Consider the following 453,474-nt stretch of genomic DNA (forward strand, 5'->3'; position numbering starts at 1 on the left):
ACGAGACGGATCGCGCGCACAGACCGGACGATAAGGGAAGGTGGATGGCCCAAGGGAAGATATCCTGGAATGACCGGAAAAACGATGGGGGTCGTTGGATATGGAGCTATCGGGAGAGGTGTCGGTCAGAGGGCTCGCGGGCTCGGCATGCACCTCATAGCGCATGACCCTTTCATGCAAACTGCTACCGACGGCACGAAGATCGTAAGCTTTCAAACGCTCTTGGAAGAGGCTGATGTCATCTGCCTTTGCTGCAATCAAACTGATGAAAACTACCACCTAATTAACGCAAATAGCCTGAACAGCGCTCGCGATGGCGTCATCATTTGTAACGTTGCTCGAGGAGGGCTGATCGACGAAGTTGCATTGATCGAAGCACTGGAAAGCGGCAAAGTGGGCGCTGCAGCCTTAGACGTTTTTGAGGTGGAACCTCTGCCTAAGAACAGTCCGCTCTTGAGCTTTGAGAACGTGGCAGTATCAAGCCACAACGCAAATAGTACGGTACAGGCAATCGAACATGTCCATGCCAATACCTTAGAAAATTTATTCAAACACCTCGCAGCCTAAACGAAGCCTACCACTGTGAAACGCCTCTTTGACGATCTCGCTCATCGCTTACAAAGCCTCTACAAAGCTCTACGCTACTTTAGCAATCATCACCGAGCAAATGAGGACCTCAAACGAGCCAATTTGCTGGCGTTGAGTATGCTTCGAGGCCGGCACAAAGGCCAACGCGCAGTAATTATCGGCAATGGGCCAAGCCTACTCATCAAGGATCTGGAGCGGCTGGGAAATGACATTACCTTTGCATCCAATAAGATATTTCTTGCCTATGGCGAAACCAAATGGCGTCCAACATACTACACAGTCGAAGACCATCTGGTTTTAAAGAATAACTTTTCGGAAATATACAATCTTCAGGATAGCACCAAGCTGTTCCCTTCAAATACAAGAGATTCTGGATATTTCGCGGCAGATACAATATTCGCCCCATCTCTTCAGCCCAAGTCATATGAGACCCCTTTAGAGGATCAGAACTTTCCAGAGTTTAGCACTGATTTATGTCGCGGCATTGGCTGGGGGTCGACCGTAGTCTATAGTCAGATCCAGATGGCACTACATATGGGATGCCGCGAGATCATACTAATTGGGATAGACCACAACTACGAACTCCCAACCAAATCAGATGGCAAAGTGTTCGTGGGCGAAGGAGAACAAAACCACTTCCATCCAGACTATAGACAACCCGGGGAAAAATGGCATCCACCCAATCTGGATGTTCTGGAAGTGTCGTATCGAAAAGCGCGAAAAGTCTGCGAAAGTCGTGGAGTTTTGATCGTAAATGCTTCAAGACAGACCCAACTTGAGGTTTTCCAGCGAGCTGACTTCGACAATATCTTTCCGAGATAGGTGTTCCATGACCGAGAGCGTCTCGATTTACGATGACCGACAATGTTATTTGGGAGAGGGCACTTTCTGGCATCCTTTGAGGAAGCAACTCTTCTGGTTCGACATCGTCAATTGTCGTTTGCTATCCCGCACAAAAAACGAGCAATTATGCTGGGAATTTGACCAGAACGTAAGTGCTGCAGGCTGGATCGACCGTGAACACCTTCTGATCGCAAGCGAAACAGGTCTCTTCCGGTTCAATCTGGAGACAAACCAACAAGCCCCACTTTGCTCAATCGAAGCAGATGACGAAACAACGCGTTCAAACGACGGCCGAGCAGATCCATGGGGAGGTTTCTGGATTGGCACCATGAGCAAATCTGGTGAAGCGGGCAAAGGTGCGCTATACCGATGGCTTCCAAATAATCAAGAGAACAAACTGCGCGTGATAGAAACTGAGATGAGCACACCTAACTCTATTTGCTTTGATCGCGATAGAAACTACGCTTATTTCTCGGATACAAAAACGCGTATAATCTGGCGTCATTCCGTTGACCCGGTCACTGGCTGGCCAGTAGATGAAAAGCAGATTTTTTTGGATCTAAAAGGCGCAAAGAACAGTCAAGAGCGCAAGCCTGACGGTGCGATAATTGATTCAGAAGGGTGCCTTTGGAGTGCTCAATGGGGTTCCGCACGTGTCGCGCGATATAGCCCGGATGGTCAATTTCTTATGGCAATTGAATTTCCAACAGGCCACACATCGTGCCCAGCTTTTGGCGGGCCAAAGCTAGATACTCTTTTTGTATCTACGGCGCAGCAAAACCTACTAGACACAGCAAAAGACTGGCTGCCAAATGCAGGTAAACTACACTCTGCTAATACATCGTTCACTGGAATAGCAGAGCCACAAGTTAAAGTCTCAATTGACTAAAAAGTGTCGAGACCTGTGCTTCCGCAGGACCTTAACAATCACACTATCTCAGACTAAAGATCAGTCAAACAAACTCAGAAGTAAGCGCGCTAAGTACACTATGCGTGTAACTAACAGTCCTCCACTCAAAACCATTAGAGACAAAACATGTCAAAAACAGTAGCAAGATACGCACGCGGCGCAGTAAATCGTCTAAGATTGCTATCCAAAAAACTGCTGGAAGAAAAGAAAACTGGCGGTGAAGTGGCTCTCTCTCAAGAAATCAGAACACCTCAAAAAAACCACGATACGCCCATCGTTACAGATTGGGGTCAGTACCAAATTCCGCAACGGCACAAAGGGAAAGGCCCTTTGCCTTCCCGCCTAGATACTCCCGCCCTACTCAGCCTTAAGAACCGTCATTTCGGCGAAAGGTGTTTCGTTGTCGGAAATGGGCCAAGTCTTACAACAACTGATTTAGACGCACTGCGCTGGGAGTACACCTTCGGATCCAACAAAATTTATCTGGCTTTTCCCGAGACGCACTGGCGCCCTACCTTTTACTCTCTCGAGGATCGACTTGTCATGGAGCAGAACCAAAGAGAGATAATTGGTATCGAGCAGACGATCAAATTGATGCCTGAGTACACCTACAAGTACATGGGTGATGACCCTTCGGTGGTTTACTTCAGGTTCCCCCACATTTGTGACCCGCGAAAACCACTAGAGAGTAAGGACTTTCCTGGATTCAGCATCAACGCAGAGCATTGTGTCTATTGGGGGTCAACGATTGTTTACACCCAAATCCAACTTGCAGCCCATATGGGTTTCAAAGAAATCTACCTCATTGGCATAGATCATAGCTATGAAACGCCGAAAAAAATGGAAAATGGCGCTTACGTGTATAGCGGAGAAAAGAACCACTTCAGCAAAGATTACAGACGCCCCGGAGAAGTTTGGAACAAACCGCAGCTCGAAGTTCTTGAGCACTCCTACAGAGCAGCGCGAACAGCTTGCGAAGAGCATGGTATCAAAATCCGAAACGCGAGCAGAAAAACCGCTCTGGATGTTTTTGAGCGCGCTGACTTGGACGAAGTGATTTCAGGATTTTAACGGCATGATTGAAGTCAGCAAAAAAACACAAAACCGCATCAACCAGTTGACGGGTTTTATGCGCAATCCTGAAGTCAAGGTGATCAGCTTCGACATTTTTGACACCCTGCTTTGTAGACCTGTTGTCAAACCAACCGATCTGTTCGACTTGGTGGAAGAAATTGCACGGGAGAAATTAGAAAAACCGTTTCTCGAATTTTCAACCCTAAGAAAAGCAGCGGAAAAACAAGCTCGGGAAATCTGCAGAGAAGATGAGGTGACACTAAACGAGATCTACAGCGAGCTTGCGAAAATCGCTCAATTTCCAGAAGATGCTCTTCAGGAGCTTAAAGACCTTGAGCTCACTGTCGAACGCGATCTTCTGCAGCCTCGTCAGATTGGTACAAAACTTTTTGAAGTCGCGCGCTCAACCGGAAAAAAAGTTGTTATTACGTCAGATATGTATCTGCCTAGAGACTTTATCGTCGAACAACTAGAGCGATGCGGATTTGCAGGTTTTGACAAACTTTATCTGAGCAGCGATCTCCGGATCACTAAGCATAGTGGGCGCCTCTACAGGCATTTGCTGGCAGACTTGGAATGCGAAGCTAGGCAAGTCGTACACTTTGGCGACAACAAGCACACAGACATTCTAAAAGCAGAGGAAAATGGACTTTCTGCTTACCATCTTCCAAAAGCTATCGACGTTTTTCTGGATCACAAAGGAAACCGTGCAGTATGGTACAAACATCTTCGAGAACTCGAATTGGGTGCGCGCTTACTGCTGGGTCTTTCGATAAATAGCGTCTTCGATATCAATATTTTCGATAATGAAAAACGAGATTCTTTGTTTGCTGGAAATGCAAACGTTCTCGGGTATTATGGCGTAGGATTAATGGTCTTTGGCTTGACCAAATGGATCATGCAGCAAGCCGAAGCCGACGGATTTAAAGAAATCCATTTTTTGGCACGCGATGGCAAACTCCCAATGCAAGCCTTTGATAAACTGAAAAGGCTAAGTGGCAGCGACATCCAAGCCAATTATCTGATGGCTTCTCGCTCTTTGTGCTACCCGCTACAGATGAACGAACCAGAAGATGTTAGCCTCAATCCCCAACGCCTCTACGTACATCCGCAAACGAGCATCAGAACGTTGCTGGAGACACGCTTAGGCTTATCCATAGATGCAGGAATCAAGGCTCAGCTTGCTCAGAAGGGTTACAAAAAGCTTGATCATCCGCCAGAAAGCATCGAGAAGTTTTTCGTCGATTGTCAGTGCTTTAGTCACACCTCATTGAGAAGCTTTGAGAACGAGAAGCAAACAATTCTAGACTACTACGACGTCCAGATTTCTGACACAAAGACTACGGTTCTGTTTGACATCGGATATCGCGCACGCGTACAGAAATTGTTGTCTGGGCATTGGAAGAAACCTGTACACGCATATTATCTGATGTCGTTCAGTGATATGCACCCAACGTATTTCTCAAAGGCAGTCACAAGAAACTACCTATTCCCGCCACAGGCAAGAGGCTGGATTACACCAGATTACTATACGGCAATCTTGGAACTCCTGATTTCAGATGTAGAAAGTGGCTCTGTTTTAGGCGTTTCTCGAAACACCGATGGCGAATTCAACTTTGAGTTCGAAGACAACCACATCAACTCGCAAGGAAGAAACCTCGTTCGAACTATGCAAGACGCCTGTCTGAAATTCTTCGATGAGTACGTTCAGTTGTTTGAAAAATATGACAAATATATCAACATCTTGCCACGGACATCCATGAAAGCACTGGAGCATTTCATGACTGCTCCAAGCAGGTTGGATGCCGAACTTTTCAAGAATGTGTCTTTCTCCAATGGCATTATCGGTGACACGTTTACCTTTATCCGCCCCGACCTAGGCCCAAGCTATTGGCAACCCGGAGTTGAAGCACTTTCAAGAGGCAAAGAAACCTATCCAGCGCAAAGCTCCAGCACTTCACCGCGCCCAATAACCTACCAACGCATCCGCTCAGCACTAGCCCGCAGGCTCCGCCGCCTACTTGTTCGCTGACATTCGCAATGAAACTCTCCGCAGGATACCGATGAAACCGCAACTTCTTAAAAAGCTCCAATATCCAGAGTTCTCAGCCGACAAAGTTAGCACCTTATTCTTTCGGAGCAACGGAAGCCTCGACGCTAAGGAAAATGTCATCAAGCTCTCTTCGGGCCGAGTGCTAACGAGCAATACTATCTTTAACTCTCTCGATTGCTCATTTTTGCGCAACCACACAGGCGTAAAAACGCTTGGGCTTGAGATAGAGGCGCGTGGAATATTCAAGGTGGAAGTGTTGTCCACTGAAGGTCCAAGGGCAGAACAGGGAAAAATTGTTTTTTCCAAACAAATAGACCTGCCCCAGCTACAAACCCTGGATCTTGGAGCTTCTCTTAATCTTTGGGATCTCGATTCCGAAGTTTTTCTACGGGTGACTGCACTAAAGGATAACTCTGTATTTTCCAGCGCGTCTTTTACAACCGCCCAAGAGCCGGTTCGCGAGCAGTTGAAAATTAACTGCGTCATATGCACTTACAATCGTGAGGAGTACATCCAAGACATACTTCGAGCAATCGAAGACAACCCTGAAATTTTCAATAGTCATTATCACTTTACGATTGTTGACAACGGACAAAACCTGAAATTTGAAAACTCGGATTTAGTCACGATCATTCCAAACAAAAACACAGGAGGCTCCGGCGGCTTCACACGAGGAATGCTCGAAACATCCAAAGGTGATTTCACCCATATGGTTTTGATGGACGATGACATCAAGTTTCAAGTTTCGATGTTCCGGGATTTGGTGTCATATCTGCGATACACCAACGAAAAAACGGTACTCGGCTCCGGCATGGTTCGTCTAGATGACGACATGCGATTTTTGCACGAACGCGGGGCTTCTTTACAAGAAGGGTTCTTGGCGCTGAGTCGAACAAAAAGTCGCAACCGTGATGGTCATGCTTACGACGCCGCGTTTCTTAAAGATACTGCGACACATGCTCCTTGGTGGTGGGCATGCTTCCCTATTGAAGCCTTGGAGGACGTCGGATTTTCATACCCGTTTTTTATCAAACTGGACGACGCAGAATATTCATTTCGACTGCGCCGCAAAGGCTACTCTGTCGTTTTTCCTGGAGGCTTTTATATTTGGCACAGCCCAATGGAAGAAAAATACTCCGCCAAAATCGGGTATTACGGCCATCGCAACAGTTGGATCTTTTCGACATTAAACGGCCATGAATATAATGTTAATCAATTCTGCAAGGACTATCTTCGCGCAGTAGCGTCATTCATTGCGGATGCGAAATATGAACACGCTGACGTTCTGCACAAAGCTCTGACAGACTTTTTGAAAGGCCCAGATTTCATTGCAAGCAATGCAATAGCAATCAACGCTGAACTTGGTACGCTTGTGCAAAATGAAGCGTTTAAAAAGGTAGATATCTCAAATTTGGAAGAGGCCCAAATTAGCAATTCCAAACTGGCGCGAGCCGTGAGACGGCTAACTCTCAATGGATTCTTGGCCAATGGCCGGGGTGAGGCCTTCGTCGACTTGCTCAAGAAGCAACCCAAGACATGCAAGTTTTTGAAACGTCGCCTCACTTACTACAATCCGATTTTTGGAGTCGGATATACCGTAGAGAGGTCTCTTACCAAAACGATATCAAAGTCTATTAGGGCACTTTGGGATCTCATAAGGATTAAGCGATCTCTTTCCAGTGCCCTTACATCCTTTGAAACAACAAAGGATCACTATGTGAGTGCAGAGTATTGGGAACGCTTACTTGCCGACGACAAATGAGAGGGAAATACCAACGTGCTTAAGCTGATTTACCCCGCCGACGCTCCACCACAGAGAACAAACCTATTAATGACTGGGTAAGTGTTCTTTTTCTGGGTTTTGGGAGACCACGCCATTCGTGGAACTTTCGTTGAGATCCATAGTCCAAGAGAAGCAGGGCAATTTGAGTGGAACAATCGGATCTTTGGTTCGCGGTTAGTCCTTGGGTCATTCGCACTCAGGTTTCAAAGGCCAACTGATGATAGGACACCGAACGAGCGGGCACGTCTGATTGAAGTGCCCCTCCCTACATTCTTTGATCACGGATCACGCTTCTCACAGTCTATAGAAATCTTGGTGCCCAGAAACCAATTCGAGAGATTGCCGTTGAAAGGTCAACCCATTCAATGGAAAAGTCTTTCGTTTATGTTTGCTGTGCTCGTGCATGAAGACGACAGGCAAGGGGGAGAAAACGGGTCTTAGGACCTGAATCGAAAACCGAAAGAACAAACTGATCTCCGCGTCCTGTCATTTGGGTAAACCTAGGTAACCCTCCCAAAATTCTGCAGCCGTCATTTCAGCAAAGGCATTTGCGTACGATTTTCGGATGCTCCTATACCTTAATAAAAACTTCAGGGAAGTTATCAGTAGACCCAAGGAAGTTCTCCAGAACCTCTTTTTCGAATGTGAAAGCGCCATATGAGCGGCGCCATCATGGGTAGCATAGGTAATATTCCCTGCTCCAAGCAGGTTTGACAAACGACCCCTTTCAGAAAGGCTCAGCTGCAGATGGGGAGCCATCTTATTCCAGAGCGGGAGCATGTGCCCATTTAATGTTGCTGCTCCAATGGCTCGCCAAAAGAACTGCGCACGTTTTTTGGGTTTCGGTGCTGAACATGCGCTGTTCACCGGAGTGTTCTGCCATCTTTCAGAGGCAGCTAGCGAACTGATCAGCGCGCGACGTGATGACATATCGAGGTTGGCGACAAAAAAATCTGGGCCTTTCATTACGTCCCTCCATGCAAGAAGTTGCATATCGGCGGCAGCATATTGGAGACGAAGCATCGAGCGGAGTATTGGACGAACAGCCATCCAGATCATACTCAGAGCCGACTTTTGTATTCTTGGAAGAGACATGTGCGTCACCAGCGGATGGCGCATGTCAAGATAGAGTGTAAAAGCACTTTCTTTTTGCGCGAAGTCTTCTTGAAGTGAGGCAACCCCGGACAAAGTCTGAACTTCAAACGGATTAGAGAGTGAGAAATTTACGTCGTCTCCACGAACAAAGAAAGGAAATGGGTAGTGTTTAACAACGCTAATAGGGAAAGCAAAAAACCACCAAGCGCCATAAATTTCCTGGTCTTTCCGGGGCAGAGACAGCGCCAACATCTGTTGCAATTCGCCTGATTTGCGCAAGTCCACACCGTTGTGCAACGGCGAGCACGTTCCATCAAACGTGGCTCCATTTTCCCACATCTTCCATGGGTGTGCTGTATCAATCATAGCCCCCGCCACAGCAGTGTGTTCGGAGATCGCATAGGCTAACAACATATACGCTCTAGCGATACTTTCAGGATGGCAGCTTGCATCGTCATCCATAAACAAGCAATGGCTCGCATCTACGTTTCGTGCCTCGATCAGATTGCGAGCAAAACCACCAGCACCGCCATAATTGGGGTTGGAGAAAATCCTCAAATTTTCTGCGCAAACTGAATGTAGACTATTCCCATTGTCCACAACCTGTAGGGACAAATGCCTGCCAAATTCCCAGTTTCTTATGAAGTTTTCCAAGCGCTCTATCGTGGATGTGACAGCTTGCTCTCGCAAGAACGTGGTAATCGCAAGGGCCATCTGTGGCCACCTTAGCGGAGGAGTACTTGTTTGGTAGGAAAGTTGGCGTATCTCCGCATTCTCGGACAGAGCTTTGAATTCTGCGTAAATCACACCGCCTTTCACGCATGAGCTAGGAAGATTGAATTCAATTTGGATTTCTCTGTCCTTAGAAAAATCTCCAGAAAAATCAGCGATAACCAGTGGCACAGATTGATGGCTCGCTGCGAGCTTGAATTGAACGACAAACTGTCCCTGGCCAACGAGCCTAGCCGAAAAATTGTGTAAGTCACAAACATGCTGCCATCGCGCTAAGTCAAATAGATTGAAGTAGCTGTCAAAAGCGATGGACGCATCTTTTGGGACCGCATACGCATTAAATGTCGCGTCTGTTTTATCGCCAGAAACGTGTCTGAAATATAGTTGCTCGTTGAAGCCAAGTTCTGGATCCGGAAATACTAGGTTTTGCAGTGAAAACATCGGTGAATTGGCTCAGTCATTATACTTTTATCTTTCGAAATCTGTTTCCGGTGTTCCGAGGTTGATCATTTCGCGTGCGAGTTCTCTTGGGCCTGATCTCCCGGATATCATTGCCCTCTACCGCATTATCGGAGGCTTGATTTCCCCTTACGTGTACGCCCTTGGGAACTGAGATCGCAACCCATGGAATTCAAGTCACTGAATTTTACCTGCTTCGAGGTTCGGTTGCGCAACTAAAGGCATTCAGATACTCCTCTCGATAAAGAACGAGCAGGAGGCCTACAAATGTCAGGCAAATATCTAATGGTGGGTGCAGGACTTTCTGGTGCTGTAATTGGCAGATGTTTGGCTGAAGCGGGTCACGCAGTCGATGTCGTCGACTCCCGCGACCACATCGGCGGAAATTGCCATACCAAACGCGACGAAAAAACAGATGTCATGGTCCACATTTATGGACCTCATATTTTTCATACAGACGATGAAGAAGTTTGGGACTATGTGAACAGATTTGAGCGGTTCATGCCCTATAAAAACCGGGTCAAGACGACTTCCAAGAATGCGTCGGGTGAACGCGGCGTTTTCTCGCTTCCAATCAATCTTCACACTATCAACCAGTTCTTCGGAAAAACTCTGAACCCAGAAGAAGCGGCGACCTTCATCGCTGAAGAACAGGCTGATTTGTCCATTGAAAAACCCGAAACTTTTGAAGAGCAAGCGCTACGCTTTGTGGGTAAGGATCTCTATGAAGCATTCTTCAAGGGCTATACCATTAAGCAATGGGGGATGGCCCCTAGCGAATTGCCTGCCTCGATCTTGAAACGTCTTCCTGTACGTTTCAACTACGATGACAATTACTTCTTTCACAAGTATCAGGGTATGCCAGAAAATGGCTATACTTCAATGATTGAAAAAATCCTTGATCACGAGAACATTAACGTCAAGCTCTCTACAACTTTCACTCGAGAGATGTCGGTACACTATGACCATGTATTTTACTCGGGTCCGCTCGATGGCTATTTCGACTATGAACTAGGACGACTAGGGTATCGTACTCTGGATTTTGAGCGGTTTACCTTTGAAGGAGACTTTCAAGGGTGCGCGGTTATGAACTATGGTGAGGAAGAGGTGCCATATACTCGCATCACCGAACACAAACATTTCTCTCCTTGGGAGAGCCATGCAGGCTCTGTTTGTTATCGAGAGTACTCCCGCGCCGCAGAACCTGCCGATATTCCCTATTATCCCATTCGGCAGGTAAAAGAAAAAGAGCTGCTCAATGCCTATGTCTCACTTGCTGAGACGACTTCGGGCGTGACCTTTGTTGGGCGGCTGGGAACCTATCGATATCTCGACATGGACGTAACTATACGTGAAGCTCTGGACACGGCGAAGTCATTTATGTCGCTTCAAAATTCTGGACAAGCTGCTAAACCTTTTTTTGTGTCAGTGATTTAAGTAGAACTGGGATGCCTTTCGCTGCGCAAAATGGATAAGAATAAATTGGAATTTAAAGCTAAGAACAATGAAAAGACTATTGGCGCGCTACCTTAGGAAGGCTGGAAGAGTTGCTTGTTCGGACATGCGTGAGGAACTCATTGCCAAGCAAACTGAACTAAGAGTTCAGACAGAACGATTGGTTCTAGATCAGTCAAAAGCGTTGGAGCAGATCACTCAAAAGCTTGATGCTGCTATGGCCCCTATAGACCAAAACGCTGAAAAATGGATTGGCGCGGATACTGATATGGCGCAACATCTAGACCAGGTATCCTGCAAGGTTGCCGCGCTAGAAAAAGAAGTTAAAGAGGCGATCACGCTGCTCAAAGAGCAGCAAACGACAAGACTAAGCTCTATCGCCCAACAAGAAAAAATAGCGCAGCAAACAGGTGGCCTTCTTTCTTCTTGGAGAGATGTTCAAGCCAAGAAAGCTGACCTACGCCATGTCCTTCAAGGACAGGCCACTCAGCAGACAGCTGAGTATATTCGTGAAGCCATGTCTCACGTTCAATCGGTTGATCACAAATTTAAAGTGATCGATATTGCACTGGACCATTCGAAGTTAACTGGCGGTTTGGCGCTTGAGTTTGGTGTTTTGACCGGACGAACGATTAACTACATCGCAGAAAAGCGTCCCAACTGGACGGTGGATGGCTTTGATTCTTTCGAGGGTTTGCCTGAAGCGTGGCGGGACGGATATGCGGCGGGTCATTTCAGACAAGATCAGTTGCCCGAGGTGGCCGAAAATGTCCATCTACATAAAGGCTGGTTCGACGACAGTCTGCCAAATTATCTTGCGGAAGATCAGAGAGCTAAAAAGCCGGTTACCTTCCTACATGTGGATTGCGATCTCTATAGCTCCACAAAAACGATTTTCCGCGAACTAAAAGATCAATTGATTGTGGGCAGTGTCATCGTTTTTGACGAGTACTTTAACTATGATGGCTGGAAAGTTGGAGAGTTCCAGGCGTTTCAAGAATTCTTGAGTGAGACAAACCTTGGATATGAATATTTAACTTACAACAGGAAGCATGAACAGGTTGCTGTAATTCTGACATGAGATACTCCCCAAAGAGACAGCATGCATTAGCAAGCTTGATTTAGGTTTTGATCTTCTGAGCTGTCTCGATAACTTCGTTGCCCATCTGAAGTTCCTTTCTCGACCTATGTTCACCAAAACGTCGATGGTTTGGTGGGAGAGAGGTTCATCCAATTGGGTCATCACAGACCAAGATTGTTAGCAAAGAGTTCTGGAAGGAAAATTTTCTGACCAACTTGACCTGGCAGACGCCGCCAAAAAACCAGCCAACTGCCAGTTCACAGCTGAACCTCAACATACTCGACGAACTACCTCAGTATTTCTTGATGTACCTTGATAGCCTCTTCAAGATCATCAAAATACTCCCCATGTCCATTGTCCAAAACGACCCCTGCATTGCAAAACTGCCGGATTTCCCCCATGGAATGATTAACCATGATGGCTGACGAAGTTTTCATACGTTCGATAAAAACTCTCTGGCTTTTTCGTTTGAACGCTTGATCTCCAACTGCAGTAACCTCATCCACCAAGTAGGTATCAAACTTAATTCCCATGGATGCTCCGAAGGTTAATCGCGACCTCATACCGCTGGAGTATGTACGCATCGGCATAAAGTATGAATTGCCAAGCTCTGCAAAACTCCCAACAAAGTCTACCAAATCGTCGGTGTCTACTCCGTAGATACGGGCAATAAATCGAACGTTCTCCGCTCCCGTTAAATCCCCGTGAAACGAAGCAGCAAGTCCGACCGGCCAAGAAATAGTCCCGTCGCTTAAAACCCTTCCGCTATCCGCGTGTAAGGTCCCTGCTATTATTTCAAGGAGTGTGGACTTCCCCGCACCATTTCTACCAAGCAGAGCCAGAGACTTTCCCGATGGTATCGTCAGCGACAAATTGTCGATAACAGTCTTTTGCTCACCCTTGATCCAAAAGCTCTTGCTCAAGTTTTCTAGTCGGATCATTTCGAACCTTAACGTCTATCTCGCACCGAATAGTAAACCAGTACTATGATCGACCAGCCCATTAGCAAAACGATCCCGGCAATCGCAGACACGATCCATCGGTTGGGGTATTCAGAGCTCTCTGCTTTCGTTGGGTTGATGTAGGTCGCGAGATAACGGCTTTGTCGAGCGGCTTCGTCACGTGCAAGTTCAAACGATGTCTGCGCAACGCGATACATCTCTTCGGCGAAAACTCGGTCGACACTTAGTCGTTCATACTCCGAGATTAGAGCAGGATATGATTCGCCACCATTCCCGGTCTCTGCTATCTCTTCGGCAATGAAGCTGGTTCGCTCTTGGTCAATCCTTGTCCGGATAACGCCAATCAATCTCTCGGCATTCCTCAATCTTGGATCGTTGACACCCACTGATCCGCTCAACAAATCGAACTCAACCAACGCCTCTGCCAGCTGCTGTTGCAGATTATTCATGACCCCCATTCGGCCTTGAATGTCGGCTTCTGGATCAACGATACGTGTTCTAGTTCGGAACTGTACCATTGCTTCACGCGCGGCCTTCAGCTGTTCTAAAGCCTCATCCAAATCGGTACGCGCATAGCGCATAGCATCATCTCTAGCTTGCTCGTTGAGAGAATTCACTCTCATTTGCGAGTTTGCCACAATCGCTTTAGATATCGCTTGCGCCGTTTCCGGATCAAACGCGGTCACTTGTACCTCAATCAGTCCGGTGCTGCTGTCATAGGAAACGCTTACAATACGCTGCCAAAACCAGGTAAGGTCTTCGATCGTAGCGCTCGGCCAAATCGCAAATACCCAATCTCTAGGCCATTCTCGGGAATAGTGCCCAAGTATATCGAGCTCCCGATCAACCGCTTCAACCATTTCTTGGCTATGAATGTACTCATACAAGATGGCAGTGTCCGAAGCAGTTGCACCTCCGGCGCCGGTGAACTGTGCCAGTCCTCCTAAAAGGTCTGTTGCGCTAGCACCATCCTGGCTACGAACAGTAAAACCAGCCTTCGAAATATACTGGTCACCTGCGACAATCATCAAATACAAGATCACAGCTGCAAGCGGAGTTATCACTGACAGCACAAAACTCGCCAGCACCCCCCAATGGCGGCTTTTCATCCGAGCCGGCCGCGCCAGAGGAGCAATTTGGGGTTTAGCTAATTTCTTATTTAGCTCCTTTACCTTGTCCTCTGCAGCCTTAGCCTTTTTGCGTAATTCGGCAATTTCGGCGTTTTGCGAAGGATTCTGAGGTGCTGATACCGATACTGTTGACGCTTTTTTTTCTGCTTCTGCAGTTTCACTAGCCTTAGGCTTAGCCGCATCCTCGTTCGGTTTGATCGGAGTTACATTATCTGTCAAAGCTAAGTCGCTCTATTGGTTACCATTCGGAGACATAACAAAGGTCACATCTTCAAGGAAATCTTTTGTCTGCCAACAGGGTTAAATTTGTCTCGTGAGGGTCAATTGCAATCCACGGCCCTATCGCCCATAATATACTGCGCGCTTCGCTAGCCACAACGGATTTACGACTTTCTCCATGGTTGAAACACCTGATTCCCACAAAGTGGCGTTAACTGCTAGGCCTGTTAGGAGTGCTTATCGCAATTTCGCGACCATTCGAACCATCCTTGCGCTTATTCTACGGGAAATGTCTACACGATATGGCCGCACACCTGGCGGGTATCTCTGGACTGTACTTGAGCCACTCGCAGCTGTACTTTTCCTGAGCCTTGGGTTCTCATTGATATTCGCCTCCCCGCCGCTTGGAACAAGCTTTTTTTTGTTCTACGCGACCGGTTACATGCCCTTTGAACTCTATATAACACTGTCGAGAGCATGCAGGCACGCTATCGATTTTTCCAGACCCCTACTGCGCTATCCCGCTGTAACTTGGGTAGATGCGATACTCGCCCGTTTCTTTTTGAACGGCCTTACAGGGGCTTTCAATACAGTCCTGCTGATGACAGGGATAATGCTCCTGGACCGAACACAAGCTACCGCCTATCCACCTTTGATAGGCATAGCCATACTGCTGTCCCTATTGCTGGGCTTAGGTATTGGAGCAATAAACCAAGTGATAACTGCATTCTTTCCAATATGGGACATCATATGGAGTGTGATTAACCGGCCACTCTTCATAGCATCTGGAACGTTCTTCCTCTACGACGATATGCCAGAGCTTGCCCAAGATGTGCTTTGGTACAACCCATTGATCCATATTGTTGGCCTAATGCGCAAAGGGTTTTACCCAACCTACTCAGCTGACTACGCGAGCATCACATACGTGCTACTGGTATCAATGACCTTGATAACATTTGGGTTTTTAATGCTGAACAGGTACAATCGCGAGATCGTCAACCGCTAAAGGTGTGATCGGCCAACTTTGTGGCTTGTCTAACTATCAGGTTTGGCAATTTTTCTGATCTCAGCGAAGGTTGCATGCCTGCGCTTTCCGATTCCATCAATGATTGAATGCTTAAGAAGCCGTAGGAATGTCGATTTTTCCTCACCATAGTGCCGAGATTTGGCGATCCACTTCGGCAATACCACCAGTAATGCCGGCCAAAACAGCACGCCTGCAGCCAATCGATACATGATCAGCAGATTTCTGTGATAGTAATAGACTTTCCACAATGGTGACAGGCGCCCGCGTTGGACAACTTTGCCTTGGGATTGCGCCGCCTGATCACTGAAGCTGGTCAGATCATGCTCAAAACGAACAGAGGGCTCAAACCCTATACGCCCACCAGACTTACTTAAGCCAAGCGTATAAATACCGTCATCTCCGTAGATGAACAACGCCGGATCTGGGTACCCGATCCGCCTAACCATTTCTGCAGAAACGAAAAAGCCAACAAAAGAAGTGACGTCAATCTGGAACCCCTCTCCGTCGTAAGCGCTTGGGGGAATATGAAAGCCGGAACGACCACCGCCCGCGAGCGTGCGCAGAAACTCTTTCCAATGCCAAAATGGATTGCGAGAGGGCCGGTTCATCTCACAAATTTCGCCACTGGGGAAATAGACCGCAGCCGCCACCGCATCCCACTTGCCATCCGGCAAACCATGAAAGATCGCCAGCGCTCCAGGTTCTGGTCTGCCGTCGTCATCCATTACCACCAACCAGTCAGGTTGATGGGCCTCCATGGCGTGGCGCATACCCATTTCAAACCCGCCAGCACCACCCGTGTTGGTGTCACTCAAAATCAGATCGAGACGATCATCTGTAAGAGATGACAACCAATCACCTGTTCCGTCAGTGGACGCGTTGTCGACAACCACAACCGAAGAAAGCTCCTCCACTGGGCTTTCCAGCAGCCGGTGTAGCGTTTCTTTCAACTTCTCGAGCCGGTTGAACGTTACGACAACAGCGACCAAACGTTTCGGAGCGGAAGTTCTATTCACAGTTTAACCTTCAAAAAATTTGCCTGCGCTTGCTTTGCGCCAGGCACTTCGCAAAAGCTGTTTCGTCTCTTATTGAAGCACAACAGCGCCGGTCTCAACAAAAACGGCACCCCGTCTCAGGAGCGCCGTTTCTTTATTTCAGGCTCTAAACCACCTTAATAGCGGTAGTGCTCTGGCTTGAACGGGCCTTCGGTGCCAACACCGATGTAGTCTGCTTGCTCTTTGCTGAGCTTGGAGAGCTTCGCGCCCACTTTCGCGAGGTGCAGCGCGGCCACTTTCTCATCCAGATGCTTGGGCAGGATGTAGACTTCGTTTTTGTATTCGTCGCCCTTGGTGAAGAGCTCGATCTGCGCCAGCACCTGGTTGGTGAAAGACGCAGACATCACGAAGGATGGGTGGCCAGTAGCGTTGCCGAGGTTCAGCAGACGGCCCTCAGACAGCAGGATCAAGCGGCTGCCGGATGGCATCTCGATCATGTCGACCTGTTCTTTGATGTTGGTCCACTTGTGGTTCTTCAGATTTGCCACTTGGATTTCGTTGTCGAAGTGGCCGATGTTGCCAACAATCGCCATGTCCTTCATCTCGCGCATATGCTCGATGCGGATCACGTCTTTGTTGCCGGTGGTGGTGATGAAGATGTCCGCGGTGGCCGCTTCGTCTTCCAGCGTGGTCACTTCAAAGCCGTCCATCGCCGCCTGCAAGGCGCAGATCGGGTCGACTTCGGTGACCTTCACACGCGCACCTGCGCCGCGCAGCGATGCCGCGGAACCTTTGCCCACATCGCCATAACCACAGACAACCGCCACTTTGCCGGCCATCATGGTGTCAGTGGCGCGGCGGATGCCGTCCACGAGGCTTTCTTTGCAGCCGTATTTGTTGTCGAACTTCGACTTGGTGACGGAGTCGTTCACGTTGATCGCCGGGAAAGGCAGCTCGCCGCGCTTCACCAGATCATAGAGACGGTGCACACCGGTGGTGGTTTCTTCAGACACGCCTTGGATTGCGTCACGGGTTTTGGTGAACCAGCCGGGGCTTGCCGCCATACGCTTGGCGATCTGCTTGTGGATCACTTCCTCTTCTTCAGAGGTTGGCACGCCGAGGTCTTCGCCCGCTTCGGCCTTTGCGCCCAGCAGCACGTAGAGCGTGGCGTCGCCGCCATCATCGAGGATCATGTTGGGCCCGTCTTCAAACAGGAACGACTTGTCCAGATAGTCCCAGTGCTCCTCAAGGCTCTGGCCTTTGATCGCAAACACCGGAATGCCCGCCTTGGCAATCGCCGCCGCCGCGTGATCCTGAGTGGAGAAGATGTTGCAGCTCGCCCAGCGCACATCCGCACCCAGCGCCACCAGCGTTTCAATCAGAACAGCGGTCTGAATGGTCATGTGCAGCGAGCCAACGATGCGCGCGCCGCTGAGCGGTTTGGACGCGCCATATTCCTCACGCAGCGCCATCAGGCCCGGCATTTCAGTTTCAGCAATATCCAGTTCCTTGCGGCCAAAATCGGCCAGCGAAATGTCTTTTACAGTGTAATCGGTCGCCATGGCGCCCAGCTCCTATGCAGGGTTTCCTTGGCGACCAGATAGCACCCCTATGGGTGTTGCACAACGGCGCAGGGATTTGAGCCTTTCGGCCTGTGTGGCCGGTGCCAATCCGTCGATATTTCAGCGCTTTGCGCGCGACTGACACAGGCAATGCAGTTTTTCTGCGCCAAACCTACTAGCCATTCACGCCCGGAGGTTCGGGCATTGGCACGTGCTGGAACCAGTCGGTCCCGGCAGCGACCACACAGGAGACCCCCTGTGCATTGGTCAAAATCACGGTGAATGTTCCGGTTTTTTCGGAGGACCAGACCTCCACAAGTGCCGCCGATTGGGTGTTTGAGGCCGAGCCGTGCAGGCCCCCGGCGGTCCTGACCTCGGAGTATTTGGATTGCAGCCGCTCTACCAATGTCTCGCGATCTGCGCACCCTTGGGCAAATGCGGGTGGGGCCGCTGCGGCCATACCAAACAACAGGGCGGATCCTACAAGTCTCTTAAACATAGCGCTCTCCTTTCACGCGCGGCCAATTGCATCAGCAACAGGCGCTGGGGTTGGAGAGAGGGACACGCGGGAGGACGTAGATAAGTTACGTGTCCCCCTCGCTAGTCATGTTGGTGCCATGCGGCGGTTTTTCAAAACACGCGTGATCACGTTGTTTTGCGGCAGCATGTGATCCCAACACCTTTTCAGACTGCCCGAAGAATGTGGCGGCTTTGTGGCATTGCCTGATTTTTAAGCAAAACCCTGCCCGCAAAAGTCAGACTCCCCTGACTTTTCCACAACCTGTTAGACTGTTATAAAGAAAGGGTATTTTAGGAAGAAATTATGATTACCCCCTCTCAGAAGCCCCGGTTGCGGTTTGCGCGGCTGGTGCCCACCGTCCTCATTTTGGCGTCGCTCATCGTGGTCACAAGTGTGTTGCTGACCGCAAGCGGCACCGTTGGCTGAGCACAGCCCCATGCCTGCGTTTCGCGCACGCTTGCCCCGCGCCCCGTGGCTGGCGTAGGTATTTTGCGAACACTTGGGAGCGCAAACACATGGCACGAGCCTGGCAACGGATGCTATCAGGGCGCAGGCTTGATCTGCTGGACCCCACACCTGTGGACATAGAGATCGAAGACATCGCCCATGGCCTCGCCTTTGTCGCGCGCTGGAACGGGCAAACCCATGGGGATTTTGCCTATTCCGTGGCCGAGCATTCCTTGCTGGTCGAAGACATCTATCGCCGCATGTATAAATCCACAACGCCCAAGAACCGGCTCACCGCGCTCCTGCATGATGCGCCGGAATATGTCATTGGCGATATGATTTCCCCGGTGAAAGCCGCTGTGGGCCCCGGCTACGGACAGCTTGATGACCGTCTGACAGCCGCCATTCACATTCGCTTTGGATTGCCCGCCGAAACGCCCAAGCGCCTCAAGGCCCAGATCAAGAAAGCCGATAAGATCTCCGCCTGGATGGAAGCGACGCAGATCGCAGGCTTTTCCGTGGCTGAGGCCAACAAACTCTTTGGGGTGCCCGACCCGGAAGTGATTGACGGGCTCACCATTGACCTGCGCCCACCCGTAGAGGTGCGCACCGATTTTACCCGCCGACACGCCGCATTACTGGCGCAAATTTAAACCTATTTAAGCCTATTTAGTCTCTATTTGGATCTATTTTTTATGACACAAATTTCCATTCAACCCGGCACACAGGCCGATCTGCGTCAAACCGCTGATCTGCTCAATGAAATCATCGCAGCGGGCGGCACCACCGCGATCACCAAGACCATGACCAAAGAGGCGCTTGGCGAATGGCTGATGGCCAATCCGGAGGACGCTACCTGGCATGTCGCCCTCGCCGAAAACGGCACGCTCTTGGGTTTTCAATGGATCGGCCCCTATGCCGCCCTGCCCCCAGAAGCCTGCGACATCGGCACTTTTGTCAAAACCGGCCAAACCGGCATGGGCATCGGCTCCAAACTGTTTGACGCCACAAAGACGGCTGCGCGCAAATTGGGCTATGAATGGATCAACGCCGAAATCCGCGCCGACAACGCCGGTGGCCTCGCCTACTATCAAAGCCGCAGCTTTGAAACCTACGCGCGGAAATCCGACGTCGCGCTGGCCGATGGCACCACCGTGGACAAAATCCACAAACGTTACGACCTGACATAACAAACGCGCCAGAGAAGATCTCCGGCGCGTCGTTTCACGTGAAACAGATCTGAGGTGCTGCGCAGGCAAACCTATGCTTCCGCAGCGCCCCCCTTTCCCGCGCTCAATGGCTTAAGACAGCGCCTCAATCACCTGCTGCGCCACGGCGGCAGAGGAGTTCGGGTTCTGACCGGTGATCAGGTGCCCGTCTTTCTGCACATAAGGCATCCAGTCTTCACCTTTGGAGTAAATCCCGCCACGGGCGATCAGCGTGTCTTCCAACAGCTGCGGCACAACATTGGTCAGCGCCACGGCGTCTTCTTCGGTGTTGGAAAAACCGGTCACTTTGCGGTCTTTGACGATGTATTCGCCCTCTGCGTCTTTTGCGTTCACCAGAACAATCGGGCCGTGGCAGACAGAGCCAACCGGCTTTTGCGCGGCAAAGAAATCTTCGATCAGCTTGATGGAGTCCGCATCCTCAACCAGATCCCACATCGGACCGTGGCCACCGGGATAGAAAATCGCGTCAAAATCCTCGGCTGCCATATCTGCCAGCTTTGCGGTGCTGTTCAGCGCGGAATTTGCCGCCGCATCCGCCTCAAATCGGTGGGTGTGCTCGGTCTGGAAATCAGGCTCATTGCTCTTTGGGTCGAGCGGTGGCAAGCCCCCTTTGGGCGACGCCAGCGTGACCTCAAAACCAGCATCAATGAACTCATAGTAAGGCGCCGCCAGCTCTTCGAGCCAGAAGCCGGTTTTTGCACCGGTGTCGCCGAGTTGGTCATGGGATGTCAGCGCCACGAGGATCTTTTTGGTCATCAGATGTTCCTGCCTATGATGTGAGGCAGCCCGCGCCGCCTCTTCTGAGGAGGCATCTAGGTATCATTGCATAGGTGACGCAAGTGACGTAACTGACAACACATCTTTGCACATGAGCAACAATAAGGAATGGCGGCATGGCGCTCTGGGACGGGATCGAAGAATTTGCCACGGTGGCGCAAACCGGCAGCTTCACCACAGCGGCGCGGCGGCTCAATGTCTCCACCTCTCATATCTCGCGCCGGGTTCAGGCGCTGGAGGACCGGCTCGGCACAAAGCTTCTGGCGCGCACCACCCGCACCGTGCGGGTCACCGAACGCGGGGCGGAATACCTCGCGCAGATCGAAAACGTCATCTCCGGCCTGCAGGAGGCAAACCAGAGCATCGCAGGAGATGTCGCAGCGCTCTCCGGTCTGATCCGCGTGTCTGCCGCTGGCCCCTTTGCCGAAACTGTGGTGGCGCCAAGGCTTCTAGAATTTGCCCAAGCCAATCCACGCATCACGCTTGAAATAGATTTCAACAACCGCAATGTGGATCTGATCGCGGATGGCTATGATTTTGCCCTGCGCTACGGCGTGCTCTCAAACAGCTCGCTGATTGCACGCAAGCTGGTCAACCACCGGCTATCCTGCGTCGCCGCCCCCGCATATCTCGCGCGCCACGGCACACCGCAAAAGCCACAGGATCTGCGCCAGCATTCCTGCCTTGTTGCCAACAACGACACCTGGCTGTTTCACGACCCGGAAAGCGGCGGCCCCCTGCCCGTCAAAATCTCAGGCCGCCTGCGCACCAACAATATTCCACTCATGCAGGATGCTGTCCGGCGTGGCTTTGGCATTGCCTATTCGCCCATTGGAAATCTGCAACCGCTGATCGACGCAGGCGAAGCCACCCCCATCCTCGAAGGTTTTGAGGACCAGAGCCGCTCTCACTGGATTGTTTATGCAGACCGCCGCCTCATGCCACGCCATGTGCGCGCGGCGATAGATCACCTGCTGGCGTCCTTTGCCAACGAACGCAGCTGAAACGCGTTTTTCACACAAGATCCGGGCGGCGCAGCCGTTGCGCAAAAAGTTAAAAGCGCCGGGCGAAATTCGCACCGACGCAATACCGACGTGTTACCACCGCGATACAGACAGGCCGTTTTGGCCGACTCAGAGCAAAATTAACGCGGCGAGCGCTTGGCCAGAATCCGCTGCAACGTCCGGCGATGCATATTCAGCCGCCGCGCCGTTTCACTCACATTGCGGTCACACAATTCATAGACCCGCTGGATGTGTTCCCAGCGCACCCGATCCGCACTCATCGGGTTTTCCGGTGGCGGCGGCAGCTCATCTCCGGTGCTCAAAAGCGCATTGGTCACGTCCTGCGCATCCGCCGGTTTGCTGAGGTAGTCCGTCGCCCCGATCTTCACCGCAGCCACAGCAGTTGCAATCGCGCCGTAGCCGGTCAGCACCACCACGCGGCTGTCTTCGCGCTTCTCTCGAATGACCTCGACAACGTCCAATCCATTGCCATCCCCAAGGCGCAAATCAACCACGGCATAGGCTGGAGGACGGGCTGTTGCGATGGCTTGACCCGCAGCAACCGATCCGGCGGTTTCCACCTCAAAGCCCCGTTTTTCCATGGCTTTTGCCAGTCGTTTCAGAAACGGTTCATCATCATCTACGAGGAGGAGCGATTTGTCCGGCCCGATCTCCGACAGCGCGCTATCAGCCATTTGCCTGTTTCCTATGCCAATTTTCTAACTTGTAACGGCACAGCCAAACTTGGTCAAACCGAGGCCTGCGTTACATGTTTTCTACGAAACAGCCTACTCTTTGGGCCATATCTGCTGCCGAAACATCGCGACGGAAGTATTCCACAAACCCATGCCCCGGCAGTGTCAGGTAGGTAAAAGTGGAGTGATCCACGAGGTAATACTCCTCATCCCCATCTTCTGCCGGCTGCTTTTTGTAGTAGGTGCGATAAGCTTGGCTCGCAGCTTTCACCTGCTCGGGGGAACCGGAAAGCCCGATCATGCGCGGGTGCATGTAATCCGTGTATTCCTTCATCACTTCCGGCGTATCGCGCTCTGGGTCGATGGTGATGAATACCGGTGTGACGATATCCCCATCTTCCTCAAGGATTTCAGCGGCTTCCGCATTTCGTGTGGCGTCCAGAGGGCACACATCCGGGCAGAAGGTATAGCCGAAATAGATCAGCGCAGGCTCTGTCAGAACATCCTTTTCGGTGACCGTCTGACCATCTTCATCCACCAGCTCAAAAGGCCCGCCAATCGCACTGATTCCGCCCGCGACCTGCCCCTGACGGCACTGCGCAAACTGATCTGCCCCATGACCTCCGCGGCCAACAAACCACATCGCGGCCAGCGCAAAGATCGCCACAAAAACAGCAACAGCTGCCACCATTCGAACCATGTCGCACCTCACCAAGTCATGTTGCGGGATATGGCCTAGAGACCTATCAAGTACGGGCAAAGACACAAGTGGAAAGGCCGGAAAATGACGGATTTGTCAGGCGAACTGCTCAGCGCAAATCGACGCAGCAACTGGATTCGCCTGCGTACATTCATCGCTTTGCGCTGGATTGCGATTGCCGGGCAAATTGTCGCGCTGCTTGTGGCGCAATTCGGCTTTGGCCTGGTTCTGGAATACGGGCTTTGCTACCTCGCGGTGGGCATTTCGGTGATCGGCAATCTAGTCGCGATTTTTGTCTTTCCCGAGAACAAGTTGCTCACCGAGTCCGAGAACCGCTACATGCTGTTGTTTGACGTGCTGCAGCTTGGTTTCTTGCTGTTCCTGACCGGCGGCCTACACAACCCCTTCGCCTTTCTGGTTGTCGCTCCTGTCACCATTGCCGCCTCTGTCCTATCGCTCCGCTCCGCCGTCACGCTGGCCGCGCTGGCGGTGATCATCGTCACCGCACTTCTGGAATTCCACCTGCCGCTGCGCACCCAGAATTTCTTTATTCTACAAGTGTCTGACGTGTTCTTGTTTGGCAACTGGGCCGCCATCGTGATCGCGATTTCCTTCTCCTCATTCTATTCGCGTCAGGTTGTGACAGAGATGTCCTCCATGGCCGAAGCCTTGGCCGCAACCCAAATGGCGCTCGCACGGGAGCAGAAGCTCACCGATCTTGGCGGCGTTGTCGCCGCTGCCGCCCATGAGCTGGGAACCCCCCTGGCCACCATCAAACTGGCCAGCGCGGAGCTATTTGAAGAACTGGATGACCGCCCGGATCTCCGTGAAGACGCCGCCCTGATCCGGGAGCAGACAGACCGGTGCAGAGACATCCTGCGCTCCATGGGTCGTGCCGGCAAAGACGATCTGCACCTGCGCAAGGCACCTCTTTCCACAGTCATCGAAGAGGCAGCCGAGCCTCATATGGATCGGGGCAAAGAGATCATATTTGATCATTTTGAGATCGTGGACGGCCCGGAAATTTTGCGTCGGCCAGAGATCATCCACGGCTTGAGAAACCTCATTCAGAACGCGGTCGACTTTGCCCGAGAGAACGTGTGGGTTGAAACAGAATGGGACGAAACGTCGATCTATTTGCGCATCCTGGATGATGGGCCCGGTTACCCGCCTCACCTGATCGGCCGCATTGGCGACCCCTTCATGCGGCACCGCAAACCAGAGAAGGAACGCAAGAAGCGTCCGGGCTACGAGGGCATGGGGCTTGGCCTATTCATCGCAAAAACGCTGCTGGAGAGATCCGGTGCGGAGATCAGTTTTGCAAACGGTTCCAAGGTGATAGAGGAAGGCCGGTTCACCACGGCGCGCAGCGGCGCCGTGGTAGAGGTCATCTGGCCGCGGCAAAAAATCGAGGCGAACCTCAATCTCAATCTTGTTGGAAGCGGCGAAAATCCGGTGCATCAAACATAGGCCTGAGCAGATAAATCTTGCAAAACAAGCGGATTCTTGCACACTCTTAACGAATTCAACGAAGACCTTCCTCTCCACTACGTTGCTAATGGAGACTTCCATGTTGTTAACGAGTACTCAGCTTCTGTTTGTTTTGGCCGTTTCGGTCTTATTTGTGACCTGCGTCTGGATGATGACCCGACGCCTGCCGCCAAACACCCGACCGCCAACAGAGATCGCACCAAACGCCACCAAAGCCTGCTTTCTGTTTCGCTCCGGAAGTTTGGTTGATGCCAATCCCGCAGCGCTTCAGATATGTGCTGAGACGCCGGTTGAGACTTTTGACTGGTCCGCGCTCCACCAGAAGATGACGCCGCTCTTTCCGGATTTCCCAAGAATTCAAGGCGCCAGTCAGGATCGCGACGTTACCATTTTACGGTCGCAAGATCCGGAAGACGGCTCCATCGTGACCATAGATCAATGGGACGAAGTCGCCCGCATCACCATCGCGCAAGACGATGCGCCCGATGCGGCCCGTCGCACCGCGATTATGCAGGCCATGTTTCAAGCTCCCAATCCGATCTGGAAATCAGACACCGAGGGAAACGTGGTCTGGCGCAATGGGTCATATAAGAACCTGGTTGGGCAGCTAGGCCATCAGTCCAGAAATGAGCCGATTTTTGACGTCCGCGAGTTGATCGTTGGGGAACCTTCCAAACGATTGCAAGTCACCGACAAAATCGGCGCCACGACCCGATGGTTTGACGTGACCGCGGTGCAGGCGGGCAACAACGTGATGTATTATGCCACTGAGGCAGATGCCGTCGTATCCGCTTTGGATGCACAGCGCAGTTTTGTGCAAATCTTCTCCAAGACCTTTGCGCATCTTTCAACCGGACTGGCAATTTTTGACCGTGATCGCCGACTGATCCTCTTTAACCCTGCTCTTATGTCGCTCACCGGGCTCAGCGCGGAGTTTCTATCCAAGCGCTGTGACGCGAAATCTTTCTTTGATCAGCTCAGGGAAATGCACGTAGCGCCCAACATCAGCACCAACAAAAGCTGGGCGGAGCAGGTTGAAATCATCATGCAGGCGGCACTTGAGGACCGCTATAGCAAGACCTGGACCTTGCCCTCTGGCGTCACCTATCGCGTCACGGGCCGCCCACATCCGGATGGCGCTTTAGTCTTTCTGGTGGAAGACATCACAGCGGAAATCACCGTCACACGACGTTTTCGCGCCGAGCTGGATCAGTGTCACGGCGTATTGGATACGATCAAATCTGCGCTTGTTCTGTTTTCCTCCACCGGCCAGCTGCAGCTTTGCAACGAAGCTTACCGGCGTCTCTGGAAATCAGACCCGGACAGCAGCTTTGCCAAATACACCCTCACAGACGCCCTCGCCCACTGGCGCAGTGATTGCCTGCCCAATGAGATATGGCCGCAGCTCCAAAACCGTATCCTGTCGACCTCCATTCGAGAGCACTGGCATGCTACCATCACGCTGAAAACACTCACTGCTGTGCGTCTGACACTGACGCCCATAGCAGGAGGAATGACGCTGGTTGCCTTTGACAAGATCTTGCCCTTTGGCACGCCGGATCCGATAAGAGTGGAAACACAGGAAGAGACACCCATTCACGGCTGATCTCGCTTGCAGCCTCCGGCCGCGATTTTTACTGTGGCCGCATGACTGTCCTCCAGCTTTCCCTCGATCTTTCTTCTGCCGACGCAACGCGGCAATTGGCCATGCGTATCGGCACAACACTCACACCGGGTGATGTTGTGCTTCTGGAAGGTCCGATAGGTGCCGGCAAAACGCATTTTGCCCGCAGCCTGATCCAATCCCTTTTGCCGATTGTGGAAGATGTGCCCTCCCCCACGTTCACACTGGTGCAGGTCTATGATGGACCTAAGAGCGAAATCTGGCACGCGGATCTCTATCGCCTCTCTGCCCCCGATGAGGTGGTTGAGCTTGGCCTAACCGATGCTTTTGAAGAAGCTATTTGTCTGGTGGAGTGGCCTGACCGCCTTGCGGAGCTGCAACCTGAAAACGCCCTAACGCTTTCCTTTGCCCTCGCCGAAGAGGAAGACAGGCGTCAACTGACCCTGTCAGCGACCGCGCCGCGCTGGTCCGATCTGTTTGAAAGCCTGTCCGAATGACCGTGCGTGCGCCCTTGATCGCTGCATTTTTGCAAGAAACCCAGTGGTCTGATGCTGCGCAGACGCCGCTTGCCGGGGATGCCTCCGCACGTCGTTATATCCGGTTACAACACCCATCCGGGGAGACTGCCATATTGATGGATGCGCCCAAGGAAAACGGTGAAGACATTCGCCCTTTCTTGCGGATCGCGCAGTTTTTGACGGCGCATGGTTTCTCCGCGCCGGAGATCTGGCACGCGTCAGAAGACGCTGGTTCGATTGTGATGGAAGACCTTGGCGACGACCTTTTTGTAAAGGTCATGGCGGATGGGACAGCCGATCAGCTTTCGCTTTATCAGGCCGCTGTGGATGTGCTGCTTGAACTGCAAGCGCTGGCTCCGCCCGCCGATCTGGCGGTGATGGATCACAAAACGCTCGCGGAAATGACTGAGCCCGCTTTCACTTGGTATTGCGACGCACCTGCCAAGGGGATCGATGAAGCCTTCGCAAGTTTTGTGGGGGCGTTACAGCACCTGTTGGAGACTTACCTTCCCGAACCAAGCGTACTTGTGTTGCGCGATTTTCATGCGGAGAACCTGATCTGGCTGCCCGATCGCGCCGACAGCGCACGTGTGGGGCTGTTGGATTTTCAGGACGCTTTGATAGGCCATCCAGCCTATGATCTGGTATCGATGCTGCAGGACGCGCGTCGGGATGTGCCTGAAGATATCGAGCGTGCGACCAAGGCCTATTACCAACGCAAAACCCAGTCAGATCCTGAAACCTTTGATGCCGGCTACCACCTGTTTGGTTTGCAGCGAAACCTTCGCATCCTCGGCATCTTTGCCCGATTGTGTAAGCAGGCCGGGAAACCGCATTATGTAGATTTCATACCGCGCGTTCATGCCCATGTGATCCGCAATCTGGCCCACCCTGCCCTGCAGGACATCGCCAGAGTGCTAAAATCTGTTCTGCCTGAACCAACCCCAAAATTTCTCCAATCTTTGAAAGATCAATGCGCCACACACCCGAAGCCATAATGCTGTTCGCCGCCGGTTTTGGCACGCGCATGGGCACACTGACCAAAGACCGCCCCAAACCGCTTTTGTCCGTTGGGGGCAAAACGCTGTTGGACCACACACTGGACCTGGCACAAGCCGTTTCCCCTCAGAAAATTGTGGTGAATGCACACTATCACTATGTTCAGATTGGAGCCCATCTGGCGCACAAAGATGTGGCGGTTTCTGTCGAGTCTCCTGACATTCTGGAAACTGGCGGTGGGTTGCGGCATGCCCTGCCCCTGTTGGGCGAAGGTCCTGTTTTCACCAGCAACACAGACGCGGTTTGGCGCGGTCCAAATCCCTTTGAATTGCTAAAATCCGCGTGGAACCCCGAGAGCATGGATGCATTGCTGCTTTGCGTTCCGAAAGAACACGCTGTTGGCCATGTGCGTTCTGGCGATTTCTTGGTGGACGCTGACGGAAAACTCACACGTGGACCGGGGCAGATCTACACCGGGGTGCAAATTCTGAAAACGCAGGGGTTGTCCGAGATCAGAGAAACGGCTTTTTCGCTAAACCTATTGTGGGACCGTATGCTGGAGAACGACCGTCTGTTCGGCCTCACATACCCGGGATCGTGGTGCGACGTGGGTTCGCCAGAAGGCATCGCGCTCGCTGAAACCATGTTGGAGGCCCACGATGTTTGAGCCAAGCGAGACGCCGCGCGTTTTTGCGCTCGCACCCGGCGTGGATTTTCCCGAGGCCTTTGTGAAGGGACTGCGCACGCGGTTTGACGGCAAGCCACCACAGGACATTGCCCACGCGCAGGTGATTGTGAACACCGCCCGTATGGCGCGCCGCATCCAGACGCTTTTTGACAACGGCCCGGCGACGCTCTTGCCGCGCATTCAATTACTTGGAGATTTTGCCAACACAGAATCCGCAGACCTGCCCAAGGCATCCTCGCCCATCCACCAACGCTTTGAGCTGATCCAGCTGGTCACGCGCTTGCTGGAACAACAGCCCGACTTGGCTGCGCGGGCCTCTGTCTATGACCTCGCCGACAGTCTCGCCTCTCTGTTTGATGAGATGGCCGGAGAAGGTGTGGCCGTGGACACCATTGAGACACTTGATGTGGCTGATCAGTCCGGTCACTGGGCGCGCGCGCAGTCATTCTTTGCGATTGCCCGGCATTTTCTGGAAGATCTCGAAAGCGCACCGGGTGCCGAGGCGCGTCAACGTCGTGCCATTGAGGCCATCATCGCGCGTTGGGAAACTGCACCCCCGACCCATCCAATCATATTGGCGGGCTCCACCGGGTCTCGCGGCACCATGCAGCTTCTGATGCGGGCCGTTGCGCAGCTTCCGAAAGGTGCGATTGTTTTGCCCGGTTTTGATTTTGACATGCCTGCGGCCACCTGGGGGCATCTCAGCACAGCTTTGGAAAGTGAAGATCACCCGCAGTTCCGGTATCATGCCTTGCTGGCGTCATTGGATCTGCCGATCAAAGATGTTCAAACATGGGATCCCTGCCCGGCTCCCTCACCTGCGCGCAATCGGCTGGTTTCGCTCGCGCTGCGACCTGCCCCGGTCACGGACCAGTGGCTTAGCGAAGGCCCGACGCTTGGAGATCTGCTTCCCGCCACCAAGGATGTCACTTTGGTTGAGGCAACAACGCAGCGCGAAGAAGCTCTCACCATCGCCGCTCGCATGCGCAAAGCCGCAGAAGACGGACAAACCTGCGCGTTGATCACGCCCGACCGGATGCTCACACGCCAAGTCACTGCGGCGTTGGATCGCTGGGGGATCGTGCCCGACGACAGCGCCGGGCAACCTCTTCAACTCTCCCCTCCAGGCCGTTTCCTGCGCCATGTTGTGACTCTGTTTCATCAAAAACTTACCTCTGAGATGCTGCTGACGCTGCTGAAACACCCGTTGGCGCACAGCGGAGCAGAACGTGGCAAACACCTGCGCTATACAAGGGAGCTAGAGCTTTGGCTGCGCCGAAAAGGCGTCACCTATCCAGAGGCAGAAACGCTCAGCGCTTGGGCGCAGACCCAGAAAGACGATATGTCAGAGTGGATCGCCTGGCTCACGGGGTGCTTCTGCGATCAGCTCCGCGGGGCCTCAGATATGGCCGACCTGCTTGAGGCGCATCTTTTGCTTTCAGAAAAGATCGCCGATGGTCCCCAAGGGGATGAAGAAACGGGAAGCTGCGCGCTTTGGCAGGAAGCTGCTGGGCGTGTGGCCGTGCGGGTTTTGGCCGATATCAAGGACCATGCGCCTGTTGTTGGCGAGATTTCGTCAACAGATTACGCGGATCTCATAGGAGCGCTTCTTTCGCGTGGAGAGGTTCGTGATCGTGATGCAGGCCACCCACACATTCTGATCTGGGGCACGTTGGAAGCTCGTGTTCAAGGGGCGGATCTTGTGATCCTCGGTGGCCTAAACGAAGGCAGCTGGCCAGAAGCGCCCAGCCCTGACCCGTGGCTCAACCGGAAAATGCGCCACGATGCCGGCTTGCTGCTGCCTGAACGCCGCATCGGTCTTGCTGCGCATGATTTCCAACAGGCCGTTGGCGCGCCAGAGGTCTGGATCACCCGCGCGATCCGATCTGACGAAGCCGAAACCGTACCTTCGCGCTGGGTCAATCGCCTAATCAACCTTTTGGGCGGCTTGCCACAGCAAAACGGTCCGGAGGCTTTGGCAGAAATGCGCGGGCGTGCACAGTTTTGGCTTGATCGCGTTCGAGCCTTAGAAACCGTGCCGCTTGTGCCAGCCGCAAAACGTCCTTCGCCCACTCCGCCTGCTGCAGCGCGCCCGCGAAAGCTCTCCGTTACAGAAATCAAGCGCCTGATCCGCGATCCATATGCGATTTACGCCAAACACGTGCTGCGCTTGCGCCCGCTTGATCCTCTGATGCGCACACCGGATGCCCTGTTGCGCGGGATCGTCGTACATGAGGTTCTTGAAACGCTGATCAAGGAAAGCCGTGATCAGGATATTCCTGTGACCCGCGCGCGCATTTTGGAGATATCAGATACTGTTTTGGCACAAAACGTCCCCTGGGCCACTGCGCGTGCGCTTTGGTTGGCCCGCCTCGCGCGCGTTTCAGATCACATTGTACATGGCGAGGAACGACGCCGGAAACGCGCCACTCCGCTGGCTTTTGAAGCGGAAACACGCGCACGGATTGAAGAGTTGGATTTCACGCTCACGGCCACGGCGGACAGGATCGACCGCACCGAGAAAGGCGATCTGATCCTTTATGACTACAAAACCGGTGCGCCGCCTTCCAAGGACGAGCAGACCTATTTTGACAAACAGCTGCTTTTGGAAGCGGCCATGGCGGAACAGAACGGTTTTAAGGACATTGATCCGGCGCAGGTCGCTGATGCGATTTATATCGGCCTGGGAACCACCCCCAAGGATCAACCAGCCCCGCTGGCCGAAACACCCACTGAAAAGGTTTGGGAGGAGTTTTCGACCCTCATCGGCCACTACCTTGAAGACGGGAAAGGATTCACCTCCCGCCGCGCCATGCAATCGGAGCGCGACGAAGGTCTTTATGATCAGCTCGCCCGGTTTGGCGAGTGGGACGCGACGGATGAACCTGCGCCGGAGGAGTTAACATGAACGCACCAAACGACGCGACCCTGCGCCAGATCTCTGCCGCGCGCCCCGATGCCAGCACATGGCTCTCAGCCAACGCCGGATCCGGCAAAACCCGCGTGCTGACCGACCGCGTGGCCCGGCTCCTGCTCGAAGGGGTCCTGCCTCAGCATATCCTTTGCCTGACCTACACAAAGGCAGCCGCAAGTGAGATGCAAAACCGACTTTTCAAGCGCCTTGGCAGTTGGGCCATGAAAAGTGATGAAGAGCTTGCTGCCGAGTTGGCCGAGCTCGGCGTGGCAGGCAAAGCCAATTCAGAAGACCTGCGCCAAGCGCGCACGCTGTTTGCCCGCGCGATTGAGACACCGGGCGGTTTGAAAATTCAGACCATCCACTCTTTCTGCGCCTCTCTGCTCCGCCGTTTCCCATTGGAGGCCGGTGTGTCTCCGTTGTTTTCTGAGATGGAAGACCGTGCCGCGGCGCTCCTTCGGGAAGACATCGTCGAAGACATGGCGGAGGGCAAGGATGCGCCGCTTCTTCGTGATGTCGCGGTGCATTTTACCGGCGCAGCCCTCGAAGAGCTTTCAGCGGCTATCACACGGCACGCAGACCGGCTGCGAAATGGAAAATCCAGCTCTGAACTCGGTGCCTTGTTGGGATTGCCGGATGGATACGATCAAACGCAGTTGCTCGCTGAGGTTTTTCTTGGCGGAGAAATTGAGCTGATCACGCGGGTCATCGCTATGCTGCGTACTGGCGGGACAAACGACAACCGCGCTGCGGATAAGCTTGCTGCAATTTCCGCGCCAAACCTTGCCGCGCTGGAAATCTTGGAAACCGTTCTGCTCAACGGTAAGGCGGCAAAATCACCATTTTCAGCCAAGTTAGACACTTTTCCAACTAAAGGGCTGCGCACCAAACACCCAGATCTGATTGATCACCTTCAGCCCTTGATGCTGCGTGTGGAGGATGTGCGTCCTCGCCGCGTCGCGCTGCGGGCCACGGAACGCAGTGCAGCGCTTCATGCTTTTGCCGCACGTTTCCTTGCGCACTATGACAAAGCCAAGCAGCAGCGCGGATGGCTCGACTTTGATGACCTGATCCTACGTGCGCGCAATCTGCTCAACGAACCCGCTGTCGCCGAGTGGGTGCTTTATCGTCTGGATGGTGGTATTGACCACATTCTCGTGGATGAGGCTCAGGATACGAGCCCAGTGCAGTGGCAAGTGATCGAACGACTGGCACAGGAATTCACATCCGGCACCGGTGCGCGCAGCGATATCACGCGTACGATATTTGTTGTGGGAGACCAAAAACAGTCGATCTACAGCTTTCAAGGCGCTGATCCCGCGGAGTTTGACCGCATGCGCGAAGAGTTCGCCGCCCGTTTGGAGCCGACGGGTAATCAACTGCAAAACCTATGCCTTGAATATTCTTTCCGCTCTTCGCCAGCAGTGCTCAATCTGGTGGACACCTGCTTTGAGCATCATGTGGAAGCCGGGTTCCCCGCTGGCAATCGTCACATAGCGTTCAACGATGATATGCCCGGTCGCGTTGATTTGTGGCCTGTGGTCGAACCTGTTGGAAAAGCAGAGAAAGACGAGTGGTTTGATCCGGTTGATCGCCTTGGAGACACCCACCATACGGTGATCCTTGCCGAACGCGTCGCAGCGCAAATCGCACGCATGATCAAACAGGACACAATTGCGGATAAACGCGGGCCGGACGGAAAATTCACGCAACGCGCCATTGAACCTGGTGATTTCCTGATCTTGGTGCAGCGGCGCTCTGATCTTTTCCATGAGATTATCCGGGCCTGCAAACTCCAAGGGCTGCCAATCGCAGGGGCCGACCGCCTTAAGGTGGGCGGGGAAATGGCCGTGCGCGATCTTGGTGCACTCCTGTCCTTCCTCGCCACGCCGGAAGATGATCTTTCACTTGCCACAGTCCTGCGTTCACCGCTGTTTGGCTGGTCTGAACAGCACCTGTTTGATCTGGCGCATCGCCGAAAGCCGGGGTCCTATCTTTGGACTGCGCTACGAGATCGCAGCGCAGAGTTTCCAGAGACCATGGCCATTCTGAATGACATGCGCGGACAGACCGACTTTTTGCGCCCTTATGATTTGATCGAGCGGATCCTGACCCGGCACAAGGGCCGGCACGCATTGCTCGCCAGACTGGGGGCTGAGGCGGAAGACGGCATCAACGCGCTGCTGAGCCAAGCTCTGGCTTATGAAAAATCCTCGGTGCCCAGCCTGACCGGTTTCCTTCAGTGGATGGAAACCGACGATCTGGAGATCAAGCGCCAGATGGACAGCGCCTCCAACCGTATTCGCGTGATGACCGTGCATGGCTCCAAAGGGTTGGAGGCGCCAATTGTGATTATGCCGGACACAGGCAAACGTCTCATCAAAACCGATGCGCCGATTGTGCCGGTGGGGCAGACAGCCTTGTGGAATATGTCCGCAGATGCGGCACCTGACGCTCTTTCAGATGCGCGTGCTGAAATGGCTGAAGCACAGGCAGCGGAAAGGCTTCGCTTGCTTTATGTTGCCATGACGCGGGCGGAAAAATGGCTGATCGTTGCGGCGGCGGGTGATCTCGGCAAAGATGGCAACAGTTGGTATGACATTGTGCGCAGCGCGATGGTGGCTTCAGACGCGGAGCCGTACAAGTTTCAGGGCGGCGAGGGCCTGCGGCTCGATCACGGAGATTGGACAGGATCCGCTACAAAACCGCCTGAAACCGTGCCTGACATCAAACCTGATATTCCGGAGTATTTGCAAACCGCGGCCGCGGAGCCGTTGCCAAAATCCGGCACACTGAGCCCTTCAGACCTCGGGGGCGCCAAGGCTTTGGCTGGTGAGCAGGGGCTTGATCAGGAAGCGGCCATGCAACGGGGAACGTGGTTGCACGTGTTGCTGGAACACTTGCCAATGCATCCACAAGAGCGCTGGAAAGAAGTCGCAGAGAACCTGCTGCAGGATGATCTTGTTGAGATGGAAGACGGCCTTTTTTCAGCATTGCTTGATGAAGCTCAAACCAATCTTACTGCATCGGAACTGACCTGGATCTTTGCGCAGGAAGCCCTGGCTGAGGTACCAATCACGGCAGATTTAGGGACGCATCGCTTACATGGGATCATCGATCGGCTTGTCATTCAGGACGATTGTATCTGGGCCGTCGACTTCAAAACCAACGCTGTTGTTCCCGAAAATCCCAAGGCCACACCCGAAGGGATTTTGCGGCAGATGGGGGCCTATACCCATGCTTTGGAACAGGTTTTCCCCGGCAAAGCCATACGGACTGCTATCCTATGGACAGCCAAAGCAGAGCTTATGGAATTGCCACACGATCTTGTGACAAATGCACTGCGCGCCACAGCATATCTTGACGCCCTGCCGCCGCAAACCTAGGTTCCACCAGACCAAAACTTATCCAATTCCCTTTCAGGAGACCTCCAATGGCAACCGTCGCTGTCACCGACGCCACTTTTGACGAAGAAGTAAAAAACGCCGACGTGCCCGTCGTCGTAGATTTCTGGGCCGAGTGGTGCGGCCCTTGTAAGCAAATCGGCCCAGCTCTCGAAGAGCTGTCTGCTGAGCTGGACGGTAAGGTGAAAATCGCCAAGGTTGATGTCGACAGCAACCCGAACGCCGCTGCTGCTCTGGGTGTGCGCGGTATTCCGGCGCTGTTCATCTTCAAAGACGGTCAGGTGATCTCCAACCGCGCAGGCGCTGCTCCGAAAGCTGCGCTGCAAAGCTGGATTGAAGACTCTCTGTGATCTGACAACAACTCAGACACAGCAAAGGCGTCCCATAAGGGGCGCCTTTTTCATTTAAGACACCGGCCAGTTAAGACACGGGCCAACCAAATTCGGCCAAACGGGCACGAATATGATCTTGTGCATCACTGCGGCCAGCGTTGATCGACATGTGCTGAAGGAACCACCAGAGATACTGAGGGTAGGGAGGTCGCATGTCGCGCACCTTCTCAAACGCCCCTTGTACGCCCAGAGTCTCTACATTGGCCGCGATATGGTGGAAATCGATACGGCCAAAAAGCACCGCAGGCTTCTTGAAAAGATACCCTGCAAAGGCAACGCTGGAGTTCATGGTCACAACACAATCGCAGCAGGGCAACAGGCTCTCCATGCCTCCAAGCTGAACAGACAACTGTGCGTGTTTCTCCACCAACTGGTCGAGCCTTGTACGCTCATCCAAAGAATATTCTTCTCCCGGATGCAAAGTCGCGACAACTTTGGTTCCAGAATTTTGCTCCACCACATGTTCGATCATTTGCACGGGGCTACAGGTCTGAAAGGAGCGCTGCTCCAATAACCGCCCTTGCAGCGGTACGTAAATAAAACCGCCCTTTTCGACCTTTCCCAGCAGCGGCCCATAAAGGCGCTTGCGCCATGTATGAAAAAACTTTCGCGCCTCAGCTTCATCAATCTTGGCGGGATCAAAATGCGTATTGGCCACATCCCAATACCAGCGCTCGTTTGTGCGCTCGATATGCCAGAATGGATAGTAATAGGCCCGCCGAAACGAAACCGAATTGCGCGCGAAGGGTTCCCGCATAAAAAAGAGGGAATACTCTTCTTTGCGGGGCAAAGCGTTTTCAGGAACATCAAAGGACACCCTGAAACCTGCACTCTGCAGTACCTCTGAGATTTTATTGATAAAACTATGTTCACCGCGCACTGCACGCTGACGCAGCGTTTCATGCAGATAAAAGCGGGCCTGATGGTTTTTGCTCATGCGGCGACGCTATGCGCTTGGCCCCAGAGGAGCAAGTCTCACCCTTGTGCGCAAACCGCGACAGGCTCATATAAGAGCGCAGACAAAAGGAGCTTTTCATGTCAGAGGATCAATTCCCCGGTTGGCACGGCACCACGATCATCGGTGTGAAAAAAGGCGGCGAAGTTGTGATTGCCGGCGACGGTCAGGTCTCGCTTGGTCAAACAGTCATCAAGGGCACTGCGCGCAAGGTGCGCCGTCTTTCCCCGGGTGGACATGAAATCGTGGCGGGTTTCGCAGGCTCTACTGCGGACGCTTTCACACTTCTGGAACGCTTGGAGGCCAAACTCGAGGCAACGCCGGGCCAACTCGCGCGCGCCTCTGTGGAACTGGCCAAGGATTGGCGGACAGACAAATACCTGCAAAAGCTTGAGGCGATGCTGATCGTTTCCGATGGCACAGACATTTTTGTCATCACCGGGGCAGGGGACGTGTTGGAACCGGAGCATGACGTCACCGCGATTGGCTCAGGCGGTAACTTCGCGCTCGCCGCAGGTCGCGCGTTGATGGACACCGATCTGACAGCTGAGGAAGTGGCGCGCAAAGCCATGGCAATCGCCGGCGATATTTGCGTGTACACCAATGGCAACCTCACATTGGAGACCATCAAAAAATGACCGAGATGACCTACACACGTATGGGAAATTCCGGGCTGGTGGTTTCCCGCCTGGCGCTTGGAACCATGACGTTCACGCATGGTTCAGACTGGATCCCCGGCGTGGCCAAAGTAGGTCTTCAAGATGCACAGCGCATGGTGGATGTGGCCCTTGATGGCGGTATCAACTTCTTTGATGCTGCGGATGGTTATTCCAATGGCGAGGCCGAAGACATCCTCGGCCAAACCCTCAAAGGCAAGCGCAACGAGGCGGTGATCTGTACCAAGCTGGGCTTTCGCCAGAATGACCGGATCAACAATGCCGGACTGTCCCGTGGCCATATCCTTTCGTCGGTGGATGGCTGCTTGAAACGCCTAAATACCGATTGGATCGACCTGCTTGTCTTACACAAGACAGACTTTACCACGCCGATGGAAGAAACCCTTTCAACGCTGCAAAACGTCATAGACGCTGGCAAAGTGCGCCATATCGGCGTGTCCAACTGGCCTGCGTGGAAGGTTGCACAAGCGGTGCAATTTCAGCGCGACAATAACATGAGCCAGTTTGTGGCCGGGCAATACCTTTACAACGCCGTGGGTCGCGACATCGAGATGGATGTTCTGCGCATGGGCGAAGAGCTGGGCTTAGGTTTAATGGCCTGGTCCCCATTGGCAGGTGGGTTGCTCACCGGGAAATATGATCTGAACAAACTGGAAGACAGCGATGGCCGTTTGGCCGAAGGGGACTTCCTTCAGGTTTCCAAAGAACAAGCACAGATCGCGCTGGACGCTCTGAGCTCAGCGGCCGAGGTCCACGACGCCACCCAAGCGCAAATCGCGCAGGCCTGGATTTTGAACAAACGCCGTGACCACACGGTTATCATTGGCGCTTCCAAGCTCAGCCAGCTTGAAACCGCAATCTCTGCGGCCAATATCACCCTGAGTGCAGATGAAATGGCCGCGCTTGATGCCGCTGCTGCGCCGGGCCGTCGCTATCCCGAGTGGTTTGACGACATGATGAAAGACGAGTTGTTTGCCAAAGTGCTCGCGTAAAAAGAGATGTTGAACCCACATGATTTCCAAAGATGACCTACGCGCCGCTGTCGGCTCCGGCCTTTTAAACGAGACTCAAGCCGCTTCGCTTGCGGCTCTGGCTGACAGCCGACGTGGCGCGCGCGAAGATCTTGCGCCCGGTGATGAACCCTTTGAGCTGTTTAAGGGGTTCAATGAGATTTTCATTGTCATCGGCCTTCTGATCCTCGCCGGTGGGTGGGCCGCGGTGAATGGCCTCTCCATGGCGGTAGAAATCGTCGACTACAAAAGCAAACTGGTGACCACTGCAGGCGTTTCTGCCCTCGTTCTGTGGGGCTTGTCGGAGTATTTTATACGCCGTCGCCGCATGGTGGCGCCAGCAATTGCGCTTTCCTGTCTTTGGGCGATCAACGCAGTTTCCGGCATCACGGCCTATTTCGCGCAACCCTTCATGGTGGCACAGGAGGACTTCTCCAGCCTGCAATTCCCGCTCGCGCTCACCACAGTGGCGATGTTTCTTTACTGGCTACGTTTCCGTGTTCCCTTCGCCATGGCGTTGATTGCCCTTGGTGTATTTGGCGTCGCGATGATGGTCGGCGCCAATCAAGCGGGCACTCCGGCAAGCTTCTCTGATATGTTCCTTCTGTCTGCAGGCGGACCATTTGCCTTCATCACGCTGGCTGTGGGAGCCGGTGTTTTTGCCGTTGCCATGATCTTTGATATGTCCGATCCACATCGTGTCACACGGCGCGCTGCGCAGGGTTTCTGGCTTCATGTCATCGCGGCACCGGCACTTGTAAACACGATCGCCCTCAGCCTTCTGGAGCGAGACAGCTCCGGTGCAAACACAACACTCTTTGCAGTGTTGTTGCTCTTCGCTTTCATCGCCATCATCATCGACCGCCGTTCGTTCCTCATTGCCGCCATTGGCTACACTGTTGCTCTTGCCGGCACAGTTTTTGAGGGCGAGGGCGCGGCAATGACGATTTTCCTCCTTGGTATCTTCCTTGTGGTGCTCGGCGCATTCTGGGCCCGCATTCGCGCGGCACTTCTGGCGCCGCTTTCGGGCATCCTGCCATTGCACCGCCTCCCGCCGTCTCACTGATTGGACCCTTTATGACTGATCTCACACCCCGCGAAATCGTATCTGAGCTTGACCGCTTCATCATCGGTCAGAAAGACGCCAAACGCGCCGTTGCTGTTGCCCTGCGCAATCGTTGGCGGCGCAAGCAGCTGTCTGATGACATTCGCGAAGAGGTTTACCCAAAAAACATCCTGATGATCGGCCCAACCGGTGTTGGTAAAACCGAAATCAGCCGCCGTCTTGCCAAGCTTGCCCGCGCCCCCTTCATCAAAGTGGAAGCCACCAAATTCACGGAAGTGGGCTATGTTGGCCGCGACGTGGAACAAATCGTGCGTGATCTGGTGGACGCAGCGATCATCCAGACCCGCGAGCACATGCGTGAAGATGTAAAAGTCAAAGCGCATGCTGCCGCCGAGGACCGCGTGATCGAAGCCATTGCAGGCACTGATGCCCGCCAAGCGACGCGCGAAATGTTCCGCAAGAAGCTCAAAGATGGCTTGCTGGACGACACGGAGATCGAGCTGGAAGTGGCGGACACCTCCAACCCGATGGGCGGTATGTTCGACATCCCCGGCCAGCCCGGTGGCCAGATGGGTATGATGAACCTCGGCGATATCTTCGGCAAAGCGCTTGGCGGGCGCACTGTCAAAAAGCGCATGACCGTGGCCGAGAGCTACGAGGTGCTGATTTCTGACGAAGCAGACAAGTTGCTGGACGACGAAACCGTCAACACCGCCGCGCTAAAAGCTGTTGAGCAAAACGGCATCGTGTTCCTGGATGAAATCGACAAGGTCTGCGCCCGCCAAGAAGTGCGTGGCGGCGACGTCTCCCGCGAAGGGGTTCAGCGTGACTTGCTCCCCTTGATCGAAGGCACCACAGTTTCCACCAAGCATGGTCCCGTGAAAACCGACCACATCCTCTTTATTGCCTCGGGTGCGTTCCACATCGCAAAGCCCTCTGACTTGCTGCCGGAACTTCAGGGCCGTCTGCCTATTCGCGTGGAATTGCGCGCGCTCACCGAAGAGGATTTCGTACGCATCCTGACAGAAACCGACAATGCGCTGACACGTCAGTACACTGCTTTGATGGGCACCGAAGAGGTCACTGTAACCTTCACCGACGATGGCATTGCAGCCCTAGCCAAGATCGCTGCGGAAGTAAACCAATCGGTGGAAAACATCGGCGCGCGTCGCCTCTACACGGTGATGGAGCGGGTTTTTGAGGAACTCAGCTTCTCCGCACCAGACCGATCCGGCGAGGAAATCACCGTCGATGCGGCCTTTGTAGAGACGAATTTGGGCGAATTGGCAAAATCCATGGACGTCAGCCGCTACGTGCTCTGATTTCTTCTGGTTCAAAAACACGAAGCCAGCCATAGTCCCGGAGAGTTATCTTTCCGGGGCTTTCTTTTGCGCGCTGTGCACAAAGCCCCAACCACATTGAGCCAATACAATGATTTCCACCCGCGCATTCCTGCGGCAAAACGGGCGCTTTCTCTTGCCCGGTGCCGCGTTGATGTTTCTGTCTTGTTTTGGGCAGACCTTCTTCATCGGAACCTTTGCAGCCGATATTCGCGCCTATTTTGACCTGTCTCATGGAGACTGGGGTGCCATCTATATGCTGGGTACAGGGACTTCCGCTTTGGTCATGCTGTGGGCTGGCACATTGGCTGATCGGATCCGTGTGCGCCTGCTGGGTCCGATGATGCTCATCCTGCTGGCATGTGCGTGTTTTGCACTTTCACAATTCACATGGGTCTGGGCATTGCCTCTCGTGATACTTGCGCTGCGGTTTACCGCTCAGGGCATGCTGCCACATATTTCGGCGGTGGCCATGGCTCGGTGGTTTTCCGCATCTCGCGGCCGTGCGTTGGCCTTTGCAACAATGGGCTTCATGCTGGCAGAGGCAATCATGCCCGTCACGGTGGTTTGGCTCAAAGCCCGTGTGGAATGGCAAATGATTTGGATCACAGCCGCTTGTTTTTGTCTGATCATGGCGCCGGTCATTTTCGTGCTCTTGCGCCAAGAGCGGGAGCCCAACAGCATCGTTTCCGAAAACTCCACCTTTGGTATGCAAGGCCGCAACTGGACGCGTTGGGAAGCCATTCAGCATCCGGTTTTCCTGTCTGCCATTCCTGCGATGATGGCGTTTCCGGCATTCGCCACCGTGTTTTTCTTCCAGCAGGCCTATTTTGCAGAGATCAAGGGTTGGTCCCATCTCTCCCTCGTCGCTGTCTTCCCGCTTGGCACCATTTCGTTTGGGGCGTCGACCTTGATCTATGGCTGGTTGATCGACCGATTTGGCGCCGCGCGTCTCATGCCATTTTACCTGCTCCCACTTGTGGCCGCGTTCACGATCCATGCATGGGCACCCTCAGTGAGTTGGGTCGCGATGGGCGTCGCTTTGATGGGGATGGCAGGAGGAGGCATGGCAACATTGCCTGCATCGGTCTGGTCCGAGTTCTTTGGTACGGCGCATCTTGGCGCAATCAAAGCCACAGTGGCTGCCTTTGGCGTGCTGGGATCTGCGCTTGGACCAGGTTTGTCCGGATGGCTGATTGATGCAGGTGTCTCCTATGAAAGCCAGCTCCAGAGCTTTGCCGTTTGTTTTGCTCTCGCAAGCGCCGCGATGGTAATCCCCTTTGCACGGGCGCGCCGCAGCCTACCGACGCCGTAAATAAACGTAATACGCCCCGGTGCCACCGTGTTTGATGTGCGCTTCAGCAACCTGCAAAATGCAACTCTTCATCGGGGGCAGGGCAAACCACTGCGGGACTTGATGTTTGAGAACACCACGACGCGTCGGGATTGGTCCGTCATCACGTTTGGATTTGCCTTTGCCTGTGATGACCAAAACCAGTCTTTTTCCCTCGGCATGGGATCGCATGATGAAGCCGGACAACGCCCCATGCGCCTGATCGGCAGTCATTCCATGCAGATCGATTTTGCCTTCAGGAACCAGTTTCCCGCGTTTCATACGGCCAAAGGCTTTCTTATCCATTTGCACAGGCTGTCGCGCCACGCGATCTGAGACAGAGCCCATCAGATCATGCCCGCGCAAATCACTCGATGCCCGTGAGCCAACTTCAAATGCGGGTAGAGCAGGGGACGCGTCCCGCGCCCTTGGTTTCTTCTGCGGTTTGGGCTTGGGCAGCGGCAGATCATGCGACTTCGCTGTTGGGTTTAGTCGTTCAGCCGTGTCAGCCACCTTGCGCCAAAGCGCAACTTCATCTTCGCTCAGTTTTCGGCGTGTCACAGAACGGACTCCGGCAGCATTGCATAGGCGCGTTGGATAGGCAGCAGAACCACCATCCGGCCGGGATCCTTCAACGTCCCAGCAGCGCGACCCGCTGCGTCTCCGGTGCCAAAGAAAATATCAGCACGCTGTGCGCCTTTGATGGCAGAACCGGTGTCCTGTGCGATCATAAGACGGCGCAGAGGGCCTTTGCCGTCCTTCTCCACCCAAACTGGGGCGCCAAGCGGCGTAAAAGCCGGATCAACGGCAACAGAGCGCATCTCGGTAATGGATCGGTTCATGGCGCCAAGCGGGCCCTTGTGCGCTGGCACACGGCTGACTTCCCGAAAAAACACAAAGCTGTCGTTGTGCCGCAACAGCTCCGCCCCTTCGGCAGGGTTGCGCTTCACCCAGTTTTTGATGACCTGCGCGCTCACCTGATGCGCGCCGTAGATCCCGCGCCGCACAAGCTCTGCACCAACTGAGCGATACTCATGCCCGTTCGCACCGCCATAGCCAACGCGAATATAGCCACCATCAGGCAAACGTACCCGCCCAGATCCCTGAATTTGTAGAAAGAAAAGTTCAACTGGGTCGTCGACCCAAGCAATTTCCAACCCGCGGCCGTCCATCGCTGCACTGGTTTCAATCTCTCGCCGTGTCAACCATTGCCCGCCACGCCGCACCTCTGGCGGCACGCGATAAATCGGAAACTGATATGGCCCACCTGGTCGACGCGCGCCGTCGAGTTCTGGCTCAAAATATCCGGTAAACAACGCATCCCGATCTGCTTCCTCTATCAAGACAGGTCGAAACAGCAGCTCAAAGAACTTACGCGCATCAGAAATGCCCGAGGCCGCGGCACAGACGGTTTGCCAATCTGGCGCATCCAGATCAGCACATGTGTTCAAAAACACTTGGCGGGCAGCCTCGTGATCATCCTCTGCCCAGCCTTCAAGCTCTTCAAATGATAGGATTTTCATGGTTGTTTCGGACATCGCTGCGCTCCCGGACATGACACCAGCCATCACATGGGCTGCGGCCAACGCCGCCCGAAACATCCCAATCATTCGCCAGTGGCAACAAGCTGCCAGTTCGGGTCATCAGATCCCATGACACGGGCAAAGGTCCAAACGTCTTTCTGGCGTTTGATCTGGCTTTCGCTGCCTTCAACGATATCGCCGCCATTGTCGCGCACAACATGGGTCAATTCCCCGATGAAGCGCACAGAAATTTCGCCTTCCTTGGTCGCATCATCAAAGGTCGCATCCTGAAGCACCATTTCACGAACACCAATGAATTCGCTTTCAACGGTCAGGCCTTTGTCTTCGCGCATCTGAACAACGTAGGCGAAGCTCTCATAAACCTCTTCGCCCAGGAAATCCTTGATCGACGCAAGATCGCCTTTTTCAAAGGCCATCAGGATCATCTCATAGGCGCCACGTGCACCGCCAAGGAAGTCATTCACGCCAAACTGCGGTTCTGCGGACTTCATTTTAGCAAGAGCTTCAGCCTGTGGGCTGCCCTCTTCTGCATGGTCAAGAATGTCCTGATCCGGACCACCTTCGATCACTTCGAGCTCCGGCCCGCGACGACGTGATGGTGCTATTGTTTCCTGACGAGGAGGCTCAAAGCCGTCACGTGTGCCCAAAACATTGCGAAGGCGCAGGATGAGAAACACAGCAATACCGGCAAGAACCAGAAGTTGAAGTAGGGAGGAGTTCATTTGAACCTCTTGTTGGGCATGGAAACAACTGTCTCACGCACTTATGTAAGTTACAGTCGGGGTCAAGTCCACCTCACCGGAGATGACATTGGAGTAAAGCGAAGATGTGGCTGTTGTTGGCCTTTGTTGCGGTCCCGATGATTGAGATCGCCCTGTTTATCAGCGTTGGCGGTGCGATTGGCTTGTGGCCAACGCTTGCGATTGTGCTTTTGACCGCGATGCTTGGCACGCATCTCGTGCGCTCTCAAGGGCTCGCCGCGATTGGAAATGTACAAAGATCTTTCAACGAATTGAATGATCCTACCGAGCCTTTGGCGCATGGAGCCATGATCCTGATCGCTGGCGTCCTGTTGCTGACACCTGGTTTCTTTACCGACGCGCTTGGTTTTGCCTTACTGACGCCGCCATTTCGCTCCGCTGTATTTCATTACGCACGCAAACGCGTTCGGGTGCAAAGTTTCACAATGGGAAGCGCAGGTTCTGCTCAGTTTCACGCAAACACGCCACAACGCCCGACCCACGGCGCGCAGGCTGACATTATTGACGGGGAGTTTTCCGAAATCGATCCGGATGCGAAACCTGTGACCAATCAGGATGAGACGGTCAAAAAGCCCACACATTCACCCTCAGGTTGGACAAAGCATTGAGGCACTAAGTCTGACCTGATAAAGCAGGCCAAACGTGTTTTTTTGGAGATCCCAATGGCGGAAACAGAAAACGGTGCTGCACAGCAGGCACCTCAGCTGAAGATGAATGTTCTGACCCAATTCGTGCGCGATATGTCGTTCGAAAACATTCTGGCGCAAAAGGGCTCCAGCGCGAACCCGCAGCCTGATGTTCAGGTTCAGGTCAATCTAGACGCCAAAAAGCGCGCAGCAGACAACCAATTTGAAGTGGCCATCAAGCTTAACATCACCGCCAAGAACAAAGATGACGGTGCTGAAATGTTCATCCTGGAAATGGACTACGCCGGTGTCTTCCACATTGAGGGCGTGCCTGAAGATCAGCTGCACCCGTTCCTTCTGATCGAATGCCCACGCATGTTGTTCCCATTCGTGCGTCGCATCGTGTCTGACGTGACCCGTGACGGCGGCTTCCCGCCGCTGAACCTTGAAACAATTGATTTTGTTGCACTTTATCGCGCTGAACTGGCGCGTCGTGCGCAAGAACAGAGCGAACAACCTGTCGCAAACTGATCAATTTGGCGCTGCCCTTTGGCAGCGCCTCACCAAACTAGCCGAGTTTGGTCCAGAGGGCATTTTCGCCCATTTTCTCCACAAAACCTCTATGCGCTTCTGCTTCAGCCTCTGTAAGCCGGGACGGCAATGGCGTTGGTCGGGCGCTCGGCCGCCAATCATCCTGAATGGCGGTGCTTTTCTTTTCTGAAGTGTTATCAGACGCCAGAACCAGATCTGGTTGCCGTCCACCGATCAGCTCAAGATACACCTCTGCCAGAATTTCGGAGTCAAGAAGCGCGCCGTGCAGCGTCCGTGAGGAGTTGTCGATCCCAAATCTTCGGCAAAGAGCATCCAGCGTGGCAGGAGACCCCGGAAACTTCTTACGCGCCATTTCCAACGTATCAACAGCGCGTTCCATCGGGATTTGCGGCAGGTTCATCCAGCTCAATTCGGCATTTAAGAATTTCATGTCGAACTTGGCATTGTGGATGACAAGCTTGCTATCATCGCCGATGAAATCGAGAAACTTTTGACCAAACGCGTTAAACACAGGTTTGTCGCGCAGCGTCACCTCTCCCGGCGCGGCGTCACGGGGGATATCCAGGAGATCTGGGCCAATCCCGTGCACCTTGAATGCCTCATCCGGCATGGATCGCTCCGGATTGATGTAGACATGAAATGTCTCGCCGGTGGGCAGGTGATTGTAGAGTTCCAAAGCACCGATTTCGACGATGCGGTCGCCAGAAAACGGATCAAAACCTGTGGTTTCCGTATCAAGTACGATTTCACGCATGATCCAACTGTCCTCTGATGGTTTTCACAATCTTCTCCACCTGAGACCGGGCATGGTCAAGTGTATCCGTTTCTACCACATAGTCTGACAATGCCCGTTTTTCTTCATTTGGCATCTGCTTTGACCAAATGTGTTCAAACTGAGATTCGCTCATCGTGCCGCGTTCCAGCACGCGACTTCTCTGCAATTCAGGTGAAACAGAGACGCATATAACCGCGTCCATCGCTGCATCGCCACCTGTTTCAAAGAGCAACGGAATATCAAAAACGAGGATTTCAGAGTCAGTCTCGTTAATGAATTCCGCGCGATCCTGGGCAACCAAAGGATGGACGATCTTTTCGATGGTGCTCAACACAGACGTATCTTGTGCAATCAGCTCTTTCAACCGATCGCGCGAAACCGCTCCATCTTCAATCGCGTCTGGTAGCGCCGCTGAAATAGGAGCTACAGCAGCGCCTCCCTTTGCGTAAATCCGGTGCACCGCTGCATCCGCATCCCAAACCGGGCAACCCAATTCTGAAAAAAACCGAGCTGTCGTCGATTTCCCCATGCCGATTGAGCCGGTCAAGCCGAGCCTGAATACCTTTTTGGTCATCCCAAAACCACCTGCCGTGTGGCTTCATCCACAACAGGGCGGCGGCCAAACCAACGCTCAAAACCCGGCACCGCCTGATGCAGCAACATACCAAGGCCATCAACGGTCACACATCCGCGCTCTTGAGCCGTCTTCAGGAAATTTGTGATCAGAGGATTATAAACCAGATCCGTGACAACAGTTTCGCTGCGCAATCCGTCCATGGGAATCCGAAGCTCCGATTTTCCAGCCATGCCGAGAGAGGTTGTGTTTACGAGCGTGGCGGCTTCTTCGAGAATGTTGCCAGCCTGGACCCATTCGACGACTTTGACACGCGCGCCAAAATCCTCCCGCAACCGATCTGCACGCACGCGGGTCCGGTTGGTCAGTAAAATTTCTGGTACACCTGCGTCTAGAAGTGAGGCAACCACAGCACGCGCGGCGCCACCTGCACCCAAGACCACCGCTGGACCGGCCTCCGCCTGCCACTCAGGCGCGCCATGACGCAAATTTTCAATAAAGCCGTATCCATCGGTGTTGTCGCCAACGATGCTGCCATCTGGACGGAAAATCAACGTGTTCACTGCGCCAATCAAGGTCGCCCGATCTGTGATCTGGTCAACAAACTGAACGACACGCTCTTTATGAGGGATGGTGACGTTACATCCCACAAACCCCATTTGCGGCATCGCCTTAAGGACGGCCTCCAGATGCTCTGCGTCCACTTCAAGCGGCACATAATGTCCTGTGATGCCGTAGGTCTTCAGCCAATGACCATGCAGAAGTGGGGATTTGGAATGGGCGATGGGATTGCCAATCACTCCGGCAAGGGGGATCGAGGGCAAAGTCATTGTGGCAGTTCTCCCCGCAAGGTAAGATATGAGAGTATTTCAACAAGTGGCATTCCAAGGACTGTAAAGTAGTCTCCGTCTACTTTTTCAAAAAGCCGGACGCCTTCTTCCTCGAGTTTATACCCGCCGACCGAATGGCGTATGCTCTCAAAGTTGCGGGCCAGATAGTCGTCAAGAAACGCATCGCTAAAGTTTCTCATGAACAGGCGTACCACACCGACAAACCGCCATAGTGGCTCGCCATTCTGATAGATCACCGCGGCAGACAAGAGCATATGGCGATTTCCGCGTAGCATCAGGAGCTGATTGCGCGCGTCATCGATGCTCGCGGGTTTGGAAAAGATCGTGCCCTGAAAATCAAGTACCTGATCACAGCCAAGCACCATGGCCTCCGGCCGCTTCAGGCTCACCTTACGCGCTTTGGCCTCCGCGAGCGCATCCGCTACATCTCTTGGTGGCGCGCCTTCCGCCTGCAAAGATCGGCGGATCATTTCTTCATCAACACGTGGCTTAACGACTTCGTAACCAAGATTGGCTTTATATAGGAGCTGAGCCCGTATCTCGGAACCCGAAGCAAGGATCAGGGGTGCGGCCATGTGGATAAGTCCGTGGAGAAGGAAAGGAACATCTGGTGAGTCCTTTCTGGAAATTTCTGTGAGATTTTGCAAGCTGGGGAAACTCACCCGGACTTCACGGAAATCCCCCGTTTTTCTGCACCGTGGATGAGGAAAACTTTGCTTGGGGGAGGAATCAGCCACATACCGGTTCATCCTCACGTTTATCCACAGTCATCCACACATCATCTTATTCTCAAGTCTTTGACTCTCATAGACTCTTTTCACTTTAGCCCCAGATGTGGGAGTCTTCTTAGATATTCTATCCTCCTGTGTAAAACTGCGGGGGAACACCCATAATCCACAGGTTTGGAGCTCCCAACAAAATCATCATCCTTTTCTAAATATATTTATTTATTTAGAGAGGGTGAGCTCGTACCAAGGATCGAAACCGCATGGGTTACTTTCTCGTAGACATTTACCCCTATGTCCTCGCTTTCCATATCATGGCCGTGATCAGCTGGATGGCAGGGCTGTTCTATCTCCCACGATTATTTGTCTATCATGCGGAACGTGCAGAGCAGGGGGATCAACTCGACGAAACGCTTAAGATCATGGAATACAAGCTTCAGCGCTATATCATGGCACCAGCCAGCGTTGCTACTTGGCTTGCAGGTCTCACGCTGGTGTTTACGCCGGGTATAGTCGATTGGTCGTCAGTTTGGCCTTACACCAAAGCGTTTGCTGTGATTGCCATGACAGGGTTTGATCACTGGCTCATGCAAATGCGAAAGAAATTTGATCGCAACGAGAACACGCTTACTGGGCGCCAGTTTCGAATGATGAACGAAGTACCGACAATTTTGATGGTGATCATCGTTGTCTCGGTTGTAGTGAAATTCTGAATTTATTGACTCAGAAGAGCGAAAGCCCTATCTGAGTCGATAACTGACCCGTCCGGGTTAAGTGTATCCCTTATATAGAGCACATGATCTGCCCCGTTTCGGGCAGTACAGGATTGTTTCATGACACAAGAAAAGCTCGCTCTTGGCGATCTGAAAGCCAAAAGCCCTAAAGCGCTCTTGGCGATGGCCGAAGAGCTGGAGATCGAAAACGCCTCCACCATGCGTAAGGGCGAGATGATGTTCCAGATTCTGCGCGAACGCGCGGATGATGGCTGGGAAATCTCCGGTGATGGTGTGCTTGAAGTACTTCAGGATGGTTTTGGCTTCCTACGCTCTCCAGAAGCCAACTATTTGCCGGGTCCGGATGATATCTATGTCAGCCCAGAGATGATCCGTCAGCATTCTCTGCGCACCGGTGACACCGTGAATGGCGTTATGACCGCGCCAGGCGACAACGAGCGCTATTTCGCACTGACTGGCGTGTCTCAGATCAACTTTGAAGCGCCAGAGAAAGCCAAGCACAAGATCGCGTTTGACAACCTCACGCCGCTTTATCCCGATGAGCGCCTGAAGATGGAGATCGAAGATCCCACCATCAAAGATCGCTCTGCACGGGTTATCGATCTGGTTGCGCCGATTGGTAAGGGCCAGCGTTCCCTGATTGTTGCGCCGCCGCGCACTGGTAAAACCGTTCTGTTGCAAAACATCGCGCACAGCATCGAAGCGAACCATCCGGAGTGTTACCTGATCGTTCTTCTGATCGACGAACGTCCGGAAGAGGTGACGGACATGCAGCGGTCTGTGAAAGGTGAGGTGATTTCCTCTACCTTTGACGAACCGGCCACGCGTCACGTTGCTGTGTCTGAAATGGTAATCGAAAAGGCAAAGCGCCTCGTAGAACACAAACGAGATGTTGTGATCCTTCTGGACTCCATCACAAGACTTGGTCGCGCCTTCAACACTGTGGTGCCATCTTCCGGTAAAGTTCTGACCGGTGGTGTGGACGCAAACGCTCTTCAGCGTCCCAAACGTTTCTTTGGCGCTGCCCGTAACATCGAAGAGGGTGGCTCACTCACCATCATCTCGACCGCGCTGATCGACACTGGCTCGCGCATGGACGAGGTGATCTTTGAAGAATTCAAAGGGACTGGTAACTCTGAGATTGTTCTGGATCGTAAGGTGGCAGACAAACGTGTCTTCCCTGCGATCGATATTCTCAAATCTGGTACCCGGAAAGAGGATCTGCTCGTCGACAAAGGTGATTTGGCCAAGACATTCGTATTGCGCCGTATCCTCAATCCGATGGGCACCACGGATGCCGTGGAGTTCCTGCTTGGCAAACTCAAGCAGACCAAAACAAATGGCGAGTTCTTTGACTCGATGAACACTTAAGGAATGTGACATGGCCTATGTGCCAGACACAATTTTCGCCTTAGCAACGGCCCCCGGTAAAGCGGGGGTCGCTGTCGTTCGTGTGTCCGGTTCCCGAGCCGCAGAGGCGGGGAGGGCGCTTTTCGGCGATCTGCCCAAACCACGCTACGCTGCTTTGAAGATCCTGAAAGACAGTGAAGACCGTCGTTTGGATCAGGCCTTGGTGCTCTACTTTCCGAATAAGAACAGCTTTACTGGCGAAGAGGTTCTTGAGCTGCACTTGCATGGTTCAACTGCCGTGGTGAATGCGGTTCTTCGGGGACTCTCTGAGATGGATGGGCTTCGCTTGGCAGAGGCAGGGGAGTTCACCCGCCGTTCTTTGGAAAACGGATGCCTTGATCTGGCCCAGGTCGAGGGGCTCGCTGATCTGATTGATGCCGAGACCGAGGCTCAGCGGCGTCAAGCCTTGCGGGTTTTGTCAGGCGATCTTGGGAAACTTGCAGGCAAATGGCGCACAGATTTGATCCGCGCCGCTGCTTTGATTGAAGCGACAATCGACTTTGCCGACGAGGAAGTCCCTGTAGATGTCACGCCGGAAGTCACTGAACTCCTGTCTGGCGTGCGAAGTGAGCTCGACCGTGAGATCGCTGGTGTCGATACGGCTGAACGCATCCGCACGGGTTTCGAAGTCGCCATCCTCGGTGCGCCAAATGTTGGCAAGTCCACGCTGCTCAACGCGCTTGCTGGTCGCGAGGCGGCAATCACCTCTGAATACGCGGGGACAACGCGTGACGTGATCGAAGTCCGCATGGAGCTAAACGGATTGCCGGTGACTTTGCTGGATACTGCTGGGCTTCGTGAGACTGAGGATCACGTGGAGGGGATCGGCATTCAGCGTGCACGCGAGAGGGCAGAGGCTGCGGATCTCCGTGTATTCCTTCAAACTCAGGATGAAGCGCCGGATTTCGAACCTCTGCCAGAGGATGTGATCAGAACGGCGAAGGCAGATACTTTGTCTGATCCAAAAAATGCGATTTCAGGCAAAACCGGTTTCGGCATCAGCGAATTGGTTTCTGAGATCACTGAAAAGCTCTCTGAACAGGCTGGTCGATCCGGAGTGGCGACGCGCGAGAGACATCGGATTGCGATGAAACGCGCGTCAGAAGCACTGGATACAGCGCGTGCTGTTCTCGCACTTGGACCCGATCACTATGATATTGGTGCTGAAGAGCTACGAACCGCGATTCGTGCTCTTGATTCCATCGTTGGTCATGTCGATGTAGAGAACCTGTTGGACGAAATCTTTTCGAGCTTTTGTATCGGAAAGTGAATCAAATCTGAGGAGTGTTTCACGTGAAACATTTTGACGTCATTGTTGTGGGCGGAGGACACGCCGGGACGGATGCTGCGTCGGCAGCGGCGCGTATGGGCGCTTCAACAGCTCTGGTGACTTTGAAGAAATCAGGCATTGGCGTCATGTCTTGCAACCCTGCCATTGGCGGTCTTGGAAAAGGTCATCTTGTGCGTGAAGTCGACGCGCTTGATGGGGTCATGGGGCGTATCGCAGATAGGGCTGGAATTCAGTTTCGACTGCTTAACCGTCGTAAAGGCCCAGCTGTACAGGGCCCACGAGCGCAGGCAGATCGAAAGATCTATCGCGAAGAAATGTTGGCGGAAATCGAAGCCACACCCAATTTGACCATCGTTGAGGGCGAGGCAACTGACTTCCGGATGGAGGGGCAGGCGGTGCGGGGAGTCGTCCTAGCGGATGGTTCAGAGATCTCGGCGCATTCTGTTGTACTCACCACAGGGACTTTCCTGCGCGGCGTCATCCACATCGGGGATGTTTCTCGCCCTGGCGGCAGAATGGGGGACGACCCGTCTGTCAAACTTGCGGAGCGCATTGACAGTTTTGACTTGCCGCTTGGCCGGTTGAAAACAGGCACGCCTCCACGTTTGAATGGTAAGACAATCAAATGGGATCTACTCGACAGCCAGCCGGGTGATGATGATCCGGTGGTTTTCTCGTTCTTGAACAAGGCGCCGAGCGCTCGGCAGATTTCCTGCGGTATCACGCATACGAATGAGAAAACGCATGATATTATCCGGAAAAACCTAGATCGCTCGGCGATGTACGGTGGCCATATCGAAGGCGTTGGGCCGCGGTATTGCCCATCTATCGAAGATAAGATTGTGCGTTTTGCGGATAAGACCTCGCATCAGGTTTTTCTGGAACCAGAAGGTCTGGACGATCACACGGTCTACCCAAACGGCATTTCGACGTCGCTACCAGTGGACGTTCAGGAAAGCTATGTGCGGTCGATGTATGGTTTGGAAGATGCGGAAATTCTACAGCCAGGGTATGCGATTGAATACGACTATGTCGATCCGCGAGCTCTGGATGCGGCGCTTGGTGTTAAGGGCGTACCTGGTCTATATCTTGCAGGACAAATCAACGGAACCACTGGGTATGAGGAAGCTGCGGCACAAGGGCTCGTTGCCGGCCTGAACGCAGCTTTGGCGGCACAAGGCAAAGAGCCCCACCATTTCAGCCGATCGGACAGCTATATCGGCGTCATGGTTGATGATCTTATCACGCGCGGTGTCACAGAGCCCTATCGCATGTTCACGTCTCGTGCAGAGTTTCGTCTTTCTTTGCGTGCGGATAACGCAGATCAGAGGCTCACACCAATTGGGTTGGAGCTGGGTCTCATTGGCGAAACGCGCAAGTCGGTGTTTGCAAGCAAGCAGGAGAAGCTTACGTCGGGCAAAGCCCTCCTCGAAGAAACTGGCTATACGCCAAAACAAATTAATTCTGCGGGTATTTCAGTTAACCAAGATGGTAACCGTCGCACAGCATTCCAGGTTCTCGCTTTCCCTGAAGTGAGCTTCGGAGATGTTGTGGAGCTGGATCCTCGCTTTGCCGAAATAAGCGAAGATATCCAACTTCAGCTTGAGCGTGATGCGCTTTATGCAAATTACATCGAGCGCCAAAAGCGCGATGTCGAGGCAATGCGCAGAGATGAAACGCAGTTTATCCCGTCTGATTTCGACTTCGATGTGATCGAAGGTTTGAGCAACGAGTTGAAATCCAAGTTGAATGCCGTACGTCCAGCGAATTTGGGGCAGGCCGGGCGGATTGATGGCATGACACCTGCGGCTCTTACACTGCTTCTTGCGAAGTTGCGCCAGGCCCAGAAAGCGAAAACCGCCTGATGAACTGTCCAGAGAACATTCGTGACGCACTGGATGTTTCACGTGAAACATTTCAGCGTCTTCAGGTCTTGGCGGACTTGCTGGTTAAGTGGAACCCGAGAATTAACCTCGTTTCCAAGTCCACACTCGACGCCTTATGGGAACGTCATATCCTGGATTCGGTTCAGGTGATGCGTAGCGCACCTCATAATGTGGCGCATTGGGTGGACATTGGCAGCGGAGGTGGTTTCCCTGGATTGGTCATTGCGTTGATGTCGGAAGAGCCAACTGCGCCGCAGAAGGTAACGTTGATTGAGAGTGATCAACGTAAGTGTGCCTTTTTGCGGACGGTTTTGCGAGAGACCGGCGTAAAGGCAGCTGTTTTGACAGAACGTATCGAGAAAGTGTCTCCGCAGAATGCCGACGTTCTTTCTGCACGCGCGCTGGCGGATCTTCCGCTGTTGTTTGACTTTACAGAGCGACATTTGCGGGCAGATGGCGTTGGGCTGTTTCCAAAGGGAGCAAGCTGGCAAAAAGAGCTTAAATCCGTACAGGAATCGTGGTCATTTGATTGCGAAGTGGTAAAGAGTATTACGGACTCTCAAGCAGTCATCCTGAAGGTCGGAGAACTGAAACGTGACGGATCCAACGCGCCCTAAGGGCCCCAAGATTATCGCTGTTGCCAACCAAAAAGGTGGGGTTGGCAAAACCACAACAGCCATAAATCTCGCAGCTGCTCTCGCAGAGCAGAAATGTCGTGTGCTTTTGGTGGATCTTGATCCGCAGGGCAACGCTTCAACGGGGTTGGGCGTCGAAGTCGAGGATCGTCAGAACACAACATATGACCTGTTGACCGGTGAAGCCGAACTTGAAGACGTGATTCAAACGACGGACTCGGAAACCATGTGGATCGTTCCGGCAACTGTCGATCTGAGCTCGGCGGACATTGAGTTGATGACCAATGAAAAGCGTAGCTTCTTGTTGCATGACGCCCTGCGTCAGCATGCTATGGATGCCTATGATCTGGACTACATATTGATTGATTGTCCGCCATCTCTCAACTTGTTGACTGTCAATGCAATGATCGCTGCGCATTCGGTCTTGATTCCGCTTCAAAGCGAATTTTTCGCACTTGAGGGATTGTCGCAACTTATGCTGACCGTGCGTGAAGTGCGACAAACCGCCAATTCAGGTCTGCGCATTGAGGGTATTGTGCTGACGATGTTCGATGCACGTAACAACCTGTCTCAACAAGTGGAGCAGGATGCGCGCGATAACCTTGGTGAATTGGTGTTCGAAACCAAAATCCCTCGGAATGTGCGTGTTTCTGAGGCTCCCTCTTACGCGCAGCCGGTTTTGGAGTATGATCCAACATCCAAGGGCGCAGAGGCATATCGAGCCCTGGCCAAGGAACTATTGGTCAAAAACTATAAAGTCGCTGCATAAAGGAGGCCGGTATGGCAGAGAAGAAGAAACCACGTGGCCTTGGCCGCGGCCTCAGTGCATTGATGGCGGATGTGACCGAAGATAAGAGCGCGCAAGTTGCGCAAACACCTCGTCGGGCAGATTTGGTTGTCCCAATCGAGCGGATTGAGCCAAATCCAGATCAGCCGCGCCGTGATTTTACACCTGAACAGTTAGACGATCTGGCGAATTCCATTCGCGAAAAGGGCGTCATTCAGCCGCTTATCGTTCGGAAGAAATCTGGAGATCGATACGAGATTGTCGCTGGCGAACGCCGTTGGCGCGCGTCCCAGATGGCGAAGCTGCATGAGCTTCCGGTTATCGTCAGAGAGTATGATGACACTGAAGTTCTCGAGATTGCGATCATCGAGAACATTCAACGTGCGGATTTGAACCCGGTTGAAGAGGCGATGGGCTATCGCCAACTTATGCAAAAGTTCGGTCACACGCAGGAGAAGGTATCTGAAGCGCTCGGCAAAAGTCGAAGCCATATCGCAAACTTGATGCGTCTGCTCAATCTACCGGATGACGTTCAGATGCTGTTGCGCGAGGGAGACCTATCGGCTGGTCATGCACGCGCTCTGGTGACCTCGGAAAATGCCTCAGAGCTGGCCAAGAAAGTTGTGAAGGATGGTCTTTCTGTTCGCCAGACTGAAAAACTTGCGAAAAAAACAGGCTCTCTCGTCGAGCAAATTAAAAAATCTCGACCAAAGACCCATAAGGACGCCGATACAGTCGCGCTAGAAGGCGATCTTTCCGCTAATTTGGGCATGAAAGTCAGCGTCGATCATACGTCTGGCGGAGAATCTGGTAAAATTACCATTAATTATCAGACACTTGATGATCTAGACGAACTGTGCCGGATTCTGTCCTCTACGCGTTAGGTCGCGTCCAGAGGAAAAAAAGTACCGCGCTTAAAACCACCGCTTGGATGATTAAAACGGTGGTTTTGACACCCAAAGCCAATGAAATTGCAAATACCAACATTATGGACAGTGTTGCTGCCCTTTTTGCGCTTGGTCTGATCGCACCATTGCGATGCCAATCATCAATCATCGGACCGAAGAGTTTGTGACTGAGGAGCCAATTGTGCAGCCTCTCTGATGAACGTGCAAAACAGAAAGCTGCGAGCAACAAAAAGGGGACAGTTGGCAAGAGGGGGAGCACAACGCCGACCAACGCAAACGCGACACACATCAATCCGCAGATCAGCCAAATCGCGCGCATTTAGTCCACCAAAAGTTCCGACAGGACAGAATTTAGCACCATGCGCCCTTGTGGCAAGACGCGCAGATGTCGCGACGACTTTTCAATCATACCTATTTCGATCAAGTGATCCACGCGGGGCCCTTCAAGAGTATGCCCGGAGAGGGCCTCGTAGCGGGCCAGATCGATACCCTCGCTCAAGCGAAGTCCCATTAGAAGGAATTCTGCGGCTTGCCCGTCCCTGGAAATAACCTCGTGCAGACTTTCACCATTTCCGGCTTCCGCAGTCTCCAGCCACTTGTTCGGATTTTTCCAGGTCTCTATCGCGTGACGTTTCCCGTTAAGTGTCAGCCGGGCATGCGCCCCTGGCCCAATTCCTGCGTAATCGCCGTAGCGCCAATAGATTTGATTGTGCCGCGATTCAGAGCCTATGGCTGCATAGTTAGAAACTTCATAAGGCAACATGCCAGCTTCAGCGCAGATCTCCTGCGTTGTTTCATACATGTCTGCAGCAAGGTCGTCTTCTGGCAAACCGCGCAGCTTTCCGCGGTTGTAGCGATCGCCGAAGGCTGTGCCTTGTTCAATTGTGAGTTGATAAAGCGAAAGATGATCTATGGCCATCGACAGAGCTTCTTTCAACTCGGCCTGCCAATCACTTAAGGATTGATCCTGGCGTGCATAGATCAGGTCGAAACTCACCCGATCAAAGGTTTTCCGCGCTATTTCGAAGGCTTTCTTGGCCTCTGATACAGAGTGAATGCGGCCTAGACGTTGTAGATCTCCGTCATTAAGCGCCTGAATGCCCATGGAAATTCGGTTTACCCCGCCTGCGCGATAAGCCGCGAACCGACCTGCTTCAACAGATCCTGGATTCGCCTCAAGCGTGATTTCCATGTCGTTTGATGTGGGCCAGAGTTTTCGCACGCGTTCCAGAATGGATGCGACGATATCAGGATCCATTAGGCTTGGGGTGCCGCCACCAAAGAAGACAGTGTTAAGCACACGCCCCGGCGTCTGAGTTGCGACGCGGTCCAGTTCGCTGAGATAGGCGTGTAGCCAGCGATTTTGGTCGATTTCACGGCTTACATGGCTGTTGAAATCGCAATAGGGGCATTTGGCCTGACAAAACGGCCAATGTATATACAGGCCAAAGCCCCCGTTTTGCCAATCCTCAGCCAAAACAACCCGCCACAAAGGCTTTCACCGCACGGCCGCGATGGCTGATCTTATTTTTGGCCCAGCGGTCCATTTCCGCGAAGGTGACGTCATGCCCTTCGGGCACAAACATCGGGTCATAGCCGAAGCCATCTTTGCCGCGCATGGGCCATACAAGATGCCCGGGAGCCACGCCCTCAAACACCTCATCATGCCCGTCAGGCCAAGCCAGAACCAGCGTGGAGCGGAATTGCGCGAGCCTTGGGTGCGGAGCGTTTACCGCTTCGAGTTCATTGTGGGCCCGGGTCATTGCCATCACAAAGTCGCGGCCATTCTCGGTCTCGGCCCAGTCCGCTGTATAGACGCCGGGCGCGCCGTTGAGCGCGTCAATCGTGATGCCACTGTCGTCTGACAGGGCAGGCAGACCGGTCGCCTTTGCCGCAGCGTGGGCTTTGATCCGGGCGTTTCCGACAAATGTGTCTTCGGTCTCTTCCGGTTCTGGCAGATCCATTTCTCCAGCACCGACAACTTTAACGCCAAAGGGCTCAAGGAGATGAATCATCTCCTCAAGTTTGCCTTTGTTGTGTGTCGCCATCAGCAGCGTTTTATCCGTGAACTTCCGCGTCATGACACGGCTGCCTCTTGCGCGGCAACGAGCTCTGCCACGCCTTTTTCTGCGAGATCAAGCAGTTGGTTCATCTGATCGCGGGAGTAGGTCGCACCTTCGGCAGACATCTGGGTTTCAATCATCTGCCCGTTGGCCAGCATGATGAAGTTGCCATCCACACCTGCCTCGCTGTCTTCTGGATAGTCCAGATCAAGCACTGGCTGACCTGCATATATGCCGCAAGACACTGCCGCGACCGGAGAAATAAGCGGGTCAGTGGTGACGTCGCCGGCTTTCATGAGCTTGTTCACTGCCAAACGCAGGGCAACCCAGCCACCGGTGATTGAAGCACAGCGCGTGCCGCCATCAGCTTGGATTACGTCACAATCCACGGTGATTTGACGCTCGCCCAAAGCCACACGGTCCACGCCTGCGCGCAGGGAACGGCCGATCAGGCGCTGAATTTCTACGGTGCGGCCGCCTTGCTTGCCGGCAGCAGCTTCGCGCCGCATGCGGGAAGAGGTAGAGCGTGGCAGCATCCCGTATTCTGCTGTCACCCAACCCAAACCGGAGCCTTTGATAAACGGCGGTACGCGCGCTTCCAGAGAGGCGGTGCAGAGCACATGCGTATCGCCCATTTTGATCAGGCAAGAGCCTTCTGCATGTTTGGTTACATTGGTCTCAATCGACACGGCACGCATTTCATTGAGCTGACGTCCAGAGGGGCGCATGGGAATTTCCTTCTCTTGATTTCTTTTGGGCATAGCCGCGCGGGCAGGGCGGGTGCAACCCCGATTGACCAACGCCGATTGACCTTTGTGCTTGAGCCTATTTTATTGAAGAGCAGAAGGCACGGGCAGATGACAGACACCACTAAAATCCTCGAAGAAATGAATGAACGCAGCCGAGAGGTGTTTCGCCGTGTGGTCGAAGGCTATCTTGAAACCGGCGATCCGGTTGGATCGCGCACGCTCACCCGGTCTCTGTCAGAGAAAGTTAGTGCGGCGACCATTCGCAATGTGATGCAGGATCTGGAATACCTTGGCCTTCTGGACAGTCCGCATGTTTCGGCTGGCCGCGTGCCGACGCAGCAAGGCCTTCGTATGTTTGTGGACGGGCTGCTCGAAGTTGGCGATTTGGATCACGGAGATCGCAAGAGGATCGATGCCACGTTGGGCGAAGGTGATAAGGATGTGAGCAACATGCTTGATCGCGTCAGCACGGCTCTGTCTGGTGTCACACAGGGGGCTTCGCTGGTTCTGGCACCCAAACATGAGGCACCAGTCAAACACATCGAATTTGTCTCCCTTGCGCATGATCGTGCTCTGGTGGTCTTGGTGTTTGCGGATGGCCATGTGGAGAACCGTCTTTTCACGCCGCCTCCGGGGCAAACCCCCAGTTCCATGCGCGAGGCCGCGAATTTCCTCAATGCTGTGGCTGAAGGGCGCACGCTGAGTGAGGTAGGCAAAGCCGTACGGGAAGAGATCGCGCGTCGGCGCCAGGAAATCGATACGCTGGCTGCTGACCTTGTGGAAAGCGGTTTGGCACTTTGGGCCGGTGAGGGCGGACAGGAAGAACGCCTCATCGTCCGCGGGAGGGCGAATCTTCTTGGTTCCGGTGGTGAAGAGCAGGATCTGGAGCGTATCCGCACGTTGTTTGATGACCTTGAACGTAAGCGCGACATTGCCGATTTTCTGGATCTTGCCGAACAAGGCGATGGTGTGCGCATTTTTATTGGCTCAGAGAACAAACTTTTTTCACTTTCGGGTTCCTCTTTGGTGGTGTCTCCCTATATGAACGCTGATCGAAAGATCGTGGGTGCTGTCGGGGTCATTGGACCCAAGCGCCTAAACTATGGACGTATTGTGCCGATCGTGGATTACACGGCGCAACTGGTTGGAAAATTGATCTCCGACCGCGGTTAGAGGTGAAAAATGGCTGAGCCGAAAGACAACGAGTTTCTGGACGACATCGCAGAAGCCGAAGCCGAAGAATTTGCTCAGAGCCTTGATGAGCTCGCAGATGAGGCGGTGGAACTGGATGAGCTACGTGCCGAGCGTGATGAGCTGAAAGACCGCTGGATGCGTGCGCTGGCAGATGCTGAGAATGCCCGCAAACGCGGCGACAAAGCGCGTCGCGATGCTGAGCAGTACGGTGGCTCCAAGTTGGCCCGTGACATGCTGCCTGTCTTTGACAACATGAAACGCGCAGTTGAATCGATCACTGAGGAGCAGAAAGAGGCCTCCTCTGCGCTGATCGAAGGTATTGAGCTGACCATGCGCGAGCTGCTGAAAACTTTCTCCAAGCATGGCATCGAAATGATCTCCCCTGAAGTGGGCGATAAATTTGATCCAAACGTGCACGAAGCGATGTTTGAAGCGCCCGTTCCCGGCACCAAGGCGGGTGACATCATTCAAGTTTCCGCTCAGGGCTTTATGCTGCACGACCGCCTTCTGCGCCCAGCCCAAGTTGGCGTGAGCTCCACTCCAGCCTAACTGGCAAAGATATAGAACCAAAAAAGCCTCCGATCATTCGGAGGCTTTTTCTTTGGGCAAAGGGGAGAATTAGTTCTCCGCCATATCCTTCAATTCATAAATGAGATTCAAAGCCTCCCGTGGGCTCAATGTGTCTGGATGCACATCTGCGAGCTTCTCTTGCAAGGGAGTTGGTCCCGCTGGTGCAGAGGGCACAGGCGCAGGCGTCGCGGCAAAGAGCGGCAGATCATCAATCAGCGCTTTCTGTGCCTGGCCTTCCCGCTCACCCTTTTCCAATGCATCCAGCACCACACGTGCACGCGATACCACCGCAGCCGGCAAGCCCGCCAGCTGCGCCACTTGAACCCCATAAGAGCGATCTGCGGCCCCCTGCGTGACCTCATGCAGGAAGATCACTTCACCTTCCCATTCACGCACCGCAACTGTCGCATTGTCCACACCTGCCATCTTCCCGGCAAGCTGTGTCATCTCGTGATAGTGCGTTGCAAAGAGCGCGCGGGACTTGTTCACATCGTGCAGGTGCTCCAGTGTTGCCCAGGCAATCGACAAGCCGTCATAGGTCGCGGTCCCGCGTCCAATCTCATCCAAAATGACCAATGCGCGGTCGTCAGCTTGATTGAGGATTGCGGCGGTTTCGACCATCTCCACCATAAATGTGGACCGCCCTCGCGCCAGATCATCGCTCGCGCCCACGCGACTGAAAAGCTGGCTGACCAACCCGATCCGCGCACTGTTTGCAGGCACAAAACTTCCCATCTGCGCAAGTAGGGCAATGAGTGCATTCTGGCGTAGGAAGGTCGATTTACCGGCCATGTTTGGGCCTGTCAGAAGCCAGATGCTCGCCGCATCGCCGCCTGATAGATCACAATCATTGGCAACAAACGGGTCACCGGTTTTGCGTAAAGCTGCTTCAACAACGGGATGTCGCCCACCTTCGATGGCAAAATCCCGGCTGTCATTGACCTCAGGACGGGTCCATTTCTCATTCGCTGCAAGCTCCGCCAAAGCCGCAGATAAATCAAACTCCGCAAGTCCTCTGGAAGCTGCCGCAACCTCAGCGGAGCGATCCAAAATCGCGCTTTTTAAGCTGTCATAGAGCCGCTTTTCGATCTCGAGTGCCCGGTTTCCGGCATTCAGGATCTTGGTTTCCATTTCGCTCAACTCAACGGTGGTAAAGCGCACCTGATTGGCGGTGGTCTGACGATGTATAAAGGTTTCAGACAGGGGCGGAGACATCATCGTATCCGCATGCTTTGCGGTGGTTTCGATGAAATATCCTAGCACATTGTTGTGCTTGATCTTAAGCGCGGTGATGCCGGTTTGCTCGCTATACTGTGCTTGCATGCCAGCAATCACACCACGCCCTTGATCGCGCAGCTCACGGCTTTCATCCAGCTCCGGGTCAAATCCGGGAGCGATAAAGCCACCATCGCGGGCAAGAAGCGGCGGCTCTGCGATCAGCGCGTCTTCCAGAAGATCAAGCAATTCCTCATGTCCGGACAGTGCTCGTCGTGCCTCGGTCAAATCATCTGGCAAATCACCAGAAAAAGCTCTTTCTGCCAAAAGACTTGCTTGCCCGAGGCCGTTCCGGATGGCTGCCAAATCTCTAGGACCGCCTCGGTCCAACGCCAGCCTAGACAGGGCGCGGTCCAAATCTGGAACCTTGCGCAAAGCTTCACGTAGATCCGCTGCCTCGCCACGTTGATCAGCCATATAGCTGACCGCATCCAGCCGCTCGCGAATGGCTGCCAAGCGCAGCGAGGGCGAGGACAGTCTTTGCTCCAACAGGCGTGCGCCACCGGCGGTCACTGTCCGGTCAATTGTTGCGAGAAGGGATCCGACCCGGCCGCCAGAAAGGCTTGCCGTTAGCTCCAAGTTCCGCCGAGTCGCCGCATCAATTTGCATTACACCCTGCGTCGCTTCGCGCACTGGCGGCTGCAACAGCGGCAATTTTCCTTTTTGGGTCAGCTCCAAGTAGTCGACAATGGCACCGAGAGCTCCAGCCTCGGGCCGCGAAAATGTGCCAAAGGCTTCAAGAGACGACGCTTTGAACAGCGCAGAAACCCGTTTTTCTGCTGAAACTGAGTCAAAACTACCGCGTGATACAGATGTCAGCGGAACCCCCATATCATCGACAACTGGTCCGAGCTCACCTTCCGAGCCTTCTGCCATCAACAGCTCACTTGGCGCCAAGCGTGCAAGTTCAGGCCCCAGTCGCACCGGCGCCAATGGCATCACATGTAGCGCACCTGTCGAAATATCGGCCCAGGCCAGCGCCGCTTCATCTCGCACCACAGCATAAGCTGCCAGAAAGTTGTGTCGCCGTGCATCCAGCAGGCTGTCTTCGGTCAATGTGCCCGGCGTCACCAGCCGCACCACATCCCGTTTCACCACCGCTTTGTAGCCACGTTTTTTTGCCTCTGCCGGGCTTTCAAGTTGTTCACAAACGGCGACACGAAAGCCCTTGCGGATGAGGGTTAGAAAATACCCCTCTGCGGCGTGATGCGGGACGCCACACATGGGGATCTCATTGCCTTCATGTTTGCCACGTTTGGTCAGGGCAATATCGAGCGCCTCTGCCGCCGCCACAGCGTCGTCAAAGAACATCTCATAAAAATCACCCATCCGGTAAAACAACAGCGCATCCTGATACTGCGCTTTGATGTCCAGATATTGCGCCATCATCGGCGTGACGCCCGGCTTGTCGCCCTTCACTGCTCAGAACCCCCAAGGTTTGGTTTTCCTCAGATAGCAAACCTCGGTCCCTATGGAAAAGCGCAAAACCTCAGGTAAGGTCATTGCCAATAGACAAGCGTGCAAATTTTTGATCGTTAGATCAAAGAAACCAGAAACACGGCGTATTCTCATGGCGATTTACAACCTCGGCTCCATCAACGCCGATTTCTTTTATCATGTACCTCATTTGCCGGGGCCAGGCGAAACGCTTGCAGCGACCAAGTTGACTCGGGGCCTTGGCGGCAAAGGGGCAAATATGAGCGTTGCCGCCGCACGTGCAGGTGCGCATACAGTGCATGTTGGCGCGGTTGGGCATGATGGGCATTGGGCGGCCGACCGTATGATGGAGTTCGGCGTGGATACACGCCACATCAGCAAGCTTCCGGACACTCCAAATGGCCAAGCTCACATCTATGTGGATGCGGGCGGTGAAAACAGCATCGTTCTTTTCCAAGGTGCCAATCATCAAATACCGGCCGAAACCATTTCTGCAGCGCTGTCAGAGGCGAGTACAGGCGACACGTTATTGATGCAGAATGAGACCAAAGATCAGCCCGAGGCCGCAAAAATTGCGCGGGAGCTTGGTCTCTATGTCGCTTATGCCGCTGCGCCATTTGAGGCGGAGGCTGTTGAGGCTGTTCTTCCTCACCTCGATTTCTTGATCCTGAATGAGGTGGAGGCTGAGCAATTGGAAGAGGCGACTGGCAAATCTCCGGATGTTCTGGGTGTCACCGACGTGATCATTACGCTTGGTGCGAAAGGTGCGCGCTGGCTGCATGAGGGGCAGTCTCGCGATTTTCCTGCAATGCCTGTGACACCGGTCGACACCACGGGTGCTGGGGACACCTTCACGGGCTATGTGCTTGCTGCGCGTGACCGTGGCCTGCCCATGGAGCAGGCTATTGCTCTCGCGATGCGCGCAGGTGCCCTGATGGTGACCCGACAGGGAACCGCAGATGTGATCCCTGATTTAAAAGAAGTGGACGAGGCGCGTTTCTAAGCACTGCCTCGCACATAATTTTGGCTAGAAATGACCCTCGAGGGTATCGTAGCTCTACCGCGATGGGGCCAAAACCCTGAGGGGCCTTAGTGGCCTACAAATGGAGCAGCGCTTCCCCAAAGTTCTTTTACGCGCGCATCCCGGCCGCATGCTTTGCGATAGCGCTTATAGGCTTCGCTCTGCTTTTTCGGCCCAAAGCGGGTCAATACAATCTTGCTGCCTTTGTAGTAGTCCTGATGATAGGCTTCTGCCTCATAGAAGGTTCCGGCCTGCAAAATTGGCGTCACAATTGTCCGCCCCAACTGAGCCTGGGCTTTCACTTTTGCGGCTTGAGCCTTGCTTTGTTCGCTTTGATTGGCGACAAAAATCGCGGTGCGGTAGCTGTCGCCTCGGTCGCAAAATTGACCGCCGGCATCTGTGGGATCAACAGAGCGGAAGAACAGATCTAGCAGCGTTTCACGTGAAACTTTGGAGGGATCGAAAGTAATCTCTACCGCCTCGTAGTGACCTGTCCCACCTTTGGTGACCTGTTTATAGCTTGGGTTGGCTGTGTTGCCGCCGATAAAGCCGGACCGCGCTTCCTGAACACCTTTGACACTTTCAAAGTCGCTCTCCACGCACCAGAAGCATCCACCGGCGACGATCAGTTTTTCCGTGTTCATGGCGTAGGCACGCTCGCTGTGAGCAAATGTTCCCAGAACAATCAGAGCGGATAGGGCTGCGGTTTTCAGGTTCTGCAGTTTTTTCATCAGACAACTCCTTGTTGCCCCAATCTTGCGCTGGCTCTTCGTGAGTCTCAATCCTATGAAACCTGTTGTCACACCAAGGTGAAAGGCGGTGAGTAGGAGCAACCTGAGCCGTTTCTACCCACGCTTCCGAGAGCGGTAGACTGGTGAAACTCTGCGAAAAACTGTTGCAACGGTGAGCCGTTGATCACTGCAAAGAGTTCGTTTCTTCGCATAAAGCACATCCAGCTTTGCCTTTGTCGGTACGCATCGACGCTCGTAAACAGCTTCAGTTTCTTCAGCTGTCTGGCAATTGGCCAGCAAGCGTTCTTCCGTTTGGTGATAGATTAGCGTTGCCAGGCCAGTCACTCCTGGGCGATCCTTCAGAACCTCGGCGTAGAGGCCTGGAAAGCGCTCAACATAACGGCGCAGCGGCGGGCGAGGACCAACAAAACTGATGTCACCGCGCAAGATATTGATCAGCTGCGGCAATTCATCCAGTCGATATTTGCGCAGGAAGAGCCCAATTTTTGTGATCCGGTGCGCTTTATTGCCGCCAGATACGCCGCTGTCATGAGAGACATTTGTCATCGTACGGAATTTGAGCAGTTGGAATCCCTGGGTGGGCGTTTTCATACGCTCGGAAATGTAGAACACGGGACGGCCGTCTTGGATCAAGATGAGAACAGAAAGGACGAGCATGACTGGCCATAGCAACGCGAGCAGAAAAAGCACCCACGCTAAATCCATGAGGCGCCTACCCAAAGTCGTACCACTTCCGATCATACCAAAGCCTTACGCGTTGAACGCCATTCTTCAATCATCTGAGCTGCTGTCACATGCAAGTCTGATCCGGTCAACTGTTGAAGTAAGCTGACGTCAAGTGAGACCTCCGCGACTGCGCTTTCCGGTGCGTCTTGCCAGTCGAAAGTATGATTTGCAGCCCGAAGCAGGTCATGCATTGCGACAGGTTTTGAGGCGGCCACATTCACGATGTCAGGTGGATTCTCGGCGCTAATCACAGCGTCTATGGCGGCCCAAACAAGTTTTGGCGTTGCATAGCTCCGCAAGGGGCTCATGCCATTTGGAAAGCGATCAAGCTTCAAGGTGCCGCCGCCGTTTAACGCCTCAAACAAGCTGTCAGCACCCACGACATTGGCAAGCCTAAAGATGGTCGATTTTTTCGACGAATTTGAGTTACGGTGGATGGTCAGAGCAGCTTCTTCCATCGCAACTTTCGCGGCACCATAGTCGTTTGCAGGCGCTGGTTTCGATATTTCAGAAAGCGCCTGTCCTGGGCCGTAGACTGCGCTGCTGGAGCAATGCATGATATGTGTTGCTCCACATAGTGACGCGATCTCGTTTGCGCGTCTCGCAAGATTTGTGTTTTGTGAGAGGTCTCCGCTGCTGGGTACCACCCCCCAAAGCGCCAGCACAGCGTCTGCTGTGGGAAATGCGCGTGTTTCAGATGTAACCACCAAGTCCAAATCTGCCGCCAAGTCGCGCCCGCACCAAATTGGCTTCCAATCATTAAGAAGGGTAGGAGCCAGCTGGAGAGAATAGCGCATCAGCCGGGCAAGTTTTCCGGTGCTGCCCAGTATAAGCAAGGTTTTTTGATCGGCTAAATTTGGAGATATCGGAGAGTAGATTGACGTCAAAATGAGGCCCTGAAAGGTCGCGCGGTGCGCAATTGCATCGATATCACAGAATGGCATTCAACGTTGTCAGTTACCAGAAGCATTTGCTCTTGGTCTTAGTGCAGGTGCGCGCTAGCGTCTGCGAAAATCAACGGTATCAAAGCTATCATAGGTTGTGTGTGGGCGACTGAGTGACCCCAAAATCCACTTCCGCAATACAGCCGTGATACCGACGCAATACAGAAGGGGGATTTTGATGAAGATAGCGATGTGGAGTGGGCCGCGAAATCTGTCCACGGCGATGATGTATGCTTTTGGCAATCGCTCGGATTGTGCAGTGGTGGATGAACCTTTTTACGCGGCTTACCTTGCAAAAACCGGCCTAGATCATCCGATGAGCGCAGAGATCCTGAGGTCACAACATCAGGATCCACAAGTGGTGGCTTCAGCGCTCTCAGGCGACAACCCAGATGGTAAACCCGTTTTTTATCAAAAACATATGACGCAGCATATGATTGATGGCGTTCCCAGAGAGTGGATGAAGGATGCAAAAAATGTATTTTTGCTGCGCCATCCGGCACGCGTGATCGCCTCATATGCGGCCAAACGAGAGAACCCTACACTTGAGGATATTGGTTTTCCTCAACAGCTAGCGCTTCTCAAAAAAGTGCGCGACTGGGGGCGAGATGTCGTCATCGTTGACAGCCATGACATTCGGGAAAATCCCGAGGATGCGCTGAGAAAGCTATGTAACGATATAGGTTTAGATTACGATCCGGCGATGCTCAGCTGGCCCAAAGGTGGGCATAAGGATGATGGCGTTTGGGCCAAACACTGGTATGGCGCAGTTTGGAATTCCACAGGATTTGCAGGTGCAGAGGGCCCGTTGCCAGAGGTTCCTGATAACCTCCAGCCGGTGCTTGATGCGGCTTTGCCAATCTACGAAGAGATGAAATCGCAAAAGCGCTGAGCGTCCTCAACACGGAGGTAGGGAACACTGCCTCCGTGAAGAAGAGTCTGGAAACAGATATTTAGGCCAGCAACTGTCCCAACTTCATGGCTACGCCCATGTCACCCGACACTTTGAGCTTGCCCAACATTAAAGCTGTGGTTGGCTTGAGATCTCCCGCCAGAAGCTTCGAGAGATTGTCCGCAGAGATTTTGACGGTACAGTCGGTATCACGATCATCGGTAGACGCTGTCCCGTCTGCCAGAACGAGCACTCCGGCGTCGCCACAATCAAATTTCAGCGTGTTATCAAACGCTTGATCTTTCAACCCTTCGCGCATTTGCGCCGCAATCTCTTCCAGCATGTATCCTCCAAAAATAAGTCTCTCGCGAGCATTTAATCGCAGCCACATTGCGTTGCTGCAAGAGTTACGTTGGATTGGTTACCTCGACGTTAAGTGGCAAAGCTTCAGAGAAATCTGTCGTGCTCTTCTGGATTTCAGCGTTCTGTCCGAAACTATCAAGTTGTTGGCTCTTGGTGCCATGTTTTGTCTGATTGCGAAGAATAAATAGCTGATCGAACCAAAATTACACTTTTTATGGAGATCACCATGCGCCCTCTGATCCTGATAGCCTGTTTAGTCACCTTCATTTCCGCTTGCTCAGACGCGGGAAGATATCCAATTACCGGATGTGACAGCAATGCGACCTACCCTCTGACTTGTAAACCGCATGAAGAGCAGGATCCTGTACACAAAATGGACTCTACCGGCTTTACCTCTGTATTCAACTGAACTGTCGGTTTGATAGCAAACTGCCGGAAACAAAAAACCCGCCCATTGGGCGGGTTTTAGTGTCTAAACTCTGACTGTTTAATCCGCGTTGCGCTTGTTGCGCATCGCGATCAGTTTTAGTCGCAGCGCTTGTAGTTGAATGAAGCCGGCTGCGTCTTTTTGGTCATAAGCTCCTGCGTCATCTTCAAAGGTTACGTGCTCTTCCGAATAAAGAGAATAGTCGGACCAGCGGCCTACAGTGGTCGCGCTGCCTTTGTAGAGCTTGATGCGCACGGTGCCTGTGACGTGCTCTTGGGATTTGTCGATCGCGGCCTGGAGCATCTCACGCTCCGGAGAATACCAGAAGCCGTTGTAGATCAGCTCCGCGTACTTTGGCATCAACTCATCTTTGAGATGCATCGCGCCACGGTCCATGGTGATGGACTCGATACCGCGATGGGCTTCCAAAAGTACGGTGCCACCTGGTGTTTCATAGATGCCACGAGATTTCATGCCCACGAAGCGGCCTTCTACGAGGTCCAGGCGGCCAATGCCGTGTTTGCCACCATACTCGTTCAGCTTGGTCAGGATGGTTGCCGGGCTCATAGCCGCGCCATTGATGCTGACCGCATCACCCTTTTCAAATCCGATTTCGATGAATTCTGGCTCGTTTGGCGCGTCTTCAGGATGGACGGTACGCTGATAGACATAGTCCGGAGCCGCGACGGCCGGATCTTCCAGTACTTTACCTTCCGAAGAGGTGTGCAAAAGGTTCGCGTCCACCGAGAAAGGCGCTTCGCCGCGTTTGTCTTTGGCGATTGGAATCTGATGCTGTTCGGCAAAGTCGATCAGTTTGGTTCTGGAAGAAAGATCCCACTCGCGCCAAGGCGCAATCACTTTGATGTCTGGGTTCAGCGCATAGGCGGCCAGCTCAAAGCGCACCTGGTCATTGCCTTTACCGGTTGCGCCATGTGCGACTGCATCTGCGCCCGTTGTTTCCGCAATCTCGATCAGACGTTTTGAGATCAGCGGGCGTGCAATCGACGTGCCCAGCAGGTAGAGGCCTTCATAAACTGCATTGGCGCGGAACATTGGGAAAACGAAATCTCGTACAAACTCTTCGCGCACATCTTCGATGTAGATGTTCTCAGGTTTGATACCCAGCAGTTCCGCCTTTTGGCGGGCCGGTTCAAGCTCTTCACCTTGACCCAAATCTGCGGTGAAGGTCACCACCTCACAGCCATATTCGGTTTGCAGCCACTTCAGGATGATCGAGGTATCCAGGCCACCGGAATAGGCCAGCACAACTTTCTTCGGAGCCGACATGTCTTTTCCCTTCGTCCATATAACGCTCGCGCGATAGCGGTTTTTGACCGCTTGGGCAAGGAGAGGCTCCCTCCGGAGCCGATAATGATTGTTAAACACTCAAAAAAGGTCTGGATCCCGTCGGGTAGCCGCTCATGGTAAAGACAAATGATCTCGTGTTTGATTGCGGACCCTTGCGCGCTAAACCGTTAGCGGTTAGACGAACGGGCGCAGTGCCTCAATAGCTCAGCTGGTAGAGCAGGTCCTTCGTAAGGACAAGGTCGGGGGTTCGAGTCCCTCTTGAGGCACCATCTTTCAGTTTCAAAATTGCCGCTACACTTACCACAAACCTAAAGGCACGATTTGTCTATGAGCGGGCTCCGGTTTTTGGTTCGCGCATGTCTGACTGAGATGAAACGATTTTTGGCTTTGCGAATTCCCAAAGCAGGTCGAGCAGCTCTTCTTTCTTGAAGGGCTTTGAAAGGACAGCGTTCATTTTTTGGGCGAGATAGGTCTCACGATCTTCTTTGCTTGCATTGGCTGTTAGAGCGATGATGGAGGTGGGTGCTAAGCCGTGCACAAGTTCGAATTCTCGAATGCGCAGTGTTGCTTCCAACCCGCCCATTATCGGCATGGATATGTCCATGAGCACGACAGAGAAACTCGGGTCATCTTGGAAGGCATCTACCGCCTCTTGTCCGTTTACGCAGAACTGAAATTCAACAGGCTGATTTTTGAACAACTTCTCCAATACCAACCGATTGACCTTGTTGTCATCCGCAGCAAGGATCCGCCAATTGGGCAATTCTGTTTTCGTATCTCGTGGGGTATTCAACGCGTCTTCTTCGGGAGACAAGCGTTCTATGAGAGTGGAGTTAGTCATCAACGGACTCAGTGATGGATACTTACCTCTCGTTTGGTCGCTATCGCCGATCTCAAATACATGGCACTTCGACTTTTCCACGTTCTGCTGCGCCGATTTCGGAAGCTTCGATCCACCAACTAGGATCGCATGACGATTCATCAGTGGAAGATTGAATTCGCTCATACGCAGTAGGACAACTTCTGCACCAACATAAGCCAATCGGTCTTGCCAGAACCGCGCTAAATCCGGTGAGTCTTGGGTTAATATGGCGATGTGTTTACCATTCAGATTGTTAATTGGGGCGTGACCGCAGCCCGTCGTGCACAGGGGCAGAACAATCGTGAATGTGGTTCCTTCACCCAGAACGGATGACACGGAGATTTGGCCCTCCATGACATCAATCAGCCCCTTTGTAATCGCGAGCCCCAAGCCGCTGCCATCAAAGGTGCGCGTTGCAGAATTGTCCACCTGTTTAAATGCTTCAAACACCCGGTCCAGCTTGTCTTCGGCGATGCCGACGCCGGTGTCGGAAACATGTATTTCGAAAGAGTCGTCTTGTGTGTGGGCGCGTCTTTGGAGGGAAACTCGGACACGTCCGCTTAGGGTGAATTTGTTCGCATTCCCAACGACATTCAGCAGGATTTGCCGCAGTCTTTTGGCGTCGGACCAAATCACTCTTGGCATGGCTTTATCTAATGTCACTTCAAAGGCCACGTCAGGTTTTTCGAGCCCCTGTTTGACCAGACCAACAACTTCGTAGACCAGATCGTCAATCAAAACAGGCTCGCTTGATGTTTCAAACTGTCCTGCTTCCAACTTTGAAAAGTCCAAGATATCGTTGATAATCCCGACAAGAGCTAAACCAGAAGAGCGGATGACGTTCACCGATTCCCGTGCTTCGGTGGAAAGGTCTTCGTCCAACAAAACTTCTGACATGCCAATGATCCCATTCATCGGCGTTCTGATTTCGTGGCTCATATTGGCTAGAAAACGGCTCTTGGTTTTGTTGGCTTCTTCAGCCTCAAGCGCTGCCTGATTGAGGCGCTTTTCGTGTACCTTTTGGCGTGTAGTGTCCCGCTCCACTGCAATCAGACGCACCAACGTACCGCACTCATCAAAAACCGGGTTGATCGCGACCTCCACCCAATAGGGGCGCCCGTCTTTTGCATGGTTGATCAATTCAACAGTCACCGCCTTTCCAGCGTTTAGATTGCGAGACATGGTTGCAATGGCTTTTGGATCAGACAGTTCGCCCTGAAGTAGCGCACCCGGAGATTTTCCGAGAACCTCTCCCAGTTTATAGCCTGTTAGGTTTTCAAACGCTGGGTTGACCCAGGTGATCAGCCTGTTTTTATCCGTGATGACCACTGCATCATTGGAACGGATGGCGACTTCTGACAGTTCCCTATGTTTCTGTTCTAGTTCCTCCATTTCGGTTTTGGCTTTCTCTAGGGCTTTGACAGGCCTAACCAACAGCCGATGGCCGAGCAGTGACATACATGGCGCCGCCACCATCAGAATTCCGAAAATCGCCCATGTGAGAGATCGCAAAAGTGCCGTTCGTGCCTGATCCAGCGCCGCTGCGTCCCACTGCACTTGAAGGGTTAGGCCGGTGCCTTCCATGTTGCTTGCAAACGACCAATTTGCGGGATCTTGTTGCTGGGTTCGCGTCAGCGTCAAGGCTTTTACCCCAGACGGGATGACTTGAGCCGGCAAACTCCATTCGGCGTCAATAGCTACTAGAACGCCTTCGACAAATCCGTTTGCCAGTACCGGCACGCCTACCATTAATGTTGGCGTGCTCTCAAAATAGACGACGTCAAACAGCGTTTGTTCGGTTGCGACAACGCGCTGCGCTAAGAGATTGGTATGATCTGAGATGCGCTTGTTTAGAATGTTGTTTGCGTCTAGCCGGAGAATTTCTTCCGGGAGAAAATCGTACAAGAGAGTGCCGTCAAAAGGGGCAATTTCAAGATAGCGGTCAAAGATCGCATCTGCATAGGTGTCCGTTTGCACATCTCCCAAGACGCGATTTACGATGGCCGGTTGCGTGGCAAGAAAAGCCAGACCTAAGCCCAGCTGATCCATATGAGTGTGCAACCGATCCGCAAGTGCGTCACCTTCAACTTTTGCAAATTCCTGTTGGGAGCTCAGAGTTTGTTCTGACACCGAAAAACGCACCACGGCGCTCGTGAAGGCCCCTGATACCAAAGAGGCGAGCACAACGAAGATATTGAAGAACAACGTGTAGCGCATTGAGCTGGCCATTTTTAGAAGTGATCAGACTTGGCGGTAACAATACGGTCCTCGTTGTCGAAACGCGCCATACAGAAGTCTCCTACTTCGAGTGCTTCATGCGCTTCCGGATTTTGAGTCGCGTATTCCGAAAAAGGAAACTCATAGCGGCGAAGCAACCCGTCGATCGGGCCTTCGATATTGGTCAATGCTTTGATCAACATCGCGCGTTGTGTCGCAATATCGGCTTCGACCTCGATGTTTCTCAATGCTTCAATGAGCAAAAGGCCAAGATCATATCCGTGAAAGAACCCGGCTGGCGCTCGCAAATAGCCACTTTCATCAAAATCCTCACCATAGGTTTTGACGATCTGCTTTAGGCGCACACCGGAAGATCCTGCCGGTGGTTCGAAACTGAAGCAGGGCTGAATGAAACGGAGTTGCAACCCGTCGCGCACTGCGGCCGGAACATCTTCTTCGAAGTCTCCTCCGGTAATGCCCCAATGGCTGAGCATTCTGGTTTTCATATCTGTTTTGTGGAGCGCGGTGAAAATGACAGAAGCATCTTTCGCATTGCCCACATAAATGGCGCAATCACTGCCCGCGGCATCCAATGCGTTGGCAAGAGACAAGGCATCAGCCTCCCCCAAGTTACCCTCAAAATAGCGGATGTTATAGCGACCAAACCCGAGAGATTTCATCTCTGCGGTCATGGTACGCTCGTTGGATTCTCCCCATCCTGACCGCCACAAGATCAGGGTGATATGCTGGCATTTGTCCTGTGTTACGGCCTGCGGAACAAGGATTTTTGCTGCTTTCGCATCATCTAGAGACAGGCGAAAAATGCTGTTTCGAGCAGTCTGTGCACGTGTGAGTGGGGCAGCGGCCGACCAAGGCAATAGCAATGGTATGCCATTTTCATTCACATAGTCTTTGGAGGAGAGATAAGGCGGGGAGTGCAGGCCTCCCACGACCGCGATTGCCTGAGGGTCGTCTAGAAACTGCTGGAGATGTCTCTTTGAGCGTTTGCTATTGGCGCGGTGATCAAGAGGCACAAATTCAATCTCGCGTCCATTGACAACACGATCTACCTCGTCAAACGCGGCCAGAATACCAATCTCGATTGACCGTGCAGAGGCATAATTGGAAGTCCGATCCGCATCCAAATACACCTTGTAGACGTCGGCCGAAGCCATCCCAGATAGGCCGCAGAGCAGCGCAAACACACGCAGAAACATAACAACACCAGAACAAAACACATACACTTGATCCGAAAAGAGTAAGAAGAAAACCTTAACAAAGCCTCTAGCCGGCTTTGCGCAGAAAGGGCGCGGAGGATCGATGGTGTTTTGAGCGGAGCAGCCTGTTGCTTATGCGGGCTTCAGGACCTTCCTGCCGGAACTTTCCAAGGTCCAGACATCTGAGCCTTCAAAGACGGCCACTGAAATAGGCTTTCCGTAGCCAGCTCCTGTGTCCAGGTCGATGCGATTGCCTTTGTGTTCGACGGTTTTAACAACCGTATGGCCGTGTACCACCAGCCAGGGATGTGGCCGGGGATCGGAAAGAAAATCGTCTCTGATCCAGCATAAATCGTCTTCTGACTGATCTTCCAACGCGGTGCCCGGTCGAATGCCGGCATGTACAAAGAGGATAGGATCCATGAGGTGAAACAAAGGCAGGCTCGATATGAACTCTATGTGCTCTTTGGGAACAAGCGCGAGCGCGTCAGCATGAATGTCCTCGACAGCACGATCGACGTGAGCATCTACACCATAGCTGGCCAGCGTTTCAGCGCCGCCCAGTCGCGGATGAAGCCAAGTGAGTTCTGGTCGTAGGCGGGGATCATGCTTTGGTTGTGCGCCCATGAAGTATTCAAACATGCGATCATGATTGCCTTTCACCACGGTCCAAGGGCGGCCTTCATTGCGCGCGCGCATAAGCCTATCGACCACACCGCAACTGTTTGGTCCGCGATCAACAAGGTCTCCCAGAAAGACAATACGCGCATCGGGACCGCCGTCTGCCTCAATGCGCGCGAGTATGTCTTCTAGCTTCTCGAGATGCCCGTGAATGTCGCCGATGGCGTAAACTGGATCTGTCATCGGAGTTCATCTGCTGTTTGAATAATCTGCCCAACAAGACCGTAGTCGACCGCTTCCTGCGCTGTAAGCCAAAAATCTCGTTGAGTGTCGTTGGCTATTTGTTCCGGAGTATGGCCGGTCGCTTCGGCAAACATAGTGTCAAAGCGGGCACGCATCATCCGAATTTGTTGCGCTTGAATTTCCATGTCGGATGCCTGTCCGGCAATGCCGCCAGAAGGTTGGTGGAGCAAGAAACGAGTATTGGGCAGGCAAAACCGATTTTCAGCCTGTGCACCGACAAAAATCAACGCACCTGCACTTGCCACCCAGCCGGTGCCGATTGTGCGTACTTTGGGTCGGATGAAGCGGATGACATCGTGCACCATATCGCCGCTTTCCACATGCCCACCGGGAGAGGAGATAAAAACGTTGATCGGATCATCTCCAGCTTCAGCAAGCGAGAGTAGATGGGTCACTGTGCGACGGGCGAGAACATCGTTGATTTCTCCGGCAACAATCACGTTGCGGCTTTGGAAAAAAAGTTGGCCAATCGGGCCGGAAACAGTGGGCGAGTGCTGGTCAGCGTCACGCATTTGGGGAAACATGGAAACCTCCTAAACCGACTATGTGTAAACACCCCCACTGTTGATTGGAGATCTTCTGAGCACAACCCCAGAGGATCTTTCAGAGGCAACAAAAAAGCGCCGCCAAAACGAGGCGGCGCTTTTGTTGGCTTTGTCACAGTTTAAGCGACGTCAAAGGCCAGTGGTTTGATTTGGCGGAACATATCGGTTTCTGCCAGTTTCGCACGCGCTTCGGCCGGGACCGGTTCATCCACGTAAAGGAGTGCAATCGCTTCGCCGCCGACGTCCGCACGACCCAATGTAAAGTTTGCGATGTTCACGCCATTGTCGCCCAATGTCTGACCCAGCGTACCGATGATGCCTGGCACGTCCTCATTGGTGGTGTAGAGCATGTTGGCCCCGATCTCGGCATCGATATTGATGCCTTTGATCTGGATGAAGCGCGGCTTGCCATCCGAGAAGACGGTGCCTGCGATGGAGCGTTCACGCTTGTCGGTCACCACTGTCACTTTGATGTAGCCATCAAAGGTGCCGGACTTGTCCTGGTTGGTGGTCGAAATCTGAATACCACGCTCTTTAGCGACCACAGGGGCGGAAACCATGTTCACGTCTGGGTTGGCCTTTTTCATGATCCCAGCCACCACAGCGCAATTCAGAGCTGCAAGATTCATATCCGCGGCCACGCCGTCATAGAGGATGTTGATGGCTTTGATCGGCTCGTCCGTCATTTGGCCAGAAAAGGCGCCAAGATGGTCTGCCAGTTTGATCCAGGGTCCCATCACCTTGGCTTCCTCAGCAGTCACCGACGGCATGTTGAGCGCATTTTCAACAGCGCCGGTCAGCAGGTAGTTGGACATTTGCTCCGCCACTTGCAGAGCGACATTCTCCTGTGCCTCAGTGGTCGCTGCGCCAAGGTGCGGGGTGCAGACCACGTTGGGCAGATTGAAGAGTGCGTTTTCTTTGGCAGGTTCTTCTGAGAACACGTCAAAGGCCGCGCCAGCGACATGGCCGGATTTCAGCAGCTCTGCCAGTGCTTTTTCGTCCACCAGGCCACCGCGGGCACAGTTTATGATCCGCACGCCCTTTTTGGTCTTCTCAAGGTTCTCGCGGCTCAGGATATTGGCGGTTTGTTCGGTGAATGGCACATGCAGCGTGATGAAATCAGCGCGGGCGAGCAATTCGTCCAGCTCCACTTTTTCCACACCCATCTTGTCGGCCTTCTCGGCGGACAAGAATGGATCATAAGCCACGACTTTCATCTTCAGCCCACGGGCGCGATCACAAACGATGCCACCAATGTTGCCGGCACCGATCACGCCGAGGGTTTTGTTGGTCAGTTCGACCCCCATAAATTTAGACTTTTCCCATTTCCCGGCATGGGTCGATGTGCTGGCTTCCGGGATTTGGCGCGCCACAGCAAACATCATCGCTATGGCGTGTTCCGCAGTTGTGATCATGTTGCCAAAAGGCGTGTTCATTACGATCACACCCTTTTTAGAAGCAGCGTCCTTGTCCACATTGTCGGTGCCAATGCCCGCGCGGCCAACCACTTTGAGGTTGGTGGCAGCATTCAAGATTGTCGGGGTCACCTTGGTGGCGGAGCGGATCGCCAACCCGTCATATTGACCAATCACTTCGGCCAGTTTCTCTTTGTCTTTGCCAAGGTCAGGCATGAAATCGACGTCGATGCCTCGGTCGCGGAAAATTTGAACGGCGGTTTCGCTGAGTTTGTCGGATACGAGTACTTTGGGAGCCATTTTAAGCGTCCTTTGGAAAATCTAGTTCAGGGAAGATGCGCAACAACTGCGCACCCTACGTAGGGTGTGCCCTCGGGGCGCCCCTCTTAGGCTTGCGCTGCGATTTCGGCCTCAAAGGCCCATGTGAGCCAAGGCAGCATGGCCTGCAGATCGGAGGTCTCAACCGTGCCGCCACACCAGATGCGAAGGCCAGCAGGTGCGTCGCGATAGGCGCCGATGTCCAAGGCGATGTTCTCTGCCTCAAGACGTTTGGCCACCGCTTTTGCGAATGCTGCACCGTCTTGAATGCGGTCGTCTGAGAACTTCAGGCAAACCGATGTGTTGGAACGCGTGGCTTCGTCTTCGGCGAGGTTCGTGATCCAGTCGTTTCCGTCACAGAAATCGAAAACCGCTTTGGCATTGGCATCCGCGCGCGCGATGAGCCCATTAAGGCCACCCACAGACCGCGCCCAATCCAGCGCAAAGAGATAGTCTTCGACTGCCAGCATGGAGGGGGTGTTGATGGTGGCGCCGGTAAAAATACCTTCGATCAGCTTGCCGCCTTTGGTCAGACGGAAGATCTTTGGCAGCGGCCAGGCCGGTGTGTAGCTTTCCAGTCGTTCCACAGCGCGCGGGCTCAGGACAATCACGCCATGCGCCGCTTCGCCACCCAGCACTTTCTGCCAGGAGAAGGTGGTCACATCCAGCTTGTCCCAGGGCAGATCCATCGCAAATGCGGCGGAGGTCGCATCACAGATTGTCAGCCCTTCACGGTCATTCGCAATCCAATCGGCATTTGGCACGCGCACACCGGAGGTGGTGCCGTTCCATGTGAAGACGACATCGTTGTTCTTGGTGTCGACTGTCGCCAGGTCCACGATCTGACCATAGTCGGCGGTCTTGACCTCGGCATCAATCTTAAGCTGCTTCACCACATCGGTGACCCAGCCAGCGCCAAAGCTCTCCCATGCCAGCATTTCGATTTTGCGCGCGCCCAGAAGGGACCAGAGCGCCATTTCAACCGCGCCTGTGTCAGAAGCGGGCACGATACCAATACGGTACTCTGCGGGGATGCCCAGGATCTCGCGCGTGCCTTCAATCGCGGCCTTCAGCTTGTCCTTGCCGATGGCGGCACGGTGGCTGCGGCCGAGAGCGGCATCTGCGAGCTTGGAGACATCAAATGTGGGGGGTTTGGCACAAGGGCCAGAGGAGAAACGCGGATTCGCCGGGCGAACCGCCGGTTGTTGAGTAGCCATAAATGCTATCCTTCCAGATAAATGCCTCTCGTTGGGGAGAGGTGTCCCACGGACCGACTTAGGCGGAGTGGCGGGATCTCACAACAGGAAAAATCCGCATTGGCGACAGTTTGTGATTCAAAAACGACGCTAAATGACCACTATCGGAAACATTCGGTCACATGAACGATGTGGGTGCGACAGCTGCAGATTCTGATGAATAAAACCTTACGGCCAGAAATATCCGAGACTGGAAACATCTTTGATGCCGTGCTCTATGGCGCTCAAGCTAACTTCAAATCTGTTGAGGCCCCTGATGTTCACTGCCACGCTTTTGACCAATCCGACGTTACCAAGTCTTGATGGGACGCTTGTGGAGAATTTGCGTAATGCGTGGGGAGGTGACACCGTACATTGGCTCGCAGTTGAAGAGGCTGCGGAGTTTGCTCTGCCTGCCAAACCCGACAATCTTTGGGAGGTTTGGGCTGATTTGCAGAAGATGGGTGTGGATCTCGTTGTTCAGCCGACTGAAGGCCGCCGGAAGAAGATGCTTCTGGCGGACATGGACAGCACAATGATCGAGCAAGAGTGCATCGATGAGTTGGCTGACGAAGCGGGTGTCGGGGATCGCGTCAAAGACATCACCGCAAGGGCGATGAACGGAGAACTCGATTTTGAAGGTGCATTGACGGAGCGCGTTGGCCTGTTGAAGGGCTTGGATCAGGGGGTGATCGCCGAGGTGCTCGCAGAACGCATCACTTTCATGCCCGGGGGGAAAGCGCTTTTGGCGACAATGAAAGCGGAAGGCGCCTACGCAGCGTTAGTTTCAGGCGGTTTCACAGCCTTTACCGCCAAAGTAGCAACCGAACTTGGATTTGACGAAAACCGCGCCAACACGCTCTTGGTTGCAGATGAAAAACTGACCGGGGATGTGGGGCGCCCTATCTTGGGGCGCGAAGCGAAGGTGCAGGCGCTCAAAGAGATCACCGAACGACTTGGGTTTGCGCATGAAGATGTGATGGCTGTGGGTGATGGTGCCAATGACCTTGGCATGCTGGGGCTCGCTGGGGCAGGGGTGGCCTTACACGCAAAGCCCTCAGTCGCGGCAGAATGTGACATCCGCATCAACCACGGCGACCTCACTGCGCTGCTGTATATCCAAGGCTATGCTAAGTCTGAGTTCGCGGGCCTCTAATACATGCTGGAATTTGGGGTTGAGGGGCTGCTGCTCTTGCTGGCAGCAGGATTTTTTGCGGGCTTCGTGGATGCGATAGCTGGTGGCGGCGGATTGGTCACGGTGCCGGCGTTGATGATTGCCGGTGTGCCGCCCGTGCAAGCACTCGCAACAAACAAGATACAAGGGATGTTTGGATCGGGCACCGCTGCCTATTCCTATGCAAAGAGTGGCTTGGTCGACCTGCGCGCTCAGGCTGGACCTGCACTGTTGGCGTTTATCGCATCGCTTGGCGGTGCACTCCTTGTATCCGTTTTGCCAACAGACTGGATTCGGCTGATCTTGCCGGTTCTGCTGATCGGAATTGCGCTGTTCTTTGCCCTTCGCAAAGATCCCGGCGAGATGGATCGTACAGCGCGTCTCAAACCCATCATCTTTTCCCTGACGGCTGTTCCGGTTGTTGCCTTCTATGACGGTATCTTGGGGCCGGGCGCGGGCAGTTTCTATATGATCGCCTTCGTTGCGCTGGGCGGCTACGGCATCTTGAAAGCGACCGCGCATACCAAGCTTCTGAATTTCGCTTCCAATGTTGGCGGGCTCGCCGGGTTTATCCTCGTTGCCAACCCGCTTTGGGCTATTGGCTTAGCTATGGGCGCGATGCAAATTTTGGGCGCTCGGCTTGGTGCCAAGGTGGCCATGGCGAAAGGGGCAAGGTTGATCCGCCCGCTTTTGGTGGCAACCTCCGTCGCATTGGCGCTCAAACTGCTCTGGGATGTGCTCTGACAGACTTGAAATTTAACATTTGTGTTAAATAGAGAATCCCCTCAAGATCAGGCTATGACCTGTCTGGCCACAACCTTTGCTGCCCTTTCCGATGAAACCCGCCTTGCCATGATGGAGCGTCTTATGGCTGTTGGGGAGCTTCCAGCCGGTGATCTTGTGGCAGACGCGTCGATCAGCGGTCCTGCGGTGTCTCGCCATCTTAAAGTGCTGCGCAAAGCAGGTCTGGTGACACAGCGCGCAGAGGGCACAAAACGTCTTTACAGCGTTCGACCGGAAGCGCTGCAAGCCGTTGCAGGATGGACAATGGACCATAAAGCGTTTTGGCAGTCAGGCTTGGAGCGTTTGGATGCCCTGTTGGCGGAGGAAACGTCGTGAGCGATGCGCGATTGGAAAGGGAGTTCTCTGTCTCGCCTGAGCGCCTCTACGCTGCGATCACAAATCCGGCTGACCTGAGCCGTTGGTGGGGGCCGGAAGGCATGACATTGGGCGACCACACTTTAGATTTTACGCGACTTGGCCCGTGGCATTCTGTCAAAATCAGTGACGCTGGTCGGCAGATGAAAATGTCAGGCCAAGTGACAAGTATCGATCCGCCACATTCGGTCGGGTTTACTTGGGCTTGGCACGACGAAAATGATCAACGTGGACATGAAAGTCATGTCACATTCACCGTTGAGGCGACGGCGCGGGGCGCCAAGCTAATTATAGATCACAAGAACTTGCAGGACGAAGAAGCTGTGCGTGGCCACAGTTGGGGCTGGAACAGTTCTACCAATAGGCTGCAGGCGCTTCTCGAATAAATTTGGATCAAGACCCTTCAACAAAGGAGACTTCAAATGCCAAAATTTATGTTCATTTATCACGGAGGTGGGCGCCCGGAAACGCCGGAGGAAGGCGAGAAAGTCATGGCAGCCTGGATGAAGTGGATGGAAGGGATAGGCGCTGATCTCGTCGATGGTGGCAACCCGGCAGGTATGTCAAAAACCGTCAGCGCAGATGGCGTCGCGAATGATGGCGGTGCCAACCCGGTCTCCGGCTACACGCTTGTCAATGCGTCCGATATCGACGCGGCCTGCGAAATCGCAAAAGGCTGCCCAATCCTGGAGGGCGGGATGGGCACAGTGGAAGTGGCCGAAGCGATGGAGATGTAGCCAAACCAGACTAAATGAAGCGCCGGTGGCATATGTCGATGCCTCCGGCGGGAGTATTTCTGCAGAGTGAAGCTGGAGTGGTGAAATTCAGCGCATCACCTCTGTGGCGCGCATAATCCCGGTTTGTAGACCGTCCCAATTTCTGATTGGCGAATCGAGATATTTGGTCGCTTCCGGATGGTTAGGGTCTAAAACACCGAGCTTCGCCAAAATCGCCGCAATCGCATTTTCAGAGGCGCGTGTGCCGCCATCAATGATCTTCAGTGCGACACCCAGTTTCTGTTCGGGCAATATGGCGATGAAGAAGGCCTCAGCACCAGTTTTGATCGCGATTTTATGGTTCATTGCGCGCATCAGATTGGTGCACGCGCGGCCTTCGCCAGCCACATACTCCGGATGTTTGGCCATAGCATCCCGCAAGCGTGCAGCGGCTGTTTCGCGGGCGCCTTCGCCCTCACGAGCGGCTGCAAAGAATGCCATAGCGCGGGCCATGCCCTTAAGTGTGCTGGCGTGATTGGGAGCAGAGCAGCCATCAATGCCGTAGCCTGTGCTGGTTTCCTGTGTCAGCTCTTCATGCGCTGCCAGAACGGCTTTTTGAACAGGATGGTTGATATCTGTGTAGTTTTTCTCTGCGCCGAGATGTTTGGTCAGAGTGAGGAAACCCGTGTGTTTGCCGGAACAGTTGTTGTGTACGCGGCAGACTGGGTCATTGCAGCGGATCAACTCATCACGAATACCGATGTCGCGCGGTTCCTGAGGTCCGCAAATCAGATCTTCGTCGGAAAATCCTTGTGCCGCGAGCCAGGCATTCACCATGTCATTGTGGATGGCAGACGCGTTATGGGACGCGCAGGCCAGCGCCAAGTGCTGCTCCGTCAAACCCGCGGCATCGGCTGCGCCGCTTTCCACCAAAGGCAATGCTTGGATCATTTTTGAGGAGCTGCGAGGCAACACAATGGCATCCGGATCGCCCCATGCATGCACAATCTCCCCGTCGGCATTGCAGACCACGGCATGGCCGCTGTGGACACTCTCAAGAATGTCTCCTCGCCAGAGTTCGGTCATCGGCACGGCTTTGGTCATAAATCTCTCGCTTTCATGGGCAAATTTGTGCCAACGGGTCTTTCGTCTCGCGGCAAACATGGGCTAAGCTTATTCTATCGCGTATAATAATCTCCGGCCCAACACAAATGGTGCAAAACCAGCGGGCAGGAACCAGAGGCAACACACAGCTTGGAGGCTGTAGAAGAGCATGACATCACGTTGGATGACGGCGCTGGCCATGGCGGCGACGCTTTGGAGTGGCAGTGTTTCGGCACAGGCATCAAGCGAAAATCAGGTCAACGCCATCACGGATTGGAGCGTCTTTGAGCACAAAGACGGTGACAAACGTGAATGCTGGGCGGTGAGCACAGCCAAAGAGAGCGTGAACACCCGTGGTGGACAGGTTGTGGCCGTACGCCGCAGCGACATTCTACTGATGGTGTCTTTCTTGCCCCATGAGAGCGTCTCGGCGCAGGTTGGGTTTACCGGTGGATATCCCTTTGCTGGTGGATCCACCGTTGAAGTGAGCATTGACGGTCAGAGTTTTGTGATGATCACAGAAGGTGAATGGGCTTGGCCTGCGTCTTCTGGCGATGATGCCAAAATTGTTGCGGCCATGAAACGCGGGGCAGATGCGACGCTGACGGCGCGCTCTTCACGCGGGACCAAAACCGCCGATACGTTTTCCCTGCGCGGCTTTACCGCTGCCGTCGAAGACGCTGAGAAACGCTGTAACTAAGATCAACAAAGCTCCTGCCAGGGCCTAACACGCATCCAACGTCAGCATGGGGGAGATCGATCGGAACAACCGGTCGATCAAATGGCCATGGGAGAGCAAAAATGGCGCAGGCAGAAACAGCATACACAAATGGCCGGCAGTGTCCGGTGCAACAGCTGGGCTCAAAAGATGTGAGCCTGGTTGCGAGAAACACAAAGATCGCAACCCGACAAGGAGAGGTGGCGGTCGAAACGCTTCGCGCTGGTGATGAAGTGGTTAGCCGAGATCTGGGGCTTATCCGTGTGCGTTGGGTTGGAATGTTGCAGGCAATTGAGCATCCAATCCGCGTTCCTGCTGGCGCTTTGGGGAGAAATGTTCCTGCACGCGATTGTTTGCTTGCGCCAAATTCTCGGATCTGGATGCGGGGCTCTGAGTTTGAGGCTGCCTTCGCTGCACGTGAAGTGATGGTTCCGGTGAAGGATCTCGTCGGTTGGCACGGGATAACAGAGCATGTTTCACATGCGCCCTCGACCGACTATTTCCTCGTGCTATGTGACACACCGCAAATCCTGACATTGGATGGCATGCAGGTGGAGATGCGCCACGCTGGAGCCGATATGCCGGAATTTGATACGGTGGATGCGGACGAAATGGCCGTCCTGTTTCCGGAACTTCTGGCTCTCAATCCAAAATCGGATAAATGGCGTCGCCGTTTGGACAAACACGAAGCGGCTCACGTAGTTGAGGTCAAAAAACGCGCTTAGGGTGCTTCGAAGCGTTTGAGATATTCCAAAAGAGATTTTTCTGGCTCCTCGTCAAAAATCTGCCCAGCCAGCAATGCCTCGTTGATGTGGTCGACCCGAAAGACCCGGAAGTCTTCACGGGTTTCGCACCACGCAGTGCAGGTCCAGGCGCGACCCCAATATTCCATCTGCAGAGGTCGAATACGTCTTCGGCTTTGGCGGCCATCCAGTGTGGTATAGTCGATCATCAGCACCTGCCTTTCGCGGATGGCGCGGCGAATGATCGGCATTTGGGCAAAACTTGCTGCCACTTCAGGGGCTGCAAAGATCTCTTTGCCAAAACCGTCAATCCCACCAAACATGGGCTCAGGCATGGCGCGATCCACTTTGCTCAACATACGTTCGGCGGCTTCTTGCAATTCCGGATCAGCGGTTTGCCGCACCAGAGCGGCGCCAAGGTGCAATGCCTCAAGCTCGACCTGTGTCAGTGCCATAGGGGGCATGAATACGGGCGCGCGCAGAATGTAGCCCACCCCGCGTTCACCCTCCACTGGAATGCCTGAGGCAACCAGTGTGTCCATATCCCGATAGATCGTGCGGACCGACACCTCCATTTTCTCGGCGAGGTTTGATGCCTTGTGCAGGCGTCCATCGCGCAGAAGTTGGATCAGATCAAAGAGGCGGTCGGTCCGGCGCATTTTATGACGTGCTGCCTTTGATGGTGTAGTGGGACATGCTCATGGAACTCTGATCCAGAACCGCCATCAGGTCCATCAGTTCCGGATGTGCCTCTGGGTTGAACGCTGCGGAAGCCGCATGCGCATCCGCAAGCGTTTCCCATTCCACCTCGTCGATCCAATCACCTTCCGCGGTGACTGCGACACGGCGGCGGAGAAAGCCTGCCTGTGCCGTTGCAAAGCTCTGCGATTTTTCCCATGCGGCTATGGCTTGTTCCGGTTTGACGTCGGCGTTCAGGCGGTAGCGCACAATTTCAATAACAGACATTTTGGTCTCCTATGTGGTCTGTTTCGATATCCGCCTTGTGTCACAGCCCAACTGACACGGTCTGTCAGTTGGTTTTGGAGTCAGCCAGGTTTTCTGGCAATATTTGCAAAACGCCCTAAATGGTGTATCTGCACCGCTTGAATTCCCAGATGAGTCCCTGAGCCATGAGTACCTCCGCGCCAATCACGCAGGACGTGATGACCATTCCCCGTAAGCTGCCTGAGGGCGGCAAGATCAATCTCGTTGGTTTGACCCGTGATCAGATGCGGGAAGTTCTGATTTCTAATGGGACCAAGGAGAAGCAGGCCAAGATGCGCGTTGGGCAAATCTGGCAGTGGATTTATCAATGGGGCGTGCGTGATTTTCACGAGATGACCAACCTGTCCAAAGCCTATCGGGCAGAGTTGGATGAGGTCTTTGAAATTGCCATTCCTGAAGTCATCACCAAACAGGTGAGCGAGGACGGGACCCGGAAATATCTGGTGCGTATTGCCGGCGGGCATGAGGTAGAGGTGGTCTACATCCCAGAGGATGATCGTGGTACGCTATGTATCTCCTCTCAGGTCGGGTGCACGCTGACCTGCTCTTTCTGCCATACAGGCACACAGAAACTGGTGCGCAATTTGACGGCGGCGGAAATTATCGGTCAGCTGATGATGGCGCGTGATGATCTTGAAGAATGGCCGGTGCCTGGTGCGCCTAAAGACGAGACGCGCCTGCTCTCCAATATTGTTCTGATGGGCATGGGTGAGCCGCTCTACAATTTCGATAATGTGCGTGACGCGATGAAGATTGCGATGGACCCGGAAGGGATTTCTCTGTCTCGTCGCCGTATCACGCTGTCGACCTCTGGCGTTGTTCCGGAGATTGCACGCACGGCTGAAGAGATTGGCTGTCTGCTCGCGATTTCCTTCCATGCCACGACCAACGAAACCCGTGACGTGTTGGTTCCGATCAACAAGCGTTGGAACATTGACGAGTTGTTGCAGGCCCTTGCCGATTATCCAAAAGTCTCCAACTCCGAGCGGATCACCTTTGAGTATGTGATGTTGGATGGTGTGAACGATACCGACGAAGACGCCCACCGTCTGATCGACCATATCAAACGCTACAACATTCCGGCCAAGATCAACCTAATCCCCTTCAACGAATGGCCTGGCGCGCCTTATAAACGCAGCTCCAACAACCGCATCCGCGCGTTTGCCAATATCATTTATCAGGCGGGCTATGCCTCCCCGATCCGCAAGACCCGCGGTGAAGATATCATGGCGGCTTGCGGTCAGTTGAAATCCGCAACAGAGCGGGCGCGCAAATCGCGCAAGCAAATTGCGGAAGAGGCGGGGCTTTCACAGCCCTAAGCCTTTGGCGCTGCAACGGGTTGGAAAGCTTTGCAAATTTGGGTAATCTGATTGTGGTTTTCATCACGGAAGAGTTGTTATGCCCAAATTTGTGCTTTCCACCGCTGCGCATCTGATCGCCAACGCGGTCGGCCTTATCCTAGCCAGTGTTCTGCTGCCAGGGTTTTCCATTGGCATCTTGGGCGCAATCATTGTGACATTGGTTTTCACGGTGGTGTCGGTTGTGCTTCTGCCAGTGGTTCGCAAAATTGCGGAGAAGAAGCTGCCGGAGCTTTTGGGTGGCATTTCACTTGTTGTGTCCTTCGCTGGCTTGCTCATCACCGAACTGCTTGTTTCAGATTTTACCATCGGCGGGGTCGCCAACCTGCTCGCAGCGACATTGATTGTCTGGCTTGGCGCGTTGATTTCAGGGGTGTTGCTGCCGAAGTATCTGTTCCCATCTTTGGCAGAGGCCAAATCCCAAAAGGTTAACAAAGCCTAAAACTTTTCACAGTTAGGCGCCAATTCAGTCGAGATCGGTCTTCAGTTTCCTTTCTGTAAACAACGGGAAGGAAGGCACGATGATACCTACTCAAATTCTTAGCACTGAGATTGAAGCACCTGTCTTGGATATTCTGAAGCGAGAGCGGGATCAGGCTTTGAGTGCGCGTGAATGGAAGTTTCGCCTCGCGGGCTATGGATATGCCATCAAGGATGTGGCCGGTGCGCAGGTTGTGACCAAGTTGCCTCAGGGTACAGAGATCGGCGTTCTACCAAAGCAGTTTCACTAAGGCGGCCAGACCGGGCATATAAGCAGTTGCCAGAACTGTGACGCCCCGAAAATATCGGAGCGCCTGAAATTTCTGGGTGTGTTGGGCTCAGCGGCCGGGAATCTCCGCGCGGCGGGAATAATCTTTCCAGTTGTCGAGCACCTCAACAGCCTCTTCAGCGGTTTCCACGAACTGGAAGAGATCCAGATCATCAGCCGAGATAGTGCCTGCGTCTGAAAGAGCGTCCCAATTGATGATGCTTTCCCAAAATGCACGCCCGAACAACAGGAACGGGACGCGCTGCATCCGCCCTGTCTGAATGAGCGTCAGGGCTTCGAACAGCTCATCAAGCGTGCCAAACCCGCCAGGGAACACACAGATGGCCCGTGCACGCATCAGAAAGTGCATCTTGCGTATCGCAAAATAATGGAAGTTGAAGCACAGGTCCGGGGATACATATTCGTTTGGCGCCTGTTCGTGAGGCAGTACGATGTTAAGGCCAATTGAGCGCCCACCGGCCTCCATTGCGCCACGGTTGCCCGCCTCCATCACGCCGGGGCCGCCACCCGTGACGATCACGTTCTTCTTGCCATCGCTGGCTTTGGTCACGATCTGAGCAAACTTGCGTGCCTCATCATAAAAGGACGACAAATCTGCCAAAGTCTGCGTGCGTGCAGTCTTCTTTTTGGCGGGTTCGGGAATGCGCGCGCCGCCAAACAGCACCACGGTGCTTTCAATACCGTGTTCGTCGAGCGCCAGTTCTGGCTTCAGAAGCTCAAGCTGCAACCTGACCGGGCGCAGCTCATCCCGACACAGGAAATCAGCGTCCGCAAAGGCCAATCTGTAAGAAGGGGCACGGGTTTGTGGAGTGTCCGGGACATGTGACGCGGTTTCACGATCTGAATGGGCATCAGACAATGGGTGGGGGCGTTCGTCCTGCATGGTGTTGGTCCTTGCTTGCGCGTTTAGCTCAGGCCTATAGGTTTCACGTTAACAAAGCCAGTAACAGGGATGCAAAATGGACTGGAACGCCGAGATAAAAGCCGCTGCTGCGCGCATAGATGGACATATTGTGCGCACACCTGTGATGACAGTGGATGGCGGGTTTGGCCTGAGTCACAGCATCGAGATGAAGCTGGAGCAGCTGCAGCACACCGGCACATTCAAGGCGCGCGGGGCATTTAACACCCTGCTATCTCGTGACGTACCTGCGGCAGGTCTGGTCGCAGCTTCTGGTGGCAATCATGGTGCGGCGGTGGCTTACGCCGCGCATCAGCTAGGTCACAAGGCTCGAATCTATTTGCCGGAAATGGCGGGCCCGGCAAAGGTTGCGCTCATCAAGGATGCGGGGGCAGATTTGCAGGTTGTACCGGGCGCCTATGCGGACGCTTTTGAGCAGGCGACGGCCTATGAGGCAGAAACCGGCGCGATGCAAATACACGCCTATGACGCGCTGGCGACGGTGGCAGGGCAGGGCACTTTGGCTTTGGAATGGGAAGAGCAGGGGCTGGATGCCGACACTGTTCTGATCGCCGTGGGCGGTGGCGGTTTGATTGCGGGGGCGATGGCTTGGTTTGACGGTCGCCGTCGTGTGGTCGCTGTTGAGCCGGAAACGTCCTGCGCGCTCAATGCTGCGCTGGGCGCTGGGTCTCCGGTGGATGTAGAGGTATCGGGCGTCGCTGCAAACGCGCTGGGTGCCAAGCGCATTGGGCAAATTTGCTATGACCTCGCAGTGTCCACTGGAGCGGAGTCCATTTTGGTCTCAGATGACGCGATCACACGCGCGCAACAGGCGCTTTGGCGCGAGCGTCGTCTGCTTGTGGAACCGGCGGGGGCAACCGCTCTCGCGGCGTTGATGTCGGGCGCTTATGTGCCGGAGCCTGGTGAAAAAGTTGCTGTGCTGGTCTGCGGAGCCAATATTGCGCCCGATCCGATGCAATAATGGTCGCAAAGAGGACGTGACGGCTGCGTCCGATCTCGTTAGATAAGCGTGAACTCAAGACATCCGGAGCCTGAAGACATGTCCAATGCCCAACTGGAACAAGCCATCGAAGCCGCATGGGATGCGCGCGATACCATCACCTCTGCGACCGCCGGCGAAACCCGCGAGGCGATCGAAGACACGCTGAACGCGCTGGACAGCGGCAGCCTGCGCGTTGCTGAGAAACTCGAAAGCGGCGATTGGCATGTGAACCAGTGGGCCAAAAAGGCTGTGCTGCTTGGCTTCCGCATCAAAGATATGGAAATCCAGGATGGCGGCCCGCAAGGCTCCGGCTGGTGGGACAAAGTCGACAGCAAGTTCAAAGGCTGGGGCGAGACCCAGTGGAAAGAGGCAGGCTTCCGTGCTGTGCCTAACTGTGTTGTTCGCAAATCCGCTTATATCGCACCTGGTGTGGTGTTGATGCCATCTTTCGTGAACCTCGGCGCCTATGTTGATGAAGGCACTATGGTCGACACTTGGGCCACCGTTGGTTCTTGTGCGCAGATTGGTAAAAACGTGCACCTCTCAGGCGGCGTGGGTATCGGCGGCGTGCTGGAGCCCATGCAAGCGGGCCCAACCATCATAGAAGACAACTGCTTTATCGGCGCACGTTCAGAGGTGGTCGAGGGTTGTATCGTGCGTGAAGGCTCGGTGTTGGGCATGGGTGTCTTCATTGGCCAATCTACCAAGATCGTGGATCGTGAAACCGGCGAAGTGATGTACGGCGAAGTGCCGCCATACTCCGTGGTTGTTGCTGGCTCCATGCCGTCCAAGAATGGTGTGAACCTCTATTGCGCTGTGATCGTGAAGCGCGTTGACGAAAAAACACGCTCCAAGACCGGTATCAACGAGCTGCTTCGCGACTGATTTGGCAGCGGCCACTGACTGAAACAAATGAAGGCGCTCTCGGGATTGAGCGCCTTCTTTCTATCCATCAGATGCCGAAGCCTGTATGGGAGCACTGAACGAGGATCGCTCAGCCCATTTATCCGACCAAGATCCACCTGTGTGTGCATCATAAAGTGAGATCAAGGTAGAACAAACAAAGGAAAGCATCGCGATGGCCCAAGAGAAGAAAAAGAAAACACGCCAACAGGTCTACACTTTGTTGGTTCAGGTTGGGCGCAAAGACGGTGATGGTCTGCCCGAAGAAGCGACCGGTGGCGCGCTTATGATCTATGCCAGTGGCGTGGACGAAGCGGAGGCTGTGCGTGAAACGGTTGCGATCCTGAAGCAGGCAGACCTCAACCCGCTTGACGTGACCGGATATGGCACCATTGAGGAGCGCGAAGCGCAGGGCCATGAAATTGACGGGCAAGAGCGCGAGTTGATGCAGCGCGCGCTCGATGAAAACTCCGTTGTTGTCGCGCAGATGACTCCGTTCTTTCACGGCGAAGAAAGCGAAGGCGAAAGCACCGAACATTAAGTTCGGCTTTTGACCTACGCGGCCCGTTGGGCGGCAAGTGTGAGTGCGTCAAACTCTCTAAGTACCGGATAGGCCGTGCGAGAGTGCTCAGGCAGTTTCGCGCGTGGATAGCCAGATAGCATACTCGCGTTCAAAATTTCCCGCTTGCGACGCAGTCGACCAATGTCGAAGCTCTCCAGATAGGTTCCTGCCACCAAAACGGCGGCATGGTCTGGCAGCAGCAATTGGCAGTATGTCGTAAGTGGGGTGGAGCCACCGCTGGTCGCCGCATTTCCGTGAAGGAGATGGCCTGCTGGCACCAACACATATTCTGCCCCGAACATATACTCGACCCGGCTTCCGCCAATCACCAGCCTTTGGGTGGGGCTTGTCACAATGTCTTGGGCGAGACCAAAAAAAGGCGCGCGCAGTCTGATAGGAGCGAAATGGCCGGCTGCTGGCACAGTGCGCATGATATTGGACAGAACAGGTACAAGATCACCGGTGGACGTTTGGACAACATCGCCGCGCCGCAGGCTGCCTACCGGCTGATAGCCGCGGTCTGTCATCACTGGCGTCTCCGGAGACAAGCTCGGCATAGGGCCTATGGGCTCGATGCGATTTGAGAAGGCGATAAAGCACACATCGTTGGCAAGGGTGCGGGTTTCCGCGAGCACTGTGCAGGCCTTGACGTCTTCAGGGCTGAGCGCGATCGGTGCCTTGATGCTGCGATGTGCCACGCGAAACGTGCCCGGTTGTTCGACTGACAGACGTCCCAATCCTACTGTCAGATCCCAGGAGTACGTGACCCGCAAGGCATCGGCCCGACCGATGGTGTCCAGATTGACTGCGCCGTGACAGGTGCGGCCGGCACGGTTCATGACCAATACCACGCCGCCACCGGGCACCGCCTGCAGAGAAAAGCGCACCCCGTGGCCGTCAACTTGCCGAAAAGCCAACAGCGTTTGTGGACGATCATATGGGGATGCACGCATCTCAAGCACAACACTTCCGCGCGTCATCGGTGTCTCGTCGACACCCGTATCGGTCCCCGCGCCAACGCCCAGATGGGCCAACCCATTTGCGCAAAAGAGGGCTCGGGATTTGTCCAGTAAGCCGATCCAGCTCATGTGGCGTTGCTCCTGAATGGGGCAGAATTTGGATATGCCTGTGCGGAGTTCATACGCGCCACACGATTATTCTGCCGCGATGGCAGCAAGATGCGTCATTGCAGCAACTTCGTAGCTGCGCAGCCCGCGCCGTGCCATCGGACCATATCCCTCTCCGGAATCCCGGTCGATTTCCGGAAAAATGGCGCAGATTTCATCCACAATTTCCGCTTCAAAGCTGGCAGAAGTCTGAGGCCCCGGCAAAAAACTCTCAGTTGGCAGATTCTCTGAAAACACAATCTGATGCTCGTCAAACAGCAGGTGCACATATTCAACCGTGCCACCAGGCACCCGCCGCACAGACTGATCGTTGACCAGATCCCGCGCAGCCACTAAGACCTCTTCTTCGCCAAAAAGCAGTTCTGCCCACGCGTTCTGCATCAGAACGCGATGCAGGGGGGACAGTTTGAGGCTGCGATGCTTGCCAAAAGTGTTAGCGGCGATGTGGATGGGGGCCAGATTGCCCTCAGCTGGCACCTCTCGCCGCCCGACCCAACGAATGGGTTGCGCGCCATTGTCCATGGTCTCCACCAAGTCGCCGATGTTCAGACATTCCACCGGGACCTCGCCGTAAGGGGTGCGAATGAACGTGCCTGCGGTGAAACAGGGGGCCTGATTTACGGTGACAAAGCCCACATCCGTGGTGCCGTTGTTATCGTCGACCGTATAGGAGAAATTGACCACTTCTTCGTCGTCATCACCCACAAGCGTGAGTGTCCCATCGCCGTTGACCGTCACTTCTTGTCCGCTGGGCAGGGTGATGGTCCCCCCCGCGGCAACAGGCTGGCCGGAGATATGGGTGATGGTGAGAGAGTTGCCGGTGTCGTTCACATCATTGGCAAGCACATCGATTGTGCGTGTGCCATCGATTGGCAGGTTCACCTCATCGAGATTGGCAACCAAGGAAGTTTGCAGTGAGTTCGCCGCGATCAGTAGCGAGCTGTCATAGCTGCTGTCGGAAACATCCGCGATGACGATGCGAATGGTGTTCAACCCTTCCGTGATGTTGAATTTCAACGTCATGGTCTGGGTAAACCCGTCCATCTCGGTGTTGAATTGGCTACCAGTGTTGTCGACAAAGAGGCTTTCGTTGTTTCCCGTGTTGATGTTTCGGGGGTCTACGTCACCATCGCCAATCGCCAGCGGCACATAAGTTCCGTTGACGGAGACAGCCACAAAATCCTGATAGATCGAGTTGGTGAACTCCGGATATTCTTCGGAGGCAAAGACAAATTGCATTGTCATCTGGCTGGCTTCAGTGGCCGTGAAGGACACATCCAAGTAAGCCGCATCAAAGGTTGAAGTGCCCGCAATCGCGTTGAATTCGGGGTTGTTGTCTTCGCCATTGGTGTTTGAAGAGCGGTTGGTCCGCTGGTTAAAAGCACCAAATCTGTTGGAAAAGTTGGTGGCTCGACCTGTTGAGAGGATCACCCCGGAGTCGCTTGGTGTGGCTTCCGGAGATAGGGAATCGCCGTCGGTATAAATGCCAGATGATGTGCTTTGTCCGCTGTAGGATGCAGAAACGATTGTGACATCATCGCCGAAAATGGTTTCGGCCATGTCGATCGCGGAGGCACCGGTGTTGATTGGTACTCTGGGCATGTTGCTCTTCCCTGCTTCCAACAGGCACATCACGCATCAGAGACCACACCGGAGGATCCGGGTGATGATAAAACCTCATGGCGCAGCTTTTTGCTGATCGTTTCCATGGGGGCGGCTTTCGCCAACTGCTGGTGACCTGCCTCGGTCGATTTTTATTAACAATCAGTAAATCGGAACCTTTGGGGTTTGTTAAGAGGTTAGGGCTGAAGCCTCACGCTTTGTGGCGGAAATGTGGCTTTCCGGTCCTGTCTTCCTGTGCCACAAGACCATGACCGAAAATGAGGATGCGCCCATGACTTCCATAGATGCCGCCAAGCTGACTGCAGATCTGATCCGTTGTCCCTCCGTGACACCTGAAGAAGGTGGCGCGCTGGTACTGTTGGAGGATTTGCTTTCTGGCGCGGGTTTCACCTGTACGCGCGTGGACCGAAATGGAATTGGCAACCTCTTTGCACGCTGGGGCGAAAGGGGGCATGCCAAGACCTTTGGTTTTAATGGCCACACCGATGTGGTCCCGGTGGGCGATGCTGCGGCATGGAGTGTGGACCCTTTCGGTGCCCAGGAAAAGGACGGCATTCTTTACGGGCGCGGCTCAACTGATATGAAGTCAGGTGTCGCGGCCTTTGCGGCGGCTGCGATCGATTTTGTCTCTGACACACCACCAGACGGTGCCATTGTGTTGACCATCACCGGCGATGAGGAGGGGGATGCGCTGGATGGCACCACCGCGCTGTTGGATTATATGGCCGAACAGAACGAGCAAATGTCTGTTTGCCTGGTCGGAGAGCCAACCTGCCCAAACGAAATGGGCGAGATGATGAAGATCGGGCGCCGCGGATCTCTCAATGCGTTTTTCAAGTTCACCGGGGCGCAGGGGCATTCGGCTTATCCTCATCGCGCCAACAACCCTGTTCCGGTCATGGCACGACTGATGGACCAGCTGTCGCGCCACACATTGGATGAGGGCACAGATCACTTCGACGCCTCCACACTGGCCGTTGTCACGATGGACACTGGAAACCCCGCGACCAATGTGATCCCCGCCGAATGTCGTGCGACGCTCAATATACGGTTTAACGACGCGCATTCCGGTGCCTCGCTGACAGACTGGATGCAAACCCAAGTGGATGCGCTTGCCGCTGAAACAGGTGTGCAGATCGATTTGCAGGTTAAGGTCTCTGGCGAAAGCTTCATCACACCTCCCGGGATGCTCTCTGATCTGGTCGCAGCTGCTGTGGAGGCTGAAACGGGCCGCACGCCCGAGCTCTCAACATCTGGCGGCACATCTGACGCGCGCTTTGTTCAGCATCACTGCCCGGTTGTTGAATTTGGTCTGGTTGGCAAAACCATGCACCAAGTCGACGAGCAGGTCCCGGTGGCACAAATCCATCAACTCAAAGCGATCTACAGCCGGATACTAAGTGACTATTTCAGCTAAAAACGACCTAATTCGCCGTCAACGACTTGTTGTGATGCTCAAGGAGCCACGCCCCGGTCGTGTCAAAACACGTTTGGGGCGCGACATAGGTATGACGGCCTCTGCCTGGTGGTTTCGCCACCAGTCCGCGTCGCTTTTGAAACGTCTGGAAGACCCGCGCTGGGACCTGCTTCTTGCTGTCGCTCCGGATCGCGCTGGGCTTAGCTCTCGCGTTTGGCCAAGCCATCTCCCGAGGGTTCCTCAGGGTAGTGGTGATCTTGGTGCCCGTATGGTGCGTCAATTTCATCGGATGCCGCCGGGCCCGGTTTGCATCATTGGGGCCGATATCCCGGGCATCACCCGCGCACGGGTCAGCGAAGCTTTCCGCGCGCTGGGCGATCACGAAGCAGTCTTTGGTCCCGCGCCGGATGGCGGTTTCTGGTTGGTTGGCCTGAAACGCACCGCGCTGCCGCCGCCTTCCCTCTTCCACAATGTGCGTTGGTCCAGCGAACACGCGCTGGCAGACAGCCGTGCCACACTGCCGGATGCGAAGATTGCAGAGGTTGCCACTCTTGCTGATGTGGACACAGTTGCGGATCTTGCGCGGCTCTAAGCTTCTCATTCGTCAAGTATCCCGGGGATGAACTGGGCCGCAGGCGCAGGATGGAGCTGGCCCCTTCCTATTCTGCACGTAGACCTACTGACTGCACCGTGATAGGGCAGCCCTATGCCTATGCCCTCCAGAGAGGAAGTCCTTGAGTGGATTTCCGAAAACCCGACCCTCACTTCCAAACGTGACATCGCCAAAGCCTTTGGCATCAAAGGGGCTGCGCGTATCGATCTCAAGCGCCTGCTTAAGGAGCTTGAAGCCGAGGGACACCTACAAAAGCGCCGTAAGACCTATCGCGATCCGGACAAATTACCTCCGGTCTCGGTTCTGCAAATTGCCGGTCCCAATGAAGATGGTGATCTCTTTGCGCGGCCGCTTGAGTGGCATGGCGAAGGAGAGGCGCCAACAATCTTGGTGATCCCGCGTGCCTCTGATCCTGCGCTGGGACAAGGTGACCGCATTTTGGGCCGCCTCACCGAGGTCGCGGACGAGGGCTACCAATACGAAGCCCGTCTCATTCGCCGCATCGGTACCAACCCGCGCCGTGTTCTGGGGATCTTCCGGAAAACCGCCGAAGGAGGACGCATTGTCCCCATTGATAAGGGCGACGGCAAAGAGTGGTCCGTCGCCAGCGATCAGAGCGCAGGCGCAAAGGATGGAGAGTTGGTGGAAGCCGAGCAATCCGGCCCACGCGGGCGCCTCGGATTGCCACGCGCGCGCATTGTTGGTCGTTTGGGAGACCCTTCAGCCCCAAAGTCCGTCTCGCTGATTGCGATCCATCAGCACGGAATTCCTGATACCTTCCCAGATGAGGTGGTGTCGGAGGCCGACAATGCCAAACCGGCACCGCTCGGCGTGCGCGAAGATCTGCGCGACATGCCGTTTGTCACCATCGATCCGGCGGATGCCAGAGACCATGATGACGCCTGCTGGGCACACGTTGATGATGATCCCCAAAATGCGGGTGGGCACGTGCTTTGGGTCGCGATTGCCGATGTGGCACAATACGTCACCGCCGACACAGCGCTTGATCGCGAAGCGCGAAAACGTGGCAATTCCTCGTATTTCCCGGATCGTGTTGTGCCCATGCTGCCGGATCGGCTGTCCGGTGATCTTTGCTCTTTGCATGAAGGGGTGCCACGGGCGGTGATTGCACTCCGCATACAGATCGATGCTGATGGCAAAAAGATCGGACACCGTTTCTGTCGCGCTATGATCCGCTCGGTTGCCTCGCTGAACTATGGCGAGGTGCAGCAGGCGCAGGATGGCCATCCCAACAAGCGTTGCGCCACGCTCATGGACAGCGTGATTACACCGCTTTATGCGGCCTATGCAGCGTTAACCAAAGCGCGCGAAGCCCGCCAACCGCTGGCTCTTGATCTTCCGGAGCGTAAAATTGAGCTGTCAGACAAAGGTGATGTGCTGTCAGTCAACTTCCGGGACCGCTTTGACGCCCACAAACTGATCGAAGAGTTCATGGTGCTCGCAAACGTCTGCGCCGCTGAAACGCTGATTGCCAAAAAGTCGCCACTCCTGTTCCGCGTGCATGAAGAGCCAAGCCCGGAGAAACTAAACGCGCTGCGTGATACGGCACAGGCTGCGGGGTTGACCCTGGCCAAGGGGCAGGTCTTGCAAACACGCCACCTCAACCAGCTTTTGGACGCCGCGGCAGGAACAGAGCAAGCTGAACTCATCAATCTCTCGACTTTGCGTTCGATGACGCAAGCCTATTATGCGCCGCAGAATTTCGGCCATTTTGGTCTGGCGCTGCGGGCGTATGCGCATTTCACCTCGCCGATCCGGCGCTATGCGGATCTGATTGTGCACCGCGCGTTGATAACGGCCCATGGCTGGGGCAATGACGGGCTGACACCGGAATCCATCGAGCGGCTGGAAAACACCGCCACGCATATCTCCGACACGGAGCGCCGCTCCATGCTGGCGGAACGGGACACCACGGATCGCTATCTGGCGGCCTATATGTCTGAGCGGATCGGGAATGAATTCACCGGACGGATCAGCGGCATTGCGCGGTTCGGGGTGTTTGTGAAACTTGACGAAACCGGCGCGGACGGGCTTATCCCGATGCGTGAGCTTGGGCGGGAGTATTTCCACTTCGATGCGGAAACCAACATGCTGACCGGCTCTGACACGGGCATTGTGATTGGCCTTGGCCAGCGCGTGACCGCGCGTCTGACAGAAGCGGCGCCGGTGACCGGAGGCATCGCGCTGGAGCTGATTTCGCTGGATGGCGAGGTGGTGAAACGGGCGGGGCGCGGCGGCAAGAACCGGCGCGGTGGTCCGGTGCGGCGCAAGGCCGCCAAGGCAAAGCACAAGGCGGCCAAGACCAAACGCAAAGTTACTCGGCGGCGGAGCTGATTGGTGCGGCCGCCATTGGGATGCTCTGCGGATAAAGCGCAGCCCGCGCACGCGCCACATAAGCAGTGAGCGTGGGTTTGGCCTTCAGCGCAGCCTGAAGGTCAGTCTCAGCGGGCAGTTGCAGAATCATGTCCAGCGTCGGCACAATGGCGGCATCCGCGCCTGAGGGCGATGTGCCAAAGAGATAGGGTTTTGTACCCAATTGTGTCTCTAATGCAGCCAAATCCTTGTCAAATCGAGCCTGCCGGTCGGCGGGGGAGAAGCGGGCTATTCCATGTCCGGTCAACCCGGCGCGCACGCCCGCGCGGGCCTCTTCTGCCACCGCATCGCGCATGTCTGCGGGCACCTCTGAAAACAGCAGCGCACGGGTGTCCGGCCAGACTGCGTCATCAAGCCAGCGGTCATGGGCCATGCCCAGCACCAGACTGTCTTCGACCATACGTACCAGCGCATGGGCCATGCCCCGCTCTTTTGCGCTCATGTTCGAATAGAACGCTGCACCCTGTTCGGTCAGATAGGCCTCGATATTGGCGCTGTCGGGGATCAGGCGGTCAGGCAGGCGCAGCACCGGCAGTTTGCCAAGCGGCATGGGAGAGACATCCGTGGTGATCTCCGGCTGCCAGTCTGCGCCGGCCATCTGAAGCAGACAGATCGCCTTGGTACAGAATGGCGACAAGCTTGGCAGGGTTTCGGTGCCGGGGAACATGATCAAGTGCATTTCTTCACTCCTTTAGAAAAGATGCGCTTTGTCTAACGGAGGCTCTTGTCAGTTTTTGTCAGTTGGATGCAGTATCAAGACTTATGAGCCGCACCGACCGTTTGTTTCAACTCATGCAAGCTTTGCGTGATCTTCCACCTCCCGCCACAGCGCAGGCTTTGGCGCGGGAAACCGGCGTGTCAGAGCGCACCATTTACCGAGACATCGACAGTTTGCGCGGGCTTGGAGCGGTGATTGATGGCGAAGCGGGGTTTGGTTTCACTTTGATCGAAGACGCAACACTGCCGCCTTTGGGGTTTGTGCCTGAAGAAATAGAGGCCTTGGTGGTTGGATTGAATGAAGTGATGGAAGTTGGCGACCCGGCCCTGGCGTCAGCCGCACATTCGGCTCTAAACAAGCTTAAATCGCGTCTGCCAGAGGCACAGGCGCACCGCTTGAAACATGCGATTCTCACGGCAAGGCGCTTTGAAAAGCCACCGGCTCCCGGAATTGACGCAAGTGTTTTGCGGCAAGCTGCCTGGGAAGAGCGCACGGTGGGCTTTGACTATGCCGATGCACAGGGCGCGCAGACATCGCGTCAGGCCGACCCATTGTCGATTGTCTTCATGAAAACCGCGCACTGCCTGTTGGCCTATTGCCATCTCAGGAAAGATTTTCGAGCGTTCCGATTGGACCGCATGTCCGATCTAGCAGTTACTGAGCGTTCGTTTCGGCCCCGCCGTATCCCGATGCTCCGGGAGTTTAAGCAGCGCCTTAGGGAAGAAAATCAGACGTCGGCAAATCCTCGCGCTTGATTGTGTCTGTTCTTTTGTGACGGGGCGGATCGCGGTAGACTTTTCCTAAACAGGCGAGGAGCAGGGCCATGTGGAAAAACAAATATTGGGTTGTTGGCGTTTTATCGGCAGCCATATCCACGAGCGCGACGGCCAATGCGCCTTCCCAATCGCTTCGCCCCGTTCTGCGACCTCTTGATCCTGCCCTGACAGCACCCGCTCCCCAAACAGTCGCTGTCAGCAACAAGGGATTTCAGCGTTGGATCAATGGCTACCGTGGTCGTGCAATCAGCGCTGGTGTGAGTGCTGCGGTTTTTGACCAGGCTTTTCGTGGCGTGCAATACAACAGCGATGTGATCCAGAGAGATCGCAATCAAAGCGAGTTCACCAAAACGATCTGGGAATACCTCGACAGCGCTGTCTCTGAGACCCGGATCAAAAACGGCAAGGCTGCGCTCAAGAAACATCGCAGGACCCTCCAGCGCATCGAGGCGCACTATGGCGTTGAGAAGGAAGTGGTTGTCGCGGTTTGGGGATTGGAGAGCAACTACGGAACCTATCGTGGGAACACGCCCATTATTGAGGCCCTAGCTACGCTTGCCTACGATGGCCGCCGCGGTAAGTTCTTCGAGCAGCAGCTCACAGCCGCGTTGAAGATCCTGCAAAATGGGGATGTTTCAGCGCGCAATATGACCGGGAGCTGGGCCGGTGCCATGGGGCACACACAGTTCATCCCCACCTCCTATCAATCCTTCGCGGTTGATTTCACCGGAGACGGCAAGCGCGATATTTGGTCGGAAGACCCGACAGATGCACTGGCATCCACTGCGGCGTATCTGAAGCGTTCAGGGTGGGTGTCTGGCCAGCCTTGGGGTGTCGAGGTAAAACTGCCGCGTGGCTTCAACTACGCCCTCGCAAATCGCAAAATCAAGAAATCCCCTGCTGAATGGGCGCGTTTGGGGGTTGTGGGGATCAACGGCCGATCCGTTCCAAACCACGGTACGGCGTCGCTCTTGTTGCCCGCGGGCGGTCAGGGCGCGGCCTTTCTGATTTTTAAGAATTTTGCGGTGATCGAGCGCTACAACGCGGCAGATGCTTATGTGATCGGTGTTGGCCATCTGAGCGACCGGATCGAAGGTGGGCCGGCCATTCAAGGAAAATGGCCACGTGGTGATCGCGCACTTACCTTCAAGGAGCGCAAAGAGCTGCAGCGTCGACTGACCAAAGCGGGTTTTGATACCCAGAAGGTAGATGGCAAAATCGGGCCTCTGACCATTGAAGCTGTGCGCCAATATCAGCGCTCTGTTGGGCTTGAGCCTGATGGATATGCCTCTCTGACGCTGCTCAAAACACTGCGCTAATGTCTGCATCCTTCCACAAAAAAGGCGGCCTCTGTATCCAGAGACCGCCTTTTTCTGTTTCTGCTACCCGCTTAGGTTGGGGACATGCCCCGCAGGCGTTCTGAGCGGCGGCGCAGAAGCTCAACCGTGGTTAGGAGTGCGATAGAGATCGCCACCAGAATGGTTGCCACGGCCAGAATGGTTGGACTGATCTGTTCCCGAAGGCCGGTGAACATCTGCCATGGCAGGGTCTGTTGCTTGGCCGATCCCACAAAGATCACCACCACCACCTCGTCGAAAGAAGTGATGAAGGCAAACAGCGCACCGGAGATCACGCCCGGAAGAATCAGAGGCATCTGGATGCGATAGAACGTCGTGACCGGGTTGGCACCCATGCTGGCTGCAGCGCGTGTCAGAGAGTGGTCAAAGCCCACCAGCGTTGCTGTTACGGTGATGATCACAAACGGAATACCTAGCGCTGCGTGCGCGAGGACAACGCCCCAGTAGGTGCCTGCCAGACCCATGCGGGAATAGAAGAAGTACATACCTGCGGCCGAAATGATCAGAGGTACGATCATCGGGGAGATTAACGTGGCCATAATCGCACGGCGGAAGGGCACATGTGGCTGGCTCAAACCAATCGCTGCGAGGGTACCAAGAGACACGGAAAGCAAAGTCGCCGCCGGTGCGATTTTCACTGAGTTCCAGAGGGCATCCTGCCAGTCCGGATTGCCGAAGAAATCGCGGTAGTGCTTAAGCGAATAGCCTTCCGGATCAAAGCTCAGCATTTCCTTGGTGAAGGTGAAGAAGTCCTGCGCGTTAAAGCTCAGCGGGATCACGACCATGATCGGAGCGATCAGGAAGAAGAAGATCAGGCCACAGATGACGCGGAAGGAATAGTACCAAACACGTTGGCCGGTGGTTGCATATGGTGGAAGTGCGCTCATGTCCGTTACCCCAGCTTCACGTTGTCGATGCCGACGATTTTGTCATAGGCCCAATAGAGCACGAGAACGACCGCCAGAAGAATTGCGCCAAGTGCTGAGGCGAGACCCCAGTTGAGCGACGTCGAGATGTGGAAGGCGATCTGGTTGGAGATGAAGGTACCTTTTGTTCCCCCCACCAGAGCTGGTGTGATGTAGTAGCCGATTGCCAGAATGAACACGAGGATCGACCCGGCACCGATGCCCGGCACGGTCTGCGGGAAATAGACCCTCCAGAATGCCGTCCAATCGGTTGCACCCAGAGATTTGGCCGCGCGCAGATAGGAGGGGTTGATGGTCTGCATCACCGAATACATCGGCAGAATCATAAACGGCAGCAGGATGTGGGTCATGGCCACGATTGTGCCGAACTGATTGTTGATGATCACGAGGCGGCTGTCATCGGCGACAAGCCCGACATAGACAAGGATGTCATTGATCACGCCTTGTTGTTGCAGCAGGATTTTCCAGGCCGATGTCCGCACCAGTAGCGAGGTCCAGAACGGCAGCAGCACAAGGATCATCAGCATGTTTGCCTTGCGTGCAGGCAGATTGGCCAGAATCCACGCCACCGGGTACGCCAGCAGGATACAGCATGACGTGATCGCAAGAGACATCCACAGGGTGCGGCCCAAGAGCTTCATATAGATCTGCTCATCCTCGGGGCGCATTTCAGGCCCGTCGGTGCCTACACGCATATCAACCGCGTTGAGGAAGTAGCCAGAGGTGATGGCCGGAGAATAGGTCTGGAGGGTGCGCCAGTTGTCGAACTCACCCCAGCCTTTGTTGATGTCGATCAGCTCTTCTTTCCAGGGGCCGCCGTTTTCGATATCGAATTTCTTGGCTTTCCGTCCGGTCTTCCGGAAGAGGGACGACATGCCGGGATTTTCATAGTTCAGACGTGTGCCGACCTTGGTGTGGATCTTTGCTTCTGCCGCGTCTTTCAGATCTGCAGCCATCGCGGCAAAGACCACCTCATCCGGCAATTCTCCGGTGCTGGCATCCCAGTCGGCCAGAGCCTCGACAGTGCGCGGAAGCGTGTTGGAAACGATACCATTCTGGACCGAGCGATAGAGCATATCCACTACGGGCAGGATGAAACTCACGAGAATAAAAATCAGCAAAGGTGCGATCAGCAGCAGTGCCCGCATTTTCTGTCGCCGGAGTGCCCGCGCGAGACTGCGCTTGAGGGGCGTCCCGTCTGCGGCCAGAACCGGGCCGGCGGTGTCGGTCATATCGCTCATGGTATCCCTGTCGGCTATTGCCGTTTGTGCGTTGCAAGTCTGCGAAAGGCGCAGACGAACACCTATTTTTAGGCTGTTCTTGTTTTGGAGGAGGGGGCCTGCGGAGGCCCCTTCCCAAATGTTGTCAGCTTAGGCTGGACTTACTTCGCCAGCCATGCTTCGAACTTTGCGTTCAGATCGTCGCGATTGTCTGCCCACCATTCGTAGTCATAGATGTGCACGTTGGTCGCGTTGGCCGGGTCGGTTGGCATGTGTGGTGCCATGTCGATGCCCAGTTCAGCGTGGGTGCCCACGAGTGGCGCAGAGGATGCGCGCGCTGGACCGTAGGAGATGTATTTCGCCTGATCGGCCAGACGCTGTGTGTCTGTTGCGAACTTCAGGAAGTCCATCACACGTGCTTTGCGGTCTGCAGGCAGACCTTCTGGAACAATCCAGCCGTCCAGGTCAAAGGACTGCATGTCCCAGAGCATGCCAATCGGCTGGTTCTGCTCTGCAATGGCAGAGAACAGACGGCCGTTGAAGGTGGAGCCCATGACAACTTCACCGTCAGCCAGCAGCTGTGGGGTTTCCGCACCTGCGGTCCACCAGACAACCTGATCTTTGATGGTGTCGAGCTTTGCCAGTGCCTGGCTTACACCTTCGTCGGTGCCCAGTGTGTCATAGATGTCTTCTTTGGCAACGCCGTCACAGAAGAGAGCCCATTCCATGTTGTCGATTGGGCGTTTCTGAAGTGCGCGCTTGCCTGGATAAGCTGCCAGATCGAATACATCACAAACAGAGGTTGGCGCAGTGTCGCCGACCAGATCGGTGCGGTAGCCGAAGGTGGTGGAGTATACGATCTGAGGCGCAAAGCACTCAGACACCAGCAGATCACCGAAGTCATCTTCTGCAGAGGTGCCATCAGGCGCGGCCGCCAGATCGGTGGCTGGATCCAGCTCGACCGCCAGACCTTCGTCGCAAAGACGCATGGAGTCAGAGGCCACAACATCGACCAGATCCCAGGTCACGTTGCCCGCTTCGTTCATTGCGCGCAGCTTTGCCACGGCTTCAGCAGAGCTCTCGTCCCAAGTGACTTTCACTTCTGGATGCAGTGCCAGATAAGGCTCTACATAGGCTTTGATCTGGCTGGATTGGTATGCACCACCCCAGGACACCAGGGTCATTTCGTTTGCCATTTCTTCGGCAAACGCTGCCGGGGCGCAAAGTGCGGTCGTTGCCGCCAGTGCTGCAAGTTTGGTGAGTTTCATAGAACACTCTCTCCTTGTTGGTTTTCTTGAATTTGGCTCATTTTTCCCCCGGTCAATTGGGCGCCGAAGGTTTATGTCCCTATTGTCAGGCGTCGAGCGCGCGACAATCCTGAGGCAGCCAGCCGATCTCGATCTGCTGACCTGGTTTCAGGCGTTCCACATCCGGTGCATTTCGGGTTTTGATGACAAACTCATCATTGCCTGCCACAGATAAGCGCGTGCGGAAGATGTCGCCCATGTAGATGAATTCCTTCACCTCGGCCTTCAGCGTGTGTGCGCCTTCTTGGATGCGGTCTTTATTGTATTCCACGCGCTCCGGACGGATCGATACACGAGTACGTGCGCCAGCCTTCACACTTTCGTGCACTGGCATGGCATCAATCAGCTCTCCGTCATCCAGCTGGATCAGTGCGAGACCGTTGTTGAGCTCCTTGACGGTGCCTTCCAGCGTGTTGTTCTCGCCGATGAACTGTGCAACGAAGCTGTTCTGAGGCGCTTCATACAGGGTGTCCGGTGGATCAAGCTGCTGAATGCGGCCATCGTCAAACACCGCCACACGGTCAGACATGGTCAAGGCTTCCGTCTGGTCGTGGGTCACATAAACAGTGGTGATGCCCAGATTGTGCGCGAGGTTGGTGATTTCGAACTGCATCTTTTCGCGCAGCTGCTTATCGAGTGCGCCGAGCGGCTCGTCCATCAGCACCAGCTCAGGTTCAAACACCAGCGCACGCGCCAGAGCGACACGCTGTTGCTGGCCACCTGAAAGCTGGGATGGCCGGCGGCCGCCAAAGGCGCCCATCTCCACCATATCCAGCGCGCGAAGGATTTTCTCCTCGCGCTCGGTTTTGCCCATCTTGCGCACTTCGAGAGGAAAGCTGAGGTTCTCGGCAATCGTCATGTGGGGGAAAAGCGCATAGTTTTGGAAAACCATGCCAATGCCGCGCTTGTGGGGGGGGATATTGTTGATCGAGGTGCCGCCAAGTCGAATATCGCCATGGGTTGCGGTTTCAAATCCTGCCAACATCATCAGGCAGGTCGTCTTGCCTGACCCGGATGGCCCCAACATGGTTAGAAATTCGCCTTTGGGCAGGCTCAAGTTCAGATCTTTGACGACGAGTGTCTCACCATCGTAGCTCTTTTGCACGCGGTCGAATTCGACAAACGCGCCATTAGATGCACTATCAGCCAAAATAGGCTCCCTGTGTTTTCAGTCGGCAGATTGTCTCTGCTCATCTGTTTCAAGTGTAACCACACCTGCGTCTCATTGCGCAACACCGCAGTCCACATCGGAAAGTTTGCCAGTCAATCTCGTCCGGCAAGGTCGGTTTGCGACACAACAAAGATGATTTTCGTCAAAAACCGACAGAGGTAAACCCATAATTCTAAAAAATATCCGTGAATTTCCCCTTTGGGTTGAGAAGTGATGCGTGCGAGGCAAAAAAGAATCCCCGGAAAGTGCTTCCGGGGATGTCGATTTGATCAATTATTAGGCGACTATTTGTAGGGGCCTTCAGCTTTGATTTGCTCGTAGGTTTGATCCAAGGCGCGCGTTGCGCGTTCGATCAGAACATCAACATCTGCTTTCTGAAGCACCAATGGCGGGGAGATGATCATCCGGTCGCCGACGTGGCGCATGATGAGGTTGTTGGCAAAGCAGTGCTCCCGGCATTTGTAGCCCACGGTTCCTGTTTCTGCTTCAAAAGGCGCGCGGGTTTCCTTGTTGGGTGTCAGCGCAATTGACCCCATCATCCCGACGATTTTGGCCTCACCCACCAAAGGATGTTCTGTCAGCGCTTCCCATTTCTCTTTGAGGTATGGCGCCACGTCGTCGCGGACATGGCCGATGATGTTTTCCTCTTCCAAAATGCGCAGGTTTTCCAGCGCCACTGCGCAGGCCACCGGATGGCCGGAGTAGGTATAGCCGTGGTTGAACTCGGTCGCGCCCACCACATTTGCCACTTCATCACAGACAATCGAGCCGCCGATTGGCGCGTAACCAGAAGAAAGGCCTTTGGCGATCGACATAATGTGAGGCTTGATGCCCACTGTCTGGCTGCCAAACCAGTTTCCGGTGCGCCCAAAGCCACAGATCACTTCATCCGCGATCAGCAGGATTTCATATTTGTCGCAGATGCGCTGGATCTCTGGCCAATAAGTCTCTGGCGGAACAATCACTCCCCCTGCACCCTGAATTGGCTCCGCAATGAAGGCCGCCACGCGATCTTCGCCAAGTTCCAGAATCGCCTCTTCCAGCTCTTGGGCACGCTGAAGGCCGAACTCTTCAGGGCTCATGTCACCGCCCTCAGCCCACCAGTTTGGTTGATTGATATGGTGCACATCCGGAATAGGCAGGCTGCCTTGTTGATGCATTGGCACCATACCGCCGAGGCTTGCACCGGCCATGGTGGAGCCGTGATAGGCGTTTTTACGGCTGATGAAGACTGTTTTGCTGGGCTTGCCTTTGGCAGACCAATAATGCCGCACAAGTCGCATATTGGTGTCATTGGCCTCAGAGCCGGAGCCTGCATAAAATACATGATTGAGATCACCCGGAGCAAGCTCTGCGAGCTTCGCCGACAGGGCGATCACCGGCACATGAGTGGTTTTGAAGAATGTATTGTAGTAGGGCAGTTCGCGCATTTGGCGCGCGGCGACTTCCGCAAGCTCTTCGCGGCCGTAGCCGATATTAACGCACCAAAGCCCGGCCATCGCGTCCAGGATCTGTTCGCCTTCGCTGTCGGTTAGTGTCACGCCTTTGGCCTGCGTGATCACCCGCGCGCCGGTGCTGTCAAAATCTGCCTGCGTGGAAAACGGATGCATGTGGTGCGCCGCATCCAACGCCTGAAGCTCTGCCGTCGGCAGGTGATTGGTGATCATATTCATGGCAATCCTCGCAGAGAAAAATTGGGGCAGGATGAGGGTGTCCTCAGCCGCTTTCATCGTCTGCGTTCAAAAATATGATCAAATTTTGATTAGTCAATCATCTCGGCGAATCCGGTGCCTTCTCGAAGGGCATCACGGATCTCTTCCATCCCTTGTGTAACGTCCTGGCGGATGGCTTCTCCCACCGCCGCTGCATCTTTCTTGTGCAGCGCTTCCAGCGCGGTTTTGTGGTTGTCCGGCAGGTTTTGCGTCCCCATGCGTCCGCATACCACGCGCATTGAAGGGCCAAATCGCAACCACACACTGATGGCCACATCCAGCAGGATTGGCGCTTCGGCTGCCTCATAAAGCAGCGCGTGGAAATCATAGTTGCGGCGAAGATAGGCAGAAACATCACCGCGTGTGATGGCCTCATCCAACCGGGAATCGATCTGTTCCAAACGTGCAATCTGGCGCGCGGAAATATGGGTCACGGCTTGTTCTGCGAGCCGCGTTTCCACTGATTCTCGAAGGAAAATAAGGTCATCAATGGCATCTACAGTCAGCAATGGCACCACAACACGCCGGTTCCCTCGAAACTCCAGCGCGCCTTCGCTTGTCAGCCGTCGAATCGCTTCTCGGATTGGTGTCATGCCTGCGCCTGTGCGCTCGATGAGGCCTTGGATGGTCACGGCCTGACCCGGTGCAAGCTCTCCAAAAAGAACGGCTTCACGCAGTTGTGCATAGACCTGCTGATGCACCGGAACACGGGCCGTACTTTCTTTTGTCTGCTCACCAGCTTGTGTCAAATCCGACCTGCCTTTCATTTATGCAAACCACGCCTGAGTGGCTCTCTCAAACACGCCTCTGTGACGCTCAATTGCACAAGTATGTTGCCATAGCGCAAAAACTTGATCAAATTAATCTCGCATAATGTGACCGGGCCCAGAACTCGGCATCCAACGGGAGATCAACATGAAGACACCCCTCATTACCCTCACCGCGACCCTCGCGCTGACTGCGGCGGCGGCATCGGCCGAAGAAGTCCGGGTCTATAACTGGTCTGACTATATCGACGAAGCACTGCTGGAAAAGTTCGAAGCAGAAACCGGCATCAAGCTGATCTATGATGTGTTTGACAGCAATGATGTGCTCGAAACCAAGATGCTTGCGGGCAACTCCGGCTACGATGTCGTCGTGCCCACCGGTGCCTTCCTGCAGCGTCAGATCGCAGCAGGCGTGTTTCAGAAGCTCGACAAAGGTCAGCTCAGCAACATCGGAAACATGTGGGATGTGGTTGAGCAGCGCACAGCCAACTACGATCCAGACAACGCCTACTCCATTAACTACATGTGGGGCACCACGGGCATTGGCGTGAACCTCGGCAAAGTCAAAGAGGTGCTGGGTGAGGATGCGCCGATTGGGTCCCTCGATCTGATCTTCAACCCCGAAAATATGGAGAAGCTCGCGGAATGTGGCGTTCACATTCTGGACGCTTCCGATGAGATGATCCCGGCGGCTCTGGCGTATCTGGGCGAAGACCCCACCAGCCAAGACAAAGATGTGATTGCCAAGGTTGAGCCACTCTTTACCGCGATTGCACCCTACGTGCAGAAATTCCACAGCTCCGAATACATCAACGCGCTTGCCAATGGCGATATCTGCGTGGCGATGGGTTGGTCCGGAGACATTCTGCAGGCACGTGATCGTGCATGGGAAGCAGAAAACGGGGTTGAAATCGCCTACAATGCACCATCCGAAGGCGCGTTGATGTGGTTTGACCAAATGGCCATTCCAGCTGATGCCCCAAACCCGGAAGCGGCGCATAAGTTCCTGAACTTCATCATGGAAGCGCAGAACATGGCAGATGCTTCCAACTATGTTTATTATGCAAACGGCAACCTCGCCTCACAGCCGCTCTTGGCGGAAGACGTGATTGGTGATCCGGCGATCTACCCGGATGAGGCAACGCTCGGAAACCTCTACACAGTGTCTCCGTATCCTCCGAAAGTGCAGCGTGTTGTGACCCGTCTCTGGACGAAGATCAAATCCGGCACCTAAGAACAAAGTGACCACAAGCTCGCGTCCTTGTGGCGCGGGCCTCTTTCTGCATTCGTGAGTTCGCCTCCTGCCACTTCGGAGACCGCCATGGCGCTTGATGCCTTTGCCCCTTGGGAAGACCCAACAGCAAAACCCCTTATCCAGTTTCAAAACGTTACCAAGCGGTTTGGCGATTTCACGGCGATCGACAATCTGAATGTCGACATTTTTGAGCGTGAGTTTTTTGCCCTGCTTGGGCCTTCGGGTTGTGGCAAAACAACGATGATGCGCATGCTCGCGGGTTTTGAAACTCCAACCGAGGGCAGCATATTGCTGGCTGGTCAAGACATCGCACCAGTGCCGCCAAACAAGCGCGCAGTGAATATGATGTTTCAGTCATATGCGCTGTTCCCGCATCTGAGCATTTGGGAAAACATCGCCTTTGGCCTGCGTCGTGACCGGATGCCTAAAGACCAGATCGCCGCGCGCGTCGAAGAGATGTTGCGCCTGACACGTCTGGACAAGTTCGCACGGCGCAAGCCGCACCAAATCTCTGGTGGCCAGAGACAGCGCGTGGCACTGGCCCGGTCCCTCGCCAAAGCGCCCAAGCTTCTCTTGCTTGATGAGCCACTTGGCGCTCTCGACAAAAAGCTGCGTCAGGAAACGCAGTTTGAACTGATGGATATTCAGGAGAAAACCGGCACCACCTTTGTGATTGTGACCCACGATCAGGAAGAGGCGATGACTGTTGCCAGCCGCGTTGCGGTGATGGACCACGGCAAAATCATTCAAGTGGCCACCCCTGACGTGATCTATGAGGCTCCGAACTCCACCTATGTTGCCGACTTTATTGGCGAGGTGAATTTGATCACAGGCAAGGCGGATCCGAAAGGAGATGTCCTTCAAATGCACTGGGCCGAAGCCCAGCCTGCCATCGTTGGTGCGCCGCTTGAGGGGGCGCAGGCCGGACAGGATCTGCACTACGCGATCAGGCCAGAAAAAGTCTCTATTTCAACTGAAAAGCCCGTTGAGGCCGCCAATGCTGTGCAGGGTAAAGTGCTTGATATCGCCTATCTTGGAAACATTTCTACCTACCACGTGGAACTCGCGGGGGGGCAGATCATCAAAGCCCAGGCTGCCAATAACCGCCGTATCTCCCGGCGCGCTTTCACTTGGGAAGACGATGTTTGGCTCAGCTGGACCGCCACAGCCGGCGTTTTTCTGGAGCGCTAACTGATGCGTCGTCTTCTGATCGCCATCCCTTACGTCTGGCTTCTGGCACTCTTTATTGTGCCGTTCCTGATCGTTTTCAAAATCTCCCTATCTGACACAGCCATCGCGATCCCGCCTTACACACCAACCCTCGATATTTCGGCGGGCCTTGGCGCGATCAGAGAGTTCTTCGCGGCACTCGACTGGGAAAACTACATCTGGCTGACCGAAGATGACCTCTATTGGAAAGCCTATCTCTCCAGCCTGAAAATCGCGCTGATCTCCACCTTCCTGACGCTGCTGGTTGGCTATCCCATCGCCTATGGAATGGCGCGGGCGCCTGAAGAATGGCGCGCCATGCTTTTCATTATGGTGATCCTGCCGTTTTGGACAAGCTTTCTGATCCGCGTCTACGCATGGATGGGCATTCTCAGCCAGGAAGGCTACCTCAACCAGTTCCTATTGAGCATCGGTGTCATCAGCGAGCCTTTGGTGATCCTGAACACCAATATCGCCGTCTACATCGGCATCGTTTACACCTATCTGCCTTTCATGATCCTGCCGATCTATGCCGCCTTGGAAAAGCTCGACATCAGCCTCTTGGAGGCCGCCGAAGACCTTGGCTGTTCACGCTTCTCCGCTTTCTGGCTGATCACCGTGCCGCTCTCCAAACAGGGCATCATCGCAGGCAGTTTCCTGGTTTTCATTCCCACCATTGGTGAATTTGTGATCCCCTCCTTGCTGGGCGGCTCGCGCACGCTGATGATCGGCAAAGTGCTATGGGAGGAGTTCTTCTCCAACCGCGACTGGCCCGTCGCTAGCGCCGTGGCTGTTGTCCTGCTGCTGATCCTGATCATTCCCATCGTGCTCTTCCAACGCAATGAGCAGAAGCAGCGGGAGGCAGGCAGATGAGACAGATGTCTTGGTTCAACGTCACCTCGCTGACGCTCGGCTTTGTGTTCCTTTACCTGCCGATGGTGATCCTCATCATCTTCAGTTTCAACGAAAGCAAACTCGTCACTGTTTGGGCTGGATTCAGCACAAAATGGTACGGCGAGCTGATCAACAACCGCGCGTTCCTGGATGCAGCCTGGGTCACTCTCAAGGTTGCTTTCATCAGCTCTACCTTGGCCACAGTATTGGGCACCATGGCGGCCATCGTTATGGTGCGCGCTGGGCGCTTTCGCGGGCGCACGCTGTTCTCTGGCATGATCTACGCACCCATGGTGATGCCAGAGGTCATCACCGGCCTGTCGCTTTTGCTGCTGTTCATCAGCCTTGGCATGGATCGCGGCGTGTTCACGATTGTGCTTGCGCATACCACTTTCTCGATGTGCTACGTCTCTGTGGTGGTCAGCTCCCGTCTCGTGAGCTTTGATCAATCGCTTGAGGAAGCCGCGTTGGATTTGGGCTGCACGCCAGTGGAAGCCTTCCGCCTTGTGACTCTGCCGATCATCGCGCCTGCCGTGATCTCCGGCTGGCTATTAGCCTTCACCCTATCGCTTGATGATCTGGTCATTGCGTCATTCACCTCCGGACCTTCTGCCACCACGTTGCCGATGAAAATCTGGTCTTCTGTGCGTTTGGGTGTCAGCCCGGAAATCAATGCGCTTTCAACCATCATGATCCTGGTGGTCACCATTGGTGTGGTGACAGCGTCTTTGATCAACAAGCGCAATGTGGTGCGTCAACGACGGGATGAGGCGGCCGCGGCCAAGTCAGCATGAGCCGGATCTGCGATCCATTTTCCTATGGAGATGGACCGCTAGAAAGCTGCTTTTGGGCTGAAACAGTCTCTATATCCGAGCGGGGCCCGCTCAGCGAGACTGCCAGTGCCGACGTCGCCATCGTCGGTGCAGGTGTGACAGGCCTCAACGCCGCGCTACACCTCGCAGAGGCTGGTGTGTCCGTCGCTGTGCTGGATGCGAAACAGGTTGGTTGGGGCGCCTCCGGCCGCAACGGAGGCTTCTGCTGCTTGGGTGGTGCAAAAGCATCCCACAGGACGCTTGAAAAGCGATTTGGTCAAGACGCTCTGTCGGACTATCTCCAAACTGAACGTGCGGCGGTGGAGCATGTCGAGCAACTGCTGACACGCTTCGGTTGGGATGTGGATCGACATTCCGAAGGTGAGACGCTCCTTGCGCACAATGCTCGTGTTTCTCAGACTTTCCCTGCTGAAGCTGCCGCGTTTGCGCAAACATATGGCTTGAAAGCGCAGGTGACTCATAATTCAGAGCTTGCAGCGCAGGGGCTGGGCACCAGTTTTCATGGTGCGCTCACGCTGCCAATTGGCTTTGCGCTCAGTCCGAGAAAATACCTTCGTGGTCTTGCTGACGCAGCAGAGGCGGCTGGCGTAAAGATCTACGGTGACACGCCAGTCACAGAGACCGAATACAAAAACGGGCTTTGGCATCTGACCACCCCGCAAGGACAGCTCACAGCAAAGAAGCTTGTGATCGCAACAAATGGCTACTCCAGTGAGCATATTCCGCCATGGCTTGCGGGGCGCTTTTTGCCCGCGCAATCGAGTATCCTTGTCACCCGTCCGCTCACCTTGGCTGAGCAAAAGGCGCAAAGCTGGACCTCTGCGCAGATGGCCTATGACAGCCGAAATCTGCTGCACTACTTCAGGCTCATGCCGGATGGCCGGTTTTTATTCGGAATGCGCGGCGGTCTGCCCACGACGAGACCTGCACATGAGGCCATACGAACCCGCATCAAGCGTGAATTCGCACAGCTTTTTCCTGCCTGGAGAGAGGTGGAAACGCCACATTTCTGGGGTGGCTTTGTGTGCTACAGCCGTGCACAAACACCTTTTGCCGGAAAGGTCCCCGGGGCAGATGATCTTTTTGCCGCATTCGCCTTTCATGGAAACGGCGTTGCCATGGGGAGCTATGCAGGCTTGCTCCTTGCTCAGGAGATTTTGGGAACCGGAACGCATCGGCACCCGGAGATTATGCGCGCCACGCCCCAACGCTTCCCCCTTGGGCGCGCACGTAGGCTGCTGATGTATCCGGCTTATCTCTACTACGCCTTCAAAGACCTCTGAAGCGCGGCCATTTCAAGCTGTAAACCATCGCAATATTCCGGTTGCCCGTGTTCCATCTGCCACTGGCAATAGGCCGCGATTCTAGCGTGATAAAACGGCGCCAAAGATTGGTAACGCGTCGCGGTCGCAGCGTCATCATAGGCGTCAAAAAATCTCTCTATTTCAGCCTGATTGAGAGGTATTCCGCGATAAAGGAACTGCATCGCCGGAGAGAGGAAAATTGCGATATCTTCGCAGGGATCACCTATCGCCGGACACTGCCAATCTATCAGGTGCAAGCCTTTGTCGTTTTCGATGAGGTTTCCCGGTACGATGTCGCTGTGCAAGAGTACGCGTCGTCCGCTTGGGGCGATGTCTCCCGTCGGCAGCTGTGACAGCAGATCAGGTGCTGTTGAGCAGCGCGATAGAATCGACTCAATTTGGGTGCGAAGCTCTGATGATCCATCGGCCACTTGCCGCAAACCGGTAGGGGGCGGGATGCGATGCAAATCAAGCATCAGCGCGGCAACCGCCTTTGTATCTGACTTCCAAACGCGCCCAGGCAAATGCTCATAAACATTGCATTGACCATCTTCCGCCTCAAACGAGGCACAGAAGTGCGGCGCCATAGGATGTGTCGCAAGTATTTTTAACAGCTGGGTTTCCGCTGCCGGGTCATTCGGGAAAAGCGGGTTCTGAGCGGCACCCCGATAGAGTTTCAGGACCACATCAGGCGCGCCCTCACAGATCCCGCGCCATGCCATATTGGTTCGTCCACCAAACAGAGGCTCCCAAGAGGATGGGAGCGGCGTATCTGGCAATGCCCGCGCGAAGGCCGCAATCACAGATGCAGAGGGGGAGGGGGCAAAAACAGGCAGCGCGGCGTTCCTTTTCAGAGCGCCGCGACGCTAATTCACGTCCGTGTCAGGGGCAAGCCTCAGCTTGGCTGGCGCAGGGACAGGACTTTGTCAGATGCAAACTCAACGCCGCCCGGAGCAATGAGAACCACCCCATCGGTGCCGGTGCGGGCTTCCGTCACCCGGGCATAGACGTCAGCGCTGACTGTATCGAGCAGCTCGTCTTTCGCGTAGCTCTCTGTTTCAAAGCTATAGAGGCCATTGGCAAATGGCTTGCCTGAGTTGTCTACACCGGCCCATTCCAGCGTGTCCGCCTTGGGATCAATGGTGAAACGTTGAACTTCTGCGCCATTGGCGTTTTTCACTACCAAATAGGCTTTGTCTGCCTGCGCATTGGCGTTTGGCACAACCTCAATCGGTACGCCTGAGAAATGCGCAGGTGCATTCACGCGGGCGTCCATGCCAACCCAATTGGTCAGACCGCTCAGCCCCATCGCGTTCAACTGCGAGCCGAGATTGGTCAGCAGCGTGTTGGTCAGGGTCTGCTGTTCCACGGTTGAGAATTGCGCCAACTGCGTGGCGAATTCGGTAGAGTCCTGTGGATTCAGCGGATCCTGGTTTTGCATTTGAACCGAAAGCATGCGCAAAAAGGTCTCAAAGTCAGAAGAGAGCGCGGTTTCGTTCTGATTTGCAGCCACTGCATTGGCCGCGGTTGCGGCGCGTGATGGGGCTGCGCTGGTCGAAGAGGTTACGGCGTCCATAGGATTCTCCTAGATGCGGATGTCAACGCCGCTGCTTGCGGCTGAGAGTTGCGAAGTTTGTTGTGCGGCCAAAACAGGAGCGGCGTCAGTTTGGGCAGAGCCACCGTGGGATGATTCACCCTGTCCGCCGCCACCTGGGCCAAATTCGTTGTTCATTTGGGCCTGTTGGCCGGAAGCGTCGCTGCCACCTTGTTCAAAGGAGAAAGACACATCCTGATAGCCCATTTCCATGAAGTCTTTGCGCAGCAAGTCCATATGGCGGCGCATCAATTCGGTGGTCGCCTGGCTGTCCGCGCTGATGGTCACGGCCATGACGCCGCCAGTCTCCGCCATCGACATGCGCACTTTGCCAAGCTCCGGCGGATCCATTGTCAGTTCGATCAGATTTTTATCGCTGGTCTTCACGGCATCTGCGATCTGGCGCACCACATAGGCCGGGTTCGGGGCGCTGTTGGCAAGACGGGCCTGAGAGGCCGCTTCCTGCGCGCTCATGATTCCGCGTGGGCTGATGCTGTTTTCTTCCAGAGCGGCAGGCAGTGCTGATTCTGCTGCTTGCCCGACGTTTGCTTCACCACCCTTGGCCAAAACCGATTGGGCCCCTGCCTGCACCTGTTCCATAATGGCACGTGCCTGCATTTGCTGAGTGGTGGAAACCGTTGGTGTGCTCGGTGCGTCCAGTTTGGCGGTTGGCGCCTCTGCGTCCGCTTCGACTTCCACAACTGATTTGACCGGATTTCGCGTCGCTGCGCTCTCAGAGGCGGCTTCCGGCAGCGCTTTTTGCGCGGCGGCAAGCGCCGCATTGGCAGCTTGAGCCTGCGAAGGTTGAGTGCCTTTGTTGCGCACCTGAACTTGCATTGGGTCCAGCCCCTCAGGCGTCTCTGCCGCCAGTTTGGCGGCTTGGGATTCAGAGAGTTGCACCGTTTCACCTGATTTTGCGGTGGCCGCAATTTTGGTTTCATCGATGAGCGGTTTTGCGGCGGTGGCGGTAGCTTGGGCCTGTGCAGTCGTAGTTGACGCCTCAGCTTTGGCGGGGGCCGCGGCGCCTTCTGCGGGGTGCGCCATCCGCATCATCGCAGCATTTTCAGAAGCGTTCACCGCCGCGCGCTTTTCGACACCGCGCATGGGAACTTCCGGCTCCGCCTCGCTCTGCTCTGCCGTTTCGATCGCAGCAAAGTCCGCCTCTTCAGGCGCTTCTTTCTCGGAGTTTGATTTGCTCTGCTTGACCTGCGATTCGCCTTCTACCGGCGCATCCTCAGTTTGGTCCGAGCGTGCCTCGCGCAATTCCTGGAGATCATCAGATGGCCGCTCGTTTGTGCGATCCATATCGTCATAAACATCAGAAAAACCGTTGTTTTCCTGGCGCGCATCAGCGCTTTTCTTGGGGGCTACGGCTGCCGTATGGGCAGGCTGCGGCGCGAGTAAAGGCAGGTTCAACATAGGGCCTCCGGGAATTCTTCCACCGTAAAACCCCTACCTCAGCTTTCCTTACCACTTCTTTACCGTCCTCGGTCACAACGGAAAAACATGCACAACCCGCGAGGCAAGAAATGCTCCACACAACGGCCCCAGTCGCGGTCCCGGTTGCGCCCAGTGCTCAGCCGATCCGCCCTCTGCCCACCGCTCAGGAGGAGGCGCTCCGCAGCGCCGCCAACGAGCTCGAAATCACCTTTCTCTCTGAAATGCTGAAATCTGCCGGTCTGGGCAAAACCAGCGAATCCTTTGGCGGCGGCGCTGGCGAAGACCAGTTCTCTTCCTTTCTGCGTCAGGAGCAGGCCCGCGCCATGGTCGCCTCGGGCGGGATTGGCCTGTCCGAAGCTTTCTTCAACGCCCTAAAGGAGCGCGCCGATGTCTGATGATGTGACCAATGATCTGATCGATTCTCTGACCTCCCTGCTGGAGGATGAGCGCACCGCCTTGATCGAAGGCAAGCTTGATGCACTTGAAGGTCTGCTCAGCCGCAAGGAAGCGCTGTTTGAAGAGCTCGAAGAGCGGCAGGAAGAAGACTCGATCGACCCCGAATCCCTTGCGCCCCTGCAGGATCTTTTCCGCCGCAACCACGCACTTCTGGAATCGACTCAGAAGGGTTTGCGCGCAACCACAGAGCGCATGGGCGCGATGCGTCGGGTGCGCACATCTTTGGAAACATACACCCCAACAGGCCAGCGCCATGCCGTTCAAATGAGTGCCGGTCAACGTGTTGAAAAGAGAGCATAAATTGCCCTCTCGCAAGTTTAGTTAAAATGCCAGTGATTGCGGGGTTCGTGTTTAGGAAAGCGTTAGCACTTATCCCGCCATGTTGAACCCGCACTCCACAGAGAGTGGCACCGATCCGGAAGCCCCGGCGGTACATGTCAGAATGACGTTCAGGAGCGTTCCCGCGAAGGAGCGCAAAATACAACCCGGCGCAAAAGCGCCATTTATATTAGGTATAGGAAAGCCATGACCAGCCTTCTGACAAACAACGGCGCAATGGTTGCGCTGCAAACCCTGAAATCCGTGAACGCAAGCCTTTCCGAGACTCAGGGTCAAATCTCCACCGGTAAAAAAGTGGACAACGCCAAGCAGAACGCAGCTGTTTGGGCGATCTCCAAGACCATGGAATCTGACGTAAACGGCTTCAAATCCGTGCAGGAAAGCCTTGCACTGGGTGAATCCACTGTTGCGGTTGCTCGTCAGGCCACCGAAACTGTGACCGAACTGCTGGGCGAAATCAAAACTCGTATCGCTTCTGCAACCGGTGACAACGTTGACCGTGCAAAGCTGACAAACGAGATTACCTCTCTTCGTGAACAGATCTCTTCTGTTGTTGGCGCGGCGCAGTTCAACGGCCTGAACCTGGTGGACGGCTCTGCAACTTCTACTGAAGTTCTGTCCTCTCTGGACCGTGCCAATGGCAATGTAAGCGCGTCTTCGATCACCGTTGACGGTGTTGATCTGGATTCCGGTGGCTACACCGCCCAGAACGTCTTCGGCATCAACACCGATGGCATCACCGCAGCGAACGATGGTTTTGCGACCAACGTTGCCGATGGTGCGACTGCTGATATCGAAGTTGATGGTACGCTTGCAGGTCTGACAGCTGGTGACACGCTCACACTGAATCTGGGTGGTCAAGAGGTGTCATACCAGATCTCCGCAGAAGATATTGCTGCAACCAGTACAACTGAAGCCATCGCTGTTGGCCTCAAAAATGCGATTGAGGATCAAACGACATTTGATGCCTCAGAACTTTCTGTTGACTACGACGCATCCGGTGTTGGCACTGGCGATACCATCGAAATCACCAACAATACTGGCGAATCGATGAACATCTCTGGTCAGTATCAGAACGCCGGCGCAGGTGATCTGGCGGCGCTGAGCACCCTCGACATCTCCAACTCTTCTGCTGCGCAGGCGTCTTTGGCCTCGATCGAAAGTCTGATCAACACCACCATCGACGCTTCTGCGGCCTTTGGTACTGTTGAAAGCCGTATCAGCATTCAGAAAGACTTCATCTCTAACCTTTCTGACTCTGTGAAATCCGGTATCGGCTCTCTGGTCGATGCGGATATGGAAGAAACCTCTGCACGTCTGCAGGCGCTTCAGGTTCAGCAGCAGCTGGCGACCCAGTCGCTGTCTATCGCGAACCAGGGCCCACAGCAGCTGCTGTCCCTCTTCCGTTAATGGATCTAGGTGGGGGCGCGCCACGCGCCCTCACTCCCTCCATTAAAATGCCCGACCGACTACTATTCAGGGAATTCTGACGTGACCCCAAACGTTCTTGCCAAAAAGGCATACAGTCAATCTGCGGCCCCAACCAGAACCGCGGGGAAACTCGAATACGACGTGATCGCACGCATCACCCACAAACTGAAAGAAGCGGCCAAAAAGGGCAAAAAACGCGGATTTCCGGCATTGGTGGAAGCCATCCACGAAAATCGCCAGCTCTGGACATTACTTGCCACCATGGTGGCAGATGCAGACAATGAGTTGCCCAAAGAGCTGCGCGCCCAGATTTTCTACCTCGCCGAGTTTACAGATCATCATAGCACTAAGGTGCTGGCGGGCGACGCCAATGTACGCCCCCTTCTTGAAGTCAACACCGCCATCTTGCGCGGTCTTCGAAGTGGAGCAGCAGCAGCATGAGCGGCCTTGTTCTTAAATTGAGCCCGAAAGAGCGGGTTCTGGTCAATGGAGCAGTGATTGAAAACGGCGACCGCCGGTCTCGTCTCTCCATCATGACCCCAAACGCCAACATCCTGCGCCTGCGGGATGCCATTCACCCCGAAGAAGCCAACACCCCGGTGCGGCGAGCCTGCTATTCTCTGCAGCTTGTGCTGTCCGGCGATGCTGATGCTGATGAGGTGGAACGCACTCTGCTGCGCCATATCGAAGATCTCAGTCAGGTGTTCACCGACAGTGACAGCCGGCGTCAGATCGGTTTGGCGACAGAGGCAGTGATCGGCGGACGCCACTATCAGGGCCTCAAGGCGCTTCGGTCCCTGCTGGATCGTGAGGAACGCCTTATGGCGGTGGCACGGCAATGACCTATCAGCCGATTGTCGTAGGCACAGGTCTGGTTGCATGGGGTTTCATGCAACGGACCATGGAGACCCAGACCGAAGCGTTTGAGAACTCCTTTATCGTCAAACGCGATCTTGATTATTTTGCCGAAAACATCGGCAAGATCGAGACTGCTGAAGACCTTGTCAACGACCGTCAGCTCCTCACCGTGGCACTGGGCGCTTTTGGCCTCGATGAAGACATCAACAGCAAGTTCTTCATCAAGACGATTCTCGAAGAAGGATCGCAGGCTAATGATGCTTTGGCCAACCGTCTGGCAGACACGCGCTATCGTGAGTTTGCCGAAGCCTTTGGTTTTGGTGATTTGGGTGGGCCTTGGCATAAGACTCCAGGTTTTGCGGAGAATATGCGGGAACAATATGTCGCGCGTCAGTTTGAGCGTGCGGTTGGCGAGCAGGATGAAAATCTGCGCTTTGCTATGAACGCGGTACGTGAGCTGGACGACATCGCGCTCTCAGGCAGTAGCGATAACACCAACTGGTTCACAGTGATGGGCAACCCGCCACTGCGCCGGGTTTTTGAAACCGCTTTTGGGCTTCCAAGTGAATTTGGCTCACAAGATCTGGACTCTCAACTGAACACTTTCCGCAGCCGTCTGGAGAAACTCACAGGCGACGGCGAGATTTCTCAATTTGTGTCAACAGAAGCACGTGACCAGATTGTGCAACGCTTTCTGCTGATGTCTGAGATCAACAATGTCTCTGTTGCAAGCTCCGGACAGATCGCTCTGACCCTTTTGTCTTACTGATCTGAAAGACCGACAAGGCACATACGCTATACAGCTGCGATAACGACGCAATACAGACGCGATACCGACGTCCCAAATCGCTGAAAAAGGCGCGCTCTGAGGCGCGCCTTTTCTGTGTTCAGACGCCGCGTGCCCCGGCGCGTCTCAGCAGCAATGTGAGCTTGGCAAAGGCGTTGTCAATGGACGCGCTTTGGCCATCTCCAAGGTAGGAATCTAGCTCTGGCCAGGCGTTGATTGCCACATCCAAGGCGGGATCAGACCCGGTGGAATAAAGCCCTGCGCGGATCATCGTGGCGGATTGTTCATAGGCGCCCAAAAGCTTGCGGGCCTCTGTAATCACTGTATTTTCTGTTTGTGTGGCACAGTGCGGCAAGCTCCGTGATACTGACCTCAGAAGGTCCACAGCTGGGTAGCGGCCGCGCTCAGCGATCTTGCGATCCAGCACCACATGTCCATCCAACACCCCCCGCAAAATATCCGCGATCGGCTCATCCATATCCGAGCCCGCCACCAAAACACTGAATACACCGGTGATATCGCCTTGCCCTTCCAACCCGGGGCCGGCACGTTCACACAGTGACATGATCATGTGAGAGGTCGACGGCGGATATCCCCGCAGCGCGGGCATTTCTCCGGCCGCAACGGCGACCTCACGGTGCGCCTCTGCGAATCGGGTAATCGAATCTGCCATGAAAATCACATGCTTACCCTGATCTCGAAAGTGTTCTGCCACGCTCATCGCGGCGAGAGCGCAACGCCTGCGTACGAGTGGCGATTGATCGGATGTGGCGGCGACGACGATGGAGCGCTTAAGCCCTTCAGGCCCCAAGACATGTTCAACGAATTCCCGAAGTTCACGCCCCCGTTCCCCAACCAGCGCAATGACGGCGATGTCACCTGTCATGTGACGTGCGAATTGCCCCATGAGGCTCGATTTGCCGACACCAGATCCCGCAAACAAACCAATACGTTGGCCCTTCACGATCGGCAGCATCGTATTGAAGACCGCCATCCCGGTTTCAAGTCGGTTGCCAAGTGCCCGTCGCGCCGCCGCAGGTGGGGGCGGGTTTTTTAGGGGCCGCATTTCCGGTCCACGTAACAGAGGTTTTCCGTCAATCGGGTTTCCGTAGGGATCTATGATCCGCCCGATCCAGGCATCCGAAGGCGCGATCCCGATCTGGTCGCGCAACGCGACGCGATCTCCAATCGACACGCCATCAGGTGCCGCGTCCGGTAACATTGTCATATCGTTGCTATGCAATTGTATGACTTCACCGGAAATTCTGCGCTCATCCTGAAGTGTAACTTCTAGCAAATCTCCGATTCGCGCGACTTTGTTGAGGCCGCGCACCCTCAGAAGATTGCCCTCAACCGCGCTTACACGGCCTATGTCCTTGATTGGGCGCACTCTTTCAAGTTCCGCGCCAAGGCTTTCTAGCCCTTTTGTGTCCATTGGATTCTCCAAAGTTCCTACGAAACACTTTCTAAAGGAATCAGGGTTAAGCCTTGCTTTAAGCAGTTCGAGGGAGAAGCCCCGATGTTCAAATCGTTGGACGTTTTCAAAGCCGCCCATGCCATGGGCAAACATGCAGCCGCACGACAGACCGTCGTTGCGCAGAACATGGCGAATGCGGATACCCCGGGCTATCAAGCCCGCGATATCAAACCTTTCCAAGAGATTTATCAGAATGATGGCGGCAGCGGCACCATGCGTGCAACCCGCGCCGGTCATCACGGCAGCAACTTGGAGGCCTCTGACATGGCTCCAGGTCTCTCCACTGCAGAAGTTTCCCCCAACGGTAACAGCGTTTCTGTCGAAGAAGAGATGCTGAAAGCGGTGGAAATCAAGCGCCAGCATGATCGTTCGGTCGCGATTTACAAATCTTCCATGTCTGTCCTGCGCACAGCCATCTCGCGTTAATTCACAAGGTATCTGATCTATGAGCGACTTCGGTACAGCCCTAAGTGTCACCTCCTCTGGCCTACGTGCACAGGCCGCGCGCCTGCGCCACGTCTCTGAGAACATCGCAAACGCTGATACCCCCGGGTATCAGCGTAAAACTGTTCAATTCGAAGCCGATACGGCTGCGCGAGACGGGCGCGTCTCGGTCGGCCCGGTACAGCTTGATCGTTCGGAAGGTCAGCAGATTTATGACCCCAGCCATCCAATGGCGGATGGCACCGGGAACTACATGAGCTCCAACGTTGATATGATCATCGAAATTGCGGACGCGCGCGAGGCGCAGCGCAGCTATGAAGCCAACCTCAAAATGTTCGACCAGACGCGACAGATGTCTTCGTCGCTCATGGAACTTTTACGCAAATAACAAGTGAATAAGGAGAGCCAGAATGGATGTCCGTACAGTACTCGCCGCACAGAAATACACCGCTTCCAAGCCGGCAACCGGCCCGGCGGAAAATGCTCAAGGCGGCAATGCGCTATTTGGTCTGGCGAAAGACTTCGCCGCGACCCTGCAGGAAAGCGAGCAGGTGTCCATGCAGGCCATGACCGGCAAAGCAGATCCGCACACGCTGGTCCAAGCGTTGGCTCAGACCGAGCTGGCCGTCGAAACTGCCGTGACCGTGCGCAATAAGGTTGTGGAAGCCTATCAAGAAATCCTGCGCATGCCCGTCTGATGCTGGAGCAGGCCATCTTCTTTGACACACTGCGCCAAGGTCTTTGGGTTGCAGTTCTGATCTCCACGCCGATCCTGGCTGTGGCGCTGATCTCTGGTGTGGCAGTTGGCTTGTTTCAGGCTTTGACATCCATTCAGGAAATGACGCTGACATTCGTGCCCAAGGTTCTGTGCATCGTCATCATTTTCTGGGCGACCATGGGTTTCATGGTGCAGACGCTCGTGTCGTTTTTTCAATCAAACATTATCCCGCTTGTTGTCGGAGGCTGACTATGGATAACGCCGGTTACACCACCCTGACCCGTCAATCTGGTCTGAAACGAGAGATGACCGTATTGGCCAACAACATCGCCAATGCGGCGACAACGGGCTATCGCGCAGAAGGTATCACCTTCTCGGAATTCATTAAATCTGCGCCAGGGACTGAAAGTATCTCTATGGCCGCTGCCAATGTGCAGACGACGTCGCTTGAGCAGGGCGCTCTGAAAAAGACCGGTGGCAGCTTTGATTTCGCGGTCGAAGGTACAGGGTTCTTCCTCATTCAGACCCCTGAAGGGGAACGACTGACTCGTGCGGGGGCTTTTACGCCAAATGAGAATGGTGATTTGGTCACCATGGATGGCAACCTGGTTCTGGATGCTGGCGGTGCGCCGGTCTTTATTCCGCCAGATGCCAAGGGCGTTGATGTGGCCTCAGACGGTACGCTGAGTGTTGATGGTCAGCCGCTTGGGCAGATTGGTCTCTATCGACCGACGAATCCGCTCGATCTCAGACGTGAGTCGGGCACTCTGTTTGAAGCGCCGGATGGATACGAACCCATCGAAGATGGGCGTATTTTGCAGGGCTTCTTGGAAAGTTCCAACGTCAATCCGATCAACCAAATTTCGCGCATGATCGAGGTGCAACGCGCCTATGAGATGGGCCAAACCTTCCTCGACAATGAACACAACCGCATTCGCGACGCGGTAAAAACACTAGTCAAGTAACCAGAGGATTTTGCCATGCGGGCCCTTACGATTGCAGCCACAGGTATGAGCGCACAGCAGCTGCGTGTCGAAACCATTTCCAACAACCTCGCCAACATGTCGACCACTGGCTACAACGCACGTCGCGCTGAATTTGCCGACCTGCACTACCAGCAAGTGTCGCGCGCTGGTGCCATCAGCGCTTCTGACGGGTCTGTTCTGCCGACGGGTGTGCAGGTCGGTCTAGGTGTGCGCCCATCCGCGATTTCCGTTCAGCTCGAACAGGGCTCGCTGTCCAACACCGGTGGTGACCTTGATGTGGCCATCGAAGGCAAAGGCTATTTTGAGGTGGCACTGCCTTCTGGACAGTCTGCGTATACCCGTGATGGTGGTCTGAAACGCAGTGCCGACGGTCTGATCGTGACATCCGATGGCTTCCCTGTGGCGCCTCAGATCACGATCCCCGAAGATGCGCGGAGCATCTCCATCAACGGTGATGGTGAAGTCTACGCGTATTTCAACGACTCCCCTGACGCTGAACTTTTGGGGCAGTTCTCTTTGGCCAATTTCTCAAATGCAAAAGGGCTAGAGGCGATTGGTGGAAACCTGTTCCTTGAAACCGAGGCGTCTGGCGCTCCTGCCGTGTCCGACCCGGGGCAAGATGGTCTGGGGACCATTCGCCAAGGCTTCCTTGAGGACAGCTCCGTGGATGCTGTACGCGAAGTGACCGAGCTGATTGAGGCGCAACGTGGCTACGAAATGAACGCCAAAGTTATCACCGCGGCCGACCAGATGATGGCTGCCACAGCGCAGGTAAGATAAAATGAAACGCATCCTTGCAGCTCTACTTTTGGTTTGTGCGGCACCGGTTTCGGCTGAAATCGTTGTGGCGACACAAACCATCCGAGCCAATACCATCGTCACTGCCGACGCTGTTGGTCTCAAACAGGGTGATGTCGCCGGGGTGCATTCTGACCTTGAAGCCGTCATCGGGCTCGAAGCACGAAAGGCGATCTATCCCGGCCGCCCCGTGCGACTTGGCGATGTTGGTGCGCCGGCATTGGTCGAGCGCAACCAAATCGTGACACTCAGGTACAACTCGGGAGGTCTCGAGATTCTAACCGAAGGGCGCTCTTTGGCGCGTGCAGGTGCCGGAGAGGCTTTGCGCGTCATGAATATTGGATCCCGGTCAACAGTGACTGGGACTGTAATGCCGGACGGCAGCGTCCACGTGTCTAACTAAAGGAAGAGAATGGTGCGTCTTTTTTCAGCAGTTCTCGTGATCTCAGCGCTGGCCATCTCTGGGTGCGCGCGTATGGACCACATCGGCAAAGCGCCTAGCTTTACGCCGACCACGAATAATCAAGAGCACTATGCGATGATGAATCCACCGCTGCCGGCTCAAACCAACGTATCCCGGCGCTCTGACAGTGCCTCTCTTTGGAGTGGCAATAAGCAGTCCCTGCTTGGCGATCGCCGTGCCGCGCAGCGTGGCGACATTCTGACTGTTGTCATTGAGGTGGATGAAGAAGCTGAAATCGACAATGAAACCGAGCGTAACCGCAGCGGCTCTGAAAGCCTGAGTGTTCCGCAGCTGATCGGCATCCCTCAGCGTGTCAACGACAGGCTGCCAGATGGCGCAACGACGGATCCCTTGGTGGATCTGACCTCTACAAGCAGCAGCAGCGGCGATGGCTCTGTGAAACGTAGCGAAAAACTCACGCTCCGCGTCGCCGCAACAATCGTGGATGTGCTGCCAAATGGCGTGCTTGCCATCCAGGGTACGCAGGAACTCCGTGTGAACTTTGAGCTTCGGGAGCTTCTGGTTTCTGGATATGTGCGACCAGCCGATATTTCTCGCAAAAACGAGATCACTTTTGACAAAATCGCGTCGGCGCGTGTCTCTTACGGTGGCCGTGGGCAGATCACTGACGTGCAACAACCCCGCATTGGACAGCAAGTCCTCGATGCTGTGCTGCCCTTCTGATCAAGGTTTCCCATGAAAAAACTTCTCCCAATCATCATGTTGCTCGTCGGTGTTGGCGCGGGTGTGGGTGCAGGGCTTGCCCTGCGCCCGGCACCGGAACCTCCGGCTATGGATGCAGAGATGGCTGACGGTGCCGAACACGCCGACGAGCACGACATGAAAAAGGAAATGAAAAAGGAAGAGAAGGCTGACGGCCCACCACAGGGGCGCGAATATGTTGAACTGGTTGATCAGTTCATCATCCCGGTCGTGAACGACAGTTCTGTCACCTCGCTGATCTTGATCACACTCACGCTGGAAGTTGACTCCGGCGCCACGGAGCGGGTGTTCCAGGCCGAGCCACGTATTCGAGGTGCGTTGTTGCAAGCGATGTTTGATCACGCAAATATTGGCGGATTTAATGGCGCTTTCACAAACTCAAGCAAGCTTGAGCCACTTCGTCAGACCTTCGTAGAGGTGGCGCAAAAAGTGTATGGCGACGAGATTTCTGACGTCTTGATCGTGCAAATTACCCGCCAGGACGTGTCGTAAGAGGCAAGGGCTCTCCCTTCTAACGACGACCAAAAAAAGAACGCGCCGAGCAATAGCTCTGGCGCGTTTTTTTATCCGCAGTTGAGCTTGGTTTCCATAACGGCTTCGATCAGCGCGGTTTGCAGCTTTTGGCGGCGTTTGCTTTCTGCATCTTCAAGCAAGGTCTGCATGACATCTGCTTTGCCGAAGTGCTTTTGCAGTTCTCGAAACGCCATCTCCTTGCGCACCAAGACATTGGCGAGCTGGTGGTTCAAGATTTTGCGGTTGCGGCCAATCCAATTGTTCCATGCCAGATCGCCACCCGTCATACGCAAGGCGCTGTCATGGTGCATCGTTTCGCGCCCGTTTTTCTCTTGCTCGGTGAGATCATTGAGCAAGCCACGCAGCTTTGTTTCTTCTGCTTGTACGACTTGCATGGCGGCCTGTGCCTTTTGGTAGCGGGCCTGAGTGATCACGTTCAGCTCTTTCAAATCCTCGCTCATACCCGTCCTTTCGCGCGTTGGCGCATGGCATCTGCAAAGCGTATGGCTGCCGCCACCGCGGCATATTGCTCAACCGGAATTTCCTGACCGATCTCTACAATCGCATGCAACGCACGTGCAGTTGGGGGATCCCGGTGGATTGGAATGGCGGCTTCTTGCGCCTTTTCTCTGATGCGCGCGGCGATCTCATCGACACCCTTGGCAACGCAGACCGGTGCTTCGCCAGGGAGGCGCGACCATTTGAGCGCAACGGCATAATGTGTCGGGTTAACGATGATGACATCTGCTTCCGGCACGTCCGCCAGCATCTGGTTCATCGCGATTTCCTGACCTTTCTGGCGGCGCTGTTGTTTCATATGTGGGTCGCCCTCAGATTCTTTCTGCTCGTCGGTCATCTCTTTGCGGGTCATCATGTTTTTGCGGATGTGTTCGGCGCGCTGCCAGAAATAATCCACAGCTGCGATAGAGGCAGCGACGATGATCACGATCATCAAGAACTCGAGCATCAGCCGCCCAAGCAGGGCCGGTACCATGATGGCATCGAGCTGGATCGAGGAGGCCATTTCAGGCATCCGTATGTTCAAGAAGATACCGAGGCAAATCGAGTAGATCGCAAGCTTCGCAAAGCTTTTCGCAAATTCAAAAAGCCCATTGCGCCCGAATTTGTTTTTGGCATTTGAAATTGGGCTGATCTTTGAAAGCTTGGGCTGAATTTTTGAAGGGGCGAAGATAAATGCGTTCTGAGCGATGATGCTGAGGATCACAGCGATCATCGGGATCACGAACCATGGTGCCACAGCCCAAATCATCTCCAGCATGATGCCGCCAATTGGGGCAGAAGGACTGCCTTCAAAAACCAGCGGTGCGATGGATTCTGCCTGATCCAGAAGAACCATCAGACCATTTCCAGCCGCTTTGATGGTGCCTGCACCCACAGCCAGAAAAGCCAGTGTGATACCTAGATATCCTGCGGCGACCGATACATCGGCAGATTTTGCGATTTCACCTTTTTTTCGTGCCTGATCCAGTTTCTGCTGGGTTGGCTCAAAGGACTTTTCGCTGTCGTTCTCCTGACCGCCTCCGCTCATCTCAATCCCTCAACTGGGTTGATCATGAAACCCTGGAGCGCCCCCCACCAGAGCGCCAGGAGCGCTGGGGCGACAAGAAACAGAAGAAACAGGCCGCCTGCCGTAATGAGTGGCGCACCAACAAAGGCCACCATCAGCTGTGGCATGGCGCGGTTAATAACACCGAGCATAAGGTTGTAGATCGCTGAAATGATTACAAAAGGCGCAGCCAGTCGGAACGCCATGGCAAAAGCCGCCGAAACCTGAGGAACGCCCCATTCGGTCATAATTTCACGCGCGGGGAAAACGCCCGCTGGAAACAGAATGTAAGATCCGATGAGAAATTGCGCGACATAGACGTGCAGGCCCATGGTCACCGCAAGCGCGGTGCCGCCAAGTGCCAGCACGTTACCGACGGCGGGCAAGGGTTCACCAGAAGCACCGCCAAACAATTGGGCCAGAGAGGTGGATTGACCTGCAATGGTGCCTGCGGTTTGTAGGGCAAAGACGAACATTCGCACCGAAATGCCCATCAACAGACCGATCAGACCTTCGGTGGCGGTATACCTCGCGATTTCACCAACGCCGGGAGGTACGGTTTCAAAGACTGGTACTGCCGGGGCAATGATGGCGGTGAATGCCAGAGCTACGCCAAGCTTGATCCGCGGTGGGACGCTGGTTTCGCCAAAGGCGGGTAATACAGACACCGCTGCGCCAACCCGCAAAAACACGAGAAAACCATGCCAGAGCATGGTTTCTGTCATATTCATTAGCGCGAGCGCATTTTCCATCATGCGGCGACAACCCCGACAAGAGAAGGGCGCGCATCCAACCCGATTTCTTCAAAAGACAGAACGGGGTTTGAAATGCCTTTGGCGCTCAACACTGTTCGCAAAAAACGTCTGCGGCGCGTTGAGGTGACCAGAGCTGCAAAAATACCGCTGTTGCCAGCCTCGTTCATGCGATCAGCGATCGACTGGGCGAGGGCGTTGAACACATCCGGTGGAAGCGCCACATCCATGCTGCCAGCGTCACCATCAACTTGATATGTCGCAAAGGTATCTTCCCACTCGGGTGCCAGCTGCACCAACGGAATGGTTCCATCATCGCGTTTCAGATCAGATATCAGCTGGAAACCAAGACGCTGACGTACATTCTCGCAGATTGCATCCGGCATAACGGTGACATGTCTCGCTTCGGCAATCGCTTCGAGGATCAGCGGCATGTTGCGAATGGAGACCTGCTCATCCAGCAGCATACGCAAAATCCGATGCAACAGATCGAGCGGTACTTTATCGGGTACAAACTCGTCCATCATCCGGCGGTTGGCATCTGCACGTACAGGGTCGGACAGGTTGACCATCTCGTCCAGAATGCGGCGGAGTGCTTTAAAGGTCAGCAAACGGCCGAAGTTGGTCTTGATCGTTTCGAGCAAGTGCGTGGCCAGAACCTCCCCGGGCGTCACAATGGTGATGCCGGAGAGCGCCGCGGCTTCCTGTGCTTTACTGTCGATCCAGCGGGCAGGCGCGCCGTAAACGGGCTCAGATACATCTTCGCCCGGTGGCAGGGCGTCTGGTGTGTCGCCAGCAAGTGCCAGAACTTTCTCCGGCTCCAGACGGTCGCGCACCTGCTCTACCCCCTGAATGCGGATGGTGTAAGTGCCGTTAGGCAGAGAGGGCTCATCGGTGAGGCGGATCTCGGGCAGGATCAGCCCGAAGGTTGAGGCCACATGGGTCCGCATATTGGTGATACGGGCGTCCAGGCCTGCGCCGGGATCTAGTACCATGTTGACCAGATCCGTGGCGAATTCGACGTGGATGTCATCCAAATCCAAGACATCGCCAATGGGCTTGTCACGTGGCAGGACAGGGGCTTCTTCTTCGAGGGGAGCTTCTTCTTCTTGGGCCTTGTTCTTATAGAGATAATAGGCGGCCCCTCCAAGCACCGCGCCGCCAAATAGAAACGGCACAAAGGGCAGGCCGGGTACCAGCGCAAAGAGCACCATCAGGACGGCCACTGTGGCCAACGCGGGCGGATAGTTGCCGAGCTGTTTGACTAGTGTCAGGTCGGTGGAACCGGTGGTGCCACCACGCGCCAGCAAGAGCGCTGAGGCGATGGAGATGATCACAGCTGGGATCTGTGTGACCAGTCCGTCGCCAACCGTCAGGATCGCGTAGGTCTCAAACGCTTGACCGATTGGCATGCCGTGGATCGCGACGCCCATAATCAAGCCCATCACGAGGTTGAGAAGGGTGATCAGAAGGCCGGCGACCGCGTCCCCCTTTACGAATTTTGAGGCACCATCCAGAGAGCCGAAGAAAGTGGTTTCTTGCTGTTCACGTTCACGGCGGGCCTTTGCTTCAGCGTGGTCGATCGCGCCAGCGGACATGTCGCTGTCAATCGCAAGCTGCTTACCCGGCATACCGTCCAAGGCAAAACGCGCGCCGACTTCGGCCATACGTGTGGCGCCTTTGTTGATGACCATGAAGTTCACGATCAACAGGACACAGAAGACAACAAGGCCCAGAAAGACGCTACCGCCCATAACGAAGTTGGCGAAGCCTTCAATCACGTCGCCCGCTGCACCTGTACCCGTGTGTCCCTGACCAATGATCAACTTGGTTGAAGACACGTTGAGCGACAGGCGCAGCATCAGGGATGCAAGCAGGATTGTTGGAAATGCGGAGAAATCCAACGGGCGCTCAATAAACAGCGTGACGGTAAAAATCAAAATGGCGAGCGCAAAAGACGCCGCCAGACCGATATCCAGCACCCAAGATGGCATTGGCAAAATCATCATCACGATGATCGCCATCAGTGCCAAGGCCAACAAAATGGTCGGGCTGAAGAGGGTCTTTAGAGTTTGCGGATTCACGAATTAGCCTCCGTTACCGAGGAAGGGGCGAGCGGAGCCAGTTCTGCCAGGAAAGAGCGATCCCATAGCGCCTGCGCTGCTGCCCCGTTGAAGCAGCGGGAAATTGTTTTTCCTTGCAACAGCGGCGGTCTGCACCAAGGGCTCGGTTTGCTCGGCCGGCGCGAGCGGCATTGACCCGGGATCAGGCAGGTTCGCCATGATACGCTTGAAGCGCGCTTTGTATTTCTCTGCGTACTTAGGCGTACGGGAATGATAGGCCGCGGCGGCATCATCCCAATTCTGCATCTCAGCATAGAGACGTGACAAGAAATCCGCCGCATAGCGCGCGTTGGCGATGGGTTGGAACATGTGGGTTACGTCGGTAAAATGCTGGCCATGCCACCGGTAGTTCAGCTGAAAGCAGCCCACATCAAAGCTACGTGCGCCTGCTGCGAAGTTCTTTTGAACATAGGACAGGGCTTCGCGCTGTGAGTTGAACCAGACGCCCTTGCCTTCCATGTTCACAGTCCAAGGCCAAGGGGTCAGAACACCGTTTTTTGCGCGGCCGGTTTCGGTGCGGGTGATGGCGCGGAGGACGTCAAGTGGGACGCCAGTTTCATTCGAGACGATTCGCGCGACACGGTCGCAGGTCTCAGCCTCTTCAGTGCTGGCGTGCGCGGCGTGAGACCCTTGCGAAAAAGGGTTTATCAGCGTGCTTGCCGCACCGACGCTGATTATCAAAAGCGAGTCGCGCGCACGGCACAACAATGCTTTGAAAACGTTCTGCTTTTTCATACCGATAGCTTTCTGCCCCAGTTTGAGGCCAAGCTATCGGTCGTTTCTTTACATTTGGTAAGCGTGGTTAAGAGGAAGGCTCGGTCAGACTATGCCAATCCAACAAATCGCCAAGCACGTTACGACTTTCAGCACTGTCATCAAGCAACTCAAGGTTGCGCGCCAATATGCCTTGTGTGGCCTCGTGCACCGGGGTTTCCTCAGTGTCCGTTTTCATCATCATATCGCTTGTCTGGCGATAAACCTCGTTTTCGGACGATGCCAAGGCATCGAGATTTCCACCAAGCCAGTTCTGCTCTTCGGCACTTTGGTTTTCGCCAAGATCAGAGAGCATCTGTGCTGCCATTTCGTGATCGCCGACCAGAGATCGCGCTTGCGCTCGGAGACGTTCGGCGTCTGGAGAAGTCATGCCAAGCAATTCAGCTTCTGCACGGCGGGGTAGGGAATCGGCCAAAGCGACGCGCGCTTTCAGCAAACGCATTTCATCATTCTGATGTGAGTTCTGAGCGGCTTGCAGCAGACGTTTGGTTTCCCCAACAAAGCCCATTTCAAACATCTTTTGAGCAAGGGCGAGCGCAGTGTCCGGGGTAATCTTGCCAGGTTCGGCCAGATCTTCCGCGAGCGCAAAGGTGACAATGTCGAAGTCCTGCGCGTGTTCGATTACAGCGCTGGCCAGCCGACTACGCACCTCAACGGCAGGTTCGGGACCATCCTTCGCTTCGATCTCTGCAACGATTTCAAAGGCCGGTTCAAATTCATGCACCAACATCCGCGCGAGCGCATGGGCGCGTCGCAAAGAAGGGCCCATCTCGCCGGATTTGTGCTCCACCGCAAGCGCGCCGACAAGTGAAATGGTGTCATTCGACGGAGGCAGGGCCTGTTTTACATGCGAGTCGATCAGCTCGACAATCGCTAGGGTTGCGAGATCTGTGTTCTGAGTGGCGATGTCTTCCAGAGTGGCATCTGCGGCGTGGGTGTTGCCCAGCTCGGCATCAAGATTGGCTTGCGCAAAATCAAAGCTTGTTCCCGGCATTGGGTTGGTGCGCTCAATGCCATTCAGCACAAGCGTCGCAGCCTCCGTATCGCCCTGCTCAACAAGCTGATTGCTCAGGCGTGGCCCGAAATAGTCGCGCAGATGGCGTGGTAGCACATTCAAGCCATCCATTGCGCCATTGATTGCGCTTTCCCCTGTGAGACGTTCGCCGGACAGAGCGGCCCAAAGGGCCACGTGACCGGAACAATGGCCTTGCTTGGCAAACATGTGGTCACTGTCTTTGGGGGCATCACCGTCAACGATCTGCGCCATGGCATGCAGAATGCGGGTTTCGCCTGTGTTTGGCAGAAGCTTGAGAACTTGCTGGGCCTCGGCGCCAAACGTGTAATGAACGTAGAGCTTTGCCAGACGCTGCAGCGCTTTCTCATTGGTGCGGTCAAATTCGCCCACCAGATTTCTGCGCACATCTGCGAGTTCTTCTACGAAGGTTTTTTCGCCGCTCCAGTCAGCGATGTTCACCGCTGAGTCCGGCAGACAAGTTCCAACGCCAACCTGACCGCTCAGAAGGGCCGCAATATCCCGCCCCACTTCGTCAATTACGTTGTAGGCGACGATGTTCACATTCTGGCCATCTAGGCCGACAGCGGCCTGTGGCGGAACGTGATCCATATTTTGGCCGGCAGATTCTGGCGTTTTGAACTGCGGCCCAGCTGCCAGTTCCATTGGTTTCGGCGCCGGTTTTGGTTTCGGCATCGGAACTTGGGATTTCAGCAAGTTTTGCGTCGCGGCGCGATCAACCTGTTTGATCAAGTCTTGCCGCAGCGTGGTGACTTGGACACTGCGGTTCACAAAGTTCTCAAGCGCCAGAAGGCCGGAAAAGTCCGGTGATTGTGCAGGCTCTTCTTCGGGAGCCGGCGCGAGGGGGACCGGTTTGGCCGCCTCAAGTGCGGAGAAGCGGAAAACCCGCTGCGGTGTTTCCGTTTCCACGGCTTCGCCAAATGACAGCGGGATCTGCGGAACATCCTCTGGTTCAGTCGACAGATCTTCGCGAATGTCAAAAACCACATAGCGTTCGTTGTAAGGGATCGATACCACCCGGCAATCACACGCCAGGGTGAGCTCGACTTCGCCCGTACGGTCATTGGCTTTGATGTCGGCGAGACGTGTCCGAGGAATGCGATCGAACACGTCATCAGTGATCAGGTTCAGATCATCGCCGTCAATCTTGATGCGATAGGTGTTTCCATTCCGGTCGATCGTCCACTCGGTATCTCTGGATGGCAAGGTTGCCACCAGCCGTGTGAAATCTTCATGCTCCCCGGAGATGAAGGGCACATCTTGAGCCTGAACGGTCGTGGCCACAAAGGCCAACGGAATGGACAGGAGTAGTGGTCTCACGCCGCTTCCTTCTTCACTTCTTTGAGTGCTTCTTCAAGTTCAGCAAACTGCGGGCGGTTGTGCCCAGGTGTGTTCTGTCGACCGACTTCGATGCAGATGTTTGGCGAGTGGTTGTGCAGGTTCGCGATAAGCACTTCGCGGATCAGCTGGTGGAAGTGTGCGTCTTCTTCCACGATCCCTTTGATTTTGGCTGCAAATGGACCAACCAAACCGTAAGCAAGGAAAACGCCAAGAAATGTTCCCACAAGAGCGCCACCGATCATCTTACCAAGCACTTCTGGTGGCTGGTCGATCGAGCCCATCGTCTTAATAACACCAAGAACCGCCGCAACAATTCCGAGAGCTGGCAACGCATCTGCCAAAGACTGGAGTGCGTGCGAGGAATGCATGGAATGGTGAAAGTTTGCTTCGATCCGCTTCTCAAGCACCTCTTCAACCTGATGAGGATCATCATAGTTCATCGACGCAGAGCGCAGGGTATCGGCGATCAGATTCACGGATTCCTTATCCGCTTGGATTTTCGGGTACTTCTGGAAAATTGAAGATTCTTCTGGGTTTTCAATATGCTCTTCGATCGCCACGGGATTCTTGCGGGCAAGTCGTATGAGCTCAAAGAGCAGACAGAGCAGATCTTGATAGTCCTGTGGTTGCCACTTGGTCCCTTTAAACACTTTGCCGAGATCCTTCAGCGTGTGCTTCACCGCCGCGCCGTCGTTGGACAGCAAGAATGCGCCAACACCAGAGCCACCGATGATGATCATCTCAAAGGGCAGCGCCTTCATGATTGGTCCCAGGCTACCGCCCGCAAGCACGTAGCCACCTAACACCATGATGAAAACGACAGCGATGCCGATAATGCTGATCATGAGTCCAAACTCCTTTTACCCTTCTTGGGTGACCATACGCAGCAGCGGGTTAACAATGTCTCATTCGGTGGGCGAATTTGCGTTCCGTCCGGCCAAAATCACGCTGATTGTGTAAGCAGCATCAGGTTTCATGCCAGCCATGATTCCAGCAGCGGCCTCAGGCTTCATCCGGCCAATAAAGCCGGCTGCAAACTGTGGATCCATCTCTTCAAAAAGGAGGGCGACGCTTTTGGGCTTCATGGTCTCATAAACCTGAGTCAGGCGTGTCAGGTCGTCTTCGGCGGCGGTCTCGGCAATGGAAATCATGTCGCGCAGGCGATTTTCAGCATCTTCAAGCGCTGCCATTTTGCGCGACACTTCGGCGTCCGCGATATTGAGCGCCTGGAGGCGATTCTTGATCTCGGCTTCCTGCTTCGCGATACGCGCCTCGCGTTCTTCAAACACGGACATCAGCTTGCGCATGTCTTCTGGATGCTCGCAGGCTTGCGGTTCCGCCATCGCCATTTGAGGCGAATCAAGGAGCGGCTCTTCGCGTGCCAGCGCTTCTGTTGCGCCCACGCCCACCCGCAAAGTGGCAGAAGCTACCAGGAAAGACGCGATCATAAACAGACTGCCTTTGGCCTGTTTACGCGGCGCTTTGCCTTTGGCTTTTGGCTTGCGGGTCTTGTCGGCAGCGCCAGCTTTGGCTGGCGCGTTTTTCTGAGCCTTTTTCATTGCTTTCGCTCCGTTTAAGCAACGTGACGGGTGAAGACCGGGGCAGCTTTTGTGCCCTCATCTGCGTTTGTCTTGCCCGATTTGCCTTTCTTTTTAGTTTGCGTAGCCGCCTCTTTTGCAGCTTTTCGCTTCGCCTTGCGTTTGGCTTTCTTTTTCTCGCGACGACGCAGGCGTTCTTCTTCTTCGGCTTCGAAATCAATCTCGAACTCTTGGTCGAGGAGATCTTCATCCGTCAGCTCGTCATCATCATCTTGTTCTGCGTCTTCAGCTTTACGCTTGGCAGCTGCTTCAAGCTCTTTTCGCAGAGCTTCTTCTGCGGCTTTTGCCTCAGCTTTGGCCGCATCCGCTGCGGCGCTGTCCTGCAAGTCATGCATTGACGCCAGCATGAGTTCCAAACGCTTCGAAACGCCTTCTGCGCGCTCGGTCAGCGTTTCAAGCCGCTCTGTCGATTTCCCGGCGGTCTGCTGAGCGGCCTTGAGGGTGCGTGTCATGTCGTCAACTTGCGCGGACAAGACAGCGACCGCACCGCCTACACCGGTTTCAAGGTCATTAAATTTCGCAAGTCTGCGTGCGAGCACATAGCAATAGAGCCCTGCACCAAGAGCACCCGCGACCAGTAAGATATCTGCAATCAAATCCATCTCGGCACTCCTTAATTCAGCACGAATTCCATGACCAAAAGGTCGGAAACCCGCTCTTGGCCAGTTACAATTTGGACACGGCGCAACATCTGAGAGCGCAGCTTCACCAAGGCATCGGGCGATTCGATGTCTGCTGGGCTAAGTGCGCGGAGATATCCATTAAGGACATCCACGACCCGTGGGAGAACGCGTTCGACTTCTTCTTGGTGTGCGCTGGGAACCTCTAGCTGCGCGCGAAACCGCAAATAGTCAGCGGAACCACCAGATGTCAGTGAAACGACAAATGGGTCGAGGCCAACATATGTGATGTCCGGGAGAGCTTCGGGTTTATCCATCTCAACCGATTCTTCTTCTGCCGCTGGTGCAGAATCGCTTCCCAATATCATGCCTGAGTAGACGGCAAAGAAGCCGCCGCCTCCGCCTGCCAAAGCAAGCACAAGCCCAATAATTAAAGGGAGTTTTGACGCCTTTCTTGGCGTCTCCTCTGTGTCGACAGTTTCGTCAGTCATCGCAGGTTCCAAATTCTTTGTCCCTGCAAGTTCAACCACACAGAAACTAACCGATTGTTAAGCCTGATAGTGGAAACAGTTGTTCAAGGTCGTGCAGAAGGTGCGGCATCACGGAGTAAAGACGTGCAACAATTATTGAATATGTGGACTGGGTTGGACTTGCGGCGGAAAGTGATCGTCGTGTTGGCCACCGTCGCAGTATTTGCGACAGTACTTTCCCTGGGGCGGGTGGCAACAAAACCTGGAATGGCTTTGCTTTATAGCGGCCTTGAGAGTGGCGCAGCAGGTGAAGTGGTGCGGGCGCTGGAACAGCGCGGCGCCGTGTACGAGGTGCGGGGAGGCTCAATCTATGTGGCTTCTTCCGCGCGTGACGAACTGCGCATGACGCTTGCGAGCGAGGGGCTGCCAGCAAATACGACGCAGGGCTACGAGCTTCTCGATTCGCTTTCAGGCTTCGGTACAACTTCGCAAATGTTTGATGCGGCATACTGGCGTGCCAAAGAAGGTGAGCTTGCGCGTACCATCGTGGTTAGCCCGCTTATCAGCCAAGCGCGCGTTCATATTGCGAACGCCTCCTCAAACCCGTTTCAGCGCCAAATTAAACCCTCTGCGTCGGTGACAATAACGACCGCTGCTGGCGATCTGCCCACAAAACATGCGCAAGCTCTGCGATTCTTGGTGGCGTCCGCCGTTTCGGGCCTGTCGCCGGAAGATGTGGCAATCATTGATGGCAATGGCGGGCTGGTCGGCGTTGCCGAAGAAACCACAACCAAAGTGGGTGAAAATCGCGAAGAAGAGACACGTCTCGCTGTTCAGCGCTTGCTTGAAGCGCGTGTCGGTCCAGGCAATGCTGTGGTTGAAGTGAGCATTGAAACAGTGACGGAGACTGAGTCTATCACTGAGCGAATCTTTGATCCAAACGGCCGGGTGGCCATCAGCACGGATACCGAGGAACGCAGCACCGATTCCCAGAACGCCAGTGGTCAGGTGACGGTTGCTTCCAACTTGCCTGACGGAGATGCGGCAGGGAATGAGTCCGGCTCTTCCAACCAGAACCGTGAGACCAGAGAGCGAATCAACTATGAGGTGTCTGAGACGCAGCGCGAGATTTTGCGTCAGCCAGGTGCCATTCGCCGTATGACAGTCGCGGTGCTTGTGAACGGAACGACGACAGAAACTCCTGAAGGCGAGACAATTGTCATCCCGCGCCCTGAAGAAGAAATGGGCGCATTGCGGGAGCTTGTCGCCTCTGCAGTCGGGTTTGACGAGGCGCGCGGCGATGTCATCACCCTGAAGTCGATGACCTTCCAGCCAGCATTGCCGATGGGGACCTCTGCTGAAACCTCGATGTTCAAAGGTATGACGCTTGATTTGATGTCCATCATCCAGACAGCAGTGCTCGCAATTGTTGCGCTTGTTCTTGGACTGTTCGTCATTCGTCCTCTGCTGGCCGGCGGCGCCGGGGCAGGTGATCTGAACGAAATGGCTGAGGCACCGATGTTGCCGGGCCTTGATGGAGACGATGGTTTCCCGGCGATGGCTCCGATGATGGGTGACATGGGTGGAGACATGGGGATGCCGATGGCGATTGGTGACATGGGTGGCGAAGTTGGCGGCTTGCCTGCGCTTGGAGGAGATATGCCAATGGGAGGCGATGGCATGTCACAATCTGATGCAGCCGAACGTCTGCGGTCCTTGATCAGTGATCGCAAAGAAGAAACGGTGGAAATCCTGCGCCATTGGTTGGACGATCGTGAGGAGCGTGCCTAATGTCGGTCTCCCATCTTTTTGAAGACTTTGGTGGCATTACTGAGCCGCAACCCGCACCTGTTGAAGAAGCAGTAGGCAACGAAGACGAGATGCTGGAAAGCTTTGAGCAAGGCTACAAGGCGGGTTGGGATGACGCGATCAATGCGAAATCCGAAGAACACGCAAATATGTCTGCGGAACTTGAGCGCAAGCTTCAGGATTTGTCTTTCACTTATCATGAGGCGCGCGAAGCCATCGTCGCCGACATGGCGCCCACCATCGAGAAAGCGATCATGACCGTCTTGCCGGAACTGGCGCGCCAAGCCATTGGGGCGCTGGCGGTGGAACAACTCAATGAGATCGTTCGCGAAAGCAGCGAAACTCCTGTTGTTTTGTCCGCTGCACCGGATGCGTTTCAGCCGGTTATTGATGTCATGCCTGAAACCCCACAATTCCCCGTCGAAGTCGTCCGTGACGAGAGCCTAGGGGAAGGTCAAATCAGATTCGAATTCGCAGAACGCGAACGACTGCTGGATATGAGCGAAGTTTTGGACACCGTTGCCGAAGCTCTGAAAGCGTTCACACATGAAACCCGCAAGGAGGCCCAGAATGGCTGATCCAATGATGAAACCCGACTCCGCCAACCCGTTCACCTCCGTGCCGGTTGAGATCACAATCTCTGTCGGCAAGGCGCGGCCGCTGATCGGTGATTTGCTGAATATGAATGAGAACTCCGTTTTGCCGCTGGACAAGCGTGTGGACGATCCAGTGGAGCTTTACGTCGGGGACAAGCTGATTGCCCGTGGCGAGCTGGAAGAGCTTGAGGGCGGCCAAGAAGGTCAGCTGGCCGTTCGCCTGACCGAAGTCGCAGAATTCGAAAGCGGTCTCTGATGCGTAAGGCGGCTTCTATCGCCGCCGCCCTGCTAATCTTCGTTCTCTTTCAGGCTGACGCTGCATCCGCTCAGGATGTATCGCTGTCTATCGGGAACGATGAATCGCTTACGGCGCGCAGCATTCAGCTATTCCTTTTGATCACGATACTCAGCCTCGCGCCGGGTATCGCGATCATGGTGACATGTTTCCCGTTCATTGTGACGGTGTTGTCGATCCTGCGGCAGGCGATCGGGCTGCAGCAATCGCCACCCAATATGATGATGGTCTCACTGGCCATGTTCCTGACGTATTACGTGATGGAGCCAGTGTTCATGCAGGCTTGGACGACGGGCGTGCAACCGCTTCTGGACGAGTTGATTGATATAGAGACAGCGTTCCAGCGTACCACGGAACCTTTCCGGCTGTTTATGTCCTCTCGCTTGGATCCCGACACCTTTTTGCATCTTGCTGCATTGCGCCCTGATACGGCACAGGTCGCTCCTGGGCCGGATGCGCCATTGTCTGTTTTGGTGCCGAGCTTCATGCTCTCTGAGATCGCGCGCGCTTTTCAGATCGGCTTCCTGATCTTCCTGCCCTTCCTCATTATCGACCTGGTGGTTGCAGCAGTTTTGATGTCCATGGGTATGATGATGGTCCCACCAGCAATCGTGTCATTGCCGTTTAAGCTCAGCTTCTTTGTGATTGCAGATGGCTGGAGCCTGATTGCAGGCAGCCTTGTGCGCAGCTATTTCTAGAGTGATTATTGAGCGCATCGCTTTTTCATTTGAAGCGTTGCGCTCAAACGCCGACAGTGGCCTCACAGCAAACCTGGTGAAGATTTCCGATGAACCTCAAGGCGACCCTTTTGGCCCTTTTGGCCTTTGCGCTTTATTCTACGCATGATGTGGTCGCAAAGTATCTTGGCGCGACCTATTCGCCCTTTCAGATCGTTTTCTTTGCTTCCCTGTTTTCTTTCCCACTTGTGACAATGATGTTGGTGCGGGACCCGACGCAGGGAAATCTACGCCCAGTGCATCCTTGGTGGGTGGCTGTGCGGTCTTTGTGCGTTGTTATTGCACCTGCCGCCGGGTTTTACGCCTTCGCAAATCTGCCATTGGCGCAGGTCTACGCGATTTTGTTCTCTTCACCTCTGCTGATCACATTGATGTCGATTCCAATCCTAAAGGAGAAAGTTGGGCTCTGGCGGATGCTCGCTGTCGTCATTGGTCTTGGAGGCGTGATGATTGTCGTGCGCCCTGGTGCCACGGAGCTAAATGCAGGTCATGCCGCAGCGATTATCACTGCGCTAAGTGCGGCCCTTCAGTCTGTTATCGTCCGCAAAATCGGACGTGAAGAGCGGCGCGTCGTTCTCATGCTCTATCCGCTTTTGGGCAGTGTTGCCGTGATGTCGGTGGTTCTCGTGTTTGTATATGAGCCCATGCCACTGATTGACCTTGGCAGTATGGCGTTTGTGTCTCTCTTTGGCTTCTGCGCGACCTTGCTTCTGGTTTATGCCTATACGATTGGCGAAGCGGCGCTGGTTGCGCCTATGCAGTATTCTCAGATCATTTGGGCGATGATCTTTGGAGCCTTGTTTTTTGGTGAGTCACCTGACGTGGCAACACTGCTTGGCGCCGCAATTATCGTAGCCAGCGGCCTTTTCATCATTGCGCGCGAAGCTATGGGTGGAAATTCGGAACAAACACCCGTGCTGCGGACCCGCTCACGAGGCATTTCTCCCGGCAGTCTGCGCGTCAGTTCGGCCATGCGGAGGCCGGAACTAACAGACAAGACCGATCCGTAGAGGGCTGTGGTTGCCCTTGCCAAAGCAAATCGAACCGACTATCTCGCGCGGCACGGTCGGAGTGTAGCTCAGCCTGGTAGAGCACTGTCTTCGGGAGGCAGGGGTCGGAGGTTCGAATCCTCTCACTCCGACCAAATTTTCACTCGCCAAAATTCCGTAGATCCTGCGCGACGACGCGTGCCTGTGTCTCCTTTGTCTTTGGATGATTTGGCATTGCATGTTTTTGCAAAAGCCTTATAAGGCTCCGCCATACATGCGCGTGCAGCCCGCTTAGGCTTGATCTGATTCTCTTTGACAGAGAGGGCCGTTCGGACGTGGCACGCATTACAAACGTACCGAACCAAAAAGGTCCAAGATCATGGCAAATTCGCCCCAAGCAAAAAAACGCGCCCGTCAGAACGAGCGCCGTCTCGAAGTTAACAAAGCACGTCGCTCCCGCATCCGCACCTTCCTGCGCAAAGTAGAAGAAGCGATCGAATCCGGTGACAAAGCGGCGGCCACTGCTGCTCTGCGCGCAGCTCAGCCAGAACTGATGCGTGGCGTGAGCAAAGGTGTTTATCACAAGAACACCGCGTCCCGTAAGATGTCCCGTCTGGCATCTCGGGTAAAAGCGCTGGCATAAGCCCTCGCTTTGAAGAATTCTGAAAGCGCCGCTGTTTCAGCGGCGTTTTTTTGTGCCTGCCGGTCAGCTGTATGCAAAGCCGAGGAGCAAGATCCCAAGGATGACCCGATAAATCACATAGGGCGTGAAGCTGACGGTGCGGAGCAATCGCATCATAAGGATCAGGGCGAGCAGAGCCGCGAAGAATGAGAAGATCGCTGCGAGTGCGCCATCCCGAAGGATTGTCATGTCCGCCTGTGTTGCAACGTCGATGGAAAGCAGGGCACCACTCGCCAAGATCGTGGGGATCGACATAAGCATGGCAAGTTTGGCGGCGTCTTTGCGGGCATAGCCCATCTGACGTGCCCCTGTGATGGTGATACCTGATCGCGAAGTGCCAGGGATCAGCGCTATAGCTTGCCATAGGCCGAGTTTCCACGCGTCTTTGAGGTTCCAACTCGCTTCGGTTTTACTCTGCGTCCCGAAGCGATCCGCCCACCAGAGCACCAGACCGAAGAGGATCATGGTCCATCCAATTACTGAGACGGAGCGCATGGCTTCGTCGACACCGCTGAGTTTGAGCAGCAACCCTGCAGCGATAACAGGGAGTGTGGCGATGATCAGCAGAAACGCGAGGCGCGCGCCGGGAGTGTCACGTTTGCCTATCGCAAGGCGCGGGAGGCCAGCCAAAGCGTCGCGTACATCCGCCCAGAAATAAATGACGACAGCGCCGAGAGTGCCTAGGTGCGCGGCGACATCTATCGCGAGTCCCTGATCCGGGAGAGGAGTCAGTTTTGAGAGGAGAATCAGGTGCCCTGAGGAGCTAACCGGGAGAAATTCGGTGAGGCCTTGAATGATTGCCACCAAAAATATGTGAAAAAGTGCCATAATAAGGGCGACCTCGCGTTGAACGACTCAGGTATAATTGGCCAGTGATTCAAGGGAAATATAGAATTTAAGCACCCTTCGGACCTAAAGTTTGAGTTTTTTTGATCCGATTGCGCAAAAAACATCAAAAAAGCAGAATATAGGTCAGTAAAACTGACTTTTATGCTGATTGATTATTCTTTAGACAGCCGGGACTGGAAAAATCTGGAGGCAGCGGACGTGGCTAAGCAACCTATGTTGAAATTTGTGACCGTAGAGCGCGATATGCCGGAGAAGCGTGATGCGTCGGTGCGCAAGGAAGATTTCAATGAGATCTATGCGGAGTACGCCAAGGTAAAGGCGGAAGAGCAGGCGAGTCGGTGCAGCCAGTGTGGTGTGCCTTACTGTCAGAGCCACTGCCCGCTTCACAACAATATCCCGGACTGGCTGAACCTGACGGCGACCGGCCGTCTGAAAGAGGCCTATGCGGTGAGCCAAGCCACCAACACCTTCCCGGAAATCTGTGGCCGCATCTGCCCGCAGGACCGTCTGTGTGAAGGCAACTGTGTGATTGAGCAGTCCGGCCATGGCACTGTGACCATTGGGTCTGTCGAAAAATACATCACCGACACCGCCTGGGAAAACGGCTGGGTCGAAGCGCTGGCGCCAAGCGAAGAGCGTGGCGAGAGCGTGGGCATCATCGGCGCGGGCCCCGGCGGTCTGGCCGCCGCAGACCGTCTGCGCCGCGCAGGGTTTCAGGTGACCATCTATGACCGCTATGACCGCGCAGGCGGCCTGCTGACCTACGGCATTCCGGGCTTCAAACTGGAAAAAGACGTGGTCATGCGCCGCAACAAGCTGCTGGAAGATGGCGGCGTGACCTTCAAGCTGAACTGCAACGTGGGTGAGGACATTTCGTTCCAAGATATCCGCGATGCGCATGACGCTGTGATCATCGCCACTGGCGTGTACAAAAGCCGTGATTTGCAAGGCCCGGGCGCTGGTGCAGAGGGCATTGTGAAAGCGATTGACTACCTCACCGCCTCCAACCGTCTGAACTTTGGCGACACCGTGCCTGAGATCGAGAGCGGCGAGCTGAATGCAGAGGGCAAAAAGGTTGTGGTGATCGGCGGTGGTGACACTGCGATGGACTGTGTCCGCACCGCGATCCGCCAAGGCGCTGAGAGCGTGAAATGTCTCTATCGCCGCGACAAGGCCAACATGCCTGGCTCCCAGCGGGAAACACAGAACGCCGAAGAAGAAGGCGTGGAATTTGTCTGGCTGTCCGCCCCGAAAGGTTTCACCGGTGGTGACCGCGTAGAGGGTGTGATGGTGCAAAAGATGCGCCTCGGCCAGCCGGATGCATCGGGCCGTCAAAGCCCTGAGGTGATCGAAGGTGCGGATTACGTGGAAGATGCGGATCTGGTCATCAAGGCGCTGGGCTTTGAGCCGGAAGACCTGCCAACCCTCTGGGGTCAGCCTGAGCTGGAAGTGACCCGCTGGGGCACCGTGAAAGCACAGTTCACCACCGGCGCCACTGATCTGGATGGCGTCTATGCGGTGGGCGATATCGTGCGCGGTGCAAGCCTTGTGGTCTGGGCGATCAAAGACGGACGGGATTGCGCAGATGCGATCATCGAACGCTTTGGCGCAACACAAGCTGTGGCCGCTGAGTAATCGTTAACGCGCTCGGAAAAGGGCAAAAAACGACTGTCTGTATCGCGTCGGTATTGCGACTGTATCGCGACGGTGCCGAAAACAGCAGGCAATAGTAAATAAGACATAAGCGCTGACCAAACTGGCTTGAGGAGCCGACAGCGCAGTTCGCCGGAAAAGGCCACGTGCCACCCCACCTCGGGACACCCGGTGCAAATGATGGAGATAGCGAATGACCAAATTTGATCAGAACTGGGTCAGAGCCGAAGAAGCCAAACGCAAGTGGATGGCGGAGAACGGCCTCTATTCCGAAGAAGAAGAGCACTCCTCCTGTGGTGTGGGTCTTGTGGTTTCCATTGACGGCAAACCAAGCCGTCAGGTTGTGGAAGCGGGCATCACCGCATTGAAAGCGATCTGGCACCGTGGTGCGGTGGACGCGGACGGCAAGACCGGCGATGGCGCGGGCATTCACGTGCAGATCCCTGTGCCATTCTTCTATGACCAGATTGAACGCACCGGTCATGAGCCCAACAAAGATGAGCTGATCGCGGTTGGTCAGGTCTTCCTGCCACGGACGGATTTCGGCGCACAGGAGCACTGCCGGACCATCGTGGAAACCGAAGTTCTGAAAATGGGCTATCGCATCTATGGCTGGCGCCATGTGCCGGTGGATGTGAGCTGTCTTGGTGAAAAAGCCAACGCGACCCGTCCGGAGATTGAGCAGATCCTGATCTCCAACTCCAAGGGTGTGGACGAAGACACCTTTGAGCGTGAGCTCTATGTGATCCGTCGCCGCATCGAGAAGGCGGCGCTGGCGGCCAATATCGGTGAGCTTTACATTGCATCGCTGTCCTGCCGCTCGATCATCTACAAAGGCATGATGCTAGCGGAGCAGGTTGCGGTGTTCTACCCCGACCTGATGGATGAGCGCTTTGAAAGTGCCTTTGCGCTCTATCACCAGCGCTATTCCACCAATACCTTCCCGCAATGGTGGCTTGCACAGCCGTTCCGCATGCTGGCGCACAATGGTGAGATCAACACGCTGAAAGGCAACCTGAACTGGATGAAGAGCCATGAGATCCGCATGGCGTCTGACAGCTTTGGCGACTATGCCGAAGACATCAAACCGATTGTGCCGGGTGGGGCGTCTGACTCCGCCGCGCTGGACGGCGTGTTTGAAGTTCTGGTGCGTGCGGGCCGTTCCGCGCCAATGGCAAAAACCATGCTGGTGCCGGAAAGCTGGTCCAAGCAGGCGGTTGAGCTGCCGCAGGCGTGGCGCGACATGTATTCCTACTGCAACTCTGTGATGGAGCCATGGGATGGCCCTGCCGCGCTGGCGATGACAGACGGCCGCTGGGTCTGTGCGGGTCTGGACCGTAACGGCCTGCGCCCGATGCGCTATGTTGTGACCGGTGATGGCCTGCTGATTTCCGGCTCTGAGGCCGGCATGGTGCCGATTGATGAATCCAATGTGGTGGAAAAAGGCGCGCTTGGTCCGGGCCAGCTTCTGGCTGTGGATATGAAAGAGGGCAAGCTCTACCACGACACGGAGATCAAGGACAAACTGGCCAATGCCAAGCCTTATGGCGAATGGGTTGGCAAGATCCGTGATCTGGCAGGTGAGCTGGATGCGGTGACGGAAACCGCGACTTTCACCGGCGAAGAGCTGCGTGCGCGTCAGATCGCGGCGGGCTTCTCTATGGAAGAGATCGAGCAGATCCTTGCGCCGATGGCTGAGGATGGCAAAGAGGCGCTGGCCTCGATGGGCGATGACACTCCGTCTGCGGTTCTGTCCAACATGTACCGTCCGCTGAGCCATTTCTTCCGTCAGAACTTCTCTCAGGTGACCAACCCTCCGATCGACAGCCTGCGCGAATATCGCGTGATGTCGCTGAAGACCCGGTTTGGCAATCTGAAGAACGTGCTGGATGAGGACGGCAGCCAGACCGAAATCGCTGTTCTGGACAGCCCGTTTGTGGCCAACGCACAGTTCGCGCGGTTGCTTGAGGCGTTTGATGACACGGTGGTGCGTATCGACTGTACCTTTGCGGCGGGCGCGGATTCCCGTGCGCTGCAGGTGGGTCTTGAGCGCATTCGCGCCGAGGCCGAAGACGCCGTGCGTTCCGGCGCGGGCCACATTGTGCTGTCTGATGAGGCGCAGGGTGCTGACAAGGTCGCGATGCCGATGATTTTGGCCACCAGCGCGGTGCACAGCCATCTGACCCGCAAAGGTCTGCGGACCTTCTGCTCGCTGAACGTGCGTTCGGCGGAATGTATCGACCCGCATTATTTTGCGGTGCTGATCGGCGCAGGTGCGACGGTGGTGAACGCTTACTTGGCAGAAGACACGCTGGCGGATCGCATTGAGCGCGGTCTGGCGGATGGCACGCTGACCGAGAACGTCGCGCGCTATCGTGAGGCGATTGACCAAGGGCTTCTGAAGATCATGGCGAAGATGGGGATCTCTGTGATTTCCTCCTATCGCGGTGGTCTGAATTTTGAGGCGGTGGGTTTGTCCCGTGCCATGTGTGCGGAATACTTCCCCGGCATGACCAGCCGGATTTCCGGCATCGGTGTGAGCGGCATTCAGAAGAAGATCGAAGAGGTGCACGCCAAGGGCTTCCTGTCGGGCACGGATGTGCTGCCGATTGGCGGCTTCTACAAGGCGCGGAAATCTGGTGAGACCCATGCCTGGGGCGCGCAGACAATGCATATGATGCAGGCGGCGTGTAACCGTGCGTCTTACCAGCTGTGGAAACAGTATTCCGCGAAGATGCAGGCGAACCCGCCGATCCATCTGCGCGATCTGCTGGACATCAAGGCGATCGGCAAGCCTGTGCCGCTTGAGGAAGTGGAAAGCATCACCGCGATCCGTAAGCGCTTTGTGACGCCGGGCATGTCGCTGGGGGCGCTGAGCCCTGAGGCGCATAAGACGCTGAACGTGGCGATGAACCGGATTGGCGCGAAGTCTGACTCCGGTGAGGGCGGCGAAGATCCGGCGCATTTTGTGCCAGAGCCAAATGGCGACAACCCCTCTGCGAAGATCAAACAGGTGGCGTCGGGCCGGTTTGGTGTGACCGCGGAGTATCTGAACCAGTGTGAAGAGCTGGAGATCAAAGTGGCGCAGGGTGCAAAGCCCGGTGAAGGCGGCCAGCTGCCGGGGATGAAGGTCACCGACCTGATCGCTCGTCTGCGCCACTCCACCAAAGGCGTGACGCTAATCTCCCCGCCGCCGCACCACGATATCTACTCCATCGAGGATCTGGCGCAGCTGATCTATGACCTCAAGCAGATCAATCCGCGCTGTAAGGTGACGGTGAAGCTGGTGGCCTCTTCTGGTGTGGGCACGATTGCGGCCGGTGTGGCGAAGGCGAAGGCCGATATCATCCTGATCTCGGGTCACAATGGCGGGACCGGTGCAAGCCCGGCGACCTCGATCAAACATGCAGGTCTGCCGTGGGAGATGGGTCTCACCGAGGCGCATCAGGTGCTGGCGATGAACAACCTGCGCGAGCGGGTCACGCTGCGGACTGATGGTGGTCTGCGCACGGGGCGTGACATCGTGATGGCGGCGATGATGGGCGCTGAAGAATATGGCATCGGCACCGCGGCGCTGATCGCGATGGGCTGCATCATGGTGCGTCAGTGTCAATCCAACACCTGCCCGGTCGGGGTTTGTACACAGGACGAAAGCCTGCGTGCGAAATACACCGGTTCTGCAGACAAAGTGGTGAATCTGATCACCTTCTATGCGCAGGAAGTGCGGGAAATCCTCGCCTCCATCGGGGCGCGCAGCCTCGATGAGGTGATTGGCCGTGCCGACCTTCTGGCGCAGGTGAGCCGTGGCTCTGCCCATCTGGATGATCTGGATCTCAACCCGCTCCTGATCACCGTCGATGGCGCGCATGACATCGTCTACAACCGCGACAAAGACCGCAACTACGTGCCTGACACGCTGGATGCGGAGATCGTGCGGGATGCGGCGCGCTTCCTTCAGGAAGGCGAGAAGATGCAGCTCTCCTATGCGGTGCAGAACACGCACCGGACGGTGGGCACACGCACCTCAAGCCACATCGTGCGCAACTTCGGCATGCGCAACACGCTGCAGGAAGACCATCTGACCGTGAAGCTCACCGGCTCTGCGGGGCAGTCTCTGGGCGCCTTTGCGGCACCGGGCCTGAAGATCGAAGTGTCCGGAGATGCCAATGACTATGTGGGCAAGGGCCTGTCGGGCGGCACCGTGGTGGTGCGCCCGCCCATGGCGAGCCCGCTGACAGCAGCCGAGAACACCATCATCGGCAACACCGTGCTTTATGGCGCCACCGACGGGCACCTGTTTGCCGCGGGCCGCGCAGGCGAGCGCTTTGCGGTGCGAAACTCCGGTGCAAAAGTGGTGGTCGAGGGCTGTGGCGCCTGTGGCTGTGAATACATGACCGGCGGCGTGGCCGTGATCCTTGGCGAGATTGGCGCAAACTTCGGCGCAGGCATGACCGGCGGCATGGCCTATCTCTATGATCCGGAAGGCAAAGCCGAGGACGTCATGAACATGGAAACGCTGGTGACCTGTCCGGTGACGGTGCAGCACTGGGAAGATCAGCTGAAAGGCCTGATCGAGCGCCATGTGGCCGAAACCGGCAGCGCCAAGGCGCGTGACATCCTGCAACACTGGGATGTGGAAAAAGCCAACTTCCTGCAGGTCTGCCCGAAAGAAATGCTGGTACACATCCCGCACCCTCTGACGGTTGAGGAAACAGCGGTTCCGGCGGAATAAGGCCGGGATAGAGACGAAAAAAGACCCCCGCTGGCGCTGGCTGGCGGGGGTTTTTGTTTTTTAGTGGCGGTGCGACTTGCTGGAGGCTGTTTGCGAGACCAAAGCGGTTATTAGCACTTGGAGCGGCTGGAGGCGGAAAAGAGCCCAACCTGCCCGAAGTCGCAGAGCGCACCTAAGCTCGCTTTCCCGTCCTATACGCTGGCAGTCGATCTCAATAACTCCATCAGAGTTCCCATTTGAACCCAACGGCTTGTTCGGACACGCGCCAGAGCCGCTTCATGATAGCTTTGTCATAGGCATGCGCGTTCAATGTGCCCTTGCCTACCGGGCCGACCATTTCCATACGACCCGTCGGACCATAGAGGGCGCGTTGCTCGGTCAGGGCCTCTTCGGTTGCGCACATGACTTCGGGGTATGAGCCTTGTTCTGCGGTCTGGACCATCGGTGTCTTGGTCATTAGCCACCAGATGAAACGCATTGCTCGGCTGCCGCTTGTTGTGATCAGTGATGTCGCCGATGAGCCGGGATGGCAGACGAAGACTTCTACATCTTTGCTCCCCGCAGCGGCCAGGCGATCTTGCAACTCATACGCAAACATCATCTGAGCCAGCTTGCTCTGCGAATAGGCGTTATTTGCGCCGTAACCCTCATTCCAATTCATGTCGTCGAACTTGATGGTCTTGAGCCCAAGGTTATAACCGAGGCTGGCGACGATCACGATGCGACCTTTGCTTTCGGCGATGCGGTCAAAGAGAAGACCATTGAGCAGAAAATGCCCGTAGTGGTTGGTGCCAAGCTGACTTTCGAACCCGTCGACAGTCAGCTTGCGCGTAGGCACCTGCGCGATGGCCGCGTTGTTTATCAGCGCGTCGATGCGTGGCAGGGTCTTCAAAACCTCTTCGGTCGCCTCGCGCACGCTTTCCAGAACGGACAGGTCCATGCGGATGAAGCTCACGTCAGCTTCCTCGCCGAATTCCTGTTTTAGGTTCGCGATTGCCGCCCCGGATTTTGCAGCTGAGCGGTTCAACATCACCACTTTGGCGTTCTTCTTCAGAAGACTGCGGGCGGCTTGAAAGCCTGCGCCTGCGTTGGCGCCGGTGATGATGTAGGTCTTGCCTGACTGGTCGGCGAGCTGCTCGGGTGTCCAGCCTTTGGGTCCGAATGTCGTGTCTGCCATTGTCTGTCTCCTGCCAGCTCAAACTGGTGGTTTGAGGTATTGTTGCATGAAGGGACAGATAGAACCTGAATGGGCGCGCAAACAGGCGATATCCTCTTGATTACTTGCCTAATCGTCTCAACTCCATTGCAAAGTTGAAAGTCCTCTGCCAGCTAGAGTGCATGAGCAAAGAACAAATCAAAGACGCAATCGAACGACGCCTGCCAGAGGCAGGTCTCGTAGATACCGTTTTGAAAGGCGTCCAGCTTTTCCGGGTGATAGAGGCGATGCCCTGCGTGCCTGCCGTCTATGAGCCCACGGTGGTGGCTATACTCAGCGGCACCAAGGAAGCTGTTCTGGACGGTGAGCACCATATCTATGGCAGCGACAAATATCTGCTGTGCCCCATGACTTTACCGGTGGAGGCGGGCACCCCACTGGCTTCCAAGGACAACCCTCTGATCGGCGTGGTGATTACGCTGGAGCCACGAATGATGCGGGAGCTCACGATGGAGATCCAGACCGCCGCTGGTGGCAGCAGGCTTTCGCGGGTTGGAGCGTCGTCGGCTTTGGCATTGTCCTCTTGGGATATTGGGTTCACGCAGGCTTTGTTACGGCTTCTCGAGCTGCTGGAAAATCCGGTTGATCTGGAGGTGCTCGGGCAGGGGCGCATGCGTGAGTTGTGTTACGCTGTGCTCATGGGTGAAGCTGGAGCTGCCGCAAGACGGGCCTTCGGCGCCGACAATGAAATCGCGCGCACCATCGACTACCTTTCAACACACCTGAACGAACAGGTCACAATCGACGAAATGGCCGATCACGTTGGCATGAGCCGCGCAGTATTCCATCGACGGTTCAAAGAAGCCACGACAATGTCCCCGATACAGTTCGTAAAGTCGATGCGATTGAACAACGCCGCCATGAAAATCGCTGGAGGGAAGACTGTGTCGGAGGCGGCATGGGACGTAGGCTACCAAAGCGCCTCTCAGTTCAGCCGCGAGTTCAAAAGAATGTACGGCCATTCTCCCCGGCAGTGGAGCAATGCGGTGCAGTTGCCAGAACGATTGACCTAAAGCACGTCCGATAATTTATCGTTTTGGAGAATGTTGGAATTGAGCGGTGGCACGTTCACTTAGTTCGCAGCACCGAATGACGGATTTGTCACGCGACGCCGTCGGCCACGTGGCAACTGTTCAAGTCCGCTAACTGCATCTTTCTGCAATTGACCATGTTCGAGACCAGCCGATCGGCTAACGGCTTTTCTTACGCCGACATTCGTTCTGGCGCGTCCTCCTCCACCGGACGGGTCTTGAATGTCCTCACCAGCTCGGTGAGCTGCACGGCATTGGTGTTCAGCAGATTGCTGGCCGCTGTGGTTTCCTCGACCATGGCGGCGTTTTCCTGGGTGACGTTGTTGAGCTGATTGACCGAGGCGTTGATGTCGCCCAGCGAGGCGGCCTGTTCCTTGGCGGATTGGTGAATGTCGGCGACCATTTCCGCGATGCCTGAGACATGATCCACAATCGCGCCCAGTGACGCGCCGGTGCGGCCGACAAGCTCGACGCCTTTTTCCACATGGTGGCTGCTGGTTTCGACCTGTTCCTTGATCTCAGACGCCGAAGTGGCGGCGCGCAGAGCCAGCGCGCGGACCTCAGACGCCACAACCGCAAACCCATTCCCGGCATCACCTGCGCGGGCGGCTTCGACCCCGGCGTTGAGCGCCAGCAGGTTGGTCTGAAAGGCGATGTCTTCGATGGTGCCGATGAACTGGCTGATCTCGGCAAAGGAGCGCTCGATTTCGGCCATGGCCTGCACGGTTTCGCGCACGATGTGGCTGCTGTCTTCGGCGTCGGCGCGGGCGCCCATGGCGGCGTCTTTCACGGTGTCGACGTTGCGGGAGGTGGCTTTCACACTGTCGGTGACCTGATCGATGCCGGTGGTGGTCTGTTCCAGCGTGGCGGCCTGACGTTCGGTGCGGTGGGCGAGCTCCTGCGTGGCGGTGTTGATCTCGGTGATCTCGGTCTGGATGTTTTCCGCCGCTTCGCCGACCTGCACCACCACATCGTTGAGGCCGATGAGGGCGTCGTTGATTTTGTAGCGCAGCTTTTTGTGGGCTTCGGGCAGGAAGATATTCACGTCGTTGCGGAAGTCGCCCTGGGCGAGATCGGTGAGCGCCTTGCTGAGCACATCCACCACCAGAGCGTTGCCGCGCTGGGATTCGGCCTCGCGTTCCTGCGCCTCGACACCGTCCTGCAGCCGGACGCGGAGCCGCTCCACGGTGCGGGCGATGTCGCCGATTTCGTCGCGGCGGCCGGTGTGCGGGGTTTGCTCGGTGAGCTGGTCTGCGCCGAGTTTGCCGATGGCGGTGTTGAGGTCGATGATGCTGCAGACGATGGAGCGGCGCAGGACGTAACCGCCGCCCATGCTCAGCGCGATGGCGCCGATCATGATGAGGGCGGCGACCAAGAAGGCACGTTGTTTTGTGGCGGCAGCATCGGCGACAAAGGCGGCGGTGGAGGCGTCAGAGGCGGTGCGGATGGCGCTCAAGGCTTCGCGGATGTTGTCGAGCTGGGCCGGGCCGTGGGTGCGGAAGGCCTCATAGGCAAATTCATGGCCGCCGTTGGCCGCCATCTGGAACACGCCAAGCCAGAGAGGGCGCCAGTTTTCCACGGCGGCGCGCAGGTTGGCGATTTCTTCAGCGTTTGCGGGGGCGAGCTGTTCGATCTCTGTCAGGAGCGTGTTGATGAGTGCCTCGCTGGCCTGGGCATCCTCAAAAACGGCCTCATGGGTTTCTGCGGAGGTGTCGACAAGCGCTGTAAGCATGTCTCGGTTGATGGTCACGAGGTGAGTTTCGACTTCGCGCAGGGAGGCGGCGATCTGGTATTCTTTCTCAAACAGCGCTTCGGTGAAGCGGGTCAGCTGAGAGATTTCATAGGTCAGGGTTGCGCCGACAATGACGGTGGAGCACAGGCAAATGGTCATGACAGCGGTGAGCTTGGCGCTGAGCTTTGAAACAAACTTCGGGGCAGATAACTTCATGAATGCGCATTCCAAACTTAGGACGTTTCGACAAATCTCTCATTGAGACAGCAGAGTACTTTCTGCCTCACGCTAGCTTAGGCCTACGGATTTCGTCCTAATTTCGGGTAAATGGGACTTTGGTGTTCAACCTAAAGGACGTCACGTGACAAAGCCTGCACGCCTTACTCAGGCATGTGTGTTGAGAGAATACGCCTTACCAAATCTTTACCGCATGAGGCCTAAGGTGGCCCAGTAAGTCCCGCGTGCACAGAATGTCGCGCCACCGTTGAAGATGGAGGTGACGCATGATGAAGCCATGGGGTGTTCTGTCGCTGATGATCGCAAGTTTGACCTGCACAGTCCCAGTTGAGGCGCAGCAATGTGGCTTTGCGCGCTGTTGGGGGGCTGTGGGAGTCGGGCCGGAGGGCGCGCGCGGCTATGCCTATAGCCAGTATTCCGAGGACATGGCGCGAGAGCGGGTGCAGGCGATCTGTGGTGACAACTGCGACACGGTGAAGACCTTTTTCAACGGCTGTGGAGCGATGGCGCAGGGTGACCGAGACCAATGGGGCTTTGGCGAGAGCCATTCGCGCATGGCCGCCGAGGATGTGGCGCTGGCCTTCTGTCAGAACTACGGCGCGGGCTGTGAGGTGCGGGCCTGGGCCTGCTCGCCATAGGCGGCGCTTGGCAAAGCCTTGCGTGACTGACTTGTCAGGGCGGGGCCGAAGCTCTACTCCCTATGCGTAAAACACGTGGCAGGGTCATGGCCAAGAGCAAGAAAAAGAGCAGCAAAAAGTCAGGCGCAGGGCTGATGCAGCGGCAGTGGAAACGGCTGCGCTATTGGGTGCGGCGTTTGGCGATCTGGGGCACCGCTTTTGTGGTGCTGTCCGTGCTGCTTTATGCTGTGGTGAACCCGCCTTTTACATGGACCATGGTTGGCGAGAAGCGGCGGCTGGGCAGCATTGATCGGCAATGGGTTCCGATTGAAGAGGTTGCGCCGGTGATGCGCCGGTCTGTGGTGGCGGCTGAGGATGCGAATTTCTGCCTGCACTGGGGCTTTGATATGCGCGCGATCCGCAGCGCAATCGAAGAGGGCGCAGGACGCGGGGCCAGCACGCTGAGCCAGCAGACCGTCAAAAACGTCTATTTCTGGCAAGGGCGCAATTGGCTGCGCAAATCGCTGGAAACCTTGATGACGCCGCTGGTTGAGATGGCCTGGAGCAAGCGCCGTATCCTTGAAATCTATCTCAATGTGGCGGAGTTTGACGAAGGTGTCTTTGGCGTGGAAGCGGCCGCGCGGCATTACTTTGGTGTTGGCCCTGAAGATCTGACTGCGGTGCAGGCGGCGCGGCTGGCGGCGGTGTTGCCCAATCCGAAGGGGCGCTCTGCCAGCAAGCCCACGGCGGGGCTGCGCAAGCGGGCCGCTGCGATCCTGGATGGGGCGGCAACCATACGCGCAGACGGGCGGGATGCGTGTTTTGCGGATTGAAAAATGCGCCTTCGCAGGGCATTGAGGATCAAAGCCCAAAATCAGATTCAATTGCACTGTGACCTTGCTGATGAACCGTTTGTTCCACGTTCCCCTGTCTCCGTTCTGTCGAAAAGTGCGCCTCTGCATGGGGGAAAAGCGGCTTGAGGTGGAGCTGGTCGAGGAGCGCTACTGGGAGCAGGATCCGGATTTTCTGCGCCGCAACCCGGCGGCCAAGGTGCCGGTTCTGAAGATGGACGGCAAGATGATGGCCGAGAGCGGGGCGATCTGTGAGTATCTGGAAGAGAAATATCCGGAGACCGCGCTGATGCCCAAGGATGCGGACGGGCGTTATGAAGTGCGGCGTCTGGTGGCCTGGTTTGATGACAAGTTTCATCACGAGGTGACCTCCAAGCTGCTTTATGAGCGGGTCAACCGCAAGCTGATGGGCACAGGTTATCCTGACAGCACCAATGTGAAAGCCGGAGCCAAGGCGATCAAATATCACCTGGATTACATGCATTGGCTGCTGGATCACCGCCGCTGGCTGGCCGGGGATATGATGACGCTGGCGGATTTTGCCGCCGCTGCGCATCTGAGCGCGCTGGACTATATTTCCGACGTGGACTGGAACCGCTCTGCCGTGGTGAAAGACTGGTATGCGACCATCAAGTCGCGCCCGGCGTTTCGGCCGATTCTGGCGGATCAGGTGCCCGGTTTCCCGCCCCCGGCGCATTATGCGGATCTGGATTTCTAAGACCCGGGAGAAGGGGGCTGTCTGCCCCCTCGGCCTGACGGCCTCACCCCCGAGGATATTTGGCGAATGAGAAAGCCACGCTGACATGTCCCATGAGCTGACAGACCGGATGAAGGCCGAAGCACAGGCGATGGGCTTTGATCTGGCGCGGGTGTGCCGTCCGGATGCTGTGGGGCATGTGGGCGCGGATCTCGCGAAGTTTCTGGACAAGGGCTATCACGGGCAGATGGGCTGGCTGGCTGAGCGCACCCATTGGCGCAGTGACCCCAGCGTGCTCTGGCCTGAGGCGCGTTCGGTGATCATGCTGGGAGAGAGCTATACGCCCAAACATGATCCGACCGCCGTGCATGGGCAGGCTGACCGGGCGGCGATCTCGGTTTATGCGCAGAACAAAGACTATCACGACACGGTCAAAAAGCGGTTGAAGCGCTTGGCGAGGTGGCTGATTGCAGAAGCCGGGCCTGAGACGGAAGTGAAGGTTTTTGTGGACACGGCCCCGGTGCCGGAGAAGCCGCTGGGGCAGGCGGCGGGACTTGGCTGGCAAGGTAAGCACACCAATCTGGTGAGCCGCGATCTGGGCTCGTGGTTTTTTATTGGCTCGGTGTTCACAACCGCCGAATTAGAGACGGATAAGGCTGAAATCGATCATTGTGGCTCCTGCCGGGCCTGTCTGGATGCGTGCCCGACCAATGCCTTTCCCGCGCCGCATCAGATCGATGCGCGGCGTTGTATTTCTTATCTGACCATTGAATCCCATGGGCCGGTGGATGAGGCGCTGCGCCCGCTTTTGGGCAACCGGATTTACGGATGTGACGACTGTTTGGCGGCCTGCCCGTGGAACAAATTTGCCCAGGATGCGCGGGAGATGAAATACCACGCGCGCGACGCATTGGTGGCGCCGAAACTGGCGGAGTTGGTGCAGTTGCAGGATCAGGAGTTTCGGGCGTTTTTCTCAGGCTCGCCCATCAAGCGGATCGGGCGGAACCGTTTTGTGCGCAATGTGCTCTACGCCATTGGCAATTCGGGGGATGGCGCGTTTTGCCCGGTGATCGCTCCGCTGGCGGAGGACGCGGATGAGACCGTTGCGGATGCGGCGCGCTGGGCGCTGGCGCAGCTGCAGGCGGAGTGAGGCGCTGAGCGGGCATTGAAGGGCCGGAACGCTCAGGAGATGTGCGCCTTTGGCCGTCGGTGCCCTTTGGCGTGCGTTGCCTCTAGATCACCTTATGTGAGGCTGTTGCGGGTAACTTTCTCTTAGAAAAATCGTGGTTCGGTGGCGCCAATGATTAGACCCAAGAGGAAAGGAACGCCGATGCGCGCTTCGAAACTGGTATTCTCGTTGGCGGTTGCGGCTTTTGCTGCGCCTGCGGTTCACGCGGAAGCCCTGAAACTGACCACACTGGAGTGGCCGCCTTATGTGATGGCGGATGGCAGCGGGGCGAGCACTGAGGCGGTGGTTGGTGCCTTTGCAGCGGCGGGGGATGAGGCCACCGTGCAGGTGTTTCCCTGGAACCGCGCGGTGAATCTGGCGGCGAAGGATCCTGCCTGGGTCGGTGTGTATCCGGAATATTATGACACGGGCTCTGATGCGGATGCGGGCGGAGACCGGTGCCTCTATTCGGCGTCTTTTGGCACCAGTCCAGTGGGGTTCATCTATCGCACCGACAGCGGGTTTGACTGGGCCAGCCATGAGGACCTGAAGGCCTATAAGATTGGCGTGGTGCAGGGCTATGTGAATGAGGCCACGTTTGATGCGATGGCGGTTGAGGGGGCGCTGACTGTGGATGCGGGGCCGACGGATGCCAGCAACGTCAGCAAAGTGGCGGCGGGCCGGATTGATGCGGCGGTGATTGACCGCAACGTGTTTGAGCATCTGGTGACGACCGAGGCGAATCTGGCGAGCCACGCCGGGGCATTGGCGTTCCATGAGGTGGTGCTGGAGGATCACAGCCTGCATGTGTGCTTTGAAAACAGCGACAATGGCCGCGCGGCGCGGGATCGGTTTAACGGCGCGCTGTAAGGTGAGCTGACCTGAAAATGAGAGCCCCGTACATCTGAAGGTGTGCGGGGTTTTTCTGTGTCAGGCACACCAGCGTGCGGTGGTGTCAGGAAGTGTTTATCTCTCTTGCGCAGGGTTTGGGCAGTTTTGGCCACAACTGCCTGAGAAGGACCGCGCGATGCCCCAGAGATCCCCGAACCTCGATATGCCTTATATTCAGCCGTCGCAGGCGCAGAAGCATGTCACCCACAATGAGGCGATAGAGCAGCTGGATGCGCTGGTCGGGCTGTCGGTGAAGGCTTTTGATGCGGTGGAGCCGCCTGCCAATCCGGCGGAAGGGGAGCGCTATGCGCTTGGGGCAGGCGCGAATGGGGATTGGGTCGGGCAGGACGGGATGCTGGCGGTCTGGGCCAATGGCGGCTGGCTGTATTTGACCCCGCAAGAAGGCTGGCGTGCCTTTGGCGAGGCGGAGCAGGCGTTGCGGATTTATCGTGGCGGGCAATGGACCGGGCTGTCCTTTGACCAGCTGGGGCTGGGGGCGACGCCGGATGCGGTGAACCGGCTTTCGGTGGCGGCAGAGGCGACGCTGTTCTCGCATGACGGGGCAGGGCATCAGCTGAAGCTGAACAAGGCATCCGCTGGCGACACAACCTCGCTGTTGTTTCAATCCAATTGGACCGGCCATGCGGAGATGGGGCTGGCGGGGGAGAACGATTGGTCGATCAAAGTCTCGCCGGATGGGAGCAATTGGACAACAGCGCTCAAGGTTGCGGCGTCGACGGGGCATTTGAGTGGGAGTGCGGTGCAGGCGGATGCGCTGGATGCCACTGAGGGACGGCTGCTGACGGTGGGTGGCTTTGGGCTTGGAAGCGGTGCAGCACCGGAGGTGACGGATCTGAATGCAGCAAGTTCAGGTGGAATAGTCTCTGTCAATGCTGACACTGCCACCAATGTGCCGACAGGGTTGAGCGGGCGGCATGCGGTTTTGGTGGCGAAATCAGAATCCGATGGCGGGTTTCAGATGTTGTGTGATCAGGGTGGTGGGGCGCTTTATCTGCGGCGGCTTGATGGTGGTGTTTGGGGCGCGTGGCAGCGGCTTTGGGACAGTGGGTCGCTGGTGGGCAGCGTCTCAGAGAGCGGCGGCATGCCCACGGGAGCGGTGATCGAGCAGGGGAGCGGTGCCAATGGGGCTTTCACCAAATGGGCGGATGGGACGATGATCTGTGCGCATGCGCTGGACCTGAGCTTTGATGCTGTGCATCGGCTGGCCGCTGACTGGAGCTACCCAGCGGGTTTTGCCGCACCACCGGCGGTGACTGCGACGCTGGATGGGGACGATCTGGCCGCCAATGCCACGCCGGTTGCAAGCGAGGTTGGCGCCGTGGGGATGGAAGCGGTGGGCGCTAGTTCCGCGCGGGCGGCGCTGCACCGGATCAGTGGGCTGACAGATTTTGCGACTGGAGATAGCGCACGGGTCTATCTGAGCGCGCAGGGGCGATGGCTTTAAACAAAAGCCCCGGCGCATGGCCGGGGCTTGGAATGTTACGCTGAACTTTACCCTGCGCGTTTGGGCAGGACCCAGTCGGGGCGGGCGAAGTGGCAGGTGTAGCCGCCTTTGTTTTTCTCCAGATAGTCCTGATGATACTCTTCGGCTTCCCAGAAGTCGCTGACGGCTGTGACTTCGGTGACGACTTTGCCGGGCCAGAGACCGGAGGCTTCGACGTCCTTGATGGTGTCAATCGCCATCTCTTTCTGCGCCTCATCCACATAGAAGATGGCGGAGCGGTAGGAGGTGCCGATGTCGTTGCCCTGACGGTTCACCGTGGTCGGGTCATGGATCTGGAAGAAGAACTCCAGCAGTTTGCGGAAAGAGGTCTTTGCCGGATCAAAGGTGATTTCGATGGCCTCGGCATGGGTGCCGTGATTTTTGTAAGTCGCATTGGGGACATCGCCGCCGGTGTAGCCTACGCGGGTTGCCAGAACCCCATCCATCTTCCGGATCAGGTCTTCCATGCCCCAGAAGCAGCCGCCTGCCAGTACTGCGCGTTCGCTCATTGGTCGATCTCCTTTACTTGGTCGAGATAGGCGCCATAGCCCTCTGCCTCCATATCGTCGCGATGCACGAAACGCAAAGAGGCGGAGTTGATGCAGTAGCGCAGCCCGCCGCGGTCGCGGGGACCGTCAGGGAACACATGGCCCAGATGGCTGTCGCCGTGCTTGGAGCGCACTTCGGTGCGGATCATGCCGTGGGTGCTATCATGATGTTCGGTGACAAAGGCCGCTTCCACCGGTTTGGTGAAGCTGGGCCAGCCGCAGCCGCTTTCATATTTGTCAGAGCTGACAAAGAGCGGCTCGCCAGAGACAACATCCACATAGAGGCCGGGTTCTTTATTATACAAAAGCTTGCCGGAGCCCGGGCGCTCTGTCCCGTTTTCCTGTGTGACCCAGAATTGTTCGTCATTCAGGGCTGCAATGGCATCCATATCACGTCTGTAGGTGGTCATTGGCCTCTCCTTCCCGCGCTGCGACTTTGCAGCGGCGTGTCTCTTTTCTCCCTTGGAATATGGGAGATATGGAGGTGATGAAAAGGGGGATCACGCCAGCGTCATGATAACCGAGGCTGGCGTGGCGTTTGCGAGATCAGGCGTTTGCGGCGCTGAGGGCGGTGTCCAGCAGGCCTTTGATCTGGGATTTGGAGGTGCCTGCAACGATGCGACCAAGCTCTTGATCACCTTTCAGCACCACCAATGTAGAGCGGCGCGGGATCTTGAGGCTCTTGGTCAGCTCCGCCTTGCGGTAGGTGTCCCAGTCGACCTTGATGAAGGTGATGGTCTCGCCATAGGCCGGGTTTTCGTCGATCAGTTCGTTTACCACGCGCTCTTGCGTGGCGCAGGTGGCGCACCAGGTCGCGGAGAAATCAAGGAAGACGATGTCTCCCTTGGCGAGGTGCTGCTTCACGAGGCCGGGGGTGTAGTCGGTGGCGGCGCGGCTGGCAAAAGGCGCCAGAAGCGACGCGGCTGCGGCGGTCAGGAATGTGCGGCGGTGCATGGAAAACTCCTTTGATTAAACGGATACAGACAAGTCGATGAGCCATGCCGGCATGATGCTGAGCAGCCAGCCTTCGATCACGTGATGCAGGCTGAAGAAGAGCGCGAGGCCGGTGGCAAGGAAGATGGCGCCCATGATGGGGCGGGATTTTGCGGCGATGGCGCGCATGGTGGCCTGATGGCGGCCGATGGTGGAGCGCGCGCCGTAGCCAAGGCCCAAGATCAGCGTGGAGACACCGGCGGCAAAAGCGACCATGATCAGCGCGGCAAAGCCGAGGTTTTCCCCTTGGCTCGCCAGAGAAATGGCGCCGCCCAGTGTTGGGCCAATGCAGGGGGACCAGACCGCCCCCAAGAGCAGGCCACCAAGGAACTGGCCGCGCAGGGTGGAATTGTCCACCGCGTCCATGCCGCTGTCTGCCTTGGCGGCAACACCGGCGGTGGCGGTGGAAAACGCCATGGAGAAGCGCGGAACCAGCAGGATGGCCCCGAAGACGATCATCAGAACCGCACCGGCCTGAGACAGGGTTTCCGGTGTCAGACCGATGGCATAGCCAAAGGTGGTCACGAGCATGCCCAGCACCACGAAGCTGATGCTCATCCCAAGGGCGAGCGCGGCAGGGCCATGTTTGGAGGCCTGAAGGGCGGTGGCCAGAACAATCGGCAACACGGGCACCACACAGGGGTTGATCAGGGTCAGCAGCCCTGCGGCATATGCAAAGACAAATTCCATGGCCACCTTTTGCCAAGGCGGCGCTGTTCTGTCATGTGAAACCCGTCTGACAGGTGATCACGTGGTCGTGTGAATTTGTTTCGTCTGTTTGGAGAGTTGCACCGCGAGGATGCCTGCGCAAATGACGATCACGCCGATGATGTCGGTCATCTGGAGCCGCTCACCCAGCACAAAGGCGGCGATGGCGACACCGAAAAACGGGTTTAGAAAATGAAAGGTAGAGGCTTTGACGGCGCCGATGCGGCCCACCAGCGCAAACCAGATCCAGGTGGCGAGCAGGCCGGGGACGAGCACGGTGTAGGCAAAAGCGGTGATCATCGCAGGGTTCCAGTTGAACGCCCAGGTTTCAAATATCAGCGATGCAAAAAACAGCGTTATGGAGCCGACAAACATCTGCAGGCCAACGATCATCAGGACATTGCCACCACCGGAGGCATTGCGCACGGTGAGCGTGGCCACTGCGAGGGCCAGCGCGGCGATGACACAGAGCAGCACGCCAAAGAGATCCACACCCTGTTGCAGGCGGCCCGCCATGATCAGGATCACGCCGCCAAAGCCGACGATCAACCCGATGGCAGCAACAGGTGTCAGGCGCTCGCCCAGCACCGACCAGCCCAGAAGCGCCACGATGAGCGGCATGGTGGAGGCGATGATGGAGGCCAGCGAGGCTTCGACCGTGGTCATGGCGGTAAAATTCAGACCCAGATACAGCGCGTTCTGGCAGAGGCCAAAGATCAGGGTTGCGCGCCATTGAGAGGGGGTAAGCTTCCAGCTTTGCCCCAGCGCGCGGGCGATCAGCACGCCGATTGTGCCCGCCAGTGCAAACCGCAGAGACGAAATCGCAAGCGGCGGGGCGTCAGCCACAATAATGCGGGCGGAGGTGAAGGCTGAGGACCAGATCAGGGCAAACAGCAGCCCCATGCCTATTGCGCGAAAGTCCATCCAGCCGGTCTCAACTTATTGTATTGTGTGTAGGTTTTTTCGATGTAACCCCATCAGAGGTTGTGTCGCAACCAGACAGTTGGCAGAGGATTGAGGCGTAGGGTTGCAACGAGCTTGGCAGCACGGGCCTCGCGGCGGCGCTTGCCAAGCGGCTTTTCTTGCGCGGGACGTTGCGACTAGGGTGAGGAAACGCCGACATTTGGGGCGTGAATTTGAGGGCAGACAGGTGAGTGAAACGACGGATATTCCGGCCCCGACTGGCTTTATTCAGACCCATCGATGGTCGATCCTGCTGGCGTTGCTGGTGGCGCTGATCCTTCTGGACGGGTTTGAAGACCGCGTGCATTGGGCGGATACCGCGGGGCTTTGGGGGCTGAGCCTGTTGTTTCTGGGCGTTGTTGGGGCCACCGGGCGCAACACGGTTCTGCGCTTTGTCATCGGCGTGCCAGTGCTGATCTGGATCGCGCTGATCGTGCTAAACGAATTTGCCGGTGTCAGAGTGGACGGCAGCCTGGCCATTCTGGCAGGGATTTTGCTGTTTGGGTCGATGCTCACCAGTTTCTGGCAGCTGATTGGGCCGGTGCATTCCGAATATGAGCGGCTGTCCAGCGGGGTGTTTGGCTATCTGTTGATGGCGATGCTGTGGGGCGTGATTTACTGGCGGATCGAGGCGGTGCATCCCGGGTCTTTCAACTTGCCGGGGGATGTTGGGGACGAGCGCGCGCCGTTTGTCTATTTCTCGATGATCACCATGACAACGGTGGGCTATGGCGAGATGACCCCGGCGGCGAGCCTGCCGCGGGTGTTGACCGGATTGCAGGCGATTGTGGGCACGATGTTTGTGGCGATCTTTATCGGGCGGATTGTGGGGCGGCTGAAATGAAGGGTGTGCAGTATCAGATCACCTGGGTTTATACCGAGGCGCTTGCGCCCTGTGTGACCTTCTATCGCGACACGCTGGGGCTGCCGGTTGCACATGATGCGGGCAGCGCGATGATATTTGAGAAAGCGCCCGGTGCGCGCATTGGTGTGTGCGAGGCTTTTGGGGATCGGGTGGTGCAGCCCGAAGGCAGCATGATCACACTTGTGGTGGAGGATCGCACCGCCGTGGATAGAGCCTATACCACCCTAAAAGCGGCCAAAGTCGCCCTGCGGGGCGCACCGGAAGAGATGGCGCGCTTTGGCATCTACAGCTTTTTCTGCACCGATCCGAACGGGTATCAGATCGAGGTGCAGTGTTTTCTTTAGGATAGGGTTGCGAGAGTCTCCTTCCCCATAGCGCGCATTCTGTTTAAAGGTGCCACAAACAGGAGCCTGCGCATGTCGATGAATAGCTTTGGACACCTTTTCCGCGTCACCACCTGGGGTGAGAGCCATGGGCCTGCGCTGGGCGCGACCGTGGATGGCTGCCCTCCCGGTGTGCCTGTGGATGAGGCGATGCTGCAGCATTGGCTGGACAAGCGCCGCCCGGGCCAGAACAAGAACACCACCCAGCGCAATGAGCCGGATGCGGTGAAAATCTTGTCGGGCGTGTTTGAGGGCAAGACCACAGGCACCTCGATCCAGTTGATGATCGAAAACACCGATCAGCGCAGCCGCGATTATGGCGAGATCAGCCAGACGTTTCGCCCGGGCCACGCCGACATCACCTATCATCTGAAATACGGCAATCGCGACTACCGCGGTGGCGGTCGCAGCTCTGCGCGCGAAACGGCGGCGCGTGTGGCCGCGGGCGGCATCGCGCGTGAAGCGATCAAGGCGCTGGCCCCCGATCTTGAGATCAAGGGCTACATGACCAAGATGGGCGCGCTTGAGATCGACCGCGAGAATTTCCAGTGGGATGCGATTGACCGCAATGATTTCTGGATTCCGCAGTCAGCCGATGTGGCGCAGGAGTGGGAAGACTACCTGCAGGCGCTGCGCAAGGAGCACGACAGTGTCGGCGGCGTGATTGAGGTGGTGGCGCGTAATGTGCCTGCCGGGATCGGTGCGCCGATTTACAGCAAGCTCGACACAGATCTGGCCGCAGCGATGATGTCGATCAACGCCGTCAAAGGTGTGGAGATCGGTGAAGGTATGGCCGCCGCCGGGCTGAAAGGCTCGGAAAATGCGGATGAGATTTTCATGGGCAATGACGGCCAGCCGGTGTTCTCCTCCAACCATGCGGGCGGCATTCTGGGTGGCATTTCCACGGGTCAGGACGTTGTGGTGCGTTTTGCGGTGAAGCCGACAAGCTCTATCCTCACCCCGCGCAAGTCGATCCGCAAAGATGGCAGCCCCACCGAAGTGATCACCAAAGGGCGGCACGATCCTTGTGTGGGCATCCGCGCGGTGCCGGTGGGCGAGGCGATGATGGCCTGTGTGATTCTGGATCACCTGCTGCTGCATCGCGGTCAGGTCGGAGAAAATCAGGGTAAGATTGGCTGATGCTGGACGGGACGGAATTGCAGGAGCTGAGAACGGCGCTGCGAGACGTCGCCGCAGAGCGCATGGCACAGGACAGCGGCCATGATCTGGCGCATCTGGATCGTGTCTGGTCCAATGCGCAACGGCTGGCCCGTTCCGAAGGCGAAGTGGATCTGAAAATCCTTCTGGGTGCGGCCTATCTGCATGATCTGGTGAACCTGCCCAAAAACGCCCCGAACCGCTCCAAGGCCAGCACTTTGGCAGCTGCTGCGGCCGCGCCGGTTCTGCGCGAACTGGGGTTTGACAATCATCAAGTTGCCGCCACGCAGCATGCGATTGCGGCACATAGCTTTTCAGCCGGACTTGCACCCAAATCCAAAGAGGCACGGATATTGCGGGATGCGGACAGGCTGGATGCGCTGGGCATGATCGGGATTGCCCGCACTTTTGCGGTGAGCGGGGCTTTGGGCACGCCGCTTTATGATCCTCAGGATCCGTTTGCCACATCGCGGGACTTGGATGATGGCGCCTTTGCGCTGGATCATTGGCCGGTGAAGCTGTTCCGTTTGCCGGAAGACATGTTAACCCAGGCAGGCAAAGCCATCGCAAAAGAGCGTGTCGCCAATATGCGCCGTTATGCAGCGGTTTTGGCGAGTGAGCTGGGCATCGTTCTGCCAGACAGCTGGAGCTGAGAGCGCGCCGGCGTTCGCGGGGTTATCCACTGGACGTGGAACTTACCAAGGCAGTTTTGTCGATAGGCTTGGTTATCCCTGCGGTGTGATGCCGGGGCGTGCTTTGCCGCGCTTGAGGCCAAGCTGGCGTTCCCGCCAGATGATCAGGAAGCCGGCAAGGATCACCACAGCCGCGCCAATCAGCATCTGCGGTGTGGGCACTTCGGCGAACCAGACGTAGCCGATGAGCAGGGCAAACAGCATGGCAACATAGTCAAACGGGGCCACCACGGAGGCGGGGGCAAAGCGGTAGCAGGAGGTGAGCAGGATTTGTGCAAACCCGCCGATGAGGCCCGCGATTGTGAGCATGATGGCCTGCTCCCATGTGGGGATCACCCAACCAAAGGGCACCGTGAGCAGGGACAGGCAGGTCGCCGTGAGCGAGAAGTAAAACACAATCGCCGAGGTCTGGTCGGTCTGCACAAGTTTGCGGATGTGGATCTGGGCAAGCGCGCGGAAGGCGGCAGAGCCGAGCACCAGCATGACCCCCAACGTGGCCAGCGTGGCTGCCTGACTTTCGTCAAAGATGGTGATGCGGGGCCAGAGAACGATGGTCACCCCCACAAGGCCCAGACCGACCGCGGACAGTCGGAAAGCGCGTACCTCTTCGCCCAGGAACATGGCGGCAAAAATCACTGTGAGCAGCGGGGCGGCAAAGCCGATGGCGGTGACTTCGGGCAGCGGCAAAAGGCCAAGGGCGGCGAAGTTCATCCCCATGGAGGTGGTGCCGATCACCCCGCGCCAGACATGCCCCATGCCGTTTTTGACACGCAGGCCCTGTGGCATCTCTCCCCGGTAGATCAGCCAGCCAAAAATCACGAAGAGGGCAAAGAAGGAGCGGAAAAACACCGCTTGGCCAGCGGGGACATCAGAGGCGGTGGCTTTGATCAGCGCGGCCATGACGGAAAACAGCGCGATGGCGCAGATTTTCAGGGCGATGCCTTTGAGAGGGTTCATGGGGATGTCCGACGCTGACGTAAGGTGCGGCAACACTGGACCGGAGGCTCTGGGATGGCAAGGCAGAGGCCCAAAACAAATCAGAGGCCCGCAGGCCCCTGATCATTTCGCAGATTGTGTCGCCTTAGGAGCGAACAAGCTTTTCGTAGGATTCCGCGATGTCGCGGGTGATGTCGCCAACCTCAAAGGTGTAGTCGCCAATCTGGCCCACCGGGGTCACTTCGGCGGCGGTGCCGGTTAGCCAGCACTGCTCAAAGTCGGCCAGCTCTTCGGGCATGATGTGGCGCTCGATCACGTTGATGCCTTTGTCTTTCAGCATGCCGATCACGGTCTGACGGGTGATGCCGTTGAGGAAGCAATCAGGCGTCGGTGTGTGCACTTCGCCGTCTTTCACAAAGAAGATGTTTGCGCCGGTCGCCTCCGCCACATAGCCGCGGTAATCCATGAAGAGCGCGTCAGAGCAGCCTTTGGCTTCGGCTTTGTGCTTGGAGATGGTGCAGATCATATAGAGACCTGCGGCCTTGGCGTGCACCGGAATGGTTTCCGGGCTGGGGCGTTTCCACTCTGCGATGTCGAGCTTGGCGCCCTGCATCTTGGCGTCGCCGTAGTAAGCGCCCCAGGGCCAAACCGCGATGGCCACGCGCACCGGGTTGGCCGCTGAGGCGACACCCATGTCGTCACCGGAGCCGCGCCACACAACCACGCGCACATAGGCGTCTTGCAGGCCGGACTTCCTCAGGGTTTCCTGCTTGGCCGCTTCCAGCTCCTCAAGGGAGAGTGGCATCGGCATGTCCAGCGCCTCAGCGCTTTTGAACAGGCGTTCGTTGTGCTCGCGGCTTTTGAAGATTTTGCCGTTGTAGGCGCGCTCGCCCTCAAACACGGAGCTGGCGTAATGCAGCGCGTGGCTCAGGACGTGGACCTTGGCCTCGCGCCAGTCCACAAATTCGCCATCCATCCAGATGACGCCGTCACGATCGTCATATGCACCCGCCATGGTCGTTCCTTTCGCCTTTCAGAGCTCATCTCAGTTTTCATTTGTTGCGTCGTAAATGGCCGATCCGGTCATAATGTTGCGCAAATCCTGCGATTCGCTATCAGTTAGGACTTGGAGTGTCAACAAAGCTGACGTATTGTGACGGTCAAAGCGGTCAATTGTGATCTCAGGAGGTATCATGGGCGAGGGCATACGCAGCGAAAGCTTGCTCTATCTCACCGACGAGCAGCTGCGTCAGGGCATTGAGGCGATGTATTTCGCCTATCGAGGTTTTACCGCGGATCCGGACCGTATTCTGGAGAGCATGGCCTACGGGCGGGCGCATCATCGGGCGATCCATTTCATCAACCGCGCGCCGGGCACCACGGTGACCAACCTGCTGGCGATGCTGGGAGTGACCAAGCAGTCCCTCAACCGTGTGTTGCGCACCCTGATCGAGGATGGGCTGGTGGAGAGCCGGGTGGGTACCTCCGACCGGCGTGAGCGCAACCTCTATTTAACCGAGGCTGGTGTAGCCTTGGAAAACCGTCTGTCGGACTCCCAGCGCACCCGGATGCGCAGCGCGTTTCGCGATGCCGGCCCGGAGGCAGTCGCGGGGTTCCGCCGTGTGCTTGAGTCGATGATGGACGGCGAGCTGCGTCGGCAGTATTTGTCGTTGCGGGAAACTGGTCAATAATTGGGCCGATGAGGAAACCAGAGCATGAATGACATTGCCCCGCATTTGCTGATTGTGGATGACGATGAACGCATCCGCACCTTGCTGCGTAAATTTTTGATGCGGCACGGATTTCTGGTGACCGCCGCGCGGGACGCAGATCACGCGCGCCGCATTTTGTCGGGGCTGGATTTTGATCTGCTTGTGCTGGATGTGATGATGCCGGGCGAAGATGGCGTGAGCTTGACGCGTAGCATCCGCGAGGACTCCGAAACCCCTGTGTTGCTGTTGACCGCGAAGGGTGAGACAGAAGACCGGATCGCCGGTCTGGAAGCAGGGGCGGATGATTATCTGGCCAAGCCGTTTGAACCCAAAGAGCTGTTGCTGCGCATCAACGCGATTTTGCGGCGCATGCCGGAGGTCGATGAAGCGGCGACGGTGCCCAAGGTGCTGCATCTGGGCGACATCCGCTATGACATTGATCGCGGGGAGATGTGGCAGGGCGAGGAGCCCGTGCGCCTGACAGCCACCGAAAGCCAATTGATGCGCATTTTCTCCAAAACGCCGGGCGAGCCGATCAGCCGGAGCACATTGGTAGAAGAGCTTGGCCGCGACAAAGGTCAGGCGCAGGAGCGGGCGGTGGATGTGCAGATCACCCGGTTGCGGCGCAAGATTGAAGAAGATCCAAAGCAGCCTCGCTATCTGCAGACGGTGCGCGGTGCGGGCTATATGCTGGCGCCAGATTGAAGCGTTTGAGCATAAGATTTTAGGCCTCCGGCGGGGATATTTAGAGCAAGAGGAAGGGGGCAGTGATGACAACAGCGCTTTTTGGTCACGAGAGTTCATTGGGGCATGTGACGCCAAGCGGGCATCCGGAACAGGTGGCGCGGATTGAGCACATCATGGCGGCGCTGAAGGGGCCGAGTTTTGCGGCGCTGGATCGTCGGGACGCGCCTGCCTGCAGCGATGATGATATTCTGCTGTGCCATCCCCAAACACATCTTGATGCCATTGCGGCGGCTGCCCCAGCAAACGGTACTGTGGCGTTGGACGCTGATACGCATATGTCGCCGGGGTCGCTGGCAGCGGCGCGTCATGCGGTTGGCGGCTGTATTGCTGCGGTGGATGCGGTGCTTGCGAGAGAAGTGGGCAATGCTTTTGTGGCCTGTCGTCCTCCGGGGCATCATGCCGAGACATCCACACCCATGGGGTTTTGCCTGTTTGGCAATGCGGCCATCGCGGCGAAACATGCGCTGGAGCGCCATGGGTTAAGCCGTGTGGCGGTGGTGGATTTTGACGTTCACCACGGCAATGGCACGCAGGATCTGTTGTGGAATGAGAGCCGCAGCCTGTTTGTTGGCAGTCATCAGAACCCGCTTTGGCCCGGCACAGGTATGCCGGAAGAGACCGGCGGTCATAACAATGTGATGAACCTGCCGTTGCCGCCACACAGCGACGGACGGCTGATGCGTGCCACCTACGAAGCGGAGGTGTTTCCCGCGCTGGCGCGGTTTGAGCCCGAGCTGGTGATCATTTCGGCAGGCTTTGACGCCCATGCGGACGATCCTTTGGCGCAGCTTAATTGGCGGGAAGACGACTTTGCCTGGTTGACAGAGCGGCTCTGTGATGTGGCGGATCAACATGCCGAAGGTCGGGTGGTCTCGACTTTGGAAGGGGGATATGATCTGAACGCGCTTGCGGCCTCGGTGGCCGCACATGTCAGCGTTTTGATGGAGAGAGCCGGATGAGTGACACGCCTGTGGAAGAGATGAGCTTTGAAGCGGCCATGCGGGAGCTGGAGCAGGTTGTGGGCCAGCTGGAACGCGGCGACGTGGAGTTGGAGAAATCCATTGCCCTTTATGAGCGTGGCGCGGCGTTGAAGGCGCGTTGTGAGGCCAAGCTCAAAGAGGCTGAGGAAAAGGTGGCGGCGATCACCTTGGATGGCAACGGAAATCCGGCCGGTTTGACCCCGGTTGAGGGGATGTGAGGCCGCTGCGCCTTTGATAAAGGACTCGCCGGATCATGTTTGAGACCAGATTGAAAGAGGCCGCCCAGCAGGTTGAGGCCCATTTGCAGCATGTGATGGCGCCTTTGGGCGATTTGCCGGTGGTGGAGGCCATGCGCTATGCCAGCGCGGGCGGAAAGCGGCTGCGGGCGTTTCTGGTGCTGGAAAGCGCGCGCCTGCATGGTGTGGCTGCCGAGCACGCGATCTGGCCTGCCACGGCGATTGAGGCGATCCATGCCTATTCGCTTGTGCATGATGATCTGCCCTGCATGGACGATGACGACATGCGCCGGGGGCTGCCCACCACCCATGTGAAATGGGATGAGTGTACCGCTGTTCTGGCGGGAGACGCGCTGCAGACGCTCGGGTTTGAATGTGTGAGCCGGCAGGAATGCCACCCGGAGGCGGTGGTGCGCGCAGAGTTGACTGTGACGCTGGCCCGAGCGGCAGGCGCGCAGGGGATGGTTTTGGGGCAGGCGCTTGATATTGCGGCTGAAACGGCACCTGCGCCTTTGACGCTTGAAGAGATCACCCGATTGCAGGCCGGTAAGACCGGTGCGTTGATTGCCTGGTCCGCCACCGCAGGCGCGGTGATGGCGCAGGCGGAGACTACGCCGCTGATGCGCTATGCCAACGACCTTGGGCTGGCGTTCCAGATTGCCGATGACATTCTGGATGTGGAAGGCGACGCGGCCAAAGTTGGCAAGGCGGTTGGCAAAGATGCGGATGCTGGCAAGGCGACCTTTGTCTCGCTTTTGGGTCTGGAAGGCGCCAAAGCGCGTGCCCGCGACCTTGTGGCAGATGCCTGTGACGCGCTTTCCTCCTATGGTAAGGATGCTGATGCCTTGCGGGAGGCGGCGCGCTTCGTTATCTCGCGGGACAGCTAAGCGGAGGACGCCCCATGTCAGCCAGACCACAGACGCCACTCCTGGATCAGGTCACCCATCCGGAAGACCTGAAACGGTTTTCTGACAGCGAGTTGACGGCGCTGGCCCATGAGCTGCGCGCGGAGACCATCTCTGCGGTCAGTGAGACCGGCGGGCACCTTGGTGCGGGTCTTGGTGTTGTGGAGCTGACTGTTGCGCTGCATTCGGTGTTTGAGACACCACGTGACAAGATCATCTGGGACGTGGGCCACCAGTGCTATCCGCATAAGATCCTGACCGGGCGGCGGGACCGCATTCGCACCCTGCGCCAGCAGGACGGCCTGTCGGGTTTCACCAAGCGCAGCGAAAGTGTCTATGACCCCTTTGGTGCGGCGCATTCCTCTACATCGATTTCTGCGGCGCTCGGCTTTGCCACGGCGCGCGATCTTGGCGGGCAATGTGACGGCGGGCTGGGCGATGCGATTGCGGTGATCGGCGATGGCTCGATCACGGCGGGCATGGCTTATGAGGCGATGAACAACGCAGGTCATCTGGGCAAGCGGATGTTTGTGGTGCTGAACGACAATGACATGTCGATTGCGCCGCCTGTGGGGGCGATGAGCGAATATCTTTCACGCCTCTATGCGGGAGAGCCGTTTCAGGAATTCAAATCCGCCGCCAAAGGCGCTGTGAGCCTGTTGCCAGAGCCGTTCCGCGAAGGGGCGAAACGCGCTAAGGATATGCTGAAGGGCATGGCTGTGGGCGGTACGTTGTTTGAACAGCTCGGCTTTAGCTATGTGGGGCCGATTGATGGCCACGACATGGGCCAGCTGTTGCCGCTTCTGCGGACCTTGCGCCAACGGGCGACCGGGCCGGTGATGCTGCATGTGATCACCAAGAAGGGCAAAGGCTATGCCCCGGCGGAGGCCGCGCGCGACAAAGGCCATGCCACGGCGAAATTTGACGTGGTGACCGGCAAACAGTTCAAAGCGCCGTCCAATGCGCCGAGCTATACCTCTGTCTTTGGCGAAGCGCTGGTGCAGGAGGCCGCAGAGGACAGCCGGATTTGTGCGGTGACCGCCGCGATGCCGGATGGCACCGGGCTGAACCTTTTTGCCGAGCGCTATCCCAGCCGCTGTTTTGATGTGGCGATTGCCGAGCAGCACGGGGTGACTTTTTCCGCGGCTCTGGCGGCGGGCGGGATGAAACCGTTCTGTGCGATGTATTCGACTTTCTTGCAGCGTGGCTATGATCAGGTTGTACATGATGTGGCGATTCAGCGCCTTCCGGTGCGTTTTGCGATTGACCGTGCCGGGCTTGTGGGCGCCGATGGGGCGACACATGCGGGCAGCTTTGACGTGGCCTTTATGGCAAACCTGCCGGGCATGGTGGTGATGGCTGCGGCGGATGAGGCGGAGCTGAAACATATGGTGGCCACGGCTGCGGCGCATGACGAGGGGCCGATTGCCTTCCGTTATCCGCGCGGTGAAGGCGTGGGCGTGGATGTGCCGGAGCGCGGCGAGATTCTTGAGATCGGCAAGGGCCGGATGGTGCAGGAGGGTAGCCGGGTGGCGCTTCTGTGCTTTGGCACGCGCCTGGAAGAGGCCAAGAAAGCCGCCGAGGCACTTTCGGCCAAGGGCATCACGCCAACCATCGCGGATGCACGGTTTGCCAAGCCGCTTGATAAGGCGCTGATCCTGGAGCTGGCAGCCAATCATGAAGCGTTGATCACCATCGAAGAGGGCGCAGTGGGCGGCTTTGGCAGCCATGTGGCGCAGCTTTTGGCCGAGGAAGGCGTCTTTGATGAGGGGCTGAAATACCGCTCTATGGTGCTGCCGGATATTTTCATCGATCAGGCGAGCCCAAAGACGATGTATGACATCGCTGCGATGAATGCGGAGCACATTGAGGCCAAAGTGCTGGATGTGCTGGGTGTGGCGTCGCTGGGCAGCAAACGGGCCTGAATTACTTCCTGAACGCGGATAGGGGCGCTGCCCCTGCCACCGCAAGCGGTGGCCACCCCAGGATATTTGCCGAATGAGAAGACGTTTGAGCGCCGGGGCCGGCAAACGAGCCGGGCGGCGCTCTGAGTATGTCGCTTTGGCGCGCGTGTTAGCGTTGCTCTTCTTCCAGCATGGCTTTGAGCGCATCCCGGTAGTTGGGGTATTTCAACGCAACGCCGAGTTCTTCTTTGATGCGGGTGTTGCGCACGCGTTTGCTGTCTGAATAAAAACTGCGCGCCATCGGGCTCATATCCGCTTCTTCAAACGGGATTTCCGGAGGCGGATCCATTCCAAGCAATTCGGCGGCGTAGGCGAGAATATCCTGTGGCGGGGCGGGGGTGTCGTCACAGACGTTGTAGATGCGCCCGGGATTTGGGGCCAGCATTGACGCCTCAAGAACCCGTGCGATGTCGTCTACATGGGCGCGGGAAAACACCTGATTTTTCTTGATGATCCGGCGCGCGGTGCCGCGGCGGAGTTTTGCAAACGGGCCGCGGCCGGGGCCGTAGATGCCTGCGAGGCGGAAAATATGCAGCGGCAGATCCGGCACAGAGGACCATTCAGCCTCTGCTTTCACACGCATCTGGCCGCGGATGCCGCCGGGATCAAGCGGGGTCTCTTCGTCCACCCAGCCGCCGTCCATATCGCCGTAAACCCCTGTGGTGGAGAGGTAGCCAACCCATTCCAGCCGTTGCGAGGCTGCCTGAAGCGCATATCGGCCAATCTGCAGCACGGGATCGCCGTCATCATCCGGACGGATCGAGCTGAGAACATGGGTGACGTTTTGCAGCGCATCGTCAAAATTGATCGGCCAATGCAGAGGCGTGACCCCTTGGGCGCGCAGCTTGTCAGCCTGATCCGGGTCGCGGTAGGTGCCAAGGATGGTCCAACCCTGGGGCAGCAAACGCTTTGCCAGTGCCTGGGCGGAGTATCCGTGACCTAGGGAGAGGAGGGTTTTGCTCATGGGGGCACAGTGCCTTTCCCTGTCAGGAGGAGCAAGGGGGCGGGGTTGATTTTAGACATGATGATGGGGTGAGATAACGCATGTGTGCAAAATCGAAACCTGATCTGGACGCGGCCTATGCGCTTAAAACGCCGGAGGATTCCCGACGCCTCTATGCTGCATGGGCGGAAACCTATGATGCCGGGTTCGCAGAGGCGTCTGATTATGTATTGCCCAAAAAAGTGGCGGAGCAGTTTGTCGATGCAGGCGGAGGTGGGGCAGTTTTGGATATTGGTGCGGGAACCGGGTTATGTGGCCAGGCGCTCGCAGTGCTTGGGGTGACGCAGGTTGATGGCACCGATATTTCGCCTGAAATGTTAGAGGTCGCACAGAAAAAGCGAGTCTATTCCACCCTATTTACTGCGGATGTGACCCTCGGGTTACCGGTTTCGGACGGTCATTATGATGGGGTTGTCAGCTCCGGCACTTTTACAAATGGTCATGTGGGACCTGGCGCTCTGGATGAGCTGTTGCGGGTTACGCGGGCAGGTGGGCTTTTGGCGTTGTCGATCAATGGAGTGCATTTTGAGACATGGGGATTTGCGCAAAAACTAGACGCCCTTGCAGGGCAGATAGTGGACCTGCGTTTGCCGGAGATACGGTTTTACGGGGCGCATGCCACCGGCGCACATAAGGATGATACGGGTTATGTAGCGTTGTTTCGAAAGCGCTGAACATGAGCCTCGGTTTCGGGGCATTTTTGCCCGCCGTAGAACATCGTGAGCACTTCGGTAAACGCCGGGTCGGCATTGTCGATGGAAGCAAAGAGCGTCGCCGTGCTGCGGACCTTGAGCTCGTCCACCGGCCCCAATATGTCGACGATGGGTGTGGTACGGTGCCGGAGCAGGGCGTTGCACATCTCGATGAGGCGGGGGCCCAACAGCGGATGTTTGAGGTAGGCGGTGGCCTCTCTGAGATCTGCCAGACCGTAGTCGTGGGCGCGTTGTGAACGGCCCAAAATGCGCAGCTGCGGCATTTCCCACCAGATCCAATGGGTGACTTTGTGCCCGGCAGTGAGTTCGGCCAAAGCCTGCGTGTGGGTCTCTGCCTGTTGGGGCAGAAACCGCGCGAGATCATGGATGTCCGGTCGGCTCACTTGCCTTTCCAGACAGGGTCACGTTTTTCGGCAAAGGCACGGGCGCCTTCGAGCTGATCCTCGCTGTCGTAAAGTACATCAACGCTGCGCAGCTGGCGCTGGGTGATGCGGTTCATCGCGTCTTGGAATTTGGCATCCTCCGCGTCGCGCACGATCTCCTTGATCGCGGCATAGACCAGCGGTGGGCCGGAGGCGAGCAGGCGGGCCTGCTCCCATGCGCGGTCCATAAGGCTCGCTGCTGGCACAATTTCATTCACGAGCCCCCAGCGGTGGGCCTCTTCGGCATCAAACCAGCGCCCCGTCAGAAGGAGCTCCATGGCGATGTGATACGGGATGCGTTTGGGCAGTTTCACAGAGGCCGCATCCGCGACAGTGCCGGAGCGGATTTCGGGCAGCGCAAAGGAGGCGTGGTCGGCCGCGATGATGATGTCGGCGGACAAAGCGAGCTCCAGCCCGCCACCGCAGGCAATACCGTTCACGGCGGCAATCACCGGCTTGTTCATGTCGCGCAGCTCTTGCAGGCCGCCAAAGCCGCCAACGCCGTAGTCGCCATCCACCGCGTCGCCATCTGCGGCGGCTTTCAGATCCCAACCTGGGCAGAAGAATTTCTCGCCGCCGCCTGTAAGAATGGCCACGCGCAGGTCGGGGTCATCGCGGAAGTCGCGGAAGACCTCGCCCATGATCCGACTGGTGACAAGGTCGATGGCGTTGGCTTTGGGGCGGTCCAAGGTGACCTCAAGGATGGCACCGTCGCGCCGGGTTTTTACGGGACTGTCGGTCATGACATCTCCTTTCGTATCAGCGCATCTGCAGCCACAGCACGTGTGGGCGTGCAGATCAGCGGGTTGATTTCAACCTCTTCCAAGGTGGAAGCATTGGCAAGAACATAGGCTTGAAGCGCCTCTGTTGCGTCGAGAATGGCGTCTATGTTCGCAGCATCGCCTCCACGATAGCCAGTGAGTAATTTGGCCGATTTCAGCTGCATTAGAGACTGATATAGGTGATCTCGGTTTGCTGGAACGAGAAGTGATACGCTGTCTTCCATCAGTTCCGTGAGCACGCCGCCTGCTGCCAGTGTGAGCACAAAACCATGTGCCGGATCACGGGTGATGCCGATCAAAAGCTCAGCCACCCCGCCATTGACCATCTCTTCGATCAGGAAGTGATCGGTTGGCATGGCAGCGGCCGCAGTATCGAGATCTTCCGGTGTCAGGTTGAGTTTGACGGCCCCGACTTCGGTTTTGTGGGCGATGCCCTGACCTTTGAGCACGAGAGGAGGCGAAAAGTTTTTCGCGAGCTTGGTGAGATTGCCAATGTCCTCGCGGGAGGCTGATTGGTGCGCCGGGATATCCAGCCCATGTTCGGCGAGTGCGCGCTTTGCTTCCAATTCACTGAGCACGGTGGCATTTGTTGGTGCGCCTGGCAGTGCGAGAGGGAGGGGTTCTGGAGCAGTTATGCTGGCAGCCGCATCTGTTGCTGCAAGCGCTTCGTGCAGGCCATGAAAAGGCACAACTTCACCTGAAATCAGTTCTTCAGCCACATCGGCAGGCATGAGTTCAGGCAGGCTAGCGACCACGGCGATGGAGCCTCCTGTGCGTTTGCGTGCGCCAATGGCTGCTGCGGTTGCGCAATCCCAATCCGTGCGGTTTTCATGCGGGTAGTCGACCACGGTGAACGTCATGGCGGTGTCGGGCGTCATCATGGCAGACCAGGCGCGTGTCATCGCCGCTTCGTCGCGCCAGATGTAGGTGTGGTAGTCCAACGGATTGGCCAGGGCGACCATTGGGCCAAGCACGTCGCGTAGCTCTCGGGTTTGGTCTTGCGTGAGCGGGGCGAAGCGCAGTTTTGTGCCAAGCGCGGTGTCGGCCATCAGGCTGGCCTCGCCGCCCGAACAGCTAATCGAGGCAATGTTGCGCCCTTTCGGCACGCCGACCATATGCAGGAGCTTGAGGGTTTCGAGAAACACGGGAAGCTCTGCCACGCGGGCAAAGCCAAGTCGGGAGAGCAAGGCGCGCGCGCCGGCGTCACTTCCGGCCAAAGAGGCGGTGTGAGAGATGGTTGCGGCTTGTGCCTCGTCGCTGGCCCCCACTTTGAGCGCGACAACCGGGACGCCTTTTTTATAGGCCTTGTGCGCAAACGCCTCCCAGGCGCGCAGATCGGTGAAACCCTCGATATGGAGGCCAATTGCTGTGACGCGCGGGTCATCCAGAAAAGCAGAGGCAATTTCCGCCTGATTGAGCTGCGCCATGTTTCCGCAGGTGGCGACATAGGCGATGGGCAGGCCGCGGCGCTGGTTGGTGAGATTGATGGCGATGTTTGAGCTTTGTGTGAGGATGGCCACACCCTTGTCGACAGGGCGGCATCCGTGTTGGTCGGGCCAAAGCGCGGCCCCATCCAGCGCGTTGATAAGCCCGTAGCAGTTGGGGCCAAGAATGGGCATATCGCCCGCGGCCGTGATCAGAGCATCCTGAAGGTTGGCTCCCGTGGCGTCCTCGGACGCGGCTTCGGAAAAGCCAGAGGCAAAGCAGACCGCGCCGCCTGCGCCCAACTTTGAGAGCGCGGCAACCGTTTGGATGGTGGCGTGGCGATTGATGCCAATGAAGGTGGCGTCAGGTGGTGCTGGCAGGGCGGCGATGTCAGGGTAGGCGCGCAGGCCCAACACAGACGCGGCTTTGGGATGGACCGGCCAGATGTCTCCGGAGAAGCCAATTTTCTCGCACTGGCGAATGACCTCAGCGCACCATGCGCCGCCGCCGATCACTGCGATGGATTTCGGGCGGATCAGTCTTGAGAGATCGCGGGTCATGATACCGCCCTCTCGCACTGACTTTTGGCCTCCGGCAGGGATATTTGTAGCAAGAGGAAGTAAGGTTTTGTTAACCAGTTTTGCGCAGATTTTTGGGGCGGTACAGGCTGGGAAGCCGATGACCGTGCAAGGGGAAGCCCGAGAGGGTCTTTCTGGAGGGGGTGGCCGCGCGTCGCCCCCTTTCCTCTTGTTCTAAATATCCCGGGGGTGCGGGGGCTGGCCCCCGCTGCGCCATTTGCGTCTAGCGATCCGAGTGGCCGAGATCCCTTTCCGGTTCGATCACGTCGCGCAGGCGTTGTTTCAACTCTTTGGCTTCCGGAAAGCCGCCCTCGCGTTTGCGATCCCACAGGAGCGTGCCGTCCACAGTGATCTTGAAAGTCCCCGGAACCTCGGCTGGGGCAATGGTCACGCCGCCGAGGGTTTCGCCAAATGTCTGCAACAGTTCCTGCGCCATCCAGCCGGCGCGCAGAAGCCATTTGCAGCCAACGCAATAGGTAATTGTGACGACAGGTTTCATGTGGCTTTCCCCTCGGATCTTTTCCGAGGTTGTGCCGCAGCCGGGAAGGCAACACAACGCTTTCCATCATGCCCCGAGTGGCCGTAGAAGATCGCGGCTGATGATGTGGCGCTGGATTTCGCTGGTGCCATCCCAGATGCGTTCCACACGCGCGTCGCGCCAGAAACGCTCGATGGGGAAGTCGTCCATCAGACCCATGCCGCCAAAGATCTGCAGGGTGGTGTCGGTGACACGTGCAAGTGCCTCCGAGGCGTAGAGTTTGGCGGAGGCGATTTCGCGGTTGGAGGGCAGGTTGTTGTCCAGACGCCAGGCGGCCGCGAGGGTGAGCCAGTCGGCAGCGTCAATTTCGGTGATCATATCGGCGATCTGAAAGCTGACGCCCTGGAATTTACCGATGGGCTGGCCGAATTGTTTGCGCTCAGCCGCATAATTTAAGGCGTAGTCAAAACAGCGGCGCGCACGGCCCACGGAGAAGGCGGCGACGGTGAGACGGGTGGCGTAGAGCCATTCGTTCATCACGGCGAAACCGCCATCGACCTCGCCGAGCACCTGCGCATTGGGCAGGCGGCAATCGTCAAAGGAGAGGATGTAGTTTTTGTAGCCCTTGTGGCTGACGGAATTGTAGCCCTCGCGCACTTCAAAGCCGGGCGTGCCGCGATCCACGAGGAAGGTGGTGATGCGCTTTTTGGGGCCTTTGGGGGTGTCATCGACACCGGTTGCGATGAAGACGATGAAGAAATCCGCATGCTCCGCGCCGGAGATGAAATGTTTGGAGCCGTTGATGACCCAATCCCCTCCGTCGCGCTGGGCCTGACACTTCATGCCGCGCACATCGGAGCCCGCATCAGGCTCTGTCATGGCCAAAGCGTCCATTTTTTCGCCGCGCACCGCCGGGAGTAAATAGCGTTCGCGCTGTTCATCGTTGCAGGCCATCAGGATGTTTTGCGGGCGGCCAAAGAAATGGGTGAGCGCCATGGAGCCACGCCCCAGTTCGCGTTCAACCAGAGTGAAATCCAGATGAGACAGTCCGGCGCCGCCGACCTCCTCAGGGAAGTTGCAGGCGTAAAAGCCAAGGTCGATGCACTTCTGTTTGATCGTCTCGCCGAGCTCATGTGGCACCTGGCCTGTGCGTTCAACCTCTGCCTCATGGGGGTAGATCTCGTTTTCCACAAAGCTGCGGACGGTGGAGACAATCATCTCCTGTTCTTCGGTCAGGCCAAATTGCATGTGCCACGCTCCAATCCTGTTTCGCAGAAATCGTCCTTTGGCTTGACGGAGAGTATCATGCAGAAATATCCCTAAATCATGCGAACTTGGGAAAATCATCACGCCGCAGCGCAGAAGGTCGGGGTCCTTCTGTTTGATGGATTTTCCAATCACTGCCTTGCCAATGCGATTGAGCCTATGCGTGCGGCCAATATGCTTTCCGGCAAGGCGCTGTTCCTGTGGCAGTTTTTCTCTCTGGAAGGGGCGCCGGTGGAGAGCTCCTCTGGCCTGTCCGTCGCGCCGCAGGGGCGTATCGCGGAGGCCACGGGGGATATGCTGATTGTGATGCCCTCTTACGGGTTTCGCGATCTCGGTGGGTGGGCCACGCAGGCGGCCTTGAGGGCGGCGGACAAACGCTTTCCGGTCATCACGGCCATGGATACGGGCAGTTGGCTGTTGGCGGAGGCCGGGTTGCTGGAAGGGCGGCGTGCCACGATCCACTGGGAGGAGCTGACGCCCTTTGAGGAGCGGTTTCCGGATGTTGAGGCGGTGCGCGAGCGGTTTGTGATTGACGGCAATCGCATCACCTGTTCGGGGGCAATGGCGGCGTTTGATCTGGTGTTGCACCTGATTGGGCAGGCGCACGGGCAGGCCTTGGCGCTGGAGGTGGCGCAGCTGTTCATGACGCGCGACAGCGCGCGCTCTCACAGCGGGGGCGCCAGCCCGGCGGGGCGGTTGGTGAGCCGCGCGCTGGGGGTCATGCAGGAGCATCTGGAAGCGCCGCTCAGCATCGGGCAGTTGGCGGCGCGGGCTGGAGCCACACAGAAGACACTTGAGAGCCGGATGCGCGCAGAATTGGGTGCGCCACCGACGGCGGTATATCGGCGTATGCGGCTCAATCTGGCGCGCAAGCTGGTTGCAGAGACAGACCTGAGCGTGGCTGAAATCGCCCTGCGCGCGGGTTATCAGACTCCGGCGGCGATGACGCGAGCCTTCAAAGAGACCTTTGGCACAACGCCGCGCGCGGTGCGCCAGAGCGGCTGACTAGCGAGTGTACATCTGCTTTTTGTGAGCACGCGTGCGGCGGGTGCCTTCGGCGGAGCCGTCATGGAAGGTGCCAAACCACTTATCAAACGGGATCTCAGAGGTGCCGTAGTTGCATTCAAAATAGCGGTGGTGCAGCTGATGAAAGAAGTCTCCGGATTTGGCGACCTCGGCGTCTTTGGCGATCAGCTTTTCAAAACCGCAATGGGAAAACACCGGGCTGATTTGCTGGAAGTAGCTGTGAAATAGCAGGTGCAGCGGGCCTGACGGGATGATCAGATGAATGAAATATGTGGTGAAATAGAGACTGTTTTCATACCAGTGATTGGAAATGCCGGACCATGGGCCGACGTTGACATTGCGGTGGTGCACCGCGTGCACGTGTTTGTAGAGCTTGGGATGGTGCTCGAGCCTGTGGACCCAATAAAAGTGCAGGCCGGACCACATGGGGATCAGCGCGAGCCAGAGCACAAAGAGCACGGGGGCCTGGGCGAAGCTGAGGGTTGGCACCCATCCATTGGCCATGACCCAGAAAATTATACACTGATACACGGTCGCGACGGTCATGGCGCTGCCCAATGTCCACCAGATGTTGTCGAGCACCTGATTGTTGAAGGTGAAGGTGCCGTTTTTGCGGGTGAGGTCGCGCTTGTCGAACTTTTTGCGCATGCCCTGGCCTTTGCGCATGTAGAGCCACCAATGCAGTCCGCCCGCAACCACAGTTTGAGGGATCACGTTCATGAGCCAGACGGTGAGCACCCAGGACCAATGGAACTGTGCCATGTCTGCGAGCGGTGGGAGCACCATCACATAAATGAGCACTGCGATCAGGAAGGGCACCGTGAGCGCGGTGAGCATGAGCCATGCGCCGCGATACCATTGCAGGATGGCGCGCGGTTTGGATGGCCATTCAAACAGCGGGTTCAGACGCACCGGCTGTGGCGGGCGGTAGTGCCAGCGTTGGGCTTCATCATCAGTGGCGTAGTCATGTGGCATGGCGCTGGCTCCCTTTGATTTTAGCAAGGTTCAGGTGGCGTAGGGATCGCCCTCTCCGTCCAGAATGGCTTTGAGTTCCTGCAGATGGCGCACATCCTGCTCCGGGTAGGCTTCCAGCTCCTCTGCGGTTTTCTCGGCAATCTCGTCTGACAGAACCCGCAAGGGCTGACCGGTTTGCAGTGCGCGGATGTAGGTTTCGGCGGCGCGTTCGAAATAATAGAGCCTGTTGAAGGTGTCTGCGACTGTGTCGCCAATCACCAGGACACCATGGTTGCCCATGATCATGACCTTCTGTTTCGGGTCGGTCAGCAGCGCGGCGCAGCGGGCGCCTTCGTCCTCAAAGGCCAGACCGCCGTAGCCGTCATCAATCACATAGCGGTTGAAGAAGGTGGCGCAGTTCTGGTCGATTGGCGGCAGGCGGGAGTCGGCCAGGCTGGCCAAGACGGTGGCGAAGATCGAATGCACATGCATGACGCAACGCGCGTGCGGGCAGGCGCGGTGGATGCCGCCGTGCAGGCCCCAGGCGGTGGGGTCCGGCGCATCAGGGCCGGTCAGCGCATCTGGGTCATTGGCGTCGACTTCGATCAGATCACTGGCGTTGATCCGCGCGAAGTGGTGCTGGTTCGGGTTCATAAGAAAGCGGGTGCCGTCCTCGTTGATGGCGAGGCTGAAATGATTGGCGACGCCTTCGTGCATGTTGAAGCGGGCCGTCCAGCGGAAGGCGGCGGCGAGATCCACCCGCGCCTGCCAATGTTCCATGTTGGGTCGAATGTTGGTGATGGCCATGATGTCTCTCTCCCTAAGGTCACCTCAGCATGGCACAAATTTGCCGGTCTAAGACATTTGCGACGTCGCAAATGCACCTTGAGCGCAGGTAAATTGCGCGTGAGGGTTTCAAAATTTGCGAGAAACATCTTTTACAAAAGCTTCAAACGACAGCCGCTTGAACCTGCTGAACACGCATGGCACCTTGGGCCATGGAACATATGCAATTTCAAAGCTGGGCTGATGTGGCCCCACAGCTTGTCGCCGTCGCCGCAGGGCGCTCCCCTGCAGATCTCGTTATTCGCAAAGGCCAGTGGGTGAATGTGCACACCCGCGAAGTGCTGTCGGATCATGACATTGCGGTCATTGCCGGACGCATTGCCTATGTCGGGCCGGATGCCAGCCATTGCATCGGCGCAGATACAGAGATCATTGAGGCGGAAGGGCGCTTTATGATCCCCGGTCTGTGTGACGGGCATATGCACATCGAAAGCGGTATGCTGACGCCAGCGGAGTTTGCCCGCGCGGTGATTGGGCATGGCACCACAACGATGTTCACCGACCCACATGAGATTGCCAATGTGCTGGGTCTTGAAGGTGTGAAAATGATGCATGATGAGGCGCTGATGCAGCCCATCAACATCTTCACGCAGATGCCAAGCTGCGCGCCTTCCGCCCCCGGGCTTGAGACCACAGGCTATGAGATTGGCCCCGATGATGTGGCGGAGGCGATGAGCTGGCCGGGGATTATCGGGCTTGGGGAGATGATGAACTTCCCGGGGGTGATCAACGGCAGCCAGCAGATGCTGGCCGAGATCGCCGCCACGCAGAAGGCGGGTAAGACCGTGGGCGGGCATTATGCCTCTCCTGATCTGGGCAAAGATTTCCATGCCTATGCGGCGGGTGGGTCTGCGGATGATCATGAAGGCACCTGTGAGGCGGATGCGATTGCACGGGTGCGTCAGGGTATGCGCATTATGATGCGGCTCGGCAGCGCTTGGTATGATGTTGAGACACAGATCACGGCAGTGACCGAGAAGGGTCTGGATCCGCGCAGCTTCATTCTGTGCACCGATGATTGCCATTCCGGCACCCTGGTGAATGACGGGCATATGAACCGCGTGGTGCGCCATGCGATCGACTGTGGATGTGATCCGGTGGTGGCGTTGCAGATGGCCACCATCAACACTGCCACACACTTTGGCTTGGAACGTGATTTAGGCTCTATTGCACCTGGAAGGCGGGCAGATGTGATCCTGACAAGCGATCTGAAGACGCTGCCGATTGAACATGTGATCGCGCGGGGCGTGACGGTTGCCAAGGCGGGTGAAGTGCTTGTGGAGTGCCCGCATTATGATTGGCCCGCCCATGCGCGCCAGACCGTGAATCTTGGCCGGGCGCGCGGAGCGGAAGACTTTGTGGTCAGCGCTCCGGATGGTGCGTCCCAAGTCACGGCCAATGTGATTGGTGTGATCGAGAACCAAGCCCCAACCAAGGCGCTGACCGCGGAGCTTTCCGTGGTTGACGGTGTGGTGGAAGGTGATCTCGCGCAGGATGTCTGTCAGATTGCTTTGGTGGAGCGTCACCTTGGCACCGGCGGCGTGACCAACGGCTTTGTGTCTGGCTTTGGCTATAAGGGCAAAATGGCGATGGCTTCGACAGTGGCGCATGACAGCCACCATATGATCGTGGTCGGAACTGACCGCGAGATGATGGCGAAAGCGGCCAACCGACTGGGCGAAGTTGGCGGCGGTGTCACCGTTTTCAAAGATGGCGAAGAGATTGCCTTGGTCGAGCTGCCCATCGCTGGTTTGATGTCAGATGCCCCTGCGGTCGAAGTTGCTGCCAAGGCGCAGAATATGGTTGAGGCGATGGAGGCTTGCGGCTGTACGCTCAACAACGCTTATATGCAGCATTCGCTATTGGCTTTGGTGGTGATCCCGGAACTCAGGATCTCTGACCTCGGGCTGGTGGATGTGACCAAATTTGAAATGACCGACGTGATTAAGGCTGCGCAATGACACCACAGAGTATTCCTGTACATTCCCCCGCTGTGCCAGCTCATGAAACCTTCACTGATGCCAAGGCGGCGGTGGATCGGTTGGAGGAGCTGTATACCATTGCGACCACATATCTGTGTGACCAGTTTCGCCGCGCGCTGCACAAGGGGCCGGACGGGCATCGCATCCGTGCGTTTTATCCGGAAATCCGCATTACCACGACAAGCTTTGCGCAGGTGGACAGCCGTCTGAGTTTCGGCCACGTGGCGGAACCCGGTGTGCATGCGGCGACGATCACGCGGCCTGATTTGTTCCGGCACTATCTGGAGCAGCAGATTGCGCTGTTGTTGAGCAATCACAAAGTGGGCGTGATGGTGGGTGTTTCCAGCACGCCCATACCGGTGCATTTCGCCGTGGCGGCGCGGACCGATATGACCGTGCCACAGGACGGGGCTGCGGATTTCACCCTGCGCGACATCTTTGATGTGCCCGATTTGTCGACCACCAATGATGACATTGTGAATGGCACCGCCGGGCCCGACGAAAACGGCGTTGGGCATCTGGCCCCGTTTACGGCGCAGCGCGTGGATTACTCGCTGGCGCGTCTGAGCCATTACACGGCGACGGACCCGGAGCATTTTCAGAACCATGTGTTGTTCACCAACTACCAGTTCTATGTGACCGAGTTTGAAGCCTATGCGCGCGCTATGCTGGCGGATGAAAAGAGCGGCTACACCAGCTTTGTCAGCACCGGAAATGTGGAGATCTCTGATGCGGAGACCCCAATTGCGCCGGTTGATAAGCAGCCGCAAATGCCGACCTATCACCTGAAGCGCGCGGATGGCTCTGGCATCACACTGGTGAATATCGGGGTTGGCCCGTCAAATGCAAAGACGGCCACCGACCATATCGCCGTTTTGCGTCCGCACGCCTGGATCATGGTGGGGCATTGTGCGGGTCTGCGCAATTCGCAGAGCCTTGGGGATTTTGTGCTGGCGCATGCCTATCTGCGTGAAGATCACGTGCTGGATGACGACCTGCCGGTATGGGTGCCCATTCCCGCGCTGGCGGAGGTGCAGACCTCTTTGGAAGAGGCGGTGGCCAATGTCACCAAACTGTCCGGTTATGAGCTGAAGCGTGTGATGCGGACGGGCACCGTGGCGACAATCGACAACCGCAATTGGGAGTTGCGTGAGCATACCGGGCCGGTGCAGCGTCTGAGCCAGAGCCGTGCGATTGCCCTGGACATGGAAAGTGCCACAATTGCTGCGAATGGGTATCGCTTTCGCGTGCCATATGGGACATTACTGTGCGTGAGTGACAAACCTCTGCACGGCGAATTGAAGCTTCCCGGAATGGCCAGTGACTTCTATAAGACGCAGGTGGCGCGCCATTTGCTGATTGGAATTCGTGCAATGGAGCGTTTGAGAGAAATGCCACTTGAGCGGTTGCATTCGCGGAAATTGCGGTCATTTGACGAGACTGCCTTCCTTTGACCCTACGGAAACCTGTGGAAAACCCATAAAAAACACGGTTTTTGGCATCACAATTTGTTGTGTTCATCCACCATATCCCGTTAAATGCCCGCCATGAGGCCCAATATTCGGGCAGACTAATGGAGACCTGAAATGGCAAAACCGATGACCAAGACCCAACTCGTTGCTGCTCTGGCCGAAGACATGGGCTCTGACAAGAAATCCGCAGGCGCAGCTCTGGAAGCCGTTTGCGCGTTGATCACCCGCGAAGTTTCCGCAGGTGGCGCAGTGACTCTGCCGGGTGTTGGCAAAATCTACTGCCGCGAGCGTCCTGAGCGTATGGTTCGCAACCCAGCGACCGGCGAGCAGATCAAGAAAGAAGCCGACAAGGTTGTGAAAATGACCATCGCCAAAGCGCTGAAAGACAGCGTGAACGGCTGATCGCTTCGATCACTGATTACGGAAAGGGTCGCCCCGATGGAGCGGCCCTTTTTGTTTGTGCGGTTCGATGTGCGAGGTCTTAGATTTCAGAGCTGTGCGCTGGGCGTGGATTTGGAGATTTCGATCTCCGCTTCACTCATCTCCTCGGCAATGCCGTCAAAGAGGGGTGTGGACAGATAGCGCTCTCCGGTGTCGGGCAGCATGACGAGAATGTTTGCGCCTTCGGGGGCATCTTTGGCAGCCTCAATCGCTGCGGCCAAAGTGGCGCCGGCGGAGATGCCTGTGAAGATCCCCTCTTCAGCTGCGAGGCGCTGAGACCATTTGATGCCATCCGGCCCTGACACTTTGATCAGCTGATCAAAGCCATTGTTGTCGAGCGCTTCCTGCAACACCCATGGAATGAAATCAGGGGTCCAGCCCTGGATCGGATGCGGCTCAAAGGATGGGTGGCTTTCGGTGGCCTGATGGGCGTCGTTGCGGGTGTTCACATAGCCGGAGTCCACCAGCGCGGCGTTGGTTGGCTCAGACAGGATGATCTTGGTCTGCGGGCTTTCGCGGCGCAGTACGCGGGACACCCCGGCAACCGTGCCGCCGGTGCCGTAGCCTGTGACCCAATAATCAAGCTGCTCCCCGGCAAAGTCATTGAGGATTTCGCGCGCGGTGGTGTTTTTGTGCATGTTGGCGTTGTCTGCGGTCTCAAACTGACTGGCTAGGAACCAGCCGTTTGCCTCTGCCAGTTCTTTGGCTTTGGTGTACATGCCAAAGCCTTTTTGCGCCTTTGGGGTCAGCACAACTTTTGCGCCCAGGAACCGCATCAGACGGCGGCGCTCAACCGAGAAAGCCTCGGACATGGTGATCACCAACGGATATCCTTTGGCGGCACAGACCATGGCGAGACCAATGCCGGTGTTGCCGGAGGTCGCCTCAACAACGGTTTGCCCGGGCTGCAGACGGCCGTCTTTCTCTGCGGCTTCAATGATATTGAGGGCCAGACGGTCCTTCACGGAGCCCGCCGGGTTTGCGGCTTCAAACTTGACGAACATGTTCACATGGTCTGGCGCGATGCGATTGAGGCGCACCACCGGGGTATCGCCCACCGTGTCCAGAATGCTGTTATATCGCTGTCCGCGTCCTTTGGTTTGTCGGGTCATGGGCCTCTCCTCGGGTTTGAACCATGCCAAAAAGGTAGGCTCTGACTGCGCAGAGCGGTAGGCGTGTTGCGGTGATCACCCAAATTATGGACGCAAACGGCGAAGCCCCGACAGAGCCGCGACGGCATTCCACCACGCGCCACAGAAGTGGAACCCTGCGATGTGTTTGCGGGCAGATCAGGGCGATTGTTTTGCCGGCAGGCAGGACCGTTTTGGACACAAGGACAAAATGACGGGATGCCCGCACTGTACTGAGACATTTTGGGTCGAATTTCCCAAAGGTCGCAGGTGGCGGGTATTTTACTTTCGCTCGGACTTGCCAACCCGTAAAAATGCTCAGATCAACACAAAATTCCGAATTGGCGGTACCTAGCGCTGTGTTGAGTGAGGGAGGCGGTCTCAGACCGGGCGGATGAACGACATTCTGGCAGGGCTGTTGCATGCAGCCCATCTGATTTTCACCTTGGATGCGGATCTCATCGAGATCTCTTTGCGCTCTCTGCGGGTCACGCTGAGTGCTGTTTTGGTGTCTTCGTTGATTGGCTTGCCGCTGGGATGCTGGTTGGCTGTGCAGCGCTTCCGCTTTCGCCGTTTGGTGATTGCCACACTCAATGCATTGATGGGATTGCCGCCGGTTGTGGTGGGGCTGATCGTATATCTGCTGCTGTCACGCTCCGGGCCATTTGGCGTCTTTGGGTTGTTGTTCACACCAACCGCAATGATCATTGCGCAGGTCGTCATTCTGACCCCGCTGATCGCCTCGATTTCACATCAAGCGATCCGCGATCTCTGGGCGGAATACCATGACTTGTTGATTTCGCTGAACACCACGCGGCGTCAACGCATTATGACCTTGCTGTGGGACGGGCGTCGGGCCTTGTTGACGGCGTCGCTTGCTGGCTTTGGCCGGGGCATCGGCGAGGTGGGGGCAATCATGATTGTGGGCGGCAATATCGACCATGCCACACGGGTTCTGACCACGGCGATCTCCCTTGAGACAGGCAAAGGCAACTTTGCGCTGGCGTTGGCGCTTGGCTTCATTCTGATCGGCTTGGCGGTGGCGGTGAACCTGATCATCCACAGCCTTTCACGCACGGAGGTGAGTGGACGATGGTAGAGACGATCCTGCCTCTCAGCGTGGAGAATGCAGTTGTGCGCCGCCGTGGCAAAGTGCTGGTTGGCCCGATCAATGCCGAAGTATCCGAGACCGGGCTGACCATCGTTATGGGGCCAAATGGCGCGGGTAAAACAACGCTGTTGCGGCTGTTGCACGGCATGGAGCGATTGGCGTCCGGGGGGCAGCTCAAATGGCAGGTGCCAGAGCCGCAGGCGCGGGGGCAGCAGGGGTTTCTGTTTCAGGCGCCAATCATGATGCGCCGCAGTGCGCTTGAGAATGTGGCCTATCCTTTGACAGTGCATGGTGTGTCCCGAAAGGACGCGCGGAAGCAAGCAGCGGAGTGGCTTGCTCGTGTTGGTTTGCAGGACAGTGCAGACAAACAGGCGACGGTGCTTTCAGGAGGCGAGCGGCAAAAGCTGGCGCTGGCCCGCGCTTTGATTCGGCAACCGCAAATTCTGTTCTTGGATGAACCCTGTGCCAACCTTGACGGGCGCGCGACGCGCGAGTTTGAGGCCTTGCTGCACAGCGTGCATGAAGAGGGCACACGGATCGTGATGTCGACACATGACATCGGACAGGCCCGCAGACTGGCGCAAGACGTCTGGTTCATACATCATGGCCAGATATTAGAAGCGACTTCTGCAGAGTTATTTTTTGAAGACCCAAAATCCAAGGAAGCGCGCGCTTTCCTTAAAGGAGACATTATCGAATGAAAATGGGACCACTTCTTGCGCTGACACTCTGGGCATTGAGCACCGTGTCCGCGCAAGCCGAGAGCCTGAAAATGGCTGTCACAACGTCTTTCCACAATTCCGGTTTGGCCGAGGTGCTGCTGCCGGAAATTCAGAAAGACACCGGGATCGAAGTGCAATTGCTCGTGGTGGGGACCGGGCAGGCTTTGCGTCTTGGGGAAGCCGGAGACGTGGATGCCATTTTGGTGCATTCCAAAGCGGCGGAAGAGGAATTTGTTCTTGGCGGGTTCGGCGTGCATCGCCGCGAAATCATGTTCAATGATTTTGTGTTTGTTGGCCCGTCTGCTGATCCGGCCGGGATTGCCGGCGCGGCTTCGGCAACGGAAGCGCTTGGCCTGATTGCACAAAACGGCGCATCGTTTGTGAGCCGAGGGGATGACAGCGGCACCCATAAGAAAGAGCTGGGGCTTTGGGCAGATGCTGGTATCGATGCCGAGGCGCGGGCCGTATCCTGGTACAAAGAGGCCGGTGCGGGCATGGGGGCTTCGCTGAACACGGCCTCAGGGCTGAACGCCTATATCATGACGGATCGCGCCAGCTGGTTGAAGTTTGGCAACAAAGGCGATCTTGCACTGCTTTATGCGGGCGATCCTGCTCTGTTCAACCAATATGCCTACCTGCCGGTGAGCCCGGAGATGCACGGCCATGTGAAGGCGGAGCTGGCGCTCCAGCTTGAGGATTGGCTGGTCAGTGACCGCGCACGTGACCTGATTGATGGGTATGTGCTGGAAGGCGGGCGGCTGTTCGTTTTCAACGCCAAACGCTGAGTATGTTCGGGGGCTTTGATCAAGCCCCCTCATCCGGCACGGAATGTATTGCAAACTGCTCCAGTTCAGCCTCTGCCGGGGCGATGGAGCGGAATTGTTCGCGCACGCCAGCTTCGGTCAGCTCGCGCACCACTGTCAGCAGGGTGTTGGGGCTGTGATCGGCGCAAAGGTCAGCCATATGCGCGAGCTCTTCGGCAGCCACAGGTCGGGCGGCTTCCAGCGATGGGGCGCCGTAGATCTCGACAAAATGCTGCGCAAGGGCATCTGTAAGGGCTTCGAGTTCCGCGGGTTCGATGGCTGTTACGGCCACGAAAGTCACGCGCCCGAAAGTTTCGACACCCAGCCAGCCATTGGTGAAAGCCTGACGGGCCTTGCCGGTGAGATCCGCGTCTGACCAATTGGAGAATTCAAAGCCGCCGCTGATGGCCCATTCGCCGGTGCGGGCGGGGCTGTGGTAGACTCTCTGGTCGCTTTCATCAAAGTGGATGGCGCGTGCGAGCAGCATCAGGTGTTTCCTTCCAAAAGCGTTGTCAGCGGGAGCAGGCGGGTGTCTTCATCGCTGCGCAGCATGGCGCCGAAATGTTCATCTGTGCCGACAAATGTGCCGGTCTCTGAGGTGTCACCAATCGTCCAGCTCACGTCTTCTCCAAGGTTATGTGCAAGGCCACGCCACTCGTTGTTGAGCGGCTTGAGGCCGTCTTCTTCCATGCGGTTGACCCAGACCAGCGTGTGGCGCACCCAGGCGCTGAGCAGGTCTTCGGGTGGGATATCGACACAGCCTTCCTCATAGAGCGCGGTTTGATCAGGTGTGTCCCCAGGCGTGTCTGCGTTGGCCGGGATCAGGGGCAGTTCGAGGCCGACCACAATCCAGTCGGGCATGGCGTTGGCATCTTCTGTTGAGGCCGCCACGCGCAGTTGACCGCAGCGTGCACCGTTCACCAAAATGCCGCCCGGCCATTCCAAGTGTACGGCGACCTCCGGCGGGGCCAGGGCACCAAGTGCATTCTGAAAGCCGATGGCGCAGCTGATCAGCACGGGCATGGCTTCGTTCAAGGAAACCTCAGGGGCAAAGACAATCGCTGCGCGCAGCTGGTCGGCGGCCAGATTGTAGACCACCAATCCCGCGTCGCAGCCCATGATGGCCTGCGTCTGCGCCTTGGCAAAGGGGTCCGCCGCGCCCGAAAGCGCAAGGCCTTCAAAGAGCGGCGGGAATTGCGGTGCTGCCCTCATGCGGTGCCATCCGCAATCAGTTGACGCGCCAATTTGCGGAAGACCTGTGCTTGCGGTGAGTCCGGCTTGGAGACAACAATCGGTGCCCCGCCATCCGCTGCCAGACGGATGTCCATCGCCAGAGGAATTTCCGCCAGGAGCGGCACGTTCAGCTTCTCAGCTTCCGCTGCGACGCCGCCATGGCCAAAGACATGTTCCTCATGCCCGCAGTTGGAGCAGATATGGGTGCTCATGTTTTCGATCATGCCCACGATTGGCGTGCCGAGTTTTTCAAACATGTTGATGCCTTTGCGGGCATCCAAGAGCGCGATGTCCTGCGGGGTGGAGACCACAAGCGCACCGGTGAGTTCTGCTTTTTGCGCCAGCGTCATCTGCACGTCGCCGGTGCCGGGTGGCAGATCGACGATCAGCACGTCAAGCGCGCCCCATTGCACCTGATTGAGCATCTGTTGCAAAGCGCCCATCAGCATGGGGCCACGCCAGACCACAGCCTCTTCTTCGCGGGTCATGAGGCCAATGGACATCATGGTCACCCCGTGGTTGCGCATGGGGAGAATGGTTTTGCCATCCGGGCTTGCCGGACGGCCAGAGACGCCAAGCATGCGCGGCTGAGACGGGCCGTAGACATCTGCATCCAGCAGACCAACACGCCGGCCTTCGGCGGCCAAAGCGGCGGCCAGATTCGCTGAGACCGTGGATTTGCCCACGCCGCCTTTGCCTGAGGCGACGGCAAGAATACGGTCAATGCCGGGAATTTTTTGCGGGCCTTGTGGTTTGCTTGGACGGGATGGTTTGAGATCGGGCGGCGGGGATTTCGCCTCATGTGCGGTCATGACAATGGCCACTTTGGAAACCCCTTCAAGCGCGTTCAGGCGGCTTTCAATGTCGGCCTTGATCGGCTGCATTGCCTGAGCGCGCGATGGATCGATTTCCATCACAAACCGCACCTCGCCATTGTCGACGGAAAGCGCGCGCACCATGCCCGAGGCGACCAGATCGCTGCCGGAGGCGGGATCAGTGAAGTCTTTGAGAATATTCAGAATGTCGTCGCGGTTGGCCATTCATTCGCGTCCTTTGATATCGCCGGTGACCACATGCTCCATCTCCAACCCGTCGATGGTGAGCACCACTTTGGCATTGAAGGTTTTTCCCGCGGTGGCCTCAGCCCCCGCCGCGCGCATGGCTTCCTCGATGGCTTGCTGGCTTGTCACGCCAACCTGCTTGAGGAACTTGCGCATACTCATGTTGAAATCGTCGCTCATTGCGGTGTCCTTTGCTAAAACGCGCGTCTTAGGCGCGCGTGTTGACGCGGGCTGTGGGCCGCGCCTAGGTTTGCTACATGGTGATATCTCGGATGGCACGATGGGTTTTGGCAATGGCGATCAGCATCGCCGCCATGGCTGGTACCGCTTTGGCGCAGGGGAAAACCACCACGCTCTACGTCTCGCCGGACCTGATCGAAACCGGTGTGATCAAATTCATGATGCCGCGGTTCATGCTTAAGCACGGGGTGCGGGTCACGCTTGTGGAGGATGCCAGCGCGGGCGCGGCGGCGCTGGTCGAAGATGGTCAGCGCGCGGTTTTTTCCAAAGATGGCGTGACCTATGGGCTGACCGTTTCCAACGCAGATGACGTGCATATGGCCACTTTTGCCAAATGGTTGACCGGAGAGGTCGGTCAGCGCACGGTGCTGACGTACAAACGCGATGGCGCAGAGATTTTTGCGCCCCCGCTTGTCACAGAAGCTGCGGTTGAGGCGACGGTGTTTGACGGAGACGCCACGCGCGGGGCGGATCTGGCGCTCACGGCCTGTGGCCGCTGTCATGTGGTGGGCGACGCCAACCGGATGTCGGGTATCGGCTCCACCCCCAGCTTTGCCGTGCTGCGCAGCTTGGCGGATTGGGAGGAGCGTTTCGCGGCCTTCTATGCGCTGAACCCGCATCCGGCGTTCACGGTGATCCCGGATTTGACCGAGCCGTTTGACGAAACCCGCCCGTCGCCCATCAGCCCGGTCACTCTCAGCCTTGAGGAGCTGGAGAACATCCTGGCCTATGCCGCGACGGTGGTCCCGGCAGATTTGGGCAAGCCGATTGCGCATCAGTGATCCCGGCGCTTGCTGAAGTAGTCCTCAGATGTGCGAACGCGCGGGCGATCTGCGGCGGCGAAGGGATTGCTGGGCTGATGGAACTGCGCGTTCACTCGGCAATCATCACACATCTGGATCATCCGCGCCGCATCTGAGGTGGCGAACATGGCGTGTTTGCCCGCGAGTTTGTCCATGATGCGTTCGATGGTGGATTTCACTCCAAATGGTGTGCCGCATTCCACGCATTCAAAGGGCTCTTCTTCATGCACAACCTGTTGGGTAAGCGCGGCATCAGACGTGTCAAACTGGGGCACCAGCGAAATCGCATTTTCCGGGCAGGCATTGGCGCAGAGACCGCATTGCAGGCAGGCGTCCTCCTGAAAGCGCAGCTGTGGCTTATCGGGGTTGTCCCCAAGTGCGCCCGCCGGACAGAGTGACGCGCAGGACAGGCACAATGTGCAGGCGTCTTTGTTCACCAGTACGGCACCGTATGGTGCCTGCTCCGGCAGAGCGATGGGAGCTTCTACACTTGGCTGTAGAGCTTTCACCGCAAGACGGGTGACCTGCCTGCGGTTGCCAAGCGGCAGGATGGGGTTTGCCAATGCGGTTTGCGGCGCGGTGTTATAGAGCATGTCGCATAGCGCCGAAGGCTCTTGCGGCTCCAAAAGGCGAAGCGTGTTATCCCCGCCGCTTAGGACTTGCGCCAGCGCAAGCTCGCTTTCCAAAGCGCTGCGATCTGTGGTGGGAGACACCAGAACGTCCACGCTGGCAAAGCCGCTGGCGAGGCTTGCGAGCATTTCGGCGTGGCCAAATCCGCTGACACGTTCGAGATCCATCGGGATCACATCCGCAGGCAGGCCGCGATCAAATCGTGCGGCGAGGGCGATCATCTCTGCGCCGAAACTGCGGTCATGCACCATAAGGCGCGGCGCGGTGCCGCCCGCGGAGCGATAGGCCTCCGCCAGAGCGTTGATGCGTGCAAAGAGCGCGCTGACGGGCGGGTCATCGTAGGTGATTGCGCCAGAGGGGCAAAGGGCGGCACAGGCACCGCATCCGGCGCAGATATTGGGATCGATATCCACATGATCGCCGGACGGATGGATCGCAGACGTAGGGCAGGCATCCAGACATTTGGTGCAAGCGGTCTGCTCTGCGCGTGAGTGGGCACAGAGGCTTGGCTCAAGCGCCAGATAGAGAGGTTTCTCAAATGTCCCAACAAGGTGGGAGGCTTCGAGGATCGCGGCGTGCACGGCGGGCAAGCTGTTTGGATCCGCTCTCAGGTAGCCTTCACGCTTTTCCGGAGCGGGAACCAGCGCGGGTTCACCACGCAGATCAAGGATGATGTCGCAGGTGGTTTGTGCGCCGTTTCGGGCATCGCCAAACTGTAGCGGGCCACGCCCGCCGGGTTCCAATTGCTGCAGGGCGTCGATGTAAACGTCAAACTGTCCAAGCGCACCGGTGACACGTTTGATGCGCCCGGCGATGACATCGCATCCACGCTCGATCGGGGCTTCGGCACCGCTTGGAACAAGCACCGTGACGCTCAGGAACTCTGAAAGCTGCTGCGCGGCCTCCATGGCCACATCCGGTGCGCCCAGGATCAGGCACTGGCCGTCAGAGATAATGTCATAGGTTTTGGTTTCTGGCGTCGGGCGCAGCGCATCGGCGAGAAGCGCGGCCATTTTGGGGGCGGCTTGATCTGCATTCTCGGACCAGCCGGCGCGGTCGCGTAGGTCCACACAAAGGGGGCTGTCCACCTCAAGATCTTCGGCCAGTTCGACAAAGAAATCCTGTTCCTGCTGACAGGCGATGACCGTATTTTCACCGCCGCCTGTTGCATTCAAAAGTTCGGCGGCCGCAGAAGCGTCTTTGGTGCAAAGGCCGTTGTGGACTTTAGAGCAGCTCAGACCGCTGGTTGCGGACAATTGCTCTGCGTCCAGAGTCATGCTGTCAGAACAATTACATAGAATCAAAGTCTTGGACACGATTTCCTCCCCTGTTCGGCGGCAATTGGTGCGGTCGAACGCACCTAGGAATGCATGAATCTTTGATGCCGTAAAGCCCTGCAAATACGCGAGAGGCTCAGGAGAATCGGAAGGCTAAAGCCTAGTGATTCTCTTGGTTTTGACCTCAGGTGGACAATCTGACCTAACGTCAGAATGTCGCAGCGTCTCTCGGATCAAAATGTCCAGTTTTGAGAGCGGATTGTCGGATTTGTGCGTTTTTCTTTGGCAAACGGAGGTGTTGGGGGGATCATATCTGTGCCTGCAAAAAAAATTTGTAGGCATGGGAGGAGAACTAGAGCCGCATGCGCCAAGCGCCGGTTTCATTGCCACTGGGCATCGTTATTCGCAGGACACCCTCGGCCAGCCGTTGGGTGCCTTTTGCGTGGCAGGCTGTTGCTGTCTTGCCGGGAGCGGCGCAGGCCGACTGGCAGGTGCTGCGCGAGGAGGGAGATGCGGTGGAGTTTCATGCGGCCACGGTATCGCTGGAACTTTGGCACACGGATACGGAGGCGTATCTGACCACGCTGTCATCGCGCGTGCCGTCAATCGGTGTGGTGATGCGGGAGAACGAAGACCCGGATGCAGATCATCCCTACGATATCCTGCTGGCAACGGCCTCCGCCTACGAGTTTCAGGATTACGCGGACAGCGGCGAAGAGCTTCTGGAGCTTGTGCCGATGCCCGAAGGGTTGATCGCCTTCTTGCGCGACTTTGTTCAGGCCCACCACGAGGAAGAGGTTTTTGTGAAGCGGCGCCGGGACAAGAAGCGCACCGACCTGACGGAAGATGGCCGCGGGGACGCACGGATTTCGCAGCTGAGCGATGTGTACCGCGCGCCGCGCACGGGGAGGCCAAATTGAGCCGGGGTGGAGATTTCTGGGCACGCCGCAAGGCGGCCGTTGCAGAGGAAGCTGCTGCGGAGGCGCTGGCTGTTGAGAAAGAAGTACTGGCAGAAGAGCACGCAGTGCTTGAGGAAAAGACGGACGCAGAGGTGCTGGCGGAACTGAAATTACCGGATCCTGATGAGTTGGATCAGGGCGACGATTTCTCGGTCTTTTTGGCCAAAGCCGTGCCGGAACGCATTCGTCGCCGCGCACTGCGCAAACTTTGGCTGACCAATCCGGTCTTGGCCAATCTGGATGAGCTGGTCGATTATGGTGAGGACTTCACCGACAGCGCCATGGTGATCGAAGGCATGCAGACCGCTTATCAGGTGGGCAAAGGCATGTTGAAACATGTGGAAGAAATGGCCCGTCAAGCGGCGGAGAAAGAGGCCGCTGAGGTCAATTCTCTCGCCGAAGCTGAGGCTGCCGATGAAGCGGGCGAAGAGGTGACTGCCGTTGCACTCACTGAGGCGGAAGAAGCACAGGACGGCGGCTTGGAAGATGCCCCTGCCGCCACATTGTTTGAGGGTCAAGACACAGAGACTGCAGGTGAGATGGCCGAAACCGAGGAGCCGGAGCCTGTAGCGCCCGTGCGCCGCCGTTTGCGATTTGCTTTCGCCGCACAAGAACAGACTGGGGAGATGACACAGGGATGAGTGAAGTCGTCAAAGACATCGTGATTGCCGAGGAGGATCTGCTGCGAGCGGATCTATATGATTTTCTGGCGGCGCTTTTGGCGAACCCGCCGGACAGTGGGCTTTTGCAGCGTGCAAGCAGCCTGGGCGGAGACGACAGCGCGCTTGGTCAGGCGATCAGCACTTTGGCGCGTGTAGCCAAGGCCATGAAAGAGCCAGCGGTCGAGCGCGAGTTCAATGCGCTGTTCATTGGCCTAGGGCGTGGCGAATTGATGCCCTTTGCCTCTTATTACCTCACCGGGTTTCTCAACGAAAAACCGCTTGCCACCCTGCGAGCCGACATGGCGGGGCTGCGTATCACCCGCGCGCCCAATGTTTATGAGCCGGAAGACAATATCGCCAGCCTGCTTGAGATGATGGCGGGGATGATCCGTGGGCGTTTTGGCGAACCGACGCCGCTGACACGTCAGAAGGATTTCTATTTCACCCACATCGCCCCGTGGGCCGAGCACTTCTTCACAGATTTGGAGGGAGCTCAGAACTCGGTGTTCTACGCCCCTGTCGGCACTGTGGGCAAAGCCTTCCTTGAGATTGAGACACAAGCGTTCCGCATGGGGGCGGAGTAAGCGCAAAACGAAACGTCGGGCCCCAACCGACATGAAGAAGGAGCAGACCATGAGCCAGCCAGAGGAAAAAGGCGCCAGCCGGCGCGACTTTCTGAAGCTCGCCACGACGGCAGCCCCAGCTGCAGCCGCAGTGGTGGCCCTTTCGCCTGACACGGCGGAAGCCCAACCGGCTGACCTGTCCAGCAACAAGATGCAGGACACTGCGCACACCCGCGCTTACCTCGACAGCGCCCGGTTCTGATCGGACGTTATCCCCGCCCCCGACCACCGGTTGCGTGACGCCCACCGGTCGGGATCAGAGAGTTACCTAGCAAGTTCCCGTTAAGGGACAGCAAGGGAGGAAACTATGCTTAGGAAAAAGACCAACGGGGTTGCGCGACGCCCCCAGCGGACAAGTATCCTGTCTGTTGCAGCTGAAAAAGCTGTAGACCGCCGCACATTCCTGCGCGGATCCGGCCTCGCCATTGGCGGGCTGGCAGCAATTGGTGCCACAGGAGGCACCGTCACTCAGGCGCAAGCCCAAGACGCCGCAAACACCGCCGTTGAAACTGTCAAATCCGTCTGCACCCACTGCTCTGTGGGCTGTACGGTTGTGGCAGAGGTTCAGAGCGGCGTTTGGGTCGGTCAGGAACCAGGTTGGGACAGCCCGTTCAACCTCGGTGCACATTGCGCCAAAGGCGCTTCGGTACGCGAGCACGCCCATGGCGAACGCCGTCTGAAGTATCCGATGAAAAAAGAAGGTGGTGAGTGGAAACGCATCAGCTGGGAACAGGCGATCAACGAGATCGGCGACGGCATGATGAAGATCCGCGAAGAAAGCGGCCCGGACAGCGTTTATTGGCTCGGCTCTGCCAAGCACAACAACGAACAGGCCTATCTGTTCCGTAAGTTTGCTGCCTATTGGGGCACAAACAACGTGGATCACCAGGCGCGTATCTGTCACTCCACCACTGTTGCAGGTGTTGCGAACACATGGGGCTACGGCGCCATGACCAACTCCTACAATGACATCCACAACTCCAAAGCCATCTTCATCATTGGCGGCAACCCGGCCGAAGCCCACCCGGTTTCGCTGTTGCACGTGCTGCGCGCGAAAGAGCGCAACAACGCGCCTCTGATCGTATGTGACCCGCGCTTTACGCGCACGGCGGCCCATGCAGATGAATATGTGCGTTTCCGTCCCGGCACCGATGTGGCGCTGGTTTGGGGCATCCTGTGGCACATCTTCGAAAACGGTTGGGAAGACAAAGAGTTCATCCGCACCCGTGTTTGGGGGATGGACCAGATCAAGGAAGAAGTGGCCAAGTGGAACCCGGAAGAAGTTGAACGCGTCACAGGCGCGCCGGGTGAACAGCTGCGCCGCGTTGCACGCCAGATGGTGAACAACCGTCCCGGCACCGTGATCTGGTGCATGGGTGGCACGCAGCACACCAACGGCAATAACAATACGCGTGCGTATTGTGTGCTGCAGTTGGCGCTGGGCAACATGGGCACAGAGGGGGGCGGTACCAACATCTTCCGCGGCCACGACAACGTGCAAGGCGCAACGGACCTTGGCGTTCTGTCCCACACGCTGCCGGGCTATTATGGCCTGTCTGCAGGCGCATGGGCGCACTGGGGCCGTGTCTGGGGTGAAGATGGCGATTGGCTGAAAGGCCAGTTTGCGACCACCACAGGTGCTGACGGCAAAGAGAAGTCGCTTCAGAATCTCACCGGTATTCCGGTGTCGCGTTGGATCGACGGTGTGCTGGAAGATCCAGAGAACATGGACAACCCCGACAAAGTGCGGGCCATGGTGCTTTGGGGCCACGCGCCAAACTCGCAGACGCGCGGTAAGGAAATGAAAACAGCGATGGAGAAGCTGGACATGCTGGTCGTTGTCGACCCGTTCCCAACCGCTTCTGCTGTTATGCAAGACCGCACCGATGGCGTGTATCTTCTGCCGGCCTGTACGCAGTTTGAGACCCGCGGGTCCGCGACCGCGTCCAACCGCTCTTTGCAATGGCGTGATCAGATCATTGATCCGCTGTTTGAGAGCAAGCCGGACCATGAGATCATGGGCCTCTTTGCCAACAAGTTTGGCTGGGCAGACCGTTTCTTCCGCAACATCGAAATGGAAGACGAGAACACCCCGAATGTGGAAAGCATCACCCGGGAGTTCAACGCAGGTCTGTGGACGATTGGCTACACTGGTCAGTCGCCTGAGCGCATCAAGCTGCACATGGCAAACCAGCACACCTTTGACCGCACCACGCTGAAAGCGAATGGTGGTCCGGCTGATGGTGACTACTACGGTATGCCGTGGCCATGCTGGGGCACGCCAGAGATGAAGCACCCGGGCACGCCAAACCTCTATGACATGTCCAAACGTGTCTCTGAGGGTGGTTTGACCTTCCGCGCCCGCTTTGGTGTGGAACGTGACGGTGACAACCTTCTGGCCGAAGGTGTGGCAAGCCTCGATTCCGAGATTCAGGATGGCTATCCGGAATTCACAATGCAGATGCTGATGGATCTGGGTTGGGATGGCGATCTGACGGATGAAGAGCGTGCTGCGATTGATGCGGTGGCCGGACCCAAGACCAACTGGAAAACCGACCTGTCAGGCGGCATCCAGCGGGTGGCGATCAAGCACGAATGTGCTCCATTTGGGAACGCGAAAGCCCGTGCTGTGGTTTGGACCTTCCCGGATCCGATCCCGCTGCACCGCGAGCCGCTCTACACCAACCGTCGTGATCTGGTGGCGGATTATCCGACCTATGAGGACCGGAAATTCTATCGTCTGCCAACCATGTACGCCTCGATCCAGAAACAGGACTTCAGCAAGGACTATCCGCTGATCCTGACCTCTGGTCGTCTGGTGGAATACGAGGGTGGCGGGGATGAAACCCGTTCCAACCCGTGGCTGGCCGAGCTGCAGCAGGACATGTTTGTCGAGATCAACCCGCGTGATGCGAACAATCTCGGTGTGCGTGATCAGGCGCAGGTGTGGGTCGAAGGTGCCGAAGGGGCCAAGGTCAAAGTGATGGCCATGGTGACCGAACGCGTCGGCGAAGGTGTGGTCTTCATGCCGTTCCACTTTGCGGGTCATTTCGAAGGGGAGGACCTGCGGAGCAAGTATCCGGCAGGGGCCGATCCATATGTGTTGGGCGAAGCCACCAACACGGCGCAGACATATGGCTATGACAGCGTGACCCAGATGCAGGAGACCAAAGCGACTCTCTGCAAAATCTGGGCAGCATAAGGAGGAAGAGAAATGGCACGAGCGAAATTTCTCTGCGACGCGGAACGCTGCATCGAATGCAACGCCTGCGTGACGGCCTGTAAGAACGAGCACGAGGTGCCTTGGGGCATCAACCGGCGTCGCGTTGTGACAATCAACGACGGCACACCGGGTGAACGTTCGATTTCTGTGGCATGCATGCACTGTTCAGATGCGCCTTGTATGGCGGTCTGTCCGGTGGATTGCTTCTATCAGAACGAAGAAGGTGTGGTACTGCACTCCAAAGACCTGTGCATTGGCTGTGGCTATTGCTTCTACGCGTGTCCGTTCGGCGCGCCGCAATATCCGCAGGCAGGCAACTTTGGCAGCCGCGGCAAGATGGACAAATGCACCTTCTGTGCAGGTGGTCCGGAAGAGAACCACTCCACTGCGGAATTCGCCAAATATGGCCGCAACCGCATCGCAGAGGGCAAGCTGCCGATCTGCGCGGAGATGTGTTCAACCAAAGCCCTTCTGGCGGGTGACGGGGATGTTGTCTCCGCGATTTACCGTGAACGCGTTGTGGCGCGCGGTTTTGGCACCGGCGCTTGGGGCTGGGGCACCGCTTATGAGCAAAAAGGCGGCTGATACCGTCAAAATCACCGGCGGCGGGTTTCCTTGCCGCCGGTTTGATGTTTCTAAGAACTCTTTCATGCGCGGTTATGGGCAGAGCCCTGACCCCATGGTTTCAGATGATATGAGGATGTGATGCGCGCGCTTCTCTGGATGGCTCTTTCGTTCATGTTGGCATGGCCAGCTTTGGCTCAAGACACGGCACCTGATCGCAGTTCAACGGGCGGCGCTCAGACGCTGGAAGATATCATGGCGCGACAGCGTGGTGAGAAACTGGACGACAGTTTCCGGCGCGATGCGACCGGGCAGGGCAATGTCGAAGCGTTGATTGGCCAGCTGGGCACGCGCGGCGTAGCGTCAGATTCCGAAGTGTTTCGTGCATTGCGCTATGGCAGTGCCAACACCACCACGCAGGCCAGCGGGCCAACCAGCACATTGCTCATTCAAGACAGTGGTATGGCCTGGCTGACGTTCCGCGAAGGGCCGCTGCTCACTTATGGGCTTTATCTGCTGGGAGGCATGACGGCTGTTATTGCACTGTTTTGGCTGATCCGCGGCAGGATCATGATCGAAGGGGCCAAGACCGGGCGGAATATCATCCGCTTCCTGGCGATTGAACGGTTTGCTCATTGGCTGATGGGCGTGTCCTTCATTGTCCTTGGGATCACCGGCCTTGTGCTGATCGCCGGTCGTAAGTTTATCCTGCCCTGGATGGGGCTCGAAGCCTATGCCACCATCGCACTGGCCGGCAAATGGGTGCACAACAACATCGCCTGGGCCTTTATGCTGGGACTGGCGATGGTCTTTGTCATGTGGGTGCATCACAACATTCCGGATCGCACGGACATCAAGTGGCTGGCCAAAGGCGGTGGGCTGTTTTCCAAAGGCGTGCATCCGCCTGCCAAAAAATTCAACGCAGGGCAGAAGATCATTTTCTGGTCTGTGATTGTGCTGGGCGTTTCGATCTCGGCATCCGGTCTCGCGCTGCTGTTCCCGTTTGAGCTGCCGATGTTTGCCAAGACGTTCAATATTTTGAACATGACTGGTCTGCCGCAGTTGGTCACGGGCGGTGCGTTGCCGGAAGTGCTCTCCCCTTATGAAGAAATGCAGCTCAGCCAGCTTTGGCATGGGATCGTGGCCTTTGTCTTTATCGCCATCATCGTGGCGCACATCTATCTTGGGTCCGTGGGCATGGAAGGCGCGATTGAGACCATGGCGACCGGTGAGGTGGATGAGCAATGGGCGAAGGAGCACCATTCAATCTGGTATGAGGAGGAGCTTGCCAAAGCGCAGGCAAAATCTGGCGCTGATCGAGCGACACCAGCGGAGTAATCATGCGGGCTGTCGCGCTGTTTCTTGGTTTCCTGTTTTGGGCCACCGGTGCTGTGGCTGGGGAGTTCTTTCAACTGACCGGCCACGGCGGCCCGATCAAAGGCATCGCTGTCTCCCCGGACGGCCGTCAGATCCTGACCGCAAGTTTCGACAATTCCCTTGGTCTTTGGCGAGATCAGGAACCGCTGTGGCTGGAAGGGCATGAGGCAGCGGTCAACGCGGTGGTTTTTGTGACTGACACTCTGGCGGTTTCCGCCGGGGATGATTTTGCCGTGCGGCTGTGGGATCTGAGTGCTGGAACGTCGCAGATTCTGGGGCAGCACAAGGGCAAGGTGATGGCGCTGCGAGTGGCGCCTGATGGGCGCAGTGTCGCAAGCGCCAGTTGGGATGGATCGGTTGGCATCTGGCCGCTGAGCGGTGACGCGTCGCGTCTTATTCAAGTCGGCAGCAATGTGAATGACGTTGCCTTTGCACAGGACGGTGCCGCGCTGTTTTCCGCCTCTGCAGACGGCAAGATACGGCTCTATGACACCGCGACTGGCGATTTGAGGCAGCTTTTCCTGACCAATGGTTTCGGTGTGAACACTTTGGTTTTGCGTGAGGATCTTGGTTGGCTGGCTTTTGGCGCGGTGGATGGCGTCACAAAAATTGTCACCCCTGACACTGCGGAGCTGATCAAGGACATCACGCTTGAGCGGCGGCCGATATTGGCCATGACCAGCAGCCGGGATGGCCGTCACCTCGCTGTGGGTGATGGCGAAGGTTATATTCTGATGCTGAACACTGAGAATTGGTCGATTGCCAATGACATCAGGGCCACCCATCGCGGGCCGATCTGGGCGTTGGCTTTTTCGGCTGATGGGGAAAATATTCATGCGGGTGGCCTTGATGAGGCGATGTTCAGCTGGCCGCTGTCTGATCCGGATGACACCCCCCGGATGGTGGCGGAAGGTCGCGCGTTTCTGAACGGCAATGACAGCGCATCCAATGGCGAGCGCCAGTTTCAGCGCAAATGCTCCATTTGCCATACGCTCACCGGAGACAGTGCCAGACGAGCTGGGCCGACGCTCAAGGATGTTTTTGGGCGCGAAGCGGGCACGGTTTCTGACTACAGCTACTCCGACACTTTGCTGACATCTGATGTGATTTGGACAAGCCAAACCATTGATGCGCTTTTTGATTTGGGGCCGGACGTGTATATTGCGGGAACCAAAATGCCGGTTCAACGCATCACCCGCGCCGAAGACCGCGCAGATTTGATCGCCTATCTGCGCCTTTACAGCGACTTTGAGGACTAAAGATATGAGAGTGTTTTTCCTGGCCTGCGCAGCGGTGGCTGCCATTTCCGTGGGCGCCTACTATGGGCTGCACGCCATCGGGTTTTCTGCCAGCGATGTTGCCAGTGGAACAGCCGTAAGGTTGGATTGACCACATGAACCAAATAGACCGTGCGTCTGCGCAAACCAAACGTCCTTCTGAATTTGGCATTGGCCTGTCGACAGCTTCGGTGCTGGTGGTGGATGACGAGCCGGGCATCCGCAACTTCATCGTCAAAATTCTCGACCCGGTGGTCGGACGCATAGAGCAGGCGGCCAATACGGATGTGGCTAGCCGCCTGTTGGATCAGAACCATTTTGACATCGTCATTCTTGATAATGTGATGCCCGGAACCTCGGGGCTTGAGTGGCTGAGCGAGCAGCGCAAGCTTGGGTTCTTTGCTGACACCATTTTGATCACCGCATTTGCAGATATGGACACCGCGATTGAAGCGATGCGCGCGGGGGCCGTCGACTTTGTTTTGAAGCCTTTCCGCTCCAACCAGATTTTGAACGCGGTGGCACGCTGTGTGGATCGGGTGAACCTGCGGCGGGAGAATTACCTGCTGAAGTATGAGCTTGCTGCGGGCAACGAGCATGTGCGCGCGCGCCTGCTTGGCAGTTCGCCGCAGATTGAGACCATACGCTCCACGATGGCCCGTGCCGCGCCTTTGCCAACGCCGGTCTTGCTGACGGGGGATACCGGTACGGGCAAAGAGGTCGCCGCGCGTGCGTTGCACATGATGTCACCGCGCGCCGACAAACCTTTTGTGCCAATCAATTGCGCGACCATTGCCGGTGACATGATTGAGCATGAGCTTTTTGGGCATATCCGTCAGGACGCGGGCGGGCGCACGGTACGTCATGATGGTGTGTTCATGAATGCCAATGGCGGCACGCTCTACCTCGATGAGATCGTGGAACTGCCGCTTCCGGTGCAGGCGGCACTGCTGCGTGTGGTGGAACATCAGAAAATCCGGCCTGTGGGCTCCTCTCGGGAAGTGCCGCTGGACCTGCGGTTTCTCTTTGCCACCAACGCCGATCTTGAAGCGGCGGTCAAAGATGGCCGCCTAAGAGAAGACCTGTATCACCGCATCAATGTGCTGAACATTCAGATGCCACCTTTGCAAAACCGCGAGGGGGATTTGAAAGAGCTGGCTTTGATGTTCTTGCAGCAGATCTCAAAGTCGCTCGGTGTGCCGCCACTGACCCTGTCTGAGGGGGTGCTTTTGAATTTGGCGCGGTATGACTGGCCGGGGAATGTGCGCGAGTTGCGCAACCTGATTGAGCGGTCGCTGATTGTGGGCGAATGGCCGGCGGAGTTTGCGGCCAACGGCGCCGAAGAAGAGGTTGCAGCGGTGGACAGCCTCGCGGCGGTGGAGCGTCGGCATATTCTGACGGTGCTGGCCGCCTGCGATGGCAATCGTGCGGAGGCCGCACGGCGATTGGGGATTTCCCGTAAAACCATCGATCGCAAATGCGCAATGTGGAATGACTGACACAAGCGCCAAAGGGTCATCTTCGGCATCAAGGCCAACCTGGGCCTGGCTGCCACGTCGCCGCTCCGCCTCTGTGCGGATGCGGCTGTTGGCCATCGCGCTTTTGCCAACGCTGGTCATCATGCCGCTGTTCTTTATCATTACGGCGGTGAATTGGTCCTCGCGGTTTGATAACTTGCTGATTGCCAAAGTGAATGGCGAGCTGACCATTGCGGATCAGTACCTGTCTCAGCTGCTTGAAAACAGTGATCTGCGGATGCAGGCCTTGGCGGCCTCGGCGGATTTTGTGGATCATGTCCGGTCCGACGATCAGGATGGCATCGCGCGCCTTCTGCAGGTGCAGCGGGTCCAGCTTGGGTTGGATTTCCTTTATTACCTTGCCGCGGATGGCTCTGTGATCTCCTCTCCCCGCTTGGTGGATGACAGAAATCTGGCGCGGTGGCCTGTTGTCTCTCAGGCGCTGGCCGGGTTTGGTTCTGCCCAGATTGACGTCTTTTCAGGTGAGGATCTGGCCGAGGTCTCCTCCGATCTGGCTGAGCTTGCACGTATTAAACTGGTGCCGACACAGGCTGCGGTGCCGACAGAACGTGTCGAGGAGACCCGGGGCATGATGGTGCATGCGGCCACGCCGGTGTCAGAAGACGGACGGCACGGTGCTTTGGTTGGGGGCGTTCTGCTCAATCGCAATCTCCCGTTTATTGATACGATCAACGATCTGGTCTATCCGACCGCGAGCTTGACCGAAGGCAGCCAAGGCACCGCGACGCTGTTTTTGGATGATGTGCGCATCTCCACCAATGTGCGCCTCTTTCAGGATGAGCGTGCCTTGGGCACCCGTGTATCTGCTGTGGTACGTGAGGCTGTGTTGGATCGGGGTGAGGTCTGGCTCGATCGCGCTTTTGTGGTGAACGATTGGTACATCTCAGCTTATGAGCCGGTCACGGATAGCTTTGGTAATCGCGTCGGGATGCTCTACGTCGGCTTTCTGGATCAGCCATTTCGAGATGCAAAGTTCTCGACCATCCTGACTTTTGCGGTCGCGTTTGCGGTGATTGTGCTGATTTCTGTCCCGATCTTTTTGCGCTGGGCGCGGCAGATTTTTGCGCCGCTGGAGCGGATGTTGCGCACGATCACGCGGGTGGAAGGGGGTGATCTGGGGGCGCGTACTGGCGTTGAAAACAGCGATGAGGAGATCGCGCGCGTGGCGGCGCAGATGGATGCGCTGCTTGAGCAAATTCAGGAGCGCGATCGGGAGTTGAACCGGCGGGTGGCCGCAAGGACGCAAGATTTGGCAGAAGCAAACCGGCGGCTGGAAGCCACGACGCGGCAGCTGGTTGTGTCCGAAAAACTGGCGGCAGTTGGTGAAATCGCGGCGGGCATCGCGCATGAGATCAACAATCCCATTCAGGTGATCCAGGGGAATCTGGATGTGATACGCGTGCAGCTTGGGGATCGGATTGAGGATATTCGCACCGAGCTGAAACTGATTGATGAACAGACGCATTCGATTTTTCTGATTGTGAACAAGCTTTTGCAGTTCACCCGACCAGATGAATACGCGCAAGGCAGCGAACTTCATCAACCCTCGGCGGTGATGGTGGATACCGTGCCGCTGGTGCAGCATTTGCTGAACACCGGCGACATTGCGTTGCAGTTGGAGCTGGAAAGCGAAGGGGCGGTTGCGATCAACCGTACGGAGCTGCAGCAGGTGTTGATCAATCTGATCGTCAACGCCATTCACGCGATGCCTGAGGGGGGATCATTGCGGGTCTCTACCAAGGACGACACGCGAGACGATCAGGCTGGTGTGTTGATCGAGGTGGCGGACACAGGTGTCGGCATGACAGACGCGCATCTGAGCCGGATTTTCGACCCGTTTTTCACCACCAAACAGGGGGAGGGCACCGGGTTGGGGCTGTCGATCTCGCGCAAACTGGTGGAGCTTTATGATGGCGCCATAGAGGCGGACAGCACCATTGGTGAAGGCACGGTGTTCCGCCTGTGGTTCCCATGCGCAGATCAAGGTTAGGGCGCTTTAGCCCTTCAAGTATTCCTCATAGGGTTTGGCTTTCAGGCCGCGATATTTCACCGTCAGTTCAAGCGGCGCGTCGCTTTCATCATAGATCCCGATCACAACACCTTTGCCTCCAGATTTGGTGCGCATCTCGTTGAGCTGTTCCTCTGAGCGGGTTGTGCGTTGGGATTGGCGGCGGGTCCAAGTGAAGAGGTGGTCATACATCGTCGCGATGATCTCGGCATGCTCCGCGCTTTGTCCGAGATCGGTGAGCTCATTGGGGTCGTTGACCAGATCGAACAGCAGCGGGGGATAACCGCCCTCGCAGTGGATGAGTTTCCAGTCTTTCGTGGCGACCATGAACAGTACCGCATCCCGAACCGAAGCGTTGAGCCGCGTGGCGATGGGGCTGGCGGAGTAGTCGTATTCGCAAATTACAAATGCGCGGTCTGTTGTCTCCTTTTGCCCATGGATAATGGGCAGCAGGCTTTCGCCTTCCAGTATGTGATAGGCTGGCTGCTCGCCTGTGACGTCGACAAATGTAGGGGCAAGGTCAATGGACTCTACCAATGCGTCACATACGGTGCCGCGTGTGGCATCTGCCTCCGGGCTTGGATCATAAATGATCAGAGGCACCTTCGTGGCAGCGTCCTGAAAGAAAGTCTTTTCTCCCATCCAGTGATCGCCCAGGAAATCGCCGTGATCTGATGTCAGCACAATCATTGTATCCTCCATCCGGCCCGTTTCCTCCAGCCATAAAAAGAGGCGTCCCATCTGGTCATCGGCCTGTTTGATCAAGCCCATATAGGCAGGGATGACGGCGTCGCGGACATCTTGGCGTGAGAAGGTTTCTCCAATTTTGGTGTCCATGAAAGCTTTTAGAACCGGGTGGGCGTTTTGCCGCTCGCTGTCGGAGCGGACAACAGGCATGACGTGTTCAGGGCCAAACAGGGAGGCGTAGGGCTCCGGGACGATATAGGGCCAATGGGGCTTGATGTAGCTGAGATGACAGCACCAGGGCCCGTCAGTTTGGGCGATGAAGTCCATGCCGCGAGTGGTCAGATAAGGCGTTTCGCTATCCTCTTCGGCGATATTCGCCGCCTCAGAAGAGTTCTTCAGGAACCAGCCAGAGAGGACGTTGCCTTCTTCATCCAAACCGGAGTTTGCGAAGTCATGCCAAGGGTTGTCGCTCTCGTATCCCTTGTCTTGCAGATAGGCGTTGTAGGCCTTGGCGCCGTCAGGGTCATAGCTGCCTTCGGGACCTTCGGGCTTCATTCCGTCATCGCGTTCAAAGACATCAAAGCCGCATTCGGCAACACGGGCGCCAATCAGACTGTCAGGTTCCAAACCCAGTCGCGCCATGCCTTCGGCGTCTGCGCGCATGTGGGTTTTGCCCACCAACCAGCAATCCATGCCCGCCTTGCGCAGGTGATCCCCCATGGTCATTTCGCCAACTTTCAGTGGAATGCCGTTCCAACTTGCACCGTGGCTGTGGACGTAGCGCCCTGTGTAAGTGGACATGCGGGAGCTGCCGCAGATTGGAGACTGGATATAGGCGCGTGTGAAGCGGACTCCTTGGGAAGCCAGACGGTCGATATGCGGGGTTCGCAGGTGCGGATGGCCATAGCAGCTGAGGTAGTCCCAACGGAGCTGGTCAAACATGATGAATAGGATGTTTTTGGCTTTTGCCATTGTTCCGCTCCCCCAAAGTCTTTGCGCTATCTTGAGGGGCAGGGCAGCTGGGTCAACCAAAGAAGCGGGCAAGGCCTGATCTTCGGCGTCGCCTAAAATGCCACGTTGTCTATTGGCAGTATCGGGATGGTATTGCGTCGGTGCCGTTTTCCGGGTGAAAAGCGGTCGAGGGGACCGGATTGACCGGCGTAAGTGAACTGTGTGAGCATCAAAGCCAAGACCAATACCGCGTCTCAGACGGCGGAACCTGATGGAGCCTTTGCCCGTCGCCTTGAGGTCGTGAGCTTTCTATTGGATGCGGGTGCTGGCATGCGCGATCCCATTGTCTTTCTCACGCTGATATCCGGATTGAGCCGCGCTGGGATGATCTTTGCGATCAATGAAACCGCGCAGCGCTATAGCGAAGGACCTGGATGGTCGGTCGCGATGCTACTGATCTGTGCCGCGGCGATGGTGGTATCGGGCTATTTTCAGAAGGTCCGCGCCTTTACCCTCATCACCCGGATTGAAGCGCAGATGCGCAATCGGCTTTCCGCACTTTTGCTGCGTGCCAACATCGATTTTCTGATCTCGCGCCGCCATGGCAAAGTCTATGGTGCGATGACGGCAGAGGTGAACCAGCTTGCGCAGGCGGTGATCCATCTGGTGGAGGCCATTGGGGCAGCATTGGTTTTGCTGTTTGCCATCCCGTATCTGTTTTATGTGAGCTGGATTGCTGGCGTCGCGGCCGTGGCGGCGATTGGTTTGGGGGGCATCGGCTTTGCCCTGATGGATGGCCCTGCAAGGCGCTGGGCGATCAAGGCCTCAGAGTCCTTTGCGGCGTATTGCGACCGTGTGACGGATATGCTGAGCGGCTGGAAGGAACTGCGCTTGCGTGGCAGCCGCCGCGATGCGCTGGAGGGTGAAACCAAAGCCGTGATCGCAGCGCAGGTGGCTCACAAGATGCGCTCAGAGCGCTTGTTTGCTGCGAGCACCGGTGGTGGGCAACTGGCTGTCGCGCTGCTCATGTGTTTTGTGGTGATCATTTTGCCGATGCTCTCTGGCGGCGATGCGATCGTGATGTTTCAGGTGCTGACCATCATCTTCTTGGTCAATGGCCCGACCGAACTCGTTTTCAACACTCTGCCGATTTTGAGCCGCGCGGAGGCGAGCTACTACAAGATCAAAGGGGTCGAGGCCGAATTGGCTGAGGCGCAGAGCCAGGCGCTGCATGCGGTGTCCAAACCATTGGACCGGTTTGACAGTATTGCGCTGCGCGGTGTGGAGGCCAATGTCGGTGAAATCGGGCGAGCGGATGTGACGCCGTTTCACCTTGGGCCGATTGATCTGACGTTTCACCCCGGGGAGACGGTGTTCATCTGCGGGGGCAATGGCTCGGGCAAAACCACTTTGCTGTCTTTGATCACGGGCATGCGCCATCCGGAAACAGGAGACATCCTGCTCAATGGTGCGCCACTGACGGATGACACGACCGCAATGTATCGCGAGCTGTTTTCTGCGGTCTTTGCGCAGTTCCATCTGTTTGAACATGCCTATGGCATGCCGGAAACGGAGTTGGCTGCCTTGGAAAGCCGGATTGCGCAGCTTGGGCTGGCAGAGCGGGTTCAGTTGTTAGGGGATAAGTTCTCCAACACTTCGCTCTCTGCAGGGCAGAGCCGCCGCCTCGCACTGGCAGTGGCCCTTGCAGAGCAAAGGCCGATCATTGTGCTGGATGAGTTTGCTGCGGATCAGGATCCGGCCAATCGCGCGTTTTTCTATGATGTGCTGATGCCGGAGCTGTCAGCATCTGGTCGGTTGGTGCTGGCGGTGACACATGATGATCATCAATTTGGCAAATGTGATCGCTTGATCAAAATGGAGGCGGGGCGCATCGTGTCGGACGAGCGCATGCGCGCACGTAAAGAGGCTTTGGGCAGATGACCAATACGCAATGGACGCCGTTACGCGGCACAGGATTGGCGATGTTGATTTCGCTGATCTGCACCGGGTTTGTCACGCTGGTGGTGAATGCACAGATTTACCCGGCGCGTTGGCAATACGCTCTGTTCTACCCTGAAAAGACCGCCGAGCGCCCCTATACCATCAGCGAATCCATTGGAGATCCGCGCATTGGCGAACCGTTTGCGGATTGGATGCTTTTGTGTGCGCCGATCTTGTTTGTCGGTGTGGTGCTGCTGTGTCTGCCTGCTTTGCGCGAGCTGCGGACAAGCGCGTCTGATGCCAAGATGGTGCGGCGCATCACGCTGCTGACCTGGACCCTGTTGGTTTTGCAGGCGATGGCCTGTGTGGGCCTGGTGGTTCTGAGCCAGTATCGCTTTCCGCATTTTCGCGATGAGCACATGTTGGGCAGCTATCTGTTCTTCTTCAGCCAAGCCCTGGTGGTGGTGTGTGGCGAGTTTCTGTCGCGCAGCTATGCGCAGCTGGGCGCAGAAGGCCGCGTTTTGACCCCGCGCTACGCGGCTTGGCGGCGCGCCTATGTTTGGGTGCCGATCGCGCTGGGTATTAGCTATCTGGTTTTCTTCCTAGGCAAAGGACATGCGCCGGAGGGACTGCGCTACGAGGTCTATTATGTTTACACAGGGCTTGAGCTTTTGTTGCTTTCCTCGTTCTTGCTCTACCTCATGACCTTTGCGCCTGACATGTGGCGGACATGGCGTGTGAGCCGAAGCGGCGCCTATGTTTCAGCAGAGTCTTCAGCATCCTGAGCACGCAGCATTTGCGTGGCGCGATGCGCGCGCTGCAGGGCGGTAAAATGCGACAGGAGCGCAAAGCCGCCCAACCCCCAGATCACCGCCCAGTTGCCAAGTGCGCCTGCGATCAGGAGCATGGCGCAGAGGTAGATCACGCGCTCCATCCGCTCAAAGAAATCAGGCCAGTCCGTGTTGGATACTGGAATTTCGATGGCTGTGCGCGCCTTTGCGTAAGAGGTGATCACCGAGCCTGAGAAACAAGCCAGTGCGAGTGGCCAAGCGTCGTGCATGTGGGCCAGAGTGGCCAGCACAACAAGCTCTTGGTAGCGGTCCACCATGGCGTCAAAATAGCCCCCCGCTTTGGTGGACAATCCGCGTCGGCGGGCAACCGCGCCATCCAATGCGTCAAAGACAAACGCCAGAATGAGAGTGAGGCCGTATGCCACGGGTGAGCCGTGCCAGAGGTAAGCCAGTGAGACCGCAATCACGAGCAGCAGGCCAATGAATGTCACCTGATTTGGCGTCAGCTTGGCTTTCACCAAAGGCGTGGCCATGGCCTCCCACAGCGGGTCGATTGTCGATTTCATGAGCCCGTCGATCATGATGTGTCCTTCAGGTGTAGCTGCGGATGAGGCGGCGGCGGATTTTGTCCAATTTCTCGGCGCGCGCGGCCAGGGCGTCTGCGCGATCCGGGTTTGGCGAGTAGAAAGCTGAGCTGCGCAATTTGAGTGTGGCAGCGGCATCGGTCACCGTAGGTGCCCAGCCCATAGATGGCGCCGCCAGCGTGGCCGTGCCCAACATGCCGGCGTGGCGTGCGCTGCACACGCGGATGTCGCGGTTTAGCGCGTCGGCGAGTGTCTGGGCAAAAATCGGGTTGGCGGCCACACCGCCCACAATGGACAGCGCCCCGGAAGTTTGAACACCTTTTTCGCGCTGCACCTTGGACATGGCCCACCGCAGGTTCAGCGCAACACCCTCGATGGCGGCGCGGCGCATCGCGGCGCTGTCGTGGTGCAGGCTGAGCCCGTGGAAAGTGCCGCGCAGGCTGTCATTGTCGACCGGCACGCGCTCTCCGGCGAGCCAAGGCAGGAAGAAAGGATCGTCGGCTTGTGGCGCTCCGATGTCATCAAAGCCGGTATCAACCGCGCCGCCGCCGGTGACGCCGCAGACCCAATCAAGGGCGGAGCCTGCGTTTTCTTGACTGGCGATCAACAGAGGGCGGAAGTCGAGGCCGGTTGTTACTGTGGCGTAGGAATGCGGCACGCTCAGGCGGCGGTTGGGGAAGAAGCCTGCGATCCAGGCCGATGTGGCGATGGAAATATGCAGAGCGCCATCCGCAACTTCGCCAGATCCAAGAGCTGAGGCCATCACATCAGATGTGCCGCCAAGCACCTGTACCTCCGGTGGCAAGCCGAGTTCTGCCGCGGCCTGCGCGGTGAGCGGACCCACAACGGCATCTGCTTGGGTGATCGGGGCGAGCTTGCTGCGATCGATGCCAGTGAGCGCGCAGAGCGTATCGGACCAGCCTTCACGGCCTTGTCGGGTGTCCATCACCCAGCTCAGGTTGGCGCTTTCGGGGCTGGTGGTGAACTCGCCTGTGGCACGATGGATGAGCCAGTCTTTTACGTCCAGCATCCAACGGGTGCGGGCGTAAATTTCCGGTTCCTGTTGCATGACCCAGAGCATTTTTGCGGTGGGGTCCATGCCGTTTTTGGCGGGAGCACCATTGGCGATGCGCAGCCATTTTGCCAGTCGCGGGATGTTGTAGCCAAGCACCTCGGGGAAGCCACCGATGAGTTTTTGACCCAAAGGGGCTGCGCGTTTGTCGAGCCATGTGAGGCATGGGCGCAGCGGGGTGCCATTCACATCACAGCAAATCAGGCCGAGAAGCTGGGAGGAAAACACAAGCGCTGACGCGCGTTTGGAGAGATCAGGCACGTCACGCCGAAGAGCGGCGAGTGCATGCGCAAGAGCGCCCCACCAATCTTCAGGCGTTTGTTCTGCCACTCCACCGGAGGCCAACGAGAGCGGATAGGTTTCTGTAACGCGTGCGAGCACGGTGAGGGAGCTATCCACCACACCGACTTTTACGCCGGAGGTGCCGAAATCTGCCGAAATAACCAGATCGCCCATAGTCGCTCTCACATGCCTCAAAGTCTTTTAACCTGTGTTGTCCCAGTCGTCTCAGAAGACTTCGTCGAAGGGACGGGAATGGGTCTGTCATGCTCCGGAATACTTGGCAAGTTCAGGTTGCGTTAGCGGCGCTGTCGCATGGCGACTTGGAGGAGCGTGATGTAATCTTGCCCGACGGTCGCGACGTCAAAACGATGTGCGTGGTCTGTTGCCCAGCTCTGAAGTGTCGTGCGCTTGGGGGCATCGGTGGCCAGTGTCTTGATCTTATCAGCGAGCGCTTGGGCATCTCCGGGTGGCACAAGAAGATCTTTGCCCCGGCCGGTCATAACGGTGCGGAAGCCTTCGTTGTCCGCGGCGACAGGGAGCGCGCCAGCGGCCATGGCCTCAATCAACACAAGTCCAAAGCTCTCTCCGTGCAAGGCAGGTGCTGCGAAGATATCTGCGCTGGCGATCAGGGCGCGGGCCTCGGCATTGTTGGGGGCAGGTTGGAACGACAAGTTGTGCAGGTGGTGCCGTTGCGCATAGGCGCGCAGGCTGTCTTCTTCATCTCCGGCGCCGGCGATGATCAACTCAGCATTGGGCAGTTGGTTTTGCAGTTCCCGCCAGGCCTGAAGCAGGACGGAAACACCTTTGCGTGCTTCAAGGCGGCCCATGTAGACAACCCGAAATGTTTCAGAGGGTTTGGTTGCCTTTGCTGCTGCGCGCCAAGAAGAGAGATCTATGGCGGGTGGCAAGATCAACGGCAGTGGGTTTGCTTTGTCGGCTTTCCATTGCGCGTAAGGAGCCTCGGACGGCACAACGATGCGGTTGATCCGGCGGTTGAAATAACGTCCCACACGCCGCAGCGCCCAAGACATGGGGTCAAAGCTCTCACTCTCCGGCAGGGTTGCATGGAACGTGGCGATGGCGGGCAGCTTCAGTGCGCGCCAAATCTGCCATGGTAGCAGCGGAGTCCAAGGGGTGTGCATGTGCACGACCTCCGCGCCCCAGCCCCGCAGCTCTGCAACAGCCTGTGCGCGTTGGAGGCGGGTGGCGCGGCTGACCTCAAAGGCGGTGCCATGGATTGCGAAGGGCCGGGCGGTGCCAACTGTCATCAGGCCTTCTTCCGCATGATTTGGTTGGCCGGGTGGGGCGACAATGCGCACCTCATGGCCTTGGCTGCGCAACCAAGCCGAAAGGTCGCGCACGTGGGATTGCACCCCGCCGGGGCGGTCCATCGCGTAGGGGGTGAGCTGCACAATTTTCACGATGCGACCTTAGGGGAGTTCTTGAAACGGATTGTGGGTAAGTAACCGGCGAGCCGAAGTTGCAGGACGATAGCGAGACCAAGTGCGAAGGCGGCGGGCAGAGAGGCAGCAAGCATTGGGTGCAAAACACCGTGAATGCCGAGCGCCCAGAAGACTTTGACGGAAACCACGGAGAGATAGCCCACGGCGGCCAGCGCCAGAAGCAGGAAAGGGGACAGGCGGCGCCCGACCGCGCCCTGACCGGCCAAGCTTACGCCAAGAAAGGCGAAGATCACGGGCAGAAAAATCGCAACTTTGCGCACCGCAAGAGCGGTTGCGGCATCAGAGGCCGCCGCGCTTTCTGGTGCTGAAGCGATGGCGCGCAGGGAGGCGTTGGGGAGATAGTAGGCGTCTACCCCGAACCAGCGGACGGTTTCGGGGTCCAGTTCAAAGGGCATATCAAGGCGCGGTTCCAATTTGGGGGTAGCGGCGTTTTTGACGTCCCAGTAAGTGACCTGCTCAAAGGTCCATATACCTTCGCGAAAGCTGGGGTGCGCAGCGTTGGCGTGAAGAACATGGCTGAGTTGCGGCTCTGATAATCCCTCAAACAGCATCACGTCGCTCAGATGGGCGGCGTCGCCCCGGGTGAACGTGGCCCGCAGCGCGCGATTGTCCGCGACCACCCATTGGGTGCCCAACTCATTGTTGTGGTAACGCTTGCCATAGTCGCCAAGATTGGCGGCCACCTGTCGGGACACCGCTTCTGGGCGCAGCCAGTTTTCTCCGGCCATTTGAACAAGACCCAGCAGCAGGCCGGAAATCAACAGCGCAGAAATCCGGAAACTTGGTCCAGCACCGGAGGCTGCGAGGATCACATCGTCCTGTCGTTGGTGGCGCAGCAGTGTTACGACAAAGCCGCCTGCAAGGCATGCCATGGTGAGCAGACGGGTGATGATGTCGACGCTGCGATAGCCAATATAGGGAAACAGGACCGACCAAAGTGGGGCATCAGTGGCTGCGGCCTGCGTCTGAACAGAGCCAAGCCATTTCGCGAGATCAATGGCCAAGGCCACCACAAGCAGGGTGAACATCATGAAGCCGATGGCAGCGAGATCCCCGCGCACCATGGCGCGTACCGCAAGCCCTGTGTGCCGGTGCCCAATCATCGGCGCACCTCCGGTTTCATGAGGGCTTCTCCCTGCCAAATCAGATAGGCCAGCGGTGGCCCCAGATAGAGCAGGGCGGCGGCGGCACAGATCAGAATTGTAGGCAGGCTGGATGCGAGCCCAGAGAGGATCGCGCCGCTGGCGACATCGCTGCTCATCATGATGAGCGCGGCCAGAGGTAGGGCGGCAAAACGCAGTGGGCCGCCCCCTCCCGCCACCAGTGCCGCCAAGGCCAGCAGTCCGGCCATGGGTACCATAAGCGCGCGCGACAGCAGGCGGGTGATCTGGCCGGTTTCGCTGTCTGAAAGGCTGAGAAGCCGTTCAGCCGCGCTGCGTTCGGTGTCGGTTTCCGGCAGCGCATCGGACATGGAGAATGCAAAATCCGCGGATTTGGTGGCGAAGCTGTTGAGCGGCCTGGGTGTCAGATCTGGTGACGGGTAGAGGCCTTCAAGCACGTTGAGCTGTTGCAGCTGGATTTTATGGGTGTCGGAGACTTCGGGGTCGGTGACATGCCAGTTTTCTGAATTTGCTGCACGCCAACCTCCGTTGATATCGGGCTGAAACACAAACAGATGGCCCCGTTCTTCGGCGCGCTCAGACGATGTGTTTGGCGGGGTGGCAATAAAGGTTGTGTCACGCAGGGTTTGCAGGGTGGTTTCGTTGCCGCCTTCCTGAATGCGCGTGAGGACAAACTCCTTTTGCAGCTCAATCAGCGCCAGCCGCTCGCCAAATTTGGCGCTGGGCAGGATCAGACCTGCGTTGGCAAAGCTGAGCGCGCCGCCGATGAGGCCAAAGGCTAGCACAAAACTCACCACCCGCCCCCAATGCACACCGGCGGTTGCAAGGATCATCAATTCGCCCCGGTTGCGGGCATCCTGCGTGGCAAAATACGTGGCGATTAGCAGGCTCATGGCAAGCGCGAGGTCGATGATTTCCGGAACCTTGAAGCCCAGAAGATGTGCCACATCCACAGGACCGCCACCGAGGCGCAGGGCGTGTTCCATCAATGTGGTGAAGCTCTCGGCAAGAAAGATCGCCTCGATCACGAGCAACAGAAGCAAAAGCCGCAAAAAAAGCGGTTTGCCCAGCACACGCAGCACCGGAAGGCGCAGGAAGGTTCCCAATCGGCTCATGGGCGGAGTGTCACCATGTGTCGCGCCGCTGGCAAGACGCTCACCACAATGCGCTGAGGAACTGGACCGCCACAAGGCCAGCGCTCGCGGCAATCCAGCTGTCCAGACTGTCCAGAAGTCCGCCTTGGCGCGCAAGGACGCGGGGATAGTCCTTTACACCGGCAATGCGCTTGTGGCGTGAGGCGGTGAGGTCTCCTGCCACGGCGAGGGCGCCGACGAAAAGTGCGGTGGCGGCGGCTTTGAGCGGGGAAAAGCCCCAGATCGTCGCGGCTACGACAAGTGCGATCACAAGCGCCATTGCGCCACCTGCGAGGCCCTCGATGGTTTTGTTGGGGCTGAGGATCGGGAAGGCTTTGGTGCGCCCCAGTAGGCTGCCGATCAGGAGGGCGAAACTGTCAAAAATCTCAACCAGAACGTAGGCAGCCAACATGAGCGCGGTGAGTTCTGGGTGTGCTGCGCCATAGGCCAGCAGAGCCATGGGCAGTATGGGAAATAGAAGCACGTCGACTGCGGCATTGGGCGAAGTTGGACGGGCTGCCAGTTGTCGGGCGAACAGCAGGAACCATAGGCCAGCGCATGCGATCGCCACCGGTGTGAACAGCGCGCTGATCACGGTGAGACCAGCGGCAGCAAGAGCCGCCAAAATCACGTGTGTTTCTTTTGCAAGGCGCAACGTGGCGACCTCGTAGCCGATCCGGGCGGCGGCGAGTGTCAGCCCCGCGATCAGAGCCTGCGGCCCCAGAAGGAAGAGCGCGAGCAGACAGATGAGGATGAGGGTGGCACTCAGCAGAGTGACGACAAGGTCGAGGCTTTTGCGGCGGATGTTTGGGATCAATGCCAGCAAAAGCAGCATGACAAATCCCGCGCCGATGATGACCGCTGCGGCCATGGCAATGTCTTGGACAGTGGGCATGGTCATTGGTTGCCGTGTTGGGAAATGATGCGTTTTTGGTGCCAGCGCAGAAGCGGAGCAATCAGGCTGCCAAGGCGGTTGAGCGCGGCCATCTGAAAGCCCGGTGCAACCGTGGCGTGGCCCGCTTTCATCCCCGCAATGAGGCGCGCGGCGATGTCTTCAGGTTGCCAGAGGCCACCTCCTTCGGTGATTTTCTGGGTGGCCATGGGCTTGGTGCGTTTCTCTTCGTTCAGCTGAGGCGTGTCGGTGTCTGGCGGATAGATCACCGTGGTGGTGATATCGGCAGCCGCCAGTTCGAGATGCAAAATCTCCGCCAATCCGCGCAGGGCAAATTTGGACGGAGCGTAGGCACCATAGCCATAGATGCCAAAGAATGCCGCGCCGGAGGAGATCAGCCCGATGTGTCCGCCACCCACGTCCTGCATCGGTTTGGTCAACGCTTGAACAAAAGTGAGCGTGCCAAAATAGTTCACGTCCATATGCCTGCGGTGGAGGTCTGCGCTTTGCGCGTGAAAAAGCCCCGGCTGGGCGATGCCCGCACTGGCGATGGCCATTTCGGGAGCACCCAGCTTGAGGACAGCATCGGAAAGCGCCTCTGTCAGCGCGACTTCATTGGCGACGTCGACGGCATAGGTTTCCACTTTGATGTTGGGCGCTGCCTGCAGCAGGGCGTCGCGCGCTGCCAGCAATCGGCTGGCATCACGCGCAAACAGCGCGAGGTCATGCCCCTTCACCGCAAGCTGCATCGCCGCGGCAAACCCGATGCCGCTGGAGCCGCCTGTAATGAAGGCGGCACGCATCAGCTGGCCTCGTCGACGAACCGCAACACGACGTCATGCGCGTCGGTGTCTTCGATCTGCTCCGGCGGATGCTTGAACAGGAAGGCGCTGGCTTCGGTGATGGGGCCGGACAGGCCGCGATCACGTGCAATGCGTGCCAGACGGATCGCCACCAGCGCTTCGGCGGCGGCGTTCGGGCTGTCTTCCACATCGAGACGCACTTCGATGTTGGTGCGCGCGCCCCCAAAGAGGCGGCCTTCGAGGCGCACGTAGGCAACTTTGCGGTCGTTCAGCCATGGCACATAATCTGATGGGCCGATGCGGATGTCATTTTCGTGCAGGCGCTCTTCCATCGCGGATTGCACCGCCTCGGTCTTGCTTTCACGCTTGTTGGCCAGACGAGCGTTCTCGCTCATGTTCAGGAAGTCGGTGTTGCCACCTACGTTGAGCTGATAGGTGCGATCGATTTCAACACCGCGCATTTCTGCCAGATTGGCAAGCGTACGGTGCAGTACGGTTGCGCCCATCTGCGCTTTGAAATCATCGCCCAGGATCGGGATGCCTGCAGCGCGGAATTTGTCCGCCCATACCGGATGAGACGCAATAAAGACCGGGATGCCGTTCACAACGGCCACGCCTGCTGCAAGCGCGCACTCTACATAGAACTCCACCGCTTTCTGAGAGCCGACGGGGAGGAAGATGATCATGATTTCCGCTTCAAGCTCGTTCAGCTTGGCGACGATCTCTTCCTTGCTGAGTGCGCCCTCTGCGGACAGGCGGAAGCTGCGATCTTCCGGGTTAGCGAGCATGTGAGCGGCCACACCATCGAGATTGGGGCCGCGCAGGACCGGGCCGGTCTGCTCCGCCAGATCGGTGTGAAACTGTTCGGTGCAGTTGGGAGCTGCAAAAGCCGCTTCGCCGAGCGTTTTGCCAACCTTGCGGCTGTCCACGTCAAAGCCAGCGACCAGTTCAACATCCGCAGGTGTATAGCCCGCTAGGTCCGGGAAGCTCACGCCAACGGCTTCATCGCCAAGAGCGCGGCAGTAGGAAACACCTTGGATCAGCGAGCTGGCACAGTTGCCAACACCAACAATCACTGTGCGGATCGGAGAAGAAGGGGATTTTGTCATTCGTTGAAAGCTCCACCGGAAACGGCAATAGTGTGGGTCACATAGAGCCCCGTTTGGGGGTCGGTTGTATAAAGACGCAGACGGGTGACTTTGGGCAAGAGCCCACTTTCGTCAACATCGAGATAGCCATAAATCAGCTGATATTCGCGGCCGTCCTGTTCTGTAAACAGGGCCGCTTTGAAAGGTGCAATCTGGCGCAGTTCCAGCTTTTGAGACTTCAGCGCATTGAAGGCCAGAGTGCGCGATGTAGTTGAAGCGTGCGATTTCAGGCGCACGCCAAAACCAAACACGCGCTCATACCAGCGCAGCGCCATGGTCTGCCCCTCATCGGCATAGCGGCGCCAAAAGACGGACACTGGTGACTTTTCAATAAGGCTGCCCGCGTCGTCAAAACGCGCGCTGTAGACCACGGTGTTGGCGTTCATATTGCGTTGCAAAAAGAACAGCTGGCCGGGTTCATCAGGATGAGGGAAGTCCGGATTCGCTAATGGCAAGACGTCGCTTTGCTCAGAAGAGGTGAGCGCGAGTTGCGGCTTTGCCTTGGCCGCAGTTGCCTGCAGTGTCAGGCAGAACGCGGCAAAAAATGCCAACAACATCGCAAAGGTCGACCCGTTGCGATGCGTCAGGGAAGTGCCCTGAAAGCCCGTGTGAGCAGTCAGGTACATGGGATTATTCCGCGCTCATACGTTGCCGCAAAGCTGCGGCAGCCTCAGAAGCCTTCGCGACCGCATCGATCACACGATCCAGATCGGCTTCGCTGTGCGCGGCGGAGATGAAGAACCGGATGCGTGGCATGTCTTTGGGCACTCCCACATGCACGACGGGCGGCGCATAGATGCCCTGTTGCATCAGGGCTTCAGCGACAAAGACGCAATCTTCGGGCGTTTCAAACAGGATCGGGACAACGGCCTCACCGATGGCGGTGCCAGTGTCCAGGCCTGCTTCGGCCGCCTTGGTGAGGAAACGGCGCGAATTGGCGCGCAGTTTGGCAACGCGGCTTGGCTCATTCTTAAGGAGGTTGAGCGCTGCATGCGCGCTGGCAACCGTCGCCGGAGGCAGGCCTACGGAGTAGACAAAGCCTGGAAGGCAGAACCGCATCCACTCAATGACGTCGGCATTTGCGGCGATGAAACCGCCCGAGGATGCGAAGCTTTTGGACAATGTACCGATGGCGATTTCCACACGGTTGGGGTCTTCGCCGAAGTGTTCGCAAAGACCGCGACCGGTTTCACCGAGAACGCCATAGGAATGAGCTTCGTCCAGCAAAAGCCACGCGTCATAGGCGTCTTTCATATCCAGCAGACGGGGCAGGTCGGTGATGTCACCGTCCATGGAAAACAGCCCATCGGTGCAAATCAGCACACGCCCGTGCTCTGCGCGGTGTTCGCGCAGAATGCGCTCCAGATCATCCAGATCATTGTGCGCATAGGTCTCAAACCGTGCTTTTGTGCCGCGTGCGCCCATGATGATGGAATTGTGAGCAAGCTCATCGACAATCACGAGGTCGCGTGGGCCAAGCAGGAGGCCAATCACGGAGACATTGGTGAGGTAGCCCGAAATCACTGAAAGCACGCCGCCGACACCGAGGAATTCGGCCATGTCGTTTTCAAGCGCACGATGGGCGAGCCGTTCACCGCCTACAAGGCGGGAAGCGCCCACGCCTGTGCCCTGCGCATCAATGGCCTCTTTGGCAGCACCTGTCGTTTCCGGATGATGCATAAGGCCGAGGTAGTCATAGTGCGACATGGACAGGAAACCATGTGGCCATTGTTCTGCCTTTGCTTCCAGATCATCGGTCGGAACAAAATAGGGATGTCCGTTTTCGATCAATGCGCGGCCGCTCAGGCGAAAACGGCGTTCAGCAAAGGTGAGGAAGCTGGTGTTTTTGGTTTTCATCCAAGTCTCCGCAGCCTGCGCTGCGCTTATTTTTAGAATTCAAAAGTGATCCAACAACGCGGCCTCCGCGATGGGTTGGTCACGAAATTGCAATATGACCGCTTCGTGGCATCCGGTCCAGCACAATGCAAGGGCAGAATTCTTCGGGCGCATTGCTTTTGCGCTTGTGTGGCTTGGTGAACGCCATTTGGGCAGATCGTGAACAGAAGCTGATTCTAGATGCTTGCTCCGACAAGAATAATCATGTTCAGATGATCCGGAACACGCCGCCGCAAGGTGGATTAAAAAGAGCGTGGCAGGGGACTATTGCTTTGACAGCACTATTAACTGTGCGAAATCTTACAATTGGCTTTGAAAAAGCCAAACCTGTGGTGGATGATGTCAGTTTTTCAGTCGCCGCCGGAAAGACCCTCGCGCTGGTCGGAGAAAGTGGGTCAGGGAAAACCTTGAGCTGTCGCGCGGCTTTGCGGATTTTGCCTGCGGCGGCCCAATTGCGCGGTGGTCAGATCGAGTTTGCGGGACGTGGCGGAGATGCGCCGATCGACATCACCAAATTGAGCGAACGCAAGATGCGCAGCATTCGCGGCAATCGGATTTCGATGATTTTTCAGGAGCCGATGCGCTCGCTGTCCCCGCTGCACCGGATTGGCAACCAGGTGTCTGAAGCGCTGAAGCTGCATCATAATTTTGACGCAGCCAAGCGCAAGAAACTGGTTCTTGAGAAGTTTGAGCGCGTTGGCTTCCCAAGCCCTGAGCGCGTCTACAATTCCTATCCGTTTGAGCTCTCAGGTGGGATGCGCCAGCGTGCTATGATTGCGATGGCGATGGTTGGGCGGCCTGATCTGCTGATTGCGGACGAGCCGACAACCGCGCTTGATGTGACAACGCAGGCGCAGGTTTTGGGGTTGATCAAGGATCTTCAGGCTGAGACCGGCATGGGAGTGATTTTGGTGACCCATGACCTTGGCGTGGTGGCCAATATGGCGGACGACGTGGTTGTGATGAACCGTGGCCGCGTCATGGAGGCGGGGGCTGCGCCCCTGATCCTGCGCGATCCGCATCATCCTTACACGAAAGACTTGATGGCAGCGGCACCGGAAATTCCGGCCACGCCGGCAGATCGACCAGATGAGGAGGAACGCGACTACATCCTTGAGATGCGGGACGTGAACAAAACCTATGAGCTCAAAGCCTCCTCGCCTTGGGGTGCCAAATCCGTGGTGAATGCCGTGCGAGGTGTAGACTTCGGGGTCGAGCGCGGCAAAACACTGGCGGTAGTGGGTGAATCCGGATCCGGTAAAACCACATGTGCGCGCATGGCGCTTGGTGCGGAGCGAGCGGATAGCGGGGCCTCGATCCTGTTTCGCGCAGAGCCCGGCGCTGAGCCGGTCAACCTGCAGGATTTGAACCGGGCGGAGCGTCTGGCGTTTCAGCGCAAGGCTCAAATGGTGTTTCAGGACCCCTACAGCACGCTTAATCCGCGTATGCGGGTGAAAGATGCGCTTTGTGAACCTCTGGAGATTCACAACCTTGGATCTCCGTCAGAGCGTGTTGACCGTGCCGTGGAAATTCTGCGCTGGGTTGGGCTGAATGAAAACATGCTCACACGCTTTCCACATGCCTTCTCTGGTGGGCAACGCCAGCGTCTCTCAATTGCTCGGGCATTGATGCTTGGGCCGACGTTTCTGGTATGTGATGAGCCGACATCAGCACTGGATGTTTCTGTTCAGGAGCAGGTGCTGCGACTGCTTGAAGACATTCGGGACCGCCTCAACCTCAGCTACCTCTTTATCAGCCATGACCTTGCTGTTGTGGCGCGGATTGCAGATGAAGTCGCGGTAATGCGCGCAGGGCTTGTGGTCGAGCAAGGTCCGCCAGAGCAGCTCTTCTATAATCCGCAACATCCCTACACCAAGGCGCTCATTGCGGCTCAGCCTGAGCCGGATATTGCGCGCCCCATCAACCTCAAGATCGTGGCACAGGGGGCAGGCGCCCCTTCCAGTTGGCCCGATGCTTTCTGCTTTGACGGTGTGAATGCGCCGCCGTTGCGGGAGACCGAGCCAGGACACAAGGTGCGTTACCATGCCTAAAAGACCGTTCATTGCCTGCCTCTTTGCTGCCTGTTCCTTGCTGGGTGCTCAAACTGTCTCGGCGGTGGAGCTACAGGAAAGCGGCTTTTGGCAATCAGATGTTTCTGCCGGAAATTTGCCGCCAGTTGCAGAGCGTGTGCCAGAGGCGCCAAAGACCGTAGATCTGTCTCTGCGCAATCGGGAGTTTGGTAAGCAGGGTGGCACTTTGCGCACCATGGTTACGCGCTCCAAAGATGTGCGGCAAATGGTTGTGTACGGCTATGCGCGGCTTGTGGGCTACAACGAACGGTATGAATTGGTCCCCGATATTCTTGCGGGTCTAGACAATGAAGACGACAAAAAATTCACCATGCGCCTACGCCCCGGCCACAAGTGGTCGGACGGTCATCCGTTTACATCTGAGGACTTCCGCTACTGGTGGGAGGATGTAGCAAACAATCCGTTGCTGTCCCCCTCAGGCCCTGTCGATTTCCTGAGAGTTGAAGGAGAGCTGCCAAAGGTCAGTTTCCCCAATGCACATACGGTTATCTATGAGTGGAGCAAACCCAACCCGCAGTTTTTGCAGATGCTGGCCGAGGCGCGCCCGCCGTTCATCTACCGCCCTGCGCATTTCATGAAGCCGTTTCACGCGGACTACACGGATGAAGAAGAGCTGAGTGAGCGGCTTTATGAGGCGCGTGTGCGCAGCTGGGCCGCGCTGCACAATCGCCAGGACAATATGTATAAGTTCGACAATCCGGATCTGCCTACGCTGCAGCCTTGGATCCTGGCGACGAAAGACGGCAAAAGCCGGTTCCTGTTTGTCCGCAATCCCTTCTACCACCGGATTGACAGCAATGGGGTGCAATTGCCCTACATCGATGTTGTTGAAATGCAGGTGGTTGCGCCGGGTCTTGTTGCTGCGAAGGCAAATGCGGGCGAAGTGGATCTGCAGGCGCGTGGGCTGGACTTCAAAGACACGGCGATCCTGAAAAAGGGTGAGGCGCAAGGCAACTACAGCACCATGTTGTGGGGAAATGGCACGGCCAGTCAGATCGCGATCTATCCCAACCTGAACTACAACGACGAGGGCTGGCGGGAGACACTGCGTGATGTGCGGTTCCGTCGAGCGCTGTCTCTGGCAATCAATCGCAAGATCATCAACCGCGGCCTTTACTTTGGCTTGGCCAAACAGGGTGGCATGACGGTTCTGCCGGTGAGTCCTTTTTTTAAAGAGAAGAACCGCGACGCTTGGGCCATTCGTGATCTGGATCAAGCCAATGCCCTGCTGGATGAAATGGGCCTCGATAAGCGCACCAAAGAAGGATATCGCACGCTGCCCGATGGGCGCCCCGTATGGGTGGTGATCGAGACGGCAGGCGAGCGCCAGGAAGTTGAAAACGCGTTGCAGATTATCACCGACAATTGGGCGGAGATTGGCGTGAAGCTGATCATGCGCCCCTTGGAACGCGATATTTTGCGCAATCGGGTCTACGCCGGAGAAACCATGGCCTCCACTTGGTTTGGCTGGGACAACGGCCTGCCGCAGCCATACACATCACCGGGCTATCTGGCGCCGTGGGATCAGGCGTTTCTCTCTTGGCCGAAGTGGGGGCAATACCATCAGACGCATGGTGAAGTTGGAGAGGCCCCTGATCTTCCTGCCGCGATTGAACTGAACGATCTCGCGCATCAGTGGACACAGGCCTACACGTCGGTGGATCGCGCCGTGATCTGGCAGCGTATGGTGGACATTCACGCTGACAATGTTTTTGCGATTGGCCTGTTGAACGGCGCGCCGCAGCCGGTTGTGGTGTCCAATCGGTTGCACAATGTGCCGGAGAAAGCCATTTGGGCTTGGTCGCCCGGTGCTCATTTCGGGGTGCATCGCCCTGATGAATTCTTCTTTGCGGAATAGGAGCAAGGAATGGCTCTGCTGCGGTTCGCGGTTTTCCGGTTTCTAACCATGCTTGCGACACTTCTGGTGGTGTCGGTGTTGGTGTTTGTCATCATCAACCTGCCGCCGGGGGACTATCTGTCCAATCAAATCAACGAGCTGCGCGCGACCGGGCAATCCAATGGGATCGCCAAGGCGGAGTTCCTTCGGCAGGAGTACTCACTCGATCAACCTTTGTGGAAGCAATATCTGATCTGGGCCGGGTTCATGCAGGGGCCGCATGGTTTTGCGGGGCTTTTGCAGGGCGAGTTTGGCTGGTCCTTTGAGTTCGACAAGCCGGTGGCTGATCTGGTCGGCGGTGCGCTTTGGATGACGGTGCTGGTCAATCTGGCTGCGGTGCTTTTCATCTATGCTGTGGCGCTGCCGCTTGGCGTTCTGGCTGCGGCGAAATCCAAAACCTGGATTGACTATACCTCTGCGTTCATTGGCTATCTTGGTCTCGCGACGCCGAACTTCTTGCTGGCGCTGATCCTGTTTTATTACGGCAACCGCTATCTCAACCTGCCGATTGGTGGGTTGATGGATCCGCAGTTCGAAGGTGAACCGATGAGCTTTGAGAAGATGAAGTCGGTTCTGGTCCACTTGATCATTCCAACCTTTGTGATTGGCACGTCAGGCGCGGCGGCGATGATGCAGCGGTTGCGAGCGAACCTGCTTGATGAACTAGGTAAACCCTATGTGGAAACAGCGCGGGCCAAAGGTATGAGCGAGCCGCGTATGCTCACCAAATATCCCCTTCGCGTGGCTTTTAACCCATTTGTGGCCGACATCGGCACGCTTTTGCCTTCACTGGTCTCTGGTTCGGTTCTGGTGTCTGTGGTTTTGGGGTTGCAAACCATCGGGCCGCTGCTGCTGTCAGCGCTTAAGTCGCAGGATCTGTTCCTGTCCGCTTTTGTGTTGATGTTTGTGGCGCTTCTTACGCTGATTGGCACGCTGGTGTCCGATCTCTTGCTCGCGCTGCTTGATCCGCGCATTCGATTTGGAGGGCGGGAGCGATGAGCATTCAGCCAGACGGGCGTTTTGTCGATCAGGCCCCTTATAATCCCGAAGCAGCGGCAGAGGCGCGTAGCGCCGAGTTGGATATGTCCAACGCGCGGTTGCTGTGGTTGCGCTTTAAGCAACATAAGCTTGGCTTGATCTCAGCCATTTTTCTGCTCCTTGCCTATCTGTCGCTGCCTTTTGCTGGCTTCATTGCGCCTTATGGGCCCAACGAGCGTTTGGAAGATTACATCTACGCCCCGCCGCAGCGGATGCATTTCATTCATGACGGCCGCTTCATAGGCCCGCATGTTTATCCGACCACGGCGGAAATGGATCTGGAGAGCTTTAGTTGGAAATACGTGCCGGATACCGACACACCAATGATGCTTGAGTTCTTCTGCGAAGGGGCTGACTACAAGCTCGCGGGGTTCATTCCGGCGAACACGCATTTTTTCTGCGCTCCTGAGGGAGCGACGCTGTTCCTCTTTGGTGCGGATCGATTGGGGCGCGATGTGTTTTCACGCATCCTTTATGGCGCGCAGCTTTCCCTGACTGTCGGGCTTGTGGGCATCACTGTTTCCTTTGTGATCGGGATCATTCTGGGTTCGATCGCTGGCTATTTTGGCGGCTTTCTGGATTGGTTCATCAACCGAGTGATTGAAGTCTTGCGCAGCCTGCCAGAGCTGCCCCTGTGGCTCGCGCTGTCGGCGGCTGTGCCTTCTCACTGGGGGCCCGTGGCGGTGTTTTTCATCATCTCGATCATCCTTGGTATTCTCGACTGGCCGGGGTTGGCCCGTGCGGTGCGCTCCAAATTCCTGAGTTTGCGCGAAGAAGAATTTGTGAAAGCCGCTGAGATGATGGGGGCGAAGCCAAGCCGGGTGATCAAAAAACACCTTTTGCCCAACTTCCTCAGCCATCTGATCGCCAGCGCGACGCTCTCGATCCCGGCGATGATTTTGGGGGAAACGGCGCTGAGCTTCTTGGGGTTGGGGTTGCGCGCGCCAGCGGTGAGTTGGGGCGTCATGCTGAACGATGCGCAGAACCTTGCGTCGATTGAGATCTATCCCTGGACGGCGATTCCGATGCTGCCGATCGTGATTGTGGTTTTGGCGTTCAACTTCTTTGGTGACGGTTTGCGGGACGCGATGGATCCGAACCGAAGCTAACACTGAAAGAGGGTGGTTTGGACCACCCTCAGTGTTTTGGACTAGGTCGCAACAGCTTTAATGGCAGACGGAAAAGAGTGGTCGCCGGGCGGCTGCACTCAGCTTGCGGCGGGTTTCTTCAAAGAGAGAAGAGGCTGCATTCACCAGAGTCTGCTCTTCGCTATTCCATTTGGTCTCAGGTTCTTGTGGCGCTTCCGCTTCGGGTTGCGGCTCTTCCGCCTTTTCACGTTTGGTATTGGTTTGCGCGCGTGATTTGGACTTGGCTGAACGACGTGCCTTTTCTTTCTTTTTGCCCGTTTCTTGGGGCATCTCTTCCGCTTCAATCTTTGCGCGGTGATAGGCTAGCGCGTCGAAGGCTGCGTTGATGTCAGCCATGCGTTGGCTGGCTTCTTCAGGGTCGTCTTTGGCGAGGTCCGGATGGTAGCGCCTGACAAGTTTGCGCCATGCGGAACGCATCTCCTTGTCAGAGACATCCGGAGTCACTTCCAACAGCTCATACGCGTGCTCAATCTCAGGCGACATTCCACCCCCTTCGCGGACCGATCCCATGGTCCGCAACAAATCCCACCATTTTGCTAGCGCATTTACCCTTTGTTTAAAAGCGCAGACGGGGCAAATGGTTAATCTTGGGGTGCTGGCTCATGGGCGCTATCAGCGGTCATCCCCGCCGCTAGAGGCCTCTTCCAGCGCATCCTCGTCAATGGCTGCTTCGACTGCGCCCACAACGGCGTCGCGTTGTTTGGGGCTCAACTCTTCGCCTTTGTCATCATCGGCAATCCGCACGGTGACTTCGCGGTGGGCAAATTTGATGCCTTCGCGCGCAAAGAGCTCGCGGATTTCCTGATAGACCTTTTTGCGCACCAGCCATTGATCACCCGGTTTGGTCATGAATTTCACACGAATGATCATAGCGCTGTCCTGCATCTCGATCACGCCTTGTGATTTCAGCGGCTGGATGAAGTTGTGGCCGATCACCGGATCATCGAGCAATTCGACGCCGAGTTTTTTGACCAGTTTGCGCACCCGCTCCACGTCGGTGTCGTAGGTGACACGCAGCTTGAGTTTCATGATCACCCAATCGCGGGAGTAGTTGGTCAGATACTGGATTTCGCCAAAGGGAATGGTGTGCAGCGGCCCCAAGTGGTGACGCAGTTGGAAAGACCGGACAGAGATCTTTTCCACCGTCCCTTTGACAGAACCAATGTCGATGTATTCGCCTTTGCGGAAGGCATCATCAAACAGGAAGAAGGCGCCGGAAAAGATATCCCGCACCAAGGATTGGGCGCCAAAGCCCACGGCAAGGCCGATAACACCGGCACCGGCGAAGAGCGGGCTGACGTTCACTCCCATTTCCAAGAGTGCGATCAGAACGATGGAGACCACAATGATCACCAGAATGAAGCTGCGGAAAAGCGGCAGCAGCGTTGCGAGGCGACTGGCACCCGTTGCGCCCCCCTCATCACCGGGCGTTGCGCTTACAGCATCGCCGCCCTCATCCTTGATTTTTGTGTCCACCCAGATGCGGAAGGCATGAAAAACGATGTAGCCAATGAAACAGATCACAGCCACATCCAGTGTCTGATCAAAGATATTGGTCTGGACCATCATCTCTTCGGCGCCAAAAATATTAACCGCAGCATACAGGCCGGAAACAAGTGCCAATATCCCCGCAATCCGGCGCGCGAGATCCTCAAAGGTGTGAATGCTGCTCGATTGCATGCGTTCCTGAAACGCACGCAGTTCGGCATCGTCATCCTCGCTTTCCATGATGTCGCCGTCCAGAACCGGACTGGACACCGTCTCCGTTGCAATGCCGTCAATGGTCTCCTGTGCAGCTTCGGCGGCCAAGCGGGCGGCTTCCTGTTCTGCCTCAGCACGTTCCGCCGCTTCATTGGCCGCGCGGACTTTGCGGGCACGGTCAAAGTAGCGCTCGATGATAAAATTGAAGGTTGCATAGACCACAATTGTGGCTGCGAAAATCATATAGGCACCGGCGATTGGCGGAATCGACAGCTCATTGCCCAGCACAATGTCAAAGGCCTGTTCGGTGAAGCCATAGATAACGTAGAGCAGGAAAACAGGTGCCCAGAGTGTGCTGATCAGCCGGATGGGCAGGCTTGCTTCAGGCAGGGCTTTGCCGTTGCGAATGGCGTTGGAAATGGCCTCGCGGTTCACCACCACCATCGCGAGGTTGCCAATGGCAAAGACGCTTAGCAAAACAAGCGTCATGGCTGCAAAGACATCGTAGTTCAGGCCAAGCTGCTTCAACCATTCCCCAAAAACTGCGGTACAGATGTTGAGAGCGCCCAGCGTAAACATCCAGCGGTGCAGGCGTTTTGCATCGCGCGTGGAAAAGCTGGGGATACGATACTGGTCCAGATAGGGCGAGAGGATCATGCGCCAGATCAGCGCGACAATACGGCTGAGGGCGTAGGCCACAAAGATCGAGATCAGCGTGAAGCGGATGGCACTGTCTTCTTCACCACCGATGACCGCTGTGATGATGAAGCCGAGAATGGCGGCCACAACCATGGAAAACGCCACGCCAATCACCCCGCCGACAAAGCGCACCACGAGGAACGGCAACTTTTCGGAATAGCCTTGCGGTGCTTTTTGCACCATTGGCATCACAAAGCGGGCCGCGATTTTTGGGCCGTAGATTCTGCGCTCCGCAAGGGCGCCGAGCAGCAGGAAAACCAGTGACCACAAAAGGGTTCTGACGAAGGCCATGATGGTGCCATCAGGGCTGGAGGCGCGCAGGATGAAGCGAACTTCGTTGATGGCCGCAGGCAGGGCCTGCAAGCGCTTGAAAAAGATGCTCCGCACTTCATCGACTTCTGACTGCGCGCGCATGATGAGGGTGGCACCGTCAGTGGAGGTGTCGGAAGCTTGCGCGGAGCTGCTGGAGGCGGCACTTGCGCCGACAGTTTGCGTTGATCCGTCCGGCTGCAGGATGATGACTTGCATGCCGGTGTTCGCGGCTTCTTGCAAAAGTTGGCTCATGGCTGCGTTTTCTTCGGGCGCGGCGCTTTGAGCGGTGTTCGGCAAAAGAGAGGTCGCTTGAGCTGATGCCATCAATGGCATCAGCAAAATGATGAAGATCATTGCAAACAATTGGCGCAACATGGCGAATAAGCCTCTCAAATCAGTCTTCTTTTGGTCTAACCTTTGAGGCGGCGTCACGCAAATGAGATCATCTCACGTGTGCGGGTGTGGGCGAAACCACGCAGCCAGCGCGTTTTGGCGTGACAAGGGGTTGCAAACAGTTTAGCGGCTGAAACCAATGATAAAAGGTGCAGGCGAGCGGAAGGACCGGTTACAGGTGACCCTCAATACATCAGAGAAAATCGCTGTTTTGGGCTTGGGCTATGTGGGCTTGCCTTTGGCTCTGGGCCTTGCACGCGCCGGATTTGAGGTGGTTGGCTTTGACACCAATGCCAAGCTGATTGAAGGGCTAACTTCCGGGCGCGATCCAAACGGCGAGGTGGCGGTTGAGTCACTGGCGCAGACCACTGCGGTTTTCAGTGATGCCCCAGATGCGCTGAAAGGCTGCTCGGCCTTTATCCTCTCAGTGCCGACGCCGATCACGGATGCAAAGGCACCTGACCTTGGCCCGGTACTGGGCGCTTGCGCGACCATCGCGCCGTATTTGACTGCGAATGCCTTGGTCGTTTTGGAAAGCACCGTGTACCCCGGCGTGACCGAAGAAGTTTGTGGCCCTGCGCTGGCGCAGGCCAGCGGGCTAGCGGCAGGCCGCGAGATCAAGCTTGCCTATTCGCCGGAACGTGTGAATCCGGGAGACGCCGAGCACACGCTGGAAAATGTGGTCAAAGTGGTGGCGGCGCAGGATGCGGAAACGCTTGCCCGCGTAGAGGCGATCTATGGGCCTGTGATTAAGGCTGGTCTGCACAAAGCCAGCTCGATCAAGACGGCAGAGGCTGCAAAGGTCATCGAGAACACGCAGCGCGATCTGAACATCGCTCTGGTGAACGAATTTTCGCTGATCTTTTCCCGTATGGGATTGGACACTCTGGAAGTTCTGGAAGCTGCCGGCACCAAATGGAACTTCCTGCCATTCAAACCGGGTCTTGTGGGAGGACACTGTATCGGTGTCGATCCTTACTATCTGACTTTCCGAGCGGAGCAATTGGGCTATCACCCCGAGGTCATCTTGGCCGGGCGTCGGATCAATGATCACATGGGGCGTCATGTGGCGCAGGAGATGATCAAGGGTATGCTTGCCAAAGGCACCAACCCCTCGGGCGCACGTGTTTTGGTGATGGGGCTTGCATTTAAAGAGAACTGTGCCGACACGCGCAACACTCGCGTGGCCGATATTGTGGACGAGCTGAAAAGCTACAGCGTAGGCGTTGATGTCTGGGATCCCTGGGTCGATCCGGAGGCTGTAAGCGCCGAATATGGCATCACACCCATTCAAAAGGCTGAAAACGGCGTCTATGACGGAGTTGTCGTGGCCGTTGCGCATCGCCAATTTGTAGAGATGGGTGCTGCTGCAATAAGAGACCTCGGAAAGCCTGAGGCATTGCTCTACGATATCAAAGGCGTATTGCCCAAATCCGAGTCGGATTTGCGGTTGTAACGAAGGGTGAGGCACGATTTGTCAGAAGCGCATTCGATGAAAGGCAACTTGGCGGCCAATGCGTCTCCGCGTGTGCTGCTGTATAGCCACGACACTTACGGGCTGGGCCACTTGCGCCGCTCGCGTGCCCTCGCGACCGCGATAACGCAGGCGGACAGCCGTATCTCTGCGCTTATCCTGACCGGATCTCCTGTGGCAGGGCGATTTTCCTTTCCCGACAATGTGGACCATATCCGCCTGCCCGGTGTGACCAAAACACTGGATGGGAACTACGAAAGCGAGCGCCTGGGTCTTCATATCGACGAAACCACTGCGCTCCGCGCCGGATTGATCAAGGCAACTGTCGAACACTTCGATCCAGATGTGCTGATTGTGGACAAAGAGCCGACCGGCTTTCGCGGTGAGCTGTTGCCCGCACTGGAATGGTTGAAGCTGAAGCGCAAGGCGCATTTGATCCTTGGTCTGCGGGATGTGCTGGACGAGCCCAATGTGCTTGCGGCCGAATGGGCGCGTAAAGGTGCCGTTGAGGCAGCGGAGCGATACTATGATGAGACTTGGGTTTACGGCCTACGCTCGATTTATGATCCGACAGCGGGCTTGGAGCTGACCCAAGAGTTTCGCGATAAAATGACCTTCACGGGTTATCTTCAGCGAGAAGCTTTTAGCGACGATGAACCCCCGTCTGAACCGTATATCCTCGTCACCCCCGGTGGCGGCGGTGATGGCGCTGGCATGGTGGACCTGGTGCTGTGCGCCTATGAGGCGGATCCGGATCTCTCCCCACGCGCGCTGTTGGTTTACGGGCCGTTTCTGTCCGGCGAAGTGCGCGCAGACTTTGAGGCGCGCGTGGCCAAACTGAATGGGCGCGTGCATGCGGTCGGCTTTGACAGTCGCATGGAAACCTTGATGCAAGGCGCGCAGGGCATCGTGTCGATGGGGGGGTATAACACTTTTTGCGAAGTGCTCTCCTTTGACAAACCTGTGGTGATTGTCCCGCGCACCCGCCCGCGTATGGAGCAACATATCCGCGCGAGCCGCGCCGAAAGCCTCGGCTTGGTGCGCATGCTGGACGAACGTCGTGATGGTTTCACGCCCGAAGCGATGATCGCCGCCATTCGCGGCATTCCGCATCAACCGAAGCCGAGCGGTGCCTTTGTACCGGGGCTTTTGGACGGGCTGGATGTGGTGTCTGAGCGCACGCTCGCCATGCTGGGCATCTCCCAGCCGAATACCCAGCCGCAGACACAAGGCGTCGCATGACTTCTCAAAGACCGAAGGTGGCGGTGGTGGTCAAAGGCTGGCCCCGCCTGTCAGAGACGTTTATCGCGCAGGAATTGGTGGCGCTGGAAGAAACCGGCTACGATATGGCGCTTTGGTCGCTGCGGTTTCCCACCGATAAGAAACGCCATCCGCTGCATGATCGTTTGAAAGCGCCGGTGCATTATCTGCCGGAATACCTGCACCAAGAACCCCTGCGCGTGTTGCGCAGTGTTTTCGCAGGTATGTCCAAGCCAGAGTTTTGGAAAGCTGCGGCTGTTTGGCTCAAAGATTTGCGGCGGGACATCACCCGCAACCGTGTGCGTCGCTTTGGGCAGGCCTGTGTCTTGGCGCGGGAATTGCCGAGCGACATTGATGTCCTCTATGCGCATTTCATGCACACGCCAGCCTCTGTCACGCGCTATGCCGCGATCATGCGAGATTTGCCTTGGTCGGTCTCAGCCCATGCCAAAGATATTTGGACCTCACCCGAATGGGAGAAACGGGAGAAGCTGCAGGCAGACACATTTGGCGCGGCCTTTCTGGCGACCTGCACAGGCGTGGGGGCGCGTCACCTCGCAGAGCTGGCAGATCGGGATGACCGCGTGGAATTGGTCTATCACGGATTAGATCTGACACGATTTCCAGAGCCCCCAACGCCTCGCGAACCTGATGGGACGGTACGCTTTCTTTCCGTGGGGCGGCTTGTGGAAAAGAAGGGTTTTGATCGTTTGATCGCAGCCCTCGCGTTACTGCCTAAAGATTTGAACTGGCGATGGGAGCATATCGGTGGAGGTGGATCCGGCGCGGTTTTGAAGGCGGAAGCGGAACGACTGGGTATCACGGATCGCATTGTTTGGCGCGGCGCGTGTGACCAGCCCGAGGTGATTGCAGCCTTGCGTGTCTCAGATGTTTTTGTACTGCCAAGTCGCGTTGCTGAGGATGGGGATCGGGACGGCTTGCCCAATGTGCTGATGGAGGCCGCAAGCCAGAAGCTGTGCCTGCTTTCCACGCCGGTATCTGCCATACCGGAGTTCATCACCGATGGTGAGCATGGCGTGTTGAGCAGTGATGCTCCGGAGGCTCTGGCTGAGGCGATGGAGCAATTGGCCCGTAAACCGGCACTGCGCGCGCAGCTGGCCGAAGCGGCCTATGTGCGGCTGACAACGTATTTCTTGATGCAGCCGGGTATTGCGCAACTGGATGCGCGGTTGCAGGCTGCCGTGACGGCGGATCAGAGGGGGTAAAGCGATGGGGCGGATTGCATTTTATGCGCCCTTAAAATCGCCCAACCATACGGTTCCGTCTGGTGAGCGCGAAATCGCACGCAACCTCATGCGGGTGTTGAGCACAGATGACGCTCAGCCGGTGCTGGCATCTGAGCTGCGCAGTTTGGATAAACAAGGGAGCACCGCGCATCAGGCGCAGTTGATCCAGCAGGCGCAAGGCGAAGCTGAAACCTTGATCGCGCGCGGGTGTCGTGAAGGGTGGCAGGCTTGGGTGACCTATCACAATTACTACAAAGCGCCTGATCTGCTCGGCCCAACAGTCTCTAAGGCGCTTGGCATCCCTTATTTGCTGGTGGAGGCAACTCTTGCCAGCAAACGGTTGGGCGGGCCGTGGGATACTTTTGAGCGTCGGGCGTTGGCCGCTTGCGAGGCTGCTGACGCTATTTTTAACTTTACAGAGCGCGATGCCATGGCGTTGCGTGCCGCATTAGGCGTTGAGAAGCTCGTCGGCTTATCGCCGTTTCTGGCAATGGAGACATTGCCGGAGCCAGCAAGTGCGCAAACTCAGAACGTGTTCATGGCGGGCATGATGCGCGCAGGAGACAAGCTGTCTTCTTATCAGATTGCCGCAGAGGCGCTCCGACACATGGGGAATGCCCCTTGGCAGTTAGAGATTGCCGGAGATGGGCCAATGCGCAGCGAAGTTGCCAAGATGATGGCTCCTTTTGGCGATCGCGTCCGCTTCTTGGGGGCGCTCGACGCGGCAGGTATGGCAGCAGCCTATGGGCGGGCAAGAGTGTTCTTTTGGCCCGGTGTGAATGAAGCCTTTGGCATGGTTTATCTGGAGGCGCAGGCGCATGGGGTGCCGGTGGCGGCAGAGGACAGAGCTGGCGTCAACGAAGTCGTCGAGGCAGGCGGATTGATTGCGCAGGGCGCACCAGATCAGCTTGCCAAAGCGCTTGGTCGCGTGCTCAGCGATGTTGCGCACCACAGGTTGCGATCTGAAGCGGCAAGGACTTTGGTGCAGTCGCGGCATTTGCTGCCTGCAGCCAGAAAGACAATCTGGGGTGCGTTGCATCCTCTGATGAAAGAGAGATCATGATCAGACTTGCGATGATGCGACATGGGCATACGGCCTGGAACCGCGCCCATCAAATTCAGGGACGCACGGACATTCCATTGGATGATCAGGCGCGTGCGGATTTGGAGGAGTTTACCCTGCCTGCCCCTTGGGGAGAGGCCGATCTTGTGTCCAGCCCGCTGGCCCGTGCGCGAGAGACGGCGGAGATTGTCGCGGGACGCTCCCCTGAAATGGTGGATGCGCTGACGGAGATGGACTGGGGCCAATGGGAAGGCAAGAAAGGTGTCGACCTGCAGGCCGATCCCAATAGCGGCTTTCGCGATATTGAGGCGTGGGGATGGGATTATCGCCCGCCAGAAGGGGAAAGCCCACGTGAGGTTTGGGCACGCATTGCGCCTTGGCTCTTTGGCTGCGAACGGGACACGCTTGCGGTTTGTCATATTGGTATCATGCGCATGATTTTGGCCAAAGCGCATGGCTGGAACTTCGATGGTCCTGCCCCATTCGCCGTAAAACGGAACCGACTTTTTGTGGTGGAACTTCAGGACGATATGATTAGGGTCGCAGACCCGGAGATAATTCGTTTGGAGAGGCGCAGCGTATGAAAGTTTTGATCGTTGTTACCCACCTTTTGGGCACAGGGCATTTGTCTCGTGCCCTCAATCTGGCGCGCGCATTTGTGGCAGATGGGCATGATGCGGTTGTGCTTTCTGGTGGACGTCCTGCGCCGCACCTCAGCACCGATGATGTACCGTTGATCCAATTGCCTCCGGTGGCTTCTGATGGTGTGGAGTTCAAAAAATTACTGACCGATCAAAACCGGGTTGCTGACGGTGCTTACCTGGAAGCGCGTCGCGCAATGGCGGTGAAAACCGTCAATGAGATGCAGCCCGATGTTGTGATAACTGAGCTGTATCCTTTTGGACGGCGCAGCTTGGCCAAGGAGTTTGTGGCTCTGCTCGAGGCCGTTCATGCACTTGAAACGCGACCCGTTGTGCTGTCGTCGGTGCGCGATATTCTGGAGCCGCCCTCCAAGGTCAGCAAAGCCGGAGATACGCGGGACTTGCTCAAGCAGTTTTATGATGGCGTGCTTGTGCATTCGGATGAAGAACTCACCACATTTGACGTGAGCTGGCCCGTTACCAATGATGTTCGAGCCATGTTGCATTATACAGGCTACGTTGCCCCAGCGGCGCCGGTAGCAGTCGAGAATGGTCCTGGCGTCGGAGAGGTCATTGTAAGCACGGGCGGTGGCTCGATTGGCGAAGAGCTTTATAAATGTGCGATTGCCGCTGCGAAACGCAGCCCGCTACGCTGGCGGCTGCTGGTGGGAGGTGCCGACAAAGACGCACGGGTATCAGAATTGCAGGCCATCGCCAATGATCCCACCATCATCATCGAGCCGGTAAGCCCGGACTTTCGCCAGATGCTGTTGAACGCCGAAGCGACAGTCAGCATGTGCGGGTACAATACAGCGCTGGATGTGTTGCAGACTGGCGTACCCACGGTTTTCGTGCCGTTTTCTGATGCAGGCGAAGTGGAGCAGACATTACGGGCCCGCGCGCTGGCCAGACAGCCGGGCATTGAAGTCTTAAGTTCCGTGGATCTAACCCCTGATAACCTGCTTTCTGAACTGAAGCGGGTGTTGGCGAATGGGAGGCAGCCGCCGACCGATATGCGCATGGATGGGGCTGCAGGAAGCGTGCGTATCGCCCAGCAACTGCTCGCGGAGAAGCGCGGGTGAAGATTGACTGGGGGCCGCTCAGAGCAGAATTTCGGGAGTGGCGTGCTGCCGGGCTGACATTGCCGTTCTGGTGGCGTGACGATGATGCGGTGACACCGACCGATGCGTTGGACCACCTCGGAGCGCTGAGCGCTGCCGTCGAGGTGCCCGTGCATCTGGCAATCATTCCCGAGCAGGCAACTGTGGACTTGGCGCAGACACTCCGTGACACGTTCGTACCGGTTGTGCATGGATGGGCGCATCTGAGCCATACTCCTGAGGGGATCAAGAACGCAGAGTTCGGCGCCGGCCGCCCGCCTGAGGTGGCGCAAGCGGAGTTGGCTGCGGCGCTGGAGCAGATGACATCCCTGTTCGGAAATCGTCTGGCGATGATGTTTGTCCCACCATGGAACAGAATGGATGTGGCGTTGATGCCTGCTTTGGCGGCGCTGGGGTATGATGCGGTATCCACCTATCAGCCGCGCAATCAGCCCTTTGCAGCGCCCGGTGTGGAGCAGATCAATACCCATCTGGATCCGATCTATTGGAGGGGCACCAGAGGGTTGGTGGCGCCGGAAGCCTTGGTTGCACAGCTCATTGCCTTGCTGAAGGATCGGCGCGCTGGCCTCACAGACAATCACGAGCCCTTGGGATATTTGACCCACCATCTTGTGCATGACGACGATATCTGGAATTTTTCCGAACAGTTTTTGAAAGAGATTTGCGATGGGCCTGTGCGGCTCTATCGCCACGACCGAAAGGGCGAATTATGAGCCGATTGAACAGCATGATGCGCCGCTTGGCCGCTCAGGCGGATGGGCTAGAGTGGGCCAACACCATGGTGGACAGCCTCAAAGGCGACTTTCTGGATATGGGCCTTGGCAACGGGCGCACCTATGACCACATCCGGGAAATCGCAGCAGATCGCCGCATCTGGGTGATCGATCGCGCGTTAAACTGTCACCCCTCCTGTGTGCCACCTGAGGAAGATTTTTTGCAGGGCGAAGCCGAAGCGATGCTCAACAAGATGGCAGCTGACGGCACCAAAATCGCTATGGCGCATTATGATTTTGGTTTTGGTGACAAGTCCAAAGACGTTGCCGAAGCGGCACGCCTCTCAGAGCTGATCAAAAAAATCATGTTGCCTGGCGGAGTGCTCGTGTCCGGTCAGCCTTTGGTGGGCTTTGAGCAAGTGCGTGGTCCGACAACCGTCGCGCCTGAACGCTATTATTTCTATAGAACATAAAGAAAAGCCCGGTCACTGACCGGGCTTTTTTGCTTTACTCTGCTGCGGGGAGCTTCAGCTCTGTTGCCTCAGCGCGGCTGAGCATGGAACCCATCTTGCGCTCCTTCAGAACATCGCGCGCTTTGGCGTACATCGGGTCTTCCCAGAAGATCAGGCAGCCGTTGCACCCCTTGCCGCAGCAACCTTCCGTGCCTTTGCGGTTGGTCTTGAAGCGCTTGGTGTTGGTGTCAGCCTCAATCGCCTCCACCAGCGCATCACGCCGACGTTTGTAAGCCGTTTCGTTGGTGCTGTCCTTCACTTCCATCGCCAGCGCCGTCTTGTCGAGCTGAAGGCGCTTCCATTGCTCATCGGTCAAGGCGCGCTCTTTGCGGATGACTGTCATGGGCGGGAAGTTATTACGCAGATCTTCGAGGTCTTCATGCTCAAACAGGGAGAAGGGCATGCGGATTACGGTCTTGGTGGAGCCGTGAATGACGTCTTTTTTCTCTCCGGTTGCAGCGACCTCGTAATCATAGGCGCGAAGTAGGATTGTATTGCGGGCAACAGGGGAGACGATTTCCAACACATCGCCTGGCTCGAGTTTGTTTTTGACTTCCACATGGAAGGCATCATCGACAACTTCGGTTACAAACCCCGCGTATTCCCAATGGGCAATTGCTTGGGTTTGCTCATAACCGTGGGCGAGATTGGTCAGGCGGCCCTTGTGGAACGCCAGCGTGTAGCCGCGGTTGCCCACAGTCTCCAACTCGCTCATGTAGTCAGATGCGTCCCAATTTTCGGGATCTGCGTAGTAGTCATCGATCGCCATCCGGTAGGCGCGCGCAACGATGGCTGCATAGTATTCTGATTTACCGCGCCCTTCGACTTTGAGGCTGTCCACGCCAATGCGCAGATAATCATCCAGCTTGGGCAGCAGACACAGATCTTTGGAGTTGAGGATGTAGCTGCCGCGCTCGTCTTCCTGAATGGGGAGGAACTCGCCGGGCCGTACGCCTTCTTCGAGCAGGAATTCAAACATGTGGATGTTGTCTTCATCCACGATCAATTCTTGCACGGTACCGTCTTTCAGACGCATGTGGAACTTGTAGTTCCAGCGGCAGGAGTTGGCACAGTTGCCTTGGTTGGCACCGCGCTCTGCCATGAAGTTGGACAGCAGGCAGCGACCGGAATAGGTCATGCACATGGCGCCGTGGACAAAGGCCTCAAGCTTGATGTCAGGGCATTTTTCGCGAATCTCTTCCAGCTCAGGGAAGCTGACTTCGCGCGCCAGCACAACGAGATCGGCGCCCTGAGATTGCCAGAACTGCGTGGTCAGCCAGCTTGCGATATTAGCTTGCGTGGAGACATGCAGCGGGATCTCCGGCGCCCGTTCGCGGACGTATTGGAACACACCGGGGTCGGAGATGATCAACCCGTCGGGGTTCACTTTACGCACTGTGTCGATGTACTCATCGAGTTTCGGGATATCTTTGTTATGGCTGAACAAATTCAGCGTCAGATAAGCGCGACGCCCGTGCTCATGGCAGAATTTTACGCCTTCGATCACGTCTTCTAGTGAAAACTCAGACTTTGTCCGAAGGCTCATGTCTGGCGTGCCGAGATAAACGGCATCCGCCCCATAAAGGACGGCCATCTTGAGTTTGCGGAGGCTACCGGCTGGCATCAAAAGTTCGGATCTGTGTTGGGTCATCGCGCGCGCTTTCCTGATCAGGGTGGCGTCATACACCGTTCCCCGTTTCGGGGCAAATGGGGATGAAAAGATGCATCTGCAATACGTCTGTTGTGTCGCGGTATCGCGACGGTGCGGAATTTCAACGCGCTACTTTAGAAAAATGCACTCACCCCGCCCCAGATGAGGCGCAATGCGAGCAACACGAGGATCACGTTGAGTATGCGATGAAAGCCGTGGTCGCTCATCTTGCCCAGCACCTGTTTGCCGACCCAAGTGCCAAAGGCACCTGAGGCGATCAAGCCCGCAATCAAAAGCGCCCAATCCGCAAAGGCGAACCCCAAGAGGCCGAACATCGCAACCTTGAGCCCGTGCTGCACAGTCATCATTGCTGCTTGTAGGGCCACATGGCTGAGGCGATCGAGTTGCAAGGTTTTGACATAGCCGGCCACAAAGGGACCAGTCGCGCCAAAGAACATCGTCAGGAAGCTGGACAGGAGCCCTGTGAATAGAGGCCAGCGGGAGAGCCATTTGGGAGGTTTGGCAAATACCACCCAGAGAATGAATACGCCGACGACGGATTGAACAAGCCAGCCCGGCAAGCTGACCACAACGCTACCGCCAATGGCGACGCCTGCGACGGAGCCGATGACAAAAGCAGGTAAGGCTGCCCAGAGTACATGGCGTAGAAACATCAGTGCCCGGATTGCGTTCGAGCCGAGTTGCACAACACCGTGCACAGGGATGATTGCTGCGGGTGGCAATAGGATTGCGCAGGCCCCCAGAAAGGCGACGCCACCGCCAATGCCAAACGCAGCCGTGATGAAAGACCCCGCGAAACTTGTCAGCAGCAGTGCGATGGCGGCGGCTTGAGCAAGGTCTGGTGGCAGCAAGTCGATCATCCGGCCACTATGGCGGGAAAGGGCGCAGGATCAAGCGCCTAGAATGTGCCCAAGATAGCGCGTGCCTCTTTTGGTGATGCAATCGCCCGGCCTGCATTGCGCGCGCAGGTCGCAAGCGCTTCGATCAGTTGGCCGTTGGAACGCGTTTTTTCTCCATTGGGTAGGTAGAACGTGTCCTCAACGCCGGTGCGCAGCATCCCGCCCAGATCTGCTGCCTTCTGGTGGGTTTCCCAGATCTCAGCGCGGCCGATCAGTGTGGCCTGCCAATGGCTGCCTTCCATGAGGTAGGGCAGTAGAAACTCCAAAAGCACTGGGCTGACTGGCATACCGGAGGCGACACCCATCACGAGGTTGTACTGCGCGCGTTTGGTCATGCCGTTGGCAACATACATGGCAACAGAGCGCACGATGCCGGTGTCAAAACATTCAAATTCCGGCAGGGTGCCCGTCTGAGCCATCACGTCCAGATGGTCCTGAATTTTGTCAGGAGTGTTTTCAAACAGCATCGGCGGCCAGGCCCAATCCCCGTTTGCCCGCAGTTTCAGGTAGTTGAGCGAGCCTGCGTTGCAGGCGGCGATCTCCGGTTGCAGGGCGCGCAGAACATTGAGGGGGCCGGAGTAATCTGACCCGATTGCGCCAGTGGTCGCGTTGATAAGGATGCCGGGGCAGGCATCGCGGATCGCCCTTACAATTTCCATTGCCACCTCGGGATCCCAGCTTGGCAAATGGCCTTTGCCAGGCTCTTGCTGTCGGAAATGGATGTGGATCACACTTGCGCCCGCATCCATGGCTTCCCTTGCGGAGGCGGCACATTGTGCTGGAGTTACGGGCACGGGGTGCTTTGCCGGGTTGGTCAGCACGCCATTCAGCGCGCAGGTGAGGATCGCCTTATCCATGGATCACCCTTGATCTGTGGCGCTCAGGCGGTGACGGCTGCCCGGCGCAGGTGGTGTTTCCGGCGGGCCTGCAAAGCATTGCGCGTTGGCCATCCATGTCTGCGCCACGTTGCCGGTGGCAATTAATGAGGTATCGGCAAAAGCCCGAGTTTGTGTGACAACTGCAGCGAAGTCGACCGCCGACCCGCTGATGGTGTTTTCGGTATCTTCACCAAAGGACCAGATGTCCCCGGACGGAGCGGTGAGAGAGAGCTTTGGCATGGCCTCAGGCACAGGCAGGCTGTGAACCTGATGGGACCAGCCGAATGTGTTGACCCCAAGCACGACGATGTTTTTGATCCGGTCCGCCTCGGCGCGGGTTTTGCCAAGCAGGTCGAAGATCTCAAAGCCATGCGCCCAGGTTTCCATCTGGCGCGCGGTGATCGAGGAGCGCGCTGACATGGAGGGCCCCACCCAGCTGAGCCGCGCTTTGGGATCCATGTCGCGCCAGCGGCGCGCCATTTCACGCACTTTGTTGATCCATAGGCTCCGCAAAGCGGTGCCGCGTTCGGTGATCGCTTCATTTTCCGCGCCGCGCATGGAGCCGGTGTCTTTGAGTGAGGCCATGACGGCACCAACTTGTTTTTGCAGCGCGGCCTCATCGGTGGCGGAAAGATCGGCGGCGATGTTCCAGAAATGCAGATGCACAAGAACATCTTCGATGCTCCAGTCTTTGAATTGGGTTGTCATGCGCAACTCCGCGTCGCTCAGGTCTGCGATGGCGGCGTGTAGCGTTTCGGATTCGGCGAGGAAGTCGTCAGCTTGGGTGAGGGTCATAATTGGTCTTTCACGGTGGGGCTTCGTGCGGAGTTGATGCGCGGCTGAGTATCTTGATGTGGCGTGCGGACTTGGCTGAGGTCGGGGCAGGGCTCGTCACATCCGCGCTACACCAAAGCTGTTGGGGTTGAGGTTTCGACGTCGCGCCTCCGCCACGGTATCCAGGCAGAAGGCGATTATCTTGCGGCTTTCGCGGGGGTCGATCACGCCATGGTCAAGGACTTTCCCTGAGGTGAAGAAGGGGGAGCTCTGCGCATCAAAGAGATTTTCGATGGCCGCTTCCTGCTTCGCGATACGCGCTTCATCAAGCTCCACACCCTTGCGGGCAGCGCCAGCACGCGCCACGAGCGACATGGTTTTGGCGGCCTGCGCCCCGCCCATGACGCCGGAGCGGGAGGTCGGCCAAGAGAACAAGAAGTCAGGTTGGTAGGCGATGCCGCACATGCCGTAGTTGCCCGCTCCGAAAGAGGCGCCGCAGTAGAGCGTGATCTTAGGCACACGGGCATTGCTGACTGCTTGGATCATTTTAGAGCCATGTTTGATCATTCCCGCCTGCTCATAGGCAGTGCCGACCATGTAGCCTGTGGTGTTGTTTAAGAACACAAGCGGCGTACCGGCCTGATCGCAGGCTTGTATGAAGTGGGTTGCCTTATTGGCACCCGCCGGATCAATTGGGCCGTTGTTGGCAATGATACCGACTGTATGGCCATGAATCTGAGCTTGGATACAGAGTGTGGCAGCGCCGAAGCCTGATTTGAATTCATCAAAATCTGAGCCATCCACCAGCCGAGCAACAAGTTCACGAGCATCATAAGGGGTGGTCCAGTCAGCCGGGACAACGCCCGCTATTTCGTCAGTATCATAGCGGGGGGTGTCAAAACTGCGGATATCAGGCATCTGCAAGTCTTTGTTCCAATCGAGCCGGGATATCACCCGACGGGCCAACGCGATGGCGTGAACATCATCTTCGGCCAGATACTCGACGAGGCCAGAGGTGGTCGCGTGCATTTCTGCTCCGCCGAGATTTGCGTCCTTGGCGACTTCGCCTGTTGCGGCATTTACCAAAGCCGCACCCGCCAGCGCCGCCATCCCGTTTTTCTTCACGCCGATCACATAGTCAGACAGTCCCGGCATATAGGCGCCACCGGCAGTGGAAGGACCATGCAGCACGGCAATGGTGGGCAGGCCTGCGGCAGAAAGGCGGGCGAGGTTGCGAAAGACACCGCCACCCAGAGCCCAATCTTCCACCCGATAGTTCATCAGGTTTGCCCCTGCGCTTTCGACTAGATGCACAAATGGCAGCTTTTGGCGCAAGGCGATGTCTTGCGCAGACAGGATGGCCTGCAAAGACATTGGGGAAAGTGCGCCTGCGTTGATGCCGCTGTCGTCCACCACAACCATGCAGCGCACACCGGAGACAAAGCCAATTCCCATCAAAAAGGTCGCGCCGGGCAGGGAGGTGTCAGGATCGTCGCTGTCTTGGAGATAGCCCGCAAGGCTGTGTAGGCGCAAAAACGCCATGCCAGGGTCCAGCAGGCGTCCCAGTCGTTCGCGCGGGGTGATCTGCCCACGTGCGGCGAAACGTTCCCGGCGTTCTTCGGATTTATCTGCGGTCCGCTTCTCCAGGGCGCGCAGTTCATCAACCGCCGCCAACATAGCAGCGCGGTTCGCCGCAAACTCCGGTGAGTCTGGCGTGATGGATGTGCTCCTCCACATGGGGGGCTCCTCCTCCTGAAGCGGTCCCTATTCCACCTCAGCATGGGCCGGGTCGCTACGCGCATCAAGGGAGAGTGCATGTGACGCAACGTGCCCCGCTTGTTGTTGCGCTGCAGCAAGCGTAAACTGGTGGTTATGCAACAGGTTGATCTGCAAGAAGATATCAAGGCGGTGCGCGACTGTGGTCCGATCAAAGTCTGGTCGGTGGTCGTGACCATTTTGGGTGACCTCTTGCAGGATAAAGAGAGCTGGGTTTCCGGGCCGGTTCTGGATGCATTGGTGCGGCCGCTTGGGATCAACAATCAGGCATTGCGCGTGGCGCTGCATCGGCTCCGGCGGGACGGCTGGGTGGTTACCGAAAAGCGCGGACGTATGTCTGCGCATCGTCTATCCGCAGAAGGATGGGCCGCGACGGAGCGCGCACGTCCACAGGTTTACGGTGCCAAGGGAAAAGCCGCTGCGACCGTGAGTTTGTTGATCGGAGAGCCATCCTTAGCCGTCGCGGAGTTTGAGGCGCTTTTGCCTGCGGGTGCGGTGCAACTGTCGACCCGCAGCGCTTTGGTGAGTGGTCTGTCAGAGGCACCACAGAGCTGCCTGCTGAGCGCCTTTGCACCAAGTGACATGCCTGAGTGGGTTACGGAGACCGTTGCGCCTCAGGTGATGCGCGCGGAATATGATGAACTCGCGTCTGTGGTGGAAAAGGTGCTTGCGCATCCGGTGCCTGAAGACCTGTTTGACCGCACGAGCCTGAGGCTTGTGGCGCTGCATCACTGGCGTCGTCTGTGTTTGAGGCACGGGGCGGTGCAGGATCTGGTGTTGCCACGGGATTGGGAAGGCGCGCGCGCGCGGCAGATGGTCTTACGGGCGTTTAAGCATTTGCCACGCCCAAAGATTGACGCTTTGGAACAACGGGTGCCGCTGCGATAGCCCTTGGGGTTTAAAGCGCTGAGGCTGTTTGATAAAGGTGGCGGGACGCAAGACGACTCCACGCATTTGGGACCAAAATGACCGGGACGAAAGGGGCGTATGCCTCAAGCCAGATGGTGTTGGTTTCATGACCAACAAGCGCCCCAACCTGCACGTCGAAGCGACGGGTAACGAGACGGTTGTGCGTCTGACCGGTGCGCTTCTGACCGAACACCTTGCAGAGATGGAGCGACCTTTTGCACAGGTTTCGGCAAATGCTGGCACAGTGCGGGTCGATCTTTCTGATCTCACGGCGATGGACACTGGCGGCGCCTGGATGGTCACGCATTTGCGCGACCGGCTAAGCCGTGCGGGAGCTGAGGTTGCCATTGATGGTGGTGCGCAGGATCAACTGGCGTTGATCCGCACGGTTTCCGCAGCGGCTCCTGATGAAGAGGTGCAAGACGCTGCCGCGCATTCAGCCTGGGCCTGGCTGGAGGAGTGGGGCAAGTCTTTGGTCGGGGGCTATCACAATGCGCTCTCATTGATCAGTTTTCTGGGGCAAACACTCGCCGCATTGACGCGCGAATTGTCTCGTCCACACAAGCTGCGCTGGGCGTCACTCGTGACTCATATGCAGGACACCGGATTCAACGCTGTGCCCATCATTGGACTTATGGGTTTTCTTATCGGCGTGGTTCTGGCCTTTCAGGGGGCCACTCAATTGCAGCGCTTTGGCGCGGAAGTCTTTGTCGTTGAATTGATCTCGATTTCCGTGCTCCGGGAGCTGGGGATCCTGCTCACCGCGATCATTGTCGCTGGTCGTTCAGGGTCCGCTTTCACCGCCTCAGTGGGATCCATGAAAGTGCAGCAGGAAATTGACGCGATGCAGACGCTCGGGCTTGATCCGGTGCGTGTATTGGTGGTGCCGCGTGTTCTGGCGCTCCTGATCATGCTGCCATTGCTGGGTTTTGTGGCCAATCTGTTTGGCCTCTTTGGCGGCGCTCTCATGAGTTGGATCAACCTTGGTGTCAGCCCGGGCATGTTTGTCACACGGCTTTATGAGAACACGGATGTAAGCCATCTTCTGGTGGGTATGGTCAAAGCCCCATTCTTTGCGCTGGTGATCGGCGTTGTGGCCTGTTGGCAGGCCTTCCAAGTGAAAAGCAGCTCTACCAGCGTTGGGCAACGCACCACCTCAAGTGTGGTGCAGAGCATCTTTCTGGTGATCGCTCTGGATGCTCTGTTTTCGATCTTCTTTGCGGAGCTGGGCATATGAACGTGGTGGAGACGCAGCCCGCAGGCGCTGTCAAAGAAGAGTGTGAAGCGGTCATCAAGGTGCGCGGTTTGCGCAATCAGTTTGGCAAGCAAGTGGTGCATGACAATCTGGATCTGGATGTTTGGCGAGGCGAAGTGCTGGGCATCGTTGGTGGGTCCGGCACCGGTAAATCCGTGCTGCTGCGCACGATTGTCGGGCTGAACCGCCCGGCGGCTGGCCGCATCGAGGTGCTTGGCACTGATGTGCTGCACGCCCCGGAGGCCGAGCGTCGCAAGGTTGAAACCCGCTGGGGCGTCGCCTTTCAAGACGGGGCGCTGTTTTCCAGCCTCACGGTTCTTCAAAACGTTATGGCCCCGATGCGCGAGCATCTCAAACTCTCGCAAAATCTGATGAAGGATCTCGGCGCGCTAAAGATCGGGCTTGTAGGGCTGCCGCATTTTGCCTGTGAGAAGCTGCCAAGCGAACTGTCAGGCGGGATGCGCAAACGGGCCGCTTTGGCGCGGGCCTTGGCGCTTGATCCGCAGATCGTGTTCTTGGACGAACCGACGGCGGGTCTCGATCCGATTGGCGCGGCCGCCTACGACGATTTGATTGGGGAATTGCAGCGCGCGCTTGGTATCACCGTGTTTATGGTGACCCACGATCTGGACAGCCTTTATGCCATCTGTGACCGGATTGCCGTATTGGCAGAGAAGCGCGTGCTGGTAGAAGGGCCGATTGAGACCATGACAGATGTCGATCATCCCTGGGTTCAGGAATATTTTACGGGACCACGCGCGCGTGCGGCGCAGGTCAAAGGCAGTAGGAGTTAAGGGCAGATGGAGACACGGGCAAACTACCTCCTGATTGGGGTGTTCGCGCTGGTCGGTTTGATCGGCTCTTTCCTGTTTGTGTTCTGGCTCGCCAAAGTCGATCTGGAGCGGCAGTACGCATATTACGACGTGCTTTTTGACAATGTGTCGGGCCTCGGGATGGCGGGCGGCGTCCGCTACAACGGCTTGCCGGTTGGGCAGGTTGTGATGTTGGAGCTCGACGACGAAGATCCCTCGCGGGTGCGCGTGCGCATTGAAGTTGGCGCGGACATCCCCGTGAAGACCGACACGATTGCGAAGCTTCAGGGGCAGGGCGTGACGGGGGTGAGCTTTGTTGCGCTTTCCGGTGGCACTCCCGAGGCGCAGGCCTTGCCTCAGTTTGGCGAAATTCCAACGGAAGCAAGTGCCTTGCAATCCGTTGTAGAAAGCGCGCCTGAGCTGATGGGAAAGGCCATCGAGCTTCTGGAGCGGCTGCAATCGGTTGTGAGTGATGAGAACACCGAGGCCGTGACATCGCTTCTTGAGAACCTCTCAAGCGCGTCTGGGCGGCTTGATCGCACGCTGTCTGAGTTTGAAACCCTGTCGACGGATGTAGGAAGCGCGGCGCGCGAGATTGCGGCCTTCACTGGTCGACTTGAGCAACTTTCCGACACGGCAGAGGAAACCTTGGAAGAGGCCACCACAACGCTTGGCAGCATTCGCGTGGCCGCTGATCGCACCGAAGGCACATTGCGCAACGCTGAAAGCGCCTTTGGCACGGCGGATGCGCTGATGAAGGATCAGTTGAGTGATTTCATCACCCGCGGTGCGGACGCCGCCGCCGCCCTCGAAGGCGTTGTGACGGTGCTTGAGCCTTCCGCGCTGGCCACACTGCAATCAGCACGCAATCTGGTTGAAGAACGCCTGCCTGCGCTGGTGCAGCAGGTGCAGGACACCGCCTCAGTGCTCGAAACACAGGTGGCTCAGGTGGGGCAAGACGCTTCAAACCTGATGAGCCGCTACGAAGAAGTGGGCAGCAGCATCAAGGCACGGGTCGATCAGTCTGAAAGTGCGATTGCGGCTTTTGAGACAGCGACCAACACAGCAACGGATACGCTGAATTCTGTGCGTGTGACCTCAGATACCGCCAACGAGGTGCTGAGCACAGATATCAAACCGCTTGCCAATGAGGCGACGGAAACGCTCAGTTCGGTGCGTTCACTGGCTGACACCAAGCTGCCGCCTCTGTTGGATCAGGCCAACGAAACCTTGGTTGTGATTGAAACCGGCGTTTCTTCGATTTCCACAGAAGGCGCGCTATTGATTGCCGAGGCTACTGCGCGTCTTGCTCAGGCGCAGTCTACTTTGGCCAATCTGGATGAGGCGCTGGATCTGTCAGACGAAATGCTGCGTTCGGTCGATGCAACCGCAGACAGCGTCACAACTTTGGTTGAAGGGGACGGGGCAGCCTTTGTCGCCGAGGCGCGCGCGGCTGCGACCAGTGCGCGTGATGCGCTCGACACCATTCGAACAACTGTGGACACAGAACTCCCTGATCTCGTTGCCGATATCAGCGCGGCGGCAAAATCTGCCAACACGATGATTGGCAACATCGACGCGCTCGCGGTGGGGGCCGCCGGTGATCTCGATACATTGTCAGAGCAGGGCAGTGCGGCGCTGCTTGCGGCCACAGACACATTTGCGCGCTCCAATGTGACGCTTGCGGCGATCACCGAAGCGATGGAAACAGCAGATGACACGCTGGGCACCGCCCGGGAGACATTCACCGGTGTGAACCGCATTCTTGATGAAGAGATCTCTGGCATTCTCACAGATATCAGCGGCGCTGTTTCCGCCGTGTCCGGCACGGTCAACGGTGTGACAGATGACATTGACCGCGCCGCAGATGAGGTGCTTGCCGCCTCGCAATCCGCCTCAGCCCTGTTGGGCCGTCTGGACGGTATCGTTGCGCAAAACGAGCGTCAGGTGACGGAGTTCTTCCGCATCGGTCTGCCGCAGGCCACCCGTTTCGTGGAAGAAGCGCGGTTTCTCATAAACAACATGGACCGGTTGGTTGAGCTGATCAGGCGTGATCCAGCTCGGTTCCTTCTGGGCACTCAAGGATCGGAGTTTCGTCGATGATGCGACTGGTATGGGTAGGCATGATGCTGGGCGCGGTGGCGCTTTCTGGGTGCACAGGGATTGAGACCCTCAATCGTGCCACGACGCCAACTGACCTTTATACGCTGACACCCAAAAGCACTTTTGCCTCAGGGCTACCGCGTATTCGCCAGCAAATCGTGGTGGAAGAGCCGACAGCTTCGTCTGCGGTGAACACCGATCAGATTGCGGTGCAGCCGACACCTTATCAGATCGAATATCTGCCCCGTGCCCGCTGGGTAGACCGCGCGCCGGTGATCGTGCAGAACCTGCTGGTGGAAAGCTATGAGAACAGTGGCAAAGTCCGCTCGGTTGGCCGTTCAAGCGTTGGCTTGCGCCCGGATTATGTGATTGTAACCGACCTGCGTGAGTTTCAGGCGCGACTCCCGGTCGTCGAAATTGAAGGCACCGAAGCCCTCAAGATCGATGTGCGTCTAAACCTGAAAATCGTGGATTCGTTTAACAACCAGATCATCGACTCAAAGTCGTTTGAAGCTGTGGTGCAGACAGCGAGCGATGAGATCGAAGATGTCATTCTGGCGTTTGACACAGCCCTCGGGCGCACGATGCGCAATTCCGTGGAGTGGAGCGTCCGCTCGATTTACAGCCACGCGCAAAAGAACCCGCGACCCGCGTTGCAATAAGCAAACGCTCAAAGAAAAAGGCGCCCGATGAGGCGCCTTTTGTTTTGGTTATGGAGGCCTGCGATCAGAGACTGGCGTCCAGGGCCGCGAGCAGGGCGTCGCCCATCTCGGAGGTGGAGACCGGTGTCTCACCTTCGGACTGCATCAGATCTGCGGTGCGCACGCCGTCTGCCAGCACTTTCTCAACAGCTGCTTCCAGACGATCGGCCTCGGCACCTTCATTGAAGGAATAGCGCAGCGCCATCGCGAAGGAGAGCACACAGGCGCATGGGTTCGCTTTGCCTTGGCCTGCGATGTCAGGTGCGGAGCCGTGTACGGGTTCATACAGCGCTTTCGGTCGGCCATTGGCCATCGGTGCACCAAGGGACGCAGACGGCAGCATACCCAGAGAGCCGGTCAGCATTGCCGCACAGTCAGACAGGATGTCGCCAAACAGGTTGTCGGTGTAGATCACGTCAAACTGTTTGGGTGCGCGCACCAGCTGCATTGCGCCGTTGTCGGCATACATGTGAGACAGTTCTACCTCTGGGTAGTCTTTGGCAACTTCGTTCACCACTTCGCGCCACAGAATGCCGCTTTCCATCACGTTGGCTTTTTCCATGGAGCACAGACGCTTGTCGCGCACCATCGCAAGTTCAAACGCTGCACGCGCGCCACGCTCGATTTCGCTTTCGGTGTAACGCTGGGTGTTGATGCCCACACGTTCGTTGCCTTCTTCAAAGATGCCGCGTGGCTCGCCGAAGTACACACCGCCCGTCAGCTCGCGCACGATCATGATATCCAGGCCAGACACGATGTCAGTCTTTAGAGAGGAAAAGTCTGCCAGTGCGTCAAAACACTGTGCCGGGCGCAGGTTGGCAAAAAGGTCCATCTCTTTGCGCAGGCGCAGCAGGCCGCGCTCCGGCTTTACGGAGAAATCCAGATCGTCGTATTTCGGGCCGCCCACAGCACCCAGCAGAACCGCGTCCACCTCTTGGGCTTTCGCCATGGTGTCATCATGCAGCGGCACACCGTGTTTGTCGTATGCTGCGCCGCCCACGAGGTCTTCGCTCACGTCAAATTTCAGACCGCGCTTGTCGCCAAACCAGCCGATAACGCGCTGAACTTCGGTCATGACTTCGGGGCCGATGCCGTCGCCGGCGAGGATGAGAAGCGAAGGGTTGCTCATGGGTGTCGTCCTTGATCCTTTGGGTTCGCTACGGGTTAGCGAGACAGGCGCAAAAGATCAAGAAACAAGGGGCTTGAATGCGCTGGAAAGCTTGAGAAACCGATCAATATCGAATGTCGGCCCAAACGATATGGTGACGGCTGGCCGGTGTTGTCTTGTGTTCCAGAAGCGCAGCGTCCGGATCAGGCGGTTTGGGCCAGAACACACCTGCATGCTCCACTGTGATGTTTGCCGAAGGCAGGAGGTAGTCGACCCGCAGGTCTCCGGGCGTCGGCTCCTTCCAGTCAACGGTTGCGCCAGCATCTGAAAGCGGGTCTTGCAGTCGGGGATCCGCAAGCAAATCTGCAATCACATGGCGCCGTCCCTCTCCGGAGTACGGATCAAGATTTGCGCCGCCCATGATAACGAAAGGGGGCTCAGGGGCGGGGCCGAGCTTTCCATCCAGCAGATGGTGCCACAGACTGATTTCATCGGCATTGCGCAGCCCGTTTCGATCTTCCGGCCCATCAAAGACTGGCGGCCCAGCGGCAAAGAGCATCAGCGTGAACGCACCGTTTGGCGGTATCACCTGCAGTGACCAGTGGCCACCGGTGGAAAGTCGCTGGATCGCCTGCGCCTCCTGCGAAGGAAATGGGGTATCGGCCACCCTTGGCAGTTGAGCCTCTGGCAAATCACGCCACAAAAGCCCGCTGAAATCTCGCACCTCTCCAAAGGGCCAACGCGAGAGGACAGCCATACCCGAAGCCCCCCGAAACTGTCCAAACCCCTGTGCATCCTCTGCATCGTGCAGATAGCCGTCACCGTTCATGTCCAGCCCCGTGGGTATGCCGGTGTTTGGCTTGAGCGCAAAGAGGTGGGGAAAGATCAGGCCCGCCTCAGAAAAGCGATCGCGCAGCGCTTTCAGCCCCAGCAGGTCCGCATCATAATCCACCCCTTGCAGAAACAGGATATCTGGTGCGATGTGCGCGACCACTTGGGTGATCGCCTGCGTTTGATCGTCGTTGCGCTGAATGTCACGCAGCATGAGGCCGGGGCCTTTGCGCGAAAGCTCCACGTCATAGGTCGCAACACGGATGGTTTCGCCCCAGACAGGCGTGCACAACAGGCCAAATGTCCAAAGTGTTTGGATCAGGCGGTGGAGGAAACCTGAGATTGCTGCGCGTGCGCACTGCGAGAGGCCGCATAAGCGCGACGGCGGTTCTCGTTGATCAAAGTCGCAACACGGGTCATGGCCATGCCGCGCATGATCATGCTGGCGGGTACAAATGCCCATGCGCTGATTGTCCAGATCATTGTCTTCGGGTCGCTCAGATAGATCGGGTCAATCAAATCCGACATCATCTGAATGATCGCCGGAATTAAGAATGGCATAAGAAACCCTAACGCAATGTTAAGGCGGCCATCGCGTTGCAAACGGGGCATCACATCTCCGCCCGCTGTCGGGTCAAACAGTGGCAGGTTGACCCAGACATTGAAGGCGCCATTGCGTGCGGGCCATCCCAGAATGCGCAGGTAGAAGAAGAACACCACCAAAGTGATCAGCGAGATCAGGTAAGACAGGCCCGACGCAGTACGGACCTGATGCACCAATTCCGCTGAGGCGTTGTTTGGTAGCATGATCACCATCAGACGCACTGGCGAATATGGGAAATCAATCGCGTCGCCGACAATGATCCCAAGAGCGTGCAGAAAGGCGGTGAATGCATTGGGGGCGACTTCGCCACGGGCAATCACAGAGAGTGCAAAAACCGTGAAGAAGATCGCCAGGAAACGGAGCCTGTTAAATGGCGGCGCATAGCGAAACTCAATGATGGAGGGCGCGCTGGACACATATTCGATGAACACAAGGCAGCCAGAAAACAACGCAAAAAGCATCATGATCTGAACCGCGTCAGAGCTGATCGATGGTAAGATTATTGCTGGCAAAGCAAACAGCAACGCAACCAAGCCTGCGCGTGTGCCCGCTCCTATTATTCTGCCTATCACTGCCGTAGTACCCTTCAACCGGACGCCGCGGTACATTGCCGCGAACTTATCCCGTCTTTATCCGCACTTAATGGCGGTTTGCCCCATTTCCGCCACAATTTGACGCCGGAATTTGGCGGGGCTCAAGGATTTGTTTGAGAAATGATTAAGATTGGGCGGTGCTCAGGGCTATGTGATGCCCGAATGCATCAATAACGGCCTTAAAAGGCGGTGTTTTGGCGCAGTTCATCGGATAGGCCACTATGGCGTCGGATAACGCACTGAGAATCAACAGAGATATTTCTGTGCGGGAGGGATTGCCACAATTGTGCCGCAATTGAGGTTTGCGCTATCAGCTTTGTCGAGAGCCGCGTTGGTCGTTCAATCAACCTATGGGATGGTTGGTTTCTGCATCTGCCAAAACGCGCACTCTTCGTGGCGTTGTCTGGCGGGGGCCCAGACGCGTTCAACGCCAACGGGCTCCATGCCAAGTTTCTCAAGGAGTCTGAGGGACGCGTGGTTTTGCACCTGCGCGCCCGCGCGCATTGTATCCAGGCCGAGAGTGTGAAGCCCGAAGTCCAGCGCGCCGCGTGACACTTCAAAGGCATAACCTTGGCGTTGGTAGGCTTCGCCAATCCAATAGCCAAATTCCCCGAACTTGGCGCCCGTCTTCTGAGGAGCGTTGGAAAGGTCGATCTTGAGTCAGCCAATAAGCGCGCAGGTTTCTCTATCGATCAGCACATACGCAAAAGTGCTGCCTGAATTTGCGGCCTCAATGTAGCCCCTCAGAAGCGCACGCGCGTCCTCAGCAGTGAGTGATGTTGGCCATGCGGCCACCCGCTGGCTGATCGAAGGTGTCATTAGCTGCGCAAGAGTGGCAGCGTCCGCCAGCTCGCAACTGCGGATCAGCAAACGTTCGGTTTCAAATGACCGCTTGGTCAGATCCATCAAATTCCTCAATAAAAAAGGCGCCGCCCGGGTGGGGCAGCGCCTGAAGTGCGTCAGCGAAGGTTCAGACCCAAGGGCGCTCGGCCCCCGCTTTAGCCTCATATGCGTCGATAGAGGCTTCTTTCTCCATGGTTAGACCAATGTCATCCAGACCATTGAGCAGGCAGTGCTTTTTGAACGCATCCACCTCGAACTTGATCACCTCGCCATCCGAGGTTGTGATTTCCTGAGCTTCCAGATCCACGGTCATACGGGCGTTTTCGCCTTTCTCCGCGTCGGCCATCAGCACGTCGACCTGCTCTTGCGGCAAAACGATCGGCAGCATGCCGTTCTTGAAGCTGTTGTTGAAGAAGATGTCAGCAAAGGAGGTGGACACGATCACCTTGATGCCGAAATCGTCCAGCGCCCATGGCGCGTGTTCACGCGAAGAGCCGCAGCCAAAGTTGTCACCCGCGATTAGGATCTGCGCGCTGCGGTATTGTGGTTTGTTCAGCACGAAATCTGGGATTTCTGTGCCGTCGCGGTTGTAGCGCATCTCATCAAAGAGGTTCTTGCCAAAGCCCGTGCGTTCGATGGACTTCAGGAAGACCTTGGGGATAATCATGTCTGTGTCGATGTTCACCAGCGGCATAGGCGCGGCGATACCGGAGAAAGTTTCGAACTTTTTCATTCTATCGTCCTTTCAGAGCGATTCAAAAACGAGAACACCCAACGGTCGCGCCGACCATCGGGTGTTCGATAGAGATATAAGCTTTGACAGCTTGCGTTACGCAATCACGGTCGCGGTGATGGCCCAGAGGCCCATCAGGCTGGCAAAAGCTAAGATAGTTGGCAATACAACACGGATCATTTTCAGTCTCCTTTCCTGCGCAAAGCGTGGTGCTCTGTGCGGTGCGCGCCGCGACATTCTGCCGCGGCTTCAACTGAGATGGGGACACGGACAGCCCTGAGAAAGGGGCCGCGCCTACACAGTTGGTCACCATAGGATCAAAGGATGTGAACATGACGTTGCGTGTTGCCTGGTTGAAGAAACTGGGTTGATGCCTCCCAAAGCCCTGACGCGCGGCTACCAAAGCAGCGCCCGACAGGCCTATGAGAGGATCCGCCTTACATCAGTTCTCGAATGTCCGTCAGCTTGCCGGTGATCGCAGCAGCAGCAGCCATGGCAGGCGACACAAGGTGTGTGCGGCCTTTGTAGCCCTGGCGGCCTTCGAAGTTCCGGTTGGACGTCGAGGCGCAGCGTTCGTTTTCCGATAGCTGGTCAGGGTTCATCGCCAGACACATGGAGCAGCCCGCAAGACGCCATTCAAAGCCGGCGTCCTTGAAGATGTCTGCCAGACCTTCTTCTTCCGCCTGCGCCCGAACAAGACCGGAGCCCGGAACGATCATCGCCCGCATGCCCTCTTTGATCTTCTTGCCTTTGACCACTTCAGCCACGGCGCGCATGTCTTCGATACGACCGTTGGTGCAGGAGCCGATGAAGACTGTGTCGATCTCGATGTCGGTCAGCTTCTGGCCAGGGGTCAGCCCCATGTACTCGATGGAGCGACGTGCCGCTTCAATCTTGCCGCCTTCAAAGTCTTCAGGTGCAGGCACAACACCGGTGATCGGCAGAACATCCTCAGGGCTGGTACCCCAGGTGACAACCGGCTGGATGTCTTCGCCCTTCAGGGTGACGACCTTGTCAAAATGCGCACCCTCATCGGTGTAGAGCGTACGCCAATAGGCCTCGGCCTGCTCCCATGCTGCGCCTTTTGGCGCGTGCGGACGGCCTTTGCAGTAATCAAAGGTGGTCTGGTCAGGAGCGATCAGGCCAGCACGTGCGCCGCCTTCAATCGCCATGTTGCAGACGGTCATGCGGCCTTCCATGGACAGCGACTGGATCGCCTCCCCACAGTATTCGATCACATAGCCGGTGCCGCCGCCGGTGCCGGTGGCGCCGATGATCGCAAGCGTCACATCCTTGGCGGTCACGCCCGGGTTCAGCTTTCCGGTGATCTCCACCTTCATGTTCTTGGACTTTTTCTGGATCAGCGTCTGGGTGGCCAGTACGTGCTCCACCTCGGAAGTACCGATGCCATGGGCCAGCGATCCAAATGCGCCGTGGGTCGCGGTGTGGCTGTCGCCGCAAACCACGGTCATGCCCGGCAGGGTCCAGCCGTTTTCCGGGCCAACGATGTGCACGATGCCCTGACGCACGTCAGACACCGGATAGTAGTGCACACCAAATTCCTTGGCGTTCTTGTCGAGCGCGGCCACCTGAATGCGGCTTTCCTCGGTCATCTGCTCCGGGTTTTCACGGCCCTTGGTGGTTGGCACGTTGTGATCCGGCACAGCGATGGTTTTCTCCGGTGCACGCACTTTGCGGCCGGTCATGCGCAAGCCCTCAAAGGCCTGCGGGCTGGTCACTTCGTGAACGAGGTGACGGTCAATATAAAGCAAGCTGGTGCCGTCTTCGGCTTCGTGTGCCACATGGGCGTCCCAGATCTTGTCATAAAGCGTTTTGGGGGACATGGGTCCTCTCCATTCTGATTGTGTAGCTGAAACTTTGGCTGTCAAACAGGCGCGCAAACGCACGCCGCACCTTCATAGGGCGGCGATGACGGATTTGGACTGACCAAAGAAACGCCAAGGTAAAAAGGCGCGGTCGTCGATGTCATAGATGCGTTTCATGTCACCCATCTATACGTGCCAAAAGATTCCTTCAAGCAGAAGCCGCCCAAGGATGCGCTGTGCAGTCTGCGCGTTGCTGCAAGCGGTTTGACGTGCAAGACTGATTTTATGGAAGAAGAGACCATCTCAGGCCCGACTGACAGCACAGCGCCTTCCGAATTGGATCGCATCGCGGCAGCAGATCGCGCCGTGCACCACCCCGAAACCATAAGCCAAAGCGGCGACGCAGCCGAGACCACGGAAATTGCCCTGGGCATCTGGGACCAGGTGGTGGCTTTTGCCGAAACCCTGTTGCGGCCATGGGCGGCCTATCAGGTGTTGATCGCCTTGATTTTGATGGTGATCGCAGCGGCTTTGGCGATGATCTTCAAACCCAGATTCTACGACTGGCTCAAGACGCGCGAAGGTTGGCCCAAATGGCGTTATCGCTACGCCATGATGGTGCATCGCCGTATGGCGCTGATCTTCTTCACCATTTTGATCTGGTTCACGGTTTGGGTGATGCGCGCGGTGACATGGCCAAGTCGGTCTTATCTCTTGGTTGAGCTTGCCAATCTGGCGCTTGCCTTCCTGTTTGTGGTGGTGGTTTTGCGGGTTGTGCCAAACACCACATTGCGGGCGGTGTTGCGATATGGCGCTTGGATCTGGGTGACGCTCATCCTCACGGGCCTGCGCGATGACGCGGTTGAGCTGATGGACAGCATGTCGCTCACCTTTGGCGAAACCCGCGTGTCTCTTTGGATGATGGCGCAGGCGATCCTGATGTTGGCCGCAACCTTTGTGCTGGCCCGCCTTGCAGCGCGTCAGGTGGACAGCAGGCTGAGCCGCAGCGAAGACATCTCCCCCTCCATGCGCGTGCTGTTTGGCAAGCTCTTGCAGGTCTTCCTCTATACTGCGGCCTTCTTTGTTGGTCTGAGAATCATCGGCTTTGATCTGCGCGGTCTTGCCTTTCTCACCGGGTTTGTCGGTGTTGGTCTGGGTTTTGGCCTGCAAAAAGTGGTGTCCAATCTCGTCTCAGGCCTCATCATCCTGATGGACAAATCCATCAAGCCCGGCGACGTGATCTCGCTGGGGGAAACCTTCGGTTGGATCAACTCTCTGGGTGCGCGCTATGTGAGTGTGGTCACCCGCGATGGGCGCGAATTTCTCATCCCTAACGAGGACTTGATCACCAATCAGGTGGTGAACTGGTCCCATTCTGACACCTTTGTGCGGCTCGATATCTATTTTGGCACCGCCTATGACGATGATCCGCATCTGGTGCGCAAAGTGGCGGTGGAGGCAGCCAAATCCGTGGGGCGCGTGCTGACTTATCCCAACACCCCTGTGTGCCACATCGTGGGTTTTGGCGACAGCAGTGTGGATTACATTCTGCGGTTTTGGATCAAGGACCCCACCGGCGGGCTGACCAATATTCGCGGCAATGTCTATCTCGCGCTCTGGGATGCCTTCAAGGAGCACGGCATTTCGCTTCCCTTCCCACAGCGTGAGGTGCGACTGTTGGAAGATAGCGCGGCAGATGCGGGTCTCGCCAATCCGCCTTCTCATTCTTAAAGTATCCCGCGGGAAGCTTGCGCAACGCGCAAGCTGGGGGCTGCCCCCCCCTCCCTCATTGGCTGATTTTCCTCGAAAACTTCCCGAAACCGCAGCGTTTCTGCGCCAATTGGTCCATGCGCGCCAAATCTTGCTTGCCTTTCGTTGAGAATGAGTCCAACCGGTGCTATCTTGAATTTACGCCCGGCACCGGGGCTTTGCGGTGCGTTGCAAGGAGGGCAGACTTCTGTCTTTGAACACTGACGTGGCAAATGCTGCTGATACCGGACCCGTTCTGACATCGGGCGCCTCGGATGCTACAAGCGAGGATCTGCTTGCCCGCATTCTCACCTCTCTTAGCGAAGACAAAGCCGAAGACGTTGTGCAGATCGACCTGCGCGGCAAGACGTCGATTGGCGATTACATGGTGATCTGCTCCGGGCGCTCCTCGCGTCAGGTTGTGGCCCTCGCTGAGAAACTTGTCGAACGGCTCAAGCATGAGTTTGGCCGCAGCGCCAAAGTTGAAGGCAAGGATTCCGGTGACTGGGTGCTTGTGGATACTGGCGATGTGATCGTGCATATCTTCCGTCCGGAAGTGCGCGAATTCTATCAGCTGGAAAAAATGTGGGTGCCTGGCGGCTCCGCATAAGTCTGCGCGGCGCGTGCGCTTAGCGCTGCGTCGCCACAGCACAAGGCAGCGACATGGCACTCAAAGTGCACATCTGCGCCGTGGGTCGGCTGCGGTCTGGCCCTGAGCGCGACCTTCTTGATGATTATCTGACACGGTTTGACCGCACCGGACGCGCTCTGGGGCTCGGTCCGGTTGCGGTGCATGAAGTTGAAGACCGCAAGGGCGGCGGGGTGTCGACCGAAGCAGGGCTTCTTGAAGGTGTCATCCCTAAAGGGGCTGTGATCTGCGCGCTGGATGAGCGTGGCAAGCTGATGAGCAGTCCGGATTTTGCGAACATGCTCGGTGGCTGGCGCGATGATGGGCGGAGTGATCTGGCTTTTGTGATCGGCGGCGCGGATGGCATTGATCCCGCGCTGCGCGCGCGGGCAGATGCCAAGCTCAGTTTTGGTAAAATGGTTTGGCCACATATGCTGGCCCGCGTGATGCTGAGTGAACAGCTTTACCGGGCTGCAAGCATTTTGGCTGGCGCCCCTTATCATCGGGTCTGATGGAGCACGGTTTTGTGCGGTTTGTCCCGTTCTAAAAAGACCGACATTGCACACCCGCTATAACGTCGTGATACAGCCGCGATACCGACGATATACCGACGGTGTTTTGGCGGGTTATTTAGCGAGGATCACGCAGCAGGGCGGCGCGGGACTGAGAGGCAAATTCGCGCCGTCCCAGCACGATCACTGTCACGGAAATGCCAACAAGCAACATGACGGGCCCCAAAAGCCAGGCCGCGGAAGCCAATCCAAAATAGATGGCCCGAATCCCCCGATTGAAGCTGCGTGCCGCCGTGATGTTCACATCCGCAGCCTTGTGGGCGCGAGACATCGCTGCGGGATGGTCTTTGTCATTTGGCACTGCCCCCATCAGCACAGAGCAATAGCCGAAGAGTCTGTGGGACCAGACAAATTTCAAGAATGCGTTGCCAACGAAGAGCAGGACCAACATCAGTTTGATTTCCAGGACAGAGGTGGAATCAGCTTTCTGCGCCAGATCCTGTGTGAGGCCGGCAATTTGGTCAGTATTCCCGATCAAAGCCACCAAACCGCCAATGGCGATCATTGATGAAGAGGCAAAGAACGCCGTGCTCTGACGCAGGTTTCCCATGATCTGCGCATCAAAAATGCGGGCATTTCGCTCCACATAATGAACCATCCATTCTCTTCGATAAAACGCCATCAGTCGCGACACGGATGGTCTGTTTTTAGGCGGATTTTCAATGAGATGCGTGGTGGCAAACCAAGTCAAGAGACTCGCTGCAACAGCAATGAAATCAAGGGGTGAAAACTGGTTGGCGAGCTGTGTGAAAGTCATGTCTGTACAGTAGCGTCATCGCTTAGCTCTTGCCAGTCTGCAATATTGGTTATATTAATTTACCAATTATTGCGGAGGTCAGCCATGGACATGCCAACCCCTAACCCTGAGGTTCTTGCGAAGAAGGCGCGCATTGTTGCCCGGCTTCAGGAAGTGCTTCCGGCAGATGCTGTCATCTCTGATGAGGCTGAAACGCGGGCCTATGAGTGCGACGCACTTACCGCCTATCGGTGCCCGCCGCTTGCTGCGGTTCTTCCTGCCTCCACTGAAGAAGTGGTGGCGGTTCTAAAAGTCTGTCACGAAGAAGATGTGCCCGTGGTGCCACGCGGAGCAGGCACTTCTCTTGCGGGGGGATCGATGCCAACCGCGGACTCGATCATTCTGGGCGTGGCCCGAATGACTGAAGTGCTTGAAACAGATTATGAAAATCGCTTCATTCGCGTGCAAACGGGCCGCACTAACTTGAGTGTTTCCGGCGCGGTGGAAGAGGACGGCTTCTTTTACGCACCAGATCCTTCCAGCCAACTGGCCTGCGCCATTGCGGGTAATATTGCGATGAATTCCGGCGGTGCCCATTGCCTGAAGTATGGCGTGACAACGAACAATCTGATGGGCGTCACAATGGTGACCATGGAGGGCGAGGTTTTCGAGATTGGCGGTGCCCATTTGGATGCCGGCGGCTTGGATCTTCTGGGTGTGATCTGCGGCAGTGAGGGCCAGCTTGGTGTCGTAACCGAAGCCACATTGCGTATTTTGCACAAACCAGAAGGCGCAAGACCTGTCCTCATGGGGTTTGATAGCAATGAAGTCGCAGGCCAATGCGTGAGCGACATTATCAAGTCGGGCATTCTGCCGGTGGCGATTGAGTTTATGGATCGCCCTTGCATCCGCGCCACAGAGGCATTTGCCGGGGCGGGGTATCCAGACTGTGAGGCGCTGTTGATTGTCGAAGTGGAAGGCTCCGATCAGGAAATCGAAGCCCAGCTTGAACGTATTCTGGCGATCGCCCGGACACACAATCCAGTGGAGCTGCGCGAAAGTACAAGCGCGGAAGAGAGCGCGCGGATTTGGCTCGGACGTAAATCGGCTTTTGGGGCGATGGGGCAGATCAACGACTACATGTGCTTGGATGGCACCATTCCCGTGAGCCAACTTCCCTATGTGCTCCGCAGAATTGGGGAGCTGAGCAAAGACTACGGCCTTGATGTAGGCAATGTTTTTCACGCCGGGGACGGGAACATGCACCCGCTCATTCTGTTTGATGCCAACAAGCCGGGCGATCTGGAGAGGTGCGAAGCCTTTGGCGCTGACATTTTGCGACTGTGTGTTGAAGTCGGGGGATGTCTCACAGGTGAGCATGGCGTGGGTATCGAGAAACGGGATCTGATGGTGGATCAATATGCGCCGGAAGATCTGGATATCCAGATGGCGGTGAAAGATGTGTTCGACCCTAAGTGGCTTTTGAACCCGGCGAAAGTATTTCCCTTGGCTGCGAGCGAGCCGCGTCGAATGGCGGCTGAATAATCTCAGGCAAATCAGGGGCTTTGCCCCTCTGCCACAGCCAGTTTTGGCTTCACCCCAGGATATTTTGGACCAGTAAGACTATGATGACACCTGCAAATGAAGCCGCATTGGCAGAGATAGTGGCGGGCGCGCAAACGGCGTTGCGCATACAGGGCGGGGGCACACGCGCGATCGGTGCGCCAAGCGACGCGACAGTGTTGTCGACCTCCGCGCTTTCCGGCGTGACACTTTATGAGCCGGGTGCGCTGACGATTGTTGCCGGAGCTGGAACGCCAATAGCGGAGATTGAAGCGACCTTGGCGGCGGAAGGGCAACGCTTGGCCTTTGAGCCGATGGACCACCGCGGCCTGTTGGGCACTGATGGTGTTCCCACGATAGGCGGCGCGGTCGCCGCCAACGTGAGTGGCCCACGGCGCATTCAGGCAGGCGCCTGCCGCGACAGCTTGTTGGGTGTGCGTTTTGTGGATGGTGCAGGGCGCGTCTTGAAGAATGGCGGTCGCGTGATGAAAAATGTCACCGGCTATGATTTGGTGAAACTGATGGGGGGCAGCTGGGGCACTTTGGGTGTGCTCAGTGAAGTCAGCCTAAAGGTTCAAGCGGTGTCTGAAGCGGTCGGCTGTGTGCTACTGCATGGTTTGGATGATCAGCAAGCGGTAAAGGCAATGAGCGCGGCTTTGGGGTCTCCTTCCGACGTCAGCGGTGCGGCACATGCCCCCGTGGGTGTAGACGGCACACCTGTTACGATGATCCGCATTGAAGGACTGGAAGCCTCTGTGGCCTACCGTGTTGAGAAACTGACGGCGCTGCTTGCAGATTTTGGCGCAGAAGTTGTTGTTGAACGCGATGCTGAAAAAGTTGCTGCCGGTTGGTCCTGGGTGCGGGATGTGGCGCTGTTTCAGGGCGGAACCGGTGATGTGTGGCGCCTCTCTGTGAAACCCACTGACGGGCCGGGCGTCGTCGCAGCCATTAAGCAGAGTCAACCGGAGGCGCAGGTGCTTTACGATTGGGGCGGCGGCTTGATTTGGGTGCAAGTGTCCGAAGGTTCGGATGTGCGCGCAGCCGTTGGTCAAGGTCACGCCACACTGATCCGCGCGGCTGAGGCGACGCGCGCACGGGTCCCCGTGTTCCACCCCGAGCCTGCCGCATTGGCCAACTTGAGCGCGAGGCTTCGTAAAAAATTTGATCCCCGTGGGATCTTGAACCCAGGGCTGATGGGATGAGCACAAAAGGCAAGCGCAGGCAGGTTCGGCGATGGAGAGCGCGTCGGGCAGCACGCCCCGCGCCCCATCTTCCGTGCCATTGCTGCGGTTGCCTGACCATCTGCGAACGGGACAGCTATGATATTTGCAAGGTCTGCTTCTGGGAAGATGATCCCGGGCAGACCCCGGAATTTGACGGCGGTGGCGCCAACCCTTTGAGCCTTGAAGAGGCCCGCAAAAACTATCGCAAGATCGGGGCATGTGAGCCCAATATGCTGCCGCATGTCCGCCCCCCGCGCCCGGAAGAGCTCCCTCCCGCGGAGCGCGACACCTTCACCGACATTGGGGCAATCGCTCCCCCCAACACGCGGCGTGAGCCAGAACAACCGGAATAGGCAAATGCAGACGACATTCACCGAAAATCAACTCAAAGATCCCGGCACACAACGCGCGAACGAAATTCTGCGCGCCTGCGTGCATTGCGGTTTCTGCACTGCGACGTGTCCGACTTATCAGGTGCTTGGCGATGAACTCGACAGCCCGCGCGGACGGATTTACCAGATCAAAGATATGCTGGAAAACGAGCGTGTGCCGGATGAAAAGACGGTCAAACATGTAGACCGTTGTCTGAGCTGCCTGGCATGTATGACCACCTGTCCCAGTGGCGTGCATTATATGCATCTGGTGGATCATGCGCGCGAATATATCGAAAACAACTACAAGCGCCCCTTCAGTGACCGGGCCTTGCGGTGGATTCTTGCGCAAATCCTGCCTTACCCGATGCGGTTCCGGCTGGCGCTGCTCGGGGCTAAATTGGGCCGTCCTTTCCGGTTTCTGATGCCGGATGCGCGTTTGCGTGCGATGCTGGATATGGCGCCAAAATCAATTCCGCCCGTGAGCCGGAATGACGATCCACAGAGCTTTGCTCCGATGGCTGACAAAAAGATGCGGGTCGCCCTTATGACGGGATGTGCGCAGAAAGCGCTGAACACTGACATCAATGATGCAACAATTCGTCTTCTGACGCGGCTGGGCTGCGAAGTTGTGGTGGCCGAGGGGGCGGGCTGTTGCGGTGCTCTGACCCACCACATGGGCAAAACCAAAGAAAGCCATGCGACTGCGGCCAAGAACATCAAAGCCTGGTGTGCGGAGATGGATGGCGAGGGGTTGGATGCGATTGTGATCAACACGTCTGGATGTGGCACGACGGTGAAGGACTATGGCCATATGTTCCGCAATGTCGCGTTGGCGGCGGATGCTGCTCGCGTAAGTGGGATTGCGATGGATGTGTCTGAAGTATTGATGAAGCTCGATCTGCCACAAGGCGATGATAAGCAAACCGTGGTGGCCTATCATGCTGCATGTTCGCTGCAACATGGTCAGCAGATCAAAACCTTCCCCAAAGACCTGCTCAAAAAGGCGGGCTACACGGTTGTTGAGCCGGCGGATAGTCACTTGTGCTGTGGCTCGGCAGGTACTTACAACCTGATGCAGCCGGAGATCTCCGGAAAGTTGAAAGAGCGCAAAGTGCGGGCGCTAGAGGCCAAAAATCCCGACATTATCGTAGCGGGAAATATTGGCTGCATGATGCAAATAGGATCAGCGACCGAGGTGCCGATTGTGCATACGGTAGAGCTTTTGGACTGGGCAACCGGTGGTCCGCAGCCGCGCGCGCTCACCGAGCCGGGTAAACGTGCACCGGAGATTCCCATCCTGCGCTGATACCGCCATAATGCTCCGCAAGCAGGGCATGTCATGCGCATGCCCTATTTCCGCCTTAGGTCATCGATATGGCCTATGGGGAGTTTGTGGAGGCGGTATGATCGCGCGGCTTATTGCTTGTTTGTTTTCTGTTTGTGTTGCGAGCTTTGCCGTGGCGCAAGACACGGGCTTGCGGCGTCTTGACACCGGCGAGGACAGCCGAGACTGGGGGGCAGTTGGCCGACTGGAGATCGACGGGCGCGGGTTTTGCACGGGGGCATTAGTCGCTCCGGGATTGGTGCTGACCGCTGCACATTGCCTTTACTCAAAAGATAAAGGCCGCCGTCACGACGTGGCACAGATCGAATTTCGCGCAGGTTGGCGCAATGGGCGTGCCGAGGCGTATCGCAAGGTAAAGCGTGCCGTCGTGCATCCCAAATACCGGTACAGCGGTCAGACTGAGATCGAGGACGTGCAAAATGACCTTGCACTGCTGGAACTGCATCATCCGATCCGAAATACCAAGATCACTCCGTTTGAGACGGCAGATACCCTTCGTAAAGGGTCCCGCATCGGTGTGGTGTCTTATGCGGTTGGGCGTGCTGAGGCACCGTCATTTCAGGAAATGTGTCGGGTGATGGGGCGTCAGAAGGGTGTTTACGTACTGTCGTGCAACATCGATTTTGGCAGCAGCGGTGCGCCGGTTTTTGTGTTTGAAGACGGCGCGGTGCGTATCGCATCTGTCGTTGCCGCGAAAGCGGAGGTGCGTGGCACCAAAGTGGCGCTGGGGGCGGCGCTGGATCATAGCTTGGATGAGTTGTTTGCAGCGCAGGTGGATGAGTCACCACAGGTGCGCAGCCTCACACCCTTGCAAGATAGAAACGGCACGGGCGCGAAATTTGTGCGCCCGTAGATGATTGCCCCCAAAAAACGAGTTTCTTATGCGTTTAACCTATCTGATGTGCTTGATGGCGAGCTTGCTGTCGGCGATGCCCGTATTTGCGGAAGAGCGATTGCAGCCATTGCGGACGCGCGGGGATTTGTTAGGCTGGGAGGCGATCGGACGGCTCGACATCCAGAACGGCGGTTATTGTTCGGGCGCATTGATCGCATCGGATCAAGTGCTGACCGCTGCGCATTGTGTTTTTGACGATGAGGGGCGACCACTTCCTGCAGATCAGATGACATTTCGTGCGGGATATGTAGACGGAGACGCGCTTGCGGAACGCCGCGTGAGCCGTGTGGTTGTTGATGCGAGGTATGAAGATGCCCCCGGGGGCAAAATCAGTACCAAAATGATACGCCATGATATCGCTCTGCTGCGTCTGTCTGCGCCGATCTCCACCTCAGAAGCCAATCCTTTCGCCATTCACGTCGATCCGCAGGAAGGTGAGAAGGTTTCGATCTTGAGTTATGGGCGTGGGCGGAGCGAGTTCATTTCCTGGCAGCGTGATTGCGCCATTTTGGAGCGGGCTTGGGGGCTGCTCACTTTTGATTGCAACGTGACCTTCGGATCCTCAGGCGCACCCGTTTTTGTGCGCTATGGCAATCGGGCGCGGATCCTTTCTTTGGTTTCCGCGGGAGATTACACTGCTGACGGTGAGAAAATGTCTTTCGGTATGGAGCTTCCAGCGGCGGTTGCGGAGCTGAAACGCCGAATGCGCGTGGGGGATGCGCCGGTCACCAAAGTCAGCAACGGCGCAAAGCGCATTCAGATCGGAAATCGCACTGGAACAGGTGCTAAATTTGTCCGCGCGGGTGGGGGTTGAAACGCTGAAAAGCCTCCCCAAATGAGATGTAACGAGGCGCCGATGATCGGGTCTCGTTTACACCGCCTGTCCGAATGGAAGGCACTTACATATTGTTGTCGCTCAATGGAGGATAACCCATGCGCACTTTTGATCTGGCTCCGCTGTACCGGTCGACCGTTGGCTTTGACCAATTGGCAAACATGATGGACCGTGTTCTGTCCAACGACGTCGCCCAGCCGAGCTACCCCCCGTACAACATCGAAAAAACCGCCGATGACGCTTATCGCATTTCGCTGGCAGTCGCCGGTTTTTCGGCTGACGACCTGAGCATTGAGGTCAAACAGAACGCTCTCATCGTGACCGCAAAAAAAGGCGAAGAGAGCAAAGAGAAAACCTATCTGCATCGTGGTATCGCGACCCGCGCGTTTGAACGTCGTTTCCATCTGGCAGACCACGTTCGGGTAACCGGCGCGAGCCATGAGGATGGAATGCTGCACATCGAACTGCAGCGTGAAATCCCAGAGGCCCTGAAACCGCGCCGGATTGAGATTTCCACTGGCGCCCGCAAGGCCGTGGAGCAGGATGTGGTTGACGCCAAAGCCGTGAACTGACCGCTCAAAAACTGACAAACACTTTCTTCCCTTGTTGTCAGGCGCGCGTCTCTAATTGAGGCGCGCGTTATTGCATGTTCGGTTGCAGTTCGCAGGTGAAGCTTCCACAGTCGCCGGGTTCTCAAAAGACTTGGTGGCTGCGTGAATTTAGGCGCTCTGAAATCCGGAAATTTCCGCGCCTATGTGTTTGGCGCGGCCTTTGGGTTGCTTGCGATCTGGATGCAGCGGATCGTTATGAGCTGGCTGGCCTGGGACATGACGGGTTCGCCGAGTTTTGTCGGATTCGTCGCGCTTCTACTGTTCGCACCTGCGATTGTCTTGTCGCCGCTGGTGGGTGTTTGGGTGGATCGCGTCAACGTAAAGCGCGCAATGCTGATGGTGCAGGGGGGCAATATATTCCTGTGCGCGGCGCTTTGGGCGATTGTGGCTTTGGGGTGGATCACGCCGTTTCTGTTAGCTCTGTTTGCATTCTTGATTGGCGTGTTGATCGCGGCGAGCCATCCGGTTCGGATGGCAATGACACCGAGATTGGTGCGGCGAGAGCATGTGAGTTCGGTGGTCACGATTGTCGCGATCAACTTCAACATCGCGCGGATGGTAGGACCGGCTGTTGGTGGGGTGATGATTGCGCAGATAGGCGTGGCGCATACGCTGTTGCTGCAATGGCTTTTGTTTGTACCTTATCTGGTTGTCTTGTCCCGTCTGAGCCTGCGACCAAGGCGGGAAAGCGGCGGTGCGCAGGAGCCCTTCTTCAAAGCACTGGGCGCAGGGCTGCGTTATGTCTGGCAGGTTAAGGCAGTGCGCGAAGCGATGTTTGTTGCTGGTATGCTGGCCCTGGTGGCACGCGGAGCGCTGGAGGTTTTGCCGCCTTTGGCTGATGGCGTGTTCGCGCGCGGCGCGGACGGGCTGGGCGCCTTGATGAGTGTCACTGGGCTAGGTGCCATTCTAGGCGGGTTTTCCAAGGCAGCTCTGCCACCGCAAGCGCCAGGTCGCCTACCGCTTCTGACCAGATTGGCAATCGTTCTAGGGCTGCTCCTAGTGGCTTTCCTTGGCCTAGCGCCAACTTGGCAAATAGCCTTGGCAGTGGCGGCAGGGATCTCCTATGTCACTACCTTGACCGCGATTTCCACACAGACGGCCATACAGCTAGATCTTGAAGATGACATGCGTGGGCGTGTGATGAGCCTGTGGGCGGTGATCGCTGCAGGTGGTGCTGCACTCGGTGCTGGAGGAGTGGGTGTTTTGGCGGATCTTATGGGATTTCAAAAAGCTCTGGTTTGGTGTGGAAGCCTGTCGGCGCTGAGCGTGGCGGGGTACCTGACGCTCGTCAGTATGAAAAAGTAAGCCCCGCCGCTTTTAAGCAACGGGGCTCTGACTGTCTGACGGGGAGGATCAGATCAGTTGGCAGCCGGTTCGATGTTGCCAATGTTGAGGAACATGGTTTCACCAGAATGATCGTCCACACCGTCGTTGTCGGTGGAGGCAAAAGCGGTGCCGTCTTCCAAAATGGCTAGGCCTTCGACTTTATCCAGAACGTAGCCTCCGGTGGAGGTCAGATCTGGAAGGAGGTCGCGCACCAGAGTTTTGGTGACTACAGGCAGCTCACTGCCAAGAGGGGCAGGCACCATTTCAGACGCAGGCACGCGGTAGATTTTCTTGGTCACGGCACGGTGGTCATGTTGGTTGTCACGCTCCACGATGTAGACCCAATCGCCATGTGCCACGATTTCTGACAGCCCAACCCAACCAGTCGCGGGTTCGGCTTTTGGATAATGCACCGCGCCCCACTCTTTGGTTTCCAGATTATAGGCCACCAGTTTCACGTGGTTTTTCGGGTCATCTTTCCACTCCCGCTGCACCGCCATCCAGAGCGTGTCGTCAACTTTGGTGATGCCTTCAAAGCCAAAACGCTTTTCCACCGCCATCAGTTCTGCAGGAAGGCCAATCTCGCCTTTGCGGTCTTTGATCTTACCTTCGGCGGACACATGATAGATCGCATGAGGGATCACGCGGTCGGTGCGGCCTTCGGAAGCCACGTAGAAGCCACCTTTGCCATCCAGCGTGATGCCTTCCATATCGATCTTCTGCGCTGGGCTGCCGTTCTGACGGTGTACGCGGATCACATCAATGATGCGGGCTGGCGTCTGGGTGGTGTCGATTTTGAAGATGGAGGGCTGAAAGCCGTAGAAGCTGTCATTCACGGCCCAGACGATGCCGTTTTTGTCAGCGACCATGCCTGAGAGCGCACCCCAACCGATCAACTCGTCTGCACCTTCAGAGGTGAGATGTGGATAGGTTGCTGGCGCGTCCTGATATTCAAACAGCATCACATGCGCACGTGCGCCGCCATCTTCGATCAGGTCTTTTTCGTTGGCAGAGACCAACAGGTTGCGCTCTGGGATCGCCACATAGCCTTCCGGGCCAACGCCGGAGGGCAGCAGCTGTTTGAGAACTGGTTCAGCTGGATTGGTGACGTCATAGACACCGACAACAGAGGCGCGTTCCGCTCCAACAAACACATATGGCGTGCCGTTGAAGGTTGCGAAAGTCACACTCTCCGGCTCAACGCCTTTGCTGTCAGAGCGTTTGTCTGGGTAGTGGCCGATCTGGATGATGGCACGTTCAAAATCGGTGCCGCTTTCGTAGACAACGGTGCCGTCCTTGTGGAAAATCGTCCAGCCGCGGGAGCCGCCGTCCATGTCACCTTCGTTGGCTGTCGCGAAGTGATTGTCGTCAATCCACGCCACAGCGTCAGGCTCGCGCAGACGGCCCTCTTGGCTTTCGGTGAAGATCAGCGCACCACGCTCATCGGTCGCGTCAATGCCTTCAAGATCAACAGCTCCAGCGGAAAAATGGGAGATGACCTCGCCGTCTTTGGAGACAACCACCATGTGGTTGTTTTCTTGCAGGGTCACCACAGTTTCGCCAAGCGTGTTTATGGAGACATACTCTGGCTCTGGATCTTCTGGAGAGACCTCAGCGAGGCCGGTCATGTCGACCATACGCAGTGTGTCGCACGCCAGTGTGCCGTCTTTCAGTTCGACCATGGCCAGCATTCCGGCTGGCATTTGGCCTGTGCGGCCGTCACCTAGATCTTCGTCACGCTCGTTTTCAATGGCTACGGAGACAAAGCTTTGATCCGGTGCGATGGCGACGCTGTCGGGTTGTCCACCCAAATCACAAGAGGCTTTAACTGAGCCGTCTGCGATGTTGATGGCCTGAAGCACGCCGGATGGTTGCGTGTAGCTCTCGGAAGTGTTGACGCCAACAATGGCGAGTTCGCCAAGCACGCCAACGGATGTTGGCTCGCCTTCAAGAGCCACATTGCCGAGCGGCTTGGGAGCGGTCGGATCAGCGATATCTATACGGCCCAGAACGCCCAGCGGGCTGTCGGTGTATACAAGCGTCATGCCGTCCGCAGTGGCGGCGATAATTTCCGGGGAAGTCTCGCGCTTGGTGTCTTCACCTTCGGCCATGTTTTTGACCACTGGGAAAGAGGCTATGCGATTGAAGTTCATTTCTGCGGCGGCGTGACCTGCAGTCAGTGCCAAGGCCGACGTCAAACAAAGGCTGCGCAGCAACATTTGAAGTCTCCGTGTTGGTTAACGGCTTGCAGGTCGCACCTCTATATGACGCGGTGGCAACAGATCTGTGACAGATATGCGAAAGCCTGTTTCGAACGTCTCAGCTAAAAACTGGTTTGTGGAGATACGCCAGATCACGCAGAGTGGTGGCGAACTTGTGAACGATTTCGGGGGAGAGAGCGATATGGACTGGGATGATGCCTACGCCAATGCGGCTTATATCGAGGGGGCAGATGCCTATCCGCCACGTTGGTCTGAGGAGGCTGCCGCTTACCGAGCGGAGATGGCGGCGGAAATAGACGTCTCTTATGGAGAAGGCGCGCGGCAGTGCTTTGATCTGATCCGGCCTGAGGGCTCACTCAAAGGGTTGTTTGTCTTTGTGCACGGCGGCTATTGGCTGCGGTTTGACAAGTCTTTCTGGAGCCATTTTGCGCGCGCCGCCGTGGCGCATGGCTGGGCCGTTGCGCTCCCATCCTATGACTTGGCTCCAAATGTGCGGATTGCAGAAATCACAGCGCAAGTTGCACAAGCAGTGAATCGAGCGGCTGAAATGATTGAAGGTCCGATCATTTTGGCGGGGCATTCGGCTGGCGGGCATCTGGTGGCGCGGTTGACCTGTGAAGGTGTGCTCTCGGAGGCTGTTTCAAGTCGGATCACGCGTGTGGTGCCGATTTCACCGGTGTCTGACCTGCGTCCGTTGATGAAGACCGCAATGAATGCGGATTTGAAGTTGGACGCTGCGGAATGCGCTACGGAAAGCCCCGTGTTTGGAATACCGCGAGAAGGTATCGATGTGACTGTCTGGGTCGGTGCGGATGAACGGCCCGTGTTCCTGGATCAGGCACGCTGGCTGTCGGAAGCGTGGAGCTGTGATCTCTTTGTGGCGGGTGGCAGGCACCATTTCGACGTCATCGACGTTTTGGCGGACCCTCAGAGTGATTTTGCGCGGATGGCGTTTCGCTAGGGTCTAAAGCAGGGCACCGTATCACCCTCGGCCGGACGCGCATGCCAGACGCCTCGCGCAATGGCGCGGGCCAGACAGGTGGCTGCGGCATGGCCGAGCCAAAGGGTGTCGGCAACTTCTGCTTCGAGCGGCTTCGTATTTGTGCTGACGCCAAAAATCAGATCCCCGTCCATTGGGGTATGCGAAGGCACCAAGGCGCGGGCCATTCCATCGTGCGCAGCGGTGGCCATGCGTGTGCATTGTGCTTGGGTGAGGTCTGCGTCGGTCGCGACAATCGCAATGGTGGTGTTGTGGCTGGAAAGCTTGGTGTTTGGTAAGGTGGAGGGAGAAGTGGACACCAGACCCAAATTGCCAAACTCGCCGCCGATTTCCCAAGGGGACGCCCAGAAGTGTTGGCCGTCTGGAGATGCATCGCCAAGCGCGTTAACAGCCACCAGTGCACCCACTGTGTGACCGGACGGCAAGACCATCGATGCAGAACCCAGACCGCCTTTGTTGCTGGCCAGGGTGGCTCCGGTCCCGGCTCCACAGGAGCCCATTGCGAAGTTTTCGGACGCTGCGGCGAGCGCCTCCGCGCCGAGGTGTTTATAGGGATTTTCGGTCCAGTTTTTGTCCCCACCGTTGAGCAGGTCAAAAAGAATGGCACTCGGTACAATGGGGACGTTCTGATCGCCGACGGCAAAGCCATGTCCAGCGGACCTCAGGGCATCCGCTACGCCGGATGAGGCATCCAAACCAAAGGCCGAACCTCCCGAAAGAGTCAGCGCATCAACTTTCTGAACGGTTTTGTCAGGCGCGAGAAGGTCGGTTTCGCGCGTGCCCGGTGCGCCACCCATCACGCTGACACCGCAGGTGAAGGGAGCATCGCCAACCAACACGGTGGCCCCGGTCTTGATCACTGCATCCTGCGCATTGCCGACACGAAGCCCAGCCACATCGGTGATCAAGTTTCTGGCTCCGGTTTGCATCAGCGATCTCCTCTTTGCGCTCACAGTAGGCGCCTTGAATTTGGGCGCAAGAGGATCTGCGCGCGCCGACTGTTGGATTTTTGTTGCGTGAGGCGGTGTTCCTTTGGCATGACTTTCGCAGGCATTGGCGATGGCGTCGCCACATTCTGCGTGAGGAATGCGCCACACTCTTTACAGTCCTGAACGCCGGGACCTCTTTGATCGGAGGTCAACATGACATCACGTCCTGAATTTTATCGGTTTCATAATGGCGAGAAAGCGCCGTTGCAGTTTTCGGAGGCCGAATATGAGGCCCGCGTGGCTGGTCTGCGCGCGATTATGGTGGAGGCTGGCGTAAATGCCGCGGTTTTCACCTCTATGCACAATGTTTCCTACTACTCCGGCTTCACCTATTGCGCATTCGGGCGACCATATGCCGTGGTGGTGACACCGACAGACTGTGTGACGATTTCAGCGGGTATCGATGCGGGGCAGCCATGGCGGCGCTGCTACGGTGACAATATCACCTACACTGATTGGCAACGGGACAACTACTGGCGGGCGATCCGCTCGATCACTGGCGAGAGCGCAGTGATTGGTTATGAGGGGGATCACCTGACCCTGCTGCAGCAAAACAAGCTGAACAGTTTCCTTGCGCCAAAGAGTATGGTTGATCTTTATGAACAAACCATGCGGCAGCGTATGCATAAGAGTGCAGCAGAGATTGAGTTGATCCGCGCGGGCGCTGCGGTTGCGGATGTGGGCGGGTATGCCATTCGTGACGCTGTGAAGGCTGGCGCGCGCGAAATTGACGTTGCCATGGCCGGGCGGAACGCGATGGAGCTTGAGATCGCAAAACGTTTCCCAGGTGCCGAGTATCGCGACACTTGGGTGTGGTTTCAGTCGGGCATCAATACAGATGGCGCACATAACCCTGTGACGGGGCGTGTTCTTGAGCGTGGCGATATCCTGTCGCTCAACACCTTCCCAATGATCTCCGGCTACTACACAGCGCTGGAACGCACGATGTTTGTGGAAGAGGTCGATCCAGCGAGCCTTGCAATCTGGGAAGCCAATGTCGGCGCGCATGAGCTGGGGATTTCTCTGCTGAAACCTGGTGCGAGCTGCGCCGAGGTAACCGAGCAGATCAATGCCTTTTTTGCGGAGCGCGATTTGCTGCAATATCGCACCTTTGGCTATGGCCACAGCTTTGGCGTGTTGAGTCACTACTATGGACGCGAAGCCGGTTTGGAATTGCGCGAGGACATCGACACGGTACTGGAGCCGGGCATGGTGATTTCTATGGAGCCGATGCTGACGATTGCCGACGGGAAGCCTGGTGCTGGTGGGTACCGTGAGCATGACATTCTTGTGATCACCGAGGACGGAAACGAGAATATCACCGGCTATCCTTACGGGCCTGAGTTCAACGTGGTTGGATAATCTTGATGTCGCGCCTTACGGGGCGCGACAACTCCAAAGATCTTTGTCGAATTCTTGCTGTTAGGATCGTTGCCGCGGGTGCTTTGTTCGCCCTGGAACTGTATGGCAAGCACTAAAATCAATCGCCTTATAGCGGTATTAGTCGCCCTCTCCTCTTTTAATTAGCGTGCACATTTGCAACAGTTTGCCCGAATTGACTACAGAGGCGATGTAAATGGGCGTAACATTCCCCATATGCGCTTCAAGATATTAGAAAATAAGGGGTGTTTGATGGCGAATTTTGAAAGCCAAGTGCGCGAATCTCAGGCGCAGGTTGCGACGGCACAGAGCAAGATTGCGGAGTTGACTGGCCGCATTGATGCGGCACGTGAAAAGATGAAAACCGGCGATGATGTTGCGATCGATATCGAGAACGCAACGCTGGAAGACGTGCATGCCCATACCGAAGTGATGAACGCCAATATCGCTGAGCTGATCATGGGCCTTGACGATGTGACGGCGGCGTTTTCCAAAGACTTTGACCAGATGCGGGACAAAACCGGCTGGGAGAGTTTTGTGGGCATCTTTAGCCGCGGCAAATCAGAATCGATGCGGGCAGAGCGTATCAAGACCGCCAATATTGACGATAAGCTGCAGGATCTGATTGCGAAATCCGATGTAATCACCAAGCTACTAGAAAGTCAGCTGGCCGTGCTGGAAGAGCAGAAGGTGAAGGTTGAAGACAATCTCACCGAGACGCTAGATGAGCGCGAATTCACTGTGGGCGAGCTGGAAAACCTGCGTGCGGAGATCCTTGGTATGGATCCTCAGATCATCGCGCTGGAGAACAAGATTGCAGTTGAGCAGGACGCCGCCGCGCGCACGAAGCTTGAGACCGAACTGGCCGATCTGAATAAGGCCTACAATGAGTTGGTGCAACAAGAGCAGGTGAAATTGGCCAAAAGCCAGACGCTGGAGCGCTATATCGAGAAAGGCAAAACCTGGGTCGACAGTCTGCAAAATCAGGCTGCGACACAGATGGTGCTGATCAACAAGCTGCAGACCGACACAAGGCAGCGTGTGGTGCTGTATGACGCGCTGACCAAGTCGCTCAAGACTGCGCAGCAGCAGGACATCGCGCACCGCATCAACGAGATTGGCGTGGAAACCGACAAAGAGGCGCAGGCCTCCATGGCCGCAATTGGTACAGCCACCAACCAGCGCATGGCGGATATGATGGAAGCCCATGAGGAACACATGGTCTTTGCACGTGATGTTTTGGCGGCCAAGGCCAAGGCGGATGAACGCTTTGCCCGACGGTTCCAGAAGATCGTCGAGAAGCACGACAAGAACCTCTATGGGGCATGAGTTTCGGCGCGCAACTTTCTATCACTGCAGTGATTGGTCTCTTGAGTGCCGCTGGCGCATTTGCGCTCACTCAATTGAGTATCGAACCGTCATCGTTTCCGATGTTTTTTGAAGTTGAGGAGACAAGGACTATAGCGTTTTTTATCCTCCTGACGCTGTCGGGAGTGACTCTATTTTTGGGAGTATTCGTAAGATGGGGCGTGCGGGCCTTTGTTCAATTCGAACTTTTGCCGCATCGTCGAAACATGAAAGTTAAGCTGTCCTACAGTGATCCTTCCTTCTTTCAATATAGTTTGGTGGAACCTCCATTCGCTCCGGCTTGGCAATGGTTTTTACACGTCGATGCAAACGGTAGGACACGCCACTGAGGTTGGCGCGAATAGAAGTGGATGGAACAATGTTTGCCTACTTAAATCCGCGTACGCCTTCGGAAAGATGGTCCGCCTGCCACGAATCGAAATCTGAGTTGGTCACGATCCGTGACACAGGGTGTCTCGGAGAAGGAAAATGAACGACACAACCAAAGACCAAAACGCCCTGATGGATACCCGCGTATCTCGTCGCTATTTTCAGAAGTTTGCGCGGATCACGGAGCATTTGACGCAGGTGGCTGCGACACGTGAGGCGGAGGGGGAGATGCGCGCCGATGAGGTGAAAATCCTCACGCGTTATCTGGCCGCGATTGGCTACACGTTCAAAGCGCTGAGCATGAAGTACCTGCTGGTGGGGCGGCAGACCGGGCAGTTTTTCGGCAGCCTTGCAATGGATGCCGTCGAAAGCGGCTTTCCGATGTTCAATGAGCTTTTGGTGATGGCCAATGATGCCCAGCAGGCAGAAAGCCATTTGCGCAATATGCCGGATGCGGAGACGCTGAAGAACGACATGCTGCGCACCATTATCGGCGATCAGGAGATCCCAACCAGGCTGCAATTCGCGCTGAGCCAGCGGCTCTATTATGAGGAGCTGCTCAAGGGAGAGTTGTTCTGGGCGCAGAACCATCCTGAGGTGCTGTGGCTGGGCAATCTCTCTGAGCGGCGGCGCAAGTTCCTGCTGTATTGGGCGGTCTATGACAGTCAGGTTAATCTGCCGACGATCTACCTCATGGAGCTAGAGGACACCGGCAAGCGGGCCTTGGCCAAGGATGAGAGGCGCTGGCCAGAGGTGCAGGCGCATCTGATGGCGCAGGCGATGGCGGGTTTGAAACTTTTGACAATTGCCAAGGGCTTTGATGAGAGTTTTGATGATTTGCACCCCAAGCGCCTGCGACGCCTGCATGTGGGGCCGATGTATTCCAGCGCTTTCACACGGCAGAGCGGGCCAATCCGCGATGTGCTTGAGGCGGCACGGGCACCGGAAGGGGAAGACTGGGCATTGGCTTGGACCACTGAGGAACTGCTGAGCGAAGACGTAAAGTCAGAGCGCTCTGGCTGGTTTGGTACGGTGGAGCGGCAGATCTTTGCGCTCGACCCTTTCGCCGGGCGAGGGGCGGACACAGGTGCCACACGAATGGAGCGCTCGATTGTTTTGCCGCAGCGGCCTTTTCAAGCGCTGGAAGAGCTGAACCCGCCGGGATTTGGCAGCGTGAACAAATATGTGGTGAGCCCGCAGGGGCGGGTGCTGAGGTATTGATTTGGCCCTGCAGGCCAAGCCTGCGGCGTGAGCATTTTTGGCAGAATGAAGTTTGGGGTGTGACCTAGTATGAGCCTGACAAGTGATCAGATGGAGCTGCGAGAAGAGGATATTCGCAAGCACTATGAGGCCGCAGCGCAGATGCTTGCAGGCTTTGACCACACGCCGCGTATTGCCAAAGGCAAAGACATGGTACCGGCGGCGGAACGCTCCAGTGGGATCGGCACACGGCGGCGGTTTCGCTCGACCACGCCGGGTTTGGTGACACGTTCAACTGCGCGACCCGAGGGGGTGCATCTGGTGGATCGCATCGAGGGCGCAGGTGTGGAAGACCCGCTGGTGTCGCCGGTGCAGGCCAATGTTTTGCACGCTCTGCGGCGGGCGTTGGCGATTGCCTTGGCGGTTGGAGAGAATTTTTCTGAGGCGGCGGGTCTGGCCGATCTGAAGCGAGACAATCTGGCGGGCAGTCTTAGCGCAGATAAGAAGACGACGTTCTCTGAGCTTTTGGCAGCGGAAGCACTGGCCGTGAGCTATGTGTTTGCCAATGCGAGTGCTTTCCTACTCGCGCCGCATCTCGCCGAAACGCAGGTTGAGGTGGGCGAGGTCGAAGAGATCCTGACCGACAACGCGCAGCTGGCGCTGCATGGCGCACTTTGGGAGCTGGATCAGGACATCGCCACGCTGGTCAGCAGCGAAGATCGCTTGGTCGCCTGTGTCTGCGCATTTTCCGAGCAGTTGATGGAGAAGCTGGCCCTACGTGCCCAGAATGCGCCACGACTGGGCGCATTTGTTGGCGCGAGCTGGAAGGTTGAAGCGGATGATCTGACGATCAACGGGTTTACGCCTGCGCGCGCGGCCAAAGGCTCCGCGCTGACCATGAGTTTCAAAAAGCCCAACGAGGTCGTGGGCAACCATATCGCCAAATATCAGGCGATGAAGCTCGCTAAGATGCTGATGGCCTATGATTTCGAGCGGCGTATGAATCCCTTTGCCGAAATGGGGGGATTCATCTTTACCTTCATGGGCGATGGCGCGCCGGGGACGGGTAAAACCACGCTCATTCAGATGATGGCGGGGATGATCCACGATTATTGTCAGGTGGCGGGTTATGCTTTCCGCTATCAGAATTTTGGCATCGATAATATCGACAGCTATCAGGGCAAATCGGGCCAGAATGCCAAATCCTTTGTGGCCAATGTGCTGGACCCGCAGGTGATTGGCTTTGGCACGATTGATGACATTGACCAGATCGCGGGCAAACGCGGAGACCGGCAGAGCTCGGCCGGGCAACAGGAGGTCACAGCTGTCTTTATGGAGGCCTTTGCCGGGGCCAATACGGTGGTGCGCGGCAACTGTACTTTTGGGATGTTTTCCAACTACCCCGAAAATGTGGATGACGCGCTGCGCCAGCGGGCAGGGGCGCGGTTTCTGGTGGATGGGCCGCAGACGCGGGAGGATTACATCGACATCCTCGCGCTGTTGATGGGCAAGAACCATGACATTGCGCTGGGCGATCACGATTTGTTTGAAGCGCAGGCCATTCAGAAAGCGGTGGCCGCCAGTTTTGAAAGCCACAACCGCCCCCATGAGGAAGGGCTGCTCAACGTGTTTGAGCGTGTTCAGGGGCAAGTCGGTGATCTTGATACGATTGCCAAGATGGGCACCTATCTGAAGGCCATTCAAGAGGCCGACCAGCGCTTCACGGGACGCGCCATCAAGAACATCACTGACGCGGTGAAAGTGCGGGCGATGGATTTTGAATTGCCCGACGAATGGATGGAGCAGCCCGAGCTGTTCCTGACAAAGGACTACGACACCAAAAAGGCGATGATCGCGGAGCTGCGTGTTCCGATCACCACCGAGATGGTGGTGCAAGAGATCAACCGTTATGCCGATAGCGAGTTCCGCTATGCCGATAAGTCCGACGAGGCGGCGATAGAGGCCATGGTGCGCGACATGGGCCGCACTGAGGCGGCGAAACAGCGCTATCTGAAAGGCAAAACCTGATGTTTGTGATTGATACAATTGGGTTCTGGAACACTTTGGTGCCATTGGCCGTGTTGGGGTTACTGGCCGTACTGCTGCCGCGGGTTTTGGTGGATCGCGAAACGCGCTCACATGGCAAGCTGCTGCATGGCATCGCGCTGACTGCGGCATTTCTGGTGGCATTCGGTTTCATGATCTCCATCGCCGTCACCCAGATGCGCGGGTTTGAGGCCGTGGGGCATTTTGAGATTGATCCGCTGGGCGCGGCATGGGTGCATGTGCGGCTGTCGCTGATGACCGGGATCGTCTGGGGACCGATTTTGGGGCTCGTATGGTTTAGCCAAGCACAAGGTGTTGAGGCTCGGCGCGGACAGGATATCGCGGCGGGGGATCGGTGATGGTGGAGAGCAAGAATGCATAGATTGATCCAACGCGGCCTGATGTTTGGCAACCTGATTGAGGTGGCTTCCCCGGTTTTGGTGGAACGCTACAATCGCGCATTGAAACATCTGACGGGCAAAACCAGCGGCCTCAGCGATTTCCACGTCGATATCTCAGGTTATAGCCCTGAGATCGGCGACGAACTCGATGATCATCTCTACTTAAATCACGGCGGCTGCAATCGGCAGTTCATCCTGTTGACCACAGATCAGAAAACCGCGCCGCTCCTGAATGCGAAGTTTTCGACCAGTCGCGATATTCTCCGCCACTTTATTGAAGAAAATGAACAACAACTCTTTGCTCTGACCGCCCGAGATGCAGTGGCAGGGGAACTGGTGAATTCGGTGTTTTCTGTGAGCGAGCCAAGCCGCCTTTTGGACATTCGGCAGGTCACGATTGAAGCGGACACTACGGCAGGCACGCTGCGCGATGCTGCAAAGCTTGGGGCGCTGGCGGATCGGTTCAAACAGGAAGAAGACGGCTGGTTTGATGATGTGCTGATCGCGGATATGATTACGCTGGCCAAACGCACCGGTGACGTGACGCGCAATCCGGTGACTCTCAAACATATGGCGTTTGATCAGCTGGACTATTGGACCGCGCATTTTGGCGGCGTGTATTTGTTCCGGGGCGTGGATCATCCTGCGGTGATCGCCGCGCAGGACAGGTCCACTTTGCGGAAGCTGTCTGTCAAATACTGCTTTGATTTTTCCGACCGCAATCAGATTGCCAAATTTTTGGATTTGAACGGCTTGGCGGAGCCGATTGTGAAAGCGCGCGGTGTAGATGGCGTTGCAATCCTGCGCCAGAAAATGGATTTTATCGTCGTGGATGCGGCGCAGGATGCGGGCGTTGATCTGACAGGGGCAACCCGCAGTGACATTCGCCGCTTGGCGCGTGCACATGCCGAGGCTTTGCCGCCGGAGTATCACGCGCTTCGCGAAATCGTGGCCTGGGCAGAACACAATGGACCCTGGCCTAAAATCACCAGCGATCACCCAGCCTATTTCTACACATTGCGTGCCACAGATACGGATCAATCGGATCTTGTGAACATGTTGCTGTCTGAGCTGGCGCCAAAGGACATTCGCCAACTCTTCATCTGCCACAAAGAGGTATTTTATCGTCTCTATCAGGGTTGGTCAGAGACCAAGAAGAGCTTTGTCGCGGATTTTCTGGAACGTGAGTATCAGGTGGACAAGGCGGGGGCGCGAGAGGCGCTGTTTGGGCATGAGCTCCCGTTGGAGATGCCGCGCGTGCGGCGGCGCGCCAGCGAGGATATGATCGCGCGGGTTGGCCCTTGGGGTGCGGTGAGGAGGTAGAAAATGCCACGATTGATCGTTATCGGCTTCGTCGTGCTGACGATTATCTATGTCTGCCTGTCGCTCTACAGCCGTGCGGTGCGGCGCTCTAAGCTGCGTGCAGAATGGGACGAAGAGGGGAAGACAGGTGACAAAGACGCATTTATCGAACAGGGGCTGCAAGAGTATGATGGCTCTTTGCGTCGAAAACTGATTTTGGGTGTTTATATTGTACCAGTGACCTGTGTTGCGATCCTTATCTATGTCATCAACTTCATGTAGAGGCGGCTTAAATGGTTTATGTAAAATGGATTTTCCGGATCCTGTTTTGGGGCGGTTTGGCAGCCTGGTTGCACTATACGCTGCCGCAGCATGACGTTGTGCGCCTTGTTGGCACCTATGAAGAACGGCAGGAGTTGGGCGACTGGACACGGATTTTCTGGTCCAAGCCTGACACGCAATCAGAAGGGCTGATCAACCGCGATGTGCAGTTCTTGCAGGGCTTTGATGGCAAAGACAAAGCGCGTGTGTACCGCAATGAGGATACCGGCTGGAGCTGGCCACCGTATTTCAAATTTGACACGGCGAACCTTTACACTGAGGCCAATGATGCGGTTTCGACCAAGGATGCACCGGAGTGGGTAGTGATCACCCATTACGGCTGGCGCAATGAGTTTTTCTCTGCCTTTCCAAATGCGGTGTCTATCAAGCCAGCAACCGGGCCGGACATGCGTATTATCCCTTGGTTTAATATCATATTCTTGACGCTTCTGGCAGCGCTTTTCTGGGCGATCTATGTGCGGTGGCGGCGGTTTCGCGAGGCACGGATTGATCCTGTTTTGGATGATGTGGCGGACAGCTGGGATGCAGCTGGGGACAATATTACGGAAAAACGTGGTCGGTTCCGCGCCTGGCTTGATACCTGGCGCGGGAAGGCGCGTTAACGCATGCCGTAGTAGAGGCCGACGACGTGCTCGGCCTCTGCAAAGAAGAGCCAACGCGATGTGGCTACGCCTGCGATATGGCTGAGCACAGCGACGGCGGCCAAGATGTGGCTGAAAGGCAAAAGCGCCAATATCACCAGAGGCAACGCAAAGGTCAGGACAAAGGCGATCACACGCAGCTTTTGAGCGTGCTTTCGGCCGATGATGTAGATGAATTCCTTGACCAAATAGTTCGGCGCGGTGTGCGGATGCGCCATGGAGCGCACCGTGCCGCGTTCGCCTAAACCAGTTGCAGTTCCCATGTCTGTGCCACTGTCTTTGAGGGCATTGTCACCGCGCAGCCACCACAGGATTTGGATCGCCGCGGCTGCGGTTAGTAAAGCAATGGCGATCGTCGTGCGGCCTGACAACAGTGTCCCGCCAGCCAGTGAAAAACTGAGGTAAAGCGCTGGTGTCAAAGGGGTTTTCCAACGGGGGACCGTGTCGAGCTGCGCGTAGATCATCGATGTGGTGAAGACGGCGAGCAGCGAGAGCAGTGCTCCAAGCCAGCCCAGAAAAGCGATATGGGAGGCGAAGAAGATCAGGCAGAGCGCATATAGCCCACACACGCAGAGCGCGGCGACTGCGCAGACACCTTCGCGGCTGAGCCAGCTGGTCCGCCATTGGCTGAGCGCACGCCAGGCGCGTTCCGGATGGCCAAGGTGGAAGGTGGAAGACAAAAGGCCACCCACAGCAAGAGCAAAGCCTATGAAAAAGAAGGCAAAAGCCACGCCTCCGGTAGGTGGGGTAAGGTCAATACCAAGCCAGAATAGCAAGCCGAAGCCGAGACCGGAGAGAGTGGAGAAGATGATAACGGATGGGGCGGGATGCATCAGGCAGTGCCTCCGGGCAGTTTATCAAGGGCTTTGTCGAGCCAGCCGAGGAAGCCGGTTGGCTCCTCTGCAACGGGGTCCAAGAGTGGGGCCAGAAGGCTTTGATCGTCCCAAGAATCCTTGAGGCGTGGAGGCAGATATTTGTTCACGGGCTTGGTGCCCATTTCCGGCATGAGGTCAAACCCGCCTCTGCTTTCAACAAGTTGGCTGACATCTGAGTTCGGATCAGAGAGGTCGCCAAAGTGGCGGGCACCGGCTGGGCATGTGCGCACGCAGGAAGGGATTTGATCCTCTTCCGGCAGGTTTTCATTGTAGATACGATCCACGCAGAGGGTGCATTTCTTCATCACCCCTCCTTCTTGGTCCAATTCACGCGCGCCGTAGGGGCAGGCCCAGGCGCAGAGACCGCAGCCGATGCAGTGATCCTCGTTGACCAAGACGATACCATCCTCGACGCGTTTATAACTGGCTCCCGTGGGGCAGACGGTCACACAGGGCGCATTTTCGCAATGTAAACAAGATTTTGGGAAGTGGACGGTTTGGGCGCTGCCTTGCTCTGGCTGAACCTCATAGCTGTGTACACGGTTGAGGAAAGTGCCCATGGGCTCGGTGCCATAGGGGCGCTGATCGCTGAGGGGCGCGCCGTAATTTTCGGTGTTCCAGCCTTTGCAGGAGATCACGCAGGCATGGCAGCCGACGCAGGAGTCCAGATCGATCACGAGGCCGAGTTTGCGGTCGGTTTGGGTGGGGAGATCAGTCATGTTTTGACCTCTGTATTGCGTCGGTATTGCGGCTGTATCGCGTAGGTGCGGATTCTCGGTTTTTGAAAGGCGATCATATTCATTTGCCGACCTTCCATGCGAGCGTTTTAGGGCCGTGAGGCACCGGAGACTTTATCGGTGCAAAGGTGGGCTGGGCAGTCACCGGAACCGGCGCTTTTTCGAGTTTCACACGCAGGTCAAACCATGCGGCCTGTCCGGTGATCGGATCGGAGTTGGCCCACCGTAGACCGTCCCCTTTGGGGGGGAGTAGCTCGTGGATCAGGTGGTTGAGCAGGAAGCCCTTGTTGCTTTCGGGTGCATCGTCAGCGAGCGCCCAAGTGCCTTTGCGTTTGCCAATGGCGTTCCATGTCCAGACGGTGTTCTCGTTGAGCGCGGCCTGATGGGCGACGGGTACGGTGATTTCACCATGTGCAGACGTCACGCGCGCCCAGTCGCCCTCTGCAAAGCCATGTTTCTCCCAAAGCTTGGTCGGCAGGTAGAGCGGGTTTTCTCCGTGCAACTGGCGCAGCCAAGCGTTTTGCGTGCCCCAGCTGTGATACATCGCCATGGGGCGTTGCGTGAGTGCGTGGACGTCAAACTCTTCGGGGTCCACGCGGGCGTCTTCGAGCGGCGCGTACCAGATCGGGAGCGGGTCCATGACTTGTTTGAGGCGGTCACGGAGGTGATCTGGTGGTTGGATGTCGCCGTGGCCTTCGGCGGCGCGTTGGAATTTGCGCATCGGTTCCACATAGAGCTGGAAGAGGAAGGGTTGAGGCGCGTCATAGAGGCCAATCTGCACTGCCCAGTCCTGATAGTGCTGGTTCCACGGCTTCATGTAGAGCGCATTGTCAGGCACATGTTCGATGGCAAAGCCGCCATTGTCGATGTAGCGTTGAAGTTGGTCTGGGTTCACTTCGCCGCGGCCAAATTGATCGCCGTCTTCGCCACGGAAGCCTGCAAGCGGGCCAACGCCTGGCCGGCGTTCGTGGTTCACGATGTAGTCGGCATAGTCCTTCCACTTGGGTGTGCCATCCTCGTTGAGGAAATGCGGCAGACCGATGCGTGCGCCAAGTTCTATCAGCACAGATTGGAAGCCACGCACATCGCGATCTGGCTCCACCACAGGCCAGCGGATGGCATCTGCCGCGCCGTCGGCCTCACAAATTGGGCGGTCGAGCAGTGAGATACAGTCGTGGCGCTCCAGATAGGTGGTGTCTGGCAGGATCAGATCGGCGTAGGCGACCATCTCTGAGCTGTAGGCATCGGAATAGATGATGCGCGGGATGCGATATCCGCCGTCGTCATTGCGGTCGGTCAGCATCTTGATCACGCCGGAGGTGTTCATCGTGGAGTTCCAAGACATGTTGGCCATGTACATGAACAGCGTGTCGATCGGGTAAGGATCCTGGGCGTGGGCGTTTGAGATCACCATATGCATGAGGCCATGCACCGACATGGGATTTTCCCAAGTAAAGGCTTTGTCGATCCGGCAGGCGGTGCCGTCCTCATTGATCTGCAGATCTTCTGGTCCACGCGGGAAGCCGAGGTGCGGCCCTGCCAGCGGTTTGCCGGGGCGGCCATAACCATGCGGCGTCGGGTGCGCCGATACAGGCTTAGGGTACGGCGGTTTGAAACGGAAGCCGCCGGGGACTTCGACTGTGCCCAGAAGGATTTGCAGCACATGCAGCGCGCGGCAGGTCTGGAAACCGTTAGAGTGGGCAGAGATCCCGCGCATGGCGTGGAAGCTGACTGGGCGGCCCGTCATGGTCTGGTGGGTTTCGCCCCGGAAGTCTGTCCACTCCTGATCCAGTTCAAAGGCTTCGTCAAAGGCGACGCGCGCCAATTCGGCGGCGATGGTTTTGATCTTGGCAGCAGGAATGCCGGTTTGCTCGGCCACCGCTTCAGGGGCGTATTGTGGATCAAGGTACTTCTCCGCCATGAGATGCATGACGGTTTTGTTGCCCTCATATGTGGCGGAGAGGTCCGGGCGCACGCCTTTCTGATCAAAGGGGGTGAGTTTGCCAGTCGCGCGATCCACCACCAGCTCTTTGCCATCGGCATCGCGCATCAGCAGGCCGGTTTCGGCGTCCACCAACACAGCGGCGTTGGTGTATTGCGCGAGATAGTGCAGATCGATTTTGCCCGCTTTCATCAGTTCATGAATGAGCGCGAGTATGAAAAGCCCGTCGGTGCCCGGCGTGATGCCGACCCATTCATCGGCCACGGCGTTGTAGCCGGAGCGCACGGGGTTTACGCCGATCACCTTTTCGCCGCGTGCTTTGATTTTGCCGATGCCAGCTTTTATAGGGTTGCTGTCATGGTCTTCAGCCACGCCAAATATCATGAAGAGTTTGGTGTGGTCCCAATCCGGCTGGCCAAATTCCCAGAAGGCCCCGCCCATGGTGTAGATGCCTGCGGCAGCCATGTTGACCGAACAGAAGCCGCCGTGGGCCGCGTAGTTGGGGGTGCCGAAGTGCTGCGCCCAGAAGCTTGTGAAACTCTGGGATTGGTCGCGGCCTGTGAAAAAAGCAAGCTTGTGCGGCGCGGTTTCATGCAATTCGGTGAGCCAGCCCACCGCCGTTGAGAGCGCCTCTTCCCAGCTGATTTCCTCAAACTCGCCAGAGCCGCGCGGGCCAACCCGCTTGAGAGGCTTTTTTAGGCGAGAGGGCGCGTTGACCTGCATGATCCCGGCAGAGCCTTTGGCGCAAAGCACGCCTTTGTTCACCGGGTGATCGCGGTTGCCCTCGATATAGGCAACTTTGCCGTCTTTCATGTGCACGTTGATGCCGCAGCGGCAGGCGCACATGTAGCAGGTTGTCTGGCGCACCTCGTCAGAGACTTTTGGCGAGGTGTCAAGCTGGGGCTGCTGAAAGGTCATGTGGGGTCTTTCGGTCAGAGTATTCCGGGCAGTCTATCCTTGGCGGGAAAAATTTCCCGCGCAAGAGGGTGGGTGCGAAATTTATCGCGCACTCATGGGCGTGTAGGGGCGCATCTCTGGGCCGTTGTAAAGCGTAAGCGGGCGGATCAGGATGTTGCTCTCTTGCTGGTCCATGCACTGGATGATCCAACCTGGCATGCGCCCGATGGCGAAGATTGGCACGTAGAGATCCATGGGGATGCCGTGCAGCTGGTAGATCACGCCGGAGTAGAAATCGACATTCACGTTGAGACCGTGGCGTGCGTAGGGCTTCATTGCCTCCACAACACCTTGCAGGATTTCGTACCATTCTGGCGCGCCCATCTCTTCGCCGAGCTTTTTCACCCCGTCGCGCATGTGGCGGGCGCGGGGGTCTTCGGCGCGGTAAACTCGGTGGCCAAAGCCGGTGACTGCCTCGCGGTTCTTGCGTTTTGCTTTGACGTAGGCCGCGGCGTTGTCGGGTGTGCCAATTTCCTGCACCATCTTCATCACGTCTTCTGCCGCGCCGCCGTGGGCGGGGCCAGCAAGAGTGGACAGCGCGGTTACAATGCCGCCGTGCAGATTGGTGTCGGTGCCGATGGTGACACGGGCCGCAAAAGAAGAGGCGTTGGCGCCATGCTCGGCGTGCAGGATGAAATCAACGTCGGCCAGTTTGGCGGCGTCTTCCGAGGGTTTCTCGCCTTTCAGCATCCAGAGCCAGTTGGCGGCGTGGGACAGGGTTTTGTCCGCAGGCACGGGATCGCGGCCGTTGCGGATGTTTTCATGTGCGGCGATGATCATCGGCACCTGTGAGGTGAGGCGCAGACCATTGGCGAGGAAGGCCTCGGGGCCGACATTTTGGCTGTCGCCTTCAAGGGCTGCGAGGGCAGACACGGCGGTGCGTAGCACGTCCATCGGGTGGCCGTCTTTGGTGGCGCGGATGATGTCATAGACCTGATCGGGCAGCTCGCGGGCGGCTTTCAGCGTAGCGTCAAAATCGGCAAGCTCAGCCTCTGTTGGCAATTCGCCGTGGATCAGCAAATAGCACACTTCTTCAAAGGTGGATTGCGTGGCGAGGTCGTGGATCGAGTAGCCGCGATAGGAGAGTTCGCCTTTGGCACCATCAATGTGACTGACGCCGGAGCGCTCGAAGTAAATGCCTTTTAGGCCGCGGTTGATCTTGACGTTCTCTGTCACGGGTGGCTCCTTAGTCGCGAATATGGGGAGAAATTATGTCAGCACTTGAGACCGCCATCAGCCGCGCGAAGGCGCGCGAAGCACGGGTTGTGATGCCCGAAATGGAAGACGACCGGATTGCGCAGGCGGCAGAGCGGCTGCGGGCTGACGGGATTTGTGAACCTGTGACGCTGGGTGACAATACGGAAGCGTATGTTGCCGCGCTTGTAGAGGCTCGAGGTTTGAAAGAGGCGGTGGCGCGCCGGATGCTCAGCCGACCATTGTACCGCGCCGCTTCCATGGTGGCGGTGGGCGAGGCAGATGCGATGGTGGCAGGTGCCGTGGCTTCCACCAAGAAGGTCATTGAGGCTGCCAGCATTGGAATTGGCCTTGCTGAAGGCGTGTCGGTGGCGAGCTCGTTTTTCCTGATGCGCTTTCCGGATGGGCGCGAAGTGATCTTTGCTGATTGCGGGCTAAATGTGGACCCGGACGCCGAAGCTTTGGCGGCGATTGCACGTGCATCTGAGCGCAGCGGAACGGCGCTGTTGGGCACGGCGCGTGTGGCGCTTTTGTCGTTTTCCACAGGCGCGTCTGGCGCGGGGCCAAGTGTGGATAAGGTCCGCGAGGCGGCAGAAGCGACGGGTTTTGTTGGCCCGGTGCAAGGGGATGCCGCGCTCAATCCGCGGGTGGCGGAGATGAAAGGACTGGGCGCGGGGGATGCCAATGTGCTGGTCTTCCCGTCGCTGGATGCGGGCAATATTGCATATAAGCTGGCGCAGGAATTGGCGGGCGCGCAGGCGCTTGGGCCCATTCTCCAAGGATTCCGCAAGCCGGTCTGTGACCTCAGTCGAGGCGCAACGGTGCAAGACATCGTAGATGCGACGGCGGTGTCGCTCGCGCTTGGCTGAGCAGAGATCATGCGGCCTCCATCAGGGAGGTCGCATCCATCGCTATCATGCGCTCTTCCTGCGCAGGGATCACCCAGATCGCGACTTTGGAGGTTTCTGCGTGCAGGCGGGCCTTGCGGGCGTGATTGGCATCCGGGTTCATACGCGCGCCAGCCCATTCCAGCGAGCGCAGGATACGGGCGCGCACGCCGACGGCATTTTCACCAATGCCACCGGTGAAGGCGATTGCGTCGAGCCCTTCCATCGCGGCAATCAGAGACCCGGCATGGCGCACGGACCAATAGCAGAAATGTTCGATGGCAAAGGCGCTGTCGGCAGAAGGGTCCACCATCAGGTTGCGCATGTCGGATTTGCCACCTGAAAGCCCCAGCAGGCCGCTTTCATGATTGAGGATCGCTTTGGTGCGCTCGAGCCCGTTTTCCTCCACCAGCCGCAACACGGCGTTGGCATCGATCCCGCCAGAGCGTGTGCCCATAGTGAGGCCGTCAAGCGGGGAGTAGCCCATCGTCGTGGCAATGGATTGACCGTTTTTGATGGCGCAGAGCGAAGCCCCGTTTCCAAGGTGGAAGGCCAGCAAACGTGAGGGGAGTTTTTCGCCGGAAATCTGCGGCAAGTTTTGCACCAAAGAGGCATAGCTGAGGCCATGGAAGCCATAGCGCCGGATGCCTTTGGTCTCCATCATACGCGGGATGGCGTAGCGGGTCGCAGCATCGGGGTTGGTGGCATGAAAGGACGTGTCAAAGCTGGCGTATTGCGGCAGCTCAGGCGCGATTTCGGCCAGCGTGTCCACGGCGGCGAGATTGTGCGGATTGTGCAGCGGAGCAAGCGGCGTGCAGGATGCGATTTCGGCGCGCACTTCGGCATTGATCTTGACCGGGGCGGTGAGTTTGCGCCCACCATGCACGACCCGGTGGGCAGCCGCGCATAGGTCGGTCACGGCGACCCCTTGTGCCTTCAAAGCTTCCAAGACCGCTTGCAATGCGGCGCGATGGTCGATGAAAGGCAGATCGCGGGATTTCCCGGCGATGGTCAAAGAAGAGGCACCGCCGATCCCCTCGGCGATGCCCGTGATGCGCTCATTCAACTCACCATCAAAGACGGCAAATTTGATAGAGGATGACCCGGCGTTGAGCACCAGAACGGGGCTTGTGATGCCGGGCCGTGCCATATGATCAGCTCGCTTTCTGCGGAACCATGTCCGCTGGGTCGATGCCCGCCACAGAAACTGGCTTTTTCATTGCGTCGCGGCGGAAGGGCTCGCCCAGTTCTTGGTTGATCATGGCTTCAATCAGCGTGGTTTTGCCATGGTTCATCTGATCGTCGATGGCTTTGTTCAGCGCAGCGGTCAGCTCGTCCATGGTGCGGGCTACGACACCTTGCAGGCCGCAGGCTTGGGCGATGCCCGCGTAGGACACCTGTGTGTCGAGCTCCGTGCCAACAAAGTTGTCGTCAAACCACAGCGTGGAGTTCCGCTTTTCTGCGCCCCACTGGTAGTTGCGGAAAACGATCTGGGTGACCGGAGGCCATTCGCCACGGCCGATGGCTGTGAGTTCGTTCACGGCGATGCCGAAAGCTCCGTCGCCGGCAAAGCCCACAACAGGTACATCTGGCTGACCGATTTTTGCGCCAACGATGGCGGGCAGGCCGTAACCGCAGGGGCCAAAGAGGCCCGGCGCGAGGTATTTGCGGCCCTGATCAAAGTCTGGATAGGCATTGCCGATGGCGCAGTTGTTGCCGATGTCGGAACTGATGATCGCTTCGCGAGGCAATGCAGATTGGATCGCGCGCCAAGCCATGCGGGGGCTCATCCAGTCGGGTTTGTCTGCGCGGGCGCGTTCGTTCCATGTGGTGCCCGGATCGTCATCTTCGTGGTCCATGGAAGAGAGTTGTTGGGCCCATGCGGATTTGGTCTTGGAGATGTGGCTCTTGCGCGCGTCGCGGCCGTCGTCACCTGCTGTGTCTGCCAATTGCTCCAGAATGCCGGTGGCGACTTTGGCGGCGTCCCCAACGATGCCCACTGTGACCTTCTTGGTGAGGCCGATGCGATTGGGGTTGATGTCCACCTGAATGATTTTGGCGTCGGCTGGCCAGTATTCCATGCCGTAGCCGGGCAGGGTGGAGAAGGGGTTTAGACGTGTGCCGAGCGCCAGAACAACGTCGGCGTCTTTGATCAACTCCATGGCCGCTTTGGAGCCGTTGTAGCCCAGCGGGCCTGCAAAAAGCGGGTGGGAGCCGGGGAAAGCGTCGTTGTGCTGGTAGCCAACGCAAACTGGGGCGTCGAGTTTTTCAGCGAGCTTCATGGAGGCCGTGATGCCGCCATCAGACAGCACCACACCCGCGCCGTTCAGGATCACAGGGTTCTTTGCCGATGAAAGCAATGCTGCGGCGTCCGCCACAGAGGAGGTTCCGCCAGAAGAAGCTTCGAATTCGATTGGATCAGGGATGTCGATGTCGATCACTTGAGTCCAGAAGTCGCGTGGGATGTTGAGCTGCGCGGGGCCACAGAGGCGCTTGGCTTGGCTGATCACACGGGTAAGCACTTCGGCCACACGGGAGGGGTCACGCACTTCTTCCTGATAGGCAACCATGTCTTTAAAGAGAGCCATCTGCTCCACTTCCTGGAAACCACCCTGACCGATGGTCTTGTTTGCGGCTTGCGGGGTCACCAACAGCAGTGGGGTGTGGTTCCAGTAGGCGGTTTTCACGGCGGTCACAAAGTTGGTGATGCCTGGGCCGTTCTGCGCGATCATCATGGACATTTTGCCGGTGGCGCGGGTGTAGCCATCGCTCATCATCCCCGCGGAGCCTTCATGCGCGCAGTCCCAGAACATGATCCCTGCATTAGGGAACAGATCGGAGATCGGCATCATGGCGGAGCCGATGATCCCGAAGGCGTGTTCGATGCCGTGTTTTTGAAGCACTTTTACAAAGGCTTCTTCGGTTGTCATTTTCATGAAGCAAACTCCTATTGCGCCCGGAACGGAGGTTTTGGGCGATCGTTTTGGAAAGAAACTACGGTTTGGTGCGTGTCGGCGTTAGGGCCAGACATGTGCGCGGGATAGCGCCAGATTAGAGGGCGTTCAGAGCCTTGGCAATGCGGGCCACGCCTTCAGGGATGCGCTCGGACGGAATGGAAGAGTATCCTAGGCGATAAAAATTCCGCGGGATGTCCGCGCCTGAGAAAAAGGAGGCGCCGGGCTCGATCAAAACGCCGTCATTTTGCATCTTTTGGGCGAAAACTCCTGCATCGATATGCCTTTTAGCCTGCATCCAGAAACTAGAGCCTCCGAAGGCGCCTTGACCCGCAACATCCAAGCCAGATTGCGTGATCGCCTCCTGCATCACTGCGCGACGGGCCTTTAGAGCTTCGCGAATGCGGCGGATCAAAGCATCGTAATGCCCAAGAGAAAGAAAGTAAGCGGCCGTTCGCTGAATGTGGCCTGGGGGGTGGCGTAGCACAGAGGCGCGCAGGGCGCGAGCCTCTCGAATGAAGGCTTCGCTGCCCACAAGATAGCCAAGACGCAAGCCGGGGAAGAGTGATTTAGAGAAACTGCCGACATATATCACCCGTCCTTCTGTATCCAGCGATTTCAGGGCAGGAGAGGGGGCATCTAAAAAAGACATTTCGAACTCATAGTCGTCCTCCACCACCAGCGCATCGATCTCGCGAGCGCGCTCTAAAAGAGCGTGGCGGCGGGGCATCGGCATAGTGGCGGTGGTTGGGCATTGGTGGCTGGGTGTGGTGAAAATCACATCCGCCTCAGCCGGGATCAGGCTTGGATCCAGCCCGTCTTTGTCGACATTGATCGGGGCCACATGGCAGCGGGACTGATTTAGAATGTCGCGCAAAGCGTGGTAGCAGGGGTTTTCAATCGCGGCCATGCGGCGCTGGGTCAGCAGGATTTGCGCGGCGATCCACAGGGCGTTTTGAGCGCCAAGAGTGATGAGGATTTCTTCAGGGCGCGCGAAAATACCACGACGGGGGAGTGTATTGCGGGCGATGAATTCGACCAGTTCGGGATCGTCTTGATCGTAGTAGTCTGACGTGAGCGCGGTGAAGTCTTTTTGGCCCAAAGCCTGGAGTGCGCAAAGGCGCCAGTTGGCATGGTCAAAGAGACTTGGATCGGTTTGACCATAAACAAACGGGTAGCGGTATTTGGCCCAATCTTTCGGTTTGTCCGGGGTGTCACCGCCAGTGTAGCGGCGCCCTAAGGCGCGGGTCCAGTCGATACGATCCTCGCTCCTTTTTGGAGGCGAGAAGCTTGGCGGAACAGGCGCGTTTTCAGAGACATAGTATCCCGAGCGCCCACGTGAAGAGAGGTAGTCGTTGGCGAGAAGTTCGGTGTAGGCGAGCGTTACCGTGATACGGCTCACACCCAGATGGCTCGCGAGTTTGCGGGAAGAGGGAAGCTTTTCTCCACGACGGAAGCGGCCCGATAGGATGCCTTCGGCGATCAGCTGCTGGATCTGTGCCTGAAGCGTGCCCTGAAAGCCGGGTGAGAGAAAAAAGGTTTCAACCGAGATTGCCATGCAGGGACGCTATACTGGACCTATCTAGGTTGCAAACTGGACTTTTTCCATTTCTGCTGGATGCTGATGAAATCAGCGGTTTTGGCTTAGTTTATGTTCCAGATTTGCGCGGACTGCAGGCCATTCGTGTTGGCAAATCGAATAGACCGCCGTGTCGCGCAGGGTACCATTCGCCATGAGTGAGTGATTCCGCAGTACACCGTCGAGTTTTGCGCCTAGCCGCTCTATCGCGTTGCGCGATTGGTGGTTCATGAAGTGGGTGCGGAACTCCACAGCGATACAAGATAAATCGTCAAACGCATGGCGCAACATCAAGAGTTTGCACTCGGTGTTGATTGGCGAGCGTTGGGCGGATTTACGGTACCATGTGGATCCGATTTCGACGCGGCGGTTGGCGGGGTCGGTGTTCATATAGGTGGTCATGCCGATGGCGCATTCTGCGGTATCAAGAATCGCGAAGGGCGTCATATTGGGTTGTGCCAAGCGACGGGTGATTTCGGCCGGAACGCCCTCGGGGGCAGGGATGGTTGTGTACCACAGGTTGTGTAGATCGCCATCGGCAGATGCATCGGCCAAATCGGCCGCATGATCAGGAGAGAGCGGCACAAGGCTGGCGTGGATGCCTTTGAGTGTGACGGGAGCGGGCCACATGGGACGTTCCTTTTTGATGTTGGGGTGGGTTGCGGTCATCGACATCATGCGCTGAAGCCACAATCGCCGCCCTCCCCTTTTGGGGTTGGGCGGCGCAGTAAGGCGAGGGGAGTGTCTCGCCTTTGGGACAAGTGGTGGCGTTTAGCCGAAGACCTTTGTCAGTGCGTTATCGACCGCATTGGTGATCGCGTCGATATCGGCAGCTGTAGCGATGAGTGCTGGGGAGAAAGCAATCACGTTGTTGCGGCCTGGAACAGAGCGGTTGGCTGCGCCGATGATCACCCCTTGGGCGCCACAGTCAGCAACCACTGCTGCGATGTCGGCTTCGTCCACCGGTTCCTTGCTTTCGCGCTCCTTCACCAGCTCGCAGCCGAGGAACAAGCCTTTGCCGCGCACATCTCCGATGATCTCGTGCTTCTCCATCAACGCTTTGAGGTTGCCCATCATGCGCTCCCCCATGGCTGTGCAGTTTTCAAGAAGGCCTTCCTCCTCGATGATGGCCATATTTTCCAACGCTGCCGCCGGGCCAGCGGTGCAGCCGCCGAAGGTTGAGATATCACGGAAGTGGTCGAGCTTGTCCGATGGATCGGATTTGAAGTGCTCAAAAACTTCTTCAGTGGTTACTAGGCAGGAGATGGCGGCGTAACCAGAGGCGACACCCTTGGCCATGGTCACGAAGTCAGGTTTCACGCCGTAATGCTGATAGCCGAACCAATGGGTGCCCGTGCGACCGATTCCGCAGACCACTTCGTCGATGTGCAGAAGAATGTCATACTGTTTGCAGATCTCCTGCACGCGCTCCCAGTAGCCTTCCGGTGGAGTAATCACGCCACCACCTGCCGTCACAGGTTCCAGACAGAGTGCACCAACAGTGTCTGGGCCTTCGCGCAGGATCACCTCTTCGATTTGGTTTGCCGCAGCGATGCCGAATTCGCGACCGGAGAGGTGGCCGAGGCCCAGCTCATCTTTGCGATACTCCATGCAGTGTGGCACGCGGACGAATCCCGGGGCGAAGGGGCCATACTGGGCGTTGCGCTCGTCCTGTCCGCCGGCGGACATCGCAGCGAGCGTGGAGCCGTGGTAATCGCGATCGCGGTAGAGAATCTTGTGTTTCTTGCCGCCGTATTTCTTGTGCGCGATCTGGCGGATCATTTTGAAGGCTTTCTCGTTCGCCTCAGAGCCAGAGTTGCAATAGTAGACGCGGCTCATTCCAGGCATCTTCTCAATCAGCTTTTCCGCATAAAGCGCACCTGGCACGTTGCCCGCGGCATTGGCGAAGTAGCACATTTTCATAAGGTTTTCATGGACAGCATTGGCGATGCGCTCACGGCCATAGCCAACATTGACCGTCCAGACTGCGCCGGACACAGCGTCAATGTACTCTTTACCGTTTTGGTCCCAGACGCGCATGCCTTTGCCTTCGATAATGATGCGCGGATCATTGGTTTCAAAAGGTTTGTGCTGAACCAGATGATGCCAGACATGGGCTTTGTCGGCTTTGACGACGTGGCTGATATCGTTTTCTTTCAGAGTGCCGTCCATGGCTTAAGCCTCCTTGAAGTAGTGCAATCAGGGGTGTTGTGTGCGCCCTATTTGGGCAGTTCATGTAAGTTTGCACGACATCCTCGCGACTTTTTCAAGCATGTTTATAGGGCCAAAAGATTTATCTATATAAGGCCAGATAATCGAATTTTGCCGTTCTGAAATCCCATGCTTGGGCGTCAAATACCTATTTTATATGGTTTTCTACCAATTGGTCAAATAATTTTGAGGGGTGAAAGCCGTGTACCAGAGGCAGGTAATTCCCCAAAAAAACATTGATCGGTGGCCTAAATTCCGGTCGGATCAAGGAGGACGCAGATTGCCGATGATCAAAAAAGAGGCCAAACGCCCGAAGATCTCGAGTACAACCGCGCCATAACGACAACGGGAGAAAATACGATGAGCTTGAAAAAGACGCTGATGGGTGCCACCGCTGCTACCGCTATGATGATGGGCGCGCAGGCTGCGAGCGCAGAGATCACAGTGGCCTACTTCCTCGAATGGCCGATGCCTTTCCAATACGCCAAGCAAATGGGCACCTATGAAGAAGCGCTGGGCACCGAGATCAACTGGGTCAGCTTCGATACAGGCACCGCAATGAGCGCTGCGATGGCGTCCGGCGACGTGCAAATCTCCGTCAGCCAAGGTGTGCCACCATTTGTTGTTGCGGCGTCTGCGGGTCAGGACATCCAGATTGTGGATGTGGCTGTGTCTTATTCAGACAATGACAACTGCGTTGTGGCGTCTGGTCTAGAAATCGACAAAGACAGTGCCGCTGAGCTGGCTGGGAAGAAAGTGGCTGTGCCGCTGGGCACTGCAGCGCACTACGGCTTCCTGAGCCAGATGAATCACTTCGGCGTAGACGTGGGCGGCATGGAAGTTGTCGACATGGCACCGGCAGAAGGCGCGGCTGCACTGGCGCAGGGTTCACTGGATATGGCCTGTGGTTGGGGCGGCGCGCTACGCCGCATGAAAGAGCACGGCAACGTTCTGCTGACTGGTGCAGAGAAAGAAGAGCTGGGTATTCTGGTGTTTGACGCCACCACCGCACCAGCATCTTTCATCGCGGAAGAAAGCGAGATGCTCGCGAAGTTCCTGAAAGTGACCGCCGACGCCAATGCAATGTGGGCAGATGAAGCCAATCAGGCCAAAATGTTGCCGGTGATTGCCAAGGACGCGGGCATGGATGAAGAAGCCACAGCCGCGACACTCGCGACGTTCAAATTCCCTACTGTGGAAGAACAGCTGGGTGATGCTTGGTTCGGCGGAACAGCGCAAAACTTCATGAAAGGCGTCGCAGGCGTCTTTGTTGGTGCAGGCTCTATCCCGAGCGCGCTTGACAGCTATGAGGGCACCGTGAATACCGGTCCTCTGGAAGCGGCCAAAGGCCTGTAATTTCAAATCTTGAAGGCCCGCCTCGTTCCTGGCGGGCCTTTGTTTCACAGCCAGAAGATAGGGCGGGACAACCGCCAGTGCCCAGAAAAATGGGCGAACAAGCAGTTGGGAACCATGACCGGATTATCGATCGAAAACCTGTCCATGCGCTTTGATTTGCCCGATGGCGGGCATGTGCAAGCGCTCAAGGACGTGAGCCTTGATCTCAAGCAGGGCGAATTGCTGAGCGTGCTGGGGCCTTCGGGCTGCGGTAAAACCACGTTGCTGAATATTGTGGCCGGGTTCTTGGCACCTACCGAGGGACAGATCGTGATGAATGGGCATCAGGTCACAGGCCCGGATGCAGAACGCGGGATGGTGTTCCAACAAGGCGCGCTTTTTGAATGGATGAGCGTGCGGGACAATGTGAGCTTTGGCCCTGATATGAAAGGCATGCCAAAGACGGAAAGCGCTGAGATCGTGGATCACCTTTTGGATGTGGTTGGTCTGCAGGATTTTAAAGAAAAGATGGTGTATGAGCTGTCAGGCGGCATGCAACAGCGTGTGGCGTTGGCCCGCTGTCTTGCGAATGACCCGGATGTGATCCTGATGGACGAGCCCCTGGGGGCCTTGGACGCCCTCACACGGGAAAAGATGCAAAGTCTTGTGCTCAAACTATGGAAAGAAACCGGGAAGACGATCATTTTGATCACCCACTCAGTGGAAGAAGCACTCTTGCTGGGCGAGCGTTTGTTGGTAATGGCACCACGCCCTGGGCGCATTCACAAAGAATACCGGCTGCCCTTTGCAGATCTCGGCGTGGGAGCGGATTTGCGTGAGGTGAAGAAGCACCCTGATTACGCGCCGACGCGCGAAGAGATCCTCAACATGATCTGGAACATGGAAGAAGAGATTATGGGCCGTGCAGAGGGAGGCGCATAAGATGGGGCAGATATTTGCTGATCTTGGGGGCGAACTGGCGACCCTGTTTTTGTCGGTCCTTGGCGCTCTGCCGTATCTGGCACTCTACGTTGGGTTGATCCTGTTTGCTCTGTTTGTCTATACGCAGATCAAGCAGCGTCTTTCTTCGCTGCAGGATTATACCTCACTGAAAACTGTGACTTTTGGCGACGAAAGTGCGGTGATTTCCAACAAAGCGGCTTCCGTGATTTCGGTGGTCTTGATTTTTGTGATCTGGGGGTCGTTTACCGGCTCAAACTGGCTGCCAGGTTTCCTGCATGCCCCAGGCCCCTTTGTTGGCGAGGCAAGCTTCACCTACACGCTTGAGGCCGAGGATGGCACGACGGATGATGCGACAGTCAGCGTCATTGTGCATGAGGCTGGGCAAGTGCCAGCAGCACCAGAAGTCGCGCTAGGCGAAGGTTTGGCCAAAGATGATGCTTTGGTAGTGCAGGCGTATCGCAGCAAACTGTTGCGATGGGATGCCAATGATGAGGTGACCCGCAAAGATGGCGCCAAGATTGTTGCCGTAGATGGTGCGCCGATCAGCCGTGACGCGGATGTCGATGTTGGCTTTGGCCGTGTGGCACTGACCGATAAGGGTACGCTGAACTTTGAACCGGCCAAAGGCATGCAGATGGAATCGATCTGGTTGCCTGCACCAGAAAGCGTCTGGCAGCGCCTGATTTCCGTGAGCCGTGATGGCTATCAGAATGTCACGTTGGCAGAGCACCTGAGCTATTCGCTGTTCCGTGTGATCGTTGGCTTCGCGCTGGGCGCGGCGGTGGGTATTCCGCTGGGTTACGCCATGGGCCTTTCGAACTGGTTCCGTGGTTGGTTTGACCCGATTGTGGAATTCATGCGCCCTGTGCCGCCGTTGGCTTTGATCCCGCTGGTGATCATTTGGGCCGGGATCGGTGAGCAGGGTAAGATCATCCTGCTGTTCCTCGCGGCACTTTGGATCATGGCGATCGGGGCGCGTTCCGGTGTGTCTGGCGTGAAGATTTCAAAAGTGCATGCGGCCTACTCTCTGGGTGCCAACAAACGCCAAATCCTGCGCCACGTAATCATTCCTAACTCTTTGCCCGAGATATTCACCGCCGCGCGCGTAGCGATGGGGGTTTGCTGGGGGACTGTTGTGGCCGCTGAACTGGTGGCCGCTGAGAAGGGCGTCGGTAAGATGATCGTGGCGGCGTCGAAGTTCCAGGACACGGATATTGTTCTGATGGGTATCATCTTGATTGGGATCATCGGATTTGGGATCGATATGCTTATGCGCTGGGGCGAGAAATATCTGGTGCCGTGGAAAGGCAAAGGGTGAATGCGGGGCGTTGCCCCTGCCGCATCACAGATGTGGCAACCCGATGATATTTGCAGAATGAGTAACATGAGGGTCGGCGCGAAATGCGCCGGTCCTTTGTGATTTATGTGCCAAGGTTGACAAATGACGCCGAACCTATATGTGAAGCGCGTCGTTGCGCAGCCGCGTGAGCAGGCCGCGCCGGGCCCCAAGAGGGCTGACTGGCGCATCAACGACGCTTTCGTTCCCATCACGCAGGGTTCTGACGGATAGGCCGGGTTGGCACGGAATGGGTCTGTGCAATGGCGGTGCTGTCAAACCTCTGGGCGGTCTCTGTGAAAGAGGCCGCCGTTTGCCGTGCGTGATGCGCGCGGTTGAAAGGATATATCGTGGCGCAATTTGAAGAACTGGGCCTGTCTTCCACTCTTTTGAAAGGGTTGAAAAAGCACGGCTTTGACGCCCCAACCCCGATTCAGGCCAAGGCCATACCGCTGGCGCTTGAAGGACATGATATTCTGGGCCTTGCGCAGACAGGCACCGGGAAATCGCTGGCCTTTGGTCTGCCGATGATGGACCGCCTGCTGGAACAGCCGGGCAAGCCTTTGCCCCGGTCGGTGAAGGCGCTGGTGCTGGCCCCGACGCGCGAGCTGGTCAATCAGATCGCCGACAACCTGCGCCCGTTAGTGCAGGGCACCCCGATCAAGGTGATGACCGTGGTGGGGGGACAGTCGATCAACCGCCAGATCGCGATGCTGTCGCGTGGCACCGATATTCTGGTGGCAACGCCGGGACGGTTGATTGATCTGCTGGACCGTAAGGAAATCAACCTGTCCACTGTCGCCAATCTGGTGCTCGATGAGGCCGATCAGATGTTGGACATGGGCTTTATCCATGCGCTGCGCAAAATTGCGCCGCATCTGGGCACGCCGCGCCAGACCATGCTGTTTTCAGCCACCATGCCCAAGCAGATGGAAGAGCTGAGCCAGAGCTATCTGATCAAGCCCAAGCGGGTGGAAATCGCGTCTCCGGGCAAGACCGCGGATAAGATCACGCAGAGCATGGAGTATCTGGAAAAGGGCGAAAAACGTGTGCGCCTGCGGGAGATCCTGTCGGAGAACATGGGCGAGAGCACGCTGATTTTTTCGCGTACCAAACATGGTGCGGAGCGGATGATGAAGCAGCTTGTCTCTGACGGGTTCAATGCGGCTTCGATCCACGGCAACAAGAGCCAGGGGCAGCGGGATCGCGCGATCAAGGCGTTTCGCGATGGTGAGATCACCGTGCTGGTGGCGACAGATGTGGCGGCGCGCGGGATTGATATTCCGGTGATCTCTTTGGTGATCAACTTTGATCTGCCCAATGTGGCCGAAAGCTATGTGCACCGGATTGGCCGCACCGCGCGGGCGGGTCGCGATGGGCGCGCGATTTCTTTCTGTGCGCTGGATGAGCGCGATTACCTGAAGGACATCGAAAAGCTGATCGGGCGCAAGTTTGACCGCCCGACCGATGAGCTTCGCGAGATGAAGAAAGAATATGGCACCGGGCCTCGTTCTGGTGGCGGCGGGCGCAAGCGCGGTAGCGGCAAACCCGGCGGTGGACGGCCCGGCGGTGGTGCCAACAAACCTGCTGGCGGTCAGCCCAAAAGCGCGGCCAATGGCAATGACAAGCCGGGTGGCGGCCGTCCGCGTCGGCGGCGCAACCGCTCGCGCAAGCCCGCGGCATAAAGACAGCCTCAATAGAAAAGGCCGCAGCGGTGTGCTGCGGCCTTTTGTTTTGTTTAAGCCTTCCGGTCAGCCCATTGGCACGCCGGAGATCGCCTTGGTTTCGCAGAATTCCTCCAGACCCCAGCCGCCGCCTTCGCGGCCATTGCCGGATTGGCCGTAGCCGCCGAAGGGAGAGCCATTAACGCGGCCCACGCCGTTGGTTTCCACCATGCCGGAGCGCAGCTGGCGGGCCACGCGCAGGCGCTTGTCGTCATCCTGCGTCTGGATGTAGTTGGTGAGGCCATAGACCGTGTCATTGGCCATCTGAACCGCCTGCGCTTCGCTGTCAAAAGATGACATCGCCAGCACCGGGCCGAAGATTTCTTCGCGGTAGATGGTCATCTCTGGGGTGACATCGGCAAAGACCGTGGGGCGCACATAGTAGCCTTTGTTCACCCTTTCCGGGCGGCCCAGACCACCGGCGACAAGGGTGGCGCCCTCTTTGATGCCGGTTTCAATCAGGCTCTGGATTTTGTTGAACTGCAGCTCGGAGACCACCGGGCCGATGTGGCGGCCTGCTTCGGTGGTGGGGCCCACCTGCACGGCCTCGGCGGCGGCTTTGGCCTGATCCACGGCGGCGGCGTAGAAGCTGCTTTCCACCATCATGCGGGTGGGGGCGTTGCAGGATTGGCCGGAGTTCTGCATGCAATGGATCACACCGCGTTTCACGGCCTTTTCATCCGCGTCGGCAAAGATCACATTCGCACCCTTGCCGCCCAGTTCGAGGCTGACGCGTTTGAGGGTGTCGGCGGCGGCTTTGGAAATGGCGATGCCTGCGCGGGTGGAGCCGGTGAAGCTGATCATATCCACATCGGGATGGGCAGACAGCTGGCTGCCGACGCCAACGCCATCGCCGTTGACCATGTTGAACACACCCGCAGGGAAGCCCGCTTCGTCCATCATCTCGGCAAAGACAATCGAGGAGAGCGGCGCGATTTCGGAGGGCTTGAGCACCATGGTGCAGCCCACCAGAAGCGCGGGGATGGCCTTCAGGAAAACCTGATTCATTGGCCAGTTCCAAGGGGTGATCATGCCGCAGACGCCTATGGGCTCTTTGCGCATGCGGTCTTCGCCCATGGCATATTCAAACTCAAAGCTCTCAAGCGCCTCAAGGAAGCCGTCAAGGTGCCAGACCCCGGCGCCCCACTGGTTGTTGCTGGCCAGATCAAGCGGCGCGCCCATTTCTGCGCGCATGGCCTCTGCCATATCGGCGCGGCGGGCGACGTAGATCTCGCGCAGTTTCTTGACCAGTGCAACGCGTTCTTCCAGCGGTGTGTCTGCCCAGGCGGGGAAGGCGGCGCGTGCGGCGGCCACGGCAGCGTCGGTGTCGGCCTGATCGCCAATGGAAATCACGGCGCAGTGTTCTTCTGTGGCTGGGTCAATAACATGGAGATCATTGGCTTCTACGGGTTCAACCCATTGGCCATTGATATAAAATTTGCGTTTGTCGATCATGGTGCACTCCCTCGCAATCTTGGACGCACTCTGCCTGCGGTACATACTCGGCGCAAGTCCGCGGGTATCGAATGCGACGCCGGGTCTTCTTTATTTGCTCTGCGAAATAAACACCCGTCTACAGGGGTGACGTTCCAAGGAGGTGGATGTACTCTGCGCGCGATCTGAACATTTGATTTAGATGAATTTCAACGCCGCCACACCCAGCGGGGCTCATTTTGGGCAGGATGGCGAGATGCGTTTAGAGCCCCATGACCAGGGAGAGACCAATGGGCCTGAGAATTAATGATGTTGTGCCAAACTTTACCGCCGAAACGGATCAGGGCACGATCACTTTCCATGATTGGATTGGGGACAGCTGGGCGATCCTGTTCTCCCACCCTAAAGACTTTACACCTGTCTGCACCACCGAGTTTGGTGCGGTTGCCCAGCTTGCCGGTGAATGGGCAAAGCGTGGCACGAAGGTGATGGGCGTTTCTGTTGACGGTGTGGAAGATCACAAAGGCTGGAAGAAGGACATCGAGTCCTACGCTGGTGCAGATGCGGGCTTCCCGATCATCGCAGATGATGGACTGGCGGTGTCCAAGGCTTTTGACATGCTTCCAGCGGAGGCCTATCTGCCGGACGGACGCACCCCTGCGGACAGCGCCACCGTGCGGTCGGTGTTCATAATCGGCCCTGACAAACAACTGAAACTGTCGATGACCTACCCGATGAACGTGGGGCGCAATTTTGCAGAGATTCTGCGGGCGCTTGAGGCGCTGCAAACCGCTGCGAAGGAGAATGTTGCGACGCCGGCGAACTGGACGCCGGGGGGTGACGTTGTGATTCCTGTTGCTGTGAGCGATGAGGACGCAACGGCAAAATATGGTGAGTTCACAACACACTTCCCGTATCTGCGTACAACCAAGCTGCCGGGTTAATAGCGGCGGGCTCACGATCTAAGTCATTGTTCTTATGTCTGATTTATGAAAATCAGCACTGATAGAAAAAGAAGCACTGTCATGTTTTGGCGGTGCTTTTTGTGTGTATGACCTGTGTAGATTGATCTCTACACAGAGCAAAGGTTATTCAATACGCTAAATTCTTAAGCGTTTGTGCGCCGCCTGCTGCGGGACAATTAAGCTGCTGGAAATACATTTCCGCGCAGATGGGCGCATGACACAGCCTCTCCAATACCTGCCAGCGATTCTCGCTACGGTGTTCTGTCTGGCAGTGACCCCTGTTCTGGCAGTGGTCAGTGCGCCGTTGACAGAGGGGGGACCAGTGGTGGTTGTGGCAGGTCCGGGAGCGGATCTGGAAGCCATTGTGAAAGCCTCCGATGGCTGGCTGGTGGGCGTTTCCCGCGCCCCGATGGCTGTGATGGGAATGTCAGATAGCGCGAACTTTGAAGACAGACTGAAAGAAAATGGAGCATGGGCCATTTTGGACGGCAGGGCGCTGTCTTGGCTGTGTGGAGAACAAGCATGATTGAGAATCCAAAACTAATTCATTCGCAGCAAACCGGCGTGAAAGTCATGGCGATCCTGACTGCGTCTCTGGCCGCTCTCGCTGTGGGGGTTGCAGTTCTGCGTGGTGGCAACATCGTTGCGATGGGCGGATCGTCTGCGGTTTTGGTGGGGCTGGCGCTTTATGCCATGCGGCTAAACGGCAATATGGCGGCACGCCTGAGCGTTGCGGTGGCGAGCTCTGGTCAGATCATGGTGCTGCTTGCGGCCATGGCCGGGCATGCCTGGCAGCTTGATATTCACATGATGTTCTTTGCGATGCTGGCGATCACCACGGTGCTGGTGTGCCCGGTGGCAATTCTGGTGGCGGCCGGGGTGATTGCCGTGCATCACCTTGCGTTGACGTTTCTCTTTCCGGCGCTGGTCTATCCTTCGGTGGATTTGATGGGCAATGTGCAGCGTACGGTAATCCATGCGGTGATCGTTGTGGCGGAAACCGCCATTCTGGTGGTTTCTGTGAACAATTACCGCAAGCAGCTTCAGGAACTGGCCAAAGAGCAGCAGGCACAGCAGGATCTGATGGATACGCTGAATGTTGAAAAGGCGAGTATAGAGGCAAAAGAGCAGATTCAAACAGAGGTCGTGGATACACTGCACGGCAAGTTGACCATGATTTCTGAGGGGAACCTTGACGCCTATATCCGTGAACCCTTTGAGGATAGCTATGAAGACCTGCGTAAGAGCTTTAATGCTTCTGTGGCTTCACTCAGCGGTATCGTGAGTTCTGTTCTGTCGATTTCGAGCCAGATCGAGATCGACAGTCGCGAACTGCGTGAGGTGTCCTCCAATGTGGCGCATAGCACCGAGAAGCAAGCGGGTGAGTTGCAGCATGTTACCGGTGCAGTTGAACAGATCGCCGAGGCCATGAAAGGCGCAGTGGACAAGGCTGTTGATACCCAACAACGCTTTGACAACACCACGCGCCTGACGCAGGAAGGCACAGAAGTTGTGCGCAAAGCCGTCACCACAATGGATGAGATTGAAGCCAGCTCCAGCCAAATCGATACTGTAGTAGCTTTGATCGAAGACATTGCCTTCCAGACTAACTTGCTCGCGCTGAATGCTGGCGTTGAAGCAGCTCGTGCGGGCGAAGCTGGTGCCGGGTTTGCGATTGTAGCCTCCGAAGTTCGTGAATTGGCACATCGCTCCGCTGAGGCCGCTCAGAATATCAATACTCTGATCAGCCAGAGCAATGGTCATGTGGCCAGTGGTGTGTCTTTGGTGCGCGAAGTGGGTAGTGCGCTAGAGACGATTTTGGGCGACGTAAGCGAAGTGCGCACAAACATTGCTGAAATTTCCGAGATCTCTGACAAGCAAGCGCAATCGGTTGCTCAGATCCGCGACAGTATGCAGACAATTGGCTCTGAGACGCAGGCCAACGCGGCGCGCTCTGAGGAGGCATCCGCAGCAACATCCAGCCTTGATATGGCGGTTGACCGCCTGGTGGATGGGCTGTCAGGTTTCCAAGTCGCTGAAGCTGTTGAGAAGGCTTCTGAGGAAGCGATCCTGTTTGAAGGCGGCGATAATGATGAGGTCTGGGAAGCAGCATAAAGCGTTCTTGCCATGAAAAAAAGTATGACCGCCTCTGTTCTTGGAGGCGGTCAATTCATTTTCTGCCTTCCGAAGTTGATCAACTGACTAGTTTGTTATGAAGAACGATGAAGGGTTTTGAACTTGTTCAGAAAAACCCACCCATAGACAGGGAGTTTTCGCCGCAGAAATTGCTTTGAACGCGGCAAGGTGCTTGTCGATCGGGATCCCATTGCGTCTATTGAGCTTTGAATCTGACGCGGAGGCACAAGGACTGGGTCTAGGTGCATGCCGCCACCTGTCTCGGCGAACCAAGCGCGCATTCGATCGTCCAGTGGGCCATCAATACCACCGTGATATACATGGTTGACAAACGCGCGTGCGCCTTCTTTTGTCCAGAGGCAAGCGGTTGTGAGAACAGGAAAATACCAGGAACGCAATAGCTGGCGTCCTGACAGCGCAGCGAGTGGTTTGTTTCGTTTGCGATATGCATTGCAAAGATTGACACAATCCAAACGGTGTTTGGGATTTGCTTCGTGCCACTTTATTATTTCAGATACGTTTTGTGCCAATGACTTCGGAACATCGGCGTCGTCTTCCAGAATGAGAAGGTATTCTTCGGAGCCGGCGATAAATTTTTCGAGTGCATGTAAGTGGCTGAGGAAACACCCAATTTCGCCACTGCTCAACTCACGTCCAAACAAGTGGGTTTGTCGCGCAATATTATTCAGGTGATGGGTTTTCAGATCGTTCGCCCGACCGTCGACCGCAGGAAAACGAGACCAAGAGAGGTCCGCGTCCTGCAAGAGACTGCCTGTTACTCGAAGCCTCTCAGCGTCCGCTTCCAAATTGATGACCCAAGTCACCAGTCGTGCGAGTGGAGTTTCATCTTGTTGCTGTGGCATGTTTTGTCCCACACTGTTGCCAAAGCTGGTAAGCAAGAGAGCCCGACCAATGGCCGGGGCTCTCTGGTGTCTTATATTCAAGACTTAGTCGTCAGACTTTTCTTTTTTCTCAGGAACGATCTCTTCGCCGGTTTCCTGATCCACAACTTTCATGGACAGGCGCACCTTGCCGCGGTCGTCAAAGCCAAGCAGTTTGACTTTCACTTCCTGGCCTTCTTTCAGAACGTCGGACGGGTGGTTCAGACGGCGGTTCTCGATCTGAGACACGTGCACCAGACCGTCGCGCTTGCCAAAGAAGTTCACGAAGGCACCGAAGTCGACGATTTTCACAACTTTACCAGTGTAAACCGCGCCTTCTTCTGGCTCTGCCACGATCGCGTGGATCATGTCATAGGCCTTCTGAATGGAGTCGCCATTCGGGGACGCAATCTTGATCACGCCTTCGTCGTTGATGTCGACTTTCGCGCCGGAGACTTCGACGATCTCGCGGATCACTTTACCACCGGAGCCGATCACCTCGCGGATCTTGTCGGTTGGGATGTTCATGGTCTCGATGCGCGGAGCGTGGACGGAAAACTCGGATGCGCCGGAGAGAGATTTGTTCATCTCACCCAGGATGTGCATACGGCCTTCTTTGGCCTGTGCCAGCGCTTTTTCCATGATCTCAGGTGTGATGCCTGCGACTTTGATGTCCATCTGCAGCGAGGTGATGCCGTTTTCGGTACCCGCCACTTTGAAGTCCATGTCGCCGAGGTGATCTTCGTCACCCAGGATGTCGGTCAGGATCGCGTAGTCACCACTGTCTTCCAGGATGAGGCCCATGGCCACACCGGCAACGGCGGATTTTAGGGGCACACCTGCGTCCATCATGGATAGGGAGCCACCGCAAACAGACGCCATGGAAGAAGAGCCGTTGGATTCGGTGATCTCGGAGACCACGCGCACAGTGTATGGGAAGTCGGTTGCCGCTGGCAGAACCGCCTGCAGCGCGCGCCATGCCAGTTTGCCGTGACCGATTTCACGACGGCCCGGGGAGCCCACGCGGCCAACTTCACCCACAGAGTAGGGCGGGAAGTTGTAGTGCAGCAGGAAGTTGGAGCGGAAGTTGCCGTGCAGCGCGTCGATGATCTGCTCGTCGTCGCCGGTGCCCAGAGTGGTCACCACGAGGCCCTGTGTTTCACCACGGGTGAACAGAGCGGAGCCGTGGGTCCGTGGCAGCATGCCGGTTTCACAGACGATGTCGCGGACTTCGTCGGTTTTGCGGCCATCAATACGGGTGCCGGTTTTCACAACGTCGCCACGCAGGATGCCTGCTTCGAGCTTTTTCAGCGCGGAGCCGAGGTTCGCGTCTTCCAGTTGCTCTTCCGTCAGAGCTTCTTTGATCGCGTCGCGGGCCGCGGCCACAGCAGTGGTGCGCTCCTGCTTGTCACGCAGAGCGAAGGCTGCGCGCATCTGCTCTTCGCCAGCCGCTTTCACCGCGTCAAACAGCTCGGTGTATTCTGGTGGCTGGAAGTCAAACGGCTCTTTGGCAGCTTCTTCGGCCAGATCGATGATCAGGTCGATCACCGGCTGGATCTGCTCATGTGCGAAGGTCACGGCGCCCAGCATCTCTGCTTCGGTCAGCTCATAGGCCTCAGATTCAACCATCATGACGGCGTCTTTGGTGCCGGCCACTACCAGATCCAGACGCTGGTCCGGGTTAGAGCGCAGATCCTGCATGTCGTCAACGGTTGGGTTCAGAACGTATTCGCCGTCTTCAAAGCCCACACGTGCGCCCGCGATTGGGCCCATGAATGGTGCGCCAGAGATGGTCAGGGCGGCAGAGGCTGCGATCATTGCCACGATGTCTGGGTCGTTGACCAGATCGTGGGACAGCACGGTGCACATCACCAGAACTTCGTTTTTGAAGCCATCAACAAACAGCGGACGGATCGGACGGTCGATCAGACGCGCGGTCAGGGTTTCTTTTTCAGTCGGGCGCGCTTCGCGCTTGAAGAAGCCACCCGGTACTTTACCGGCGGCGTAGTATTTCTCTTGGTAGTGTACGGTCAGCGGGAAAAAGTCCTGACCGGGCTTTGGTGCTTTTGCAAAGGTCACGTTGGCCATAACGGAGGTTTCGCCCAGAGTGGCGATCACGGTGCCATCGGCCTGACGGGCCACTTTGCCCGTTTCCAGTGTGAGCGTCTCTTCGCCCCACTGCATGGATTTCTTTGTTACTTCGAACATCATCGTATCCTAGCTGGGAGCCCTCCCGAGCGTATCCCGGGTCTCCCGTTTGAAATAGCGGCCCCATCGCCGCCGATCCCCCTTATCTTGCTTCGAGCGCCGGGATCAGAGCGCAAGCTTTCAGATGACCGGCCCATATCGGAAAATAAGGCTTTTGGAAACCAGATTTTGCGTAGGATAAGCGTTGAAGAACGCGCTTTTGGCGCGTTTTGCCCCTTGAGACTTGCGACTATAGCGGGAGTCGCAACACATTGTTCACGAAGCAATCGTGGCAATTAACCATAAATTGGGCGAGATTGAGCTGGACTGATGCGGCTTGGGGGCTTGCCGTGTTCGATTCGAATTTGCCTGAATTAGGCGTGCGTATGAGAGACCATTTGATAAGAGCCCCATATACCCTTTTGTTGGCCATCGGATTTGCGGTGGTGTTCCTTGTTGCGGGGTGCGCGTCAACGCTTCCGCTTGAGGATATACCCAATGTATCTTCGGAAGAGTCTTCGGAAACAGCTGTGCTCTCAAGCACGGCGGACGTTGTGGCCAAAAATGCTGTGGTGCCCCAAGAGAAAGGGGCACGTATCCTGGCGATGGGCGACAGCATGATGGCATGGCACAGCTTGACGCAGAAGTCTGTGTCACATGCTTTGGAAAACGCGCTTGGAGAACCGGTGGCAAGCAACGCAGTCAGCGGGGCGCGTGTGCTTTATAAATTGCCGGTTTCGGGAGCCATGGGCATGAAAATCGCCAGCCAGTATCGCAACGGCACGTGGGATTGGGTGGTGCTTAATGGTGGTGGCAACGATCTTTGGCTCGGCTGTGGGTGCGGGAAGTGTACCCGCAAGTTGAACAAGCTTATCAGCGAGGATGGAAAGCGTGGTGCAATACCTATGCTGGTTCAAGAATTGCGCCAGAAAGGCGCGCAGGTGGCATGGGTTGGTTACTTACGCAGTCCAGGGGTGTGGTCTCCGATTGAAAGCTGTCGCGACAATGGAGAGGCGCTTGAAGCGCGTATCGCCAAGCTCGCCGCATTGGACCGCGGGGTCCATTTTGTCTCTCTCGCGGATCTTGTCCCGCATGGAGACCGTAGTTTTCATAGCGGAGACATGATCCATCCGTCGCTGAAAGGCAGTCGCGAGATCGGCAAGCGTGTGGCGGCCGTGATCGCAACGCACGACAAAGTCCAGTAGTCTATTAACTATCTGATTTGAATGGTAAGTCGCCGCGCTCTCGGGTGCGGCGTCTTGCTTTTGGGTGAATGATGTCACGACTTGCATTTTCTGATTAAAATTGTCAGATATTGCGTGCCTAGCCAAGATACTCTTTCGATAGCTCTGGTTACCAATTCTACGTGCGTGGTTTGTCGTCGTTTCAAATGACCAATCGCGCGCGGTTCATTGTTGAGCTGAAAGGAAACACAATGGTTCATGCATTTCTGGGATTGTTGGCGGCAGATCAAACTGCGCAGGGCTTTGGGAGCGGTTTGAAGCCAGAATTGCGTGAGGCAATGGAAGCCAGCTTGCGGTTTCCTGCAGCCGCAGCGTCTCCGATGCCAATCACACCGGTTGACCCCGCGGGTTTGCCTCAAAATGTGGTGCCGATTGTCTCTGCTGTAAACGATGGCAGGAAGCAGGCATGAGTAAGATGGATCGAAACGTCGTCAATGCGCACTCGGTAAAAGCGCTGCGCACCATTGGGTGTGACGAGTTTGAATATGGCCTGTTGCCTGTATTGCGTCACATCATGTTGGGGCTGTCTGAGGGCGATCCGCGCGGTTGGGCACGGGGGCAGGATATTGCTGTGGAGCGTTGGGGGGAGGCGATTGGTTTGCCCGTCGCGCATTTGCTCAATCGTGTGGCTCTGGCTCTTTTTGATAGCAGAGACGGTGGGCCTGAGATGATCGATCCGCTTTGCATCGAAACCCGCGAATATATGACAGATGATGAGATGCAAATCATGTCGATGTTGCATCATATGCGGCGAGACAAAGCATCAGGCGCACGCAGTGCTGTCGCCTTTGTTACGCGCGGGCGTATGGATCCAGGTTTGATCCGTGCAGGCCTTGGTTTTGCCCACCGGTTTCCTGCAGGCGTCAAGCCGGCAAGCCGCAAACTGGGCAAACCAAAACTCTCCATTGTGGCGTAAGCCTGCCAAGCGCAGGCGCTAGGAGGCCTTCTTTGCGCCTGGTCGTTGGGTGATGCCAAAGGCTTTGCGCGCTGTCACCAGCCGCAGATCATCGGGGTCCATCCCCATGGAGAGCAGGGTTTTGCGATCATAGCGCGCCCGCGCTTCTTCTTTGTCGTGGGCGGTGCCAAACAGCCGGTCAATCCAGTCAAAGCCGAAGCTGACCTGAAAGGTGGCGTGGTGGTCCTGAAAGTGATGGGCGAGGTGTTTGCGTGTCACATACTGGCCGAATTTGCCTTTATTCACATTCAGATGAGACAGGGTGTGGCAGTATTCATAGGTGGCAAAGGCGGTCACCGAGCCCACAAAAAGCGCGATATATGAGAAGGTGAAGGCCGTTCCCAAGCCGAACAGCGGCCAGAGCAGAAGCGTGTGCAGGGCAATCGATACGAGGCCGAAGCGCACCGGATACCAATGGTCACCGCCAGTGAAATATTCCGGGTCGGACGGGAATTCATGATGACCGATATGGCTGCGGTAGAGCTCGTTAAACACGCCCTGATCGGTGGGCGGTTCGCGGTGCAGCAAGAAGCGGTGCATGGCATATTCAACAAAGAGCTGCGCGATATAGCCATAGACCAGTGCAACGGGAATCCACCACGAAAGATTCTGCGTGATCAACCACAGACCAACAAGCCAGAACGGCAGCAGGCGGTGCAGGCTGCCCATACGGATCAATACCGACAATGCGTCTTTCATGATGTGCTCTCCCTTTGGCCGCACAGTCTGTTTGCTTGTGCCGGGACTGTCAAATTTGACTTGGCGTAAAGCCGTGCGGGCAGCCCAAAGCAAAACGCCTGCTCGTGGGAGCAGGCGTTTCAGATAATCTCGCAGTGAGCGACGTCTTAGCGACGGATGCCCAGACGCTTGATCAGGTCCTGATAGCGTGCTTCGTCTTTGGCTTTGGTGTAGTCCAGAAGCTTACGACGCTGAGCAACCATTTTCAGAAGACCACGGCGGCCGTGGTTGTCTTTCTTGTGGGTTTTGAAGTGCTCAGTCAGGGTGTTGATGCGGGATGTTAGGATCGCAACCTGGACTTCCGGAGAACCGGTGTCGCCCTCTTTGGTCGCGAATTCTTTCATCAGGCGTGCTTTTTCTTCAACAGTGATCGACATCGGGGTCTCCTATATCAAAAGGTTTCGGGCGCAAGCCGGGATGTCGTCCAGCAAGGTCCATAGAGAAATCCGCCGGAGAATCTCCGGTGGATGGGCGTATTTAGTCCTCAGAGGCCAAAAAGAAAAGGGTTTTGTGCGCTAGATCTCTCAGAGATCCCAAGGTTCGGGCTGTTGGGCGTAGGAGATATAGAGCGGATGGCGGGGGTGACCTGCTTTGGTGAGGCCCAGCGTGTGCATGGGTTTGCTCAGACTGGCGAGAACGTCGCGCATTTCAAAGCCGCGGTTCATATGGTCGCCATGGGCGCCCCAGGCGGCAAGGATGACATCGGCCCAGTCACAGCTTTCGGCCACGATGGCGTCATTGTCCGGCCCGGTCGGGGCCGGGTGGGCGCGCATTTTCTTGGGGTCGGTTTCACGCAGGGCAAAGATATTGACCGCGCGAAAGCCGCCAAACCCCAGCGCGCGGGCGCGGCGTTCGCAGCGCTCGATGGTGGGGTCGTTCTGCTGCTCTGTAGCCTTGGAGGGGTTGAGCATGATGAAGAGCACGCGCGGCTGCGCATCGTCCCACACACGGGTCAGCGCATAGCGATAAGTTTCGCATTCCGAGTAGATCGCGGAGGAGGTGGCATCCTCTTTCTGAAAATGGCGTGTGATCATAGAGCAGCGACCGGGGTTATCCGGCTTTCACAAATACCCGGTTGGGGTGCAGCTCGCCCGCTTTGAAGATGCCCACGGCCACGGCCTCGTCATCATAGCTGGCCCAGCATTCCTCGCCGTATTCCACATCATGGGCGATCACCATGCCGGGGTTGCCGTTGCGCAGACGGGCGGCGCCATCTGGGGTGGCTTTGACCTCGGTGAGCTCTTCCAGGCCCTCTTCAAGCGGGCGCAGGTGGGAGTCGAGTTCGGGTTGTTTGGCCATCTCGTCAATTTGTTCAATGGTGAGGCCGTCGGCGGCGTCAAACGGGCCGGACCAGATGCGGCGCAGCTCGCGCACGTGGCCGTGACAGCCAAGCGCCGCGCCAAGATCACGCGCAATGGAGCGCACATAGCCGCCTTTGCCGCAGGTCATTTCAAGGGTGACGTGGTCTTGATCTTTGCGGTCCACCATCACCAGCTCTTCGACCCAGAGCGGGCGGGCGGCAAGTTCCACATCCTCGCCTTCACGGGCCAGTTTATAGGCGCGCTGGCCGTCGATTTTCACCGCAGAAAACTTGGGTGGCACCTGCATGATGTCGCCCACAAACTGACCCAGCGCCGCTTTGATCTCCTCGTCAGAGGGGCGCAGATCGGATTGGGCGATCACTTCGCCTTCGGCATCATCGGTGTTGGTGGCCTGCCCCAGACGTACGGTGAAGGTATAGGCCTTTAGCGCATCGGTGATGAACGGCACGGTTTTGGTGGCTTCGCCAAGGGCCACGGCGAGCACGCCGGTGGCATCGGGATCAAGGGTGCCAGCGTGGCCTGCTTTCTTGGCATCAAAAGCCCAGCGGACTTTGTTGACCACAGCGGTGGAGGTCATGCCTGCAGGCTTGTCGACCACGAGCCAGCCAGAAATATCACGTCCCTTGCGCTTACGTCCCATGACCCAACCTTTGTCTCTCTTGGAAGTGTGATGAAGGCGGCGGCCTAGCGGATTGGAAGCCGGGTGTCAATTTGACCCTGTGAGCTGTGCTTAGAGAATCAGAGCACGCCTAAAAAAGATCGCAGCCTGAGTATGGAGTTTCAAAGTCAATGCATGGTTTTAAACCGCAGACATCAACACTCTCTAGAGTTTAGTTGTGTGTTGAGGGAAAATTGACGAAGCAACTTTGAATTGAGAGTTGAGTCGTTTTCTCTATTCAACCGAAAACCCCATAAGCCTCTGAAATACAGCTATAGTTTTCTAGATGCGTGACTATCAATCCAAACCAGCTCAAATTAGATTGAAAATGAATACCCTTAGGTATCCGTGCCAAAAGCCGATTAACGGAAACTTATGATGGTGATTCAGAGACTGTGAAGATCAGCGAACCGGAGATCTTTATATGTTTTTCAGAAACACGATGCTCGCGGCAGCCACAATTGCCGCTTTGCCTATATTTGCCAATGCAGAGCAAGGCATAACCGATACCAGCGTGACCTTTGCTCAGGTTGCCGCGCTGGACGGACCAGCTGCCGCACTTGGCACAGGTATGCGCCTTGGCATCATGGCAGCTTTTGAGGAGGCGAATGCTGCGGGCGGCGTGCATGGTCGCATGTTGAAACTGGAAAGCATGGATGATGGCTATGAGCCGGATCGTTCTGCGACTTTGGTCAAATCTGTCGTGGAAGGAAACAATCATATTGGCTTGATTGGCCCCGTTGGCACGCCAACATCCTCAGCGACACAACCGATCGCCACGGAAGCCAACATGCCCTTTATTGGCCCATTCACAGGCGCAGGATTTTTGCGCGACGCGAGCCATGGCAATATATTCAATGTGCGCGCAACCTATGCCGCCGAAACAGAAGCGTGGATCGAATACCTTGTTGACCAGCAGGGGCTGAAAAACATCGCGATCCTCTATCAAGATGATGGTTTTGGCCGTGTGGGGTTGGCAGGTGTGAATGCTGCGCTTGAAAAACGCAGTATGAGCCTTGCGGCAGAGGGCACCTACACTCGTAACACAGTTGCCGTGAAAAAGGCGCTTCTGTCGATCCGCAAGGCCAAGCCAGATGCCGTCGTGATGGTTGGAGCTTTCAAGCCGGTCGCCGAATTTATCAAGTTGGCGCGGAAGATGAAGATCGATGCGGAGTTCGTGAATATTTCATTTGTGGGCTCATCGGCGTTGGCCAATGAATTGGGTGCAGATGGTGAGGGCGTGATTATCAGCCAGGTGGTGCCGTTTCCTTGGGATGCCTCCATCCCTGTCGTTGCACAGTACACTGAAGCACTGGCAGCATTGGATGCAGAAGAGAAACCAGGTTTTGTGACGCTGGAAGGCTACATGGTCGGACGTCTGGCAATCGAAGGGCTGAATGCAGCTGGCAAATCTTTGACACGCGAAAGTTTTCTGGCGGCGATGGCAGGACTTGAAGCTGTCGATCTAGGTGGTGTGACCATGACTTTCGGCGCGGGCGACAATCAGGGCATGGACGACGTCTTCCTAACCCGTATCGCTGCTGATGGGAGCTTTACACCTATTGTCGCTGCAGGCGGTTCTTAAAACGCAAGTTCGTGAAAATGCCAAATTGCCCCGCCTGTTTCGGCGGGGCACTTCGCCAAAAGATTATCTAGAGGTACGACCATGCTCCGCTCACGAGCGTCTCAGATTTTACGCCGACTGAATGTCCTGTCGAGCATACGCGGTAAAATCACCTTCCTATTGCTTACGCTCATGGCTGTCGCTTTTGGTGCTGGCTATGTGAATTATCAGTCCTTTGATCGTGTTGATCAAAGTGTGCGCAAGATGACGGATAGTGATCTCCCCAAACTGGCGCAAAGCAACGCTCTGATTATGTCGGCCAACAACACCAAAGATGCGATGATCGCTGTGCTGGTGGCCAATAATGCTGAAGAGCTGGAAGCCGCTTCACAAAAGGTGCGCGCTTCGAGCGCGGAGCTTACGTCTGCCGTAGATAGCCTGCCGGAAGAAGTGAAAGCCGAATTTGAGGCCGATCTGAAACAAGTGCGTAATACGTTACGTACTTCGATATCAGCCCGCACAACAGCCTTTGAAAGCACAGCCCAATCCAATGCAATGATTGCGGACCTGCAGGCTGCAGGAGCCGCCTTAACCGGTGCATTGCTGGAAATTGCTGACGACGCCTATTTTGACATTGTGGTGCAGGGCGAGGATACGATGACCTCAATTGATGCCACATTGCTTGATTTGGTCGACACACGCTTTGCAACGCTACAGGCACTATTGGACACGCGCGCTGAGATCAATTTTTTGACGGGTGTGTCTTTGGCGATGTCTACGTCCAAAGATCGCTCGATGCGCTCGATACTGTCGGATCTTGGAATTTCGTCGCACAACCGTTTGAAAGAAGCCCTTACCACTCTGGAGGGTTTTGAAGCTGGTGCGCCGGTTGCGGACTCTTTGCAGGAAGTCTCTGCCGGATTGCTCAAAGCGATTTCAGCAGGCCTGATTGGCCGAGGTGTACCACGTGATGAGGTTTTGGCCATTCGCCAGCGTGCGGACGCCATTCTTGTGAGCGCCGTGGACGATATGCTGTTTGAGCTGACAATCGCGGCTGACGATGCCGCGACTGGGAACCGAGAAGCCATCCAAGGGCTTCTTGATAACGAAGTGGCATTTATGAATGCGCTGCTGGAGATCAATTCCGCGCTTGGTGTCTTCCAGAGTGACGCTCTGAAAGTTGTGACTGCCCATACAGTTGATGCTGCGATGCGCGAAGAAAAGGCTATGTCTGCGGCCGCTCAGAAATTGGTGTCATATAGGGATTTTGGAGATGGGCGCATCGCTGAGATGATCGACCAAATCACTGCGATTGCAGAGCCTGGGCTGGGGCTTGCCTCGTTCCGTATCGCGTCTATCGAAGCGGATGGTTCAGCGACCGAAGCGGCCAACGAAACCGTGGACGCTGTACTCAAGATTGCAGGTCAGGCCTCCATGCGTGGTTTGGAAAGCCAAGGCACCATAACCACTCAGGCCAAAGCGCTCGCTGCCGATGCATCGCAGGTGAAAGAACACCTCATGCTCATGGGCTGGGCAGCGCTTGGCTTGGTCGGTGTTGCGCTTCTGCTCAGCCATGTGTTGATCAGCCGTCCTTTGAATGCGATTAGCAAAACAACCGAGCGCCTCTCTCAGGGGGATATGAGCCCTGTCGAAGGTTTTGAACGGGCCAGTGATGAGATCGCTCGAATAGCCAATGCGCTTAAGGTTTTCCGTGACGGTCTTGTCGAGAAAGAAGAAAATACTCGGGTTGCCGAAGCAGAGCGCGAAAAGAACCGTGCCGAGCAGATGGCGGCGGTGGATGCGATTGGCACCGGCTTGGCGAAACTGGCGGATGGTGATCTGAGTTATCGTATCGAAGCAGAGTTGACCGCGGGCTATGCCAAGTTGAAAGATGATTTCAACACAACTGCCGAAACGCTGAATGAAACCGTTCAGGAAGTGGTCAGCGTGGCAGAGTCGATCCGCAACGGTTCCGCTGAGATCAGTCAGGCCTCCAACGATTTGGCGTATCGCACCGAAAGTCAGGCGGCAACGCTTGAGGAAACGGCATCTTCTATCGAAGCATTGACCAACAGCGTGCAATCCGCAGCGAGTGGCTCACAAGATGCCGCCATCACGACAGAGAACGCCCGCGATGAAACTGCGGAAAGCCGTAAGGTGGTCGAAGATGCCGTCTTGGCGATGCAGGACATCGAAACCAGCTCCGCACAGATCGCGCAGATCATTGGCGTGATCGACGACATCGCATTCCAGACCAATCTTCTGGCATTGAACGCTGGGGTCGAGGCCGCACGCGCCGGAGATGCCGGACGTGGCTTCGCCGTGGTTGCATCTGAGGTGCGCAGCCTGTCGCATCGTACAACGGATTCAGCGAGCGAAATCAAAGACCTGATTTCCAAGAGCACGCAACAGGTCGAGCACGGAGTGGATTTGGTCGCCAAAACAGGCGAAGCCCTGCGCAGCATTTCTGACCGGGTGAGCCATATCTCAGGGCTCGTTGGACATATTGCGGAATCCTCTGCGTCTCAGGCGAACGGATTGTCAGAGGCCAATAAATCAGTGTCTCAGCTGGATCAAGTGACGCAGCAAAATGCTGTGATGGTCGAAGAAACAAGCGCTGCGGGCCAACTGCTCAGCCAGAATGCAGAAAGGCTCTCCGGCCTCATGTCGCACTTTGCTGTGTCCAATTCTTCGGAACTGTCCGTAGACGAAGAGGATTGGGAAGAAAATCAAGAACCTCAGTGGGCAGCTGAGTAAAGCCTGCTGTGCTCTTAAAACATAAAGGGCGCTGATATGATCAGCGCCCTTTCGCGTTTTCTATGGACCCGATTACTCGGTTGGGCCGAGGGCTGAGAGGCCTTTGAGGATATCGAGCGCATAGGCGAGCTGATAGTCCTCTTCGCGCAGCTTGGCCGCGGCTTCGGCTTTCTCGCGATCTTCTTCGATCTGGCGACGTTCGTCCTCAGTCAGGCTGTCGTTGTTGAGGCTGCCACGCAGATCCGCTTCACTGCGGATATTGCGGTTGGTTTCCTCTTCATCCTCTGTCTCCGGCGCACGGCGCGGCTGTTCGACAACGATGTCCGGGCTGACGCCGAGGGCTTGGATGGAGCGGCCAGACGGCGTGTAATAGCGCGCAGTCGTGAGACGCATCGCACCGTCACCACGCAGCGGCATCACAGTCTGCACAGAACCTTTGCCAAAGCTCTTGGTGCCAACAACAATTGCGCGGCGATGATCTTGAAGGGCGCCAGCCACAATCTCTGATGCCGAAGCAGAGCCACCGTTGATCAGCACGACAATCGGTTTACCTTCAGCCAGATCGCCGGGTGTCGCGTTGTAGCGCTCTCCATCTTGCGGATTACGGCCGCGGGTCGAGACGATCTCACCCTTTTCAAGGAAGCTGTCAGACACGCTGATCGCCTGGGTCAGCAAGCCGCCTGGGTTGTTACGCAGATCCAGCACGATGCCGTTGATGTTTTCCATGCCACCAAGTTCTTCAACTTGTTTGGCAAAGCCACTTTCAAGGTTCGGAGTGGTTTGGTCATTAAACGTGGTCACACGCAGAACAACGCTATCACCCTCGGTGCGGGAACGTACGGCGGTGAGCTTGATGGTGTCACGGATGATGGTCACGTCAAACGGTTCGGGTTCGCCCTCTCGCACCACTGTGATCACGATCTCGCTGCCCACCGGGCCGCGCATACGTTCGACCGCCTCATCAAGGTTTAGGCCTAGAACGCTTTCCCCGTCCACATGGGTGATAAAGTCACCTGCTTCGATGCCGGCGGAGGCAGCCGGCGTGTCGTCGATTGGAGAGACGACTTTTACAAAGCCTTCTTCCTGAGTGACTTCGATGCCCAGCCCGCCAAATTCTCCGCGTGTTTGCACGCGCATGTCGCTGGCATCATCCGGAGAGAGGTAGCTGGAGTGAGGGTCGAGCGACGTCAGCATGCCGTTGATTGCTGCTTCGATCAGGTCCCCCTCGTCCACTTCTTCAACATATTGAATGCGAATGCGTTCAAAGATGTCGCCAAACAGGTCCAGCTGTTCATAGACGTTGGTCTTGCGCTCGCTTTCTTGCGCAAGGAGCGGCCCGGCCACCTGAGTGGTGACCAAAAGCCCCGCCACGATGCCTCCTGCTGCGGCGGCGACGAATTTCTTCATTGCTTATCCATCCTCATTCGTTTGGAACCAGGTTTCCGGGTCCACGGGTGATTTGCCCTCTCTGACCTCTATATAGAGCGTTTCTGGTCGAGCATTGCCAGAGCCATCACCAGACTGTGAGAGAATTGCACCGGTTTCCAGCCCGTTTCCCCCCATCAGCCCGACTGGAGCGCCTTCCGATAGGACTTGCCCAACATCTCCAAAGACCTGTTCAAGGCCTGCGAATATAAAGAGTACGCCGGGCTGCGGCTCAAGGATCATCACGTTTCCGAAATCCAAAAGCGGCCCGCGATAGCGGATCGTCGCTGGGGTTGGTGTGACGACCAGAGCGCTTGGCCGGGTCGCCAGCACAAGCCCGGGGCGACGGATGCCAGCGGCGTCTGCTTCCCCTGCGCGGCGTAGCACGGTTGACGCCACGGGGAGTGCGAGCTGGCCTTTGCGGTCGTTCACATCCGGCAGTGTTATGTTTTCCAGGCTTTCTATCTGAAGGTCAACAAGCGCGCTGGCAAAGCCTTCTAGGGTTTCTGTAGAGGCTATCAGCAAAGCGGTTTGCACCGGATCCTCAACGAAGCGCAGAGGCGGGTCCTTGCGATCCGCGATCGCCTTGCTGAGAGCCGTCCGGGCGTCTTGGGCACCGGTCAATCCGTTCTGAAGCGTTTCAGCTGCGCCCTCCTGCAAGCTGCGCAGAATGGTGACTTCTTCCAGATCACGACGCACTTGCGCCGCTTTGGCCTCAAGAGCAGGTGTTACCTCTGCGATGATCATGCCTGATCGGGCGGTGCCCATCGGACCACCTGGATGGACAAGCACCACTGGCGCCGGGCCTGAACTCATGGATTGCAAGACACCCAGCAAGCTGGCGATCTCTGTCTCTTGCGCTTTGAGCTGTATGGAGAGCTGTGCTTCGCGGATAGACGCCCGCCGCAGCCCCGCGCGCAAGGCTGTTAGGCCGGTTTCATAGGCGTGAACGACCTTGGTCAGAGATTTTACGCGATCGCGGCTGGATTTGGCTTGTGCGAGCGCGACCGAGGCTTCTTCCAGCTGCGTCGCTGCTTCTCGTGCAGCTTCAGAGGGATTGGTTTCTGCCAGCGCTATTGTTGTGGTGAGCCACAAGCCAAGTGCAGCCGCAAAGATGCTGGGGTGTCTCAAGAGATCAGGCTCTCCCCGGTCATCTCGACAGCTTGTTCCAGCCCCATGAGTTGCAACAGGGTGGGAGCAAGGTCAGCCAGGCGCCCATCGCGCAGCACGGCGCCTTCCGGCCCGTTCACGAGCACCACAGGCACCAAGTTGGTGGTGTGGGCTGTGTGCGGACCGCCTGTTTCGGGATCGACCATAACTTCGCAATTTCCGTGATCGGCCGTGACGATCATTGTGCCGCCCGCCGCTTCCAGCGCGGTGCGTACTTTGCCAAGCCCGTAATCGACGGCTTCACAGGCCGCGATAGCCGCCTCAAGGCTTCCAGTATGGCCAACCATGTCTGGGTTCGCGAAATTGGTGACGATCAGATCGTAGCCATGCTCGATCGCGGCAACGAATTTCTCGGTGACCTCCTCCGCGCTCATTTCAGGCTGCAGGTCATAGGTGGCGACTTTGGGCGATTTCGGCATGAAACGGTCTTCGCCCTCAGAGGGTGTTTCTTCTCCGCCATTTAGGAAGAAGGTCACATGGGGGTATTTTTCAGTTTCAGCCAGACGGAATTGGGTTTTGCCGTGTTTGGCGACCCATTCGCCAAGCGTGTTGACGATTTCCTGCTTTGGATAAGCGGTGGTCATGTAGGCATTGTGGGCTTCGGAATAGTCGACCATTCCCAGCACCGCCGACCAAGTGGGGCGGGCGGCTACGTCAAAATCGGAGAAGTCCGGTTGCGCCAGAGCGGCGAGAATTTCGCGGGCGCGGTCGGCGCGGAAGTTCAGGCAGAAGAAGCCATCACCGTCTTTTGCTCCTGCGTAGTCACCAATCACGGTAGCTGTGATGAATTCATCGCTTTCATCACGTGCATATGCGTCGTCGATGGCGGCTTTGGCGTCAGCTGCACTGTGCGCGGCATTGCCCGAAGTCCACGCTTTATAGGCTTGCGAGACGCGCTCCCAACGGTTGTCCCGGTCCATCGCGTAGTAGCGGCCAGTGACGGTGCCAATCTGTGCGCCTTCGGGCATTTCGGACGACAATGTGTCGAAATATCCCAGAGCAGATTTGGGTGCCACGTCGCGTCCGTCTGTTACGGCATGCAGTATCACGGGCACACCTGCGGCGGTGATGGCTTTCATTGCGGCCAATACATGCGTGATGTGACCGTGAACCCCTCCGTCGGAGACAACGCCCATTAGATGTGCCGTGCCGCCGGTTTCCTTGAGCTTGGCGATAAACGCTTGCAGCGCAACATTCTGAAAGAAAGAGCCATCCTCGATTGCGAGGTCGATTTGGCCGAGATCCATCGCCACAACGCGGCCAGCGCCAATGTTGGTATGGCCCACCTCGGAATTGCCCATCTGTCCGCTCGGCAGACCTACATCTGGTCCATGCGTGATCAGCTTGGCATGCGGTCCATCGGCCAGCATTGCGTCAAAATTTGGGGTATTGGCCAAATAGGGTGCGTTGGCTTCAGTTTGCTCAGACAGCCCCCAGCCGTCCAAAATGCACAAAACAACGGGCTTGGGTGCCATGCTCTTCTTGCTCCACAGGGTTTGTTGGCCTCAATCACCGCGTTTTACCGTGGTGCAGAGGGTGAAGGAACCTGTTTTTGCCTTTCAATTGTTCTTACGCGGTTGGTGGCGCAATTCGCATGCAATCGCGGTAAATGGATCCTTAACCGCCGTAGTGGATAAAGAAGAGATCCCATGGTGAGAGACCCAAAAAGTGTCGAACGTAAAATCCTCTGAGCTACGCCCGTTTGGGGAGCTGTCGCAGCAAGGTCTGCGGGTGACGCAGGGTATTGATACACGAGGAAAACACCTACAGGTGCGGTTTGAAGCGCCAAGCCAACTCAACAATGCCCCAATGTTCTACTATCAGAACCTCGAAATAGGGATGTATTCCTATCTGCGCACCGGGATCGTGCGTTATGTGGATCGGATAGGGCGTTATTGTAGTGTTGGGCCTGGCGTGACGATTGGCGAAGGGGAGCATCCGACCAACTGGTTATCGACATCACCGAGCCAATATACCTTTGAGCAGTTCAAATTTTATCCCCCGGAAAAAGAAGCGACCAAACGGCGGCGTGTGGCGCGTACCGAAACGAATAACAATGCTGCCAAAGGATGTGTGAGCATTGGCCATGATGTTTGGATTGGCGCTGGGGCCACCATTCGGCGGGGCGTGAAAATCGGGCATGGGGCGATCGTGTCGGGCAATGCTTTTGTCACCAAAGACGTACCGCCATACGCGATCGTCGCGGGGCTGCCGGCGGCGCACATGCGGTTCAGGTTTGATCGTGACGTGATTGAGCGGCTGCTACATCTACGTTGGTGGCGATTTGACATCAACGATCTGGCGGGTGTGGAATTTGACAATATTGAAAGCGCTATGGACGAGATCGATACGCGGGAGACCGCTGGAGTTATCACCGAAACGCCGCAGTCTTTCAAAAGCGTACAGGTCTACACCAAGGGGCAGCATTCCTTGGGCGTTGAGGTGAGCGCGCCGCGCGCCTTTCCGGTGCCGGAAGATGATCCGCTGAGCCTTCCTTTGTTGCTGCGCTATGACACGGAGCAAGAAGCGCGTAAGCGCGAGGCAGGTCTGCTGTCTGTTCTGCGCCGCAAACTTCGGAAGGCTGGCCGCAAACGCGCCTAGCTGCGACCCTCACGCAACCAGCCTGTCAGGATGAAGCCTGAGGCCAGAAGCAGGACCAGCCATGCTGGCAGGAGCGGTGCTCGGGCCACATCCAGTGTTTCATATGCCTCGCGCGGCGTCAGGCCAATCCAGTTGCGCCCGGCAGCTGGTCGGCCTTCGCGCACGTTGCGCACGCTCGGCACGCCCTCTTCCAAACGCAGCACTCCGCCTCGGGTGGCTTCCAAAAGTGGGGCCAAAATTTCCGCGCTGGCGATTGTCTGCTCAAACTCACGCGGGGCGGCAGGTCCGAGGCCGACAACAGTTTCCTTGTCATCTTGGCTCAGTCGGTAGAGACCAATTTCCGCACCTTCAAAGCGCGTTTCAAATTGACCTGGGCTCACTTCGCTCATCGAAAGAGTTTCGATGTCACCAGAAGGGGTGGTGATTGTGACCTCACCGACTTCTTCAGATAGGCTTCGGCGGATAATGCGCAGGTTTTGACCCGTGGGTTCTGCCCAAAGCGTCTCTTCTTCAAGCTCAGGCTCGCCCATCATCCAATGGGCCAAACGGCGTAAAAGCTCCAGCTGCGGCCCACCGCCTTCAAATCCGCGCGCCCAGAGCCACGCATGATCTGAGGCCAGGAGCGCGACGCGCCCCTCACCCACTCGGTTCAGAACCAGAAGGGGGCGGTTGTCGGATCCGGTCATCAAGACATCGCCTTCGTCCGGCGTGACCTCCACCTGCCGAAGCCATCGGCCCCAGTCGCCTTCCATTGGCAAGCCGGTTGTTACGGGGTGGCGTTGCCCCAATTTGCTGATTTCAGCTCTAAAGGCTTCTTCAACCACGCGGGCCGTTGGGCTGGCGGGCAACACCTCGGACAAAGGGGATCGGTAGATGCTGTCGGCGCTGGCATAGTCTGGGCCTGCGGCGACAAGGACAGCGCCGCCGTTGCGCACATATTGCGCGACGTTTTCAAGATAAAGCGAAGGCAGAATGCCCCGACGTTGGTAGCGATCAAAGATGATGAGATCGAAGTCTTCGACCTTCTCGAGGAACAGCTCGCGTGTGGGGAAAGCGATCAGGGAAAGCTCGCTGACTGGCACACCGTCTTGTTTTTCCGGAGGCCGCAGAATTGTAAAATGCACAAGGTCTACGGAGGCATCTGATTTCAGAAGATTCCGCCAGGTGCGCCCTCCTGGGTGCGGCTCGCCGGAAACCAGCAACACCCGCAGCCGATCCCGAACGCCGTTGATTTGCACGAGCGCAGCATTGTTGCGGTCTGTCAGCTCCCCATCCGTGACAGGGACGGTGAACTGGATAACATTGCGCCCACCATGAGGCAGCGTGACAGGCAGCTCGATGTCACGATCAATGGGCACCATGAAGCGTTCAGATTCCCCACCATCCACCGAGATGTCCAAAGGAACGCGGTCAACATTTTGAGGCGCTGCTCCGCTATCTTCGATACGAAGCGTGAGGGTGACGGGCTCCCCCAGTATCGCGAAGGCTGGCGCGTTGCGCACGATCAGTCTTCGATCCCAGTCCTCTGACTGCCCAGATAACAAAAGATGGAAAGGTGCTGGCAGTTCCGGCGCCAGGGGCATGTCATGTATTTGGCCGTCACTGAGAGCAACGATCCCGGCAATCCGCCCCTGCGGTTCTTGCGCAAGGGCTTCAGAGAGCGCGGCCATCATTTCGGTGCCACCGTCTCCGTTGGTATCTCGAATGGGAATGCGGCGCACTTCGGTGTTTGAGCGTGCCTCAAGGCGGGATTGCAGCGCCTGCGCCGCAGCGTCGGTTTGTGCTGCGCGAACTGAGAGGCGCTGGCTGGCGGATTGATCAACCAACATCAGAACGATGTCGCTCAATGGAGCGCGGTTTTCTGTGTGCCAGACGGGGCCAGCCAAAGCACCGAGCACGACAATACCAGCTAGGCCGCGCCAGCCCCACCCACTCAGTCCCCGCCAAAGCGCAAACGAAACGGCAACGCCACAAAGCAAAGCCAACGCGGCCAGAAGCCAAATTGGGATGATGGGGTCAAACACCATTGTTCCGGTCATACGGCGCCTCGCGTCATTGTCCCAACCGATCCAGCAACGCAGGCACATGGACCTGATCGCTCTTATAATTGCCGGTGAGCACATGCATTATCAGATTGATTCCGAAGCGATATGATAGCTCTCGTTGGCGTTCTCCGGCTCGGCCTCTTCCAACGGGGAAGAGTGTGTTGCCACGGGTATCAACCGCCCAAGCAGCAGCCCAATCGTTGCCGCCGATAACGACCGGCGTCACCCCGTCGTTCAGGTTACGAAAGGGCATGCCTTCAATTTTCTCCGCATCCGGCGGTGCCGCTTCTACCCAAACATCGCGGTTCATGTAGCGGCCCGGGAAATCTTGCAACAGATAGAACGTCCGGGTCAGAACATGGTCTTCGGGCAGTGGGTCGAGCGGAGGGATGTCAAGTCCAGCTGCGAGGCGTTGCAACATGCGGCCTTCCGGGCTGGAAGTGCCAAAACGCGCGACATCTGCATCACGCGTATCAAACAGGATCATACCGCCAGACCGCAGATATGCATTGAGTTTTGCATATGCTTCACGCGACGGGATGGGTTGATCTGACGTGATGGGCCAATAGAGAAACGGATAAAACGCCAGCTCATCGGTTTCCAGATCAACCGTGGTTGGTTCCGCTGGCTCGATGGAGGTGCGGAAATACAGCACATTCCCAAGACCACGCAGCCCTGCCAGCGCAATATCATCCACATCTACATTGCCCGTACGGACATGGCCCAGAACAACCTCATAGCTGTCAATGGCCTGGGCGGGTGGTGGGAACTCGTCTTCCGCGTAGACCTCTGGCGAGACGCACAGCAGGGCCACGAGGCTCGCTGCAGCACGCGCGCCCCAAAGACGGCCGGAAACCAACAGCGAAGCCAGGACGTCGATAGCGAGAATGATCAGTGCCGCTGACAGGAAGAACCCTGCAAGGTCGCGAGTTACGGCGCCACGTAGTCCTTCAACCGGGATCGAAACAGGCCAAAGCGCAGGCGCTAAGCTTGCGTCGTTGGGCAATACCGGCAGTGCAAGAATTTTATCTCCATCTCGATAGAGGCCTGGGCGCAGGTCAGGCCCAATTTGTCTCTCAGACAACGCTTCTCCACTGACACCGGGCAGCGTCTGGGCGTCTTCCAATCGGCCAAAGCCGTCCAGGACCTTCAAAGGTTGCCATGTCGTGCCTGCAAGCCGGGTCTCCGCATCCGTGCCCACGGCACTGAGCACGGCGAGGCGATCTAACATCTGAACAAACAAACCGGAAAGCGGCAGTCCCGACCATTCGGCATTGGCGGTGACATGCATTAAGACAACTTGACCCTCTCCGACAGCTTTGCGTGTCACCAGTGGTGTGCCGTCGCTCAAGCTTGCAATGACACGGTCTGCAAGCGTCGGATCAGGTTGCGCCATGACTTGGGCGGTCACTGTGACTTCATCTGGCACTTCAAGTCCAAAGAACGGGCTGTCCTGTTCAAAAGGCGCGAGCGATTTTGGCTCGCCCCAGCTCATAGCGCCTCCGACGCTGCGGCCTCCTGCGCGCAAGCGGACAGGCAACAGTGGGTCCTCTTCTGTTCGGCTGATTTCACTGGCTGCAAGGCGCGGGCCGGCAAAGCGCAGCAAAAGGCCTCCGCCGTTGACCCAGTTCAGCACAGCTTCACTTTCCCCGACAGACAGAACCGCAACATCCGCCATGACAATGACGTCAGGGTTAGCTGGGAGGATATCTGACAGTGCACCTTCAATAACATCCGCTGTCGGAACCAAGGCTTGGCGCAGGTAATGTAAAGGCGAAAGCAGTTGCAAACCTTCGCGGTCCTCACGTCCTGCGATCAGAGCGATTTCACGGCGACGCAAGCTGTCATCACTAAGGGCAACGGCCCCTGCTGAGCGGATGCCGGACAGTTCAAACCGAGTCACGCGCGCGCGCAGTTCTGACGGCAATACGATGGCGTTCTCAGCTTTGTTGGAGCCGAGCTCAAAAGTGAGTGGCAGAGCGGCCAGAACGCGTTCGGTGCCACTTGGATCTGTCCCAATAACTTGGGCGGTCACTTCGCGCGCAGGCCCGGCTTGACTGCGGATAGCATTGAGGACCAAGCGCCCGTCATCATAGGCTGCAGGCAGGAGACCGGTTACCGCAAGGCCAGTCTGAATGATGCGAACAGACCCACGCTGTTGCAGTGTTTCCAACAACTCCTTGCGGCCTTCGCGTTCAATTCCATCCGAGAGCCAGACCGTGTCGAAACTCTGATCGCCGAGCGTTGTTGTCAGGTCGGCAGAAAACTCCTCCATGCGGTATTTATCAGGCGCCCATGCCATTGGCATGACGCCTGCGAGGCGACTTTGCAGGGCATCTGCCTGTAGGAAACGGACCTGCTCCGGCATTGTTAGCCGCTGAACACTTGCGACGCGACCATTGCGCGCGGCTTCATCCAAAAGGGCCGCCACCATTTCACGGCGGGCTTCCCAATCTGGGGATGAGGCCCAGCTTGCATCCATCAAAATCAGAAGCGGGCCTTTGCCTGCCTCTTTGGGCTGAGGGTTAAGTGTGGGGCCAGCGAGGCCAATGATAAGAGCGGCCACGGCAAGTGTACGTAAAAGAAGGAGCCACCATGGTGTTCGGTCTGTGACAGTATCTTCATCAGAGAGGCCCAAAAGCAGGACCACGCCCGGAAAGCGGCGCTTGATTGGGGCTGGTGGAATAGCGCGCAAGATCAGCCAGAGGACTGGTAAGGCGATCAATGATGCCAAAAGCCAAGGCGTTGCAAATCCGATGGAGAGGCCGCCGATCATGCGCGTTTCTCCAAGGCACGATGCGCCCAAAGCAGGGCAGACTGTGCGGAGTGCTGCGTTGTGTGATAGCCATATAGCCAGCCGGTGACACGGCAGAGATCCTTTAGCGCTGCCTGACGTTCGGCGAGGCGTTCCAAATAACGATCTTTCAGATCATCCGCTTTCTTGGTGTCGTGTGTGAGCCCGCCGCCCATGCTCTCAAAGATCGCACGGCCACGATATGGAAAACTCTCTTCCGCCGGATCGAGAATTTGCAAGCACACGCCGCGCACGCCACGATCTGAGGCCTTGGCGAGCGCCGCTGCCACGGCGTCAAAGTCTCCCATGAAGTCGGAAACAAATACGGCCCTAGCGTGGGGAAGCATGGCGCGGGCCTCTGGTGTTCCATAGTCGGGCAGTTCTCCGTCAAGATCGTCACGCAGAAACATTTCGGCCAATCGCAGGATCTGTGCTTCGCCGCGGCGGGGCGGGAGATCGGTGCCGGTAAGGCCCACCCGTTCCCCGCTGCGGATCAGCAAGATCGCCAATGCAAGCGCCAAAAGACGTGCACGATCTGCTTTGTTCGGGAGAGTAGGATCGCTGGCAAATTGCATCGATGGGGCGGTGTCGATCCACATCATGATGGATTGCGCCACCTGCCATTCGCGCTGGCGCACAAATTGCGCGTCTGATTTGGCGGAACGCCGCCAGTCGATCATGCGTAGGCTATCGCCGGGCTGTACGGGACGGTACTGCCAGAAATCGTCTCCCATACCAGAGCGGCGTCGGCCGTGTTCCCCCAACAGCACAGTGCCTGCCAAATGATCCGCCTGTGCAAGGAGGGGAGGGAGGCGAGCGGCTTCCGCTTCGGCGCGGCTACGCAGATGGGGGGCTGCATTCACGCGGCTGCTCCCACGCTATCAAATCGTGTGACGGTTTGAGCGATCAGATCGGCAAGGGACTCGCCGCGGGCACGCGCCGCGAAAGTCAATGCCATGCGGTGGCTGAGCACCGGTGCGGCCATGTCGATCACGTCTTGGGCATTTGGAGCAAGGCGACCCTGCAACAACGCTTGTGCGCGAACGGTCATCATCAAAGCTTGGGCAGCGCGCGGACCCGGCCCCCAGGCAACGTTTTCACGCACGGCTTCGGCGGCGGTTTCATCCTCGGGGCGGCAGGCCCGAACGAGATCGAGGATCAGCTCCATCACGCTTTCTCCGACGGGCATGCGCCGCAGCAGAGTCTGAGCATCAATCAGCTCCTCAGCCGTAAAGACTTCGTGGGCTTCGTCCTCTTCCACCCCCGTTGTGGCGAGAAGGATGTCACGCTCTGTGTCGCGATCAGGATACGGCACATCGATTTGTACCAGAAAACGGTCGAGCTGCGCTTCGGGAAGCGGGTAGGTGCCTTCCTGCTCAATAGGGTTTTGGGTGGCGAGCACGTGAAACGGCGCATCGAGGGGGCGGTCTTCGCCAGCAACTGTGACTTGCTTCTCCTGCATCGCCTGCAAAAGGGCAGATTGTGTGCGTGGGCTTGCGCGGTTGATTTCATCTGCCATCAGCAGCTGGCAGAAAATTGGCCCGGGTACGAATCGGAAGGTGCGCGCCCCGCCTTTTGCTTTTTCCAGAACTTCCGAGCCCAAGATGTCTGCTGGCATCAAATCCGGCGTGAATTGCACACGGTTGCCATTGAGCCCCATCACTGTCGAAAGCGTGTCCACCAGCCGTGTTTTTCCCAAGCCCGGAAGGCCGATCAAAAGCGCGTGTCCCCCGCAAAGCAAGGCGGAAAGTGTGAGGTCGACCACACGTTCCTGTCCGATAAAGCGTCGCGTGATCGCCTCTCTTGCCGCAGCCAGCTTGGTGCCCAGAGTTTCAATTTCTGCGACAAGATCGCTCTCATCTGCCATGCGGACTCTCCCGTATCCGTATACTGCTTACGTTGACAGTAGCGCGCTCAGATGAAATGGCAAAACCAATGAGGGGACAATTTCCTGTGAAAGTAACTGCTGACACCATCGCCAGCTCAGCCAATGCCGCCGTCAAAGGACGTGGCCCAGCGCCTGTGCATCTGTGGAACCCACCTCATTGTGGTGATCTTGATATGCGTATCGCGCGCGACGGCACTTGGTACTATCAGGGCAGCCCAATCAATCGACCAGCCATGGTCCGGCTTTTTTCAAACATCTTGCGCAAGGATGGTGACAACTATGTGCTGGTCACGCCTGTCGAAAGAGTTGGCATCACAGTAGAAGACGTGCCTTTTGTGGCCGAAGATTTTGAAGTCAGTGGCAACGGTGCCGATCAGACGCTCACATTTGAAACCCACGTTGGCGATAACGTGATTGCTGGTCCGGACAATCCGATCCGGGTTGAGATCGACCCGGGGAGCGCAGAACCAAGCCCATATGTGACCGTGCGAGCTAACTTGGAGGCGCGGATAGCACGTAGGGCGTTTTATCGTCTTGTTGAGTTAGCAGAGCATCAGGAAGTGGATGGAGAAAGCCAGTTTGGGGTCATGTCGTCTGGCGTGTTTTTTCCCTTCTTGCCTTCAAGCGCATTGAGCTAAGGCAATATCCTGCCGATACCGCTAAAAAGCGCTTAAATTCAGACTGTTTGATTTGCCTGAAAGCTGGAATACTCCGCGTCAGTAGGAGGAAAACATGCCGAAATTTGCCGCCAATCTGACGATGCTGTTCACCGAGTTTCCGGAGCTTGAGCGGTATGAAGCCGCTGCCGAGGCTGGGTTTGACCGTGTTGAGGTGCTGTTTCCTTACGACGTCCCTGCGCCGGAAACGCGTCGCGAGTTGGTGCGTAACGGGCTCTCGCTGGCGCTGATCAACTGCCCTCCGCCTAATTATACCGGTGGAGAACGAGGGTTTGCTGCTGTCCCTGGCCTGTCTGAGCGGTTCCAACGCGATTTTCGTCGAACTCTGCGATATGCGGAGGTGCTTCAGGCAGATGTGGTGCATATTATGGCGGGGGCGGCGAGCGGAGCTCTGGCGCGCGAGACTATTGTTAAGAACCTGAAATGGGCCTGCGCCTTCGCTCCCAGGCAACAGCTGACGATCGAGCCGATCAACGACGTCGATATGCCGGGCTACTTCCTAAATGATTTTGACCTCGCAGCTGAGATCTTGGACGAAGTGAATGCCCCCAACTTGGCGCTTCAATTCGATACATACCACGCCCATCGTATCCACGGCGACGCTCTGGCCTGCTGGGAGAAGCACAAGGCGCGCGTGAAACACATTCAGATAGGTGGATTGCCGGATCGTCACGAGCCGCTCAAAAACAAGCACTTTGACTATCCCGCATTCTTCGAGATGCTGGATGCAAGCGGGTTTCAGGGCACCGTGAGTGCTGAATATAATCCCCTCAAACGCACCGAGCAGGGCTTGGATTGGCTCGCCTGAAGGAGCTCGGTTTAGAAGAGTGGCAGAGCAAAGGCGCTTAATGCGCCTCAGCCCAATTGGTTCCCCGCCCCGCATCCACGATGAGCGGCACATCCAGCTTGATTGCGGGTTCGGTCGCGTTTTGCATGACTTCTCGTGCCACAGCAATGGTTTCGTCAACCGCGCTATCGTCCACTTCAAAGATCAGTTCGTCATGCACCTGCAGCAGCATTTTTGCGGGCAGATCTTGGACCGCGGCGGGCATACGGATCATTGCACGGCGAATAATATCGGCGGCAGTGCCTTGGATCGGCGCATTGATCGCAGCACGATAGGCAAAGCTCGCCCGCGGACCTTTTGCGTTGATTTCAGGCGTGTGGATTTTGCGGCCAAATAGCGTCTGCACATAGCCGTGGGTTTTGGCAAACTCTTTGGTCTCATCCATATAGGTGCGAATGCCAGGGAAGCGTTCAAAATACCGGTTGATGAAATCCTGTGCCTCGCCGCGCGGGATGCGCAGGTTGCGAGCCAGGCCGAAGCCCGAGATGCCGTAAATGACGCCAAAGTTGATCGCCTTCGCGCGGCTACGCACCTCGCTAGTCATCTCTTCCATCGGCACGCCAAAGACCTCCGACGCGGTCATGGCGTGAATGTCGAGACCCTCGCGGAAGGCTGTTTTGAGCGCATCGATGTTCGCGATATGCGCGAGGAGGCGCAGCTCCACCTGAGAGTAGTCGAGAGAGATCAGTGTCTTGCCTTCTTCGGCGACAAAGGCCTCGCGGATGCGGCGGCCTTCCTCAGTGCGGATGGGAATATTCTGCAGGTTGGGATCGGAGGAGGCGAGACGCCCGGTGTTGGCACCGGTCTGTACATAAGATGTGTGCACACGACCTGTGTCTGCGTTGATGTGTTCCTGAAGTGCGTCGGTGTAGGTCGACTTCAACTTGCTGAGCTGGCGCCAATCGAGCACGAGGCCCGGCATGGCGTGTTCCGTCGCGAGATCTTCGAGCACGTCAGCCCCGGTTGCATAAGCACCGGTTTTACCCTTCTTGCCGCCGGGCAATTCCATTTCATCAAATAGGATCTCACCGAGCTGTTTTGGGCTGCCAACGTTGAAGCTGCGCCCTGCGAGCTCATGGATTTCGGCCTCAAGCCCAGCCATCTTCTGAGCAAAGGCATTGGACATGCGGCTTAGCGTGTCGCGATCCACCTTGACGCCATGCCGTTCCATTTGTGCAAGCACAGGCACCAAAGGACGCTCCAGCGTCTCGTATACACTTGTGACTTGTCGCTGGTGCAGCTTGGGTTTGAAGAGTTTCCACAGGCGCAACGTGATGTCGGCGTCTTCTGCGGCGTATTTAACGGCATCTTCAATCGCGACCTTGTCAAAAGTGATCGCGCTTTTGCCGGTGCCAAGCAGGGATTTGATCGAGATCGGCTGATGACTGAGATAGCGCTCACTCAGTGCGTCCATACCGTGGTTGTGCTCGCCAGCATGCAGCGCATAGCTGAGCAGCATGGTGTCATCAATCGGGGCGACTGCGATGTTGTAGTTGGCGAAAACTTTGCAGTCGTATTTGGCGTTCTGGAAGATTTTCAGAACAGACTCGTCTTCGAGCACGGGTTTAAGCGCATCGAGCACCTCATTGAGAGGCATTTGCCCTTCTTGCGGCTCATCGCCACCAAAGAGATCATCGGTGGCCCCCTTTTTGTGACCCACAGGGATGTAGCAGGCCTCGCCCGGCTCGACGGAAAGGCAGATGCCCGCGAGCGCCGCGACCATTTCATCCAGAGAATTGGTTTCCGTGTCCACAGCGACATAGCCGCGTTTCATGATCGCTGCGATCCAGCGATCCAGCGCTTCACGATCCCGGACCCATTCGTATTTTTCCGCATCAAAGGGTACATCTTCGGCGCTGTCTTCGACAGTAGCGGTCCCCGATGCTGTCGGTTCCGGCAAAACAGGTGCTTCGACGCCGAGCTTATCTGCTGCGCGTTTCATAAGGGTGCGCAGTTCCATATCTGCAAGGAAGCTCAGCAGCGTTTCAGGCTCGGCATCCTGCACTTCCAGATCATCGAGTGTAAAATCAAGTGCCATGTCGCAATCTAGTTGCACGAGCCTTTTAGACAGTTCGATCTGGTCGCGTTTCTCGATCAAGGTCTGGCGGCGTTTGGGCTGTTTGATCTCTTCAGCGCGGTCCAGCAGCTCCTCAAGAGAGCCATATTCATTGATCAGCAGAGCGGCGGTTTTGATGCCGATGCCGGGCGCGCCAGGGACGTTGTCGACACTGTCACCCGCAAGCGCCTGCACATCCACAACCCGTTCGGGGCCGACGCCGAATTTCTCATGCACGCCGTCGCGATCGATGCGTTTGTTTTTCATCGCGTCGAGCATTTCGACGCCATCTCCCACCAGCTGCATCAGATCTTTGTCAGAGCTGATGATGGTGCAACGGCCACCGGCTTCGCGAGCCTGACAAGCCAAGGTGGCGATGATGTCATCGGCTTCAAAGCCTTCGATCTCTTTGCAGGCAATATTGAACGCGCGTGTGGCATCACGGGTCAGCGGGAACTGTGGCACCAGATCTTCGGGCGCAGGGGGACGGTTGGCTTTGTACTGATCATAGAGATCATTGCGGAAGCTCTTGCCGGAATAGTCAAAGATCACCGCCACATGGGTGGGGGCGTCGGGGCCGGAATTGTCTTCGATGTAGCGCTGCAGCATGTTGCAGAAGCCGGAGACCGCGCCGATGGGCAGGCCGTCTGATTTGCGCGTGAGCGGCGGCAAGGCGTGATAGGCACGAAAAATAAAAGCCGATCCGTCGATCAGATGCAGGTGACATCCTTTGCCAAAACCCATCGCGTGGTCCTCTTTTTGCTTGGCTCCGTTGTGCCATGTGGTCACCGCCACCGCCACCCGGAAATTGCGGGATCTGGCCTGCCTCTTGTCATTGCCGCAGTGGGCTGATCTATGGAAACGCGACTATCAGGGGAGCCGAGATGACACATCTTTGGGTACGGGCCGAACAACGGCCGAATGAGGAACGGGTCGGGCTGACGCCGGACGGGGCAAAAGCTCTGATCGACAAAGGCATCCGTGTGACTGTCGAGGAAAGCTCAGTTCGTGCAATCGGGATTGAGGGTTACGAAGCCGCAGGCTGTGAGATTGCCGTAGAGAACAGCTGGCCTGAGGCCCCCAAGGACGCCATTATCTTCGGCCTTAAAGAGTTGCCAGAAGACGGTACGCCTGTGCCGCATCGCCACATAATGTTTGGCCATGCTTTCAAAGGACAGCACTCTGGTGTTGCGCTGCTCAAACGCTTTAAGGCTGGTGGCGGCACGCTTTATGATCTTGAATATCTGGTGGATGAGGCCGGGCGCCGTGTGGCCGCTTTTGGCTATTGGGCGGGCTATGCCGGGGCGGCGGTGACGCTGAAGAGCTGGGCGGCGCAGCAGCGGGGCGAGGTTTGCGGCCCTGTTGGGGTTTATGGCGGCAAAGAGGCGTTGCTGGCAGATCTGGGCGCGGAGCTCGATGCGCTGGGCGCGGCGCGCCCCTCTGCGATTGTGATCGGCGCGCTGGGCCGTGTGGGCACCGGGGCGGCAGATCTGCTGACGGCGATGGGTTGTGATGTGACCAAATGGGATATGGCGGAGACCGCCTCTGGTGGGCCGTTTCCGGAAATTCTGGCGCATGATCTGTTTCTGAACTGCATTTTTGCGCGCCCCGGCACCCCTGTGTTTGTGCCGCAGGAGGCGCTGAGCGCGGCGCGGCAGCTCACGGCGATTGGCGATGTGGCTTGTGATCCGGACAGTGATTACAACCCTGTGCCGGTCTATGATCGGGCCACCACCTGGGAGGCGCCTGCGCTGCGGGTGGCGCAGGATCCGGTGCTGGATGTGATGGCGATTGACAATCTGCCCTCCATGCTGCCGGTGGAAAGCTCGGAAGATTACGCGGCGCAGTTGCTTGAGACCTTGATGACATTGGATGATCTGGGCGGTGGCGTTTGGACCCGCGCGGAAGCTGATTTCATCGCGCATTCCAAAGATTTGTGAAGAAAAGACCTTTGAGGGGAGAAGAGAGATGACCATTCATTGGTGTGGCACCGGCCTGTCGGCCATTCCCGGTCTGCGTCGCCTGATAGATGCAGGGCGTGAGGTGACCGTGTGGAACCGGACGGTGGAAAAAGCGCAAGAGGCGGTGGGCGATCTGACCCAGGACATCCGCGCGTTTGACATCGAGACGCTTGGCGCTGTGCTGGCCAAAGGCGATGTGGTGGTGTCTATGTTGCCGGGTGACTGGCATGTGCCGCTGGCGGAGCTGTGCATTTCCAAAGACGCGCATTTTGTGAGCTCTTCTTATATTGCGCCGGAGATGAAAGCGCTGGACGCCAAGGCCAAAGCAGCCGGTGTGGCCTGTGTGAATGAGGTGGGGCTCGATCCCGGGATCGACCACCTTATGGCGCATGCGCTGGTGGCGGATTACCGCGGCTCTGAGGCGTTTGATGCGGACAACACCCTGAGCTTCATCAGTTACTGCGGTGGTGTGCCCAAACATGCCAACCCGTTCCGCTATAAATTCAGCTGGTCGCCGCTGGGTGTGCTGAAGGCGCTGCGCTCGCCGTCCCGCTCGATCCGCGATGGGCAGCCGTTTGATGTGAACCGCCCGTGGGATGCGATTTCGAGCTATGAGGCGCCGCTGGCGACGCCGGAGAGCTTTGAGGTCTATCCGAACCGCGACAGCATTCCGTTTATGGGAGACTATAAGTTTGACCCGGATTGGAACGTGAAAGAGTTTGTGCGCGGCACGCTGCGCCTGAACGGCTGGGCGGAGGCCTGGAGCGATGTGTTCCGCGAGATCGAGACCCTGAGCGGGCCGGAAGGCGATACGCGTCTGAAAGAGATGTCCGATCAGTTCTGGGCCGAGAATGCCTATGACGAAGGGGAGCCTGACCGGGTGATCCTCTGTGTGGGGCTGAAGGCGGAGAAAGACGGCGCGGAGGTCTATAACAAGACATATGCCATGGACGCCTGGGGCGATGAGCGTGGCACGGCGATGGCGCGGCTTGTGTCTATTCCGGTGTCGCTGGCCATCGAGTCCGTTCTGGAGGGGGCAATTGCACCCGGCGTGCATGCAGCGCCGTCAGAGCCTGCGCTGTTTGAGAGCTGGCTGGGCCACATCGGCACTTTGGCGCAGCATATGGAAATCGTCGATCACACGGCGTGATGCTGTCTGATTGAGATTGCGGCGGGCCTGAGGGGAGCACTCTCAGGCCCGTTTTTTGTGCGATCAGGCCGCCTCTGCGCCGATTTTGGCGGCGCGTTTGATCCATTTGTCTGCGACACCGGCCTTGGGGTGGCTGGCGCCGGTAAATTGCGTGACTTTGACCGGTTTGATGCCGACAAACTCCAGAATCTGCTGCTGGATCTGGACAATCAGAGCGTTGCGATAAAACAGGCGGAAGAACCAGCCCGGCGTGTCCGAGAGCAGGAGCACGCGTCCGGTGCGCCCGGTGAGCAGCGGGGCAGGCAGGCCGAGTTTTGTGGTGTTGCGCGTGTCAAAGGTGCGGCCCGGCAGGAAGGCGCGGTCAAACACCCCTTTTAGCTTGGCAGGCAGCCCGCCCCACCACATCGGCGTGGCCACCACCACATGTTCGGCCCATTCGATGTCTTGCAGGAGGGTTTCCAGATCTGCCTCCAGCGGCTTTTGGTTCACATAGCCGCCAAAGCCGTAGTCCGGATCAAACTCCAGATCATGCAGATTGGTGAGGCGCACCTCGTGGCCGGCGGTTTTCGCGGCGGTTGCGTAGGATTGCGCCACGGCACCTGTCAGCGAGGCTTTGGCCGGGTGGCCGTTCAATATGAAAATGCGTTTCTGGGTCATGTGATTCTCCTCAATATTGACCGTGGTCATATTTATTTCGCTCAAAAATGACTGTGGTCAATTAAAATTTGACCTCAGTCAATTTTTGTGCCAGAAAGCCGCATGAGCAGAGCTGTCCAATCCCGCACCCTGAAAACCCGCGCCAAGTTGTTGGCGGCGGCGACTGACATCATTTCAGAGGGGGGCTATGAGGCCATGCGGGTGGAGGAGGTGGTGCTGCGCGCCGGCGTGGCCAAGGGCACGTTTTTTGCGCATTTCAAAGACAAAGATGCCTTGATGGATCAGTTGATCGGCGCGGAGATTGACCGGCATCTGGATCGGCTGGAAGCGCTTGCGCCGCCCAAGTCGATTGCCGAGATGGTGGATGCGCTTATGCCGCTGACTGCGTTCATGAGCTGTGAGCGCTATGTGTTTGATGTGATCCTGCGCCACTCCGGTGCGGCGGCCAATAGCGAGATCGGCGCGATTGCCAAGACATTTGGCCGCCATGCGGAGGTTGTGGCGCACTGGCTGAGGGACCGCCCGTTTCGCACAGATATTTCTGTGGAACTTCAGGCAGAGGGGGTTCAGGCCTTTGCCATTCAGGCGGTGTCTCTGGTGTTTTGTGCGCTGCACAGTGCAACCGCACCCCGGGCGCGGTTGGAAACCTATCTGGAGGCCTGGTTGAGGCCGCAAGCCTCGGCGTGATCAGCCGCGCCGGATCAGATCGTCTTCTTCTGCGCTAAGTGAGAGACCGAGCTCTTCCATGCCGTTTTCCAGGTGGTCGGACACATGCGGCGAGCCGAGCAGGTAATCTGCGGTTGGCACGGTGTTTTCGCTTTTGGCGGTCATGATGGCCTCTTCAAGATCTTCGGCGGAAAAACTGTCCCGGCCGATCCACATCACCGCCACAAGGCTGGCCTGTTCGTCTTCGTTCAGACGGTCGATAAAGGCCCGCAATTCTCCTTCGGCGCGATCAAGTTCGCGCGACATCAGAACCACTTGCGCCACTTTCCAGGCTGAAATTTCAAGCATTTTGCGTCTCCTAGCGTGTTGTCAGAAGAATGCGCATCCGAAGGGCGCGAGTCTTTGATATGGCGCAAAGTCGTTTTTTCTGGTGGCACGACCCGCTGGAGGGCAACAGGCTTAGGGGTCGGCTTTGGACAGCGGCACCACTTTGCTGTCCTCACTCTGGGCCAATTCTTCAAAGTCGAAATTGTCCAGCCGACGCGCACGGCGTCCGGCTTTGTCAGCGCTGATCTTGATTTCGCTGATGTCTTTGGCAGCCTGGCCGAAGTGACGATCCAGATTTTCCACCCGCGTGCCCAGGCGATCAACATCCGCATAGAGCAGGCCAAGCTCTGTGCGGATGGCACCGGCCTGTTCGCGCATGCGGGCGTCTTTGAGGATCGCGCGCATGGTGTTGAGCGTGGCCATGCAGGTGGTTGGCGAGACAATCCAGACTCGCGCTGTGAAGCCTTCGTGCACTAGCTCCGGGAACTTGGCGTGCAACTCTGCGTAAATCGCTTCGCTGGGCAGAAACATCAGCGCGCCATCCGCGGTTTCCCCCTCAAGGATGTATTTTTCCGAAATATCCTTGATGTGTTTGCGCACCGACGTCTTGAACAGCTGGATACCGGCTTTGAGCTCTGCCTCAGTTTCTGAGCGCAGCATGGCCTCATAGGCTTCCAACGGGAATTTGCTGTCGATCACGATTGGGCCCGGCGGGTTGGGCAGATGGATCAAACAGTCGGCGCGCTTACCATTCGAGAGCGTATGTTGCAGCGCGTAGCTGTCGCTGGGCAGGGCTTTGGAAACGATGTCGTTCAGCTGGATTTCACCAAAGGCGCCGCGGGTCTGTTTGTTGGAGAGAATGTCCTGAAGGCTGAGCACATCGCCGGACAGGCGGGTGATGTTCTCTTGCGCCTTGTCTATGGTTTGCAGCCGCTCCTGAAGCTGGGTCAGCGATGTGGCAGTCTGTTTGGCGTTGCCCATGAGGGAGGTGTTGAGCTTCTCCTGCATGTCGTTGAGCGCGGTGCCGGTGCGCATCTGCATGTTGGAGAGGTTTTCCTGCAACTGCAGCTGTTGGGCGGCCAGCGTGTCTGACATTTTCTGCTGCATGGAGGCGAGGTTTTCGCCGGTGCTGCGCTGCACTTTGGCGAGGTTTTCGTGCATGTTGACCTGCACTTCGCCAAGGCGCTGTTCCATCAGCGTGGCGATCTGGCTTTGCGATTGGGCCTGCGCGCGCAGGCCGCCATCAAGCTGGGCCTGACCGGTGGCGAGCTGATCCACGCGTTGTGTCATCTGGCCCATATGCTGGGCGATGAAGGCCTCTGTCTGGGCCGCGCGGTTCTGTGCCGTGTTGCGCAGGAGCACAAACAGCAGCACTACGGCAAAGCCCATGCCGCCCAGAAGATAGAGCAGTGCGGTGTCAGAGTTGGCAAGCAAAGTGGTCAGTTCGGTCATCATGTTCGTCCAAACAGCCGCTCGATGTCGGCCAGTTTCAATTCCACATAGGTGGGGCGCCCGTGGTTGCATTGGCCGGAGTGCGGCGTGGCTTCCATTTCGCGCAAGAGGGCATTCATTTCTTCGGCGCGCATGCGGCGGCCTGAGCGGATTGAGCCGTGACAGGCGACGCGGCTGAGGATGGCTTCCAGCTTGGCCTGCACCGACATGGTTTCGCCGTCTTCGTCCAGCTCGTCCAAGATGTCGAGCACCATTGCGCGCGCGTTGACTTCACCCAGCAGCGCCGGGGTTTCGCGAACCGCCACCGCGCCGCCACCGAAGGCCTCTATGGTGAGGCCAAGCTTGGACAAAGGCTCCGACACGGCCAAAATGCGGGCACAGTCGACCTCGGAAAGCTCGATGATCTCGGGGATCAGCAGGGCCTGCGCGGCGACGCCGTTTTCCGCCATCTGGCGTTTGAGTTTTTCATAGACCAGACGTTCGTGTGCGGCGTGTTGATCGACAATCACCATGCCGGTTTCGGTCTGGGCCACGATGTAGTTCTCATGGACTTGCGCGCGGGCTGCACCCAAAGGCAGGCCCTCGGCGGGGACCTCCTGTGGAGTGTCGAGCGCCTCTGCGGGCTCTACACGTGCGCTGTAGGCTTCGCTGAGTTCAGCAAAGCCCGGTTCCTGAACCACAGGTGCTTGTGGAAAGGGCGCTTGAGCTTGGTAGGCGGCGGTGCGTGCGCCAAGCGAGGGGCGGTCCATCTGGTAGATGCGGGCTGGGCCTGAGGCAGACGCCTGTGGGGTTGCGCCAAGCGCGCCCATTGGTTCAGGACGGAAGGCGCCAAGGGTTGCGCCCGCCACGGTGGTGGAGGCGCGGTGGCCCGCTTCGGCCAAAGCATGACGCAGGCTGGAGACAATCAGCCCGCGGGCCATGCCGGAATCGCGAAAGCGGACTTCGGATTTGGCGGGGTGGACGTTCACATCCACCAGATGCGGGTCGCAGTCGATGAACAGCGCAGCGGCGGGATGACGATCCCGGCTGAGATAGTCAAAATAGGCCCCACGCAACGCACCAACCAGCAGCTTGTCCTTCACAGGGCGACCATTCACAAAGAGATATTGCGCCACCGCAGAGCCGCGCGAATAGGTCGGCAAGGCGGCATAGCCAATGAGGCTCAGGCCTTCGCGCTCTGCATCAATCTTGAGCGCGTTTTCGGCAAATTCCTTGCCTAGAATCCGCGCCAGCCGGCCATGCAGCGCGTCAAAGAGGTCTCCGCTTTCGGCCTCAGCGCGGAAAGAGATGCGCCCTTCGCCGCCGCCGGTGACGTCGCGCAGGGTGAAGCCGATGAAGGGTTCCGCCATGGCCAGACGTTTGACCACATCGGTGATCGCCTGCGCTTCAGCGCGATCGCTGCGCATGAATTTAAGGCGGGCAGGCGTGGCATAAAACAGATCGCGCAGCTCAACGATGGTGCCGCCTGAGAGCGCGGCGGGTTTGACGGGCCCCATGGCTCCGCCTTCCACCGTGATGCTGGCCGCAGGGGCGCGGCCCACGCGGCTGGTGATGGTCAGGCGTCCAACCGCCCCAAGCGAGGGCAGGGCCTCGCCGCGAAAGCCAAAGGTGTGGATATCAAGTAGATCGCTGCCATCAATTTTCGATGTGGCATGACGGGATAAAGCGAGAGGAAGCTGATCTTCGGTAATGCCGCATCCATCATCGGTGATCCGGATCAGGGTTTTGCCGCCATCCGCATAGGCAATCTCGATCCGCGTCGCACCAGCATCAATGGCGTTCTCCACGAGTTCTTTGACTGCAGAAGCAGGACGTTCGACAACTTCGCCAGCAGCGATCCGGTTGATCGCGGCATCGTCAAGTTGGCGGATTACGGGCTGCGTTGGCGCGTTTGAGGGGCTTATGTTGGGGTTATCCACAGGCATATTACGAAATGTAGCATGTTCTTGTTTGATTCTACCACCGAGATTGCGGGTTTCAGTTGGTCGTTTTTGCTCCACTAAAATCCGTTGAGATGTCGCTCTCTTACTGGACACTCCCCGACCGTGGTTTCATAATTTGATCAAATTATTGAATCGACGCACAGGACACAGCTGTGCCACCAACGGGAGCATCACCATGAAAGACGACAACTTTCTGAAAGAGAACAACGCCCGCCATCTCTGGCATCCGATGGGCGCACCGGGTGACATGCAGAGCCACGCCCCCAAAATCATCAAAAGCGCCGAAGGGGTGAACATCACCGATCTGGAAGGGCATTCCACGGTGGATGCTGTGGGTGGTCTGTGGTGCGTGAACCTCGGCTATTCCAATGATGTGGTGAAAGAGGCGATTGCCAAGCAACTTTATGATCTGCCATATTATTCCGCTTTTGCGGGCACCTCCAATCCGGCGGCAATTGAGGCCTCATATGCGGTGCGCGAGTTCTTTGACGCGGATGGCATGACGCGGGTGTTTTTCACATCTGGTGGCTCAGACAGTGTGGAGACCGCCCTGCGTCTGGCGCGGCAATATCACCGTCTGCGCGGCGAGCCGACCCGGACCAAATTCCTGTCGCTGAAGAAAGGCTATCACGGCACGCATTTTGGCGGCGCGTCGGTGAATGGCAACAACCGGTTCCGCATCAATTATGAGCCGCTGCTGCCCGGCTGTTTCCACCTGCCGAGCCCCTATACCTATCGCAATCCGTTCAATGAAACCGACCCGGCGCAGCTGGCGCAGAACATCGCAGCGGCCTTTGAAGATGAGATCGCCTTTCAGGGGGCCAACACCATTGCCGCCTTTATCATGGAGCCTATTCAGGGCGCGGGTGGCGTGATTGTGCCGGATGCGAGCTTTATGCGCTTGATGCGCGAGATTTGTGACCGCCACGGCATCCTGTTGATTTCTGATGAGGTGATCACCGGCTTTGGCCGCACCGGCGACTGGTCTGGGGCGCGTCACTGGGGGGTGCAGCCGGATATGATGACCACGGCCAAGGGGATCACATCGGGCTATTTCCCTGTGGGGGCCTGTCTGGTGGGCGACAAGGTTGCGGATGTGTTTGAGAAAGACGAAAGCGGTGAGGCCGGGATTTTCCACGGCTATACCTATTCCGCGCATCCTGTTGGCTCGGCGGCGGTGGTGGCCTGTCTGGCGGAAACCACGCGGCTGGATCTGAAAACCAATGCCGCCGCACGTGGCACGCAGCTTTATGAGGGCGTCAAGAAGCTGGCGGAGAAACATGACATCATCGGTGACATCCGCGGCGGGCACGGCTTGATGACAGGCATCGAGCTGGTCTCGGATAAAGCGGCGAAGACGCCGATGGATATGGCCACCATGAAGAAAATTCACGAGGTCACCTATCAGGCCGGGGCGATGGTGCGGCTGGGGATGCACAATATCCTGATGTCACCGCCGCTGACCATTTCGGAGGCGGAGGTTGACACAATCCTGTCGGCGCTGGATGCGGGTTTCTCTGCTGCGTAACACCTCAAGACACCAAAAAAGGCCGCCGAATTTCTCGGCGGCCTTTTTCATTGGGCTGTGTATGGATCAATCCCCGTCTGCGACCCCTTCGGCCCGCAAGCGTGCGCGACGGGCGCGGTAGCTTGGCAGCACCACCAGCAGCGCGGCAATCACCAAGAGGCCAAGTGTCATCGGGCGTTCCCAGATGAAGGCAATGCCATCATAGAGCTGCATGGACCGCGCGAAATTATCCTCCAGCATGCCGCCAAGGATGAAGCCGATCAGCAGCGGGGCCAGCGGGTAATCCGCAAAGCGCAGCGCGGTGGCGCAGACGCCAAAGCCCACAAGGATCAGGAGTTCGGTGGCGTTGTTCTGCCCGATATAGGCTCCCATCAAGGTAAAGAACAAAATGAAGGGGATCAGGTAGTTGCGCGGCACCGAGAGGACCTTGGCGATGTAGGGGATCAGGGGCAGGTTCAGGATCAGAAGCACCAGATTGCCAATGAACATCGACATGATCACCGCCCAGAACACCTGTGGCTCATCAATCATGAGGCGCGGGCCAGGGGTGACGTTGAGCGCGATCAGCGCGCCCAGCAGAATGGCGGTGGTGCCGGAGCCGGGAATGCCCAATGTCAGAAGTGGCACAAAGGAGCCGGTGCAGGCCGCATTGTTGGCGGTTTCCGGTGCGGCCAGCCCTTTGATGGCGCCTTTGCCGAATTGCTCCTGTTCCTCTTTGGGGGCAATATTGCGCTCCACCGCGTAGCCGAGGAAGCTCGCGATAGTGGCACCTGCGCCAGGCAGAACACCGATGAAAAAGCCCTGTATTGACTGACGGCCAATCACAGGCGTGATGGCTTTGGCTTCGTCGCGTGAGATGCGCAGATCTTTGATCTCACCTTCGCCGCCCTCTTTGGCAACGCGGGGCTTGAGCACCAGGAACAGAGCTTCTGGCAAGGCAAACATCGCCATAGCCAACGTAATAAAGCCGAAGCCCGATTGTAGATCCATAATGCCCATGGTGAAGCGAGGCAGGTTGAACAAAGCACCTTCACCTACGGTGGCCATCATCAGGCCGAGCACCGTCATCATCAGCGCTTTGGCCACCTGACCGGTGCCGGCGAAGGCCGCGATGGCAGAGAGGCCGACGACCATCAGAGCGAAGTACTCCGCAGAGTGGAAGAGCAGCGCAACAGAGGAGAGCATGGGCGCAAAGATCATCAGTAGGAGCGCACCAATGGTGCCGCCTGCGAAGCTCGCGATGGCGGCGATGGTGAGCGCTTTGCCCGCTTTGCCTTGCTTGGCCATTGGGTACCCATCGAAGCTTGAGGCAACCGTGCCCGCGACCCCCGGCGCGTTCAGCAGGATAGAGGAGGTCGAGCCGCCGAAGATGGCACCGTAGTAGACGCCCGCAAGCAGGATCAGCGCAGCGGATGGGTCGCCCATTGAGATTGCGACGGGGATCATGATGGCAATGATCGACATCGGGCCGAGGCCCGGCAACATGCCGATGAAGGTGCCGATCAGGCAGCCGCCAATGACCATCAGGAGGTTTTGTAGAGAGAAAGCCGTTTGCAGGCCAATCAGAAGTCCTTCAAGCATGTCAGCCTCCGATAAAGCCCGGCAGCGGGCGCATGTAGATGCCAAGCACTTCTTGGACGAGATACCAGACGATTAGGGTAGCGATGGCCGCGACAGGCACCATGATGTGCCATTTGCGTTCGCCGAGAATGAAAGAACCCAAAATCAGAAAACCGCTCGTGGACAGGATAAACCCTGCAGGGCGCAGCAACAGCGCATAGGCCACCATCAGCGCGAGCAGAATAATTGCCTGGCCGAGTTTATACTCATGCAGGCGGCGGTAATCGATGTCCGCCTCTTTGGCTTCACTTTTTTCAAAGCCCAGGAGGATAATGGACGAGGCGATGATGCCAAAGATGGACAACAGTTTCGGGAACGTGCTGGGCCAAATGGGGTTGCGTCTCATGAATGGCGCAAGGCTGCCATCCATCGTAAACCATGCGGCGTAGCCATAGATCAGGCAAATGCCGAGCAGGATCAGTGCGATCCAACGATCAAGAGCCATTCAGCCCTCCTACATCTTTTGATGAAAGGAAGGCAGAGCGGCTGACCGCTCTGCCCTACGTAACTTGAGAAGTTGACCTTAGAGGAAGCCGAGCTTCTTCATCAGGTCGCCAATGACTTTTTCCTGCTCCTCAAGGAAGCTTTGGAAATCTGCGCCACTGTTGTGGATGTTCACCCAGCCGTTGCGGGCGCGAACGTCTTCCCACTCGCTGGTGTCATACATCTTGCCAATGGCGTCTTGGTACATCGCGAGCTTGTCTTCTGGCAGACCGGGCGCTGCGAAGAAGCCGCGCCAGTTCACGAATGAGGTGTCGATGCCTTGTTCTTTCATGGTTTTGGCATCCGGGGCTGCCGAAACACGGTCATCGGAGGTTACGCCGATTATTTTGACTTCACCCGCGTTGGAGAGATCTACCGCTTCAGAGAAACCGGTGGAAAGTGCCGCGATTTCGCCTGACAGCAGTGCAGCCATAGCTTTGCCGCCCGCGTCATAAGGAATATATTTTACCCCCAGTGCGTCTTTTCCGGCCGCTTCCATGACCATGGCTGCAACGAGGTGGTCCATGCCCCCCGGTACAGAGCCGCCGCCGATCGCGGTTGCGGATGGATCCGCGTCAAAAGCCGCCAGCAGGTCGTCCATGGAGTTGATGGGGCTGTCTTTGCCCACAACGATGGCGGCATAGTCGCCAATGGTTCCCGCGACGAGGGTCAGGTCACGGAAGTTGTGTGGGAACACGCCGGTCAGTGAGCGGATCACGATTGGGGTCGAGTTGACCATCAGGGTGCCGTGGTTGCTGTCGGCGTTTTCGATCAGGTAGCCGATGGCTTTACCACCGCCGCCGCCGGACATGTTTTCATAAGATGCGTTGCCGACGATGCCCGCTTTGGTCAGGGCCTCGCCTGTGCCGCGCGCGGTGCCATCCCAGCCGCCACCGGCGCCGCCGGGGATCAGAAAGTGGATGCTGTCCACAACTTTGTGCCCGTCTGCGAGTGCAGGACCGGCAAATGCCATTGCGGCGACAGCCGTCGCCATCAGGGCGCGACGGCCCATGTCAAATTTCAACATATTTTCCTCCCAATTTGACAACTGTCCGAAAGCTGGCTCAGTTGGGGCAACTCAAACATTGCAACCTGTCACAAACCTGTCATGGGCGAAGAAAGGCCGATCCCCGATGAAGTTCCTGTTGGTCGAAGACAACCACGATTTGGCCAATGCTGTTTGCGCGCGTCTTCAGATGGATGGTCATGTCGTTGATCATGCGGATAAAATTGCGGATGCATCGGCTTTTGTGGACACCGGCGACTATGATCTCATTCTGCTGGACATTATGTTGCCAGATGGCGATGGCCGCGCCTTTCTCAAGCAGCACCGCGCGGGAAAAAATGACACGCCGGTCATTGTTCTAACAGCGCGGTCGCAAGTGAGTGATCGAATCAGCATGCTGGATTTGGGCGCGGATGACTACATGACCAAACCCTTTGATCATGAAGAGCTGCAAGCTCGATGCCGTGCGGTTTTGCGGCGGAATGCCGGTCATGCGCAGCCGTCGGTTCAGCTTGGCGATGTGATGCTTGATCCTGTCGCTGGGCAGCTCAAGGTCGGAACGAAAGTGGTCACCCTGCGTAATAGAGAGCTGCGCTTGTTGGAGTTGCTGATCAACGCCCCTGGGCAGATATTTTCAAAAGCGAAACTCGCTGACAGGCTGTTTTCCTATGACGAAGACGTCTCCGAAAATGCTATAGAGGTCTATATCGGGCGTCTGAGGCGGCATTTGGAGCCCTCCAGTTTGCAAATTACAACCTTACGTGGCCTCGGATATCGGCTCGACCATGCGTGAGGCGGCAAATGTCTCGGGCTCCTTGCGAGCGAGACTTGCGTTGACTCTGATTGGGGGCGCAGCGGGCTTGGCTGTCCTCCTCTTTCTGGTCGTGCGCAGTTATGCTGCGCAGATCGCTCAACAGGGGCAAGATCGTATCCTGGAAGCTTCCGTAACCTCGATTTTGGATGCAGCGGTTCTGCGCGACGGGTTGGTTGAGGTGGACTTCCCCTATGCTGCTTTTTCCATTCTCAGCACAGATCAGGACGACCGCGTTTTTTATGCCATCCATCAAGATGGCACATTGCTTTCCGGTTATGACACCTTGCCTCAAGCTGAGCAGACCATTGGCGCAGATGTTGTCCATGTGTCCGGGGATATGCGCGGTTCAGATGTTCGGATCGCTTCAGCGTCGCGCACATTGGTTGGCGCAGATGCACGCACGCTGGTGACAGTCGCCGTCGCACAAACCCAAGAAGCGTTGCAGGTGACGCTTAATCGGATTTCGTTGAACGTCGCTTATTTCGGGGCAGGGTTCTTTGTTCTGTCGGTCCTTGTCGCCTCTTGGGCAACCTCGACAACCATTCGCCCGCTGGAACGCCTGACCAACTCCATCACCCGGCGCGGTCCCAAAGATCTGACACCAGTTGCGCAGCCTGTGCCTTTGGAAATGGGACCATTGGTGTCGTCGCTCAACAATTTTATGGCGCGTTTGAGTGCGTCTCTTTCGCAGTCGGAGGACTTCATCGCCGAAGCGGCCCATCGGGTGCGCACTCCTTTGGCCACTGTCCGCAGCCACGCAGAAACGACATTGCAAAGGGTGGAGCGAGAAGAGAACCGGCAAGCGCTGCGATCGATGGTGCGCGCGATTGATGAAAGCTCCCGGGCGGCGGGGCAGTTGCTGGATCATGCAATGATAACCTTTCGGGCAGACCATCTTGAGCGTGAAAGCCTGGATCTTGTGGCCTTGGTTCAGGATTTGGTGATCCGGTTGACCCCAATCGCTGAAATGAAAGACATCGCTTTGACGGTGGAGAGCGATCCTGAGGTCATGGTCGCTGCGGATTCCATCCTGCTTCAAAATGCGCTGCGCAATCTTGTGGACAACGCTTTGAAGTATTCGCCGGTCGAGAGTGAAATTATCATCGAAGTGAAATCCGCGCCTCAGCCTCATGTACAGGTCATGGATGAAGGGCCAGGCTTTCCGCCGGATCAAATCGATCGGCTTGCGACGCGGTTTTTGCGCGGCGACAATGCGACGGGGACAATTGGCTCAGGTTTGGGCCTGACCATCGCTCAAGATGTTGCAGAAGCTCATGGTGGAGACTTGCAACTCGACAATCGGTCTGAGGGGGGCGCATGCGTTACATTTACTGTTTGATACTGTGCTTCTGCCCAATGTTGGTTGGTGCGCAGACTTGGGAGGATCGCAGTGTTTTTGGCGCTTCGAATCCCGCGCGCACCCTGCGCGTTCTGTCGAGTACGGATACTTCGTTCTTTGCGCCGATCATTGAGTCCTTTCTGCAAAGACAGCCGGGATTGGCGGTCGAGTATTTTGTGATTAGTACCGCGCAAATTGATGAGATTTTTCGGGCGGAACCCTCAGAGTATGACGTGGTTATATCCAGCGCGATGGACCTGCAGCTGAAGCTCGTGAATGATGGCTACGGTCTTCCCATCGCCAATCTGAGTGTGCCGGATTGGGCCCAATGGCGCGACAGCCTGTATGCCTTCACCTCTGAGCCTGCGACGGTTGTCGTAAACCGTTCGGCTTTCCCGAATGGCGACGTTCCAAGGACGCGGCAGGAGTTGATCCAGGCTTTGCGCGCGCGCCCGGAGTTGTTTGACGGGCGGGTGGGCACCTATGACGTGAGGTTGTCTGGGCTCGGATATCTCTTTGCGACACAGGATGCGCGCGCGTCCGAGAGCTTCTGGCGACTTATGGAGGTCATAGGAGGGCTGAATGCAAAGCTCTATTGCTGCTCTGGTGAGATGATCGAGGACTTGGAAACAGGCAAACTGCTGGTCGCCTATAATGTGCTGGGGAGCTACGTCGACGCGCGCGAAACCGTTTCAGACCAGCTTGAGGTCATACTGCCATCAGATTTTCCAACAACCATGATGCGCACGGCTTTTGTGCATGTAGATACCATGCTTCGCGGAGATGCAGAGGCTTTTGTGCGGCATCTGGTCAATGTCCAATCCGCTCTCCCGTCGCCAGAAACTTTTCCGCTTCCACGTCTTACCTCGAACACGGATGCATCCGGACAATCGGCGATAACGCTTGAGCCTGCCTTGATGACATATCTTGATCCGCTCAAGCGGCGCACATTCATCAAAGAATGGAGCGACGCCGTTATTCAGTAGCGGCTGGCGCAGTTACGCCGACGATAGGTCCCATCCAGAAACCCGTATCAGAACGATCAAGCTGGGGTGCGTGTAGGCGGCTGATTTTGCCGTCAAAATAGAGCGCATTGGGCGTTTTTAGCACGTCTCTAAAAAACCGCCCGAACTCATGAAATGTGACGGCAGTGTTCGAGATCGCAAAATATGCAGTCTTGCCATCGGCGCTCGTGCCGACGCCATTACGCAGAAACTTTGAGGTGCTGTCTTTCAAAAAACGAGGGTGCAGCGCGCCATCGATCACCAGCATCGGCCCTGATTGCGTGGCATCACGGCAGTGTGGTTTTTGCGACGCAAACGTGAGCGTTTCATAAACCTTTGCGGAGTTCTCGGTGATGCAGAAAACGCCGTTTGGGAGAAGCCCGAAGTTGCCAACGCTCGCCCCTGTTAACAGGCGCATCTCTTCATTCTGGTCTTGAACGTAGTGGCCTACAGGGCTGCGATCCGCATGATACATGCCTGCATTCATGGCAAACGCGAGGGTTTTTCCTTCGTCCAGCGCGCGCTCTACCGCGCGAAATTGGCCAAGGATCGTGCCTTCATCGTCGCGCAGGAACAGCCTGAGATCATCTTGAGTGGCATCAACAGTGCAAACTGTGATGCCCTTGCCCTCAAAGCTGGTGTCTTCGCAGGTCACGGCACCAACCCATTGGGGCAGTGCGATGATTGCGAGACAGAGCCAGTGCCGGATCACGAGGTTGCGCCATCCTCTTCGCTGTCAGGCTTTGCCACGTCAGCCTGTACACGGTCTTCAGAGAGCATCCGTCGTGTTGCATCCATCTGGTCAAATGTGGTGTCGATCCGGAACCGCAGATCTGGAGCATGCTTGAGCTTGGCCTTACGGCCGATGATGCGGCGCAGCTCGCCTTTGTGACTGGCGAGAAGGCTGATCGCTTCTTCTTGTTTGTCACCGCCAAGAGGCAGGACAAAAGCTGTCGCAATGGAGAGGTCAGGTGTTACCCGAACTTCGCCAACCGTGATCGAGAGACGGCTGAGGTCGGGGTCGTGCAGCTCATCGCGCATCAAGACCTCCGACAATGTGCGTCGGATCACTTCGCCAACACGCAGCTGGCGCTGGGAGGGGCCGCGGCCCTCAGAAAATGTGTTCTTTGCCATGGCTCCCCACTTAGGCGTTCTCTGCCCCTTTGCCAAGCTGGATTGCTTTATGTAAGCAGGGGCGGCGCCGATCCACCGGCCCACAAATGGAGAACGTTATGCAAGATCTGCCCGGAATCGTCATCACTGGAGCCTCTGGCCGTATGGGACAGATGCTGATCAAGACGGTTTGTGAGAGCGATAAGGCAAAGCTGGTCGGTGCTGTGGAGCGCAGTGGACATGAATGGGTCGGGCGTGATGCTGGTGAAGCCATGGGAGGCGCACCACTTGGCGTTACAGTGACCGATCAGCCTCTGGAGGCCTTTGCACAGGCGCAGGCAGTGATTGATTTCACAGCGCCGGCAGCGACGATTGAGTTCGCGAAATTGGCCGCGCAGGCACGTGCTGTGCATGTGATTGGCACCACCGGCATGACGGATGGGGATATTGCACAACTGGAGCCTTGTGGCCGCCATGCAGTGATTGTGCGGGCCGGAAATATGAGCCTTGGTGTCAATCTGTTGACTCGTCTGACGCAAAAGGTGGCGGCAGCGCTGGATGAGGATTTTGATATCGAAATCATTGAGGCGCATCACCATCACAAAGTGGATGCGCCGAGTGGCACCGCCCTGATGCTTGGCGAAGCAGCCGCCGAAGGGCGCGGCGTTGCGCTAGCAGATGTGGCCGACCGTGGCCGTGATGGCATCACAGGTGCCCGTAAACGCGGTGATATTGGCTTCACAGCCATTCGTGGCGGAGACATCGTGGGTGAGCATGACGTATTGTTCGCCGCTGCCGGTGAGCGGATCGTGCTGCGCCATCTCGCGACGGATCGGGCAATCTTCGCCCGCGGCGCGCTCAAAGCGGCGATCTGGGGACAAGGCCAAAGGCCCGGTGAATACGATATGATGGACGTGTTGGGCCTCTGATGAGGTCGGGCGATTCTGAGATTTTGCCTCAATAAATCAGAGTGTCTTGCCCTGAGCGTTACTCAAATTGTCATAGCGCCTTACCGGTGCTCAAAATATGTGTCTTGAAAATACACATATAATTCAGCGTGCTACCGCCGATTTTTTGAGCGTTGGTCACACCACACGGTGATGTAAACTGAACGGGCGTATTTTTTGTTGGCAGGTCGGTGTTGCTGTGTTTTTATGCCGGCAGTCAAAAAATTAAATGACCATTTAAAAAACGACGACAGGGAGATGACGATGAAGACGACAATGAAGGCTGGATTGTCCGCGCTGGCCATAACTGCAGCGGCGATGTCCGCACAGGCAGCAGAGCTGGGAGCGACTGGCGAGCCGATCAAGCTGGCCATCAACGAATGGACCGGCCAGCACGTAACCACCCATGTCGCCGGTGAGATGCTCAAAGCCGCAGGTTACGACGTTGAATATGTTACCGCAGGTATGATGAACCAATTTCAGGCGATTGCCGATGGCGACATCCATGCGACCCTCGAAATCTGGTCCTCCAACGTGTCTGACCAATATGCTGTGCTGAAAGGCGAAGGCAAATTGGAAGAGCTGTCTGATCTCGGCCTGAATGCGCGTGAAGGCATTGCCTATCCTGCACATGTCGCAGACCTTTGCCCTGGCCTACCAGCATGGGAAGCGCTGAAGGATTGCGCGATCAACTTCGCAACCGCGGAAACGCTGCCAGCAGGCCGCCTCGTAGATTACCCTGCAGATTGGGGTACACCAGGTGCAGACCGCATGACCGGTCTCGACCTGCCATTTAAGGCCGTGCCAGCAGGTTCTGAGGGCGCGCTGATTGCTGAATTGCGTGCCTCCACCGAGAAGAAATCTCCGTTGCTGATCACCTTCTGGCAGCCGCACTGGGCGATGTCTGCCTATGATGTGAAATTTGTGGATCTGCCAGCGGGCGAAGACGCCTGTTTCACCGATCCGGCATGGGGTCCAAACCCGAATGCCATTAACGACTGTGATTTCTCCGCGAGCCGTATCTTCAAGGCGGGCTGGCCGGGCCTGAAAGACAAGTGGCCTGCAGCGCACGAAATCCTCGTGAACTATCAGCTGGCTGTCGAAGATCAGCAGCCAATGATGGGGGCGGTAGATGTGGACGGCCAGTCTGTTGAAGAAGTTGTTGCCGCTTGGATGGGTGCAAACGAAGACAAGTGGAAGTCGGTTGTCGACGCCGCAATCAAGTAAGCCTTTATGACTGACCATAACAGCACCGCTCCGGCGATCGCCGTCAAAGACCTCTGGCAGGTCTTTGGCGAGAACGCCAAACCGGCCCTACGTGATGCACGCGGGGCCGGAGACGACAAAGCCATCGCTCAAACCCTCAAAGACAAAGGGCTGATCCCGGCGGTTCGCGCAGCGAACTTCGAGGTGAAATCCGGCGAACTCTTTGTGATTATGGGGCTTTCTGGCTCCGGTAAATCGACCTTGATCCGCTGTATTTCGCGTCTGATCGAACCGACCTCCGGATCCGTAAGCATCGATGGCGAAGATATTCTTCAAGCCAATGACAAACGGCTGATCGACCTGCGCCGGCACAAGCTTGGCATGGTGTTTCAGCATTTTGGTCTGTTTCCGCATATGACGGTTGCAGACAATGTTGGCTTCCCGCTGAAGATGCAGGGCATGGGCAAGACCGAGCGCCGGGAACGTGCGCTGGAAGTGCTTGAGCTTGTTGGCCTCAAAGGACGCGAAGACACCTATCCGCGCAACCTCTCCGGTGGTCAGCGCCAGCGCGTCGGGATTGCCCGCTCCCTCGCGGTGAACCCTGATATCTGGTTCTTGGATGAGCCCTTCTCTGCGCTTGACCCGTTGATCCGGCGGCAGTTGCAAGATGAGTTCCTGAACATTCAGGCCACGCTCAAAAAATCCATTGTTTTCATCACCCACGACATCCAGGAAGCGCTCAAGCTCGCGGATCGCATCGCCATCATGAAAGATGGCGAAGTCGTGCAGATTGGCACGCCGGAAGAGATCGTTCTGCACCCGGTCAACGACTATGTCGCGGAGTTCTCTAAAGATGTGCCCAAAGGCCGGCACGGTTGCGTCGAGAACGTCATGACCAAAGACGTGCCTGCGAATATGCCGGATGATCCCGGTCTGAAAGTCGGCATGACCATTGAAACAGCGCTGGCCAAATGCATGGCGCTTTATGAGCCGGTCCCGGTTCATGATGCCAATGGCGCTCTGGTTGGGGCGGTTGACCCAGCAGATCTTGCAGCAGCCTTGCAGGCAGAAGAGACATGAGTATCGCTGAAGAGGCGCCGGTTTCCGGACGGAGAGGTTTGAACCTGAGCAAAGGTGCGATTGCAGCGCTTATGGTTCTGGCTGTGACCGTAGTCTGTCGTTTGTTGATGAGCGACTTAGATTTGTCGATAGAATGGATAAACGAACTGCGCCCATTCTTTGAGTGGTTAGTAAGCTGGCCTGACGCCCTAACCGTGCCAATGACCGATTGGGTTGGCGCCGTGGTTGGTGGATTTCTCAATATCTTCAAACCTGTAGCGCGTGTGTTCTCCTATCTGCTTGAGTTCCCAATGACCTGGGTCGGCGGGCTGTTGTCTGGTGCCCCGTGGCCCTTGGTGCTTGGTGCGGTCACTGCGCTGGGCTGGCTCATAGGTGGGGCGCGCATGGCTGCGCTGGCCTTCTTTGGCTTTGGTTTTGTGGTGATCAGCGGATATTGGCTGGAAGGTATGAACACGTTGGCGCTGGTCGCTGTGTCGGTGCCTCTGGCAGCGCTACTAGGAGCCGGGATTGGCATCCTCGCGTTTGAATACCCCAAACTCAAAGGTGGCGTGAATGTGGTGCTGGATGTCATGCAGACCATGCCGACCTTTGCCTATCTCACACCTCTGCTGGTGCTCTTTGGCTTTGGTCCGGTGGTGGGCCTCATCGCCTCGGCAATTTTTGCGGCACCGCCAATGGCGCGCAATGTGCTGCTGGGGCTGGAGCGCGTAGAGCCTGAAATCCGCGAAGCAGCTGTGATGTCTGGCGGCACCCGTCGGCAGCAGCTCTTTTTGGTCGAATTGCCCGCCGCGTCCCAACAGATCATGATCGGCTTCAACCAATGCCTGATGGCTGCATTGAGCATGGTGATCATCGCGGCCGTCATTGGCGGCTTTGAAGACATTGGCTGGGAAGTTCTTCTTACCATGCGCAAGGCCTTGTTTGGCCCGGCGTTTCTCGCAGGCTCTGTGATCGTGGTCTTTGCAGTTGTGATTGACCGCATGTCCGCCGCGTTGGCGGAACCGCGCCCTGCGCAAGACAAGCGGGTTGCTCTGGCAATCTTCGCCGTCGGCGCAGTCATCGCGATTTGGGCTGCGCTGGCAGGTTGGAACCCGGCAGGTATCGCAGCACTTGATGGTGTTGCTGAGCGGGTGGATCAAGGCGTGGGGCAGTTCACCGCAAACCACGGAACAACGCTGGACACTGTGAAGAACTCCGCGATGTTCTATGGTCTCTTGCCTCTGCGGATCGGGTTATCTGATGCAGTTTTGCCCTTCACCTGGGGCTTTGCCTGGACCACGACGCACACGCTGGTGTTCTATGCGATCTTTGCCGCTCTCGCTGCTTTGATTGCTCTGCGCGGTCATCTCGCTGGTGCTGGCTTGGTTCTGATTGGGGCAATGGTGCTGGAGATAGGCGTGGCACAACTGCCTTGGCCCATTTTGCTGTTCGGCGTTGCTGCTTTGGGATGGGTGGCCAGCGGTAGGGAGCTCGCCATACAAGTAACCGTTCTGCTGGGGCTGATCCTGATTTCGGGGCTTTGGGAGCGCGCCTTGCTGTCGCTTTACCTCAGCGGTGCAGCCGTTGCAGCCTGCGCGTTGGTGGGCGGCATCTTGGGGTTCTGGTCCGCAATGAGCGACCGCGCCTGGATGGTTGTCCGGCCGATCTGTGACACGTTGCAAACCATCCCGCTGTTTGTCTTCCTCATCCCGGTTCTGATGTTCTTCCAGATTGGAGAATTCTCAGCGTTTCTTGCCATTTGCATGTATGCGGTGGTTCCCATGATCCGCTACACGCGGCATGGTTTGATCACCACGCCGGACGAGATGATCGAGGCAGCAACCGCAAGTGGTGCCGGGCGTTGGCAAACCATGTTTGAGGTCCGCGCGCCTTATGCGGCGCCGACCATTCTGCTCGGGCTCAACCAGACCATCCTCTATGCGTTTGCCATGCTTGTGATTGCGGCGCTGATTGGCACGACAGGCCTTGGTCAGTCGATCTATCTGGCACTTGGGCAGGCCGATGTCGGCCTCGGTGTTACCGCAGGCGCAGCCATGGCGATTTTGGCGTTGGTGGCGGATCGGTTGGTGCAGGGGTTTGCTGAAGAACGGCGTCAGGCTCTGGGGCTGTAAGCGATTGGAGAAAGCGGGAAATTCTCGCTTTCTCTTGCCTTGTTAGGCGTCGGTATCGCATCTGTTTCGCGTCGTTATCGCATCAGTAAAGCGGGTGTGCGATGTCGGTATTTCCGCGCCTTGAGCGCTTGGCCGTATGACATTTGATTTATGTCATATAGCTCAAATAATGCCTTGGCTAACCTGAGAACTGTAAAGGTTCGCTCTCGCCACTGTTGAGTGGTGAAAGAAGATTTATGCAACCTTTTTCGATTTAGATATGTGAAGCGAAGTCAGGGCTGCTCCCCAATCAGCCCGAATAGCGAAACAGGTGAGAGTGAGTAGAACGCAATGAACGATTTGGACGCAGATCGCGAAACGTCGGTTGAACTTGCGCCCGAAATCATCCGTGTCGCCGTGTCGCGTGTCTCTGCGAGTGAGGTGTTTGAGAAATCAGGACGTGCGCGCAGACTGCTTGAGTTTCTAACTGACGAAGCCTTGGCAGGGCGCGCAGCGCAGACCTCATTGCAAACTGTGCAATCTGCCCTCTATGAGTCCTATGAGCCTCATGAACGAGAGAAAGTCGCACGTTCTGACAAGCTCAGATTGGCAGAACTGTTGCAGCGGTACTTTTCAGCGGAGGGACGTGAGGACGCTCTGCATATTTCCGTGGCGTCTGAAGGACTGCAGCTGGAGTTTGCCTTTGCTGAACAGGAGCAGAGCGAGGTCAAGTCTAAGACACGCGCGATGTTCCGGCGAAATTGGGCGCTGTTCGTCGCAGTTGCGATGTTGGTTGTTGCAATATTGGTTGGTAAATTGATGCCGGATCTTTTTGCCGCCCAACAGAACGCGCTCAACTTCTCATCACCTTGGTACGCTGGGTCGAAGGGGCAAAATTCTGATATGGAATTTCTGCCGGGCACCGAGGACATTTCCATTTCGACGCCAGAAGAGCTGGACATTCTTGCCCGCAATCACATGTTTTCTTTCATGGACATGGAGCGCCAGAAGCGCGTGGTTGCACATTCCAAGGCGGTGATAACACGTTTTCCAGACCACGCGGGTTCCTATGCCACGGCAGCGCATAGCCTGAGCAACATGGCGATCTTGACGCGAGGCTCCAGTGCTTCTTTAGCGTACTTCGACGAAGCTTCCGCTATGGTGGAGAGGGCGCAGGTCCTGGCCGCTGACGACCCTTGGACGCTTTCTGCCGGAGGGTGGTTGGCCGCTGGCTTACGAGATTGGGATAATGCGCGTGCGTTGAGCGCACGCGCGCATGCGCTGGAAAATGAAAGCAAAGAAATACTCATTTTTCGCGCGCTGATTTTGCTATTTTCCGGTGATTTTAAGACGGCGGCAGAAGTTACGGCTCCCAAAGAAAATGACCCCCAAAGTGGTGATGTTGGAATCCACGGTTTTGCCAAGTTCTATCTGGAAGACTACGAGGGTGCCGTTGCGGCTTTTGAGCAGTCTATGAAGCGCGGCGGCAATCCCACACCCGTTGGCTCCGCCTATGTGGCTGCGGCCTATCAGGCAGTTGGCAGATCAGAGACCGCCGCAAGGGTGGTTGCCTCAATCAGAGAAAAGTGGCCAACCTTCCGCCCCGAGCTGGTTCATCAGGTGTTTGCACCGGAAATCAGCGAAATTCACGGTCTGACGTTTCTGAAACTGTTCTGCGACGCGGGCTGGGAGCTAGACGCCTAGTCTGGCTTCAGAAATCAATCGCGATTCCCTTTTTCTCCCAATCGCCGTAGCGCACAGGCTCCGGCCCGTCGCGGCCACCCAATTCGGTTGGAAGCTCCAGATCCTTAACCTTCTTGCGGCGCTCTTCGGCTTCGGCAAGCGCGCGCTTGGCGGCTTCGGGCAGGTCATCGCGGGTTTCAGGCGTGTCGCTCATCGAAGGGTTCCTTTTGAGGCTTTCCCTTGATATACGCGCCCGTCTGACAACGACAAGCCCCCTGTCTGATCCTCAGCAGTCGCCGCCACTCCATTTTAGAAGGTCTTTCGCATGTCCAAATCCAGCTATCCGACCCGCCGCAGTGCGGTTTATCTCTTGGATCAGGTGCTGGGCGAAGGTCGGCTGCTATCTGATGTGATTGCGGGAGGTGCCTTGCAGAAGCTGGAGCCCGCAGAACGCGCCCGTGCACAGCGGTTGGCAACAGACACGCTTCGCAATCTGGAACGTGCAGATCGGGTGCTGCAGAAACATCTGAAAAAGACCCCGACGATGACGGTGCAGAACGTCTTGCGGATGGCGGCCATGGAAATCTGCCAAGGCGGTGCAGCACATGGTGTGGTCAACGATGCGGTTGAAATCGTCAGCAAATCCAAGCGCACCTCAGGCATGAAGGGCCTTGTGAATGCGGTGTTGCGTAAGGTGGACGACAAAGGGCGCGATGAATGGGTCAAGCTGCGCATCCCGCGTTTGCCAAAATGGCTGCGCAAGCCGCTGGCGCAGGCCTATGACAACGAAATCATGCTTGAAATCGAAGCCGCGCACTATGCCGGTGCGCCACTGGATTTGACCCCCAAAGAGGATGCAGAGGCTGTGGCCAAGGCCGTTGGTGGCGAGCTGCTGCCAACAGGCTCCGTGCGTTTGCGTGATGCGGGGCAGGTGACGGCGCTGGAGGGCTTTAAACAGGGGCACTGGTGGGTGCAGGACGCGGCTGCGGCGCTGCCTGCGCGGGTGCTGAATGCACAGCCGGGCGAGCGCGTGCTGGATCTTTGTGCCGCGCCCGGCGGCAAGACCATGCAGATCGCGGCGGCTGGTGCGAAAGTCACCGCGGTGGACGACAACCCGGCGCGGATGGAGCGGCTGCGGGAGAACCTCAAGCGCGTGCAATTGGACGCTGAGGTGGTCGTTGGCGATGTCATGACGCAAGAGGGGCAGTATGATGCGATCCTTCTGGATGCGCCCTGCTCGGCCACGGGAACGATTCGCAGGCATCCGGATTTGCCGTTTGCCAAAGACGGCAGCGAGTTTGGCGATCTGATCGGGATGCAGGAGGTTTTTCTGGATCACGCCTTGGGGCTGCTGAAACCGGGTGGTCGTTTGGTATTCTGCACCTGCTCATTGCTGCCCGACGAAGGCGAAGTGCAGATTGAAGAAGCCGCAGAGCGCTGGGCCGATGTCACCGTGGACCGCGACGCAGTGCTGATTAACGGCGTTGATCCGGCATGGGGGACAGAAGAAGGCGGGCTGCGGCTGCGCCCGGACTATTGGGCCGACAAAGGCGGTATGGATGGCTTCTACGTGGCGATGCTGCGCAAAGGCGTCTGAGGAAAGGCCCATTTGAATTGAGGCTGTTCCGCGGGAAGGTCACGCGGATGTGCATCGGCTGATTCAAACGGTGACTTGCGGCGATCCGCTCGCTACACTCACGCCAAACGCCATCAGAGCGTAGAGGCAGAGCAGATGTCCGATACAGACAATTTTACAGCACGGTGGACGCGGCTGATGCACCGCGTGTCTGCGCGCAGGAGTGCGCGGGCGCATCCGGCTACGGGGTTCACCACCACACCTGAACCTCGCACGATCGGGCTGTTTGCGCGCGGAAAGCAGCTGGTTGCAGGCAATTTCCTTTTTGCGGGTCATCTGGTCAGCGAGCCCAAAACCGAGATCTGGGACATTGATGCGCCGGATGATGTTTTTGCGCAGGAGTTGCAGGGGTTTGCCTGGCTCGATGATCTGGCTGCGGTTGGGGACATGGCTGCCAGAGACCGTGCGCAGGAATGGGTCTGGCATTGGATTGATCTCTATGGCCGCGGCACCGGGCCGGGCTGGACCCCTGACCTCACGGGGCGTCGACTGATCCGCTGGATCAGCCACGCGATTTTTCTGTTGCGCGCGCAAGGCTCTGATCAGTCAGATGCGTTTTTTCAGTCGCTGGGTCAGCAAACAATTTTCCTCAGCAAGCGCTGGCACAAAACCGCTCCCGGTTTGCCGCGCTTTGAGGCTTTGACCGGGCTTATATACGCGGGCTTGGCGCTTGAGGGCATGGAGCAGCATGTTGAACCGGCCTGTAAGGCGCTCGACAAAGAATGTGCGCAACAGGTGGATGTGCAGGGCGGGATCCCAACGCGCAATCCTGAGGAACTGCTTGAGGTCTTTACGCTTTTGACCTGGGCCGCAACGGCGCTGCGGGATGCGGATCGAACACCATCTGACATTCATCTGCGCGCGATTGAGCGGATTGCGCCGACGCTGCGCACGTTGCGCCATGCGGACGGCAGTTTGGCGCGGTTTCATGGCGGCGGTCGCGGTATGGAAGGCCGGTTGGACCACGCGCTTGCGGAAAGCGGCAATAAGACCCGACAGGCGGACGGGCTTGCCATGGGCTATGCGCGGCTGAGTGCGGGCCGCACCAGCGTGGTGATTGATGCCAGCCCACCGCCTTCGGGCATAAGTGCGCTCAACGCTCATGCCTCGACGCTGGCTTTTGAGCTGACAAGTGGCCGACGCCCCGTGATCGTGAATTGCGGCTCTGGTGCCAGCTTCGGCGAGGATTGGCGCCGTTTTGGTCGGGCGACGCCCTCGCATTCGACGGTCACCATTGACGAGCTCTCCAGCGCGCGGCTCGGGCAGGAGGGCAAAGGCTGGCGCGAAGAGCAACTGGTGGATGCGCCGACAGATGTGCCCATTCAGATGAGCAATGCCAGCGACGGTCTGCGCTTTGAGGGCGGGCATGACGGCTACGTGCGCACCCACGGTCTGACCCATGCCCGCACCCTTGAGCTGACCTTTGATGGGCGCGGTATGGTTGGGGAAGATCTGTTGATCACCATGGATGACGCGGCCAAGCGTCGGTTTGACAGGGTGATGGACGAGAGCGCTCTGCAGGGGGTGCCTTATGAAATCGCCTTTCATCTGCATCCGGAGGCTGACGCCAGTCTGGATATGGGCGGGGCGGCGGTTTCGATTGCCTTAAAAAGTGGCGAGCTGTGGGTGTTTCGGCACGATGACGTGGCGAAATTGAGGGTGGATGCCAGCGTTTTCCTCGAAAAAGGGCGATTAAAACCACGTGCGACCAAACAAATCGTTCTATCCGGCGTGGCAATGGAGTATGCGACCCGCATCCGGTGGTCGTTGAGCAAAGCCCATGAGACCAATGTGGCAATCAGGGACTTGAACCGGGACGAGTTGGATTTGAACACCTGAGCCCAAGGATCATACCTCTATGAGCGACCTGCACCCCATCCGCCGCGCCCTGATTTCCGTGTCTGACAAGACCGGGCTGATCGAACTGGCCACCGCGCTGTCTGAACGGGGTGTCGAACTCCTCTCCACTGGTGGCTCTGCCAAAGCGATGCGCGATGCGGGGCTTGCGGTTAAAGACGTTTCTGAGGTGACAGGCTTTCCTGAGATGATGGGTGGCCGCGTGAAAACGCTGCATCCAAAGGTGCATGGCGGCCTTCTGGCACTGCGCGATAGCGATGATCACGTCGCCGCAATGGCTGAGCACGGCATCGGTGCCATCGACCTGCTGGTGGTCAACCTCTATCCGTTTGAGGCCACTGTTGCTGCAGGTGCTGACTATGACACCTGCATTGAGAACATCGACATTGGCGGCCCGGCAATGATCCGTGCGGCGGCCAAGAACCACGGCTTTGTGAATGTGGTTGTGGATGTTGAAGACTATGACGCGCTGCTGGCCGAACTGGAGGCCAATGATGGTCAGACCTCCTATGGGTTCCGTCAAAAGCTTGCTCAAACCGCTTATGCGCGCACCGGTGCCTATGACGCGGCCGTATCCAACTGGATGGCGACCGCTCTGGAGCAGCAGGCGCCACGCCGTCGTGCTTTCGCAGGTGAGATCAAACAAACCCTACGCTATGGTGAAAACAGCCACCAGACAGCGGCATTTTATACTGATGGTTCCGGTCGCCCCGGCGTGGCGACGGCTGTGCAGCTGCAGGGCAAAGAGCTGTCTTACAACAACATCAACGACACCGACGCGGCCTTTGAGCTGGTGGCGGAGTTTGATCCGGCAGAGGGGCCTGCTGTGGCGATCATCAAACACGCCAACCCTTGCGGCGTGGCCGTGGGCACGACGCTGGTTGAGGCCTATCAGAAAGCCTTTGATTGTGACCGCACCTCAGCCTTTGGCGGCATTGTGGCGCTGAACCAGCCGCTGGATGCTAAGACAGCCAGCAAAATCGTGGAAATCTTCACCGAAGTGGTGATTGCGCCGGGCGCTTCTGATGAAGCCAAAGAGATCTTTGCCGCGAAGAAAAACCTACGCTTGCTGCTGACAGAAGGTCTGCCTGATCCACGCGCGCCGATCACGGCCTACAAACAGGTGGCCGGTGGTGTTCTGGTGCAAGACAAGGATGTGGGGTCCGTTTCTGCGGACGAGCTGAAGGTGGTGACAAAGGTTGCGCCTAGCGCGGAACAGATGGCGGACCTTCAGTTCGCTTGGAAAGTCGCAAAACACGTTAAGTCCAATGCGATTGTCTATGTGAAAGACGGTGCGACTGTTGGTGTCGGCGCGGGGCAGATGAGCCGCCTGGACAGCGCGAATGTGGCCGCGGCCAAAGCGCAGCGTATGGCGGATGAGCTTGGCCTTGAGGAAAGCCCTGCGAAGGGCTCCGCAGTGGCCTCTGATGCTTTCTTCCCTTTTGCTGACGGGCTGTTGGAAGCGGCAGCGGCAGGCGGTACCTGCGTGATCCAGCCGGGCGGGTCCATGCGGGATGAGGAAGTCATCAAGGCGGCCGATGAGGCGGGCCTTGCGATGGTCTTCACCGGTATCCGCCACTTCCGTCACTGATCAACACGCCCTGCGATCGGGTCGCATTCGAACGCAGGGCGCGTCACCTTCAGCGGCTGAAATTACGTCAGCACCCTTGTTACATTGGGCAAACCTGACATACACTGCCGCCCAATGGCAAAATTAGAGATTCTGCGAACAACGCAGAACGCCGGGGCAGATAGGCAGAAAGGGGGCGCAGGTGATGCGTCTTGTATTTTGGGCAGGCTTTTGGGCCTTCATTACCGATCAGGCGAGCAAGTTTCTTGTTCTCAACGCATTGAACCTGCGTGAGGTTTTGCAGATCGACGTTCTGCCTCCTCTGTTGCGGTTCCATATGGCGTGGAATGACGGCATTAATTTTGGCCTGTTCTCTGGCAGCCCCGAAGCGGCCAAGTGGGTGCTGGTTGCGCTTGCGATGCTGATTTGCGGCTATGTGCTCTATTGGATGCGCAAAGATCCTCCGGGCAAATGGGGCATGATCAGCGCGGGGCTTCTGATTGGCGGCGCGCTGGGCAATGTTGTGGATCGCCTGCTGTTTGGCGCAGTTGTGGACTTTCTGAACATGTCCTGCTGCGGCATCGACAATCCCTATGCATTTAATGTCGCAGACATCTGGATCTTCGCGGGGGCGATTGGTCTCATCCTTTTTACCAGCGGTAAAAAAAGAGAGGCGTGACCTCCGTACCGTGATCAGGTAAAGCTGTGCAAATAGCTCTTGGAGAAGTGAATAATGAGCGTGGCACGGCTGAAGATTTTGGGTGTTTTCGCAGCGCTTTTGGTTGCCGGTTGTACCGGCGGCGGCACGTTGCATTCCAATGTATCAAGCGGCAATGGCCCTGATGAATTCGGCATTTTGCCGAGCAAAGAGCTGGTGGTACCCTCTGATCTTTCGGCCTTGCCGCCTCCCAATCCAACGGGCGTGAACCGGACCGATCAGGATCCGCTTGGCGACGCAGTTGCCGCGCTGGGTGGCTCTGCTGCAGCACGCAGTTCCCTTAACACCGCCATCCCAAGTGCAGATACTGCGCTGGTGAATTACGCGTCGCGTCAGGGGCGCGATGCCAATATCCGACAGGTTGTGGCGCAGGAAGACGAAGAATTCCGCGACCGCCGTGGCCGGTTCACAAGCATCCGCGTCTCCAAAAAAGGTCTGTATGAACAGGTTTACCGGCCCCAGACGCTGGACTTCCGCGAAGAATGGTGGCGGTGGAAGCGTGCAGGTGTGCGCACTCCGGCAGCCCCAGGAAACTAAGGGTTTTGCGATTGATGAGAATTGCGGGCGTTGACCCAAGCTGCCTCACAATCGCGTATGATGCCTTGAAGCGCCCCGTTTGGGGCGTAACTCTTTTTACAAAAGATGAGCCGCACCTTGCGCTGTTTGCGTAAGGTTTATGAGTGGCGATTGGTTGGGAGACATTTTGATGTTGCGACGCATTGTCTTGGCATTGGCGATGACTGCGGGGATGACAGCCCCGCTGCAGGCCGCCGATGATTTGGTGAGCACCTACACGCTTGATAACGGCATGCAGGTTGTCGTGGTGGAGGATCACCGAGCCCCGGTTGTGATGCACATGGTCTGGTACAAAGCAGGGTCAGCGGATGAGCGCCCCGGCGTGTCAGGCGTTGCGCATTTCCTGGAGCATTTGCTTTTCAAAGGCACAGAAACGCTTGAACCGGGTGAGTTTTCCGCAACCGTCGCCGCAAACGGCGGGCGGGACAACGCGTTCACAAGCTATGACGTGACAGCCTACCACCAGCGTGTGGCCTCAGACCGACTGGAGTTGATGATGCGTATGGAGAGCGACCGCATGGTCAATCTTCAACTCGACGAAGAGGACATCCTGACCGAACGCGATGTGATCATTGAGGAGCGCAACCAGCGGGTCGAGAACAATCCCGGCGCTCTGTTTCGCGAACAATTGAGCGCGGCGCAGTATCTCAACCACCGCTACGGTGTCCCTGTGATTGGCTGGCGCCACGAGATGGAGGCGCTTGATCTGGAGGATGCGCTGGAGTTCTACGAGGCTTACTATGCGCCCAACAACGCGATCTTGATTGTTGCGGGGGATGTAGAGCCCGATGAGGTCAAAGCGCTGGCGGATCAATACTATGGTGTGATCCCCGCCAATCCTGAGCTGCCGCCGCGCGCACGTCCGAGCGAGCCGCCGCAGTCCAGTGCCCGCCGTATGGAGTTTTACGATCCCCGCGTGGCGCAACCCTATGTCACCCGAAGCTATCTGGCCCCGGAGCGCAACAGTGGTGATCAGCGCCAAGCTGCGGCGCTGACGCTGTTGGCTGAATTGCTTGGTGGCGGGCAGACCTCTGTCCTGAGCCAGAAACTACAGTTTGAGACCAAGCAATCGGTCTATGCCGGAAGCTGGTATCGCGGGACGTCTCTGGATGCGACCACCTTCAACCTGATCATGGTGCCTGCCCCGGGTGTGGAAATGCAGGAGGCTGAAGAGGCCATGGACGACGCGGTGGCGGAGTTCATGCAAGAAGGCGTGGATGAAGCGCATCTGGAACGTATCAAGATGCAGCTGCGCGCCAGCCAGATTTATGAGCGCGACAACGTTGAGAGCGTGGCCAACCGATATGGGCGCGGACTGACCTCCGGGTTGACCATCGCGGATATTCAGGAATGGCCCGAGATTTTGAACGCGATCACCAGCGAAGAGATCATGGCCGCGGCCGAGGAAATCTTTGATGATCGTAGATCGGTCACGGGGTGGTTGATGACCCAAGAGCAGGAGGTGAGCCAATGATCCGTTTTGTCCTGGCCTTTGTCGCCTTTGTTGTGACCGTGCCTGCAGCATGGGCCGAAATCAACATCAAGGAAGTCACTTCTCCGGGCGGGATCAAAGCCTGGCTTGTCGAAGAACCCTCGATCCCATTTGTGGCACTTGAGCTGCGGTTCAAAGGGGGCACATCCTTGGATCAGCCGGGCAAACGTGGCGCGACCAACCTGATGGTGGGGCTGCTTGAAGAGGGCACGGGCGATCTGGATGCGCAGGGTTTTGCCAAGGCGAGCGAGGCGCTGGCTGCGCAGTTTGGCTATGACAGCCACGCCGATGCCGTGTCGATTTCCGCACGTATGTTGACCGAGAACCGCGACGAGGCCATCGACCTCCTGCGCCGCTCTCTGGTCGAACCAAGTTTCCCACAGACCGCATTGGATCGTGTGCGCGAGCAGGTGCTCTCAGGCATCCGCTCTGATCTGAAAGACCCTGAAAGCATCGCAGGGGCGCGGCTGGCCGCATTGATCTACGGCGACCATCCTTACGGCTCACCCGGTGAAGGGACGCTTGAGAGCGTCGCGGCCTTGAGCCGAGATGACATTGTGGCCGCACATCAGGGCGCGCTGGCGCAGGACCGCTTGTTTGTCGGTGTGGTCGGCGACATCACCGAAGACGAACTTGGTCCGATGCTGGATCGCCTGCTCGGAGATCTGCCTGAAACGGGTGCCCCGATGCCTGAAGATGCCAACGTTGCGATCAATGGCGGTGTGGACATCGTGGACTATGACACGCCGCAATCCGTGGCCCTTTGGGCGCAGGATGGTATCGATCGGGAAGACCCGGATTTCTTCGCCGCTTACGTGCTCAACACCATTCTCGGCGGAGGTGGGTTTGAGAGCCGCCTCATGACCGAGGTGCGTGAAAAGCGTGGTCTGACATATGGGGTCTATAGCTACCTTGTGCTGCGCGATCTCGCCAACGTCTACATGGGGAGTGTGTCTTCGGCCAACGACCGTGTGGCCCAGGCTGTGGGCGTGGTGAAAGACGAATGGGCACGTATGGCCGAAGAAGGCGCGACAGAAGACGAAGTGGAAAAGGCAAAGGCGCTTCTGACCGGGGCCTATCCGCTGCGCTTTGACGGCAATGGCGCAATCGCCCAGATCATGGTCTCGATGCAGATGGATGGCATGCCCATCGACTATATCGCGACCCGCAATGACAAGGTGAATGCCGTTACTGCTGAGGACGTCTCAAGAGTCGCTGGCGAACTGCTGGACCGTGATGGCCTGCAATTCGTTGTCGTTGGTCAGCCTGAAGGGCTGTAACGGGCAATGCTCCCAATCAGAAGGGCTGTGCGCGATCCTATGCGGCAGCCCTTTTTTGTGGGAAAAGGGCGGTTTCCTAAAGATTTGCGGATTAGCCAAACCGCTCCCTTGGGAAACCTGCGATTTCAAACTTCTCCCAGATCTTTTTGTGAAGTTTTCCGCTGTTTATCGGGATGCATTTCTTCAGGAAATACCAAGCCAGATAGCGCTCCAAATCAGCATCTGACGACAGCGCATTTTCCAGCGCGCTCGAAAACTGGCTCAGATCTGTAACGGTGTGCGCGACGTGGTGAAAGTCGGATTTGCCGCACAAAATTGCAGGCACGCCATGAAGATACCCCTCAAGCGCAACTGTGGAATTTATCGAAACCGTGCAGGCGCTTGCGTTTAGGATGTCGTGGACGTTTGCCTGTGTCGGCACTATGCGCGGATCGTTCTTCGCGAGAGCGTTCACTTCGGCAATTGTGGCCTCGTCACTGGAGATTGGGTGCGGCTTGACCACAATGGGTCGATCGCCCGCCGCCTTAAGAGTTGCCTGCAGCACATCCATGTCCGAGTGCTGGGTGGCTCTGGCATTGATGGGATATTGGCCCTGAAAGAAAATGGCGACCGCATTTCTTTCGAAGGCTTGGTGGACTTCCGGCTGGTCATATTTGGATTTCCGCTTCTCCAAATAACGCCGTTTTATATTGCGGGAAAAAGTCTGAACACGGTGATCGGCAATCATCGAGGGACTGTAGGCATCTTCTCCAATCGAGGAGAAGGCTTTTGTTCCCTGAGGATCAAGATGCCAAAACTCCCAAAGGTAGGCGACGCCGGCATTAAGAACGCCGGCAGCTCTGACAGAGCGATCATCAATGATGTGAAGGTCGCCATCGTTGAAACGGTCATCTGTGATGCTGCGTGTGCAGACGCGTATGTCGCGTGCGCGAATCTCAACCGAAATGCCCTCAGCATGCCCTAGGTCTACAATCTCTCGGTAGAGCCGTAGATGCCATCCATTCAGCTCCGGATTGGCGTCATTTGATTTCAGGTGCAGGACAATCTTGGGCATTTGAGTGAGGTAATCTATCAAGCTGGCAGCACGGATTACTCCGGTTTGCTTTCATGTCCGTAAATCGCAGTCAGCTCCGACAACGGCATTGGCTTGGCAAAAAGAAATCCCTGTAATTCCGAGCAGCCAGACTCCGTGAGAAAATCGCGCTGTTCTTCGGTTTCGACCCCTTCAACCACAACTGTCATGCCCAATACCTGACCTAGGTTGATCATGGTCGACAAAAGGCCCTTTGCATCCTCCGTCAGGTCAGGGCCTGAGAGGAAGCTCTTGTCGATCTTGAGCGTCTGAAAATCATAGAGATGCAGATAGCTCAGGCTGGAGTAGCCCGTGCCAAAATCATCCAGAGCAAAGCGCACACCCAGTTCGGTGAGGTCTTCCTGGACGGATTTTGTCTCTTCAATCCGGTCAAGAATTTCAGTTTCCGTAATCTCGATTGTCAGCTGCTCCGGCTGCAATTGGTTCGTCTTAAGCAGAGTGCGGATCTCGTCTGGAAACCCTTTGTGAAGCAATTGAGAGGTGTTGACGTTGATTGTCACGCCAAAGTCCATGGGCCACTCTGCTGCGTCTCTGATGGCCGTCTGCGTGACCCAGCGGCTGATTTCCGGCATAAGGCCACTGGCTTCGGCGAGCGGCAGAAATCGATCCGGTGAGATCCGTCCTCGGGTTGGATGATTCCAGCGCAACAGCGCCTCTGCATGGGTTGGCTTGGCGTGTTCAGAGCAGATGATCGGTTGATAAAATAGCTCAAGTTCACCGTTGCGCACGGCCTTCTGCAAATCTTCACGCAGATCACGGTTTTCTTTCAGGCTCGCATCCATCGTGGGGTCAAAGACGGCGAGGCCGAAATGGCTGACCTCTTTGGAGCGGTTCAGCGCTACATCTGCGGCGCGCACAAGTTCGTCAATGCTGGTTCCATGATCTGGAAAGTAGGCCAGCCCCGCGCTGGCGGAGGTCTCAATCAGCTGCCCCTCAAAGCGCAGGGGTTGCATGAGCGCCATGAGCACTTCCCTGATCTGTGTTTCGACGTCTGTACGTTGGTTAAATCCACGCACCAAAAGCAGGAACTCATCGCCGCCCACGCGGCCGGCAATCAGATCTGAGCCAAGACGTTCGGTAATACGCTGGGCAACCGCCCCCACCAGCGCGTCACCAGCTGCATGCCCCCAAGCATCGTTCACTTTTTTCAGGTTGTCCAAATCCAGATAAATAAGCGCTGTGAGCTCTGCGCCATCTGACGTCAGGGCCTCTCTGGCACGCGCAAAGAAATGGTCGCGGAGTGAAAATCCGGTCAGATTGTCGTGGTTCGCATCATAGCGGGACTGCAGCGCGATTTCTTCGAGTTTTTTGTGAGCTGCAGCGTTGCTGCGCACCACGCGCCAGGTGAACCAGGTTATGGTGCCGATCAGCAGTAAGAGCAGCGGCGTGGCAGCCACGATAATCCGTGTGCCTTGCCCCATAGGTTGCCATGCGAAGTAACCAAGGGGAGCCTCGTCGGGCCCTGTGATCAGGAAGGCGTTTCGGCCACGGCCTAGAGTGTTGGTGTCGTCAATTTCAGCTAAGAACAGATGTGGCGAAATTTGCGCCAGCTTGGTGTCATCCAAAATCTGTAAGGTGGTGAGTATGTAGGGCGGCGCGTCGATGAGCGGGACCATACCGGGATCGGGGATAATGGCATAGCTCGCAGCAAGGGCTATTTGGTCCCCCCAGCGCAGAGCATGAATGTCAGACAGCGCGTCAAGCATGCCTGAGAAATTGCTGTCCTCAGGTATGCGGTTGGAAGCCTCCTCAAGGTAGGTCTGACGAATTTGCGCTGCGGCGTCCCAGATGCTGGGCAATGTGTCTGCCGTGATTTGCGCGAGGGGCGGATCACTTTCCGCGTGTAGAAAGGCCACGCTATTATCCGGCGCGATCAAAAACGCTGCCTTATAAGTTGTCTCAGCAATCATATCGTCGACAAAGCGCGATTCGACCCAAGGTGCGGAAAAATTGACAGAGATGTTGCGGTAAGCGGCATCTGAAGCGGCATAGGGTTTTAGCGCTGAGAGCATGCTGGCTTTCTCGCGCTCATACATCAAAGATACAAAACGGTTTTCGCGTTCAGCAGCGGTTTGCTCTGACGACCAAATCCTGAAAAAAACCAATGCAAACGCGATGATAACAATGGCAAACGAGAGGAGGACGACCGAACCTACGGGAGGCGAGAAAGGCAGTTTCCCCAATCGCTTCTGCAATGTGCTGACCCTTCTGGTTCAACGGCTGAAGGAAGGTGTGCCTTCCGCCTAACTATCTCAATCCCTTCGCTCCAGCAGAGCAAAATAGGTGGGTTTTGGCTTGGTCCGTTGCCGGAAAATGTGCGGGAAAACCAGAGGGAGATCAACGAAGAACTGTGTAGTCTTTCTGCCTATTTCTCTTTGTTCTTGGCGTGACAGCCAAAAGCGCAACTACGCCCGCAGTTCCGAATTTTCGCGAGACGTGCCTGCTCTAACATCATCGCCGATACCTAATATAGATCAGGAGAAAGCGGTTTTTCTTGAAGGAGATTTGGTGGAGCCTAGGAGGATCGAACTCCTGACCTCTACAATGCCATTGTAGCGCTCTCCCAGCTGAGCTAAGGCCCCAAATCTGTCAGGCCTATCAGCCTGTGCGCGCCTAATTAGGCGTATCCCGGGGCAGGTTCAAGCGAAAAATTCCGCCCCGGAGAAGTTTTTTTGCCGTTCGGCTGACGATCAGCTGTCGTCGTCTTCAGAGGCAACGTCCGCGATCTCATCGAGCGAAACGTTGTCGTCCTCGTCGTCATCCAGAACATCATCTTCGAGGTCTAGATCAACGGCGTCGTCATCATCCAGCACGTCATCTGCATCATCCAGATTGGCGGCTTTGGCTTTCAGTGTTGCGGCATCCTCGGCGTCTGCTGCAATCATGCGGCTCTTGCCCGCATCTACTTCTACGATGTCGCCAGTGTATGGGCTGACAACAGGATCTTTGTTCAGGTCATAAAAACGCTTGCCGGTGGTCGGGCACACGCGTTTGACGCCCCATTCTTCTTTGGGCATGGGTAATCCCCTTCAATCGGTTGAGTCGCTCTCGACGGTTTGCGCCACGTGCCATATCAAGGGCCGCGTGTCAAAGGGTATCACTGCAAACGCGGCCAAGGAGCGTAAATGACGCAACATATCATCCCCGGAACACCACCTGTGACGGTGGCTTTGCGTCAGTCTTCCCGTGCGCGGCGCATCAGCCTGCGTGTATCGCGGCTTGATGGCAAAGTGACACTCACTGTGCCACGCGGGGTGAGCACTCGTGAGGCACTCGGTTTTGCTGAAGAAAAGCAAGACTGGCTGCGCAGACAGCTATCTCAACAGCCGGAGCAGGTTTTGGTCGCGCCGGGTGCCGTGTTGCCAGTGGCTGGCCGGGATCGGCTGGTTGTCGCCGGGCAGGGCCGGTCGGTTGTGTTGGGGCAGGATGAAATTGCCGTGCCGGGACGCGCTGATCTGGTTGGGCGCAAAGTGCAGGGCTTTTTGAAAGAGCTTGCTCGGCACCGATTGTCGGAGGCCGTCGATCACTATGCGGCGCATTTGAGACTGCCCTACAGCCGGATGACGCTGCGGGACACGCGCTCGCGCTGGGGGTCCTGCACTTCGGCGGGGGCGCTGATGTTTTCCTGGCGATTGGTGATGGCAGCCCCAGATGTGCTGGACTATGTCGCCGCCCATGAAGTGGCTCATCTGAAAGAAATGAATCATTCCCCAGCGTTTTGGAATGTGGTGACGCAACTCTATGGCCCATACGAGGCGCCGCGCCGATGGCTGCGCACTGATGGGCAGGTCTTGCATCGTTACCGATTTGGCGGGTCCTGAGCTCAGCGTCACTTGCAGCGAAGTCATTGACGTCGCGATGCTTTGTGATCACAACGGCAGAATGATCCCACAACCTCGCCCCTCCCAAGACCAATCCACTTCGGCGCATGACCGTGTTTACCGCGCCTTGCGCACCAAGATCATGTATGGCGAGATGGCGCCGGCCGAAGCGCTGACCCTGCGCGGCATTGGAAAAGACTATGAGGTCTCCATGACGCCAGCGCGTGAAGCTGTGCGGCGCCTGGTGGCGGAAGGCGCTTTGACGCTTTCCAGCTCAGGCCGCGTGGCCACCCCCGAACTTTCGAGTGAGCGTCTGGAAGAGTTGGCCGCATTGCGTGCGCTGATCGAGGTGGAGCTGGCCAGCCGCGCGCTGCCACGGGCTCATATGGCGCTGATCGACCGGCTGGTGACGATCAACAGCACTGTGGCTGAGGCTGTCAGTAAGGGGGACGCGGTCGGCTACATCCGCGCCAATCTGGATTTTCATCGCACGCTTTATTTGCGCGCTCAGGCACCGGCCATGCTGGCAATGGCAGAGACCGTCTGGTTGCAGCTTGGACCCACCATGCGCGCGCTGTATGGGCGTCTGCGGCGTACGGAACCTCCCCACTATCACCGCCTCATTATTGCGGCGCTCAAGGCCGGAGACGAGCCGGGGCTTCGGCTCGCTGTGCGCTCAGATGTGACGCAGGGATTGCGGCTGCTCGCGCGGTAATCAGCCCCGCGACGGCCAAGCGTGGTGATAGTCGTCAATGACAATCGCATGCGCATGTTTGCGTGGACCATGCTCTTTGAGGTGGGGGTGATCCGGCGGCAAATCCGGATGTTCATGCGGCATGTCGGCAGGAGATGGCCGCCAGAGGCGCAGACCGATCCAAACGCTCGCAAGGCCGATCAGGCTGAGCGCTCCCAATGAAAGCGCCTGAGAGCCAGCTGTGGCTGTCCAGCCTGCCAAAGGGTAGGCGATCAGCCAGCAGGCATGGCTGAGGGCAAAATGCGCGGTGAAAACCGCAGTCCGGTCTTCTGAGTGCGCTGAGCGTTTCAGGAGCCGTCCGGAAGGTGTCATCACGGCGGAATAAAGCAGGCCCGCGCAGAGCCAGATGGCCAGAAACCCGATCCATGACAGCGGGCCATTGGCCCAGACCCAGGCCGCATGGCACAGTTGGATGGCTGCGAGCACTGCGGCTGCTGCGCTCATCAACGCGCGATCAGAGATGTGATGAAGCAAACGAGGCAGCATCAGGGCTGTGATCATACTGCCCGCGCCGAAGGCGCCCATGGCAATCGCCAGCCCATTTTCAGCCATGCCATACGTGTTGCGCACCACGACGACAGTGTTCACCAGAACATAGGCTGTTGTGGCGGCTGCGGCCATGTTGAATGCGAGAAGTCCGCGCAGGCGGGGCGTCGCCAGATAGATCCAGCTGCCACGCGTCAGGCGCGACACAAACGGGCGGTCGGCGCTGGCTTTGTGGGGCGGCAGTTTGGTGCTGAGAATCAGCAATGCAGAGAGGAAGAACCCTGCGGCTGTGCCCGCAAACAAACCATGGAAGCTCATAAAGAGCAGCAAGAGACCGGCGAAGGCGGGGGATAAGATATTTTCCAGATCAGACGCGAGGCGAGAGAGCGATAGCGCTTGTGTATATTCGTCTTCATCAGGAAGGATCTCAGGGATCGTGGCCTGAAATGTCGGAGTGAAAATACCCGAAGCCACCTGCAGCAGGAAAATTAGCCCATAAACCTGCGCTACGCTGTCCACAAACGGCAGGCTCAGCGCCACAGCAATGCGGATGGCGTCCGCCCCAACCAGGACTGCCCGTCGCGGAAGCTTGGCCACAAGTGCGCCCATCACAGGTGACAGGCCAACATAGGCCACCATTTTGATGGTGTAAGCGATGCCCAAAACGGCCCCGGCATTGGCCCCTGCCAGATCATAGGCGAGCAGGCCAAGCGCGATTGTGAGAAGTCCGCTACCAGCCAGCGCGACGAGTTGCGCGGCAAACAGGCGTGAAAACGTGGGGTGTTTGAGCAAGTTCAACATGACGCCAGAGTACCGCGTTGGCGCGCCTCAGCAAAGCCATGTTCGTCGCGACAAACAGCTCGGAGGCTGCGGCTTGCGGTCTCAGGCGCAAGCCGTCTTTTCAATCTGTTTTTTTGAAAGGAGGACAGCGCAGGTTAGGCTGCCAGCCCTTTGGCCCCGATGTTCAGGAACTTCTTACGGCGGTTGGAGACCAATTCATCCGCAGGCATTTCCGCCAGTTCGCCAAGCATGTCTTCGATGGCTTTGCGGACGTTTTCCATGGTTGCGGCACGGTCACGATGAGCGCCGCCTTTCGGCTCCGCGATAATCCGGTCTGCCACGCCAAGCTGGTGCAAGTCTTGCGCGGTCACGCGCAGAGCTTCTGCCGCTTCACGCATCTTGGTGCTGTCTTTCCAGAGGATAGACGCGCAGCCTTCAGGGCTGATCACCGAATATACCGAATGCTCCAGCATGGCGACGCGGTTTGCCGTGGCAAATGCCACAGCACCGCCGGAGCCACCTTCGCCAATGATCACGGAGACCAAAGGCACACCAATTTGCAGGCACATTTCGGTGGAGCGTGCGATGGCCTCAGACTGGCCTCGCTCTTCCGCGCCTTTGCCAGGATACGCACCTGCAGTGTCCACCAGCGTCACAACCGGCAGGCCGAATTTTGCCGCCATTTCCATCAGGCGCACAGCTTTGCGGTAGCCCTCTGGGCGCGCCATACCGAAATTATGCGCGATGCGGGATTTGGTGTCGTTGCCCTTTTCTTGGCCGATCACCATCACGGGCTTTCCGTTAAAACGGGCAAGGCCACCCATAACGGCGAGATCGTCTGCAAAGTTCCGGTCGCCCGCAAGCGGGGTGTAATCGGTGAACAGCGTGTCGATATAGTCGCGGCAATGCGGGCGCTCCGGGTGGCGTGCCACTTGGCATTTCCGCCATGGTGTCAGGTCTTTGTACAGTTCTTCCAGCAGATCGGCCGCTTTGCGATCCAGTGCTGCGGCTTCGTCAGCCACGTCCATCTCTTCGTTCTGACGCGCCAGCGCGCGCAGCTCTTCGGCTTTGCCCTCGATCTCTGCAAGTGGTTTTTCGAAGTCGAGATAGTTGGTCATTGGGCACTCCCGGCGCATTCCTTACGTTTCCGCTATATGACGCTGACGGAGCGTAATTGCAACGGTATGCGCCATGTGGCCAATATTGAGGCAGGGTGCAGCGCAAGTTAGCAAGATTTGTGATCTGGCTTCATGTCATCAGGACGGGGTCGGGATCGCTCTGAATCCTGCTTTGTTTTCATACTCCAAACCATTGGGAGACTCGCACTATGTCCGCCAGCTACGAAGACCGCATCCTGCGGGTTTTGGCCTACATCCATGACAATACGGATGGAGACCTGTCTTTGGACGCGCTGGCAGATGTGGCGGCGATGTCGCGCTTTCACTGGCATCGCGTCTTTCATGCGCTGACCGGTGAAACCTGTGCACAAGCGGTGCGGCGCATTCGTCTGCATCGCGCAGCGGTTTGGCTGGCGCAGGGAGAGATGTCTCTGTCGGAGATTGCGGCGCGCACGGGGTATGGCAAACAAGGCAGTTTCTCACGTGCGTTCTCTGACGCTTATGGCATCAGCCCGTCGGCGTATCGCGCCGCAGGGCAGGTGGCATTGCTCAATCCGGATTTAAAAACAGGATGTTACCCTATGCATGACGTAGATATTCGCAATGAACCCAGCCGCCGTCTGGTCGGAGTGCCCCACAAAGGCGCCTATCATGAGATTGGCAAAAGTTTCGAAGCCTTCGGAGCCATGTGTGAAAGTCGTGCCCTCTGGCCCAATGTGCGCGCGGTGATCGCGGTCTATCAGGACAGTCCCGAAGTTGTGCCGGAAGCGGAACTGCGCAGTCTCGCAGGTGCCGAATTCGTCGGTGAGGGCACGCCGGAAGGGATGGAGGGCTTTGCGCTCCCGGGTGGTAGAACCGCCGTGCTGACCTACAAGGGGCCTTATTCCGGCATCTCGGCGGCCTATCATTCTCTCTATGGCAATTGGCTGCCCGCCTCTGGCGAAGAGCCCGCAGATCAGCCTTGTTACGAGATCTATCTCAACAACCCGCGCGACACAGCACCTGAGGATCTTCTGACGGAAATCTGCATGCCGTTGGCTGCAAAATAATGCGCGGGCCTCAGCCGGAGAACACCACCGGATAAAGCGAGGCAACTAGCAGCGCCGCCATTGTCCAGTTGAACGCTGTGAGGCGGGCAGGAGAGGTCAATAGGCGGCGCATCTGCTGACCAAGCACGGTCCAGCTCGACACACAAGGCAGGTTCACCGCGCCAAAAGCGCCCGCCACAAGCAGGATCGTGAGCACTGTGCGATCTGGCGCATAAAGCGTGATCGCCGTCAGCGCCATGGTCCAGGCTTTTGGGTTTACCCACTGAAAGATCGCCGCCTGCATGAAGGTCATGGGTGTGCCACTTGTGCCGCCCTCCTGCGGAGCACCGGCGCGCGCAATCTTGAAAGCGAGCCACAAAAGATAGGCGACCGAAGCCACGGAAAGTGCTGTATGTGCGATCGGAAACCGGTCAAAAACCTGCATAAGACCAAGTCCCACCAGCGCGACCATCACCACAAATCCGATGCCGACACCCAGCATATGTGGGATCGTGCGCGCAAAGCCGAAGTTGGCCCCAGAGGCCATCAGCATCAGGTTGTTCGGCCCCGGCGTGATGGAGGACACAAAGGCAAAGATCATGAGGGCGGTGAGGATATCGTAAGTCATGGCACCAATCTGGTGCAAAGCAAACGCTGTTTGGTTGCGTTTTTGTGTGATCAATGTCTCTTTTCACAATTAATGGCGAAACTGGATCATATTGACGAACATATATTGCGTGAGCTGTCGCGTGATGGACGGATGAGCAACCTTGCCTTGGCGGAAAAGGTCGGCTTGTCGCCTTCCGCCTGCCTGCGCCGGGTAGCGGTTTTGGAAAAGGCCGGAATCATCTCCGGCTATCGCGCTGTTCTCAACCGCGCGGCCCTCGGCTCGGGTTTTGTGGCTTACGTGACTGTTGGCCTCAACAAACACACCAAAGACGCCCAAGAAGCCTTTGAGCGGGCGATGGCCATGGCTCCGGAGGTGCGGGAGTGTCACAATATCACCGGTCAGGTGGAATATCTGCTGCGCGTGGAGGCAGCGGATTTGACCGCTTATAAAGCGTTTCACACCGACGTCCTTGGCACTGTGCCGCAGGTGAATGCGATCACCAGCTATGTGGTGATGGGCTCGCCCAAAGACGAACGCGCCTAAGTGCAGAAACAAAAAAAGACCCCGCCGTCAGGCGAGGCCTAATGGTGCAATCATGTCTGCGCTTAGCTGGCCGCGATCAGCTCAGCCTGTGCCACGATAACCTCGGCTTGCTTGATGGAGGCGATGTCCACAAGGCGACCTTTGTAGACAGTGGCGCCTTCGCCGTTTGCCTTGGCCTGCTCCATGGCTGCGAGAATTTCGCGTGCCTCGGTGACAGCTTCCTCAGACGGGGTGAACACCTCATTGGCCAGCGCAATCTGCTTGGGGTGGATCGCCCATTTGCCAACCATGCCCAACGTCGCAGAGCGTTTCGCCTGTGCGATATAGCCTTCATCGTCAGAGAAGTCGCCAAACGGGCCGTCCACTGGCAGCACCCCATGGGTGCGGCAGGCTGCGACGATGGCGGCTTGCGCCCAGTGCCATGGATCAGACCAGTGTTTCTGGCCTTCATGCAGCATGTAGTAGTTTTCCTGCGTGCCACCGATGCCAGTGGTCTGCATACCCATCGAGGCGGCAAAGTCTGCAGCGCCGAGGCTCATGGCCACCATGCGCGGGGAGGCTGCGGCGATCTCTTCCACATGGGCGATGCCCGCCGCCGATTCGATGATGACTTCAAAATCAATGCGCTTGCTGCGCCCTTTGGCGGCTTCGATTGCTGTGACCAGCGCATCCACGGCGTAGATGTCGCCTGCGCAGCCCACTTTGGGGATCATGATCTGGTCCAGACGGTCGCCGGTTTGCTCCAGCAGATCCACAACGTCGCGATACCAGAATGGTGTGTCCAGACCATTGATGCGCACGGAAATGGTCTTGTTGCCCCAGTCGATGGTGTTGATCGCTTCAATCGCGTTGGCGCGCGCCATGTCTTTGTCTGTGGGGGCCACAGAGTCTTCGAGGTCGATGTTGATCACATCTGCTGCCGAAGCTGCCATCTTGGCAAAGAGCTTGGTGTTGGAGGCCGGGCCAAACAGCTGGCAGCGGTTGGGGCGGGCGGGGGCGGCAGGCTGGATGCGGAAACTCATATCTATCGGTCTCTCGGTAAGGAAATTACGTTTTCGTCGCCTGTTGTGGTATGAAGTTGCGCGTCGATGCGCAAGGATATTTTGCATCTGCGGCAAGGCGACGCCGCGTTGCGGCGCAGGCTGGCGCTGATGCGATTTGTTTGCGGCTTTCCGCTTTGGGAAAGGAGAAATCTCCTTAAAATCCGAATAATGCGAAATAATCTTCGAACTTTTTGCCGTTTCGGGCAGGTTTCACAAGGAAATTTCATCATTGCTCGCAGAATATAGGTCAGGAAGACTTACGCGACGATGACAGGGAAGGACGCGCTATGATCGAGACACCGTATCTTTTGTTTCTGGGTGATGCGCCGGACCAGCTGGCGGCCAAAGTGGCTCAGGGCATCAAAGACTGGCGGCCAGAAAACGCCGTCGGCCAATTCCGTATGGAAGGCTGCAAGGCGGATATGGGCCTGACCGATATGAGCCTCGTTGAGGCGCGCGAAGCCGGCGCAAAAACGCTGGTGATCGGTGTGGCCAACCGGGGTGGCGTGATTTCTCAGGAATGGAAAAAAGTGCTGGTGATGGCGCTGGAGGAAGGCTTTGATCTCGCGTCCGGCCTGCACAACCTGCTGCGCGACGAGCCGGACCTGGTGGCTGTTGCCGAAGCAACCGGCCGCACATTGCATGACGTGCGTGTGCCTGAGGTGGAATACCCGATTGCCAATGGTAAGAAGCGCACAGGCAAGCGCTGTCTAGCTGTGGGCACCGATTGTTCCGTGGGCAAAATGTACACTGCGCTCTGCATGGACGCTGAGATGCGCAAGCGGGGTATGAAATCCACCTTCCGTGCCACCGGTCAGACCGGCATTCTGGTCACCGGCGACGGTGTGCCGCTGGATGCGGTGATCGCGGACTTCATGGCGGGCTCGGTTGAATGGCTGACCCCGGACAATGACGAAGACCACTGGGATCACATCGAAGGGCAGGGCAGCCTGTTCCACGTGTCTTATTCCGGTGTGACCATGGCGCTGATCCATGGCGGCCAACCAGATGCGCTGATCCTGGCACACGAGCCGACCCGCGATCACATGCGTGGTCTGCCGGAGTATCAGCAGCCGAGCCTTGAAGCGCTGCGCGACATGGCGCTGCCATTGGCACAGGTTGCCAACCCGGCCTGTCAGGTTGTGGGCGTGTCGGTGAACACCCAGCACATGGCAGAGGACGAAGCCAAGGCCTATCTGGCGCAAATCGAGGCTGACATGGGTCTGCCAGCCACCGATCCGTTCCGCTTTGGTGCGGGCAAGCTGGTGGACGCGCTGGCGGCATTGTAAACTCATACGGGCTGGACCGGGGGCGCTGCTCCCGGACCCCCGGGATATTTTTGGCAAGAGGAAGAGGCGCGCCTTGCTGTATGTCGCGCCCTTCGGCCACAGGACTTAGAGGACCGCATGAAAATCACCGTCACCCCCGATGTGTTCAAACTGGCACAGGTGTTCACCATTTCGCGCGGCTCCCGCACCGAGGCCAAAGTGCTGACCGTGCGTGTGGAAGACAATGGCGTCGTGGGGTGGGGCGAATGTGTACCCTATGCGCGCTATGATGAGACATTGGAAAGCGTGACGGCTGAGATCGAAGGGCTGCCAGCGCAGATTGACCGCGAGGCGCTTTATGATCTGCTGCCTGCGGGTGCCGCGCGAAATGCGGTGGACTGCGCGCTTTGGGATCTGGAAAGCAAACAGGCGGGCAAACGTGCTTGGGACTTGGCGGGGCTGCCAAAGCCTGGTCCGGAAATCACCGCTTATACGCTGTCTTTGGCTGAACCTGCCGAGATGCAGGCGCAGGCCGCCAAAAACGCACATCGCCCGCTGCTGAAGATCAAACTTGGCACGCCGGATGACATGCCACGGCTTGAGGCCGTGCGGGCGGGGGCGCCGAAATCCACGATCATTGTGGATGCCAATGAGGGCTGGAGCGCGGAGGTCTATGCGGATCTGGCACCACATCTTGTACGCCTTGGTGTGGCACTAGTGGAGCAGCCGCTTCCAGCGGGCGAAGATGACGCCCTGATCGGCATGGAGCGCCCGGTGCCGGTCTGCGCCGATGAGAGCTGTCATGACCGCACCAGCCTGCCCAAGCTCAAAGGCAAATATGATGTGGTCAACATCAAGCTCGACAAGACCGGCGGGCTGACCGAGGCACTCCGTCTGCGCGAAGCGGCGCTGGCGGAAGGCTACAAAGTGATGGTGGGCTGTATGGTCGGCTCAAGTCTCGCCATGGCGCCGGCAACCCTGATTGCGCAGGGCGTGATGGTCACCGATCTCGACGGGCCATTGTTGCTCGGTGAAGACCGCGACACACCGCTGGTGTTTGATGAAAACGGCGTGCACCCGCCAAGTGCTGCGCTTTGGGGCTGATTGCCCCACCGTCGCCTAAATTTTTGTTCCATTGCAGAGGGGCGTGGCGTACACGCATCGCGGTGGAGTTGAAACAACCCGTAAGGAGCATCCAAACATGACCCGCACCGTCTATGTGAACGGCGAATACCTGCCGGAAACCGAAGCCACAGTCTCGATCTTTGACCGGGGGTTCCTGATGGCGGACGCGGTTTATGAGGTGACCAGCGTTCTGGGCGGAAAGCTGATTGATTTTGAAGGTCACGCGGTGCGTCTCAAGCGCTCTCTGGATGAGTTGGACATGGCGGAACCCTGCACCAAGGAAGAGCTGCTGGAAATCCACCGCAAGCTGGTAGAGCTCAACGAAATTGACGAAGGTCTAGTCTATCTGCAGGTCACACGCGGCTCTGACGGTGACCGTGACTTCGTCTTCCCAGGTGAAGATACCAAGCCAACAATCGTGCTCTTCACCCAGAACAAACCCGGTCTGGCAGATAGCCCAGCCGCCAAGAAAGGTGCCAAGATCATCTCCATCGAAGACATTCGCTGGGGCCGTCGCGACATCAAAACCGTGCAGCTGCTTTACCCGTCCATGGGTAAGATGATGGCCAAGAAAGCGGGCTGCGATGATGCCTGGATGATTGAAGACGGCTATGTGACCGAGGGCACCTCTAACAACGCCTATTTTGTCAAAGACGGCGTGATCGTCACCCGCCCTTTGTCCAATGACATCCTGCACGGCATCACCCGTAAGGCGGTGCTGCGCATGGCGGCTGAGGCGCAGCTGAAGATCGAAGAGCGTCTGTTCACTATTGAGGAAGCCAAAGGGGCGGATGAAGCCTTCACCACCTCTGCGTCGGCCTTTGTGATGCCGGTTGTTGAGATCGACGGCGTGGCGCTGGGCGACGGCACACCGGGTCCCATCGCGACCCGTCTGCGTGAGATCTATCTGGAAGAAAGCCGCAAGGCGGCGATCTAAGCTCTCGTTCAATAAGTGGATATTCGGCGCGCCTGATTGGACGCGCCTTTTTTGTTTGCCTAAGTGCTTTTGGCGAGGTGTCGCTGCCAGAGCCAGGCAACCAGACGGCGCAGGCCGATGCCCGTTCGAATTTCAAATTCCTCATAGAGGAAATTCTTTTGGCCGACGCCTTGCTTTGGCAGATCTTTGGCAAGACTGCGGCGCATCTCGATGGGGCCACAAAACAGCACTTTGCGTGTGGCAAGATCCGGGATCTCTGCAGCGAGGGTCGTGGCGGTGAGGCGCCCGCGTGTCTGGCTTTGCCAAAGAACCAGATCGAGATTTGGTTTGCTTACCGCCAGGCTTTCCAGTTCTGCCAGATGCGCGGCGCTGTCCCGATCACGGATGCAATAGATGAATGTGACAGGCGGCGCTTCAGCGGGCAGCGCCTGTGCAAGGGCGACAAACGGCGTTACCCCAACCCCGGCCCCGATCCAGACCTGAGGGCCCTTTGCGCGGCCGAAATGGCCATAGGGACCGTCCACTTGCACCGCCTGTCCGGCTTTCAAGCTGCGGGCGACATGGCTGGTAAGGTCGCCAAGTGGCGCAACGGTCAGGCGCAGATCGCCCTTTTCATTGGGCGCTGCGGAAATGGTGAACGGGTGTGGTTCACCAAACCCGGCCCCGGAAAAGCGGAAAAAAGCAAATTGGCCCGCGCGGTGGCGCAGTGGGCGGCCTTTGGGTGCGAGGTCCACAGCAACCGCATCCCCTTGCTGGGTGACTTGGGTGATTTCATAGCTGCGGCTGGGGCGCAGCCCTCGCGGCGCGGACGTCCAAGCGTAGGCCACTGTGCCGACGACACAGACCAACAGCATATAGATCCCAATTGGATCGCCGTTTTTAAAGGGTTTGAGAATGAACAGATAATGAAATGCTCCAAAGACAAAGAAGATGCCGATGAAGCGGTGGGTCCATTTCCACAGGTGATAGGGGATGAAGGTGGCGATGGTGATGACCACAAGGATCAGCAAACCGTAGAGGCTGATTTCCCCCAAGGTCTCAGCAAACTCCACGAGGGCGGTTTCGCGACCAAGGCCCCGCATTTCCGCGTCAATTGTATCATGCAGCAGGATGGCGACCATGGCACCAATGCCGAGCCATTTGTGCAGACGATAGCTTTGATCAAGCGGGCCAAAGATCATTTCAACGCCGGGCCAGCGGGTGGCGATGAGATGTGAGAAAGCCATGGCGATCAAAGCGCCCAGGCCCAGATATTGGCTAAAGAGCGCCACACCGTCGCGGCCCTGCGCGATTGACGACCACCACAAAAATGGCACCGCCAGTGCTACCGCCACCACAAGCAATCCGATTTTTCTCAAGATGTCGTCCCCACTTTGGCTTGGCACATGAATGTGCTTGGCTTTTGTGGCCCTTTTTGCCGGATGGCAGAGGGTTTGAGGAGAGAAAAAATGCAGTGTTTCGGGTGTTTATGACCTGGGTTTAGGCCACTTTCATGACGATTTTGCCGATGTGGCCGCTGCTCTCCATACGTTGGTGCGCCGCGACCGCATCGCTCAAAGCTAATTCGCTGTCCATCACCGGAGCGATGCGCCCGGATGACAGTAAGGGCCATACGTCGCGCAACAGAGCTTTGGCGATTTTGCCTTTGGCGAGGTCACTTTGCGGGCGCAACGTTGAACCGGTGATTGTGAGGCGGCGCATCATCACATGGGCGAAGTTCAACTCGATCTGCGGCCCCTGCAGGAAGGCGATTTGCACAAGGCGGCCATCATCCGCCAGGGATTTGACATTGCGGGGCAGATAGTCGCCCCCCACCATATCCAAAATCAGATTGGCGCCACCTTCGGCGCGCAGAACGCTGACAAAATCCTCGTCGCGGTAATTGATCGCGCGTTCGGCGCCAAGATCGAGGCAGGCCTTGCATTTTTCGTCAGACCCGGCGGTGGTGAAGACCCGCGCACCAAAGGCGTTGGCAAGTTGGATGGCTGTTGTGCCAATGCCGGAAGAGCCGCCATGCACCAGAAAGCGCTCTCCCGCTTGCAGCCCGCCGCGCTGAAAGACGTTGGAATAGACCGTGAAAAAGGTTTCAGGCAGGCAGGCGGCTTCTTTCAGGCCCAAGCCTTCGGGAATGGGCAGGCAATGTGCCGCTGGGGTCAGCGCATATTCGGCATAGCCGCCACCGGGCAGCAGCGCGCAAACGGAATCCCCTTCAGACCACTGGGTCACACCGGCGCCCACGGCCGCGATGGTGCCTGAGGCCTCAAGGCCCGGGAGATCAGAGGCATTTGCAGGTGGGTTGTAGAGCCCGGCACGTTGCAGCACATCCGGGCGATTGACGCCGGCATAAGCAATCTTGATCAGAACTTCGCCGGCGGCGGGTGTCGGGATCGGGCGATCGGTCAGTTTCAGCACATCGGCCGCGCCGGGTTTGGTGATTTCAACGGCGCGCATCGTCTCTGTCATGATCTGTCCCTCTGGGTTCCTGTGTTCGGGAACTGTGTAGCAGAGCGGCTGGCATCGCGCACAGAGGCTTTTGCTGTCCTGACGTGAGGGCGTTGTGGCGATAGGGCAGGCAAAAGGGGCGCTGCCCCTGCCATCGCAAGCGATGGCCACCCCGGGATATTTGCCGAATGAGAAGCCGTTTTAGGAACGCGCTTCAGCGCGATGGGGGCGTCCAGCTGCCAGGCATGTTGTTGGGCAGATCGGGCGCGCGGAATTTTGACGCCGCTTCCAGTGGGGCTGCCATCAGGCGACCAAGCGGGCTTTTGTTGAACCGGGCTTTGGTCTTTTCAAACTGCATGACGTTTTCGATCCGGCGATCCAGAAACGCCCATGTGGCGGTGTTGCCTTCGCTGTCATCGCCCAGCCAGTAGAGCACCGTGGAAGAATAGACCGCCGAAAGTGTGGCGCGTTTGGTATACCAGTTTAGGTCGCGCGAGGTGTCACCGATGGCATTCCAGATGGCATCTGCCGTGCCCCAGATCAGCTGCGCACCGGTGGCTGCGTGTTGCGGAAGCGCAAAGAGCGTAGAGCCGCGGCGCACCAATTCACGATCCGGGCAGAGCTCAAGGCGCAGGCGCACCGCATGGGTGATCTTTTCACGAATTTTCATCTCCGCGACTGCGGCCTCTCCCATGGCTGCGACCATCTGAGAATCACCGCGCTTGTGAAAAGCCACCGCAAGGTCGACCGCGCCACGCGGACAAATCGCACGCGCCACGGTGGCATCCACACCACTGTCCGCGATGGCAGCGGTAAAAGTGGCCTCAGACCAGCCATCAAAGGGCACATGCATCTCTGCAGCGTCCAAAAGGCGGGGTTTCAGGTCGGTGTTGGGGGTCTCCGTCACGGGCTCTCTCCCTGTCGCGAGGTGGCGTTGCACCCATACTAGACAAAGACGGGACGACTTGCTATACGCCGGGCTCCTGCAATTTCATTGCAACTCAAACTTAGAAAGGTGGTGAAAACCACATGCAGGTTAGTGTTCGTGACAACAATGTCGATCAGGCGCTTCGTGCCCTGAAGAAAAAGCTGCAGCGTGAAGGCGTCTTCCGCGAAATGAAGCTCAAGCAACATTTCGAAAAGCCGTCCGAGAAAAAAGCGCGCGAGAAGGCTGAAGCGATCCGCCGTGCCCGTAAACTGGCACGTAAGAAAGCACAGCGTGAAGGTTTGCTCTAAGCACACCTCTCCAGCTTGGACACAAGAATTGACGACCCCCATGGCCCGGCCATGGGGGTTTGTCTTTTGTTGCATCAAGGCATTTTGTGCTTAGATGCCAGACAAAACCGGGGCTCCCATGGCGTTCCCGAAGCAAAGATTGAGGGCAGCCATGCTATCTCGCAACCTAGGATCTTTTCTTTTTGTGCTGACAGTTGGTGCCATTGTCGGTGCGATCTACAGCTATGTCTTGGCCGATATGATGGGCTGGGGGCTGGGCCTTCTGGCGCTCTGGCGCGGAGCCGTGCGCGGTGTGATCGTGGCCACCATTGCCGTTGGCCTTGAGGTCTGGATCAGCAACAGCCCGATTGGGCGGTGGCAACGCAGCCTGAAGTTCCGCCGAGGCCTGGCGCTGCGGATGCTGATCACCTGTTGCATCCTGCTCTTTTCTCTGGCGGCCACGCATCTGGTGCTGATCCGGGACAAAGACACTTATGTTATGTGGTTTCAGCAGGGGCTGTTTCCCGATTTCCTGTTTGCCTTCTGCACCGGTATTTTTATTCAGTTCATGCTGCAGGCGCGGCGATTGATCGGCGGGCGGACGTTGACTTATTTCCTGCTCGGGCGGTATGCGCGACCCACTGAGGAATGCCGGATCTTTGTCCTGGCCGATCTAAAAGGGTCCACGTCGATCACGGAAAAGCTCGGTGATCAGAGGGCGCTTGAGATGATCACGGGCTTCTTTCTCGACATCGATCCGGTGATCAAGAAACATCAGGGCGTGATCCACAACTATGTGGGCGATGAGATCATCATGAGTTGGCGGGATCGCGGGCCGGACGGAAACATGCGGCTCCTCAAATGCATCGATGAGATTTTTCAGATCGTGGCGGCGCGCCATGACCACTACATGGCCAAATACGGTGTTGCCCCTTCATTGCGCATGGGCGTGGCTGGCGGGCCGGTGGCTGTCGGGGAATGTGGCTGGGAAAAGCGTCAGGTGGTCTATATCGGCGATACCATCAACCGCGCCAAGCGCCTGCAGGAGGCCTGCAAGGCGCATGGGCTTTCGGTGATTTTGGATGCTGAAACCGCCCATGACATCACTTTGCCGATGGGGCTTGGATTGGCCGCGGTGGAGGAGACCACCCTGCGCGGGCGGGCCAGTGCCACGCAGATGCTCACACTGACCGCGCCGGACGGCAGCGCCTTGGAAGCGCTGACGCCTGAGACTGTTCCGGCTTAACCGCGCGGTTTGCCTTTCGGGACAGATGCCGCCGCCGCACGACGCGCCTTGTTCTTCTTGCTGTTGGCTTTGCCTTTTGGGGGCGGTGGGCCTTTGGGCTTGTCGCCGCCTTTGCGGTGAGGCTTGGCATCGCTCAATGCGCCATCAGCCATTGCGCGCCGACGCGGCGCCGCGTTCCCACCCGGGGCTGCGCCATAGGCCGGTTTTGAGGCCGACTTCGGCTTGCCGTCCTTTGGAGCGGATTTTGCGGCACCGGGTTTTGGCTTCTTCTGCCGTGGGGCTGGATCGTCGTTCCAGTCCACCGGAGAGGCTGATTTATTTGATTTTTCTGAGAATTTATTGCGTTTCGGCTTGTGAAAATCCGACTTTTCACCACGCTCAGGGCGCTGTTCATCCCGGTCATGCCGTGGCTTTTCGAACTTTCCTTTGCCGCGATGCGGTTTTCCACCGTCTTTGCGCGGGCCTTTCCCGAACGGTTTTTTGCCGCCCTCGCGCGCATCACGTGGGCTGCGTTCCAGCACCGGCGCATTCTCCATCAGCGTCAGCTTCGCGCCTTCTTCCAGCGTCATGTTCGGGCCAATGGCGGCGAGGAAGCCTGCCACACTGGTCTCAAGAACCTGCACATAGCTTTCTTCTGGATTGATGCGGATCGCGCCGATGTCGTCTTTGGTTAGATCGCCCAGTTTGCACAGCATTGGCAGCAGGCGGCGCGGCTCTGCACCTGCCTTGCGACCACCGGAGATCGAGAACCAGACAGAGGGGCCAAAATCCTTACGCGGGGCTGGCTTGGCATCGCTTTCTGCAATCTCTTCAGGCGCCGAATGTTTGGAATTGTAAAGTCGCAGATAGGCCGCGGCCACTTGCTCGGGCGAAAATGTTCCAAGCAAAGATTCAATAAGAGGCAATTCTGACTCAGTTGGCTCCACAATCCAGTCCGGATCGGCAAACATCCGCGCCTGATCCTGCGCGCTGACTTCCTCGGCAGAAGGCGCACCAGACCACTCGGCCTCAAGCTTGGCCCACCGCAGCAGACGCTCGGCCTTTTTGCGGGACTTGCGGGTGACGATCAGCGCGGAGACCCCTTTGCGGCCTGCACGGCCGGTCCGGCCAGAGCGGTGCAACAGGGTTTCGTGGTTGTTGGGCAGTTCGGCATGCACCACCAGATCAAGGTTTGGCAGGTCGATGCCGCGCGCCGCCACATCGGTGGCCACACAGACACGCGCACGGCCGTCGCGCATCGCTTGCAGGGCGTGGGTACGCTCTGTCTGAGACAGTTCGCCAGACAGCGAAACCACCTGAAAGCCGCGGTTGGAGAGGCGGGTTGTCAGGCGGGCCACCATGGCGCGGGTGTTGGCAAAGACAATTGCATTTGGCGCTTCATAAAAGCGCAGCGTGTTGATCACGGCGTTTTCCGCATCGCGATCCAGCACCGTCATGGCGCGATAGGTGATGTCGGCGTGCTGCTTTTGCTCGGATTTGGTTTCCACTCGGATCGCATCACGCTGATAGTTCTTGGCCAGTTCCGCGATCATTTTTGGCACGGTGGCGGAGAACAGCAGCGTCTGGCGCTCTTCCGGCACCTGCTCCAGAATGAACTCCAGCTCTTCGCGGAAGCCGAGATCCAGCATTTCGTCCGCTTCATCCAGCACCACGGCGCGGATGTCCAAGAGGTCGATGGAACCACGGTCAATGTGGTCACGCAGACGGCCAGGTGTCGCCACAACAATATGCGCGCCACGTGCCAGCGCACGGCGTTCGTCGCGCATGTCCATGCCGCCCACACAGGAGGCCACGCGCGCACCTGCTTCGGCATAAAGCCAGGTCAGTTCGCGTTTCACCTGAAGCGCCAATTCGCGTGTCGGCGCGATGACCAGCGCCAGTGGTGCGGCGGCCTCATCAAAGGCCTCTGCCTCGCTCAGCACGGTGGAGGAGATTGCAAGGCCGAAGCCCAGCGTTTTGCCTGAGCCTGTTTGTGCGGAAACAAGAAGGTCTTTGCCCGCCAGTTCCGGGGCCATTACGGCTTCCTGAACCTGGGTGAGCTTGTCATAGCCTTTTGCGTCAAGCGCGGCCTGAAGTGCGGTTTTCACGGTGATGTTCACTTTTCATCTGAGGAGTGCCAGCTGGACGGCGTCGGCGGGCTCCCTCATCATCTGAACCGCTCTCATCATCATTTGTGGCAAGAAGCGCAGCACATAGACCAAAACTTTGGGCGTGTATAGGTGTCTCGTTCCGCCGCCAAATACCCGTCAGACCGGCATGACAAACAATTTACTTCTAGCGCTTTGAAACCCGGGCAAAGTTCTTATGTTAACGAGAATTCGATTTCACACAGGGCGCGATAGCATGACCGATACCTACACCCCCCCGAAAGTCTGGACTTGGGATTCTGAAAGCGGTGGCAAATTTGCCAGCATCAACCGCCCAATTGCAGGCCCGACACATGACAAAGAGCTGCCCCGCGGTGAGCATCCATTCCAGCTCTATTCACTGGCCACGCCCAACGGCGTGAAAGTCACCGTGATGCTGGAAGAGCTTCTGGCAGCAGGTCATAAAGGCGCGGAGTATGACGCTTATCTCATCAACATTGGTGAGGGCGATCAGTTTGGCTCCGGTTTTGTGGGCGTAAACCCGAATTCCAAAATCCCCGCGCTGATGGATCTGAGCGGCGACAAAGAAGTGCGCGTGTTTGAAAGCGGCGCGATCCTTCTGCACCTTGCAGAGAAATTTGACGCCTTCCTGGGCCCCAATGAGAAACGCGCTGAGATGATCAGCTGGCTCTTCTGGCAAATGGGCAGCGCGCCGTATCTGGGCGGTGGCTTTGGCCATTTCTACGCCTATGCGCCAGAGAAATGGGAATACCCGATCAACCGCTTTGCCATGGAAACCAAGCGCCAGCTTGATGTTCTGAACCACCAGCTGGCAGAGAACAAATACATCGCCGGTGACGAATACACGATTGCCGACATCGCAATCTGGTCCTGGTACGGCGCGCTGGCGCTTGGGCGTCTTTATGAGGCGGCCGAGTTCCTCGATGTGGAAAGCTATGAACACGTGCAGCGCTGGGCCAAGGAAATCAACGACCGCCCGGCCGTGAAACGCGGTGTGATGGTCAACCGCAGCTGGGGGGATCTCGACAAGCAACTTCACGAACGCCACGCGGCTGAGGATTTTGAAACCCGCACAGCGGATAAGCTTGAGCCTGCGGCAGAATAAAGCGCAGCTTGTACGTGAAAAAAAGAGCGGGCGGTGCGTTGGTGCCGCCCGTTTTGATTCAAGAAACTACACCGGCAACGCCGTTGTCTTAAAAACCGTCCGTAGCGCAAAAGAGCTCTGCATCTGGGCCACCCCCGGCAGGCGTGCGAGGTGTTGACGGTGGATGCGCGCAAAATCCTCGGTGTTCTCCGCGACGACCTTCAGAATGTAATCCGCCGTTCCTGCCATCAGGTGGCACTCCAGCACATCAGGAATGCGCGCCACCGCTTTCTCAAAGGCGTCCAGAACCTCATCGGCTTGACCTGACAGCGTGATTTCCACAAAAACAGTTGTCGGCACATCCAGTTTGCGCGGGTCGAGCAGGGCCACGTAGTCCTTGATGTATCCCTCGCTTTCGAGCCGGTGTACTCGGCGGTGGCAGGCGGACGCAGAGAGGTTCACGCGCTCTGAAAGCTCGGCGTTGGAAATCCGGCCTTGTTTTTGAAGGACGGTCAGTATGCGACGATCTGTCGGATCAAGAGACATATTGCGAAAGCTCCTTGCGTGTTTGCTCTCTCTATTCGAAGTATCTTGCAAAGGCGAGTTTTCATTCTGCCTAAAAATGAAGCATATTCTTGCGGCCTCACTCTAACCTTCCTTTAGGTAAAGTCAGGAGTGAGACCATGAAAATCGGATGCCCCACCGAAATCAAACCTCAAGAGTTTCGTGTCGGCATGACGCCGGACGCCGCGCGAGAGGCGGTGGCCCACGGCCATGAGGTGATCATTCAGGTGGGTGCCGGGATCGGCGCTGGGTTCACCGATGAGGACTATCGCGCTGCCGGCGCGACGATGATCGAGACCGCAGAAGACATTTTTGCCACCGCCGACATGATCGTAAAAGTGAAAGAGCCCCAAGCCGTTGAACGCAAAATGCTGCGTGAAGGCCAGTTGCTATTCACCTATTTGCACCTCGCGCCGGATCCGGAGCAAACCAAAGATCTCTTGGAGAGCGGCTGTACGGCCATCGCCTATGAAACGGTGACCGATAGTCGTGGAGGCCTGCCGCTCCTGGCGCCCATGTCTGAGGTGGCTGGCCGCCTCGCACCCCAGGTTGGTGCATGGACCTTGCAGAAGGCAAACGGCGGTCGCGGTGTGTTGATGGGCGGTGTCCCGGGCGTGGCCCCAGCCAAGGTTGTTGTGATCGGCGGTGGGGTCGTGGGCACCCATGCTGCCAAGATCGCCGCAGGCATGGGCGCAGATGTCACCGTGCTGGACCGCTCTTTGCCTCGGCTGAAGTATCTGGATGATGTCTTCGGCGGAACGTTCAAAAACCAATATTCTACGGCGGGTGCTACAGCCGAGTTGGTCCGTGAAGCCGACATGGTGATTGGCGCGGTGCTGATCCCCGGCGCGGAGGCACCCAAACTTGTGTCGCGTGCCCAGCTTTCGGAAATGAAACCGGGCGCGGCGCTGGTGGATGTGGCAATCGATCAGGGTGGGTGCTTTGAAACCTCACGCGCCACCACTCATGCAGATCCGATCTACGAGGTCGACGGCATCATGCACTACTGCGTGGCCAATATGCCGGGGGCTGTGGCGCGCACCTCAACACAGGCGCTGGGCAATGCCACGCTGCCGTTCCTGCTGAATTTGGCGGACAAAGGCTGGAAACAGGCCTGCGAGGATGATCCACATCTGCTCAACGGCCTCAATGTGCACGCAGGCCAGCTGACCTATTACGCGGTGGGCAAAGCGCTTGGCATTGATGTGATTTCGCCCTCTCTGGCGCTCAAGTCCTGAGGGCAGGCCCCTTCAAACAACGGGCGCAGCGTCTTCAGGCGCTGCGTGACAAAACCGGTGAAAGCGCGCACCCGCGGCACCTGCCTAAGATCGGCATGGGTGAGCACCCAGAGCGGGATTTGCGGAAACAGCGGCAGGCCCGGCACACGCGCAAGTGCCGGATCGCTGTCTCCCAGAAAGCAGGCCATGCGCGTTGCACCGATCCCAGCGCGGACAGCCCCCACAGCAGCAGCCATATCGTCTACGGTCAGCCGCGTGCGCAGATTTGGCCGCGCGGCTTTGATCGCTTCCGGCGGCCCGGGCCAATGGGCAAAACGAATCCAATCCAGCGGTGTTTCACCGCCTTCGTCCCGCGCCAAAAGCGCTTGGCTCGCATAGACCGCGCCTTTCTGCTCAAAAAGCTGAGTGCCAACCAAAGTGTCCGGCGGTGATTTGGCGAACCTTATGGCCACATCCGCATCCCGCTGCGCAAGATTGACGGTCTCATTGGTGGCCACCAGAGACAGCGCGATCTCTGGATACGCGTCTATGAAGTCCGCAAAAATGGGGGACAGAATGCGCTCGATCAACAGTTCTGGCGCAGTCACCTTGAGCGGCCCGCGAATGGCGGTGTCCCGCGCTGCGATTGTCCGATCCAGCCCTCGCTCCAGATCAGACATGGCTTCAGCTGCGCGAACCGCCTCCCACCCCGCCTCCGTGGGGACATAGCCGCTTGGCAGGCGCTCAAACAGGCGCGTACCCAAAGAGGCTTCTGCCGCCGCGATCCGTCGCGCCACCGTGGCGTGATTGACGCCAAGCGCGCGCGCCGCACCGCTGGTGCCGCCATGACGGGCGGTTTCCATAACAAATTTCAGATCATCCCAGTTGTGCATAGGGGTGATCATATTTGCACAGAGTGGTTGCATCAATGATCGTTTTTTCACATCCGACCGGCACCTAAGTATACGGCAAGACATTAGCATCGGAGATCAAAATGACCGCTTACGCCTTTGTAAATCTGACCATCACCAACCCTGAGAACTTTGAGGCCTACCGCGAGAAAGCGGGCATGGCGCTGAAAAAGCACGGCGCTGCGCCGCTGCACGTCTCCAAAGAAGCCGAAGTGATCGAAGGGGAGGGCGCTGCACCAACCGTGACGGTCATCCTCACCTTCCCGGATCGGGACGCCGCCAAGGCCTGGATCGAGGATCCCGAATTTGCCGAGGTGCACGCGCTGCGTCGGGGGGCAGGCGTGTCCAACATCATCCTGATGTAAGGCTATGCATTGGCAGTGGCTGCTTTGCCAACTTGCTCAGCAGTCGCAAAAAAGGCGCCCTTTGGGGCGCCTCCTGCAAACACATGGTGAACTGGCGCCGCCCTTAGGCCTCTCGCTTGATCTCCACCGTGTGTGGGTAAGGGATCGAGATGCCACCTTTGTCGAAGGCTTCCTTCACCGCTTGCGTGAGTGCGAACTTCAGCTCCCAATAGTCCTTCGCCTTGCACCAAACGCGCATGGTGATGTCCACAGAGCTGTCGCCAAGGTTGGTGACGCGCGCCCAGCTTTCTGGATCTTTCAGCACGCGCGCATCTGCGTTGGCGGTGTCGAGGATGATCTTTTTGGCCTTTTCGGCATCATCACCGTAGTCGATGCCAAACACCACATCGACGCGGCGGGTGTCATGCGCGGAGAAGTTGGTGATGATGGATCCCCAGGCCTGACCATTCGGGATAATGATCTGCACGTTGTCCGGGGTGACCATCTCGGTCACAAACAGGTTGAGGTCCACAACCGTGCCCGCGGTGCCGCCAACATCGACGTATTGCCCAATTTTGTATGGACGAAACAGGATCAGCATGAAGCCTGCTGCCAGATCGCTCAGTGTGCCCTGCAGTGCGAGGCCAATCGCCAACGTGGCAGCACCCAACATCGCGACCAAAGATGTCGCCTCAATGCCAAAGATGCCAAGGATGGCAACCAGCACCATAAGAAGGATCACCCAGCGCACGATGCTGGCGGCAAAATTGCCCAGTGTCTGGTCAATTTCCGGTGTTTTGTTCACGCGATTACGCACCATACGACTCACTGCGCCAGCAACCATCCAACCAATGACCAGAACCACCAGTGCTTTCACAGCTGACACAACCAGCGGTGCGTAGCCCTGTGCACTCTCAACAAGCGTTTCCATTTGATGTCTCCCTGTTCGACAACATTTAAAGGGACTTTAACTGCAGTGGCTGCGTCAGGCGCAAGCAATTCCCCCTCAAATTCTCAGATTTCGCTCCTTTCGCATGCCGCGCGCGCTGGTTTCATGGGAAAATCAGCCTATGTATCCCCTCAAAACCTTATCAGGAGATCTCCAATGACAACTGTCACCGACCATCCAATCAACAGCCGTTGGGCCGCTGACGACGCCACCGTTCTTCAGCTCTATTCCTTTCCAACGCCCAACGGGGTGAAAGTGTCGATCATGCTGGAAGAGACTGGCCTGCCTTATGAGGCGCATCTGGTCACCCTGAGCGACGCGGATGTGAAAAGCCCGGAGTTTCTGGCGCTGAATCCCAACAACAAGATCCCTGCGATCATTGACCCGAACGCACCGGATGGGGAGGCCGTTACCCTGTTTGAGAGCGGTGCCATCCTGATCTATCTGGCGGAGAAAACCGGCAAACTCATCGGCAATACGCCTGCAGAGAAATATCAGGCGATCCAGTGGGTGATGTTCCAGATGGGCGGCGTTGGCCCGATGTTTGGCCAGTTGGGCTATTTCACCAAATTTGCCGGGGCAGAGATCGAAGATCCACGCCCACGTGAGCGCTTCCGCGTAGAGGCAAAGCGCCTTTTGTCCGTGCTTGAAAAGCAGCTTGAAGGGCGTGAGTGGATCACCGGCAGCTATTCCATTGCCGATATCGCCATCGCGCCATGGCTCAATGCGCTGGAATATTACCAGACCAAAGAGCTTGTCGGCTGGGCAGAGTACCCGAATGTGAATGCCTATCTGGAGCGGTTCTTGACCCGTCCAGCGGTACAGGCAGGCATGAATATTCCGCCACGCCCGGAAGCATAAGAAAAAGGGGGCCCTATGGCCCCCTTTGTTTTGCTTAGGGCAGGGTGCTTGTCAGCACATAGCGCAGGATCTCAACCACCTGCTTTGGCTCCTCAGCCACCGCGAGAGCGGCTGCGTGCACCTCTTTAAGTGCGTGCTGCTGATCCGGCATCGAGAGAACAATGATGGATTTGCCCAATGCGGCTGCATAGCCCGCATCAAAGGCGGCGTTCCATTGGCGGTATTTCTCGCCAAAGCGCACCACCACCACATCAGCGTCTTCGATGCCTTTGCGCGTGCGAATGGCGTTCACCATCGCGCCCTTGTGGTCGTGCCAGTATTTGTTCTCTTCCGCGCCCAGAATGGCCACGCCGCAATCATCGCTTGCCGCGTGATCCGTAACAGGGCTGTTGAACCGCACATCCAGATCTGCGGCCCCTTCGGTGATTTGTTCGCGCCAATCGGTGTGAATTTCGCCGGACAGATAGACGTTCAATGCCATTGGAAAGCTCCCTCAGTGTTTGGCTGTTCATAGCCTGAGAAACCTCTATCTCCAATCCCGCTTTCCGGCGAAGCAGTTTCAGATCAGGCCAATCAAAGCTTGCGCGTCACCAGATACCGGCTTGGTGGATCCACCGGGAAATTTCCACTTTCTATGATGTCAAAGCCGGCTTCGGTGATCATGGTTTCCAACTCCGCGATGGAGAAGAAGCGCACAAAGGGGGCTTTGCCAAAGAACTGCAGCAACGGAATGGCGCGTTTCATGACACGGAACTTCAGAGATTTCATGTTCTCGTTGAGACATGGTGTTTTAGAGATGAACAAGCCGCCGGGTTTGAGCCGTTTGGCAACTGCAGAGATCGAAGTCTCGGTGTCGTCCAAAAGATGTAGCAGGTTATGTGCCATAACCACATCAAACGGTCCTTCAGGGGCATTTTCCGGAGTGGCCTGCGCAAGTCTGATATTGTTCGCACCCGCTTCCGCCACACGATCGCGCGCAATTTCCAGCATCCCGCCTGACACATCACTTGCCACCATCTCGGCAACAGCATCTGCCAGTTTGATTGCGGTGGAGCCGGTTCCGCAGCCCAATTCCAGCGCCACATCCGTGTCTTTCAGGTATGATCGTGTGCGCCCCAGCGTGTACTCATAAGCCTGCATGTCCCCAATCGGTGATTTTGCATATTTCTGTGCGATTCCGTCCCAAAACTTTGCGGTTGCTTGCATGGTCATACTCCTTTTGAGCACAAAGTAGTCATGCGGAAATGCAAGATAAATTGCCGAAAATCGCAGTTATGATATACGAAAATGCATGAATGGTCCGCTCGCCGCTTTTGATTGGAACCACATCCGCGCGTTTCTCAAGACCGCGGAGACAGGATCGTTGTCCGCAGCGGCGCGAGACTTGGGATTGACTCAGCCAACTTTGGGGCGGCAGGTGACCGCGCTTGAGACAGATCTCGGTGTGATGTTGTTTGAGCGCGTTGGGCGGGGGCTTTCGCTGACCTCAGCCGGAGCGGAACTGCTCGACCATGTGCGTGCAATGGGAGAGGCGGCAGAGCGTGTGGCGCTCGCGGCCTCTGGTCAAAGCCAAACGATTGAAGGGCGCGTGGCCATCACCGCGTCAGATGTCTACTCCGCACATCTTCTGCCGCCGATCCTGAAAGAGCTGCAGTCCATGGCGCCCAAGCTGGTGATAGATGTCGTGGCTTCAGATGAGTTGCAGGATTTGATGCGGCGCGAGGCGGATATCGCCATTCGTCATGTGCGTCCCGATCAGCCCGATCTTATTGCGCGACTGGTGCGCGAAGCGGAAGGGTTTTTCTATGCCTCAACGGACTATCTGGACCGGCGCGGTCGTCCAGAAGCCTTGGAGGACCTCAAGGCGCATGATTTTGTAGGCTCAGGCGATGTAGGCCGGATGCTGGAATATCTGCATCCTCTGGGATTTCCGATTGCTCACAGCAATTTCCGGATCGGGTCTGAGAGTGGGTTGGTGGCATGGGAGCTGTGCAAACAAGGATTTGGCATCGCCCCTATGGCCGCTGAGGTGGCTGAGGTCACTGACGGGATCGAAAAGGTCCTGCCCAATATCGCGCCAATTGTCTTCCCGATCTGGCTCACGACACATCGCGAGTTGCACACCAGCCGCCGGATAAGATTGGTGTTTGACACGCTCGCCGAACATCTGGCGCGCGGCTAGGGTAACGCGCGCAGCATCCTAATACGGACGTCGTCACGCGAACTGATTTGCCAACCGTAGCGATCATAAAGCGTGACGTTTTCCGGCATCTGCGCATGCGTGGCCAAGGCGATTTCTGCACAGCCCGCCTCTGTCGCTTGGGTGATGGCAAAGAGAATGAGCTGCCCGCCGATGCCCCGCCCGCGTGCTTTGGGCGCGACAGCGACGTTCATCAAATGGGCTTGTGGTGGTGAGAGCGTGAGCATCAAAACCCCAAGCAGGTCTTCGTCTTCAAGAACCCAAACTTGGTTTGCAGCGATCGCATCCGCCACGCCGCCGGACACATCCGGCAGCGCGATCCCTGCGTCGCGATAGGGTTGGTAAGCCGCATCAATCAGCCGCGCAATGGCAGGGGCCTCATCGGCCCATGCCTGTCGCGGCTGAGGGGCGTTAGCCACGCAGCGTGCCGCCGGTGGCTTTGCTGACTTTCTCGACGATCTTTGTGGCCACGGCCTCGATATCGGCTTCTTTCAGCGTCTTGTCAGTGGGTTGCAGGCGCACGGTGATCGCGAGGGATTTCTTACCCTCACCCAATGCGCCGCCAATGAACTCGTCAAAGACACGCACGTTTTCAATCAGTGCTTTGTCCGCACCCGCGGCAGCATTCACCAGCGTCAGGGCTTCGACGTCGGCGTCCACCACAAAGGCAAAATCGCGTTCCACTGCCTGAAGTTCAGACATGGTCACCGCACCTTTGGAGGCGGATTTCTTACGTGGCAGCGGGATTTCCGTGATGTGGATCGCAAAGGCCACAACCGGCCCCTTTACGTTCAACGCGTCCAGCACTTTCGGGTGAATCTCACCAAAGGCACCAAGGATCTTCTTCGGACCCAGACCAACCTTCGCGCTGCGGCCCGGATGCCACCAGCCATTCACACCGCGATTGTACGTCAGCTTTGCTGGCGCGCCGAGCGCTTCCATCACCGCTTCCATATCCGCCTTGGCGTCGTAGATATCCACGCCACGGCTTTGGCCATGAATGTCTTTGCCAACGGTACGGCCCACCAGAATACCGGTCAGCAGGTTTTCCTGCTCACCCGGCTCACCACCGTGGAACACGGCACCACATTCAAACAGCGCCATATCCATGAAACCACGCGCCTGATTGCGGGCAGCGGCCTGCAGCAGACCCGGCAGCAGCGATGGGCGCATGTGGCTCATCTCGCTGGAGATCGGGTTTTCCAGCATGGTCGCATCAGAGCCACCGCCAAACAGCTCTGCCGCCGCTTTGTCGATGAAGCTGTAGGTCACACATTCGTTGTAGCCAAGGCTCGCGGTGGTGCGGCGTGCGATCTGCTCGCGCTTCTGCATCGGCGACAGAATCTGCTCTGGCAGACCAGCGGTGGCGCGCGGCATCGGTTTGCCTTCCAGCTTGGTCAGCGAGGCGATACGGGCAACCTCTTCCACCAGATCGGCAGAGCCACGCACATCCGGGCGCCAGCTTGGCACATGGGCCATGTCGCCCTCGATGGTGAAGCCAAGCGCTTCAAGCGTCGCGCGCTGGGTTTCCGCCGGGATTTCCATGCCAACAAGAGACTGCACACGATCTGTGTCGAGCTTATAGGCGCGGGACACATCCGGCACAGTGCCAGCGGTCACGATCTCAGATGGCTCACCGCCGCACAGCTCGATGATCATCTGGGTCGCGTCATCCAGCGCCTGCATATTGTGAGCCGGATCAATGCCGCGCTCGTTACGATAACGTGCGTCGGTGTTGATCTTCAGGCCACGGCCTGTGTAGGCGATCTGAACGTGATCCCAAACCGCAGCTTCCAGGAAAACATTGGTGGTTTCTTCGGTGCAGCCGGTTGCGAGGCCCCCCATGATCCCGCCGATGGATTCAACGGCGTTGTCATCAGAGATCACCACCATGCCGGGGCCGAAGGTGTATTCCTTCTCATCCAGCCCCATCAGGGTTTCACCACCCCGGGTGCGGTGCACACGCAGGTTACCCTTGACCTTGTCGGCGTCAAACACGTGCAGCGGGCGGTTGCGATCAAAGGTGAAGAAGTTGGTGATGTCCACCAGCGCGGAAATCGGGCGCAGGCCGATGGCCTTCAGCCGGTCCTGCAACCACTGCGGGGAGGGGCCGTTTTTCACACCTTTGATCAGACGGCCACCAAAGACTTCGCAGCCATCGGTGGCTGTGTCTTCATCGATGGTGACAGTGATCGGGCTGGCGTAGGTGCCGGTGATCTCTGCGGTTTTGGCAGGTTTCATCTTGCCGAGCCCGCGCGCTGCGAGATCCAGCGCAATGCCGCGCACACCCAGCGCATCGGGGCGGTTTGGCGTGATCGCAATTTCGATCACCGTGTCGACCTTGGATGGATCGTTTTCGGCCAGCCAGTCGATGAATTTGTCACCCACCTCACCGGAAGGCAGCTCAATGATGCCATCATGTTCGTCGGACAGCTCCAGCTCGCGCTCGGAGGCCATCATGCCGTAGCTTTCCACGCCGCGGATCTTGCCCACGCTGATGGTGATGTCGAGGCCGGGAATATACATGCCCGGTTTGCAGACCACCACGGTGATGCCTTCGCGTGCGTTGGGCGCGCCACAGATGATCTGCAGCTCACCTTCATCGGTTTCCACCTTACAGACGCGCAGCTTATCCGCATCGGGGTGCTTTTCTGCATGAACCACTTTGCCCAGCGTGAAATCCGCCAACCGCTCAGCAGGGTTGAACACATCTTCTACCTCAAGGCCAAGGTCGGTGAGCGCTTCAACAATCTCGTCGACGCTCGCGTCAGTCTCAAGGTGGTCTTTCAGCCAAGAAAGCGTGAATTTCATCTGTCCGGTGTCCTATGGCAAGCCATGTTTGTTGCAGCAGGCAATGACAAAGATTGCCCTCATGTGCAAGCCTTGCTGCAAATGCAGGTCTACGGATAGCTCGGAGCGAGGCCCAAAAGCTCGTCCAGCTGCCGGCCAATCCACCCGTGAGGGATAAAATGTCCCCCCGGATGCAGATCCAGTGTCACCGGCCCGTCGGCGCAGTCCCAGGCCGTGCGCGAGAGTGTCAGAAAGCTGCGTGCCTGCCAGTCGCCCTGATCCTCACCGGCGGTGGTACACCCCAACTCGCGCCGCCAAAGCGCAACCGGATAGGTCACATCGCCCCCCGGCCCCATCGGGAAATCCATCACCGTATCTGCCAACCCATGCACATGGCGCACCTCGGACGGAGCCTCCGGGCAGGTCTCGTTTTGATCCACGCTGCCCGCGATCGCCAAAAGCGCGGTGACATCATTTCCGCTCTGACAGGCATAGCGCCACGCCATTGCGGAGCCGAATGAATAGCCCGACACATAGATTTTCTCGCGATCTATGGGATAGCGCTGCGCCACATCTTCCAGCACGGCATCGGCAAATGGCACGTCCTCTGTGCTCGCGCGCCAAAAGCTCCAGGTCTTATTACGCCCGTTGGGAGTGACCAGCAGAACCCCACGCCGCTTGGCAGAGGCCCCTACCCGGTCCGAGCGTTGCGGGTGAACCCCGTTTCGGGACCAGCCATGAAAATGCAGCAGCACCGGCAGAGGGCTTGCTCCATCCCAATCTTCAGGTTCCATCACATGGTAGGACCGCTCCCCCAGCGGGCAGGCCACATCACCGCCACAGGGTTCCACCTCACCTTTCCACGGCCCCATGGCAAAAACAGCAGGGGCAAGAAGTGTCGGGGCAAGGGTGAGGGCAAATCGTTTCATGCCGCTGACACTACCCAAGGGAGAGGCGCTGTCACGTCACATATTTGTGGGAGTTGGCTTTTGACCAAAGCCAATGGTCTCAGCCTAGGCGCGGGCACCAATATAGGTGAGCCAGTTGGACAGCTCGCGCATTCGCATCTGCGGGGCAAGGTCTTCAGGCCGCGCCCCCAAACGCCGTGCTGCCTCCGCATCGACATCGGCTGAAAGCAGGTCTGGTACCATCGCCGCGTGATCCTCTTTCAGGCGCAGGGCATTGGCAATTCGGCCCACATCCAGCGCCGCCATTTCCGGATGATACTGCACGCCCCAGAAATCCACACCGTTTTGCTGATAGGCCATGGCCTGCACTTCGGAATGCCCGTTGGAAGCCAGCACCACCGCGCCTTCGGGCAAACGGATCACCTCATGGGAATGCACACAGGGGCTGGCAAGCCCGCAGTCGCGACCGGCAAACATCGGGTGCGTCTTGCCCGCGTCGGTGAAGGTCACGCCGGAGGCGAGGCCAAATTCCAGCCCGTTGGGGGAGTCATCCACATGCCCGCCCAGCACCGAAGCGGCCAGTTGCATCCCGTTACACGATCCCCAGACCGGCAGGCCGGTGGCAAAAGCCTGCTCCATCGCGGCCCGCAAAGGCGCGGCGCGCGTGTCGCTGGTGGTCCAGTCCACACCGGATCCGGTGAAAACGATGCCGTCCACCCCGTCAAACACATCCGCCGCCAAAGGCGCTGCATAGGGGCTCACCACGCGCAGATGCGCATGCGGTGCCAGCGCCAGAAAAGCTTTGAGGAAATACGCCGCTGCGGACCGGCTCTGCGCCAGCAGCTCAGGTGTGTTGCTTTCGGCAATCAAAATCCGTGTCACGGCGCGTCTCGTTTCGTCAGTCTTGCATGGGGGCAGAAAGGAAAGAGCGCCCGCAGGCGCTCTGAAGTCGTAGCTGTGTCCGCGCTTAGCGGGTCAAACCGCCGTGCAGCGTTGGCTGGTCGAGGCTGGCAAAGCCGTAGTGGCGCAGCCAGCGCAGGTCGCTATCAAAGAAGGCGCGCAGATCAGGAATGCCGTACTTCAGCATCGCCAGACGGTCGATGCCGATGCCAAAGGCAAAGCCCTGATATTCGTTTGGATCAATGCCACCCGCTTCAAGCACTTTGGGATGCACCATGCCGGACCCCAGCACTTCGAGCCAATCGTCGCCTTCGCCCACCTTCACGGTGCCACCTTCCCAGCTGCACTGGATGTCCACCTCGGCGGAAGGCTCCGTGAACGGGAAGTGGGACGCGCGGAAGCGGGTTTTCACCTCAGTGCCAAAGAAGGCCGAGAAGAATTCTTCCAGCACCCATTTCAGGTTCGCCATGGAGATGTCCTTGCCAATCGCAAGGCCTTCGACCTGGTGGAACATCGGTGTGTGGGTCTGGTCATAGTCCGCGCGGTACACACGACCGGGGCAGATGATGCGGATCGGCGCGCCGGTTTTTTCCATCGAGCGGATCTGCACCGGGCTGGTGTGGGTGCGCAGCACATGTGGCGGGCGCTCGTCCCCTTCGGCGCGATGCGTGTAGAACGTGTCCATCTCGGCGCGAGCAGGGTGGTGGCCGGGGATGTTCAGCGCATCAAAGTTGTACCAATCGGTTTCGATCTGCGGGCCTTCAGCCACGGCAAACCCCATATCGGCGAAGATCGCGGTGACCTCTTCGGTCACTTGGCTGATCGGGTGGATGGTGCCCACACGGCGGTTGCGCGCAGGCAGGGTCACGTCCAGCCACTCGGTCGCCAGACGTGCATCCAGCGCCGCATCAGCGAGGGCGACTTTTTTGGCCGCGAGGGCAGAGTTGATCTCGTTCTTCAGCGCGTTCAGCGCGGGGCCAGCCACCTGACGCTCTTCCGGGGTCATCTTGCCCAGCTCGCGCATTTTCAGGCTGACTTCGCCCTTTTTGCCCACGGCCTGCAGGCGCAGCTCTTCCAGCGCGGCTTCATCCGCAGCTGCGGCAATGGCGTCGATATATTTGATGCGCAGATCGTCCATGGCAGGGCCGTCCCAAGTGAAGAAAATACCGCAGACCTCCTACCACAAGGCCTGTTGATTGCAAGCACGGAGGCGCGGGTGCCCCGATAGGCACCCGCCAGAAGGTGTCACTTCCAGATATCAGCGTCCACGCCACGCGCGATTTTGGCGTGCTCAGAGATGCTGAAGTTTGGCGTTTTGCCGGCTTTGCGCTGGGCCTGATAGTCTCGGGTCACACGCACCACGATGGGAGACAGCAAGGCCAGAGCGAACAGGTTCAGCAAGGCCATGATGCCAATCGCCATGTCCGCTGCGTTGAACACCACGGCGACCGACTGGCCTGCGCCCCAGAACACCACCAGCATCACACCCAGCCGAAGGAGGTTCAGGCGTGATTTGCTTGTCTGTTTGAGGAACGCCATGCCGCTCTCCGCGTAGCCGTAGCAGGCGATGATGGTGGTGAAGGCGAACAGCAGAACCGCAAAAGCGATGAAGTAGACACCAAATGGCCCAAGGAAGGCGGCGGCGGCCTGTTGGGTCATGGCAATGCCTTCCAGCGCGTTGCCGTCTGCGTCCACCATCTTGTGCGCGCCTGAGACAATGATCATCACTGCCGTCGCGGTACAGACAAGAATGGTGTCGATGAACACGCCAAACGCCTGCACAAAGCCCTGCGAGGCCGGGTGATTTGGCACCGGGGTGGCCGCTGCGGCGATGTTGGGGGCAGAGCCCATACCCGCTTCATTAGAGAAGAGACCACGTTTCACACCGTTCAAAAGCGCTGCGGTCATACCGCCTGCTGCACCGCCTGCAGCTTCTTCCAGACCAAAGGCGCCGCGCACAATCTGCAGCAATACGCCGGGGATCTCGGCAAAGTTGGTCGCCAGGATGTAGAGCGCCACAATGATATAGGCCCCGGCCATAAACGGCACCAAGACTTCCGCAACGCGGGTGATGGAGCGGATGCCGCCAAAGATGACCACACCTGTTGCGACCGCAAGCAGGATGCCGGTGGTGGTTTTGGGGAGCTCGAAGGCTTCGTTCATCGCCTGCGCGATGGAGTTGGACTGCACGCCGTTGACCACAAGGCCAAAGGCAAAGACCAGAAAGATCGAGAAGATCAGGCCAAGCCAGCGCATGTTGAGGCCGCGCGCGATATAGAACGCGGGGCCACCGCGATACTGGCCGTCCGGACCGCGTGTTTTGTAGAGCTGCGCGAGCGTTGCCTCAGAGAATGAGGTCGCCATGCCCACCAGCGCCACAATCCACATCCAAAAGATCGCGCCAGGTCCACCAAGAGAGATCGCCACCGCCACACCGGCGAGGTTGCCGGTGCCGATGCGGGAGGCGAGGCTGACGGCGAGCGCCTGAAATGGCGAAATGCCCGCGCCGTCTTGGCCGCGGGAGGCCACGGTCAGGCGGAATTGTTCGCGAAAGTTGGTGAACTGGATAAAGCCGAGGCGCAGGGTGAAAAACAGCCCGCTGCCGATGAGCAGGTACATCAGCAGGTACCCCCACAAGATCCCGTTGGCGGTGTTCACAACGTTTTCGATAGAGGTCACGAGAGAGTTGGCAAAAGAGGCGAAGACGCCTCCGGCTTCGGCGGCGTTTGATGTCGGTTCCATAGGCTTCCTGTGTCGTTTGCGCAGCGGGGCTGCGGTGCCGGGCACAAGCGAAGGCGGCCCGACTCAAATTTCGGCGCCTCCTTACGCCTCACAGAAAGAGGGGGAAATGGCTTTTCCCCCATTTTAGGCTGATTTTGCCCTTAAAACGCTGCGTAAACTGCTTTGATCAACCTGAGCGCACCAATAGTGGCCCCAAGCTCGCCTTTGAGGTGGGGTGACGGTTGCGCCCAAAGACATGCACTTTGGTCGCCAGCTCGGGAAAATGCGCAAACATTTCTGCGCGCCCTGCCTGCGCGCATAGCGCTTTGGCCTGCGCATCAGGGTGAAAACACTGGCTCAGCACCCCGTCCCCGCTGACAATCTGAGGCGTTTCAAAGGCGAGGTGATAATAGGTGATCTTGTCTGTCTCGGCTGCGCGCACATCGCAATTGTCGACCAGGGCCTTGGCGGGCACCAAGATCTCTTCCTCGCCATAAAGCAGCTCTGCGCGCCAGCCTGTGAGCAAGACCAGATGATCCGGCGCCACCAGATGCGGCCTAAAGGCACCAAAGGTTTCATGGGCAATCTGAACCGGCGCATATTGTCCCCGCGCGGGCAAAAGGCGCTTTCCGATCCACAAGATGGGCTGAGGCCCGTTATCTCTGGTCCAGATCTGATCCCCTTCTTTCAGGGTTTCAATCAGCTGATACCCCACTTCGGTGCGAATGCGGGTGCCTTCCGTGAAACAGGCGAGCCCACCGGTGGTGCGTATTTTGGCGATTGGGGTTGTGGCCTGCACTGGGGCGGCGGGGACGGATGGTTGTTCCGACACCAAAGGGGCGGGGCTGGCCCAGGATGTGCTTGCAGAGGAGCCGCATGACATCGCGCCTGCAGCCGCGCCGTCCACGGCCACCACCGGCGCAGAGTTTGCACGTGTGTCAAAGAAACAGAGCACGCGACCATTCGAAAGATCCGTCAGGGCCACGGCCGTGATGCGCGTTTCCCGCGTGCCTTGGGCAAACAGAACCGGAAAGCGGGACGCAGAAATCACAAAGGTCTGCGTGTTTTTCTCCGAATGAATAAACGTCAGAACGCCAGCTTCGGTGAGCGTGATCTCTCTGCCGATGTGCCCGTCGATCTGATAACAGGAGACAATGAAACCTGTGGCGTCTTCGTTTGGGTCCAGCGTGACCTCAATAAAATCCTCAACCCCGGTCGGATGGGTAAAGTCATTGGAAAAATGCAGCTCGCTGATACGCGCCATTAAAACCTCCAGATACTAACACTCATGCGGCAACACACGCCGCTGGCGACATCTTGGGGCTGAAATGGTGAATAAATCGTAATATGTTTTTCTTTTGTTCCCTTATGTTCTGCTTGATGACCTGATCTGTTCCGGTTTTGACCGTGATTCCAATGTGCCAGCTGCGGGAGATGCCGCAATAAGAAAGGCCCGGAGCTTGCGCTCCGAGCCTCTTAATCTTGGTGTTGCCTAGACTTACGCAGCCAGAGCAGCTTTCGCTTGATCCACGATCGCGGTGAACGCTTCGGGCTCATGCACGGCCAGATCGGCCAGAACCTTACGGTCCACTTCGATGCCAGCCAGGTTCAGGCCGTTGATGAAGCGGGAGTAGGTCAGCGCTTCGTCGTGTGCGCGGACAGCAGCGTTGATACGCTGGATCCAGAGCGCACGGAAATTACGCTTCCGGTTCTTGCGGTCACGAGTTGCGTACTGGTTCGCCTTGTCAACTGCCTGACGTGCCACCTTGAAGGTGTTCTTACGACGGCCGTAGTAGCCTTTTGCGGCCTTGACGACTTTCTTGTGACGGGCGTGGGTTACGGTACCACCTTTAACGCGGGACATATATCAATCTCCTCTTAGCGGTCGTAGGGCATGAAGCCCTTGACGATCTTCGCGTCCGGTGCGGACAGCGTTGTGGTGCCGCGTGCATCACGCAGGAATTTGTTGGTGCGTTTGATCATGCCGTGGCGCTTACCGGCTTGGCCGGCTTTCACTTTGCCAGAGGCAGTGACCTTAAAGCGCTTTTTGGCGCTCGACTTGGTCTTCATCTTAGGCATTTCCGTCTCCTTTGTATTCGGTCGGTGACAAACGCGACTCGGCATGCCATCCAGCCGGTCGCGCGAATAGAGGCGCCGTATAGAGCGCTCAGTGCGGTGGCGCAAGGGGTAATTCGCCGATTTCCTACCGTTTGTCCCAATGAAAGCAGCCTGTCGTGCCTCAATGCAGGATGTCGGCAATCACGCGCACCACAACATTTGGCAGCTCCCCAAAGCTGTAGCGCGCCGGGTTAAGCAGCACGGCCAGCGTGATCACCGCCGCAGACAGCACAAACGCGGCCATCGGCGCGCGTGGAAAGCGGTCGTCCGCATAGGCGGAAATCATGGCTGGGATGGAAAACACCCCAACCAAAAGTCCGATGGTGATCAGATAGTCCGTGGTCATGCTGTGGTCCGGTTGTTACCGGCCGACGCTACTCCGACTCGACGTTGAAAATCAAACGCTCGTCACAGGGCGATACGCGCAGAATGTTCGTTGTGCCAGGCACATTGAACGGCAGACCTGCGGTCACAACGATCTGATCGCTCTCCTGCGCATAGCCAAGATCGCGCGCGGCGCGGGCCGAGGCCACAACCGCCATCTTAAAGCGGCTGACGTTAGAGGTGATCACACAGTTGGTGCCCCAGCTCAGGGCCAGACGGCGCGCGGTGCCGCGCAGGCTGGTCATCGCGATGATCGGCACGCGCGGACGCTCCCGCGCAATCAACAGCGCCGTGGTGCCCGATTGACTGAAACAGCAGATCGCGGCGACCTGCGTTGTTTCCGCAATCTCACGAGCCGCAGCCACGATCGCATCCGCCACGCCGGAACGCGGCTGCGTGCGGCTGGCTTCGATGATCTCGCGGTAAGTCGGATCGTTTTCCACTTCCACAGCCACGTTGTTCATCGTGGTGACCGCTTCAATCGGATAGCTGCCTGCCGCCGATTCGGCGGACAACATGATTGCGTCAGAGCCTTCATAGATCGCGGTGGCCACATCCGAGATTTCCGCGCGGGTTGGCATCGGGCTGTCGATCATGCTTTCCAGCATCTGAGTTGCCACAATCACCGGCTTGGCCACATGGCGGCACTTCCGCACAAGGCGCTTTTGGATCGGAGGCACGGCGCTGACCGGCAGTTCCACGCCCAGGTCGCCACGCGCCACCATGATCCCGTCAGAGACCGCAAGAATATCGTCAAAGGCCTCCACGGCGGCTGGCTTTTCAATCTTGGACAGGATCGCCGCGCGCCCCTGCGCCAGCTCGCGTGCCTCGGTCACATCTTCCGGGCGCTGCACAAAGGACAGCGCCAGCCAGTCCACGCCAAGACCACAGACAAATTCCAGATCGTCCCGGTCCTTGTCTGACAGAGCGGCCAGTGGCAGCACCACGTCAGGCACGTTCACGCCCTTACGGTTTGAGATCGTGCCACCCGTGGTCACGACGCAATTGGCAAAATCATCACCGCAATCTTCGACCTTCAGGCGGATCTTGCCGTCATTCACCAGAAGGTTTGCACCGGGCTTGAGCGCGGCAAAAATTTCCGGGTGCGGCAGGCAGACGCGATGGATGTCGCCTTCTGCCGTGTCCAAATCGAGGCGGAATTTGGCGCCTTCTTCGAGATCTTCCGCGCCATTGGCAAAAACGCCCACACGCAGCTTCGGACCCTGAAGGTCGGCCAGAATGGCAATCGGGCTTTGCAGGTCTTTTTCCACCTGCCGGATGATGCGGTGCTTTTCGCGGATTTCTTCGTGGCTGCCGTGGCTCATGTTGAGCCGGAAGACATCGGCACCCGCTTCGTGCAGGGCGCGGATCATGTCATAGGTTTCAGAGGAGGGGCCCAGTGTGGCCACGATTTTCACGTTTCTCAGTCGTCGCATGATCGGTCTTTCTTTGGCTTTGCCTGTCGGGCGCGCGGTCATTCCGTTTCGGGATGTCTTGCGGTTTGCGCTACATGTTAACGCTAACAAATGCAAGTTTTACCTCTATGGAATTCCTTTTTAGGTCGAACTCTCTTAACTCAGAGCAAATAGCAATGACAGGCCCATGACATACACTCCTTTTTCTATCTATGGCGCGGATCGCCCCGCGCGTTGGCTCATCACCTGTGACCATGCATCTAACCATGTGCCCAGCGACATCGCGGGCGGCGACCTTGGTTTGCCAGCCGAAGATATGGCGCGTCACATCGCTTACGATGTGGGGGCACGCGGCACGTCTCTGCGATTGGGGGAGCTGCTTGATGCGCCGGTGATCTGCACCAATTTCTCGCGCCTCTGTATTGATCCCAACCGGGGCATGGATGATCCAACCCTTGTGATGCGGCTGTGTGATGGCTCCGTGATTGAGGGCAACCGACATGTGGATGACGCCGAAATCGCCCGCCGAGTTGAGGCGCATTATAAGCCCTACCACGAAGCGCTGGAGGCACTTGCCACGGCGCGGACGGCCCCTGTGATCATCGCCATGCACAGCTTTACGCCCCAATATAAAGGCCGCGCGCCGCGCCCATGGGAAATCGCCGTGTTGCATGCCAAACCCGAAGACCGCTTTGGCCACGCTCTCCTGTCGCGCCTTTCCAAAGAGCATGATCTGACCGTTGGTGACAATGAGCCCTATGACGGCGATTTGCCCGGTGACAGTATCGATCAGCACGCGCTGCAATCTGGCCGTTTGAACGCGCTGATCGAGCTGCGCAACGACGAGATCGAAACAGCTGAGCAGCAAAACCACTGGGCGGAGCGGCTGGCTGTGATCCTGCAGGAAACCCTTGAGGAAAGTGGCCTTTAACGCCTTGCGATTAAGTGTCGTCTCCCTTGTTACAGATCGTCGCCGTCACCATATTTGGGGTAAGGAATCGCTGCTGCCACAAAGGAGGCTCACAATGTCTCATGCAATACTCACAAGCTTCTTCGGCTGGATGACTGTGCTTCACGTCGCGCTCCTGTTGGTTGCGTCCATTGGCATCTATGGGATGCGGGGCAAGGTGACGGCCATGCATGCGCGGCTCACCGGCGTGCCCCAAGACAGCCTGGCGCCGCTCTACTTTCAGTGGCTTGGCGCCTATAAGCTGCTGATTTTTGTCTTCGCATTGGTGCCGTGGATTGCCCTACGGCTCCTCTGACCGGCTTGCTGCGCGTCTCTGCGCTTGTTAGGCCTTAAAAACACCCTGCTCTGAGGAGAGTGACATGGACGAGCAAACCCAAATCGAACTGGAAGCCGCAGCATTCCGCACGTTGCGCGCGCATCTGATGGAAAAGCGCACCGATGTGCAGAACATCGACATGATGAACCTTGCCGGATTCTGCCGCAACTGCCTGTCGCGCTGGTATCAGGAAGCCGCCAATGAGCGCGGCATCGAAATGGGTAAGGAAGAGGCGCGCGAGCTGTTCTACGGCATGACCATGGCAGAGTGGAAAGCCAACTACCAAACCGACGCCAGCCCGGAAAAGCAGAAGGACTTTGAAAAAGCCTTCGCAGAGAATGTTGGCAACGAAGGTAAGTAAACTCCTTTGAGTGGGCCAGGCGTGCGGTAAATCTACATCACGCTTGGCCAACAATCTGGGCTCCAAGCAATTTTGCCTGCTTTGGCCACATTGCTGCCCTTTTCCATCCGCTCCGTGCAGTGGGGCGTGGAGGAATGAAGTGATGATTACACTGCTGACACTAAGCGCATGTATGGGCCTTGGCCTGATGGCGCGGGACTTTGCCCCCAACGAAAACAGCGACACCCGCTAGATGAATTGCCGTCAAAACGAGAGACCGTAACCTCGGCCAAACCTCATCTCATTGAGGCCTACCGGCTAAGCTCATGCTCATAGCGCTGCTTGGCAATCTCTTCGTTTTGTGTGGATTTCTTATGGTTGGACAAGGCGTTTTCCACATAATCTAAATGCGCAATCACCGCGTTGCGCGCCCCTTTGGCATCCCGCGCCTGCAGCGCCTTGTTGATGGCCCGGTGCTGCTCCAGCAACTCGCCCCTGGTTGTGCGCTGTTTGAACATGATCATGCGGTTATAAAACACACCTTCACGCAGCAGCTGATACATCGAACGCATCATATGCAGCATGATCACATTGTGGCTCGCCTCAATGATCGCCAGATGAAAATCCGCATCCAGCTGCGCTTCATCCGTGGGATTGCGCTTTGGGTGAGCAGCCTCCATCTTGTCAAACACCGCCTGAATGACCTGCAGATCCGTATCAGATGCCAGCATCGCGGCGCGTTCTGCGGCCAACCCCTCCATGTCACGGCGGAAAGCGATGTAGTCAAACACCGCCTCATCATGCGCCGAAAACAACTGCACCAAGGCTTGCGAAAACGCGCTGCCCAGAACATCGGCGACAAAAATGCCCGCCCCGGCTTTGGACGTCAGCAGCCCCTTATCCTGCAGCATTGCAATCGCTTCACGCAGGCTGGGGCGCGAAACACCCAGCCGATCGCTCAGTTCCCGCTCCGCCGGAAGCCGCTCCCCGGGGCGCAAAATCCCCCGCAGGATCAGCAACTCGATCTGTCGCACAACGGAGGTGGAGAGTTTTTCTGGCTGAACCTTTTGAAACGGCATGACTTTCCTTCTGGCCCAAAATGAGCGCATCAAACTGGTCAGGTAATTTGACCACGCCATTCCACAGAGGGCAAGCCCCGTTGGATCACTGCTTAGGTGAGGGTCTTTGCCATAAAGATTGAAGAACTGTTGGCTTCATAGTCCCCAAAGGGCCCGCAATCTTCAAATCCATGCGCATGATAGAGGCTGTGCGCCTCGCTCAGCTTGTCTCCGGTTTCAAGTTTTAGCTCAGCAAGGCCCTGATCCCGAGCGGCCGTATCAAGCTGCGCCATGAGCTTATGGGCAATGCCTTTGCCGCGGGCCTCTGGATCAACAAACATGGATTTGATCTCGCCATAGGCGCCTTTGCTCGCAAGCGCGACGCAGCCCAATGTGGTGTCGCCTTCTTTGGCCACAAAGAAGCTGATTTCCGGAACACACAGCTCATCGATCGACAGAAAGTGATTGTCCTCAGCAGCAAATAGGCTCTGCATCAGGGCATGGCTGGCCTGCAGCAGCGCGGTCGCCTGCGGATCACGTGGATCACCGGGAATGACCGCAATATTCGATGTGTCTTGTGCCATGTTTGACCCCTGTCATTGTAAGCTGTCATCTGACCTTGTGGTTGTCTGGCAGCAGTTCTCAGCCAAGTCCAGAAGAGACGTGCCCACAGGGAGGTTTTGTACCACCCTTTCGCAGTCCCGTCCTTGCGGTTGCATAGAATCATGGCGCTTTGCGCGATCAGCTTTGTCGGGCTTTTTAAGCGCCTGCGCAGGGCTATCTTCGCCTCAGTGGCAATATCTTGTGGATAAATCCGCCACCTTTGCCACATCATGTGGTTTGCCGTTGACTCCCCGCCACAAGCCTTTGCAGACTTCTAAAAATCACAGGAATCATAGGGCCGCAGGTAATTTGCGCTTCTCCAAACTCAGACTGACAGGCTTCAAAAGCTTCGTGGATCCCACCGATCTGATCATCGCTGATGGTCTGACCGGCGTTGTGGGGCCAAACGGCTGTGGCAAGTCCAATCTGCTGGAGGCCCTGCGCTGGGTCATGGGGGAAAACCGTCCAAAGGCCATGCGCGGTGGCGGTATGGAGGATGTGATTTTTGCCGGTGCGGCCACCCGGCCCGCCCGCAACTTTGCCGAAGTGTCGCTGCAGATCGACAACTCCGAACGACTTGCCCCGGCAGGCTTTAACGATGATGACGCGCTCGACATCGTGCGCCGCATCACCCGTGACGTGGGCAGCGCCTATAAGGTGAACACCAAAGACGTGCGCGCCCGCGATGTGCAGATGCTTTTTGCCGATGCCTCAACCGGCGCGCATTCTCCGGCCTTGGTGCGGCAGGGGCAGATTGCCGAGCTGATCAACTCTAAGCCCAAGGCCCGCCGCCGCATTCTGGAAGAGGCGGCAGGGATTTCCGGCCTCTACCAGCGCCGCCATGAGGCCGAGTTGAAGCTCAAAGGGGCCGAAACCAATCTCGCGCGCGTCGATGACGTGATTGAGCAATTGGCCAACCAATTGAGCCAACTGGCGCGTCAGGCCCGACAGGCGGCGCGTTACCGCGCGATCGGGGATGAGCTGCGTCAGGCCGAAGGGCTGTTGCTCTATCGCCGCTGGCGCGAGGCCGATGAGGCGCGGGCAAAGGCAGATGACGAGCTGCGTGAGCGCACCACCTTGGCCAGTCAGGCGGAAATCGCGGCCCGCGCTGCGGCCAAAGAACGGGTGGCGCGCGATGATCTTGTGCCGGGCAAACGCGAAGAAGAAGCCATCGCCTCTGCGATCCTGCAGCGCCTGCAGGTGCAGCGCGACAGCCTGAACGATCAGGAAGCCCACGCGCTTCAAATCATCGAAACGCTCAAGAACCGCATTCTGCAACTCAGCCGTGATATGGAGCGCGAAGCCGGTCTGAACCGTGACGCCGTTGACACCATTGAGCGGCTGGAATGGGAGCAGCGCGAGCTTGGAAAGGCCAGCGAAGGCCACGCGGAGAAGCTCGAAGCGGCCTCTGATGAATCCCGTGAAGCCGCCAGCGTGTTGCAAGACCGCGAGGCCGAGCTTTCCCAGCTGACCGAAGATGTGGCCCGTTTGGCCGCGCGCCACCAATCCGCGCAGCGTCTTTTGCATGATAGCCAGAAGACGCAGGAAAAAAGCGAAGCGGAAGCCGCCCGCGCCCGCGCCGCGGTTGCGGAGTCTAAAGACGCCCTCAGCCGCGCCGCTGAAGAGTTGGAGACCGCGCGCGAGGCCGAAGAAGAAGCGATTGAGGCGGCGCAAGACGCCGAGGAACGGCTCGCAGCCGTCGAAGAAGAACGCGCGGAAGCCCAATCCCGCGAGGCGGAGGCCCGAGCAGAGCGCTCTGAGGCTGAAGGCGAACTCAACGCGCTCAGGGCAGAAACCACCGCTTTGGCCAAGCTCGTAGAGCGCGACACCGCAGAAGGTGGTCAGATCCTGGATCGGCTTCAGGTGCAGCAGGGCTTTGAGAAAGCGCTGGGCGCAGCCTTGGCGGATGACCTGCGCGCGCCGGAGGTCGAGGAAGAGGGGCCATCCGGGTGGTACGTTCTGCCGCAATACGGTGATGTGCAGCCGCTGCCCGATGGGGTCACCTCGCTGACCCAGCACGTTTCCGTGCCTGAGGTGCTTGAGCGCCGCATGAGCCAGATCGGCCTTGTGGCCACCGAAGATGCCTTGCAGTTGCAGCCGCTTTTGAAGCCGGGGCAACGCCTTGTCTCTATCGAAGGCGACCTGTGGCGCTGGGATGGTTACCGCGCCTGGGCCGAAGATGCGCCGAGCGCGGCCGCGCTGCGCCTGCAACAACTCAACCGTCTTGAGGAACTCAAACAAGCCATGGCCAGCGCCACCGCGCGCACCGATGGGGCCGTGGACGCCCATGAAACGCTGCAAAACCGCTTGCGGGAATTGTCTGATATTGATCAGGCCGCCCGCGAAGCCCGCCGTGCCGCCGACCGGGCCGTGGCGGATGCCAACCGCGCCTTGAGCCGGGCAGAGGCTGATCGCAATCTGGCCGAAGGCAAGCTTGAAAGTCTTGGCCTTGCGGTGACGCGCCACGAAGAAGAGGCCATGGCTGCACGCGCGCAACTCAATGAAGCGGAACGCGCCTTGGCGGATCTTGGCGATCTGGATGCTGCGCGTCAGGGCGTCGAAGACATCAAAATGACAGTCGAAGCCGCCCGCATCATGATGATGTCACGCCGCTCTGCTCATGATGAGCTGCGCCGTGAGGGCGAGGCGCGTCTGAAGCGCTCTCAAGGGGTGATCAAAGAGATCAGCGGCTGGCGCCACCGCCTTGAGACCGCTGAAAAACGCATGAACGAACTGGCTGAGCGCAAAGACAGTTCCGAAGAGGAGCTGATTGATGCAGGTGCCGCTCCGGAAGAGATCGCAGCCAAGCGCGAAGAGCTGACCGATACCATCGAGGCCGCCGAAGAGCGCCGCCGCACCGCCGCGGATGCTTTGGCGGAGGCGGAAGGCGCGCTGCGTGAGGCGGAACATGCGGAGCGGGACGCGGAACGCGCGGCCAGTGAGGCCCGTGAAGCCCGCGCGCGATCTGAAGCGCGCGCAGATGCGGCGCGCGAGACCGTGGTCTACGCAGCAGAGCGGATCATGGAAGAGCAGGAAGTCACACCTGCCGACCTTCTGGAGCGCCTTGCCGTGGAGCCGGATAAAATGCCGGATGCAGGCGACATTGAAGCCGATGTGAACCGCCTCAAGCGACAGCGCGACAGCCTTGGCGCGGTCAACCTGCGCGCCGAAGAAGACGCCAAAGAAGTGCAGGAAGAATATGACGCGCTGACCAGCGAGAAATCCGATCTCGAAGCCGCGATCAGCACCCTGCGCAGCGGCATTGCCAGCCTCAACAAAGAGGGGCGTGAGCGCCTTCTGACGGCCTTTGAACAGGTCAATAGCAACTTCTCTTTGCTGTTCCGCCATCTGTTTGGCGGGGGCGAGGCCAATCTGGTTCTGGTGGAAAGCGAGGACCCGCTGGAGGCAGGCCTTGAAATCATGTGCCAGCCGCCGGGCAAGAAGCTCTCCACCCTGTCCCTGCTGTCTGGCGGAGAACAGACCCTCACCGCCATGGCGCTGATCTTTGCGGTGTTCCTGGCCAATCCGGCACCGATCTGTGTGCTGGATGAGGTCGACGCGCCATTGGATGACGCCAATGTCACGCGCTTCTGTGATTTGCTGGACGAGATGTGTCGTCGCACCAACACCCGCTTTTTGATCATCACCCACCACGCCGTCACCATGGCGCGGATGGACCGCCTCTTTGGCGTTACCATGGTAGAGCAGGGCGTGAGCCAGCTTGTGTCGGTTGATCTTAAGGCGGCAGAGACGCTGGTGGCGTAACGCCCAGGGGCCGGCCCCTCTTGGCCTGATGGCCAATTCACCCCGGAGTATTTTTGGCAGAATGAAGAGGCTCACCGCTTTGTGACGCAGAAACATCGACCGCTCGGTTTAGGGTTGCGGCATGGAGGATGCGTGATGCGGATGATGATCGGGTTTTTGATGCTATTGGCCGCGCCAGTGGCTGCGCAGGATTGGAAAACCCAGCCCGGCGACACAGCTTTTGACAGCGCAGGCCTGACCGAGCGCCTGTCAGGACAGACCTTGGTATTCTTTGACAACGGGCGGTCGGTCTTTGAAAGCAACGGCCAGTATCAATACACCTATGGCGGTGGCGGGACCTGGTATGGCCATTGGAAGGCCGCCGCGGACAGCACGTTTTGCGTGACTTTTGTCACCGGCGTGGAGCGCTGCGACCGTATTGTGGAAAACGGCGGCCGCCTTGTGCTGCAGACCAAAGACGGCATGCGCTTTCCAGTGCGCGAGGTTGTCGCGCATTCCTAATCGAGCTTTTAGAGCGCGTTCAGCAATTGCTGTGTGGGCCAGGCATCCGCAGGCAAGCCCAATCGTTGTTGTTCTGCCTGCACCGCACGGCGGGTCAGCTTGCCGAGAATGCCATCCACCTTGCCAACATCATGGCCGCGGGCCTTGAGTTTGCTCTGCAACTGCTTCATCTGCGCGCCGCTCAGACCGGGATCGGCATTGCCTGCATCATAGCGCGCCGCCCCTTCCAGGCGGGTGGCAAAATAGGCCGCGGTGGTCACATAGACAAAGCTCTGGTTCCACTCAAAATACACATTGAAGTTCGGGTAGGCGAGGAAGGCCGGCCCTTTGCGCCCTTGTGGCAGCAACAGTGACGCAGGCAGGTTGGCCAGTTGCCCTTCACGCGGTTTCACGCCCATCTTGGCCCATTGTTTTGCAGGCAATGTGGTGTCCAGCCCGGACTTGGACCAATCCAGATTGGCGGGCACTGTGACTTCCTGCAGCCAAGGCTCGCCCGCGCGCCAGCCGAGATGGGAGAGCATCTTGCCGCCCGACATCAGCGCATCTTGGGGAGATGTCTTGAGGCTCACTTTGCCGTCGCCATCGCCATCCACGCCGTTCTCGATGATGTCTGCTGGCAGCATCTGGACCATGCCGATCTCACCAGCCCAGGCACCTGTGGTTTTGGTCGGGCTGAAGTTGCCGCGTTTGTACAGCTCCAGCGCCGCAAACACCTGTGGGCGGAACAGCTCCGGGCGACGGCAATCATGGGACAGGGTCACCAGAGAGTTCAACGTATTGAAGTCCCCCTGAAATGCGCCGTAATCGGTTTCAAACGCCCAGAACGCCAACAGTACGCCGCGCGACACGCCATATTGGCGCTCGATGCGGTCAAAGGTGCTGGCATATTGCTGTGCTTTTTTGCGGCCCACATCGATCCGGTTCTGACTGATCAACCGCTGGCTGAAATCCAGAAACGGGCGTTGGAATACCCCTTGGCTGCGGTCCGCTTTGATGGTGGCTGGGTCTTGGCGCACATTGGCGAAAAATGCGTTCACCGTGCTTTTGTCATAGCCCTTGGCACGGGCTTCCTGCTTCAGACCGCTGACGAAGCTGTTAAACGACCCCCCGCATTGCGCGATTGCGGTGCTGGCGGTGGTGATGGAAAGAAACGCGGCGGCAAGCGCAGGCAAAAGACGCATCTGAAAGTCCCTGAAGCAATATTTGCGTTCAGACATAGCCAGAGGCGTCTGGCTGGGCAAGCGCTCAGAACAGAGCCAGTATCAAGGCTGCCGCGAGCGTGATGCCCCAACTGCGCCACAGCGCGCCACAGGCGGCGTCCACATCATCAGGTCCGAGCTCTTTGCGGCCTTCAGGGTTCACAAAGGGAAAGCTCTGCATCTTGCCGTCATAAGCGCGGGGCCCCGCCAGAGAGATGCCAAGCGCGCGGGCCATGGCAGCCTCCGGCCAGCCCGCATTGGGCGAGCGGTGCAGACGCGCATCCGCTTTGATGGCCTGCCACTGGGACAGCCCAGCATGACTGACGGCAATCAGGGCTGCGGTGATGCGGGCAGGCACCCAGTTCAGCACATCATCAAGCCGCGCAGCGGCCCAGCCAAAGTGCAGATATTTCTCAGAGCGGTAGCCAATCATGCTGTCTGCGGTGTTCACCACTTTATAGACCAGCAGGCCGGGCAGCCCGCCGATCAGGAACCAGAAAGCCGGGGCGATCACCCCGTCGCTCAGGTTCTCCGCACCGGATTCAATGGCGGAGCGTGCCACCGCGCTTTGATCCATATGGGCGGTGTCTCGACTTACAATCCGCGCCACCATGCGCCGCCCATCCCCGAGCGACAGCCGCAAGCCATCGCCCACCGCTTGAACGTGATCCACAAGCGAACGTTGCGCCAAAAGGATGGCAGTAATGATCAGTTCGGGTAGCCAGCCAAACAGGCCAATCACCTTGCCAAGCACCATGGCGCCGATGACCAGACCAACCACCACAAGCGCTCCTTTGAGGCGGCCGGCCTCACCGGTGTTGAAACACGCATCGGCCTGTCCAATCACGCGGCCCATCAGAACCGCCGGATGGGGCAGCCGTTGCCAAAGCCAGCGTGGCTCCCCCAGCGCGGCATCCAGAAGCATCGCGCCAACCAAAACACATGCCGTGCTCATGCGCCTGCCTCCATTGTCGTCAACGCATTCTCAAGCTGTGCCCAGCGATCCGGCGTAGGCAGGCCAAGGCGCAGGAATGTCTCCGAGTATGGGAAAACCCGTGTCCAGATGTGATGCTCAGCCAGTTGTTCCTGCCATTTGGCCGCATCCGGCACGTCATAGAGACGGAACAGCGTGGTGCCGCCCACAATCCGCGCGCCTTTGGCTGTCATCAGCGCATCCAGACGGTCACTGTCTTTGCTCAATCGCGCGCGTGTATCTGCGGCCCAGCTGTGATCTTGCAATGCCGCCGCACCAGTGCGCAACGCCGGGCCGGAGACTGCCCATGGGCCGCTCAGAGCGCTCAGCTTGGCGATGGTGTCAGGTGTGGCAATTGCAAAGCCGAGCCGCATCCCGGCCAGCCCCCAGAATTTGCCAAAACTCTTCAGCACAATCCGCCCCGGCTGATCAGCTAGATGCACGAGGCTGTCATCCGGGCAGACGTCACAAAAGCTCTCGTCGATCACCAACAGCGGCGCATCCACATCCTCTGCCTGCCATCGTTTACCGGTTGGGTTGTTGGGATGCACCAGCACCCGCGCGTCAGGCGCGCCGTTGCCAAAGGCCCAGCCCTGCGCCGCAAAGGCGGCGGCATGTTCATTGTAGGTTGGGGCAGGGATGTCCACGCTGCCTGTAGGCAGCAGTGCCGGAATACGTGCGATCAGAGCCGAGGCCCCGGGAGCCGCAAGGATCGCAGCACCCTCTGGCAACTTCCAGAATTCCCGCGCGGCGCGGATCAGCGCATCCTGCGCCGCCTGATCGGGCAGATCATTCCAATCCGCCGCGGTAAACTCTGGCAAAGGATAGGGCACCGGGTTGATCCCGGTGGACAAATCCAGCCACTGTACTCGTGTGCCGCCCCAGCGGGCCACCGCTGCATCAATGCCGCCACCATGATCGCGCGGCGGCATGACTGAAACCAATTCTTTTCCCGCCTGCATCGCGCCGCGCTCCCAGTCTTGCAAAACTGCTGTTCAGAGCGCGGCTACACCACCAAGAAGGCGTTTGGCAAGCCGCGCTCAGCCGCGCCCGTGCGGTGCGTCAAAATCCAGAAGCGGATTGATCGGCACAATACGGTGCGGATTGATGCTTTCATGGCTGCGGTGATAGTGGCCGATGATGTGATCCATATTCACGGTCTCAGCCACACCTTCCACCTGATAGAGCTCCCGCGTGTAGCCCCAGAGGTTCGGATAATCGATCAGCCGCTTGCGGTTGCATTTGAAATGCAGGTGATAGACCGGATCAAAACGCACAAGCGTAGTGAAGAGCCGCCAATCCGCTTCGGTGATTTGATCGCCCATCAGATAGCGGTTTTGCGAAAGCCGCTCTTCCAGCCAGTCCAGCGTGTCAAACAGCGGGTGCACAGCGGCGTCGTAGGCCTCTTGCGAAGTGGCAAAGCCGCTTTTGTAAACGCCATTGTTGACCCTGTCATAGATCCGAGCATTGACCTCTTCGATCGCCTCTCGTTCGGCTTCAGGCCAGAAATCCAGTGTATTGCCGGTCAGCCCGTCAAAGGCGCAGTTGAACATGCGGATGATCTCAGAGCTTTCATTGCTCACAATGGTTTCCCGCTGCTTGTCCCAAAGAATCGGCACGGTCACGCGGCCTGAGTAGCTCGCATCCGCCTTGGAATAGAGACTATAGGCAAATGGCAGACCATAAAGCGTGTCGCCCGTCGCACCGGCGCCGTCTGTCTCAAAGGTCCAGCCCTCGCTCAGCATGTCCGGATGCACCGCAGAGATGCTGATGTGATCCTCAAGCCCTTTCAGCTTGCGAAAGATCAGCGTGCGATGCGCCCAGGGACAGGCGTAGGACACATAAAGGTGATAGCGACCGCTCTCGGCCTTGAAGCCATCTGTGCCGCTTGGCCCCGCGCTGCCATCTGCGGTGATCCAGTTGCGAAACTGCGATTGCGAGCGCACAAATTTGCCGCCCGTGGACTTGGTGTCATACCATTGATCGGTCCATTTCCCATCAACCAAAAGCCCCATGGCGTGCTCCCTTCCGAGGTGGTGTCGTCATCGATGTTGCTGAGTAATCTAGGGGCCACAGCGGCGTCATAACACCGGCATCCCCGCGCGCTTGCTGCGCATTTTTGCACAGAAGAACCAGGCAAACCCGCATGGGATATCGCGGTTTTACAAGGCGTTGCCATTCCGAACGGTGGCGTATGTTTACAAAATCTTCGCTTGACCCAGCTCTAATGGGTCGCGACGATGGAGGCCGATTTTGGAGATTCTCGATGAGTACATTCGTTTCCGCTGAAGTGCAGGCAGGCTTGGATGCCGCCCGCAAGAAAGCCCTGAAACAGCGCCATCGCCTTCGTATAGAAGCGGATGGTCAGAGCATTCGTGTGCTGCGTCATTGGGAAACCGGTTTCACGCTGGACGCCGAAACCGCGCCACATCTGCGCGGGCTGGTCGATCTCTATGACGGCAGCAAACACCTGTTTCAATGTCTGGTGATTGCCGCAGATGAGGAACACGGCGAAATGCGCTATGAGTTCAAGCGCTCCACCCCGGCAATGGAACGCGCTCCGGTCGATTTTTATCAGGAAGAGCCCGCGCCGGTCGCTCTGCTGGAACAGCAGAACTGACCCGCGCTGCAGGTGGCGGCCGGCCCGTTTGAATAGCGGCAGGGCGCCTTTGTTTTACTGCATATCGGCAAATGCCGTGCGCAGACGGCTTGCTGCCTCTTCCACGCGCGCCCGCGGTGTGGCGATATTGAACCGCAGGAAGTTCTCGCCGCCTTTGCCAAAGGTTGGCCCGTGGTTCACTGCGATACGGGCATCTTGTTCCACCCGTTTGGTGAACTCTGCCCGTGACATGCCAGTGTCGGTGAAATCCACCCAGCTGAGGTATGTCGCCTCAAGCGGCATGGAGGCCACGCCGGGAATATCTGCAATTGCCGCATCCAGAATTTTCCGGTTGCCGTCCAGATAGGTGATCAGATCATCTACCCAGGCCGCACCATCCGGCGAATAGGCCGCTTCCGCCATAAACAAGCCAAAGCTGTTGGGCGATAGCCCAAGCGCGGCCATGCGGGTCGCAAACTTGGCGCGCAGCGCCGGGTCGGGAATGATCACATTGCCGGAATGGCTGCCCGCGATGTTGAACGTCTTGGTGGTGGCGGTCATCATCACCAACCGGTCCAGAATGCTCTCATCCACGTTGGTCATCGGGATATGGGTGTGCCCCGGGTAGACCAGATCATGGTGGATTTCATCAGACACCAGAATGAGATCGTGGCGTTTGCAGAAATCTGCCACGCCCTGCAGCTCTTCACGGGTCCAGACACGGCCACCGGGATTATGCGGCGAGCAAAGGATGAACATGGTTTCATGCCCCTGCATCTGCGCATCCCAGGCTGCAAAATCCATCTCATAGCGCCCCTCGTTCAGCGCCAGCGGGCACTCCACAACCTCGCGGCCTGCCGACGCAATGACCCGTGCAAAGGCGTGATAGACCGGTGTGGTTAACACAACGCCATCGCCCGGTTTGGTAAAGCTGTCCACACACATGCCGGTGCCGTTCACCAGCCCATGGGTGGTGAAGACCGAGGCCGGGTCCACCTCCCAGCCATGCCGGGTCTTCATCCACCAACAGATCGCTTCGTTGTACGCAGTCTCATCGCCGTAATAGCCATAGATGCCCTGCGCCTGCATTTTGGCAATTGCGTCAGCTACACATTGCGGCGGGCGGAAATCCATATCCGCAACCCACATGGCAATCCCGTCATCGGCTGGCACGCCATAGATTTGCTCCATCATGTCCCATTTCACAGAGTGGGTGCCAAAACGGTCGATGATTTCGTCAAAACTCATGTGCTGCGTCCTTTGCTTAACATCGCAAGGCACGCTAGCGAAAAGCGGGCGCGGTGCAACCCATCTTGCAAAAAACCCACATCTGCGCCCTTTGGATTTGAGGATATTTTGTCTGATGTCGCTCTAGTGACTTGTAATTGCGCATCTATTGGGGTGGTGGCGGGCAGTCTGTGTCAGAAAAGCCGCTTTACCCGGTCGTTGGGCGCTATTGCACAGAGCCTAACCCGTTGCGCGCAGGGCGCGTCTGTCCTAGATGAGGGCCATGATTAAGCCCATTCTCATCCACCCCGATCCGCGCCTTAAAAAACTCTGCGCGCCCGTCGCCGATCTGAGCGACGATCTGCGCACATTGGCCGAAGACATGCTGGAAACCATGTATGACGCGCCGGGCATCGGCCTGGCCGCGCCGCAGGTTGGCGTGCTGGAGCGTCTGATCGTGATGGATTGCATCAAAGAAGGCGAACCGGAACCGGTAGTGATGTTCAATCCTGAGGTGCTGTCCAGCTCTGAGGATCAGAGCGTCTATGAGGAGGGCTGCCTGTCTATCCCGGAGCAGTTTGCCGAAGTCACCCGCCCCGCCGAAGTGCGGGTGGGCTGGATCGATATGGATGGCAATCCGCAGGAGAAAGATTTCGATGGCCTTTGGGCGACCTGCGTGCAGCATGAGATCGACCACCTCAACGGCAAGCTCTTCATCGACTATCTCGGCCCGATGAAACGCCAGATGATGACCCGCAAATCCCAAAAGCTGAAGCGCGAGCTGGCACGCGGATGAGCATTCTGCCGCTGGTCTTCTATCCCGACTTGAGGCTGGCGCAGCCCTGCGCTCCGGTCAAAGATCCGGTCACTGACGAAGACCTGGGCCCCCTGATCGCAGATATGTTTGATACCATGTATGCCGCTCCCGGTCGTGGTTTGGCCGGGCCACAGGTGGGTGTGATGAAACGTGTCTTTGTGATGGATTGCACCTGGAAAGACGGCGCAGGCACGCCAATGGCATTTCTCAATCCGGAGATCATCGCGCAGAGCGAGGGTGAGGATACGCTTGATGAAGGCTGCCTCTCGATCCCTGATCTGATGGTGCCTGTTGTCCGCCCCACAGAGATCACAGTGCGGTGGATGGATGAGCTTGGCGGCACGCATGAGCGTGATTTTGACGGCTTTGAAGCCCGCTGCATTCAGCACGAAATGGATCATCTTGACGGCCGCGTGACGCTTGATCACCTATCCGAGCCCGCACGCGCCGAGATTTTGCAAGGATATACCGCCCCATGACCGTTCGCCCCTGCCTGCCTTGGCCTGACAAACGCCTGCGCACCGTTTCCGAACCTGTGGCAGAGATCACCGATGAAGTTCGTCAGGTCTGGGATGATCTGATTGACACCATGTACGCCATGCCCGGCGTTGGCATGGGGGCCAACCAGATTGGCGTGCTCAAGCGCCTGATCGTGGTCGACGCCACCGAAGAGGGCAACCAGCCCATCCGCATGGCCAACCCTGAAATCCTGCACGCCTCGGTTCAGCCGCGCGAGCATGAAGAGGCGAGCCCCAACCTCGTGGGTGTTTCTGCCAAAATCTCCCGCCCCCGCGCGGTGACCGTGCGCTATATGGATGAGTCTGGTGAGACCGTTGAGAAAGACTTTGTTGGCCTCTGGGCCACCTCCGTGCAGCACCAGATCGACCACATCAACGGCAAAATGTACTTTGATCATCTCAGCAAAACCAAACGCGCGATGCTGATCAAAAAAGCCCAGAAACGCCGCTGACACCCAACTTAAATTCCACGCACGCAGGAGCCAAACCATGCGCATTCTTTTCATGGGAACCCCCGATTTCTCAGTTTCCGTGCTTGATGCTCTGGTTGACGCGGGCCACGAGATTGCCGCCGTTTTCTGCCAACCACCGCGCCCGGCTGGACGCGGTAAGAAAGACCGCCCAACCCCGGTCCATGCCCGCGCACTGGAACTGGGTCTTGAGGTGCACCATCCCAAAAGCCTGCGCACCGATGAGGTGCAACAGACCATCCGCGATCTGAAGGCGGATGTGGGGGTTGTGGTGGCCTACGGGCTGCTTCTGCCCCAGGCGGTGCTCGACGCTCCGACGCAGGGTTGTCTGAACATCCACGCCAGCCTTCTGCCACGTTGGCGCGGCGCTGCCCCCATCCACCGCGCGATCATGGCGGGAGATGCAGAAACGGGTGTGTGCATCATGCAAATGGATGCGGGGCTGGACACTGGCCCGGTTCTGCTGCGTCGTGACCTCACCATTGGCACCGAGGAAACCACCGCAGAGCTGCATGACCGCCTCGCGGTCTTGGGCTCCGGCGCCATTGTGGACACTCTTGCCGCATTACCCGAACTGACAGCCACGCCACAGCCAGAAGAAGGGGTCACTTACGCCGAAAAGATCGACAAATCCGAAGCGCGCATCGACTGGTCCGCCCCGGCGGTTGAGGTGGACCGAAAAATCCGCGGTCTCTCCCCATTCCCCGGTGCATGGACAGAGATTGAAGGCCAACGGGTGAAACTCCTCGCCTCCCGCCTTACAGAGGGGCAGGGCGACGCTGGCACTTTACTGGATGATGCGCTCACCGTGGCCTGCGGCGACGGCGCCGTGCAACTCCTGCGCCTGCAACGCGCCGGCAAAGGCGCGCAGGATGCCGACGTGTTTCTCCGAGGCTTCCAGCTCAGCAAGGGCGATGTGATCTAGCAGCACCGCTCAATTAGGCGCCCCGTGTTTCAGCATTGGTGGAGAACCCAACATCGCCGACACGCCCGCCACTGCGTTTGCTCATTCGTCAAATATCCCGGGGGTGCGGGGGCTGGCCCCCGCGAAGTCCGACGTCGCGCATCTTTCTTCAGCTCCCGGCCCCAAGGCCATCTCTTGCCCCGCAGCGCGTTTTGCCCAATCGTAGGCAGGTAAATACACCGCTAGCACGCCCATGAGGTCCCATGTTCTTTGCCTTCTTCGGAACCGTCATCATCGCCGGAATCATCGGCTATGCCTCAGAGCGCATCCGCTTCACGCATAATGGCTACATCCCGTCGATCATCATCTGCATTGGCGGGGCATTTCTGTTTTTCATGATCAGCCGCATGTTTCACATCGGTTTTGGCAGCCCGGGCATGAATGCGATCGTGTCTTCGATCGGCGCACTCATCATCGTGCCAACCCATTACCGCCGCTAAATCCCGGCACGCCGGTGCCCCGAAAGCCACAAACGCCTGCGCTACATTAAGAATTTCTTAAAATTGTAGACCGCTGGCCAAAACCTTGACTATGCTCGACTCATATAAGCGGCACCAAAGCCGCATGCTTTATTGAGGCGAGCAAAAATGGCGATTTTGGATTTTGGCAGCGATTCCGCTGCGCCAAAGGTCACGGTTGTGACCACCATGAAGGACGAAGGTCCTTACATTCTTGATTGGGTTGCACACTACAAGGCCCTTGGTGCAACTGACATTGTTGTGTTCACCAACGACTGCAGCGATCCCACCGACCAGATTCTACGAAATCTCAATAGGCTGGGCTATGTCCATCACCGGTTCAACCGTGTGATGCGGCGCGGGCCGCACAAAAGCGCGCTGATGTGGGCGGAGCAAGAACCTGTGGTGCGCGATGCGGATTGGCTGCTGGTGGTTGATGTGGATGAGTATCTCGACATCAAAGTCGGAGACGGCACTTTCAAAGCGCTCATTGATCATCACAAAGGCGCAGATGCGATCTCTCTCGTGTGGCGCATCTTTGGCAACGCGGGAATTGAGCACATCTCAGACCGCCCTGTGCCGGAAGAGTTCGTGAAGTGCGAAGGCGCCGAAGTTAACCCGCAACGCCGCAGCCGCTTTTTCAAGACTCTGTTTCGGAACAACGAGAAATTCAACCGCATGGGGGTGCACCGCCCGTTTCTTGAACGCCGCGCCTCAGATATTGTCTGGGTCACCGCTGATGGCACGCGCATCCCCGATGAAAACATGCCCGGCGCACTCCATGTGAGTGACGGCTACGGCTATGAGGTTGCACAGCTCAACCACTATGCTTTGCGCTCCAAGGATGCGTTTTTGAACAAGCAGCGCCGAGGGCGCGCCAATCATGTCGGTGGGAACCTCAAGCTCGCCTACTGGAAAAAATTTGATCGCAACGAGGTAGAAGATCACAGTCTGGCAGAAGGCTTCGCCAAAGCCCTGCCGATCAAAGAAGCGATGCTAGACGATCCTGTGGTCCGAAGACGGCATGAAGAGGCGATCGAGGGCGCGCGGGCCATGGCCAAAATGGCGCGTAGAAAACGCCCAGGCCGCGCCTTTGTTGTGCATCTGGATCGCATGCTTTCCGGCGGGCACATGCCCGATGAGGAGGAGATCGAACTCTCAAGTGATGGCACCGATCAGGCAGCCTAAGACGATAAAAACGCAGGTAGGAGAATATCATGGCAATCCCTGACACGCTCGCCGTGCGACTCATGAATGTCGTCGGAGATCACGAGCTCGGCGGAAATTTTCTAATGCTGGGACGTCAGCGCTGGGTTGGGAGCCGTCGAAAGCGTTCCGCCCGACTGTTTCAAGACACGATTAAGGCGCGTTTTCCGGATCTCTCCGAGGAAGATTTCGCCAGCCCGGATAACAAATACTCGGAAACCTTCTTTGAGCGTTTGGGCTTTGATCAGGTAGACAGTATGGATGTCTCTGACTTTGAAGATGCCAGCATCGTTCAGGATCTTTCCGGTAAGCTCCCAAAAAAACTGCGTGGGCGTTTTGATGTGATCTATGATGGCGGCACATGCGAGCATGTCTTTGATCTGCCAACCGCTTATCGCAACATTGACCGGATGCTAAAGCCTGGTGGGGTCTTGATCGGCCATAGCCCGTGCAACAACTGGATCAACCATGGATTTTATCAAATCACGCCGGAAATGGTGTATGGGTTCTGGGAAAAAACGCTCGGCTATGAAGTGCTTGAATGCGAATTGCAGCCGTTGCTTCCCATGTTTGCGCACCGGAGCGTAGGGACAACGAACCCCAACGAAACCGGGGTGCGCCCCCGTTTGCTTGGCAAGCTGCCTGATGGCCCGGTCATCTTATCCTACGCTGTTCGCAAACCGCTTCAGAAGCGCGCTGATAAAGGCACAAAGGTCTATCAGACGGACTATCAGGCGCGCTGGTCAGAGGGCGAAGAACAGCAGGCTGTCGCGGTATAGGGTTCGGCCCTACTTCCCGGCCTTAAATGGGGCCATGCCTTCACGAGCAAGCTCGTCGGCGCGTTCGTTTTCCGGATGGCCAGCATGGCCTTTGACCCATTCCCAGGTCACTGAGTGGCGCGCTTGCGCCGTATCAAGTCGCTGCCACAGCTCAACATTTTTCACGGGCTTTTTGGCGGAAGTCTTCCAGCCGTTCTTCTTCCAGCCAAAAATCCAGCCGGTCACACCGTTCTTCACATAGGTGCTGTCCGTCACAACCGTGATGGTGCTTGGGCGTTCCAGCGTTTCAAGCGCCATGATCGCGGCCATCAGCTCCATCTTGTTGTTGGTGGTCTCCGGTGCCCCGCCAGACAGATCACGTGACTTGATCACCGCGTCGCCATCCTTGGCCTGCAACAACACGCCCCAGCCCCCCGGACCCGGGTTTCCAGAACATGCGCCATCGGTATATGCAATCAAATCAGCCATGGGCGGTCAGTATGACAAATGTGTCGTGGCCGCCAGCCAATCCTTGGCCATTGCCCCGCCTTTTTCGGATCACCGTAAAGCCCGCTGCTTCCAGCAGGCCAATCAGTTCCGCCTCGCCGTAGTAGCTGTAAAACCGCCCCAAGCGATCCCGCGCCTCGGCCTCGCCCAGCTTCATGCCGATATGAAACGCGCCACCGGGTTTGAGTGCCCGGTACACCCGAGCCAGATGCATCGGGAAGTCAGCACGGGGCGCATGCAGCAGGCTGAAATTGGCCCAGATGCCATCATATTTAGCCTCTGCCGTCAGATCTTCAAACACGCCCACGGTCACGTCCAGATCAAACCGGTCTTTGGCCAGTTTCGCCATCTCTGGTGAGGCATCCATGGCCTCAACCCGATATCCCGCATCACGGATCTTGGCCGCCCATTGCCCGGGGCCACATCCCAGATCCAGCACCAGCCCGCCGTCGGGCAACAGTTCAAACAGCGCCTTGAGATCGCTGAACTGATCGATGTCGCCCTCTGCGACCTTGGCAAATCGCTCTGCATAATCTTCGGCGGCTTGTGCATAAACCTGCATGGTTTCCTTGTCGCTCATGCCCGCTCCAGTGCCAGACGACCGGCCAGCGCCACAAACAGCGTGGCAAAACTGCGGTTCAGCCAGGCGATCACCCGCTCACTGCCCAAGAGCGCATCCCGTGCCTTGGCCGCAAACAATCCATAAAGCACAAAAACGCCGAAGGTCATCGCCATGAAAACCCCACCGAGCAAGGCCATCTCTGCGGTGGCGCTTGCAGGATTGCCGCTCAAAAAGGGCGGCAGAAGTGCGAGGAAAAACACTGAAAGTTTCGGGTTCAGGATATTGATCAATGCCCCGCGTCGCGCAATCACTGCGCCCTTTTGCACCTCGCGCTCAGCACGCACGCGCAAGGCGCCATCGCTGCGCAGCGCCTGCCAGGCCAGATACAGGAGGTAGGCCACCCCCGCGAATTTCACGACATTGAAGAGCACCGCAGAGGTGTGAAGCACCGCCGCCAACCCCAATGTCGCGGCCAGCAGGTGCGGCAGAATTCCAGCTGTGCAGCCAAGTGCTGCCCAAACCGCAGCACGTGGCCCTTGGCCGAGCCCCATGGCCAACGTGTAAATCACCCCGGTGCCGGGCGCGATCACCACCACCAAAGCGGTGATCAAAAACTGCAATGACATCATCCTAACTCCTCCACTCGGCCACAAGCGCAGCGCGCCATGCGCTCAATAAACCACGCTGATCGCCAGACAGCTCACCACAACCGCTGTCAGGATCAGTCGCAACCGCATCCACCATGGCGGTGTCAGCCCCCATTTGAAAAACGCATAGTCCAGAAACAGAAGCCCGGCGAAACCAAACAACAGATTGGTCCCCGCGCTGACAGGCCCGCCGCCGGTCATGAAAAACGCCCAGAGCGCCGGAACAACCGCGAGCGCATAGCCTGTTGCCGCCCGCCCGCCTTCCGCTTTGGTGGCAAAGCCCCACAACACGCCGGACATGAAGCTTAAAATGATCGCACCGTAGTAGAGCTGGATGTAAGGCCCGACAAACCGCGGCCCAATCGCCTGCGTGCCCCAAAGCGCCAGAACCGGGTTCAGGTAGGACAGCGCGCCCCAGACAAACGGGATCAATCCGGCCAGCCCCAGTGCCAATGGCGCCTTTGGAATGCCTAACATCTTCACCTCTTTGCGTTTTTCTGTTTCGTCACGTCAGTATGCACGCGATCTCTTCCGTGCCCATAGGCAATACACTACCCAAGCGTGATGACGATCAATAGACTAAACACACGCGCGCTTCTGGTGCTGACCATTGCCCAGCTCATAGGTATTATCGCCGCTGCCGCGCAACCTTGCCACCCCAGCTATAAAGGCGCGTGCCTGCCGCCAAATGGCCCGGACGTGGATTGTGCCGGTGGCAGCGGAAATGGCCCGATTTATGTGAAAGGCCCTATTCAGGTTGTTGGGCCTGATCCCTACAAACTGGATCGCGATAAGGATGGGATCGCCTGCGAGAAATAATGCGCCGCAGCGCTGAATGTCTCAGCGCACAGGCACTTTCCAAAGAGGTGTACCGCTAATCATCCGCCCAACAGGCGCTCCCTGCCTCTGCAAGGACGTTAAGAGGCCGCTTCCACATCGCGCAGCACGCGCGGCACTTTGAAGTTCACCCGCTCAACGGCGGTTTCCACGATCTCGACCGTCACGTCAAAGCGGTCGCGGAAGGCGTCGATCACCTCATTCACCAGAACTTCCGGTGCGCTGGCACCTGCGGTGATGCCAAGAGCAGAGATGCCTTCCAGCGCGCGCCAGTCGATATCGGTGCTGCGCTGCACCAACTGGCTGTAATCACAGCCGTTTTTCGAACCCACTTCCACCAGACGTTTGGAGTTGGAGGAGTTGGGCGCACCCACAACCAGCATCGCATCCACTTTGGGGGCCACTTCCTTCACCGCTTCCTGGCGGTTGGTGGTGGCATAGCAGATGTCTTCCTTATGTGGGCCCACAATATTGGGAAAGCGGTTGTTGAGCGCGGCAACAATGCCTTTGGTGTCATCCACCGACAGTGTGGTTTGCGTCACGAACGCGAGCTTGTCCGGATCACGCACATCCACATCGGCCACATCCGCCTCGGTCTCCACCAGAAGCACTTCGCCATCCGGCAATTGCCCCATGGTGCCAATGGTCTCCGGATGCCCGGCGTGGCCAATCATGATGATCTGCAGCCCGCTTTCAGAATGGCGCTCCGCCTCAATGTGGACCTTGCTCACCAACGGGCAGGTGGCGTCCACATAGATCATATTGCGCCGCTGAGCTTCCGCCGGGACCACCTTGGCCACACCATGGGCCGAAAAGATCACCGGACGGTCATCGGGGCATTCATCCAACTCTTCGACAAACACAGCACCTTTGTCGCGCAGCCCGTCGACCACATATTTGTTGTGCACGATCTCATGGCGGACATAGACCGGCGCACCCCATTTCGTGAGAGCCATCTCCACGATCTTAATGGCCCGGTCCACACCGGCGCAAAAGCCGCGCGGGGCAGCAAGGTGAATGGTCAGAGGCGGCTTGCTCATCGGCTCAACTCCACATTGGTCGTTGCCCACAGGTAGTGATTTCCCAGCGCGCCGTCCAGTGCTTGACCTTCCAGTGTGGGAGGCTGCTAGCAGCGGGCAAACGACGAATGGAGAGGACATGTCTTTCAAGCAAGCAACCGTCGCAACCGCGGCCACTGTCGCCGTCGCCGCGATTGTCTGGCAATTTGCCTTTGGCGCTTCAGATGCGGATGCCGCTGCCCTGCGGCTGCCTTATGACGAAGCCGCGCGGGTTTCGCAGGGCGCAGAACTTTATGCCGAGAATTGCGCGGTCTGCCACGGCGCGGCTTTGCAAGGCGCACCCAATTGGCGCGAACGCGATGCAGACGGTTTGATGCCAGCCCCGCCGCATGACGCAAGCGGCCACACCTGGCACCATCCTGACGAGGTGCTCTTTAGGATCACCAAACTGGGCACGGAGGCAGTTGTGGGGCAGGGCTATCAAAGCAATATGCCGGGATTCGCTGGCAGCATGACCGATCAGGACATTCTGGATGTGCTGGCTTTTATCAAAAGCACCTGGCCCGACCGAGTGATTGAAATGCACAACAGCATGAACGCGCAATCGGAATGACAATGTCCCTGTGACAGGACAAAGAAAAACCGGGGCGCTCAGCACCCCGGTTCGATTCTAACTCTTGTGTGTAAGGCTCAGTTGCCAACCATCTCCGCTTCGCGGCCCGGCTCCGGCATCGGGTCACGCGGCGGGCGCCCGATAACCTCGCGCAGCCCGTCGAGCTCGATAAAATTATCGGCCTGACGACGCAGTTCGTCGCTGATCATTGGTGGCTGGCTGCGGATCGTTGACACAACCGATACGCGCACGCCCTGACGCTGCAAGCTTTCCACAAGCGGCCGGAAATCCCCATCTCCCGAAAACAGCACAATGTGGTCCACATGCGGCGCGAGCTCCATAGCATTCACTGCCAGCTCGATATCCATGTTCCCCTTGACCTTACGGCGGCCCTGAGCATCGGTGTACTCCTTGGCAGCTTTGGTCACCATGGTGAAGCCGTTGTAATGCAGCCAATCAACCAGAGGTCGAATTGGCGAATACTCGTCATTTTCTAAAAGCGCGGTGTAGTAAAACGCACGCAACAGCTTACCACGGCGCATAAATTCCTGCCGCAGAAGCTTGTAGTCGATATCGAAACCGAGCGACTTGGCGGCCGCGTACAGATTCGAACCGTCTATGAACAGCGCAAGCCGTTCGTCTTTGTAAAACATCAAAATGTCCTTTCTGGCTCTGTCGCGCTTGGCATGTCCCGTGAGTGAAATTATTTGGATAGGCGCGACAGCGTTGTTTAAAATATAGGTATCTTTCCGGGCCTTCAAGCGCTCGCGACATATCGCCCATAACTCGCGTAATTCGGAGCTACTTAAGTGAGCAGATACGGCCTCTTAGCCCTCGGCGGTAACTTGCCATCTAAATTCGGGACTCCCAAAGAAACAATAGTTCATTGTATCAAGGTATTGAGTGGTAATTCCATCCATATTCGCGCAATCAGCCGATTCTATCAAACCCCTTGTTTTCCCGCGGGGGCTGGGCCTGATTTTGTGAATGCTGCAGTTGCCATTCACACGGATTTGAACCCGCGCGATCTTCTTATGTGTTTGCATGACATCGAAGCGGAGTTTGGGCGCGAGCGTCTCACACGCTGGGGCACACGTCCACTGGACATTGATCTTATTGCGCTGGACGATCTGGTGCTGCCGGACGCCGAAGTGCAGACCTGCTGGCGGCAGCTGGATCTGCAGACACAGGCCACCAAAGCGCCCGAGCAACTGATTCTCCCGCATCCGCGCCTGCAAGACCGCGCCTTCGTTCTGGCCCCGCTTCTGGACGTCGCTCCGCACTGGCGGCACCCGCTTATTGGCCTCACGGTGGCAGAAATGTTTGCCCAATTGCCCGAAACCGAGCGCAATGAGCCGGAGCCTCTGTGAATCTTGCTTGTCAAGGGGTACAATCCCGCTTACATACACGACTTCCGACCCGATCCATAACGAATGGAGTGCCTGATGGCCCGCGTGACCGTTGAAGACTGCGTAGACAAAGTTCAGAACCGCTTTGAGCTGGTGATGCTCGCGTCGCACCGTGCCCGTGAAATTTCGGCTGGCGCCGCAATCACACTGGATCGTGACAACGACAAAAACCCAGTCGTGGCCCTGCGCGAGATCGCGGAAGAGACCCAGACCGCTGACGAACTGCGTGAGCGTCTGATCGAATCCAACCAGAGCCAGATCGAAGTGGATGAACCAGAAGAAGACCGCATGGCGCTTCTGATGGGTGCCGAAGCCGATACCCCGGCGGAGGACGATATGTCCGAAGAGAAACTCCTGCGTGCCCTTATGGAAGCGCAAGGCCAGGGCTAAGCCCCAGCAACTACGGTAGGCGCAAATGATTCCTGCTGACGAACTTGTCGACCACATTCGCGCCTACAACCCTAAGACCAACGATGATCTTATTCGCGCGGCCTATGAGTTTGGCCGCCAGATGCATGATGGTCAGTTCCGCCATTCCGGCGAACCCTATTTTACCCACCCCATCGAAGTCGCCTGCATCTTGGCAGAGCAGCATTTGGATGATGCCTCCATCATCACGGCGTTGCTGCATGACACGATCGAAGACACCAAAGCGTCTTATGAGCTGGTGGCAGAGCGCTTTGGCGAAGAGGTGGCCGGTCTGGTGGATGGCGTCACCAAGCTGACCAATCTGCAGCTGTCTTCTTCAGAGACCAAACAGGCCGAAAACTTCCGCAAGCTCTTCATGGCGATGTCCAAAGACCTGCGGGTGATCTTGGTCAAGCTGGCCGACCGCCTTCACAACATGCGCACGATCAAAGCCATGCGCCCTGAAAAGCAGGCTGTGAAAGCGCGCGAAACCATGGACATCTATGCGCCTCTTGCCGGCCGCATGGGGATGCAGTGGATGCGCGACGAGCTGGAAGATCTGGCTTTCAAGGTGCTCAATTCCGATGGCCGCGCTTCGATCATGCGCCGGTTTGTGACGCTGCAGAAAGAAACCGGCGACGTCATCGAGAAAACCACCGCCGACATGCGTCAGGAGCTGGCCGCCGTTAATGTGACCGGCGAGGTCTTTGGCCGGGCCAAAAAACCCTATTCAATCTGGCGCAAGATGCAGGAAAAGGATCAGGGCTTCTCCCGTCTGTCCGACATCTACGGCTTCCGCATCATCACCGATACCGAAGACAGCTGCTACCGCGCGCTCGGTGTGATTCACCAGCGTTGGCGCGCAGTGCCGGGGCGCTTCAAAGATTATATCAGCCAGCCGAAATCCAACGGCTACCGCTCGATTCACACCACGGTGTCGGGCCGCAACGGCCGTCGGGTTGAGGTGCAGATTCGCACCCGTCAGATGCACGATGTGGCCGAATCCGGTGTGGCGGCACACTGGTCCTACAAAGACGGTGTGCGCGGCGAGAACCCTTTTGCCGTTGATCCGGTGAAATGGATCTCCGGCCTGACCGAACAGTTCGACGCCGAGGAGGATCACGAAGACTTCCTCGAGGCAGTGAAGCTTGAGATGTATTCTGATCAGGTTTTCTGCTTCACGCCCAAAGGCGAAGTGGTGAAGCTGCCCCGTGGCGCCACCCCGGTTGATTTTGCCTACGCGATCCACACTCGTATCGGCCACGCCTGTGTTGGTGCCAAAGTGGATCACCGTCGCGTGCCGCTCTGGACCCGCATCAAAAACGGCCAATCGGTGGAGATTATCACCGCGGAAGGGCAGGTCCCGCAGGCGACTTGGCTTGATATGGCCAAGACCGGCAAAGCCCGGACAGCGATTCGTCGCGCCCTGCGGGAAATGGACCGCGAACGTTTTGTGAAGCTTGGTTCAGAGCTGGCGCGCTCCGCCTTTGAGCATGTGGGCAAGAAATCCACCGACAAAGTGTTGGATATGGCCGCCAAACACCTGCGCCTGAAAGAGCGCGATGAGGTGCTGGCGCGCCTTGGCTCCGCCGAGCTGACCGCGCAACAGGTGCTGCAGGCGGTTTACCCCGATCTTGCCCCCTCTGAGGCTGATGAAATTGGTGCGGAACGTGCTGTGATTGGTCTGTCTGCGGATCAGAGCTTTCAGCGCGCGCCCTGCTGCCAGCCGCTGCCCGGCGAGCGGATTGTGGGCATCACCTACCGCGGTCAGGGCGTGGTCGTGCACAGCATCGACTGCGATTCGCTGTCCAACTACGAAGACCAGCCCGACCGTTGGCTCGATCTGCATTGGCACGCTGGCAAACACAAACCGATCTATGCGGTGCAGCTCTTTGTCACCATTGGCAATGACGCGGGCGTACTGGGGCGTATTTGCACATTGATTGGCGAGAACAACGCCAATATCTCTGACCTCGAGTTCGTTGACCGGAAACCGGATTTTTACCGCCTCCTGATAAGTGTGGACCTCGGCGATGCTGAGCATCTGCACAAGCTGATGCTGGCTTTGGAAGCGGAAACCGACGTGGCCGAGATTGAACGCTACAGAAACCCGGAGAGGGCTCGCTCCGCGCTGGCGCCCTGACGTAACTGAGGACAGACCCGGTGGTATTCAAACGCCGCGATAGAAGACCCTTCCTCCGAGTGCTCGGAGAGTTTTTCTATCCGCGTGGCGGATGGGGTCGCGCCTTTCGCTATGTCAAATATCGTGTGCACCGTCTGCCCGGTTCGCCGGAAACCATCGGTCGCGGCATCTGGGCCGGGGTGTTCACAACCTTCACGCCGTTTTACACGCTGCACTTTGTTGTGGCTGCCATTCTGGCCCGCATCCTGGGCGGCAACATCCTTGCCGCGCTGCTGGCGACTTTCTTTGGCAACCCGCTGACCTATGTGCCCATCGGCGTGGCCTCTCTGCAAACCGGCCACTTCATTTTGGGTACCGAATTTGAAGCCGGTGACAAAAGCTCGCTGGGCGGCAAATTTGCCAATGCAGGCGCAGATTTGTGGCACAATCTCTTTGCGCTTTTTACCGATGAGGTGCCGGATTGGACGGGCCTGCGTATCTTCTATGACGAGGTGTTCTACCCCTACATGATCGGCGGGATCATCCCGGGCATCATTGCGGCGACCGTCATGTATTACCTCTCAGTCCCGGTGATCCGTGCCTATCAGAAGCGGCGCTCCGCGAAGTTCGCAGAACGCATCGCCAAGGCGCGCGCACGCGCCGAAGAGCAGGCCGCCAACGTCCAGTCAGACACGTAAATCCTGAAAGACCCTATCACATCTTTTGATCAAAAATCGGTTTTCCTCGCGCGGCACCCGGCATAGGGTCGCCACAGACATATTAGCGAGATGAGGACTGAGATCATGCTGCGTCTTGGGGTGAATATCGATCACGTCGCCACCGTGCGCAATGCGCGCGGCTCTGCTTACCCGGATCCGGTCCGCGCGGCCAAACTGGCCGAAGAGGCGGGGGCAGACGGCATCACCGCGCACCTGCGCGAAGACCGTCGCCATATTGCCGATGCCGACATCGACGCATTGATGGAGGCGCTTTCGGTGCCGCTCAACTTCGAGATGGCCGCCACCGATGAAATGCAGGCCATCGCCCTGTGTCACAAGCCTCACGCGGTTTGCATCGTGCCGGAAAAGCGGGAAGAGCGCACCACCGAAGGCGGGCTTGAGGTTGCGCGTGAGGAAAACAAATTGGCGCATTTCATCGCGCCGCTGCGCGAGGCGGGCTGCCGGGTGTCGATTTTCATCGCCGCTGATCAGGCCCAGATCGAAGCAGCTAACCGGATTGGCGCACAGGTGATTGAGCTGCATACGGGTGCGTATTGTGACTTCCACTACGAAGGCCGTTTTGAAGAGCGCGATGCAGAACTTGTGCGCCTCACTGAAATGGCGGGTTTTGCGCATTCACTGGGGCTGGAGGTCCATGCGGGTCACGGTCTGACCTATGAAACCGTTGGCCCCATCGCGGCGCTGCCAGAGCTCATGGAGCTCAACATCGGCCACTTCCTGATTGGCGAGTCGATCTTCCGCGGCCTTCAGCCCGCCATCGCGGAAATGCGCCGCCTGATGGATGAGGCACGGAGATGAGACCAGAACACACCTCCATGGAGTTGGACCTACTTCTCTTCGCTCGGTTTTATAGCGTGTGGGTTTTAGGCTTGGTGGTGTGTGAGATGGTGTTGGCGATTTATGGTCGCCTTGATTGGCTCGCGAGTATCAGTCTTTGGCTCCCTGCTGCTACCGCAGCCCAAGATTTGGGGAGGAAGCACGGAAAACGAGCTCGCGCGGCTTTGCCCAAAGGGGCGGCGTGGAAACATGCACTGCCACTGACCGCAGTTGCAATTTGCATACAGGCGTTAGTCGCAGCACTTAAGGCAGCTGTATTGCCTATTTGGGGGCTGTCCGCCTCAGCGGTGTTTGCTATGTTACCGCCTCTGTATTGGCTGTTGTCCTTGGTGTTTTATGTGTCACTGATCTATCTGACGATTAGAATTTTTTTGCCGTCTGGAGTGCGCCACGGCATGAAACTGGCACAGCTGGAAGCAAACAAATCATGATCACTCCTGAGTTCATCGCGATCTGGATTGCATGGCTTATGGCCGGTGGCTCTCCGGGGCCGGCCACCATGGGCATCGCAGGCACCGCCATGTCTGCGGGGCGCAGCTCGACACTGGCCTTTGCACTAGGCATCCTTGCAGGCTCCGCCAGCTGGGGCATTGCCGCCGCGCTGGGGCTGTCTGCGGTGATGCTCGCAAATGTCTGGGTGTTTGAAATCCTGCGCTACGCCGGGGCCGCCTATCTTGGCTGGCTGGCGTTCAAGGCGCTCAAACGCGCTGTGGCCAAAGACACAACCGCCGCCGCTGGCACGCCCTTTTCCGGCAGCGCCCGCAGCCTCTTTGCCAAGGGTGCTGCGATCCACATCACCAACCCCAAAGCCATCCTCAGCTGGGCCTCCATATACGCCATCGTTGCCCCTGCCGATGCCACTCCGGCCACGCTCTTTGGCTATTTCGGCCTGCTGTATGTGGGCTCGATCCTGATCTTCATCGGCTATGCATTTCTGTTTTCCTCCCCAGCCATCGTGCGCGGCTACCAACGCGCCAGTCGTATATTTGATCTCGCATTTGCCGGGTTTTTCGGTTTTGCTGGCTTCAAAATTTTGACCGCAAAACTGGAGGGTTGAAGTGATTGTCAAACCTGCACTGACCGCCGCGGCTCTGTGCTTCGCCAGCGTTGCTGCTGCGCAAGAGGCCTATGAATGCGAATGGCAGGCCCGCGCGGACTCCATTGTGGAGCCTTGGGAAAACAACACCCGTACCTTCGCGAATGGCGACGTCCGCCTTGCACTGCTGGACACCATTGAGCCTGCAGCGGGCGCTTTCCATATACTGGTGCTCTCGCCGCCCTATGATGAAGTCGGTGGTCGACAGTGTCGCACTGTGTCGATGGCGGAGGGTATCGGCTTCTCTGGTGCCGATTTCTCCAGTCTTGAGGCCAGCTATGATCCGGCTGTTGGCCTGGTCTTTGAAATGAACGTGCGTCGCTTTCTGCCGGACAGCGACAGCTTTGGTGACGCGCGACTGACCTTCACCCTTAACCAAGCCACCGGGCACATAGGCGCGACTCTTCAATGATCCTTGGTATCGGCACCGATCTTGCCAACATCGACCGCATCTCCGGCACCATTGAGCGCTTTGGCGATCGTTTCAAAAACCGTGTTTTCACCGAGGTGGAGCAGGCCAAAGCAGAGCGCCGCCGCGACACCGTGGGCACCTATGCGAAGCGCTGGGCCGCCAAGGAGGCCTGCTCCAAGGCCTTGGGCACAGGTCTGGCCATGGGCATCAGCTGGAAAGACATGGCGGTCAAAAACATGCGCACGGGGCAGCCCGTGATGGAGGTCACTGGTTGGGCCAAGGAGCGGCTGGCCGAGATGACGCCGCCCGGCCATGAGGCGATCATTCATGTGACATTGACCGATGACCACCCCTGGGCACAGGCCTTTGTGGTGATCGAAGCCCGCCCAATTGCGGCGCCACAGGGACAGTCTGCTTGACACCTCGCGCCCGCGCCCGCATGTAACCTCAGACCAAAAAACACTGGCAGAACGAGCGGAGAGCATTCCCCATGGCGGAAAAAGCCAAAAGCGAAAGCGGCATTGTCGAGACCATCAAAACGATCTTCTGGGCCTTGCTGATTGCCGGTGTCTTCCGCACCTTGTTCTTTCAGCCCTTCTGGATCCCGTCAGGCTCCATGAAAGACACGCTGCTGATCGGAGATTTCCTCTTCGTCAACAAGATGACCTACGGCTATTCCTATGCCTCCTGCCCGTCTGTGCGCATCCCGGCGGTGGGTGTGAATATTGACGCCGAAGACCTCTGCGGCTGGCTTGGCGGCAACAACGGCCGTCTTCTGGGCGGCGAGCCTGAGCGCGGTGATGTTGTGGTCTTCCGCCATCCGGTGACCGGCTATGACTTCATCAAGCGCCTGATCGGTGTGCCCGGTGACAGGGTACAGATCAAAAATGGCGTGGTCTACCTCAACGGCGTGCCGGTGAAGCGCAAGGCCGATGGTGTCTTCCGCGAAGAATACGGCCCGCAGGGCCCACAAGGCCACCGCCCGCGCTGTGAAAACGGCCCCGTCGGCGATGGCGGCATCTGTGCCAAATCGCGCTATATTGAGACCCTGCCAAACGGTGTGAGCTACGCCACGCTCAACATCACCAATCAGCAGTCTGACAACACCGGTATCTACACCGTGCCCGAAGGCCACTACTTCTTCATGGGGGACAACCGCGACAACTCCACCGACAGCCGCGTGCCGCAATCCGCACGTGGGGTGGGCTTTGTACCCTATGAAAACCTGATCGGCCGCGCCGACCGGGTGATGTTCTCCTCCGCCGGGCGCTCCATGTTTGCCTTCTGGACATGGCGCGGAGACCGTTTCTTCAAAGGGATCGAGTGAGGGCCACGTGAAACTCGCAGCGGAACTGAAAGCGCTTGAAACGCGACTGGGGCACAAATTCTCGCGCCCCGAGCTTCTGGTGCGCGCGGTCACCCACTCCTCCATGTCTTCGCCCACACGGCAGGACAACCAGCGGCTGGAGTTTCTGGGCGACCGGGTGCTGGGCCTTGTCATGTCCGAAGCGCTGCTGGAGCACGACAAATCCGCCGCCGAAGGTCAGCTCGCCCCGCGTTTTAACGCGCTTGTGCGCAAGGAAACCTGCGCCGATGTGGCGCGCGAGATTGATCTGGGCGCAGCCCTGAAGCTCGGCCGTTCCGAGATGATGTCCGGTGGCCGCCGCAAACAGGCGCTTCTGGGCGACGCCATGGAAGCGGTGATCGCCGCCGTTTATCGCGATGCGGGCTTTGAAGTGGCCAAGGCCCTGATCCTGCGGCTCTGGGGCAATCGCGTGAAATCGGTCGAGGCCGACGCACGCGACCCCAAAACCTCGCTGCAGGAATGGGCACAGGCCCGCAAACTGCCGCCACCACGCTATGAGCTGGTCAAACGCTCCGGTCCCGACCACGTGCCGGTCTTCACCATTGCCGCCAAGCTAGAGAATGGCGCATCGGCTGAGGCGACAGACAACTCCAAACGCAAAGCGGAACAGGCCGCCGCGAAGGCGCTCTTGGACAAGGTGAACGGGTAGGCTTATACGCCAGGCGGCAACTTTCCGCGATGTTTTGCTGCGACACGCCAGAGTTTCTTGCGCGCGTCTTGAGTTTCAAACTCGCTATAAGCGCCGCCTGAAAACTTAGACCAGTCGAGTGCCAAACCCTGTTTCACCATCTCAGCGCTAAGGTCGGTGCCGTCGTCCAGAACGCAATGTGCTACCACACGATCATAGCTGCTTTCTGGAAGTAGATTGGCTGTGACCGTTCGGCCCTTGGTAAGCGAGACCATCGCCCACTTGGCTTTCTTTCCATAGGGTTGATCCATCTCTGGCGCATCAATGCCAAAGAGACGTATGTGCGTTTTATCTATCACGATGGTGTCGCCATCGATCACATAACATTTGCCGACCAACTGTTTCTTTGCAGGTGTGTTGGCAGGTTTGATCGTTTCTTTGGCAGAATGGCGAATTGCAGGCTTTTCGACGACCTGCAGTTTTGGTTTGTCAGAAAGGTAGTTCGCCTTTGGCGAAAAAGATGGCCGTTTTGGCGGGGCCCAGAATAAGCTTCTAAGGAACTTGATTAGCATAATGATATTCAACTCAAAGGTGTTCTTTCCACCTTCCTTGAAATTTCGAAGCCGCTCAAGACTTTAGATTGTGAGGTCAACAGGCTTGGTTTGCGCATTTTAAAACGGATTTCCGTGAGAAAGCCCAACTCTCGCATATCTCCCATGCGCATCAGGCCCCTAGCCCCAGCCCGCAATTTCCGCTACAGACGCCCCTTAACCAGCCACAGCTGACTCACAAAGGCATTCACATGACCACACGCGCCGGATTCGTTGCCCTGATCGGAGAGCCCAATGCGGGCAAATCCACGCTCACCAACCAGATGGTGGGGGCGAAGGTCTCGATCGTGACCCATAAGGTGCAGACCACCCGCGCGCGCATCCGGGGTGTGGCGCTCGAAGGCGACAGCCAGATTGTCTTTGTCGACACCCCGGGCCTGTTCCGCCCGCGCCGCCGTCTGGACCGCGCTATGGTTGCCGCTGCTTGGGGCGGGGCTGCAGATGCCGATGTCATCGTGATGATGGTGGAGGCCCATCGCGGCGTCACCAAAGGTGTCGAAGCCATTCTGGAGCAGCTGGAAGAGATCGCAGAGGGCCGCAAAGTGGCGCTGGCGATCAACAAGATCGACCGTGTGAAATCCGACGTCCTGCTGGCCCTGACCAAAGACCTCAACGAGCGCTTCATCTTTGTTGAGACCTTCATGATCTCCGCAGAGAAAGGCCACGGCTGCGCCGATCTGCGCAAATGGCTGGCCGCAGAGCTGCCTGAAGGCCCGTGGCTCTACCCCGAAGATCAGATCGCCGATCTGCCCATGCGCATGATCGCCGCTGAAATCACCCGTGAAAAGCTCACCCTGCGTCTGCATCAGGAGCTGCCTTACCAGATGACGGTGGAAACCGAAAACTGGGAAGAGCGCAAAGACGGCTCCGCCCGTGTGGATCAGATGATTTATGTGATGCGTGACGGGCACAAAGGCATCGTTCTGGGCAATAAAGGCGAGACCATCAAGGCGGTTTCCAAAGCCGCCCGCGAAGAGCTTGAAGAGTTCATGGGCCGTCGTATCCACCTGTTTCTGCAGGTGAAAGTACGCCCGAACTGGCTTGAGGAAAAAGAGCGCTATTCCGAAATGGGCCTTGATTTCAAAGACGGCAACATCTGAAGGAACGCCCATGCGCCTTACCGCTGATTTCTGGGTGCATGCCTATATTGCGCGGCTTCGACTGGCGGACATCCCAACCTTTGTCGTGGCGCATGGCGATGACACGGCTGGGGCTGTTCTGGTGAAACTCAACACGCTGGATGGCAAAGCCACGGTGTTTCAGCGCAGCTTTGATCTCATGAGCGGGGAGCGCAAATGGGTTGTGCTGTCTGAGGGTGATGAGGCTGAGGTGGATGCGGCACTGGCCCGTCAGCGCAGCTTTGATCCGGACGCCTGGGTGATCGAAGTTGAGGATCGCCAGGGGCGCCACATGCTGGATGAGCCGGGGCTGTCGGATTGAACGGGACAGGGGCTTCGCCCCGCTCACAGCAAAGCTGTGATCTCCCCAGAGTATTTTTGGCAGAATGAAGCTGGAATGGGCTTTCCTTTTGGCCCCCTGCACGGTTTTCTGAGCCAAAGGATAGGGCGATGGACTGGCGCGATCAGGGCTTTGTGCTCAGCACAAGAAAACACGGGGAAACCTCGGTCATTCTGGAGGCCTTCACCGAGACGCAGGGCCGCCATGCAGGCATCGTGCGCGGTGGCATCAGCCGCAAGATGATCCCCATCCTGCAACCCGGTGGGCAGGTTGATCTCTCATGGCGCGCGCGCCTGTCAGATCATATTGGCACCTATTCGGTAGAGCCGCTGCGCTCCCGTGCGGCGGTGCTGAGTGACCGCTTTTCACTGGCCGGGCTCAATGTGGTGACGGCGCTTTTGTCCTTCTGCCTGCCGGATCGGGAGCCGCACCCGGCGCTCTATCGTCAAAGCGTGCAACTTCTGGATCTGCTGGGGCAGCACGAGCTGTGGCCGCTGGCCTATCTGCGCTGGGAAATGGCGCTGCTGACGGAGCTCGGCTATGGGCTTGATCTGACCTCCTGTGCGGTCACAGGCAGCTCTGACGCGCTGGTTTATGTTTCACCCAAATCGGGGCGCGCGGTCTCTGCCAAAGGCGCTGGAGAGTGGGCAGACAGGCTGCTGCCCTTGCCACCTGTCCTGCGCGGGGAGGGCGGCGCGCCGGATAAGGAGGTGCTGGCCGCGCTGGCGACCACGGGCTACTTTCTGTCAGAAAAGCTCGCCCCCGATCTGGGGCACAAGCCGCTGCCGGACGCGCGCGCGCGCTTTATTGATCGGTTTGCGCGGCAGCTGTCTGCCCGCTGAACACCATCTCACGCCCCGCATCATTGCTCAGCACCAGTGTCGGGCCAGAGACCTCCACTAGGCTCATCTCCTGCAGCGCGGTCAGATAGGCCTCTTCGCGGTCGATGTCCGGACAGTAGATCTGCTCCACCACATCCACCTTTATGTTGATCCACGGGTAGGGGGCGTCCTGCGTTGCCAGAAAGCTGTTGCAGGGCCCTTGCCCCATCACCCGGCCGCTCTCTTCCAGCAATAGGATGGCTTCATAATCGACAGCCGCGCCGTCGATCTCCTGCAGCCGCCAAGTGTAGTCGGCGCCACCATATTGTGTCACCGTCTCAGACGGTGCGCAGGCGGCCACGCCCAAACCCGCTGCCAAAACCCAAGCAATCCGCCGCATCATTCTGCCTCGTGCAATGCCAAAATCAAATCAACCAATGTGCCCAGAGCCGGGCCATTCTGCACACCATCATGCGCAGACAGGGTCTCCATGCCAAGGAAGGCGCCATAGAGCAAGCGGGTCAATTCCGGATTGGTGAGGCCAATCTCCGACAGCAGGGTCTTGATGTGGCCCATGCGCGCCTCATCAACTGCTGTGATCTGAGCGGCCACATCCGCATTGTCCCGCGCCCAGGCCCGCATCGCTGGCCCAAGCCGGGCGGTCTCGCTGTCTGTCTCTTGCTCGGCAATCTGCGCCAGATCACGCAGCTTCTGCACAGCCGTACCAGTGTCCTCCCGCTGGGCTGTGATCACCGCTTCAGCATCATCAGCCCAAGCCGCGAGCAATGCGGCGTGAAACCCCGGTACATCGTCAAAGTGCCAGTAGAAGGAACCCTTGGTTGTGCCAAGCCGCCGCGCCAGTGGCTCGGCCTTTAAGGCGGCCGGCCCAGCCTCGGTGAGCGCTTCAAATCCCGCCTGCAGCCAATCCTGCTGTGAAAGTCGCTTTGTCATGATGGAAGCGTATGAGTGCAAATGCTGCACTGCAACAGGCGCAAAGGGAGTGTGACCAAATGTTGCGCCATTTCACGCAACAACGTGCGGTGTGTTTATTGCTGCACCTGCGAAAAGATCACCGAAATCGGCACCTCCGCGATACAGACGCAATACCGACGCGATACCGAACACGCGATTTTTGCGGATTCTGCGAATCAGCGACTTTATTAACGGGCACAAAAAAGCGCGGCTCCGAGGGAGAGCCGCGCCGGGTCTGCTGTCCAACTGAGAGCGGGTGTCAGCTCAGCAAACGTCTTGCAATCACTTGCGCCTGAATTTCAGCCGCACCTTCAAAGATGTTGAGAATACGCGCATCACACAGGATGCGGCTCACGGTGTATTCCAGCGCAAAGCCGTTGCCGCCATGAATTTGTAGCGCATTATCCGCCGCCGCCCAGGCCACACGTGCGCCCAGCAGCTTTGCCATACCCGCTTCAAGGTCACAGCGGTGACCGTGGTCTTTTTCCCAGGCAGAGAAATAGGTCAGCTGGCGGGCAATCATGATTTCCACCGCCATCATCGCGAGCTTGCCTGCCACACGTGGGAAATCGATCAGCGATTTGCCAAACTGCTTGCGGTCGATCGCGTATTGCATGCCCACGTCGAGCGCGGCCTGTGCCACACCCACTGCGCGGGCCGCGGTCTGAATGCGGGCCGACTCGAAGGTTTCCATCAACTGTTTGAAACCTTTACCTTCTTCGCCGCCCAGAAGGTTCTCGCCTTTGACTTTGAAGCGATCAAAGCCCAGCTCGTATTCTTTCATGCCGCGATAGCCCAGCACCTCGATTTCACCGCCGGTCATGCCTTCAGTCGGGAAGGGGTTCTCATCGGTGCCCGGGGTCTTTTCCGCCAGGAACATGGAGAGGCCGCGGTGATCGCTGCTGTCAGGATTTGTGCGTGCCAGCAGGGTCATCACATGGGTCCGCGCCGCATGGGTGATCCAGGTTTTGTTGCCGGTCACTTCCCAGTTGCCGTCCTCGGTTTTCACTGCGCGGGTGCGCAGGGAGCCGAGGTCAGACCCGGTGTTTGGCTCAGTAAACACAGCGGTTGGCAGGATCTCTGCGCTCGCCAGTTTCGGCAGCCAGTTCTGCTTTTGCTCTTCGGTGCCGCCACACAGGATCAGTTCAGCGGCGATCTCAGAGCGGGTTCCCAGCGAGCCCACGCCGATATAGCCGCGAGACAGTTCTTCAGACACCACAACCATGGAAGCTTTGGAGAGGCCAAACCCGCCGTACTCTTCCGGGATGGTCAGGCCAAACACGCCCATTTCCGCAAGCTCTTCAATGATTTCCATTGGGATGAGCTCGTCTTTGAGGTGCCACTCGTGGGCATTTGGTTCAACGCGATCCACCGCAAAACGGCGGAATTGCTCGCGGATCATTTCCAGCTCTTCATCAAGACCGGAGGTGCCGACAGTGATGTTTGCCGCCTGCTCCTGCATCAGCTCTACAAGGCGCATACGCGCCGCTTGGCTGTTGCCCTCGGTGCAGAGGGTCATCACATCCGGCGCCATCAGGCCACGCATTTCATCTTGCGTCAGGCCGAGGTCCTGCAGGCGAATGATCTCGCCCTGGCTCATCGGAATGCCGCCATACACCTGCCAGAGGTATTCGCCAAACGCGATCTGGTGAATGATCTGTTCGATCTCGCCAAACTTGCCGTCTGCATTGAGCTTCTCTGCCCAAGCCTGCATCTGTTTGAGCGATTGCGCGTAAGTCGCGAGCCAGCTCAGGCCATGTGCAGCGGTCTGATTTTCCTCAATCAGCTTGCCGGAAACACGGCCATCTTCGGAGACAGTTTCCTTCACGCGCGCAATGGCGGTTTCCAAAATGGCTTCAACCGGGGCCACAGCCGCGCCGGTCAATTTCAGAAGATCGGGAAGAATCACCGGAGTCGCCATAGTCAAATCCTGTCCATCATGGGCCATGTTGCAATATCCTCTGTTTCTGCAGTGTGCATATTTCTTTTGCAGATGCAGCGCAACAAAAATGCCATAAGACGTTGCGTTTTGATTGTTTATTTCGCGTCAAATCTTTGCCCGACAGGATGTCAGGCACTATAGGAAGATATGGATTTCGACATTCTAACCCTACCGCCCGTTGCCTGGCTACTTTGCGCGGGAATCGCTGTTTTGGCGGGGGTTATCAAAGGGATGGTCGGGTTCGCCATGCCCATGGTCCTGATTTCTGGGCTAAGCTCGTTTCTGGCCCCGGAGCTGGCTTTGGCCGGTCTGATCCTGCCCACATTGGCCACAAACGGCATGCAGGCGTTGCGTCAGGGGCGTGCGGCGGCTTGGCAGTCCGTTAAGCGTTTCCGGCGATTTTTGATCGCGGGTGGCGCTGTCATGGTGATCAGCGCGCAGTTTGTCCGCATTCTTCCAGGGGACGTTTTGCTGTTGGTGATCGGTGTGCCGGTGTTTTTGTTTTCTCTGCTGCAACTGATGGGGCGTTCCATCACCATCGCAAAGCCAACGGCACGTGGCGAGATGGTTGTCGGTGGCGTTGCGGGAGCAATTGGCGGCATCTCAGGCGTTTGGGGGCCGCCCACGGTGGCCTATCTGACGGCACTGGGCACCGAGAAATCCGAGCAGATGCGCATTCAGGGGGTGATCTACGGGTTGGGCTCGGTTGTGCTGCTCTTTGCCCATATCGGCTCAGGCGTGCTGAACACCAAAACCGCGCCTCTGTCACTCGCTCTGGTTCTGCCCGCCATTTTGGGCATGTGGTTTGGAGGGCGTATCTCTGATCGCATCGACCAACGCCGCTTCCGGCAGGCCACGCTTTTTGTGCTGCTGATCGCTTCGCTCAACCTTATGCGGCGCGCATTGATCGGTTGAGCGCTGGCGCTGGCAGATTAGCAGCTCAAGCGTTCACCTGATCATACCAGGCAAGAAGATCATCGATGTTGGGCTCCACTTGCGTGGCCATGCCCCCGGCAAACTCTTCAAACACTCCGGCATTCAGCGGATTGGTGCCCGCGATCACCGTCGCGCCATTCTCCAACGCTTCAGCCAGCAGATCCCGGAAGCCCTTTCCTTCGGCTTCCTGCTTGCCAAATTTGTTCAGGAGGAACACGTCGTAAGGCTCTTCCATGGATTGCGACACAGCGGTGATTGCCGTGGCCATGGCGTCCGGATCAAGACGGCAGCCTTTGGCTTCTTTGCCAAGGTCTTGGGAAATACGAATGATCGGTCCGCTCGGCAGCACCTGAACGTCCATGTCGCAACGCTGATCGGTTTCACAGCCCGTGTTGGTCTGCACAATACCACGTGCGGTCAAACCGCGATCATTCAGCCGATCTGCCAGCTCCGCGAGCAGCAAATCCAGTTTCCCGCGCCCATGCGCCATCGTGTATGCAATTTTCATCATGGTCTAATTTTAGGTTTCAGAGGCCGGATTACAACTGAGGCATATTGCCTTTGGTCAGTCGAGCGAGCGCGGCAACAGCCGGCTGATCAGGGAAACGAGAAACGCGGTGGAAATGCCAAAGCACAGGATGCCGGTCACGCCGCCAAAGGCTCCAAAGACGCGAAACTGAATGGGTAGCACAACATCGCCATAGCCGACAGTGGTATAGGTCACGAGCGAGAAATAGAGCGCATCATAAAGGTAGTCAAACGCGCCCATGTAGATCAGCACATAAGCCCAGAGCCAAACCTGGATTGTGTGAGATCCTACTATCATGGCGAAGGCCGCACCGGTCACCACCGCTGTTCGGATGAACCTTGATCGCTGCGTCACCCATTTCCCAATTTTCTCAAGCGCTTCGATCATCAGAGACAAAAAACCGACATGAATGATCGCGCAGGCGCTGAGCACCACGGTGCCCCACAACAGCTGTTGCGGCTGACTCATTGGAAACAGATCGGTGATGAGAGGATCCTATCGTTGACTGGAAATCTAGGTATCACGTTTTGAGGCGCGCGCTTACATCGTTTCGACACAGTGACGCCGGAAGGCCCGTTTGAGCATGTCGAGCTCCGCCCGCAGCAAATCGATTTCAGCGCGCAGATCATCAGCAAGCGCTTCGCCGGCAACAAAGCTCAGGGTCTCAAGGCGATCTCCGCTCAGCTGATCTGTGATCAGCAGGGTTTGCACGCCATCTGACAGGCTTTCCTTAGGCAGCGGAAAGCGGAGCCGCCAGCTGTCTTGAGTGTCGGTAGCGTCAATCTGCACCCCGGTGACCGGATTGCCAAGGTAGGTGACGTCAACCTTTGGAACCGGTCCCTGACCGCTCTCATATTTCAGGACACCTTCCCAAACACCTTCGAAAAGGCGGGTCTTGGTCAGCGTTAACTCACTCATATCTCGATCCTTTTCACAGCAGGCTTAGAACTCTGCGCGGGGGCGGCGGGCAAATGTCACATCCCTGAGGACCACTTGGTTCATCTCAGGGCCTTCGAAAATCAGATCGATCCACATCTTTTCCACCCGCTTTTCGTTCAGGTTGGAATAAGCAAGATCAAACTCAACCCGAATGTCCTCGTCATGCAGCGGCAGCTCTCGCACAATTTGCTCGGTGTTTGGTCCATGCCGGATGTTGAGACGGGCAAAAATCTCAAGCGGCTTTTCCATTTCCACAATGGTATCGAGCCGTAGGACATGCTCCCGGCGCAGACCGGCGACCGATTCCGGTGGCAGGTCTATCACCAGAGAGAGGAACGAGCCGTCAAAGCGGAACACGTCCATTCGCAGGCCAAAAGGCGCCAGATCTTTCTCGCGATGATTGCGCAATTGGCGAAGTGTCAGTTCCGAGATGCGGCAGTCATGAAACAGCGTAACCTCGTTGCCGAGTTTTTCTTTGTTCTGAACCCCAGCCAGACCTTTGGTGGGATTGGGTTCCCGCCATAGAGCCGGACGCCAGGACCAATCGGTCCCGTGGGGTTTGGGAAAAGCGTTGGAGCCGATGATGGGCAACGCCAGCCGGCTCTCGGAAATCGCAATCACCATGTCGAGATGATGGCGCAAAGTCCGTGCGCGCCGCCGTTGACGGCGCAGGCGGGTCAAGTCTTCATGTGCTGCTTTGCTTGCCACGCGCGCCCAATAGCGTGCCAGGCCAGCTTGAAAAAACTGCTGAAGAACGCGCTTGCTACGTGCCATATCGATTAGTGAGTCCCGCTCAATTGTTTCTGACTGCGAAACGATGCGCAGCTCGATTTTCTATTATCTACCCAATTGATTGAGATGAGACAAACGCCCATTCAACAATTGGGGCACACAAATTCACATTTGCCGACAAAGTGTTGCCCCGCCGCCAGCGCGCTTTGGCAGCAGGAAACGCCAATCACAGCAGGCTGGTTTCAACCGTTCCCGCAGGTGAGAGCACGCCATAGATTGCAATTCCTGACGTGGCGTCTTATTTCGGTGCCTGATTGGAAGCCAGAGGACCCTGATCACATGAACTGGATCACAAACTATGTCCGCCCGCGGATCAACTCGATCTTTTCGCGCCGTGAGGTGCCGGACAACCTTTGGACCAAATGCGACGAATGCGGCACGATGCTGTTTCACCGCGAGCTTAAGGGCAATCAGAACGTTTGCACCCAATGCGGCCACCACATGGCGATCACAGCCCGTGACCGTTTTGAGGCGCTTTTTGACGGTGGTGTCTTTGTTGAAGTCGAGGTGCCTGAACCGCTGGCCGATCCTCTGCAGTTCCGCGATCAGAAGAAATATCCGGAACGCATGAAGGCCGCGCAGAAGAAGACCGGCGAGAAAGAAGCGATGCTGGTGGCAGAAGGCGAAATCGGGCGCACACCGATTGTTGCCGCGTGTCAGGACTTCTCTTTCATGGGCGGCTCCATGGGCATGTATGTGGGCAATGCGATCATCGCTGCCGCTGAACGTGCGGTTGCCATGAAACGCCCGCTGGTGCTGTTCTCAGCCGCCGGTGGCGCGCGGATGCAGGAAGGTATCCTTTCGCTGATGCAGATGCCGCGCACGACGGTTGCTGTGCAGATGCTAAAAGAAGCCGGTCTGCCTTACATCGTGGTTTTGACCCACCCGACCACAGGCGGTGTGACAGCGTCTTACGCGATGCTGGGCGATGTGCAGATCTCTGAGCCAAACGCCTTGATTTGTTTTGCGGGGCCACGGGTCATTCAGCAAACCATCGGTGAACAGCTACCCGAGGGCTTCCAGCGCGCGGAGTACCTGCTGGATCACGGTATGCTCGATCGCGTCACCAAACGCACCGAAATGAAGGACGAGCTGGTGACGATCATCCGCATGCTGATGGACATGCCTCCGGCCGTCAAAGGAGACCTGCCGGCGCCAACCCAGGAAGAGTTGGACGAAGCCAAAGAGGACACTGCGCAGGACGCGTAAGTTTTCAGAATTTTGTTGAGTTGCGGGCTTTCGGTTTGTTTGACCGGAAGCCCGCTTTCATTTAGGGCGGGCTCACTGTTTCGGAGGCGCACATGACCCACACTTCAGACACATCAGATGCCATCCTCGCCCGGATGCTGGCGCTGCACCCCAAGATCATTGATCTGACGTTGGATCGGATGTGGCGATTGCTCAATGCGCTTGAAAATCCGGAGAAGAAGATGCCTCCGGTCATCCACCTGGCGGGCACCAACGGCAAGGGCAGCACACAGGCGATGATCCGCGCTGGGCTGGAAGGTGCAGGCAAAACGGTCCACGCCTATACAAGCCCCCATCTCGCCCGGTTTCACGAGCGTATCCGGCTCGCAGGGGAGCTGATTGACGAGGCGCATCTGACACAGGTGCTGGATGAGTGTTGGGAGGCCAACGAGCGCCAGAACATCACTTATTTTGAGATCACCACCTGCGCGGCCCTGCTCGCATTTTCGCGCGTGCAGGCAGATTACACCTTGCTTGAGGTCGGTCTTGGAGGCCGTCTGGATGCGACCAATGTGATCGACGATCCCAAGCTGTGCGTGATCACGCCAATTTCTATCGACCATGAGCAGTTCCTCGGGAACACGCTTGCCAAGATCGCCTCTGAAAAAGCTGGGATCATCAAGCGCGGGATCCCTGTTGTGGTGGGCCCTCAGCCGGAAGAGGCGATGGCGGTGATTGAAGAAACCGCAGCCCGTCTGGGTGCTCCGGTGATCGCCTATGGCCAGCATTGGCATGTGTATGAGGAACACGGCCGCCTGATTTATCAGGATGAAACTGGCCTGCTGGATCTGCCGCTCCCTGCCTTGCCCGGTGCACATCAGATCCAAAACGCCGGTGCGGCCTTGGCGGCGTTGCGCCACCTCGGTTGCGATGCGGAAGCTTGCGAAGCGGCCATGCGGGATGTTTTCTGGCCTGCGCGTATGCAACGCTTGCGCAAGGGGCCATTGGTGGAGGCGGTTGCCTCCGCTGAGCTTTGGCTCGACGGTGGGCACAATGCAGCGGCAGGGCAGGCTTTGGCCGCTCATATCGCGGGGTTGCCCAAGCGCGAGACACATCTCATCTGTGGCATGCTGAACACCAAAGACGTCTCTGGGTATTTGTCACCCTTGGCTAAGGTGTCCGACAGCTTGCACGCGGTTTCCATTCCGGGAGAAGCCAACACGCTTCTGGCAGAAGAAACCGCCGAACATGCGAATGCGGCCGGACTTACAGCACATGTCGCGGAAAGTGTTGCCAAGGCGATAGCGACCATTTCGGCGCAATCCCCGGAAGCGCGTATCCTGATTTGCGGCTCGCTTTATCTGGCGGGCGCGGTGCTGCGCGAAAACGGCTAATGTTATGCATCTGCCAAGCTCTGCTTGGCAGATTTGCGATTTGCGATCCCAGACAGTTGACGGGAGCGAATCACCGCTCCTATAGTGAAAGCAACTCCTCGCGCCGTAAAAATAAGGCAGATGGCGTTTGGGAACAGGGACCGGCAGGTGAAAAGAATGGGGGGCGTTCGGCCCCCTTAATAATGTCAGCTAGATGCGTCGTTGGGCATCAATCTGCGCCATTTGGGGCCACTTGAAAGTCGCTACCTATGATCGACCCGCTCACCCAGTTTGTCACCTTCACAACAATCATCGCGACCGCCGTTATGGCGGCCTCTGCTTCGATCCAAGGGGTGCGCCATACGCTGGATCTCTTCGGTGCCACTTTGATCGGTGTCGCCACCGCCGTGGGTGGTGGCACGCTTCGGGACTTGCTGCTTGGCCGCACGCCGGTGTTTTGGATTGAGGATCTGAGTTATCTCGCCACAGCGGTGCCCGTGGCCGTTGCCATGTATTTTGTCGCCACACGCCTTCCATCAGGCAATGGCAGACGTTTGCGCCTTCTGATGCAACTTGATGCCATAGGGTTGGCACTGTTCACTCTTGTGGGCGTGCGTGTCGCGCTGGATATGAGCACCCACCCCGCCATTGCTGTGGTGATCGGCTGTATCACGGGTATCGTGGGCGGTATCATCCGCGATGTTCTTTGCAATGTGACCCCATCGGTTCTGAAAGAAGATCTCTATGCGACGGTTTCGCTGATTGGTGGCGGCATCTATGTGCTGTCTGCGCCCATCATTGGCGAAACGCTCTCCTTCGCTCTCTGTTTTGTGCTGATGTTGATTGCGCGTCTCATCCTCATCAAACAGCTGATCGCCGCAGAAGAGTGAGCTGTCCAGAGATTGGACCCATCTCTCTTTTTCTTGCGGGGATGCAAATGTTTGTACAGATTGACAAAAAGTTGTGACCGCAAGCACTGGAGTTTGAGATGCAAACGGTGGAAGATTTTCCCTATCAAGTGAATGAGCATCCGCATGTTCAGATTCCAATGCCAGATGGCACCCTGTTGTCCGCCCGGATTTGGCGACCTGAGACCGATGAGCCACTGCCCGCAATTCTGGAATTCCTGCCTTACCGCAAACGGGATGGCACTGCTGAACGGGACGCTCTGACCCATCCCTATATGGCTGGACACGGCTATGTCTGCGTCCGCGTGGACATGCGCGGCTGCGGCGACAGCGAAGGCCTGTTTGATGACGAATACTCCCCACAAGAGCTCGCCGATGGCGTCTCGGTGGTCGAATGGCTGGCGGCGCAGGAGTGGTGCTCTGGCAGCGTTGGCATGATGGGTATCAGCTGGGGCGGTTTCAACGGTCTTCAGATCGCGGCTTTGGCGCCTGAAGCGCTAAAGGCCGTGGTGAGCATATGCTCGACCACCGACCGCTTTGCCGATGACATCCATTACAAAGGCGGTGTCATGCTTGGCGAAAACACCGGCTGGGCAGCAACCGTTTTGGGATGGTTTGCTTTGCCTCCCGATCCAGAAATTGTTGACGATAGCTGGCGGGAAGTCTGGCTTGAAAGGCTAGACAACACGCCGTTCCTTGCGGAGAAATGGGTGCAGGAACAAGCGCGCAATGGCTATTGGAAGCATGGGTCCGTCTGCGAGGACTATAGCGCGATCAAGGCCGCAGTGTTGAGTGTGGGCGGCTGGCACGATGGCTATCGCAACACCATCGCGCATCTTGTTCAAAACCTCGACGCACCTGTGAAAGGCCTCATCGGGCCTTGGATCCATAGGTATCCTCATTTTGCTGCGCCGGGACCACAGATCGACTTTCTGGGGGAAATGCTGCGGTGGTGGGATCGCTGGCTTAAGGGCATCGACAACGGTGTAGAAGCGCTGCCAGACATGCGACGCTGGTTGATGGACAGCGTGCCACCGGCGACCATCTATGATGACCGCCCAGGGCGATGGATTGCGGACTCCGCAAAAGACGTCAACGCGCCAGCTGAGAGTTTTTTCCTGACCGGGAAGAGCCTTTCAGAGACCGAAGGCCCAGCGGAGCGTATCGTTGCGCCCGCTCTGTTCTGCGGACAGGCCACGGGCGAGTATTTCCCGGTTTCGCTGGCACCTGCCGGAACGGCACCGGGCGAATTGCCCGCTGATCAGCGCGAAGACGATGCTTTGTCCTGCTGCTTTGAGACAGAGGTTATCACCACTCCTCGC

Annotated in this window: 435 protein-coding genes, 3 tRNA genes and 2 pseudogenes (2 of these 440 running past the window's edge); 246 read left to right on the forward strand and 194 right to left on the reverse strand. The window is 57.0% G+C overall.

The genetic code is table 11. The features are described from left to right. The 6 genes from J7400_RS01285 to J7400_RS01310 all read left to right on the forward strand — a co-directional run. Positions 1-567 carry the 3' portion of a phosphoglycerate dehydrogenase gene (locus J7400_RS01285; RefSeq protein ID WP_209058139.1) on the forward strand. It extends 354 nt beyond the left edge of the window, so the window shows 567 of its 921 coding nt (coding positions 355-921); the start codon falls outside the window, past its left edge; it ends in the stop codon at positions 565-567. 15 nt (positions 568-582) lie between these two features. After that, a complete protein-coding gene (locus tag J7400_RS01290; protein ID WP_209058141.1) occupies positions 583-1,410 on the forward strand; it encodes a 6-hydroxymethylpterin diphosphokinase MptE-like protein in 828 nt (275 codons plus the stop codon). Between the two features lie 7 nt (positions 1,411-1,417). Further along, positions 1,418-2,320 carry an SMP-30/gluconolactonase/LRE family protein gene (locus J7400_RS01295; protein WP_209058142.1) on the forward strand — a complete coding sequence of 301 codons (903 nt, stop codon included), beginning with the start codon at positions 1,418-1,420 and terminating at the stop codon, positions 2,318-2,320. 147 nt (positions 2,321-2,467) lie between these two features. Further along, complete coding sequence (locus J7400_RS01300; RefSeq protein WP_209058144.1) at positions 2,468-3,412, forward strand: hypothetical protein; 945 nt, start codon at positions 2,468-2,470, stop codon at positions 3,410-3,412. Between the two features lie 4 nt (positions 3,413-3,416). Continuing rightward, positions 3,417-5,447, forward strand: a complete 2,031-nt coding sequence (locus J7400_RS01305; protein WP_209058146.1) for a hypothetical protein — start codon at positions 3,417-3,419, stop codon at positions 5,445-5,447. Positions 5,448-5,478: 31 nt separating this feature from the next. Beyond that, a complete protein-coding gene (locus J7400_RS01310; RefSeq protein WP_209058148.1) occupies positions 5,479-7,230 on the forward strand; it encodes a glycosyltransferase in 1,752 nt (583 codons plus the stop codon). 507 nt (positions 7,231-7,737) lie between these two features. On the opposite strand, the gene J7400_RS01315 is transcribed toward J7400_RS01310, so the two are convergent. Continuing rightward, positions 7,738-9,519: a glycosyltransferase gene (locus J7400_RS01315; protein ID WP_209058157.1), complete on the reverse strand. Its 1,782-nt coding sequence runs from the start codon at positions 9,517-9,519 to the stop codon at positions 7,738-7,740. 285 nt (positions 9,520-9,804) lie between these two features. Between J7400_RS01315 and glf the strand changes: the two genes are divergently transcribed. Together glf and J7400_RS01325 are read left to right on the forward strand one after the other, a co-directional pair. Continuing rightward, a complete protein-coding gene (glf, locus tag J7400_RS01320; protein WP_209058159.1) occupies positions 9,805-10,974 on the forward strand; it encodes a UDP-galactopyranose mutase in 1,170 nt (389 codons plus the stop codon). Positions 10,975-11,098: 124 nt separating this feature from the next. Continuing rightward, positions 11,099-12,073, forward strand: a complete 975-nt coding sequence (locus J7400_RS01325; RefSeq protein ID WP_209058160.1) for a class I SAM-dependent methyltransferase — start codon at positions 11,099-11,101, stop codon at positions 12,071-12,073. A gap of 287 nt (positions 12,074-12,360) precedes the next feature. Here the strand turns inward: J7400_RS01325 and J7400_RS01330 are convergent, their stop codons facing one another. Both J7400_RS01330 and J7400_RS01335 read right to left on the reverse strand, forming a co-directional pair. After that, a complete protein-coding gene (locus tag J7400_RS01330) occupies positions 12,361-13,014 on the reverse strand; it encodes an ABC transporter ATP-binding protein (RefSeq protein WP_209058161.1) in 654 nt (217 codons plus the stop codon). 8 nt (positions 13,015-13,022) lie between these two features. Next, positions 13,023-14,384 (reverse strand): sugar transporter, encoded by a 1,362-nt coding sequence (locus tag J7400_RS01335; RefSeq protein ID WP_209058162.1) that lies wholly within the window; start codon positions 14,382-14,384, stop codon positions 13,023-13,025. Positions 14,385-14,562: 178 nt separating this feature from the next. On the opposite strand from J7400_RS01335, the gene J7400_RS01340 reads away from it, so the two are divergent. Next, positions 14,563-15,390, forward strand: a complete 828-nt coding sequence (locus tag J7400_RS01340; RefSeq protein WP_209058163.1) for an ABC transporter permease — start codon at positions 14,563-14,565, stop codon at positions 15,388-15,390. A 29-nt stretch (positions 15,391-15,419) separates the two neighbouring features. Here J7400_RS01340 and J7400_RS01345 read toward each other — a convergent pair whose 3' ends face one another. The 3 genes from J7400_RS01345 to J7400_RS01355 all read right to left on the reverse strand — a co-directional run bounded on the left by J7400_RS01345 (position 15,420) and on the right by J7400_RS01355 (position 18,467). Continuing rightward, entirely contained in the window at positions 15,420-16,427 is a 1,008-nt protein-coding gene (locus J7400_RS01345) for a glycosyltransferase (protein WP_209058166.1), read from the reverse strand. A gap of 155 nt (positions 16,428-16,582) precedes the next feature. Continuing rightward, entirely contained in the window at positions 16,583-17,968 is a 1,386-nt protein-coding gene (gene ahcY / locus J7400_RS01350) for an adenosylhomocysteinase (protein WP_209058167.1), read from the reverse strand. A 175-nt stretch (positions 17,969-18,143) separates the two neighbouring features. Beyond that, positions 18,144-18,467, reverse strand: a complete 324-nt coding sequence (locus tag J7400_RS01355) for a hypothetical protein (RefSeq protein ID WP_209058171.1) — start codon at positions 18,465-18,467, stop codon at positions 18,144-18,146. Positions 18,468-18,791: 324 nt separating this feature from the next. Between J7400_RS01355 and J7400_RS21305 the strand changes: the two genes are divergently transcribed. The 3 genes from J7400_RS21305 (at position 18,792) to J7400_RS01365 (ending at position 20,125) form a co-directional block, all read left to right on the forward strand. Further along, positions 18,792-18,914: a hypothetical protein gene (locus J7400_RS21305; protein ID WP_280637969.1), complete on the forward strand. Its 123-nt coding sequence runs from the start codon at positions 18,792-18,794 to the stop codon at positions 18,912-18,914. Positions 18,915-19,003: 89 nt separating this feature from the next. After that, the gene (locus J7400_RS01360) at positions 19,004-19,588 is read left to right on the forward strand and encodes an HD family hydrolase (RefSeq protein ID WP_209058177.1); all 585 of its coding nucleotides are present in this window, start codon (positions 19,004-19,006) and stop codon (positions 19,586-19,588) included. Positions 19,589-19,630: 42 nt separating this feature from the next. Then, positions 19,631-20,125, forward strand: a complete 495-nt coding sequence (locus J7400_RS01365) for a GNAT family N-acetyltransferase (RefSeq protein WP_209058178.1) — start codon at positions 19,631-19,633, stop codon at positions 20,123-20,125. A gap of 111 nt (positions 20,126-20,236) precedes the next feature. Here J7400_RS01365 and J7400_RS01370 read toward each other — a convergent pair whose 3' ends face one another. Next, on the reverse strand, positions 20,237-20,920 hold the full coding sequence (locus J7400_RS01370) for a type 1 glutamine amidotransferase domain-containing protein (protein ID WP_209058179.1): 684 nt from the start codon (positions 20,918-20,920) through the stop codon (positions 20,237-20,239). A gap of 137 nt (positions 20,921-21,057) precedes the next feature. Here J7400_RS01370 and J7400_RS01375 point away from each other — a divergent pair, with 137 nt between their 5' ends. Continuing rightward, complete coding sequence (locus tag J7400_RS01375) at positions 21,058-21,945, forward strand: LysR family transcriptional regulator (protein ID WP_209058181.1); 888 nt, start codon at positions 21,058-21,060, stop codon at positions 21,943-21,945. A 140-nt stretch (positions 21,946-22,085) separates the two neighbouring features. Here the strand turns inward: J7400_RS01375 and J7400_RS01380 are convergent, their stop codons facing one another. Both J7400_RS01380 and J7400_RS01385 read right to left on the reverse strand, forming a co-directional pair. Beyond that, positions 22,086-22,640 (reverse strand): ActR/PrrA/RegA family redox response regulator transcription factor, encoded by a 555-nt coding sequence (locus J7400_RS01380; RefSeq protein ID WP_209058183.1) that lies wholly within the window; start codon positions 22,638-22,640, stop codon positions 22,086-22,088. Positions 22,641-22,710: 70 nt separating this feature from the next. Beyond that, on the reverse strand, positions 22,711-23,340 hold the full coding sequence (locus J7400_RS01385) for an SCO family protein (RefSeq protein WP_209058186.1): 630 nt from the start codon (positions 23,338-23,340) through the stop codon (positions 22,711-22,713). A gap of 84 nt (positions 23,341-23,424) precedes the next feature. Here J7400_RS01385 and J7400_RS01390 point away from each other — a divergent pair, with 84 nt between their 5' ends. The 8 genes from J7400_RS01390 to trxA all read left to right on the forward strand — a co-directional run bounded on the left by J7400_RS01390 (position 23,425) and on the right by trxA (position 35,328). Further along, the gene (locus J7400_RS01390; protein ID WP_209058188.1) at positions 23,425-24,810 is read left to right on the forward strand and encodes a sensor histidine kinase RegB; all 1,386 of its coding nucleotides are present in this window, start codon (positions 23,425-23,427) and stop codon (positions 24,808-24,810) included. Positions 24,811-24,910: 100 nt separating this feature from the next. Continuing rightward, on the forward strand, positions 24,911-26,437 hold the full coding sequence (locus J7400_RS01395) for a PAS-domain containing protein (RefSeq protein ID WP_209058190.1): 1,527 nt from the start codon (positions 24,911-24,913) through the stop codon (positions 26,435-26,437). Between the two features lie 41 nt (positions 26,438-26,478). Then, positions 26,479-26,952 carry a tRNA (adenosine(37)-N6)-threonylcarbamoyltransferase complex ATPase subunit type 1 TsaE gene (tsaE, locus tag J7400_RS01400; RefSeq protein ID WP_209058192.1) on the forward strand — a complete coding sequence of 158 codons (474 nt, stop codon included), beginning with the start codon at positions 26,479-26,481 and terminating at the stop codon, positions 26,950-26,952. Continuing rightward, positions 26,949-27,971, forward strand: coding sequence for a phosphotransferase (locus J7400_RS01405; RefSeq protein WP_209058196.1), 1,023 nt, complete (start codon positions 26,949-26,951; stop codon positions 27,969-27,971). The genes tsaE and J7400_RS01405 overlap by 4 nt, the downstream gene beginning before the upstream one ends. After that, a complete protein-coding gene (locus J7400_RS01410; protein WP_209058209.1) occupies positions 27,947-28,639 on the forward strand; it encodes a nucleotidyltransferase family protein in 693 nt (230 codons plus the stop codon). Before J7400_RS01405 ends, J7400_RS01410 begins: the two co-directional genes overlap by 25 nt. Continuing rightward, complete coding sequence (gene addB, locus J7400_RS01415; protein WP_209058211.1) at positions 28,632-31,568, forward strand: double-strand break repair protein AddB; 2,937 nt, start codon at positions 28,632-28,634, stop codon at positions 31,566-31,568. The genes J7400_RS01410 and addB overlap by 8 nt, the downstream gene beginning before the upstream one ends. Continuing rightward, positions 31,565-34,960, forward strand: a complete 3,396-nt coding sequence (gene addA / locus J7400_RS01420) for a double-strand break repair helicase AddA (protein WP_209058213.1) — start codon at positions 31,565-31,567, stop codon at positions 34,958-34,960. Before addB ends, addA begins: the two co-directional genes overlap by 4 nt. A gap of 47 nt (positions 34,961-35,007) precedes the next feature. Next, entirely contained in the window at positions 35,008-35,328 is a 321-nt protein-coding gene (gene trxA, locus J7400_RS01425) for a thioredoxin (protein ID WP_058238755.1), read from the forward strand. 70 nt (positions 35,329-35,398) lie between these two features. On the opposite strand, the gene J7400_RS01430 is transcribed toward trxA, so the two are convergent. Continuing rightward, a complete protein-coding gene (locus J7400_RS01430; protein ID WP_209058215.1) occupies positions 35,399-36,307 on the reverse strand; it encodes a hypothetical protein in 909 nt (302 codons plus the stop codon). A gap of 98 nt (positions 36,308-36,405) precedes the next feature. On the opposite strand from J7400_RS01430, the gene hslV reads away from it, so the two are divergent. The 5 genes from hslV (at position 36,406) to J7400_RS01455 (ending at position 41,733) form a co-directional block, all read left to right on the forward strand. Beyond that, positions 36,406-36,963 (forward strand): ATP-dependent protease subunit HslV, encoded by a 558-nt coding sequence (gene hslV, locus J7400_RS01435; protein ID WP_209058218.1) that lies wholly within the window; start codon positions 36,406-36,408, stop codon positions 36,961-36,963. Beyond that, positions 36,960-37,994 carry an aldo/keto reductase gene (locus J7400_RS01440; RefSeq protein WP_209058219.1) on the forward strand — a complete coding sequence of 345 codons (1,035 nt, stop codon included), beginning with the start codon at positions 36,960-36,962 and terminating at the stop codon, positions 37,992-37,994. Before hslV ends, J7400_RS01440 begins: the two co-directional genes overlap by 4 nt. A gap of 19 nt (positions 37,995-38,013) precedes the next feature. Further along, on the forward strand, positions 38,014-39,078 hold the full coding sequence (locus tag J7400_RS01445) for a hypothetical protein (protein ID WP_209058221.1): 1,065 nt from the start codon (positions 38,014-38,016) through the stop codon (positions 39,076-39,078). 11 nt (positions 39,079-39,089) lie between these two features. Beyond that, on the forward strand, positions 39,090-40,400 hold the full coding sequence (hslU, locus tag J7400_RS01450; RefSeq protein ID WP_209058222.1) for an ATP-dependent protease ATPase subunit HslU: 1,311 nt from the start codon (positions 39,090-39,092) through the stop codon (positions 40,398-40,400). Positions 40,401-40,509: 109 nt separating this feature from the next. After that, on the forward strand, positions 40,510-41,733 hold the full coding sequence (locus J7400_RS01455; protein WP_209058228.1) for an MFS transporter: 1,224 nt from the start codon (positions 40,510-40,512) through the stop codon (positions 41,731-41,733). On the opposite strand, the gene J7400_RS01460 is transcribed toward J7400_RS01455, so the two are convergent. Genes J7400_RS01460 through J7400_RS01470 form a run of 3 tightly spaced genes read right to left on the reverse strand, consistent with a single transcriptional unit; the run spans position 41,719 to position 44,017 of the window. Further along, a complete protein-coding gene (locus J7400_RS01460; RefSeq protein WP_209058230.1) occupies positions 41,719-42,312 on the reverse strand; it encodes a Smr/MutS family protein in 594 nt (197 codons plus the stop codon). The genes J7400_RS01455 and J7400_RS01460 overlap by 15 nt on opposite strands. Continuing rightward, positions 42,309-43,361 (reverse strand): MltA domain-containing protein, encoded by a 1,053-nt coding sequence (locus tag J7400_RS01465; RefSeq protein ID WP_209058238.1) that lies wholly within the window; start codon positions 43,359-43,361, stop codon positions 42,309-42,311. Before J7400_RS01465 ends, J7400_RS01460 begins: the two co-directional genes overlap by 4 nt. Next, entirely contained in the window at positions 43,358-44,017 is a 660-nt protein-coding gene (locus tag J7400_RS01470; protein ID WP_209058240.1) for a Tim44/TimA family putative adaptor protein, read from the reverse strand. The genes J7400_RS01465 and J7400_RS01470 overlap by 4 nt, the downstream gene beginning before the upstream one ends. A gap of 104 nt (positions 44,018-44,121) precedes the next feature. Between J7400_RS01470 and J7400_RS01475 the strand changes: the two genes are divergently transcribed. Both J7400_RS01475 and secB read left to right on the forward strand, forming a co-directional pair. Further along, positions 44,122-44,664: an FxsA family protein gene (locus tag J7400_RS01475; protein WP_209058242.1), complete on the forward strand. Its 543-nt coding sequence runs from the start codon at positions 44,122-44,124 to the stop codon at positions 44,662-44,664. 54 nt (positions 44,665-44,718) lie between these two features. Further along, positions 44,719-45,213: a protein-export chaperone SecB gene (gene secB, locus J7400_RS01480; RefSeq protein ID WP_209058244.1), complete on the forward strand. Its 495-nt coding sequence runs from the start codon at positions 44,719-44,721 to the stop codon at positions 45,211-45,213. 37 nt (positions 45,214-45,250) lie between these two features. On the opposite strand, the gene dnaQ is transcribed toward secB, so the two are convergent. The 4 genes from dnaQ to J7400_RS01500 are packed head-to-tail and all read right to left on the reverse strand — an operon-like array spanning position 45,251 to position 48,009. Continuing rightward, positions 45,251-45,988 carry a DNA polymerase III subunit epsilon gene (dnaQ, locus tag J7400_RS01485; protein WP_209058246.1) on the reverse strand — a complete coding sequence of 246 codons (738 nt, stop codon included), beginning with the start codon at positions 45,986-45,988 and terminating at the stop codon, positions 45,251-45,253. After that, positions 45,981-46,583, reverse strand: a complete 603-nt coding sequence (coaE, locus tag J7400_RS01490) for a dephospho-CoA kinase (RefSeq protein ID WP_209058252.1) — start codon at positions 46,581-46,583, stop codon at positions 45,981-45,983. Before coaE ends, dnaQ begins: the two co-directional genes overlap by 8 nt. Further along, on the reverse strand, positions 46,580-47,413 hold the full coding sequence (locus J7400_RS01495) for a shikimate dehydrogenase (RefSeq protein WP_209058254.1): 834 nt from the start codon (positions 47,411-47,413) through the stop codon (positions 46,580-46,582). Before J7400_RS01495 ends, coaE begins: the two co-directional genes overlap by 4 nt. Next, on the reverse strand, positions 47,410-48,009 hold the full coding sequence (locus J7400_RS01500) for a Maf family protein (RefSeq protein ID WP_209058255.1): 600 nt from the start codon (positions 48,007-48,009) through the stop codon (positions 47,410-47,412). Before J7400_RS01500 ends, J7400_RS01495 begins: the two co-directional genes overlap by 4 nt. Positions 48,010-48,422: 413 nt before the next feature. Between J7400_RS01500 and hemJ the strand changes: the two genes are divergently transcribed. The 7 genes from hemJ (at position 48,423) to J7400_RS01535 (ending at position 55,786) form a co-directional block, all read left to right on the forward strand. Next, complete coding sequence (hemJ, locus tag J7400_RS01505) at positions 48,423-48,872, forward strand: protoporphyrinogen oxidase HemJ (protein ID WP_209058257.1); 450 nt, start codon at positions 48,423-48,425, stop codon at positions 48,870-48,872. A gap of 120 nt (positions 48,873-48,992) precedes the next feature. Next, a complete protein-coding gene (gene rho, locus J7400_RS01510; RefSeq protein ID WP_209058261.1) occupies positions 48,993-50,264 on the forward strand; it encodes a transcription termination factor Rho in 1,272 nt (423 codons plus the stop codon). 10 nt (positions 50,265-50,274) lie between these two features. Next, on the forward strand, positions 50,275-51,573 hold the full coding sequence (gene mnmE / locus J7400_RS01515; RefSeq protein WP_209058262.1) for a tRNA uridine-5-carboxymethylaminomethyl(34) synthesis GTPase MnmE: 1,299 nt from the start codon (positions 50,275-50,277) through the stop codon (positions 51,571-51,573). A 23-nt stretch (positions 51,574-51,596) separates the two neighbouring features. After that, complete coding sequence (gene mnmG / locus J7400_RS01520) at positions 51,597-53,459, forward strand: tRNA uridine-5-carboxymethylaminomethyl(34) synthesis enzyme MnmG (RefSeq protein WP_209058265.1); 1,863 nt, start codon at positions 51,597-51,599, stop codon at positions 53,457-53,459. Continuing rightward, positions 53,459-54,097, forward strand: a complete 639-nt coding sequence (gene rsmG, locus J7400_RS01525; protein WP_209058269.1) for a 16S rRNA (guanine(527)-N(7))-methyltransferase RsmG — start codon at positions 53,459-53,461, stop codon at positions 54,095-54,097. The genes mnmG and rsmG overlap by 1 nt, the downstream gene beginning before the upstream one ends. Then, positions 54,075-54,884 carry a ParA family protein gene (locus J7400_RS01530; RefSeq protein WP_209058270.1) on the forward strand — a complete coding sequence of 270 codons (810 nt, stop codon included), beginning with the start codon at positions 54,075-54,077 and terminating at the stop codon, positions 54,882-54,884. Before rsmG ends, J7400_RS01530 begins: the two co-directional genes overlap by 23 nt. Before the next feature lie 11 nt (positions 54,885-54,895). Further along, entirely contained in the window at positions 54,896-55,786 is an 891-nt protein-coding gene (locus tag J7400_RS01535; RefSeq protein ID WP_209058271.1) for a ParB/RepB/Spo0J family partition protein, read from the forward strand. Here the strand turns inward: J7400_RS01535 and J7400_RS01540 are convergent. The 4 genes from J7400_RS01540 to rph are packed head-to-tail and all read right to left on the reverse strand — an operon-like array spanning position 55,776 to position 58,601. After that, positions 55,776-56,129, reverse strand: coding sequence for a YbaN family protein (locus J7400_RS01540; RefSeq protein ID WP_209058273.1), 354 nt, complete (start codon positions 56,127-56,129; stop codon positions 55,776-55,778). The genes J7400_RS01535 and J7400_RS01540 overlap by 11 nt on opposite strands. Next, entirely contained in the window at positions 56,130-57,287 is a 1,158-nt protein-coding gene (hemW, locus tag J7400_RS01545) for a radical SAM family heme chaperone HemW (protein ID WP_209058275.1), read from the reverse strand. Further along, a complete protein-coding gene (rdgB, locus tag J7400_RS01550) occupies positions 57,280-57,891 on the reverse strand; it encodes an RdgB/HAM1 family non-canonical purine NTP pyrophosphatase (RefSeq protein WP_209058279.1) in 612 nt (203 codons plus the stop codon). Before rdgB ends, hemW begins: the two co-directional genes overlap by 8 nt. Beyond that, positions 57,888-58,601, reverse strand: a complete 714-nt coding sequence (gene rph / locus J7400_RS01555; RefSeq protein WP_209058280.1) for a ribonuclease PH — start codon at positions 58,599-58,601, stop codon at positions 57,888-57,890. Before rph ends, rdgB begins: the two co-directional genes overlap by 4 nt. A 129-nt stretch (positions 58,602-58,730) precedes the next feature. Here rph and hrcA point away from each other — a divergent pair, with 129 nt between their 5' ends. Together hrcA and J7400_RS01565 are read left to right on the forward strand one after the other, a co-directional pair. Beyond that, on the forward strand, positions 58,731-59,795 hold the full coding sequence (gene hrcA, locus J7400_RS01560) for a heat-inducible transcriptional repressor HrcA (RefSeq protein WP_209058281.1): 1,065 nt from the start codon (positions 58,731-58,733) through the stop codon (positions 59,793-59,795). A 9-nt stretch (positions 59,796-59,804) separates the two neighbouring features. Further along, complete coding sequence (locus J7400_RS01565; RefSeq protein WP_209058282.1) at positions 59,805-60,365, forward strand: nucleotide exchange factor GrpE; 561 nt, start codon at positions 59,805-59,807, stop codon at positions 60,363-60,365. Positions 60,366-60,434: 69 nt separating this feature from the next. On the opposite strand, the gene mutS is transcribed toward J7400_RS01565, so the two are convergent. Beyond that, positions 60,435-63,050, reverse strand: a complete 2,616-nt coding sequence (mutS, locus tag J7400_RS01570) for a DNA mismatch repair protein MutS (RefSeq protein WP_209060216.1) — start codon at positions 63,048-63,050, stop codon at positions 60,435-60,437. Positions 63,051-63,231: 181 nt separating this feature from the next. On the opposite strand from mutS, the gene J7400_RS01575 reads away from it, so the two are divergent. Further along, entirely contained in the window at positions 63,232-64,101 is an 870-nt protein-coding gene (locus J7400_RS01575; RefSeq protein WP_209058283.1) for a ribokinase, read from the forward strand. 86 nt (positions 64,102-64,187) lie between these two features. Here the strand turns inward: J7400_RS01575 and msrA (J7400_RS01580) are convergent, their stop codons facing one another. The 3 genes from msrA (J7400_RS01580) to J7400_RS01590 all read right to left on the reverse strand — a co-directional run bounded on the left by msrA (J7400_RS01580) (position 64,188) and on the right by J7400_RS01590 (position 66,541). Beyond that, the gene (gene msrA, locus J7400_RS01580; RefSeq protein WP_209058284.1) at positions 64,188-64,850 is read right to left on the reverse strand and encodes a peptide-methionine (S)-S-oxide reductase MsrA; all 663 of its coding nucleotides are present in this window, start codon (positions 64,848-64,850) and stop codon (positions 64,188-64,190) included. Between the two features lie 114 nt (positions 64,851-64,964). Next, positions 64,965-65,576, reverse strand: a complete 612-nt coding sequence (locus J7400_RS01585) for a sugar transferase (RefSeq protein WP_247738563.1) — start codon at positions 65,574-65,576, stop codon at positions 64,965-64,967. A gap of 32 nt (positions 65,577-65,608) precedes the next feature. After that, positions 65,609-66,541 (reverse strand): NAD-dependent epimerase/dehydratase family protein, encoded by a 933-nt coding sequence (locus J7400_RS01590; RefSeq protein WP_209058288.1) that lies wholly within the window; start codon positions 66,539-66,541, stop codon positions 65,609-65,611. A gap of 178 nt (positions 66,542-66,719) precedes the next feature. Here J7400_RS01590 and J7400_RS01595 point away from each other — a divergent pair, with 178 nt between their 5' ends. Next, complete coding sequence (locus J7400_RS01595; RefSeq protein WP_209058290.1) at positions 66,720-67,433, forward strand: HAD family hydrolase; 714 nt, start codon at positions 66,720-66,722, stop codon at positions 67,431-67,433. A gap of 61 nt (positions 67,434-67,494) precedes the next feature. On the opposite strand, the gene J7400_RS01600 is transcribed toward J7400_RS01595, so the two are convergent. Both J7400_RS01600 and J7400_RS01605 read right to left on the reverse strand, forming a co-directional pair. After that, on the reverse strand, positions 67,495-67,776 hold the full coding sequence (locus J7400_RS01600; RefSeq protein ID WP_209058292.1) for an SCP2 sterol-binding domain-containing protein: 282 nt from the start codon (positions 67,774-67,776) through the stop codon (positions 67,495-67,497). Positions 67,777-68,283: 507 nt separating this feature from the next. Then, positions 68,284-69,510: an argininosuccinate synthase gene (locus J7400_RS01605; RefSeq protein ID WP_209058300.1), complete on the reverse strand. Its 1,227-nt coding sequence runs from the start codon at positions 69,508-69,510 to the stop codon at positions 68,284-68,286. A gap of 214 nt (positions 69,511-69,724) precedes the next feature. Between J7400_RS01605 and J7400_RS01610 the strand changes: the two genes are divergently transcribed. After that, positions 69,725-69,800, forward strand: a tRNA-Thr gene (locus J7400_RS01610). Between the two features lie 56 nt (positions 69,801-69,856). On the opposite strand, the gene J7400_RS01615 is transcribed toward J7400_RS01610, so the two are convergent. The 6 genes from J7400_RS01615 to J7400_RS01640 form a co-directional block, all read right to left on the reverse strand. Next, a complete protein-coding gene (locus J7400_RS01615) occupies positions 69,857-72,610 on the reverse strand; it encodes an ATP-binding protein (RefSeq protein ID WP_209058302.1) in 2,754 nt (917 codons plus the stop codon). A 14-nt stretch (positions 72,611-72,624) separates the two neighbouring features. Then, positions 72,625-73,827 carry an ABC transporter substrate-binding protein gene (locus J7400_RS01620; protein ID WP_209058304.1) on the reverse strand — a complete coding sequence of 401 codons (1,203 nt, stop codon included), beginning with the start codon at positions 73,825-73,827 and terminating at the stop codon, positions 72,625-72,627. A 132-nt stretch (positions 73,828-73,959) separates the two neighbouring features. Then, positions 73,960-74,691 carry a metallophosphoesterase family protein gene (locus tag J7400_RS01625; RefSeq protein WP_209058306.1) on the reverse strand — a complete coding sequence of 244 codons (732 nt, stop codon included), beginning with the start codon at positions 74,689-74,691 and terminating at the stop codon, positions 73,960-73,962. Next, positions 74,688-75,275 carry an ATP-dependent Clp protease proteolytic subunit gene (locus tag J7400_RS01630; RefSeq protein WP_209058308.1) on the reverse strand — a complete coding sequence of 196 codons (588 nt, stop codon included), beginning with the start codon at positions 75,273-75,275 and terminating at the stop codon, positions 74,688-74,690. Before J7400_RS01630 ends, J7400_RS01625 begins: the two co-directional genes overlap by 4 nt. A gap of 140 nt (positions 75,276-75,415) precedes the next feature. After that, positions 75,416-77,011 carry a phosphoglycerate dehydrogenase gene (gene serA, locus J7400_RS01635; protein WP_209058310.1) on the reverse strand — a complete coding sequence of 532 codons (1,596 nt, stop codon included), beginning with the start codon at positions 77,009-77,011 and terminating at the stop codon, positions 75,416-75,418. Positions 77,012-77,097: 86 nt separating this feature from the next. Further along, on the reverse strand, positions 77,098-78,246 hold the full coding sequence (locus J7400_RS01640) for a phosphoserine transaminase (protein WP_209058312.1): 1,149 nt from the start codon (positions 78,244-78,246) through the stop codon (positions 77,098-77,100). A 295-nt stretch (positions 78,247-78,541) separates the two neighbouring features. Here J7400_RS01640 and serB point away from each other — a divergent pair, with 295 nt between their 5' ends. The 5 genes from serB to J7400_RS01665 are packed head-to-tail and all read left to right on the forward strand — an operon-like array spanning position 78,542 to position 81,333. Further along, a complete protein-coding gene (serB, locus tag J7400_RS01645; protein ID WP_209058314.1) occupies positions 78,542-79,420 on the forward strand; it encodes a phosphoserine phosphatase SerB in 879 nt (292 codons plus the stop codon). Positions 79,421-79,423: 3 nt separating this feature from the next. Then, positions 79,424-80,182, forward strand: coding sequence for a TSUP family transporter (locus tag J7400_RS01650; RefSeq protein ID WP_209058316.1), 759 nt, complete (start codon positions 79,424-79,426; stop codon positions 80,180-80,182). A gap of 54 nt (positions 80,183-80,236) precedes the next feature. Continuing rightward, positions 80,237-80,557 carry a metalloregulator ArsR/SmtB family transcription factor gene (locus tag J7400_RS01655; protein ID WP_209058318.1) on the forward strand — a complete coding sequence of 107 codons (321 nt, stop codon included), beginning with the start codon at positions 80,237-80,239 and terminating at the stop codon, positions 80,555-80,557. After that, positions 80,554-80,982, forward strand: a complete 429-nt coding sequence (locus J7400_RS01660) for an SRPBCC domain-containing protein (RefSeq protein WP_209058321.1) — start codon at positions 80,554-80,556, stop codon at positions 80,980-80,982. The genes J7400_RS01655 and J7400_RS01660 overlap by 4 nt, the downstream gene beginning before the upstream one ends. Before the next feature lie 36 nt (positions 80,983-81,018). Continuing rightward, positions 81,019-81,333, forward strand: coding sequence for a hypothetical protein (locus J7400_RS01665; protein WP_209058322.1), 315 nt, complete (start codon positions 81,019-81,021; stop codon positions 81,331-81,333). An 87-nt stretch (positions 81,334-81,420) separates the two neighbouring features. Here J7400_RS01665 and J7400_RS01670 read toward each other — a convergent pair whose 3' ends face one another. Continuing rightward, complete coding sequence (locus J7400_RS01670; protein ID WP_209058323.1) at positions 81,421-82,416, reverse strand: asparaginase; 996 nt, start codon at positions 82,414-82,416, stop codon at positions 81,421-81,423. Positions 82,417-82,585: 169 nt separating this feature from the next. On the opposite strand from J7400_RS01670, the gene J7400_RS01675 reads away from it, so the two are divergent. Continuing rightward, positions 82,586-83,116 (forward strand): invasion associated locus B family protein, encoded by a 531-nt coding sequence (locus tag J7400_RS01675; RefSeq protein ID WP_247738564.1) that lies wholly within the window; start codon positions 82,586-82,588, stop codon positions 83,114-83,116. A gap of 101 nt (positions 83,117-83,217) precedes the next feature. Further along, on the forward strand, positions 83,218-83,859 hold the full coding sequence (locus J7400_RS01680) for a Hint domain-containing protein (RefSeq protein ID WP_209058324.1): 642 nt from the start codon (positions 83,218-83,220) through the stop codon (positions 83,857-83,859). Here J7400_RS01680 and J7400_RS01685 read toward each other — a convergent pair. Beyond that, entirely contained in the window at positions 83,856-84,536 is a 681-nt protein-coding gene (locus J7400_RS01685; protein WP_209058326.1) for a YafY family protein, read from the reverse strand. The genes J7400_RS01680 and J7400_RS01685 overlap by 4 nt on opposite strands. 1 nt (position 84,537) lies before the next feature. Then, on the reverse strand, positions 84,538-84,843 hold the full coding sequence (locus J7400_RS01690; protein ID WP_209058328.1) for a hypothetical protein: 306 nt from the start codon (positions 84,841-84,843) through the stop codon (positions 84,538-84,540). 164 nt (positions 84,844-85,007) lie between these two features. Here J7400_RS01690 and rlmN point away from each other — a divergent pair, with 164 nt between their 5' ends. The 3 genes from rlmN to J7400_RS01705 all read left to right on the forward strand — a co-directional run bounded on the left by rlmN (position 85,008) and on the right by J7400_RS01705 (position 86,971). Further along, complete coding sequence (rlmN, locus tag J7400_RS01695) at positions 85,008-86,201, forward strand: 23S rRNA (adenine(2503)-C(2))-methyltransferase RlmN (RefSeq protein WP_209058330.1); 1,194 nt, start codon at positions 85,008-85,010, stop codon at positions 86,199-86,201. Positions 86,202-86,280: 79 nt separating this feature from the next. After that, positions 86,281-86,682 (forward strand): phage holin family protein, encoded by a 402-nt coding sequence (locus J7400_RS01700; protein WP_209058332.1) that lies wholly within the window; start codon positions 86,281-86,283, stop codon positions 86,680-86,682. 79 nt (positions 86,683-86,761) lie between these two features. Further along, the gene (locus J7400_RS01705; protein ID WP_209058334.1) at positions 86,762-86,971 is read left to right on the forward strand and encodes a hypothetical protein; all 210 of its coding nucleotides are present in this window, start codon (positions 86,762-86,764) and stop codon (positions 86,969-86,971) included. A gap of 87 nt (positions 86,972-87,058) precedes the next feature. On the opposite strand, the gene J7400_RS01710 is transcribed toward J7400_RS01705, so the two are convergent. Beyond that, on the reverse strand, positions 87,059-87,892 hold the full coding sequence (locus J7400_RS01710; protein ID WP_209058337.1) for a TIGR00730 family Rossman fold protein: 834 nt from the start codon (positions 87,890-87,892) through the stop codon (positions 87,059-87,061). 76 nt (positions 87,893-87,968) lie between these two features. On the opposite strand from J7400_RS01710, the gene J7400_RS01715 reads away from it, so the two are divergent. The 3 genes from J7400_RS01715 to J7400_RS01725 all read left to right on the forward strand — a co-directional run bounded on the left by J7400_RS01715 (position 87,969) and on the right by J7400_RS01725 (position 90,357). Then, on the forward strand, positions 87,969-88,892 hold the full coding sequence (locus J7400_RS01715; protein WP_209058339.1) for a threonine/serine dehydratase: 924 nt from the start codon (positions 87,969-87,971) through the stop codon (positions 88,890-88,892). Between the two features lie 78 nt (positions 88,893-88,970). Then, positions 88,971-89,798, forward strand: coding sequence for a 2,3,4,5-tetrahydropyridine-2,6-dicarboxylate N-succinyltransferase (dapD, locus tag J7400_RS01720; protein ID WP_209058341.1), 828 nt, complete (start codon positions 88,971-88,973; stop codon positions 89,796-89,798). A gap of 193 nt (positions 89,799-89,991) precedes the next feature. Next, positions 89,992-90,357, forward strand: a complete 366-nt coding sequence (locus tag J7400_RS01725; RefSeq protein WP_209058343.1) for a hypothetical protein — start codon at positions 89,992-89,994, stop codon at positions 90,355-90,357. Positions 90,358-90,371: 14 nt separating this feature from the next. Here J7400_RS01725 and J7400_RS01730 read toward each other — a convergent pair whose 3' ends face one another. Further along, entirely contained in the window at positions 90,372-91,466 is a 1,095-nt protein-coding gene (locus J7400_RS01730; protein ID WP_209058345.1) for a Hint domain-containing protein, read from the reverse strand. A gap of 66 nt (positions 91,467-91,532) precedes the next feature. Continuing rightward, positions 91,533-93,107, reverse strand: a complete 1,575-nt coding sequence (locus tag J7400_RS01735; RefSeq protein ID WP_247738565.1) for a Hint domain-containing protein — start codon at positions 93,105-93,107, stop codon at positions 91,533-91,535. A gap of 292 nt (positions 93,108-93,399) precedes the next feature. Here J7400_RS01735 and dapE point away from each other — a divergent pair, with 292 nt between their 5' ends. From dapE to rnr, 3 genes are all read left to right on the forward strand, one after another. Beyond that, positions 93,400-94,545, forward strand: coding sequence for a succinyl-diaminopimelate desuccinylase (dapE, locus tag J7400_RS01740; protein ID WP_209058347.1), 1,146 nt, complete (start codon positions 93,400-93,402; stop codon positions 94,543-94,545). 34 nt (positions 94,546-94,579) lie between these two features. After that, complete coding sequence (locus tag J7400_RS01745) at positions 94,580-95,137, forward strand: TIGR04282 family arsenosugar biosynthesis glycosyltransferase (RefSeq protein WP_209058349.1); 558 nt, start codon at positions 94,580-94,582, stop codon at positions 95,135-95,137. Between the two features lie 114 nt (positions 95,138-95,251). Next, complete coding sequence (gene rnr / locus J7400_RS01750; RefSeq protein WP_209058351.1) at positions 95,252-97,513, forward strand: ribonuclease R; 2,262 nt, start codon at positions 95,252-95,254, stop codon at positions 97,511-97,513. On the opposite strand, the gene J7400_RS01755 is transcribed toward rnr, so the two are convergent. Then, positions 97,494-98,231 carry a glutathione S-transferase family protein gene (locus J7400_RS01755; RefSeq protein WP_209058353.1) on the reverse strand — a complete coding sequence of 246 codons (738 nt, stop codon included), beginning with the start codon at positions 98,229-98,231 and terminating at the stop codon, positions 97,494-97,496. The genes rnr and J7400_RS01755 overlap by 20 nt on opposite strands. Positions 98,232-98,314: 83 nt before the next feature. Here J7400_RS01755 and J7400_RS01760 point away from each other — a divergent pair, with 83 nt between their 5' ends. Next, positions 98,315-99,025 (forward strand): YafY family protein, encoded by a 711-nt coding sequence (locus J7400_RS01760; protein WP_209058355.1) that lies wholly within the window; start codon positions 98,315-98,317, stop codon positions 99,023-99,025. 68 nt (positions 99,026-99,093) lie between these two features. Continuing rightward, positions 99,094-100,365: a lytic murein transglycosylase gene (locus tag J7400_RS01765; RefSeq protein WP_209058356.1), complete on the forward strand. Its 1,272-nt coding sequence runs from the start codon at positions 99,094-99,096 to the stop codon at positions 100,363-100,365. A 71-nt stretch (positions 100,366-100,436) separates the two neighbouring features. On the opposite strand, the pseudogene J7400_RS01770 reads toward J7400_RS01765, so the two are convergent. From J7400_RS01770 to J7400_RS01795, 6 genes and pseudogenes are all read right to left on the reverse strand, one after another. Further along, positions 100,437-101,282: pseudogene (locus J7400_RS01770) on the reverse strand (ABC transporter permease); the annotation flags it as partial. Between the two features lie 14 nt (positions 101,283-101,296). Continuing rightward, entirely contained in the window at positions 101,297-102,571 is a 1,275-nt protein-coding gene (locus J7400_RS01775; RefSeq protein WP_209058358.1) for an ABC transporter permease, read from the reverse strand. Positions 102,572-102,711: 140 nt separating this feature from the next. Beyond that, entirely contained in the window at positions 102,712-103,818 is a 1,107-nt protein-coding gene (locus J7400_RS01780; RefSeq protein WP_209058360.1) for an extracellular solute-binding protein, read from the reverse strand. 85 nt (positions 103,819-103,903) lie between these two features. Then, on the reverse strand, positions 103,904-105,007 hold the full coding sequence (locus J7400_RS01785) for an ABC transporter ATP-binding protein (RefSeq protein ID WP_209058361.1): 1,104 nt from the start codon (positions 105,005-105,007) through the stop codon (positions 103,904-103,906). Between the two features lie 305 nt (positions 105,008-105,312). After that, positions 105,313-106,701 (reverse strand): aspartate aminotransferase family protein, encoded by a 1,389-nt coding sequence (locus tag J7400_RS01790; RefSeq protein WP_209058362.1) that lies wholly within the window; start codon positions 106,699-106,701, stop codon positions 105,313-105,315. 89 nt (positions 106,702-106,790) lie between these two features. Next, positions 106,791-107,489, reverse strand: coding sequence for a GntR family transcriptional regulator (locus J7400_RS01795; RefSeq protein ID WP_247738566.1), 699 nt, complete (start codon positions 107,487-107,489; stop codon positions 106,791-106,793). A 166-nt stretch (positions 107,490-107,655) separates the two neighbouring features. On the opposite strand from J7400_RS01795, the gene J7400_RS01800 reads away from it, so the two are divergent. The 5 genes from J7400_RS01800 (at position 107,656) to J7400_RS01820 (ending at position 112,981) form a co-directional block, all read left to right on the forward strand. Then, positions 107,656-108,741 (forward strand): polyamine ABC transporter substrate-binding protein, encoded by a 1,086-nt coding sequence (locus J7400_RS01800; RefSeq protein WP_209058367.1) that lies wholly within the window; start codon positions 107,656-107,658, stop codon positions 108,739-108,741. A gap of 87 nt (positions 108,742-108,828) precedes the next feature. Beyond that, complete coding sequence (locus J7400_RS01805; protein WP_209058369.1) at positions 108,829-109,953, forward strand: ABC transporter ATP-binding protein; 1,125 nt, start codon at positions 108,829-108,831, stop codon at positions 109,951-109,953. A gap of 3 nt (positions 109,954-109,956) precedes the next feature. After that, positions 109,957-110,844, forward strand: a complete 888-nt coding sequence (locus J7400_RS01810) for an ABC transporter permease subunit (protein ID WP_209058373.1) — start codon at positions 109,957-109,959, stop codon at positions 110,842-110,844. Continuing rightward, complete coding sequence (locus J7400_RS01815) at positions 110,841-111,659, forward strand: ABC transporter permease (protein ID WP_209058375.1); 819 nt, start codon at positions 110,841-110,843, stop codon at positions 111,657-111,659. Before J7400_RS01810 ends, J7400_RS01815 begins: the two co-directional genes overlap by 4 nt. Continuing rightward, positions 111,656-112,981, forward strand: a complete 1,326-nt coding sequence (locus J7400_RS01820) for an FAD-binding oxidoreductase (protein ID WP_209058377.1) — start codon at positions 111,656-111,658, stop codon at positions 112,979-112,981. Before J7400_RS01815 ends, J7400_RS01820 begins: the two co-directional genes overlap by 4 nt. Here the strand turns inward: J7400_RS01820 and J7400_RS01825 are convergent. The 3 genes from J7400_RS01825 to J7400_RS01835 all read right to left on the reverse strand — a co-directional run bounded on the left by J7400_RS01825 (position 112,960) and on the right by J7400_RS01835 (position 116,015). Continuing rightward, complete coding sequence (locus J7400_RS01825; protein ID WP_348540095.1) at positions 112,960-113,805, reverse strand: phosphotransferase; 846 nt, start codon at positions 113,803-113,805, stop codon at positions 112,960-112,962. The two genes, J7400_RS01820 and J7400_RS01825, sit on opposite strands and share 22 nt — an antisense overlap. A 92-nt stretch (positions 113,806-113,897) precedes the next feature. Next, positions 113,898-114,578: a flagellar hook capping FlgD N-terminal domain-containing protein gene (locus J7400_RS01830; protein ID WP_209058381.1), complete on the reverse strand. Its 681-nt coding sequence runs from the start codon at positions 114,576-114,578 to the stop codon at positions 113,898-113,900. Between the two features lie 9 nt (positions 114,579-114,587). Next, positions 114,588-116,015 (reverse strand): flagellar hook-length control protein FliK, encoded by a 1,428-nt coding sequence (locus tag J7400_RS01835; RefSeq protein WP_209058383.1) that lies wholly within the window; start codon positions 116,013-116,015, stop codon positions 114,588-114,590. A 110-nt stretch (positions 116,016-116,125) separates the two neighbouring features. Here J7400_RS01835 and J7400_RS01840 point away from each other — a divergent pair, with 110 nt between their 5' ends. The 6 genes from J7400_RS01840 (at position 116,126) to J7400_RS01865 (ending at position 119,889) form a co-directional block, all read left to right on the forward strand. Next, positions 116,126-116,431, forward strand: a complete 306-nt coding sequence (locus J7400_RS01840; RefSeq protein ID WP_209058385.1) for a rod-binding protein — start codon at positions 116,126-116,128, stop codon at positions 116,429-116,431. After that, positions 116,424-116,792, forward strand: a complete 369-nt coding sequence (locus J7400_RS01845) for a flagellar biosynthesis protein FlgN (RefSeq protein WP_209058387.1) — start codon at positions 116,424-116,426, stop codon at positions 116,790-116,792. The genes J7400_RS01840 and J7400_RS01845 overlap by 8 nt, the downstream gene beginning before the upstream one ends. Before the next feature lie 225 nt (positions 116,793-117,017). Further along, a complete protein-coding gene (locus J7400_RS01850) occupies positions 117,018-118,241 on the forward strand; it encodes a flagellin (protein ID WP_209058389.1) in 1,224 nt (407 codons plus the stop codon). 81 nt (positions 118,242-118,322) lie between these two features. Further along, the gene (flaF, locus tag J7400_RS01855) at positions 118,323-118,703 is read left to right on the forward strand and encodes a flagellar biosynthesis regulator FlaF (RefSeq protein ID WP_209058391.1); all 381 of its coding nucleotides are present in this window, start codon (positions 118,323-118,325) and stop codon (positions 118,701-118,703) included. Continuing rightward, positions 118,700-119,104, forward strand: coding sequence for a flagellar biosynthesis repressor FlbT (gene flbT, locus J7400_RS01860; protein WP_209058393.1), 405 nt, complete (start codon positions 118,700-118,702; stop codon positions 119,102-119,104). The genes flaF and flbT overlap by 4 nt, the downstream gene beginning before the upstream one ends. Continuing rightward, a complete protein-coding gene (locus J7400_RS01865) occupies positions 119,101-119,889 on the forward strand; it encodes a DUF1217 domain-containing protein (RefSeq protein ID WP_209058395.1) in 789 nt (262 codons plus the stop codon). The genes flbT and J7400_RS01865 overlap by 4 nt, the downstream gene beginning before the upstream one ends. Positions 119,890-120,007: 118 nt before the next feature. Here the strand turns inward: J7400_RS01865 and J7400_RS01870 are convergent, their stop codons facing one another. After that, on the reverse strand, positions 120,008-121,342 hold the full coding sequence (locus tag J7400_RS01870; protein WP_209058397.1) for a FliI/YscN family ATPase: 1,335 nt from the start codon (positions 121,340-121,342) through the stop codon (positions 120,008-120,010). 84 nt (positions 121,343-121,426) lie between these two features. Between J7400_RS01870 and J7400_RS01875 the strand changes: the two genes are divergently transcribed. Genes J7400_RS01875 through J7400_RS01915 form a run of 9 tightly spaced genes read left to right on the forward strand, consistent with a single transcriptional unit; the run spans position 121,427 to position 126,008 of the window. Further along, positions 121,427-121,810 carry a FlgB family protein gene (locus J7400_RS01875; protein ID WP_209058399.1) on the forward strand — a complete coding sequence of 128 codons (384 nt, stop codon included), beginning with the start codon at positions 121,427-121,429 and terminating at the stop codon, positions 121,808-121,810. A 19-nt stretch (positions 121,811-121,829) separates the two neighbouring features. Continuing rightward, positions 121,830-122,216: a flagellar basal body rod protein FlgC gene (gene flgC / locus J7400_RS01880; RefSeq protein WP_209058400.1), complete on the forward strand. Its 387-nt coding sequence runs from the start codon at positions 121,830-121,832 to the stop codon at positions 122,214-122,216. Positions 122,217-122,238: 22 nt separating this feature from the next. Further along, positions 122,239-122,526, forward strand: coding sequence for a flagellar hook-basal body complex protein FliE (gene fliE, locus J7400_RS01885; protein ID WP_209058401.1), 288 nt, complete (start codon positions 122,239-122,241; stop codon positions 122,524-122,526). After that, positions 122,526-122,795 (forward strand): flagellar biosynthetic protein FliQ, encoded by a 270-nt coding sequence (locus tag J7400_RS01890; protein WP_209058403.1) that lies wholly within the window; start codon positions 122,526-122,528, stop codon positions 122,793-122,795. Before fliE ends, J7400_RS01890 begins: the two co-directional genes overlap by 1 nt. A 2-nt stretch (positions 122,796-122,797) precedes the next feature. Further along, complete coding sequence (locus J7400_RS01895) at positions 122,798-123,511, forward strand: flagellar hook-basal body complex protein (RefSeq protein ID WP_209058404.1); 714 nt, start codon at positions 122,798-122,800, stop codon at positions 123,509-123,511. A 15-nt stretch (positions 123,512-123,526) separates the two neighbouring features. Continuing rightward, complete coding sequence (gene flgG, locus J7400_RS01900) at positions 123,527-124,312, forward strand: flagellar basal-body rod protein FlgG (protein ID WP_209058405.1); 786 nt, start codon at positions 123,527-123,529, stop codon at positions 124,310-124,312. 1 nt (position 124,313) lies between these two features. Beyond that, the gene (gene flgA, locus J7400_RS01905; protein WP_209058406.1) at positions 124,314-124,733 is read left to right on the forward strand and encodes a flagellar basal body P-ring formation chaperone FlgA; all 420 of its coding nucleotides are present in this window, start codon (positions 124,314-124,316) and stop codon (positions 124,731-124,733) included. Positions 124,734-124,742: 9 nt separating this feature from the next. After that, positions 124,743-125,477 (forward strand): flagellar basal body L-ring protein FlgH, encoded by a 735-nt coding sequence (gene flgH, locus J7400_RS01910; protein ID WP_209058407.1) that lies wholly within the window; start codon positions 124,743-124,745, stop codon positions 125,475-125,477. Between the two features lie 12 nt (positions 125,478-125,489). Next, the gene (locus J7400_RS01915) at positions 125,490-126,008 is read left to right on the forward strand and encodes a flagellar basal body-associated protein FliL (protein ID WP_209058414.1); all 519 of its coding nucleotides are present in this window, start codon (positions 125,490-125,492) and stop codon (positions 126,006-126,008) included. Between the two features lie 71 nt (positions 126,009-126,079). Here J7400_RS01915 and J7400_RS01920 read toward each other — a convergent pair whose 3' ends face one another. The 10 genes and pseudogenes from J7400_RS01920 to J7400_RS01965 all read right to left on the reverse strand — a co-directional run bounded on the left by J7400_RS01920 (position 126,080) and on the right by J7400_RS01965 (position 136,328). Continuing rightward, positions 126,080-126,490 carry a hypothetical protein gene (locus tag J7400_RS01920; RefSeq protein ID WP_209058415.1) on the reverse strand — a complete coding sequence of 137 codons (411 nt, stop codon included), beginning with the start codon at positions 126,488-126,490 and terminating at the stop codon, positions 126,080-126,082. After that, positions 126,487-127,578, reverse strand: a complete 1,092-nt coding sequence (locus J7400_RS01925) for a flagellar type III secretion system protein FlhB (protein ID WP_209058417.1) — start codon at positions 127,576-127,578, stop codon at positions 126,487-126,489. The genes J7400_RS01920 and J7400_RS01925 overlap by 4 nt, the downstream gene beginning before the upstream one ends. After that, a complete protein-coding gene (locus tag J7400_RS01930) occupies positions 127,575-128,327 on the reverse strand; it encodes a flagellar biosynthetic protein FliR (protein ID WP_247738567.1) in 753 nt (250 codons plus the stop codon). Before J7400_RS01930 ends, J7400_RS01925 begins: the two co-directional genes overlap by 4 nt. Before the next feature lie 20 nt (positions 128,328-128,347). Next, positions 128,348-130,432 carry a flagellar biosynthesis protein FlhA gene (gene flhA / locus J7400_RS01935; protein ID WP_209058418.1) on the reverse strand — a complete coding sequence of 695 codons (2,085 nt, stop codon included), beginning with the start codon at positions 130,430-130,432 and terminating at the stop codon, positions 128,348-128,350. 3 nt (positions 130,433-130,435) lie between these two features. Further along, positions 130,436-131,206, reverse strand: a complete 771-nt coding sequence (locus J7400_RS01940) for a transglycosylase SLT domain-containing protein (RefSeq protein WP_209058419.1) — start codon at positions 131,204-131,206, stop codon at positions 130,436-130,438. 67 nt (positions 131,207-131,273) lie between these two features. Further along, positions 131,274-133,598, reverse strand: coding sequence for a hypothetical protein (locus J7400_RS01945; protein ID WP_209058420.1), 2,325 nt, complete (start codon positions 133,596-133,598; stop codon positions 131,274-131,276). After that, positions 133,595-134,464: a flagellar motor stator protein MotA gene (gene motA / locus J7400_RS01950; RefSeq protein ID WP_209058421.1), complete on the reverse strand. Its 870-nt coding sequence runs from the start codon at positions 134,462-134,464 to the stop codon at positions 133,595-133,597. The genes J7400_RS01945 and motA overlap by 4 nt, the downstream gene beginning before the upstream one ends. Positions 134,465-134,524: 60 nt before the next feature. Next, the gene (locus J7400_RS01955) at positions 134,525-135,178 is read right to left on the reverse strand and encodes a hypothetical protein (protein WP_247738568.1); all 654 of its coding nucleotides are present in this window, start codon (positions 135,176-135,178) and stop codon (positions 134,525-134,527) included. A gap of 356 nt (positions 135,179-135,534) precedes the next feature. Further along, a pseudogene (locus J7400_RS01960) lies at positions 135,535-135,819 on the reverse strand (hypothetical protein); the annotation flags it as partial. A gap of 11 nt (positions 135,820-135,830) precedes the next feature. Continuing rightward, the gene (locus J7400_RS01965) at positions 135,831-136,328 is read right to left on the reverse strand and encodes a flagellar basal body-associated FliL family protein (RefSeq protein WP_209058423.1); all 498 of its coding nucleotides are present in this window, start codon (positions 136,326-136,328) and stop codon (positions 135,831-135,833) included. A 141-nt stretch (positions 136,329-136,469) separates the two neighbouring features. Here J7400_RS01965 and fliF point away from each other — a divergent pair, with 141 nt between their 5' ends. The 7 genes from fliF (at position 136,470) to rpsT (ending at position 141,376) form a co-directional block, all read left to right on the forward strand. Further along, positions 136,470-138,098 carry a flagellar basal-body MS-ring/collar protein FliF gene (gene fliF / locus J7400_RS01970; RefSeq protein WP_247738603.1) on the forward strand — a complete coding sequence of 543 codons (1,629 nt, stop codon included), beginning with the start codon at positions 136,470-136,472 and terminating at the stop codon, positions 138,096-138,098. Then, positions 138,098-138,694: a hypothetical protein gene (locus J7400_RS01975; protein WP_209058425.1), complete on the forward strand. Its 597-nt coding sequence runs from the start codon at positions 138,098-138,100 to the stop codon at positions 138,692-138,694. The genes fliF and J7400_RS01975 overlap by 1 nt, the downstream gene beginning before the upstream one ends. After that, on the forward strand, positions 138,687-138,968 hold the full coding sequence (locus J7400_RS01980; RefSeq protein ID WP_209058427.1) for a FliM/FliN family flagellar motor switch protein: 282 nt from the start codon (positions 138,687-138,689) through the stop codon (positions 138,966-138,968). Before J7400_RS01975 ends, J7400_RS01980 begins: the two co-directional genes overlap by 8 nt. Further along, the gene (gene fliP, locus J7400_RS01985; RefSeq protein WP_209058428.1) at positions 138,968-139,705 is read left to right on the forward strand and encodes a flagellar type III secretion system pore protein FliP; all 738 of its coding nucleotides are present in this window, start codon (positions 138,968-138,970) and stop codon (positions 139,703-139,705) included. Before J7400_RS01980 ends, fliP begins: the two co-directional genes overlap by 1 nt. Positions 139,706-139,794: 89 nt before the next feature. Beyond that, positions 139,795-140,754: a DMT family transporter gene (locus tag J7400_RS01990; protein ID WP_209058429.1), complete on the forward strand. Its 960-nt coding sequence runs from the start codon at positions 139,795-139,797 to the stop codon at positions 140,752-140,754. 57 nt (positions 140,755-140,811) lie between these two features. Next, positions 140,812-140,888, forward strand: a tRNA-Pro gene (locus J7400_RS01995). Positions 140,889-141,112: 224 nt separating this feature from the next. After that, the gene (gene rpsT / locus J7400_RS02000; RefSeq protein ID WP_209058430.1) at positions 141,113-141,376 is read left to right on the forward strand and encodes a 30S ribosomal protein S20; all 264 of its coding nucleotides are present in this window, start codon (positions 141,113-141,115) and stop codon (positions 141,374-141,376) included. A 63-nt stretch (positions 141,377-141,439) separates the two neighbouring features. On the opposite strand, the gene J7400_RS02005 is transcribed toward rpsT, so the two are convergent. Beyond that, positions 141,440-142,243, reverse strand: a complete 804-nt coding sequence (locus J7400_RS02005) for an undecaprenyl-diphosphate phosphatase (protein ID WP_209058431.1) — start codon at positions 142,241-142,243, stop codon at positions 141,440-141,442. Between the two features lie 219 nt (positions 142,244-142,462). Here J7400_RS02005 and J7400_RS02010 point away from each other — a divergent pair, with 219 nt between their 5' ends. Both J7400_RS02010 and gltB read left to right on the forward strand, forming a co-directional pair. Then, complete coding sequence (locus J7400_RS02010; protein WP_209058432.1) at positions 142,463-143,899, forward strand: NAD(P)-dependent oxidoreductase; 1,437 nt, start codon at positions 142,463-142,465, stop codon at positions 143,897-143,899. 211 nt (positions 143,900-144,110) lie between these two features. Then, positions 144,111-148,649 carry a glutamate synthase large subunit gene (gltB, locus tag J7400_RS02015; protein WP_209058433.1) on the forward strand — a complete coding sequence of 1,513 codons (4,539 nt, stop codon included), beginning with the start codon at positions 144,111-144,113 and terminating at the stop codon, positions 148,647-148,649. A 223-nt stretch (positions 148,650-148,872) separates the two neighbouring features. On the opposite strand, the gene J7400_RS02020 is transcribed toward gltB, so the two are convergent. Continuing rightward, the gene (locus J7400_RS02020; RefSeq protein WP_209058435.1) at positions 148,873-149,826 is read right to left on the reverse strand and encodes an SDR family oxidoreductase; all 954 of its coding nucleotides are present in this window, start codon (positions 149,824-149,826) and stop codon (positions 148,873-148,875) included. 161 nt (positions 149,827-149,987) lie between these two features. Here J7400_RS02020 and J7400_RS02025 point away from each other — a divergent pair, with 161 nt between their 5' ends. Then, on the forward strand, positions 149,988-150,878 hold the full coding sequence (locus J7400_RS02025) for an AraC family transcriptional regulator (RefSeq protein WP_209058437.1): 891 nt from the start codon (positions 149,988-149,990) through the stop codon (positions 150,876-150,878). Positions 150,879-151,068: 190 nt separating this feature from the next. Here the strand turns inward: J7400_RS02025 and J7400_RS02030 are convergent, their stop codons facing one another. Next, the gene (locus J7400_RS02030) at positions 151,069-152,844 is read right to left on the reverse strand and encodes a HAMP domain-containing methyl-accepting chemotaxis protein (protein WP_209058439.1); all 1,776 of its coding nucleotides are present in this window, start codon (positions 152,842-152,844) and stop codon (positions 151,069-151,071) included. Positions 152,845-153,131: 287 nt separating this feature from the next. Between J7400_RS02030 and J7400_RS02035 the strand changes: the two genes are divergently transcribed. From J7400_RS02035 to J7400_RS02060, 6 genes are all read left to right on the forward strand, one after another. Next, a complete protein-coding gene (locus tag J7400_RS02035) occupies positions 153,132-153,503 on the forward strand; it encodes a DUF4189 domain-containing protein (RefSeq protein ID WP_209058440.1) in 372 nt (123 codons plus the stop codon). A gap of 86 nt (positions 153,504-153,589) precedes the next feature. Beyond that, entirely contained in the window at positions 153,590-154,315 is a 726-nt protein-coding gene (gene mtgA, locus J7400_RS02040; RefSeq protein WP_209058443.1) for a monofunctional biosynthetic peptidoglycan transglycosylase, read from the forward strand. Positions 154,316-154,385: 70 nt separating this feature from the next. Then, positions 154,386-155,051 carry a glutathione S-transferase family protein gene (locus J7400_RS02045; RefSeq protein ID WP_209058445.1) on the forward strand — a complete coding sequence of 222 codons (666 nt, stop codon included), beginning with the start codon at positions 154,386-154,388 and terminating at the stop codon, positions 155,049-155,051. Positions 155,052-155,136: 85 nt separating this feature from the next. Continuing rightward, positions 155,137-156,180 (forward strand): tRNA epoxyqueuosine(34) reductase QueG, encoded by a 1,044-nt coding sequence (gene queG, locus J7400_RS02050; protein WP_209058447.1) that lies wholly within the window; start codon positions 155,137-155,139, stop codon positions 156,178-156,180. Positions 156,181-156,360: 180 nt separating this feature from the next. Then, positions 156,361-157,068 (forward strand): ABC transporter substrate-binding protein, encoded by a 708-nt coding sequence (locus J7400_RS02055; protein ID WP_209058448.1) that lies wholly within the window; start codon positions 156,361-156,363, stop codon positions 157,066-157,068. Positions 157,069-157,225: 157 nt separating this feature from the next. Next, positions 157,226-158,554: a DUF2793 domain-containing protein gene (locus J7400_RS02060; protein WP_209058449.1), complete on the forward strand. Its 1,329-nt coding sequence runs from the start codon at positions 157,226-157,228 to the stop codon at positions 158,552-158,554. Between the two features lie 47 nt (positions 158,555-158,601). On the opposite strand, the gene msrA (J7400_RS02065) is transcribed toward J7400_RS02060, so the two are convergent. The 5 genes from msrA (J7400_RS02065) to J7400_RS02085 form a co-directional block, all read right to left on the reverse strand. Then, entirely contained in the window at positions 158,602-159,102 is a 501-nt protein-coding gene (gene msrA / locus J7400_RS02065) for a peptide-methionine (S)-S-oxide reductase MsrA (RefSeq protein ID WP_209058450.1), read from the reverse strand. After that, the gene (gene msrB, locus J7400_RS02070; RefSeq protein ID WP_209058451.1) at positions 159,099-159,551 is read right to left on the reverse strand and encodes a peptide-methionine (R)-S-oxide reductase MsrB; all 453 of its coding nucleotides are present in this window, start codon (positions 159,549-159,551) and stop codon (positions 159,099-159,101) included. Before msrB ends, msrA (J7400_RS02065) begins: the two co-directional genes overlap by 4 nt. A gap of 136 nt (positions 159,552-159,687) precedes the next feature. Continuing rightward, positions 159,688-160,095 carry a thioredoxin family protein gene (locus tag J7400_RS02075; protein WP_209058452.1) on the reverse strand — a complete coding sequence of 136 codons (408 nt, stop codon included), beginning with the start codon at positions 160,093-160,095 and terminating at the stop codon, positions 159,688-159,690. A gap of 15 nt (positions 160,096-160,110) precedes the next feature. Further along, a complete protein-coding gene (locus J7400_RS02080; RefSeq protein ID WP_209058454.1) occupies positions 160,111-160,824 on the reverse strand; it encodes a cytochrome c biogenesis CcdA family protein in 714 nt (237 codons plus the stop codon). A gap of 57 nt (positions 160,825-160,881) precedes the next feature. Then, positions 160,882-161,766 (reverse strand): DMT family transporter, encoded by an 885-nt coding sequence (locus J7400_RS02085; RefSeq protein WP_209058456.1) that lies wholly within the window; start codon positions 161,764-161,766, stop codon positions 160,882-160,884. A 226-nt stretch (positions 161,767-161,992) separates the two neighbouring features. Here J7400_RS02085 and J7400_RS21385 point away from each other — a divergent pair, with 226 nt between their 5' ends. From J7400_RS21385 to J7400_RS02105, 4 genes are all read left to right on the forward strand, one after another. After that, positions 161,993-162,649 (forward strand): potassium channel family protein, encoded by a 657-nt coding sequence (locus tag J7400_RS21385; protein WP_209058458.1) that lies wholly within the window; start codon positions 161,993-161,995, stop codon positions 162,647-162,649. Then, positions 162,646-163,014, forward strand: coding sequence for a VOC family protein (locus J7400_RS02095; protein WP_209058460.1), 369 nt, complete (start codon positions 162,646-162,648; stop codon positions 163,012-163,014). Before J7400_RS21385 ends, J7400_RS02095 begins: the two co-directional genes overlap by 4 nt. Before the next feature lie 72 nt (positions 163,015-163,086). Then, complete coding sequence (gene aroC / locus J7400_RS02100) at positions 163,087-164,193, forward strand: chorismate synthase (RefSeq protein WP_209058462.1); 1,107 nt, start codon at positions 163,087-163,089, stop codon at positions 164,191-164,193. Then, entirely contained in the window at positions 164,193-164,864 is a 672-nt protein-coding gene (locus J7400_RS02105; RefSeq protein ID WP_209058464.1) for an HD domain-containing protein, read from the forward strand. Before aroC ends, J7400_RS02105 begins: the two co-directional genes overlap by 1 nt. A 72-nt stretch (positions 164,865-164,936) precedes the next feature. Here the strand turns inward: J7400_RS02105 and J7400_RS02110 are convergent, their stop codons facing one another. Next, on the reverse strand, positions 164,937-165,860 hold the full coding sequence (locus tag J7400_RS02110) for a DMT family transporter (RefSeq protein ID WP_209058466.1): 924 nt from the start codon (positions 165,858-165,860) through the stop codon (positions 164,937-164,939). A 124-nt stretch (positions 165,861-165,984) separates the two neighbouring features. Then, on the reverse strand, positions 165,985-166,854 hold the full coding sequence (locus tag J7400_RS02115) for a branched-chain amino acid aminotransferase (protein WP_209058468.1): 870 nt from the start codon (positions 166,852-166,854) through the stop codon (positions 165,985-165,987). 178 nt (positions 166,855-167,032) lie between these two features. Between J7400_RS02115 and J7400_RS02120 the strand changes: the two genes are divergently transcribed. The 6 genes from J7400_RS02120 to dxs all read left to right on the forward strand — a co-directional run bounded on the left by J7400_RS02120 (position 167,033) and on the right by dxs (position 172,344). Then, on the forward strand, positions 167,033-167,530 hold the full coding sequence (locus J7400_RS02120; protein ID WP_209058472.1) for a MarR family transcriptional regulator: 498 nt from the start codon (positions 167,033-167,035) through the stop codon (positions 167,528-167,530). Between the two features lie 24 nt (positions 167,531-167,554). Then, entirely contained in the window at positions 167,555-168,256 is a 702-nt protein-coding gene (locus J7400_RS02125; protein WP_209058473.1) for a response regulator, read from the forward strand. Positions 168,257-168,321: 65 nt separating this feature from the next. Beyond that, positions 168,322-169,257 (forward strand): histone deacetylase family protein, encoded by a 936-nt coding sequence (locus tag J7400_RS02130; RefSeq protein WP_209058477.1) that lies wholly within the window; start codon positions 168,322-168,324, stop codon positions 169,255-169,257. Beyond that, complete coding sequence (locus tag J7400_RS02135) at positions 169,254-169,496, forward strand: exodeoxyribonuclease VII small subunit (RefSeq protein ID WP_168590799.1); 243 nt, start codon at positions 169,254-169,256, stop codon at positions 169,494-169,496. Before J7400_RS02130 ends, J7400_RS02135 begins: the two co-directional genes overlap by 4 nt. Before the next feature lie 35 nt (positions 169,497-169,531). Further along, complete coding sequence (locus J7400_RS02140; RefSeq protein WP_209058484.1) at positions 169,532-170,401, forward strand: farnesyl diphosphate synthase; 870 nt, start codon at positions 169,532-169,534, stop codon at positions 170,399-170,401. A 14-nt stretch (positions 170,402-170,415) separates the two neighbouring features. Beyond that, on the forward strand, positions 170,416-172,344 hold the full coding sequence (dxs, locus tag J7400_RS02145; protein WP_209058486.1) for a 1-deoxy-D-xylulose-5-phosphate synthase: 1,929 nt from the start codon (positions 170,416-170,418) through the stop codon (positions 172,342-172,344). Positions 172,345-172,492: 148 nt separating this feature from the next. On the opposite strand, the gene J7400_RS02150 is transcribed toward dxs, so the two are convergent. Further along, positions 172,493-173,347 (reverse strand): SDR family oxidoreductase, encoded by an 855-nt coding sequence (locus tag J7400_RS02150; protein WP_209058488.1) that lies wholly within the window; start codon positions 173,345-173,347, stop codon positions 172,493-172,495. Between the two features lie 80 nt (positions 173,348-173,427). On the opposite strand from J7400_RS02150, the gene J7400_RS02155 reads away from it, so the two are divergent. Beyond that, positions 173,428-174,060 (forward strand): class I SAM-dependent methyltransferase, encoded by a 633-nt coding sequence (locus J7400_RS02155; protein ID WP_209058489.1) that lies wholly within the window; start codon positions 173,428-173,430, stop codon positions 174,058-174,060. Here the strand turns inward: J7400_RS02155 and J7400_RS02160 are convergent. From J7400_RS02160 to J7400_RS02180, 5 genes are all read right to left on the reverse strand, one after another. Then, positions 174,033-174,482 carry a DUF1810 family protein gene (locus tag J7400_RS02160; RefSeq protein WP_348540096.1) on the reverse strand — a complete coding sequence of 150 codons (450 nt, stop codon included), beginning with the start codon at positions 174,480-174,482 and terminating at the stop codon, positions 174,033-174,035. The two genes, J7400_RS02155 and J7400_RS02160, sit on opposite strands and share 28 nt — an antisense overlap. Then, positions 174,479-175,264 (reverse strand): carnitinyl-CoA dehydratase, encoded by a 786-nt coding sequence (locus J7400_RS02165; RefSeq protein WP_209058491.1) that lies wholly within the window; start codon positions 175,262-175,264, stop codon positions 174,479-174,481. Before J7400_RS02165 ends, J7400_RS02160 begins: the two co-directional genes overlap by 4 nt. Next, a complete protein-coding gene (locus J7400_RS02170) occupies positions 175,261-177,288 on the reverse strand; it encodes an acetate--CoA ligase family protein (RefSeq protein ID WP_209058493.1) in 2,028 nt (675 codons plus the stop codon). Before J7400_RS02170 ends, J7400_RS02165 begins: the two co-directional genes overlap by 4 nt. 241 nt (positions 177,289-177,529) lie before the next feature. Then, entirely contained in the window at positions 177,530-177,805 is a 276-nt protein-coding gene (locus J7400_RS02175; protein WP_209058495.1) for a SelT/SelW/SelH family protein, read from the reverse strand. A gap of 66 nt (positions 177,806-177,871) precedes the next feature. Further along, positions 177,872-179,032: an acyl-CoA dehydrogenase family protein gene (locus tag J7400_RS02180; protein WP_209058497.1), complete on the reverse strand. Its 1,161-nt coding sequence runs from the start codon at positions 179,030-179,032 to the stop codon at positions 177,872-177,874. A 78-nt stretch (positions 179,033-179,110) separates the two neighbouring features. Here J7400_RS02180 and J7400_RS02185 point away from each other — a divergent pair, with 78 nt between their 5' ends. Next, positions 179,111-180,055 carry a GlxA family transcriptional regulator gene (locus tag J7400_RS02185; RefSeq protein WP_209058498.1) on the forward strand — a complete coding sequence of 315 codons (945 nt, stop codon included), beginning with the start codon at positions 179,111-179,113 and terminating at the stop codon, positions 180,053-180,055. On the opposite strand, the gene J7400_RS02190 is transcribed toward J7400_RS02185, so the two are convergent. Continuing rightward, positions 180,056-181,051: a sterol desaturase family protein gene (locus tag J7400_RS02190; RefSeq protein ID WP_209058501.1), complete on the reverse strand. Its 996-nt coding sequence runs from the start codon at positions 181,049-181,051 to the stop codon at positions 180,056-180,058. 30 nt (positions 181,052-181,081) lie between these two features. Next, entirely contained in the window at positions 181,082-181,837 is a 756-nt protein-coding gene (locus J7400_RS02195; RefSeq protein ID WP_209058503.1) for a class II aldolase and adducin N-terminal domain-containing protein, read from the reverse strand. Between the two features lie 191 nt (positions 181,838-182,028). Between J7400_RS02195 and ade the strand changes: the two genes are divergently transcribed. The 3 genes from ade (at position 182,029) to J7400_RS02210 (ending at position 185,732) form a co-directional block, all read left to right on the forward strand. Continuing rightward, entirely contained in the window at positions 182,029-183,837 is a 1,809-nt protein-coding gene (gene ade, locus J7400_RS02200) for an adenine deaminase (RefSeq protein WP_209058505.1), read from the forward strand. After that, a complete protein-coding gene (locus J7400_RS02205) occupies positions 183,834-185,312 on the forward strand; it encodes an AMP nucleosidase (protein ID WP_209058507.1) in 1,479 nt (492 codons plus the stop codon). Before ade ends, J7400_RS02205 begins: the two co-directional genes overlap by 4 nt. Before the next feature lie 132 nt (positions 185,313-185,444). Continuing rightward, positions 185,445-185,732, forward strand: a complete 288-nt coding sequence (locus tag J7400_RS02210) for an HU family DNA-binding protein (protein ID WP_209058508.1) — start codon at positions 185,445-185,447, stop codon at positions 185,730-185,732. Between the two features lie 86 nt (positions 185,733-185,818). Here J7400_RS02210 and cysK read toward each other — a convergent pair whose 3' ends face one another. Next, entirely contained in the window at positions 185,819-186,883 is a 1,065-nt protein-coding gene (cysK, locus tag J7400_RS02215) for a cysteine synthase A (RefSeq protein ID WP_209058512.1), read from the reverse strand. A 412-nt stretch (positions 186,884-187,295) separates the two neighbouring features. Between cysK and J7400_RS02220 the strand changes: the two genes are divergently transcribed. From J7400_RS02220 to J7400_RS02230, 3 genes are read left to right on the forward strand one after another with little or no spacing between them, the layout of a single operon-like run. Then, positions 187,296-188,000: an ABC transporter permease gene (locus tag J7400_RS02220; RefSeq protein WP_209058514.1), complete on the forward strand. Its 705-nt coding sequence runs from the start codon at positions 187,296-187,298 to the stop codon at positions 187,998-188,000. After that, on the forward strand, positions 187,994-188,713 hold the full coding sequence (locus J7400_RS02225) for an ATP-binding cassette domain-containing protein (RefSeq protein ID WP_209058516.1): 720 nt from the start codon (positions 187,994-187,996) through the stop codon (positions 188,711-188,713). The genes J7400_RS02220 and J7400_RS02225 overlap by 7 nt, the downstream gene beginning before the upstream one ends. Next, on the forward strand, positions 188,710-189,519 hold the full coding sequence (locus J7400_RS02230; RefSeq protein WP_209058518.1) for a substrate-binding domain-containing protein: 810 nt from the start codon (positions 188,710-188,712) through the stop codon (positions 189,517-189,519). Before J7400_RS02225 ends, J7400_RS02230 begins: the two co-directional genes overlap by 4 nt. Before the next feature lie 19 nt (positions 189,520-189,538). Here J7400_RS02230 and J7400_RS02235 read toward each other — a convergent pair whose 3' ends face one another. Genes J7400_RS02235 through J7400_RS02250 form a run of 4 tightly spaced genes read right to left on the reverse strand, consistent with a single transcriptional unit; the run spans position 189,539 to position 192,011 of the window. Further along, the gene (locus J7400_RS02235; protein WP_209058520.1) at positions 189,539-190,024 is read right to left on the reverse strand and encodes a DUF6505 family protein; all 486 of its coding nucleotides are present in this window, start codon (positions 190,022-190,024) and stop codon (positions 189,539-189,541) included. Then, the gene (locus J7400_RS02240) at positions 190,024-190,749 is read right to left on the reverse strand and encodes a biotin/lipoate--protein ligase family protein (protein WP_209058523.1); all 726 of its coding nucleotides are present in this window, start codon (positions 190,747-190,749) and stop codon (positions 190,024-190,026) included. The genes J7400_RS02235 and J7400_RS02240 overlap by 1 nt, the downstream gene beginning before the upstream one ends. Continuing rightward, a complete protein-coding gene (gene apbC / locus J7400_RS02245; protein WP_209058525.1) occupies positions 190,746-191,810 on the reverse strand; it encodes an iron-sulfur cluster carrier protein ApbC in 1,065 nt (354 codons plus the stop codon). The genes J7400_RS02240 and apbC overlap by 4 nt, the downstream gene beginning before the upstream one ends. Beyond that, the gene (locus J7400_RS02250; RefSeq protein WP_209058527.1) at positions 191,811-192,011 is read right to left on the reverse strand and encodes a DUF6494 family protein; all 201 of its coding nucleotides are present in this window, start codon (positions 192,009-192,011) and stop codon (positions 191,811-191,813) included. A gap of 92 nt (positions 192,012-192,103) precedes the next feature. Between J7400_RS02250 and J7400_RS02255 the strand changes: the two genes are divergently transcribed. After that, complete coding sequence (locus tag J7400_RS02255; protein WP_209058530.1) at positions 192,104-192,853, forward strand: hypothetical protein; 750 nt, start codon at positions 192,104-192,106, stop codon at positions 192,851-192,853. Here the strand turns inward: J7400_RS02255 and J7400_RS02260 are convergent. After that, positions 192,847-194,820: a 4Fe-4S binding protein gene (locus J7400_RS02260; protein ID WP_209058532.1), complete on the reverse strand. Its 1,974-nt coding sequence runs from the start codon at positions 194,818-194,820 to the stop codon at positions 192,847-192,849. The two genes, J7400_RS02255 and J7400_RS02260, sit on opposite strands and share 7 nt — an antisense overlap. A gap of 323 nt (positions 194,821-195,143) precedes the next feature. Here J7400_RS02260 and J7400_RS02265 point away from each other — a divergent pair, with 323 nt between their 5' ends. From J7400_RS02265 to J7400_RS02310, 11 genes are all read left to right on the forward strand, one after another. Continuing rightward, positions 195,144-195,701, forward strand: coding sequence for a DUF3305 domain-containing protein (locus tag J7400_RS02265; protein WP_209058533.1), 558 nt, complete (start codon positions 195,144-195,146; stop codon positions 195,699-195,701). Next, the gene (locus J7400_RS02270; protein WP_209058534.1) at positions 195,698-196,381 is read left to right on the forward strand and encodes a DUF3306 domain-containing protein; all 684 of its coding nucleotides are present in this window, start codon (positions 195,698-195,700) and stop codon (positions 196,379-196,381) included. Before J7400_RS02265 ends, J7400_RS02270 begins: the two co-directional genes overlap by 4 nt. Then, positions 196,378-196,986 (forward strand): molecular chaperone TorD family protein, encoded by a 609-nt coding sequence (locus J7400_RS02275; RefSeq protein ID WP_209058536.1) that lies wholly within the window; start codon positions 196,378-196,380, stop codon positions 196,984-196,986. The genes J7400_RS02270 and J7400_RS02275 overlap by 4 nt, the downstream gene beginning before the upstream one ends. A gap of 49 nt (positions 196,987-197,035) precedes the next feature. Further along, positions 197,036-197,227: a ubiquinol-cytochrome c reductase iron-sulfur subunit N-terminal domain-containing protein gene (locus tag J7400_RS02280; RefSeq protein WP_209058538.1), complete on the forward strand. Its 192-nt coding sequence runs from the start codon at positions 197,036-197,038 to the stop codon at positions 197,225-197,227. A 105-nt stretch (positions 197,228-197,332) separates the two neighbouring features. Then, a complete protein-coding gene (locus tag J7400_RS02285) occupies positions 197,333-200,227 on the forward strand; it encodes a formate dehydrogenase subunit alpha (RefSeq protein ID WP_209058540.1) in 2,895 nt (964 codons plus the stop codon). A gap of 12 nt (positions 200,228-200,239) precedes the next feature. After that, a complete protein-coding gene (gene fdh3B / locus J7400_RS02290) occupies positions 200,240-200,833 on the forward strand; it encodes a formate dehydrogenase FDH3 subunit beta (RefSeq protein ID WP_209058542.1) in 594 nt (197 codons plus the stop codon). A gap of 120 nt (positions 200,834-200,953) precedes the next feature. Beyond that, positions 200,954-202,150: a formate dehydrogenase subunit gamma gene (locus tag J7400_RS02295; RefSeq protein ID WP_209058544.1), complete on the forward strand. Its 1,197-nt coding sequence runs from the start codon at positions 200,954-200,956 to the stop codon at positions 202,148-202,150. Between the two features lie 2 nt (positions 202,151-202,152). Beyond that, positions 202,153-203,448: a c-type cytochrome gene (locus J7400_RS02300; RefSeq protein WP_209058546.1), complete on the forward strand. Its 1,296-nt coding sequence runs from the start codon at positions 202,153-202,155 to the stop codon at positions 203,446-203,448. 4 nt (positions 203,449-203,452) lie between these two features. Continuing rightward, positions 203,453-203,578 (forward strand): hypothetical protein, encoded by a 126-nt coding sequence (locus tag J7400_RS21315; RefSeq protein ID WP_280637703.1) that lies wholly within the window; start codon positions 203,453-203,455, stop codon positions 203,576-203,578. Positions 203,579-203,582: 4 nt separating this feature from the next. Next, positions 203,583-204,965 carry a sigma-54 dependent transcriptional regulator gene (locus J7400_RS02305; RefSeq protein ID WP_209058548.1) on the forward strand — a complete coding sequence of 461 codons (1,383 nt, stop codon included), beginning with the start codon at positions 203,583-203,585 and terminating at the stop codon, positions 204,963-204,965. Beyond that, entirely contained in the window at positions 204,958-206,994 is a 2,037-nt protein-coding gene (locus tag J7400_RS02310; protein WP_209058550.1) for a HAMP domain-containing sensor histidine kinase, read from the forward strand. The genes J7400_RS02305 and J7400_RS02310 overlap by 8 nt, the downstream gene beginning before the upstream one ends. Before the next feature lie 6 nt (positions 206,995-207,000). Here J7400_RS02310 and J7400_RS02315 read toward each other — a convergent pair whose 3' ends face one another. Further along, the gene (locus J7400_RS02315) at positions 207,001-208,671 is read right to left on the reverse strand and encodes a sulfatase-like hydrolase/transferase (protein WP_209058552.1); all 1,671 of its coding nucleotides are present in this window, start codon (positions 208,669-208,671) and stop codon (positions 207,001-207,003) included. A 201-nt stretch (positions 208,672-208,872) separates the two neighbouring features. Between J7400_RS02315 and J7400_RS02320 the strand changes: the two genes are divergently transcribed. Beyond that, entirely contained in the window at positions 208,873-210,591 is a 1,719-nt protein-coding gene (locus J7400_RS02320) for a cyclic peptide export ABC transporter (protein WP_209058554.1), read from the forward strand. Continuing rightward, positions 210,588-211,376: a hypothetical protein gene (locus J7400_RS02325; protein WP_209058556.1), complete on the forward strand. Its 789-nt coding sequence runs from the start codon at positions 210,588-210,590 to the stop codon at positions 211,374-211,376. The genes J7400_RS02320 and J7400_RS02325 overlap by 4 nt, the downstream gene beginning before the upstream one ends. Here J7400_RS02325 and J7400_RS02330 read toward each other — a convergent pair. The 10 genes from J7400_RS02330 to J7400_RS02375 all read right to left on the reverse strand — a co-directional run bounded on the left by J7400_RS02330 (position 211,346) and on the right by J7400_RS02375 (position 221,737). Beyond that, positions 211,346-211,963, reverse strand: a complete 618-nt coding sequence (locus J7400_RS02330) for a CDP-alcohol phosphatidyltransferase family protein (protein WP_209058558.1) — start codon at positions 211,961-211,963, stop codon at positions 211,346-211,348. The genes J7400_RS02325 and J7400_RS02330 overlap by 31 nt on opposite strands. Before the next feature lie 10 nt (positions 211,964-211,973). Next, positions 211,974-213,494 carry an FGGY family carbohydrate kinase gene (locus J7400_RS02335; protein WP_209058560.1) on the reverse strand — a complete coding sequence of 507 codons (1,521 nt, stop codon included), beginning with the start codon at positions 213,492-213,494 and terminating at the stop codon, positions 211,974-211,976. Between the two features lie 122 nt (positions 213,495-213,616). After that, positions 213,617-214,741 carry a glycosyltransferase family 4 protein gene (locus J7400_RS02340; protein ID WP_209058562.1) on the reverse strand — a complete coding sequence of 375 codons (1,125 nt, stop codon included), beginning with the start codon at positions 214,739-214,741 and terminating at the stop codon, positions 213,617-213,619. Next, the gene (locus tag J7400_RS02345; RefSeq protein WP_209058564.1) at positions 214,738-215,886 is read right to left on the reverse strand and encodes an LptF/LptG family permease; all 1,149 of its coding nucleotides are present in this window, start codon (positions 215,884-215,886) and stop codon (positions 214,738-214,740) included. The genes J7400_RS02340 and J7400_RS02345 overlap by 4 nt, the downstream gene beginning before the upstream one ends. Continuing rightward, positions 215,883-217,019 carry an LptF/LptG family permease gene (locus J7400_RS02350; protein ID WP_209058566.1) on the reverse strand — a complete coding sequence of 379 codons (1,137 nt, stop codon included), beginning with the start codon at positions 217,017-217,019 and terminating at the stop codon, positions 215,883-215,885. The genes J7400_RS02345 and J7400_RS02350 overlap by 4 nt, the downstream gene beginning before the upstream one ends. Before the next feature lie 40 nt (positions 217,020-217,059). Further along, positions 217,060-217,938 carry a phosphatidate cytidylyltransferase gene (locus J7400_RS02355; protein WP_209058568.1) on the reverse strand — a complete coding sequence of 293 codons (879 nt, stop codon included), beginning with the start codon at positions 217,936-217,938 and terminating at the stop codon, positions 217,060-217,062. Continuing rightward, entirely contained in the window at positions 217,935-218,732 is a 798-nt protein-coding gene (locus J7400_RS02360; protein ID WP_209058570.1) for an SDR family oxidoreductase, read from the reverse strand. The genes J7400_RS02355 and J7400_RS02360 overlap by 4 nt, the downstream gene beginning before the upstream one ends. Further along, positions 218,732-219,841, reverse strand: a complete 1,110-nt coding sequence (locus J7400_RS02365) for an inositol-3-phosphate synthase (protein ID WP_209058571.1) — start codon at positions 219,839-219,841, stop codon at positions 218,732-218,734. Before J7400_RS02365 ends, J7400_RS02360 begins: the two co-directional genes overlap by 1 nt. Next, positions 219,838-220,506 carry a DUF4833 domain-containing protein gene (locus tag J7400_RS02370; protein WP_209058572.1) on the reverse strand — a complete coding sequence of 223 codons (669 nt, stop codon included), beginning with the start codon at positions 220,504-220,506 and terminating at the stop codon, positions 219,838-219,840. Before J7400_RS02370 ends, J7400_RS02365 begins: the two co-directional genes overlap by 4 nt. 4 nt (positions 220,507-220,510) lie before the next feature. Further along, positions 220,511-221,737: an aminotransferase class I/II-fold pyridoxal phosphate-dependent enzyme gene (locus J7400_RS02375; RefSeq protein WP_209058573.1), complete on the reverse strand. Its 1,227-nt coding sequence runs from the start codon at positions 221,735-221,737 to the stop codon at positions 220,511-220,513. Positions 221,738-222,048: 311 nt separating this feature from the next. On the opposite strand from J7400_RS02375, the gene J7400_RS02380 reads away from it, so the two are divergent. The 4 genes from J7400_RS02380 to J7400_RS02395 are packed head-to-tail and all read left to right on the forward strand — an operon-like array spanning position 222,049 to position 227,910. After that, a complete protein-coding gene (locus tag J7400_RS02380; RefSeq protein ID WP_209058575.1) occupies positions 222,049-223,827 on the forward strand; it encodes an ABC transporter ATP-binding protein in 1,779 nt (592 codons plus the stop codon). Further along, the gene (locus J7400_RS02385; protein ID WP_209058577.1) at positions 223,820-225,724 is read left to right on the forward strand and encodes an ABC transporter substrate-binding protein; all 1,905 of its coding nucleotides are present in this window, start codon (positions 223,820-223,822) and stop codon (positions 225,722-225,724) included. Before J7400_RS02380 ends, J7400_RS02385 begins: the two co-directional genes overlap by 8 nt. Positions 225,725-225,733: 9 nt before the next feature. Continuing rightward, on the forward strand, positions 225,734-226,762 hold the full coding sequence (locus tag J7400_RS02390; RefSeq protein WP_209058579.1) for an ABC transporter permease: 1,029 nt from the start codon (positions 225,734-225,736) through the stop codon (positions 226,760-226,762). After that, positions 226,759-227,910 carry an ABC transporter permease gene (locus J7400_RS02395; protein ID WP_209058584.1) on the forward strand — a complete coding sequence of 384 codons (1,152 nt, stop codon included), beginning with the start codon at positions 226,759-226,761 and terminating at the stop codon, positions 227,908-227,910. The genes J7400_RS02390 and J7400_RS02395 overlap by 4 nt, the downstream gene beginning before the upstream one ends. Positions 227,911-227,967: 57 nt before the next feature. On the opposite strand, the gene J7400_RS02400 is transcribed toward J7400_RS02395, so the two are convergent. Beyond that, positions 227,968-228,432 carry a J domain-containing protein gene (locus J7400_RS02400; RefSeq protein WP_209058586.1) on the reverse strand — a complete coding sequence of 155 codons (465 nt, stop codon included), beginning with the start codon at positions 228,430-228,432 and terminating at the stop codon, positions 227,968-227,970. A 129-nt stretch (positions 228,433-228,561) separates the two neighbouring features. Continuing rightward, the gene (locus tag J7400_RS02405) at positions 228,562-231,036 is read right to left on the reverse strand and encodes a mechanosensitive ion channel family protein (RefSeq protein ID WP_209058588.1); all 2,475 of its coding nucleotides are present in this window, start codon (positions 231,034-231,036) and stop codon (positions 228,562-228,564) included. 157 nt (positions 231,037-231,193) lie between these two features. Between J7400_RS02405 and J7400_RS02410 the strand changes: the two genes are divergently transcribed. The 8 genes from J7400_RS02410 to J7400_RS02445 are packed head-to-tail and all read left to right on the forward strand — an operon-like array spanning position 231,194 to position 239,046. Then, entirely contained in the window at positions 231,194-232,510 is a 1,317-nt protein-coding gene (locus tag J7400_RS02410) for a nucleotide sugar dehydrogenase (RefSeq protein ID WP_209058590.1), read from the forward strand. A 36-nt stretch (positions 232,511-232,546) separates the two neighbouring features. Continuing rightward, positions 232,547-233,770 (forward strand): glycosyltransferase, encoded by a 1,224-nt coding sequence (locus tag J7400_RS02415; protein WP_209058592.1) that lies wholly within the window; start codon positions 232,547-232,549, stop codon positions 233,768-233,770. Further along, on the forward strand, positions 233,767-235,014 hold the full coding sequence (locus J7400_RS02420) for a glycosyltransferase family 4 protein (protein WP_209058597.1): 1,248 nt from the start codon (positions 233,767-233,769) through the stop codon (positions 235,012-235,014). Before J7400_RS02415 ends, J7400_RS02420 begins: the two co-directional genes overlap by 4 nt. Before the next feature lie 4 nt (positions 235,015-235,018). Next, entirely contained in the window at positions 235,019-236,098 is a 1,080-nt protein-coding gene (locus J7400_RS02425) for a glycosyltransferase family 4 protein (protein ID WP_209058598.1), read from the forward strand. After that, positions 236,095-236,682: a histidine phosphatase family protein gene (locus tag J7400_RS02430; RefSeq protein ID WP_209058599.1), complete on the forward strand. Its 588-nt coding sequence runs from the start codon at positions 236,095-236,097 to the stop codon at positions 236,680-236,682. The genes J7400_RS02425 and J7400_RS02430 overlap by 4 nt, the downstream gene beginning before the upstream one ends. Next, a complete protein-coding gene (locus J7400_RS02435) occupies positions 236,679-237,821 on the forward strand; it encodes a glycosyltransferase (protein ID WP_209058600.1) in 1,143 nt (380 codons plus the stop codon). The genes J7400_RS02430 and J7400_RS02435 overlap by 4 nt, the downstream gene beginning before the upstream one ends. After that, a complete protein-coding gene (locus J7400_RS02440) occupies positions 237,818-238,573 on the forward strand; it encodes a polysaccharide deacetylase family protein (RefSeq protein WP_209058602.1) in 756 nt (251 codons plus the stop codon). The genes J7400_RS02435 and J7400_RS02440 overlap by 4 nt, the downstream gene beginning before the upstream one ends. Further along, positions 238,570-239,046, forward strand: a complete 477-nt coding sequence (locus tag J7400_RS02445; protein WP_209058604.1) for a class I SAM-dependent methyltransferase — start codon at positions 238,570-238,572, stop codon at positions 239,044-239,046. Before J7400_RS02440 ends, J7400_RS02445 begins: the two co-directional genes overlap by 4 nt. 34 nt (positions 239,047-239,080) lie before the next feature. Here J7400_RS02445 and J7400_RS02450 read toward each other — a convergent pair whose 3' ends face one another. The 5 genes from J7400_RS02450 to J7400_RS02470 form a co-directional block, all read right to left on the reverse strand. Next, complete coding sequence (locus tag J7400_RS02450) at positions 239,081-240,736, reverse strand: U32 family peptidase (RefSeq protein ID WP_209058606.1); 1,656 nt, start codon at positions 240,734-240,736, stop codon at positions 239,081-239,083. Positions 240,737-240,870: 134 nt separating this feature from the next. Beyond that, the gene (locus J7400_RS02455; RefSeq protein WP_209058608.1) at positions 240,871-241,617 is read right to left on the reverse strand and encodes a sulfite exporter TauE/SafE family protein; all 747 of its coding nucleotides are present in this window, start codon (positions 241,615-241,617) and stop codon (positions 240,871-240,873) included. A gap of 38 nt (positions 241,618-241,655) precedes the next feature. Beyond that, a complete protein-coding gene (locus tag J7400_RS02460; RefSeq protein ID WP_209058610.1) occupies positions 241,656-242,513 on the reverse strand; it encodes a 3-keto-5-aminohexanoate cleavage protein in 858 nt (285 codons plus the stop codon). A gap of 3 nt (positions 242,514-242,516) precedes the next feature. Then, positions 242,517-243,329 carry a TIGR03084 family metal-binding protein gene (locus J7400_RS02465; RefSeq protein ID WP_209058612.1) on the reverse strand — a complete coding sequence of 271 codons (813 nt, stop codon included), beginning with the start codon at positions 243,327-243,329 and terminating at the stop codon, positions 242,517-242,519. 96 nt (positions 243,330-243,425) lie between these two features. Beyond that, entirely contained in the window at positions 243,426-245,045 is a 1,620-nt protein-coding gene (locus tag J7400_RS02470; RefSeq protein WP_209058614.1) for a carboxyl transferase domain-containing protein, read from the reverse strand. A 135-nt stretch (positions 245,046-245,180) separates the two neighbouring features. On the opposite strand from J7400_RS02470, the gene J7400_RS02475 reads away from it, so the two are divergent. The 5 genes from J7400_RS02475 to J7400_RS02495 all read left to right on the forward strand — a co-directional run bounded on the left by J7400_RS02475 (position 245,181) and on the right by J7400_RS02495 (position 250,825). After that, entirely contained in the window at positions 245,181-245,972 is a 792-nt protein-coding gene (locus J7400_RS02475; protein ID WP_247738611.1) for a PaaX family transcriptional regulator C-terminal domain-containing protein, read from the forward strand. Positions 245,973-246,099: 127 nt separating this feature from the next. Further along, positions 246,100-247,230 (forward strand): MlaE family lipid ABC transporter permease subunit, encoded by a 1,131-nt coding sequence (locus tag J7400_RS02480; RefSeq protein WP_209058618.1) that lies wholly within the window; start codon positions 246,100-246,102, stop codon positions 247,228-247,230. Further along, positions 247,227-248,042 (forward strand): ATP-binding cassette domain-containing protein, encoded by an 816-nt coding sequence (locus J7400_RS02485; protein ID WP_209058621.1) that lies wholly within the window; start codon positions 247,227-247,229, stop codon positions 248,040-248,042. Before J7400_RS02480 ends, J7400_RS02485 begins: the two co-directional genes overlap by 4 nt. A 6-nt stretch (positions 248,043-248,048) precedes the next feature. Beyond that, positions 248,049-250,163 (forward strand): MlaD family protein, encoded by a 2,115-nt coding sequence (locus tag J7400_RS02490; RefSeq protein WP_209058623.1) that lies wholly within the window; start codon positions 248,049-248,051, stop codon positions 250,161-250,163. Beyond that, complete coding sequence (locus J7400_RS02495) at positions 250,160-250,825, forward strand: ABC-type transport auxiliary lipoprotein family protein (RefSeq protein ID WP_209058625.1); 666 nt, start codon at positions 250,160-250,162, stop codon at positions 250,823-250,825. The genes J7400_RS02490 and J7400_RS02495 overlap by 4 nt, the downstream gene beginning before the upstream one ends. A 64-nt stretch (positions 250,826-250,889) precedes the next feature. Here the strand turns inward: J7400_RS02495 and leuB are convergent, their stop codons facing one another. The 6 genes from leuB to leuC all read right to left on the reverse strand — a co-directional run bounded on the left by leuB (position 250,890) and on the right by leuC (position 257,420). Continuing rightward, positions 250,890-251,993: a 3-isopropylmalate dehydrogenase gene (gene leuB, locus J7400_RS02500; RefSeq protein WP_209058627.1), complete on the reverse strand. Its 1,104-nt coding sequence runs from the start codon at positions 251,991-251,993 to the stop codon at positions 250,890-250,892. A 103-nt stretch (positions 251,994-252,096) separates the two neighbouring features. Further along, positions 252,097-253,095 carry an endonuclease/exonuclease/phosphatase family protein gene (locus J7400_RS02505; protein WP_247738569.1) on the reverse strand — a complete coding sequence of 333 codons (999 nt, stop codon included), beginning with the start codon at positions 253,093-253,095 and terminating at the stop codon, positions 252,097-252,099. Positions 253,096-253,121: 26 nt separating this feature from the next. Then, a complete protein-coding gene (locus tag J7400_RS02510; protein ID WP_348539448.1) occupies positions 253,122-253,871 on the reverse strand; it encodes a hypothetical protein in 750 nt (249 codons plus the stop codon). 789 nt (positions 253,872-254,660) lie between these two features. Further along, positions 254,661-254,906 (reverse strand): hypothetical protein, encoded by a 246-nt coding sequence (locus J7400_RS02520; protein WP_209058632.1) that lies wholly within the window; start codon positions 254,904-254,906, stop codon positions 254,661-254,663. Positions 254,907-254,970: 64 nt separating this feature from the next. Beyond that, positions 254,971-255,576 (reverse strand): 3-isopropylmalate dehydratase small subunit, encoded by a 606-nt coding sequence (gene leuD / locus J7400_RS02525; protein WP_209058634.1) that lies wholly within the window; start codon positions 255,574-255,576, stop codon positions 254,971-254,973. Positions 255,577-256,013: 437 nt separating this feature from the next. Beyond that, the gene (leuC, locus tag J7400_RS02530; RefSeq protein WP_209058636.1) at positions 256,014-257,420 is read right to left on the reverse strand and encodes a 3-isopropylmalate dehydratase large subunit; all 1,407 of its coding nucleotides are present in this window, start codon (positions 257,418-257,420) and stop codon (positions 256,014-256,016) included. Positions 257,421-257,687: 267 nt separating this feature from the next. On the opposite strand from leuC, the gene J7400_RS02535 reads away from it, so the two are divergent. From J7400_RS02535 to rlmH, 3 genes are all read left to right on the forward strand, one after another. Next, positions 257,688-259,133 (forward strand): mechanosensitive ion channel domain-containing protein, encoded by a 1,446-nt coding sequence (locus tag J7400_RS02535; protein WP_209058639.1) that lies wholly within the window; start codon positions 257,688-257,690, stop codon positions 259,131-259,133. A 274-nt stretch (positions 259,134-259,407) separates the two neighbouring features. After that, positions 259,408-259,761 carry a ribosome silencing factor gene (gene rsfS, locus J7400_RS02540; RefSeq protein ID WP_247738612.1) on the forward strand — a complete coding sequence of 118 codons (354 nt, stop codon included), beginning with the start codon at positions 259,408-259,410 and terminating at the stop codon, positions 259,759-259,761. Between the two features lie 53 nt (positions 259,762-259,814). Next, positions 259,815-260,291, forward strand: coding sequence for a 23S rRNA (pseudouridine(1915)-N(3))-methyltransferase RlmH (gene rlmH / locus J7400_RS02545; protein ID WP_209058641.1), 477 nt, complete (start codon positions 259,815-259,817; stop codon positions 260,289-260,291). A gap of 118 nt (positions 260,292-260,409) precedes the next feature. On the opposite strand, the gene J7400_RS02550 is transcribed toward rlmH, so the two are convergent. After that, positions 260,410-261,108, reverse strand: a complete 699-nt coding sequence (locus J7400_RS02550) for a DUF599 domain-containing protein (RefSeq protein WP_209058643.1) — start codon at positions 261,106-261,108, stop codon at positions 260,410-260,412. Between the two features lie 84 nt (positions 261,109-261,192). Between J7400_RS02550 and J7400_RS02555 the strand changes: the two genes are divergently transcribed. The 8 genes from J7400_RS02555 to J7400_RS02590 all read left to right on the forward strand — a co-directional run bounded on the left by J7400_RS02555 (position 261,193) and on the right by J7400_RS02590 (position 269,238). After that, positions 261,193-262,632 carry an FAD-linked oxidase C-terminal domain-containing protein gene (locus tag J7400_RS02555; RefSeq protein WP_209058645.1) on the forward strand — a complete coding sequence of 480 codons (1,440 nt, stop codon included), beginning with the start codon at positions 261,193-261,195 and terminating at the stop codon, positions 262,630-262,632. An 83-nt stretch (positions 262,633-262,715) separates the two neighbouring features. Then, a complete protein-coding gene (locus J7400_RS02560) occupies positions 262,716-263,852 on the forward strand; it encodes an FAD-binding protein (RefSeq protein ID WP_209060233.1) in 1,137 nt (378 codons plus the stop codon). After that, on the forward strand, positions 263,849-264,226 hold the full coding sequence (locus tag J7400_RS02565) for a CPCC family cysteine-rich protein (protein WP_209058652.1): 378 nt from the start codon (positions 263,849-263,851) through the stop codon (positions 264,224-264,226). Before J7400_RS02560 ends, J7400_RS02565 begins: the two co-directional genes overlap by 4 nt. Before the next feature lie 4 nt (positions 264,227-264,230). Beyond that, entirely contained in the window at positions 264,231-265,553 is a 1,323-nt protein-coding gene (gene glcF / locus J7400_RS02570) for a glycolate oxidase subunit GlcF (RefSeq protein WP_209058653.1), read from the forward strand. A gap of 151 nt (positions 265,554-265,704) precedes the next feature. After that, complete coding sequence (locus J7400_RS02575) at positions 265,705-266,445, forward strand: trypsin-like serine protease (protein WP_348540100.1); 741 nt, start codon at positions 265,705-265,707, stop codon at positions 266,443-266,445. A 28-nt stretch (positions 266,446-266,473) separates the two neighbouring features. After that, complete coding sequence (locus J7400_RS02580) at positions 266,474-267,301, forward strand: trypsin-like peptidase domain-containing protein (protein WP_209058656.1); 828 nt, start codon at positions 266,474-266,476, stop codon at positions 267,299-267,301. A 119-nt stretch (positions 267,302-267,420) separates the two neighbouring features. Then, positions 267,421-267,894, forward strand: coding sequence for an Hsp20 family protein (locus J7400_RS02585; RefSeq protein WP_209058657.1), 474 nt, complete (start codon positions 267,421-267,423; stop codon positions 267,892-267,894). 141 nt (positions 267,895-268,035) lie between these two features. After that, complete coding sequence (locus tag J7400_RS02590; RefSeq protein ID WP_209058658.1) at positions 268,036-269,238, forward strand: MFS transporter; 1,203 nt, start codon at positions 268,036-268,038, stop codon at positions 269,236-269,238. 53 nt (positions 269,239-269,291) lie between these two features. Here the strand turns inward: J7400_RS02590 and J7400_RS02595 are convergent, their stop codons facing one another. Beyond that, positions 269,292-271,478, reverse strand: coding sequence for an esterase-like activity of phytase family protein (locus J7400_RS02595; RefSeq protein WP_209058659.1), 2,187 nt, complete (start codon positions 271,476-271,478; stop codon positions 269,292-269,294). Between the two features lie 184 nt (positions 271,479-271,662). On the opposite strand from J7400_RS02595, the gene J7400_RS02600 reads away from it, so the two are divergent. Continuing rightward, entirely contained in the window at positions 271,663-272,442 is a 780-nt protein-coding gene (locus J7400_RS02600) for an alpha/beta hydrolase (RefSeq protein WP_209058661.1), read from the forward strand. Here J7400_RS02600 and J7400_RS02605 read toward each other — a convergent pair. Further along, positions 272,439-273,410, reverse strand: coding sequence for a P1 family peptidase (locus J7400_RS02605; protein ID WP_209058663.1), 972 nt, complete (start codon positions 273,408-273,410; stop codon positions 272,439-272,441). The genes J7400_RS02600 and J7400_RS02605 overlap by 4 nt on opposite strands. Positions 273,411-273,623: 213 nt before the next feature. Here J7400_RS02605 and J7400_RS02610 point away from each other — a divergent pair, with 213 nt between their 5' ends. The 9 genes from J7400_RS02610 (at position 273,624) to J7400_RS02650 (ending at position 282,480) form a co-directional block, all read left to right on the forward strand. Continuing rightward, positions 273,624-274,832 (forward strand): aminopeptidase P family protein, encoded by a 1,209-nt coding sequence (locus tag J7400_RS02610; protein WP_209058665.1) that lies wholly within the window; start codon positions 273,624-273,626, stop codon positions 274,830-274,832. Between the two features lie 270 nt (positions 274,833-275,102). After that, positions 275,103-276,179, forward strand: coding sequence for a hypothetical protein (locus J7400_RS02615; protein ID WP_209058667.1), 1,077 nt, complete (start codon positions 275,103-275,105; stop codon positions 276,177-276,179). After that, entirely contained in the window at positions 276,176-276,547 is a 372-nt protein-coding gene (locus J7400_RS02620) for a hypothetical protein (RefSeq protein ID WP_209058669.1), read from the forward strand. The genes J7400_RS02615 and J7400_RS02620 overlap by 4 nt, the downstream gene beginning before the upstream one ends. A gap of 139 nt (positions 276,548-276,686) precedes the next feature. Next, complete coding sequence (locus J7400_RS02625) at positions 276,687-277,808, forward strand: hypothetical protein (protein WP_209058671.1); 1,122 nt, start codon at positions 276,687-276,689, stop codon at positions 277,806-277,808. 69 nt (positions 277,809-277,877) lie between these two features. Further along, complete coding sequence (locus J7400_RS02630; protein WP_209058673.1) at positions 277,878-279,815, forward strand: ATP-binding protein; 1,938 nt, start codon at positions 277,878-277,880, stop codon at positions 279,813-279,815. Beyond that, the gene (locus tag J7400_RS02635) at positions 279,815-280,192 is read left to right on the forward strand and encodes a hypothetical protein (protein WP_209058675.1); all 378 of its coding nucleotides are present in this window, start codon (positions 279,815-279,817) and stop codon (positions 280,190-280,192) included. Before J7400_RS02630 ends, J7400_RS02635 begins: the two co-directional genes overlap by 1 nt. A gap of 15 nt (positions 280,193-280,207) precedes the next feature. After that, positions 280,208-281,557, forward strand: coding sequence for a DUF6638 family protein (locus J7400_RS02640; RefSeq protein WP_209058684.1), 1,350 nt, complete (start codon positions 280,208-280,210; stop codon positions 281,555-281,557). 3 nt (positions 281,558-281,560) lie between these two features. Continuing rightward, a complete protein-coding gene (locus J7400_RS02645) occupies positions 281,561-281,818 on the forward strand; it encodes a hypothetical protein (RefSeq protein WP_209058686.1) in 258 nt (85 codons plus the stop codon). 11 nt (positions 281,819-281,829) lie between these two features. After that, the gene (locus tag J7400_RS02650) at positions 281,830-282,480 is read left to right on the forward strand and encodes a DUF1523 family protein (protein ID WP_209058688.1); all 651 of its coding nucleotides are present in this window, start codon (positions 281,830-281,832) and stop codon (positions 282,478-282,480) included. Here J7400_RS02650 and J7400_RS02655 read toward each other — a convergent pair. From J7400_RS02655 to J7400_RS02670, 4 genes are all read right to left on the reverse strand, one after another. Next, positions 282,477-283,352 (reverse strand): DmsC/YnfH family molybdoenzyme membrane anchor subunit, encoded by an 876-nt coding sequence (locus tag J7400_RS02655; RefSeq protein ID WP_209058693.1) that lies wholly within the window; start codon positions 283,350-283,352, stop codon positions 282,477-282,479. The two genes, J7400_RS02650 and J7400_RS02655, sit on opposite strands and share 4 nt — an antisense overlap. Beyond that, on the reverse strand, positions 283,352-284,113 hold the full coding sequence (locus tag J7400_RS02660) for a 4Fe-4S dicluster domain-containing protein (RefSeq protein ID WP_209058697.1): 762 nt from the start codon (positions 284,111-284,113) through the stop codon (positions 283,352-283,354). The genes J7400_RS02655 and J7400_RS02660 overlap by 1 nt, the downstream gene beginning before the upstream one ends. Before the next feature lie 79 nt (positions 284,114-284,192). Beyond that, complete coding sequence (locus J7400_RS02665) at positions 284,193-286,991, reverse strand: molybdopterin oxidoreductase family protein (RefSeq protein ID WP_209058701.1); 2,799 nt, start codon at positions 286,989-286,991, stop codon at positions 284,193-284,195. A gap of 81 nt (positions 286,992-287,072) precedes the next feature. Then, positions 287,073-288,206 (reverse strand): citrate/2-methylcitrate synthase, encoded by a 1,134-nt coding sequence (locus J7400_RS02670; RefSeq protein WP_209058704.1) that lies wholly within the window; start codon positions 288,204-288,206, stop codon positions 287,073-287,075. A 35-nt stretch (positions 288,207-288,241) separates the two neighbouring features. Here J7400_RS02670 and J7400_RS02675 point away from each other — a divergent pair, with 35 nt between their 5' ends. Then, positions 288,242-289,093, forward strand: coding sequence for a phosphate acyltransferase (locus J7400_RS02675; protein ID WP_209058706.1), 852 nt, complete (start codon positions 288,242-288,244; stop codon positions 289,091-289,093). Positions 289,094-289,100: 7 nt separating this feature from the next. On the opposite strand, the gene J7400_RS02680 is transcribed toward J7400_RS02675, so the two are convergent. The 5 genes from J7400_RS02680 to J7400_RS02700 form a co-directional block, all read right to left on the reverse strand. Continuing rightward, the gene (locus J7400_RS02680) at positions 289,101-290,261 is read right to left on the reverse strand and encodes an acetate/propionate family kinase (protein WP_209058716.1); all 1,161 of its coding nucleotides are present in this window, start codon (positions 290,259-290,261) and stop codon (positions 289,101-289,103) included. 4 nt (positions 290,262-290,265) lie between these two features. Then, entirely contained in the window at positions 290,266-292,047 is a 1,782-nt protein-coding gene (gene xsc, locus J7400_RS02685; protein WP_209058718.1) for a sulfoacetaldehyde acetyltransferase, read from the reverse strand. A gap of 115 nt (positions 292,048-292,162) precedes the next feature. Further along, a complete protein-coding gene (locus J7400_RS02690) occupies positions 292,163-293,623 on the reverse strand; it encodes a PLP-dependent aminotransferase family protein (RefSeq protein ID WP_209058721.1) in 1,461 nt (486 codons plus the stop codon). Positions 293,624-293,695: 72 nt separating this feature from the next. After that, complete coding sequence (locus J7400_RS02695; protein ID WP_209060235.1) at positions 293,696-294,274, reverse strand: GNAT family protein; 579 nt, start codon at positions 294,272-294,274, stop codon at positions 293,696-293,698. Between the two features lie 141 nt (positions 294,275-294,415). Continuing rightward, a complete protein-coding gene (locus J7400_RS02700) occupies positions 294,416-295,816 on the reverse strand; it encodes an aminotransferase class III-fold pyridoxal phosphate-dependent enzyme (RefSeq protein WP_209058731.1) in 1,401 nt (466 codons plus the stop codon). A gap of 399 nt (positions 295,817-296,215) precedes the next feature. Between J7400_RS02700 and J7400_RS02705 the strand changes: the two genes are divergently transcribed. From J7400_RS02705 to J7400_RS02720, 4 genes are all read left to right on the forward strand, one after another. Further along, a complete protein-coding gene (locus J7400_RS02705) occupies positions 296,216-297,211 on the forward strand; it encodes an ABC transporter substrate-binding protein (protein WP_209058734.1) in 996 nt (331 codons plus the stop codon). A 114-nt stretch (positions 297,212-297,325) separates the two neighbouring features. Next, on the forward strand, positions 297,326-298,132 hold the full coding sequence (locus J7400_RS02710; RefSeq protein ID WP_209058737.1) for an ABC transporter ATP-binding protein: 807 nt from the start codon (positions 297,326-297,328) through the stop codon (positions 298,130-298,132). Position 298,133: 1 nt separating this feature from the next. Further along, positions 298,134-299,471, forward strand: a complete 1,338-nt coding sequence (locus J7400_RS02715; protein ID WP_209058739.1) for an ABC transporter permease — start codon at positions 298,134-298,136, stop codon at positions 299,469-299,471. Between the two features lie 368 nt (positions 299,472-299,839). Continuing rightward, positions 299,840-301,174 (forward strand): DEAD/DEAH box helicase, encoded by a 1,335-nt coding sequence (locus J7400_RS02720; RefSeq protein ID WP_209058742.1) that lies wholly within the window; start codon positions 299,840-299,842, stop codon positions 301,172-301,174. Positions 301,175-301,240: 66 nt separating this feature from the next. Here J7400_RS02720 and J7400_RS02725 read toward each other — a convergent pair whose 3' ends face one another. Beyond that, a complete protein-coding gene (locus J7400_RS02725) occupies positions 301,241-302,668 on the reverse strand; it encodes an aldehyde dehydrogenase family protein (protein WP_209058746.1) in 1,428 nt (475 codons plus the stop codon). Positions 302,669-302,937: 269 nt separating this feature from the next. Here J7400_RS02725 and J7400_RS02730 point away from each other — a divergent pair, with 269 nt between their 5' ends. The 3 genes from J7400_RS02730 to J7400_RS02740 all read left to right on the forward strand — a co-directional run bounded on the left by J7400_RS02730 (position 302,938) and on the right by J7400_RS02740 (position 305,727). Beyond that, positions 302,938-303,591 (forward strand): peroxiredoxin, encoded by a 654-nt coding sequence (locus tag J7400_RS02730; protein ID WP_209058750.1) that lies wholly within the window; start codon positions 302,938-302,940, stop codon positions 303,589-303,591. A gap of 235 nt (positions 303,592-303,826) precedes the next feature. Then, the gene (locus J7400_RS02735) at positions 303,827-304,138 is read left to right on the forward strand and encodes a hypothetical protein (protein WP_209058753.1); all 312 of its coding nucleotides are present in this window, start codon (positions 303,827-303,829) and stop codon (positions 304,136-304,138) included. Next, positions 304,135-305,727 carry a methyl-accepting chemotaxis protein gene (locus tag J7400_RS02740; protein ID WP_209058756.1) on the forward strand — a complete coding sequence of 531 codons (1,593 nt, stop codon included), beginning with the start codon at positions 304,135-304,137 and terminating at the stop codon, positions 305,725-305,727. Before J7400_RS02735 ends, J7400_RS02740 begins: the two co-directional genes overlap by 4 nt. Before the next feature lie 95 nt (positions 305,728-305,822). Here J7400_RS02740 and J7400_RS02745 read toward each other — a convergent pair whose 3' ends face one another. Both J7400_RS02745 and pnp read right to left on the reverse strand, forming a co-directional pair. Continuing rightward, positions 305,823-306,611 carry a glycosyltransferase family 25 protein gene (locus J7400_RS02745; RefSeq protein WP_209058758.1) on the reverse strand — a complete coding sequence of 263 codons (789 nt, stop codon included), beginning with the start codon at positions 306,609-306,611 and terminating at the stop codon, positions 305,823-305,825. Between the two features lie 84 nt (positions 306,612-306,695). Beyond that, positions 306,696-308,837: a polyribonucleotide nucleotidyltransferase gene (gene pnp, locus J7400_RS02750; protein WP_209058760.1), complete on the reverse strand. Its 2,142-nt coding sequence runs from the start codon at positions 308,835-308,837 to the stop codon at positions 306,696-306,698. Between the two features lie 251 nt (positions 308,838-309,088). Here pnp and J7400_RS02755 point away from each other — a divergent pair, with 251 nt between their 5' ends. Beyond that, on the forward strand, positions 309,089-310,021 hold the full coding sequence (locus J7400_RS02755; protein ID WP_348540101.1) for an SGNH/GDSL hydrolase family protein: 933 nt from the start codon (positions 309,089-309,091) through the stop codon (positions 310,019-310,021). Between the two features lie 445 nt (positions 310,022-310,466). Further along, positions 310,467-310,976 (forward strand): hypothetical protein, encoded by a 510-nt coding sequence (locus tag J7400_RS02760; protein ID WP_247738572.1) that lies wholly within the window; start codon positions 310,467-310,469, stop codon positions 310,974-310,976. Positions 310,977-310,994: 18 nt separating this feature from the next. On the opposite strand, the gene J7400_RS02765 is transcribed toward J7400_RS02760, so the two are convergent. The 4 genes from J7400_RS02765 to truB all read right to left on the reverse strand — a co-directional run bounded on the left by J7400_RS02765 (position 310,995) and on the right by truB (position 313,715). Continuing rightward, a complete protein-coding gene (locus J7400_RS02765; protein ID WP_209058762.1) occupies positions 310,995-311,714 on the reverse strand; it encodes a sterol desaturase family protein in 720 nt (239 codons plus the stop codon). 146 nt (positions 311,715-311,860) lie between these two features. Continuing rightward, the gene (gene rpsO / locus J7400_RS02770; RefSeq protein WP_209058765.1) at positions 311,861-312,130 is read right to left on the reverse strand and encodes a 30S ribosomal protein S15; all 270 of its coding nucleotides are present in this window, start codon (positions 312,128-312,130) and stop codon (positions 311,861-311,863) included. Between the two features lie 147 nt (positions 312,131-312,277). Continuing rightward, complete coding sequence (locus J7400_RS02775; RefSeq protein ID WP_209058767.1) at positions 312,278-312,787, reverse strand: DUF1643 domain-containing protein; 510 nt, start codon at positions 312,785-312,787, stop codon at positions 312,278-312,280. Positions 312,788-312,803: 16 nt separating this feature from the next. Beyond that, entirely contained in the window at positions 312,804-313,715 is a 912-nt protein-coding gene (gene truB, locus J7400_RS02780; RefSeq protein WP_209058769.1) for a tRNA pseudouridine(55) synthase TruB, read from the reverse strand. Positions 313,716-314,157: 442 nt separating this feature from the next. Here truB and J7400_RS02785 point away from each other — a divergent pair, with 442 nt between their 5' ends. Further along, the gene (locus J7400_RS02785; protein ID WP_209058771.1) at positions 314,158-315,318 is read left to right on the forward strand and encodes an ABC transporter substrate-binding protein; all 1,161 of its coding nucleotides are present in this window, start codon (positions 314,158-314,160) and stop codon (positions 315,316-315,318) included. Between the two features lie 81 nt (positions 315,319-315,399). Then, positions 315,400-318,054, forward strand: coding sequence for a methyl-accepting chemotaxis protein (locus J7400_RS02790; RefSeq protein WP_209058780.1), 2,655 nt, complete (start codon positions 315,400-315,402; stop codon positions 318,052-318,054). A 72-nt stretch (positions 318,055-318,126) separates the two neighbouring features. Here the strand turns inward: J7400_RS02790 and J7400_RS02795 are convergent, their stop codons facing one another. From J7400_RS02795 to gpmI, 3 genes are read right to left on the reverse strand one after another with little or no spacing between them, the layout of a single operon-like run. Continuing rightward, positions 318,127-319,461: a S41 family peptidase gene (locus J7400_RS02795; protein WP_209058782.1), complete on the reverse strand. Its 1,335-nt coding sequence runs from the start codon at positions 319,459-319,461 to the stop codon at positions 318,127-318,129. Positions 319,462-319,464: 3 nt separating this feature from the next. Beyond that, on the reverse strand, positions 319,465-320,610 hold the full coding sequence (locus tag J7400_RS02800) for a peptidoglycan DD-metalloendopeptidase family protein (protein WP_209058784.1): 1,146 nt from the start codon (positions 320,608-320,610) through the stop codon (positions 319,465-319,467). Then, complete coding sequence (gene gpmI, locus J7400_RS02805) at positions 320,607-322,124, reverse strand: 2,3-bisphosphoglycerate-independent phosphoglycerate mutase (RefSeq protein WP_209058786.1); 1,518 nt, start codon at positions 322,122-322,124, stop codon at positions 320,607-320,609. The genes J7400_RS02800 and gpmI overlap by 4 nt, the downstream gene beginning before the upstream one ends. Positions 322,125-322,317: 193 nt before the next feature. Here gpmI and J7400_RS21320 point away from each other — a divergent pair, with 193 nt between their 5' ends. After that, a complete protein-coding gene (locus J7400_RS21320; RefSeq protein ID WP_348540102.1) occupies positions 322,318-323,250 on the forward strand; it encodes a CatB-related O-acetyltransferase in 933 nt (310 codons plus the stop codon). Here J7400_RS21320 and J7400_RS02815 read toward each other — a convergent pair. From J7400_RS02815 to J7400_RS02830, 4 genes are read right to left on the reverse strand one after another with little or no spacing between them, the layout of a single operon-like run. Continuing rightward, positions 323,247-325,289, reverse strand: coding sequence for a glutamine amidotransferase (locus J7400_RS02815; RefSeq protein ID WP_209058788.1), 2,043 nt, complete (start codon positions 325,287-325,289; stop codon positions 323,247-323,249). The genes J7400_RS21320 and J7400_RS02815 overlap by 4 nt on opposite strands. Before the next feature lie 13 nt (positions 325,290-325,302). Continuing rightward, complete coding sequence (locus tag J7400_RS02820) at positions 325,303-328,071, reverse strand: DUF4159 domain-containing protein (protein WP_209058790.1); 2,769 nt, start codon at positions 328,069-328,071, stop codon at positions 325,303-325,305. Then, a complete protein-coding gene (locus J7400_RS02825) occupies positions 328,068-328,952 on the reverse strand; it encodes a DUF58 domain-containing protein (protein WP_209058794.1) in 885 nt (294 codons plus the stop codon). The genes J7400_RS02820 and J7400_RS02825 overlap by 4 nt, the downstream gene beginning before the upstream one ends. Continuing rightward, complete coding sequence (locus J7400_RS02830) at positions 328,949-329,956, reverse strand: MoxR family ATPase (protein ID WP_209058797.1); 1,008 nt, start codon at positions 329,954-329,956, stop codon at positions 328,949-328,951. The genes J7400_RS02825 and J7400_RS02830 overlap by 4 nt, the downstream gene beginning before the upstream one ends. 56 nt (positions 329,957-330,012) lie before the next feature. On the opposite strand from J7400_RS02830, the gene J7400_RS02835 reads away from it, so the two are divergent. Then, entirely contained in the window at positions 330,013-330,615 is a 603-nt protein-coding gene (locus tag J7400_RS02835) for a DUF1285 domain-containing protein (protein ID WP_209058808.1), read from the forward strand. Between the two features lie 94 nt (positions 330,616-330,709). Then, positions 330,710-331,462 carry a TIM barrel protein gene (locus J7400_RS02840; RefSeq protein WP_209058817.1) on the forward strand — a complete coding sequence of 251 codons (753 nt, stop codon included), beginning with the start codon at positions 330,710-330,712 and terminating at the stop codon, positions 331,460-331,462. Positions 331,463-331,499: 37 nt separating this feature from the next. Here J7400_RS02840 and polA read toward each other — a convergent pair whose 3' ends face one another. Beyond that, positions 331,500-334,301, reverse strand: coding sequence for a DNA polymerase I (gene polA, locus J7400_RS02845; protein WP_209058818.1), 2,802 nt, complete (start codon positions 334,299-334,301; stop codon positions 331,500-331,502). Between the two features lie 140 nt (positions 334,302-334,441). Here polA and J7400_RS02850 point away from each other — a divergent pair, with 140 nt between their 5' ends. Beyond that, the gene (locus J7400_RS02850; protein ID WP_209058833.1) at positions 334,442-335,497 is read left to right on the forward strand and encodes a saccharopine dehydrogenase; all 1,056 of its coding nucleotides are present in this window, start codon (positions 334,442-334,444) and stop codon (positions 335,495-335,497) included. A gap of 28 nt (positions 335,498-335,525) precedes the next feature. Continuing rightward, complete coding sequence (locus J7400_RS02855; protein WP_209058836.1) at positions 335,526-336,668, forward strand: saccharopine dehydrogenase family protein; 1,143 nt, start codon at positions 335,526-335,528, stop codon at positions 336,666-336,668. Positions 336,669-336,731: 63 nt separating this feature from the next. On the opposite strand, the gene J7400_RS02860 is transcribed toward J7400_RS02855, so the two are convergent. Beyond that, the gene (locus J7400_RS02860; protein WP_209058839.1) at positions 336,732-337,325 is read right to left on the reverse strand and encodes an NAD(P)H-dependent oxidoreductase; all 594 of its coding nucleotides are present in this window, start codon (positions 337,323-337,325) and stop codon (positions 336,732-336,734) included. 102 nt (positions 337,326-337,427) lie between these two features. On the opposite strand from J7400_RS02860, the gene J7400_RS02865 reads away from it, so the two are divergent. Further along, the gene (locus tag J7400_RS02865) at positions 337,428-338,012 is read left to right on the forward strand and encodes a TetR/AcrR family transcriptional regulator (protein WP_209058841.1); all 585 of its coding nucleotides are present in this window, start codon (positions 337,428-337,430) and stop codon (positions 338,010-338,012) included. Here the strand turns inward: J7400_RS02865 and J7400_RS02870 are convergent, their stop codons facing one another. From J7400_RS02870 to mutL, 3 genes are all read right to left on the reverse strand, one after another. Beyond that, positions 338,013-338,339 carry a DUF3775 domain-containing protein gene (locus J7400_RS02870; protein ID WP_209058843.1) on the reverse strand — a complete coding sequence of 109 codons (327 nt, stop codon included), beginning with the start codon at positions 338,337-338,339 and terminating at the stop codon, positions 338,013-338,015. It abuts the gene before it with no gap. A 111-nt stretch (positions 338,340-338,450) separates the two neighbouring features. Next, on the reverse strand, positions 338,451-339,770 hold the full coding sequence (gene rmuC / locus J7400_RS02875; protein ID WP_209058845.1) for a DNA recombination protein RmuC: 1,320 nt from the start codon (positions 339,768-339,770) through the stop codon (positions 338,451-338,453). Next, entirely contained in the window at positions 339,770-341,695 is a 1,926-nt protein-coding gene (mutL, locus tag J7400_RS02880) for a DNA mismatch repair endonuclease MutL (protein WP_209058854.1), read from the reverse strand. Before mutL ends, rmuC begins: the two co-directional genes overlap by 1 nt. Positions 341,696-341,888: 193 nt before the next feature. Here mutL and J7400_RS02885 point away from each other — a divergent pair, with 193 nt between their 5' ends. Further along, positions 341,889-343,241 carry an aminotransferase class III-fold pyridoxal phosphate-dependent enzyme gene (locus J7400_RS02885; RefSeq protein WP_209058856.1) on the forward strand — a complete coding sequence of 451 codons (1,353 nt, stop codon included), beginning with the start codon at positions 341,889-341,891 and terminating at the stop codon, positions 343,239-343,241. Positions 343,242-343,307: 66 nt separating this feature from the next. Here J7400_RS02885 and J7400_RS02890 read toward each other — a convergent pair whose 3' ends face one another. The 3 genes from J7400_RS02890 to J7400_RS02900 all read right to left on the reverse strand — a co-directional run bounded on the left by J7400_RS02890 (position 343,308) and on the right by J7400_RS02900 (position 346,371). Then, positions 343,308-344,822: a tripartite tricarboxylate transporter permease gene (locus J7400_RS02890; RefSeq protein WP_209058868.1), complete on the reverse strand. Its 1,515-nt coding sequence runs from the start codon at positions 344,820-344,822 to the stop codon at positions 343,308-343,310. Position 344,823: 1 nt separating this feature from the next. Next, positions 344,824-345,306, reverse strand: coding sequence for a tripartite tricarboxylate transporter TctB family protein (locus tag J7400_RS02895; protein WP_209058871.1), 483 nt, complete (start codon positions 345,304-345,306; stop codon positions 344,824-344,826). Positions 345,307-345,384: 78 nt separating this feature from the next. Continuing rightward, the gene (locus J7400_RS02900) at positions 345,385-346,371 is read right to left on the reverse strand and encodes a tripartite tricarboxylate transporter substrate-binding protein (RefSeq protein WP_209058874.1); all 987 of its coding nucleotides are present in this window, start codon (positions 346,369-346,371) and stop codon (positions 345,385-345,387) included. A 106-nt stretch (positions 346,372-346,477) separates the two neighbouring features. Here J7400_RS02900 and J7400_RS02905 point away from each other — a divergent pair, with 106 nt between their 5' ends. Genes J7400_RS02905 through J7400_RS02915 form a run of 3 tightly spaced genes read left to right on the forward strand, consistent with a single transcriptional unit; the run spans position 346,478 to position 349,489 of the window. Continuing rightward, positions 346,478-347,143, forward strand: coding sequence for a response regulator transcription factor (locus J7400_RS02905; protein ID WP_209058876.1), 666 nt, complete (start codon positions 346,478-346,480; stop codon positions 347,141-347,143). Continuing rightward, positions 347,136-348,503 carry a sensor histidine kinase gene (locus tag J7400_RS02910; protein WP_209058878.1) on the forward strand — a complete coding sequence of 456 codons (1,368 nt, stop codon included), beginning with the start codon at positions 347,136-347,138 and terminating at the stop codon, positions 348,501-348,503. Before J7400_RS02905 ends, J7400_RS02910 begins: the two co-directional genes overlap by 8 nt. Beyond that, positions 348,482-349,489, forward strand: a complete 1,008-nt coding sequence (locus J7400_RS02915) for an ABC transporter substrate-binding protein (RefSeq protein ID WP_209058888.1) — start codon at positions 348,482-348,484, stop codon at positions 349,487-349,489. The genes J7400_RS02910 and J7400_RS02915 overlap by 22 nt, the downstream gene beginning before the upstream one ends. On the opposite strand, the gene J7400_RS02920 is transcribed toward J7400_RS02915, so the two are convergent. Both J7400_RS02920 and rbfA read right to left on the reverse strand, forming a co-directional pair. Next, complete coding sequence (locus J7400_RS02920; RefSeq protein ID WP_209060243.1) at positions 349,479-350,216, reverse strand: phosphodiester glycosidase family protein; 738 nt, start codon at positions 350,214-350,216, stop codon at positions 349,479-349,481. The genes J7400_RS02915 and J7400_RS02920 overlap by 11 nt on opposite strands. Next, a complete protein-coding gene (gene rbfA, locus J7400_RS02925) occupies positions 350,216-350,641 on the reverse strand; it encodes a 30S ribosome-binding factor RbfA (protein ID WP_209058891.1) in 426 nt (141 codons plus the stop codon). Before rbfA ends, J7400_RS02920 begins: the two co-directional genes overlap by 1 nt. A 98-nt stretch (positions 350,642-350,739) precedes the next feature. On the opposite strand from rbfA, the gene dapB reads away from it, so the two are divergent. The 5 genes from dapB (at position 350,740) to J7400_RS02950 (ending at position 357,647) form a co-directional block, all read left to right on the forward strand. After that, on the forward strand, positions 350,740-351,549 hold the full coding sequence (dapB, locus tag J7400_RS02930; RefSeq protein WP_209058893.1) for a 4-hydroxy-tetrahydrodipicolinate reductase: 810 nt from the start codon (positions 350,740-350,742) through the stop codon (positions 351,547-351,549). 294 nt (positions 351,550-351,843) lie between these two features. Further along, positions 351,844-352,794: an ABC transporter substrate-binding protein gene (locus tag J7400_RS02935; protein ID WP_209060244.1), complete on the forward strand. Its 951-nt coding sequence runs from the start codon at positions 351,844-351,846 to the stop codon at positions 352,792-352,794. Positions 352,795-352,800: 6 nt separating this feature from the next. After that, positions 352,801-353,853 (forward strand): glycine betaine/L-proline ABC transporter ATP-binding protein, encoded by a 1,053-nt coding sequence (locus J7400_RS02940; protein WP_209058895.1) that lies wholly within the window; start codon positions 352,801-352,803, stop codon positions 353,851-353,853. Beyond that, a complete protein-coding gene (locus J7400_RS02945) occupies positions 353,850-355,964 on the forward strand; it encodes an ABC transporter permease subunit (RefSeq protein ID WP_209058907.1) in 2,115 nt (704 codons plus the stop codon). Before J7400_RS02940 ends, J7400_RS02945 begins: the two co-directional genes overlap by 4 nt. Positions 355,965-356,384: 420 nt before the next feature. After that, on the forward strand, positions 356,385-357,647 hold the full coding sequence (locus J7400_RS02950) for a hypothetical protein (RefSeq protein ID WP_209058909.1): 1,263 nt from the start codon (positions 356,385-356,387) through the stop codon (positions 357,645-357,647). Positions 357,648-357,654: 7 nt separating this feature from the next. On the opposite strand, the gene J7400_RS02955 is transcribed toward J7400_RS02950, so the two are convergent. Continuing rightward, positions 357,655-357,840, reverse strand: coding sequence for a DUF1674 domain-containing protein (locus J7400_RS02955; RefSeq protein ID WP_209058912.1), 186 nt, complete (start codon positions 357,838-357,840; stop codon positions 357,655-357,657). 111 nt (positions 357,841-357,951) lie between these two features. On the opposite strand from J7400_RS02955, the gene J7400_RS02960 reads away from it, so the two are divergent. The 7 genes from J7400_RS02960 to J7400_RS02990 all read left to right on the forward strand — a co-directional run bounded on the left by J7400_RS02960 (position 357,952) and on the right by J7400_RS02990 (position 366,755). Further along, on the forward strand, positions 357,952-359,223 hold the full coding sequence (locus J7400_RS02960) for an RsmB/NOP family class I SAM-dependent RNA methyltransferase (protein WP_209058916.1): 1,272 nt from the start codon (positions 357,952-357,954) through the stop codon (positions 359,221-359,223). Positions 359,224-359,358: 135 nt separating this feature from the next. Then, positions 359,359-361,101, forward strand: coding sequence for a heparinase II/III family protein (locus tag J7400_RS02965; protein ID WP_209058929.1), 1,743 nt, complete (start codon positions 359,359-359,361; stop codon positions 361,099-361,101). A gap of 19 nt (positions 361,102-361,120) precedes the next feature. Beyond that, entirely contained in the window at positions 361,121-362,710 is a 1,590-nt protein-coding gene (gene purH / locus J7400_RS02970; RefSeq protein WP_209058932.1) for a bifunctional phosphoribosylaminoimidazolecarboxamide formyltransferase/IMP cyclohydrolase, read from the forward strand. A 184-nt stretch (positions 362,711-362,894) separates the two neighbouring features. Continuing rightward, a complete protein-coding gene (gene lspA, locus J7400_RS02975; RefSeq protein WP_209058935.1) occupies positions 362,895-363,368 on the forward strand; it encodes a signal peptidase II in 474 nt (157 codons plus the stop codon). Positions 363,369-363,422: 54 nt separating this feature from the next. Beyond that, positions 363,423-363,944 carry a DUF3035 domain-containing protein gene (locus J7400_RS02980; protein WP_209058946.1) on the forward strand — a complete coding sequence of 174 codons (522 nt, stop codon included), beginning with the start codon at positions 363,423-363,425 and terminating at the stop codon, positions 363,942-363,944. A gap of 169 nt (positions 363,945-364,113) precedes the next feature. Continuing rightward, positions 364,114-365,457: a pitrilysin family protein gene (locus J7400_RS02985; protein ID WP_209058948.1), complete on the forward strand. Its 1,344-nt coding sequence runs from the start codon at positions 364,114-364,116 to the stop codon at positions 365,455-365,457. Beyond that, positions 365,454-366,755 carry a pitrilysin family protein gene (locus J7400_RS02990; RefSeq protein WP_209058950.1) on the forward strand — a complete coding sequence of 434 codons (1,302 nt, stop codon included), beginning with the start codon at positions 365,454-365,456 and terminating at the stop codon, positions 366,753-366,755. Before J7400_RS02985 ends, J7400_RS02990 begins: the two co-directional genes overlap by 4 nt. Before the next feature lie 91 nt (positions 366,756-366,846). Here the strand turns inward: J7400_RS02990 and J7400_RS02995 are convergent, their stop codons facing one another. The 4 genes from J7400_RS02995 to J7400_RS03010 form a co-directional block, all read right to left on the reverse strand. Next, positions 366,847-367,809, reverse strand: coding sequence for a hypothetical protein (locus tag J7400_RS02995; RefSeq protein WP_209058952.1), 963 nt, complete (start codon positions 367,807-367,809; stop codon positions 366,847-366,849). A 35-nt stretch (positions 367,810-367,844) separates the two neighbouring features. After that, the gene (locus tag J7400_RS03000) at positions 367,845-369,884 is read right to left on the reverse strand and encodes an EAL domain-containing protein (RefSeq protein ID WP_280637973.1); all 2,040 of its coding nucleotides are present in this window, start codon (positions 369,882-369,884) and stop codon (positions 367,845-367,847) included. Between the two features lie 470 nt (positions 369,885-370,354). Next, positions 370,355-370,430 (reverse strand) — tRNA-Ala (locus J7400_RS03005). Between the two features lie 108 nt (positions 370,431-370,538). Further along, on the reverse strand, positions 370,539-370,865 hold the full coding sequence (locus J7400_RS03010) for a TIGR02300 family protein (RefSeq protein WP_209058958.1): 327 nt from the start codon (positions 370,863-370,865) through the stop codon (positions 370,539-370,541). A 108-nt stretch (positions 370,866-370,973) separates the two neighbouring features. On the opposite strand from J7400_RS03010, the gene J7400_RS03015 reads away from it, so the two are divergent. Next, positions 370,974-371,669, forward strand: coding sequence for a SprT family zinc-dependent metalloprotease (locus tag J7400_RS03015; protein ID WP_209058963.1), 696 nt, complete (start codon positions 370,974-370,976; stop codon positions 371,667-371,669). A 61-nt stretch (positions 371,670-371,730) separates the two neighbouring features. After that, positions 371,731-372,384, forward strand: a complete 654-nt coding sequence (locus tag J7400_RS03020; protein WP_209058983.1) for a GntR family transcriptional regulator — start codon at positions 371,731-371,733, stop codon at positions 372,382-372,384. Here J7400_RS03020 and J7400_RS03025 read toward each other — a convergent pair whose 3' ends face one another. Both J7400_RS03025 and J7400_RS03030 read right to left on the reverse strand, forming a co-directional pair. Then, a complete protein-coding gene (locus J7400_RS03025; protein ID WP_209058985.1) occupies positions 372,385-373,710 on the reverse strand; it encodes an MFS transporter in 1,326 nt (441 codons plus the stop codon). 134 nt (positions 373,711-373,844) lie between these two features. Then, positions 373,845-374,807: an acetyl-CoA carboxylase carboxyltransferase subunit alpha gene (locus J7400_RS03030; RefSeq protein WP_209058989.1), complete on the reverse strand. Its 963-nt coding sequence runs from the start codon at positions 374,805-374,807 to the stop codon at positions 373,845-373,847. 209 nt (positions 374,808-375,016) lie between these two features. Here J7400_RS03030 and J7400_RS03035 point away from each other — a divergent pair, with 209 nt between their 5' ends. Then, positions 375,017-375,856 carry an AraC family transcriptional regulator gene (locus J7400_RS03035; RefSeq protein ID WP_209058992.1) on the forward strand — a complete coding sequence of 280 codons (840 nt, stop codon included), beginning with the start codon at positions 375,017-375,019 and terminating at the stop codon, positions 375,854-375,856. Between the two features lie 10 nt (positions 375,857-375,866). Here the strand turns inward: J7400_RS03035 and J7400_RS03040 are convergent, their stop codons facing one another. Then, positions 375,867-376,463: a LysE family translocator gene (locus tag J7400_RS03040; protein WP_209058995.1), complete on the reverse strand. Its 597-nt coding sequence runs from the start codon at positions 376,461-376,463 to the stop codon at positions 375,867-375,869. A 72-nt stretch (positions 376,464-376,535) separates the two neighbouring features. Here J7400_RS03040 and J7400_RS03045 point away from each other — a divergent pair, with 72 nt between their 5' ends. Then, on the forward strand, positions 376,536-376,988 hold the full coding sequence (locus J7400_RS03045) for an Lrp/AsnC family transcriptional regulator (protein WP_209058999.1): 453 nt from the start codon (positions 376,536-376,538) through the stop codon (positions 376,986-376,988). Positions 376,989-377,050: 62 nt separating this feature from the next. Here J7400_RS03045 and J7400_RS03050 read toward each other — a convergent pair whose 3' ends face one another. Continuing rightward, entirely contained in the window at positions 377,051-378,010 is a 960-nt protein-coding gene (locus tag J7400_RS03050; protein WP_209059006.1) for a CoA ester lyase, read from the reverse strand. A 308-nt stretch (positions 378,011-378,318) separates the two neighbouring features. Here J7400_RS03050 and dgcN point away from each other — a divergent pair, with 308 nt between their 5' ends. From dgcN to J7400_RS03065, 3 genes are all read left to right on the forward strand, one after another. Then, positions 378,319-379,320 (forward strand): N-acetyltransferase DgcN, encoded by a 1,002-nt coding sequence (gene dgcN / locus J7400_RS03055; protein ID WP_209059012.1) that lies wholly within the window; start codon positions 378,319-378,321, stop codon positions 379,318-379,320. A gap of 117 nt (positions 379,321-379,437) precedes the next feature. Continuing rightward, entirely contained in the window at positions 379,438-380,403 is a 966-nt protein-coding gene (dgcA, locus tag J7400_RS03060) for an N-acetyl-D-Glu racemase DgcA (RefSeq protein WP_209059015.1), read from the forward strand. Positions 380,404-380,500: 97 nt separating this feature from the next. Beyond that, complete coding sequence (locus J7400_RS03065) at positions 380,501-381,361, forward strand: D-amino-acid transaminase (RefSeq protein WP_209059026.1); 861 nt, start codon at positions 380,501-380,503, stop codon at positions 381,359-381,361. Positions 381,362-381,420: 59 nt separating this feature from the next. Here J7400_RS03065 and J7400_RS03070 read toward each other — a convergent pair whose 3' ends face one another. The 3 genes from J7400_RS03070 to J7400_RS03080 all read right to left on the reverse strand — a co-directional run bounded on the left by J7400_RS03070 (position 381,421) and on the right by J7400_RS03080 (position 384,710). Then, complete coding sequence (locus tag J7400_RS03070; RefSeq protein ID WP_209059028.1) at positions 381,421-382,719, reverse strand: ferredoxin reductase family protein; 1,299 nt, start codon at positions 382,717-382,719, stop codon at positions 381,421-381,423. A 121-nt stretch (positions 382,720-382,840) separates the two neighbouring features. Continuing rightward, complete coding sequence (locus J7400_RS03075; protein ID WP_209059029.1) at positions 382,841-383,824, reverse strand: NAD(P)H-quinone oxidoreductase; 984 nt, start codon at positions 383,822-383,824, stop codon at positions 382,841-382,843. Between the two features lie 193 nt (positions 383,825-384,017). Continuing rightward, the gene (locus tag J7400_RS03080; protein ID WP_209059038.1) at positions 384,018-384,710 is read right to left on the reverse strand and encodes a COQ9 family protein; all 693 of its coding nucleotides are present in this window, start codon (positions 384,708-384,710) and stop codon (positions 384,018-384,020) included. Positions 384,711-384,832: 122 nt separating this feature from the next. On the opposite strand from J7400_RS03080, the gene rpsU reads away from it, so the two are divergent. Then, a complete protein-coding gene (gene rpsU / locus J7400_RS03085; protein WP_005614280.1) occupies positions 384,833-385,039 on the forward strand; it encodes a 30S ribosomal protein S21 in 207 nt (68 codons plus the stop codon). Between the two features lie 151 nt (positions 385,040-385,190). Continuing rightward, a complete protein-coding gene (locus J7400_RS03090) occupies positions 385,191-386,264 on the forward strand; it encodes an adenylate/guanylate cyclase domain-containing protein (protein WP_209059040.1) in 1,074 nt (357 codons plus the stop codon). Here the strand turns inward: J7400_RS03090 and J7400_RS03095 are convergent. Next, entirely contained in the window at positions 386,261-388,351 is a 2,091-nt protein-coding gene (locus tag J7400_RS03095) for a DEAD/DEAH box helicase (protein WP_209059051.1), read from the reverse strand. The two genes, J7400_RS03090 and J7400_RS03095, sit on opposite strands and share 4 nt — an antisense overlap. Before the next feature lie 256 nt (positions 388,352-388,607). On the opposite strand from J7400_RS03095, the gene yghU reads away from it, so the two are divergent. Next, positions 388,608-389,477: a glutathione-dependent disulfide-bond oxidoreductase gene (gene yghU, locus J7400_RS03100; protein ID WP_209059060.1), complete on the forward strand. Its 870-nt coding sequence runs from the start codon at positions 388,608-388,610 to the stop codon at positions 389,475-389,477. Positions 389,478-389,543: 66 nt separating this feature from the next. On the opposite strand, the gene J7400_RS03105 is transcribed toward yghU, so the two are convergent. Beyond that, positions 389,544-390,002: an Lrp/AsnC family transcriptional regulator gene (locus tag J7400_RS03105; protein ID WP_209059062.1), complete on the reverse strand. Its 459-nt coding sequence runs from the start codon at positions 390,000-390,002 to the stop codon at positions 389,544-389,546. Between the two features lie 137 nt (positions 390,003-390,139). Between J7400_RS03105 and ald the strand changes: the two genes are divergently transcribed. Then, positions 390,140-391,258: an alanine dehydrogenase gene (gene ald, locus J7400_RS03110; protein ID WP_209059065.1), complete on the forward strand. Its 1,119-nt coding sequence runs from the start codon at positions 390,140-390,142 to the stop codon at positions 391,256-391,258. Here the strand turns inward: ald and J7400_RS03115 are convergent. Beyond that, positions 391,195-392,130: a LysR family transcriptional regulator gene (locus tag J7400_RS03115; protein ID WP_209059076.1), complete on the reverse strand. Its 936-nt coding sequence runs from the start codon at positions 392,128-392,130 to the stop codon at positions 391,195-391,197. The genes ald and J7400_RS03115 overlap by 64 nt on opposite strands. A 101-nt stretch (positions 392,131-392,231) precedes the next feature. Here J7400_RS03115 and J7400_RS03120 point away from each other — a divergent pair, with 101 nt between their 5' ends. Continuing rightward, positions 392,232-392,513: a DUF1330 domain-containing protein gene (locus J7400_RS03120; protein ID WP_209059080.1), complete on the forward strand. Its 282-nt coding sequence runs from the start codon at positions 392,232-392,234 to the stop codon at positions 392,511-392,513. A gap of 103 nt (positions 392,514-392,616) precedes the next feature. Here J7400_RS03120 and J7400_RS03125 read toward each other — a convergent pair whose 3' ends face one another. Further along, on the reverse strand, positions 392,617-393,423 hold the full coding sequence (locus tag J7400_RS03125; RefSeq protein ID WP_209059085.1) for a mechanosensitive ion channel domain-containing protein: 807 nt from the start codon (positions 393,421-393,423) through the stop codon (positions 392,617-392,619). A 174-nt stretch (positions 393,424-393,597) separates the two neighbouring features. On the opposite strand from J7400_RS03125, the gene J7400_RS03130 reads away from it, so the two are divergent. Next, the gene (locus tag J7400_RS03130) at positions 393,598-394,302 is read left to right on the forward strand and encodes a glutathione S-transferase N-terminal domain-containing protein (RefSeq protein ID WP_209059088.1); all 705 of its coding nucleotides are present in this window, start codon (positions 393,598-393,600) and stop codon (positions 394,300-394,302) included. A gap of 34 nt (positions 394,303-394,336) precedes the next feature. On the opposite strand, the gene J7400_RS03135 is transcribed toward J7400_RS03130, so the two are convergent. Further along, a complete protein-coding gene (locus J7400_RS03135; protein WP_209059091.1) occupies positions 394,337-394,783 on the reverse strand; it encodes a YtoQ family protein in 447 nt (148 codons plus the stop codon). Positions 394,784-394,875: 92 nt separating this feature from the next. Continuing rightward, positions 394,876-395,508 carry a class I SAM-dependent methyltransferase gene (locus tag J7400_RS03140; RefSeq protein ID WP_209059093.1) on the reverse strand — a complete coding sequence of 211 codons (633 nt, stop codon included), beginning with the start codon at positions 395,506-395,508 and terminating at the stop codon, positions 394,876-394,878. A gap of 85 nt (positions 395,509-395,593) precedes the next feature. Here J7400_RS03140 and J7400_RS03145 point away from each other — a divergent pair, with 85 nt between their 5' ends. Continuing rightward, positions 395,594-396,484 (forward strand): LysR family transcriptional regulator, encoded by an 891-nt coding sequence (locus tag J7400_RS03145; RefSeq protein WP_209059095.1) that lies wholly within the window; start codon positions 395,594-395,596, stop codon positions 396,482-396,484. Here J7400_RS03145 and J7400_RS21135 read toward each other — a convergent pair. The 11 genes from J7400_RS21135 to pyk form a co-directional block, all read right to left on the reverse strand. Further along, entirely contained in the window at positions 396,481-396,921 is a 441-nt protein-coding gene (locus tag J7400_RS21135; protein WP_209059097.1) for a GNAT family N-acetyltransferase, read from the reverse strand. The two genes, J7400_RS03145 and J7400_RS21135, sit on opposite strands and share 4 nt — an antisense overlap. Then, positions 396,914-399,313: a phenylalanine--tRNA ligase subunit beta gene (gene pheT, locus J7400_RS03155; protein ID WP_209059100.1), complete on the reverse strand. Its 2,400-nt coding sequence runs from the start codon at positions 399,311-399,313 to the stop codon at positions 396,914-396,916. The genes J7400_RS21135 and pheT overlap by 8 nt, the downstream gene beginning before the upstream one ends. Positions 399,314-399,402: 89 nt before the next feature. Continuing rightward, positions 399,403-400,221: a polyhydroxybutyrate depolymerase gene (locus J7400_RS03160; protein ID WP_209059102.1), complete on the reverse strand. Its 819-nt coding sequence runs from the start codon at positions 400,219-400,221 to the stop codon at positions 399,403-399,405. Positions 400,222-400,305: 84 nt separating this feature from the next. Further along, the gene (locus J7400_RS03165) at positions 400,306-401,082 is read right to left on the reverse strand and encodes a type 1 glutamine amidotransferase (protein ID WP_209059104.1); all 777 of its coding nucleotides are present in this window, start codon (positions 401,080-401,082) and stop codon (positions 400,306-400,308) included. Between the two features lie 85 nt (positions 401,083-401,167). Then, the gene (gene pheS, locus J7400_RS03170; protein WP_209059112.1) at positions 401,168-402,238 is read right to left on the reverse strand and encodes a phenylalanine--tRNA ligase subunit alpha; all 1,071 of its coding nucleotides are present in this window, start codon (positions 402,236-402,238) and stop codon (positions 401,168-401,170) included. A gap of 107 nt (positions 402,239-402,345) precedes the next feature. Then, entirely contained in the window at positions 402,346-403,842 is a 1,497-nt protein-coding gene (locus J7400_RS03175; RefSeq protein ID WP_209059114.1) for an alanine/glycine:cation symporter family protein, read from the reverse strand. Between the two features lie 166 nt (positions 403,843-404,008). After that, on the reverse strand, positions 404,009-405,085 hold the full coding sequence (locus J7400_RS03180) for a Hint domain-containing protein (protein ID WP_209059117.1): 1,077 nt from the start codon (positions 405,083-405,085) through the stop codon (positions 404,009-404,011). Positions 405,086-405,319: 234 nt separating this feature from the next. Then, entirely contained in the window at positions 405,320-405,685 is a 366-nt protein-coding gene (rplT, locus tag J7400_RS03185; protein ID WP_132861339.1) for a 50S ribosomal protein L20, read from the reverse strand. A 14-nt stretch (positions 405,686-405,699) separates the two neighbouring features. After that, on the reverse strand, positions 405,700-405,900 hold the full coding sequence (gene rpmI / locus J7400_RS03190; protein WP_058241085.1) for a 50S ribosomal protein L35: 201 nt from the start codon (positions 405,898-405,900) through the stop codon (positions 405,700-405,702). Between the two features lie 160 nt (positions 405,901-406,060). Beyond that, positions 406,061-406,285, reverse strand: coding sequence for a hypothetical protein (locus J7400_RS03195; RefSeq protein WP_209059119.1), 225 nt, complete (start codon positions 406,283-406,285; stop codon positions 406,061-406,063). Positions 406,286-406,313: 28 nt separating this feature from the next. Further along, complete coding sequence (pyk, locus tag J7400_RS03200; RefSeq protein WP_209059122.1) at positions 406,314-407,759, reverse strand: pyruvate kinase; 1,446 nt, start codon at positions 407,757-407,759, stop codon at positions 406,314-406,316. Between the two features lie 166 nt (positions 407,760-407,925). On the opposite strand from pyk, the gene J7400_RS03205 reads away from it, so the two are divergent. From J7400_RS03205 to J7400_RS03215, 3 genes are all read left to right on the forward strand, one after another. After that, positions 407,926-408,669, forward strand: a complete 744-nt coding sequence (locus J7400_RS03205) for an N-formylglutamate amidohydrolase (RefSeq protein ID WP_209059125.1) — start codon at positions 407,926-407,928, stop codon at positions 408,667-408,669. A 94-nt stretch (positions 408,670-408,763) separates the two neighbouring features. Beyond that, positions 408,764-409,003 (forward strand): DUF6868 family protein, encoded by a 240-nt coding sequence (locus J7400_RS03210; protein ID WP_209059128.1) that lies wholly within the window; start codon positions 408,764-408,766, stop codon positions 409,001-409,003. Positions 409,004-409,067: 64 nt separating this feature from the next. Continuing rightward, a complete protein-coding gene (locus J7400_RS03215; protein ID WP_209059140.1) occupies positions 409,068-409,385 on the forward strand; it encodes a DUF1244 domain-containing protein in 318 nt (105 codons plus the stop codon). Positions 409,386-409,675: 290 nt separating this feature from the next. Here the strand turns inward: J7400_RS03215 and J7400_RS03220 are convergent, their stop codons facing one another. Further along, entirely contained in the window at positions 409,676-410,443 is a 768-nt protein-coding gene (locus tag J7400_RS03220) for an FCD domain-containing protein (RefSeq protein ID WP_209059142.1), read from the reverse strand. Between the two features lie 92 nt (positions 410,444-410,535). After that, a complete protein-coding gene (locus tag J7400_RS03225; RefSeq protein ID WP_209059145.1) occupies positions 410,536-411,006 on the reverse strand; it encodes a GNAT family N-acetyltransferase in 471 nt (156 codons plus the stop codon). Positions 411,007-411,334: 328 nt separating this feature from the next. Here J7400_RS03225 and smc point away from each other — a divergent pair, with 328 nt between their 5' ends. Both smc and J7400_RS03235 read left to right on the forward strand, forming a co-directional pair. Further along, a complete protein-coding gene (smc, locus tag J7400_RS03230) occupies positions 411,335-414,790 on the forward strand; it encodes a chromosome segregation protein SMC (RefSeq protein ID WP_209059147.1) in 3,456 nt (1,151 codons plus the stop codon). 135 nt (positions 414,791-414,925) lie between these two features. Next, positions 414,926-415,291 (forward strand): hypothetical protein, encoded by a 366-nt coding sequence (locus tag J7400_RS03235; protein ID WP_209059151.1) that lies wholly within the window; start codon positions 414,926-414,928, stop codon positions 415,289-415,291. Positions 415,292-415,299: 8 nt separating this feature from the next. Here the strand turns inward: J7400_RS03235 and J7400_RS03240 are convergent, their stop codons facing one another. The 4 genes from J7400_RS03240 to J7400_RS03255 all read right to left on the reverse strand — a co-directional run bounded on the left by J7400_RS03240 (position 415,300) and on the right by J7400_RS03255 (position 419,478). Beyond that, positions 415,300-416,472, reverse strand: coding sequence for a lytic murein transglycosylase (locus tag J7400_RS03240; RefSeq protein WP_209059154.1), 1,173 nt, complete (start codon positions 416,470-416,472; stop codon positions 415,300-415,302). Positions 416,473-416,536: 64 nt separating this feature from the next. Then, positions 416,537-417,445, reverse strand: a complete 909-nt coding sequence (gene cbiB / locus J7400_RS03245; protein WP_209059156.1) for an adenosylcobinamide-phosphate synthase CbiB — start codon at positions 417,443-417,445, stop codon at positions 416,537-416,539. After that, positions 417,442-418,425 carry a threonine-phosphate decarboxylase gene (locus J7400_RS03250; protein WP_209059158.1) on the reverse strand — a complete coding sequence of 328 codons (984 nt, stop codon included), beginning with the start codon at positions 418,423-418,425 and terminating at the stop codon, positions 417,442-417,444. The genes cbiB and J7400_RS03250 overlap by 4 nt, the downstream gene beginning before the upstream one ends. Before the next feature lie 78 nt (positions 418,426-418,503). Further along, positions 418,504-419,478, reverse strand: coding sequence for a glutathione S-transferase family protein (locus J7400_RS03255; protein ID WP_209059160.1), 975 nt, complete (start codon positions 419,476-419,478; stop codon positions 418,504-418,506). A gap of 251 nt (positions 419,479-419,729) precedes the next feature. Here J7400_RS03255 and J7400_RS03260 point away from each other — a divergent pair, with 251 nt between their 5' ends. Beyond that, a complete protein-coding gene (locus J7400_RS03260; RefSeq protein ID WP_209059162.1) occupies positions 419,730-420,083 on the forward strand; it encodes a hypothetical protein in 354 nt (117 codons plus the stop codon). A gap of 54 nt (positions 420,084-420,137) precedes the next feature. On the opposite strand, the gene J7400_RS03265 is transcribed toward J7400_RS03260, so the two are convergent. Then, a complete protein-coding gene (locus tag J7400_RS03265; protein ID WP_209059166.1) occupies positions 420,138-421,310 on the reverse strand; it encodes a MalY/PatB family protein in 1,173 nt (390 codons plus the stop codon). Between the two features lie 262 nt (positions 421,311-421,572). On the opposite strand from J7400_RS03265, the gene def (J7400_RS03270) reads away from it, so the two are divergent. The 7 genes from def (J7400_RS03270) (at position 421,573) to J7400_RS03300 (ending at position 426,501) form a co-directional block, all read left to right on the forward strand. After that, the gene (gene def / locus J7400_RS03270) at positions 421,573-422,085 is read left to right on the forward strand and encodes a peptide deformylase (RefSeq protein WP_209059169.1); all 513 of its coding nucleotides are present in this window, start codon (positions 421,573-421,575) and stop codon (positions 422,083-422,085) included. Next, the gene (gene def, locus J7400_RS03275) at positions 422,082-422,585 is read left to right on the forward strand and encodes a peptide deformylase (RefSeq protein ID WP_209059172.1); all 504 of its coding nucleotides are present in this window, start codon (positions 422,082-422,084) and stop codon (positions 422,583-422,585) included. The genes def (J7400_RS03270) and def (J7400_RS03275) overlap by 4 nt, the downstream gene beginning before the upstream one ends. Continuing rightward, complete coding sequence (def, locus tag J7400_RS03280) at positions 422,582-423,076, forward strand: peptide deformylase (protein WP_209059175.1); 495 nt, start codon at positions 422,582-422,584, stop codon at positions 423,074-423,076. Before def (J7400_RS03275) ends, def (J7400_RS03280) begins: the two co-directional genes overlap by 4 nt. Before the next feature lie 37 nt (positions 423,077-423,113). After that, positions 423,114-424,019, forward strand: a complete 906-nt coding sequence (fmt, locus tag J7400_RS03285; RefSeq protein WP_209059178.1) for a methionyl-tRNA formyltransferase — start codon at positions 423,114-423,116, stop codon at positions 424,017-424,019. A gap of 242 nt (positions 424,020-424,261) precedes the next feature. Further along, positions 424,262-424,498 carry a hypothetical protein gene (locus J7400_RS03290; RefSeq protein ID WP_209059180.1) on the forward strand — a complete coding sequence of 79 codons (237 nt, stop codon included), beginning with the start codon at positions 424,262-424,264 and terminating at the stop codon, positions 424,496-424,498. 147 nt (positions 424,499-424,645) lie between these two features. Next, positions 424,646-425,704 carry a glycosyltransferase family 2 protein gene (locus J7400_RS03295; protein ID WP_209059182.1) on the forward strand — a complete coding sequence of 353 codons (1,059 nt, stop codon included), beginning with the start codon at positions 424,646-424,648 and terminating at the stop codon, positions 425,702-425,704. Between the two features lie 29 nt (positions 425,705-425,733). Then, positions 425,734-426,501, forward strand: coding sequence for a class I SAM-dependent methyltransferase (locus J7400_RS03300; protein WP_209059191.1), 768 nt, complete (start codon positions 425,734-425,736; stop codon positions 426,499-426,501). Between the two features lie 9 nt (positions 426,502-426,510). Here the strand turns inward: J7400_RS03300 and rnhA are convergent, their stop codons facing one another. The 4 genes from rnhA to J7400_RS03320 are packed head-to-tail and all read right to left on the reverse strand — an operon-like array spanning position 426,511 to position 428,673. Continuing rightward, complete coding sequence (gene rnhA, locus J7400_RS03305; protein WP_209059203.1) at positions 426,511-426,969, reverse strand: ribonuclease HI; 459 nt, start codon at positions 426,967-426,969, stop codon at positions 426,511-426,513. Beyond that, a complete protein-coding gene (locus J7400_RS03310) occupies positions 426,962-427,567 on the reverse strand; it encodes a class I SAM-dependent methyltransferase (RefSeq protein WP_209059205.1) in 606 nt (201 codons plus the stop codon). The genes rnhA and J7400_RS03310 overlap by 8 nt, the downstream gene beginning before the upstream one ends. Further along, complete coding sequence (locus J7400_RS03315; protein WP_209059216.1) at positions 427,564-428,178, reverse strand: LysE family translocator; 615 nt, start codon at positions 428,176-428,178, stop codon at positions 427,564-427,566. The genes J7400_RS03310 and J7400_RS03315 overlap by 4 nt, the downstream gene beginning before the upstream one ends. A gap of 42 nt (positions 428,179-428,220) precedes the next feature. Continuing rightward, positions 428,221-428,673 carry a DUF3429 domain-containing protein gene (locus tag J7400_RS03320; protein ID WP_209059218.1) on the reverse strand — a complete coding sequence of 151 codons (453 nt, stop codon included), beginning with the start codon at positions 428,671-428,673 and terminating at the stop codon, positions 428,221-428,223. Positions 428,674-428,760: 87 nt separating this feature from the next. Here J7400_RS03320 and J7400_RS03325 point away from each other — a divergent pair, with 87 nt between their 5' ends. Then, the gene (locus tag J7400_RS03325) at positions 428,761-429,015 is read left to right on the forward strand and encodes an excalibur calcium-binding domain-containing protein (RefSeq protein ID WP_209059221.1); all 255 of its coding nucleotides are present in this window, start codon (positions 428,761-428,763) and stop codon (positions 429,013-429,015) included. A gap of 98 nt (positions 429,016-429,113) precedes the next feature. On the opposite strand, the gene ispH is transcribed toward J7400_RS03325, so the two are convergent. Beyond that, positions 429,114-430,073 carry a 4-hydroxy-3-methylbut-2-enyl diphosphate reductase gene (gene ispH, locus J7400_RS03330; RefSeq protein WP_209059229.1) on the reverse strand — a complete coding sequence of 320 codons (960 nt, stop codon included), beginning with the start codon at positions 430,071-430,073 and terminating at the stop codon, positions 429,114-429,116. Positions 430,074-430,191: 118 nt separating this feature from the next. On the opposite strand from ispH, the gene J7400_RS03335 reads away from it, so the two are divergent. After that, entirely contained in the window at positions 430,192-430,665 is a 474-nt protein-coding gene (locus tag J7400_RS03335) for a cytochrome c (protein WP_209059232.1), read from the forward strand. 77 nt (positions 430,666-430,742) lie between these two features. Here J7400_RS03335 and J7400_RS03340 read toward each other — a convergent pair whose 3' ends face one another. Beyond that, positions 430,743-431,318 (reverse strand): NYN domain-containing protein, encoded by a 576-nt coding sequence (locus tag J7400_RS03340; protein WP_209059248.1) that lies wholly within the window; start codon positions 431,316-431,318, stop codon positions 430,743-430,745. 156 nt (positions 431,319-431,474) lie between these two features. Between J7400_RS03340 and folK the strand changes: the two genes are divergently transcribed. From folK to rnc, 11 genes are all read left to right on the forward strand, one after another. Then, positions 431,475-432,035 (forward strand): 2-amino-4-hydroxy-6-hydroxymethyldihydropteridine diphosphokinase, encoded by a 561-nt coding sequence (folK, locus tag J7400_RS03345; protein ID WP_209059251.1) that lies wholly within the window; start codon positions 431,475-431,477, stop codon positions 432,033-432,035. A 75-nt stretch (positions 432,036-432,110) separates the two neighbouring features. Next, entirely contained in the window at positions 432,111-432,464 is a 354-nt protein-coding gene (gene rpoZ, locus J7400_RS03350) for a DNA-directed RNA polymerase subunit omega (RefSeq protein WP_209059254.1), read from the forward strand. A gap of 25 nt (positions 432,465-432,489) precedes the next feature. Next, positions 432,490-434,625, forward strand: a complete 2,136-nt coding sequence (locus J7400_RS03355; protein ID WP_209059268.1) for a bifunctional (p)ppGpp synthetase/guanosine-3',5'-bis(diphosphate) 3'-pyrophosphohydrolase — start codon at positions 432,490-432,492, stop codon at positions 434,623-434,625. Positions 434,626-434,645: 20 nt separating this feature from the next. After that, the gene (locus J7400_RS03360) at positions 434,646-435,302 is read left to right on the forward strand and encodes a DUF2062 domain-containing protein (protein ID WP_209059271.1); all 657 of its coding nucleotides are present in this window, start codon (positions 434,646-434,648) and stop codon (positions 435,300-435,302) included. A gap of 105 nt (positions 435,303-435,407) precedes the next feature. Further along, positions 435,408-436,142, forward strand: coding sequence for a pyridoxine 5'-phosphate synthase (locus J7400_RS03365; protein WP_247738573.1), 735 nt, complete (start codon positions 435,408-435,410; stop codon positions 436,140-436,142). Further along, the gene (locus tag J7400_RS03370) at positions 436,139-436,612 is read left to right on the forward strand and encodes an ABZJ_00895 family protein (protein ID WP_209059277.1); all 474 of its coding nucleotides are present in this window, start codon (positions 436,139-436,141) and stop codon (positions 436,610-436,612) included. The genes J7400_RS03365 and J7400_RS03370 overlap by 4 nt, the downstream gene beginning before the upstream one ends. After that, the gene (locus J7400_RS03375) at positions 436,609-437,238 is read left to right on the forward strand and encodes a LysE family translocator (protein ID WP_209059286.1); all 630 of its coding nucleotides are present in this window, start codon (positions 436,609-436,611) and stop codon (positions 437,236-437,238) included. Before J7400_RS03370 ends, J7400_RS03375 begins: the two co-directional genes overlap by 4 nt. 1 nt (position 437,239) lies before the next feature. Beyond that, positions 437,240-437,689: a hypothetical protein gene (locus J7400_RS03380; protein WP_348540106.1), complete on the forward strand. Its 450-nt coding sequence runs from the start codon at positions 437,240-437,242 to the stop codon at positions 437,687-437,689. Then, the gene (acpS, locus tag J7400_RS03385) at positions 437,686-438,108 is read left to right on the forward strand and encodes a holo-ACP synthase (protein ID WP_209059287.1); all 423 of its coding nucleotides are present in this window, start codon (positions 437,686-437,688) and stop codon (positions 438,106-438,108) included. Before J7400_RS03380 ends, acpS begins: the two co-directional genes overlap by 4 nt. Before the next feature lie 71 nt (positions 438,109-438,179). Further along, positions 438,180-439,016, forward strand: a complete 837-nt coding sequence (gene lepB / locus J7400_RS03390; protein ID WP_209059289.1) for a signal peptidase I — start codon at positions 438,180-438,182, stop codon at positions 439,014-439,016. 7 nt (positions 439,017-439,023) lie between these two features. Then, positions 439,024-439,704, forward strand: a complete 681-nt coding sequence (gene rnc, locus J7400_RS03395) for a ribonuclease III (protein ID WP_209059304.1) — start codon at positions 439,024-439,026, stop codon at positions 439,702-439,704. A 2-nt stretch (positions 439,705-439,706) separates the two neighbouring features. Here the strand turns inward: rnc and J7400_RS03400 are convergent, their stop codons facing one another. Beyond that, a complete protein-coding gene (locus tag J7400_RS03400) occupies positions 439,707-440,255 on the reverse strand; it encodes a thermonuclease family protein (protein ID WP_209059313.1) in 549 nt (182 codons plus the stop codon). A 230-nt stretch (positions 440,256-440,485) separates the two neighbouring features. Here J7400_RS03400 and era point away from each other — a divergent pair, with 230 nt between their 5' ends. From era to recO, 3 genes are all read left to right on the forward strand, one after another. Next, complete coding sequence (gene era, locus J7400_RS03405) at positions 440,486-441,394, forward strand: GTPase Era (RefSeq protein WP_209059328.1); 909 nt, start codon at positions 440,486-440,488, stop codon at positions 441,392-441,394. Positions 441,395-441,404: 10 nt separating this feature from the next. Beyond that, positions 441,405-441,734 (forward strand): DUF1491 family protein, encoded by a 330-nt coding sequence (locus J7400_RS03410; RefSeq protein WP_209059330.1) that lies wholly within the window; start codon positions 441,405-441,407, stop codon positions 441,732-441,734. 128 nt (positions 441,735-441,862) lie between these two features. Then, the gene (recO, locus tag J7400_RS03415) at positions 441,863-442,594 is read left to right on the forward strand and encodes a DNA repair protein RecO (protein ID WP_209059337.1); all 732 of its coding nucleotides are present in this window, start codon (positions 441,863-441,865) and stop codon (positions 442,592-442,594) included. Here recO and J7400_RS03420 read toward each other — a convergent pair. The 3 genes from J7400_RS03420 to J7400_RS03430 all read right to left on the reverse strand — a co-directional run bounded on the left by J7400_RS03420 (position 442,557) and on the right by J7400_RS03430 (position 445,493). Beyond that, entirely contained in the window at positions 442,557-442,976 is a 420-nt protein-coding gene (locus J7400_RS03420) for an META domain-containing protein (RefSeq protein ID WP_247738575.1), read from the reverse strand. The two genes, recO and J7400_RS03420, sit on opposite strands and share 38 nt — an antisense overlap. Next, positions 442,973-443,524, reverse strand: a complete 552-nt coding sequence (locus tag J7400_RS03425) for a TetR/AcrR family transcriptional regulator (protein ID WP_209059340.1) — start codon at positions 443,522-443,524, stop codon at positions 442,973-442,975. Before J7400_RS03425 ends, J7400_RS03420 begins: the two co-directional genes overlap by 4 nt. A 280-nt stretch (positions 443,525-443,804) precedes the next feature. Further along, positions 443,805-445,493: an acyl-CoA dehydrogenase family protein gene (locus J7400_RS03430; protein WP_209059342.1), complete on the reverse strand. Its 1,689-nt coding sequence runs from the start codon at positions 445,491-445,493 to the stop codon at positions 443,805-443,807. A 141-nt stretch (positions 445,494-445,634) separates the two neighbouring features. Here J7400_RS03430 and J7400_RS03435 point away from each other — a divergent pair, with 141 nt between their 5' ends. Next, positions 445,635-446,402 carry a sulfite exporter TauE/SafE family protein gene (locus J7400_RS03435; RefSeq protein ID WP_209059346.1) on the forward strand — a complete coding sequence of 256 codons (768 nt, stop codon included), beginning with the start codon at positions 445,635-445,637 and terminating at the stop codon, positions 446,400-446,402. Positions 446,403-446,427: 25 nt separating this feature from the next. On the opposite strand, the gene J7400_RS03440 is transcribed toward J7400_RS03435, so the two are convergent. From J7400_RS03440 to J7400_RS03455, 4 genes are all read right to left on the reverse strand, one after another. Beyond that, on the reverse strand, positions 446,428-446,934 hold the full coding sequence (locus J7400_RS03440) for a DUF2478 domain-containing protein (RefSeq protein ID WP_247738576.1): 507 nt from the start codon (positions 446,932-446,934) through the stop codon (positions 446,428-446,430). Between the two features lie 54 nt (positions 446,935-446,988). After that, positions 446,989-447,420 (reverse strand): potassium channel family protein, encoded by a 432-nt coding sequence (locus J7400_RS03445; RefSeq protein WP_209059349.1) that lies wholly within the window; start codon positions 447,418-447,420, stop codon positions 446,989-446,991. 72 nt (positions 447,421-447,492) lie between these two features. Continuing rightward, positions 447,493-447,870, reverse strand: a complete 378-nt coding sequence (locus J7400_RS03450; protein ID WP_209059351.1) for a hypothetical protein — start codon at positions 447,868-447,870, stop codon at positions 447,493-447,495. A 24-nt stretch (positions 447,871-447,894) separates the two neighbouring features. Next, positions 447,895-448,665, reverse strand: coding sequence for a DUF6478 family protein (locus J7400_RS03455; RefSeq protein ID WP_209059353.1), 771 nt, complete (start codon positions 448,663-448,665; stop codon positions 447,895-447,897). Between the two features lie 297 nt (positions 448,666-448,962). Here J7400_RS03455 and accD point away from each other — a divergent pair, with 297 nt between their 5' ends. The 4 genes from accD to J7400_RS03475 form a co-directional block, all read left to right on the forward strand. Next, the gene (gene accD, locus J7400_RS03460) at positions 448,963-449,892 is read left to right on the forward strand and encodes an acetyl-CoA carboxylase, carboxyltransferase subunit beta (RefSeq protein ID WP_209059355.1); all 930 of its coding nucleotides are present in this window, start codon (positions 448,963-448,965) and stop codon (positions 449,890-449,892) included. Between the two features lie 92 nt (positions 449,893-449,984). Further along, positions 449,985-451,265: a folylpolyglutamate synthase/dihydrofolate synthase family protein gene (locus J7400_RS03465; protein WP_209059357.1), complete on the forward strand. Its 1,281-nt coding sequence runs from the start codon at positions 449,985-449,987 to the stop codon at positions 451,263-451,265. Positions 451,266-451,513: 248 nt separating this feature from the next. Beyond that, complete coding sequence (locus J7400_RS03470) at positions 451,514-452,134, forward strand: trimeric intracellular cation channel family protein (protein WP_209059366.1); 621 nt, start codon at positions 451,514-451,516, stop codon at positions 452,132-452,134. Between the two features lie 98 nt (positions 452,135-452,232). Then, a protein-coding gene (locus tag J7400_RS03475) for a CocE/NonD family hydrolase (protein ID WP_209059377.1) crosses the window boundary here: on the forward strand, positions 452,233-453,474 show its 5' portion. 765 nt of this gene lie beyond the right edge of the window; the window shows 1,242 of its 2,007 coding nt (coding positions 1-1,242); its start codon is at positions 452,233-452,235; its stop codon lies beyond the right edge, outside the window.

Source organism: Shimia sp. R9_2, from assembly GCF_017743735.1.
Taxonomy (GTDB): domain Bacteria; phylum Pseudomonadota; class Alphaproteobacteria; order Rhodobacterales; family Rhodobacteraceae; genus Shimia.

What these genes read in the sequence shown, in the direction of transcription:
- motA (WP_209058421.1), bottom strand. Translation starts at nt 134,464, where the DNA reads ATGATCAGCATTATCGGCATCGCTGTCGTTTTCATCATGGTGTTAGGT.
- J7400_RS03365 (WP_247738573.1), top strand. Translation starts at nt 435,408, where the DNA reads ATGCTGCGTCTTGGGGTGAATATCGATCACGTCGCCACCGTGCGCAAT.
- flgA (WP_209058406.1), top strand. Translation starts at nt 124,314, where the DNA reads ATGAAACGCATCCTTGCAGCTCTACTTTTGGTTTGTGCGGCACCGGTT.
- J7400_RS01805 (WP_209058369.1), top strand. Translation starts at nt 108,829, where the DNA reads ATGGCGCTTGATGCCTTTGCCCCTTGGGAAGACCCAACAGCAAAACCC.
- J7400_RS02485 (WP_209058621.1), top strand. Translation starts at nt 247,227, where the DNA reads ATGAACGTGGTGGAGACGCAGCCCGCAGGCGCTGTCAAAGAAGAGTGT.
- J7400_RS01355 (WP_209058171.1), bottom strand. Translation starts at nt 18,467, where the DNA reads ATGTTTAAGAGACTTGTAGGATCCGCCCTGTTGTTTGGTATGGCCGCA.
- J7400_RS03335 (WP_209059232.1), top strand. Translation starts at nt 430,192, where the DNA reads ATGTCTTTCAAGCAAGCAACCGTCGCAACCGCGGCCACTGTCGCCGTC.
- ahcY (WP_209058167.1), bottom strand. Translation starts at nt 17,968, where the DNA reads ATGGCGACCGATTACACTGTAAAAGACATTTCGCTGGCCGATTTTGGC.
- fmt (WP_209059178.1), top strand. Translation starts at nt 423,114, where the DNA reads ATGCGCATTCTTTTCATGGGAACCCCCGATTTCTCAGTTTCCGTGCTT.
- J7400_RS03075 (WP_209059029.1), bottom strand. Translation starts at nt 383,824, where the DNA reads ATGACAGAGACGATGCGCGCCGTTGAAATCACCAAACCCGGCGCGGCC.
- J7400_RS02295 (WP_209058544.1), top strand. Translation starts at nt 200,954, where the DNA reads ATGCGCGCGCTTCTCTGGATGGCTCTTTCGTTCATGTTGGCATGGCCA.
- J7400_RS02850 (WP_209058833.1), top strand. Translation starts at nt 334,442, where the DNA reads ATGACACATCTTTGGGTACGGGCCGAACAACGGCCGAATGAGGAACGG.
- rpsU (WP_005614280.1), top strand. Translation starts at nt 384,833, where the DNA reads ATGCAGGTTAGTGTTCGTGACAACAATGTCGATCAGGCGCTTCGTGCC.
- trxA (WP_058238755.1), top strand. Translation starts at nt 35,008, where the DNA reads ATGGCAACCGTCGCTGTCACCGACGCCACTTTTGACGAAGAAGTAAAA.
- J7400_RS01955 (WP_247738568.1), bottom strand. Translation starts at nt 135,178, where the DNA reads ATGAAAAAGGCTCAGAAAAACGCGCCAGCCAAAGCTGGCGCTGCCGAC.
- J7400_RS02615 (WP_209058667.1), top strand. Translation starts at nt 275,103, where the DNA reads ATGGCGAATTTTGAAAGCCAAGTGCGCGAATCTCAGGCGCAGGTTGCG.
- J7400_RS01390 (WP_209058188.1), top strand. Translation starts at nt 23,425, where the DNA reads ATGACGGATTTGTCAGGCGAACTGCTCAGCGCAAATCGACGCAGCAAC.
- J7400_RS01830 (WP_209058381.1), bottom strand. Translation starts at nt 114,578, where the DNA reads ATGGACGCCGTAACCTCTTCGACCAGCGCAGCCCCATCACGCGCCGCA.
- J7400_RS02870 (WP_209058843.1), bottom strand. Translation starts at nt 338,339, where the DNA reads ATGCTTGAAATTTCAGCCTGGAAAGTGGCGCAAGTGGTTCTGATGTCG.
- J7400_RS01775 (WP_209058358.1), bottom strand. Translation starts at nt 102,571, where the DNA reads ATGAGCGATATGACCGACACCGCCGGCCCGGTTCTGGCCGCAGACGGG.
- J7400_RS01730 (WP_209058345.1), bottom strand. Translation starts at nt 91,466, where the DNA reads ATGAGCTGGATCGGCTTACTGGACAAATCCCGAGCCCTCTTTTGCGCA.
- J7400_RS01475 (WP_209058242.1), top strand. Translation starts at nt 44,122, where the DNA reads ATGTGGCTGTTGTTGGCCTTTGTTGCGGTCCCGATGATTGAGATCGCC.
- J7400_RS21305 (WP_280637969.1), top strand. Translation starts at nt 18,792, where the DNA reads ATGATTACCCCCTCTCAGAAGCCCCGGTTGCGGTTTGCGCGGCTGGTG.
- rbfA (WP_209058891.1), bottom strand. Translation starts at nt 350,641, where the DNA reads ATGGCAAAGAACACATTTTCTGAGGGCCGCGGCCCCTCCCAGCGCCAG.
- J7400_RS02385 (WP_209058577.1), top strand. Translation starts at nt 223,820, where the DNA reads ATGCCTAAAAGACCGTTCATTGCCTGCCTCTTTGCTGCCTGTTCCTTG.
- J7400_RS01405 (WP_209058196.1), top strand. Translation starts at nt 26,949, where the DNA reads ATGACCGTGCGTGCGCCCTTGATCGCTGCATTTTTGCAAGAAACCCAG.
- J7400_RS03225 (WP_209059145.1), bottom strand. Translation starts at nt 411,006, where the DNA reads ATGGCACAAGACACATCGAATATTGCGGTCATTCCCGGTGATCCACGT.
- J7400_RS01920 (WP_209058415.1), bottom strand. Translation starts at nt 126,490, where the DNA reads ATGAGCGAGGATTTGAAAGAGCTGAACGTGATCACTCAGGCCCGCTAC.
- J7400_RS02995 (WP_209058952.1), bottom strand. Translation starts at nt 367,809, where the DNA reads ATGCCCAAGATTGTCCTGCACCTGAAATCAAATGACGCCAATCCGGAG.
- J7400_RS03220 (WP_209059142.1), bottom strand. Translation starts at nt 410,443, where the DNA reads ATGCCGTTTCAAAAGGTTCAGCCAGAAAAACTCTCCACCTCCGTTGTG.
- J7400_RS03030 (WP_209058989.1), bottom strand. Translation starts at nt 374,807, where the DNA reads ATGACCAACTATCTCGACTTCGAAAAACCACTTGCAGAGATCGAGGGC.
- J7400_RS01725 (WP_209058343.1), top strand. Translation starts at nt 89,992, where the DNA reads ATGGCCCAAGAGAAGAAAAAGAAAACACGCCAACAGGTCTACACTTTG.
- J7400_RS02130 (WP_209058477.1), top strand. Translation starts at nt 168,322, where the DNA reads ATGACAACAGCGCTTTTTGGTCACGAGAGTTCATTGGGGCATGTGACG.
- J7400_RS02355 (WP_209058568.1), bottom strand. Translation starts at nt 217,938, where the DNA reads ATGACCATGCCCACTGTCCAAGACATTGCCATGGCCGCAGCGGTCATC.
- J7400_RS02305 (WP_209058548.1), top strand. Translation starts at nt 203,583, where the DNA reads ATGAACCAAATAGACCGTGCGTCTGCGCAAACCAAACGTCCTTCTGAA.
- J7400_RS02695 (WP_209060235.1), bottom strand. Translation starts at nt 294,274, where the DNA reads ATGTGGCCCGCTCCCGTCACACTCAAAGGCATCCACGCCAGCCTTGTG.
- J7400_RS02095 (WP_209058460.1), top strand. Translation starts at nt 162,646, where the DNA reads ATGAAGGGTGTGCAGTATCAGATCACCTGGGTTTATACCGAGGCGCTT.
- J7400_RS02820 (WP_209058790.1), bottom strand. Translation starts at nt 328,071, where the DNA reads ATGATCGGCGGCCTCTCCATCGGATTTGCAACGCCTTGGCTTTTGGCA.
- fliE (WP_209058401.1), top strand. Translation starts at nt 122,239, where the DNA reads ATGGATGTCCGTACAGTACTCGCCGCACAGAAATACACCGCTTCCAAG.
- J7400_RS03325 (WP_209059221.1), top strand. Translation starts at nt 428,761, where the DNA reads ATGACGATCAATAGACTAAACACACGCGCGCTTCTGGTGCTGACCATT.
- J7400_RS01585 (WP_247738563.1), bottom strand. Translation starts at nt 65,576, where the DNA reads ATGGATTTAGCGTGGGTGCTTTTTCTGCTCGCGTTGCTATGGCCAGTC.
- J7400_RS03265 (WP_209059166.1), bottom strand. Translation starts at nt 421,310, where the DNA reads ATGAGTTTTGACGAAATCATCGACCGTTTTGGCACCCACTCTGTGAAA.
- J7400_RS02045 (WP_209058445.1), top strand. Translation starts at nt 154,386, where the DNA reads ATGAACCGTTTGTTCCACGTTCCCCTGTCTCCGTTCTGTCGAAAAGTG.
- J7400_RS01850 (WP_209058389.1), top strand. Translation starts at nt 117,018, where the DNA reads ATGACCAGCCTTCTGACAAACAACGGCGCAATGGTTGCGCTGCAAACC.
- J7400_RS02650 (WP_209058688.1), top strand. Translation starts at nt 281,830, where the DNA reads ATGGTTTATGTAAAATGGATTTTCCGGATCCTGTTTTGGGGCGGTTTG.
- J7400_RS02760 (WP_247738572.1), top strand. Translation starts at nt 310,467, where the DNA reads ATGAGTAAGATGGATCGAAACGTCGTCAATGCGCACTCGGTAAAAGCG.
- J7400_RS01980 (WP_209058427.1), top strand. Translation starts at nt 138,687, where the DNA reads ATGGCTGATCCAATGATGAAACCCGACTCCGCCAACCCGTTCACCTCC.
- J7400_RS02195 (WP_209058503.1), bottom strand. Translation starts at nt 181,837, where the DNA reads ATGGCCATCACCAACATTCGACCCAACATGGAACATTGGCAGGCGCGG.
- rpsT (WP_209058430.1), top strand. Translation starts at nt 141,113, where the DNA reads ATGGCAAATTCGCCCCAAGCAAAAAAACGCGCCCGTCAGAACGAGCGC.
- J7400_RS01780 (WP_209058360.1), bottom strand. Translation starts at nt 103,818, where the DNA reads ATGAAACTCACCAAACTTGCAGCACTGGCGGCAACGACCGCACTTTGC.
- J7400_RS01930 (WP_247738567.1), bottom strand. Translation starts at nt 128,327, where the DNA reads ATGAATATGACAGAAACCATGCTCTGGCATGGTTTTCTCGTGTTTTTG.
- J7400_RS02165 (WP_209058491.1), bottom strand. Translation starts at nt 175,264, where the DNA reads ATGACCGACAGTCCCGTAAAAACCCGGCGCGACGGTGCCATCCTTGAG.
- J7400_RS01755 (WP_209058353.1), bottom strand. Translation starts at nt 98,231, where the DNA reads ATGCACTTGATCATGTTCCCCGGCACCGAAACCCTGCCAAGCTTGTCG.
- J7400_RS03035 (WP_209058992.1), top strand. Translation starts at nt 375,017, where the DNA reads ATGTCCGCCAGCTACGAAGACCGCATCCTGCGGGTTTTGGCCTACATC.
- J7400_RS03400 (WP_209059313.1), bottom strand. Translation starts at nt 440,255, where the DNA reads ATGCTAATCAAGTTCCTTAGAAGCTTATTCTGGGCCCCGCCAAAACGG.
- J7400_RS03425 (WP_209059340.1), bottom strand. Translation starts at nt 443,524, where the DNA reads ATGACAAAGCGACTTTCACAGCAGGATTGGCTGCAGGCGGGATTTGAA.
- J7400_RS02035 (WP_209058440.1), top strand. Translation starts at nt 153,132, where the DNA reads ATGATGAAGCCATGGGGTGTTCTGTCGCTGATGATCGCAAGTTTGACC.
- rplT (WP_132861339.1), bottom strand. Translation starts at nt 405,685, where the DNA reads ATGTCCCGCGTTAAAGGTGGTACCGTAACCCACGCCCGTCACAAGAAA.
- J7400_RS02445 (WP_209058604.1), top strand. Translation starts at nt 238,570, where the DNA reads ATGAGCCGATTGAACAGCATGATGCGCCGCTTGGCCGCTCAGGCGGAT.
- J7400_RS01565 (WP_209058282.1), top strand. Translation starts at nt 59,805, where the DNA reads ATGGCTGAGCCGAAAGACAACGAGTTTCTGGACGACATCGCAGAAGCC.
- J7400_RS02110 (WP_209058466.1), bottom strand. Translation starts at nt 165,860, where the DNA reads ATGAACCCTCTCAAAGGCATCGCCCTGAAAATCTGCGCCATCGCGCTG.
- J7400_RS02225 (WP_209058516.1), top strand. Translation starts at nt 187,994, where the DNA reads ATGGTAGAGACGATCCTGCCTCTCAGCGTGGAGAATGCAGTTGTGCGC.
- J7400_RS02795 (WP_209058782.1), bottom strand. Translation starts at nt 319,461, where the DNA reads ATGAAGAAATTCGTCGCCGCCGCAGCAGGAGGCATCGTGGCGGGGCTT.
- J7400_RS03145 (WP_209059095.1), top strand. Translation starts at nt 395,594, where the DNA reads ATGAATGGTCCGCTCGCCGCTTTTGATTGGAACCACATCCGCGCGTTT.
- J7400_RS01410 (WP_209058209.1), top strand. Translation starts at nt 27,947, where the DNA reads ATGCGCCACACACCCGAAGCCATAATGCTGTTCGCCGCCGGTTTTGGC.
- J7400_RS02555 (WP_209058645.1), top strand. Translation starts at nt 261,193, where the DNA reads ATGGACATGCCAACCCCTAACCCTGAGGTTCTTGCGAAGAAGGCGCGC.
- J7400_RS01540 (WP_209058273.1), bottom strand. Translation starts at nt 56,129, where the DNA reads ATGCGCGCGATTTGGCTGATCTGCGGATTGATGTGTGTCGCGTTTGCG.
- J7400_RS02265 (WP_209058533.1), top strand. Translation starts at nt 195,144, where the DNA reads ATGCGCCAAGCGCCGGTTTCATTGCCACTGGGCATCGTTATTCGCAGG.
- mutL (WP_209058854.1), bottom strand. Translation starts at nt 341,695, where the DNA reads ATGCCTGTGGATAACCCCAACATAAGCCCCTCAAACGCGCCAACGCAG.
- J7400_RS02865 (WP_209058841.1), top strand. Translation starts at nt 337,428, where the DNA reads ATGAGCAGAGCTGTCCAATCCCGCACCCTGAAAACCCGCGCCAAGTTG.
- apbC (WP_209058525.1), bottom strand. Translation starts at nt 191,810, where the DNA reads ATGGCCAACCGCGACGACATTCTGAATATTCTCAAAGACTTCACTGAT.
- J7400_RS02400 (WP_209058586.1), bottom strand. Translation starts at nt 228,432, where the DNA reads ATGTCGCCTGAGATTGAGCACGCGTATGAGCTGTTGGAAGTGACTCCG.
- ispH (WP_209059229.1), bottom strand. Translation starts at nt 430,073, where the DNA reads ATGAGCAAGCCGCCTCTGACCATTCACCTTGCTGCCCCGCGCGGCTTT.
- J7400_RS01745 (WP_209058349.1), top strand. Translation starts at nt 94,580, where the DNA reads ATGCTCAAGGAGCCACGCCCCGGTCGTGTCAAAACACGTTTGGGGCGC.
- J7400_RS02900 (WP_209058874.1), bottom strand. Translation starts at nt 346,371, where the DNA reads ATGTTGAAATTTGACATGGGCCGTCGCGCCCTGATGGCGACGGCTGTC.
- lspA (WP_209058935.1), top strand. Translation starts at nt 362,895, where the DNA reads ATGCGTCTTGTATTTTGGGCAGGCTTTTGGGCCTTCATTACCGATCAG.
- J7400_RS03180 (WP_209059117.1), bottom strand. Translation starts at nt 405,085, where the DNA reads ATGGCGCGTATCAGCGAGCTGCATTTTTCCAATGACTTTACCCATCCG.
- leuB (WP_209058627.1), bottom strand. Translation starts at nt 251,993, where the DNA reads ATGAGCAACCCTTCGCTTCTCATCCTCGCCGGCGACGGCATCGGCCCC.
- J7400_RS02740 (WP_209058756.1), top strand. Translation starts at nt 304,135, where the DNA reads ATGATTGAGAATCCAAAACTAATTCATTCGCAGCAAACCGGCGTGAAA.
- rnhA (WP_209059203.1), bottom strand. Translation starts at nt 426,969, where the DNA reads ATGGCTGATTTGATTGCATATACCGATGGCGCATGTTCTGGAAACCCG.
- J7400_RS01690 (WP_209058328.1), bottom strand. Translation starts at nt 84,843, where the DNA reads ATGTCTGTTATTGAAATTGTGCGCTACCGCCTGAACGCCGACGTCAAA.
- J7400_RS01500 (WP_209058255.1), bottom strand. Translation starts at nt 48,009, where the DNA reads ATGGCCGCACCCCTGATCCTTGCTTCGGGTTCCGAGATACGGGCTCAG.
- J7400_RS02595 (WP_209058659.1), bottom strand. Translation starts at nt 271,478, where the DNA reads ATGTTGCTGCGCAGCCTTTGTTTGACGTCGGCCTTGGCACTGACTGCA.
- J7400_RS03320 (WP_209059218.1), bottom strand. Translation starts at nt 428,673, where the DNA reads ATGTTAGGCATTCCAAAGGCGCCATTGGCACTGGGGCTGGCCGGATTG.
- purH (WP_209058932.1), top strand. Translation starts at nt 361,121, where the DNA reads ATGAGCGACCTGCACCCCATCCGCCGCGCCCTGATTTCCGTGTCTGAC.
- yghU (WP_209059060.1), top strand. Translation starts at nt 388,608, where the DNA reads ATGACCGATACCTACACCCCCCCGAAAGTCTGGACTTGGGATTCTGAA.
- J7400_RS03340 (WP_209059248.1), bottom strand. Translation starts at nt 431,318, where the DNA reads ATGTTTTACAAAGACGAACGGCTTGCGCTGTTCATAGACGGTTCGAAT.
- J7400_RS03195 (WP_209059119.1), bottom strand. Translation starts at nt 406,285, where the DNA reads ATGACCACGGACTATCTGATCACCATCGGACTTTTGGTTGGGGTGTTT.
- J7400_RS01430 (WP_209058215.1), bottom strand. Translation starts at nt 36,307, where the DNA reads ATGAGCAAAAACCATCAGGCCCGCTTTTATCTGCATGAAACGCTGCGT.
- hrcA (WP_209058281.1), top strand. Translation starts at nt 58,731, where the DNA reads ATGACAGACACCACTAAAATCCTCGAAGAAATGAATGAACGCAGCCGA.
- J7400_RS02815 (WP_209058788.1), bottom strand. Translation starts at nt 325,289, where the DNA reads ATGACCGGAACAATGGTGTTTGACCCCATCATCCCAATTTGGCTTCTG.
- J7400_RS02915 (WP_209058888.1), top strand. Translation starts at nt 348,482, where the DNA reads ATGCGTTACATTTACTGTTTGATACTGTGCTTCTGCCCAATGTTGGTT.
- J7400_RS01665 (WP_209058322.1), top strand. Translation starts at nt 81,019, where the DNA reads ATGCCAAAATTTATGTTCATTTATCACGGAGGTGGGCGCCCGGAAACG.
- J7400_RS01375 (WP_209058181.1), top strand. Translation starts at nt 21,058, where the DNA reads ATGGCGCTCTGGGACGGGATCGAAGAATTTGCCACGGTGGCGCAAACC.
- J7400_RS01790 (WP_209058362.1), bottom strand. Translation starts at nt 106,701, where the DNA reads ATGAATATGATCACCAATCACCTGCCGACGGCAGAGCTTCAGGCGTTG.
- J7400_RS01470 (WP_209058240.1), bottom strand. Translation starts at nt 44,017, where the DNA reads ATGAACTCCTCCCTACTTCAACTTCTGGTTCTTGCCGGTATTGCTGTG.
- J7400_RS02415 (WP_209058592.1), top strand. Translation starts at nt 232,547, where the DNA reads ATGAAAGGCAACTTGGCGGCCAATGCGTCTCCGCGTGTGCTGCTGTAT.
- J7400_RS02960 (WP_209058916.1), top strand. Translation starts at nt 357,952, where the DNA reads ATGTCCAAATCCAGCTATCCGACCCGCCGCAGTGCGGTTTATCTCTTG.
- pheS (WP_209059112.1), bottom strand. Translation starts at nt 402,238, where the DNA reads ATGGACGATCTGCGCATCAAATATATCGACGCCATTGCCGCAGCTGCG.
- J7400_RS02510 (WP_348539448.1), bottom strand. Translation starts at nt 253,871, where the DNA reads ATGATGCTTTTTGCGTTGTTTTCTGGCTGCCTTGTGTTCATCGAATAT.
- J7400_RS01680 (WP_209058324.1), top strand. Translation starts at nt 83,218, where the DNA reads ATGGCGCAGGCAGAAACAGCATACACAAATGGCCGGCAGTGTCCGGTG.
- J7400_RS02495 (WP_209058625.1), top strand. Translation starts at nt 250,160, where the DNA reads ATGATGCGACTGGTATGGGTAGGCATGATGCTGGGCGCGGTGGCGCTT.
- J7400_RS02280 (WP_209058538.1), top strand. Translation starts at nt 197,036, where the DNA reads ATGAGCCAGCCAGAGGAAAAAGGCGCCAGCCGGCGCGACTTTCTGAAG.
- J7400_RS02140 (WP_209058484.1), top strand. Translation starts at nt 169,532, where the DNA reads ATGTTTGAGACCAGATTGAAAGAGGCCGCCCAGCAGGTTGAGGCCCAT.
- era (WP_209059328.1), top strand. Translation starts at nt 440,486, where the DNA reads ATGACCACACGCGCCGGATTCGTTGCCCTGATCGGAGAGCCCAATGCG.
- J7400_RS02610 (WP_209058665.1), top strand. Translation starts at nt 273,624, where the DNA reads ATGACATCACGTCCTGAATTTTATCGGTTTCATAATGGCGAGAAAGCG.
- J7400_RS01315 (WP_209058157.1), bottom strand. Translation starts at nt 9,519, where the DNA reads ATGTTTTCACTGCAAAACCTAGTATTTCCGGATCCAGAACTTGGCTTC.
- J7400_RS01495 (WP_209058254.1), bottom strand. Translation starts at nt 47,413, where the DNA reads ATGACTTTGCCCTCGATCCCCCTTGCCGGAGTGATTGGCAATCCCATC.
- J7400_RS02910 (WP_209058878.1), top strand. Translation starts at nt 347,136, where the DNA reads ATGCGTGAGGCGGCAAATGTCTCGGGCTCCTTGCGAGCGAGACTTGCG.
- J7400_RS02175 (WP_209058495.1), bottom strand. Translation starts at nt 177,805, where the DNA reads ATGAAACCTGTCGTCACAATTACCTATTGCGTTGGCTGCAAATGGCTT.
- rlmN (WP_209058330.1), top strand. Translation starts at nt 85,008, where the DNA reads ATGAGTACCTCCGCGCCAATCACGCAGGACGTGATGACCATTCCCCGT.
- J7400_RS01605 (WP_209058300.1), bottom strand. Translation starts at nt 69,510, where the DNA reads ATGTCGGCTCCGAAGAAAGTTGTGCTGGCCTATTCCGGTGGCCTGGAT.
- J7400_RS01620 (WP_209058304.1), bottom strand. Translation starts at nt 73,827, where the DNA reads ATGTTTCTGCGTGTGTTTGCGCTGCTCTGCGGCCTATCTGGGATGGCT.
- J7400_RS02085 (WP_209058456.1), bottom strand. Translation starts at nt 161,766, where the DNA reads ATGGACTTTCGCGCAATAGGCATGGGGCTGCTGTTTGCCCTGATCTGG.
- J7400_RS02310 (WP_209058550.1), top strand. Translation starts at nt 204,958, where the DNA reads ATGACTGACACAAGCGCCAAAGGGTCATCTTCGGCATCAAGGCCAACC.
- J7400_RS01575 (WP_209058283.1), top strand. Translation starts at nt 63,232, where the DNA reads ATGGCGATTTACAACCTCGGCTCCATCAACGCCGATTTCTTTTATCAT.
- J7400_RS02075 (WP_209058452.1), bottom strand. Translation starts at nt 160,095, where the DNA reads ATGCACCGCCGCACATTCCTGACCGCCGCAGCCGCGTCGCTTCTGGCG.
- J7400_RS03115 (WP_209059076.1), bottom strand. Translation starts at nt 392,130, where the DNA reads ATGCACAACTGGGATGATCTGAAATTTGTTATGGAAACCGCCCGTCAT.
- J7400_RS02585 (WP_209058657.1), top strand. Translation starts at nt 267,421, where the DNA reads ATGCGCACTTTTGATCTGGCTCCGCTGTACCGGTCGACCGTTGGCTTT.
- xsc (WP_209058718.1), bottom strand. Translation starts at nt 292,047, where the DNA reads ATGAAAATGACAACCGAAGAAGCCTTTGTAAAAGTGCTTCAAAAACAC.
- J7400_RS02700 (WP_209058731.1), bottom strand. Translation starts at nt 295,816, where the DNA reads ATGGACGGCACTCTGAAAGAAAACGATATCAGCCACGTCGTCAAAGCC.
- J7400_RS02190 (WP_209058501.1), bottom strand. Translation starts at nt 181,051, where the DNA reads ATGCCACATGACTACGCCACTGATGATGAAGCCCAACGCTGGCACTAC.
- J7400_RS21315 (WP_280637703.1), top strand. Translation starts at nt 203,453, where the DNA reads ATGAGAGTGTTTTTCCTGGCCTGCGCAGCGGTGGCTGCCATTTCCGTG.
- J7400_RS01670 (WP_209058323.1), bottom strand. Translation starts at nt 82,416, where the DNA reads ATGACCAAAGCCGTGCCGATGACCGAACTCTGGCGAGGAGACATTCTT.
- J7400_RS02025 (WP_209058437.1), top strand. Translation starts at nt 149,988, where the DNA reads ATGAGCAAAGAACAAATCAAAGACGCAATCGAACGACGCCTGCCAGAG.
- J7400_RS02935 (WP_209060244.1), top strand. Translation starts at nt 351,844, where the DNA reads ATGAAGGCTGGATTGTCCGCGCTGGCCATAACTGCAGCGGCGATGTCC.
- J7400_RS03010 (WP_209058958.1), bottom strand. Translation starts at nt 370,865, where the DNA reads ATGCCCAAAGAAGAATGGGGCGTCAAACGCGTGTGCCCGACCACCGGC.
- J7400_RS01845 (WP_209058387.1), top strand. Translation starts at nt 116,424, where the DNA reads ATGTCTGATGATGTGACCAATGATCTGATCGATTCTCTGACCTCCCTG.
- J7400_RS02105 (WP_209058464.1), top strand. Translation starts at nt 164,193, where the DNA reads ATGCTGGACGGGACGGAATTGCAGGAGCTGAGAACGGCGCTGCGAGAC.
- J7400_RS01385 (WP_209058186.1), bottom strand. Translation starts at nt 23,340, where the DNA reads ATGGTTCGAATGGTGGCAGCTGTTGCTGTTTTTGTGGCGATCTTTGCG.
- J7400_RS02360 (WP_209058570.1), bottom strand. Translation starts at nt 218,732, where the DNA reads ATGCGTGCCGCCTTCATTACAGGCGGCTCCAGCGGCATCGGGTTTGCC.
- J7400_RS01455 (WP_209058228.1), top strand. Translation starts at nt 40,510, where the DNA reads ATGATTTCCACCCGCGCATTCCTGCGGCAAAACGGGCGCTTTCTCTTG.
- mutS (WP_209060216.1), bottom strand. Translation starts at nt 63,050, where the DNA reads ATGATGGCGCAATATCTGGACATCAAAGCGCAGTATCAGGATGCGCTG.
- dgcA (WP_209059015.1), top strand. Translation starts at nt 379,438, where the DNA reads ATGAAAATCACCGTCACCCCCGATGTGTTCAAACTGGCACAGGTGTTC.
- queG (WP_209058447.1), top strand. Translation starts at nt 155,137, where the DNA reads ATGTCCCATGAGCTGACAGACCGGATGAAGGCCGAAGCACAGGCGATG.
- J7400_RS01895 (WP_209058404.1), top strand. Translation starts at nt 122,798, where the DNA reads ATGGATAACGCCGGTTACACCACCCTGACCCGTCAATCTGGTCTGAAA.
- J7400_RS01630 (WP_209058308.1), bottom strand. Translation starts at nt 75,275, where the DNA reads ATGTTTCCCCAAATGCGTGACGCTGACCAGCACTCGCCCACTGTTTCC.
- rho (WP_209058261.1), top strand. Translation starts at nt 48,993, where the DNA reads ATGACACAAGAAAAGCTCGCTCTTGGCGATCTGAAAGCCAAAAGCCCT.
- J7400_RS02560 (WP_209060233.1), top strand. Translation starts at nt 262,716, where the DNA reads ATGACACCTGCAAATGAAGCCGCATTGGCAGAGATAGTGGCGGGCGCG.
- dnaQ (WP_209058246.1), bottom strand. Translation starts at nt 45,988, where the DNA reads ATGCGTGAAATCGTACTTGATACGGAAACCACAGGTTTTGATCCGTTT.
- J7400_RS01640 (WP_209058312.1), bottom strand. Translation starts at nt 78,246, where the DNA reads ATGGCTACTCAACAACCGGCGGTTCGCCCGGCGAATCCGCGTTTCTCC.
- J7400_RS02655 (WP_209058693.1), bottom strand. Translation starts at nt 283,352, where the DNA reads ATGCATCCCGCCCCATCCGTTATCATCTTCTCCACTCTCTCCGGTCTC.
- J7400_RS02605 (WP_209058663.1), bottom strand. Translation starts at nt 273,410, where the DNA reads ATGCAAACCGGAGCCAGAAACTTGATCACCGATGTGGCTGGGCTTCGT.
- J7400_RS02240 (WP_209058523.1), bottom strand. Translation starts at nt 190,749, where the DNA reads ATGAGGGCAGCACCGCAATTCCCGCCGCTCTTTGAAGGCCTTGCGCTT.
- J7400_RS02735 (WP_209058753.1), top strand. Translation starts at nt 303,827, where the DNA reads ATGACACAGCCTCTCCAATACCTGCCAGCGATTCTCGCTACGGTGTTC.
- J7400_RS03140 (WP_209059093.1), bottom strand. Translation starts at nt 395,508, where the DNA reads ATGCAAGCAACCGCAAAGTTTTGGGACGGAATCGCACAGAAATATGCA.
- fliP (WP_209058428.1), top strand. Translation starts at nt 138,968, where the DNA reads ATGCGTAAGGCGGCTTCTATCGCCGCCGCCCTGCTAATCTTCGTTCTC.
- J7400_RS02730 (WP_209058750.1), top strand. Translation starts at nt 302,938, where the DNA reads ATGGGCCTGAGAATTAATGATGTTGTGCCAAACTTTACCGCCGAAACG.
- J7400_RS01735 (WP_247738565.1), bottom strand. Translation starts at nt 93,107, where the DNA reads ATGCCCAGAGTACCAATCAACACCGGTGCCTCCGCGATCGACATGGCC.
- J7400_RS02395 (WP_209058584.1), top strand. Translation starts at nt 226,759, where the DNA reads ATGAGCATTCAGCCAGACGGGCGTTTTGTCGATCAGGCCCCTTATAAT.
- J7400_RS02990 (WP_209058950.1), top strand. Translation starts at nt 365,454, where the DNA reads ATGATCCGTTTTGTCCTGGCCTTTGTCGCCTTTGTTGTGACCGTGCCT.
- J7400_RS02705 (WP_209058734.1), top strand. Translation starts at nt 296,216, where the DNA reads ATGAGCTTGAAAAAGACGCTGATGGGTGCCACCGCTGCTACCGCTATG.
- J7400_RS01925 (WP_209058417.1), bottom strand. Translation starts at nt 127,578, where the DNA reads ATGAGCGGAGGCGGTCAGGAGAACGACAGCGAAAAGTCCTTTGAGCCA.
- pnp (WP_209058760.1), bottom strand. Translation starts at nt 308,837, where the DNA reads ATGTTCGAAGTAACAAAGAAATCCATGCAGTGGGGCGAAGAGACGCTC.
- J7400_RS03440 (WP_247738576.1), bottom strand. Translation starts at nt 446,934, where the DNA reads ATGATGAAAATTGCATACACGATGGCGCATGGGCGCGGGAAACTGGAT.
- J7400_RS02945 (WP_209058907.1), top strand. Translation starts at nt 353,850, where the DNA reads ATGAGTATCGCTGAAGAGGCGCCGGTTTCCGGACGGAGAGGTTTGAAC.
- J7400_RS01625 (WP_209058306.1), bottom strand. Translation starts at nt 74,691, where the DNA reads ATGACAGATCCAGTTTACGCCATCGGCGACATTCACGGGCATCTCGAG.
- J7400_RS02255 (WP_209058530.1), top strand. Translation starts at nt 192,104, where the DNA reads ATGGCACGATGGGTTTTGGCAATGGCGATCAGCATCGCCGCCATGGCT.
- J7400_RS03450 (WP_209059351.1), bottom strand. Translation starts at nt 447,870, where the DNA reads ATGAGTGAGTTAACGCTGACCAAGACCCGCCTTTTCGAAGGTGTTTGG.
- dapB (WP_209058893.1), top strand. Translation starts at nt 350,740, where the DNA reads ATGCAAGATCTGCCCGGAATCGTCATCACTGGAGCCTCTGGCCGTATG.
- hemJ (WP_209058257.1), top strand. Translation starts at nt 48,423, where the DNA reads ATGGGTTACTTTCTCGTAGACATTTACCCCTATGTCCTCGCTTTCCAT.
- J7400_RS01700 (WP_209058332.1), top strand. Translation starts at nt 86,281, where the DNA reads ATGCCCAAATTTGTGCTTTCCACCGCTGCGCATCTGATCGCCAACGCG.
- flbT (WP_209058393.1), top strand. Translation starts at nt 118,700, where the DNA reads ATGAGCGGCCTTGTTCTTAAATTGAGCCCGAAAGAGCGGGTTCTGGTC.
- J7400_RS02125 (WP_209058473.1), top strand. Translation starts at nt 167,555, where the DNA reads ATGAATGACATTGCCCCGCATTTGCTGATTGTGGATGACGATGAACGC.
- J7400_RS03105 (WP_209059062.1), bottom strand. Translation starts at nt 390,002, where the DNA reads ATGTCTCTTGATCCGACAGATCGTCGCATACTGACCGTCCTTCAAAAA.
- J7400_RS01360 (WP_209058177.1), top strand. Translation starts at nt 19,004, where the DNA reads ATGGCACGAGCCTGGCAACGGATGCTATCAGGGCGCAGGCTTGATCTG.
- msrA (WP_209058284.1), bottom strand. Translation starts at nt 64,850, where the DNA reads ATGAAAAAACTGCAGAACCTGAAAACCGCAGCCCTATCCGCTCTGATT.
- J7400_RS01940 (WP_209058419.1), bottom strand. Translation starts at nt 131,206, where the DNA reads ATGAAAAAGCAGAACGTTTTCAAAGCATTGTTGTGCCGTGCGCGCGAC.
- J7400_RS01835 (WP_209058383.1), bottom strand. Translation starts at nt 116,015, where the DNA reads ATGTTGAACCTGCCTTTACTCGCGCCGCAGCCTGCCCATACGGCAGCC.
- J7400_RS01295 (WP_209058142.1), top strand. Translation starts at nt 1,418, where the DNA reads ATGACCGAGAGCGTCTCGATTTACGATGACCGACAATGTTATTTGGGA.
- J7400_RS01915 (WP_209058414.1), top strand. Translation starts at nt 125,490, where the DNA reads ATGAAAAAACTTCTCCCAATCATCATGTTGCTCGTCGGTGTTGGCGCG.
- J7400_RS02725 (WP_209058746.1), bottom strand. Translation starts at nt 302,668, where the DNA reads ATGATCGACAAACGCAAATTTTATATCAATGGCCAATGGGTTGAACCC.
- J7400_RS02425 (WP_209058598.1), top strand. Translation starts at nt 235,019, where the DNA reads ATGGGGCGGATTGCATTTTATGCGCCCTTAAAATCGCCCAACCATACG.
- hslU (WP_209058222.1), top strand. Translation starts at nt 39,090, where the DNA reads ATGACTGATCTCACACCCCGCGAAATCGTATCTGAGCTTGACCGCTTC.
- aroC (WP_209058462.1), top strand. Translation starts at nt 163,087, where the DNA reads ATGTCGATGAATAGCTTTGGACACCTTTTCCGCGTCACCACCTGGGGT.
- J7400_RS02715 (WP_209058739.1), top strand. Translation starts at nt 298,134, where the DNA reads ATGGGGCAGATATTTGCTGATCTTGGGGGCGAACTGGCGACCCTGTTT.
- J7400_RS02325 (WP_209058556.1), top strand. Translation starts at nt 210,588, where the DNA reads ATGACCAATACGCAATGGACGCCGTTACGCGGCACAGGATTGGCGATG.
- J7400_RS03370 (WP_209059277.1), top strand. Translation starts at nt 436,139, where the DNA reads ATGAGACCAGAACACACCTCCATGGAGTTGGACCTACTTCTCTTCGCT.
- flgG (WP_209058405.1), top strand. Translation starts at nt 123,527, where the DNA reads ATGCGGGCCCTTACGATTGCAGCCACAGGTATGAGCGCACAGCAGCTG.
- J7400_RS03465 (WP_209059357.1), top strand. Translation starts at nt 449,985, where the DNA reads ATGACCCACACTTCAGACACATCAGATGCCATCCTCGCCCGGATGCTG.
- hslV (WP_209058218.1), top strand. Translation starts at nt 36,406, where the DNA reads ATGTCAGAGGATCAATTCCCCGGTTGGCACGGCACCACGATCATCGGT.
- J7400_RS03215 (WP_209059140.1), top strand. Translation starts at nt 409,068, where the DNA reads ATGGACGAGCAAACCCAAATCGAACTGGAAGCCGCAGCATTCCGCACG.
- def (WP_209059172.1), top strand. Translation starts at nt 422,082, where the DNA reads ATGAGCATTCTGCCGCTGGTCTTCTATCCCGACTTGAGGCTGGCGCAG.
- pyk (WP_209059122.1), bottom strand. Translation starts at nt 407,759, where the DNA reads ATGCGACGACTGAGAAACGTGAAAATCGTGGCCACACTGGGCCCCTCC.
- J7400_RS03295 (WP_209059182.1), top strand. Translation starts at nt 424,646, where the DNA reads ATGGCGATTTTGGATTTTGGCAGCGATTCCGCTGCGCCAAAGGTCACG.
- J7400_RS03125 (WP_209059085.1), bottom strand. Translation starts at nt 393,423, where the DNA reads ATGGAAACGCTTGTTGAGAGTGCACAGGGCTACGCACCGCTGGTTGTG.
- J7400_RS02365 (WP_209058571.1), bottom strand. Translation starts at nt 219,841, where the DNA reads ATGACAAAATCCCCTTCTTCTCCGATCCGCACAGTGATTGTTGGTGTT.
- J7400_RS02405 (WP_209058588.1), bottom strand. Translation starts at nt 231,036, where the DNA reads ATGTTGCGCCAATTGTTTGCAATGATCTTCATCATTTTGCTGATGCCA.
- J7400_RS02030 (WP_209058439.1), bottom strand. Translation starts at nt 152,844, where the DNA reads ATGAAGTTATCTGCCCCGAAGTTTGTTTCAAAGCTCAGCGCCAAGCTC.
- J7400_RS01840 (WP_209058385.1), top strand. Translation starts at nt 116,126, where the DNA reads ATGCTCCACACAACGGCCCCAGTCGCGGTCCCGGTTGCGCCCAGTGCT.
- J7400_RS02520 (WP_209058632.1), bottom strand. Translation starts at nt 254,906, where the DNA reads ATGGATCTGACCAAGCGGTCATTTGAAACCGAACGTTTGCTGATCCGC.
- J7400_RS02300 (WP_209058546.1), top strand. Translation starts at nt 202,153, where the DNA reads ATGCGGGCTGTCGCGCTGTTTCTTGGTTTCCTGTTTTGGGCCACCGGT.
- J7400_RS01650 (WP_209058316.1), top strand. Translation starts at nt 79,424, where the DNA reads ATGCTGGAATTTGGGGTTGAGGGGCTGCTGCTCTTGCTGGCAGCAGGA.
- J7400_RS02080 (WP_209058454.1), bottom strand. Translation starts at nt 160,824, where the DNA reads ATGGAATTTGTCTTTGCATATGCCGCAGGGCTGCTGACCCTGATCAAC.
- J7400_RS01595 (WP_209058290.1), top strand. Translation starts at nt 66,720, where the DNA reads ATGAAGATAGCGATGTGGAGTGGGCCGCGAAATCTGTCCACGGCGATG.
- J7400_RS03020 (WP_209058983.1), top strand. Translation starts at nt 371,731, where the DNA reads ATGATCCCACAACCTCGCCCCTCCCAAGACCAATCCACTTCGGCGCAT.
- J7400_RS01395 (WP_209058190.1), top strand. Translation starts at nt 24,911, where the DNA reads ATGTTGTTAACGAGTACTCAGCTTCTGTTTGTTTTGGCCGTTTCGGTC.
- J7400_RS02435 (WP_209058600.1), top strand. Translation starts at nt 236,679, where the DNA reads ATGAAAGTTTTGATCGTTGTTACCCACCTTTTGGGCACAGGGCATTTG.
- J7400_RS01615 (WP_209058302.1), bottom strand. Translation starts at nt 72,610, where the DNA reads ATGCGCTACACGTTGTTCTTCAATATCTTCGTTGTGCTCGCCTCTTTG.
- gpmI (WP_209058786.1), bottom strand. Translation starts at nt 322,124, where the DNA reads ATGGCACCCAAGCCCGTTGTTTTGTGCATTTTGGACGGCTGGGGGCTG.
- J7400_RS02335 (WP_209058560.1), bottom strand. Translation starts at nt 213,494, where the DNA reads ATGGGCGATCTGGTTATTTCGGCAGATTTCGGCACCTCCGGCGTAAAA.
- J7400_RS02855 (WP_209058836.1), top strand. Translation starts at nt 335,526, where the DNA reads ATGACCATTCATTGGTGTGGCACCGGCCTGTCGGCCATTCCCGGTCTG.
- J7400_RS01990 (WP_209058429.1), top strand. Translation starts at nt 139,795, where the DNA reads ATGAACCTCAAGGCGACCCTTTTGGCCCTTTTGGCCTTTGCGCTTTAT.
- J7400_RS03420 (WP_247738575.1), bottom strand. Translation starts at nt 442,976, where the DNA reads ATGATGCGGCGGATTGCTTGGGTTTTGGCAGCGGGTTTGGGCGTGGCC.
- J7400_RS03175 (WP_209059114.1), bottom strand. Translation starts at nt 403,842, where the DNA reads ATGGAACCGACATCAAACGCCGCCGAAGCCGGAGGCGTCTTCGCCTCT.
- J7400_RS01800 (WP_209058367.1), top strand. Translation starts at nt 107,656, where the DNA reads ATGAAGACACCCCTCATTACCCTCACCGCGACCCTCGCGCTGACTGCG.
- rpoZ (WP_209059254.1), top strand. Translation starts at nt 432,111, where the DNA reads ATGGCCCGCGTGACCGTTGAAGACTGCGTAGACAAAGTTCAGAACCGC.
- J7400_RS02775 (WP_209058767.1), bottom strand. Translation starts at nt 312,787, where the DNA reads ATGATCACACGCCATTTTCAGAAAGAGGATGCCACCTCCTCCGCGATC.
- J7400_RS03410 (WP_209059330.1), top strand. Translation starts at nt 441,405, where the DNA reads ATGCGCCTTACCGCTGATTTCTGGGTGCATGCCTATATTGCGCGGCTT.
- J7400_RS02135 (WP_168590799.1), top strand. Translation starts at nt 169,254, where the DNA reads ATGAGTGACACGCCTGTGGAAGAGATGAGCTTTGAAGCGGCCATGCGG.
- J7400_RS01440 (WP_209058219.1), top strand. Translation starts at nt 36,960, where the DNA reads ATGACCGAGATGACCTACACACGTATGGGAAATTCCGGGCTGGTGGTT.
- J7400_RS03470 (WP_209059366.1), top strand. Translation starts at nt 451,514, where the DNA reads ATGATCGACCCGCTCACCCAGTTTGTCACCTTCACAACAATCATCGCG.
- J7400_RS02890 (WP_209058868.1), bottom strand. Translation starts at nt 344,822, where the DNA reads ATGCTTGAAGGACTTCTGATTGGCCTGCAAACGGCTTTCTCTCTACAA.
- J7400_RS02490 (WP_209058623.1), top strand. Translation starts at nt 248,049, where the DNA reads ATGGAGACACGGGCAAACTACCTCCTGATTGGGGTGTTCGCGCTGGTC.
- J7400_RS02535 (WP_209058639.1), top strand. Translation starts at nt 257,688, where the DNA reads ATGGAAGAAGAGACCATCTCAGGCCCGACTGACAGCACAGCGCCTTCC.
- flgC (WP_209058400.1), top strand. Translation starts at nt 121,830, where the DNA reads ATGAGCGACTTCGGTACAGCCCTAAGTGTCACCTCCTCTGGCCTACGT.
- J7400_RS02480 (WP_209058618.1), top strand. Translation starts at nt 246,100, where the DNA reads ATGACCAACAAGCGCCCCAACCTGCACGTCGAAGCGACGGGTAACGAG.
- J7400_RS03310 (WP_209059205.1), bottom strand. Translation starts at nt 427,567, where the DNA reads ATGAGCGACAAGGAAACCATGCAGGTTTATGCACAAGCCGCCGAAGAT.
- J7400_RS02350 (WP_209058566.1), bottom strand. Translation starts at nt 217,019, where the DNA reads ATGAGCCGATTGGGAACCTTCCTGCGCCTTCCGGTGCTGCGTGTGCTG.
- J7400_RS02345 (WP_209058564.1), bottom strand. Translation starts at nt 215,886, where the DNA reads ATGATTGGGCACCGGCACACAGGGCTTGCGGTACGCGCCATGGTGCGC.
- J7400_RS01705 (WP_209058334.1), top strand. Translation starts at nt 86,762, where the DNA reads ATGATACCTACTCAAATTCTTAGCACTGAGATTGAAGCACCTGTCTTG.
- J7400_RS01675 (WP_247738564.1), top strand. Translation starts at nt 82,586, where the DNA reads ATGACATCACGTTGGATGACGGCGCTGGCCATGGCGGCGACGCTTTGG.
- J7400_RS02640 (WP_209058684.1), top strand. Translation starts at nt 280,208, where the DNA reads ATGCATAGATTGATCCAACGCGGCCTGATGTTTGGCAACCTGATTGAG.
- J7400_RS02840 (WP_209058817.1), top strand. Translation starts at nt 330,710, where the DNA reads ATGCCGAAATTTGCCGCCAATCTGACGATGCTGTTCACCGAGTTTCCG.
- J7400_RS02430 (WP_209058599.1), top strand. Translation starts at nt 236,095, where the DNA reads ATGATCAGACTTGCGATGATGCGACATGGGCATACGGCCTGGAACCGC.
- J7400_RS02635 (WP_209058675.1), top strand. Translation starts at nt 279,815, where the DNA reads ATGTTTGTGATTGATACAATTGGGTTCTGGAACACTTTGGTGCCATTG.
- J7400_RS01975 (WP_209058425.1), top strand. Translation starts at nt 138,098, where the DNA reads ATGTCGGTCTCCCATCTTTTTGAAGACTTTGGTGGCATTACTGAGCCG.
- J7400_RS02315 (WP_209058552.1), bottom strand. Translation starts at nt 208,671, where the DNA reads ATGGCAAAAGCCAAAAACATCCTATTCATCATGTTTGACCAGCTCCGT.
- J7400_RS01465 (WP_209058238.1), bottom strand. Translation starts at nt 43,361, where the DNA reads ATGATTGGGATGTTTCGGGCGGCGTTGGCCGCAGCCCATGTGATGGCT.
- J7400_RS02275 (WP_209058536.1), top strand. Translation starts at nt 196,378, where the DNA reads ATGAGTGAAGTCGTCAAAGACATCGTGATTGCCGAGGAGGATCTGCTG.
- J7400_RS03355 (WP_209059268.1), top strand. Translation starts at nt 432,490, where the DNA reads ATGATTCCTGCTGACGAACTTGTCGACCACATTCGCGCCTACAACCCT.
- J7400_RS02375 (WP_209058573.1), bottom strand. Translation starts at nt 221,737, where the DNA reads ATGAAAACCAAAAACACCAGCTTCCTCACCTTTGCTGAACGCCGTTTT.
- J7400_RS03250 (WP_209059158.1), bottom strand. Translation starts at nt 418,425, where the DNA reads ATGCAGGCGGGAAAAGAATTGGTTTCAGTCATGCCGCCGCGCGATCAT.
- pheT (WP_209059100.1), bottom strand. Translation starts at nt 399,313, where the DNA reads ATGAAATTCACGCTTTCTTGGCTGAAAGACCACCTTGAGACTGACGCG.
- J7400_RS03040 (WP_209058995.1), bottom strand. Translation starts at nt 376,463, where the DNA reads ATGACTTACGATATCCTCACCGCCCTCATGATCTTTGCCTTTGTGTCC.
- ald (WP_209059065.1), top strand. Translation starts at nt 390,140, where the DNA reads ATGAAAATCGGATGCCCCACCGAAATCAAACCTCAAGAGTTTCGTGTC.
- leuC (WP_209058636.1), bottom strand. Translation starts at nt 257,420, where the DNA reads ATGTCCCCCAAAACGCTTTATGACAAGATCTGGGACGCCCATGTGGCA.
- J7400_RS01655 (WP_209058318.1), top strand. Translation starts at nt 80,237, where the DNA reads ATGACCTGTCTGGCCACAACCTTTGCTGCCCTTTCCGATGAAACCCGC.
- fdh3B (WP_209058542.1), top strand. Translation starts at nt 200,240, where the DNA reads ATGGCACGAGCGAAATTTCTCTGCGACGCGGAACGCTGCATCGAATGC.
- J7400_RS02180 (WP_209058497.1), bottom strand. Translation starts at nt 179,032, where the DNA reads ATGCAATTTGGCCTGACCGAAGAACAGGAGATGATTGTCTCCACCGTC.
- J7400_RS02690 (WP_209058721.1), bottom strand. Translation starts at nt 293,623, where the DNA reads ATGGCAATCTCGGTTGAAACCTTTTTTCTCTCACCCGGCTTTCAGGGC.
- truB (WP_209058769.1), bottom strand. Translation starts at nt 313,715, where the DNA reads ATGGGACGTAAGCGCAAGGGACGTGATATTTCTGGCTGGCTCGTGGTC.
- serA (WP_209058310.1), bottom strand. Translation starts at nt 77,011, where the DNA reads ATGGCTCCCAAAGTACTCGTATCCGACAAACTCAGCGAAACCGCCGTT.
- msrB (WP_209058451.1), bottom strand. Translation starts at nt 159,551, where the DNA reads ATGACCACCTACAGACGTGATATGGATGCCATTGCAGCCCTGAATGAC.
- J7400_RS02985 (WP_209058948.1), top strand. Translation starts at nt 364,114, where the DNA reads ATGTTGCGACGCATTGTCTTGGCATTGGCGATGACTGCGGGGATGACA.
- J7400_RS02150 (WP_209058488.1), bottom strand. Translation starts at nt 173,347, where the DNA reads ATGAGCAAAACCCTCCTCTCCCTAGGTCACGGATACTCCGCCCAGGCA.
- J7400_RS03435 (WP_209059346.1), top strand. Translation starts at nt 445,635, where the DNA reads ATGGATTTCGACATTCTAACCCTACCGCCCGTTGCCTGGCTACTTTGC.
- J7400_RS01810 (WP_209058373.1), top strand. Translation starts at nt 109,957, where the DNA reads ATGCGTCGTCTTCTGATCGCCATCCCTTACGTCTGGCTTCTGGCACTC.
- J7400_RS03375 (WP_209059286.1), top strand. Translation starts at nt 436,609, where the DNA reads ATGATCACTCCTGAGTTCATCGCGATCTGGATTGCATGGCTTATGGCC.
- J7400_RS01760 (WP_209058355.1), top strand. Translation starts at nt 98,315, where the DNA reads ATGAGCCGCACCGACCGTTTGTTTCAACTCATGCAAGCTTTGCGTGAT.
- J7400_RS02005 (WP_209058431.1), bottom strand. Translation starts at nt 142,243, where the DNA reads ATGGCACTTTTTCACATATTTTTGGTGGCAATCATTCAAGGCCTCACC.
- J7400_RS03135 (WP_209059091.1), bottom strand. Translation starts at nt 394,783, where the DNA reads ATGGCATTGAACGTCTATCTGTCCGGCGAAATTCACACCGATTGGCGC.
- serB (WP_209058314.1), top strand. Translation starts at nt 78,542, where the DNA reads ATGTTCACTGCCACGCTTTTGACCAATCCGACGTTACCAAGTCTTGAT.
- def (WP_209059175.1), top strand. Translation starts at nt 422,582, where the DNA reads ATGACCGTTCGCCCCTGCCTGCCTTGGCCTGACAAACGCCTGCGCACC.
- J7400_RS02785 (WP_209058771.1), top strand. Translation starts at nt 314,158, where the DNA reads ATGTTTTTCAGAAACACGATGCTCGCGGCAGCCACAATTGCCGCTTTG.
- J7400_RS01965 (WP_209058423.1), bottom strand. Translation starts at nt 136,328, where the DNA reads ATGACTGACGAAACTGTCGACACAGAGGAGACGCCAAGAAAGGCGTCA.
- acpS (WP_209059287.1), top strand. Translation starts at nt 437,686, where the DNA reads ATGATCCTTGGTATCGGCACCGATCTTGCCAACATCGACCGCATCTCC.
- J7400_RS03065 (WP_209059026.1), top strand. Translation starts at nt 380,501, where the DNA reads ATGACCCGCACCGTCTATGTGAACGGCGAATACCTGCCGGAAACCGAA.
- rlmH (WP_209058641.1), top strand. Translation starts at nt 259,815, where the DNA reads ATGGCACTCAAAGTGCACATCTGCGCCGTGGGTCGGCTGCGGTCTGGC.
- J7400_RS02765 (WP_209058762.1), bottom strand. Translation starts at nt 311,714, where the DNA reads ATGAAAGACGCATTGTCGGTATTGATCCGTATGGGCAGCCTGCACCGC.
- J7400_RS01300 (WP_209058144.1), top strand. Translation starts at nt 2,468, where the DNA reads ATGTCAAAAACAGTAGCAAGATACGCACGCGGCGCAGTAAATCGTCTA.
- J7400_RS02020 (WP_209058435.1), bottom strand. Translation starts at nt 149,826, where the DNA reads ATGGCAGACACGACATTCGGACCCAAAGGCTGGACACCCGAGCAGCTC.
- J7400_RS02660 (WP_209058697.1), bottom strand. Translation starts at nt 284,113, where the DNA reads ATGACTGATCTCCCCACCCAAACCGACCGCAAACTCGGCCTCGTGATC.
- J7400_RS02465 (WP_209058612.1), bottom strand. Translation starts at nt 243,329, where the DNA reads ATGACCCTCACCCAAGCTGACGACTTCCTCGCCGAATCCGAAACGCTA.
- dapD (WP_209058341.1), top strand. Translation starts at nt 88,971, where the DNA reads ATGTCCAATGCCCAACTGGAACAAGCCATCGAAGCCGCATGGGATGCG.
- J7400_RS02115 (WP_209058468.1), bottom strand. Translation starts at nt 166,854, where the DNA reads ATGGCGGGTGCATATGACGATCGTGACGGCGTCATCTGGATGGATGGC.
- J7400_RS02470 (WP_209058614.1), bottom strand. Translation starts at nt 245,045, where the DNA reads ATGTGGAGGAGCACATCCATCACGCCAGACTCACCGGAGTTTGCGGCG.
- glf (WP_209058159.1), top strand. Translation starts at nt 9,805, where the DNA reads ATGTCAGGCAAATATCTAATGGTGGGTGCAGGACTTTCTGGTGCTGTA.
- J7400_RS02965 (WP_209058929.1), top strand. Translation starts at nt 359,359, where the DNA reads ATGTCCGATACAGACAATTTTACAGCACGGTGGACGCGGCTGATGCAC.
- J7400_RS01865 (WP_209058395.1), top strand. Translation starts at nt 119,101, where the DNA reads ATGACCTATCAGCCGATTGTCGTAGGCACAGGTCTGGTTGCATGGGGT.
- J7400_RS03120 (WP_209059080.1), top strand. Translation starts at nt 392,232, where the DNA reads ATGACCGCTTACGCCTTTGTAAATCTGACCATCACCAACCCTGAGAAC.
- J7400_RS01330 (WP_209058161.1), bottom strand. Translation starts at nt 13,014, where the DNA reads ATGATCCGACTAGAAAACTTGAGCAAGAGCTTTTGGATCAAGGGTGAG.
- J7400_RS02330 (WP_209058558.1), bottom strand. Translation starts at nt 211,963, where the DNA reads ATGATCGACGGGCTCATGAAATCGACAATCGACCCGCTGTGGGAGGCC.
- J7400_RS02370 (WP_209058572.1), bottom strand. Translation starts at nt 220,506, where the DNA reads ATGTACCTGACTGCTCACACGGGCTTTCAGGGCACTTCCCTGACGCAT.
- J7400_RS02170 (WP_209058493.1), bottom strand. Translation starts at nt 177,288, where the DNA reads ATGACCCGCGATCTCTCAAGACTGATCCGCCCGAAATCCATCGCAGTG.
- J7400_RS03045 (WP_209058999.1), top strand. Translation starts at nt 376,536, where the DNA reads ATGGCGAAACTGGATCATATTGACGAACATATATTGCGTGAGCTGTCG.
- J7400_RS02835 (WP_209058808.1), top strand. Translation starts at nt 330,013, where the DNA reads ATGGCAAAACCAATGAGGGGACAATTTCCTGTGAAAGTAACTGCTGAC.
- J7400_RS01445 (WP_209058221.1), top strand. Translation starts at nt 38,014, where the DNA reads ATGATTTCCAAAGATGACCTACGCGCCGCTGTCGGCTCCGGCCTTTTA.
- J7400_RS03255 (WP_209059160.1), bottom strand. Translation starts at nt 419,478, where the DNA reads ATGGGGCTTTTGGTTGATGGGAAATGGACCGATCAATGGTATGACACC.
- J7400_RS02155 (WP_209058489.1), top strand. Translation starts at nt 173,428, where the DNA reads ATGTGTGCAAAATCGAAACCTGATCTGGACGCGGCCTATGCGCTTAAA.
- J7400_RS01815 (WP_209058375.1), top strand. Translation starts at nt 110,841, where the DNA reads ATGAGACAGATGTCTTGGTTCAACGTCACCTCGCTGACGCTCGGCTTT.
- dapE (WP_209058347.1), top strand. Translation starts at nt 93,400, where the DNA reads ATGACTTCCATAGATGCCGCCAAGCTGACTGCAGATCTGATCCGTTGT.
- dxs (WP_209058486.1), top strand. Translation starts at nt 170,416, where the DNA reads ATGTCAGCCAGACCACAGACGCCACTCCTGGATCAGGTCACCCATCCG.
- secB (WP_209058244.1), top strand. Translation starts at nt 44,719, where the DNA reads ATGGCGGAAACAGAAAACGGTGCTGCACAGCAGGCACCTCAGCTGAAG.
- rdgB (WP_209058279.1), bottom strand. Translation starts at nt 57,891, where the DNA reads ATGACGCGGAAGTTCACGGATAAAACGCTGCTGATGGCGACACACAAC.
- J7400_RS01710 (WP_209058337.1), bottom strand. Translation starts at nt 87,892, where the DNA reads ATGCAGGACGAACGCCCCCACCCATTGTCTGATGCCCATTCAGATCGT.
- J7400_RS01340 (WP_209058163.1), top strand. Translation starts at nt 14,563, where the DNA reads ATGGTTGAAACACCTGATTCCCACAAAGTGGCGTTAACTGCTAGGCCT.
- J7400_RS03430 (WP_209059342.1), bottom strand. Translation starts at nt 445,493, where the DNA reads ATGGCCCATGATGGACAGGATTTGACTATGGCGACTCCGGTGATTCTT.
- J7400_RS02645 (WP_209058686.1), top strand. Translation starts at nt 281,561, where the DNA reads ATGCCACGATTGATCGTTATCGGCTTCGTCGTGCTGACGATTATCTAT.
- J7400_RS03445 (WP_209059349.1), bottom strand. Translation starts at nt 447,420, where the DNA reads ATGAGTCAGCCGCAACAGCTGTTGTGGGGCACCGTGGTGCTCAGCGCC.
- J7400_RS03455 (WP_209059353.1), bottom strand. Translation starts at nt 448,665, where the DNA reads ATGGCACGTAGCAAGCGCGTTCTTCAGCAGTTTTTTCAAGCTGGCCTG.
- ade (WP_209058505.1), top strand. Translation starts at nt 182,029, where the DNA reads ATGGAACATATGCAATTTCAAAGCTGGGCTGATGTGGCCCCACAGCTT.
- cysK (WP_209058512.1), bottom strand. Translation starts at nt 186,883, where the DNA reads ATGACCCGACAAACCAAAGGACGCGGACAGCGATATAACAGCATTCTG.
- mnmE (WP_209058262.1), top strand. Translation starts at nt 50,275, where the DNA reads ATGGCCTATGTGCCAGACACAATTTTCGCCTTAGCAACGGCCCCCGGT.
- def (WP_209059169.1), top strand. Translation starts at nt 421,573, where the DNA reads ATGATTAAGCCCATTCTCATCCACCCCGATCCGCGCCTTAAAAAACTC.
- addB (WP_209058211.1), top strand. Translation starts at nt 28,632, where the DNA reads ATGTTTGAGCCAAGCGAGACGCCGCGCGTTTTTGCGCTCGCACCCGGC.
- J7400_RS03235 (WP_209059151.1), top strand. Translation starts at nt 414,926, where the DNA reads ATGCGGATGATGATCGGGTTTTTGATGCTATTGGCCGCGCCAGTGGCT.
- J7400_RS02980 (WP_209058946.1), top strand. Translation starts at nt 363,423, where the DNA reads ATGAGCGTGGCACGGCTGAAGATTTTGGGTGTTTTCGCAGCGCTTTTG.
- J7400_RS02055 (WP_209058448.1), top strand. Translation starts at nt 156,361, where the DNA reads ATGCGCGCTTCGAAACTGGTATTCTCGTTGGCGGTTGCGGCTTTTGCT.
- J7400_RS01310 (WP_209058148.1), top strand. Translation starts at nt 5,479, where the DNA reads ATGAAACCGCAACTTCTTAAAAAGCTCCAATATCCAGAGTTCTCAGCC.
- J7400_RS01685 (WP_209058326.1), bottom strand. Translation starts at nt 84,536, where the DNA reads ATGCGCCGGACCGACCGCCTCTTTGATCTGATCCAACTTCTGCGCGAT.
- rnr (WP_209058351.1), top strand. Translation starts at nt 95,252, where the DNA reads ATGCCTATGCCCTCCAGAGAGGAAGTCCTTGAGTGGATTTCCGAAAAC.
- J7400_RS02230 (WP_209058518.1), top strand. Translation starts at nt 188,710, where the DNA reads ATGAAAATGGGACCACTTCTTGCGCTGACACTCTGGGCATTGAGCACC.
- lepB (WP_209059289.1), top strand. Translation starts at nt 438,180, where the DNA reads ATGGCGGAAAAAGCCAAAAGCGAAAGCGGCATTGTCGAGACCATCAAA.
- J7400_RS02475 (WP_247738611.1), top strand. Translation starts at nt 245,181, where the DNA reads ATGCAACAGGTTGATCTGCAAGAAGATATCAAGGCGGTGCGCGACTGT.
- J7400_RS01875 (WP_209058399.1), top strand. Translation starts at nt 121,427, where the DNA reads ATGTTCAAATCGTTGGACGTTTTCAAAGCCGCCCATGCCATGGGCAAA.
- J7400_RS02955 (WP_209058912.1), bottom strand. Translation starts at nt 357,840, where the DNA reads ATGAGCGACACGCCTGAAACCCGCGATGACCTGCCCGAAGCCGCCAAG.
- flgH (WP_209058407.1), top strand. Translation starts at nt 124,743, where the DNA reads ATGGTGCGTCTTTTTTCAGCAGTTCTCGTGATCTCAGCGCTGGCCATC.
- J7400_RS02860 (WP_209058839.1), bottom strand. Translation starts at nt 337,325, where the DNA reads ATGACCCAGAAACGCATTTTCATATTGAACGGCCACCCGGCCAAAGCC.
- J7400_RS01305 (WP_209058146.1), top strand. Translation starts at nt 3,417, where the DNA reads ATGATTGAAGTCAGCAAAAAAACACAAAACCGCATCAACCAGTTGACG.
- J7400_RS02680 (WP_209058716.1), bottom strand. Translation starts at nt 290,261, where the DNA reads ATGGCACGGCCCGGCATCACAAGCCCCGTTCTGGTGCTCAACGCCGGG.
- J7400_RS03205 (WP_209059125.1), top strand. Translation starts at nt 407,926, where the DNA reads ATGACATACACTCCTTTTTCTATCTATGGCGCGGATCGCCCCGCGCGT.
- J7400_RS02600 (WP_209058661.1), top strand. Translation starts at nt 271,663, where the DNA reads ATGGACTGGGATGATGCCTACGCCAATGCGGCTTATATCGAGGGGGCA.
- J7400_RS02940 (WP_209058895.1), top strand. Translation starts at nt 352,801, where the DNA reads ATGACTGACCATAACAGCACCGCTCCGGCGATCGCCGTCAAAGACCTC.
- J7400_RS02060 (WP_209058449.1), top strand. Translation starts at nt 157,226, where the DNA reads ATGCCCCAGAGATCCCCGAACCTCGATATGCCTTATATTCAGCCGTCG.
- J7400_RS03025 (WP_209058985.1), bottom strand. Translation starts at nt 373,710, where the DNA reads ATGTTGAACTTGCTCAAACACCCCACGTTTTCACGCCTGTTTGCCGCG.
- J7400_RS01380 (WP_209058183.1), bottom strand. Translation starts at nt 22,640, where the DNA reads ATGGCTGATAGCGCGCTGTCGGAGATCGGGCCGGACAAATCGCTCCTC.
- J7400_RS03050 (WP_209059006.1), bottom strand. Translation starts at nt 378,010, where the DNA reads ATGAGTTTCCGCATCCAGCCTGCCGCCCCCGCCCGCCCCAACCGCTGC.
- J7400_RS03160 (WP_209059102.1), bottom strand. Translation starts at nt 400,221, where the DNA reads ATGAAACGATTTGCCCTCACCCTTGCCCCGACACTTCTTGCCCCTGCT.
- rpsO (WP_209058765.1), bottom strand. Translation starts at nt 312,130, where the DNA reads ATGTCGATCACTGTTGAAGAAAAAGCACGCCTGATGAAAGAATTCGCG.
- J7400_RS02285 (WP_209058540.1), top strand. Translation starts at nt 197,333, where the DNA reads ATGCTTAGGAAAAAGACCAACGGGGTTGCGCGACGCCCCCAGCGGACA.
- J7400_RS03315 (WP_209059216.1), bottom strand. Translation starts at nt 428,178, where the DNA reads ATGATGTCATTGCAGTTTTTGATCACCGCTTTGGTGGTGGTGATCGCG.
- J7400_RS03000 (WP_280637973.1), bottom strand. Translation starts at nt 369,884, where the DNA reads ATGTATGAGCGCGAGAAAGCCAGCATGCTCTCAGCGCTAAAACCCTAT.
- J7400_RS02455 (WP_209058608.1), bottom strand. Translation starts at nt 241,617, where the DNA reads ATGATCGACTTGCTGCCACCAGACCTTGCTCAAGCCGCCGCCATCGCA.
- J7400_RS01370 (WP_209058179.1), bottom strand. Translation starts at nt 20,920, where the DNA reads ATGACCAAAAAGATCCTCGTGGCGCTGACATCCCATGACCAACTCGGC.
- J7400_RS02630 (WP_209058673.1), top strand. Translation starts at nt 277,878, where the DNA reads ATGAGCCTGACAAGTGATCAGATGGAGCTGCGAGAAGAGGATATTCGC.
- J7400_RS02210 (WP_209058508.1), top strand. Translation starts at nt 185,445, where the DNA reads ATGGCAAAACCGATGACCAAGACCCAACTCGTTGCTGCTCTGGCCGAA.
- J7400_RS02745 (WP_209058758.1), bottom strand. Translation starts at nt 306,611, where the DNA reads ATGCCACAGCAACAAGATGAAACTCCACTCGCACGACTGGTGACTTGG.
- J7400_RS03240 (WP_209059154.1), bottom strand. Translation starts at nt 416,472, where the DNA reads ATGCGTCTTTTGCCTGCGCTTGCCGCCGCGTTTCTTTCCATCACCACC.
- J7400_RS01715 (WP_209058339.1), top strand. Translation starts at nt 87,969, where the DNA reads ATGGACTGGAACGCCGAGATAAAAGCCGCTGCTGCGCGCATAGATGGA.
- gltB (WP_209058433.1), top strand. Translation starts at nt 144,111, where the DNA reads ATGACCAAATTTGATCAGAACTGGGTCAGAGCCGAAGAAGCCAAACGC.
- leuD (WP_209058634.1), bottom strand. Translation starts at nt 255,576, where the DNA reads ATGAAAAAGTTCGAAACTTTCTCCGGTATCGCCGCGCCTATGCCGCTG.
- J7400_RS02550 (WP_209058643.1), bottom strand. Translation starts at nt 261,108, where the DNA reads ATGACTTTCACACAGCTCGCCAACCAGTTTTCACCCCTTGATTTCATT.
- rpmI (WP_058241085.1), bottom strand. Translation starts at nt 405,900, where the DNA reads ATGCCTAAGATGAAGACCAAGTCGAGCGCCAAAAAGCGCTTTAAGGTC.
- J7400_RS02250 (WP_209058527.1), bottom strand. Translation starts at nt 192,011, where the DNA reads ATGAGCGACGATTTCAACATGAGTATGCGCAAGTTCCTCAAGCAGGTT.
- accD (WP_209059355.1), top strand. Translation starts at nt 448,963, where the DNA reads ATGAACTGGATCACAAACTATGTCCGCCCGCGGATCAACTCGATCTTT.
- J7400_RS02460 (WP_209058610.1), bottom strand. Translation starts at nt 242,513, where the DNA reads ATGGATAAGGCGATCCTCACCTGCGCGCTGAATGGCGTGCTGACCAAC.
- J7400_RS02580 (WP_209058656.1), top strand. Translation starts at nt 266,474, where the DNA reads ATGCGTTTAACCTATCTGATGTGCTTGATGGCGAGCTTGCTGTCGGCG.
- J7400_RS02665 (WP_209058701.1), bottom strand. Translation starts at nt 286,991, where the DNA reads ATGACCTTTCAGCAGCCCCAGCTTGACACCTCGCCAAAAGTCTCTGAC.
- dgcN (WP_209059012.1), top strand. Translation starts at nt 378,319, where the DNA reads ATGATCGAGACACCGTATCTTTTGTTTCTGGGTGATGCGCCGGACCAG.
- cbiB (WP_209059156.1), bottom strand. Translation starts at nt 417,445, where the DNA reads ATGAGCACGGCATGTGTTTTGGTTGGCGCGATGCTTCTGGATGCCGCG.
- J7400_RS03090 (WP_209059040.1), top strand. Translation starts at nt 385,191, where the DNA reads ATGCTATCTCGCAACCTAGGATCTTTTCTTTTTGTGCTGACAGTTGGT.
- glcF (WP_209058653.1), top strand. Translation starts at nt 264,231, where the DNA reads ATGCAGACGACATTCACCGAAAATCAACTCAAAGATCCCGGCACACAA.
- J7400_RS03210 (WP_209059128.1), top strand. Translation starts at nt 408,764, where the DNA reads ATGTCTCATGCAATACTCACAAGCTTCTTCGGCTGGATGACTGTGCTT.
- rph (WP_209058280.1), bottom strand. Translation starts at nt 58,601, where the DNA reads ATGCGCCCCTCTGGACGTCAGCTCAATGAAATGCGTGCCGTGTCGATT.
- J7400_RS03015 (WP_209058963.1), top strand. Translation starts at nt 370,974, where the DNA reads ATGACGCAACATATCATCCCCGGAACACCACCTGTGACGGTGGCTTTG.
- coaE (WP_209058252.1), bottom strand. Translation starts at nt 46,583, where the DNA reads ATGACCAAAAAGGTATTCAGGCTCGGCTTGACCGGCTCAATCGGCATG.
- recO (WP_209059337.1), top strand. Translation starts at nt 441,863, where the DNA reads ATGGACTGGCGCGATCAGGGCTTTGTGCTCAGCACAAGAAAACACGGG.
- J7400_RS02790 (WP_209058780.1), top strand. Translation starts at nt 315,400, where the DNA reads ATGCTCCGCTCACGAGCGTCTCAGATTTTACGCCGACTGAATGTCCTG.
- J7400_RS02450 (WP_209058606.1), bottom strand. Translation starts at nt 240,736, where the DNA reads ATGACCCAACACAGATCCGAACTTTTGATGCCAGCCGGTAGCCTCCGC.
- J7400_RS01590 (WP_209058288.1), bottom strand. Translation starts at nt 66,541, where the DNA reads ATGCCATTCTGTGATATCGATGCAATTGCGCACCGCGCGACCTTTCAG.
- J7400_RS02410 (WP_209058590.1), top strand. Translation starts at nt 231,194, where the DNA reads ATGATAAAAGGTGCAGGCGAGCGGAAGGACCGGTTACAGGTGACCCTC.
- J7400_RS02235 (WP_209058520.1), bottom strand. Translation starts at nt 190,024, where the DNA reads ATGCTGCTCGCACGCGCCATCCACTTTGATGAAAGCGACCAGAGAGTC.
- polA (WP_209058818.1), bottom strand. Translation starts at nt 334,301, where the DNA reads ATGGGTTTTGGCAAAGGATGTCACCTGCATCTGATCGACGGATCGGCT.
- addA (WP_209058213.1), top strand. Translation starts at nt 31,565, where the DNA reads ATGAACGCACCAAACGACGCGACCCTGCGCCAGATCTCTGCCGCGCGC.
- mtgA (WP_209058443.1), top strand. Translation starts at nt 153,590, where the DNA reads ATGGCCAAGAGCAAGAAAAAGAGCAGCAAAAAGTCAGGCGCAGGGCTG.
- rsmG (WP_209058269.1), top strand. Translation starts at nt 53,459, where the DNA reads ATGAACTGTCCAGAGAACATTCGTGACGCACTGGATGTTTCACGTGAA.
- J7400_RS02620 (WP_209058669.1), top strand. Translation starts at nt 276,176, where the DNA reads ATGAGTTTCGGCGCGCAACTTTCTATCACTGCAGTGATTGGTCTCTTG.
- J7400_RS01535 (WP_209058271.1), top strand. Translation starts at nt 54,896, where the DNA reads ATGGCAGAGAAGAAGAAACCACGTGGCCTTGGCCGCGGCCTCAGTGCA.
- J7400_RS03290 (WP_209059180.1), top strand. Translation starts at nt 424,262, where the DNA reads ATGTTCTTTGCCTTCTTCGGAACCGTCATCATCGCCGGAATCATCGGC.
- J7400_RS01765 (WP_209058356.1), top strand. Translation starts at nt 99,094, where the DNA reads ATGTGGAAAAACAAATATTGGGTTGTTGGCGTTTTATCGGCAGCCATA.
- J7400_RS02885 (WP_209058856.1), top strand. Translation starts at nt 341,889, where the DNA reads ATGAAAGACGACAACTTTCTGAAAGAGAACAACGCCCGCCATCTCTGG.
- J7400_RS01820 (WP_209058377.1), top strand. Translation starts at nt 111,656, where the DNA reads ATGAGCCGGATCTGCGATCCATTTTCCTATGGAGATGGACCGCTAGAA.
- J7400_RS02675 (WP_209058706.1), top strand. Translation starts at nt 288,242, where the DNA reads ATGTCAGCACTTGAGACCGCCATCAGCCGCGCGAAGGCGCGCGAAGCA.
- J7400_RS02625 (WP_209058671.1), top strand. Translation starts at nt 276,687, where the DNA reads ATGAACGACACAACCAAAGACCAAAACGCCCTGATGGATACCCGCGTA.
- rmuC (WP_209058845.1), bottom strand. Translation starts at nt 339,770, where the DNA reads ATGACCGAACTGACCACTTTGCTTGCCAACTCTGACACCGCACTGCTC.
- J7400_RS03260 (WP_209059162.1), top strand. Translation starts at nt 419,730, where the DNA reads ATGAGTACATTCGTTTCCGCTGAAGTGCAGGCAGGCTTGGATGCCGCC.
- J7400_RS02205 (WP_209058507.1), top strand. Translation starts at nt 183,834, where the DNA reads ATGACACCACAGAGTATTCCTGTACATTCCCCCGCTGTGCCAGCTCAT.
- J7400_RS02895 (WP_209058871.1), bottom strand. Translation starts at nt 345,306, where the DNA reads ATGGCTCTTGATCGTTGGATCGCACTGATCCTGCTCGGCATTTGCCTG.
- J7400_RS02185 (WP_209058498.1), top strand. Translation starts at nt 179,111, where the DNA reads ATGCGAACTTGGGAAAATCATCACGCCGCAGCGCAGAAGGTCGGGGTC.
- J7400_RS02565 (WP_209058652.1), top strand. Translation starts at nt 263,849, where the DNA reads ATGAGCACAAAAGGCAAGCGCAGGCAGGTTCGGCGATGGAGAGCGCGT.
- J7400_RS01870 (WP_209058397.1), bottom strand. Translation starts at nt 121,342, where the DNA reads ATGGACACAAAAGGGCTAGAAAGCCTTGGCGCGGAACTTGAAAGAGTG.
- tsaE (WP_209058192.1), top strand. Translation starts at nt 26,479, where the DNA reads ATGACTGTCCTCCAGCTTTCCCTCGATCTTTCTTCTGCCGACGCAACG.
- J7400_RS02390 (WP_209058579.1), top strand. Translation starts at nt 225,734, where the DNA reads ATGGCTCTGCTGCGGTTCGCGGTTTTCCGGTTTCTAACCATGCTTGCG.
- J7400_RS01365 (WP_209058178.1), top strand. Translation starts at nt 19,631, where the DNA reads ATGACACAAATTTCCATTCAACCCGGCACACAGGCCGATCTGCGTCAA.
- J7400_RS01890 (WP_209058403.1), top strand. Translation starts at nt 122,526, where the DNA reads ATGCTGGAGCAGGCCATCTTCTTTGACACACTGCGCCAAGGTCTTTGG.
- msrA (WP_209058450.1), bottom strand. Translation starts at nt 159,102, where the DNA reads ATGAGCGAACGCGCAGTACTGGCAGGCGGCTGCTTCTGGGGCATGGAA.
- J7400_RS02120 (WP_209058472.1), top strand. Translation starts at nt 167,033, where the DNA reads ATGGGCGAGGGCATACGCAGCGAAAGCTTGCTCTATCTCACCGACGAG.
- J7400_RS01600 (WP_209058292.1), bottom strand. Translation starts at nt 67,776, where the DNA reads ATGCTGGAAGAGATTGCGGCGCAAATGCGCGAAGGGTTGAAAGATCAA.
- J7400_RS01325 (WP_209058160.1), top strand. Translation starts at nt 11,099, where the DNA reads ATGCGTGAGGAACTCATTGCCAAGCAAACTGAACTAAGAGTTCAGACA.
- J7400_RS02710 (WP_209058737.1), top strand. Translation starts at nt 297,326, where the DNA reads ATGACCGGATTATCGATCGAAAACCTGTCCATGCGCTTTGATTTGCCC.
- J7400_RS02220 (WP_209058514.1), top strand. Translation starts at nt 187,296, where the DNA reads ATGAACGACATTCTGGCAGGGCTGTTGCATGCAGCCCATCTGATTTTC.
- J7400_RS02830 (WP_209058797.1), bottom strand. Translation starts at nt 329,956, where the DNA reads ATGGCAGATGAGAGCGATCTTGTCGCAGAAATTGAAACTCTGGGCACC.
- J7400_RS02420 (WP_209058597.1), top strand. Translation starts at nt 233,767, where the DNA reads ATGACTTCTCAAAGACCGAAGGTGGCGGTGGTGGTCAAAGGCTGGCCC.
- J7400_RS03130 (WP_209059088.1), top strand. Translation starts at nt 393,598, where the DNA reads ATGACAACTGTCACCGACCATCCAATCAACAGCCGTTGGGCCGCTGAC.
- fliF (WP_247738603.1), top strand. Translation starts at nt 136,470, where the DNA reads ATGTGGACTGGGTTGGACTTGCGGCGGAAAGTGATCGTCGTGTTGGCC.
- J7400_RS03300 (WP_209059191.1), top strand. Translation starts at nt 425,734, where the DNA reads ATGGCAATCCCTGACACGCTCGCCGTGCGACTCATGAATGTCGTCGGA.
- J7400_RS02905 (WP_209058876.1), top strand. Translation starts at nt 346,478, where the DNA reads ATGAAGTTCCTGTTGGTCGAAGACAACCACGATTTGGCCAATGCTGTT.